Annotated in this window: 451 protein-coding genes, 7 tRNA genes, 1 other RNA gene, 2 pseudogenes and 1 riboswitch (2 of these 462 running past the window's edge); of the genes and pseudogenes, 236 read left to right on the forward strand and 225 right to left on the reverse strand. The window is 67.2% G+C overall.

Translation table 11 applies throughout. The features are described 5' to 3' along the window. From fdxA to J2Y54_RS08660, 4 genes are all read left to right on the forward strand, one after another. Positions 1–81 carry the final stretch of a ferredoxin FdxA gene (fdxA, locus tag J2Y54_RS08645; protein ID WP_066661540.1) on the forward strand. 261 nt of this gene lie to the left of the window's left edge, so the window shows 81 of its 342 coding nt (coding positions 262–342); its start codon lies off the left edge, out of view; it ends in the stop codon at positions 79–81. A 278-nt stretch (positions 82–359) separates the two neighbouring features. Beyond that, positions 360–893 (forward strand): CarD family transcriptional regulator, encoded by a 534-nt coding sequence (locus J2Y54_RS08650; protein ID WP_310038733.1) that lies wholly within the window; start codon positions 360–362, stop codon positions 891–893. Positions 894–1,161: 268 nt separating this feature from the next. Beyond that, positions 1,162–1,890 carry a head GIN domain-containing protein gene (locus J2Y54_RS08655; protein ID WP_310038736.1) on the forward strand — a complete coding sequence of 243 codons (729 nt, stop codon included), beginning with the start codon at positions 1,162–1,164 and terminating at the stop codon, positions 1,888–1,890. A 37-nt stretch (positions 1,891–1,927) separates the two neighbouring features. After that, the gene (locus tag J2Y54_RS08660) at positions 1,928–2,641 is read left to right on the forward strand and encodes a head GIN domain-containing protein (RefSeq protein ID WP_310038739.1); all 714 of its coding nucleotides are present in this window, start codon (positions 1,928–1,930) and stop codon (positions 2,639–2,641) included. A gap of 40 nt (positions 2,642–2,681) precedes the next feature. Here the strand turns inward: J2Y54_RS08660 and pdeM are convergent, their stop codons facing one another. From pdeM to J2Y54_RS08680, 4 genes are read right to left on the reverse strand one after another with little or no spacing between them, the layout of a single operon-like run. Beyond that, entirely contained in the window at positions 2,682–3,359 is a 678-nt protein-coding gene (pdeM, locus tag J2Y54_RS08665) for a ligase-associated DNA damage response endonuclease PdeM (RefSeq protein ID WP_310038743.1), read from the reverse strand. Positions 3,360–3,390: 31 nt separating this feature from the next. Further along, the gene (locus J2Y54_RS08670) at positions 3,391–4,353 is read right to left on the reverse strand and encodes a retroviral-like aspartic protease family protein (protein ID WP_310038747.1); all 963 of its coding nucleotides are present in this window, start codon (positions 4,351–4,353) and stop codon (positions 3,391–3,393) included. 53 nt (positions 4,354–4,406) lie between these two features. Continuing rightward, on the reverse strand, positions 4,407–6,794 hold the full coding sequence (locus J2Y54_RS08675) for a ligase-associated DNA damage response DEXH box helicase (RefSeq protein ID WP_310038750.1): 2,388 nt from the start codon (positions 6,792–6,794) through the stop codon (positions 4,407–4,409). A 42-nt stretch (positions 6,795–6,836) separates the two neighbouring features. Continuing rightward, positions 6,837–7,022: a hypothetical protein gene (locus J2Y54_RS08680; protein ID WP_310038752.1), complete on the reverse strand. Its 186-nt coding sequence runs from the start codon at positions 7,020–7,022 to the stop codon at positions 6,837–6,839. Positions 7,023–7,111: 89 nt separating this feature from the next. Between J2Y54_RS08680 and J2Y54_RS08685 the strand changes: the two genes are divergently transcribed. Beyond that, positions 7,112–8,107 carry a ligase-associated DNA damage response exonuclease gene (locus J2Y54_RS08685; RefSeq protein WP_310041252.1) on the forward strand — a complete coding sequence of 332 codons (996 nt, stop codon included), beginning with the start codon at positions 7,112–7,114 and terminating at the stop codon, positions 8,105–8,107. After that, a complete protein-coding gene (locus tag J2Y54_RS08690; protein ID WP_310038755.1) occupies positions 8,088–8,798 on the forward strand; it encodes an NAD-dependent deacylase in 711 nt (236 codons plus the stop codon). The genes J2Y54_RS08685 and J2Y54_RS08690 overlap by 20 nt, the downstream gene beginning before the upstream one ends. A gap of 149 nt (positions 8,799–8,947) precedes the next feature. Here J2Y54_RS08690 and era read toward each other — a convergent pair whose 3' ends face one another. From era to lepB (J2Y54_RS08705), 3 genes are read right to left on the reverse strand one after another with little or no spacing between them, the layout of a single operon-like run. Continuing rightward, positions 8,948–9,850, reverse strand: coding sequence for a GTPase Era (era, locus tag J2Y54_RS08695; RefSeq protein WP_310038758.1), 903 nt, complete (start codon positions 9,848–9,850; stop codon positions 8,948–8,950). A gap of 19 nt (positions 9,851–9,869) precedes the next feature. Beyond that, positions 9,870–10,538 carry a ribonuclease III gene (gene rnc, locus J2Y54_RS08700; protein ID WP_310038760.1) on the reverse strand — a complete coding sequence of 223 codons (669 nt, stop codon included), beginning with the start codon at positions 10,536–10,538 and terminating at the stop codon, positions 9,870–9,872. Then, entirely contained in the window at positions 10,535–11,383 is an 849-nt protein-coding gene (gene lepB, locus J2Y54_RS08705; RefSeq protein ID WP_310038763.1) for a signal peptidase I, read from the reverse strand. Before lepB (J2Y54_RS08705) ends, rnc begins: the two co-directional genes overlap by 4 nt. A 309-nt stretch (positions 11,384–11,692) precedes the next feature. On the opposite strand from lepB (J2Y54_RS08705), the gene pgi reads away from it, so the two are divergent. From pgi to gorA, 4 genes are all read left to right on the forward strand, one after another. Then, a complete protein-coding gene (gene pgi / locus J2Y54_RS08710; RefSeq protein ID WP_310038766.1) occupies positions 11,693–13,186 on the forward strand; it encodes a glucose-6-phosphate isomerase in 1,494 nt (497 codons plus the stop codon). Further along, positions 13,183–13,482: an alkylphosphonate utilization protein gene (locus J2Y54_RS08715; protein ID WP_310038769.1), complete on the forward strand. Its 300-nt coding sequence runs from the start codon at positions 13,183–13,185 to the stop codon at positions 13,480–13,482. The genes pgi and J2Y54_RS08715 overlap by 4 nt, the downstream gene beginning before the upstream one ends. 79 nt (positions 13,483–13,561) lie before the next feature. Further along, on the forward strand, positions 13,562–13,891 hold the full coding sequence (locus tag J2Y54_RS08720) for a hypothetical protein (protein WP_310038771.1): 330 nt from the start codon (positions 13,562–13,564) through the stop codon (positions 13,889–13,891). A 203-nt stretch (positions 13,892–14,094) separates the two neighbouring features. Next, the gene (gene gorA, locus J2Y54_RS08725) at positions 14,095–15,441 is read left to right on the forward strand and encodes a glutathione-disulfide reductase (RefSeq protein WP_310038774.1); all 1,347 of its coding nucleotides are present in this window, start codon (positions 14,095–14,097) and stop codon (positions 15,439–15,441) included. An 87-nt stretch (positions 15,442–15,528) separates the two neighbouring features. Here the strand turns inward: gorA and J2Y54_RS08730 are convergent, their stop codons facing one another. Beyond that, positions 15,529–16,791, reverse strand: a complete 1,263-nt coding sequence (locus J2Y54_RS08730) for a cation:dicarboxylate symporter family transporter (RefSeq protein WP_310038777.1) — start codon at positions 16,789–16,791, stop codon at positions 15,529–15,531. A 72-nt stretch (positions 16,792–16,863) separates the two neighbouring features. Here J2Y54_RS08730 and glmM point away from each other — a divergent pair, with 72 nt between their 5' ends. From glmM to J2Y54_RS08765, 7 genes are all read left to right on the forward strand, one after another. Further along, complete coding sequence (glmM, locus tag J2Y54_RS08735) at positions 16,864–18,204, forward strand: phosphoglucosamine mutase (RefSeq protein WP_310038778.1); 1,341 nt, start codon at positions 16,864–16,866, stop codon at positions 18,202–18,204. Continuing rightward, positions 18,201–18,620 (forward strand): GFA family protein, encoded by a 420-nt coding sequence (locus J2Y54_RS08740; RefSeq protein ID WP_310038780.1) that lies wholly within the window; start codon positions 18,201–18,203, stop codon positions 18,618–18,620. The genes glmM and J2Y54_RS08740 overlap by 4 nt, the downstream gene beginning before the upstream one ends. Then, positions 18,617–19,207: a hypothetical protein gene (locus tag J2Y54_RS08745; protein WP_310038782.1), complete on the forward strand. Its 591-nt coding sequence runs from the start codon at positions 18,617–18,619 to the stop codon at positions 19,205–19,207. Before J2Y54_RS08740 ends, J2Y54_RS08745 begins: the two co-directional genes overlap by 4 nt. Before the next feature lie 25 nt (positions 19,208–19,232). Further along, a complete protein-coding gene (locus J2Y54_RS08750; protein ID WP_310038785.1) occupies positions 19,233–19,466 on the forward strand; it encodes a DUF1272 domain-containing protein in 234 nt (77 codons plus the stop codon). Then, positions 19,463–20,338: a 2-dehydropantoate 2-reductase gene (locus J2Y54_RS08755; protein WP_310038788.1), complete on the forward strand. Its 876-nt coding sequence runs from the start codon at positions 19,463–19,465 to the stop codon at positions 20,336–20,338. The genes J2Y54_RS08750 and J2Y54_RS08755 overlap by 4 nt, the downstream gene beginning before the upstream one ends. Before the next feature lie 211 nt (positions 20,339–20,549). Further along, entirely contained in the window at positions 20,550–21,341 is a 792-nt protein-coding gene (gene thiD, locus J2Y54_RS08760) for a bifunctional hydroxymethylpyrimidine kinase/phosphomethylpyrimidine kinase (RefSeq protein WP_310038790.1), read from the forward strand. Further along, positions 21,334–21,957 (forward strand): ribonuclease HII, encoded by a 624-nt coding sequence (locus tag J2Y54_RS08765; RefSeq protein ID WP_310038792.1) that lies wholly within the window; start codon positions 21,334–21,336, stop codon positions 21,955–21,957. Before thiD ends, J2Y54_RS08765 begins: the two co-directional genes overlap by 8 nt. Positions 21,958–22,044: 87 nt before the next feature. Here the strand turns inward: J2Y54_RS08765 and J2Y54_RS08770 are convergent, their stop codons facing one another. Further along, entirely contained in the window at positions 22,045–23,640 is a 1,596-nt protein-coding gene (locus tag J2Y54_RS08770; RefSeq protein WP_310038795.1) for an isocitrate lyase, read from the reverse strand. Positions 23,641–23,983: 343 nt separating this feature from the next. Between J2Y54_RS08770 and J2Y54_RS08775 the strand changes: the two genes are divergently transcribed. Further along, positions 23,984–25,129, forward strand: coding sequence for a site-specific DNA-methyltransferase (locus J2Y54_RS08775; RefSeq protein ID WP_310038799.1), 1,146 nt, complete (start codon positions 23,984–23,986; stop codon positions 25,127–25,129). Between the two features lie 18 nt (positions 25,130–25,147). Then, positions 25,148–26,263 (forward strand): dihydropteroate synthase, encoded by a 1,116-nt coding sequence (folP, locus tag J2Y54_RS08780; protein ID WP_310038803.1) that lies wholly within the window; start codon positions 25,148–25,150, stop codon positions 26,261–26,263. A 7-nt stretch (positions 26,264–26,270) separates the two neighbouring features. Here the strand turns inward: folP and J2Y54_RS08785 are convergent, their stop codons facing one another. Beyond that, entirely contained in the window at positions 26,271–27,035 is a 765-nt protein-coding gene (locus tag J2Y54_RS08785) for a LytTR family DNA-binding domain-containing protein (RefSeq protein WP_310038806.1), read from the reverse strand. Between the two features lie 165 nt (positions 27,036–27,200). Between J2Y54_RS08785 and J2Y54_RS08790 the strand changes: the two genes are divergently transcribed. Beyond that, on the forward strand, positions 27,201–27,746 hold the full coding sequence (locus J2Y54_RS08790; protein ID WP_310038809.1) for a DUF2306 domain-containing protein: 546 nt from the start codon (positions 27,201–27,203) through the stop codon (positions 27,744–27,746). A 9-nt stretch (positions 27,747–27,755) separates the two neighbouring features. Here the strand turns inward: J2Y54_RS08790 and J2Y54_RS08795 are convergent, their stop codons facing one another. Beyond that, positions 27,756–28,298, reverse strand: coding sequence for a hypothetical protein (locus J2Y54_RS08795; RefSeq protein ID WP_310038811.1), 543 nt, complete (start codon positions 28,296–28,298; stop codon positions 27,756–27,758). 39 nt (positions 28,299–28,337) lie between these two features. Next, positions 28,338–29,087 carry an SDR family oxidoreductase gene (locus J2Y54_RS08800; RefSeq protein WP_310038814.1) on the reverse strand — a complete coding sequence of 250 codons (750 nt, stop codon included), beginning with the start codon at positions 29,085–29,087 and terminating at the stop codon, positions 28,338–28,340. A 59-nt stretch (positions 29,088–29,146) separates the two neighbouring features. Here J2Y54_RS08800 and J2Y54_RS08805 point away from each other — a divergent pair, with 59 nt between their 5' ends. Beyond that, the gene (locus J2Y54_RS08805) at positions 29,147–29,674 is read left to right on the forward strand and encodes a cytochrome b (RefSeq protein WP_310038816.1); all 528 of its coding nucleotides are present in this window, start codon (positions 29,147–29,149) and stop codon (positions 29,672–29,674) included. Positions 29,675–29,677: 3 nt separating this feature from the next. Here the strand turns inward: J2Y54_RS08805 and J2Y54_RS08810 are convergent, their stop codons facing one another. Then, positions 29,678–31,108 carry a sigma-54 dependent transcriptional regulator gene (locus J2Y54_RS08810; protein WP_310038819.1) on the reverse strand — a complete coding sequence of 477 codons (1,431 nt, stop codon included), beginning with the start codon at positions 31,106–31,108 and terminating at the stop codon, positions 29,678–29,680. 160 nt (positions 31,109–31,268) lie between these two features. Between J2Y54_RS08810 and J2Y54_RS08815 the strand changes: the two genes are divergently transcribed. The 7 genes from J2Y54_RS08815 (at position 31,269) to J2Y54_RS08845 (ending at position 36,722) form a co-directional block, all read left to right on the forward strand. Beyond that, positions 31,269–31,394, forward strand: coding sequence for an aa3-type cytochrome c oxidase subunit IV (locus J2Y54_RS08815; RefSeq protein ID WP_310038821.1), 126 nt, complete (start codon positions 31,269–31,271; stop codon positions 31,392–31,394). A gap of 1 nt (position 31,395) precedes the next feature. Next, positions 31,396–32,514: an NAD(P) transhydrogenase subunit alpha gene (locus tag J2Y54_RS08820; RefSeq protein ID WP_310038823.1), complete on the forward strand. Its 1,119-nt coding sequence runs from the start codon at positions 31,396–31,398 to the stop codon at positions 32,512–32,514. 103 nt (positions 32,515–32,617) lie between these two features. Next, complete coding sequence (locus J2Y54_RS08825) at positions 32,618–32,962, forward strand: endonuclease domain-containing protein (RefSeq protein ID WP_310041254.1); 345 nt, start codon at positions 32,618–32,620, stop codon at positions 32,960–32,962. After that, complete coding sequence (locus J2Y54_RS08830; RefSeq protein WP_310038825.1) at positions 32,963–33,241, forward strand: NAD(P) transhydrogenase subunit alpha; 279 nt, start codon at positions 32,963–32,965, stop codon at positions 33,239–33,241. A 4-nt stretch (positions 33,242–33,245) separates the two neighbouring features. Beyond that, a complete protein-coding gene (locus J2Y54_RS08835) occupies positions 33,246–34,682 on the forward strand; it encodes an NAD(P)(+) transhydrogenase (Re/Si-specific) subunit beta (RefSeq protein WP_310038828.1) in 1,437 nt (478 codons plus the stop codon). Positions 34,683–34,769: 87 nt separating this feature from the next. Beyond that, positions 34,770–35,666, forward strand: coding sequence for a hypothetical protein (locus J2Y54_RS08840; RefSeq protein ID WP_310038830.1), 897 nt, complete (start codon positions 34,770–34,772; stop codon positions 35,664–35,666). Between the two features lie 132 nt (positions 35,667–35,798). After that, complete coding sequence (locus J2Y54_RS08845) at positions 35,799–36,722, forward strand: winged helix DNA-binding protein (protein ID WP_310038833.1); 924 nt, start codon at positions 35,799–35,801, stop codon at positions 36,720–36,722. A 2-nt stretch (positions 36,723–36,724) separates the two neighbouring features. On the opposite strand, the gene J2Y54_RS08850 is transcribed toward J2Y54_RS08845, so the two are convergent. Both J2Y54_RS08850 and folK read right to left on the reverse strand, forming a co-directional pair. After that, positions 36,725–36,800, reverse strand: a tRNA-Lys gene (locus J2Y54_RS08850). Between the two features lie 45 nt (positions 36,801–36,845). Continuing rightward, positions 36,846–37,313, reverse strand: coding sequence for a 2-amino-4-hydroxy-6-hydroxymethyldihydropteridine diphosphokinase (gene folK / locus J2Y54_RS08855; protein WP_310038834.1), 468 nt, complete (start codon positions 37,311–37,313; stop codon positions 36,846–36,848). A 22-nt stretch (positions 37,314–37,335) separates the two neighbouring features. On the opposite strand from folK, the gene J2Y54_RS08860 reads away from it, so the two are divergent. The 3 genes from J2Y54_RS08860 to J2Y54_RS08870 all read left to right on the forward strand — a co-directional run bounded on the left by J2Y54_RS08860 (position 37,336) and on the right by J2Y54_RS08870 (position 38,697). Next, on the forward strand, positions 37,336–37,485 hold the full coding sequence (locus J2Y54_RS08860) for a hypothetical protein (RefSeq protein ID WP_310038837.1): 150 nt from the start codon (positions 37,336–37,338) through the stop codon (positions 37,483–37,485). After that, a complete protein-coding gene (locus J2Y54_RS08865; protein WP_310041256.1) occupies positions 37,486–37,995 on the forward strand; it encodes a uracil-DNA glycosylase in 510 nt (169 codons plus the stop codon). 267 nt (positions 37,996–38,262) lie between these two features. Further along, entirely contained in the window at positions 38,263–38,697 is a 435-nt protein-coding gene (locus tag J2Y54_RS08870) for a hypothetical protein (protein WP_310038839.1), read from the forward strand. On the opposite strand, the gene aguB is transcribed toward J2Y54_RS08870, so the two are convergent. The 3 genes from aguB to J2Y54_RS08885 all read right to left on the reverse strand — a co-directional run bounded on the left by aguB (position 38,694) and on the right by J2Y54_RS08885 (position 42,550). Continuing rightward, positions 38,694–39,548 (reverse strand): N-carbamoylputrescine amidase, encoded by an 855-nt coding sequence (gene aguB, locus J2Y54_RS08875; protein ID WP_310038842.1) that lies wholly within the window; start codon positions 39,546–39,548, stop codon positions 38,694–38,696. The genes J2Y54_RS08870 and aguB overlap by 4 nt on opposite strands. 370 nt (positions 39,549–39,918) lie before the next feature. Then, positions 39,919–40,887, reverse strand: a complete 969-nt coding sequence (locus J2Y54_RS08880) for an agmatine deiminase family protein (RefSeq protein WP_310038845.1) — start codon at positions 40,885–40,887, stop codon at positions 39,919–39,921. Positions 40,888–40,891: 4 nt separating this feature from the next. After that, a complete protein-coding gene (locus tag J2Y54_RS08885; RefSeq protein ID WP_310038848.1) occupies positions 40,892–42,550 on the reverse strand; it encodes a M28 family metallopeptidase in 1,659 nt (552 codons plus the stop codon). 123 nt (positions 42,551–42,673) lie between these two features. On the opposite strand from J2Y54_RS08885, the gene J2Y54_RS08890 reads away from it, so the two are divergent. Beyond that, entirely contained in the window at positions 42,674–44,671 is a 1,998-nt protein-coding gene (locus J2Y54_RS08890; protein WP_310038850.1) for a S9 family peptidase, read from the forward strand. Between the two features lie 78 nt (positions 44,672–44,749). On the opposite strand, the gene rpsD is transcribed toward J2Y54_RS08890, so the two are convergent. From rpsD to glyA, 5 genes are all read right to left on the reverse strand, one after another. After that, positions 44,750–45,364, reverse strand: a complete 615-nt coding sequence (rpsD, locus tag J2Y54_RS08895) for a 30S ribosomal protein S4 (protein WP_310038855.1) — start codon at positions 45,362–45,364, stop codon at positions 44,750–44,752. A 151-nt stretch (positions 45,365–45,515) separates the two neighbouring features. Continuing rightward, on the reverse strand, positions 45,516–45,746 hold the full coding sequence (locus J2Y54_RS08900; protein WP_310038858.1) for a hypothetical protein: 231 nt from the start codon (positions 45,744–45,746) through the stop codon (positions 45,516–45,518). Between the two features lie 58 nt (positions 45,747–45,804). Continuing rightward, positions 45,805–46,521 carry an RNA methyltransferase gene (locus tag J2Y54_RS08905; RefSeq protein WP_310038860.1) on the reverse strand — a complete coding sequence of 239 codons (717 nt, stop codon included), beginning with the start codon at positions 46,519–46,521 and terminating at the stop codon, positions 45,805–45,807. Next, complete coding sequence (nrdR, locus tag J2Y54_RS08910) at positions 46,518–46,979, reverse strand: transcriptional regulator NrdR (protein WP_300497151.1); 462 nt, start codon at positions 46,977–46,979, stop codon at positions 46,518–46,520. Before nrdR ends, J2Y54_RS08905 begins: the two co-directional genes overlap by 4 nt. A 130-nt stretch (positions 46,980–47,109) precedes the next feature. After that, positions 47,110–48,423, reverse strand: coding sequence for a serine hydroxymethyltransferase (glyA, locus tag J2Y54_RS08915; protein ID WP_310038863.1), 1,314 nt, complete (start codon positions 48,421–48,423; stop codon positions 47,110–47,112). Positions 48,424–48,558: 135 nt separating this feature from the next. On the opposite strand from glyA, the gene J2Y54_RS08920 reads away from it, so the two are divergent. Further along, complete coding sequence (locus J2Y54_RS08920; RefSeq protein ID WP_310038866.1) at positions 48,559–49,032, forward strand: DUF3429 domain-containing protein; 474 nt, start codon at positions 48,559–48,561, stop codon at positions 49,030–49,032. On the opposite strand, the gene rpiB is transcribed toward J2Y54_RS08920, so the two are convergent. Further along, the gene (gene rpiB / locus J2Y54_RS08925; RefSeq protein WP_310038867.1) at positions 49,029–49,466 is read right to left on the reverse strand and encodes a ribose 5-phosphate isomerase B; all 438 of its coding nucleotides are present in this window, start codon (positions 49,464–49,466) and stop codon (positions 49,029–49,031) included. The genes J2Y54_RS08920 and rpiB overlap by 4 nt on opposite strands. An 86-nt stretch (positions 49,467–49,552) precedes the next feature. Here rpiB and J2Y54_RS08930 point away from each other — a divergent pair, with 86 nt between their 5' ends. The 3 genes from J2Y54_RS08930 to J2Y54_RS08940 all read left to right on the forward strand — a co-directional run bounded on the left by J2Y54_RS08930 (position 49,553) and on the right by J2Y54_RS08940 (position 52,058). Beyond that, positions 49,553–50,029 carry a hypothetical protein gene (locus J2Y54_RS08930; RefSeq protein ID WP_310038869.1) on the forward strand — a complete coding sequence of 159 codons (477 nt, stop codon included), beginning with the start codon at positions 49,553–49,555 and terminating at the stop codon, positions 50,027–50,029. A gap of 146 nt (positions 50,030–50,175) precedes the next feature. Then, entirely contained in the window at positions 50,176–51,411 is a 1,236-nt protein-coding gene (locus J2Y54_RS08935; RefSeq protein WP_310038873.1) for a DUF3419 family protein, read from the forward strand. Further along, positions 51,408–52,058 (forward strand): class I SAM-dependent methyltransferase, encoded by a 651-nt coding sequence (locus J2Y54_RS08940; protein WP_310038875.1) that lies wholly within the window; start codon positions 51,408–51,410, stop codon positions 52,056–52,058. Before J2Y54_RS08935 ends, J2Y54_RS08940 begins: the two co-directional genes overlap by 4 nt. On the opposite strand, the gene J2Y54_RS08945 is transcribed toward J2Y54_RS08940, so the two are convergent. Together J2Y54_RS08945 and J2Y54_RS08950 are read right to left on the reverse strand one after the other, a co-directional pair. Further along, a complete protein-coding gene (locus tag J2Y54_RS08945; RefSeq protein WP_310038876.1) occupies positions 52,055–52,636 on the reverse strand; it encodes a hypothetical protein in 582 nt (193 codons plus the stop codon). The two genes, J2Y54_RS08940 and J2Y54_RS08945, sit on opposite strands and share 4 nt — an antisense overlap. After that, positions 52,633–53,406, reverse strand: coding sequence for an SDR family oxidoreductase (locus J2Y54_RS08950; RefSeq protein WP_310038877.1), 774 nt, complete (start codon positions 53,404–53,406; stop codon positions 52,633–52,635). Before J2Y54_RS08950 ends, J2Y54_RS08945 begins: the two co-directional genes overlap by 4 nt. 54 nt (positions 53,407–53,460) lie before the next feature. Here J2Y54_RS08950 and J2Y54_RS08955 point away from each other — a divergent pair, with 54 nt between their 5' ends. Both J2Y54_RS08955 and J2Y54_RS08960 read left to right on the forward strand, forming a co-directional pair. Next, on the forward strand, positions 53,461–54,228 hold the full coding sequence (locus tag J2Y54_RS08955) for an ATP-binding cassette domain-containing protein (RefSeq protein WP_310038878.1): 768 nt from the start codon (positions 53,461–53,463) through the stop codon (positions 54,226–54,228). Then, entirely contained in the window at positions 54,225–55,751 is a 1,527-nt protein-coding gene (locus tag J2Y54_RS08960) for an ABC transporter permease/substrate-binding protein (RefSeq protein ID WP_310038880.1), read from the forward strand. The genes J2Y54_RS08955 and J2Y54_RS08960 overlap by 4 nt, the downstream gene beginning before the upstream one ends. On the opposite strand, the gene J2Y54_RS08965 is transcribed toward J2Y54_RS08960, so the two are convergent. Continuing rightward, positions 55,748–56,038 (reverse strand): 4a-hydroxytetrahydrobiopterin dehydratase, encoded by a 291-nt coding sequence (locus tag J2Y54_RS08965; RefSeq protein WP_310038881.1) that lies wholly within the window; start codon positions 56,036–56,038, stop codon positions 55,748–55,750. The genes J2Y54_RS08960 and J2Y54_RS08965 overlap by 4 nt on opposite strands. 38 nt (positions 56,039–56,076) lie before the next feature. On the opposite strand from J2Y54_RS08965, the gene J2Y54_RS08970 reads away from it, so the two are divergent. Genes J2Y54_RS08970 through J2Y54_RS08980 form a run of 3 tightly spaced genes read left to right on the forward strand, consistent with a single transcriptional unit; the run spans position 56,077 to position 57,709 of the window. Continuing rightward, positions 56,077–56,487 carry a metallopeptidase family protein gene (locus tag J2Y54_RS08970; RefSeq protein WP_310038884.1) on the forward strand — a complete coding sequence of 137 codons (411 nt, stop codon included), beginning with the start codon at positions 56,077–56,079 and terminating at the stop codon, positions 56,485–56,487. Continuing rightward, positions 56,484–57,068: a heme ABC exporter ATP-binding protein CcmA gene (gene ccmA / locus J2Y54_RS08975; RefSeq protein WP_310038887.1), complete on the forward strand. Its 585-nt coding sequence runs from the start codon at positions 56,484–56,486 to the stop codon at positions 57,066–57,068. Before J2Y54_RS08970 ends, ccmA begins: the two co-directional genes overlap by 4 nt. Next, positions 57,065–57,709 (forward strand): heme exporter protein CcmB, encoded by a 645-nt coding sequence (locus J2Y54_RS08980; RefSeq protein WP_310038889.1) that lies wholly within the window; start codon positions 57,065–57,067, stop codon positions 57,707–57,709. Before ccmA ends, J2Y54_RS08980 begins: the two co-directional genes overlap by 4 nt. On the opposite strand, the gene J2Y54_RS08985 is transcribed toward J2Y54_RS08980, so the two are convergent. The 12 genes from J2Y54_RS08985 to coxB form a co-directional block, all read right to left on the reverse strand. After that, complete coding sequence (locus tag J2Y54_RS08985; RefSeq protein ID WP_310038890.1) at positions 57,706–58,017, reverse strand: hypothetical protein; 312 nt, start codon at positions 58,015–58,017, stop codon at positions 57,706–57,708. The genes J2Y54_RS08980 and J2Y54_RS08985 overlap by 4 nt on opposite strands. Next, positions 58,002–58,874: a class I SAM-dependent methyltransferase gene (locus J2Y54_RS08990; protein ID WP_310038893.1), complete on the reverse strand. Its 873-nt coding sequence runs from the start codon at positions 58,872–58,874 to the stop codon at positions 58,002–58,004. Before J2Y54_RS08990 ends, J2Y54_RS08985 begins: the two co-directional genes overlap by 16 nt. Before the next feature lie 162 nt (positions 58,875–59,036). Next, positions 59,037–60,437, reverse strand: coding sequence for a threonine synthase (gene thrC / locus J2Y54_RS08995; protein WP_310038895.1), 1,401 nt, complete (start codon positions 60,435–60,437; stop codon positions 59,037–59,039). Positions 60,438–60,480: 43 nt separating this feature from the next. Next, complete coding sequence (locus tag J2Y54_RS09000; RefSeq protein WP_310041259.1) at positions 60,481–61,074, reverse strand: SURF1 family protein; 594 nt, start codon at positions 61,072–61,074, stop codon at positions 60,481–60,483. Positions 61,075–61,121: 47 nt separating this feature from the next. Then, positions 61,122–61,496, reverse strand: coding sequence for a DUF983 domain-containing protein (locus J2Y54_RS09005; RefSeq protein ID WP_310038896.1), 375 nt, complete (start codon positions 61,494–61,496; stop codon positions 61,122–61,124). A gap of 2 nt (positions 61,497–61,498) precedes the next feature. Then, on the reverse strand, positions 61,499–62,404 hold the full coding sequence (locus J2Y54_RS09010; protein ID WP_310038898.1) for a cytochrome c oxidase subunit 3: 906 nt from the start codon (positions 62,402–62,404) through the stop codon (positions 61,499–61,501). Positions 62,405–62,445: 41 nt separating this feature from the next. Next, the gene (locus J2Y54_RS09015; protein ID WP_310038900.1) at positions 62,446–63,009 is read right to left on the reverse strand and encodes a cytochrome c oxidase assembly protein; all 564 of its coding nucleotides are present in this window, start codon (positions 63,007–63,009) and stop codon (positions 62,446–62,448) included. Further along, complete coding sequence (locus J2Y54_RS09020) at positions 63,009–63,155, reverse strand: hypothetical protein (protein WP_310038901.1); 147 nt, start codon at positions 63,153–63,155, stop codon at positions 63,009–63,011. The genes J2Y54_RS09015 and J2Y54_RS09020 overlap by 1 nt, the downstream gene beginning before the upstream one ends. Further along, positions 63,152–64,054 carry a heme o synthase gene (locus tag J2Y54_RS09025; RefSeq protein ID WP_310038903.1) on the reverse strand — a complete coding sequence of 301 codons (903 nt, stop codon included), beginning with the start codon at positions 64,052–64,054 and terminating at the stop codon, positions 63,152–63,154. The genes J2Y54_RS09020 and J2Y54_RS09025 overlap by 4 nt, the downstream gene beginning before the upstream one ends. Positions 64,055–64,104: 50 nt before the next feature. Further along, complete coding sequence (locus J2Y54_RS09030; protein WP_310038904.1) at positions 64,105–64,677, reverse strand: hypothetical protein; 573 nt, start codon at positions 64,675–64,677, stop codon at positions 64,105–64,107. A 200-nt stretch (positions 64,678–64,877) separates the two neighbouring features. After that, complete coding sequence (gene ctaD / locus J2Y54_RS09035; RefSeq protein WP_310038906.1) at positions 64,878–66,557, reverse strand: cytochrome c oxidase subunit I; 1,680 nt, start codon at positions 66,555–66,557, stop codon at positions 64,878–64,880. A 3-nt stretch (positions 66,558–66,560) separates the two neighbouring features. Continuing rightward, on the reverse strand, positions 66,561–67,691 hold the full coding sequence (gene coxB / locus J2Y54_RS09040) for a cytochrome c oxidase subunit II (RefSeq protein ID WP_310041260.1): 1,131 nt from the start codon (positions 67,689–67,691) through the stop codon (positions 66,561–66,563). Between the two features lie 206 nt (positions 67,692–67,897). Here coxB and pyrE point away from each other — a divergent pair, with 206 nt between their 5' ends. From pyrE to J2Y54_RS09075, 7 genes are all read left to right on the forward strand, one after another. Beyond that, positions 67,898–68,482: an orotate phosphoribosyltransferase gene (gene pyrE / locus J2Y54_RS09045; protein WP_310038909.1), complete on the forward strand. Its 585-nt coding sequence runs from the start codon at positions 67,898–67,900 to the stop codon at positions 68,480–68,482. After that, the gene (locus J2Y54_RS09050) at positions 68,479–69,207 is read left to right on the forward strand and encodes a pyridoxine 5'-phosphate synthase (RefSeq protein ID WP_310038910.1); all 729 of its coding nucleotides are present in this window, start codon (positions 68,479–68,481) and stop codon (positions 69,205–69,207) included. Before pyrE ends, J2Y54_RS09050 begins: the two co-directional genes overlap by 4 nt. Positions 69,208–69,277: 70 nt before the next feature. Continuing rightward, the gene (acpS, locus tag J2Y54_RS09055; protein ID WP_310038911.1) at positions 69,278–69,688 is read left to right on the forward strand and encodes a holo-ACP synthase; all 411 of its coding nucleotides are present in this window, start codon (positions 69,278–69,280) and stop codon (positions 69,686–69,688) included. A 10-nt stretch (positions 69,689–69,698) separates the two neighbouring features. Beyond that, positions 69,699–70,568, forward strand: a complete 870-nt coding sequence (gene lepB / locus J2Y54_RS09060; protein WP_310038912.1) for a signal peptidase I — start codon at positions 69,699–69,701, stop codon at positions 70,566–70,568. A 60-nt stretch (positions 70,569–70,628) separates the two neighbouring features. Further along, positions 70,629–71,690, forward strand: coding sequence for an AI-2E family transporter (locus tag J2Y54_RS09065; protein ID WP_405052925.1), 1,062 nt, complete (start codon positions 70,629–70,631; stop codon positions 71,688–71,690). Continuing rightward, the gene (gene maiA / locus J2Y54_RS09070) at positions 71,687–72,325 is read left to right on the forward strand and encodes a maleylacetoacetate isomerase (RefSeq protein ID WP_310038915.1); all 639 of its coding nucleotides are present in this window, start codon (positions 71,687–71,689) and stop codon (positions 72,323–72,325) included. Before J2Y54_RS09065 ends, maiA begins: the two co-directional genes overlap by 4 nt. Continuing rightward, the gene (locus J2Y54_RS09075) at positions 72,322–74,364 is read left to right on the forward strand and encodes a TonB-dependent receptor domain-containing protein (RefSeq protein ID WP_310038917.1); all 2,043 of its coding nucleotides are present in this window, start codon (positions 72,322–72,324) and stop codon (positions 74,362–74,364) included. Before maiA ends, J2Y54_RS09075 begins: the two co-directional genes overlap by 4 nt. Here J2Y54_RS09075 and J2Y54_RS09080 read toward each other — a convergent pair. Beyond that, entirely contained in the window at positions 74,349–75,440 is a 1,092-nt protein-coding gene (locus tag J2Y54_RS09080; RefSeq protein ID WP_310038918.1) for a glycosyltransferase, read from the reverse strand. The genes J2Y54_RS09075 and J2Y54_RS09080 overlap by 16 nt on opposite strands. Positions 75,441–75,618: 178 nt before the next feature. Between J2Y54_RS09080 and J2Y54_RS09085 the strand changes: the two genes are divergently transcribed. Genes J2Y54_RS09085 through J2Y54_RS09095 form a run of 3 tightly spaced genes read left to right on the forward strand, consistent with a single transcriptional unit; the run spans position 75,619 to position 78,275 of the window. Further along, a complete protein-coding gene (locus J2Y54_RS09085; RefSeq protein ID WP_310038919.1) occupies positions 75,619–76,545 on the forward strand; it encodes a hypothetical protein in 927 nt (308 codons plus the stop codon). Beyond that, positions 76,542–77,069 carry a DUF2141 domain-containing protein gene (locus J2Y54_RS09090; protein WP_405052926.1) on the forward strand — a complete coding sequence of 176 codons (528 nt, stop codon included), beginning with the start codon at positions 76,542–76,544 and terminating at the stop codon, positions 77,067–77,069. Before J2Y54_RS09085 ends, J2Y54_RS09090 begins: the two co-directional genes overlap by 4 nt. A gap of 9 nt (positions 77,070–77,078) precedes the next feature. Then, positions 77,079–78,275, forward strand: coding sequence for a glycosyltransferase (locus J2Y54_RS09095; protein ID WP_310038920.1), 1,197 nt, complete (start codon positions 77,079–77,081; stop codon positions 78,273–78,275). Here J2Y54_RS09095 and J2Y54_RS09100 read toward each other — a convergent pair. Continuing rightward, a complete protein-coding gene (locus tag J2Y54_RS09100; protein WP_310038922.1) occupies positions 78,248–79,723 on the reverse strand; it encodes a DUF2029 domain-containing protein in 1,476 nt (491 codons plus the stop codon). The two genes, J2Y54_RS09095 and J2Y54_RS09100, sit on opposite strands and share 28 nt — an antisense overlap. Positions 79,724–79,854: 131 nt before the next feature. On the opposite strand from J2Y54_RS09100, the gene J2Y54_RS09105 reads away from it, so the two are divergent. After that, entirely contained in the window at positions 79,855–81,477 is a 1,623-nt protein-coding gene (locus tag J2Y54_RS09105; RefSeq protein WP_310038924.1) for an alkaline phosphatase D family protein, read from the forward strand. Between the two features lie 216 nt (positions 81,478–81,693). On the opposite strand, the gene pepN is transcribed toward J2Y54_RS09105, so the two are convergent. Beyond that, a complete protein-coding gene (gene pepN / locus J2Y54_RS09110; RefSeq protein ID WP_310038926.1) occupies positions 81,694–84,306 on the reverse strand; it encodes an aminopeptidase N in 2,613 nt (870 codons plus the stop codon). A 114-nt stretch (positions 84,307–84,420) separates the two neighbouring features. Between pepN and J2Y54_RS09115 the strand changes: the two genes are divergently transcribed. Together J2Y54_RS09115 and J2Y54_RS09120 are read left to right on the forward strand one after the other, a co-directional pair. Further along, positions 84,421–86,106 (forward strand): M28 family metallopeptidase, encoded by a 1,686-nt coding sequence (locus tag J2Y54_RS09115; protein WP_310038928.1) that lies wholly within the window; start codon positions 84,421–84,423, stop codon positions 86,104–86,106. Between the two features lie 24 nt (positions 86,107–86,130). Beyond that, a complete protein-coding gene (locus J2Y54_RS09120) occupies positions 86,131–86,955 on the forward strand; it encodes an NAD(P)-dependent oxidoreductase (protein WP_310038929.1) in 825 nt (274 codons plus the stop codon). On the opposite strand, the gene J2Y54_RS09125 is transcribed toward J2Y54_RS09120, so the two are convergent. The 3 genes from J2Y54_RS09125 to J2Y54_RS09135 are packed head-to-tail and all read right to left on the reverse strand — an operon-like array spanning position 86,865 to position 89,693. Continuing rightward, positions 86,865–87,794 carry an EamA family transporter gene (locus tag J2Y54_RS09125; RefSeq protein WP_337847987.1) on the reverse strand — a complete coding sequence of 310 codons (930 nt, stop codon included), beginning with the start codon at positions 87,792–87,794 and terminating at the stop codon, positions 86,865–86,867. The two genes, J2Y54_RS09120 and J2Y54_RS09125, sit on opposite strands and share 91 nt — an antisense overlap. Then, entirely contained in the window at positions 87,791–88,792 is a 1,002-nt protein-coding gene (locus J2Y54_RS09130; protein ID WP_310038933.1) for a beta-eliminating lyase-related protein, read from the reverse strand. Before J2Y54_RS09130 ends, J2Y54_RS09125 begins: the two co-directional genes overlap by 4 nt. 49 nt (positions 88,793–88,841) lie before the next feature. After that, positions 88,842–89,693 carry an SDR family oxidoreductase gene (locus J2Y54_RS09135; RefSeq protein ID WP_310038934.1) on the reverse strand — a complete coding sequence of 284 codons (852 nt, stop codon included), beginning with the start codon at positions 89,691–89,693 and terminating at the stop codon, positions 88,842–88,844. Between J2Y54_RS09135 and J2Y54_RS09140 the strand changes: the two genes are divergently transcribed. Together J2Y54_RS09140 and J2Y54_RS09145 are read left to right on the forward strand one after the other, a co-directional pair. Beyond that, positions 89,667–90,326 (forward strand): hypothetical protein, encoded by a 660-nt coding sequence (locus J2Y54_RS09140; protein WP_310038935.1) that lies wholly within the window; start codon positions 89,667–89,669, stop codon positions 90,324–90,326. The two genes, J2Y54_RS09135 and J2Y54_RS09140, sit on opposite strands and share 27 nt — an antisense overlap. Beyond that, the gene (locus J2Y54_RS09145) at positions 90,326–90,805 is read left to right on the forward strand and encodes a DUF421 domain-containing protein (RefSeq protein ID WP_310038936.1); all 480 of its coding nucleotides are present in this window, start codon (positions 90,326–90,328) and stop codon (positions 90,803–90,805) included. Before J2Y54_RS09140 ends, J2Y54_RS09145 begins: the two co-directional genes overlap by 1 nt. A gap of 426 nt (positions 90,806–91,231) precedes the next feature. On the opposite strand, the gene J2Y54_RS09150 is transcribed toward J2Y54_RS09145, so the two are convergent. The 13 genes from J2Y54_RS09150 to J2Y54_RS09210 form a co-directional block, all read right to left on the reverse strand. Further along, complete coding sequence (locus J2Y54_RS09150) at positions 91,232–92,245, reverse strand: GGDEF domain-containing protein (protein WP_310038938.1); 1,014 nt, start codon at positions 92,243–92,245, stop codon at positions 91,232–91,234. A 130-nt stretch (positions 92,246–92,375) separates the two neighbouring features. Then, the gene (locus tag J2Y54_RS09155; protein ID WP_310038940.1) at positions 92,376–92,921 is read right to left on the reverse strand and encodes a redoxin domain-containing protein; all 546 of its coding nucleotides are present in this window, start codon (positions 92,919–92,921) and stop codon (positions 92,376–92,378) included. A gap of 22 nt (positions 92,922–92,943) precedes the next feature. Beyond that, complete coding sequence (locus tag J2Y54_RS09160; RefSeq protein ID WP_310038941.1) at positions 92,944–94,053, reverse strand: phospholipase A; 1,110 nt, start codon at positions 94,051–94,053, stop codon at positions 92,944–92,946. A gap of 63 nt (positions 94,054–94,116) precedes the next feature. Further along, positions 94,117–95,457, reverse strand: coding sequence for an HlyD family type I secretion periplasmic adaptor subunit (locus J2Y54_RS09165; protein ID WP_310038942.1), 1,341 nt, complete (start codon positions 95,455–95,457; stop codon positions 94,117–94,119). Then, positions 95,454–97,172: a type I secretion system permease/ATPase gene (locus J2Y54_RS09170; RefSeq protein WP_310038943.1), complete on the reverse strand. Its 1,719-nt coding sequence runs from the start codon at positions 97,170–97,172 to the stop codon at positions 95,454–95,456. Before J2Y54_RS09170 ends, J2Y54_RS09165 begins: the two co-directional genes overlap by 4 nt. Positions 97,173–97,283: 111 nt before the next feature. Next, the gene (locus tag J2Y54_RS09175) at positions 97,284–98,087 is read right to left on the reverse strand and encodes a manno-octulosonate cytidylyltransferase (RefSeq protein WP_310038944.1); all 804 of its coding nucleotides are present in this window, start codon (positions 98,085–98,087) and stop codon (positions 97,284–97,286) included. Between the two features lie 103 nt (positions 98,088–98,190). Further along, entirely contained in the window at positions 98,191–101,154 is a 2,964-nt protein-coding gene (locus J2Y54_RS09180) for a M10 family metallopeptidase C-terminal domain-containing protein (RefSeq protein ID WP_310038947.1), read from the reverse strand. 50 nt (positions 101,155–101,204) lie between these two features. Then, on the reverse strand, positions 101,205–101,585 hold the full coding sequence (locus J2Y54_RS09185) for a hypothetical protein (protein WP_310038948.1): 381 nt from the start codon (positions 101,583–101,585) through the stop codon (positions 101,205–101,207). A 73-nt stretch (positions 101,586–101,658) separates the two neighbouring features. Then, entirely contained in the window at positions 101,659–102,489 is an 831-nt protein-coding gene (locus J2Y54_RS09190) for an FkbM family methyltransferase (protein WP_310038949.1), read from the reverse strand. 11 nt (positions 102,490–102,500) lie between these two features. Beyond that, complete coding sequence (locus J2Y54_RS09195; RefSeq protein WP_310038950.1) at positions 102,501–103,577, reverse strand: hypothetical protein; 1,077 nt, start codon at positions 103,575–103,577, stop codon at positions 102,501–102,503. Next, on the reverse strand, positions 103,574–104,677 hold the full coding sequence (locus J2Y54_RS09200; RefSeq protein ID WP_310038951.1) for a polysaccharide biosynthesis/export family protein: 1,104 nt from the start codon (positions 104,675–104,677) through the stop codon (positions 103,574–103,576). Before J2Y54_RS09200 ends, J2Y54_RS09195 begins: the two co-directional genes overlap by 4 nt. Beyond that, entirely contained in the window at positions 104,670–106,025 is a 1,356-nt protein-coding gene (locus tag J2Y54_RS09205) for a glycosyltransferase family 1 protein (RefSeq protein ID WP_310038953.1), read from the reverse strand. Before J2Y54_RS09205 ends, J2Y54_RS09200 begins: the two co-directional genes overlap by 8 nt. A gap of 29 nt (positions 106,026–106,054) precedes the next feature. Next, on the reverse strand, positions 106,055–107,176 hold the full coding sequence (locus tag J2Y54_RS09210) for a glycosyltransferase family 1 protein (protein ID WP_310038955.1): 1,122 nt from the start codon (positions 107,174–107,176) through the stop codon (positions 106,055–106,057). A gap of 38 nt (positions 107,177–107,214) precedes the next feature. On the opposite strand from J2Y54_RS09210, the gene J2Y54_RS09215 reads away from it, so the two are divergent. Next, positions 107,215–107,856 (forward strand): ABC transporter ATP-binding protein, encoded by a 642-nt coding sequence (locus J2Y54_RS09215; protein ID WP_310038958.1) that lies wholly within the window; start codon positions 107,215–107,217, stop codon positions 107,854–107,856. Between the two features lie 16 nt (positions 107,857–107,872). On the opposite strand, the gene J2Y54_RS09220 is transcribed toward J2Y54_RS09215, so the two are convergent. The 6 genes from J2Y54_RS09220 to J2Y54_RS09245 all read right to left on the reverse strand — a co-directional run bounded on the left by J2Y54_RS09220 (position 107,873) and on the right by J2Y54_RS09245 (position 113,444). Beyond that, entirely contained in the window at positions 107,873–109,036 is a 1,164-nt protein-coding gene (locus J2Y54_RS09220) for a lipopolysaccharide biosynthesis protein (RefSeq protein ID WP_310038959.1), read from the reverse strand. Positions 109,037–109,048: 12 nt separating this feature from the next. Then, a complete protein-coding gene (locus tag J2Y54_RS09225) occupies positions 109,049–109,837 on the reverse strand; it encodes an ABC transporter permease (RefSeq protein ID WP_310038961.1) in 789 nt (262 codons plus the stop codon). Beyond that, positions 109,834–111,042: a glycosyltransferase family 1 protein gene (locus J2Y54_RS09230; RefSeq protein WP_310038963.1), complete on the reverse strand. Its 1,209-nt coding sequence runs from the start codon at positions 111,040–111,042 to the stop codon at positions 109,834–109,836. Before J2Y54_RS09230 ends, J2Y54_RS09225 begins: the two co-directional genes overlap by 4 nt. After that, a complete protein-coding gene (locus tag J2Y54_RS09235) occupies positions 111,039–112,313 on the reverse strand; it encodes a capsular biosynthesis protein (RefSeq protein ID WP_310038964.1) in 1,275 nt (424 codons plus the stop codon). Before J2Y54_RS09235 ends, J2Y54_RS09230 begins: the two co-directional genes overlap by 4 nt. Beyond that, positions 112,306–113,151: a 3-deoxy-8-phosphooctulonate synthase gene (gene kdsA, locus J2Y54_RS09240; RefSeq protein WP_310038965.1), complete on the reverse strand. Its 846-nt coding sequence runs from the start codon at positions 113,149–113,151 to the stop codon at positions 112,306–112,308. The genes J2Y54_RS09235 and kdsA overlap by 8 nt, the downstream gene beginning before the upstream one ends. Before the next feature lie 203 nt (positions 113,152–113,354). Beyond that, positions 113,355–113,444: transfer RNA gene (locus J2Y54_RS09245), tRNA-Ser, on the reverse strand. A gap of 154 nt (positions 113,445–113,598) precedes the next feature. On the opposite strand from J2Y54_RS09245, the gene J2Y54_RS09250 reads away from it, so the two are divergent. The 11 genes from J2Y54_RS09250 to J2Y54_RS09300 all read left to right on the forward strand — a co-directional run bounded on the left by J2Y54_RS09250 (position 113,599) and on the right by J2Y54_RS09300 (position 123,299). Beyond that, the gene (locus tag J2Y54_RS09250) at positions 113,599–114,369 is read left to right on the forward strand and encodes a DUF1134 domain-containing protein (protein ID WP_310038967.1); all 771 of its coding nucleotides are present in this window, start codon (positions 113,599–113,601) and stop codon (positions 114,367–114,369) included. Positions 114,370–114,436: 67 nt separating this feature from the next. Continuing rightward, complete coding sequence (gene hisN / locus J2Y54_RS09255; RefSeq protein WP_310038968.1) at positions 114,437–115,219, forward strand: histidinol-phosphatase; 783 nt, start codon at positions 114,437–114,439, stop codon at positions 115,217–115,219. Between the two features lie 11 nt (positions 115,220–115,230). Beyond that, a complete protein-coding gene (locus tag J2Y54_RS09260; RefSeq protein ID WP_310038971.1) occupies positions 115,231–115,707 on the forward strand; it encodes a protein-tyrosine phosphatase family protein in 477 nt (158 codons plus the stop codon). Between the two features lie 128 nt (positions 115,708–115,835). Further along, positions 115,836–116,039, forward strand: coding sequence for a 50S ribosomal protein L35 (gene rpmI, locus J2Y54_RS09265; RefSeq protein WP_066581118.1), 204 nt, complete (start codon positions 115,836–115,838; stop codon positions 116,037–116,039). 13 nt (positions 116,040–116,052) lie between these two features. Next, complete coding sequence (rplT, locus tag J2Y54_RS09270; protein WP_010543146.1) at positions 116,053–116,418, forward strand: 50S ribosomal protein L20; 366 nt, start codon at positions 116,053–116,055, stop codon at positions 116,416–116,418. Between the two features lie 84 nt (positions 116,419–116,502). Then, positions 116,503–117,126, forward strand: coding sequence for a LysE family translocator (locus J2Y54_RS09275; protein WP_310038975.1), 624 nt, complete (start codon positions 116,503–116,505; stop codon positions 117,124–117,126). Between the two features lie 51 nt (positions 117,127–117,177). Continuing rightward, positions 117,178–118,266: a phenylalanine--tRNA ligase subunit alpha gene (gene pheS, locus J2Y54_RS09280; protein WP_310038977.1), complete on the forward strand. Its 1,089-nt coding sequence runs from the start codon at positions 117,178–117,180 to the stop codon at positions 118,264–118,266. Then, positions 118,263–120,701 carry a phenylalanine--tRNA ligase subunit beta gene (pheT, locus tag J2Y54_RS09285; RefSeq protein WP_310038979.1) on the forward strand — a complete coding sequence of 813 codons (2,439 nt, stop codon included), beginning with the start codon at positions 118,263–118,265 and terminating at the stop codon, positions 120,699–120,701. Before pheS ends, pheT begins: the two co-directional genes overlap by 4 nt. Further along, positions 120,694–120,912: a hypothetical protein gene (locus J2Y54_RS09290; RefSeq protein WP_310038982.1), complete on the forward strand. Its 219-nt coding sequence runs from the start codon at positions 120,694–120,696 to the stop codon at positions 120,910–120,912. The genes pheT and J2Y54_RS09290 overlap by 8 nt, the downstream gene beginning before the upstream one ends. Before the next feature lie 27 nt (positions 120,913–120,939). After that, on the forward strand, positions 120,940–121,677 hold the full coding sequence (locus tag J2Y54_RS09295; protein WP_310038985.1) for an SDR family NAD(P)-dependent oxidoreductase: 738 nt from the start codon (positions 120,940–120,942) through the stop codon (positions 121,675–121,677). A 47-nt stretch (positions 121,678–121,724) separates the two neighbouring features. After that, complete coding sequence (locus J2Y54_RS09300; protein WP_310038986.1) at positions 121,725–123,299, forward strand: peptide chain release factor 3; 1,575 nt, start codon at positions 121,725–121,727, stop codon at positions 123,297–123,299. A gap of 57 nt (positions 123,300–123,356) precedes the next feature. On the opposite strand, the gene J2Y54_RS09305 is transcribed toward J2Y54_RS09300, so the two are convergent. Further along, on the reverse strand, positions 123,357–124,250 hold the full coding sequence (locus J2Y54_RS09305) for a prephenate dehydratase (protein WP_310038989.1): 894 nt from the start codon (positions 124,248–124,250) through the stop codon (positions 123,357–123,359). Positions 124,251–124,358: 108 nt separating this feature from the next. Between J2Y54_RS09305 and J2Y54_RS09310 the strand changes: the two genes are divergently transcribed. Continuing rightward, positions 124,359–125,024, forward strand: coding sequence for a cytochrome c family protein (locus J2Y54_RS09310; protein WP_310038992.1), 666 nt, complete (start codon positions 124,359–124,361; stop codon positions 125,022–125,024). A 55-nt stretch (positions 125,025–125,079) separates the two neighbouring features. Here the strand turns inward: J2Y54_RS09310 and J2Y54_RS09315 are convergent, their stop codons facing one another. Beyond that, the gene (locus tag J2Y54_RS09315) at positions 125,080–125,946 is read right to left on the reverse strand and encodes an LOG family protein (RefSeq protein WP_310038995.1); all 867 of its coding nucleotides are present in this window, start codon (positions 125,944–125,946) and stop codon (positions 125,080–125,082) included. 46 nt (positions 125,947–125,992) lie between these two features. Next, positions 125,993–126,673, reverse strand: coding sequence for an extensin family protein (locus tag J2Y54_RS09320; RefSeq protein ID WP_310038998.1), 681 nt, complete (start codon positions 126,671–126,673; stop codon positions 125,993–125,995). A gap of 176 nt (positions 126,674–126,849) precedes the next feature. Between J2Y54_RS09320 and J2Y54_RS09325 the strand changes: the two genes are divergently transcribed. The 4 genes from J2Y54_RS09325 (at position 126,850) to J2Y54_RS09340 (ending at position 131,267) form a co-directional block, all read left to right on the forward strand. Beyond that, a complete protein-coding gene (locus J2Y54_RS09325) occupies positions 126,850–128,010 on the forward strand; it encodes a phosphoserine transaminase (protein WP_310039000.1) in 1,161 nt (386 codons plus the stop codon). A 142-nt stretch (positions 128,011–128,152) separates the two neighbouring features. Next, a complete protein-coding gene (gene serA, locus J2Y54_RS09330) occupies positions 128,153–129,730 on the forward strand; it encodes a phosphoglycerate dehydrogenase (RefSeq protein WP_310039002.1) in 1,578 nt (525 codons plus the stop codon). 54 nt (positions 129,731–129,784) lie between these two features. Next, a complete protein-coding gene (locus J2Y54_RS09335) occupies positions 129,785–130,171 on the forward strand; it encodes a DUF559 domain-containing protein (protein ID WP_310039004.1) in 387 nt (128 codons plus the stop codon). A 4-nt stretch (positions 130,172–130,175) separates the two neighbouring features. Next, positions 130,176–131,267, forward strand: a complete 1,092-nt coding sequence (locus J2Y54_RS09340; RefSeq protein WP_310039007.1) for an ATP phosphoribosyltransferase regulatory subunit — start codon at positions 130,176–130,178, stop codon at positions 131,265–131,267. Here J2Y54_RS09340 and J2Y54_RS09345 read toward each other — a convergent pair. Continuing rightward, on the reverse strand, positions 131,264–131,554 hold the full coding sequence (locus J2Y54_RS09345) for a GNAT family N-acetyltransferase (RefSeq protein WP_310039010.1): 291 nt from the start codon (positions 131,552–131,554) through the stop codon (positions 131,264–131,266). The two genes, J2Y54_RS09340 and J2Y54_RS09345, sit on opposite strands and share 4 nt — an antisense overlap. Before the next feature lie 65 nt (positions 131,555–131,619). Here J2Y54_RS09345 and J2Y54_RS09350 point away from each other — a divergent pair, with 65 nt between their 5' ends. Genes J2Y54_RS09350 through J2Y54_RS09375 form a run of 6 tightly spaced genes read left to right on the forward strand, consistent with a single transcriptional unit; the run spans position 131,620 to position 137,676 of the window. Next, the gene (locus J2Y54_RS09350; protein WP_310039011.1) at positions 131,620–132,510 is read left to right on the forward strand and encodes a hypothetical protein; all 891 of its coding nucleotides are present in this window, start codon (positions 131,620–131,622) and stop codon (positions 132,508–132,510) included. Beyond that, complete coding sequence (gene recQ, locus J2Y54_RS09355) at positions 132,507–134,273, forward strand: DNA helicase RecQ (protein WP_310039012.1); 1,767 nt, start codon at positions 132,507–132,509, stop codon at positions 134,271–134,273. The genes J2Y54_RS09350 and recQ overlap by 4 nt, the downstream gene beginning before the upstream one ends. Then, a complete protein-coding gene (locus J2Y54_RS09360; protein WP_310039013.1) occupies positions 134,274–134,699 on the forward strand; it encodes a TIGR01244 family sulfur transferase in 426 nt (141 codons plus the stop codon). It abuts the gene before it with no gap. A 4-nt stretch (positions 134,700–134,703) separates the two neighbouring features. Then, entirely contained in the window at positions 134,704–135,099 is a 396-nt protein-coding gene (locus tag J2Y54_RS09365) for a hypothetical protein (protein ID WP_310039014.1), read from the forward strand. Positions 135,100–135,157: 58 nt separating this feature from the next. After that, on the forward strand, positions 135,158–136,171 hold the full coding sequence (locus tag J2Y54_RS09370) for a sterol desaturase family protein (RefSeq protein ID WP_310039015.1): 1,014 nt from the start codon (positions 135,158–135,160) through the stop codon (positions 136,169–136,171). Next, positions 136,105–137,676 (forward strand): GMC family oxidoreductase N-terminal domain-containing protein, encoded by a 1,572-nt coding sequence (locus tag J2Y54_RS09375; RefSeq protein ID WP_310039017.1) that lies wholly within the window; start codon positions 136,105–136,107, stop codon positions 137,674–137,676. Before J2Y54_RS09370 ends, J2Y54_RS09375 begins: the two co-directional genes overlap by 67 nt. Before the next feature lie 91 nt (positions 137,677–137,767). Here J2Y54_RS09375 and J2Y54_RS09380 read toward each other — a convergent pair whose 3' ends face one another. From J2Y54_RS09380 to J2Y54_RS09405, 6 genes are all read right to left on the reverse strand, one after another. Continuing rightward, positions 137,768–139,111, reverse strand: coding sequence for an ammonium transporter (locus tag J2Y54_RS09380; RefSeq protein WP_310039019.1), 1,344 nt, complete (start codon positions 139,109–139,111; stop codon positions 137,768–137,770). 13 nt (positions 139,112–139,124) lie between these two features. Continuing rightward, a complete protein-coding gene (locus tag J2Y54_RS09385) occupies positions 139,125–139,463 on the reverse strand; it encodes a P-II family nitrogen regulator (RefSeq protein ID WP_145848270.1) in 339 nt (112 codons plus the stop codon). Positions 139,464–139,678: 215 nt separating this feature from the next. After that, positions 139,679–140,710 (reverse strand): GTP cyclohydrolase II, encoded by a 1,032-nt coding sequence (ribA, locus tag J2Y54_RS09390; protein WP_310041263.1) that lies wholly within the window; start codon positions 140,708–140,710, stop codon positions 139,679–139,681. Positions 140,711–140,757: 47 nt separating this feature from the next. Beyond that, entirely contained in the window at positions 140,758–141,543 is a 786-nt protein-coding gene (locus J2Y54_RS09395) for an exodeoxyribonuclease III (RefSeq protein ID WP_310039020.1), read from the reverse strand. Between the two features lie 411 nt (positions 141,544–141,954). Continuing rightward, positions 141,955–142,545 carry an outer membrane lipoprotein carrier protein LolA gene (locus tag J2Y54_RS09400; protein ID WP_310039021.1) on the reverse strand — a complete coding sequence of 197 codons (591 nt, stop codon included), beginning with the start codon at positions 142,543–142,545 and terminating at the stop codon, positions 141,955–141,957. 86 nt (positions 142,546–142,631) lie between these two features. Further along, entirely contained in the window at positions 142,632–143,090 is a 459-nt protein-coding gene (locus tag J2Y54_RS09405; RefSeq protein ID WP_310039022.1) for a peptidylprolyl isomerase, read from the reverse strand. A 150-nt stretch (positions 143,091–143,240) separates the two neighbouring features. On the opposite strand from J2Y54_RS09405, the gene mgtE reads away from it, so the two are divergent. Both mgtE and J2Y54_RS09415 read left to right on the forward strand, forming a co-directional pair. Beyond that, entirely contained in the window at positions 143,241–144,653 is a 1,413-nt protein-coding gene (gene mgtE / locus J2Y54_RS09410; protein WP_310039023.1) for a magnesium transporter, read from the forward strand. A gap of 31 nt (positions 144,654–144,684) precedes the next feature. Next, entirely contained in the window at positions 144,685–145,080 is a 396-nt protein-coding gene (locus tag J2Y54_RS09415; RefSeq protein WP_310039025.1) for a DUF1489 domain-containing protein, read from the forward strand. On the opposite strand, the gene msrA is transcribed toward J2Y54_RS09415, so the two are convergent. The 3 genes from msrA to pabB all read right to left on the reverse strand — a co-directional run bounded on the left by msrA (position 145,077) and on the right by pabB (position 149,035). After that, positions 145,077–145,754, reverse strand: coding sequence for a peptide-methionine (S)-S-oxide reductase MsrA (gene msrA / locus J2Y54_RS09420; protein ID WP_310039027.1), 678 nt, complete (start codon positions 145,752–145,754; stop codon positions 145,077–145,079). The genes J2Y54_RS09415 and msrA overlap by 4 nt on opposite strands. 270 nt (positions 145,755–146,024) lie before the next feature. After that, entirely contained in the window at positions 146,025–147,224 is a 1,200-nt protein-coding gene (locus tag J2Y54_RS09425; protein ID WP_310039028.1) for a pyridoxal phosphate-dependent aminotransferase, read from the reverse strand. 35 nt (positions 147,225–147,259) lie between these two features. Next, positions 147,260–149,035, reverse strand: a complete 1,776-nt coding sequence (gene pabB, locus J2Y54_RS09430; protein ID WP_310039029.1) for an aminodeoxychorismate synthase component I — start codon at positions 149,033–149,035, stop codon at positions 147,260–147,262. Between the two features lie 79 nt (positions 149,036–149,114). Between pabB and J2Y54_RS09435 the strand changes: the two genes are divergently transcribed. The 4 genes from J2Y54_RS09435 (at position 149,115) to J2Y54_RS09450 (ending at position 152,384) form a co-directional block, all read left to right on the forward strand. Beyond that, a complete protein-coding gene (locus J2Y54_RS09435) occupies positions 149,115–149,777 on the forward strand; it encodes an MBL fold metallo-hydrolase (RefSeq protein ID WP_310039030.1) in 663 nt (220 codons plus the stop codon). A gap of 80 nt (positions 149,778–149,857) precedes the next feature. Further along, positions 149,858–150,883 (forward strand): tRNA (adenosine(37)-N6)-threonylcarbamoyltransferase complex transferase subunit TsaD, encoded by a 1,026-nt coding sequence (gene tsaD, locus J2Y54_RS09440; RefSeq protein WP_310039033.1) that lies wholly within the window; start codon positions 149,858–149,860, stop codon positions 150,881–150,883. Beyond that, complete coding sequence (locus J2Y54_RS09445; RefSeq protein ID WP_310039034.1) at positions 150,880–151,857, forward strand: NAD(P)H-dependent glycerol-3-phosphate dehydrogenase; 978 nt, start codon at positions 150,880–150,882, stop codon at positions 151,855–151,857. Before tsaD ends, J2Y54_RS09445 begins: the two co-directional genes overlap by 4 nt. Then, positions 151,854–152,384 carry a DUF1697 domain-containing protein gene (locus tag J2Y54_RS09450; protein ID WP_310039035.1) on the forward strand — a complete coding sequence of 177 codons (531 nt, stop codon included), beginning with the start codon at positions 151,854–151,856 and terminating at the stop codon, positions 152,382–152,384. Before J2Y54_RS09445 ends, J2Y54_RS09450 begins: the two co-directional genes overlap by 4 nt. Here J2Y54_RS09450 and J2Y54_RS09455 read toward each other — a convergent pair. Further along, a complete protein-coding gene (locus J2Y54_RS09455; protein WP_310039036.1) occupies positions 152,381–154,219 on the reverse strand; it encodes an AsmA-like C-terminal region-containing protein in 1,839 nt (612 codons plus the stop codon). The two genes, J2Y54_RS09450 and J2Y54_RS09455, sit on opposite strands and share 4 nt — an antisense overlap. 43 nt (positions 154,220–154,262) lie before the next feature. Next, positions 154,263–154,424 (reverse strand): DUF1674 domain-containing protein, encoded by a 162-nt coding sequence (locus J2Y54_RS09460; RefSeq protein ID WP_294015717.1) that lies wholly within the window; start codon positions 154,422–154,424, stop codon positions 154,263–154,265. 66 nt (positions 154,425–154,490) lie between these two features. On the opposite strand from J2Y54_RS09460, the gene htpX reads away from it, so the two are divergent. Beyond that, complete coding sequence (gene htpX / locus J2Y54_RS09465) at positions 154,491–155,444, forward strand: zinc metalloprotease HtpX (RefSeq protein WP_310039037.1); 954 nt, start codon at positions 154,491–154,493, stop codon at positions 155,442–155,444. A gap of 84 nt (positions 155,445–155,528) precedes the next feature. Here htpX and J2Y54_RS09470 read toward each other — a convergent pair whose 3' ends face one another. Further along, positions 155,529–155,894 (reverse strand): hypothetical protein, encoded by a 366-nt coding sequence (locus J2Y54_RS09470; protein WP_310039038.1) that lies wholly within the window; start codon positions 155,892–155,894, stop codon positions 155,529–155,531. Between the two features lie 121 nt (positions 155,895–156,015). Here J2Y54_RS09470 and J2Y54_RS09475 point away from each other — a divergent pair, with 121 nt between their 5' ends. From J2Y54_RS09475 to purH, 4 genes are read left to right on the forward strand one after another with little or no spacing between them, the layout of a single operon-like run. After that, positions 156,016–157,296: an RsmB/NOP family class I SAM-dependent RNA methyltransferase gene (locus tag J2Y54_RS09475; RefSeq protein WP_310039039.1), complete on the forward strand. Its 1,281-nt coding sequence runs from the start codon at positions 156,016–156,018 to the stop codon at positions 157,294–157,296. A gap of 24 nt (positions 157,297–157,320) precedes the next feature. Next, a complete protein-coding gene (gene rpe, locus J2Y54_RS09480) occupies positions 157,321–157,980 on the forward strand; it encodes a ribulose-phosphate 3-epimerase (RefSeq protein ID WP_310039042.1) in 660 nt (219 codons plus the stop codon). After that, complete coding sequence (locus tag J2Y54_RS09485) at positions 157,977–159,734, forward strand: heparinase II/III family protein (RefSeq protein WP_310039045.1); 1,758 nt, start codon at positions 157,977–157,979, stop codon at positions 159,732–159,734. The genes rpe and J2Y54_RS09485 overlap by 4 nt, the downstream gene beginning before the upstream one ends. A gap of 51 nt (positions 159,735–159,785) precedes the next feature. Continuing rightward, positions 159,786–161,357: a bifunctional phosphoribosylaminoimidazolecarboxamide formyltransferase/IMP cyclohydrolase gene (purH, locus tag J2Y54_RS09490; protein WP_310039047.1), complete on the forward strand. Its 1,572-nt coding sequence runs from the start codon at positions 159,786–159,788 to the stop codon at positions 161,355–161,357. Positions 161,358–161,445: 88 nt separating this feature from the next. On the opposite strand, the gene J2Y54_RS09495 is transcribed toward purH, so the two are convergent. The 5 genes from J2Y54_RS09495 to nadB all read right to left on the reverse strand — a co-directional run bounded on the left by J2Y54_RS09495 (position 161,446) and on the right by nadB (position 169,852). Beyond that, positions 161,446–162,948 carry a lipopolysaccharide biosynthesis protein gene (locus J2Y54_RS09495; RefSeq protein ID WP_310039049.1) on the reverse strand — a complete coding sequence of 501 codons (1,503 nt, stop codon included), beginning with the start codon at positions 162,946–162,948 and terminating at the stop codon, positions 161,446–161,448. Continuing rightward, the gene (locus J2Y54_RS09500) at positions 162,945–164,216 is read right to left on the reverse strand and encodes a cation:proton antiporter (protein ID WP_310039050.1); all 1,272 of its coding nucleotides are present in this window, start codon (positions 164,214–164,216) and stop codon (positions 162,945–162,947) included. The genes J2Y54_RS09495 and J2Y54_RS09500 overlap by 4 nt, the downstream gene beginning before the upstream one ends. Then, entirely contained in the window at positions 164,213–166,981 is a 2,769-nt protein-coding gene (polA, locus tag J2Y54_RS09505; RefSeq protein ID WP_310041264.1) for a DNA polymerase I, read from the reverse strand. Before polA ends, J2Y54_RS09500 begins: the two co-directional genes overlap by 4 nt. 51 nt (positions 166,982–167,032) lie before the next feature. Further along, a complete protein-coding gene (locus J2Y54_RS09510; protein ID WP_310039051.1) occupies positions 167,033–168,070 on the reverse strand; it encodes a serine hydrolase in 1,038 nt (345 codons plus the stop codon). A gap of 189 nt (positions 168,071–168,259) precedes the next feature. Then, positions 168,260–169,852: an L-aspartate oxidase gene (gene nadB, locus J2Y54_RS09515; protein WP_310039053.1), complete on the reverse strand. Its 1,593-nt coding sequence runs from the start codon at positions 169,850–169,852 to the stop codon at positions 168,260–168,262. A 122-nt stretch (positions 169,853–169,974) separates the two neighbouring features. Between nadB and J2Y54_RS09520 the strand changes: the two genes are divergently transcribed. Next, the gene (locus tag J2Y54_RS09520; RefSeq protein WP_310039055.1) at positions 169,975–170,868 is read left to right on the forward strand and encodes a prolyl oligopeptidase family serine peptidase; all 894 of its coding nucleotides are present in this window, start codon (positions 169,975–169,977) and stop codon (positions 170,866–170,868) included. On the opposite strand, the gene J2Y54_RS09525 is transcribed toward J2Y54_RS09520, so the two are convergent. Beyond that, entirely contained in the window at positions 170,865–171,791 is a 927-nt protein-coding gene (locus tag J2Y54_RS09525; protein WP_310039057.1) for an ABC transporter ATP-binding protein, read from the reverse strand. The genes J2Y54_RS09520 and J2Y54_RS09525 overlap by 4 nt on opposite strands. A 94-nt stretch (positions 171,792–171,885) precedes the next feature. Here J2Y54_RS09525 and J2Y54_RS09530 point away from each other — a divergent pair, with 94 nt between their 5' ends. Together J2Y54_RS09530 and tldD are read left to right on the forward strand one after the other, a co-directional pair. Next, positions 171,886–172,116 carry a zinc-finger domain-containing protein gene (locus J2Y54_RS09530; RefSeq protein WP_310039059.1) on the forward strand — a complete coding sequence of 77 codons (231 nt, stop codon included), beginning with the start codon at positions 171,886–171,888 and terminating at the stop codon, positions 172,114–172,116. A gap of 141 nt (positions 172,117–172,257) precedes the next feature. After that, positions 172,258–173,676: a metalloprotease TldD gene (tldD, locus tag J2Y54_RS09535; RefSeq protein ID WP_310039061.1), complete on the forward strand. Its 1,419-nt coding sequence runs from the start codon at positions 172,258–172,260 to the stop codon at positions 173,674–173,676. Here tldD and J2Y54_RS09540 read toward each other — a convergent pair. Both J2Y54_RS09540 and J2Y54_RS09545 read right to left on the reverse strand, forming a co-directional pair. After that, positions 173,673–174,347, reverse strand: a complete 675-nt coding sequence (locus J2Y54_RS09540) for an HAD family phosphatase (RefSeq protein ID WP_310039062.1) — start codon at positions 174,345–174,347, stop codon at positions 173,673–173,675. The two genes, tldD and J2Y54_RS09540, sit on opposite strands and share 4 nt — an antisense overlap. After that, positions 174,344–175,012, reverse strand: a complete 669-nt coding sequence (locus J2Y54_RS09545; RefSeq protein ID WP_310039063.1) for a YggS family pyridoxal phosphate-dependent enzyme — start codon at positions 175,010–175,012, stop codon at positions 174,344–174,346. The genes J2Y54_RS09540 and J2Y54_RS09545 overlap by 4 nt, the downstream gene beginning before the upstream one ends. Here J2Y54_RS09545 and J2Y54_RS09550 point away from each other — a divergent pair. Then, the gene (locus tag J2Y54_RS09550) at positions 175,011–175,568 is read left to right on the forward strand and encodes a thiamine phosphate synthase (RefSeq protein ID WP_310039065.1); all 558 of its coding nucleotides are present in this window, start codon (positions 175,011–175,013) and stop codon (positions 175,566–175,568) included. The genes J2Y54_RS09545 and J2Y54_RS09550 overlap by 2 nt on opposite strands. Positions 175,569–175,576: 8 nt before the next feature. Here J2Y54_RS09550 and J2Y54_RS09555 read toward each other — a convergent pair whose 3' ends face one another. Continuing rightward, positions 175,577–176,296, reverse strand: coding sequence for a hypothetical protein (locus J2Y54_RS09555; protein WP_310039066.1), 720 nt, complete (start codon positions 176,294–176,296; stop codon positions 175,577–175,579). A gap of 188 nt (positions 176,297–176,484) precedes the next feature. On the opposite strand from J2Y54_RS09555, the gene J2Y54_RS09560 reads away from it, so the two are divergent. The 5 genes from J2Y54_RS09560 to J2Y54_RS09580 are packed head-to-tail and all read left to right on the forward strand — an operon-like array spanning position 176,485 to position 181,371. Next, on the forward strand, positions 176,485–176,922 hold the full coding sequence (locus J2Y54_RS09560) for a DUF3576 domain-containing protein (protein ID WP_310039067.1): 438 nt from the start codon (positions 176,485–176,487) through the stop codon (positions 176,920–176,922). Positions 176,923–176,967: 45 nt separating this feature from the next. Next, positions 176,968–179,478: a leucine--tRNA ligase gene (gene leuS, locus J2Y54_RS09565; RefSeq protein WP_310039068.1), complete on the forward strand. Its 2,511-nt coding sequence runs from the start codon at positions 176,968–176,970 to the stop codon at positions 179,476–179,478. Beyond that, positions 179,475–179,981: an LPS assembly lipoprotein LptE gene (lptE, locus tag J2Y54_RS09570; protein WP_310039069.1), complete on the forward strand. Its 507-nt coding sequence runs from the start codon at positions 179,475–179,477 to the stop codon at positions 179,979–179,981. Before leuS ends, lptE begins: the two co-directional genes overlap by 4 nt. Then, on the forward strand, positions 179,978–180,997 hold the full coding sequence (gene holA, locus J2Y54_RS09575) for a DNA polymerase III subunit delta (protein WP_310039070.1): 1,020 nt from the start codon (positions 179,978–179,980) through the stop codon (positions 180,995–180,997). Before lptE ends, holA begins: the two co-directional genes overlap by 4 nt. 2 nt (positions 180,998–180,999) lie before the next feature. Then, positions 181,000–181,371, forward strand: a complete 372-nt coding sequence (locus J2Y54_RS09580; protein ID WP_310039071.1) for a hypothetical protein — start codon at positions 181,000–181,002, stop codon at positions 181,369–181,371. A 340-nt stretch (positions 181,372–181,711) separates the two neighbouring features. On the opposite strand, the gene J2Y54_RS09585 is transcribed toward J2Y54_RS09580, so the two are convergent. The 6 genes from J2Y54_RS09585 to J2Y54_RS09610 are packed head-to-tail and all read right to left on the reverse strand — an operon-like array spanning position 181,712 to position 187,428. Next, positions 181,712–182,632 carry a ParB/RepB/Spo0J family partition protein gene (locus tag J2Y54_RS09585; RefSeq protein ID WP_310039072.1) on the reverse strand — a complete coding sequence of 307 codons (921 nt, stop codon included), beginning with the start codon at positions 182,630–182,632 and terminating at the stop codon, positions 181,712–181,714. Next, positions 182,629–183,408 (reverse strand): ParA family protein, encoded by a 780-nt coding sequence (locus J2Y54_RS09590; protein WP_310039074.1) that lies wholly within the window; start codon positions 183,406–183,408, stop codon positions 182,629–182,631. The genes J2Y54_RS09585 and J2Y54_RS09590 overlap by 4 nt, the downstream gene beginning before the upstream one ends. Then, positions 183,405–184,013, reverse strand: a complete 609-nt coding sequence (gene rsmG / locus J2Y54_RS09595) for a 16S rRNA (guanine(527)-N(7))-methyltransferase RsmG (protein ID WP_310039076.1) — start codon at positions 184,011–184,013, stop codon at positions 183,405–183,407. Before rsmG ends, J2Y54_RS09590 begins: the two co-directional genes overlap by 4 nt. Next, positions 184,010–185,845: a tRNA uridine-5-carboxymethylaminomethyl(34) synthesis enzyme MnmG gene (mnmG, locus tag J2Y54_RS09600; RefSeq protein ID WP_310039079.1), complete on the reverse strand. Its 1,836-nt coding sequence runs from the start codon at positions 185,843–185,845 to the stop codon at positions 184,010–184,012. The genes rsmG and mnmG overlap by 4 nt, the downstream gene beginning before the upstream one ends. A 54-nt stretch (positions 185,846–185,899) precedes the next feature. Continuing rightward, entirely contained in the window at positions 185,900–187,192 is a 1,293-nt protein-coding gene (gene mnmE / locus J2Y54_RS09605; RefSeq protein ID WP_310039080.1) for a tRNA uridine-5-carboxymethylaminomethyl(34) synthesis GTPase MnmE, read from the reverse strand. Further along, complete coding sequence (locus J2Y54_RS09610; RefSeq protein WP_310039082.1) at positions 187,189–187,428, reverse strand: DUF6489 family protein; 240 nt, start codon at positions 187,426–187,428, stop codon at positions 187,189–187,191. Before J2Y54_RS09610 ends, mnmE begins: the two co-directional genes overlap by 4 nt. Before the next feature lie 50 nt (positions 187,429–187,478). Here J2Y54_RS09610 and J2Y54_RS09615 point away from each other — a divergent pair, with 50 nt between their 5' ends. Together J2Y54_RS09615 and J2Y54_RS09620 are read left to right on the forward strand one after the other, a co-directional pair. Then, complete coding sequence (locus J2Y54_RS09615; protein WP_310039083.1) at positions 187,479–187,943, forward strand: methylated-DNA--[protein]-cysteine S-methyltransferase; 465 nt, start codon at positions 187,479–187,481, stop codon at positions 187,941–187,943. Positions 187,944–187,957: 14 nt separating this feature from the next. Beyond that, positions 187,958–188,650 (forward strand): dienelactone hydrolase family protein, encoded by a 693-nt coding sequence (locus tag J2Y54_RS09620; RefSeq protein WP_310039085.1) that lies wholly within the window; start codon positions 187,958–187,960, stop codon positions 188,648–188,650. Between the two features lie 59 nt (positions 188,651–188,709). On the opposite strand, the gene J2Y54_RS09625 is transcribed toward J2Y54_RS09620, so the two are convergent. The 4 genes from J2Y54_RS09625 to hemE form a co-directional block, all read right to left on the reverse strand. Beyond that, the gene (locus J2Y54_RS09625) at positions 188,710–189,387 is read right to left on the reverse strand and encodes a TerC family protein (RefSeq protein ID WP_310039086.1); all 678 of its coding nucleotides are present in this window, start codon (positions 189,385–189,387) and stop codon (positions 188,710–188,712) included. A 170-nt stretch (positions 189,388–189,557) separates the two neighbouring features. Continuing rightward, positions 189,558–190,814, reverse strand: coding sequence for a transcription termination factor Rho (gene rho / locus J2Y54_RS09630; protein WP_310039088.1), 1,257 nt, complete (start codon positions 190,812–190,814; stop codon positions 189,558–189,560). 152 nt (positions 190,815–190,966) lie between these two features. After that, the gene (locus tag J2Y54_RS09635; RefSeq protein ID WP_310039090.1) at positions 190,967–191,422 is read right to left on the reverse strand and encodes a CopD family protein; all 456 of its coding nucleotides are present in this window, start codon (positions 191,420–191,422) and stop codon (positions 190,967–190,969) included. Then, positions 191,419–192,447, reverse strand: a complete 1,029-nt coding sequence (hemE, locus tag J2Y54_RS09640) for a uroporphyrinogen decarboxylase (protein ID WP_310039091.1) — start codon at positions 192,445–192,447, stop codon at positions 191,419–191,421. Before hemE ends, J2Y54_RS09635 begins: the two co-directional genes overlap by 4 nt. Before the next feature lie 321 nt (positions 192,448–192,768). Between hemE and J2Y54_RS09645 the strand changes: the two genes are divergently transcribed. The 11 genes from J2Y54_RS09645 to J2Y54_RS09695 all read left to right on the forward strand — a co-directional run bounded on the left by J2Y54_RS09645 (position 192,769) and on the right by J2Y54_RS09695 (position 199,582). After that, positions 192,769–193,605, forward strand: a complete 837-nt coding sequence (locus J2Y54_RS09645; protein WP_310039093.1) for a pyruvate, water dikinase regulatory protein — start codon at positions 192,769–192,771, stop codon at positions 193,603–193,605. Beyond that, complete coding sequence (locus tag J2Y54_RS09650) at positions 193,602–194,189, forward strand: nucleoside triphosphate pyrophosphatase (RefSeq protein ID WP_310039094.1); 588 nt, start codon at positions 193,602–193,604, stop codon at positions 194,187–194,189. Before J2Y54_RS09645 ends, J2Y54_RS09650 begins: the two co-directional genes overlap by 4 nt. Then, positions 194,186–194,995, forward strand: a complete 810-nt coding sequence (locus J2Y54_RS09655) for a shikimate dehydrogenase (protein WP_310039095.1) — start codon at positions 194,186–194,188, stop codon at positions 194,993–194,995. Before J2Y54_RS09650 ends, J2Y54_RS09655 begins: the two co-directional genes overlap by 4 nt. Further along, positions 194,992–195,588, forward strand: a complete 597-nt coding sequence (gene coaE, locus J2Y54_RS09660; protein ID WP_310039096.1) for a dephospho-CoA kinase — start codon at positions 194,992–194,994, stop codon at positions 195,586–195,588. Before J2Y54_RS09655 ends, coaE begins: the two co-directional genes overlap by 4 nt. 7 nt (positions 195,589–195,595) lie before the next feature. Beyond that, entirely contained in the window at positions 195,596–196,288 is a 693-nt protein-coding gene (gene dnaQ, locus J2Y54_RS09665; protein WP_310039098.1) for a DNA polymerase III subunit epsilon, read from the forward strand. Positions 196,289–196,338: 50 nt separating this feature from the next. Further along, positions 196,339–196,914 carry a ribosome hibernation-promoting factor, HPF/YfiA family gene (gene hpf / locus J2Y54_RS09670; protein ID WP_310039099.1) on the forward strand — a complete coding sequence of 192 codons (576 nt, stop codon included), beginning with the start codon at positions 196,339–196,341 and terminating at the stop codon, positions 196,912–196,914. A gap of 8 nt (positions 196,915–196,922) precedes the next feature. Next, positions 196,923–197,393, forward strand: coding sequence for a PTS sugar transporter subunit IIA (locus J2Y54_RS09675; protein ID WP_310039101.1), 471 nt, complete (start codon positions 196,923–196,925; stop codon positions 197,391–197,393). Continuing rightward, positions 197,350–197,853 (forward strand): PaaI family thioesterase, encoded by a 504-nt coding sequence (locus tag J2Y54_RS09680; RefSeq protein ID WP_310039102.1) that lies wholly within the window; start codon positions 197,350–197,352, stop codon positions 197,851–197,853. The genes J2Y54_RS09675 and J2Y54_RS09680 overlap by 44 nt, the downstream gene beginning before the upstream one ends. Then, positions 197,850–198,191 carry a DUF1491 family protein gene (locus J2Y54_RS09685; RefSeq protein WP_310039104.1) on the forward strand — a complete coding sequence of 114 codons (342 nt, stop codon included), beginning with the start codon at positions 197,850–197,852 and terminating at the stop codon, positions 198,189–198,191. Before J2Y54_RS09680 ends, J2Y54_RS09685 begins: the two co-directional genes overlap by 4 nt. Before the next feature lie 165 nt (positions 198,192–198,356). Continuing rightward, a complete protein-coding gene (locus J2Y54_RS09690; protein WP_310039106.1) occupies positions 198,357–199,001 on the forward strand; it encodes a cell wall hydrolase in 645 nt (214 codons plus the stop codon). A gap of 62 nt (positions 199,002–199,063) precedes the next feature. Then, positions 199,064–199,582 (forward strand): MmcB family DNA repair protein, encoded by a 519-nt coding sequence (locus J2Y54_RS09695; protein WP_310039108.1) that lies wholly within the window; start codon positions 199,064–199,066, stop codon positions 199,580–199,582. On the opposite strand, the gene J2Y54_RS09700 is transcribed toward J2Y54_RS09695, so the two are convergent. Continuing rightward, on the reverse strand, positions 199,579–200,178 hold the full coding sequence (locus J2Y54_RS09700; protein WP_310039110.1) for an ankyrin repeat domain-containing protein: 600 nt from the start codon (positions 200,176–200,178) through the stop codon (positions 199,579–199,581). The genes J2Y54_RS09695 and J2Y54_RS09700 overlap by 4 nt on opposite strands. Before the next feature lie 55 nt (positions 200,179–200,233). Here J2Y54_RS09700 and J2Y54_RS09705 point away from each other — a divergent pair, with 55 nt between their 5' ends. From J2Y54_RS09705 to J2Y54_RS09715, 3 genes are read left to right on the forward strand one after another with little or no spacing between them, the layout of a single operon-like run. Beyond that, entirely contained in the window at positions 200,234–200,842 is a 609-nt protein-coding gene (locus J2Y54_RS09705) for an SCO family protein (protein WP_310039113.1), read from the forward strand. Continuing rightward, entirely contained in the window at positions 200,839–201,267 is a 429-nt protein-coding gene (locus J2Y54_RS09710) for a YcgN family cysteine cluster protein (RefSeq protein WP_405052927.1), read from the forward strand. The genes J2Y54_RS09705 and J2Y54_RS09710 overlap by 4 nt, the downstream gene beginning before the upstream one ends. Further along, a complete protein-coding gene (locus J2Y54_RS09715) occupies positions 201,264–201,938 on the forward strand; it encodes a SprT family zinc-dependent metalloprotease (RefSeq protein WP_310039118.1) in 675 nt (224 codons plus the stop codon). The genes J2Y54_RS09710 and J2Y54_RS09715 overlap by 4 nt, the downstream gene beginning before the upstream one ends. Here the strand turns inward: J2Y54_RS09715 and J2Y54_RS09720 are convergent. From J2Y54_RS09720 to J2Y54_RS09730, 3 genes are all read right to left on the reverse strand, one after another. Then, a complete protein-coding gene (locus tag J2Y54_RS09720; RefSeq protein ID WP_310039120.1) occupies positions 201,914–204,010 on the reverse strand; it encodes a PBP1A family penicillin-binding protein in 2,097 nt (698 codons plus the stop codon). The genes J2Y54_RS09715 and J2Y54_RS09720 overlap by 25 nt on opposite strands. Before the next feature lie 100 nt (positions 204,011–204,110). Further along, positions 204,111–204,509, reverse strand: a complete 399-nt coding sequence (gene msrB / locus J2Y54_RS09725) for a peptide-methionine (R)-S-oxide reductase MsrB (RefSeq protein WP_310039123.1) — start codon at positions 204,507–204,509, stop codon at positions 204,111–204,113. A 31-nt stretch (positions 204,510–204,540) separates the two neighbouring features. Beyond that, positions 204,541–205,164, reverse strand: a complete 624-nt coding sequence (locus J2Y54_RS09730) for a methyltransferase domain-containing protein (protein ID WP_310039125.1) — start codon at positions 205,162–205,164, stop codon at positions 204,541–204,543. 191 nt (positions 205,165–205,355) lie between these two features. Between J2Y54_RS09730 and J2Y54_RS09735 the strand changes: the two genes are divergently transcribed. Further along, the gene (locus J2Y54_RS09735) at positions 205,356–205,679 is read left to right on the forward strand and encodes an antibiotic biosynthesis monooxygenase (protein WP_310039126.1); all 324 of its coding nucleotides are present in this window, start codon (positions 205,356–205,358) and stop codon (positions 205,677–205,679) included. A gap of 38 nt (positions 205,680–205,717) precedes the next feature. Continuing rightward, on the forward strand, positions 205,718–206,992 hold the full coding sequence (locus J2Y54_RS09740) for an MFS transporter (RefSeq protein ID WP_310041265.1): 1,275 nt from the start codon (positions 205,718–205,720) through the stop codon (positions 206,990–206,992). Here J2Y54_RS09740 and J2Y54_RS09745 read toward each other — a convergent pair. Next, positions 206,943–209,237, reverse strand: coding sequence for a CDC48 family AAA ATPase (locus J2Y54_RS09745; protein WP_310039128.1), 2,295 nt, complete (start codon positions 209,235–209,237; stop codon positions 206,943–206,945). The two genes, J2Y54_RS09740 and J2Y54_RS09745, sit on opposite strands and share 50 nt — an antisense overlap. Positions 209,238–209,693: 456 nt before the next feature. On the opposite strand from J2Y54_RS09745, the gene J2Y54_RS09750 reads away from it, so the two are divergent. Continuing rightward, positions 209,694–210,584, forward strand: a complete 891-nt coding sequence (locus tag J2Y54_RS09750; protein ID WP_310039130.1) for a LysR substrate-binding domain-containing protein — start codon at positions 209,694–209,696, stop codon at positions 210,582–210,584. 6 nt (positions 210,585–210,590) lie between these two features. On the opposite strand, the gene J2Y54_RS09755 is transcribed toward J2Y54_RS09750, so the two are convergent. The 3 genes from J2Y54_RS09755 to J2Y54_RS09765 are packed head-to-tail and all read right to left on the reverse strand — an operon-like array spanning position 210,591 to position 213,386. Next, positions 210,591–210,863: a type II toxin-antitoxin system RelE/ParE family toxin gene (locus J2Y54_RS09755; RefSeq protein WP_310039132.1), complete on the reverse strand. Its 273-nt coding sequence runs from the start codon at positions 210,861–210,863 to the stop codon at positions 210,591–210,593. Beyond that, positions 210,851–211,033 (reverse strand): antitoxin, encoded by a 183-nt coding sequence (locus J2Y54_RS09760; RefSeq protein ID WP_310039133.1) that lies wholly within the window; start codon positions 211,031–211,033, stop codon positions 210,851–210,853. The genes J2Y54_RS09755 and J2Y54_RS09760 overlap by 13 nt, the downstream gene beginning before the upstream one ends. A gap of 46 nt (positions 211,034–211,079) precedes the next feature. Next, the gene (locus J2Y54_RS09765) at positions 211,080–213,386 is read right to left on the reverse strand and encodes a DNA translocase FtsK 4TM domain-containing protein (RefSeq protein WP_310039135.1); all 2,307 of its coding nucleotides are present in this window, start codon (positions 213,384–213,386) and stop codon (positions 211,080–211,082) included. 85 nt (positions 213,387–213,471) lie between these two features. Here J2Y54_RS09765 and J2Y54_RS09770 point away from each other — a divergent pair, with 85 nt between their 5' ends. Beyond that, positions 213,472–214,689 (forward strand): FAD-dependent monooxygenase, encoded by a 1,218-nt coding sequence (locus J2Y54_RS09770; RefSeq protein WP_310039136.1) that lies wholly within the window; start codon positions 213,472–213,474, stop codon positions 214,687–214,689. A 109-nt stretch (positions 214,690–214,798) separates the two neighbouring features. On the opposite strand, the gene J2Y54_RS09775 is transcribed toward J2Y54_RS09770, so the two are convergent. Both J2Y54_RS09775 and J2Y54_RS09780 read right to left on the reverse strand, forming a co-directional pair. Continuing rightward, positions 214,799–215,407 carry an LON peptidase substrate-binding domain-containing protein gene (locus tag J2Y54_RS09775; RefSeq protein WP_310039139.1) on the reverse strand — a complete coding sequence of 203 codons (609 nt, stop codon included), beginning with the start codon at positions 215,405–215,407 and terminating at the stop codon, positions 214,799–214,801. Next, the gene (locus J2Y54_RS09780; protein ID WP_310039140.1) at positions 215,404–216,315 is read right to left on the reverse strand and encodes a tetratricopeptide repeat protein; all 912 of its coding nucleotides are present in this window, start codon (positions 216,313–216,315) and stop codon (positions 215,404–215,406) included. The genes J2Y54_RS09775 and J2Y54_RS09780 overlap by 4 nt, the downstream gene beginning before the upstream one ends. A gap of 191 nt (positions 216,316–216,506) precedes the next feature. Between J2Y54_RS09780 and J2Y54_RS09785 the strand changes: the two genes are divergently transcribed. From J2Y54_RS09785 to J2Y54_RS09795, 3 genes are all read left to right on the forward strand, one after another. Beyond that, positions 216,507–216,581, forward strand: a tRNA-Gly gene (locus J2Y54_RS09785). 217 nt (positions 216,582–216,798) lie between these two features. Beyond that, complete coding sequence (locus J2Y54_RS09790) at positions 216,799–217,254, forward strand: DUF2147 domain-containing protein (protein WP_310039142.1); 456 nt, start codon at positions 216,799–216,801, stop codon at positions 217,252–217,254. Positions 217,255–217,289: 35 nt separating this feature from the next. Further along, complete coding sequence (locus tag J2Y54_RS09795; RefSeq protein ID WP_310039143.1) at positions 217,290–218,087, forward strand: DUF72 domain-containing protein; 798 nt, start codon at positions 217,290–217,292, stop codon at positions 218,085–218,087. Here J2Y54_RS09795 and J2Y54_RS09800 read toward each other — a convergent pair. From J2Y54_RS09800 to J2Y54_RS09860, 13 genes are all read right to left on the reverse strand, one after another. After that, positions 218,077–219,249 carry an NAD(P)/FAD-dependent oxidoreductase gene (locus J2Y54_RS09800; RefSeq protein WP_310041266.1) on the reverse strand — a complete coding sequence of 391 codons (1,173 nt, stop codon included), beginning with the start codon at positions 219,247–219,249 and terminating at the stop codon, positions 218,077–218,079. The two genes, J2Y54_RS09795 and J2Y54_RS09800, sit on opposite strands and share 11 nt — an antisense overlap. Position 219,250: 1 nt before the next feature. After that, a complete protein-coding gene (locus J2Y54_RS09805) occupies positions 219,251–220,369 on the reverse strand; it encodes a CaiB/BaiF CoA-transferase family protein (protein WP_310039144.1) in 1,119 nt (372 codons plus the stop codon). Further along, a complete protein-coding gene (locus J2Y54_RS09810) occupies positions 220,366–220,884 on the reverse strand; it encodes a GNAT family N-acetyltransferase (protein WP_310039146.1) in 519 nt (172 codons plus the stop codon). The genes J2Y54_RS09805 and J2Y54_RS09810 overlap by 4 nt, the downstream gene beginning before the upstream one ends. After that, positions 220,884–222,068, reverse strand: coding sequence for an acyl-CoA dehydrogenase (locus J2Y54_RS09815; RefSeq protein WP_310039148.1), 1,185 nt, complete (start codon positions 222,066–222,068; stop codon positions 220,884–220,886). The genes J2Y54_RS09810 and J2Y54_RS09815 overlap by 1 nt, the downstream gene beginning before the upstream one ends. A 1-nt stretch (position 222,069) precedes the next feature. Further along, positions 222,070–222,939, reverse strand: a complete 870-nt coding sequence (locus J2Y54_RS09820) for a hypothetical protein (RefSeq protein WP_310039150.1) — start codon at positions 222,937–222,939, stop codon at positions 222,070–222,072. Positions 222,940–222,963: 24 nt separating this feature from the next. Continuing rightward, entirely contained in the window at positions 222,964–223,638 is a 675-nt protein-coding gene (locus J2Y54_RS09825; protein WP_310039152.1) for a uroporphyrinogen-III synthase, read from the reverse strand. Beyond that, positions 223,635–224,546, reverse strand: coding sequence for a hydroxymethylbilane synthase (hemC, locus tag J2Y54_RS09830; RefSeq protein WP_310039154.1), 912 nt, complete (start codon positions 224,544–224,546; stop codon positions 223,635–223,637). Before hemC ends, J2Y54_RS09825 begins: the two co-directional genes overlap by 4 nt. A 41-nt stretch (positions 224,547–224,587) precedes the next feature. Continuing rightward, positions 224,588–225,784, reverse strand: coding sequence for an acetyl-CoA C-acyltransferase (locus J2Y54_RS09835; protein WP_310039156.1), 1,197 nt, complete (start codon positions 225,782–225,784; stop codon positions 224,588–224,590). Between the two features lie 67 nt (positions 225,785–225,851). After that, positions 225,852–226,637 carry a crotonase/enoyl-CoA hydratase family protein gene (locus J2Y54_RS09840; RefSeq protein ID WP_405052906.1) on the reverse strand — a complete coding sequence of 262 codons (786 nt, stop codon included), beginning with the start codon at positions 226,635–226,637 and terminating at the stop codon, positions 225,852–225,854. A 58-nt stretch (positions 226,638–226,695) separates the two neighbouring features. Further along, positions 226,696–227,292: a response regulator transcription factor gene (locus tag J2Y54_RS09845; protein ID WP_310039161.1), complete on the reverse strand. Its 597-nt coding sequence runs from the start codon at positions 227,290–227,292 to the stop codon at positions 226,696–226,698. Then, positions 227,258–228,187, reverse strand: a complete 930-nt coding sequence (locus J2Y54_RS09850; RefSeq protein WP_310039164.1) for a transposase — start codon at positions 228,185–228,187, stop codon at positions 227,258–227,260. Before J2Y54_RS09850 ends, J2Y54_RS09845 begins: the two co-directional genes overlap by 35 nt. Continuing rightward, positions 228,184–229,071 carry a hypothetical protein gene (locus tag J2Y54_RS09855; protein WP_310039166.1) on the reverse strand — a complete coding sequence of 296 codons (888 nt, stop codon included), beginning with the start codon at positions 229,069–229,071 and terminating at the stop codon, positions 228,184–228,186. Before J2Y54_RS09855 ends, J2Y54_RS09850 begins: the two co-directional genes overlap by 4 nt. Positions 229,072–229,074: 3 nt before the next feature. After that, positions 229,075–229,215: a hypothetical protein gene (locus J2Y54_RS09860; RefSeq protein ID WP_310039168.1), complete on the reverse strand. Its 141-nt coding sequence runs from the start codon at positions 229,213–229,215 to the stop codon at positions 229,075–229,077. 130 nt (positions 229,216–229,345) lie between these two features. On the opposite strand from J2Y54_RS09860, the gene J2Y54_RS09865 reads away from it, so the two are divergent. Together J2Y54_RS09865 and J2Y54_RS09870 are read left to right on the forward strand one after the other, a co-directional pair. Beyond that, complete coding sequence (locus J2Y54_RS09865) at positions 229,346–229,783, forward strand: PaaI family thioesterase (RefSeq protein ID WP_310039171.1); 438 nt, start codon at positions 229,346–229,348, stop codon at positions 229,781–229,783. Next, on the forward strand, positions 229,780–230,166 hold the full coding sequence (locus tag J2Y54_RS09870; protein WP_310039172.1) for a PaaI family thioesterase: 387 nt from the start codon (positions 229,780–229,782) through the stop codon (positions 230,164–230,166). The genes J2Y54_RS09865 and J2Y54_RS09870 overlap by 4 nt, the downstream gene beginning before the upstream one ends. Here J2Y54_RS09870 and J2Y54_RS09875 read toward each other — a convergent pair. Further along, a complete protein-coding gene (locus J2Y54_RS09875) occupies positions 230,163–231,305 on the reverse strand; it encodes a PQQ-dependent sugar dehydrogenase (RefSeq protein ID WP_310039173.1) in 1,143 nt (380 codons plus the stop codon). The two genes, J2Y54_RS09870 and J2Y54_RS09875, sit on opposite strands and share 4 nt — an antisense overlap. Before the next feature lie 222 nt (positions 231,306–231,527). On the opposite strand from J2Y54_RS09875, the gene rimP reads away from it, so the two are divergent. The 14 genes from rimP to J2Y54_RS09945 all read left to right on the forward strand — a co-directional run bounded on the left by rimP (position 231,528) and on the right by J2Y54_RS09945 (position 248,748). Then, positions 231,528–232,073: a ribosome maturation protein RimP gene (gene rimP, locus J2Y54_RS09880; RefSeq protein ID WP_310039176.1), complete on the forward strand. Its 546-nt coding sequence runs from the start codon at positions 231,528–231,530 to the stop codon at positions 232,071–232,073. Further along, positions 232,073–233,737: a transcription termination factor NusA gene (gene nusA / locus J2Y54_RS09885; protein WP_310039179.1), complete on the forward strand. Its 1,665-nt coding sequence runs from the start codon at positions 232,073–232,075 to the stop codon at positions 233,735–233,737. The genes rimP and nusA overlap by 1 nt, the downstream gene beginning before the upstream one ends. Before the next feature lie 13 nt (positions 233,738–233,750). Beyond that, the gene (locus J2Y54_RS09890; protein WP_310041267.1) at positions 233,751–234,386 is read left to right on the forward strand and encodes a DUF448 domain-containing protein; all 636 of its coding nucleotides are present in this window, start codon (positions 233,751–233,753) and stop codon (positions 234,384–234,386) included. A gap of 78 nt (positions 234,387–234,464) precedes the next feature. Continuing rightward, positions 234,465–237,167, forward strand: a complete 2,703-nt coding sequence (gene infB / locus J2Y54_RS09895; protein WP_310039181.1) for a translation initiation factor IF-2 — start codon at positions 234,465–234,467, stop codon at positions 237,165–237,167. Between the two features lie 122 nt (positions 237,168–237,289). Then, entirely contained in the window at positions 237,290–237,697 is a 408-nt protein-coding gene (gene rbfA, locus J2Y54_RS09900; RefSeq protein WP_310039183.1) for a 30S ribosome-binding factor RbfA, read from the forward strand. Between the two features lie 36 nt (positions 237,698–237,733). Then, a complete protein-coding gene (locus J2Y54_RS09905) occupies positions 237,734–238,318 on the forward strand; it encodes a thymidine kinase (RefSeq protein WP_310039185.1) in 585 nt (194 codons plus the stop codon). Positions 238,319–238,409: 91 nt separating this feature from the next. Further along, positions 238,410–239,102, forward strand: coding sequence for a hypothetical protein (locus tag J2Y54_RS09910; RefSeq protein WP_310039188.1), 693 nt, complete (start codon positions 238,410–238,412; stop codon positions 239,100–239,102). 56 nt (positions 239,103–239,158) lie between these two features. Then, the gene (gene truB, locus J2Y54_RS09915; RefSeq protein WP_310041269.1) at positions 239,159–240,055 is read left to right on the forward strand and encodes a tRNA pseudouridine(55) synthase TruB; all 897 of its coding nucleotides are present in this window, start codon (positions 239,159–239,161) and stop codon (positions 240,053–240,055) included. Between the two features lie 22 nt (positions 240,056–240,077). Continuing rightward, positions 240,078–240,347: a 30S ribosomal protein S15 gene (gene rpsO, locus J2Y54_RS09920; RefSeq protein WP_310039190.1), complete on the forward strand. Its 270-nt coding sequence runs from the start codon at positions 240,078–240,080 to the stop codon at positions 240,345–240,347. A 180-nt stretch (positions 240,348–240,527) separates the two neighbouring features. Then, positions 240,528–242,867, forward strand: a complete 2,340-nt coding sequence (gene pnp / locus J2Y54_RS09925; RefSeq protein ID WP_310039191.1) for a polyribonucleotide nucleotidyltransferase — start codon at positions 240,528–240,530, stop codon at positions 242,865–242,867. 151 nt (positions 242,868–243,018) lie between these two features. After that, the gene (locus tag J2Y54_RS09930) at positions 243,019–244,743 is read left to right on the forward strand and encodes a methyl-accepting chemotaxis protein (protein ID WP_310039193.1); all 1,725 of its coding nucleotides are present in this window, start codon (positions 243,019–243,021) and stop codon (positions 244,741–244,743) included. A 77-nt stretch (positions 244,744–244,820) separates the two neighbouring features. After that, entirely contained in the window at positions 244,821–246,647 is a 1,827-nt protein-coding gene (locus J2Y54_RS09935; protein ID WP_310039194.1) for a DUF885 domain-containing protein, read from the forward strand. 53 nt (positions 246,648–246,700) lie between these two features. After that, positions 246,701–247,549, forward strand: a complete 849-nt coding sequence (locus tag J2Y54_RS09940) for an EcsC family protein (protein ID WP_310039197.1) — start codon at positions 246,701–246,703, stop codon at positions 247,547–247,549. Continuing rightward, positions 247,546–248,748: a serine hydrolase domain-containing protein gene (locus tag J2Y54_RS09945; protein WP_310039198.1), complete on the forward strand. Its 1,203-nt coding sequence runs from the start codon at positions 247,546–247,548 to the stop codon at positions 248,746–248,748. Before J2Y54_RS09940 ends, J2Y54_RS09945 begins: the two co-directional genes overlap by 4 nt. Here the strand turns inward: J2Y54_RS09945 and ssrA are convergent. Further along, positions 248,749–249,132, reverse strand: a transfer-messenger RNA (tmRNA) gene (gene ssrA / locus J2Y54_RS09950). It abuts the gene before it with no gap. A 98-nt stretch (positions 249,133–249,230) separates the two neighbouring features. On the opposite strand from ssrA, the gene J2Y54_RS09955 reads away from it, so the two are divergent. The 3 genes from J2Y54_RS09955 to J2Y54_RS09965 all read left to right on the forward strand — a co-directional run bounded on the left by J2Y54_RS09955 (position 249,231) and on the right by J2Y54_RS09965 (position 250,664). Further along, entirely contained in the window at positions 249,231–249,662 is a 432-nt protein-coding gene (locus tag J2Y54_RS09955) for an Rrf2 family transcriptional regulator (RefSeq protein WP_310039201.1), read from the forward strand. Between the two features lie 112 nt (positions 249,663–249,774). Next, complete coding sequence (locus J2Y54_RS09960; RefSeq protein WP_310039204.1) at positions 249,775–250,200, forward strand: organic hydroperoxide resistance protein; 426 nt, start codon at positions 249,775–249,777, stop codon at positions 250,198–250,200. Next, on the forward strand, positions 250,197–250,664 hold the full coding sequence (locus J2Y54_RS09965) for a MarR family transcriptional regulator (RefSeq protein ID WP_310039207.1): 468 nt from the start codon (positions 250,197–250,199) through the stop codon (positions 250,662–250,664). The genes J2Y54_RS09960 and J2Y54_RS09965 overlap by 4 nt, the downstream gene beginning before the upstream one ends. A gap of 12 nt (positions 250,665–250,676) precedes the next feature. Here J2Y54_RS09965 and mscL read toward each other — a convergent pair whose 3' ends face one another. Next, positions 250,677–251,135: a large conductance mechanosensitive channel protein MscL gene (gene mscL, locus J2Y54_RS09970; RefSeq protein ID WP_310039210.1), complete on the reverse strand. Its 459-nt coding sequence runs from the start codon at positions 251,133–251,135 to the stop codon at positions 250,677–250,679. Between the two features lie 142 nt (positions 251,136–251,277). Here mscL and J2Y54_RS09975 point away from each other — a divergent pair, with 142 nt between their 5' ends. The 5 genes from J2Y54_RS09975 to J2Y54_RS09995 are packed head-to-tail and all read left to right on the forward strand — an operon-like array spanning position 251,278 to position 254,399. Continuing rightward, positions 251,278–251,862, forward strand: coding sequence for a LemA family protein (locus J2Y54_RS09975; RefSeq protein ID WP_310039213.1), 585 nt, complete (start codon positions 251,278–251,280; stop codon positions 251,860–251,862). 20 nt (positions 251,863–251,882) lie between these two features. Continuing rightward, positions 251,883–252,392 (forward strand): TPM domain-containing protein, encoded by a 510-nt coding sequence (locus tag J2Y54_RS09980; RefSeq protein WP_310039216.1) that lies wholly within the window; start codon positions 251,883–251,885, stop codon positions 252,390–252,392. After that, the gene (locus J2Y54_RS09985; protein WP_310039217.1) at positions 252,389–253,195 is read left to right on the forward strand and encodes a TPM domain-containing protein; all 807 of its coding nucleotides are present in this window, start codon (positions 252,389–252,391) and stop codon (positions 253,193–253,195) included. Before J2Y54_RS09980 ends, J2Y54_RS09985 begins: the two co-directional genes overlap by 4 nt. Beyond that, the gene (locus tag J2Y54_RS09990; RefSeq protein ID WP_310039220.1) at positions 253,195–253,869 is read left to right on the forward strand and encodes a hypothetical protein; all 675 of its coding nucleotides are present in this window, start codon (positions 253,195–253,197) and stop codon (positions 253,867–253,869) included. Before J2Y54_RS09985 ends, J2Y54_RS09990 begins: the two co-directional genes overlap by 1 nt. Further along, positions 253,866–254,399 carry an NUDIX hydrolase gene (locus tag J2Y54_RS09995; protein WP_310039222.1) on the forward strand — a complete coding sequence of 178 codons (534 nt, stop codon included), beginning with the start codon at positions 253,866–253,868 and terminating at the stop codon, positions 254,397–254,399. Before J2Y54_RS09990 ends, J2Y54_RS09995 begins: the two co-directional genes overlap by 4 nt. Before the next feature lie 16 nt (positions 254,400–254,415). Here J2Y54_RS09995 and J2Y54_RS10000 read toward each other — a convergent pair whose 3' ends face one another. After that, a complete protein-coding gene (locus J2Y54_RS10000) occupies positions 254,416–255,003 on the reverse strand; it encodes a TlpA disulfide reductase family protein (RefSeq protein WP_310039224.1) in 588 nt (195 codons plus the stop codon). Between the two features lie 16 nt (positions 255,004–255,019). On the opposite strand from J2Y54_RS10000, the gene argH reads away from it, so the two are divergent. Genes argH through J2Y54_RS10025 form a run of 5 tightly spaced genes read left to right on the forward strand, consistent with a single transcriptional unit; the run spans position 255,020 to position 259,595 of the window. Continuing rightward, entirely contained in the window at positions 255,020–256,390 is a 1,371-nt protein-coding gene (gene argH / locus J2Y54_RS10005; protein WP_310039227.1) for an argininosuccinate lyase, read from the forward strand. A gap of 2 nt (positions 256,391–256,392) precedes the next feature. Next, positions 256,393–256,626 carry a lipoprotein gene (locus J2Y54_RS10010; RefSeq protein WP_066682582.1) on the forward strand — a complete coding sequence of 78 codons (234 nt, stop codon included), beginning with the start codon at positions 256,393–256,395 and terminating at the stop codon, positions 256,624–256,626. 10 nt (positions 256,627–256,636) lie between these two features. Then, the gene (lysA, locus tag J2Y54_RS10015; RefSeq protein ID WP_310039230.1) at positions 256,637–257,896 is read left to right on the forward strand and encodes a diaminopimelate decarboxylase; all 1,260 of its coding nucleotides are present in this window, start codon (positions 256,637–256,639) and stop codon (positions 257,894–257,896) included. Further along, positions 257,893–258,645, forward strand: a complete 753-nt coding sequence (locus J2Y54_RS10020; RefSeq protein WP_310039232.1) for an NAD(P)-dependent oxidoreductase — start codon at positions 257,893–257,895, stop codon at positions 258,643–258,645. Before lysA ends, J2Y54_RS10020 begins: the two co-directional genes overlap by 4 nt. Next, complete coding sequence (locus J2Y54_RS10025; protein WP_310039234.1) at positions 258,645–259,595, forward strand: CorA family divalent cation transporter; 951 nt, start codon at positions 258,645–258,647, stop codon at positions 259,593–259,595. The genes J2Y54_RS10020 and J2Y54_RS10025 overlap by 1 nt, the downstream gene beginning before the upstream one ends. On the opposite strand, the gene J2Y54_RS10030 is transcribed toward J2Y54_RS10025, so the two are convergent. Next, a complete protein-coding gene (locus J2Y54_RS10030; RefSeq protein ID WP_310039237.1) occupies positions 259,573–260,124 on the reverse strand; it encodes a response regulator in 552 nt (183 codons plus the stop codon). The two genes, J2Y54_RS10025 and J2Y54_RS10030, sit on opposite strands and share 23 nt — an antisense overlap. A 120-nt stretch (positions 260,125–260,244) precedes the next feature. Continuing rightward, complete coding sequence (locus tag J2Y54_RS10035; protein WP_310039239.1) at positions 260,245–260,781, reverse strand: NADPH-dependent FMN reductase; 537 nt, start codon at positions 260,779–260,781, stop codon at positions 260,245–260,247. A 70-nt stretch (positions 260,782–260,851) separates the two neighbouring features. Between J2Y54_RS10035 and J2Y54_RS10040 the strand changes: the two genes are divergently transcribed. Beyond that, a complete protein-coding gene (locus J2Y54_RS10040; RefSeq protein ID WP_310039241.1) occupies positions 260,852–261,922 on the forward strand; it encodes a CaiB/BaiF CoA-transferase family protein in 1,071 nt (356 codons plus the stop codon). Positions 261,923–261,943: 21 nt separating this feature from the next. Here the strand turns inward: J2Y54_RS10040 and J2Y54_RS10045 are convergent, their stop codons facing one another. The 18 genes from J2Y54_RS10045 to J2Y54_RS10130 form a co-directional block, all read right to left on the reverse strand. Beyond that, positions 261,944–262,342: a flagellar protein FliS gene (locus J2Y54_RS10045; protein WP_310039243.1), complete on the reverse strand. Its 399-nt coding sequence runs from the start codon at positions 262,340–262,342 to the stop codon at positions 261,944–261,946. 4 nt (positions 262,343–262,346) lie between these two features. After that, positions 262,347–263,783 (reverse strand): flagellar filament capping protein FliD, encoded by a 1,437-nt coding sequence (fliD, locus tag J2Y54_RS10050; protein ID WP_310039246.1) that lies wholly within the window; start codon positions 263,781–263,783, stop codon positions 262,347–262,349. A gap of 156 nt (positions 263,784–263,939) precedes the next feature. Continuing rightward, positions 263,940–265,070 (reverse strand): flagellar type III secretion system protein FlhB, encoded by a 1,131-nt coding sequence (locus J2Y54_RS10055; protein WP_310039249.1) that lies wholly within the window; start codon positions 265,068–265,070, stop codon positions 263,940–263,942. Then, the gene (gene fliR / locus J2Y54_RS10060; RefSeq protein ID WP_310039252.1) at positions 265,070–265,852 is read right to left on the reverse strand and encodes a flagellar biosynthetic protein FliR; all 783 of its coding nucleotides are present in this window, start codon (positions 265,850–265,852) and stop codon (positions 265,070–265,072) included. Before fliR ends, J2Y54_RS10055 begins: the two co-directional genes overlap by 1 nt. Positions 265,853–266,074: 222 nt before the next feature. Then, positions 266,075–266,344, reverse strand: a complete 270-nt coding sequence (gene fliQ / locus J2Y54_RS10065; RefSeq protein ID WP_066682622.1) for a flagellar biosynthesis protein FliQ — start codon at positions 266,342–266,344, stop codon at positions 266,075–266,077. Between the two features lie 7 nt (positions 266,345–266,351). Then, on the reverse strand, positions 266,352–267,161 hold the full coding sequence (gene fliP / locus J2Y54_RS10070) for a flagellar type III secretion system pore protein FliP (protein WP_310039254.1): 810 nt from the start codon (positions 267,159–267,161) through the stop codon (positions 266,352–266,354). A 5-nt stretch (positions 267,162–267,166) separates the two neighbouring features. After that, positions 267,167–267,418: a flagellar biosynthetic protein FliO gene (locus tag J2Y54_RS10075; protein WP_310039256.1), complete on the reverse strand. Its 252-nt coding sequence runs from the start codon at positions 267,416–267,418 to the stop codon at positions 267,167–267,169. 9 nt (positions 267,419–267,427) lie between these two features. Continuing rightward, complete coding sequence (gene fliN, locus J2Y54_RS10080; RefSeq protein WP_310039258.1) at positions 267,428–267,718, reverse strand: flagellar motor switch protein FliN; 291 nt, start codon at positions 267,716–267,718, stop codon at positions 267,428–267,430. After that, positions 267,718–268,656, reverse strand: a complete 939-nt coding sequence (locus tag J2Y54_RS10085) for a FliM/FliN family flagellar motor switch protein (protein WP_310039261.1) — start codon at positions 268,654–268,656, stop codon at positions 267,718–267,720. The genes fliN and J2Y54_RS10085 overlap by 1 nt, the downstream gene beginning before the upstream one ends. 27 nt (positions 268,657–268,683) lie before the next feature. Then, entirely contained in the window at positions 268,684–269,295 is a 612-nt protein-coding gene (gene fliL / locus J2Y54_RS10090; RefSeq protein ID WP_310039263.1) for a flagellar basal body-associated FliL family protein, read from the reverse strand. 22 nt (positions 269,296–269,317) lie between these two features. Continuing rightward, positions 269,318–270,499, reverse strand: a complete 1,182-nt coding sequence (locus tag J2Y54_RS10095) for a flagellar hook-length control protein FliK (protein WP_310039264.1) — start codon at positions 270,497–270,499, stop codon at positions 269,318–269,320. A gap of 27 nt (positions 270,500–270,526) precedes the next feature. Next, entirely contained in the window at positions 270,527–270,955 is a 429-nt protein-coding gene (locus J2Y54_RS10100) for a hypothetical protein (RefSeq protein ID WP_310039266.1), read from the reverse strand. 139 nt (positions 270,956–271,094) lie between these two features. After that, complete coding sequence (locus J2Y54_RS10105; RefSeq protein ID WP_310039268.1) at positions 271,095–272,423, reverse strand: FliI/YscN family ATPase; 1,329 nt, start codon at positions 272,421–272,423, stop codon at positions 271,095–271,097. Between the two features lie 6 nt (positions 272,424–272,429). Beyond that, positions 272,430–273,143: a FliH/SctL family protein gene (locus tag J2Y54_RS10110; RefSeq protein ID WP_310039272.1), complete on the reverse strand. Its 714-nt coding sequence runs from the start codon at positions 273,141–273,143 to the stop codon at positions 272,430–272,432. Further along, on the reverse strand, positions 273,127–274,137 hold the full coding sequence (gene fliG, locus J2Y54_RS10115) for a flagellar motor switch protein FliG (RefSeq protein WP_310039274.1): 1,011 nt from the start codon (positions 274,135–274,137) through the stop codon (positions 273,127–273,129). Before fliG ends, J2Y54_RS10110 begins: the two co-directional genes overlap by 17 nt. A gap of 1 nt (position 274,138) precedes the next feature. Beyond that, positions 274,139–275,788, reverse strand: a complete 1,650-nt coding sequence (gene fliF / locus J2Y54_RS10120) for a flagellar basal-body MS-ring/collar protein FliF (protein WP_310039276.1) — start codon at positions 275,786–275,788, stop codon at positions 274,139–274,141. A 5-nt stretch (positions 275,789–275,793) separates the two neighbouring features. Then, positions 275,794–276,165, reverse strand: a complete 372-nt coding sequence (gene fliE / locus J2Y54_RS10125; protein WP_310039278.1) for a flagellar hook-basal body complex protein FliE — start codon at positions 276,163–276,165, stop codon at positions 275,794–275,796. Further along, positions 276,162–277,415, reverse strand: coding sequence for a sigma 54-interacting transcriptional regulator (locus J2Y54_RS10130; protein ID WP_310039280.1), 1,254 nt, complete (start codon positions 277,413–277,415; stop codon positions 276,162–276,164). The genes fliE and J2Y54_RS10130 overlap by 4 nt, the downstream gene beginning before the upstream one ends. Positions 277,416–277,662: 247 nt before the next feature. Between J2Y54_RS10130 and J2Y54_RS16185 the strand changes: the two are divergent. Together J2Y54_RS16185 and J2Y54_RS16190 are read left to right on the forward strand one after the other, a co-directional pair. After that, a pseudogene (locus J2Y54_RS16185) lies at positions 277,663–278,067 on the forward strand (flagellin FliC); the annotation flags it as partial. Between the two features lie 747 nt (positions 278,068–278,814). After that, positions 278,815–279,066 (forward strand): annotated as a pseudogene (locus tag J2Y54_RS16190) (flagellin); the annotation flags it as partial. Between the two features lie 293 nt (positions 279,067–279,359). On the opposite strand, the gene J2Y54_RS10140 reads toward J2Y54_RS16190, so the two are convergent. The 10 genes from J2Y54_RS10140 to J2Y54_RS10185 all read right to left on the reverse strand — a co-directional run bounded on the left by J2Y54_RS10140 (position 279,360) and on the right by J2Y54_RS10185 (position 287,799). Continuing rightward, positions 279,360–280,748, reverse strand: a complete 1,389-nt coding sequence (locus tag J2Y54_RS10140; protein WP_310039284.1) for a M20/M25/M40 family metallo-hydrolase — start codon at positions 280,746–280,748, stop codon at positions 279,360–279,362. A gap of 57 nt (positions 280,749–280,805) precedes the next feature. Further along, positions 280,806–281,159, reverse strand: coding sequence for a YbaN family protein (locus J2Y54_RS10145; protein ID WP_310039286.1), 354 nt, complete (start codon positions 281,157–281,159; stop codon positions 280,806–280,808). A gap of 184 nt (positions 281,160–281,343) precedes the next feature. Continuing rightward, positions 281,344–282,087 (reverse strand): FliA/WhiG family RNA polymerase sigma factor, encoded by a 744-nt coding sequence (locus J2Y54_RS10150; protein ID WP_310039287.1) that lies wholly within the window; start codon positions 282,085–282,087, stop codon positions 281,344–281,346. Further along, entirely contained in the window at positions 282,084–284,174 is a 2,091-nt protein-coding gene (gene flhA / locus J2Y54_RS10155) for a flagellar biosynthesis protein FlhA (RefSeq protein ID WP_310039290.1), read from the reverse strand. Before flhA ends, J2Y54_RS10150 begins: the two co-directional genes overlap by 4 nt. Before the next feature lie 6 nt (positions 284,175–284,180). Next, a complete protein-coding gene (locus J2Y54_RS10160; RefSeq protein ID WP_310039292.1) occupies positions 284,181–285,056 on the reverse strand; it encodes a lytic transglycosylase domain-containing protein in 876 nt (291 codons plus the stop codon). Between the two features lie 174 nt (positions 285,057–285,230). Continuing rightward, a complete protein-coding gene (locus J2Y54_RS10165; RefSeq protein ID WP_310039294.1) occupies positions 285,231–285,551 on the reverse strand; it encodes a flagellar protein FlgN in 321 nt (106 codons plus the stop codon). Then, positions 285,538–285,822, reverse strand: a complete 285-nt coding sequence (flgM, locus tag J2Y54_RS10170; RefSeq protein ID WP_310039296.1) for a flagellar biosynthesis anti-sigma factor FlgM — start codon at positions 285,820–285,822, stop codon at positions 285,538–285,540. Before flgM ends, J2Y54_RS10165 begins: the two co-directional genes overlap by 14 nt. A gap of 248 nt (positions 285,823–286,070) precedes the next feature. After that, positions 286,071–286,577: a flagella basal body P-ring formation protein FlgA gene (locus J2Y54_RS10175; protein ID WP_310039298.1), complete on the reverse strand. Its 507-nt coding sequence runs from the start codon at positions 286,575–286,577 to the stop codon at positions 286,071–286,073. Continuing rightward, positions 286,574–287,116 (reverse strand): flagellar motor protein MotB, encoded by a 543-nt coding sequence (locus J2Y54_RS10180; RefSeq protein WP_310039300.1) that lies wholly within the window; start codon positions 287,114–287,116, stop codon positions 286,574–286,576. Before J2Y54_RS10180 ends, J2Y54_RS10175 begins: the two co-directional genes overlap by 4 nt. Further along, positions 287,113–287,799 carry a MotA/TolQ/ExbB proton channel family protein gene (locus J2Y54_RS10185; RefSeq protein WP_310039302.1) on the reverse strand — a complete coding sequence of 229 codons (687 nt, stop codon included), beginning with the start codon at positions 287,797–287,799 and terminating at the stop codon, positions 287,113–287,115. Before J2Y54_RS10185 ends, J2Y54_RS10180 begins: the two co-directional genes overlap by 4 nt. 223 nt (positions 287,800–288,022) lie before the next feature. On the opposite strand from J2Y54_RS10185, the gene flgB reads away from it, so the two are divergent. From flgB to J2Y54_RS10250, 13 genes are all read left to right on the forward strand, one after another. Further along, complete coding sequence (gene flgB, locus J2Y54_RS10190) at positions 288,023–288,376, forward strand: flagellar basal body rod protein FlgB (protein WP_310041272.1); 354 nt, start codon at positions 288,023–288,025, stop codon at positions 288,374–288,376. Between the two features lie 3 nt (positions 288,377–288,379). Further along, entirely contained in the window at positions 288,380–288,793 is a 414-nt protein-coding gene (gene flgC / locus J2Y54_RS10195; RefSeq protein ID WP_310039304.1) for a flagellar basal body rod protein FlgC, read from the forward strand. After that, positions 288,793–289,479: a flagellar hook capping FlgD N-terminal domain-containing protein gene (locus tag J2Y54_RS10200; RefSeq protein ID WP_310039306.1), complete on the forward strand. Its 687-nt coding sequence runs from the start codon at positions 288,793–288,795 to the stop codon at positions 289,477–289,479. Before flgC ends, J2Y54_RS10200 begins: the two co-directional genes overlap by 1 nt. Before the next feature lie 21 nt (positions 289,480–289,500). After that, positions 289,501–290,790, forward strand: coding sequence for a flagellar hook protein FlgE (locus tag J2Y54_RS10205; protein WP_310039308.1), 1,290 nt, complete (start codon positions 289,501–289,503; stop codon positions 290,788–290,790). Between the two features lie 26 nt (positions 290,791–290,816). Beyond that, the gene (gene flgF, locus J2Y54_RS10210) at positions 290,817–291,560 is read left to right on the forward strand and encodes a flagellar basal-body rod protein FlgF (protein WP_310039310.1); all 744 of its coding nucleotides are present in this window, start codon (positions 290,817–290,819) and stop codon (positions 291,558–291,560) included. A gap of 24 nt (positions 291,561–291,584) precedes the next feature. Next, positions 291,585–292,373, forward strand: coding sequence for a flagellar basal-body rod protein FlgG (flgG, locus tag J2Y54_RS10215; protein WP_310039312.1), 789 nt, complete (start codon positions 291,585–291,587; stop codon positions 292,371–292,373). A 10-nt stretch (positions 292,374–292,383) separates the two neighbouring features. Continuing rightward, positions 292,384–293,061 (forward strand): flagellar basal body L-ring protein FlgH, encoded by a 678-nt coding sequence (locus J2Y54_RS10220; RefSeq protein ID WP_310039314.1) that lies wholly within the window; start codon positions 292,384–292,386, stop codon positions 293,059–293,061. A gap of 11 nt (positions 293,062–293,072) precedes the next feature. Continuing rightward, on the forward strand, positions 293,073–294,167 hold the full coding sequence (locus J2Y54_RS10225; protein ID WP_405052907.1) for a flagellar basal body P-ring protein FlgI: 1,095 nt from the start codon (positions 293,073–293,075) through the stop codon (positions 294,165–294,167). A gap of 134 nt (positions 294,168–294,301) precedes the next feature. Further along, positions 294,302–294,742, forward strand: a complete 441-nt coding sequence (locus tag J2Y54_RS10230) for a rod-binding protein (protein ID WP_310039320.1) — start codon at positions 294,302–294,304, stop codon at positions 294,740–294,742. Then, positions 294,739–296,070 (forward strand): flagellar hook-associated protein FlgK, encoded by a 1,332-nt coding sequence (gene flgK / locus J2Y54_RS10235; protein WP_310039323.1) that lies wholly within the window; start codon positions 294,739–294,741, stop codon positions 296,068–296,070. The genes J2Y54_RS10230 and flgK overlap by 4 nt, the downstream gene beginning before the upstream one ends. A gap of 5 nt (positions 296,071–296,075) precedes the next feature. Then, positions 296,076–296,984 (forward strand): flagellar hook-associated protein FlgL, encoded by a 909-nt coding sequence (flgL, locus tag J2Y54_RS10240; RefSeq protein ID WP_310039326.1) that lies wholly within the window; start codon positions 296,076–296,078, stop codon positions 296,982–296,984. A 92-nt stretch (positions 296,985–297,076) separates the two neighbouring features. Continuing rightward, positions 297,077–297,940, forward strand: coding sequence for a flagellar motor stator protein MotA (motA, locus tag J2Y54_RS10245; protein ID WP_310039328.1), 864 nt, complete (start codon positions 297,077–297,079; stop codon positions 297,938–297,940). Between the two features lie 164 nt (positions 297,941–298,104). After that, on the forward strand, positions 298,105–299,007 hold the full coding sequence (locus J2Y54_RS10250) for a flagellar motor protein MotB (RefSeq protein ID WP_310039331.1): 903 nt from the start codon (positions 298,105–298,107) through the stop codon (positions 299,005–299,007). A gap of 17 nt (positions 299,008–299,024) precedes the next feature. Here the strand turns inward: J2Y54_RS10250 and J2Y54_RS10255 are convergent, their stop codons facing one another. After that, the gene (locus J2Y54_RS10255) at positions 299,025–301,544 is read right to left on the reverse strand and encodes a TonB-dependent receptor (RefSeq protein ID WP_310039333.1); all 2,520 of its coding nucleotides are present in this window, start codon (positions 301,542–301,544) and stop codon (positions 299,025–299,027) included. Positions 301,545–301,719: 175 nt separating this feature from the next. Further along, positions 301,720–302,016, reverse strand: a complete 297-nt coding sequence (locus J2Y54_RS10260; protein ID WP_310041273.1) for a chorismate mutase — start codon at positions 302,014–302,016, stop codon at positions 301,720–301,722. 139 nt (positions 302,017–302,155) lie between these two features. Between J2Y54_RS10260 and J2Y54_RS10265 the strand changes: the two genes are divergently transcribed. Continuing rightward, positions 302,156–303,169, forward strand: coding sequence for a polyprenyl synthetase family protein (locus tag J2Y54_RS10265; RefSeq protein ID WP_310039334.1), 1,014 nt, complete (start codon positions 302,156–302,158; stop codon positions 303,167–303,169). Positions 303,170–303,313: 144 nt separating this feature from the next. Here J2Y54_RS10265 and J2Y54_RS10270 read toward each other — a convergent pair whose 3' ends face one another. Further along, positions 303,314–303,526 (reverse strand): hypothetical protein, encoded by a 213-nt coding sequence (locus J2Y54_RS10270; protein WP_310039335.1) that lies wholly within the window; start codon positions 303,524–303,526, stop codon positions 303,314–303,316. A 95-nt stretch (positions 303,527–303,621) separates the two neighbouring features. Between J2Y54_RS10270 and hrpB the strand changes: the two genes are divergently transcribed. Then, positions 303,622–306,138 (forward strand): ATP-dependent helicase HrpB, encoded by a 2,517-nt coding sequence (gene hrpB, locus J2Y54_RS10275; RefSeq protein ID WP_310041274.1) that lies wholly within the window; start codon positions 303,622–303,624, stop codon positions 306,136–306,138. Positions 306,139–306,149: 11 nt separating this feature from the next. Further along, positions 306,150–306,431, forward strand: coding sequence for an ETC complex I subunit (locus tag J2Y54_RS10280; RefSeq protein ID WP_310039337.1), 282 nt, complete (start codon positions 306,150–306,152; stop codon positions 306,429–306,431). A 33-nt stretch (positions 306,432–306,464) separates the two neighbouring features. On the opposite strand, the gene J2Y54_RS10285 is transcribed toward J2Y54_RS10280, so the two are convergent. After that, the gene (locus tag J2Y54_RS10285) at positions 306,465–307,124 is read right to left on the reverse strand and encodes a TetR/AcrR family transcriptional regulator (RefSeq protein WP_310039339.1); all 660 of its coding nucleotides are present in this window, start codon (positions 307,122–307,124) and stop codon (positions 306,465–306,467) included. A 108-nt stretch (positions 307,125–307,232) separates the two neighbouring features. On the opposite strand from J2Y54_RS10285, the gene J2Y54_RS10290 reads away from it, so the two are divergent. Both J2Y54_RS10290 and J2Y54_RS10295 read left to right on the forward strand, forming a co-directional pair. Beyond that, positions 307,233–309,458, forward strand: coding sequence for a TonB-dependent receptor (locus J2Y54_RS10290; RefSeq protein WP_310039341.1), 2,226 nt, complete (start codon positions 307,233–307,235; stop codon positions 309,456–309,458). A gap of 84 nt (positions 309,459–309,542) precedes the next feature. Next, positions 309,543–310,823, forward strand: coding sequence for an MFS transporter (locus tag J2Y54_RS10295; protein ID WP_310039344.1), 1,281 nt, complete (start codon positions 309,543–309,545; stop codon positions 310,821–310,823). Between the two features lie 140 nt (positions 310,824–310,963). Here J2Y54_RS10295 and J2Y54_RS10300 read toward each other — a convergent pair whose 3' ends face one another. From J2Y54_RS10300 to J2Y54_RS10315, 4 genes are read right to left on the reverse strand one after another with little or no spacing between them, the layout of a single operon-like run. Then, on the reverse strand, positions 310,964–312,283 hold the full coding sequence (locus J2Y54_RS10300; protein WP_310039346.1) for a dihydrolipoamide acetyltransferase family protein: 1,320 nt from the start codon (positions 312,281–312,283) through the stop codon (positions 310,964–310,966). A 5-nt stretch (positions 312,284–312,288) separates the two neighbouring features. Continuing rightward, positions 312,289–313,293 (reverse strand): alpha-ketoacid dehydrogenase subunit beta, encoded by a 1,005-nt coding sequence (locus J2Y54_RS10305; protein WP_310041276.1) that lies wholly within the window; start codon positions 313,291–313,293, stop codon positions 312,289–312,291. 59 nt (positions 313,294–313,352) lie between these two features. Further along, positions 313,353–314,207, reverse strand: coding sequence for a serine aminopeptidase domain-containing protein (locus J2Y54_RS10310; RefSeq protein WP_310039348.1), 855 nt, complete (start codon positions 314,205–314,207; stop codon positions 313,353–313,355). After that, positions 314,192–315,475: a 3-methyl-2-oxobutanoate dehydrogenase (2-methylpropanoyl-transferring) subunit alpha gene (locus J2Y54_RS10315; protein WP_310039350.1), complete on the reverse strand. Its 1,284-nt coding sequence runs from the start codon at positions 315,473–315,475 to the stop codon at positions 314,192–314,194. Before J2Y54_RS10315 ends, J2Y54_RS10310 begins: the two co-directional genes overlap by 16 nt. Before the next feature lie 239 nt (positions 315,476–315,714). Between J2Y54_RS10315 and J2Y54_RS10320 the strand changes: the two genes are divergently transcribed. After that, positions 315,715–316,650 (forward strand): ribose-phosphate pyrophosphokinase, encoded by a 936-nt coding sequence (locus J2Y54_RS10320; RefSeq protein WP_310039351.1) that lies wholly within the window; start codon positions 315,715–315,717, stop codon positions 316,648–316,650. A 178-nt stretch (positions 316,651–316,828) separates the two neighbouring features. Here the strand turns inward: J2Y54_RS10320 and J2Y54_RS10325 are convergent, their stop codons facing one another. Both J2Y54_RS10325 and J2Y54_RS10330 read right to left on the reverse strand, forming a co-directional pair. Next, complete coding sequence (locus J2Y54_RS10325; protein WP_405052908.1) at positions 316,829–317,530, reverse strand: sulfite exporter TauE/SafE family protein; 702 nt, start codon at positions 317,528–317,530, stop codon at positions 316,829–316,831. A gap of 41 nt (positions 317,531–317,571) precedes the next feature. Continuing rightward, positions 317,572–318,075: a sterol desaturase family protein gene (locus J2Y54_RS10330; protein ID WP_310039352.1), complete on the reverse strand. Its 504-nt coding sequence runs from the start codon at positions 318,073–318,075 to the stop codon at positions 317,572–317,574. A gap of 22 nt (positions 318,076–318,097) precedes the next feature. On the opposite strand from J2Y54_RS10330, the gene J2Y54_RS10335 reads away from it, so the two are divergent. The 4 genes from J2Y54_RS10335 to J2Y54_RS10350 all read left to right on the forward strand — a co-directional run bounded on the left by J2Y54_RS10335 (position 318,098) and on the right by J2Y54_RS10350 (position 321,612). Then, on the forward strand, positions 318,098–318,421 hold the full coding sequence (locus tag J2Y54_RS10335) for a hypothetical protein (RefSeq protein WP_310039353.1): 324 nt from the start codon (positions 318,098–318,100) through the stop codon (positions 318,419–318,421). Positions 318,422–318,550: 129 nt separating this feature from the next. Beyond that, positions 318,551–319,750: an ADP-forming succinate--CoA ligase subunit beta gene (gene sucC, locus J2Y54_RS10340; RefSeq protein ID WP_310039355.1), complete on the forward strand. Its 1,200-nt coding sequence runs from the start codon at positions 318,551–318,553 to the stop codon at positions 319,748–319,750. Positions 319,751–319,939: 189 nt separating this feature from the next. Further along, complete coding sequence (locus J2Y54_RS10345; protein ID WP_310039356.1) at positions 319,940–320,689, forward strand: electron transfer flavoprotein subunit beta/FixA family protein; 750 nt, start codon at positions 319,940–319,942, stop codon at positions 320,687–320,689. After that, a complete protein-coding gene (locus J2Y54_RS10350) occupies positions 320,686–321,612 on the forward strand; it encodes an electron transfer flavoprotein subunit alpha/FixB family protein (RefSeq protein ID WP_310039357.1) in 927 nt (308 codons plus the stop codon). Before J2Y54_RS10345 ends, J2Y54_RS10350 begins: the two co-directional genes overlap by 4 nt. 419 nt (positions 321,613–322,031) lie before the next feature. On the opposite strand, the gene J2Y54_RS10355 is transcribed toward J2Y54_RS10350, so the two are convergent. Both J2Y54_RS10355 and nhaA read right to left on the reverse strand, forming a co-directional pair. After that, complete coding sequence (locus J2Y54_RS10355) at positions 322,032–323,036, reverse strand: histone deacetylase family protein (protein ID WP_310039358.1); 1,005 nt, start codon at positions 323,034–323,036, stop codon at positions 322,032–322,034. After that, entirely contained in the window at positions 323,036–324,271 is a 1,236-nt protein-coding gene (gene nhaA, locus J2Y54_RS10360) for a Na+/H+ antiporter NhaA (RefSeq protein WP_310039359.1), read from the reverse strand. Before nhaA ends, J2Y54_RS10355 begins: the two co-directional genes overlap by 1 nt. Positions 324,272–324,350: 79 nt before the next feature. Between nhaA and J2Y54_RS10365 the strand changes: the two genes are divergently transcribed. Then, positions 324,351–325,823: a DUF389 domain-containing protein gene (locus tag J2Y54_RS10365; protein ID WP_310039360.1), complete on the forward strand. Its 1,473-nt coding sequence runs from the start codon at positions 324,351–324,353 to the stop codon at positions 325,821–325,823. A 136-nt stretch (positions 325,824–325,959) separates the two neighbouring features. Here the strand turns inward: J2Y54_RS10365 and J2Y54_RS10370 are convergent, their stop codons facing one another. Beyond that, positions 325,960–327,537: a lysine--tRNA ligase gene (locus tag J2Y54_RS10370; protein ID WP_310039362.1), complete on the reverse strand. Its 1,578-nt coding sequence runs from the start codon at positions 327,535–327,537 to the stop codon at positions 325,960–325,962. Positions 327,538–327,981: 444 nt separating this feature from the next. Between J2Y54_RS10370 and J2Y54_RS10375 the strand changes: the two genes are divergently transcribed. Both J2Y54_RS10375 and J2Y54_RS10380 read left to right on the forward strand, forming a co-directional pair. Then, the gene (locus tag J2Y54_RS10375; protein WP_310039364.1) at positions 327,982–328,230 is read left to right on the forward strand and encodes a FeoA family protein; all 249 of its coding nucleotides are present in this window, start codon (positions 327,982–327,984) and stop codon (positions 328,228–328,230) included. Beyond that, positions 328,227–330,074 (forward strand): ferrous iron transporter B, encoded by a 1,848-nt coding sequence (locus J2Y54_RS10380; protein ID WP_310039366.1) that lies wholly within the window; start codon positions 328,227–328,229, stop codon positions 330,072–330,074. The genes J2Y54_RS10375 and J2Y54_RS10380 overlap by 4 nt, the downstream gene beginning before the upstream one ends. Before the next feature lie 104 nt (positions 330,075–330,178). Here J2Y54_RS10380 and J2Y54_RS10385 read toward each other — a convergent pair whose 3' ends face one another. Both J2Y54_RS10385 and J2Y54_RS10390 read right to left on the reverse strand, forming a co-directional pair. Further along, complete coding sequence (locus J2Y54_RS10385) at positions 330,179–330,550, reverse strand: hypothetical protein (protein WP_310039369.1); 372 nt, start codon at positions 330,548–330,550, stop codon at positions 330,179–330,181. Positions 330,551–330,788: 238 nt separating this feature from the next. After that, entirely contained in the window at positions 330,789–330,962 is a 174-nt protein-coding gene (locus J2Y54_RS10390) for a DUF4169 family protein (RefSeq protein WP_310039371.1), read from the reverse strand. Between the two features lie 35 nt (positions 330,963–330,997). Here J2Y54_RS10390 and ssb point away from each other — a divergent pair, with 35 nt between their 5' ends. Then, positions 330,998–331,567, forward strand: a complete 570-nt coding sequence (gene ssb / locus J2Y54_RS10395) for a single-stranded DNA-binding protein (protein WP_310039372.1) — start codon at positions 330,998–331,000, stop codon at positions 331,565–331,567. A gap of 108 nt (positions 331,568–331,675) precedes the next feature. Here ssb and J2Y54_RS10400 read toward each other — a convergent pair. Continuing rightward, positions 331,676–331,762: transfer RNA gene (locus tag J2Y54_RS10400), tRNA-Leu, on the reverse strand. A 119-nt stretch (positions 331,763–331,881) separates the two neighbouring features. Between J2Y54_RS10400 and J2Y54_RS10405 the strand changes: the two genes are divergently transcribed. Then, positions 331,882–333,240, forward strand: a complete 1,359-nt coding sequence (locus tag J2Y54_RS10405; RefSeq protein ID WP_310039373.1) for an MATE family efflux transporter — start codon at positions 331,882–331,884, stop codon at positions 333,238–333,240. Here the strand turns inward: J2Y54_RS10405 and J2Y54_RS10410 are convergent. After that, on the reverse strand, positions 333,212–333,910 hold the full coding sequence (locus J2Y54_RS10410) for an MJ0042-type zinc finger domain-containing protein (RefSeq protein WP_310039374.1): 699 nt from the start codon (positions 333,908–333,910) through the stop codon (positions 333,212–333,214). The genes J2Y54_RS10405 and J2Y54_RS10410 overlap by 29 nt on opposite strands. Positions 333,911–334,093: 183 nt before the next feature. On the opposite strand from J2Y54_RS10410, the gene ftsE reads away from it, so the two are divergent. Genes ftsE through J2Y54_RS10430 form a run of 4 tightly spaced genes read left to right on the forward strand, consistent with a single transcriptional unit; the run spans position 334,094 to position 336,909 of the window. Next, positions 334,094–334,801 (forward strand): cell division ATP-binding protein FtsE, encoded by a 708-nt coding sequence (gene ftsE, locus J2Y54_RS10415; protein WP_310039376.1) that lies wholly within the window; start codon positions 334,094–334,096, stop codon positions 334,799–334,801. 8 nt (positions 334,802–334,809) lie between these two features. Continuing rightward, positions 334,810–335,691 (forward strand): FtsX-like permease family protein, encoded by an 882-nt coding sequence (locus tag J2Y54_RS10420; RefSeq protein WP_310039377.1) that lies wholly within the window; start codon positions 334,810–334,812, stop codon positions 335,689–335,691. After that, the gene (locus J2Y54_RS10425) at positions 335,688–336,230 is read left to right on the forward strand and encodes a YdcF family protein (RefSeq protein WP_310039379.1); all 543 of its coding nucleotides are present in this window, start codon (positions 335,688–335,690) and stop codon (positions 336,228–336,230) included. The genes J2Y54_RS10420 and J2Y54_RS10425 overlap by 4 nt, the downstream gene beginning before the upstream one ends. After that, positions 336,223–336,909 (forward strand): lysophospholipid acyltransferase family protein, encoded by a 687-nt coding sequence (locus tag J2Y54_RS10430; protein ID WP_310039380.1) that lies wholly within the window; start codon positions 336,223–336,225, stop codon positions 336,907–336,909. Before J2Y54_RS10425 ends, J2Y54_RS10430 begins: the two co-directional genes overlap by 8 nt. Before the next feature lie 118 nt (positions 336,910–337,027). On the opposite strand, the gene J2Y54_RS10435 is transcribed toward J2Y54_RS10430, so the two are convergent. Together J2Y54_RS10435 and hisC are read right to left on the reverse strand one after the other, a co-directional pair. Then, positions 337,028–337,774, reverse strand: coding sequence for a prephenate dehydrogenase/arogenate dehydrogenase family protein (locus J2Y54_RS10435; protein ID WP_310039382.1), 747 nt, complete (start codon positions 337,772–337,774; stop codon positions 337,028–337,030). Next, positions 337,771–338,877 (reverse strand): histidinol-phosphate transaminase, encoded by a 1,107-nt coding sequence (gene hisC / locus J2Y54_RS10440; protein ID WP_310039383.1) that lies wholly within the window; start codon positions 338,875–338,877, stop codon positions 337,771–337,773. The genes J2Y54_RS10435 and hisC overlap by 4 nt, the downstream gene beginning before the upstream one ends. Before the next feature lie 77 nt (positions 338,878–338,954). Between hisC and J2Y54_RS10445 the strand changes: the two genes are divergently transcribed. The 5 genes from J2Y54_RS10445 to J2Y54_RS10465 all read left to right on the forward strand — a co-directional run bounded on the left by J2Y54_RS10445 (position 338,955) and on the right by J2Y54_RS10465 (position 347,636). Next, positions 338,955–340,517: an NAD(P)/FAD-dependent oxidoreductase gene (locus tag J2Y54_RS10445; protein ID WP_310039386.1), complete on the forward strand. Its 1,563-nt coding sequence runs from the start codon at positions 338,955–338,957 to the stop codon at positions 340,515–340,517. A 32-nt stretch (positions 340,518–340,549) separates the two neighbouring features. Then, positions 340,550–341,665 carry a homoserine O-acetyltransferase gene (locus J2Y54_RS10450; RefSeq protein ID WP_310039388.1) on the forward strand — a complete coding sequence of 372 codons (1,116 nt, stop codon included), beginning with the start codon at positions 340,550–340,552 and terminating at the stop codon, positions 341,663–341,665. Beyond that, entirely contained in the window at positions 341,662–342,252 is a 591-nt protein-coding gene (gene metW, locus J2Y54_RS10455) for a methionine biosynthesis protein MetW (protein WP_310039389.1), read from the forward strand. The genes J2Y54_RS10450 and metW overlap by 4 nt, the downstream gene beginning before the upstream one ends. Positions 342,253–342,381: 129 nt before the next feature. Beyond that, on the forward strand, positions 342,382–345,579 hold the full coding sequence (locus J2Y54_RS10460) for an amidohydrolase family protein (RefSeq protein ID WP_310039392.1): 3,198 nt from the start codon (positions 342,382–342,384) through the stop codon (positions 345,577–345,579). Between the two features lie 230 nt (positions 345,580–345,809). Beyond that, complete coding sequence (locus J2Y54_RS10465) at positions 345,810–347,636, forward strand: family 43 glycosylhydrolase (protein WP_310039394.1); 1,827 nt, start codon at positions 345,810–345,812, stop codon at positions 347,634–347,636. 29 nt (positions 347,637–347,665) lie between these two features. Here J2Y54_RS10465 and J2Y54_RS10470 read toward each other — a convergent pair whose 3' ends face one another. Then, positions 347,666–348,658 (reverse strand): LacI family DNA-binding transcriptional regulator, encoded by a 993-nt coding sequence (locus J2Y54_RS10470; protein ID WP_310039395.1) that lies wholly within the window; start codon positions 348,656–348,658, stop codon positions 347,666–347,668. Between the two features lie 160 nt (positions 348,659–348,818). On the opposite strand from J2Y54_RS10470, the gene J2Y54_RS10475 reads away from it, so the two are divergent. Continuing rightward, a complete protein-coding gene (locus tag J2Y54_RS10475; protein ID WP_310039396.1) occupies positions 348,819–351,116 on the forward strand; it encodes a glycoside hydrolase family 3 N-terminal domain-containing protein in 2,298 nt (765 codons plus the stop codon). Positions 351,117–351,183: 67 nt separating this feature from the next. Here J2Y54_RS10475 and J2Y54_RS10480 read toward each other — a convergent pair whose 3' ends face one another. The 5 genes from J2Y54_RS10480 to J2Y54_RS10500 are packed head-to-tail and all read right to left on the reverse strand — an operon-like array spanning position 351,184 to position 357,946. Then, entirely contained in the window at positions 351,184–352,524 is a 1,341-nt protein-coding gene (locus J2Y54_RS10480) for a glycoside-pentoside-hexuronide (GPH):cation symporter (protein WP_310039398.1), read from the reverse strand. Continuing rightward, positions 352,521–355,934: an AAA family ATPase gene (locus J2Y54_RS10485; protein ID WP_310039400.1), complete on the reverse strand. Its 3,414-nt coding sequence runs from the start codon at positions 355,932–355,934 to the stop codon at positions 352,521–352,523. The genes J2Y54_RS10480 and J2Y54_RS10485 overlap by 4 nt, the downstream gene beginning before the upstream one ends. Positions 355,935–355,961: 27 nt before the next feature. Beyond that, positions 355,962–356,705, reverse strand: coding sequence for a thioredoxin domain-containing protein (locus J2Y54_RS10490; RefSeq protein WP_310039401.1), 744 nt, complete (start codon positions 356,703–356,705; stop codon positions 355,962–355,964). A gap of 27 nt (positions 356,706–356,732) precedes the next feature. Then, positions 356,733–357,434: a thioredoxin domain-containing protein gene (locus J2Y54_RS10495; protein WP_310039404.1), complete on the reverse strand. Its 702-nt coding sequence runs from the start codon at positions 357,432–357,434 to the stop codon at positions 356,733–356,735. Then, the gene (locus J2Y54_RS10500; protein WP_310039406.1) at positions 357,434–357,946 is read right to left on the reverse strand and encodes a DciA family protein; all 513 of its coding nucleotides are present in this window, start codon (positions 357,944–357,946) and stop codon (positions 357,434–357,436) included. The genes J2Y54_RS10495 and J2Y54_RS10500 overlap by 1 nt, the downstream gene beginning before the upstream one ends. A 27-nt stretch (positions 357,947–357,973) precedes the next feature. Here J2Y54_RS10500 and mutY point away from each other — a divergent pair, with 27 nt between their 5' ends. Genes mutY through nudC form a run of 3 tightly spaced genes read left to right on the forward strand, consistent with a single transcriptional unit; the run spans position 357,974 to position 361,199 of the window. After that, positions 357,974–359,023, forward strand: a complete 1,050-nt coding sequence (gene mutY, locus J2Y54_RS10505; protein WP_310039409.1) for an A/G-specific adenine glycosylase — start codon at positions 357,974–357,976, stop codon at positions 359,021–359,023. Further along, a complete protein-coding gene (locus J2Y54_RS10510; protein WP_310039410.1) occupies positions 359,020–360,324 on the forward strand; it encodes a serine hydrolase domain-containing protein in 1,305 nt (434 codons plus the stop codon). Before mutY ends, J2Y54_RS10510 begins: the two co-directional genes overlap by 4 nt. Next, on the forward strand, positions 360,321–361,199 hold the full coding sequence (gene nudC / locus J2Y54_RS10515; RefSeq protein WP_405052928.1) for an NAD(+) diphosphatase: 879 nt from the start codon (positions 360,321–360,323) through the stop codon (positions 361,197–361,199). Before J2Y54_RS10510 ends, nudC begins: the two co-directional genes overlap by 4 nt. Here the strand turns inward: nudC and J2Y54_RS10520 are convergent. After that, positions 361,196–361,630, reverse strand: coding sequence for an MAPEG family protein (locus J2Y54_RS10520; protein ID WP_310039412.1), 435 nt, complete (start codon positions 361,628–361,630; stop codon positions 361,196–361,198). The two genes, nudC and J2Y54_RS10520, sit on opposite strands and share 4 nt — an antisense overlap. Before the next feature lie 203 nt (positions 361,631–361,833). Here J2Y54_RS10520 and rpmF point away from each other — a divergent pair, with 203 nt between their 5' ends. The 5 genes from rpmF (at position 361,834) to J2Y54_RS10545 (ending at position 364,787) form a co-directional block, all read left to right on the forward strand. Then, positions 361,834–362,013 carry a 50S ribosomal protein L32 gene (gene rpmF / locus J2Y54_RS10525; protein WP_310039413.1) on the forward strand — a complete coding sequence of 60 codons (180 nt, stop codon included), beginning with the start codon at positions 361,834–361,836 and terminating at the stop codon, positions 362,011–362,013. Between the two features lie 25 nt (positions 362,014–362,038). After that, entirely contained in the window at positions 362,039–363,070 is a 1,032-nt protein-coding gene (plsX, locus tag J2Y54_RS10530; RefSeq protein WP_310039414.1) for a phosphate acyltransferase PlsX, read from the forward strand. 23 nt (positions 363,071–363,093) lie between these two features. After that, the gene (locus J2Y54_RS10535; protein WP_310041281.1) at positions 363,094–364,062 is read left to right on the forward strand and encodes a beta-ketoacyl-ACP synthase III; all 969 of its coding nucleotides are present in this window, start codon (positions 363,094–363,096) and stop codon (positions 364,060–364,062) included. 94 nt (positions 364,063–364,156) lie between these two features. Beyond that, positions 364,157–364,456: an integration host factor subunit alpha gene (locus J2Y54_RS10540; protein WP_310039417.1), complete on the forward strand. Its 300-nt coding sequence runs from the start codon at positions 364,157–364,159 to the stop codon at positions 364,454–364,456. 1 nt (position 364,457) lies between these two features. Next, on the forward strand, positions 364,458–364,787 hold the full coding sequence (locus tag J2Y54_RS10545; RefSeq protein ID WP_310039419.1) for a MerR family transcriptional regulator: 330 nt from the start codon (positions 364,458–364,460) through the stop codon (positions 364,785–364,787). 38 nt (positions 364,788–364,825) lie between these two features. Here J2Y54_RS10545 and J2Y54_RS10550 read toward each other — a convergent pair whose 3' ends face one another. From J2Y54_RS10550 to J2Y54_RS10570, 5 genes are all read right to left on the reverse strand, one after another. Further along, positions 364,826–365,365 carry a histidine phosphatase family protein gene (locus J2Y54_RS10550; RefSeq protein ID WP_310039421.1) on the reverse strand — a complete coding sequence of 180 codons (540 nt, stop codon included), beginning with the start codon at positions 365,363–365,365 and terminating at the stop codon, positions 364,826–364,828. After that, positions 365,362–368,082, reverse strand: a complete 2,721-nt coding sequence (locus tag J2Y54_RS10555) for an ATP-dependent DNA helicase (protein ID WP_310039423.1) — start codon at positions 368,080–368,082, stop codon at positions 365,362–365,364. The genes J2Y54_RS10550 and J2Y54_RS10555 overlap by 4 nt, the downstream gene beginning before the upstream one ends. 25 nt (positions 368,083–368,107) lie before the next feature. Further along, a complete protein-coding gene (locus tag J2Y54_RS10560) occupies positions 368,108–368,371 on the reverse strand; it encodes a hypothetical protein (RefSeq protein WP_310039425.1) in 264 nt (87 codons plus the stop codon). Between the two features lie 69 nt (positions 368,372–368,440). Next, positions 368,441–369,100 (reverse strand): COQ9 family protein, encoded by a 660-nt coding sequence (locus tag J2Y54_RS10565; RefSeq protein ID WP_310039427.1) that lies wholly within the window; start codon positions 369,098–369,100, stop codon positions 368,441–368,443. Then, positions 369,097–370,038, reverse strand: coding sequence for a DMT family transporter (locus J2Y54_RS10570; RefSeq protein ID WP_310039429.1), 942 nt, complete (start codon positions 370,036–370,038; stop codon positions 369,097–369,099). The genes J2Y54_RS10565 and J2Y54_RS10570 overlap by 4 nt, the downstream gene beginning before the upstream one ends. Before the next feature lie 54 nt (positions 370,039–370,092). Between J2Y54_RS10570 and J2Y54_RS10575 the strand changes: the two genes are divergently transcribed. After that, on the forward strand, positions 370,093–371,181 hold the full coding sequence (locus J2Y54_RS10575; RefSeq protein WP_310039430.1) for an alkene reductase: 1,089 nt from the start codon (positions 370,093–370,095) through the stop codon (positions 371,179–371,181). On the opposite strand, the gene J2Y54_RS10580 is transcribed toward J2Y54_RS10575, so the two are convergent. From J2Y54_RS10580 to gltX, 9 genes are all read right to left on the reverse strand, one after another. Further along, positions 371,169–371,630: a hypothetical protein gene (locus J2Y54_RS10580; RefSeq protein ID WP_310039432.1), complete on the reverse strand. Its 462-nt coding sequence runs from the start codon at positions 371,628–371,630 to the stop codon at positions 371,169–371,171. The genes J2Y54_RS10575 and J2Y54_RS10580 overlap by 13 nt on opposite strands. After that, positions 371,627–372,169, reverse strand: coding sequence for a GNAT family N-acetyltransferase (locus J2Y54_RS10585; RefSeq protein WP_310039433.1), 543 nt, complete (start codon positions 372,167–372,169; stop codon positions 371,627–371,629). Before J2Y54_RS10585 ends, J2Y54_RS10580 begins: the two co-directional genes overlap by 4 nt. Next, positions 372,166–372,582 (reverse strand): 6,7-dimethyl-8-ribityllumazine synthase, encoded by a 417-nt coding sequence (gene ribH / locus J2Y54_RS10590; protein ID WP_310039434.1) that lies wholly within the window; start codon positions 372,580–372,582, stop codon positions 372,166–372,168. Before ribH ends, J2Y54_RS10585 begins: the two co-directional genes overlap by 4 nt. Continuing rightward, positions 372,582–373,721, reverse strand: coding sequence for a 3,4-dihydroxy-2-butanone-4-phosphate synthase (gene ribB, locus J2Y54_RS10595; protein WP_310039435.1), 1,140 nt, complete (start codon positions 373,719–373,721; stop codon positions 372,582–372,584). Before ribB ends, ribH begins: the two co-directional genes overlap by 1 nt. Next, the gene (locus J2Y54_RS10600) at positions 373,708–374,331 is read right to left on the reverse strand and encodes a riboflavin synthase (RefSeq protein WP_310039436.1); all 624 of its coding nucleotides are present in this window, start codon (positions 374,329–374,331) and stop codon (positions 373,708–373,710) included. Before J2Y54_RS10600 ends, ribB begins: the two co-directional genes overlap by 14 nt. A 13-nt stretch (positions 374,332–374,344) precedes the next feature. Then, the gene (gene ribD, locus J2Y54_RS10605) at positions 374,345–375,289 is read right to left on the reverse strand and encodes a bifunctional diaminohydroxyphosphoribosylaminopyrimidine deaminase/5-amino-6-(5-phosphoribosylamino)uracil reductase RibD (protein ID WP_310041284.1); all 945 of its coding nucleotides are present in this window, start codon (positions 375,287–375,289) and stop codon (positions 374,345–374,347) included. A 14-nt stretch (positions 375,290–375,303) separates the two neighbouring features. After that, on the reverse strand, positions 375,304–375,660 hold the full coding sequence (locus J2Y54_RS10610; RefSeq protein ID WP_310039439.1) for a hypothetical protein: 357 nt from the start codon (positions 375,658–375,660) through the stop codon (positions 375,304–375,306). 43 nt (positions 375,661–375,703) lie between these two features. After that, on the reverse strand, positions 375,704–376,372 hold the full coding sequence (locus tag J2Y54_RS10615) for a TonB family protein (RefSeq protein ID WP_310039441.1): 669 nt from the start codon (positions 376,370–376,372) through the stop codon (positions 375,704–375,706). 132 nt (positions 376,373–376,504) lie between these two features. Beyond that, positions 376,505–377,839 (reverse strand): glutamate--tRNA ligase, encoded by a 1,335-nt coding sequence (gene gltX, locus J2Y54_RS10620; protein WP_310039443.1) that lies wholly within the window; start codon positions 377,837–377,839, stop codon positions 376,505–376,507. Positions 377,840–377,932: 93 nt separating this feature from the next. Between gltX and J2Y54_RS10625 the strand changes: the two genes are divergently transcribed. Further along, positions 377,933–378,008, forward strand: a tRNA-Val gene (locus tag J2Y54_RS10625). Between the two features lie 68 nt (positions 378,009–378,076). After that, entirely contained in the window at positions 378,077–378,721 is a 645-nt protein-coding gene (locus tag J2Y54_RS10630) for a DsbA family protein (protein ID WP_310039446.1), read from the forward strand. 28 nt (positions 378,722–378,749) lie between these two features. Here the strand turns inward: J2Y54_RS10630 and J2Y54_RS10635 are convergent, their stop codons facing one another. Further along, positions 378,750–379,214 carry a DUF2721 domain-containing protein gene (locus J2Y54_RS10635; RefSeq protein ID WP_310039449.1) on the reverse strand — a complete coding sequence of 155 codons (465 nt, stop codon included), beginning with the start codon at positions 379,212–379,214 and terminating at the stop codon, positions 378,750–378,752. A 218-nt stretch (positions 379,215–379,432) separates the two neighbouring features. On the opposite strand from J2Y54_RS10635, the gene J2Y54_RS10640 reads away from it, so the two are divergent. After that, positions 379,433–380,545, forward strand: a complete 1,113-nt coding sequence (locus J2Y54_RS10640) for a GNAT family N-acetyltransferase (RefSeq protein WP_310039452.1) — start codon at positions 379,433–379,435, stop codon at positions 380,543–380,545. A 143-nt stretch (positions 380,546–380,688) separates the two neighbouring features. Here the strand turns inward: J2Y54_RS10640 and egtD are convergent, their stop codons facing one another. From egtD to gluQRS, 5 genes are all read right to left on the reverse strand, one after another. Continuing rightward, positions 380,689–381,666: an L-histidine N(alpha)-methyltransferase gene (egtD, locus tag J2Y54_RS10645; RefSeq protein ID WP_310039454.1), complete on the reverse strand. Its 978-nt coding sequence runs from the start codon at positions 381,664–381,666 to the stop codon at positions 380,689–380,691. Positions 381,667–381,698: 32 nt separating this feature from the next. Then, on the reverse strand, positions 381,699–382,958 hold the full coding sequence (gene egtB / locus J2Y54_RS10650; protein WP_310039456.1) for an ergothioneine biosynthesis protein EgtB: 1,260 nt from the start codon (positions 382,956–382,958) through the stop codon (positions 381,699–381,701). Positions 382,959–383,002: 44 nt separating this feature from the next. Continuing rightward, positions 383,003–383,572 (reverse strand): cob(I)yrinic acid a,c-diamide adenosyltransferase, encoded by a 570-nt coding sequence (locus tag J2Y54_RS10655; RefSeq protein WP_310039458.1) that lies wholly within the window; start codon positions 383,570–383,572, stop codon positions 383,003–383,005. Positions 383,573–383,588: 16 nt separating this feature from the next. Further along, positions 383,589–383,819, reverse strand: coding sequence for a twin transmembrane helix small protein (locus tag J2Y54_RS10660; protein ID WP_310039460.1), 231 nt, complete (start codon positions 383,817–383,819; stop codon positions 383,589–383,591). A 65-nt stretch (positions 383,820–383,884) separates the two neighbouring features. Further along, on the reverse strand, positions 383,885–384,769 hold the full coding sequence (gluQRS, locus tag J2Y54_RS10665) for a tRNA glutamyl-Q(34) synthetase GluQRS (RefSeq protein ID WP_405052909.1): 885 nt from the start codon (positions 384,767–384,769) through the stop codon (positions 383,885–383,887). Between the two features lie 102 nt (positions 384,770–384,871). Between gluQRS and J2Y54_RS10670 the strand changes: the two genes are divergently transcribed. The 3 genes from J2Y54_RS10670 to J2Y54_RS10680 all read left to right on the forward strand — a co-directional run bounded on the left by J2Y54_RS10670 (position 384,872) and on the right by J2Y54_RS10680 (position 386,958). After that, the gene (locus J2Y54_RS10670) at positions 384,872–385,663 is read left to right on the forward strand and encodes a sterol desaturase family protein (RefSeq protein WP_310039463.1); all 792 of its coding nucleotides are present in this window, start codon (positions 384,872–384,874) and stop codon (positions 385,661–385,663) included. After that, positions 385,617–386,006: a DUF2141 domain-containing protein gene (locus tag J2Y54_RS10675; RefSeq protein ID WP_310039464.1), complete on the forward strand. Its 390-nt coding sequence runs from the start codon at positions 385,617–385,619 to the stop codon at positions 386,004–386,006. Before J2Y54_RS10670 ends, J2Y54_RS10675 begins: the two co-directional genes overlap by 47 nt. A 94-nt stretch (positions 386,007–386,100) precedes the next feature. Continuing rightward, positions 386,101–386,958, forward strand: a complete 858-nt coding sequence (locus J2Y54_RS10680) for a MipA/OmpV family protein (RefSeq protein WP_310039465.1) — start codon at positions 386,101–386,103, stop codon at positions 386,956–386,958. A 63-nt stretch (positions 386,959–387,021) separates the two neighbouring features. Here J2Y54_RS10680 and J2Y54_RS10685 read toward each other — a convergent pair. Further along, positions 387,022–387,096: transfer RNA gene (locus tag J2Y54_RS10685), tRNA-Thr, on the reverse strand. A gap of 100 nt (positions 387,097–387,196) precedes the next feature. Here J2Y54_RS10685 and J2Y54_RS10690 point away from each other — a divergent pair. Continuing rightward, positions 387,197–387,319 carry a hypothetical protein gene (locus J2Y54_RS10690; RefSeq protein WP_310039466.1) on the forward strand — a complete coding sequence of 41 codons (123 nt, stop codon included), beginning with the start codon at positions 387,197–387,199 and terminating at the stop codon, positions 387,317–387,319. A gap of 43 nt (positions 387,320–387,362) precedes the next feature. On the opposite strand, the gene J2Y54_RS10695 is transcribed toward J2Y54_RS10690, so the two are convergent. Beyond that, entirely contained in the window at positions 387,363–389,165 is a 1,803-nt protein-coding gene (locus J2Y54_RS10695; RefSeq protein ID WP_310039469.1) for an aminopeptidase P family protein, read from the reverse strand. Between the two features lie 385 nt (positions 389,166–389,550). Here J2Y54_RS10695 and J2Y54_RS10700 point away from each other — a divergent pair, with 385 nt between their 5' ends. After that, positions 389,551–390,228, forward strand: a complete 678-nt coding sequence (locus J2Y54_RS10700; protein ID WP_310039470.1) for a L,D-transpeptidase family protein — start codon at positions 389,551–389,553, stop codon at positions 390,226–390,228. Between the two features lie 154 nt (positions 390,229–390,382). Here J2Y54_RS10700 and J2Y54_RS10705 read toward each other — a convergent pair whose 3' ends face one another. Further along, positions 390,383–392,647, reverse strand: a complete 2,265-nt coding sequence (locus tag J2Y54_RS10705; protein ID WP_310039471.1) for a penicillin acylase family protein — start codon at positions 392,645–392,647, stop codon at positions 390,383–390,385. Positions 392,648–392,733: 86 nt separating this feature from the next. On the opposite strand from J2Y54_RS10705, the gene J2Y54_RS10710 reads away from it, so the two are divergent. Together J2Y54_RS10710 and J2Y54_RS10715 are read left to right on the forward strand one after the other, a co-directional pair. Next, complete coding sequence (locus J2Y54_RS10710) at positions 392,734–394,794, forward strand: S9 family peptidase (RefSeq protein ID WP_310039472.1); 2,061 nt, start codon at positions 392,734–392,736, stop codon at positions 394,792–394,794. Between the two features lie 102 nt (positions 394,795–394,896). Further along, complete coding sequence (locus tag J2Y54_RS10715; RefSeq protein ID WP_310039473.1) at positions 394,897–395,397, forward strand: thermonuclease family protein; 501 nt, start codon at positions 394,897–394,899, stop codon at positions 395,395–395,397. Between the two features lie 4 nt (positions 395,398–395,401). On the opposite strand, the gene J2Y54_RS10720 is transcribed toward J2Y54_RS10715, so the two are convergent. Next, positions 395,402–397,006 carry an amidase gene (locus J2Y54_RS10720; RefSeq protein WP_310039475.1) on the reverse strand — a complete coding sequence of 535 codons (1,605 nt, stop codon included), beginning with the start codon at positions 397,004–397,006 and terminating at the stop codon, positions 395,402–395,404. A 191-nt stretch (positions 397,007–397,197) separates the two neighbouring features. Between J2Y54_RS10720 and J2Y54_RS10725 the strand changes: the two genes are divergently transcribed. Continuing rightward, complete coding sequence (locus tag J2Y54_RS10725; RefSeq protein ID WP_310039476.1) at positions 397,198–399,504, forward strand: TonB-dependent receptor; 2,307 nt, start codon at positions 397,198–397,200, stop codon at positions 399,502–399,504. A 52-nt stretch (positions 399,505–399,556) separates the two neighbouring features. Here J2Y54_RS10725 and thiC read toward each other — a convergent pair whose 3' ends face one another. Continuing rightward, the gene (thiC, locus tag J2Y54_RS10730) at positions 399,557–401,434 is read right to left on the reverse strand and encodes a phosphomethylpyrimidine synthase ThiC (protein WP_310039478.1); all 1,878 of its coding nucleotides are present in this window, start codon (positions 401,432–401,434) and stop codon (positions 399,557–399,559) included. 47 nt (positions 401,435–401,481) lie between these two features. Next, a riboswitch (TPP riboswitch) is annotated at positions 401,482–401,608 on the reverse strand. Positions 401,609–401,768: 160 nt separating this feature from the next. Between thiC and J2Y54_RS10735 the strand changes: the two genes are divergently transcribed. The 3 genes from J2Y54_RS10735 to J2Y54_RS10745 all read left to right on the forward strand — a co-directional run bounded on the left by J2Y54_RS10735 (position 401,769) and on the right by J2Y54_RS10745 (position 404,766). Further along, the gene (locus J2Y54_RS10735) at positions 401,769–402,041 is read left to right on the forward strand and encodes a hypothetical protein (protein ID WP_310039479.1); all 273 of its coding nucleotides are present in this window, start codon (positions 401,769–401,771) and stop codon (positions 402,039–402,041) included. A 139-nt stretch (positions 402,042–402,180) separates the two neighbouring features. Beyond that, positions 402,181–402,405, forward strand: coding sequence for a DUF2061 domain-containing protein (locus J2Y54_RS10740; RefSeq protein ID WP_310039480.1), 225 nt, complete (start codon positions 402,181–402,183; stop codon positions 402,403–402,405). A 426-nt stretch (positions 402,406–402,831) separates the two neighbouring features. Next, positions 402,832–404,766, forward strand: a complete 1,935-nt coding sequence (locus J2Y54_RS10745; RefSeq protein WP_310039481.1) for a ribonucleoside-diphosphate reductase subunit alpha — start codon at positions 402,832–402,834, stop codon at positions 404,764–404,766. A gap of 103 nt (positions 404,767–404,869) precedes the next feature. Here J2Y54_RS10745 and J2Y54_RS10750 read toward each other — a convergent pair whose 3' ends face one another. Continuing rightward, a complete protein-coding gene (locus tag J2Y54_RS10750) occupies positions 404,870–405,121 on the reverse strand; it encodes a DUF2171 domain-containing protein (RefSeq protein ID WP_310039482.1) in 252 nt (83 codons plus the stop codon). Positions 405,122–405,189: 68 nt separating this feature from the next. On the opposite strand from J2Y54_RS10750, the gene J2Y54_RS10755 reads away from it, so the two are divergent. From J2Y54_RS10755 to J2Y54_RS10770, 4 genes are read left to right on the forward strand one after another with little or no spacing between them, the layout of a single operon-like run. Next, on the forward strand, positions 405,190–405,516 hold the full coding sequence (locus J2Y54_RS10755) for a hypothetical protein (protein ID WP_310039483.1): 327 nt from the start codon (positions 405,190–405,192) through the stop codon (positions 405,514–405,516). After that, the gene (locus J2Y54_RS10760) at positions 405,513–405,704 is read left to right on the forward strand and encodes a hypothetical protein (RefSeq protein WP_310039485.1); all 192 of its coding nucleotides are present in this window, start codon (positions 405,513–405,515) and stop codon (positions 405,702–405,704) included. Before J2Y54_RS10755 ends, J2Y54_RS10760 begins: the two co-directional genes overlap by 4 nt. Continuing rightward, positions 405,701–405,994: a hypothetical protein gene (locus tag J2Y54_RS10765; RefSeq protein ID WP_310039486.1), complete on the forward strand. Its 294-nt coding sequence runs from the start codon at positions 405,701–405,703 to the stop codon at positions 405,992–405,994. The genes J2Y54_RS10760 and J2Y54_RS10765 overlap by 4 nt, the downstream gene beginning before the upstream one ends. 4 nt (positions 405,995–405,998) lie before the next feature. After that, positions 405,999–407,051 carry a ribonucleotide-diphosphate reductase subunit beta gene (locus tag J2Y54_RS10770; protein WP_310039487.1) on the forward strand — a complete coding sequence of 351 codons (1,053 nt, stop codon included), beginning with the start codon at positions 405,999–406,001 and terminating at the stop codon, positions 407,049–407,051. A gap of 64 nt (positions 407,052–407,115) precedes the next feature. Here the strand turns inward: J2Y54_RS10770 and J2Y54_RS10775 are convergent, their stop codons facing one another. Next, a complete protein-coding gene (locus tag J2Y54_RS10775; RefSeq protein WP_310039489.1) occupies positions 407,116–408,924 on the reverse strand; it encodes an ABC transporter ATP-binding protein/permease in 1,809 nt (602 codons plus the stop codon). Between the two features lie 94 nt (positions 408,925–409,018). Here J2Y54_RS10775 and J2Y54_RS10780 point away from each other — a divergent pair, with 94 nt between their 5' ends. Continuing rightward, positions 409,019–409,249: a hypothetical protein gene (locus tag J2Y54_RS10780; protein ID WP_310039490.1), complete on the forward strand. Its 231-nt coding sequence runs from the start codon at positions 409,019–409,021 to the stop codon at positions 409,247–409,249. Between the two features lie 22 nt (positions 409,250–409,271). On the opposite strand, the gene J2Y54_RS10785 is transcribed toward J2Y54_RS10780, so the two are convergent. From J2Y54_RS10785 to crtY, 4 genes are read right to left on the reverse strand one after another with little or no spacing between them, the layout of a single operon-like run. Then, positions 409,272–410,219, reverse strand: coding sequence for a phytoene/squalene synthase family protein (locus J2Y54_RS10785; protein WP_310039491.1), 948 nt, complete (start codon positions 410,217–410,219; stop codon positions 409,272–409,274). After that, positions 410,216–410,797, reverse strand: coding sequence for a TIGR00730 family Rossman fold protein (locus J2Y54_RS10790; RefSeq protein ID WP_310039494.1), 582 nt, complete (start codon positions 410,795–410,797; stop codon positions 410,216–410,218). The genes J2Y54_RS10785 and J2Y54_RS10790 overlap by 4 nt, the downstream gene beginning before the upstream one ends. After that, the gene (locus tag J2Y54_RS10795) at positions 410,794–412,275 is read right to left on the reverse strand and encodes a phytoene desaturase (RefSeq protein WP_310039495.1); all 1,482 of its coding nucleotides are present in this window, start codon (positions 412,273–412,275) and stop codon (positions 410,794–410,796) included. The genes J2Y54_RS10790 and J2Y54_RS10795 overlap by 4 nt, the downstream gene beginning before the upstream one ends. After that, the gene (gene crtY, locus J2Y54_RS10800) at positions 412,272–413,435 is read right to left on the reverse strand and encodes a lycopene beta-cyclase CrtY (RefSeq protein ID WP_310039497.1); all 1,164 of its coding nucleotides are present in this window, start codon (positions 413,433–413,435) and stop codon (positions 412,272–412,274) included. The genes J2Y54_RS10795 and crtY overlap by 4 nt, the downstream gene beginning before the upstream one ends. A gap of 110 nt (positions 413,436–413,545) precedes the next feature. Between crtY and J2Y54_RS10805 the strand changes: the two genes are divergently transcribed. The 3 genes from J2Y54_RS10805 to J2Y54_RS10815 all read left to right on the forward strand — a co-directional run bounded on the left by J2Y54_RS10805 (position 413,546) and on the right by J2Y54_RS10815 (position 417,293). Next, on the forward strand, positions 413,546–414,310 hold the full coding sequence (locus J2Y54_RS10805) for an SDR family oxidoreductase (protein ID WP_310039498.1): 765 nt from the start codon (positions 413,546–413,548) through the stop codon (positions 414,308–414,310). Between the two features lie 126 nt (positions 414,311–414,436). Beyond that, positions 414,437–415,003 (forward strand): HNH endonuclease, encoded by a 567-nt coding sequence (locus J2Y54_RS10810; protein WP_310039499.1) that lies wholly within the window; start codon positions 414,437–414,439, stop codon positions 415,001–415,003. Between the two features lie 196 nt (positions 415,004–415,199). Continuing rightward, entirely contained in the window at positions 415,200–417,293 is a 2,094-nt protein-coding gene (locus J2Y54_RS10815; protein ID WP_310039500.1) for a PBP1A family penicillin-binding protein, read from the forward strand. Here the strand turns inward: J2Y54_RS10815 and J2Y54_RS10820 are convergent. The 7 genes from J2Y54_RS10820 to J2Y54_RS10850 form a co-directional block, all read right to left on the reverse strand. After that, positions 417,290–417,991 (reverse strand): SDR family NAD(P)-dependent oxidoreductase, encoded by a 702-nt coding sequence (locus J2Y54_RS10820; protein ID WP_310039502.1) that lies wholly within the window; start codon positions 417,989–417,991, stop codon positions 417,290–417,292. The two genes, J2Y54_RS10815 and J2Y54_RS10820, sit on opposite strands and share 4 nt — an antisense overlap. Continuing rightward, positions 417,988–418,656, reverse strand: a complete 669-nt coding sequence (locus J2Y54_RS10825) for a glutathione S-transferase family protein (protein ID WP_066658930.1) — start codon at positions 418,654–418,656, stop codon at positions 417,988–417,990. Before J2Y54_RS10825 ends, J2Y54_RS10820 begins: the two co-directional genes overlap by 4 nt. A gap of 84 nt (positions 418,657–418,740) precedes the next feature. Next, entirely contained in the window at positions 418,741–423,213 is a 4,473-nt protein-coding gene (gltB, locus tag J2Y54_RS10830) for a glutamate synthase large subunit (protein WP_310041286.1), read from the reverse strand. Positions 423,214–423,251: 38 nt separating this feature from the next. Beyond that, positions 423,252–423,827, reverse strand: a complete 576-nt coding sequence (locus J2Y54_RS10835) for a DUF2059 domain-containing protein (RefSeq protein WP_310039505.1) — start codon at positions 423,825–423,827, stop codon at positions 423,252–423,254. Further along, the gene (locus J2Y54_RS10840) at positions 423,824–425,266 is read right to left on the reverse strand and encodes an NAD(P)-dependent oxidoreductase (protein WP_405052910.1); all 1,443 of its coding nucleotides are present in this window, start codon (positions 425,264–425,266) and stop codon (positions 423,824–423,826) included. The genes J2Y54_RS10835 and J2Y54_RS10840 overlap by 4 nt, the downstream gene beginning before the upstream one ends. 159 nt (positions 425,267–425,425) lie before the next feature. Beyond that, positions 425,426–426,223: an undecaprenyl-diphosphate phosphatase gene (locus J2Y54_RS10845; RefSeq protein WP_310039509.1), complete on the reverse strand. Its 798-nt coding sequence runs from the start codon at positions 426,221–426,223 to the stop codon at positions 425,426–425,428. 58 nt (positions 426,224–426,281) lie between these two features. After that, complete coding sequence (locus tag J2Y54_RS10850; RefSeq protein ID WP_310041287.1) at positions 426,282–427,211, reverse strand: complex I NDUFA9 subunit family protein; 930 nt, start codon at positions 427,209–427,211, stop codon at positions 426,282–426,284. 120 nt (positions 427,212–427,331) lie between these two features. On the opposite strand from J2Y54_RS10850, the gene pdxH reads away from it, so the two are divergent. Together pdxH and J2Y54_RS10860 are read left to right on the forward strand one after the other, a co-directional pair. Continuing rightward, the gene (gene pdxH, locus J2Y54_RS10855; protein ID WP_310039511.1) at positions 427,332–427,910 is read left to right on the forward strand and encodes a pyridoxamine 5'-phosphate oxidase; all 579 of its coding nucleotides are present in this window, start codon (positions 427,332–427,334) and stop codon (positions 427,908–427,910) included. Further along, positions 427,907–428,815, forward strand: a complete 909-nt coding sequence (locus tag J2Y54_RS10860; RefSeq protein ID WP_310039512.1) for a cation diffusion facilitator family transporter — start codon at positions 427,907–427,909, stop codon at positions 428,813–428,815. The genes pdxH and J2Y54_RS10860 overlap by 4 nt, the downstream gene beginning before the upstream one ends. Here J2Y54_RS10860 and mnmA read toward each other — a convergent pair. After that, positions 428,812–429,921: a tRNA 2-thiouridine(34) synthase MnmA gene (gene mnmA / locus J2Y54_RS10865; protein WP_310039514.1), complete on the reverse strand. Its 1,110-nt coding sequence runs from the start codon at positions 429,919–429,921 to the stop codon at positions 428,812–428,814. The genes J2Y54_RS10860 and mnmA overlap by 4 nt on opposite strands. Before the next feature lie 114 nt (positions 429,922–430,035). Between mnmA and J2Y54_RS10870 the strand changes: the two genes are divergently transcribed. Both J2Y54_RS10870 and J2Y54_RS10875 read left to right on the forward strand, forming a co-directional pair. Then, positions 430,036–430,260, forward strand: a complete 225-nt coding sequence (locus J2Y54_RS10870; protein WP_310039516.1) for a hypothetical protein — start codon at positions 430,036–430,038, stop codon at positions 430,258–430,260. A 100-nt stretch (positions 430,261–430,360) separates the two neighbouring features. Further along, a complete protein-coding gene (locus tag J2Y54_RS10875; protein WP_310039519.1) occupies positions 430,361–430,660 on the forward strand; it encodes a DUF1153 domain-containing protein in 300 nt (99 codons plus the stop codon). 116 nt (positions 430,661–430,776) lie between these two features. Here the strand turns inward: J2Y54_RS10875 and J2Y54_RS10880 are convergent, their stop codons facing one another. Both J2Y54_RS10880 and J2Y54_RS10885 read right to left on the reverse strand, forming a co-directional pair. Next, positions 430,777–431,490 (reverse strand): SIMPL domain-containing protein, encoded by a 714-nt coding sequence (locus J2Y54_RS10880; protein ID WP_310039522.1) that lies wholly within the window; start codon positions 431,488–431,490, stop codon positions 430,777–430,779. Positions 431,491–431,579: 89 nt separating this feature from the next. Continuing rightward, on the reverse strand, positions 431,580–431,840 hold the full coding sequence (locus tag J2Y54_RS10885) for a GlsB/YeaQ/YmgE family stress response membrane protein (RefSeq protein ID WP_310039524.1): 261 nt from the start codon (positions 431,838–431,840) through the stop codon (positions 431,580–431,582). A gap of 233 nt (positions 431,841–432,073) precedes the next feature. Here J2Y54_RS10885 and J2Y54_RS10890 point away from each other — a divergent pair, with 233 nt between their 5' ends. From J2Y54_RS10890 to J2Y54_RS10900, 3 genes are all read left to right on the forward strand, one after another. Next, a complete protein-coding gene (locus tag J2Y54_RS10890; RefSeq protein ID WP_310039525.1) occupies positions 432,074–433,282 on the forward strand; it encodes an efflux RND transporter periplasmic adaptor subunit in 1,209 nt (402 codons plus the stop codon). A 13-nt stretch (positions 433,283–433,295) separates the two neighbouring features. Next, positions 433,296–436,460, forward strand: coding sequence for an efflux RND transporter permease subunit (locus J2Y54_RS10895; protein ID WP_310039526.1), 3,165 nt, complete (start codon positions 433,296–433,298; stop codon positions 436,458–436,460). Positions 436,461–436,566: 106 nt separating this feature from the next. After that, positions 436,567–437,772 (forward strand): DUF445 domain-containing protein, encoded by a 1,206-nt coding sequence (locus J2Y54_RS10900; protein WP_310039529.1) that lies wholly within the window; start codon positions 436,567–436,569, stop codon positions 437,770–437,772. 6 nt (positions 437,773–437,778) lie between these two features. Here J2Y54_RS10900 and J2Y54_RS10905 read toward each other — a convergent pair whose 3' ends face one another. Then, positions 437,779–438,453 carry an HAD-IB family phosphatase gene (locus J2Y54_RS10905; protein ID WP_310039531.1) on the reverse strand — a complete coding sequence of 225 codons (675 nt, stop codon included), beginning with the start codon at positions 438,451–438,453 and terminating at the stop codon, positions 437,779–437,781. Between the two features lie 98 nt (positions 438,454–438,551). Between J2Y54_RS10905 and J2Y54_RS10910 the strand changes: the two genes are divergently transcribed. From J2Y54_RS10910 to J2Y54_RS10925, 4 genes are read left to right on the forward strand one after another with little or no spacing between them, the layout of a single operon-like run. Next, complete coding sequence (locus J2Y54_RS10910; protein WP_310039533.1) at positions 438,552–439,655, forward strand: ABC transporter permease; 1,104 nt, start codon at positions 438,552–438,554, stop codon at positions 439,653–439,655. Beyond that, entirely contained in the window at positions 439,655–440,467 is an 813-nt protein-coding gene (locus J2Y54_RS10915) for an ABC transporter ATP-binding protein (RefSeq protein WP_310039534.1), read from the forward strand. The genes J2Y54_RS10910 and J2Y54_RS10915 overlap by 1 nt, the downstream gene beginning before the upstream one ends. Before the next feature lie 7 nt (positions 440,468–440,474). Next, the gene (locus J2Y54_RS10920) at positions 440,475–441,446 is read left to right on the forward strand and encodes an MlaD family protein (RefSeq protein ID WP_310039535.1); all 972 of its coding nucleotides are present in this window, start codon (positions 440,475–440,477) and stop codon (positions 441,444–441,446) included. An 8-nt stretch (positions 441,447–441,454) separates the two neighbouring features. Then, positions 441,455–442,072 (forward strand): ABC-type transport auxiliary lipoprotein family protein, encoded by a 618-nt coding sequence (locus J2Y54_RS10925; protein WP_310039538.1) that lies wholly within the window; start codon positions 441,455–441,457, stop codon positions 442,070–442,072. 3 nt (positions 442,073–442,075) lie between these two features. Here J2Y54_RS10925 and J2Y54_RS10930 read toward each other — a convergent pair whose 3' ends face one another. Continuing rightward, the gene (locus tag J2Y54_RS10930) at positions 442,076–442,933 is read right to left on the reverse strand and encodes a peptidylprolyl isomerase (RefSeq protein ID WP_310039539.1); all 858 of its coding nucleotides are present in this window, start codon (positions 442,931–442,933) and stop codon (positions 442,076–442,078) included. Positions 442,934–443,020: 87 nt separating this feature from the next. Here J2Y54_RS10930 and J2Y54_RS10935 point away from each other — a divergent pair. After that, a tRNA-Ser gene (locus J2Y54_RS10935) sits at positions 443,021–443,111 on the forward strand. 352 nt (positions 443,112–443,463) lie between these two features. Continuing rightward, positions 443,464–444,146, forward strand: partial view of a DUF6615 family protein gene (locus J2Y54_RS10940; protein WP_310039541.1) — the 5' portion only. Its footprint extends 154 nt past the window's final position; only the first 683 of its 837 coding nucleotides appear in the window; it begins with the start codon at positions 443,464–443,466; its stop codon lies off the right edge, out of view.

Here is a 444,146-nt window from a genome sequence, read left to right on the forward strand (position 1 = left end):
CCGGCCGACGCCGACGAGCACAAGGGCGAAGAGGGCAAGTACGAGAAGTACTTCTCGCCCGAGCCCGGCGCGGGCGACTGAACCCGGCCATCGGGCCGGTTCGATCGACGAATGAAACGGTGCCGCGGGACACGGTTCCGCGGCACGCGAACACCATAGCGCGCTCCGGAATCGCGTGATTCCGGGGTAGTAATTTTATTGCATCTGTGTTAAAACAGCGGTCGGACGCGAGGAATCGCGTTTCGGTACTGGAGACCGTTGTTGATTTGCCCCGAACCGGCTTCACCCGCCCGGTAACCGCACCGGGCCCGTGACGCAATCCTTTAGGGGCGCGAGTTCATAAGAAAGGCTTCCCGCACATGGCTGCCAAGGCGCTGTCCTTCGATGTCGGCGATTATGTCGTATACCCCAAGCACGGCGTTGGCCGTGTGATCGAACTCCAGAAGCAGGAAATCGCGGGCATGCAGCTTGAGCTGTACGTGCTCCGCTTCGAAAAAGAGAAAATGACGCTGCGCGTTCCGACCAACAAGGCGGAGAGCGTCGGCATGCGCAAGCTGTCGAGCGACAAGACGCTCAAGGAAGCGCTCGACACGCTCAAGGGCAAGCCCAAGGTCAAGCGCACCATGTGGTCGCGTCGTGCCCAGGAATATGAAGCGAAGATCAATTCGGGCGACCTGGTGTCGATCGCCGAAGTGGTCCGCGACCTGTTCCGCGCCGACGACCAGCCCGAGCAGAGCTATTCCGAGCGCCAGATCTTCGAAGCCGCCGCCTCGCGCCTCGCGCGTGAGCTCGCCGCGATGGAGCAGATCGACGAGAAGGCTGCGCTCGAAAAGCTGCTCGACATCCTGCGCGCATCGGCCGCGATCTACAACAAGGAGAAGGCGAGCGCCTGATCGCGCGCTGCCGATCCACTGACAAAGGGCGGTCCCGCCGGGGCCGCCCTTTTTCGTTGGGAGTGTCTGAAATCCTCCCCCGTTAGGGGGAGGTGGCGCCGAAGGCGACGGAGGGGGAGGACGGCTGTGTCCTACCGTCTCTTGCCGCAATGCTTCCTCCCCCTCCGTCAGCTGCGCTGACACCTCCCCCTGGCGGGGGAGGATTGCGCTACTTGCGCGACGCGTCCGCTACGTGTATTATCGCAACAACACACATGGGAGAGACCCGATGAACCGCTTCCGCATCGCACTCGTCGCCAGCGCCGCGCTGTCGCTCGCAGCCTGCAACGTCTCCGGCAGCATGAGCGGCGACGTCGTCCAGCCAAGCGGACAGGGCGCGACGCGCAGTTTCCAGGTTGCCGACTTCACCGGCGTTTCCCTGCGCGGCGCCGACGATGTCGAGGTGCGCACCGGCGCCTTCTCGGTGACCGCAGAGGGCGACAGCGCGCTGCTCGACCGGCTCGAAATCCGCAAGGACGGCGATACGCTGCGCATCGGGCGCAAGGATGGCGACTGGAACTGGGGCGGCGACAAGGGCGCGAAGATCGTCGTCACCCTCCCCGCGCTCGCCAGCGCCGACATTGCCGGATCGGGCGACATGACGATCGACCAGGCCAAGGGCGATTTCGATGGCGCCGTCGCCGGATCGGGCAACATGACCGTCGCCGCGCTGGCGGGCGGCAAGGTCGATGTCGCGATTGCCGGATCGGGCGATGTCACGATTGCCGGCGGCACGACCAGCGCGCTCGATATCTCGATCGCCGGGTCGGGCAACGTCACCGCGACCGGCCTGAAGGCAGCCAAGGCCGATATTTCGATCGCGGGCTCCGGCAATGTCCGCGCCCAGGTCAACGGCCCGGCCGACATCTCGCTGATCGGATCGGGCGATGTCGAACTCACCGGCGGCGCGAAATGCTCGGTCAGCAAGATGGGCTCGGGCGACGCGCGCTGTAGCTGACTTGCGCGCGTCGGGGCATCGATGCGATGCTCGCGCGATGCGCCTGCTCGCCCTGCCCGCTTTGTTCCTGACCTCAGCTGCGGCGCCCGTTCCGCAGGCGGCGGAGAGCAACACCGTCATGCTCACCGGCTTCGAACGGCTGCGCGTCGACGGGCCGATCCTGGTCAGGGTGATCGACGGCCAGCCGCCCAGGGCAGTGGTCACCGGCGACCGCCGCGCGCTTGACCGGGTCAGCGTCCGCAACATGGGCGGCCAGCTGGTGATCGGCCCGCGCAACCAGACCTTCGAAGGCTGGAGCGCGGCGAGCGGCGCGGTCACCGTCACGGTCGGCGCGCGCGGGCTGCGCGGGATCAACATCAATGGCGGCGGATCGGTCGATGTCGACCGGATCGGCGGCCAGCGTGTCGACCTTGGCGTCAATGGCGCGGGATCGCTCAACATCGCCCGGCTCGACGCCGATCAGCTCGCCGTGACCCTCACCGGCACCGGTGCGGTACGGGTCAGGGGCGGCATGACGCGGACCGCGCGGTTCGGCAGCTATGGCGCCGGATCGATCGATGCGACCGGGATGACCGTGAACGACCTCATCGTCCAGGCCCAGAGCGCCGGCGACAGCCGCTTCACCGCGCGTTACACGGCCCAGATCGCGTCGCTGGGTACCGGCAGCGTGCGGGTCACCGGCAACGCCGCCTGCACGATCAGCGGCCCCGGCCCGGCGAGCTGCACCGGCAAGACCGACCGGCGGCGCTAAAGGGGGCCGGCGGCACCGGCCCTCGGCAACACTGGCCCGATCACGCCGCGACCGGAAAGCGCAACAGCCGGTCCGCAAGCGGTACCAGCGCCTCCGCCCCGCGCCCGACCGCGCGCACGATCTCCGGATGGTCGACATCAAGCCCGCCGGTCAGCGCGCCGAATGCGGGCAGGATCAGCTTGCGTTGCGTCGCGACGAAGCACCGCCGTGCGACCTGTCGCCCGCGCGTCCGCACGCGCAACTTGGGGTGGAAATGGCCCGACAATTCGGGCCGCGTTTCGCCCGGCTCGGCCTCATGCCGCAGCAACAGGCCGTCCACCTCAGCCTCGATCGCGACCTGCCCGCCGCAATGATCGATCGCCATCTGCTCGGCCAGCGCCGCGTCATGGTTGCCGGTAATCCAGGTCCAGTCGAGCGCCCCGGTCAACGCGCGCAGCCGCAGCCGCGCCGCCTCCGGCAACCGCTCGCACCCCGCCGAATCGTGGAAGCTGTCGCCCAGGCACCACAATTCCTGCGCCTCGGTACGCGCAACCAGCGCGGCGAGCGCATCGAGCGTCGCCATGCTGTCATAGGGCGGCAGCATCTGCCCCCGCACCGCGAACCAGCTGGCCTTTTCGAAATGCAGGTCGGCGACGATCAGCGCGCGCCGCGCCGGCCAGTAGAGCGCTGCCTCGGGCAGCGCACACAGCTCGTGACCGGCGAACGAAAAGGGAACCATGCCCCCGCTATCGCCGCGCGCGGGCGGCGCGTCAACCGGTCCGCACCGCCGGAGCCGCGCGGTCATGCGCCATCAGGAACCGGACGCGCCGCGCCGGAAAGTCGATCTCGACCCGGCGGAATGCGCGCAGCGCGTCCATGCCCAGCATCAGCGCGGGCCGATCCGACAGCCCGAAATGATCGAACGGGGGGATATCGGCAAAGGCCACCGGCAGGCCGCGCATCACCACGCCACCCAGCTGCACCTGGCCGGCAACATGGTAATTGACCGTCATCTTGTCCCCGGTCACGCTGGTCAGCTCGATCGGTCCCTTGAGCGGGATGCGCCGCAACCGCCGCTGCAGGGCCAGATTGCCCATGCTGATCTGCGATCCGGTGTCGAGCACGACAGTCACCTTGTGCCCTTCGAAATGCGCCTCGGTGACGATCAACTGCCCCATGCGCGAGCGCGCGACCACGACGATTTCGTCGGCATTCTGGCGGATGCGGCTCCCCTGTGCAGCGCCGCGTGAGGGGCGCACCGTCATTTCGCGGCGAACAAAGTCGATCGCGACCATATGGCCACGCAGCTGCTCGACCCCCAACAGGCCCTGCGCACCCAGATGCGCCGCCTCCAGCGCGGGGGCATTGAACGCGCGCGCGTCGCGTACCGGCCCGACGCTCAGCGATGGCACCACGACGGTCCCCACCTGCGCCGTGCCGGTCATCGTCGTCAGCCGCACCTGCGGGCCGGCCAACAGCCCCAACTGTCCCGCCAGCTGGCGCGACACCACCGATCGCTCGGCTCCGGTATCAATGACAAAGGGTTGCGCCGGCGCGCCGCCGATCGACACCGGAACGGTCATTCGCGTTGCCTGGGCGCCGAGCTGGACAATCCCCTCGGCGCTGTCCGCCTCTGCCGCCGCCGCGGTCGCAAGGGTTGGCGGCGGGACCGTCTCCGCATGGGCCGATGCACCGATTGCCGCGATCAGCGGCAGGAGAAACAGGGACCGCATGGGCGGCATTGTATCGCAGCCGATGCTGCGCAGCAATCGGAGTCGTGCGCGGCTCAATCGACGCGCATCGCCTCGACCGCCAGCGCCTCGGCTTCGATCAGCATTGCGTCCTCGGCGGTGCCTTGCGCCACCGTTTCGCGCCCGATCATGATCAGCACCGGCACCGCCATCGGGCTGACCCGGTCGAGATCGACATGCACCATCTGCTCCGCCGCCGTGTCGAGCAGATGCGCGAGCCGCCCGACATCGGTCATCCGCGCCCGCGCATCGGCCCAGGCGGCTTTCAGCAGCAGGTGATCGGGCTCGTACTTGCGCAGCACATCATAGATCAGGTCGGTCGAGAAGGTGACCTGTCGCCCGGTCTTCTTCTTCCCCGGTTGCTGCCGCTCGACCAGCCCGCCAATGATCGCCACCTCGCGGAAGGCGCGCTTGAGCAGCGCCGATCCCTGTACCCATTCGACAAATTCATGTTCCAGAATATCGGGCGAAAACAGCGCCGCCGGATCGGCGATCGGCTCCAGCCCGTACACCGCCAGCGCATAATCGTTCGCGACGAAGCCGATCGGCTTCAGCCCCAGCGCCTCCATCCGCCGCGTCACCAGCATCCCCAGCGACTGGTGCGCGTTCCACCCTTCGAAACTGTACACCACCATGTGGTGCCGGCCTTCGTGCGGGAAGGTTTCGACCAGCAGCCGCCCCGGCGCGGGCAGTTGCGAGCGGCGCTGCTGCACCTCCAGCCATTCGCGCACATCGTCGGGAAAGCGCGCCCATTCGGCGGGGTCCGCCAGAAAATGCCTGACCCGCTCCGCCAGCGTCGAGCTGATCGACAGCCGCAGCCCGGTATAGGACACGATCCGCGCCGGTTTCGCCGTTGCGCGCACGATCACATCGGTCAGCTCGACCCGCTCGACCTCGACCGCCATTCCCGCGAAGAAGAAGCTGTCACCCGGCGACAGCTGCGACCCGAAATTCTCCTCGACCTTGCCCAGTCGCCGCCCGTTCCTGAACCGCACATCGAGCATCGGCGATTCGACGATGATCCCGGCGTTCAGCCGATGCTGCGCAACAAAGGCCGGCTTGGTCACCCGCCAGAGTCCGTCGGGCGTCTGCGTCAGCCGCTTGAACTTGTCGTACGCCCGCAGCGCATAGCCGCCATCGGCGATGAAGTTCAGCACCCGGTCGAACGTCTCGGCATCCAGGGCGGAGTAGGGCAGCGCCCCCTGCACCTCGCGCAGCAACGCCCCCGCCTCGAACGGCGCAGCGCACGCCACGCCCATCACATGCTGCGCCAGCACGTCGAGCGCGCCGGGGCGGAAGATATCCGGGTCCAGCTCGCCCGCCGCGACCGCGTCCAGCGCCGCGCGCGCCTCGAGATATTCGAAGCGGTTGCCCGGCACGAGCACCGCCTCGCTCGATTCGTCCAGCCGGTGATTGGCGCGCCCGATCCGCTGCAACAGCCGCGAGCTTCCCTTGGGCGCGCCCATCTGGATCACGCAATCGACATCGCCCCAATCGACGCCGAGGTCGAGGCTGGCGGTCGCGACCAGCGCGCGCAGCTTGCCGTCCGCCATCGCCTGTTCGGCCTTGCGCCGCGCCTCCAAACTCAAACTGCCGTGATGCACGCCGATCGGCAGCTGCAGGTCGTTGGCCTTCCACAGATTCTGGAACACCAGCTCGCACAGCCCGCGCGTGTTGCAGAATACGATGGTGGTGTTGTGCGTCTCGATCTCCGCCATCACCTGCGGGATCGCATAGATGCCGCTATGCCCCGACCACGGCACACGTCCCTCGGGCAGCAGGATCGCGATATCGGGGTCCGCGCCTTTCTCGCCCACCACCAGCTCGACGCTGTCGATGTCGCCATGCGGCGCGAGCCAGGCGCGATAGCCATCGGGGTCCGCCACCGTCGCCGACAGCGCCACGCGCCGCATCTCCGGCGCGATGGTCTGCAACCGTGCCAGCGCCAGCGCCAGCAAGTCGCCGCGCTTGCCGGTGGCAAAGGCATGCACCTCGTCCACCACGACGGTCTTCAGCCCCGCGAACATCAGGAAACTGTCCTCGTAGGACAGCAACAGGCTCAGCGATTCGGGGGTAGTCAGCAGGATCTGCGGCGGCCGCGCGCGCTGACGCACCTTCTTCTCGTGTGACGTGTCGCCAGTCCGCGTCTCGACGCGGATGCTCAGCCCCATTTCCTCGATCGGGGTCAGCAAATTGCGCTGCACGTCCACCGCCAGCGCCTTGAGCGGCGAGATATACAGCGTGTGCAGCCCCTCGCCCGGCGCCTCGATCAACTCGGCCAGCGTCGGCAGAAACCCCGCCAGCGTCTTCCCCGCGCCGGTCGCCGCGACCAGCAGCGCGTGCTTCCCCGCCCGCCCCGCCGCCAGCATGTCCAGCTGATGCCGCCGCGGCGCCCATCCGCGCGCGGCGAACCAGTCGGTCAAGGGCGCGGGAAGGTCGCTCACACGGAAGGTCTTAGCGCAGGCTCAGGGCTCGCGTCGCGTATCCTCTTCATTCTGCGCATCATACATCTTGCGCGTCGCGTCCTCGGTGCGCTGCTTCTCGCGCGCGCTCGTCCGATTGTGCAGGATCGCCCACAGGATCACCGCTGCCAGGATGATCGGGCCAAGGATCGTCATCACGCCCCACAGGCCGCCGCCGCTGTCCACCATGTCATCATCTCCTTCGTTGCCACTCCAACGAAAGCGATCCGCGATTGATCCGACTGGAACCGATCGGATCACTCGCGCATATCGCAACCATGGCATTGGGCGACTGGATCACCCCCCACCCGGAAGGCATCCATGTCCCCGCTGCGGACATCTGGATCGACCCGTCGCAGCCCAAGCCGCGCGCTTTCGTCACCCATGGCCATGCCGATCACGCGCGCGGCGGTCATGGCGAGGTGTGGGCGACCCCCGAAACGCTCGCGATCATGGACGCGCGCTACGGCCCCCAGACCGCGCATCCGGTCGCCTATGGCGAGACGATCCGCATGGGTGACGTCGAGATCGGCTTCGTCCCTGCCGGCCATGTGTTGGGGTCTGCGCAGATCGTGCTCGATCATCGCGGCGAGCGGATCGTCGTATCCGGCGATTACAAGCGCCGCCCCGACCCGACCTGCGAACCCTTTCGCCCGGTCAAATGCGATGTGTTCGTGACCGAAGCGACCTTCGGCCTCCCCGTCTTCCGCCATCCCGAAACGACCGACGAGATCGACAAGCTGCTCGCCGCCCTGCGCGCCGAGCCCGAACGCTGCGTGCTGGTCGGCGCCTATGCGCTGGGCAAGGCGCAGCGGGTGATCGCGGAACTGCGCGGCATGGGGTTCGACGACCCGATCTACATCCATGGCGCGCTGCAGCGGCTGTGCGACCTGTACATCGACCATGGCGTCGCGCTCGGCGAACTCCGCCCCGCGACCGGCGTCGCGAAAAAGGAGCTTCAGGGCCGCATCATCCTCGCTCCGCCAGGCAGCCTCAACGACCGCTGGTCACGCCGCCTGCCCGACCCGGTCACCGCCATGGCCAGCGGCTGGATGACCGTCCGTCAGCGCGCGCGCCAACGCAATGTCGAGCTCCCGCTGATCCTCTCCGACCATGCCGACTGGGACGAGCTGACCATGACGCTGCGCGAGATCGCGCCGCAGGAAGTGTGGGTCACCCATGGCCGCGAAGATGCGCTGGTCCACTGGTGCCGCCAGCACCAGATCAAGGCGCGCGCGCTGGAACTTTCGGGCTATGAGGACGAGGACGACTGACATCCGCAACATCGTGATCCTCACCGGCGCGGGCATCTCCGCCGAATCCGGCGTCGCCACCTTTCGCGGTCCCGGCGGGCTGTGGGAGGGGCATCGTGTCGAGGATGTCTGCACCCCGCAGGCGCTCGCGCACGACCCCGAACTGGTCCACCGCTTCTACGACGAACGCCGCGCCAAGCTTGCCAAGGTCGAACCCAATGCCGCACACCGCGCGCTCGCCCGGCTCGACGCGCAGTGGCCCGGCGAGCTGCTGCTGGTCACCCAGAATGTCGATGATCTGCACGATCGCGCCGGGTCGAAACGCATGCTCCACATGCACGGCGAGCTGAAGTCGGCGCTGTGCGCGCTGTGCGGCGTGCAGAGCGAATGGGCCGACCCGCTCCCGCCCGGCACGCCCTGCCCGTCGTGCGACGCGCCGGCATTGCGGCCCGACATCGTGTTCTTTGGCGAAATGCCCTATCACATGGACGTGATCGACGCCGCGCTGTCGCGCGCCGACCTGTTCGTGTCGATCGGCACTTCGGGCGCAGTCTATCCCGCCGCCGGCTTCGTGCGCACCGCGCGCTATCACGGCGCCGGCTCGCTCGAACTCAACCTCGAGCGGTCAGAGGGCAGCGCCTGGTTCGCGGAATCCCGCCTTGGTCCGGCAGGAACGCTGGTGCCCGAATGGGTGGCGTCGCTTCTCGGCTGACCCGATCAATCCTCCCCCGCAAGGGGGAGGTGTCAGCGCAGCTGACGGAGGGGGAGGAAGCACGACGGCAAGAGCCTAAAAGACACAGCCGTCCTCCCCCTCCGTCGCCTTCGGCGCCACCTCCCCCTGGCGGGGGAGGATTGGAAGGCTCAATCCACCCAATCCAGCCCGATCTCGCGATACAGCGACCGATCCTCCTCCCAGCCCGGCCGCACCTTCACATGCAGGAACAGCTGGACCTTGACCCCCAGCAGGTTCGCCAGCTCGGCCCGCGCGCGCGACCTGATTTCCTTGATCTTGGACCCGCCCTGCCCCAGCACGATCGCACGCTGCGTCGGCCGTTCGACCAGGATCTGCTGGTAGATCTCGACCGACCCGTCGGGCTTCTCGGTATAGCGCTCGGTCTCGATCGCCGTCGCATAGGGCAGCTCGGCATGGAGCAGGTGATACAGCTGCTCGCGCGTGATCTCCGCCGCCAGCATGCGGTCGGTGGCGTCCGACACCTGATCGGCGGGGAAATGCCACGGCCCCTCGGGCATGCGCTTGGCCAGCTCCGCCTTCAGCTCCGCCACGCCATCCCCAGTCGTCGCCGACACGAAGAACGTGTCCTCGAACTCGGCCAGCTCGTTCAGGCTCGCGGCATGGCCCAGCAGGCGCGGCTTGTCGGCGATATCGACCTTGTTGAGGATCAGGATCTTGCGCTCGCGCCGCTCCTTGAGGCCCGCGACGACGCTCCGCACCTTCGGCCCGATCCCGCCCTTGCCGTCGACCACCAGCGCGATCAGGTCCGCGCCCTGCGACCCCTCCCAGGCGGCAGCGACCATCGCCCGGTCCAGCCGCCGCGCCGGATCGAAAATCCCCGGCGTGTCGACCAGCAACAGCTGGGTATCGCCCTCGATCGCAATGCCCATCAGCCGCGCGCGCGTCGTCTGCGCCTTGGGGCTGACGATCGCCACCTTCTGCCCGACCAATGCGTTCACCAAAGTCGACTTGCCCGCATTGGGCGCGCCGACCACGGCGATCAGGCCGCAGCGTTGTTCGTTTTCGCTCATCATCACTCCGTAACGGCAATCAGCCGTTCAATTGCGCCAGCAGCGCCGCCGCCGCTGCGGTCTCGGCCTCCTGCTTGCTCGATCCCGTCCCTTCGGCCTCCGCCAGCTTGGCGATCTCCGCCTTCACGCGAAAGCGCGGCGCATGGCCCGGCCCCGAGCGTTCGACCAGCACATAGTCCGGCGCACGGCGGTTGTTCGCCGCCGCCCATTCCTGCAGCGCGGACTTGGGATGCTTGGGCGCCGCCGACTGATTGTCGATCCGGCTGTCCCACAGCCGCCGCACCAGCGCGCGCGCCGCGTCGAACCCCTGGTCGAGGAAGGTCGCGCCGATCAGCGCCTCCATCACATCGCCCAGCACATTGTCGCTGTCCGACGCGCCATCGTCGCGCGCCTGCTTGCCGAGCTTCAGGTGGCGCGGCACGCCGATCTCGCGCGCGACCTCGGCGCACATCTGCCCGGTCACCAGCGCGTTGAAGCGCCGCGACAATTTCCCCTCCGGCTCGTTCGGAAAGCGGGCGTACAGCCACTCGGCCAGCGTCAGCCCCAGCACCCGGTCGCCCAGAAACTCCAGCCGCTCGTAATTCGCCGCGCCCTGGCTGCCATGCGTCAGCGCGCGGCTGTACACCGCCATGTCACCCGGGGCCGTGCCGAGCACCCCGGCCAGCCAGCCGGGCAGGTCGTCACTCAAAAGCCTTCCCCGATCCGCTCGAACCGCGCCGCGCTGAACCAGGTCCAGGGCAGTACCCAGCTCGCACTGCCGTCGGTCGACCAGAAATTGACCACTGCCTTGCCCTGGATATTCTCGATCGGGACATAGCGGATGCCGCCGCGATTGACCCCGCTCGAATCCAGCACGGGCTCGAACCGGCTGTCGGCGCTGTTGTCGCGATTGTCGCCCATCAGGAACACATGGCCCGCGGGCACGGTGAACAGCGCGGTATCGTCGCCCACCGTCATCCCCGAATCGAGCACATCATAGCTCTTCCCGCCCGGCAGCGTCTCGCGATAGCGCGGGATGCGGCACACCGCGGTGCCGTCCGCCGCCGTCTCGATCGTCGGCGCGTCGCAATCGGCGTTCGGCGTCATCGGCAGCACGAAATCGGCCACGCGCTGCTTCGGAATCGCCTTGCCGTTCAGGATCAACTGCCCGCCGCGCATCTGCACCGTGTCACCGGGCAGACCGATCACGCGTTTGATCCAGTCGGTCTTGGCGTCGGGCGGCGCCTTGAACACCACCACATCGCCGCGCGCGGGATCCTTGGCGAAGATCCGCCCCGGGATCAGCGGCAGGCTCCACGGCAGCGAATGCTTGGAATAGCCGTAATTCCACTTGGTGATGAACAGATAGTCGCCGACCAGCAGGCGCGGCAGCATCGACCCCGACGGGATGCTGAACGGCGCGAACACGAAACTGCGCACGATGAACACCAGGATCGCGAGCTTGACGAGAAAGCTCAGCGTATCCCGCAGCTCGGAGCGCGGCTTGAGGGTCTCGGCGGGGGCGGCGGGCTGCGCCGTGGCGGAATCGTCCATGGTGCTGCTGTGCTTTGGGTGTGTGGCATCGTCAAGGCACTCTCTTACCCCTCTCCCCTTGATAGGGGAGAGGATAGCGCAGCTTGGCAACTTGTTGCCTAGCGTAGCTTGGAGAAGGGTAGAGCGGAGCAAAGCTCCGCGCGGCTGCCATGCAGCCGCCCACCCCTCTCCCAGCTCCGACTAAGGCCTCGCTGCGCGAGACCAAGTCTGCGCAACCCTCTCCCCTCCTGCGGAGGGGCGAGGGGAAGGGAGCTTTCACTCCCCCACCCATCACGCTACACGCGCCGCGACCCAAAAGGAGACAGGCATATGGCGACCCCCGACTGGAGCGCGATCGAATCGCTGCCGCGCACCCCGCTCAAGGACCTGTTCGCCGCCGACGCGAACCGGCTGGCAGCGCTCACCACCGATGTCGCGGGCATCCATTTCGATTTCTCCAAGACGCATCTCGACGCCACCGCGCTCGACGCCTTCGCCGCGCTGGCCAAGGCGACCGATCTTGCCGCCAAGCGTGACGCGCTGTTCGCGGGCGAGCCGGTCAACGTGACCGAAGGCCGCGCCGCCGAGCACACCGCCGAACGCGGTGAGGGCGGCGAAGAGAGCGTCGCGCGCGCTGCCGCCTATCACGCCCGCATGCGCGGCCTGATCGACGCGATCGAGGCCGAGGCACTCGGCCCCGTCCGCCACATCCTGCACATCGGCATCGGCGGCTCCGCACTCGGGCCGGAGCTGCTGATCGATGCACTCGGCCGCGACATGGACCGCTATGACGTCGCCATCGTCTCCAACATCGACGGCTGCGCACTGGAAGAGGCGATCGACGCCTTCGATCCCCACGCCACGCTGATCGCGGTCGCGTCGAAGACCTTCACCACCACCGAAACCCTGCTCAACGCCACCAGCGCGCTCGACTGGATGCGCGAACATGGCGTCGAGGATCCCTATGGCCGCGTGATCGCCCTCACCGCCGCGCCGGACAAGGCGGTCGAATGGGGCGTCGACGAAACCCGCATCCTGCCGTTCGGCGAGAGCGTCGGCGGGCGCTACTCGCTATGGTCGTCGATCGGCTTCCCCGCCGCGATTGCGCTCGGCTGGGACGCGTTCGAGGAAATGCTGGACGGCGCGGCCGAAATGGACCGCCATTTCCGCCTGACCGATCTGCGCAGCAACGCACCGGTCCTCGCGGCGTTCGCGGACCTTTATTACACCCAGAATCGCGGGTGCCAGACGCGCGGCGTCTTCGCCTATGACGAGCGCCTGCGCCTCCTGCCCAGCTACCTGCAACAGCTCGAGATGGAATCGAACGGCAAGTCGGTGACGGCCGACGGCCAGCCCATCGGCCGCGCCACCGCGCCGATCACCTGGGGCGGTGTCGGCACCGATGCACAGCACGCGGTGTTCCAGCTGCTGCATCAGGGCACGCATTTGATCCCGCTGGAGTTCCTGGCGGTGATCGAGGGCGGCGACACGCTGGCCGAGGACCACCACCGCGCCCTGCTGCTCAACTGCTTCGCCCAGGGTGCCGCGCTGATGGCCGGCCGCGCCAATGACGACCCCGCCCGCGCCTATGCCGGCGACCGCCCGTCGATGACGCTCCTGCTCGACGAACTCGATCCCCGCACGCTCGGCGCGCTGATCGCCTTCTACGAACACCGCACCTTCGTCAGCGCCGCGCTGCTCGGCATCAACCCGTTCGACCAGTTCGGCGTCGAGCTGGGCAAGCAAATGGCCAAGGCGGCGGAAGCAGGCGGCCAGGACTTCGACCCCTCCACCGACGACCTGATCCGGCGGGCGTTCGCATGAGCGACGACGACTATGTCTATGACGAGGCGAGCGGCGAATGGGTCCCCGCGTCGCAGCTGGCCGCCGCTCCGACCGACGATGTGGTCGAAGTCCGCGATTCGGTCGGCAACCTGCTGGCCGACGGCGATCAGGTCACGCTGATCAAGGACCTGACCGTCAAGGGCGCCGGCCAGACCCTCAAACGCGGCACCCTGATCAAATCGATCCGCCTGACCGGCGACAGCCAAGAGATCGACTGCAAGTTCGACGGCATCAAGGGATTGGTGCTGAGGGCGGAGTTTGTGCGGAAACGCTGACCCGCCCCCATCGTCACCCCGGCCTCGTGCCAGGGTCCACCGGGAGGCGGATCCGGGAAATGAGGATAGCCGAATGCACGTGAACGACTACGACTTGGAGTTAGAAGAGCTTCACCGTCGCGCTACCGTGCGATTGCTGGCAGCTGACCATTTCGACCCCGAAGCGTTTAACGCGCTACGCCAGCATATTTGTCGCAAGGCGGAAGACCTCCGCACAGAATTCGTTATCTCAAAGCAGATCTTAGAGTGCTTGCGTCAGGCGTCTGGAGCGATCCGCTCCAGGTCCGAACACCTTCCGGCAGTGCGCGGTCATCTCGCTGTGGCCAACGATTTCGAGATGCTGCTCGATCTGTTGATCGCAGGAGAGGGCTGTGATGACAGACAGCCGGGAGTGCCGCGGATCATCTAGCCAAATCTTTGTCACCCCGGCCCTGTGCCGGGGTCCACCGGGGGGCGAGGCGCGAAGCAAGGGGCCAGAGCGCGGACGCGCGGCACCGTGGACCCCGGACTAAGTCCGGGGTGACCAACGGAAGGTGCGAACCCCACCCCCGCCGTTGGCAATCCCACCCCAGCCCCCTATCTCCCGCTCCGACGACCCAACAGGAGCCCGACATGGCCGATTACGACTACGACCTCTTCGTCATCGGCGCAGGCTCCGGCGGCGTCCGCGCCAGCCGCGTTGCCGCCGCGCACGGCGCGAAGGTCGCGATCGCCGAGGAATATCGTGTCGGCGGCACCTGCGTCATCCGCGGCTGCGTGCCCAAGAAGCTGCTCGTCTATGGCGCGCATTTCGCCGAGGATCTGCACGACGCGCGCCGCTTTGGCTGGAACGTGCCCGAATGCGATTTCGACTGGACCGTCCTGCGCGACAATGTGCTGAGCGAAGTCGACCGGCTCAACGGAGCCTATACCAACACGCTCGACAGCCATGGCGTGGAGATCGTCCACGAACGCGCCACCGTCTCCGGCCCCAACGAAGTCACGCTGGCGAGCGGCCGCACCATCACTGCGGGCAAGATCCTGATCGCGGTCGGCGCGCGCCCGCTGGTGCCGTCCTGCCCGGGTAACGAACATGGCATCACCTCGAACGAGGTATTCCACCTCGACGCGCTGCCCAAGCGTGTGCTGATCGCGGGCGCGGGCTATATCGCCAATGAATTTGCTGGCATCTTCAACGAGTTCGGCAGCAAGGTGACGCTGATCAACCGCAGCGACGTCATCCTGCGTGGCTATGACGAACAGATCCGCGACCGGCTGCTGCAGATTTCGATGACCAAGGGCATCGATTTCCGCTTCCATGCCGAATTCCGCGGGATCGAGAAGCAGGCCGACGGCAGCCTAAAGGTCGGCATGACCAATCATGACGATATGGAGGTCGATTGCGTCCTGTTCGCCACCGGCCGCGTCCCCAACACCGATGGCCTGGGCCTCGCCGAAGCCGGGGTCGAGCTGGATGCCAAGGGCGCAATCGTGGTCGGCGCGGACAACAAGTCGAGCGTCGAGTCGATCTATGCCGTCGGCGACGTCACCAACCGCGTCCAGCTGACCCCCGTCGCGATTCGCGAGGGGCAAGCCTTCGCCGACACCGTGTTCGGCAACAAGCCGACCACCGTCGACTATGGCTGCATCCCCTCGGCCGTGTTCAGCCACCCGCCCATCGCCGGCGTCGGCATGACCGAAAGCGAGGCGAAGCAGAAATTCGGCGCGGTGAAAGTCTATACGTCAGACTTCCGCGCGATGAAGAATGTGCTGGCGAACCGCAACGAACGCGCGCTCTACAAGATGATCTGCGAGCCCAATTCGGGCAAGGTATTGGGCCTCCACATGATCGGCCCCGACGCCCCCGAAATCCTTCAGGCGGCGGCAGTCGCGGTCAAGGCGGGCCTCACCAAGGACGATTTCGACCAGACCGTCGCGCTGCATCCCTCGATGGCGGAAGAGCTTGTGCTGATGAAGTGATCGGGTAGTCGGCGCGTCAGCGACGACCGAAGGCTGCGGGGCAGCCTTCGCCGATCACTCCCCCGCGCAAGCGGGGGGCGACGGCTACTACGCCCCCTCCCGCAACAACGCATCCGCCTCGCTATCCGCCTCGCCCTCGCCCGCAATCGCCCGCGTCGCGCCGACATCCATCGCGACATTGCCGAGCGTGCGGAAGATGTCGGGTATCGTCTCGACCGCCACCAGCAGCCCCAGCGGCGCGATCGGCACGCCCATCGCGATCGCGATCGGCGCGATCGACGACACGAAGCTGATCGTCCCGGGCAGCCCCACCGCGCCCATCGTCGTGATCGCCGCCGCGGCCCAGCCCGCGGCGATCTGCCCCCAGGTCAGCTCGATCCCGAACCAGTGCGCGACATAGATCGCGACCGCAAAGTTCATCGCCGGCCCGGTCCAGCGGAACAGCGCGACAGCGAGCGGCAGCACCACCCCCGCACGCGCCACCGGCACGCCCAGCGCCTCGGTCGAGCGCAGCATCGCGGGCAGGCTGGCGAGCGAGCTTTGCGTCGACGCCGCCACCGACTGCGACGGCAGGATCGCCCGGATGAACCGCGCCGGCGGGGTCTTCGCCATGATCCAGGCGAACGGCACCGCCAGCAGCCACAGCACCACGCCAACCGCACACAGGATCAGCACATAATGGAGCAGCGCGCCGAACGCCGACGTCCCCGCGCGCGCGCCGACGACATAGGCCAGCGCGCCGACCCCGATCGGTCCCAGCCACAATACCCAGTTGATCACGATCAGCATCGCATTGCCGAGCGCGCGGAAAAAGCCCGTGAGCCGCTCGCGCTCCTCGACCGGCAACCGCGTGATCGCGAAGGCGAACACCGTGGTGAACAGGATCATCGGCAGGAACGCGTCATTGACCGCCGAGGCGAGCGGATTGGACGGCACCAACGCGACGAGGAAAGCGGAGAAGGGCGGCACCTCGCCCGTCGGCGGCGCGCTGCCCAGCGCATCGCGCAGCGCCGCAGCCAGGTCCGCGCCGAGCGGGAATGCCGACAACAGCCCCAGCGCAATCGCCCCGCCCAATGCCGAACTGATCCACAACAGGATGATGAAGGTGACAAACGCCCGCCCGGCGAGGCGGCTCGCCCGCGCCGCCTCCGCCGTCGCGGCGATGCCGGTGATCAGCAGCGACACCACCAAAGGCACGATCGTCATCTGCAGCGCGTGCAGCCACATCGTGCCGATCGGCTGGATCCAGTCGGCAGCGGCGAGCGCGCGTTCGGGCGCCAGCGCGGCGGCGGCGATCCCGGTGGCCAGCGCCAGGATCAGGGCAACAAAGATACGGGTTGCTTGCGACATGCTCGCCCTTGGGAAAAAGCGGCGCTATGACCGCGCCCCAGACAGGGACGCAACGTCGCAAAGCAGGCGGATATGGCAAGAAAATATTTCGGAACGGACGGAATCCGCGGCAAGACCAATGCCGGCCACATGACTGCGGCGATGGCGATGCGGGTCGGCATGGCGGCGGGCAAGCATTTCGTGCGCGGCGATCATCGCCACCGCGTGGTGATCGGCAAGGACACCCGCCTGTCCGGCTACATGATCGAAAATGCGCTGGTCGCCGGTTTCGCCAGCGTCGGAATGGACGTGACGCTGGTCGGGCCGATGCCGACTCCCGCGGTCGCGATGCTGACCCATTCGATGCGCGCCGACCTTGGCGTGATGATTTCGGCCAGCCACAATCCCTATGCCGATAACGGCATCAAGCTGTTCGGCCCCGACGGTTACAAGCTGTCCGACGCCGACGAAGCGGCGATCGAGGCGCTGATCGATGCCGACGTCGCGCTTGCCCCCTCGTCCGAAATCGGCCGCGTCCGCCGCGTCGACGACGTCAAGGGCCGCTACATCCACTTCGCCAAGGCGACCTTCCCCGAAGATCTCAGCCTCGACGGGCTCAAGATCGTGGTCGATTGCGCCAATGGCGCCGCCTATCAGGTCGCGCCCTCGGCGCTGTGGGAACTGGGTGCCGAAGTCGTCGCGATCGGCGTCTCGCCCAATGGCAAGAATATCAACGATCAGGTCGGCTCGACCGCCCCGCTCACCTTGTGCGAAACCGTCGTCGCATCGGGCGCGCATATCGGCATCGCGCTCGACGGCGATGCCGACCGGCTGATCGTCGCGGACGAGCGCGGCGAGGTGGTCGATGGCGATCAGCTGATGGCGGCCATCGCCGGCGGCTGGGCGCGGCAGGGGCGGCTCGCCGGGGGCGGGCTGGTCGCGACGATCATGTCCAATCTCGGGCTCGAACGCCATCTCGCTGCCCAGGGCCTCGGCCTGGTCCGCACCAAGGTCGGCGACCGTCACGTGCTCGAAAAGATGCGCGCCTCGGGTTACAATGTCGGCGGCGAACAGTCCGGCCACATCATCCTGTCCGACTATGCCACGACCGGCGACGGCCTGATCGCCGCGCTGCAGGTACTGGCCGAAATCGTCCGCGCCGGCGCCCCGGCGAGCGAAGTGCTGCACCGCTTCGATCCGCTGCCGCAATTGCTCAAGAATGTCCGCTTTTCGGGCGGAAAGCCGCTCGAACATGGCGCGGTGCAGGACGCGATCGCCGCTGCCGAGGCCGAACTGGCCGGCACCGGCCGCCTCGTCATCCGCCCGTCGGGGACCGAACCCGTGATCCGCGTGATGGCGGAAGGCGAGGATATGGCGCAGGTCGAGGCAGTGGTGGATCGCATCTGCGACGCGGTGCGCGCCGCCGCCGCATGAGCGACGCAGCCCATCGCGGCGCATGCCTGTGCGGCCGGGTGACCGTCACGGTTACCGGCGACCTGCATGCCCCCGATGCCTGCCATTGCCGCGCCTGCCGCAAATCCTCGGGCCATTATTTCGTCTCGACCGACGTGCCGCGCGACCGGCTTGACGTCACCGGCGCGGACCATGTCCGCTGGTATGCCTCGTCGGACAAGGTGCGGCGCGGCTTTTGCGGGACGTGCGGCACGCCGCTATTCTGGGATCCGCCCGCGCGCGATTGGATCGGCGTCGCGATGGGCGTGTTCGACGGGCCGACCGGCACGCGCATCGCCGTCCATGTCCATGTGGCCGAACAGGGCGATTATTATCCGACCCCCGACGATGCGCCCGCTTACGCCACCATCCCGCCGCGCCCGGACCCGGCGGGTTGAGCATGCCGCCCGGCTGGCCGCCGTTTCGCACCCTCGACCTCGCCGCCGCCGGGCGGCTCCCCGATGACTGGGCCGGACAGGTTTCCGCACTTGCCGACGCGCCCGAACGGATCGCGCTGATCGATACCCCCGCGTGGAGCTTCGGCATTGTCGAGGGCGATAGGCTGCGCGCCCGCCTTCCATGGCTCTGGCGGCTCTACCATGGCGCGCTGCGCGATTTCGCCGGCACCAGCTTGGGCCAGCCGGTCTTTGCCAGCAACCGGCTGCGCGCGGCGCTCACGCTCAACATCTTGCGCGGCGGCGGTGCGACCAATGACTGGCACCGCGATGCCAATTGCGTCACCGGCGTGTTCTATGCCGCTGTGCCGCCGGGCGCGGGCGGCCTGTCCTTCCGCGATTCGGACGGGCGCACCGCCACGCTGGTGCCGCGCGCAGGCCTGTTCGCCTGCTTTCCCGGCGCGATCGAGCATCGCGTCGATCCGCTGCCCGAGAGCTGCGAGCGCCTTGCCATCGCCATGGTCTATCACGCCAGCCCGACCGATCAGCCCGCGGCCTATGGTGCCGACGCCTATACCCTCGACGGATGATCCCCGGACCGGCTAAAGCCGGGCCATGCTTGAAATGCGCCCCGACTGCGAACGCTGCGGCACCGATCTCCCCGCCGATCAGGGCGGCGCGTTCATCTGTTCGTTCGAATGCAGCTTCTGCGCCGACTGTGCCGATGCGCTCGACGAAACCTGCCCCAATTGCGGCGGCGAACTGCTCGACCGCCCGGCCCGCGTCGGCGCGGCGCTCAAGAAATATCCGGCCAGCACGGCGCGGCGCTTCAGCGGCAACGACAATTGAGCGCAATCGCCGTTGTCGGCACCGGCGCAGTCGGCGCCAGCATCGCCGCCTGGCTGATCGCCGCGCCGGGTCATGACGTCACGCTGTGCGCGCGCACCCCGTTCGATCGCCTGCGCGTCGAGACGCCCGAGGGCGTGCTCGACAGCACCCCGCGCCTCCTGACCGACCCCGCCAGTGCCCGCCCCGTCGACTGGGTGCTGGTGGTGACCAAGGCCTATGACGCGCCCGGCGCACAGGCCTGGCTCGACCGGCTGGTCGGCCCTGCCACCCATGTCGCGATCCTCCAGAACGGGGTCGAGCATCGCACCCGCTTTCCCGGCCTCGACCCGGCACGCATCGTGCCCGTCATCGTCGACATTCCCGCCGAACGCCGCGCACCGGGCGATGTCGTGCAGCGCCGCAGCGGCAGCCTCACCGTCCCCGCCGACGCCGCCGGCCGCGCCTTCGCCGCGCTGTTCGCGCACAGCCCGATCGCCACGATCCTGACCGACGATTGGCTCAGCGCCGCATGGCGCAAGCTTGCGGTCAATTGCGCCGGCGCGGTCAACGCCCTCACCCTCCAGCCCGCCGGCATCGCGCATGACGAAGAGGCCGCGGACCTCATGCGCGCGCTGATCCGCGAATGCATCGCGGTCGGCCGGGCCGAGGGCGCAAGCCTCCCCGACGACCTGGCCGAACAGGTAGTCGACGGCTACCGCGCCGGACCGGCGGATTCGATCAACTCGATCCACGCCGACCGCTTGGCCGGCCGCCCGACCGAGGCCGACGCGCGCAACGGCGTGATCGCGCGGCTGGGTGCGCGACACGGCATCGACGCCCCGCTCAACCGCATGGCCGATGTGCTGCTGCGCAAGGGTGGACAGCCAAGCTAATCCTCCCCCTTGCGGGGGAGGATATAGCAGCCACCCTTTCCTACAGACCCTCGCCTGTGCCATTGCGGGCCATGGCCACTGCCGTTGCCACCCCCCGCATCGCCCGCCCGCGTGCCGCCGCTGTCGCGCGCCCGCTGCACAGCCATGAGGTGCGCGTAGCGGCCGCCTTACACATGCGCATTTTTGTCAGTTTCGTCCGGACACCCCTGTCATGACCATCCCCCGCATCCTCATCATCGCCGGCTCCGATTCCGGCGGCGGGGCCGGGATTCAGGCGGATATCCGCACCGTCACCATGCTCGGCGGCCATGCCACCACCGCGATCACCGCGATCACCGCCCAGAACACGCTCGGCGTTACCGCCATCCACCCGGTGCCGGTCGAGATCGTGCTGGCACAGATCGACGCGATCACCTCCGACATCGGCTGCGACGCGGTGAAGATCGGGATGATCGGGTCGGCGGAGATCGCCCATGCCGTCGCCGACCGGCTGGAGGCGCTCGACTGCCCGATCGTGTTCGATCCGGTGATGATCGCCACCAGCGGATCGGTGCTTGCCGACCCCGAAACCATCGCCGCGTTCGAACGGCTGATGACGATCGCGTCCGTCGTGACCCCGAATCTCCCCGAACTCACCGCGCTCGGCGGGCGACAGGCGGTGCTCGGCTATGGCTGCCACCTCGCCGAAAAGGGCGGGCACAAGGAAGGGCCGACGATCCTCGACCAGCTCTATGCGCCGAAAGACCGGCTGGTGATGGAGATCGAGGCGGAGCGGATCGACACCCCCGACACGCACGGCACCGGCTGCACCTTCGCCGCCGCGCTCGCCACCGGCCTCGGCTCGGGCCTGTCGATCGGCGATTCGTTCATCCAGGCGGTACGTTTTGTTCGCCTTGCCATCCTCAACGCCCCCGGATTGGGCGAAGGCCATGGCCCGGTCGGCCATGCGCTCGGCATGGTGCCGTTCAATCTGGTGGATGGCGATGAGGGCGACGATGCCTGATTTCAGCTACGAGCTGCGCCATGCCGTGCGCGGCCCGGTGGCGGGCGTGGACGAAGCCGGCCGCGGCCCGCTCGCCGGCCCGGTGGTCGCCGCCGCCGTGATCCTCGACCCCGACTGCATCCCGCCCGGCATCGACGATTCAAAGGCGCTGACCGCTGCGAAACGCGCCGCGCTGTGCGACGCGATGCTCGGCTGTGCCCGCGTCGGCATCGGCATCGCCAGCGTCGAGGAGATCGACCGGCTCAACATCCTGTGGGCGACGATGCTGGCGATGACCCGCGCCGTCGCTGCACTCGACCTGCCGCCCGCCTATGTCCTGGTCGACGGCAACCGCTGCCCCGACTGGCCCCACGCCAGCGAGCCGGTGATCGGCGGCGACGCGCTCTGCCTGTCGATCGCCGCCGCCTCGATCGTCGCCAAGCACCGCCGCGACTGCATCATGGCCGAACTGGACGCACTCCACCCCGGCTATGGCTGGGCCAGCAACAAGGGCTACGCCGCAAAGGTCCATCAGGAAGCGCTGCGCACCCTGGGCCCCACCCCCCACCACCGCCGCAGCTTCGCCCCGGTGGCTCAGGCGGAACTGAATTTCGGACCCGCGGTCCACGCTCTTTGACATGAGGGAAAAGGCCCGCCGCCACGCCAAGGCGTAACGACGGGCCTCCTTTCCTCCCCAGGAAAATTGGAGCGCGAGCCTCATCGGCTACGCGGCAAACTGATTCATCGTGTTGTGGACCCCGCCAGCCTTCAGCGCGGCCTCACCGGCGAAATATTCCTTGTGATCGTCGCCAATGTCGCTGCCCGACATGTTCTGGTGCTTGACGCATGCAATGCCCTGCCGGATCTCCTGCCGCTGCACGCCCTTGACGTAGCCGAGCATCCCCATCTCGCCGAAATATTCCTTGGCGAGATTATCGGTCGACAGCGCCGCAGTGTGATAGGTCGGCAGGGTGATCAGGTGATGGAAGATGCCAGCCCGCGCCGCCGCATCCTTCTGGAAGGTGCGGATCTTCTCGTCCGCCTCCTCGGCCAGTGGCGTGCCGTCATAGTCGACGCTCATCAGCTTGGACCGGTCATAGGCCGAAACGTCCAGCCCCTCGGCTTCCCAGCGGTCGAACACCTGCTGGCGGAAGTTGAGCGTCCAGTTGAAGCTCGGCGAATTGTTGTAGACCAGCTTGGCGTTCGGCACGACTTCGCGAATCCGGTCCACCATCGACGCGATCTGCTCGATATGGGGCTTCTCGGTCTCGATCCACAGCAGGTCGGCGCCGTTCTGAAGGCTGGTGATGCAATCGAGCACGCAGCGATCCGCCCCGGTCCCTTCCCGGAACTGGAACAGGTTGCTGGGCAGCCGCTTCGGCTTCATCAGCTTGCCGCCGCGGTTGATGACGACATCGCCATTGACGCCAGACAGGTCGGTGACCTCCTCGCAATCGAGGAAGGCGTTATACTGGTCGCCGAGATCGCCCGGCTCCTTCGAGTATGCGATCTGCTTGGTCAGCCCGGCACCGAGCGAATCGGTCCGCGTGACGATGATCCCGTCATCGACGCCCAGCTCCATGAAGGCGTAGCGGCAGGCGCGGACCTTCGCCAGGAAGTCCTCGTGCGGCACCGTGACCTTGCCGTCCTGATGCCCGCACTGCTTCTCGTCGCTGACCTGATTCTCGATCTGGAGCGCACAGGCCCCGGCCTCGATCATCTTCTTGGCGAGCAGATAGGTCGCCTCGGCATTGCCGAAGCCGGCGTCGATATCGGCGATGATCGGCACGACATGCGTCTCGTAATTATCGATCGCATTCTGGATCCGCGCCGCTTCTACCTCGTTGCCGGCGTCCCGCGCCGTATCGAGATCGCGGAACATCATCCCCAGCTCGCGGGCATCGGCTTGCTTGAGGAAGGTGTAGAGCTCCTCGATCAGCGCCGGGACGCTGGTCTTTTCATGCATCGACTGGTCGGGCAGCGGCCCGAAATCGCTGCGCAGCGCCGCGACCATCCAGCCGGACAGGTACAGGTAGCGCCGCTTGGTGCTGCCGAAATGCTTCTTGATCGCGATCATCTTCTGCTGCGCGATGAAGCCGTGCCAGCAGCCGAGCGACTGGGTGTAGGCCGCCGGATCGGCGTCATAGGCCGCCATGTCGCGGCGCATGATACCGGCGGTGTACTTCGCAATGTCGAGCCCGGTGCGGAACCGGTTCTGCAACCGCATCCGTGCCACTGATTCGGCATCGATGCCGTCCCACCGGCCCTGTTGCGCAGCGATGGGGGCCGCGGCCCGGGCGATCTCGTCTTGATAGGTCATTGCGTCACCTCGTTCAGTTGCGAGTATGACTATTCACCTGGGTGGCGATTTTCTGTGGGAATCGCATAGCGGAACGGTTGCAAGGTCGCTCCGATCCTGGAGTTGGTATGTCGTTTTGTAAATTTATTACCACTGGCAGAAGGCCGGAATCGCGCTGCGCGAGTCTTTTTCGCCACACCCCAAACCTTGTGCCTGTGGATAACTTTCGGACTCAACATGTGGATAAGTGCCGAAATGTTCCGTCAAGTTAACGGAATCCCAAGCATTTCCGTTAACCAATGTTCGCTTGACGGAGTCCGAAGTTCGTGGCGTTTCACCGGTTCAACGGGGTTTGGAGTGGTTAATGGGGGTCATCGAAAAGGTCGCTAAGGCGACGCAGGCAGCGGTCGAGGTGCGCACCCGCAGCTGGGTCGACGTGCTCCCGCTCGATTCGATCATCCAGCAGGATTGCATCGAAGCGATGCGTGCATTGCCGGCGGCGTCGGTCGACATGATCTTCGCCGATCCGCCCTACAATCTTCAGCTCGGCGGCGACCTCAACCGTCCCGACGGCAGCCATGTCGACGCCGTCACCGACGATTGGGACAAGTTCGATTCGCTGTCCGCCTATGACGCGTTCACCCGCGCCTGGCTGGCCGAAGCGCGCCGCGTGCTCAAGCCGAACGGCACGATCTGGGTGATCGGCAGCTACCACAACATCTTCAAGGTCGGCTCGGCGATCCAGGATCTGGGCTTCTGGATCCTCAACGACATCATCTGGCGCAAGGCCAACCCGATGCCCAATTTCAAGGGCACGCGCTTCACCAACGCGCATGAGACGCTGATCTGGGCGTCGATGGGCGAAAAGTCGAAATACACCTTCAATTACCGCAGCATGAAGACGCTCAACGACGAGCTTCAGATGCGCAGCGACTGGGAATTCCCGATCTGCGGCGGGCAGGAGCGGCTGAAGAAGAACGGCACCAAGGTCCACCCGACCCAAAAGCCCGAGGCGCTGCTCTACCGCGTCATGCTCGCCTGCACCAAGCCGGGCGACATCATCCTCGACCCGTTCTTCGGCACCGGCACCACCGGCGCGGTGGCCAAGCGCCTGCGCCGTCACTGGATCGGGATCGAGCGCGAGGGCAATTATGTCGAGGCGGCGCAGGAGCGCATCGCCGCCGCACTGCCGCTCGACGAGAGCGCGGTCACCACCATGATGGCGCCGCGTCAGGCACCGCGCGTCGCATTCGGCACGCTGATCGAAACCGGCTATCTCACCCCCGGCACGGTGCTCAGCGATGCCAAGCGCCGCTGGCGTGCGGTGGTGAAGGCTGACGGCTCGCTGCTCACCGATTGCGGGGTTTCCGGATCCATCCACAAGGTCGGCGCAACGCTGCAAGGTGCGCCGTCGTGCAATGGCTGGACCTTCTGGCACCATCAGGGCGCCGAGCGGCTCGAACCGATCGACACGCTGCGCCAGACCTATCTGCTCGCGACGCAGCCCTGATCCGCGCTAGAGGGGCGCATGACCATCCCCCCCTCGGCCCGCCTCTACCTCCGCCCGGTCGCGCCGGTCGACAGCCCGATCGGCTATGACGGTCAGGTGGCGCGGCTGGCCGGGGGGCTGAGCTGGTTTGCTGCCTATGAGCTGATCGCGGTCGAAGACGGCCGCCGCGTCGCGCAGCAGCTGGTCCCGGTCGAGCGTCTGCCCGCTCTGCTCAACCAACTGTCCGACGTTCAGGCCGAGCGGCTACGCACCCTTGCCGCCGCCATCTCTGCGCAGCGCCCGGTGATCCGCGCGGGGGAACGGACGCTGCGACTCGACCAGCCCTTGGTCGCGGGCATCCTCAACGTCACCCCGGACAGCTTCTCCGATGGCGGGAAGCATGGCGACGACCCGGAGGCAGTCGCGCGGGCCGGGTTCGATATGGGGCTGGCGGGCGCGTCTTTGGTCGATGTCGGCGGCGAATCGACTCGCCCCGGTGCCGAGCCGGTGTGGGAAGGCGACGAGATCAAGCGCGTTGTGCCGGTGGTGGAACGCCTAGCCAAAGCCGGCGTGCCGGTGTCGATCGACACGCGGAAGGCATCGGTGATGGAGGCTGCGCTGGCCGTTGGCGCACACATCGTCAACGACGTCGCCGCGCTTGCCTATGATCCACGCGCAGTCGAAGTCGTCGCCAATGCCGGTTGCCCGGTGATCCTGATGCACTCGCCCGACCCGGCCCAGTCGCCCCATGGCGGAAACGGCTATCGCGACCCGCTGATCGACGTGTTCGACTGGCTGGAGGCGCGGGTCGCGGCGGTGGTCGCGAGCGGCGTCCAGCGCAGCAACATCGTGATCGACCCCGGCATCGGCTTCGGCAAGTCGCTCGCCGACAATCTCGCGCTGATGAACGGACTCACGCTGTTCCACGGCCTCGGCCTCCCGATCATGCTGGGCGCGAGCCGCAAGCGCATGATCGGCGCGCTGGATCACGAAGCTCCGGTCGAGCGCCGGCTCGGCGGATCGCTTGCGCTGGCACTCAAGGGCGCCGAAGCGGGCTGTCAGCTGCTGCGCGTGCACGATGTGCCCGATACGGTGCAGGCGGTGCGGGTCTGGCGCGGCATGAAAGATCACGGGCTGGTTGGCCAGCCCGGCTAAGCCAGCGTCAAAGCCACCCCGCTGCCCGCAGTGCGGCAACGCGCTCCCGCGATACCGGCGCTTCTACGTCATTGGTCAGGACAAGCCGGACATTGCGCCCTTCGCGCCGCACCGTGCGGACGGCAGATCTGACGACCCACCAGCTGCGATGCACCCTACTTCCGTCAATCCCGTCCAACTCGTCGATCGCGTCGCGCAACCGCATCAGGATCAATTCGCTTCCGGCCAGCGTGTGGGCGCGGACATAGTGATCCTCCATCTCCAGCGCGACCAGATCGACGCCGAGATGCGGGGAAAGCCGCTTGAGAAACCGCGCGTTCGGCGGGGGAGCGGCTGGAGGGGCGAAAGATGCGGGCGACGGCGGCGCATCCACCGATGCGGCGGCTTCGCCCTTCCCGCGAATATACAAGAGCAACGTGACCGCGCCCCCGATGACCAATACCTGCCCGTACCAGGTCAGTGCTGCATCGATGCTGGAAGGGTGCCGACACCGCCCAGCACAGCTCGCCGCCCAAACCAGCATCGTCATCGGCACCGTTGCGATTAAGGTGGCGGCGATCCACATCGGCGCGGCGGGCAGGGCCAGGCGCGTTGCAATCCAATCCGCGACCGCGCCGATCGGCCGATAAATCGCATAGCCCGCCAGTGCGAGCGGCACCCAATAGGCCAGCCGCGCCCCGAAGCTCGCCTCGAAACTGCCGAACGGGCCGATCAGCGCAAGCACGATTCCGATCACGCCTAGTACCGCAAGCTCGATCAGGATCTGACGCAAGGCTCTCACTCCCGTGACTGTGCGACGGTCCATACCGCCCGTTCACGAAGCGTGAACAGGCCATTTCGCACCGCTGACGAAGGCGGCCGCACCACCCGCGCATCCGCGATTGCGGGCGCCCGTGGCGATCGCGATCCCCCGGGCAATCCCAATCCGGAGTAGTCCATGACCTTGTCCACCACCGCCCAGAACGACCTGACCCAGTCGGCGCGATACCGCGGCCTCGACCTTCCCCCGCTACTGCGCGCCGTGATCGGCATTGCCGGAACAGCGATGACGATCGCGATCCTCGCGGCGCTCGTCCGCGCGGCCATGGGCGTGGCTGCGGATCATTCGTCGCTTCGGGAAATCGCAGTCGTGATCCATGTCGCGACCGTCTGTCCGGCGGTTCCGCTTGGCCTGTATCTGATGCTGGCACGCAAGGGCGGCCCGCGTCACAAGATGCTGGGCCGGATCTGGATCGCACTCATGGTGGTGACGGCGATCTCGGCCTTGTTCATCCGCCACCTCAATGATGGCGGGTTCAGCTTCATCCACCTCTTCGTACCGCTGACGCTGGTCGGCGCGTGGCAGACCGTCACCAGCGCGCGGCGCGGCGACCTGCGCGCCCATCGCAAGCATCTTGTCCAGCTGTATCTGGGTGCCCTGATCATCCCCGGCGCCTTTTCCTTCATCGGAAGCCGGCTGATGGGTGCATGGCTGTTCGGATAGGCTGCGCGGCTAGTTCAGCGGACCGGACCTGGTGCGCTGATCGACATAGGTGCGCTGGATATTGAATGCGCTGACCCGACCGTCGCGAAAGCGGTCTCGCCGGCGTTCGGCTTCCGCACCGATCTTTTCGAGGCTTTCGACCAGATCGTCGAGGTTGCGGCGGCGTTCGACCGGAGTCGCATCGGCGCATTCGTCCATGCAGGCGGCGACAAGGTCAGGCACGCGCCGGCGGATCACATTGGCCCAGTCGACCGCATCGGTCGCCAGCGGATCGGCGTCCGCGATCGCGAGGAGACGCGCACAGCTGGTGCGAGTCGCGGCAATGCGGCTCACCGCCCAGTCGGCTTCGGATGCCGCACGCGTCCACGCCGCTTCGAGTGGGTCCGCAGGGTCGACGGTCCCGGCGCGTTTCAGCCGATAGGAATCGAACTTCGCGCGCAGCCGACGCATGCCGAACCACGCGCCAATCGCTGCCGCACCCGCAGTGACCAGCAGCACCCCGACGACGAGCAGCGCGAGGAACGCGGCAACAAAGACCAGAAAACGCAGCATCACGCGCTTATATGGGACGCGCGGCCCGCTTCGCCAGTATCACAGCGTGTAGCCGCCATCCGCAAGCAACGTCGTACCGGTGATCAGTGCCGACTGATCGCTGAGCAGAAAGGCGATCTGCTCCGCCACCTCTTCCGACTTGGCATAGCGCCCCAGCGGCGTCGCCATGGCGGCCAGTTCGGCAAAGGCAGCGTCGCGGCCGATCTGCGCCACGCGGTCGGCGAACATCGGCACCGCGTCCCACACCGGGGTTTCGACGCCGGCGGGCGCGATAGCGTTGACCCGGATGCCGTCCGCCGCCCCCTCCTTCGCCGCGACCCTGGCCAGATGCAGCAGAGCCGCCTTGGAGCAGCCATAGGCAGCCACCCCCGGCTCCGCCTTGATGCCGGCAGCCGATGCGGTCAGCACGATGCTGCCGCCGCGTGCCGTCATCGCCTGCATCGCCGCGCGCAGCGTCAGGAATGCGCCGTCAAGATTGACCGACAGGATGCGGCGCCACTCGGCAAAGTCCAGCGCGGCGATCGGGGCCGCTCCCGCAACGCCAGCGTTGACCACGGCATGATCGATCGCGGCAAGGTCGAGTCCATTCCACAGCGCCTCATCGGCGACATCGCCAACGACGCGGTGACAGGTCGTATCGATCTGCACCGCCTCCAGCGCTGCGACATCGCGGTCCACCAGGACGAGCTGCGCCGCACCCTCCCGCGCCAGCAACTGCGCCACCGCGAGCCCGATGCCCGAGGCCGCGCCCGTTACGAGCGCGCAACGTCCTTCAAATCGTGTCGTCATCGGCTTAGCATAGCGCCGGCAAGCGCTTCGACGAAGCGCCGTGAGCGGTGGAGAGCAGCATGAACACGTCTGCAACGCGCTATTCGGGCGGGGCAATCCTGCTCCACTGGCTGATCGCGGCGCTGCTGCTCGCCAATGTCGTGATCGCCTTCAGCATGGAGGATGCGCGGGAGTTGATGCCGCTGCACAAGTCGATCGGCATCACCGTGCTGCTGCTGACGCTGGTGCGCATCGGATGGCGGCTGACCCACGCCGCCCCGCCGCTGTCCGCAACGCTGGCGCCTTGGGAACGCCTGGTCGCGCGGGTTACCCATGGTGCCTTCTATCTGCTGCTGCTGGTAATGCCCCTGCTCGGCTGGGCGGCGTCGTCATCCGGCTCGCGCGGCACCGGCGCGCTGTTTGGCGTGATCCCGTGGTTCGACCTGCCGATCGGAAAGTCCCATGACCTGCATGAGGCAATGGGCGAAGCACATGAGCTAGCCGCCTATCTCACGCTGGCGCTGATCGTGTTGCACGTCGCCGGCGCGCTCAAGCACCATTTCATCGACCGCGACGGCGCGTTCGGCCGGATGTTGCCGGGTCGCTAGGCGCTACGCCGCGTTCTGGTCGATCCCAAGCTCGCCCAGCTTGCGGTAGAGCGTCGAGCGTCCGATGCCCAGGCGGCGGGCGACTTCGGTCATGCGCCCGCGATAATGGCCGATGGCAAGGCGGATCACATCCGCCTCGATCTCTTCGAGCGCGCGCAGGTTGCCGTCGGGCTTGAACAGCGTCACCCCCGCCCCCTGCGCCGCGCCGCCATGTGCCTGCCCACCCGCTGCAGGACGACCGCCGGCCAACTGCGCGATCTGCGGGAAATCGGCGCGGGTCAGCGCATCGCCGTCGCACAGGACCGCAGCGCGGAACAATGCATTCTGCAGCTGACGGACATTGCCCGGCCAGTCATAGCCGCCAAGCAGCGCCAGCGCGTCGTCGGTAATGCCCAGCGGCCGCAGCCCCGGCTGTTCGGCAATGCGCGCAAGCAGATGGCGTGCAAGCGGCGCGATATCGCCGGCACGGTCGCGCAGCGGCGGAATCGTCACCTGAACGACGTTGAGCCGGTAATAGAGGTCCTCGCGGAATCGCCCTTCCTCGACTTCGGTCAGCAAGGTCTTGTTGGTCGCCGCGATCACGCGAACATCGACCTGGCTAGCGTGGCGCGCGCCGATCGGCTGGACTTCGCCCGACTGAACCACGCGCAGCAGCTTGACCTGCGCCTCCAGCGGCATTTCGCCGATTTCGTCGAGGAAGATGGTACCACCATCGGCCTCCTGAAACCGGCCGATCTTGCGCTCGAACGCGCCGGTGAACGCGCCCTTTTCGTGGCCGAACAGCTCGGATTCGACGAGGTTGGCGGGGATCGCGCCGCAATTGACGCGGACGATCGCCTTGGTGTGGCGCGGCGAGGCAGCGTGGATCGCCTCGGCCACCACTTCCTTGCCGACCCCGCTTTCGCCCTCGATCAGCACCGGTACGCGCGCACGCGCCGCCTTGGCCGCGATCGCGAGCGCGGCGCGAAATTGCGGCGCCGACCCGACAATCTCGTCGAACGCGAGATGCGCGGACATCTTCTCGGTCAGCGGGCGAAGCTCACCCGCGACCTTCGCCCCCACGGCGCAGTCGAGCGCGGCGAGCAGCCGTTCGGCCGCCAGCGGCTTGACCAGGAAGTCGGTGGCCCCGGCGCGCATGGCGTTGACGGCCGCCGCAACCGAGCCATTGGCAGTCAGCAGCAGGATCGGCAGCATCGGCCGGTTGGCGCGCAATTCGGCGATCAGCGACGCCGAATCGACATCGGGCGCCCAGCTGTCGAGCAGGATCGCGTCGAGCGCCATGCCATCGGGGGTGCCCAGCGTGGCCACCGCCGTTTCATGGTCGCTGGCAAAGATCGTGCGCCATCCGCGCCGCGCGGCGATGGCGGCGACCAGCCGGCGCTGGGCCGGTTCATCGTCGATCAGCATCAGCTGGCGCTGTCCGTTCCGCGTCATCTCACGTCCCCCAACCTGTCTCGGTTGTCCCTGTTTCGGTCACTTGCATAAGACGGTCGGGTAAAGACGGGCTTAAGCCTGCCTAAAGCGCAGAGGGGTTGAGAGCCGCGCGACCGCTGTCTAAGACAGGAAGCATAGCAGCGTTACGAGGGGAAGACGCATGGCCCAGAGCGGCGACATGAAGGCACATGAAGCGACCTATGGCGGTTTCATGCGCCTGTTAAAGGTCGGAACGGTCATTTCACTGATCGTCACCGCGATTGTCGTCTGGCTGATCGCAGCCTGACGTGAAGATCGCGGTCCTCAAGGAGACCGCCGCTGGAGAGCGGCGCGTCTCCGCGACGCCGGAAACCGTCAAGAAGTTCGTTTCGCTGGGCGCTGTAGTCGCCGTCGAAAGCGGAGCGGGTGACACCGGTTTCCTAAACGATGCAGCCTTTGAAGCGGCGGGTGCGACCATCGGCTCGCGCGCCGCTGTTCTGGCCCATGCCGACATCGTGCTGGGTGTGCAGGGCCCCGACCCGGCGACGCTGGCGGGCATCAAGCCCGGCGCTTGGCTTGCTGCTGGTCTCAACCCGTTCGGCGAGCGTGCGCGCGTCGATGCCTATGCGGCGCTCGGGATCGAGGCGCTGGCGATGGAGTTCATGCCGCGCATCACCCGTGCGCAGTCGATGGACATTCTCTCGTCCCAGTCGAACCTGGCGGGGTACAAGGCGGTGCTCGACGCGGCGTCCGAATATGGCCGCGTCTTCCCGATGATGATGACCGCAGCGGGCACCGTGTCCGCCGCCAAGGTCTTCGTGATGGGCGTCGGCGTCGCCGGGCTTCAGGCCATTGCCACCGCCCGCCGGCTCGGCGCGCAGGTGTCGGCGACCGACGTGCGCAGCGCGACCAAGGAGCAGATCCAGTCGCTCGGCGCCAAGCCGATCTTCGTGGAGAATGTCGCGGGGATCGAAGGCGAAGGCTCGGGCGGCTACGCCACCGAGATGAGCGACGAATACAAGGCCGCTCAGGCCGAACTGGTGTCGTCGCACATCGCCAAGCAGGACATCGTCATCACCACCGCGCTGATCCCGGGCCGCCCCGCGCCCCGGCTGATCAGCGATGCTCAGATCGCGTCGATGCGTCCGGGCAGCGTGATCGTCGACCTCGCGGTCGAAGCCGGCGGCAATGTCGAAGGCGCGGTCGCGGGTGAGGTGGTCGAGCGCCACGGCGTGAAGATCGTCGGCCATCGCAACACTACCAGCCGCCTGTCGAGCGACGCCTCGGCGCTGTTCGCGCGCAACCTCTACAACTTCCTCTCGGCCTTTTGGGACAAGGAAGCGGGGAAGCCGGTGCTCGACGAAGAGATCGGCAACGCCGTGCGACTGACGCAGGGTGGCAAGGTGGTGAACGCGAGGCTGCTGTAGGATCCTCCCCGGAACGGGGAGGGGGACCGCCGAAGGCGGTGGAGGGGGAGCGAGGCAAATGCAGCGGCCCGAAGTTTCCACCGCACGGCGGCTTAGACGGACCATGACGTTGCCGGAGGTGATCCTGTGGCAAGAACTGAGAGGAAATCGCACCGGGTTCAAATTCCGCAGGCAACATCCCGTCGGCCCCTATGTCGCCGATTTCTGTTGCCTGAGTGCCAAGCTGGTTATCGAAGTGGATGGCCAAACGCATGGTGGAGTGGGTGGACCAGAACGCGATCAACGACGTGACGAATTCTTGAAAACGAATGGGTACGGGGTAATGCGGGTGAGAGCGGTGGATGTTCTGGGGAGTGTCGAGGCGGTCGTTGCCGCGATCGTTTCCCGTGCCGCGCTCCCCCTCCACCATGCTTCGCATGGTCCCCCTCCCCGTTCCGGGGAGGAATAAATGGACTTCATCTCGATCCTGTCGATCTTCGTGCTGGCGTGTTTCGTCGGCTATTATGTCGTGTGGTCGGTGACCCCGGCGCTGCACACGCCGCTGATGGCGGTCACCAATGCGATTTCCAGCGTCATCATCGTCGGCGGGCTGATCGCGTCGGCGGCAGCGGGTAGCCCGACTGCGAAATGGCTCGGGCTGATTGCGGTGGCGCTGGCCAGCGTCAACATCTTCGGCGGGTTCGCTGTGACCGAGCGGATGCTCGCCATGTACAAGAAGAAGGGCTGAGCCGATGCACGAAGCTGCTCCCATCAACCCCTGGGTTGCGCTCGCCTATCTGATCTCGGGCGTGCTGTTCATCCTCGCTCTGCGCGGCCTGTCCTCGCCCTCGACCAGCCGTCGCGGCAACCGGTTCGGCATGGCGGGCATGCTGATCGCAGTGGTGACCACGCTGGTCACGCACGAAATCGCATCGCTGCCCGAGATTGTCGGCGCGATCGCGGTCGGCGGCATCATCGGCTTCGTCATCGCGCGCAAGATCAAGATGACCGACATGCCGCAGCTGGTGGCGGGCTTCCACAGCCTCGTCGGCCTCGCCGCGGTGCTGGTGGGCGTCGCCGCCTATCTCAACCCCGAAGCGTTCGGCATCGTGTTTCCCGCCGGATCGCCCGATGCGGGCCTGATCCTGCCGGTCAGCCGCATCGAGCTGGGGCTGGGCGTCGCGATCGGTGCGATCACCTTCTCCGGTTCGGTCATCGCGTTCCTGAAGCTCAACGGCAATATGAGCGGCGCGCCGATCATGCTGCCGGGGCGGCACGTCATCAACCTCGGCACGCTCGCCGCGATCCTTGGCCTGATCGCGTTTCTGACGGTCGAGCTGCGCGCACCCGAATGGGTGTTCTGGACCGTGCTGGTCCTGTCCTTCGTCATCGGCTTCCTGCTGATCATCCCGATCGGCGGCGCGGACATGCCGGTCGTGGTGTCGATGCTCAACAGCTATTCGGGCTGGGCCGCCGCCGCGATGGGCTTCACGCTCGGCAACAGCGCGATGATCATCACCGGCGCACTGGTCGGCAGCTCGGGCGCGATCCTGAGCTACATTATGTGCAAGGCGATGAACCGCAGCTTCATCAGCGTGATCGCTGGCGGCTTTGGCGGCGACAGCGGCGGCGCGGCAGCGGGTGCGGCCAAGACCGACCGCCCGTGGAAGCGCGGCAGCGCCGAGGATGCCGCCTTCCTGATGAGCCAGGCCGAGCAGGTCATCATCGTCCCCGGATACGGCATGGCGGTGGCGCAGGCCCAGCACGCGCTGCGCGAGATGGGCGACAAGCTCAAGGAACATGGCGTCCGCGTCAAATACGCGATCCATCCCGTCGCAGGGCGGATGCCGGGCCATATGAACGTGCTGCTCGCTGAAGCGAACGTCCCCTATGACGAGGTGTTCGAGCTTGAGGACATCAACAGCGAGTTCGCCCAGACCGACGTCGCCTTCATCATCGGCGCGAACGACGTGGTCAATCCGGCGGCGAAGACCGACAAGAGTTCGCCCATCTATGGCATGCCGGTGTTCGACGTGAACAAGGCCAAGACGGTGCTGTTCATCAAGCGCAGCATGGGCGGGGTCGGCTATGCCGGCGTCGACAATGACGTATTCTATCAGGACAACACCATGATGCTGCTCGCCGACGCCAAGAAGATGGTCGAGGAAATCGTCAAGTCGCTCGACTGATGCCTGCAGCCTGGCGGTTTCATCTAATCGCTTGATCTCGCGATCCCGGCAGGACAGCATCCTGGCAGGATCGCGGGGGGAAAGATCATGCTGAGCGTCGGGCGAATCATGGAGGGCACGTTCGGCCTGATCCGTGAACGGTTCATGGCCGTCCTGATCTGGATCGCGATCTATCTTGCCGCAAATGTGGCGATGATGCTGGCGATGGGGCCGATGTTCGCGACCGCGCTCGACCCGACCGCCAGTGCCAATCCGGCTGAACTGCTCGCGACGATTGGCCCGGTCTATCTGCTCGGCTTCGTGGTCAGCCTCGTTGGTATCGTGCTTTACACCGGGGCGATGCGCGCGGTGCTGCGGCCCGATGCGGCCGGGATCGGCTTCCTGCGGGTCGGCATGGACGAGCTGCGGGTTCTGGGCCTGCTGCTGCTGTTCGCCATCGCGGCCCTGATCGGCCTGGTCGGATCGATGATGCTCATCATGGTCGTCGGTGCGGGCATTTCGATGGGTGGGGATTCGCCGGTGGTTGGCGGATTGCTGATGCTGCTGTTCATGCTGGCGCTGTTCCCGCTTCTGATCTTTCTGACGGTGCGCATGTCGCTGGCATTTCCGCTTACGCTGCACCGCCGCAAGCTGGTACTCGGCGAAGCATGGCGGTTGAGCCGCGGGCGGTTCTGGACGTTGTTCGGCGCGGCCCTGGTCGTATCGGTGATCGGCATGGTGATGAGCCTGATGGTGTCGACCCTGACCATGGGCAGCTTTTTCTTCGACATGATGCAGGCGGCGGGCGATCCGGAGGCCGCACGGCGCGCGGTCGAAGCCCAATCGGGCGGGTTCGGACAGATGGGGCCGATGGTGATCGTCTATGCCGTTGGCAATGCGATCACGGGAGGATTGTGGATCGCGCTCAGCGGGGGCAGCATCGCTACGGCAGCAAAGCTGCTCGTTGCCGACACCGATGACGATGCCGAAGCAGTATTCGGTTGAACATCTTGCCTTTTTTACTCCGTTTCGGAGATAGTTCCCGGGCAACCGATTGAGATCGGAGCTGCCTGCTGCTGACGCGCGGTCTGTTGTCGCGATTACATCCGCAATGCAGCGCAAAATGGGGGGAACGCGATGAGTGACGCTATGCCGGATTCACGCCTCCGTCCGGACGCGCCACGCGCCGTGGTCATCGCTGTCCCTGCGGCGCAGCACCGCCATGTCACGGCGCTGGAGGCCAGTGGCGCGCGAATCCTGGCTGCGATCGGCCCGGCCGATCTGGACCGGCTCCTGAGCGGGCTGGTGGCGGCTGAGCTCATCATCTTCGACGGCATGCACGGCCCGCCGCACGACGCTGCAACCCACGCCGAGCGGATCGTCGCCTGGGCGAGCGGCAGCGCGTGCCGGGTCATCGCGCTGCTCGACCGCGACTCGCTGGACGACGCGGCGCTGCCGCTGATCGATGCCGGGGCGACGCTGCTGTGTGCGCCGTCCCCCGCCGACTATGCCGGCGCGATCGCCGAAGCGACCCGACCCGCGACGCTGCGGCTGCACGACGTCAGCAGCGAGCGCGAACGCGAGCGGCTGCAGCGGCTCAACGAAGAGGTTGCGCGGCTCGCTGCGGTCCTGTCCGACTTTGCCGCCGACCCGGTGCGGCGCGACCTGCGCGAACCGGGTCGGGGTTTCCGCGCCGAACCCGGCGAGGGTTCCGACCCCGCGCCGCGCCTGGTCCGGTCGATGATCCGCGCACGCCGGATGCGTGACCAGCATTTCCACCCCGAACTGTTCGCCGACCCGGCGTGGGACATGCTGCTCGACCTCTATGCCGCGCGACTCGAGGGCGTGCGGGTGTCGGTGTCGAGCCTGTGCATCGCCGCCGCCGTACCCCCGACCACCGCATTGCGCTGGATCGGCACGCTGCACGATGCCGGACTGTTCGAACGTGAGCCCGACCCGATCGACCGCCGCCGGGCGCATATCAAGCTGACCGACCGCGCCGCCGCAGCGATGCGCAGCTATTTCGCCGCGACCGAGCGGCAGGGCCTGATTCCGGGATAAAATGGTGAGCCCTGATGGATTCGAACCATCGACCTACTGATTAAAAGTCAGTTGCTCTACCGACTGAGCTAAGGGCCCCCGTGCTGGGTCAGGCGCTGCACCTAGGGGCGCGGACGCGGCGGGTCAACCGGGGAGGCGGGCCGCGAGCTGGCGAATGGTGCGTGCCGTCAGCGGATCGCGCCAGTCGGGGACAATGGCCAGCAGCGGACGCAGCACGAAGCTGCGCTGGCGGAACAGCGGATGCGGCACGGTGAGGCCGGGGCTGCTCCACGCCCCGCCCGACCAGAGGATCAGGTCGAGGTCGATCACCCGCGCGTCCCAGCGGCGACCACGCCGACGACCGAAGCTGCGCTCGATCCGCTTGAGGCGGGCGAGCAGCTCCGGCGGAGATTCGGCGCTTTCGATCAGGATCGCGGCATTGACGAAGCGGCGGCGCGAGGGGCCGAGCGGGGCGGTTTCGATGACCTGCGACTGCATGACCGCACCGCCGATCGCCGCGACCGCCGCTGCCAGCTCCTGTCGCGGCGAACCATGGCGACCGCGCCGGTTCGATCCCAGCGCAATGACATAATGGTGGGTTGAGGCGCTCACCCGCCCCGCCTATCCCGGAGCGATGATCCCGCCAAGTCCGTTGCCCGAGACCGAGCCGCCGCACGACTGCCCGCGCTGTCCGCGGCTGGTGGCGTTGCGACAGGAGTTGCGCGGCGAATATCCCGACTGGTGGAATGCGCCCGTGCCGGCGTTCGGCGATCCGGATGGCTAGCTGGGCATTATCGGTCTGGCTCCCGGCAAGCATGGCGCGAACCGGACCGGTCGGCCCTTTACCGGCGATTTCGCGGGCGACCTGATGTTCGCGACGCTGGCGAAGTTCGGGTTCACCAGCGGGGCTTACGAGAGCCGCGCGGATGACGGGTTGCAGCTGAACGGCGCGATCATCGTCAATTCGGTCAAGTGCCTGCCGCCCGAGAACAAGCCGACGCCGGAGGAGGCGCGGACCTGTCGCCCCTTTGCTGAGGCTCAGGTCGATGCGCTGCCCAATGCCCGCATCTTCATCGCGCTGGGGCAGATCGCGCATCAGAGCGCGGTCAAGATCCTGGGTGGCAAACTGCCCAAATGCCGCTTTGCCCATCTGGCGGAGCATCGCATGCCCGACGGGCGGGTGCTGATCGATAGCTATCACTGCTCGCGCTACAACCAGAATACCGGGCGGCTGACGGCGGAGATGTTCGAGGCGGTGTTTGCTCGGGCGCTGGAGCTGCGCGGGACGGTGTGAGCGCCGGACGAACCGGACATTTTTGACGGGTTTTCCGGGTGAGGCGACCGCGAAGCGACCGGTTGGCGCCTGCGACGCGACACCCGTGCGACAGTGTCGCGACGTCGGGTGGCGGGGTGTCAGGCGGTTCGCGAAGGGCATGGTGACTGTCCCGATCGGTCGAGGGGACAGATGAGATATGCCGGAGCGGGGTCTGTAGGAAAGCAATTTTCCGTAACAGCGCTTGGTTCGCGCTTGCCTCCCGGTGGACCCCGGCACAAGGCCGGGGTGACGAAGATTATTGAGGCGGGGCGCATGGGAGCCAAAGTTGAGTTCATTTATCGCGAAGATGATGACCGCGAGGGCTATTTAAGGGTTCGCTTCACGAGCGCCGCGCTCAGCGGAGATTTCGAATGGTTTGTGGACCATTTGGGGCTGCACGCCTTAATGCCTTTTGAGCAGCAACTGTCTGTCTATCCACTCGACCCAGCGGATCCCCCATTGCTTGAACTCTACGGCGGGCATTCTCCCGGCTTGCGGATCGAGGTCGCGCCTGTTGGTGGAACCGGCGACCTCAGCCTCACCCTGAGAATGGACGAGGAAGACGATCAGATACTTCAGGCTAAGATGCCGATCACCTACGGGACCGTTCAACGCCTCCAGGCGGGCCTCCGTGCATTGACCGAAGCAGGACACGGGAGTTTCGAGGTCGATCTAATCTAAACGTCCTCGACCATGCGCCGGTACAGTTCCGGGCGGCGGTCGCGGAAGAAGCCCATGCCGGCGCGGTGTTTGCGCGCGCGGTCGAGGTCGAGGGTGGCGGTGAGGACGCCGGTTTCCTCGGCGCCGAACTCGGCGAGGATGTCGCCCCATTCGTCGCAGATGAAGCTGTGGCCGTAGAAGCGCTGGTCGCCCTCGGTCCCGATGCGGTTGCTGGCGATCACGGGGACGACATTGGACACGGCATGGCCGATCATCGCGCGGCGCCACATGCGGCTGGTGTCGAGATCGGCGTCATAGGGCTCCGACCCGATCGCGGTGGGGTAGAACAGCAGTTGCGCGCCCATCAGCATCATCGTGCGCGCGGTTTCGGGATACCATTGGTCCCAGCAGATGCCGACGCCGAGCGCCGCGTCGTCGGCGGGGCCGTCCCACACCTTGAACCCGGTATTGCCGGGGCGGAAATAATATTTCTCTTCATAGCCCGGGCCGTCGGGAATGTGGCTCTTGCGATAGACGCCCGCGACCTTGCCGTCGGGTCCGATCATCGCGAGGCTGTTGTAGAAATGCGGGCCGTCCGCCTCGAAGAAGCTGGTCGGGATGTGGACCTGCAGCTCCGCGGCGAGGGCCTGCATCGCGGTGACGGCGGGGTGGCTGGCGAGCGGTTTGGCGGTCGCGAACAGCGCCTCGTCCTCTACGCGACAGAAATATTCGCCTTCGAAGAGTTCCGGGGGCAGGACGACCTGCGCGCCCTTCCCCGCCGCCTCACGCACGAGGTCGGTGACGTTGGCGATGTTCTGCGCCGTGTCGGTGGTGAAGGCGAGCTGGAGCGCGGCGACGGTGATCTGGGTCATGTGGGGTATTTAGGGGGTGGGGTCGCCTTCGTCACCCCGGACTTGTTCCGGGGTCCATTGGGCGGCGGGCGCATCGGCATGAGGGCGGGCGCTGCGCTGGTGGTAGGGTGGACCCTGGCACGGGGCCGGGGTGACGAGTGTGGGGAGGGGTGCCCTCTACCCTCGTCGTCCCGGGCTTGACCCGGGACGGGGCTTTTCTTTGCCGTCCGTGAAGGAAGAAGAAGCCTTGGCCCGGCTCAAGGCCGGGCGGACGTTGGGGGGTGGGATCGTGTTCGTTACGCGCCCCTGAACGTGACGAATGAAAAAGAAGAAGAAGACCCTCCCCAACCCCTCCCGCAAGCGGGAGGGGCTTAAGAAGAAGCGGCGCCCTTCACTTCGGAATCTGCTGGCTGATGCAGTGGAAGCTCCCCCCACCCGTCAGGATATGGTCCGCGCGCAGGCCCACGGCTTCGCGGCCGGGGAACAGGGCGCCGATCGTCTCCACCGCCTTGCGGTCGTTCGGCTGACCATAGACCGGGACCACCACGGCGGCGTTGCCGATGTAGAAGTTCATGTAACTTGCCGGGACGACCTCGCCCCCCTGGATCACGCGGCCGGGTGAGGGGATGGGCACGACTTCGACCCCGAACGCCTCGGCGCGACGCCGCGCGTCGGCATAGACGAGCCAGTTGGGGTCGTTCTCCTCCGGCACCGGGATCGCCAGCCGGTTTTCCCCGACGAAGCGGGCGAGGTTGTCGACATGGCCGTCGGTGTGGTCGTGGGCAAGGCCGTTGCCGAGCCAAAGCACGCGATCGAAGCCGAGATCCTCGCGCAGCCGCCGTTCCGCCTCACCCTGCGACAGGCCGGGGTTGCGGTTGCGGTTGAGCAAACATTGTTCGGTGGTGACAACCAGGCCGGTGCCGTCCCAGTCGATCGAGCCGCCCTCAAGCACCCAGTCATGTTCGACAACGTCCATGTGGCGCTTGGCGGCGAGGCGGCGGCCGATATCCTCGTCGCCGTCATATTCATACTTTCCGCCCCAGCCGTTGAAGCCGAAGGCGTGGCCGATCCCGGCGCGATCGACGATGACGCCGGTGTCGCGCAGCCAGATGTCGCCGAACGGGGCGACCACCACCTTGGCCGTGTCGCCGACCAGCAGCGCGGCCGCCCCGGCGGCTTCGTCGTCGGCGGCGACCAGCAGCACCTGTTCCCCCGCCCCGTCGGCATGGACCGCGCGGGCAAAGGCGGCGACCTCGGCCCGGGCGGCGCCGAGCGAGTCCCACAGATCAGGATGGCTGGGGAACCCGATCCAGACGGCCTTGTGCGGTGCCCATTCAGGGGGAAGGTGCGGCGTGGTCACGGTGTTACTTGGCTCCTGCGCGGGATTTGTCGCGGGCGGCGCGGAATTCGTCGCCCTCGACCCAGTTGGGCCAGGCGGCGGTCATGGCGAGCATGCGGCCGACGGCGTAATAGACCTGAAGATCCTTTTCCGCGCCCGCCCAGTTCCAGTTGGGATCGAACTCGTCCTTCGGGCCGTGATATTTGGTCTTCTCATAGTCCGCAGCGGCGGCGCGGCCGGCATCGCGGCCACCCTCGACCAGATCGTCGCCCGCGTCGAAATAGAGCATCGGCACGCCGTGCTTTGCCAGCATGAAATGGTCGGAGCGGTAGTAGAAGCCCTTTTCCGGGGTCGGTTCGGCATTGGCCATGCGGCCCTGCTTGGCGAGCGCGGCCTTGAGGTAATCGTCGAGCTGCGACTTGCCCATGCCCATGACGATGACGTTCCGGGCCGGCGGCGTCAGGTTCATCGCATCGATATTCACGCCGCCGACGGTCTTGGCGAGCGGGTAGACCGGGTTGTCGCCATAATATTTGGAGCCGAGCAGACCCGATTCCTCGGCCGTCACGGCGAGGAAGACGAGGCTGCGGTCAGGCGCGCCGGCCGCGGCATTGGCCTTGGCGATCGCGATCAGTGCGGCGGTGCCGGTGGCGTTGTCGATCGCGCCGTTGCAGATGTCGTCGCCATCGGGCGCGGCCTCGCAGCGGCCGAGATGGTCCCAGTGCGCGGTGTAGAGGACATATTCGTCCGGCCGCTTGGCACCGGGGAGGATGCCGATGACATTCTTCGACGCGTGCTTGCGGATGACGTTGTCGAAGCTGACCGATGCCTTGACGTCACCGAGCGGCACGGCCTTGAACCCCTTGACCTTGGCGGCGGCGGAGAGCGTGTCGAAATCCTGACCCGCGCTGGCGAACAGAGCCTTGGCCTTGTCGAGCTGGATCCAGCCATTGGCAGCGGTCTGGTCGGAATGGCCGTTGGCGGCATCGGCGACCTGCTGCTCGCCGGTCCAGCTCGACTGGACGACGTTCCAGCCATAGGCGGCGGGTTGGGTATCATGGACGATCAGCGCGGCGGCGGCACCCTGACGCGCGGCCTCCTCGAACTTGTAGGTCCAGCGGCCATAATAGGTCATCGCCTGGCCGCCGAAATCGCCCTGCAATCCGGCGGTTTCCCAGTCGGGATCGTTGACGAGGATGACGACGGTCTTCCCCTTCACGTCGATCCCGGCATAGTCGTTCCAGCCCCTTTCAGGGGCGTTGATGCCATAGCCGACGAACACCACCGGGCTGTCCTTGACCGCGATGCTGGGGGTCACGCGATAGGTGCCGGCGACGAATTCGGGGCCGTATTTCAGGGACATCGGCTGCGTGCCGCCGGTGAAGCTCAGCGGCGAGACATTCTGCGCGGTGATCGCGACCAGCGGCACGTCCTGGAACCAGCTGCCATTGTTGCCTGGCTGGAGCCCCGCCTTCTGGAACTGATCGACGAGATAGGCGAGCGTCTTGGCCTCACCCGGCGTGCCGGGGGCGCGGCCCTCGAACGCGTCGGAAGAGAGTGTGCGGGTCGCTTCCTTCATCACGTCCATCGGCATCGCGGGGAGCGCAACATCGGGCAGCGCGGTCGTGTCGGACGCGGTCGAACAGGCGGCAAGGCCCAGCAGGGCGAGCAGCGCAAGGCGCATGGGGCATCGTCTCCAGGGATACGAGTGATGCGGTGACTCTTGGCAGGGGGCGGCGCAATCGGCAAGCCACGACCCCTTGTGCCCCGGGCGCCGCCGGAATAGCCTTTGCCTTCAGGGGGTAACATGAAGACATTGATGATGCTTGCGAGTGCGGTCGCACTCGCCATGCCGGCTGCCGCGCAACCGGCCGCACCGGACAGCGCCGCGCGGCCCGCGTTCGACGCGGCCCGCGCCTTTGGCGCACGCGAATCGCTCACCCAGGTCAGCCTGTCGCCCGACGGAACACGGATCGCCTATGTCGCGCCCTTTGGCGCGCGCGGATCGGCGATCTATGTCGCGCCGGTCGACGGATCGGCCGTGCCGGTCCGGGTCGGCACCACCGACGGCAAGCCCGACCGGGTGCGCTCCTGTCGCTGGGCAAGCGCGATACGCCTGCTGTGCAGCGTGTCGGGGATTATCGGCAACCCGCGGCTGACCACCATATCGCGCATGATCGCGATGGACGCCGATGGCGGCAATGTCGCGGTGGTGGCGCAGCCCGGGACCGGGCGCGAGCTGCTCGGCAGCACCGGCTTTGGCGGATCGGTGATCGACTGGAACCCCGGGGTCGAGGGCAGCGTGCTGATGCTGCGCGGCTATGTTCCGGAATATGATACCGGCACGCGCCTGGCGCAGACCAAGCGCGGGCTGGGCGTCGATCTGATCGACGTGACGACGATGAAGGTCCGCAACGTCGAGCAGCCGGCAGAGGACGCATCGGAATATCTGACCGACGGGCGCGGCCAGGTGCGCATCATCGGGCGCGCGGTGCTGCGCGACGGCTATTCCACCGGGCGGCGGCTCTATTATTTCCGGCGCAAGGGCAACCGCAACTGGGAGGCGCTGAGCGAAACCGACGCGACCAACCCGACCGATCCGGCGTTCGACCCCTATGCGATCGACCCCGCGCTCGACATCGCCTATGGCATGAAGCGGCATCAGGGCCGTATGGCGCTGTTCAGCAAGGCGCTGGATGGCAGCGGCACCGAAACGCTGGTCTATGCCCATCCCGAGGTCGATGTCGGCGGGCTGGTGCGCATCGGTCGCAATCGCCGCGTGGTCGGCGTGAGCTATGCCACCGACAAATCCTATGTTCATTATTTCGACCCGGCGATCAGCGCGCTGCGCCGGATGCTGACACGGGCGCTGCCCAATCTGCCGATGATCGATGTGGTCGATTCGAGCGAGGACGAAAAGCGGATGCTGGTCTGGGCCGGCAGCGACACCGATCCGGGCCGCTATTTCCTGTTCGACCGCGACAGCAAGCAGCTGAGCGAGCTGATGCTGGTCCGCCCGGAGCTGGAGGCTGTGGCGATGGGGACGATGCGCCCGGTCAGCTATCCTGCCACCGACGGGACGATGATCCCGGGCTATCTGACACTGCCGCCGGGCAGCACGGGCAAGAATCTGCCAGCCATCGTCCTGCCGCATGGCGGGCCGGGCGCGCGCGATTACTGGGGCTTTGACTGGCTGTCGCAATATTTTGCGAGCCAGGGCTTTGCCGTGCTGCAGCCCAATTTCCGCGGGTCGGCGGGCTATGGCGACGCCTGGTTCCAGCGCAACGGTTTCCGCGACTGGCGCGTCGCGATCGGCGACGTCAACGATGCGGGGCGCTGGCTGGTCAAGCAGGGGATCGCCGACCCCGCACAGCTTGGCATCCTCGGCTGGTCCTATGGCGGCTATGCCGCGCTGCAGTCGGCGGTGGTCGAACCCGGCCTGTTCAAGCGGGTGGTGGCGATTGCCCCGGTGACCGATCTGGACAAGCTCAAGAGCGACAGCGAGGGCTATTCCGACTTTGTCGTCGTCTCGCGCTTTGTCGGCGCCGGACCGCATGTCGCGGAAGGATCGCCTGCACGCCATGCCGCGAAGATCACGGCGCCCGTGCTGATGTTCCACGGCGATCTCGACCTCAACGTCGCGGTCGGCCAGGCGCGGCTGATGCAGGACAAGATGAAGGCCGCGGGTCGCCCCAGCACGCTGGTCGAATATCCCGGGCTGGACCATTATCTCGACGACAGCGCGGCGCGCGAGACGCTGCTGCGCAAGAGCGCGGCTTTTCTCAAGGGCGGCCCGGCCGACTGATCCGGCGGGCCGGACCGGCGCAACGAAAAAGGGGCGGCCCGAACGGACCGCCCCTTTTTTTCGTCCGGTCCCGAAGGATCAGCGCGAGTAGAACTCGACCACCAGGTTCGGTTCCATCTTCACCGGGTACGGCACCTCGTCGAGGGTCGGTACGCGGGTGAAGGTGATCTTCGACGCGCCATCGGGTGCGATGTAGTCGGGGATGTCACGCTCGGCCAGGCTCTGCGCTTCCATGACCAGCGCCATTTCGCGGGCCTTGGCACCCAGCTCGACGGTCTCACCGACCTTGATGCGGCGCGAGCCGATGTTGCACTTCTCGCCGTTCACCTTGACGTGGCCGTGGTTGACCAGCTGGCGCGCAGCGAAGATCGTCGGCGCGAACTTGGCGCGATAGACGATCATGTCGAGACGCATTTCGAGCAGGCCGATCAGGTTCTGACCGGTATCGCCCTTCATCTTCGACGCGTCTTCATAGGCGCGCTTGAACTGCTTTTCGGTCACGTCGCCATAATAGCCCTTGAGCTTCTGCTTGGCGCGCAGCTGGATGCCGAAGTCCGACATCTTGCCCTTGCGGCGCTGACCGTGCTGACCGGGGCCATATTCACGCTTGTTGACGGGCGACTTGGGGCGACCCCAAATGTTTTCGCCCATCCGGCGATCGAGCTTGTACTTGGCGCTGGAGCGCTTCGACATGATAAATTCCTAACAATTGCAACGACGTTGACCCGGCCAGGCGGCCTGATCGCGATTCCGGTATCGCCTGTGCATGCGCACAGGGCCGCTGCTTCACCGGAGTGCAGGGCCGATTGCGAAGGCGGGCGCTTAGCGGCGGCGCTGGATCGAGTCAATCCGGATCGGGACGACGACGCTCGCGGCGTTCTTCATGCATCCCGGTCGGATCTTCGAGCGCACGCCATTCAGCGGCCGTGCGACAGATCTTGCGCACCCCCATGCGGCTGCCGGTTTCTTCATCCACCCGGCAGATCTTGGGCTCCTTGGTCGGCTTTGGCTTGGGCGCCTGTGGCTCCTGCCCCGCCGGGGCGGCAATCAAGGCCAGTGCGATCGCGACAATCATTGCGAACTCCTGCTACAGATCAACGCCTTGTACCGGGACCTTGGGACTCCGCAACCCGTCAGGCGCGGTTGCGCTTCTTGCCCTCCAGCGCCGACAGCACCCCGCGCAGGGTACGCAATTCCTGGCTGGTCCAGCCCGGCTTGGTCAGCAGGTTGCGCAACGTCAGCTTGGTGGTCGGCACGCGATCGGGCGGGAAATAATAGCCGGTATCATCCAGCAGCGTATCGAAATGGCCGATCAGCCCCTCCAGCTCGGCCTGTGGCGCGGGGGGATCGAGGTCGGTGCGCGGCGGCTGGGCCAGCCCCTGCCCCTTCGACCATTCATAAGCGACGAGGATCACCGCCTGCGCCAGGTTGAGCGAGCCGAATTCGGGATTGATCGGCACGGTCAGGATCGCGCGGGCAAGCGCGACATCCTCGGTCTCCAGCCCCGAGCGCTCCGGTCCGAACAGGATCGCCGAGCGGCCGGGGGCAGCGTGGATTTCCGCCGCGGCCTCGACCGGGGTCACCACCGGCTTGGTCACGCCGCGCTTGCGCACCGTGGTGGCATAGACGTGCGGGCAATCGGCCACCGCCTCGGCGACGCTTTCGAACACCTGCGCACGTTCGAGCACGATGTCGGCGCCGCTCGCCGCCGGACCGGCCGAGGGATTGGGCCAGCCGTCACGCGGCGTCACCAGCCGCATTTCGGTCAGCCCGAAATTGAGCATCGCGCGCGCGGCCTTGCCGATATTCTCGCCCAATTGCGGGCGGACCAGAACGATGACGGGATTCACTGCTTGCCGACCTCGCTCACATTGCTGGCGAATTCCTCGAAATCCTTGGCCTCGCGAAAGTCGCGATAGACGCTGGCAAAGCGGATATAGGCGACCGAATCGAGGTGCTTGAGCCCCTCCATCACCATTTCGCCGATCCGCTTCGTCGGTACTTCGGTTTCGCCCAGCGTTTCGAGCTGACGCTGAATGCCCGAGACGAGCTTTTCGACCTGGGTCGCGTCGATCGGGCGCTTGCGGCAGGCAAGGCTGACCGACCGGATCAGCTTGTCGCGGTCGAACGGCTCGCGCTTGTCCTCCGACTTGAGCACGAACAGCTCGCGCAGCTGGATCCGCTCGAAGGTGGTGAAGCGCGCCGCGCACGCCTCGCACTGCCGCCGACGACGGATCGCGGCGCCGTCTTCGGTGGGGCGGCTGTCTTTGACCTGCGAGGCTTCATGGCCGCAGAACGGGCAGCGCATTAACCCCTCTCCCCTTCAGGGGAGAGGGTGGTCGAGCGAAGCGAGACCGGGAGAGGGGGCTGAAGGAGAGCGCATCGTGCATGCCCCTCTCCCCGGCCCTCTCCCCTGAAGGGGAGAGGGAGAAAGGGCATCACGCCTCCGGATAGATCGGGAAGCGTTCGCACAGCGCGCGGACGCGCAGCTTGACCGCGGCCTCGACCTCGGGGTCGCCGGCTTCACCCTTGGTACGCAGCCCCTCGAGCACATCGGCGATCATGTTGCCGATTTCGCGGAATTCGGCGACGCCGAAGCCGCGCGTGGTGCCGGCGGGCGATCCGACGCGGATGCCGCTGGTCTTGGTCGGGGGCAGCGGATCGTTGGGGATGCCGTTCTTGTTGCAGGTGATGCCGGCGCGCTCGAGCGCCTCGTCCGCGTCCTTGCCGGTAACGCCGAGCGGGGTCAGATCGATCAGCGCGAGGTGGGTGTCGGTGCCGCCCGAAACGACCGCCGCGCCACGTTCCTTGAGCGTCGCGGCCAGCACCTTCGCATTCTCCACCACCGCCGCGATATAGCCCTTGTACCCGGGCTGCAGCGCTTCGCCGAACGCCACCGCCTTGGCCGCGATCACATGCATCAGCGGCCCGCCCTGCATGCCGGGGAACACCGCCGAGTTGAACTTCTTCGCCAGCGCCTCGTCATTGGTGAGGATCATGCCGCCGCGCGGACCACGCAGCGTCTTGTGCGTCGTCGTCGTCGCGACATGCGCATGCGGGAAGGGCGAGGGATGCTGGCCGGCGGCGACGATGCCGCTGAAATGCGCCATGTCGACCATGAAGAGTGCATCGACCTTGTCCGCGATCGCGCGGAAGCGGGCGAAATCGATCACGCGCGGATAGGCCGAGCCGCCCGCGATGATCAGGCGCGGCTTGTGCTCGAGCGCCAGCGCCTCGACCGCGTCATAGTCGATCAGGTGGGTGACCGGATCGACGCCATATTGGACCGCGTTGAACCACTTGCCGCTCATCGCCGCCTTGGCGCCGTGCGTGAGGTGACCGCCGGCATCGAGGCTCATGCCCAGGATCGTGTCGCCCGGCTTGACCAAAGCGAGCATCACCGCGCCATTGGCCTGCGCGCCCGAGTGCGGCTGAACATTGGCGAAGCCGCAGCCGAACAGCTGCTTGGCGCGCTCGATCGCCAGCGTCTCGACCGCGTCGGACGGGTGGCAGCCCTGATAGTAGCGCTTGCCGGGATAGCCCTCGGCGTACTTGTTGGTGAACACGCTGCCCTGCGCTTCGAGCACCGCCTTCGACACGATGTTTTCCGAGGCGATCAGTTCGATCTGATACTGCTCGCGCTCCAGCTCTTCGCGCACGCCGGCGAACACCGCCGGGTCGGCATCGGCGAGGTTGCGGGTGAAAAAGCCGTCGGGCTGAACCTGGGCGAGCGTCTGGGGGTTGGTGCTCATCGCGCGGATCCTTTGTCTGGTGGCCGCCGACGGGCAGGTGCGGGCGACCTGTCGCGCACGCCCTTATGCGCTTGGCCGCGATTAGGCCAGACGCGATTCTTGCATGCCGCCGCAAGAAGCTGTTGAAAGCGGTCCATGGCCGATCCCCACTCCCCTGCCCGTGCCCCCGCCGCTGCCCGCCTGCTGGGGCTGAGCGGCCTGCTGCCACAACTCGCCGCGCTCGGCGCCGCGCTGGCCGGGCCGGAACCGTGGTTCTTTCCGGCGCTGGCCAGCAGCTATCTGTACGCGGTGCTGATCTTCAGCTTCCTCGGCGGCACCTGGTGGGGGCTCGCCGCGCGGACGGCGCAGCCGCCGGTCTGGACCTATGTGCTCGCGGTACTGCCGTCGCTGATCGCGCTGGCGAGCGCGGTGCCGTGGATGACGGGCGATCCGTGGCCGCAGCCATCGCTGATGCTGATCGGCACGCTTATCCTGTTGTCGCCGCTGGTCGACCGCGTGCTGACGCGGGCGGGGATGGCGCCGCGCTGGTGGCTGAGCCTGCGCGTGCAGCTGTCGGTGGGGCTGGGCCTGACGACGCTGGCGCTCGGGCTTATTCCTTCGCCCTATTAAATCTCCGGCGCGGTCAGCTTGTCCACGCGGCGCTGGTGACGGTCGCCGCCGAAGTCCGTGGCGAGGAAGGCGGTGACGCACGCTTTCGCCATTTCGATGCCGATCAGCCGCGCGCCCATGGCGATGACATTGGCGTCGTTATGTTCGCGCGCGAGGGTGGCGGAGAGCGGTTCGGCAACGAGGGCGCAGCGCGCGGCGGGGTTGCGGTTGACCGCGATCGAGATGCCGATGCCGCTGCCGCACAGCGCGATCCCCCGCTCCGCGCTGCCATCGGCGATGGCGGCGGCGAGCTTGTAGCCATAATCGGGATAATCGACGCTGGCGCTGCTGTCCGGGCCGAGATCGGCGACGTCATGGCCGGCATCGCGCAGCCAATCGGCGAGCGCCGTCTTGAGGTCGATCGCGGCGTGATCGGAAGCGATGGCGATGCGCATGGGGAATGGTTCCGGCGTTGAGATGAAGCGATGGCGCTCTCTATTGCAGCGTCATCCGAATGGCTACACCATAGGGCGAGCCTGGCTTGAGTGGAGTAGTAAGCGTGCGGGTGATGATGGTGGTGGCTGCGGCGGCATTGCTGACGGCATGCGGCGCGAAGCTGGACAATGCGCAGGAAGCCGCGCTGGTGGAGAATGCGATCGCCAATGCCGAGGCGGCCGCCCAGAACGTAACGCGCGAAGCCCGGCGCGACCGGCTGGCGGAACGCGCGCCCGAGCGTGACGCGTGGGTCGGCAAATGGGTCGGGGTCGAGGGGCTGGTGCTGGAGATCGCCAAGGGCGCCGAACCGGGCCGCTATCGCATCGTGAACAAATGGAACCTCGATCAGGGCGAACCCGGCACCTATGACGGACGGGCGAGCGTCAACGGCATCGTGTTCCGGCGGGGCGATGCGCGGATCGAACTGGTCGCAGGCGACGGCGATGCCACCGGCCTCAAATGGCTGGCGGGCAAGCGCGACTGCCTGATCGTCGCGCCGGGCGAGGGCTATTGCCGCGACTGACCGCCTAATCCTCCCCCGCCAGGGGGAGGATATTGGAGGCTGCGACTGATCCATGACGGTTGCGTGACGCTGACGGTCACGCTGCTGACACGCGACCGCCATATGCGCGCGCCGAGGGAAGCCGATTTCCCCGGGGAGCCGATTAGATGGGTTCGAATGCCAGCCAGCCGCGCAACGAGGCTGTCCGCAATGCCGTCCACCGCCATGAGCATCTGAGCAAGGAAGGCTTGCTCGAGCGCGCCTTTACCTTTGCCTTTCGCGGACTGGTCTATGCCCAGATCTGGGAAGATCCCGAGGTCGATATGGAGGCGCTGGCGATCACGCCCGATTGCCATATCGTGACGATCGCGAGCGGCGGGTGCAACGTGTTGTCGTACCTGACCGCGAACCCGGCAAAGATCACCGCGGTCGACCTCAACACCGCGCATATCGCGCTGAACAAGCTCAAGCGCGCAGCGGCGATGCATCTGCCCGATCACGCCGCGTTCCACCGCTTTTTCGCGCAGGCTAACCGGCCGGAGAATGTCGCCGCTTATAAGCAATGGCTGCGCCCGCATCTCGACGATGCGACGCGGCGCTATTGGGAGGGCCGCGATCTCGCCGGGCGGCGGCGGATCAAGGGCTTTGCCGGGGGCTTCTACAAGCGCGGCCTGCTCGGCGGGTTCATCGGGGCGGCACATCTGCTGGCCAAGCTGTATCGCATCGATCCGCGCGAGCTGCTCGCGGCGAAGTCGATCGAGGAACAGCGCGCGATCTTCGAAACGCGGCTGGCGCCGGTGTTCGACAAGAAATTCGTGCGCTGGCTGATCGACCAGCCGGCGTCGCTGTTTGGCCTCGGCATTCCGCCTGCGCAATATGAGGCGCTGGCGGGCGACGATCCGCGCGGGATCGGCGCGGTGCTGCGCGGACGGCTGGAAAAGCTGGCGTGCGATTTCGACCTGTCGGACAATTATTTCGCGTGGCAGGCGTTCGGGCGGGGCTATGGCGAAGGCGCCGATGCGCCGCTGCCGCCCTATCTGCGCGCAACCAACTACGAAATGGTCCGCGACCGCGCCGAACGGGTCGAGGTGCGGCACCAGAATTTCGTCGACTATCTCGATTCGATGCCCGACGGGTCGCTCGACCGCTACATCCTGCTCGACGCGCAGGACTGGATGACCGATGCGCAGCTGACGCGGCTGTGGACCGCGATCACGCGGACCGCCAAGCCGGGTGCGCGCGTGCTGTTCCGCACTGCCGCCGCGCCGACGCTGCTGCCCGGACGCGTGCCGGACGCGATCCTGGACCGCTGGGACTATGCCGAGGCGGAATCGCTGGACTTTACCGCGCGGGACCGTTCGGCCATTTATGGCGGCGTGCACCTCTATCGCCTGAAACCATGACCGCAGACACCCGGCACGCCGCGCGCATGGATGCCGTCTATGCGGCGCAGCGGCACATCTATGACGCGACGCGCAAATATTATCTGCTTGGCCGGGACCGGCTGATCGAACAGCTCGCGCCGCCGCCGGGCGGCACGGTGCTGGAGGTCGGCTGCGGCACCGCGCGCAACCTGATCGTCGCGGCGCGGCGCTGGCCGAACGCGCGTTTCTATGGCGTCGACATTTCCGAAGCGATGCTGGAGACGGCGCGCGCCAAGGTGGCCAAGGCCGGGTTGTCGGACCGGATCACGCTGGCGCAGGGCGATGCGACGGCGTTCGACCCGCAAACCCTGTTCGGGGTCGCGGCGTTCGACCGGGTGTTTGCAAGCTATACGCTGTCGATGATCCCCGACTGGGTCGGCGCGATCGCGCAGGGCGCGCGCGTGCTGGCGCCGGGCGGCATGCTGCACATCGTCGATTTCGGGCAGCAGGAGCGGATGCCGCAGTGGTGGCGGCGAATGTTGTTCGGCTGGCTCGACCGGTTCCACGTCACGCCGCGGCGCGAGCTGCCGGTCGCGCTGCGCCATGTCAGCCGCGAGCAGGGACGCGAGTTCGGGTTCGAGACGCTGCTGCGTGGCTATGCCTGGGCCGGGACGATTCGCGCCTAGTTCTTCCAACCCCATGGCAGCGGCGGAGTCGCGATCGGCCGGGTCAGGTCGAACTCGACCCGGAAATGGCGGCCGGGGCGGCGCAGTTCATAGGCGAAGCGCGTCGGTGTCACCTCAACCGCCCAGACATTGGTGACCGATACCGCGCGATCCGTGGCGCGGAACAAGGCGATCGACTCGGCGTCGGCCGGAAAGTCCTGCCGCTCCGCCGTGCCCGGCGTGGCGGTGTCGCCGCCATACATGGTCAGCGCGTCGCTGCTGCCATCCTGATGCCGGTGGTCGTGCTTGAGCCGCACGCCGCGCGCGGTGCGGGTCAGCACCCAGGTGCGCGAGCGATCCTCGCCGACATGGAACGGGATGCGGATGCGATCCGCCTCACATGCGGCAACGTGCATCACCAGCGTCTGACTGGCGAAGCCCGCGTCGGCCGCGTCGGTGGTGACGACGCGGCCGGCATAGGCCTTGCCGCAATGTCCTGCGATCGCCTGCATGAAGCGATCCTGCGGATCGGACGCCCTGTCCTGCCCCGCGCACCCGGTCAGCGCGAGCGCGGCGGTGGCGAACAGGAGCGACCTCACTTGCCGCCCCGCGCCTGCTTGCGCATCGAGCCGCGCATGAAGCGTGATGCGAACCACATGCGGCGCGCGGTCTTGCCGACCAGGGTGTGGAGCTGGTCGCCATGCACGGCTTCCCAGGCGAGTCGCGCCGCCTCTTCCACCGGCGTGAATTCCAGCCGCGCCGCCTTGACCCGTTCGCGCATCGTCGAATTGCTGCCCACCGCCACGCCGTCGAGAATCGCGGTGTCGATGAAGCTGGGCAACAAGGCGCGGACGCGAATGCCGTCGGCGGCCCATTCGCCGTCGAGCGATTCGGTAAAGCCGCGCACCGCGAACTTGGTCGCCGAATAGATTGCGACCCCGCCCGTGCCGTAAATGCCCGCGGCCGACGCGGTATTGAGCAGGCAGCCGCCGCTGGCCTTCAGATATTTGTGCCCGGCATGGGCGCCCCACACCACGCCCATCAGGTTGATGTCGACGCAGCGCTGCAGTTCCTCCACCGGGGTGGCGGCGAACACCCCGCCGACGCCGATTCCGGCATTGTTGAACAGGACGTCGAGCCGACCGCCACTTGCCGCCGTGAAGTCCGCCAGCGCCTGATCCCATGCCGCGCGGTCGCGCACGTCGAGCCGGTGGCACGTGACCGGCGCGGTGCCGAGCAGTGCTGCGGTTTCCGCCATCCCGGCATCGCTGATATCGGCCAGACCGATCCGCCACCCGCGCTCGGCGAAATAGCGCGCGACCGCACGCCCGATCCCCGATCCGCCCCCGGTGATGAAGATCGCCTGCATACCCTTCTCCCCAATTTTTGACCTTGGCGCGATCATTCCCCATCATGCGCGGCGATGCCAGCGCAAACCGGTCCTTCGGTCGCCCTTGAGGGTGTGACCAAATGCTTCGACGCGACGCGCGCGCTGGACGCCGTCACGCTGGACGTCGCGCCCGGCAGCTTCGTCGCGCTGGTCGGCCAGTCGGGATCGGGCAAGTCGACGCTGCTGAAGACGATCAACCGGCTGATCGCGCCGGATGCGGGGATCGTGCGAATCGGCGCGCGCGACGTGCGCGACGGCCCGGTGCACCGGCTGCGCCGCGAAATCGGCTATGTGTTTCAGGGAGTCGGCCTGTTTCCCCACATGAACATTGCCGAGAATATCGCCATCGGGCTGCGCATCGCCGGCACCCGCGACACGGCAGCACGCGTCGCGGAGCTGTTGACGCTGGTCGATCTTCCGAACGAGGTCGCAGGGCGGATGCCCGATCAGCTGTCGGGCGGGCAGCGCCAGCGTGTCGGGGTGGCGCGCGCACTCGCAACCCAGCCGGGATGCCTGTTGATGGACGAGCCGTTTGGCGCGCTCGATCCGGTGACCCGCGACGAGCTGGGCCGCGCGGTGCGCGCGCTGCACGACCGGCTCGGGCTGACGACGCTGATGGTGACGCATGACATGGCCGAAGCGCTGTTGCTCGCCGATCGGGTGCTGGTGATGCAGGCCGGACGGATCGTCGCCGATGCGACCCCGGCGCAGCTCGCGCGTGGCAATGGCGGGCCCGAGGTTCAGGCGCTGATCGCCGTGCCGATGCGCCAGGCCGATGCGCTCGAGGCGCTGAAGGCATGAGCGACGCCTTTGCCCGCGTGCCGGAGTTGATGGCGAGCCATGTGCTGCTGGCGATGGCGGCGATGGCGCTGGGGATTGCAATCAGCCTGCCGCTGGCAGTTGCCGCGGCGCGGCATCCACGGCTGGGCCGCGTCGTGCTGGGCGCAGCGAGCCTGATCCAGACGATTCCGTCGCTGGCGCTGCTGGCGCTATTCTACCCGATGCTGCTGGCGCTGCGCGGGCTGGTGGGCGACGGGCTGCCCGCGCTGGGGTTTCTGCCCGCGTTGCTGGCGCTGACGCTGTACGCGATCCTGCCGGTGTTGCGGAACGCGGTCACCGCGCTCACCACGCTCGATCCGGCGCTGCGCGAAGCGGCCGACGGGATCGGCATGACCGCGTGGCAGAAATTGTGGCTGGTCGAGGCGCCGATTGCCGCCCCGGTGGTGATGGCGGGCATCCGCACCGCCGCGACCTGGACGATCGGGGCAGCGACCTTGTCGACCACTGTCGGCCAGCCGAGTCTGGGCGACCTGATCTTTGCCGGGCTGCAGACGCAGAACTGGGCATTGGTGCTGGCCGGGTGCATCGGCGCGGCGGCGCTGGCGCTGGGCGTCGACCTGATCCTGAGCGTGGCGGAGGGCGGGATGCGCCAGCGCAAGCCGCTGCTGGTGCGCATGAGTGCGGGGACGCTGCTCGCCGCGATCTGTGCCGCCGCCGTGGCACTCGCCCCGGCCGCTGGCGGCCAGACCGTGGTGGTCGGAGCCAAGGGCTTCTCGGAGCAGTTCATCCTCGCCCGACTGATCGGCCAGCGGCTCGAGGCAGCGGGCTATCGCGTCGAGTATCGCGAGGGGCTTGGCTCGGCAGTCGCATTCGGGGCGCTGACCGCTGGCGATATCGATGTATCGATCGATTATTCGGGCACGATCTGGACCAATCAGATGCAGCGCAGCGACGTGCCACCGCGCGACGCGATCGTGGCCGGGGTCGGCGACTGGGTCGGCCGCACCCATGGCGTGACGATGCTGGGGTCACTGGGGTTCGAAAACGCCTATGCCTTTGCGATGCGCGGGGACGATGCGCGGCAGCGCGGGATCGTGACCCTGGCCGATCTGGCGGCGCAGGCACCGCAGCTCGACCTCGCCACCGATGTCGAGTTTCTGGAGCGGCCCGAATGGCGCGCGGTGCGCGATGCCTATGGCCTGCGCTTCAAATCGGCGCGGCCGTACCAGCCGACCTTCATGTACCGCGCGCTGGCAAGCGGGCGGGCCGACGTGATCCCGGCCTTTTCCTCCGACGGGCGGATCGCGGCGGACAAGCTGACGATCCTGCGCGATCCCAAGGGAGCGATCCCCGGTTATGACGCGATCCTGATGGTCGCACCGGACCGGGCGCAGGACGCACGCTTTCAGGCCGCGCTACGCCCGCTGATCGGCAAGATCCCGGTCGAGGCGATGCGCGAGGCGAATCTGATGGTCGACCGGGACATGGACAAGCGCACGCCGGAGGAGGCGGCGCGCTGGCTGGCGGCGAAGGTCGGGCTTTAATCCACCAGCGCGTCGATTGCGCGGGCCATGTCGATGTCGCGGCCCGACAGGCCGCCGGCGTCGTGGGTGGTGAGCAGGATGTCGACGCGGTTCCACACGTTCGACCATTCGGGATGGTGGTCGGCTTTCTCGGCGAGCAGCGCGACCTGGGTCATGAAGGCGAAGGCCTGGCTGAAATCGTCGAAGGTGAAGCTGCGCGTGATCGCGTCGCGCGCGTCGTCATGTTCCCATTCCGGCAGCCCTTCGAGCGCGTCATCGCGTTCCGCCTGGCTCAATTGTTCGACCATTCTTCCCCTCCGCAGTTCCGTGCGGCATAGCCGGGGCCATGACCGCTGTGACCGAGACCTTTGCGCCAAGTGCCGACCAGATGGAAGCGCTCGCGCGCGCGGCGCTGGCGCGGATTCCCGAGCCCTTTGCGAGCCATTTGCCCGACATCGTGCTGATCGTCGAAGATTTTGCCGATGACGACACGCTGCGCGAGATGGGGATGGAGGATCCGTTCGAGCTGACCGGCCTCTATTCGGGGCGGCCGGTGGGCGAGAAGGAAGGGTTCGCGCCCGGCGAGATTCCGCAGCCCGACACGATCCACCTCTATCGCGTTCCCCTGCTCGCCGAATGGGTCGAGACCGGGGTGAGCCTGGAGGCGTTGGTCACGCATGTCGTGGTGCATGAGGTGGGGCATCATTTCGGGCTTTCGGATGACGCCATGCACGCGCTGGAAGACAGCGTCGCGTGAGTGACGCTGCAATCCGGCTGGAGGGCGTGGCGTGCGCGCGCGGCGGGCGGATGCTGTTCAAAGGGCTCGATCTGAACCTGGAGCCGGGTGGCGGGGTGCTGGTGACCGGGCCGAATGGCGCGGGCAAGTCGAGCCTGATCCGGATCGTTGCGGGGCTGTTGCGGGCGAGCGCGGGGCGGGTTTCGGTGACCGGCGAGCGCGCCTTGCTGGCCGAGGCGGCGGGGCTGGACCCGGAATTGCCGGTGGGGGAAGCGCTGCGCTTCTGGGCCGGGCTGGATGGGCGGCGTGATGCGGTGGCGGATGCGCTGGAGGCGGTCGGGTTGCTGCATCTCTATCCGGTGCCGGTGCGGATGCTGTCGACCGGGCAGCGCAAGCGCGTCGGGATTGCGCGGGTGGTCGCGAGCGAGGCGCCGATCTGGCTGCTCGACGAGCCCGCCAATGGGCTGGACCATGGCGCGATCGGCGTGCTGGGCGGGCTGATCGCGGCGCACCGTGCGGCAGGCGGGATCGCGGTGGTGGCGACGCATTTGCCGATCCGGATGCAGGGCGCGGGCGAGATCGTGATCGGGGGTCGCGCGTGAGCGGGTTCGGTGCGCTGGTGGCGCGTGAGCTGCGCCGGGCATGGGCTGCTGGCGGGCTGACGCTGCCGATCGCGTTCTTCCTGCTGGTGGCCGTGTTGTTTCCGTTTGCGGTAGGGCCGGAGCCGAAATTGCTGGCGCGGATCGGCGGCGGGGTGATCTGGGCGGCGGCGTTGCTCGCCGCGCTGCTGCCGGTCGAGCGACTAGTCGCGCCTGATCTGGAGAGCGGAGTGCTGGATCAACTGGCGGTGCGCGGCTGGAACGACGCGAGCGTCGCGGCGGCGAAGATCGTCGGGCATTGGCTGGGCTTTGCACCTGCCCTGCTGCTGGCGTGCGCGGTGGCGAGCGGGCTGCTGGGCCTCTCGCTGGAACAGGCGCTGGCGGCGGGGCTGAGTTTGCTGATCGGCACGCCGGGGCTGGCGGCTTTGGGCGTCGCGACTGCGGCGCTGACGGCAGGACTGCGCGGCGCGGGCGCGGTGGCGGGGCTGGTGATGCTCCCCTTCGCGGTGCCGCTGCTGATCTTTGGCGCTGGCGCGATGGGGAATGATCCGAGCGCGGTGAAGCTGCTGGGCGCGGTGAGCTTGCTGCTGGTGGCCGGGTGTCCGTTCGTGGCGGGCGCGGCGATGCGGATGGGGCGGGGCTAGGCGTCGGGAGGAAGTTCGTCCGCATAGACGACAATCGCGCTTCCCGTTTCAAGGGCATGCGCCTGTGCCTCCGCAAGCACAGGGTCCGATTGCGGGTCAGCCGAATTCAGTTCCTTTCCCTTTTCGAGGCGCGCGAGCATCCAGCCCGCACCGATCATGACGCCGCCAGCTTTCCGTTGGCCAGCTTCGAAATCGGGTGCATCGACAAAGACGAGCATGGCGTGCCGCGCGCCGGGACGGCGGCCGTCAACGTGATCGGCGACAGCGGTAGCAAAAAATGCGAATAAGGCGCTCAAGACCGACTCCACCGCGCAAAGATCGCCGTCGGCAGCACGAGCCCCCGCGCCTCTTCGCGCACTCCGAGTTCGCCGCATTCGACCTTGCCGCCCAGATCGGCAAAATGCTGGTTGAGCAATTCGCCGATCGCCAGCGCCGACATGCGGATCGCGTAGACGGTGAGGAACAGGAAGCGCGAGTCGGCGTCGAGCAGCTGGCGGCAATCGGCGATCAGGCCGGGGAGGTCGCGTTCGAGTTGCCACACTTCGCCGGTCGGGCCGCGGCCATATTTGGGCGGGTCGAGCAGGATGCCGTCGTAGCGGCGGCCGCGACGCACCTCGCGCGCGACGAACTTGGCGGCGTCGTCGATGATCCAGCGGACGGGCTTGTCGGTCATGTTTGACAGCGCGGCATTGCCCTTGGCCGCCTCGACCGATTTCTTCGACGCATCGACATGGACGAGTTTGGCGCCCGTTGCCGCCATCGCCAGCGTGCCGACGCCGGTATAGCCGAACAGGTTCATGACCTCGGGTGCATCGACCCCGGCGGTCTGCTCGCGCATCCAGCTCCACACCGGCGCCATGTCGGGGAAGAAGCCGAGATGGCGGAAGGGCGTGGTCTGCGCGGTGAACTTCGCCTCGTTCCAGGCAAGCGGCCAGCCTTCGCGCGGGACCGGCTTGGTGAACACCCAGCGGCCGCCGCCCTCGTCATCCGGCGCGGGCATGAATTCGCCATGCGCGTCCCAGTCGGGCGACGCGGGTGCCCACATCGCCTGCGGCTCGGGGCGGATGAAGCGATAGTCGCCATAGCGTTCGAGCTTGCGGCCATGGCCGGAGTCGACGAGGCCGTAATCGGCCCAGGGCTCGCCGGTGAGGGTGATGAGGTTCATGGGGTGCCCCATAACCAATCCTCCCCTGTAAGGGGAGGGGGACCGCCGCGAAGCGGTGGTGGAGGGGTGTCCCGGGTTACGAGGGCGCGCGACCTCTCTTCTGGTGACACCCCTCCGTCAGCGCTGCGCGCTGCCACCTCCCCCTGCAGGGGGAGGATGTGGTCAGGATTTGGGTGTCCCGCGCTCCGCGACATAGCCGGTGATCGCCTCGAACGTGGCCGGGAGGACGTCGTAGCGTTCCTCGCGGTCGAACAGGTCGCCGACGCGGGCGGGCAGGGTCGGGCGGATGCCGGTGGCGCGTTCGACCGCAGTATCGAACTTGGCCGGGTGCGCCGTCGCGAGGGTGACGATCGGCACGTGCGGGGGGAGCGCGATCCGCTGCGCGGCGGCGAGGCCGATGGCGGTGTGGGGATCGAGTATCTCATCAGCGCGGGCGTGGGCCCAGGCCATGGCGCGCGACATGTCGTCCGCCTCGATCCGATCGCTGGCGAACAGCGACGCCGCGCCCTGCTGCTGCGCGTTGGTCAGGCGCATCGCCTTGCTCGATTCGAAGCCCGCCATTTGCGCCGCGAGCGCGGGGCCGTCACGTCCGGCAAGGTCGAACAACAGGCGTTCGAAGTTCGAGCTGACCTGGATGTCCATGCTCGGCGCGGCGGTGGGGGTGACGGTGCCGGCGGAATAGTCGCCGCTCGACAATGCGCGGTGGAGGATGTCGTTGACGTTGGTCGCGACGATCAGCTTCGCGACCGGAAGGCCCATCTTGGCCGCGACATAGCCGGCGAACACATCGCCGAAATTGCCGGTGGGGACGCTGAACGCGACTTCGCGGGTCGGCGCGCCCAGGCGGACTGCGGCGTAGAAGTAATAGACCACCTGCGCCATCAGCCGCGCCCAGTTGATCGAATTGACCGCGGTGACGTGGAAGCGGCCCGAAAAGTCCGCGTCGTTGAACATCGCCTTCACCATCGCCTGGGCGTCGTCGAAGCTGCCCTCGATCGCGATGTTATGGACGTTGGGCGCGAGAACGGTGGTCATCTGGCGACGCTGGACGTCGCTCACCCGCCCCCGGGGGTGGAGCATGAAGATGTCGATCCCCGCACGCCCCGCCACCGCGTCGATCGCGGCGGAGCCGGTGTCGCCGCTGGTCGCGCCGACGATGGTGAGGTGGCGGTCGGTGCCGGTCAGGAACTTCTCGAACAGCAATCCGAGCAGCTGGAGCGCCACATCCTTGAACGCCAGCGTCGGGCCGTGGAACAGTTCGAGCAGGAAATGGCGGTGGTCGAGCTGAACCAGCGGGGTCACCGCGTCGTGGCTGAACCGGCCATAGGCGCGGGTGCACAGGTCGCGCAGTTCCGCTTCCGTCAGGCTGCCCGCGACGAACGGGGCCATGACGCGCACCGCGGTCTCGACGTACGACAGGCCCGCCATGTCGGCGATCTGGTCGGGCGTGAAGCGCGGCCATTCGACCGGGACATAGAGGCCGCCATCACTGGCCAGCCCGGCAAGGGTGACTTCACGGAAATCGAGTTCGGGCGCGGTGCCGCGCGTGCTCTGGTAGCGCATGACAGCGGGGACTAGCCCCCGCGCCGCCGGGCGGCAAGAAAGACTAGCTTTGCGGGGGCGCGGGTGGCGATGCGGCGCGACGGGCGCGCAGACGCAGCGCGAGCAGGTAGATCACCACCGCGATGCCCGCGAACAGGAACCACTGCACCGCATAGGCCAGGTGGTTGTTGGGTACGCTCGACGGGTCGGGCGGGGCGCTGGCGGACAGGCCGGGTGCGGGTGTGTCGGCGACGAGCATCAGGTTGCGCGGCGGGCGCTTGCCGAACAACGATGCGAGGAGCGGCGTCGAATCGGGGGCGTGGGTGATGATGCCGGTGACCGGGCCGCCCTTCCATGCCGGCTTCACGCCGGGCGCGCTGCTGACGCCCATGTCGACCTTGACCGACATGCCCTCTGCCCCGATCCGGCAGTCGGCGAGGTGGCGCCAGCCGCTTGTGCCGCTGGCGTCGCGACCCGCCTGTTCGCTCCAGCCGGCAACTTCGAGGCACATCAGCCCGGCGCGACGGAACAGATATTCGTCGCCGACCGGCGGGCTGGGAAAGGTCATGACGGGCAAGGCGCGATTGGCGGACAGGCGGGTGAGCTGCACCGCCTTTTCCCCGCGCCGGTCGAGCTGCCAGATGCCGAGGCCGATCATCGCCGCGACGGCGAGGCCGACCAGGAGCGTGGGAAACAGCGGGAGCTTCACGCCTCGGGATCCTTCAAGCGCCCTTCACGCGCGGCGTTGCGATATTCGAGCGCGAGCAGCGCGCCCTTGGCCCAGCGCAGGCTGAAGATCACCAATAGCAGCGTGACCGGCGGCCAGATCAGCAGGTGGAGCCACAGCGGCGGCTCGGCTGCAAGCTCGAGCCACACCGACAGAACGACGATGATCGTCCCGACGATCAGCGTCAGAAACGCCGCCGGACCGTCGCCGACATTGAACGCGGCATAATCCAGCCCGCATCTGGGGCAGCGATCGGCGAACTTGACCCAGCCCGCAAACAGAGAGGGCGCGCCGCATTGCGGACACGCCCCCTTGAATGCCGACTCCGTCACCGGAGGAGCATTGTGGTCCATGGTCAGCCGTGGACCGGCGCGCCCCAGCCGCCCCACACATAGACGGTGACGAAGAGGAACAGCCACACCACGTCGACAAAGTGCCAGTACCAGGCCGCCGCTTCGAAGCCGAAATGCTGGCGCGGGGTGAAATCGCCCTGATAGGTGCGCAGCAGGCAGACCATCAGGAAGATCGTGCCGACGACCACGTGGAAGCCGTGGAACCCGGTCGCCATGTAGAAGGCCGAGGAATAGTTGGTCTTGCCGAACACGAACGGCGCATGCGCATATTCATAGGCCTGCACCGCCGAGAAGATCAGGCCGAGGATGATCGTCAGCCACAGGCCCTTCTTGACCACGTCATTCTCGCCCACGCCGATCGCGCCCCACAGGCCGCGCATCGCGCCGCCACGCTGATTGTGGATCAGGCCGTGGTGCGCCCAGGTGATGGTCGTACCCGACAGCAGCAGGATGAAGGTGTTGAGCAGCGGCAGCTGGAACGCGTCGAGCACTTCCATGCCGACCGGCGGGAATTGCGCGGCGATGCCCTGCGCCACTTCGACGACGCTGGCATTCTCACCACTGACCGCAATTGCCGCGGGGAACAGCGCATAGTTGAACCATGCCCAGAACCAGCCGACGAAGAACATCACTTCCGACGCGATGAACAGGATCATGCCATAGCGCAGGTGCAGCTGGACGACCGGGGTATGATCGCCGCGATTGGCTTCCTTGACCACGTCGACCCACCACGACGCCATGCAGAACAGCACGGCGGCGAGGCCCGACATCATCACCCAGAAGCCCGCCGAGTGCTCCTTCATGTACATGAGGCCGCCGGCCGCAAGCCACAGGGTGGCGAGCGAGCTCAGCATCGGCCACGGGCTGGGCGGGAGAATGTGATAGTCGTGGTTCTTGGCGCCTGCCATCGTCCGTCCCTGTTCGTTTCTGGCGTTGTTCGTCGGCTTCCCTAGCCCTTGGGCTTGGCGGAATCCACCGGGTAAAATGTGTAGGAGAGCGTGATCTTCTCAATATCCTTCGTATCCGGATCGGTCAGGATCTTCGGATCGACGAAATAGATCACCGGCATGCGCACCGTCTCGCCCGGCTGAAGCGTCTGTTCGGTGAAGCAGAAGCACTGGATCTTGCTGAAATACTTGCCCGCCGCCTCGGGCGTGACATTGTAGGTCGCGGTGCCGGTGATCGGCACGGTGCCGGTGTTGGTCGCGGTGTAGAACGCCATGTCGCGCGCACCGATCGCGATGCTGTCCGACGCCACTTCCGGCTTGAAGCGCCAGGTCAGCGCGGGGCTGACATTGCTGTCGAACGCAACGGTCACCTTCCCGCCGACCGCACCCGGCGCGGCATCGGCGCGCATCGTGGTGCCGCCAAATCCGGTAACCTGACAGAACAGGCGGTAGAGCGGCACGCTGGCAAAGGCGAGGCCGGTCATGGCAATCACGCCCAGCACGGCGAGCAGGGCGGTGCGCAGCTTGCGATCCTGCGGCAGCGCGGCGGCGATCGCGTTCCCCATCACTGCGCCCTCAGCGGCATGCCGGCCTGGATCTTCACGATGCTGATCGCGAAGACCAGGACGACGAAGGCAAGAAGAATCAGCGCGAGCACACGGGCGCGCGACTTCTGGCGGGCGCGGATCAGATCCTGTTCGTCGGGGGTCATGCCATCATCCTATCGGCAGCGACGGCGCCGAACAATATGAACAGATAGGAGATTGAGTAGGCGAACAGGCGCTTTTCGGGTTTCATCGAATCGCCGTCGTCCGCCATGCGAGTCGCGACGTGCAGCGCGAGCAGGCCGAACAGCGCCGTCGTGGCGATCGACACGGCCCCGTACAGGCTGCCGGTCAGGCCGAGCGGCCACGGCGCGACAGCGGCCGCGGCCATCGGGATGGTGTAGAGGCCGATCTGGACCCGCGTCGCACGCTCCCCCGCGACGACCGGCAGCATGGGCACGCCAGCATTGGCGTAATCGGTCTTCACGAACAGCGCGAGCGCCCAGAAATGCGGCGGGGTCCACAGGAAGACGAGGCTGAACAGCAGCACCGGCAACAGCGCGACTTCGCCGGTCGCCGCGGCCCAGCCGATCAGCGGCGGGAACGCCCCGGCTGCGCCGCCGATCACAATATTCTGCGGCGTGCGCCGCTTGAGCCACACGGTATAGACCAGCACGTAGAACAGGATCGACACGAGCAGGATGCCGGCGGCGACATAATTGACCGCGAGCCCCATCAGAATCACCGACAGCGCGGCGACGCCGACCCCGAAATGCAGCGCCGACTGGCGGTCCATCCGGCCTGCAGGCAGCGGGCGGCTCTGCGTCCGCTTCATCTTGGCGTCGAGGTCGGCCTCATACCATTGATTGAGCGCGCCCGAGGCGCCCGCACCCAGCGCGATGCACAGGATCGCGGTGAACCCGATCACCGGATGGATCGAAACGGGCGCGGCGAGCATGCCGCACAGACCCGTGAACACGACCAGGCTCATCACGCGCGGCTTGGTCAGCGCAAGGAAATCGCGCCAGTCGGCGGGGATGGTCAGGGCGTGGTTGGCGACGGACATTTGCACGGCGCTATAGGCGCGGTTGGGGCGCGGGGGAAGGGTTGGTCGCGCTAATTGAAAGTGTCCGATCGCTGGTTGCGAAGGCGGTTAATGCGCTGCGACAAGGCGGTCAGTGGGCGAGCACCCCGGCTCAGGCGCGACTCATCCTCCGCGATTCGCCAGCGATCCAAGCGCCCGAATGCCTGATCCAGTGCCTGCTCGAAATCGCTTGCGGCAGAGCCATCGCCGTAGAGATCGTAGTTCGTCGGATTCTCACCGAGATACAGCCCGAACAGGTCGGGGGTCAGGCACAGATAGGCTTCGTCTGTATGCCAAGTCAGGAGCGCGAACTTGAACCGATCATCGAGCAGGATCGTAGGTTCAAAAGGGAGATGTTTCTGCGCGAGCCAATCCGCCGATTCACGGTCCAGCAAGTGCCGCAGACACCCATCGTCAGCCGCATCGCGGCGATAAAGGGGAATTGCCCATCCGGCCATTGATCCGGTGCGTGTTAACACCCCAAACAGCGCGGCTAGTTCCTCCGTCTCGAAACTCCATTCGAAATAGGGGATTGCCAGAAGCCGATAGGGCTCCAGCAGCCGAGACGATAAGTCCAGCTCGTCCCATGCCTGCGCCAAATCCATCCCATTCCACGCTTCAAACCGAAACGTCGCGGCGAACGAACTTAGTGTAGGATCGGACGCGATCGAACGGCGCTCGAATCCAGATGGAAGTGCCTGAGTCACACGCGCATCCTATTTTGATCCGTCGACGGGGCAAGCTCACCAACCAAAACGCCCCGGGGTTTCCCCCGGGGCGTTTCGTGTTTCGGCCGTTGCCGACCTCAGTGATGCTTGTCGTCGGCAATCACCGGCAGGGTTTCGAACTGGTGGAACGGCGGCGGGCTGGACAGGGTCCATTCCAGCGTCGTTGCACCTTCGCCCCAGGGATTGTCGGGCGCCTTCTTGCCCGCAGCGAGCGACCAGAACAGGTTGATGAAGAAGATCACCATACCCGCCAGCATGATCGCATAGCCCCAGCTGGAGATCTCGTTCCAATAGGCATAGGCGTCCGGATAGTCCGGATAGCGGCGCGGCATGCCCTGGAGGCCCAGGAAGTGCTGCGGGAAGAACAGCACGTTCACGCCGACGAAGAACACCCAGAAGTGCAGCTGGCCGAGGAACTCGCTGTACATCTTCCCGAACATCTTCGGGAACCAGTAGTAGAAGCCCGCGAACAGCGCGAACACGGCACCGAGCGAGAGTACATAGTGGAAGTGCGCGACGACATAATAGGTGTCGTGCATGTAGTCGTCGACGCCGCCGTTGGCGAGCACGACGCCGGTGACGCCGCCCACGGTGAACAGGAAGATGAAGCCGATCGCCCAGACCATCGGGGTCTTGAAGCTCATCGATCCGCCCCACATCGTCGCGATCCACGAGAAGATCTTGATGCCGGTCGGCACCGCGATGATCATCGTCGCGGCGGTGAAGTACATCTTCACGTTCACGCTCATGCCGGTCGTGAACATGTGGTGCGCCCACACGACGAAGCCGACCACGCCGATCGCGACCATGGCATAGGCCATGCCGAGATAGCCGAACACCGGCTTGCGGCTGAAAGTGGCGACGATGTGGCTGATGATGCCGAAGCCCGGCAGGATCATGATGTATACTTCGGGGTGACCGAAGAACCAGAACAGATGCTGGTACAGCACCGGATCGCCACCGCCGGCGGGATCGTAGAAGGTGGTGCCGAAGTTACGGTCGGTCAGCAGCATCGTGATCGCGGCGGCGAGCACCGGGAGCGCGAGCAGCAGCAGGAAGGCGGTGATCAGCACCGACCATACGAACAGCGGCATTTTGTGCAGGGTCATGCCCGGCGCGCGCATGTTGAAGATGGTGGTGATGAAGTTGATCGCGCCGAGGATCGAGCTGGCGCCGGCGATGTGCAGCGACAGGATCGCCATGTCGACCGCCGGCCCCGGCTCGCCATAGGTCGAGAGCGGGGCATAGACCGTCCAGCCCACGCCCGCGCCGCCGCCGAAGAAGGGCGATGCGAGCAGCAGCACGAACGCCGGGACGAGCAGCCAGAAGGACAGGTTGTTCATGCGCGGGAACGCCATGTCCGGCGCACCGATCATGATCGGGACGAACCAGTTGCCGAAGCCGCCGATCATCGCCGGCATGACCATGAAGAACACCATGATCAGGCCGTGCGCGGTGATCAGCACGTTCCAGAAGTGGAGCGATTCGTCGAACGTCTTGGGCCCGCCGTGAATCCATTCGGCGATATAGCCAAGGTGCTGGATGCCCGGCTCGGCCAGCTCGAGGCGCATGATGCCCGAGATGGCGCCGCCGATGACCCCCGCCAGGATGGCGAAGATCAGGTACAGCGTGCCGATGTCCTTGTGGTTGGTCGACAGGAACCAGCGGGCGAAAAAGCCCGGAACATGGTCCGCATGCGCGTCGTGATGGTCATCATGCGCCACAAAGGCGCTGGGGTCGCGAGCTACGTCGGTCATGGCTTACTGATCCGTGTTGCCGGTGGCGGCTTGATTGGTGGTGGCGCCCGCAGCGGTGGCGTCGACAGTGTCGTTGCCGGCCGGAACGATGCCGCTGGCCGGAGTCGTCGTGGCGTCGGCGGCATCGCTGCCCGGCTGGGCCGGCGCGGCTGCCGAGGGCTTGGCCGCCGACGGCATCGTACCGCCCTTGGCCGCGACCCAGCGTTCGAACACGGCCGGCTCGACCGCCTCGACCGCGATCGGCATATAGGCGTGACGCGCACCGCACAGTTCGCTGCACTGGCCGAAATAGACGCCCGGCTTGTCGACGGTGAAGCTGGTTTCGTTGAGGCGACCGGGGATGGCGTCGATCTTGATCCAGAACGCCGGGATCGCCCAGCTGTGGATCACGTCATTGGCGGTCGCGATCAGGCGGATCGGGGTACCGACCGGCACGACGATGCGGTTGTCGACCGCGAGCAGGCGCGGACCATCGGCATCGGTGCGGAAGCGCTGGCCCGGCTGAACTTCGCTCTTTTCCTTGAGCATGTTGGCGGTGATCGAAATGCCGCCATGATCGGGATATTCGTACGACCAGTACCACTGGTTGCCGATCGCCTTGATCGTCACGGCATTGTCGGGCGCGGGCTTGAACTGCTTGGCGAGCAGCGCGATCGAGGGCCAGGCGATGAAGGCGAGGATCAGCACCGGAACCGCGGTCCAGATCACTTCGATCAGCGTGTTGTGGCTGGTCTTCGACGGCACCGGGTTCGCCTTGCGGCGGTAGCGGATCATCGCCCAGATCAGCAGCGCGAGCACGAAGATCGAGATCGCGGTGATGATCGGCAGCAGGATGTTGTTGTGGAAGCTGGCCGCACTGGCGCCCAGCGTCGTCACCTGCGGCTGGATGCCCATCTTGCGGTCGGTCGGCATGCCGATCCCGGCCACCGGCGCGGTCTTGTGGGTGCCGTCGGCGTTCAGCGTCGGGTCGGCCACCTTGGCCGGTTCCGCAGCAGCAGCGGGAGCCGCCGCGTCTGCGGGCGCCGCCGCAACCGCCGGAGCGGGCGCCGCGGGTTCGGTCTGAGCCTGGGCAATCCCCCCGGCGAGCGCGAGGCTCGCGGCCAGCGCAATCGCCTTCAATCCATGCATGCGCATCGTCACAATCAACCCCTGTCCTTCTTGCCCCTGTCCGGGGGCGCCGGCTGTACCGGTCGCGCGGACGCAATTCGCCCGTTGACGCTGGCCTATAGCACCTCGCGCGCGCGCCTCAAGCACGTCCGCACCTCTTTTTGACACCGTAGTTGCGGGGGGCGAACCCCGTGCCTAGATGCGGCGCGTCAGGGACTAGCCAGGATGGACGCGTGACCGAAGACGAGGTGCTGAACGAATTCCGCGCGGCGCAGGCGCTGCTGGAGGGGCATTTCATCCTGTCGTCGGGACTGCGCAGCCCGCGTTACCTGCAATGCGCGCGCGTGCTGATGAACCCGCGTCGCGCGGCGCGGCTGGCCGAAGCGGTGGCTGCGAACATCCCCGCAGCGCTGCGCGCGCGGATCACCGCGGTCGTATCGCCCGCGATGGGCGGCGTGATTGCGGGCCAAGAAGTCGCCCGCGCGCTCGATGTCGATGCCATGTTTGTCGAGCGCCCGACCGGAACCTTCGAACTGCGGCGCGGCTTTCGCCTCGAACCGGGGCAGCAGGTGCTGATGATGGAAGACGTCGTGACCACCGGCCTGTCGAGTCGCGAGGCGATGAAGGCGATCGCCGAAGCGGGTGGCGAGGTGATCGCCGCAGCGTCGCTGGTCGATCGTTCCAACGGCACCGCCGATCTTGGCGTGCCCTTCTTCCCGCTGATTCGCCTCGACGTGCCGAGCTATGCCGCCGACGCGCTCCCGCCCGAGCTGGCGGCGATTCCGGCGATCAAGCCGGGCAGCCGGGCTGCAGCATGATGAACCACCTTCGCCTTGGCGTGAACATCGATCATGTCGCGACGGTGCGCAACGCACGCGGGAGCGGCTATCCCGATCCGGTGCGCGCCGCGTTGCTGGCGGCCGAGGCCGGCGCCGACGGCATCACCGCGCATCTGCGCGAGGACCGGCGGCACATCACCGACGATGATATCGCGCGGCTGGCGGCGGAGCTGACCGTCCCGCTCAACCTCGAAATGGCCGCGACCGACGAAATGCTGGCGATCGCGCTGCGCCACCTCCCGCATGCGGCGTGCATCGTGCCGGAGCGGCGCGAGGAACGCACGACCGAGGGCGGGCTGGACGCGGCCGGGCTGCATAACCTGCTCGCGCCGATGGTGAGCGAACTCAAGGGCGCGAATATCCGCGTGTCGCTGTTCATCGAACCCGATCCGGCGCAGATCGAAGCGGCGATCCGGCTGGGCGCGCCGGTGGTCGAACTGCACACCGGGCGCTATTGCGAGCTTGAGGGCGCGGCGCAGACGGCCGAACTGCGGCGCATCGCCGATGCCGCCGCACTGGCGGCCAAGAACGGGATCGAAGTGCATGCCGGGCACGGCCTGACGTTCGACAATGTCGTGCCGATCGCGGCGATTCCGCAGCTCGCGGAACTGAACATCGGGCATTTCCTGATCGGCGAGGCGATTTTCGACGGGCTGGCGCCGGTGGTTCGGAGGATGCGTGCGCTGATGGATTCGGCGCGGTGAGATGGTTTGCGCCTGACGGCGCAGCGGCACCGGCCCGCACGCATGATCGCCGGATCGGGACAATAGCGGCGTGATCATCGGCATCGGATCGGACCTGTGCAATATCGAGCGGATCCAGAACTCGCTCGACCGGTTCGGCATGCGCTTCGAACAGCGCGTGTTCACAGAGGTGGAGCTGCGCAAGGCGGCGCGACGGCCGCTGACCTATGCCGCAACGCTCGCGAAACGCTTTGCCGCCAAGGAGGCGTTTTCGAAGGCGGTCGGGACCGGTTTCAAGTCTGGCGTGTTCATGCGCGATATCGGCGTGGTCAACGCGCCGTCGGGCGCGCCGACGCTGGCGCTGACCGGAGGGGCGCGCGCGCGGCTTGACGCAATGACGCCGCCCGGTCACGCCGTGACGGTGCACCTGACCCTGACCGACGACCATCCCTGGGCGCAGGCGCTCGTGGTGATCGAGGCGCGGCCCGTCGCGGGTGCATGAGGGAGACGCAATGGGCAAGAATCTGGCACTCGACGGTGGCAAGCCTGGCGCGCAGCGCGGGACCGACTGGTGGGGTGAAGCGCGTGGCGTGTTCTGGCTGGTGCTGGCCGTCCTCGGCTTTCACAGCCTGATCGCCAAGCCATTCTACATCCCGTCCGAATCGATGATGCCCAGCCTGCTGGTCGGCGACCGGCTGGTGGTGAGCAAATATGCCTATGGCTATTCCTATGTCACCCCGACCTTCCCGATCCTGCCGTTCATTCAGGGGCGGCTGTTCGGCGGCGCCCCGGCGCGCGGCGATATCGTCATCGTCAGCCATCCCGTGGTGCGCACCGATTACATCAAGCGCGTGATCGGGCTGCCCGGCGACACGGTCGAGATGCATGGCGGCATCCTGTACCTCAACGGCCGGCCGGTCGGGCGCGAGCGGCTGGGGCTGCGCCCGCTTCGGGTCGATGCCAACCTCGCCTGCGACCCGCGCCATTATCCCGGTGCACTGACGCGCGACGCGGCGGGTGCGCGCGTCTGCAATGTCGAGATCATCCGCGAAACGCTGCCCAACGGGGTCAGCTACGACACGATCGACATCGGCCCGACGCGCGCCGACAATTTCGCCCCGCTGCGCATTCCGGCCGGCCATGTCTGGCTGATGGGGGACAATCGCGACAACAGCGCCGACAGCCGCGCCCCCGCGCTCGGCGCCGATGGCGCGCCCGAGGGGCTGGGCGGGCCCGTGCCGATCGAGAATATCGGGGGTCGCGCCGAGTTCATCACCTTCAGCCTTGACGGGACCAGCAGCTGGAATCCGCTGAGCTGGCTGCCCGCACTGCGGTCCGGACGCGCCGGCGAGACGCTGCGTCCCCAGGGCAGCGGCGGCTGAACCGTGGCCGATCCGCAGGACGCACCCGTACACGTTACCCAGGCGCCCGGCCCCAACGAGATGCGCGACCCGGTGATGCGCGCCGAGCTGCGCCGCGCGTCGGTGTGGTTCGGCCTTGCCATCGCGACGGCAATGGTCGTGCTGCTGATCCAGCCGCTGCTGCTGATCTTTGCCGGGCTGGTCGTCGCATCGATGCTGGACGGCGGCGCACGGTTGATCCGGCGTGCGGTCCCGATCCCGCGCGCACTCGCGCTGACGATCGTGGTCATCGGTGTCGTGGCGTTCATCGGAGGCGTGTTCTACCTCACCGGGGTCGAGATCGCCGCGCAGGCCGAACAGCTGCGCGCAACGCTTGAGGTTCAGGCGATGCGGCTGAGCGGCTGGCTCAGCGAACTCGGCCTCATGCCCGCGGCGTCCGACATGAGCGGCCTTGCGCAGCAGGCGCTAGGCTCGGTCGGGCGAGTCACCTCATTGATCGGCGGCGCGATCGGGGCGATCGCCAGCTTCGTGCTGGTGCTGGTCATCGGCCTGTTCGTCGCGATGGAGCCCCGGCTCTACGAGCGCGGGCTGCAATGGATGGTGCCGATGGCGTCGCGCGACCAGTTCGCGATCACCGTGGCGCGGATGGCCCGGACGATGCGCATCCTGCTGGCCGGGCGTCTGCTCGGCATGGTGTTCGAAGGCATCGTCACCTGGATCCTGCTCGAGCTGGCCGGCGTGCCGATGGCGCTGCTGCTCGGCATCCTCACCGGGATGCTCGCCTTCATCCCCAATATCGGCGCGTTCATTTCCGGAGTGCTGATGGTCGCCGTCGGGTTCAGCGCGGGACCAAGCGAGGGGCTCTGGGCGATCGCGATCTATTTCGGGGTCCAGACCTTTGACGGCTATGTCCTGCTGCCGCTGGTGGCGCGGCGCACCGTCGACATGCCGCCAGCACTGACGGTGTCGTCACAGATTCTGATGAGCACGCTGTTCGGCTTTCTCGGCCTCGCTTTGGCCGACCCGATCGTCGCGATGATCAAGGTGGCGCTCGAACGCCGCTCCGAACAGGCGGTGGCCGCCGGGTTCGGCAGCGACGACGGACCCGCCACCGCCCCTGCACAGGATGAGGCCCAGGCATGATTCTCTACGACTATTTCCGCTCGAGCGCGGCCTATCGCGTGCGCATCGCGCTCAACCTCAAGGGCGTCGCGCATGAGCGGCGCGAAGTGCATCTGGTCGAGGGCGCCCAGCGCAGCGAGACGCATCTGGCGCGCAACCCGCAGGGGTTCGTGCCCGCGCTCGACATTGGCGGCGGGCATATCCTGACGCAGAGCCTGGCGATCATCGAATGGCTCGATGCGACCTATCCGCAGCCGCGCCTGATCCCGGCCGACCCGATCGCGCGCGCCGATGCGATGGCCCAGGCGCTGCTGATCGCCGCCGACATCCACCCGCTCAACAATCTGCGCGTGCTCAAGGCGCTGGAGACGCGGTTCGGGGCCGATAGCGATGCGCGGGGCGACTGGTACCGGCATTGGGTGAGCGAAGGCTTTGCCGCGCTGGAAGCGCTTGCCGCTGCGCGCCGCGCCGACGGGCCGTTCCTGGGCGGCGTGGCGCCGGGAATCGCGGACGTGCTGCTGGTGCCGCAAATGTACAATGCCCGCCGCTTCGACGTGCCGCTCGACCCCTTCCCCACGCTGGTCGCCGCCGACGCTGCGGCCTGCGCCCTCGCGCCCTTTGCCGAGGCGAGCCCGGAGCGCGCGAAGCCGGCATGATCCGTCCCCTGTCCCTGATCCTGTTCGCACTCCCCATTTCGGCAGCGGCACAGGACGAAATCGTGATCACCGGCACCGGGCTGGACGCCCCCCCGGGCGAGGCCGCGCTGGCAACGGTCGAGATCGATCGCACCCGGATTACCGAGAGCGCATCGGGCCGGATCGAGGATGTGCTGCGCGACGCGGCCGGGATCGCCCAGTTTCGGCGCGCCGATTCGCGTTCGTCCCACCCGACGGCACAGGGGCTGACACTGCGCGGGCTGGGCGGCAATGCCTCGAGCCGCGCGCTGCTGCTGCTCGACGGCGTACCGCAGGCCGATCCGTTCGGGGGCTGGGTCGCCTTTCCCGCCTATCTGCCCGAACGCCTTGCCCGGGTCCGGGTAACACGCGGCGGTGGCAGCGGCTATCACGGAGCGGGCGCGCTGGCCGGGACGGTCGAACTGTTCAGCGCGAGCGCCGACTCGCTCGGCCCGTTCGCGCTGCGCGCCGGCTATGGCAGCCGTGATGCCATCGATCTGGTGGCCACGGCCGGCGCCACGCTCGGCCAGGGCGAGGTGACTGCGGCCGCGCAATTTGCGCGGGGCGACGGTTTCGTCCCGATCGTGGCCGATGATCGCGGCAGCGCCGATCGGGCCGCACCCTATCGTCAGGCCAGCGTGATGCTGCGGGGCGTGGTGCCGCTGGCCGATGCGGTCGAACTGCAGGCCAGCCTTACCGGCTTTCGCGACGAGCGCGAGCGCGGCACCGCCTTCACCCCGGTCGACAGCCGCGGCGTCGACGCCAGCATCCGGCTGGTCGGGCGCGACACATGGCGCTGGGCAATGACCGGATGGCTGCAGCATCGCGACTTCGCCACCGGCTTTGCCAGCGTCAATGCCACCCGCACGCTCGCCAGCCCGACGCTGGACCAGCAGGTTCCCGCCACGGGCCAGGGGCTGCGCATCGAGATCGAACCACCGCTGGGCACCGGGATCACGCTGCGCGCCGGCGGCGACCTGCGCGGGGTCAGCGGCCGCACCGCCGAACTTTACAGCTTTGTCGCCGGAAGCGCGACGCGACGGCGCAGCGCGGGCGGCGCGAGCACGACCGCCGGGCTGTTCTCCGACCTCAGCATCGCGCGCGGCCCCTGGACGCTGACCGCCGGCGGGCGAGTCGATCGCTGGGCGATCCGCGACGGGCGGCTGTTCGAGGCCCCGATTGCCGGCGGACCTGCGCTCACCGATACGCACTTTGCCGACCGGACTGGATGGGAAGCGAGCGGGCGCGTGGGCGCCGCCCTGCGCGCGGATGCGGGGGTCACGCTGCGCGCCGCAGCCTATCGCGGCTGGCGCCTCCCCACGCTCAACGAACTCTATCGCCCGTTCCGCGCCGGGCCGGACGCGACCGCAGCCAATGCGCTGCTGGCACCCGAGCGGGTGCAGGGAATCGAGGCCGGCGCCGATCTCGCGCCGGGGGGCGGGGTGACTGTTGCCGCCACCGCCTTTCTCAACCGGCTCGATGCCGCGATCGGGAACGTCACGCTGGGCAGCGGTCCGGGCAGCTTTCCCGGGGTCGGTTTTGTTGCCGCCGGCGGCGCCTATCGGGTGCGGCAGAATCTGGACGCGATCGACTCGCGCGGGATCGAGGTCGATGCGCGCTGGGAGTCGGGGCGCTGGGGGGGCGGCCTGTCCTGGTCCTATGTCGACGCGCGGGTGCGCGCGCGCGGCGCGGCCGCCGCGCTCGACGGGCGGCGACCGGCGCAGACCGCACCGCATCAGCTGTCGGCGCATCTCGGCTATCGCCATCGCGGGCTGAGCATCGCCACCACCACCCGCTATGTCGCGGCGCAGTATGAAGACGATCTCAACGCGCGCGCGCTGGCCGATGCCTGGACGATCGATGCGGTGATCCGGGTTCCGCTCGGCGCCGGCATCGCGATCCAGGCACGCGGCGAAAACCTGACCGACACGCAGATCGAAACCGGAATATCGGGGACCGGCGTGGTCGAGCGCGCGGCGCCGCGCACCTTGTGGTTCGCGGTGACCTATCGCCCGGACTGAACGGCGAGCGTATCGAACAGCGCAAGATAGGCCGCGATCGGATCGGGCCCCTGTTCGACCAGCGGAGCCGGGCGCGGGCGCCCCGGGGCGAGCCAGTGATTGAGCGCGGCCACCAGTGCCGCGCGGTCGCCCGGCTCGACCACCGAACCGCGATCGGGCGTGTCGATCAGTTCGTGGATCGCGACGCTCGAATCGGTTGCGACGACCGGTGTTCCCGCGGCCAGGGCTTCGCGTACCACGCCCGGCACGCCTTCGAATTCGGACGTCAGCGCGACAAGGTCGGCGCGCGCGATCGCGGGGAGCGGATCGGGCGCATGGCCCGGCATCATGACGCGATCGGCAAGGCCGAGTCGCGCGACCAGGCGCTCAAGCGCTGACCGCTCATCGCCCTCGCCCAGGATCAGCAGCGAAACGCTGGGATCGGCCAATCGCGGCAGCGCGGCGATCAGGCGATCCCAGCGCTTTTGCGGCGCCAACCGCCCGACACCGAGGATGAAGCGACCATCCGGCAGCGGCGGCGGGGCGGCACCGCGAATCGGCAGTGCCGGCGGATTTGGAATGACCGCGACTCGCGCGGGTGGGAGCGCCATCGCTTCTACCGCCTCGACCGCCATCGCCGGGGTCATCGCAACGACGCGGTCGAGAAATCCGGGATGCATGCGCAGCCAGCCGCGATAGGCGGCCCCCGCACCGCGCGGCAGATCCGGGCGGACCAGCGCATTGGAAATCTTGCCGACCAGCGGCGGACAGCCCGCGCCGAGCCGCCGCCGCAGCCACCAGGCCGCCGCCGAATAATGATTGCCGGGGCAGAAAATGATGTCGGGCGCGGTGGCGCGCACGATTGCCGGCAAGCCGAACAGCGCGCGATAGGAACCGCTGCCCAGTGTCCGCACCGCGACCCCGGCGGGCAGCTCATGCGCCAGCGCGCCTTGCGGATCTCCGATCACCAAGGTGACTTGGCGCCCGGCACGGGCCCAGCCATCGGCCATGCGGAGCAGCGCGCGTTCGACCCCACCGCCCTTCAGCGTCTGGGCGAAGCTTAGAATATGGCGTGCGGGCGGACTGGAATCGGGCATGGGCTTGCAGCTTGCCCTGCTAAAGCCCAAATCGCCCCGCGAAGAAACCGCAATCTGGCGCCAACCCGCCACGCGATGGAATCCAAAAAGGCTGTGACGGGTCGATACACAGCCGTAATACTCCCGGAGAAGGGCGTCCTTTTTGGCCTATGTTGAACCGCCGGGAGCGCAAGCCTCGATGAACACGACGATCGCCGATCCCGCTCCGCTGCCAGCGGCCGAGGATCTTGCCGGACTGGAACCGATCCAGACGATCCGCCGCCGCTGGCCGATGCTGCTGGGCGCGGCGGTGTCGCTGCTGATGGTCGTGGGGCTCGCGCGCGAGCTGTTCGACAAGGGGCTGGCCGGCCTGTCCCAAGCTGCGCCGAACAGCTGGATCTTCTACCTCTTCTTCATCCTGTTCTACCTCGGCCCGCCGACCTTCGATTACATCATCTACCACCGGCTGTGGCGCATCCCGCTCAGCGGGATGGTCGCGCTGCACCGCAAGCGGATCGCGAACGAAGTCGTGCTCGGCTATTCGGGCGACGCCTATTTCTATGCCTGGGCACGGCAGCGCACCAAGATGGTCGCCGCTCCGTTCGGGGCGGTAAAGGACGTGACGATCCTGTCGGCGATTGCGGGCAACGGGATCACCCTCGCGATGCTGCTGCTCGTCCTGCCGCTGGCGAGCGGGTTGCTCACCCCGGCCCAGTTCAACACCGCGCTGGTGTCGATCGGGGTGATTCTGGCGATCTCGCTGCCCTTCCTGATCTTTTCCAAGCGCGTCTTCTCGCTCGAACGCGCGCAGCTCTGGTGGATTTTCGGGATGCACGCCCTGCGCATCCTGTTCGGGTCGGTGGTCATCGCCTGTGCATGGCATTTTGCAATGCCCGAAGTATCGCTGGCGATGTGGATGGGCCTTGCCGCGGCGCGGCTGCTCGTCTCGCGCCTGCCGCTAGTCCCCAACAAGGACCTGCTGTTCGCCAATTTTGCGATCATCCTGATCGGGCAGGGACAGGCATTGTCGGACATGCTCGCCTTTTCGGCGGCGCTGACGCTGCTTATTCATGTCGTGTTGATCGCGGGTTTTGCACTGTTGGACCTGATCAAGAAGGAGAGCTGACCATCGTGCGCCTGCTATTGCTGCCGATCATCCTGACCGCCGCGGTCGCGGCCACCCCCGCCGCTGCGCAGATCCTGACCGATGCCGACGCCGCCTGCACCCCGGGCAGCCCGGCGGTGCGCGTCAACGTCACCGGCCTCAAGGACCGTACCGGCCGGCTCAAGCTTGAACTCTATCCGGCGACCGAAGCGGACTTTCTCAAGGACGACACCAAGCTGCGCAACGAGGGCAAGTTCTTTGCCCGGATCTGGTCGACCCCGCCGCAGAGCGGGCCGGTGTCGCTGTGCATCCGCGCCCCGCGCCCCGGTCGCTATGCACTGCTGTTCACCCATGACCGCGACGGGAAGAACAAGTTCAATTTCTGGCGTGACGGCGCCGGTTTCGTCAAAAGCCGCAATCTCGGACGCAATCGCCCGAAGCTGGACGACGCGGTCATTACCGTCGGTCCGACCGGCACGACCGTGACGGTTCGCACCCAGTATCTGCGCGGCCTGTCCGGCTTTGCCCCGCACGCCGGCGACTGACCGCGCCCGATGCGGATCGTCGACGTCAACGAATATTATTCGCCGACCGGCGGCGGGGTCCGCACCTATCTGGACCGCAAGATGCGGATTCTGGCCGAACATGGCCATGAGCTGATCGTCATCGCCCCGTTCCATGAGGACCGGGTCGAGGATCGGCCCGATGGCGGCCGGATCCATTGGGTGAAATCGCCGCCGCTGATCCTCGACCGCAATTACTGGCTGTTCAACGATCCGGGGGCGGTTTGCCGGCTGCTCGACCGGATCGACCCGGATGTGGTCGAGAACAGCTCGCCCTGGCGCCCGGCCTGGTTCGTGGGCGATTGGCAGGGGCGCGCGCTCAAGGTCTTTTTCGCGCATAACGACAATATCGGCGCTTATGCCCAGCGCTGGCTGGAGGGCGTCGCCAGCGCCGAGCGGGTCGAACAGATGTTCGGCTGGTACACCCGCTACATGGACCGGTTCCTCGCGCGCTACGATGCGTTCGTCACCAACGGCCCGGCACTTGCCAAACGCTATCGCCGGCGCGGGACGCAGGTCGATGCGGCGATGCCGCTGGGGATCGATCGCACCCATTTCTCGCCCGACCTGCGCGATGAACGGCTGCGCGCGTCGATGCTCGCGCAGCTCGACCTGCCCCCGGAGGGACATCTGTTGATCGGCCTTGGCCGGCATCACAAGGAAAAGCGCTGGTCGATGGTCATCGACGCCGTTCAGGCTGCCGGGGCCGAGCGCCCGGTCGGGCTGATGCTGCTGGGCCAAGGACCGCAAAGCGTCGCGCTGGAACGACAGATCGGCGGGAACCGCCATATCCGCCTGTTCCGACCGGTCTATGACCGCGAACGCTTCAGTCGCATTCTCGCCAGCGCCGACGCGCTGATCCACGGATCGGATCAGGAGCCATTCGGTCTGGTGGCGTGCGAGGCGCTGGCGAGCGGCCTGCCGCTGATCGTGCCCGATGAGGGCGGGTGCGCCGAGGTGGCCGAGCCGGCCTTTGCCGAAACCTATGCCGCCCGCGATGCGCGCGCCTGTGCCGATGCGATCGGGCGCATGTTCAGCCGCGATCCGGTGACGCTGCGCGCCGCCACCCGCGCGGCAGCGGCGGCGGTGCTTTCCGACCGCGACCATGCCCTGGCGCTGGTGGACCTGTACGCCGACATGATCGCGCGGCGCGCGGCCGGTCAGCCGCTGGGCGCGGGCGGGACGTAAAGCCGCATCCGGGCGCTGTCGACCGGCACCTGTCGCCAGCCCGCATCCCGCGCCGCGCGTTCCATTGCAGCGTCCAGCGCGGCGTTGCCGGCGGTCCACCGCCCCTCCCCGCCGACCAGGATTGCCGCCGGGCGCATTGCCGGGTCGCGCAGGTGCTGCGCCAGCGTCGCCTGCGATACCAGCATAAAAGTGCGCTCCTCGGTCGGCGACAACAGGCCGGCGCTGCGGAAATAGAACGGGCCGGTCGCCCAGGCCGGATCGACCGGACGCCCGGTCGCAGGCAGGAACTGCGGCGCCAGCGTCGCCACCGGCCCGGTCACGCCCGCCCGGTCCATTGCTGCGCGCACGGCAGCACTTTCCCGCATCGCCTCCGCAATTGCCGGTCGACCGGCAATCAGGCTGTGCAGCGTCGGCGCCAGCCCCGCCACCGCGAATATCATCAGCGCGATCCGCCAAGGGCGACGCGGCGAATGCACCGTCCAGGACAGCGCCAGCAGGACGAACAGCGGCGGCAGCGCCGGCAACAGATATTGCCGCCAGACCGGCGTCGGCGCCGCCGCTGCGACCAACCCCGCAGCAAGGAACAGAGCAGCGATTCGCGCGCCCGCCCCGGACGGTCGCCGCCAAACGACCCATAACAGCGCCGGCAAGGCGCCGCCCAGCGCGAGAAACTTGACCAGATCGACCAGCTTGATGAGCGCGGACAATTTGTCGGCGCGGCCCAGCGCGCGATAATATTCGGCCGGCGCTTCGATCGGGAAGCGGATGACGTCGAACCAGAAGGCATGCGGCGCCGATGCGGCGATACCGGCGACCAGCGCACAGGCCGGCAACGCCCCGGCGAGCAGCGCGACCGGGCGGTGCCGCCGGTCGATCAGGGCATAAAGGCCATAGGCCGCAGCCGGGAGCGCATAGGAAACCTTGGCGGCAGCGGCGCCGGCGAGCACGAGTCCGGCGAACAGGCTGATGATCGCCGAACCGCCCGTGCGCGCGGTATGGACCGCCGCGAGCAGACCTGCCGCGAGCAGGCAAGCGGGCAGCGCATCGTTCCGCGCGGTCGAAACGCTGAACAGGAAGATGTCGGTCGCCGCGAGCAGGGCGGTGGCGACCAGCGCGGGTCGTGCCCCCGCCCCCGCCGCGCGCATCGTCGCATGGCACAGCGCGAGCATCCCGGCGCCGAGCGCGGCGTTGAGCAGGCGCGTCGCGGGCCAGCCATAATCCCCGGCAAGCGCCACCGGCGGCGCGAACAGCAGCGGCTGGAGCGGCGTCTGCAGATAGGCGAAGTCGCGGATGGGCAGTCCGGTCCAGCCCAGCATCGCGGCCGCGACATACTGGCTTTCGTCATGGTCGATCGGCCGGATCAGTGCGAGCAGTCCCAGCACCACCGCCGCGACCATGGCGACACGCAGTGCAGGGCGGGTCGCCGCGGACAGGACTGGGTTACGCATCAACGCCTCCGGACACCGCGCACGCCCCGCTGTACGGACGTCATCCGCTTCCGGCAATGTGCGCTGTCCGCCAAGTGTCACGAACCAGCCACATGGCCGCGCCAAGGACGAAACGATCAGGGAGACACGCCATGACGTTTCGCATCGACCGCCGCGCACTCATCCTTACCGGCACGCTTGGCCTTGGCGCCTATGCCGTTCCCGGTTTCGCCGCACAGGCGCCGAACTGGCCGGCCGCGGGCTTCACCCACAATGTCGCGAGCGGCGAACCGTCGGCGACATCGATGCTGTTGTGGACCCGCTATGTCGCCAATGGCGATTCGGCGAAGCTGCGGGTCGAGGTGTCGGCCAGCGCCGATTTCGCCCGGATCGTGGCGGGCGGCGAGACGATCACCGGCCCGTGGCGCGACTGGACCGGCAAGATCACGGTCACCGGCCTTCAGCCCGGCACGCGCTATTTCTACCGCTTCGTGGCCCCGGACGGCAGCTTTTCCCCGGTCGGTCGGACCAAGACCCTGCCGCTGGGCAGCGCGGCGCGGTTCGGCATCGCGGTCTTTTCCTGCTCCAACCTGCCCTATGGCTATTTCAACGCCTATGGCCATGCTGCGGCGCGGGAGGACATCGATCTGGCCGTCCATCTCGGCGACTATATCTACGAATATCAGAAGGGTGGGTACGCGCCCGCAACGGGCGCCGTCGGCGACCGCTGGCCGCTGCCCGAGGGCGAGATCATCCATCTTGCCGATTATCGCCTGCGCTATGCCAGCTATCGCGCCGACCCCGACCTTGCCGCGCTGCACGCCGCCAAGCCGATGATCGTGTCCTGGGACGATCATGAATCGACCAACGACAGCTGGGAAGGCGGCGCGCAGAATCATCAGGCGAATGAGGGCGACTGGAGCATCCGCAAGGCGGCCGCGTTCCAGGCCTGGCGCGAATGGATGCCGGTGTCGGACGAACCGTGGAAGGCCTATGCCATCGGTTCGCTTGCCACCCTGTTCCGCACCGAAACCCGCCTGATCGGTCGTACCAAGCCGCGCGAGGCCGCCGCGCTGATCATGGCGCCCGACTCCGCCGCCGCCATCGCCGCGTTCCGCGACGGCCCGTGGCAGGACAAGGCGATGACGATGATGGGCTGGGAGCAGGAAGCCTGGCTCGCCGCCGAGATGGCGCGCTCGGTCAAGGCCGGCACGCGCTGGCAGATGGTCGGCTTCGGCACGATCATGGGCAAGACGATGACGCCGCGCCAGGCGACCGAATGGCTCGCCCCCGACGCGCCCGAGCGCGCCAAGCGCTATGTCCAGGCGGGTGTCGCGCTCAGTGCCGCCGGGCTGCCGATGAATTTCGACAATTGGGGTGGCTATCCGGCCGCGCGCGCGCGTTTCCTGTCCTCGGCGCAGGCGATGGGCGCGAACCTGGTCGTGCTGGCCGGGGACAGTCACAATGCCTGGGCCTATGATCTGGCGCAGGACGGCAAGCCCGCCGGGGTCGAATTCGCCGGCCAGTCGGTCAGCTCGCCGGGCTATGAAGGCTCGATCAAGATCGATCCCAAGGTCGTCGCCCGCGCGCTGGTCGAGGGCAATCCCGAGCTGAAATGGTGCGACACGTCGAACCGCGGCTACATGGCGGTGACGGTTACGCCCGACAGCGTCCGCAACGACTGGCTGTTCGTCGACACCGTGCTGACGCCGAACAAGGCGGCACGGATCGGGCATAGCGCGACGGTGATGCGCGGGCGGAATGTGATGGCGTGAAGAGTTCTTGCCCTCTCCCCTTGATAGGGGAGAGGGTTACCGCAGCTTGGCAGCTTGCTGCCTAGCGCAGGTTGGGAGAGGGGTAGAGCGGAGCTTTGCTCCGCGCGGCTACTGCGTAGCCGCCCACCCCTCTCCCAGCTCCGACTAAGGCCTTGCTTCGCAAGGCCAAGTCTACGCGTCCCTCTCCCCTCCTGCGGAGGGGCGAGGAAGAAACTGTCACCCCTCCAGGCTCTTGCTCACCTGCTCGGTCATGTCCTTGCTCAGCCCCGGCTGGGCGAGGATGCGTTCGAGTTCGGCGCGCATCTTCGCGGCGCGTGCCGCGTCGAAGCGCCGCCAGCGGCCGAGCGGCGGAACCAGCTTCGCCGCGGTCTGCGGATTGAGCTTGTCGAGCGCGATCAGCTGATCGGCCACGAAGCGGTAACCGCCGCCATCGACGCCATGAAAGGCGCGCTGGTTGACCGCGAACGCGCCCACCAGTGCGCGCGCGCGGTTGGGGTTGGCGAGGGTGAAGTCGGGGTGCTGCGCCAGTTCCTGCACCGCTGCCAGCGTGTCGGGTCGGGTCGACAGCGCCTGGGTCTGGAACCATTTGTCGAGCACGAGGCTGTTGTCGCTGTAGCGGTGATAGAAGATGTCGAGCGCCGCGACGCGCCGCGCATCGGCGGCTTCGGACGCGAGGTTGGCGAGCGCCATCAGCCCGCCCTGGCGATCGGTCATGTTGTCCGCCGCCTCGAACTGCGCGAAGGCCAGTTCCGGCCCGTCCGCCGCGCCGCTGGCGTTGATATAGCCGAGTGCGACCGACTTGATCCGCCGCGCGCCCTTCCCCGACGGGGAATATTCGAAGCGGTTGGCGCGGACGCTGTCGTACAGCCCGCGCCATTCCGCTTCGAGCGCGCGGCCGAGGTCGCGGCGCAGCGCCTCGCGCTTCTGGAAGATCAGTTCAGGATCGACCACGGCGAGCTGGTCGCCGATGAAGCTGTCCGATGGCAGCAGCACCGCTTCGGCGACAAAGGCCGGGTCGAGCGCCGGATCGGCCAGCGTGTTCGCCACCGCCGCAATCACCGGGCCATGGTCGACATGGCCCCGGGTCACCGCGCCGACCAGCGTGTCGAGCATCAGCTGCTGCATCGCCTCGTACCGCGCGAACGGGTCGTCGTCATGCGCCGAAAGAAAGGCAAGGTCAGCGGCACTGCGGTTGGTGTTGACGATGACGGGTGCGGAAAAGCCGCGATTGACCGACAGCACCGGGCGCTCGGTAACCCCGTCGAACTGAATCTCCGTCTCCTGCTCGGCCAGCAGGACCAGCTGTTCGGGCATCAACGCGGTCGCGGTGTCCGCCCCGAACAGCTTGATCCGCAGCGGCAGGAGCATCGGCGCCTTGTGCGGCTGGCCGGGCGTGGCCGGAACATCCTGCCGCAGCGTCAGCATGGCGCGGCCCCCGCCGGGCTCATGCGTCAGCGTCGCCGACACGCGCGGCGTGCCGGCTTGCGAATACCACAGGCGGAACTGGGTCAGGTCGACCCCGCTCGCCTCCTCCATGCACGCGACGAAATCCTCGCACGTCGCCGCCGTGCCGTCGAACCGCTCGAAATAGAGGTCGCTGCCCGCACGGAACTTCTGTGGGCCGAGGATCGTGGCGATCATGCGGATCACCTCGGCGCCCTTGTTGTAGATGGTCGCCGTGTAGAAGTTGCTGATCTCGATATAGTCATCCGGGCGGACGGGATGCGCGAGCGGCCCCGCATCCTCCGGGAACTGCGCCGCGCGCAGGCCGCGAACGTCCTCGATCCGCTTGACCGCAGCCGAGCCCTGATCGGCCGAGAAACACTGGTCGCGATAGACGGTGAAGCCTTCCTTGAGGCTCAGCTGGAACCAGTCGCGGCAGGTGACGCGATTGCCCGACCAGTTGTGGAAATATTCGTGCGCGACCACGGCGGCGACCGCGTCATAGTCATAGTCGGTCGCGGTATCGGGGTCGGCGAGGATGTAGCGGCTGTTGAAGATGTTCAGCCCCTTATTCTCCATCGCGCCGAAGTTGAAATCATCCACGGCGACGATGTTGAACACGTCGAGGTCATATTCGCGGCCATAGACGCGCTCGTCCCATGCCATGCTGAGCTTCAGCGCGTGGAGCGCATGATCGGTCTTGCTCAGATCCTTCTGACGCACCCAGATGGCGAGCTGCACCTCCCGCCCGCTGGCGGTAGTGAAGGTGGCGCGGTTGGCGGCGAGATCGCCGGCGACCAGCGCGAACAGATAGCTCGGCTTGGGGAACGGGTCGTGCCATTCGGCCCAGTGCCTGCCGTCCGCGCCGTCGCCCTGTGCCACCGGGTCGCCATTGGCGAGCAGCACCGGGTAGCGCGCCTTGTCCGCCGTCATCCGCACGCGATAGCGCGACAGCACATCGGGCCGGTCGGGGAAGAAGGTGATGCGGCGGAACCCCTCCGCCTCGCACTGGGTGCACAGATTGCCGCCCGAGGCATAGAGCCCCATCAGCTGGCTGTTGCGATCGGGAACGATCTCGACCTCGGTCTCAATCCTGTGCGCATCGCCGTTCAGGTCGATCACCAGCGTCGGGCCGTCCATGCGCCACGCCGCTTCCCCGCCATCGACCCGCACCGCGAGCGGGGTCAGCCCGTCGCCGTCGAGCCGCAGCGGGCGATCATGCGCGCCGTTGCGCGTCACCGACAGGCACGCGCGCACGCGGGTGCCGCCCGGCGCCAGGTCGAAATCGAGATCGATGTCCGGCACCAGCCAGTCGGGCTGCGCATAGTCCGCGCGGCGGATCACACTGGGTTGCAGGGCGGGCGTAGCGTCGAGTGCGTCGATCATCTGTGGGCCTTTACGCGCGAGCGGGGGGTGCCGCACGCGAAGAAATTCGATTGCGGTGTATCGCCGAGATGCTACGCCTCACCCCCTCTTTGGTTCAAACGAAAGTTCGGCACCTTGTCCAAGTTCCGCCTGCTGCATTCGACGCTCGCTCTTTCGCTGCTCCTCGCGCCGCCCGCCGCGCTGGCGCAGAACGCCCCGGCCCCTGCCCCGGCAGGTCCCAGCGCCGAGGATATCGCCCGGGTCAACGCGCCGCTGCCGCCCGCCGAAGCGGCGATGAAGGCGCATGTCATCTTCCTCGCATCGGACGCGATGAAGGGCCGCGATGCCGGATCGCCCGAATATGACATCGCTGCGGAATATGTGGCCTCGCAATATTATGCGGCGGGTCTGCGTCCCGCCGGCGACAATGGCAGCTATCTCCAGATGGTGCCGCTGCTGAGCTTCCGCCCGGCGGACAAGGGCACGCTGACCGTCACGCGTCGCGGTACGCCGGTAACGCTTGAGTTCGGCAAGGACTATATTCCCGGCAGCGATCCCGAAAAGCTGAGCACGCTGGTCGATGCCGGCGTGGTGTTCGCCGGATACGGCATCGTCGCGCCGCAATATCAGCGCGACGATTACAAGGGCGTCGATGTGAAGGGCAAGATCGTCGCGATCTTCGCTGGCGCACCCGGCAGCTTCGATGGCGAGGAGCGCGCGCATTTCGGCAACAATGCCAACAAGGCGGTGATCGCGGCCAAGAAGGGCGCGGCCGGGGTCATCCTGATCGAAACGCCGGGATCGCCCCGCCCCTTTGCCCGTCAGGTCGATTTCTGGAACGATTGGCGCATGACCTGGGCGGATGCGCAGGGCAACGGCCATCTGCCCGCCAAGGGTACGCCGACGCTGGCGTCGCTCAGCACCGCCGGCGCGGCCAAGCTGTTCGGCGACGACAAGGGCTGGGCCGCCGCGACCAAGGCGGTGGCGGACGGCAAGCCGCAGCTGAAGCCATTTGCCGCACGCGCGACGCTCGCCGCCGCGCTCAAGACCGAGCGCAAGATGGTCAAGAGCCCGAATGTGGCGGGGATCATCCCCGGCAGCGACCCCAAGCTGAAGGACGAGGTGGTCGTGCTGACCGCGCATCTCGACCATGTCGGCGTCGGCCGCCCCGATGCGAAGGGCGACACCATCTATAATGGCGCAATGGACAATGCGATGGGCATCGCGTCGCTGATCGAGGAAGCCAAGCGCTTCCAGGCATCGGGCAAGCCGCCGCGCCGTTCGGTGATGTTCCTGGCCGTCACGGCCGAGGAAAAGGGGCTGATCGGCGCGGATTATTTCGCGCACAACCCGACCGTGGCGAAGGACAAGATCGTCGCCAACGTCAATCTCGACATGCCGGTGATCACGTACAAGTTCGAGGACATGATCGCCTTCGGCGCAGCGCGTTCGACGCTTGGCGACATCGTCGCCCGCGCCACCGCGACAGTCGGCGTCGGCGTCGGCACCGATCCGATGCCGGAACAGGGCTTCTTCGTGCGTTCCGACCATTATCGCTTTGTCCAGCAGGGGATCCCGTCGGTGTTCCTGTGGCCGGGCATGGCGGGCGTTGGCCGCGAGGCGTTCGACCGCTTCCTGGCGAGCCGCTATCACCGCGCATCGGACGAGATCACCAACCCCGAAATCCTGTGGGACCAGGGCGTTCGCTTCATCGAGGCGAATTACGTCATCGCGCGCGAAATCGCCGATGCCGACCAGCGCCCGGCGTGGAAGAAGGGCGATTTCTTCGGGACGCTGTACAACGGCTATGGCGCGAAGTGAGCTGAACCGGATCGGGGAGGCGTGATGCGCCTCCTCATCTTTGGCCTCGGTTACAGCGCGCGCCACATCGTCGCGGCATTGCCCACCGCGCGCGTCAGGGCGACGGGCAGCGCGGGCAACCTCGCCTTTGACGATGGCGACCGGGTGCGGTTCGAGATCGCGCAGGCCACGCATATCCTGTCCTCGGTCCCGCCGGGTGAGGCCGATCCGGTGCTGGCGACCTATGGCACGGCGCTGGCAGCGAGCGAGGCATGGCTCGGCTATCTCTCCTCGACCGGCGTTTATGGCGACGCACAGGGCGCTTGGGTCGACGAGAGCGCACCGACCGGCCACGGGCGGCGCACAGCCCGTGCGGCAGCGGACTCGGCATGGCTGGACCTGGGTGCGCGGGTGTTTCGCCTGCCCGGCATTTATGGTCCGGGCCGCTCGCCGCTCGATCGCATCGGCGCGGGCGAAGCGCGCCGGATCGACGTGCCGGGACAGGTGTTCAGCCGGATCCATGTGACCGATCTGGCCGCCGGGGTCATTGCCGGGTTCGATGCGCCTGCGGGCGCGTACAACCTCGCAGACAACGAACCCGCGCCGCAATCGGACGTGATCGCTTTTGGATGCCGGTTGCTCGGCCTGCCGGTCCCGCCCCTCGTCCCGCTGGCCGAAGCGCAGCTGTCACCCCAGGCCCGCGCCTTCTATGCCGAGAACCGCCGGGTTGCGAACGGCAAGGCAAAGCGCGTGCTGAACTGGCGGCCGCGCTTTCCCGATTACCGCGCCGGCCTGCGCGCCTTGAGCGCCACGACCAGCCCGATCCCCGCCAGCGCTGCCCCGGCCCCCGCCAGCAGCGACCAGCGATAACCTTCGAACAGGGTCGAGAGCAGCATCGCGATCACCGGGATCAGCACGCTCGAATAGGCCGCCTTGGCCGGGCCGATCACGCGGATGATCCCGAAATAGAGCGGGAATGCCACGGCCGACGCAACGATGCCGAGATACAGCACGCCCGCGATATAGGTTGCGGTCCATTCAAATACCGGTGGCCCGGTGGTGATCCAGGCGAAGGCGCCGTCCATGCCTGCACCGAGCAACATTGCCCAGGCGATCATCGTTGCCATCGGATAGCGTTTCGACGTTTCGGTCGCCTGCATGATATTGGCGACCGACGCGCACATCACGCCAAGCAGCGTGATGCCGATCCCGTAATAGACCTGGCCGGCGCCCTGCGGATCGCGGCGGATTTCATGGACGAACAACAGCGCCACCCCCGCCATCGCCACCAGCGATCCGACCAGCAACTGCCGTCCCATGCGCTGGCCGAGAAAGATGCGCGACAATATCGCGTTGGGCACCAGCAGCAGCGCGAACACCACCGCGACCAGCCCCGACGTCACGTAAAGCTCGGCGCGATAGACGAAGTTGAAGTTGAGCACGAACTGCATCAGCCCGAGCAGTGCCGCGAAGATCATCCCGCGCCGGTCGAGCCACAAGGGCTGACGCGACCATGCCGCCCAGGCCAGCATGGCAACGCCGCCGACAAGAAAGCGATAGGTCACCGACCAGGTCGGCGGGACCGTACCGAGCTGGCCGGTGATCACCAGCCAGGTTGATCCCCAGATCAGCGTGACGATGCCGAACGGGATCAGCACCGCGAGCCTGGTCGAGTTGGGCCGAGGGGCCGCTGGCGTGCCCTCGCTCACAGCGCGGCGAGCGCGTCGGCGAGCGGCGCGACCGCCGCGTCGTCCTGATCCCACGCAACCACGAACCGGGCCTCACCCGGTCCCCAATCGTAGAAATCGAAGCCCTGGGCGCGCAACGCGGCAGCCTCAGCGGCGGACAGCCGGACGAACATCTCGTTCGCTTCGACCGGGTGAACCAGACGATGCGGTGCCGCCCGTGCCAGAGCCGCGGCCCCGGCATTGGCGGCGCGCGCGTTGCGGAGCCAGACCGAGTCGTCGAGCATCGCCAGCAATTGCGCGGCAAGATAGCGGCCCTTCGACTGAAGATGCCCGGCGCGCTTGCGGCGGATGCGGGTAGCGGCAGCCAGGTCCGGACGGAAGAACAGCAATGCCTCGGCGCTCATGCCGCCATTCTTGACGCAGCCGAAGCTGAGCGCATCGACCCCGGCGCGCCAGGTCACGTCCGCTGGATCGCAGCCGACATGCGCCACCGCATTGGCAAAGCGGGCACCGTCCATGTGCAGCCCAAGCCCGCGGGCGCGGGCCAGCGCGCCGATCGCAGCAACCTCGTCCGGGGTGTAGGCGAGGCCATATTCGGTCGCATTGGTGATCGAAATGGCGTGCGGCTGAACCTGGTGCACATCGGGGCGGATCGCGTCGATGACCGCGAGCACTGCATCAGGCGTCAGCTTGGCCCCAGCACCCTCGGCGAGCAGCAGCTTGGCGCCATGCGTGTAGAATTCGGGCGCGCCCGCTTCGTCCATCTGGATATGCGCCTCGCGATGGCAGACGATCCCGCCATGGGGCGGACAGAGCGCAGCAAGGGCGAGACAATTGGCCGCAGTGCCGGTCGGCACCCAGAGCGCGGCAACATCGGTCCCGAATAGCTCGGAAAAGCGGGCGTCGAGCGCGGTGCTCCAGCGGTCGCCATCATAGGCGGTGTCCTGGACGTTGGCTGCGGTCAGCGCCGCGAGAACCTCGGGACAGGCGGGGGCGGCGTTGTCGGAGAAGAAGCGCATGGCGGCCCAGATGCGCCGCCACGCGATCCCGGTCAATCAGCCCGTTGGATCATCCGTTGACGATGATCCCGCCATTGGGATGCAGCACCTGCCCCGACATGTAGCTCGCATCCTCGCAGGCAAGGAACAGGAAGGCGGGGGCGACCTCGTTCGGCTGGCCCGGACGACCCATCGGCGTGCCCTCGCCGAAATGCTCCAGCTTTTCGGGCGTGGCGCCGCCGCAGGGGTTGAGCGGGGTCCAGATCGGGCCGGGCGCGACCGCGTTGACGCGAATGCCCTGTCCGATCAGATTTTCCGAGAGCGAGCGCGTGAAGGCGGTGATCGCGCCCTTGGTGCTCGAATAATCGAGCAGTTCGGCCGAGCCCTGATACATCGTCACGGATGTACAATTGACGATCGCAGCACCCGATTGCAGGTGTGGAATTGCCGCCTGTACCAAATAGAACATGCCGAAGATGTTGGTCTGAAAGGTACGTAGCAACTGCTCTTCGGTAATGTCGCGAATGTCCTTGTCGGGGTGCTGTTCGCCGGCATTGTTGATGAGGACATCGAGCCTTCCGAATGCCGCGATCGTCTGCGCGACCGCGCGGTCGCACATTTTCTTTGATCCGACATCGGCCTTGATCAGGATCGCGCGGCGCCCCTCGGCCTCGACGATGCGCTTCGTCTCTTCGGCATCGGCGTCTTCGAGCAGATAAAGGATGGCGATGTCGGCGCCTTCGCGCGCGAACAGCGCCGCGACCGCGCGACCGATGCCGCTGTCAGCGCCGGTGATCAGCGCGACCTTGCCCTCGAGCCGGCCCGAGCCGGGATAGCGCGGCTGCCATTCGGGGCTGGGGTCGAGCGTCCGCTCCTCACCCGGCAGCGCATCTTCGTGAATCATTTCAGCGGTGTCGGTCATGCTGCGCTCCATCTGACCCCCGCCCGGCGTACCAACCAGATCGCGGCGAAGGGGTTCCGCGCAACCGGGCCACATGATGTTCGTTACGGACGGATGAGCGACGCGCCCGCCCCCTCTCATCCCGACGGCATCGTCCCGGCGCATGCCGATCCGGCGACCGGGTCCGGGCGCGGGCGGCGGCGCTGGCTGGCGCTGATCCTGCTGAGCGCGCTGATGCTTGCGGCGCTGGCGGGACTGTTCGGCGGGGGCAAGGCGCGGTCGGTTACCATCGCAAGCGATGCCGCCATGCTGGACGTCCATACCCCGCGCGTCATCCGCAACGGGATGTTTTTCGAAACCCGGATCCGCGTCACCGCGCGCGCACCGATCGAAAAGGCGGTGATCGCTGTCGACGCAACATTGTGGCGCGACATGACGATCAACACGATGATCCCCGCGCCGAGCGAAGAGTCGTTCACGGACGGCGCGTTCCGCTTCGACTATGGCCCGCTAAAGCCGGGCGAAACACTCGACATCAAGATCGACGGGCAGATCAATCCGCCGCTGTTCGCAGGAACCCAGGGCAAGATCGCGCTGCTGGACGGCGAGCGCGAACGCGCGGCGGTTCCGCTCACGATCATGGTGCTGCCCTGATGGATATCGTGATCCGCGCCAGCGTGATGTTCGCGATCCTGTTCGGGCTGTTACGTCTGATGGGCAAGCGCGAGTTGGGACAGATGACGCCGTTCGAACTGGTGATGCTGGTCGTGCTCGGCGACCTGATCCAGCAGGGGATCACGCATAATGATTTCAGCCTGACCGGGGCGACGCTGGCAATCGCGACCTTTGCCTTTTGGGCGAGCGTGCTCGGCTGGGTCAGCTATCGCTGGCTACGTGCGGAGCGGGCGATCGAGGGCGAACCGCGCGTGCTGATCCGCGACGGGGCGCTGATCGCGGCCAATTTGAAGCGCGACCGGCTGACGCGGCGCGAAGTGGAATCCGAGATGCGGTTGGCGGGCATTGCCCATGTCCGTGATGTTGCCTGGGCGATCCTGGAGCCCGAGGGGCGGATCAGCTTCATCAGGCGCGGGGACGGCGAGCCCGCACAGGCAGAGGATGCGCGGCCCGCGTGAAGCGGGGGCGCACCCCGCCGGTCAGGCGATGAAGCCTGCCGACTGGGGTGCGATGGTGGTGGCGACCATGGCGGCGGTGAGGCCGAGCGACACGAGCGCGACGAAGAGCTGACGAACCATGTGAGATCTCCCTGAGTGAATGTGGCGGATCAGGCGACCGGGCCAAGGCTGACGGTGTTGGCGACCATCATCAGGGTGAAGGCAGCAGCGCCGACCAGAGCGACGGCGGAGCGGGCGAAGCTTTCGAAACGAAGTGCCATGATTAGTTCCCTCTTTCATCTGCCGGTGGATCATTCCGCCGGGATGCCAGAAGGATTGCAGAGACCGTGCCAGTTTCCACAAGTCCCTGATTTACAGGGATTTAGAATAATATTGCCGAGGATATTGGTGCGTTTTACCGGACCAGTTGGTGAAATTTACGAACTTTCAGCCACCGATGATCCGATTCCGTCCGGCATGTTTTGCATCGTAAAGCTTGCCATCGGCGCGTTCGAACGCGCTGGCCAGCGGCTCGCCGATATGGACGCGCGTAAGCCCCGCCGAGAAGGTGATTTCTCCGATCGGCTGATCGGATTCGCGCAGGCGATAGCGCTTTGACGCGACCGAGGCGCGCGCGGTTTCCATGATGTCGCGCGCCTTGGCGATACCGATGCCGGAAAAGAGCACGACAAATTCCTCGCCGCCGTGCCGCGCGACGAGATGCCCGGTGCAGCATTCGGTCAGTGCCTGCGCGATGGTGCGCAGCACGCGATCGCCGACCGCATGGCCGAACCGGTCATTGACCGATTTGAAGTGATCGACATCGCACACCGCGATGCACAACCGGGCGCCCGAGGCCTGTTGCGCGCTGAACGCTTCCTCGAACGCGCGGCGATTGGGCAATTGCGTCAGCGCGTCGCGGCGCGCGGTATCGCGCTCTTCCTCGAGCGCGCTGCGCAGTTCGCTGGCTTCACGCGTCACGCTTTCAAGCTGCGATTCGGCGCGGTGCACGCGTTCGAGCATCGCCCCGGTGATCCGGGCGACCTCATCGAGCGCGCCCCCTTCCGGACCGCCGCTGGAGCGACGAATCGCGTCGGCGCTGGCGGCGAGGTCGCGACCGAACCCGGCGGTTTCGTCGCGCATCGCCTGAACCATGTCCTGGAACCCGGCGACCTGGAGCTTGGTCTTGGCAACCAGCCCTTCGACATTGTCGCGCGCCTTGGTCGCTGCCGGATCGGGTGCGGTGCAGCCAAGCGTTTCGATATCGCGCTGAGTCAGCCGCACCCCGCCCTCGGTCAGCGCCTCCACCGCCTGCGCCAACGGGCCGGCGGGGTCGTGCAGCAAGTGCCAGGCAAAGGCGAAATTGGCGGGGCTGGGCTCCAGCCGCTGGTCGAAGAGAAACGCGCCGATGCGCTCATAGAGCTGCCGCGCCGGGTCATCCGCACTGTTTGTACGCGACACCCTCGCCAGCCTCACCACGTCTTCCTCCGATGCCCGGAGGCGCGTACCCTCGACGCGCCCATCCCTTCGCCACCGGAGCTAGCCCGAAACTGCTAATATCCGGTGAAACGAACGGCGGGAGCGGGAGCGCTCAGCGCTTGCGCGCAGCGCGCCAGCGCTGAACCGCTGCAAGCGTGTTGCGGACATGATCGGCCGGGCTCAAATCGCTGTGAACATAGACGATTTTGCCATCCGGCGCGATCACGTAGCTGGTCCGGTTGGTCGCGTCGCGCCCCTGAATCTGGCGCCCGAGCGCGACGTCATAGCCACGGATCACCGCCGGGCTTGCGCTCGCCACCGCGAATTTGCCGGCGCAATCCTTGGCCGAAAACTCGCGCAGCTTGTCGACCGGGTCGGCCGACATGCCGATCACGGTCGCGCCGGCCGCCTTGAAATCGTCGATCGCGGCGGCAAAGGCGGCGGCTTCGGCGCTGCACCCGGCCGTGAAGGCCGCCGGGAAGAAATACAGCACGACCGGTCCCTTTTTGAGCTGCTGCGACAGTTGGACCGTGAAATCGCGGCCTGCGATCGCACCCTGCGCCTTGAAGTCGGGCGCCTTGGCGCCGGGCGCCAGTGCCGCGGTGGCAGGGAGCGTCAGGGGCAGGATCAGGGCAGCCAGGGCGAGCTTCAGGCGCATGGGTCTCTCCTCGATGTTCAGGTCACCGGATCAGGGCAATGCCGATCCGGACATGATTGTCCCGGCGGCGATAGGCATCCAGTGCTTCGCCATAGCCTGTAAAGCCCTGCGCGAAGAGATAGAAGCCAAGATCGTTCTGCACCCGCACCAGCGGATAGGAGGCAAACAGCTCCGCTGCGCCGCGCCCGCTGTCGGGATTGCCGCGCAGCGTCACGGCCAGCTTGACGCTGTCGGTGCGGGCCAGCGTCAGCCCGAGCGACAAATTGCCCCAATAGCGGTCGAGGTCGGGCGCAACGCCCTGCTTGCCGACATAGACCCACGCCTGTGGCGTGGCGTCGAGCTGCCAGTCGTCGCCGAGATCGAAGCGCTTGGTGGCGCGCAGGAAAATGCGGTTGGAATCGATCGAGGTCGCCGGCCCCTCACCATTCGAATCATGGCGCCAGCCGAGCGCGAGCACGGCCGATGGATCGACGCGGCGCTCGGCATAGATTTCCGGCGAGTAAGTGGTGTGGGCGAAGGGACCGGATGGCAGATCGAGTCGCCAGAACATCGTCTGGGTATAGGCAAAGCGCAGCTGCCCGAGCGCGCCGTCCCCGGCGATCGGCTGAAACGCGAAGCTCAGCTGGAGCTTGCCCCCCGCATCACCGAGACCGAAGGCGCCATAGACCGGCTCGTGCGGGCTGAAGCGATCGAGAAAGCCGGCCGCAGCGCCGCCCGCTCCGCTACGTTCCTGTTCCCCCGCTTCGGGCGGGGCAGCGGCCGGCGCGGCCGGGCCGCCGTCACGCCACGGCGCACCGACGCTGTCGGCCAGCGCGGTGCCCGACGCGGGCGGCGGTGCCGGGCGCGCGGCATAGCCGGTCGGCACATAGCGCGCCTTGGCAAAGCCGCCGGGCGCAATCGTCGCCGCCGGCGCCGGGAGCCGTTCGAGAACCAGCCGGGTGCCGTCGGCGGCGGTGACTTCGATCACGCGCGGCCCCTCGGCCGCGACCGCCACCGCGCCTTCGTTGATCAGGATCACTTCGACCCCGCGCAGCGCATCGCGTTCGGACGCCGGCTGCGTCGGAACCGCGCGCAGCTGCGCCAGCGCAGGGCTTGCGAACAGCGCGAGCGGGAGCAGGATCAGGCAGCGCATGCGCGGTCGATGCCAGCCGATGATGACATTGGCGAGTCCCAAATCATCCGGCGCCGCCCGGCCTCAGCCTTCGCGAAAGGCATAACGCAGCTGATCGGTCAGCGGCTTGAGCAGGTAGGACAGCATCGAGCGGCTGCCCGTGGTCACGAACACTTCGGCCGGCATCCCCGCCTTGAGCGCGATCTGCGGGTTGCGGGCGAGCGCGTCGGGGTCGATCCGCACCCGGATGCGGTAATAGGACTGGCCGGTTCGCTCCTCGCGCGTGAGTTCGGGGGACACGAAGCTGACCGCGCCCGGAATGTCGGGCGTTGCCTCGCGGTTCAGCCCCGAAAAGACGATGCGCGCATCCTGGCCGGTACGCACCTGGTCGACATCCTGCGGGCGGATCCGCGCCTCGATCACCAGCGTGTCGCGGTCGGGGACGATCTGAAGGATCGCCTGCGCAGCCGGGATCGCGCTGCCCGGCGTGGTGAAGGCGATCTTGTCGACCGTGCCGGATTGCGGCGCACGCACCTCGCTGCGGGTGACCGCATCGCTCGCGCTGGCGACGCGGACCTGCTGGTCGTTGATCTGGGCAACCACGCCGGCCAGTTCGGTGGCGGCATCGCTGCGCCGGGTCTTGGTGACGTTGAGAATCTGTTCGCGCGTCTCCGATATGCGGGCCTGCGCCTGGGCGATGTTCGAGTCGAGTGCCGCCTTGCTGCCTTCGAGCTGCACCGCGGCGCGCTCGGCACTGTTGAGACGGTTGATCGTCACCAGCTGCTTTTCGTGCAACCGGCGGAGCCCGTCGAGTTCGGGCTGGATCAGCACCAGCTGGCGCTCGACCGCCGCAATCTGATCGCGATAGCCGCGAATTTCGCTGTCGAGCTGGGCAAGCCGCTGGCGGAGCAGGTCGAGCGTGCCGGTGGTTTCGGCGCGGCGCAGCGCGAACAGATTCTGTTCGCGCGCGACCAGGTCGCGCACGCGCGCGTCGCTGCTGGCGGCGAGTTCGGGCGGGACCGCCATGCGCGTGGCACTGTCCCGCTCGGCCTCGAGCCGGGCGCGGCGCAGCAGCAGCTGTTCCAGCCCCTGCGCCGCCGACTGGGATCCGACCGCAGTGACGCTGGTGTCGAGCCGCAGCAACAGCGCGCCGGCACGCACCCGGTCGCCGTTGCGGACCTGCAGGTCGCGCAGCACGCCGCCGGTCGGGTGGCTGATCACACGCACCTGCGATGCGACCGCCACTTCACCAAGGCCGATCACGGCGCCGCCAATCTGCAGGACCGCGGCCAGGCCGAAGATTCCGAACAGCAACAGCGCGATCAGCGCAAAGGCGCGCCGGGTGCGGTGACGCAGCCGGTCTTCGGCCGCATCGGGCGCCGCATCCGGCTGCACCGCCGGGTCGATCGTCACCGGGGCGTTCATGGCGTCCCCCCGCGCTGCGGCAGCACCGCGACATTCGCGCCATCCGCGGGCGCGCGCGGACGCGTCACCTTGGCCAGCACCTCGTCGCGCGGGCCGAACGCCTGGATCGTCCCGCTGCGCACGAACATGGCAAGATCGACTGCGGCGAGGATTGAGGGGCGATGCGCGACCATCAGCACGATGCCGCCCCGCGCGCGCACCTGTTGCACCGCGCGGATCAGCGCCACTTCGCCGTCATGATCGAGGTTGGAATTGGGTTCGTCGAGAACGACAAGGAACGGGTCGCGATACAGCGCGCGGGCGAGCGCGATCCGCTGCCGCTGACCGGCGGAGAGCTGGCTGCCATCCTCCCCGACCTCGAGGTCATAGCCGCCGGGCAGCGCGAGGATGAGGTCGTGAACCCCCGCCGCGCGCGCTGCGCCAAGGATCAGATCGGCCGGCGCATCGGGTTCGAACCGGGCGATATTCTGCGCGATCGTTCCCGCGAACAGCTCGACTGACTGCGGCAGATAGCCGATCTGTGTGCCGAGCTGGTCGGGATCCCATTGGTCGATCGTGGCGCCATCGAGCCGCACACTGCCGCGCACCGGGCGCCACGCGCCGACCAGCCCGCGCACCAGCGAGGATTTGCCTGACCCGCTCGGCCCGAGGATGCCGACCGCCTGCCCGGCGGCGACCCGAAACTGCGCGTCGACCAGCGACGGACGCGTGCTCGACGGCGGCGCCAGGGTCAGCCCTTCGACCGACAGCGTGGCGCGGGGCGCGGGCAATGCGGTCCGCGCGGGGTCGGCAGGGGGAAGCTGCTGCAACAGCGCGGCGAGGCGCGACCAGCTCTGGCGCGCCGTCACGAACCCGCGCCAATTGGCGATCGCCTGGTCCACCGGCGCGAGCGCGCGTCCGGCCAGGATCGAGCTGGCGAAGATGATCCCCGCCGTCGCCTTGCCGTCGATCACCAGGATTGCGCCGACGGTCAGCACCGCCGACTGGAGGAACATGCGCAGCACCTTGCTGATGCCGCTCAGCGTTGCGGTGGCATCGGTCAGGGTCGCCTGTTCGGCGAGGAACAGCCGATGGGCGCCGCGCCAGCGGTCGACCATCCGCTGACGCATGCCCAGCGCCGCGATCAGCTCGGCATGGCGCCAGCGCCGGTCGCCGAGCATCCGCCGCCGCGCCGCGGCTTCGTTGACCGCGCCGACATGGCGGGCATTGACGCGCTCGGCGACCAGCGTCAGCCCGGCCAGCACCAGCATGCCGGCCAGGGTGACTACCCCCAGCCAATAATGGACCAGCGTCAGGATCAGCAGGAAAAACAAGATCCAGGGCAGGTCGATCAGCGCGGGCGGGCCGGCGCCGGCGATGAAGCTGCGCAACTGATCGAGGTCGCGGGTCGGGCTGACCAGTTCACGCGCATCGGGACGTTCGAGCGCGACGCGCGCCTCGATCCGCTGGACCCGATCGGTGAGGCTGTGGTCGAGCGCGGCAGCGACGTCGCCGAGCATGCGCGAGCGCATCACGTCGAACGCGCCGTAAAAGGCAAAGGCGACGATCACCATCAGGAACAGGCTGAACAGCGTCGCCTGCGCCTGCCCCGGCAGTACCCGGTCATAGACCAGCATCAGATAGATCGATCCGGTCAGCATCAGGATGTTGACCATCGCGCTGAGCGCCGCGATGCCGATCAGGCCACCGCGGACACGATGCAGGGCGTCGCGCAATTCCGATTCACCCTGCCTGCTGCGCAACCCGATCATTTCGCCCTGCTAATCCCGATCCCGAGCAGGCACGCTACAGGCGAACGCGGCGGCGCGCCATGCCCGTTGCCGCGCTCAGCCCGCAACCTGCTGCCGCAGCGCGAGCGCGTGCTCGACGATCGCGACATCGGCCGGATGATTGACTTCCCAAAAGCCGGCGCGCGGTCGATCGATGGCGACCAGCCGGATCGGCACGCCCCGCTCAAGAAACCGCAGTTGCTCCAGCCCCTCGGCCTGCTCGAGCGCACCCGGCGGCCATTCCGCATATGCGCGCAGTGCGGCGGGCGTATAGGCGTACAGGCCCAGATGCAGCTTCAGCCCCGCCCCATCGGGCAGGCCATGCGGGATCGGCTGCTTCGAGAAGTAGAGCGCGTTTCCGGCTTGGTCGGCGACCACGGTCGTTCCGCCGACGCGCCCCGCCCGCTGATCCGCGAGCAGCAGCCCGCCGGTCGCGGTGTCGCAGACGAGATAGGGGGTGAGCACCGGCGCCGGGCGCACGCACCAGGCATCGATCAGCGCATCGAGCGCGACGCGCGGGACCAGCGGTGAATCGCCCTGAAGGTTGACGACGAGGTCCGGCTGCTCCGTCAGCGCATCAAGGACCGCAGCGCAGCGTTCGGTGCCATTGGCAACGTCGGTCGGGGTCATGACGGCATCGCCCCCGAAGCCGCGCACGGTATCGGCGATACGATGATCGTCGGTCGCGACCACGACCCGCGCGCGATCCGCAACTTGCATCGCCGCTTCCCAGCTCCACTGGATCAGCGGCCGCATGACGCCATCGCCGCCACGGATCGGGGCGAGCGGCTTGGCCGGGAAGCGCGTCGAGCCGTGGCGCGCCGGGACGACCACCAGAATATCGGGAGAATGAGCGGGCATGGCTGAAGGCACCGGCTAGCGGGAAACAGGCTGTGGCACGGCGTCGAGGGTCAGGCGACACAGCAGCGGGCGGCCCGATCCGGGCCACCCGCCGACATGCAGATCAGGCGAGGTGCCAGCCGAGATGCGGCTGGTCGATCAGCGCCATGCCACGCTGATGACCGAGCGTCGCATCGAAATCGGGCGCCGTATCGATCGGCGCGAGCGCGGCGGCAAGCGGTGCCTGTGCCGCCCGGCCGAAGATGAAATCGGCCTCCGACAAGCTGGCCCGCGTCACGCCGTTGAGGACGATGAAATCGCCATTGCCCAAATCGATCGCGGTCGTGCCGCCATTTTCGTGCATCGAATTGATCACCGTCTGCCAGTCGAGGCCGAACGCGCTCAGATCGATCCGGTCGGTGCCGGCAACAAAGTCGCCGATCACGTCGCCGCCGGTGCCGCGTTCGAACACGAAGGTGTCGGCGCCGGCTTCGCCGAACAGCACGTCGTTGCCCGCGCCGCCGTTGAGCACGTCATTGCCCGCGCCGCCCAGCAGCCAGTTCGACGCCGCGCTGCCGGTGATGCGGTTGTCGAGTTCGTTGCCGACCCCGAACGGCGTGTCGCCGCCCAGCACCAGATTCTCGACATTGGCGTAGAGATAATAGCCGGCGCCATTGATCGTGGCATAGACGGTGTCGGTGCCGCCATTGGCCGCCTCGAACGTCAGGTCGTCGGGGGTGTCGACATAATAGGCGTCGTCGCCCGCGCCACCGTCCATCCGGTCATAATCGCCAAGGCCGCTGTCGCCGCGCAGCACGTCATTGCCCGCGCCGCCGACCAGGATGTCGGTGTGGAAGCCCGCCCCGCCGATCAGAATGTCGTCGCCATCCTCGCCGTACAGCGCATCGGCATCCTCACCGCCGTCAAGCGTGTCGTTGCCCGCGCCGCCGACGAGATAGTCGATCCCGGCATCGCCGAACAGCTGGTCGGCGCCGTCCTGCCCGAACAGCGAATCCACGCCGCCACCACCGCGCACGACATCGTCCCCCGCACCCGCGATCAGCAGGTTGGAGCCGCTGTTGCCAAGGATCGTGTTGGCCAGTTCGTTGCCCACGCCGTACAGGTCGCCCGACCCGGTCAGGATCAGGTTTTCGATGTTCGCGTACAGATAGTAGCTGCCGCTCGCGATCACCGTATCGGTGCCCTCGTCGACGAATTCGAACACCACATCGTCCTGACGCTCGACATGGAAGGTGTCGTTGCCGGCATTGCCGTAGAGATTGTCGGCGCCGGTGCCGCCAGTGAGCACATTGTCCGCGGCATTGCCGACGATCACGTCATTCCCGCTGCCGCCGATCGCATTCTCGATCACCGTGCCGCGCGCGATCACGACATTGCCGACGCGCGACCCGACGTTGGAAAAGGCTTCCTGGTTGAGATTGATCCACTGATTGGCAGAGAAGCCCGAATAATCGAGCGTATCGATCCCGCCATTATCGATGATCGTGTAGGAGACATTGGCAAACAACTGGGCGTTGTAGATGTCGCGGCCCGAAGTGTTGTTGAACCCGTAGGTGGTGTCACCGGTGCGCGTGGTGGTGACCACGCCATAGAGATTGGCCACCGCAATCCCGTCCGCCGCCATCGGCGAGAGCGTGAACTGGCGCGTGAAGCCGAGGTCCGCGAAATAGGAATTCTCGACCACGTCGAAATAGGACATGATCGTCGTCACCCAGGCATCGTTGAGATAGCCGGCATCCGAACCATAGTCCGCAGTGCTGTTGTAATTGCCGCCATGGCCCAGCCCCAGCGCGTGGCCGATCTCATGGACATAGGTCTGGAACGAATAGCTGTTGAGCGAGGTGCCGTTGCTGGTCAGCCAGGCGGTGCTGACATTGACCGTCGCGCTGGTCGTGATCCCGTTGCTGTTGAACGAGGCGTTGGCGAAGGCGCCGTCCTGATCGTCGTCAAAGGTGATCTGGGCCGTGCCGCTCTGTTCGACGAACCGGATACCCGTAAAATCGGTCCACAGCGCCAGCGCGGCACGCGCCAGCGTCTGCCCCTCGGCCGTCAATGCGGTGATGTTGACGGTCAGCGAACCGCCAGTGGTGACATCGAAGCGGTGCGGCGTGGTCCAGTAGAGCGTCGTCAGCTGCTCCGCGATCTGGTCGTTGGTCCACACCTGCAGCGGTTCGGCCTCTCCCACGGTGAGGGTGAAGGTCCCCGAATCCGATTCGCGCCAGCTGCCAACGTCGATATAATAGGTTCCGGTGGTTTCGGGCGTGAACACCAGGCGCGAATAGGTGCCGGCGCCACCATCGTCATTCTCGCCAAGCCCGGCACCCGACGCGCTGCGCACCATCAGAAAGGTGTCGACCGCCCCCGAACCGGAGGTTTCGAAGACATAGCGCTGTCCGGCAGTCAGCGTGACGGCATACCAGTCATGGTCGCCAAGCCCGTTGAGCGTCACCGTCGTCGATCCGCCCACTGCGATGCTGGCCGAGGTGGTCGCGTTGTCGCGCACCGTATCCGCCGCATTCCACAGGCCGTTGCTGGCAAAGATGCTGTAATTGCCGGTTTCCCCGTCGGCATAGCCGCCGACGTCGAGGAAATAGGTACCGGTCGTCGTCGCGGTGAAGGTGATCAGCGACAGCGTACCCTGACCGCCATCGTCATTGGTTGCCACGGCCGTACCGCTGGCATTGCGCAGCGAGATCAGCGTGTCGGGTTCGGTCGTGGTGCTGCCACTGCCCGAGGTCCAGAAGGTATAGGTCTGGCCGGCGGTCAACGTGACCCGGTAATAATCGTGGTCACCCGCAGTTTCGAGCGCACCGGCGACCGACCCGCCGAACACCAGCGGAACCGTCGAGCCGATGTCGCCCGGCGTATCGGTGGCGCTGAGCCCCGGGCCGCCATCCTCGTCGCCGGTCTCGAGCCGCGCCTTGGCACAGGCTTCGCACATGCAGGAAGACACTTCGGCATGCTGCACCGCGGCGCCGCCCGACAGATCGGGCGCGACAAAGGCGGTCCCAGCGAAATTGCCGTCGACGAGCGACAGGGTCTGCGGCAGGGTTGAAAAGTCGCGCACGTAATGCCTCCCACTCGGCTCTCTGGAACGTGTGACGGCCGGACCGGCGTTCAGCCGGCCGCGTTCATCGCCCGGGCGACATCCCGCGCCAGCAACGCGATGGAGTCAAGCCCCAACGCCCGATCGGACGTGGAAACCATCCGGGTTTCAAGCGGCTGCGCCCGTCCGGCAGCGATCAGACTGGCCTGCGCCGCAACCGTGTCGCGGCCCGTGAAGCGAACCACGACCGTCATCCCGCTATCGATCCGGGCGCCGGCGGGCGCCAGCCGGTAGCTGCGCCCCGATGCGGCCGACAGCCCCTCGGCAAAGCGGGCGCAGACGGCGTGATCGTCCAGTCCCGACTTGCCCCCGCCCTCGACCCGGCAGGCGAGCGCCATCGGCATGTCCCCGCCACCCATCAGCGCCAACGCCAGCAGCATGCTTCCAGCCATGCGCACTCTCCTGATTCAGTCATGAACGGCCCGATTGCCCGTGCCGGCATGAACCGGCGCTGTCGCACGCGGATCATCGGCGAAAACACAGCATGTGATCGACATGGTGCGACTGGGCGAACAGCGCGTCGATCGTGATCGGGCGAATGCCGGCGGTATAGTCGACAATCTCGAGGCTGAAGCCTTCATCGAGGATCTCGCGCAGGAAACCGCGCGGATCGGGGTAGCGCGACACGGTGAATTCCATGAAGATCGTCAGCGGCTGGCCGCGCGCCAGGATGCCGGTCATCCCGCGCCACACCTGCTGTTCGAACCCCTCGACATCGATCTTGATGAATTCGGCGTCGAGCGCGTCGGGAAAACTGTCGAGCCGGCGCAGCGGCACGGTGTGCGGCGCCGCGTCCTCGGCATGATGCACGCGACCGCCGCCGGGCTGGTGCGCGCTTACCTCGATCGTGACCTGTCCCTCCTCGCTGCCGAGCGCGCAACCATGGACCGCGGTGAAGGGCGCATAGCCGTTCATCTCGACGCTGCGCTGCGCACGGGTCGCCAGCGCGGGATTGGGTTCGAACGCGAGCACGCGCCCGTCCGCCCCGGTGAGGTCGGCGAGGAGCAAGGTGAAATAGCCGAGATTGGCGCCGACATCGATCACCGTCGACCCGCGCCGCACGCTGCGCAGCATCGCTTCGGTGACCCACATTTCCCAGAAGCCGTCGAGCATCAGGTGGCTGCTGATGCCGATGTCGCGCGTGTCGACGAACATCTTGTAGCGGCCGAGCACCCGCGCCAGCGCCGTGTGGTCGCCGCAATAGGCGGTGCGGCACAGCGCGCGGATCTCCGCCTCATTGAAGGTGCGCGGATGCTGAAGCAGCCGCCAGATATCGTAGATCGGTGTCGCGCTCATCGCATCCCCTGTCATCGTATCGCACCGGCGCGGACCGCTGCGAGCCGCGCCGCCATCCGTCCGACAAGCGCACGCATGCCCGACGGTACTGCCGCTGGACCCGCGTCGGCAAGCTCCTGCGCAAGCGCTTCGACGCTGCACGGTGCGCCGCTGCGAACGCTGGCATAGCGCGGATAGACGATCAGCGCGGCGGCGACGAGCTCGGCGAGGGTGAGCCGCCGCGTGCGCCGCGCTATCGGTGCGCGGTCCTGCGTCAGCCCCCAGCCGGCGTAGAAAGGCTGACCGTGCACCACCACCTCGCGCCCGCGCAGCAGCGCCTCGAACCCGGTCAGTGAGGTGAGGACATGGACGGCATCCACCCGGTCGAGCAACGCGGTCAGGCTGGCGTCGGCGGCGACCAGGTCGGCATGATGCAGCGCGGCACGCTCACCGGGGCCAGCGGGGCGTACGCCGGCGACGACATCGGGGTGCGGCTTGTAGATCAGGAAGGAGTCGGGCTCCTCGCTACGGACGCGCGCGAGCAGGTCGCGCATGCCGGCGACGCCGGCATTGCCGAGCAGCACCGAATGATCCTGTTCGACCTGTCCCGGGACCAGCACGATACGCCGCCCCGGCGGCAGTGCCAGCGGCGCCCCGGCCAGATTATATTTGGTCAGCCGCGCGCGCCGCAGCAGCGCAACCAGCGCCTCGGCCCGCGCCAGCATCGCGGCGTCGAACGCGGCCGTCTGGAGCAGGTCTTCGAGGTCGCTCGGCCCGGTCGGGTCATAATGCGGACGCTGGCTGTCCAGCGTCAGCGAGCAGGGCTGGACCAAGGCCGCGCCGAGCCCGGCCGAGCGCAGAAAGCCGTCCTCGATCCACCACAAGGGAACCTTCGCCGCGCGGGCGGCGCCCTTCAACCCGGGCGGCACGCGGGTCGCCCAGCATGCCAGCGCCCCTCCCTTGGCCCGCGCCGTGGCGACCGCCCGCATCGGGTCGCGCTCGACCACCGGGCCGTGCGGATTGCACAGCATCGCGGCGACGCGCCGCCGCTTCCACGGCGCGATGCCGGTCAAGCAGGCGATCTCCTCGGGCCGCGCCAGCGCGCTCATCGCGTCAGCAGGTCGACGGTCACCGCCGGAGTCACCAGCGTGTTGAGCAGCTGCACCATCTTCCCGAACTGCACCGACCGCGCATTGGCGACGAGCAGCACGTCCTTTTCGCGCATCGCAAAGCGCTGCGAGCGGAAATAGCTGCGCGGATCGAGCAGGTTGAGGCGGTAAATCACCGGTTTCGGGCTGCCGTCAGCGCCGGCCTCGTACCGGAACACGAAAACGCCCGTCGCATCGGCACGATCGTCGGACAGGCCGCCCGAGCGCGCAATCGCCTCGGCCAGCGTCAGCGTGTCGCTCTCGAAGGCGAGTTCAGCGACATTGCGCGCCGAGCCGAGTACGGTGAGCGTGCGCACGCTGCGAACCAGCTGAATATGGTCGCCCGGAGCGAGCCGGACATTGGCCGGGCTGTCGACGCGCAGCTGATCGAGCCGGATTTCCGCCGCGGCTGTGCCGCGCACCAGCCGGACGCGCGTGTCGGCGGGGCGATTGGCCGGACCGCCCGCCTGCGCGATCAGGTCGAGCAGCCGCTCCCCCGCCAGCGTCAGCGGCTGGCGCCCGGGGTTGCGGACGTCGCCGCTGGTCACGACGCTGCGCCCCGGCCCGCGATCGACCGCCACGACCACCTGCGCCTGTTGCGAGAGGCCGCGCAGCTTCTGGCGGATCTCCTCCCCGACCGCCGCGCTCGAGCGCCCGGCAACGCGGACCGCGCCGATATAGGGGATGGTGACGGCGCCGGAGTCGCCCACCTCCATGCGCGGCAGGGTGCGCGCCCCGGCGGCAGGCGGAGCGCCCTCGCGCGCGCTGCCCTCGCCCGACGGCGCGAACAGGGCGTAGCCGACCTCGAACACCGTCACGGTCAGCGTATCCCCGACCGCGATCTCGCCGGTCCAGGGCGGGGCGTCGGCGATCGGCCACGTGGTTTCGCTTGGCGTTACCGCTGGGGGCAGCGCGGGCGTGTCGACGATGTCGATCACCGCGATGCCCGACGTCGCCGCCGGCCCCACCAGCTGCGATACCGTAGGCGCGCCGGCGGGCAGGGTCGCGCAGGCCGAGGCGGCGAGCAGCAGCGGAGCGAGGGCGAAGGCGCGCTTACGCATGGGCACGATCCGATCCGCGGATGGCGGTGAAGCGGGCGATGGCGCGCTCTTCGGCCAGATCGTCGTAGAGCCGTCCCAGCCGCTCCTGATAGCGCGCCTGCGAAAACCGCTCGGCCTGCACCCGCCCGACGGCGCTGAGCGTCGCACACAATTCGGCATCGCTATCGAGCTGCGCCAGCCCCGCGCGGATCGAACGCGAGTCATAGGGATCGACATACAGCGCCGCGTCGCCGCCGACTTCGGGCAGCGAACTGGTGTTCGCAGTCAGAACGGGCGTCCCCAGCATCATCGACTCCAGCACCGGCAGGCCGAATCCTTCATAGATTGACGGAAAGGTCACCGCCTTTGCCCCCCGGATCAACCGCATCAGCAGCGCGCGCGGCAGATAATCGATCCGGCGGATGTTCTTGAACGTGGCCTTGAGCGGCTGGACCTCGTCGCGCTGGAGCAGGCGCAGCTCATCATCCGCCCCCCAGCTGCGCCGCCCGACGATCACCAGCGGTGTCCTGGTCGCGAGCGCCAGATACGCCTCGATCAGGCGGTTGACGTTCTTCTTGGGCTCGATCGCACCGTAGAAGAGGAAATAGCCGCGATAGGGCAGACTGAAGATGCTGCGGATCGCGGCCGCCACATCATCATCGCTCTCCTGCAGCACCGCATCGGGGACGCGCACCGCCTGATAGGTGTTGACGATCTTTGGCTCGGCGAAGGGAAAGAATTCGATGATGTCGCGACGGCTCGATTCCGACACGGTGACGATCCGGTCGGCACGCCGCGCGACCGCGCGCATCAGCTTGTAATAATAGCGTTTCCGGTCTGCGCTGGCATAAGGGAGCTTGAGCGGGACCAGGTCGTGCATCGTATGCAGATTGGCCGCACCGCGCAGCTTGAGCGGCAGCGGATAGGTCCAGTGCATCACATCGGCGGGCTCGGGCACGCAGACGTTCGAGAACAGCCCGAGGCGCGCGAAATTGCGGCCGGAAAGGTCGAACATGTCGGGCGCGGTGTACAAACCGGCATCGAATTCGGGCAGACGATGCGCGAACTGGCGCGCGATCACGCGACCGCCCTGCGGGATCTGGCGGGCGCGGCGGGCACGCAGCGTCGCCGTCAGTTCGCGAAACCAGGTGGGCGACAGCGGTTGCGGTGCACGCGTCCGATGCTCGCCGCCCAGCGACTCGTAGAACATGATGTCGCGCAGCCTGGGGTTGAACGGCGCGCGCAGGCCGTAGAGGCCGCCGACCGACAGGCCCATGCCCTGAATCGCGCCGGCGAGTTGATAGCCGTAGGTGGCGACCCCGGTGCCGTGCGGCAGCGCGAGATTATAGCCATCGATCAGTACGCGCATGGTGAACTCGCCCCCAAGCCCCTCATAACTCACCAAAGCCGTTCGTAAAGCGCCGCCAGCCGCGCGGCGAAGCGTTCGGCGGTGAAGTCGGCAGCCCGCGCGCGCCCCGCCGTGACCAGGGCCGCGCGCAGATTGCTGTCGCTTGCGATCCGGCCGATCGCGTCGGCAAGCGCGGGGGCATCGCGCGGATCGACCAGCAACGCGCCGTCGCCCGCAATCTCGGCCGCCGCGCCCGTGCCGCTGGCGAGCGCGGGGACGCCCAGTGCCATCGCCTCGACCACCGGCAGCCCGAAGCCTTCGGCGAGCGATGGCATCAGCAGCGCGCGGGCATTGGCGATCAGCGCGGCGATCGCGGCATCGTCCTGCCAGCCAAGCCGGATCACATCGGGCGCGGCGAGCAGCGCGGCGACCCGGCGGCGCTCGCCAGCGTCGCGCCAGTGGCCGTCCGGCCCGGCGATGACCAACGGCAGCCCGGTGCCAGCGCGGCAATGCGCATGCAGCAGCGCTTCGATATTCTTGCGCGATTCGACCCGTCCGATGGTGGGCAGATAGGCGCCGGGCACCAGGCCAGGCGCAAGCGCCCCGGTCGGTCCGGGGTCGACCGCCTGATAGCAGCACGTGACCCGCTCCCCGGCATTCGGGACCAGCGCGCGCAGATCGCTCGCCGTGCTTTCGGAGACGGTGACAAACTGCGCCGCGACCTGTGACAGCCGACCGAGCAGTCGGCGCTGACGTGCGGCGGGAATCGCAGTCAGCTCCGGATCGGTCAGCGGGATCAGGTCATGGACGGTGTACAGGTTCGCGGCCCCCGCGACATGGATCGGCATCGGGTGTGACCAGTGAACGATTGCCGGGGGATCGCGCAGGATGATCCGCGTCAGCGCGCCGGTCGCGGTGAAGCGGCGCTGGGCAAGGCGGTAGAGGTCGGGGATCAGCCAGCCTGTTCCAGTGCGCAGCCCGGCCGGTCGTCCGTGCAGGATGCGCGGCACGTCGCGCCAGCCGGGCCGGGCCGCCGTATCGCCGCCATCGCCGATCGGCTCGACCGCAACCGGCAAGCGGGCGAGCGCGTCGGCCAGCCCGGCACGATAGCGCGCGATCCCCGTCCCCTCCCGCCAGCGCACTGCACGCCGATCGATCGCGATGCGGTTCACCCCTGTGCTCCGACCGCGCGCTTGCCTATCGTCGCGCGATGATTCGGTTCGACCGCGTGAGCAAGACCTATCGCACGCGGCGCGGGCAGCACCGCGTGCTCGAGGAGGCGAGCTTCACCATCGGGCGGGGCGAGGCGCTGGGCATTTGCGGGCATAATGGCGCGGGCAAGTCGACGCTGCTGCGCCTGATCGCGGGGGTGGAACGGCCGAGTTCGGGGACGGTCGAGCGGCACATGTCGGTGTCCTGGCCGCTTGGCTATGCCAGCAGCTTCCAGAGCAGCCTGACCGGCGCCGACAATGTCCGCTTCATCGCGCGCGTCTATGGTCGCCCGGTCGATGCGGTGCTCGGATTTGTCGAGGAATTTGCGGAGCTTGGCAGCTATCTCGACATGCCGATCCGCACCTATTCGGCGGGGATGAACGCGCGGCTGGCCTTTGCCGCGTCGCTCGCGGTCGATTTCGACTGTTATCTGGTCGACGAGATCACCGCCGCCGGGGACGAACGCTTCCGCGCGCGCTGCCACGCCGCGCTGATGGAACGGCGCGAGCGGGGCACGCTGGTGATGGTGTCGCACGATCCGCACACGCTGCGCGCCTATTGCACCAGCGGCGCGACGCTGAGCGCGGGGCGACTGACCTTCTACGACACGATCGAGGGCGCGCTGGAGCAGCATTTCTAGCGCGCCGCCCGCCCCATCAACTCCGATGCTCGCGCACCCCGGCAATCAGCATCCAGCCGATTCCGTACGCCACGCTAAGGCCGATCAGGATCAGCAATGTCGTACGAAGAGGCTTCGGCAGCGCGGGCTTTTCGGGAAGATTGGGTTCGACCACTGCGACGATGAACAGCTGCTCGTTCGCGGCGCGGGTACGCGCCTGTTCGAGCCGGGCGCGCGCTGCCTCATAGCGCTTCGCCGCGAACTCCTGCTGCAGCCGCAATTCCTCATATTCGCCGAGCCGTCCGGCAACCGCCTCGGGCTGACCGGTCTGGCGCGCGCGGGCAGCCTCGAGCGCGGCGGAGGCCGCCGCGACCTGCGCCGCCATCGCGCGCACCTGCGGGCTGTTCGGGCTGAGCTTGCCGCGCATGTCGGCGAGCGTGGCGGCGGCGCGATCGAGCCGCGCCTGCTGCTCCTCGATCTGACGCGCGCCGCCCGCGCCGGTTGCGGCGGGGTCAAGGTCGCGCTCGCGCTCGCGAAACCCGCCGAGCTGGCGCTGAATCGATTCCAGTTCGTCCTGCGCGCGCTGCGACTCGCCCGATGCGACGCGCAGCGAGGCGTCGAACAGCCGGGCATTGTACGCGTTGACCCGCTTTTCCCCCAGCGCGAGCAGCGCGCGGGCGATACGCTGCGCATCGGCGGGGTCGAACGCGCGCACCGACAGGCGGGTGATATTGTCGTCGGGATCGTAAATCACGTCGACATGGTCGCGGTAGAAATCGAGCAACGTCTCCGCGCGCGGGGCCGGGCTCCACAGCCGCGACAGCGGATCGGTGCCGGGTCGGCGATAGATGGCGACCAGGTCGACCCCCTCCCCACGCAGCGCGCGGACCGCGTCGTGCGAGCGCAGATATTCGCGGATGCTCTGCGCCTCCTGCTGCCCCGGCGACAGGCTGGCGGAGAGGCCGAGCAATTGCCCGACCCCGCTCGCCGGCGCGGGCTGCGGCTCGAGCCCCCGCACCACGAACTGCGCTTCCGAGCGATATTGCGCACTGGCGATCGTGAACAGGTAGAGCGCTGCGACCAGCGTCGGCACGATCACCAGCAGGATGAACGGGTGCGCGCGGGCGCGGTCGAACAGCGAGACCGACCGGTCTTTGGGTGCGGCCCCTGCAATCGGATCATTGGCGTCGGTGCGAGTCATGGGGTTCCGATATCAGGAGAGTTCGATGCGCGCGCGCACATGGTTGAGGCCAAACAGCCCGATCAGCGTCAGCGCGCCGCACCAGCCGACGACATAGGGCAGATCGATCCAGCGCGAGTCGAACGGCTCGAACTGTCCGACCTTGAGCAGTTCGAAGATATGCACCGTCGGAACCCAGACGAGCAGGTCGCGCACCCCCTGCGGGAACCAGGACAGCGCAAAGAACGCGCCCGACAGGGGCAGCGAGAGATAGAGCAACGGGTGGATCAGGCGTCCGATCATCGGCGACTGGTGGCTGGCGGTGGTGACGATCAGCGACAGGCCGAAGGAAAACCAGCACATCAGCGCCACCGCCCCTGCCAATGCCTCGGGCCGCGCCGGCGGATCGGCAAGGCCCAGCGCCCAGGCCCCGCCGAGCAGCACGACCAGCATCACGATCGTGCTCACCGCCTCCAGCGCCATGCGCGCGATCAGCATGTCGGCAAGGGTCACCGGGCGATGGTGGAGCAGCGGGCGATTGGCCTCAAGCACCGATTCGGCGCGCGACACGACCGAGCGGAACATGATGAACAGCCCATAGCCCGCGATGGCGAACGGGATCGGACGGATGCCCCCGGCGATCGGCAGGTCGTGATTGGCATGCAGCAGCGCGACCGCCACCGCGAGCAGCATCGGCTCCGCGAACAGCCACAGATAGCCGATATTGGCGCGACCGAAGCGGGTATGCAGCTCGCGCAGGATCAGCGCCCCGATGACATTGCCCTGCACCCGCAGCGCAGCCCGGAACGACGCGGGGGTCACAGCGCACCCAAAAACGGCAGGACTTGCGCGAAATGCGCGTCCCAGCTCGGCGCTGACCAACGGGTCATCCGCCCCATCTGCGCGGCGCGCATCGGAGAATCCATGCGCGCATAGTCTTGCACCGCCGCCATCCAGCCGAGGCCGTCGAGCGGGTCGAGATAGTCGGGCACATCCCCGCCTGTCTCGCGCAGCGCGGGCAAGTCGCTGGCGATCACCGGAACGCCGGCGGCCAGCGCCTCGGCCACGGGCAGTCCGAAGCCTTCCGCAAAGCTGGGCATCAGCACCGCGCGTGCGCCGGCAATCAGCTCGGCCAGCGCAGCATCGCCGACTCGCCCGGCTTCGACGACATGGCCGCGCAGCGCCGGGCAGCGATCGAGCAGGTCGAGCACCTGCTCATTCTCCCACCCGCGCCGCCCGGCCAGCACCAGCCGGGGCGTGGCGTCGGGCGCCCGCTCGGCCATCGCGCGCCAGATCTGGAGCAGCAGCAAATGGTTCTTGCGCGGCTCGATCGTGCCGACGCACAGGAAATAGGGCGGGCTTGCCGCGACCGCACCGGGACGGCGCGTCCAACAGGGTTCGATCCCGAGCGGCGCGACGATCAGCGGCGGCTGACGCGCAGCGTCGGCGAGATAGGGCGCGACCGCGCGCGCCGTCGCCTGCGAATTGACCAGGATCGCATCGGCACAGCGCGCGGCGTTGCGCAGCCGCCGCCGGTGCCGCTCCGCCCCGCCCGGGCGCGCATATTCCGGAAACTGCGCAGGAATCGCGTCATGGAGATAGATGCAGAGTTTCTCGCCACGTCGCGCGCGGTGCCGGTCCAGCCGGTCGAGATGCTGGTGCGACACGATCAGCCTGACGGCGCCCGAGTCGCTGCGCGGGCGGACGCGAAGCCCGGCCCACGCCTGTGCAACCGGGCCGGGACCGGGCGGCAGGCCCTCCGCCCACCTCTGCTCAAACCGTGCAACCAGCCTGGCCAGCGCAGGACGCGCATAATCCATGCGGCCGAGCCCCGGCAGCATCGCCTCGAATCGCGCAGTCGGCAGCGCCAGGAGCGCACGCGCATAGGCCAGCTCGACCCGGTCGATCCCGGTCGGTGTGGCGCAACCCGCCCGCCGCAACAGCCGGGTGACGTCGAGCGTTACGCAGCGCGGCGCCAAGACTTCGCGCGCGCCCGCCGCGCGATCAAGGGCGAGCGGCGCGTTCACCGGTCACGCAACCGGGCGACCGCATTGCGCACCAGCAGGTCGAGCGCCGCCTCGCTATGAAACCCGCCATTGATCAGCGATTTGGCGCGCAACGCGCGGCAGAAAATATCGAACGCTCCGGTATCGACCGGCGGCGGCGCGCGCCAGAATGCGTCGAGCGGCACCGCTGCGGTCACCCCCGGCACGTCGTAGATCGCCGTCCCCAGCACCTTGACCGGAACCCCCGCCGCCAGCGCGAGCGGGCCAACGCTGCTGTTCACGGTCACCACCCCGCGTGCGACGCGGAGCAGCGGCATCAGATCGAACCGCTCGATAAAGGCCACGCGATCGCTCAGCCCAAGCGTGGCAGCGCGATCGGTGACGAAGCCGCGCCAATTGTCGACATCGGGATCGAGCGGGTGTTGCTTGACCAGCAGCGCCACGTCCGGCGGCGCGTTCCGGAATGCGTCGAGCACCTGCACGACGGCATCGCGCATCGACGCAAAGGGCGAGTGAGCGGTGATCTGCGCATCGCCCTCAAGCTGGAGCGGAAACAGGAAGAAGGGCCGACCGGCCAGCCCTGCAAGCGCATCGCGGCTTGCGCGACGCTCGGCCCAGCGCCGTGCGTATCGCCGCACCCACGCCGCGCCCTCGCGCAGCGGGGAAGCATGGCGATGGGTGCGATAATGGCGGAAGATCGGCGCGGCCGCATGCGTCGCGGCGTAATAGAGCGTGGCTTCGCCGGCGCGCCGCCGGAACCGGTTCTCGACCGGAACCGCCTCGCCAAGCGCCCCGGCGCGATCTGCAATCAGGCGTACAGCGTGCAGCGATCGCGGGAAGGACGAGTGGCCGTTCACCCCGCCCCGCTCCATCGTGACATGGTTGGGGCGCAGATAGCCCTCTTCAAAGGTCACGAAGCCAAGGCCGCGCCGGTCGGCGAGCACGCGCGCGGCGCGGTGGATCGGGCGCAGGTCGCCGAAGACGATGATGTCGGTGATCCGCCGGTCGTCGACAAAGCCCTCCAGCCAGCGTGGCCAGTCGGCGGGCGTGCCGCGATAGGCGATGGCGCCCGGGCCGGGCCAGTCGAGCCAGTCGCCGCCGTTGAAATTGATCCGCGACACCAGCGCTCCCTCGTCCCGCAGCGCGGCACCCAGCCGTCGGAAGAACGGGCCCGGCAACCCCTGCAGAAACAGGAAATGGCGCGCGGTACGGGCAGCCGTCACGGGCTCTACCCGCGCAACCGCGTCATCCGCCACGCCATCCTCCAGCAGGGCGCAGGCGAGACTAGCCATCGGCCATCCCGGCTTCGCGAACCAGATCGTGAATCCGCGCGACATCGGCGAGCAGCGCTTCAAGCCGGTCGAGCGGCCAGACGGTCGCGCTATCGGACCAGGCACGGGCGGGATCGGGATGCGTCTCGATGAACAGTCCGCCAATCCCCGCCGCCGCCGCCGCGCGTGCCAGCAGCGGGATCCACTCGCGCGCGCCGCCCGACTGGCCATTGGCGCCCCCCGGGCGCTGCACCGAATGCGATGCGTCGAACAGCGTCGGCAGGCCGGTCGCGCGCATCATGCCCAGGCTGCGCATGTCGACGATCAGATCGTGATAGCCGAAACTCGTCCCGCGCTCGGTCAGCATGACGTGATCGGGCGCCGCGCAGCCGGCAGGCAGCGCATCGCGCACCTTGGCGGCGGCATGGACCATGTCCTCGGCCGCCATGAACTGGCCCTTTTTGATATTGACCACGCGCCCGGTCGCGCCGGCGGCGCGGAGCAGATCGGTCTGGCGCGAGAGAAAGGCCGGGATCTGGATCACATCGGCCACTTCGGCCACCGCCGCGACCTGTGCCGTTTCGTGCACGTCGGTCAGCACGGGAAGGCCGGTTGCCGCCCGCACCTGGGCGAGTACCGCCAGCCCTTCGTCGAGCCCCGGCCCGCGCGGGCTGGCGCCGGAGGTGCGATTGGCCTTGTCGAAACTGCTCTTGAAGATGACGGGGAGGTTCAGCCGCACGCCGATCGCCGCCAGCGCTTCGGCGACGCCCAGCGCATGGTCGGCGCTCTCGATCACGCATGGCCCGGCGACCACCAACAGCGGGCCGCCCGGCGCGACAGTGAAATGTCCGATGCGCAACGCAGATACCCCCAGCGCAACTCCTGCACTGCGCTTTTGGGCATGGCGCAAGCCATTCGCAACCGGCATTTTACAGGCGCCCGATCGGGGGATGCTGCGGCTAGCGAACGGCGCACATCGTTACACAGTGCGCGACACCCAGCGCGTCTGACACACAGGGCCTAAGCCGAAACCGGGCGTAACGGGGGATGCAGGCGGGCAAATGGCGGAGACGGAGGGATTCGAACCCTCGGTACGGTTCCCCGTACGACGCTTTAGCAAAGCGTTGGTTTCAGCCACTCACCCACGTCTCCGGATGCCTGCGGCGAGCGGGCGCTATAGCGAGGCCTGGGCCCGCGATCAATAACCGGTTTTGCAGCGGCCGGGCGTGAAATCGAGTCGAGTCATCGCCGGTTCATTGCCGCGCCGGCATCCGCCGGGATAGAGGCGTGCCATGGGAGGGCAAAGATGCGACGGATGATGTTCTGGATCGGGATGGCGATGGCACTGCCCGCGCTTGCCGCTACCCCCGCGCTTGCCCAGGTGCGGACGATCGATCCCGATACCGCGATCGACGCCGACCTTGATCGCCCGCAGACCGCGATTCCGGCCGATTCGGGCACCCAGGACGAGCGGGTCGATCCCGGCGCCCCCTATGAAGCACCGCAACAGGATCCCGGCCCGGCACCCGCCTCACCGCCCGCCGGCCAGACGCTGCCGCAGGCGGGCGCCGCGCTGCCCAAGCCCGAAGCGCCGGTGACCTTCGACCGCGTCCGCCTGGTGTCGGAGGCGGAGAATGTGTTCGGCAAGGGCGCAACCGGCCTGGCTTCGCTGATCGAGGACATTCTGAAGGATCAGGGCGAGCCCAACGCCTATATCGCCGGATCCGAAGGATCGGGCGCACTGGTGGTCGGCCTGCGCTATGGATCGGGCAAGATGGTCCATGCGGTGGAGGGCGAGCGCGACGTGTACTGGACCGGCCCCTCGATCGGGTTCGACGTCGGCGGCGACGCGAACAAGGTCTTCGTGCTCGTCTACAATCTCTATGACAGCCAGGAACTGTATGAACGCTTCCCGGCGGGCGAGGGTCGGCTCTATTTCGTCGGTGGCTTCTCGGCCACCTATCTGCGCCGGGGCGATGTGGTGCTGATCCCGGTGCGGCTCGGCGTCGGTTGGCGGGCAGGGGCCAATGTCGGATATATGAAGTTCAGCGAAAAGCGGCGCTGGCTGCCGTTCTAGCGTCGACAGGGCTGCGCAGGACCGGTTGCGCTTGAAGCCGGTGCCCCTCCCCCGCTAGGCGGGGCGGATGCCAGTATCCCAAGCCGATATCGACCTCGCCCACCGCCTCGCCGACGCGGCGGGCGCAGCGATCCGCCCCTTTTTCCGCGCCGAATACGGCCTTGAGACCAAGGACGATGCCTCGCCCGTGACGCTGGCCGACAAGGCAGCGGAGGCGGCGATGCGGCGGCTGATCGTCGCCGATCGTCCGATGGACGGCATTATCGGGGAGGAAGAGGAGGAGCGCAGCGGATCGAGCGGGCGCACCTGGGTGCTCGATCCGATCGACGGGACGCGCAGCTTCATTGTCGGGCGGCCGATCTTCGGCACGCTGATCGCATTGCTGGAGGATGGCTGGCCGGTGCTTGGCATCATCGACCAGCCGATCATCGGCGAACGCTGGCTGGGCGTGACCGGGCGACCGACGCTGTTCAACGGCAAGCCGGCGCAGGCGCGCAGGTGCCGCGAACTGTCGCAGGCGCTGCTCGCCACCACCTCTCCTGCCCTGTTCACCGACGGCCAGCTCCATGCGTTCGAGCATGTCGATTCGGCGGTGATGAGCACCGTGCTGGGCGGTGACTGCTATAATTACGGGCTGGTCGCGTCGGGGCATCTCGACCTGGTGATCGAGGCGGGGCTGAAGCTGCACGATTTTGCCGCACTGGTGCCGGTGGTCGAGGGCGCGGGCGGGCGCATGTGCGACTGGCAGGGCGATCCGCTGCACGCGGGCAGCACGGGCGAGGTGATCGCGGCGGGCGATCCGGCGCGAATCGAGGAAATCGTGGAGGCGCTGGCCTGCCGCGGACATTGAACAGGGCTCGAATGGCTTCGGACATCTACTGGATCGAATCGGCCCAGCCCCGTCTGGCGATCATGGCGCGGCCACGGGCGGGCGACTGGCTCGAGGATGAAATCGCCCATTGGCGCAGCGCCGGAATCGCTACGGTCGTCAGTCTGTTGGAGCGTCACGAGATCGACGACCTGGGCTTGGCCGACGAACCCGCACTTTGCGCGGCAGCGGGCATCCGATTTCTGTCGCTCCCGATCCCCGATCGCGGACTGCCGAGCGATTCCCGCGCCTTCGACGCGTTTATCCAAGAGATGGCAACCGACAGCGCGCCGCTAGCTATTCATTGCCGTGCCGGCATCGGGCGTTCAGCCATCGTCGCTGCCGCCATGCTGGTTCGCCGGGGTGTCGCACCCGCGCTTGCCATTGAACAGATCTCGCTTGCGCGTGGCACCCGCGTGCCGGACACAGAGGCTCAGCGTGACTGGATCCTGCAGCTGGCCGCACGCTAGCACCTCAGGCGGTTGCAAAACCGACTCAAACCGACTATCGGCCCGCCTTTCCGCGATTCAGGGGAACCGCCCGGCTAACAAGGGCTGCCGGGGCTGTTCGTGATCGTCGCGCGTAAAAGGAGACGAAAATGCCCAAGATGAAGACCAAGAGCGGTGTGAAGAAGCGCTTCAAATTCACCGCAACGGGCAAGGTGAAGCACGGCGTCGCCGGCAAGCGTCACCGCCTGAGCAGCCATAACGCGAAGTATATTCGCACCAACCGCGGCACGTCGGTCCTGTCCGAAGCTGATGCCGGCCATGTGCGCCTCTGGGCGCCCTACGGCCTCAAGTAAGGAGTAGCAGACCATGGCACGTGTTAAGCGTGGTACGACCACGAAGGCGAAGCATAAGCGGATTTTGGATCAGGCGAAGGGCTATTATGGCCGTCGCAAGAACACCATCCGCATCGCGCGCCAGGCCGTCGAAAAGGCCGGCCAGTACGCCTATCGCGACCGCAAGGTTAAGAAGCGCAGCTTCCGCGCCCTGTGGATCCAGCGCATCAACGCCGGCGTCCGCGCCGAGGGCCTGACCTATTCGCAGTTCATGCATGGCCTCAAGCTCGCCGGCATCGAACTGGACCGGAAGGTCCTGGCCGACATCGCGATGCACGAAGGTGAGGCGTTTACCGCCATCATCGCGCAGGCGAAGGCGGCGCTGCCCCAGGCCGCCTGAGGCAGCCTGTAGCGACCGAACGAATCGGGGCGCCGGTGGACCATCCACCGGCGCCCTTTTTCTTGACCGAGCAAGGACTGCCCCATGACGCTCCAGACCTGGTGGCTCTATGTCACCGCCGTGTTCCTGATCTCCGCGACGCCGGGGCCGAACATGCTCCACGTCATGGTGCAGAGCATCCATCACGGCGCGCGCCGGTCGGTCGCGTCGATGCTGGGGCTGATGACCGCGAACATGCTGTGCCTGCTGGCGTCGGCCGCAGGATTGGGCGCGTTGCTCAAGGCATCGCCGATGCTGTTCGATGCGCTGCGTTACGCCGGGGTCGGCTATCTCGTCTGGCTGGGGATCAAGGCGTGGCGCGCGCCGGTCGCGGGCGGCGATGCAACGGCGGAGAGGCCCGCCCCGCCCTCGCTGCTCGCGATGTTCGGCACCGGGCTCGGCACCGGCTTTTCCAATCCCAAGCTGATCATCTTTGCCGCCGCGCTGTTCCCGCAGTTCATCAATACGAACGCACCCTTTGCATCCCAGCTGACCATCCTGATCGCCAGCTTTGCGGTGATCGAGGCCTTTTGGTTCAGCATGTATGCGCTGGGCGGCCGCTCGCTCGCCGCGTGGCTCGCGCCGGCCAGCCGGCAAAGGCTGTTCAACCGCGTCACCGGTGGCGTGTTCATCGCGTTCGGCGTCGCTTTGCTCGGCAGCCGGGCTTGACCTTCGCGCCCGACTGCGGTTCGGGCCACTAGACCATTGAACGGAATTGCGATGACCGATCTCGACCAACTCAAGGCAGACCTTCTCGCCGCGATCGACGCGGCCACCGGCGTCGATGCGCTGGAGGCGTTGCGCGTCCATGCGCTGGGGAAGCAGGGCGCCGTCACCGGCCTGCTCAAGACGCTGGGCGGCATGAGCCCCGAGGAGCGGCAGGAAACCGGCCCGCGCATCCATGGCCTGCGCGAGGCGGTGACCGAGGCGATTGCGGCGCGCAAGGCGGCGCTCGAAGGCGCGGCGCTCGAGGCGAAACTCGCCAGCGAGACGCTCGACATGACGTTGCCGGTCGATGGCGTCGCGGCCGGCACGGTTCACCCGATCAGCCAGGTGATGGACGAGCTCGCCGAAATCTTCGCCGACATGGGCTTTGCCGTCGCGACGGGGCCCGAGATCGAGGACGACTGGCACAATTTCACCGCGCTCAACATCCCGGAAACGCATCCGGCGCGGGCGATGCACGACACCTTCTACCTCGCCGGCGAGCATGAACGGCCGATGGTGCTGCGCACGCACACGAGTCCCGTGCAGATCCGCACGATGACGTCGCAACAGCCGCCGATCCGCATCATCGCGCCGGGCCGCGTCTATCGCAGCGACAGCGACGCGACGCATACGCCGATGTTCCACCAGATCGAGGGGCTGGTGATCGACAAGGGGATCACGCTCGGCCACCTCAAATGGACGCTGGAGACCTTCCTGAAAGCCTATTTCGAGCGCGACGACATCGTGCTGCGCCTGCGCCCGAGCTATTTCCCGTTCACCGAGCCGAGCGCCGAAGTGGACGTCGGTTTCACGTGGATCAATGGCAAGCGCGTGATCGGCGGCAGCGGCGATGCCGAGGGCGGCGGCTGGATGGAAGTGCTGGGCAGCGGCATGGTGCATCGCCGGGTGATCGAAGCCTGCGGGCTCGACCCGGATGAATGGCAGGGCTTTGCCTTTGGCACCGGGGTCGATCGCCTCGCGATGCTCAAATATGGGATGGATGATTTGCGCGCATTCTTCGACGGCGATCTGCGCTGGCTGAAGCATTACGGCTTCGCGGCGCTCGACGTACCCACGCTTTCGGGGGGAGTCGGGGCATGAAGTTCACGCTGAGCTGGCTCAAGGAGCATCTCGACACCGACGCCGACCTGACCGCGATCCTCGATTGCCTCAACCGCATCGGGCATGAGGTCGAGGGTGTGGAGAATCCTGGCGCGGCGCTCGCCGCGTTCAAGATCGCGCGCGTGCTGACCGCCGAGCGGCATCCGCAGGCGGACAAGCTGCAGGTGCTGACCGTCGATGCCGGCCCGGAGGTCAACAACGGCGAACCGCTGCAGATCGTGTGCGGCGCGCCCAATGCCCGCGCGGGGCTGGTCGGCGTGCTCGGCCTGCCCGGCGCGACCGTGCCCGCCAACGGGATGGTGCTGAAGGTCGCCGCCGTGCGCGGGGTCGAATCGAACGGCATGATGTGTTCCAGCCGCGAACTGGAGCTGGGCGACGATCATGACGGCATCATCGAATTGCCCGAGGATGCGCCGGTCGGCACAGCATTCCCGGACTATGCCGGGCTCGACGATCCGGTGATCGATGTGTCGATCACCCCGAACCGGCAGGACTGCATGGGCGTGCGCGGGATTGCGCGCGACCTCGCCGCTGCGGGCCTTGGCACGTTGAAGCCGCTCGACGCGGTGGTCGCCGCGTTGCCCGCAATCGATCCGCAGGGCGCCGGGCCGGATGTGCGTACCGAGGATAGTGAGGGTTGCCCTGCATTTTACGCGCAGAGCGTGCGCGGGGTCCGCAACGGGCCGTCGCCCGACTGGCTGCAACGCCGGTTGAAGGCGGTCGGGCAAAAACCGATCAGCGCGCTGGTCGACATCACCAATTTCGTGATGCTGGGCCTTGGCCGTCCGCTCCATGTCTATGACATGGCGACGCTCAGCGGCGGGCTGATCGCGCGCCGGGCCAAGGCGGGCGAAGCGGTGCTGGCGCTCAACGGCAAGAGCTATGCGCTGGACGAGAGCATGACCGTGATCGCAGACGATGCCGCCGTGCACGATATCGGCGGCATCATGGGCGGCGAGCATTCGGGGTGCAGCGACACCACCACCGACGTGCTGATCGAATGCGCCTATTTCGATCCCGCGCATATCGCCCGCACCGGGCAGAAGCTGATGCTGACCAGCGATGCGCGCACCCGGTTCGAGCGCGGGGTCGACCCCGAGTTTCTCGATGAGGGGCTGGCGATCGCCACGCGGCTGGTGCTGGCGCTGTGCGGTGGTACTGCGAGCGACGTGACGCGCGCGGGCCAGCCACCGCGGGTCGGGGCGATCCTGGGCTATGACCCCAAGCTCGCCGAAACGCTGGGCGGGCTGGCGATCCCGGCGGAGCGCCAGAAGGACATCCTCGAATCGCTCGGCTTCACCGTCCAGCCGCTGGATGCCAACGGCGATCCGTGCGAGCTGACCGACACGTGCGACGGCTTCCGCGTCACCGCACCGAGCTGGCGCCGTGACGTCGACGGTCCCGCCGATCTAGTCGAGGAAGTGATCCGGATCGAGGGGATCGACAAGGTCCCCTCCACCCCCCTGCCCCGCGCGCCCGGCGTCGCCAAGCCGACGGCAACGCCCGAACAGAAACTGGAGCGCCGCATCCGCCGCACCGCCGCCGCACGCGGCCTGAACGAGGCGGTGACGTGGAGCTTCATCTCCGAGAGCGAGGCGCAAGCGGTCGGCGGCGGCGCATGGACGCTCGCCAATCCGATCAGCGAAGACCTCAAGGTCATGCGCCCCTCGCTGCTGCCGGGCCTGATGATGGCGGCGGCGCGCAATGTGAAGCGCGGCGCGACGAGCGTGCGCCTGTTCGAACTCGGCCGCCGTTATCTGGCCGGCGGCGAGAGGCTGACCCTCACCGTGCTGCTCGCCGGCGACCGCAGCCCGCGCGGCTGGGCGAATGGCAAGGCGCAGCCCTTCGGTGCGTTCGACGCCAAGGGTGAAGCGCTGGCGCTGCTCGAAGCGGCCGGTGCGCCGGTCGGCAACCTTCAGGTCATGGGTGAAGCGGGTTCGGCCTGGCACCCCGGCCAGTCGGCGACGCTGCGGCTGGGCCCGAAAACGGTGCTCGCCGCATTCGGCATGCTCCACCCGAGCCTGACCAAGCGCTTCGACCTCGACGGCCCGGTCGCCGCGGTCGAGATTTTCCTCGACGCGATCCCCGCCAAGCGCGCGACGGGCTTCGCCCGCCCCGCCTACACGCCCCCGGCGCTGCAGGCGGTGACGCGCGACTTCGCGTTCATCGTGCCAGGCACCCTGGCGGCGGGCGATCTTGTCCGTGCGGTCAAGGGCGCGGACAAGGCGGTGATCACCGATGCGCGGCTGTTCGACCTGTTCACCGGCGCGGGCGTCGAGGACGGCAAGAAGAGCCTCGCGGTCGAAGTGACGCTGCAACCGGGCGAGAAAAGCTTCACAGACGCCGAGATCAAGGCGGTGGCGGACAAGGTCGTCGCGGCAGCGGCGAAACTGGGCGCGAGCCTGCGTGGCTGACGCGGCGCGCATGTGGCGGGTGGTCGGCATCGACACTTTTGCACGCGAGGAATATGGCCTTGGCCGTTTCGCCACGCGCGCCGAGGCAATGGCCGCCGCACGTGATGCGCTGACCCGGATTGCCATGCATCAGGCCGGCGCGGGAGAGTTGCAGGACAGCGTGGCCGTCATCGACGCCGATGGCGTACAGGTCCCGATCGACCCCGCCTGATCCTTCCATCGTTCAAGGAGACCGTTCATGCCCACCGTACTTATCACCGGCGCCACGGCAGGGATTGGCGAGGCGGCGGTGCATGCCTTTGCCGAGTCGGGCTGGCATGTCGTCGCGACAGGGCGCCGCGCGGACCGGCTGGCGGCGCTGCAGAGCGACAGCGTCCACACGCTCGAATTCGATATTCGCGACGAGGCGGCGCGCGACGCGGCGCTGGCGTCGTTGCCCGAGCCGTTCGCCGCCATCGACCTGCTGATCAACAATGCCGGGCTCGCGCGGGGCCTCGAGAAGGCGCAGCAGGCCGATCTCGATAACTGGAAGACGATGGTCGACACCAACGTCACCGCGATGATGTCGATCACGCACAAGCTGCTGCCGATGCTGATCGAGCGAAAGGGCGCGATCATCAACCTGGGGTCGGTCGCGGGGAGCTATGTCTATCCCGCGGGCAATGTCTATGCCGGGACCAAGGCGTTCGTGAATCACTTCAGCCTCGCGCTGCGCGCCGATCTGCACGGCACCGGTGTGCGCGTCACCTCGATCGAACCGGGCATGGTCGAGACCGAGTTCATGACCGTGCGCACCGGCGGCGACAAGCAGGCATCGGACCGGCTTTATGCCGGCGTCCATCCGATGACGGCGGAAGATATCGCCGACACCTTGCTCTGGGTCGCGACGCTGCCGCCGCATCTCAACATCAACCGGCTTGAGCTGATGCCGGTCAATCAGGACTTCGCCGGTTTCGCGGTGCATCGCGAAGGGTGAGGATCGCAGGAGGTGACGGCGCCGCCGCGACCCGCTAGGGGGCCGCGATGCCCGACAATGTGATTCCCGATCGCCGCACCTTTGCGATCATCTCCCACCCTGACGCCGGCAAGACCACGCTGACCGAAAAGCTGCTGCTGTTCGGCGGCGCGATCCACCTTGCCGGCGAGGTCAAGGCGCGCGGCCAGGCGCGGCGCGCGCGGTCGGACTGGATGAAAATCGAGCAGCAGCGCGGCATTTCGGTGACGTCGTCGGTGATGACGTTCGAGCGCGACGGGGTGACCTTCAACCTGCTCGACACGCCGGGCCACGAGGACTTTTCCGAGGATACCTATCGCACGCTGACCGCGGTCGACTCCGCCGTGATGGTGATCGACGCGGCCAAGGGTATCGAGAGCCAGACGCGCAAGCTGTTCGAAGTGTGCCGGTTGCGCAACGTGCCGATCATCACCTTCGTCAACAAGGTCGACCGCGAAGGCCGCGAGATGTTCGAGATTCTCGACGAGATCGCCGATCTGCTCGCGCTCGACGTCGCACCGATGACCTGGCCGGTCGGCATGGGCGGGCAGTTCGAAGGGATTTACGACCTGGTCGACCATCGCCTGCTGCTGCCCGAGGGCGACAGCCGCGAGTTTCAGGGCAAGGTGGTGCAGACCAGCGGGCTCGACGATCCCCAGCTCGATTCACTGATCTCGGCGCAGACGCTGGCGAAGGTCCGCGAGGAAGCGGAGCTGGGCCTCGCCGGCTACGCGACGTTCGACGGTGATGCCTATCGCAATGGCGACCTGACCCCGGTTTATTTCGGGTCGGCGCTCAAGGAATTCGGGGTCGATTCGCTGATCGACGCGATCGCCCGCCACGCGCCGCCGCCGCATGCCCTGCCCGCCGAGCCCGCGCCGGTCGCGCCGGACAATCCCGAAGTCACCGGCTTTGTGTTCAAGGTTCAGGCGAACATGGACCCCAACCACCGCGACCGCATCGCGTTCATTCGGCTGGTGTCGGGGACATTCAAGCGCGGCATGAAGCTGACGCCCAGCGGCCATGGCAAGCCGATCGCGATCCATTCGCCGATCATGTTCTTCGCTCAGCAGCGCGAACTGGCGGACGAGGCGTTTCCGGGCGACATCATCGGCATCCCCAACCACGGCACGCTGCGCGTTGGCGATACGCTGAGCGAAAAGCCAGGCGTGCGCTTCACCGGCCTGCCCAATTTCGCGCCGGAAATCCTGCGCCGCGTGGTGCTCAAGGACCCGACCAAGACCAAGCAGCTGCGCAAGGCGCTCGACGATCTGTCGGAAGAAGGCGTAATTCAGGTCTTCTACCCCGAAATCGGGTCGAACTGGATCATCGGCGTGGTCGGCCAGCTTCAGCTCGAAGTGCTGCTCAGCCGCCTCGACGCCGAGTACAAGGTCGGCGCGGTCCTTGAACCCGCACCGTTCGACACGGCGCGCTGGGTCGGGGGCGAGGCAGCGGACCTGAAGGAATTCATGGACCTGAACCGCACCGCCATGGCCAAGGACCGCGACGGCAATCCGGTCTTCCTCGCCAAATCGGCGTGGGAAGTCGGCTATATCGCCGACCGCTACGCCAGGGTGAAGTTCATGGCGACGCGCGAGCGGTAGAGTCTTTGCCTGCTTCGCTGAAGCGGGAGCGGGCTGGTGCCGCCTAACTGAATCGAGTTACTCCGGTCGCGCGCGCGCCTGAGGATAGGTGCCGAGCATCCGAACCGACTTGGTGTGGAACTTCAGCTCCTCCAGCGCGCGGTCGACCGGCGCGTCCCCGGGGCGCCCGACGATGTCGCAATAGAATTCGGTCGCCGCGAAGCTGCCGCCGCGCTGGTAGCTTTCCAGCTTGGTCATGTTGACGCCATTGGTCGCAAAGCCGCCCAGCGCCTTGTACAGCGCGGCGGGGATGTTCTTCACCTCGAACACGAACGTGGTCATGTACGGCCCATGGTCGCGCAGCGGCGGCGCACTGCGCGCCAGCATGACGAAGCGGGTCATATTGTGGTCGGCATCGGCGACGTCGCTGTCGAACACGGTCAGGCCATAGAGCGGCGCGGCGCCCGGCGGGGCGAGCGCGGCGACCTGCGGATCGCCCAGTTCCGCGACGACGGCGGCTGCACCAGCGGTGTCGGGATAGGAGAGCGGCGCGATTCCCTGCGCCTTCAGCCAGTGGCGGCACTGGCCCAGCGCCTGCGGGTGGCTCATCGCCTGACGCACCCCGGCGCGGCTGCCCAGCCCCATCAGCGCATAGCGAATGGGAAGGAAATGCTCGCCGATGATCACCAGCCCCGATTCGGGCAGCAGGAAATGGATGTCGGCAACGCGGCCATGCAGCGAATTTTCGATCGGGATCATCGCGCAGTCGGCGCGCCCGTCGCGCACCGCGTCGATCGCATCCTCGAAGCTGAAGCATGGCAGCGGGAGGCCGGTCGGCATCGCTTCCAGCGCCGCCATGTGCGAATTTGCGCCCGGTGCGCCCTGAAAGGCGACCGCGCGGCGCGGTTCCGCAGAGGCGGCCTGCGTCATCCGTTCGACGATCGGGCGGGCGGGGGCAGCGAAATTGTCCATCGGCGCGCGCGTAACCGCGCGATCAACTTGCGGCAAGCCCGGGTTGCGGTGCGCAAAAGGCCCGACTAAAGAACCCGGCCAAGATCAACACGGGGCGGACAGGCACACATGGACAATCGCATGAACACGATCGCAGGCTGGGTCCTGTTCGGCTGTGCCTCGGCGCTGGGCCTGTCGATCGCCAGCGGCATGATCTATCACAGCGAAGATCCCGTGAAGCAGGGTTATCCGGTCGAGAGCGCCGATGGTGGCGAAGGCGGCGGCGGCGCCGCTGCGGTCGAACCGATCGCCAACCGACTGGCCAAGGCCGATGTCGCCAAGGGCCAGGCATCGTTCGCCAAGTGCGCGGCGTGTCATTCGATCACTCAGGGCGGCGCCAATGGCGTCGGTCCGAATCTGTGGGCTTCGCTGGGCAAGCCGCACGGCCATGTCGCCGGTTTTGCCTATTCCGACGCGCTGAAGGCCGTGCCCGGCAACTGGACGTTCGAGGCGATGGACGCCTGGCTCGCGTCGCCGCGCAAATATGCTGCCGGCACCAAGATGACCTTTGCCGGCCTGTCCGACCCGCAGGAGCGTGCCAACGTCATCGCGTACATGAACGCACAGGGGTCCAACCTCCCGCTCCCGGCGCCCGAAGCGGCGCCGGCCGAAGGCGGCGAGGAAGCGGGCGACAATGCCATCACCCCGACCGAGCTGGGCAATGCCGGAACCCCGGCGCCGGGTGCACCGTCGGTCGATCCGGCGGCAGCGGTCGAAGCGGCGAAGAAGGAATAATCCGGCCAGACCGGTCCAATGCAGAAAGGGCGGCCCGTCGGACCGCCCTTTTTTGTTATCCTTCTCGATCTTCCCAGAATTTCTGGACGATGTCCCAGCCTTCCTGCGCGGTTTCGCAGAAGTGGAAGAGATTGAGGTCGCGCGGGCTGATCACGCCTTCCTCCACCAGCGCCTCGAAATTCACGACGCGGGTCCAGAACTCCTTGCCGTAGAACAGCACCGGGATCGGCGCGATCTTGCCGGTCTGGATCAGCGTCAGCAACTCGAAGGATTCGTCGAAGGTGCCGAACCCGCCGGGGAACACCGCCACCGCGCGCGCGCGCAGCAGGAAATGCATCTTGCGCAGCGCGAAATAGTGGAACTGGAAACTGAGCGACGGGGTCACATAGGGATTGGGCGCCTGCTCATGCGGCAGCACGATGTTGAGCCCGACCGACTCGCAGCCCTGCTCCGCCGCACCGCGATTCGCAGCCTCCATGATCGAGGGACCGCCGCCCGAGGTGACGACAAAATGGCGATCGCCATTTTCGTCGAGCGGATAGCAGCTGGCGAGCCCCGCCAGTTCGCGCGCCACCTCATAATATTTCGACTTCTCGATCAGCCGTTCGGCGATCCGGCGCGACTGATCGTCGGTGGCGAGGTCGAGCAGCGCTCGCGCCTTGGCCGGTTCGGGAATGCGCGCGGACCCATAGATGACGAACAGCGAGGCAATCTTCGCCTCGTCCATCAACAGGCTGGGTTTCAGCAACTCGAGCTGGAAACGTACCGGGCGCAGATCCTCACGCAGCAGGAACTCCATGTCCTGAAAGGCAAGGCGGTAGGCCGGGTGTTCGGTCTGGGGCGTGGAGAGCGCGGTCCGCGCAGTCTCCGCATCCTGGCTCGCGCGAGCAAAGACGCGCGACGGCACTTTCTGGTCTGTCATCGCAGCGGGATTAGCGGCTTTCGATCGCTAGGCAAAGCGCCGTGCGTCAGCGGCAGAACGGTTTGCCGCCCAGGTCGAAATGAAAGTGATTGGCGTGCGCGCTGTTGTAGTCGGGGCCCAGGACCGTGGTGAAGCGACGGCAGGCCGAACGGTGGACAGCGCGCAGGAACTCCCGCTCCTCGGCACTCCCCCCGCGCCACGCGCCAAGCACGCTGATCCTGCGCCCGTCGCGCAACACGAATGCTGCGACATCGACCGCATTGCCAAAGCCATGTTCGGAGACTTTCAGCGACGACGCCGCGCTGCCGCCGACAATGCCCCGGCAGGCATAGGTGCCATAGGATTCGACCCGCACCAGTTCGCCACCCAGGATTTCGCGTGCGGCGGGGACCGCGGCGTGGCGCATCCACGCGACGAAATTGCGTGCCAGCGGACAGCGCATCGCCTTCAACCCCGACACCGGAATGCCGACATCGATCAGTTGCACTGCGCCGACAACCCTGCACCCGCCGCCATAGTCGCGGTCGGGCAGCGGGCTGAACCGCACCTGCGCGCGCGACAGATCGGCATGGCATTGCTGCGTTTCGCGGCTGGTCGGCAGGTCGAGCGTCACCGGACCGCGCGGATCCGGGCGGACCGGCGTACGGGCCGGTGCGCGATCATCGCCGCCGCCGAACAGGCATCCGGCGAGCAGCAGCGGCAGGGACAGGGCCAGAAGAACACGCATGACCATGCCCACCGCTCTAACCCATTATGGTTAACCCTGGCTTATCCGCCCCGCCCGAAAACACCCCGTCTCATCCGATACCGCTCTTTGCTTGACTTACCGCCCCCCATCGTTAGGGCCGCCGACGGGCCACGCGGTCCCAACGCCGCGCGTGCTCTCTGCGAGGAGAGACTGACATGACTGATCTGACTGCCGCCGACGCCGGAATTGCGTCCATCGCCAAGCCCGCCACCAAGCCGGCTCGCCCCCATTTCTCTTCGGGTCCCTGCGCCAAGCCTCCAGGCTGGGACGCATCGAAGCTCGCGACCGAGGTCCTTGGACGCTCGCACCGCTCGAAGCTCGGCAAGACCCGCCTCCAATATTGCATCGATCTGATGCGTGAGATGCTGCGCCTGCCCGACACGCACCGCATCGGCATCGTTCCCGGTTCCGACACCGGCGCGTTCGAAATGGCGATGTGGACCATGCTCGGCGCGCGCGGCGTCACCACGCTGGCGTGGGAGTCGTTCGGTGAAGGCTGGGTCACCGACGCGGCCAAGCAGCTGAAGCTCGATCCGACAATCATCCGTGCCGACTATGGCCAGCTGCCCGACCTGACACAGATCGACTGGTCGACCGATGTGCTGTTCACCTGGAACGGCACCACCAGCGGCGTGCGCGTTCCGAACGGCGACTGGATCCCCGACGACCGCGAGGGCCTGACCTTCGCCGATTCGACCAGCGCGGTGTTCGCCTACGACCTGCCGTGGGACAAGATCGACGTCGCGACCTTCAGCTGGCAGAAGGTGCTGGGCGGCGAAGGCGGCCATGGCGTCCTGATCCTCGGCCCGCGCGCCGTCGAGCGCCTCGAAACCTACACCCCCGCCTGGCCGCTGCCCAAGGTGTTCCGCCTGATGGCCAAGGGCAAGCTGGCCGAGGGTGTGTTCAAGGGCGAGACGATCAATACGCCGAGCATGCTGGCGGTGGAGGATGCGATCTTCGCGCTCGAATGGGCCAAGTCGCTCGGCGGGCTCGATGGCCTGATCGCACGCAGCGACGCGAATGCGGCGGCGCTGCAGAAGCTGGTCGCGGAACGCGACTGGCTGGGCAATCTGGCTGCGGACGACACGATCCGCTCGACCACCAGCGTGTGCCTGACCGTTGAGGGTGCTGACGAAGCCTTCATCAAGAAGTTCGCGTCGCTGCTCGAGGCGGAGCACGCCGCCTATGACGTCGCTGGCTATCGCGATGCCCCGGCGGGCCTGCGCATCTGGTGCGGCGCGACGGTCGACACCGCCGATATCGAAGCGCTCGGTCCGTGGCTCGACTGGGCCTACGCCACCGCCAAGGCGGGCTGAACCTCAATAGCCCTCTCCCCTTCAGGGGAGAGGGTTGGGAGAGGGGCAGTCCCTCTCGAACCTTCCATATCATTGACAGGGCCGGACGAGACACTGCCCCTCTCCCCGGCCCTCTCCCCTGAAGGGGAGAGGGAGATAAAAAATGCCCAAGGTACTCATCAGCGACAAAATGGACCCCAAGGCCGCCCAGATCTTCCGCGAGCGCGGGGTCGAGGTGGACGAGATCACCGGCAAGACGCCGGAAGAACTGAAGGCGATCATCGGCCAATATGACGGCCTCGCCATCCGCAGCTCGACCAAGGCGACCAAGGAGATCATCGACGCGGCAACGAACCTCAAGGTCATCGGCCGCGCCGGCATCGGCGTCGACAATGTCGACATCCCCTATGCGTCCTCGAAGGGCGTGGTGGTGATGAACACCCCGTTCGGCAATTCGATCACCACCGCCGAACACGCCATCGCCCTCATGTTCGCGCTCGCGCGCCAGCTGCCCGAAGCGAACGCCCAGACCCAGGCGGGGCTGTGGCCGAAGAACGGCTTCATGGGCGTCGAAGTGACCGGCAAGACGCTCGGCCTGATCGGTGCGGGCAATATCGGGTCGATCGTCGCCGATCGCGCGCTGGGCCTGCGCATGAAGGTGATCGCGTTCGATCCGTTCCTGTCGCCCGAACGCGCGGTCGAACTGGGCGTCGAGAAGGTCGAGCTCGACCAGCTGCTGGCGCGCGCCGACTTCATCACGCTGCACACGCCGCTGACCGATCAGACGCGCAACATCCTGTCGAAGGAAAATCTGCTCAAGACCAAGAAGGGCGTGCGCATCGTCAACTGCGCGCGCGGCGGACTGATCGACGAGGCGGCGCTCAAGGAACTGCTCGACAGCGGCCATGTCGCGGGCGCAGCGCTCGACGTGTTCGTGACCGAACCGGCCAAGGAACATGACCTGTTCGGCACCCCGAACTTCGTCGCCACGCCGCATCTCGGCGCATCGACCAGCGAGGCGCAGGTCAATGTCGCGATCCAGGTCGCCGAGCAGATGGCCGACTATCTGGTCAATGGCGGCGTCACCAATGCGCTCAATGTCCCCAGCCTGACGGCCGAGGAAGCGCCGCGCGTGAAGCCGTACATGGCGCTCGCCGAAAAGCTGGGCAGCCTGGTCGGCCAGCTGACCACCGGCACGATTCCCCGCGTTTCGGTGCACAGCGAGGGCGCGGCGACCGAGGTCAACCAGAAGCCGATCGTCAGCGCGGTGCTCGCCGGGTTCCTGCGCACCCAGACCGACACGGTCAACATGGTCAACGCCCCCTTCCTCGCCAAGGAGCGCGGGATCGAAGTGCGTGAGGTCAAGACCGAGAAGGAAGGCGATTACCACACGCTGATCCGCGTGTCGGTGAAGACCGACTCGGGCGAGCGTTCGGTTGCGGGCACGCTGTTCAACAACCGCGAGCCGCGGCTGGTCGAGCTGTTCGGGATCAAGGTCGAAGCCGATCTCGCGGGCCACATGCTCTATGTGGTGAACGAGGACGCGCCCGGATTCATCGGCCGCATCGGTACCGCGCTGGGCGATGCTGGCGTCAATATCGGCACCTTCCACCTTGGCCGCCGCGATGCCGGTGGCGAAGCGGTGCTGCTGCTGTCGGTCGATGAAGCGGTCACGCCGGAGCTGGTCGCCAGCGTCCGTGCGCTGCCCGGCGTGAAGACCGCCATGGCGCTGAAGTTCTGACTTCTATAGCCCTCTCCCCTCCGGGGAGAGGGTTGGGAGAGGGGCAGTCAGGCAATGCCAAAGGTCGATGAAACGCTGCTCGCGCGTGCCAAGGCAATGCGCCAGAATCCCACACCGACCGAGGCCGCCATCTGGTCCGTTCTCCGTGCCAAACGATTTGAGAGCGTCAAATTCGCTCGCCAAGTCGTGATCGCGCCCTATATCGCCGACTTCGTCGCACGATCTCGAAAGCTGATCGTCGAGATTGACGGCGACACCCACGCTTTGTGCGAGCGCAAGGACGCACGTCGCACAGCGTGGCTTGAACATCAGGGGTATCGCGTGATCCGGTTCACGAATTTCGAGGTGGGCAGCAATCTGGACGGCGTGGCGCACGCCATTGCGGCGGCACTTGCCGCACTGCCCCTCTCCCAACCCTCTCCCCAGAGGGGAGAGGGCTAAGACCATGAACGGACTACTTCCCGAAGGATTCCACGACCGCCTGCCCCCGCTTGCCGACGCGGCGGCCACCCTCGAATCGCGCGTGCTCGATGTCGCGCGGCTGCACGGCTATGAGCGCGTCGACCCGCCGCTGGCCGAGTTCGAAGAGTCGCTGGGGCAGCGGCTCAAGGCGGCGAGCGGGAAGGATGCGGTGCGCTTCACCGATCCCGTGTCGCGCCGCACGCTCGCGATCCGTCCGGACATTACCGCGCAGGTCGGCCGCATCGCCGCGACGCGCATGGCGCACCACCCGCGTCCCGTCCGCCTGTCCTATGCCGGGCCGGTGCTCAAGCTGCGCGCCAGCGAGCTGCGCCCCGAACGCGCGATGCGCCAGATCGGCTGCGAGCTGATCGGGCGTGACAGCATTGCGGCAGTGCGCGAAATCGTGACGGTAGCGGTGGCCGCGCTCGAAGCGGCAGGCGTTCCCGGTCTGGCGATCGACTTCACCCTGCCCGACCTGGTCGAGCAGCTCGCACCGGCCATGGCAGCCGAGCAGCTGGCGCAACTGCGCACGGCGCTCGACGCCAAGGATGCGGCATCGGTCGCGGCGATCGATCCGGCGTTTCTTCCGCTGATCGAAGCGGCGGGACCGTTCGACGCGGCGATTGCCCGGTTGCGCGCGCACGACAAGAGCGGCGCGCTGACCAGCCGGCTCGACGGTCTCGAGGCGGTTGCGCAGGCGGTGGCGGGCAAGGTCGCGCTGACGCTCGATCCGACCGAGCGCCATGGCTTCGAATATCAAAGCTGGATCGGCTTCTCGCTCTTCGCGCGCGGCGTGCGCGGCGAGATCGGGCGCGGTGGCAGCTATTCGGTGCTGGGCGCCCAGGGCGAGGAACCCGCCGTCGGCTTCTCGCTCTATGCCGACCCGCTGCTCGACGCCGGGCTCGCTCCGGCGGAGCGGCGGCGCCTGTTCCTGCCGTTCGGCACCGATGCCGACACCGCGGCGCACTGGCGCAGCGAAGGCTGGGTCGCGGTTGCCGCGCTCGATCCGGAGGACAGTGCGCAGGCGCAGCTATGCACCCATGTCCTGACCAATGGCGAGCCCTGCCGGGCCTAATCCTGTACGTCGAGCAGCAGGTCTGCCCATTCGGGATGCTTGCGGATATAGGCGGAGACGAAGGTACATTTCGCCACCACGCGCAGCCCGCGTGTCCGGGCCGCGTCGAGCGCGTGGCGGATCAGCGCGCTGGCAATGCCCCGCCCCTCCAGCGCGGGCGGGACGATCGTGTGGGTAAAGATGATGATGTCGCCCTTGAGGCGGTAATCGGCATGCGCGAGATGGCCGTCCACCATGACCTCGAACCGGCTTTGCTCCGCATTGTCGCGAATTGCGTCAGACTCCATCACCCGCCTCCCGATTGCCGTCCATCGGGACGAATGGTAGCGATCCGGCCACGGAGGACAATCGCTTGACGCTACGCCTGCTCAGTCTGATCGCGGCCGCTCTCATGCTCGGCGCAGCGGCGTCGCCGGGAACCCCGGTGCGCGAGGGTCAGCGGATCGAATGGACCATGGGCGACGGCCGCAAGGCCTATCGCCTTGGCGACATGACTGCCACGTTCGATCGGGTGCAGTGCGCGCCGCTGGGCGAAGACTGCGCCGAAGGCGATCTGGAACCGGTGCTGACCCTCTCGCGCGCCGACGGGTCGAGCGTTCGGCTCGATGGGTCGCCGATGCAGAATATCCTGATGCTCGGCCGCTTGTCCAAGGATGGCCCGGTCGTCGCCTTCTTCCAGGATTATACCGGCGGCATGCATTGCTGCCAGCGGATGCGCGTGGTCACGCCCGGAGGCGCCGGGCTGACGGTCGCCGAGCTGGGTGGCTATGACGGCGCCGAGATCGGTTGGCCGAAGGACATCGACCGCGACGGGATTCGCGACTTCGTGGTGAGCGACGACCGCTTCCTCTATGCGTTCGAAAGCTATGCCGCGAGCGTCGCGCCGCCCAAGGTGCTGAACGTGATCGATGGCGCGGTACGCGATGTTTCGGCCGAGCAGCGTTTCGCAAGGATCTTCGAAAAAGCGGCTGCCGGCGCGCGCAAGGCGTGCATCGGCGAGGACTATCCCAACGGCGCCTGCGCCGCTTGGGCCGCCGCCGCGGCGCGGCTCGGCACGCTCGATGCGGTATGGCCGGTGATCCTCTCCGAATATCGCCGGGATCCGGCGACGTGGCCCGACCGGTGCAAGGTCGACCGCAACGAGGATGGCGAGTGTCCGGAGGGGCAGCTGGTCGAATATCCCGATTACCCCACGGGTTTGCGCGCATTTCTGGCGGAGACTGGATATATCCCCGCCGCATGAGTGACCCCAGAGACGTTCTTCACACCCTTTTCGGCTTTCCGGATTTTCGCGGCGTTCAGCGCCAGGTGGTCGATCGCGTGCTGGCCGGACAGCGTACCTTGGCAGTCATGCCGACGGGTGCTGGCAAGTCGCTGACCTATCAGCTTCCAGCGACGATGCTCGACGGCACCTGCGTCGTCATCTCCCCGCTGATCGCGCTGATGCACGACCAGCTGCGCGCCGCCGAAGCGGTCGGCATCCGCGCCGCGACCCTGACCAGCGTCGACGAGAACCGTGCCGAGACGGTGCAGCGGTTCCGCGACGGCGCGCTCGACCTGCTCTACGTCGCCCCCGAGCGGGCGTCGAACGGCAGCTTTCGCGACCTGCTGCGCTCCGCACCACTCGCCCTGTTCGCGATCGACGAAGCGCATTGCGTGAGCGAATGGGGGCATGATTTCCGCCCCGATTACCGGCTGCTGCGCCCGCTGATGGACGCATTTCCCGACGTCCCGCGGCTCGCGCTGACCGCCACGGCGGACGCGCACACCCGCGCCGATATCCTAAACCAGCTCGGCATCGCCGAGGACGGGCTGATCGTCGCCGGGTTCGACCGGCCCAATATCCGCTACAACATCGCCCCGCGCGACAATGTGCCGCGGCAGGTCGCCGACTTCATCGCCACCCAGTCCGGCCCCGGCATCGTCTATGCCCAGACGCGCAAGGGCGTCGAGCAGCTGGCGGAAAAGCTGGCCGCGACCGGGCGGCCGGTCCTGCCCTATCATGCCGGGCTCGACCCCGCCGTGCGTCGTCGCAACCAGGCCGCGTTCGTTGCCAGCGAAGACATGGTGATCGTCGCCACGGTCGCGTTCGGCATGGGGATCGACAAGCCCGATGTCCGCTTCGTCATCCATGCCGGACTGCCCAAGTCGATCGAAGGCTATTATCAGGAAACCGGCCGCGCCGGCCGTGACGGCGACCCGGCAGTGGCGCAGCTCTATTGGGGTGCCGACGATTTCGCCCGCGCGCGCCAGCGCATCGGCGAGGTCGAACCCGAGCGTCAGCCCGGCGAGCGCGCGCGGCTCAACGCACTGGGGGCGCTGGTCGAGACCGCCGGTTGCCGCCGCGCGATCCTGCTGCGCCATTTCGGCGAAAGCCCGCCCGCGACCTGCGGCAATTGCGACAATTGCCTCGAAGCGCCCAAGGCGATCGACGCCAGCGTGACCGCACAGAAATACCTCTCCGCCGTGTTCCGCACCGGCCAGAGCTTTGGCGCGACCTATATCGAGCAGGTGCTGACCGGCCAGTCGAGCGAACGCAGCCTGATGAACGGGCATGAGGCGCTGTCGGTCTGGGGCATTGTCGAGGGGGATGAGGCGGCGCTGATCAAGCCGGTCGGCCGCGCGCTGCTGTTGCGTGACGCATTGCGCCCCAACCCACATGGCGGCCTCGAGTTCGGCCCCGGCGCGCGCCCGATCCTGAAGGGCGAAGCCACGCTCGACCTTGTCGTCCCACCCAAGCGCGAGCGCCGTCGCCGGGGCACGACCACCGGCGCGCCCAACCCGGTCGGCGATCCGCTGTTCGAGGCACTGCGCGACAAGCGCCGCACGTTGGCGCAGGCTGCAGCGGTGCCGCCCTATGTGATCTTCCATGATTCGGTGCTGCGCGAGATGGCCATGGCGCGCCCGGCAACGCTTGCGGAGCTGTCCCGCATCCCGGGCATTGGCGCGCGCAAGCTGGCGGACTATGGCGATGCTTTCCTGCAAGTGATCCACGAGGCAGCCTGAATGCGCACGATCGACAAGACGATTTCGGTATCCTCTCAGATCAGTCCTGCCGATCTTGCCGGGCTGGCCGATGCGGGGTTCACCGTCATCGTCAACAACCGGCCCGATGACGAGGAGCCGGGCCAGCCATCGGGCGACGCAATTCGTGCCGCTGCCGAAACACTGGGCCTCGCCTATCACGCCATTCCGGTGACGCATGCCGGCTTTTCGATGCCGCAGGTTGAAGCGATGCGGGCGGCGATGGAGCGCGCCGACGGACCGGTCTTCGCCTATTGCCGGTCGGGTACGCGATCGACCAATTTGTGGGCGCTTGCAGAGGCAAGCCGGGGCGCCGACCCCGCCCTGCTGATCGCCAAGGCGGCGCATGCCGGGTACGATCTCAACGGCTTGCGTCCGATGCTCGACACGCTGGCCGGAAAGGCCTGAAGCGATGAACTGGTGGCTTGCCGCCGGATCGCTTGGCGCCGTGCTCGCGCTTGCCGGGATCGCGAGGATGCTGGGCCTCGGCGGCGCGCAGCGCCTGGCCGATGGTAACGACGCAATCCGGATCGCCGAAGCACTGGTCACCGGCTTCACCGGTACCGCAGGCATCGTCGCGACCGACGGCGCGCGCGCAGCGGTGGCCGGGGGACGGGGGGACGTGGTCGCGATCGAACCGCTCGGCGCACGCCATCGGGCGACCCGATTCAAACATGCCCGCGTCATCATGACTCATGCCGCGAGCGAGGGCACCAAGATCACGATCGAGCTGCAGCCCGGAATGGTGTTGCGCCTCACCGTCGCCGATCCGGACGCGGCGCGCCGCTTTGCCGACGCGCTCGGCTGAAACCCCCATTGCAAAGGCCGCTTCGACGCGCTTATTTACATGCGTGTAAGGAGAGCTGATGCCCAATCTGCCGGATCCGGTCGATCTTGCCGTCCCGGCCTTCGTCCTGCTCGTGCTGGCGGAGATGGTCGTCGCGCGGATCAAGGACCGCAGCCGCTATTGCCCGCGCGACACGCTGACGTCGCTGCTGCTCGGCTTTGGCAGCACGATTGCGGGCGTGCTGGCGGGCGGCTTTGTGTTCGCCATGGCGGTATGGGTGCACCAGTTCCGCCTGTTCGACATTTCCTATGCCTGGTACTGGTTCGTCCTCGCCTTCGTGCTCGACGATCTGGCCTATTATGTGTTTCACCGCTCGGCGCACCGCGTCCGCTGGTTCTGGGCGAGCCATGTCATCCATCACAGCAGCCAGCACTATAATCTGTCGACCGCGCTGCGGCAGACCTGGACCGGCTTTTTCAGCCTTGGCTTCATCTTTCGCCTGCCGCTGTTCCTGATCGGCTTTCCCCCGGCGATGGTGTTTTTCGTCGCGGGGCTGAACCTCGTCTACCAATTCTGGATCCATACCGAGGTGATCGGGCGCATGCCGCGCTGGTTCGAGGCGGTGATGAACACGCCGTCGCATCACCGCGTCCATCACGCGACCAATCCGCGCTATCTCGACACCAACTATGCCGGCGTGTTCATCATCTGGGACCGCATGTTCGGGACGTTCGAGGCGGAGCGGGACGAGGATCGCCCGCGCTATGGCATCGTCAAGAACCTGCCCGACTTCAATTTGCTCCGCGCGGCATTCCATGAATGGTGGGGGATCGCACAAGACGTGCGGGCTGCACCGACCTGGCGCGCGCGGGTCATGTACATGATCGCGCCGCCCGGGTGGAGCCATGACGGCAGCCGCGACACATCCGAAACGATCAAGGCGCGCTGGGAGGCAAGTCAGTTGAAGTCCGCTGGCGCGGACGACGGCACCGGCCCGGTGCCGCGCAACCACGGGGCGGGGAAGTTATGGAAGAAGCCGATATCGTCGTCGTCGGGGCCGGATCCGGCGGGAGCGCCGCAGCAGGTCGGTTGAGCGAGGACGGTCGCTACACCGTCGCGGTTCTGGAGGCGGGCGGGCGCAATACCAGCTTCCGCACATTGATGCCCGGCGGCATCGCGATGCAGACGCCGGCCACCAACTATGCCTATGAAACCGTGCCCCAGACGGGTCTGGACGGTCGACGCGGCTATCAGCCGCGCGGACGCGGTCTTGGCGGTTCGAGTGCGATCAACGCAATGCTCTACATCCGCGGCGTGCCGTGGGACTATGACAATTGGGCGCGCCTCGGCTGTCCTGGTTGGAGTTGGGACGATGTCCTGCCCGTGTTCAAGCGCAGCGAAACCAACCAGCACGGGGCAGACGCCTATCATGGCGGGGACGGCCCGCTGCATGTCAGCGACCAGAGCTTCGTGCACCCCGGCACCCGCGCTTTTATCGAGGCGGGCGCTGCGCTGCAGATCCCGCGCAACGACGATTTCAACGGACCGCGGCAGGAGGGGATCGGCGTTTATCAGGTGACGCAGAAGGATGGCGAGCGCTGGACCGCCGCGCGCGGCTATCTGAAGGAGCGACCGAACCTCAACATCATCTGCGACGCGACGGTCGAGCGCGTGCTGTTCGAGGAGGGCCGCGTGTGGGGCGTCGCCTATTCGCGCGGCGGACAGACAAGGATGATCCGCGCGCGCCGCGCCGTGGTGATGGCGGGCGGCGTGTTCGGCACCCCGCAGACGCTGATGCTGTCGGGCATCGGTCCCGCCGCGCATCTCAAGGACATGGGGCTTCAGGTCCGCATTGACCGGCCCGAGGTCGGCGGCAATCTGCAGGATCATCTGGACTATGTCGCGGCGTTCGAGACGCCGGGTTACGACTTTCTCGGCCGTTCGCTGCGCGGATCGCTCGCGGGGCTCGGTGGCATGTGGCGCTGGTTCCGCAGCCGCAGCGGCATGATGACGTCACCCTATGCCGAGGGCGGGGCGTTTCTGAAAAGCGATCCGGGGCTCGAAGTGCCCGACATCCAGCTCCATTTCCTGATCGCAATCGTCGAGGATCACGGGCGGGCCAAGGTAAAGGCGCATGGCTTCAGCTGCCACGCCTGCGTCCTGCGTCCCGAGAGCCGCGGGACGGTGCGGCTGAAGTCGCCCGATCCGCGCGCCGCGCCGCTGATCGATCCGCAATTCCTGTCCGACCCGCGCGACCTTGCCGGGCTGATGAAGGGGACGCGGATGATGTACCGCATCCTGGAGCAGGAGCCGCTCGCGGCGTTCGGCGGCAAGGATCGCTATCCGTTCGAGGACGATGCGACGCTGGAGCGGCTGATCCGCGCGCGGGCTGACACGATCTATCACCCGGTCGGTACTGCCCGCATGGGATCGGATGCGGACGCAGTGTGCGACCCGCAGCTGCGCGTGCGCGGGGTCGAGGGGCTGTACGTCGCCGACGCCTCGATCATGCCGCGCCTGATCGGCGGCAACACCAATGCGCCGAGCATCATGATCGGCGAACGCTGCGCCGATTTCGTCAAGGCCGACCTCGCGTAAAAAATGGGCCGGCTCAGAAGAGAGCCGGCCCAGTTGTCCGCAGGAGGAACATCGTGAGGGGCCACGCCGCAGCGGCGCGGCCCCGATTTCGTCAATAGTTGTAGGCACGCTCGCCATGTTCGCCGAGGTCGAGGCCTTCCTGCTCGACTTCGGGGCTGACGCGCAGGCCGGTCAGGGCCTTGGCAACGGTGAAGGCGATGGCCGAACCGATCGCCGCCCAGGCGACGGCGACACCGACCGACTTGATCTGGATCCACAGCTGGGCACCCAGTGCATAGTCGTCGGCACCCGGGCCGCCGAGTGCCGGCAGCATGGTGACCGCAGTCAGCACCGACCCGACAATGCCGCCCAGCGCGTGGATGCCAAAGGCATCGAGCGATTCGTCGATCTTCAGCTTCGGCTTGATCGCGATGACGAAGATTGCGCAGACAATGCCCGCGATTGCACCAAGCAGGATCGCGCCGAACGGGCCCGAGTTACCGGCCGCCGGAGTGACCGCGACGAGACCGGCAATCGCACCCGAGCATGCGCCCAGCAGCGAAGCCTTGTGGCCCAGCACGCGCTCGGTCAGCATCCAGAACAGGACGCCAGCGGCGGTCGCGACGAAGGTGTTGATCAGCGCAAGGCCAGCCGAGCCATTGGCTTCGAGCGCCGAGCCGGCGTTGAAGCCGAACCAGCCCACCCACAGCAGACCCGTGCCGATCAGCGTCATGGTCAGCGAGTGCGGCGCCATGCGCTCGGTCGGATAGCCCTTGCGCTTGCCCAGGATGATCGCACCGACCAGCGCCGAGACACCGGCGTTGATGTGCACCACCGTGCCGCCCGCAAAATCGAGCGCGCCCCAGCCGAAGATCAGGCCGGTCGCCTCATCCGTGCCGCCCAGGTACCAGACCATGTGCGCGATCGGGTAATAGACGATCGTCAGCCAGATCGCGGCGAACACCATCAGCGCGCTGAATTTCATGCGCTCGACCAGGCCGCCAATGACCAGTGCGACGGTGATCGCGGAGAAGGTCATCTGGAACGCGATGAACACGAATTCGGGAATGACGACGCCATCGGTGAAGGTCGCGACGGTCGAGTCGGCGGTCACCCCGGCGAGCAGGAACTTGCCGGTCGAGATGAACTGGTTGGCGTCACCGCCGAACGACAACGCATAGCCGTACATCACCCAGAGCAGCATCGCGAATGCCGCGACGGCGAGCACTTGGGTCAGCACCGATGCCATGTTCTTCGTGCGGACCAGACCGCCATAGAACAGCGCGAGGCCCGGGACGATCATCGCCATGACCAGCACGGTCGCGGTCATCATCCAGGCGGTATCGCCCTTGTCGGGTGTCGGCGCGGCGACAGCGGCCGCGTCCTGTGCCCAGGCGGGCATCGCCGCGAACAGCGCGGTCCCCGCGCCGGCAGCGAGTTTCAGAGCAGTTTTCATCGATACCCCCTTCTTACAGCGCGGTCTGGTCGGTCTCGCCGGTGCGGATGCGCACGGCCTGACCGACGTCGAGCACGAAGATCTTGCCGTCGCCGATCGCGCCGGTGTTCGCTGCGGCCTGAACCGCCTCGACCACGCGGCCCGCCAGATCGCTGGCACAGACCACTTCGATTTTGAGCTTGGGCACCATGTTGGTGCTGTACTCCGCGCCGCGGTAGATTTCGGTCTGGCCCTTTTGCCGCCCGAACCCCTTCACCTCGGTCACGGTCATGCCGGCAACGCCCAATTCTGTGAGCGCTTCACGGACGTCATCGAGCTTGAACGGCTTGATGATGGCGATGACGAGTTTCATTCCGCCCCCTTTCGCTTTTGACCCAAAGGCCAATCAGCAAAGAGCGTGCCAGAGTCGGAAAGAGCGGATTTTCAGGTGGTTGAGCGAACAGGCCACCTTACCAAAAGGTAAAAAATTGTGCAGCTGCGAAACGCTGCCCAATTTTTAGGCTGCAAAATGCCCTGCTTACGCAATAGGCAGATATGCGGGTGCGCCGGGCCAGCGTGGAAGCAGTCCTAAAGCTGATGGCCCGTACGGTCCCGCTTCGTTGCGAGATAATGCGCATTGTGCGGGTTCGGCGGCAGCCGATGCGCAACCCGCTCGACCACGCCAATCCCGGCCGCTTCCAGCCCTGCCACCTTGTCCGGATTGTTGGTCAGCAGGCGCACCTGATCCTGCCCCAGCAATGCCAGCATGCGCGCCGCCACGCCGAAATCGCGCGCGTCGATCGCGAAGCCGAGCCGGGTATTGGCGTCGACCGTATCGAAACCCTGATCCTGGAGCGCATAGGCGCGCAGCTTGTTGATCAGGCCGATGCCCCGCCCTTCCTGACGAAGATAGAGCAGGATTCCCCAGCCCTGCGTCGCAATCGCGTGGATCGCGGCGTGAAGCTGCGGACCGCAATCGCATTTCAGGCTGCCCAGCACATCGCCGGTCAGGCATTCGCTGTGCAGCCGGACCAGCGGCGGCGCCCCGTTGGGTGCGCCGATCAGGAGCGCGACATGCTCGTCCGGCGACTCGGGGGTGCGAAACGCCGCGATCTCCGCCTGCTCGGCCCCGGCCACGGGAAGGCGCGCGCGCGTTACCAGCCGCAACCGGGCCGGATCCTGATGCGCAGCGATATCAGCGAGGGTTACACCATCCTCGACGCGCCGCCCCAGGGCTTCGGTGCGGACGAAAAAGGCGGGGAGCAGCCCGGCGATCCGCGCCAGCCGGAGCGCCGCCGCCGCGGCATCGGGCGCGATCGGCGGCACGGCGCGGTACGGACCCTTGAGCGGTGTCGCCAGATCGAGCTGCGGGTCGGCCAGTGCCATCGCGGCATCGAAGTCGAGCCAGGGGCGTCGGGCGATCATCACCGGCGCGTCGGGAACGGCGGCATCCCGCTGGTTGGCGAGGTTCAACGCAACCGCCCGGCCGGCACTGATCAACAGCGGAGCCGCGGTTTCGGGATCGAATTCGGCCAGCCGCGTCGCATCGGCGGTCTCGACCGCGAGCAGCGCCAGCGCCCCGGTCTCGCTGCGGATCGCGATCGGCCAGCCGCGCCGCATCGCGTCGATCGCGCGCGCGGTTGCGCGTGGGTCAGCCGCCAGCGCGCTCAAAAGTCGAACTCGGTCACGATCGGCACATGGTCCGATGGCTTGAGCCAGCCGCGACACGGTTCGCACACGCGATGCGCGCGTGCCTGCGCCGCGACGTCGCCACTGGCCCACATATGGTCGAGCCGGCGTCCGCGATCCGACGCCGCCCAATCCTTGGCGCGATAGCTCCACCAGGTGAAGCACCGCTCTGGCGCGGGGATGAAGCGGCGGCCAAGATCGACCCAGTCGTTCGCGGCCCGCAGCCGCCCCAGTGCCTCGACCTCGATCGGGGTGTGGCTGACCACGTCGATCAGCTGCTTGTGGCTCCACACATCGCATTCGAGCGGGGCGATGTTGAAGTCGCCGGTGACAATCACCGGCACGCCGCCCAGCCCTTCTGACCAGCGCGTCATGCGCTCGACGAAATCGAGCTTCTGGCCGAATTTGGGGTTCTTCTCACGGTCCGGAACGTCGCCGCCCGCCGGGACATAGACATTTTCGAGCCGCACGCCGTTGGGCAGTCGCACGCCGACATGCCGCGCCTCCCCATTGGCCTGCCAGTCGAGCCGGTCATCCTCGACCAGCGGCACCTTGCTGACGATCGCCACGCCATGATGCATCCGCTGGCCATGGATGACGATATGGTCGTAACCCAGCGCGCGCAGGGGGGCATGCGGGAAATCGCCGTCGATCACCTTGGTTTCCTGAAGGCACAGCACGTCCGGCGCTTCTTCGCGCAGGAAGCGCTCGACAATTTCCATGCGGAAGCGGACGGAATTGATGTTCCAGGAGGCGATCTTCATCGCGCGTGATCTAGGGGTAGCGTCACGCAGGGGCAATGCCCGCCAGTAACCACGGGACATCTTCAATTCCTCCCCTGCCCCGCAGGGGAGGTGGCAGTGCGAAGCAATGACGGAGGGGCCGCCCTCGCCGAGGGCGGAATTTTGCCGAGCTGGTCACGGCCGTCTGCGCGGCCGCCCCTCCCCCACCCGCTGTGCGGGCGGTCCCCCTCCCCTGAGCAAACTCAGGGGAGGAATGTTCTGACCAAAACACCAAAAGGCCCTCGCTCCGGGGGCATGGAGCGAGGGCCGACCTGGCGTTCGTCACGCAGGCGGGACGGGATGTGCCTCAGGCAACAGGGGGAAAAATCCCGAGGCCCCGTCCGCACAGACAGCTTTAGCCGCCCAAAGCTGTCACCAACATGAACGCGAATGTCAGCGTCGACCGCCGGTTTTCCGCGGGTCGTTCCAGCGGAACGCTCCGTCGCTGACCGGCGCGTTGAAGCGCTGGTTCGACAGGCGGACTGTGGTGCGGTTATTCTGTGCATCGAGCGCGACCCAGCCCTGCAGCATCAGGCCGCCGGGGGCAGAGGCATTGCGCGCGAACACCATGGTGATGCGGCCATATTCCGGCCGCTTGGGATCCTGCGCCTCGACGCTCACGACATTGGCATTGCCGGTCGGGACCACCCGGGCATAGCGCGCGACATTGCCATCGGGGTTCATCAGGATTCCGAGCGGCGAGTCCTTGACCGGCCAGCGCGACACCTGTCGCACCGAATAATCGATAAACCACAGCGCGCTGCCATCGGCGACGATCAGCAGCGGAACGCCCTTCTCATACTGGAACCGGATCTTGCCCGGCTTCTTCAGCGTGAGCGTACCGTTCAGCGTCTTGCCCGACCGATCGGTCTGGCTGAATGCGGCGGTCATTGTCTGGGTCGCGCGCAGATGCTGCTGCACCTGCGCGAGTGTGCCCTGCTGCGCAGCGGCGGGCAGGGTCAGCGGAAGGGCGATTGCGGCCATAGCCGCGAGGGGGCGAAACATCATGGAAGTGCCAAACATGTCCCGCCCCTGCCGGTTCCGCGTTGAACTCGGTCTGAACCGATCGTTCAGGCTTCGCTGCGTGCCGAAACGATCTTGCCCGGCGTGCGCGGCGGCTCACCCTTGGGCAGCGCGTCGACATGCTCCATGCCCTCGGTCACCACACCCCATACGGTGTACTGGCCGTCGAGGAAGGTCGCATCGTCAAGGCAGATGAAGAACTGCGAATTCGCGCTGTTCGGGTCGTTGGTGCGCGCCATCGAGCAAACGCCGCGGACATGCGGCTCGCGGCTGAATTCTGCGGGCAGGTTCGGCTCCTTCGACCCGCTCATGCCCGTGCCGGTGGGGTCGCCGCCCTGCGCCATGAACCCGTCGATGACCCGGTGGAACACGACGCCGTCGTAAAAGCCGCTATCGGCGAGCTTGACGATCCGCTCCACGTGCTTGGGCGCAAGATCGGGACGCAGCTGGATGTGAACGTCGCCGGTATCCAGCGTCATGACGAGGCGCGTCGGAAGATCGGACATCGAAGGCAATACTCCAGTGGGGAAAGGCTATGGACCTCCCCCTAGGACGCAGCGCGGCGCGTTGCAAACCGCTTTGCGCCGCAGCGGATTGGCAGCCGGATTCGAGCGCGTTAGAGGGGGCATGACGCAACGCCGATCCGGGGAGGCTCGATGCACGACGAGACCGACACCGCAACCGGCGCCGCCGAGTCGCCCGCGCACGACGCACGGGACGGGCTGTCGCCCGAATTCGTCCGTACCGTGCTCGACCTGGTCGATACCGGCGACGTCGAAGCCGCGCGCGAAAAGGTCGAGCCGCTTCACCCTGCCGACATCGCCGACCTGGTCGAACTGACCCCAGCCGACCAGCGTAGCGCACTGGCCGCCGCCATTGCCGGACTGATCGACGGCGACGTGCTTGCCGAGATGAACGACTGGGTGCGCGAGACGCTGATCGACGCACTCGACCCGCACGAAGTGGCGGGAATCGCGGCCGAGCTGGACACCGACGACGCGGTCGCGATCATCGAGGACCTGGAAGAGGAAGACCAGCGCGCGGTGCTGCGCGCGCTCGACCCCGACGATCGCGCCGCGATCGAGGAAGCGCTGTCCTATCCCGAGGAATCGGCCGGACGCCTGATGCAGCGCGAGCTGATCGCCGTGCCCGAGCACTGGACGGTTGGCGACGTGCTCGACTTCCTGCGTGGCGGCGAGGATCTGGCGACCGATTTCTGGGAGATTTTCGTCGTCGATCCCGCGCATCATCCGGTCGGCACCTGCGCCTTGTCGTGGATCCTGCGCACACCGCGTTCGGTGTCGATGGCCGATGTGATGAAGCGCGAACAGACGCTGATCCCGGTTGCGATGGATCAGGAAGAAGTTGCGCTGATCTTTCAGAAATATGCGCTGATCTCCGCCGCCGTGACCGACGATTCGGGGCGGCTGGTCGGGGTCATCACGGTGGACGACATCGTCCACATCATCTCCGAAGAGGCCGGCGAGGATGCGCTGCTGCTCTCCGGCGCTGGCGATGGCGACATCAACGAACCGGTGCGCGACAGCTATATCGCGCGTGTTCGCTGGCTGATCGCGAACCTGTTCACCGCCTTGGTCGCATCGACCATCATCGCGCTGTTCGGCGGCGCGATCGAGCAGATGGTGGCGCTGGCGATCCTGATGCCGATCGTTGCCTCGGTCGGCGGCAATGCCGGGACGCAAACGATGGCAATCATCGTGCGCGCGCTGGCGACCAACCAGCTGACCCAGTCGAACACGATGCGCATGGTGCAGCGCGAGATCAAGGTTGCCCTGCTCAACGGCGGCACGATCGCGGTGCTGCTGGGGCTGGGTGCGGGGATCGTCTTCGGCAATCCGGCGCTGGGCGGCGTGATCGCGGCGGCGATGGTCATCAACATCCTTGTCGCCGGACTTGCCGGCGTACTCGTCCCCGTCGCGCTTGAGCGCATGAACCAGGACCCGGCGGTCGCATCGTCGGTGTTCGTGACGATGGTCACCGATTCGATGGGGTTCCTCGCCTTTTTGGGCCTCGCGGTCGCGTCGGGGCTGGTCGGCGGGACAGCTTGACCGGCAACGGCCCGGTCCCCAGATCGCCGCGATGGCATTGCACCTGACCAAAGTCGCGTTCGGCACCACCGGGTTCGATCATCTGCGCCAGCGGCTCGCGGCGCTCGGCCGGGTCGGCCCGGTCGCACTCACCACCCGCTATCTCCCCAAGCGCCACGAAGAGATTGCGGGGCAAGGATCGCTGTTCTGGATCCACAAGCACCAGCTGATCGCGCGCTCGCCAATCCTGGGCTTTGGCGAGGCGGACGGCGGCCGCTGCGCAATCCTGCTCGATCCCGAACTGGTTCAGGTGGTGCCACAGGCCAAGCGCGCGCATCAGGGCTGGCGTTACCTGGAGGATGCGGACGCACCCGCCGATTTCGGGACTGGCGACATGGCGTCACTTCCGCCGGAACTCGCGGGAAAGCTGGCCGAACTGGGCTTCTAGCGCGCGAGACCGGGGAAGGCAGCGCGAAACGCCGCGACCTTGGGCTTGTCCCAGCGCACGATATAGCCATGGTTGGGATTGCGGCGGGCGAAGTCCTGATGCTCCGCCTCGGCTTCGAAAAATGTGCCGCGCTCGATGCGGGTCACGATCGGCGCGCGATAGGCGCCACTGCGCGACAGCTGGTCGATATAGGCGCGCGCCACGCGCGCCTGCCCCGCATTTTGCGGAAAGATCGCCGAGCGATAGCTGGGGCCGACGTCCGGACCCTGACGATTGAGCTGGGTCGGGTCATGCGCAACCGAAAAATAGATGCGCAACAGCGTCGCATAGCTCACCATGCGCGGGTCATAGACGATGCGCACGACTTCGGCATGGCCGGTGCGTTCGGTCACGACCTGGGCATAGGTTGCGGTCGCACGGGTGCCGCCGGCATAGCCGCTGACCACCGATTTGACGCCCTTCACCTGCTCGAACACTGCTTCCATGCCCCAGAAACAGCCACCCGCGAGCACTGCGACCTGATCGCCCGGCGCGGGCGCGACATCGGTGCTGGAGGCGGGGATCGTGACCGCCTTTTCACCGCCACCGGCAAATACCGGGGGCACCAACCCGGCAAGGTGCGCGAAGCCGAACGCGCCCAGACCGGCAAGGCCAAGGGCGACCGCGCGCCGCATCAGAAGAGCGGCGCCGCCAGCACCTGATCGGCATGCAGCGCGATCATCCCGATAACCCCGAGCGAAAAGCCCGTGAGAAAGCGGCGCAGAAACGGCGATTTGAGGGCCGCGGTCATGATCTCAATCCTTGTTGCGTGGCGCGAAGATGGGGTGGCCATCGCCAATTCCAAGCAAAGTTTGACGTTCGCGCGCTAAACCTGCGCTGGTGTTCCAGTGCAGGTTCGGGAAACCGGCGCAAAAGGTTTCAGTGTTACGCTAAAAAAAGCGCGATCAGCGCAGCGCCGCGCAGGCTTCCTGAATCCGCCCGCATGCTTCGGTGAGCAGCGCCTCGCTCGTTGCATAGCTGATGCGCAGCGCCGGGGAGAGGCCGAACGCCGCGCCATGCACCGCCGCAACGCGCGCATCGTCGAGCAGATAGCCGACCATCGTCTCGTCGCTGTCGATCTTGAGCCCCTTGGGCGTCGTCTTGCCGATCAGCGCACTGAATTCGGGATAGACATAGAAGGCGCCTTCGGGCGTCGGGCAGGTCATGCCGTCGATCGCGTTGAGCATCGACACCACCAGGTCGCGGCGCTTCTGGAACGCGGCGTTGCGTTCGGTGAGGAACGACTGGTCGCCGTTGAGCGCCGCTACCGATGCCGCCTGCGACACGCTGCACGGGTTGCTGGTCGATTGCGACTGCAGCTTGCCCATCGCCTTGATCAGCCATTGCGGACCGCCCGCATAACCGATGCGCCAGCCGGTCATCGCATAGGCCTTCGACACGCCGTTCGCGGTCAGCGTGCGGTCGTAGAGCGCCGGACACACCTGCGCGATCGTCGCAAACTCGAAGCCGTCGTACAGGATATGCTCGTACATATCGTCGGCGTAGATCAGCACGTGCGGGTGCCGTTCGAGAACCTCACCCAGCGCGCGCAGTTCAGCCGCGCTATAGGCCGCGCCGGTCGGGTTCGACGGCGAGTTGAGCACGACCCACTTGGTCTTTGCGGTGATCGCGGCCTCGAGTTGTTCGGGCTTGATCTTATACGCCTGATCCGCCCCTGCCGCGACGAACACCGGCTTGCCGCCCGCGAATTCCACGACATCGGGATAGCTGACCCAATAGGGCGCCGGGATCACCACCTCGTCCCCCGCGTCGATCGTCGCGCAGAATGCGTTGAACAATGTGTGCTTGCCGCCCGAATTCACGCTGATCTGGTTTTCGGCATAGGTCAGACCGTTGTCGCGCGCGTACTTCTTGACGATCGCGGCCTTCAGCTCGGGCGTGCCATCGACATTGGTGTATTTGGTCGCGCCGCGGCGGATCGCCTCGATCGCCGCCTCTTTCACGAAATCGGGCGTGTCGAAATCGGGTTCACCCGCACCCAGGCCGATCACGTCCACCCCGGCGCGCTTCAGCTCGAACACGCGGCTCGTCATCGCGAGCGTGGCGGAGGGCTGGATGCGGTTGAGCGCGGCGGAGGTCTGCATGGGGAAACGCCTCTCTGGGAAGGAAATCGCGCGCCCTATAGGTCGGTGGGCTGCTCCTTCGCAACCGTAACAGCGGAAACCAGCCCGCGCACCGCGTTGCCGAGCTGAAACCCGTGGCGCAGGTCCGCGGGCCGCAGCTCGGCCTCGACCGCACGGCCGCTGGCGATCAGCTCGGCGCGTAACACGCCGGGCAGGATGCCGCGGCTGAGCGGTGGGGTCTGCAACACCCCGTCACCGCGCGGCACGAAGAGCGAGGTGAAACTGCCTTCGGTCAGATAGCCGTCATCGTCGACATAGAGTGTCTCCCACGCCCCGGCGACGCGCGGCCAGGGGCGGCGGTCGCTCGTCTTGTGGGCAAGGCGAAAGTCGCGCGGCGCAACTTGACGGCGGGCGAGCGCGACCGTGACCGGGTCGGCCGGAGCCTGCGGCATCGGCGCGGTCCCGATCGCGATGCGCCCCTCGGGCGACAGCAGCAGCCGCACCTTGGCCGGATGGCGCAGCCGGAAGGTCGCCGCCTGCAGCTCGTTGCGCACGCCGTGCCGGTCGAACGCAATCCCGAACGCCTCGGCGCTCGCGCGCATCCGCGCCAGATGCCGCTCGAGCAACGCGATTCCGCCAACCGGATCGAACGCCATCGTCTCGATCAGGTCAAAGCGCCGCTGGCCGCGCGTCAGGAACGCGCCCTTGGCCAGGCACTCGTCCCATTCCTCGCCCGCACGCGAATCCGCGACGACTCCCGACCCCAGGCCGATGCTCGCCTCGCTGGCCGCGTCGCGCAGGTGGAGCGTGCGGATCGCCACGTTGAACGCGGCATCGCCATCGGGGTCGATCCGCCCGATCGACCCGGTATAGGCTCCGCGCGCGTCCGGCTCGACCGCAGCGATCACTTCCATCGCCCGAATCTTGGGCGCGCCCGTCACCGACCCGCACGGAAAGATCGCCGCCAGCGCCTGTCCCGGCCCGATGTCGGGGGCGAGCTTGGCGGCGATGGTCGAGACCATGGTGTGCAGCGTGGGATAGGTTTCGACCTTGAACAGCTCCGGCACGGCCACGCTGCCCGGCGCGGCGATCCGGGTGAGGTCGTTGCGCATCAGGTCGACGATCATCAGATTTTCGGCGCGCTGCTTCTCGTCCAGCGCCAACGCGGCGCGGGCGGCTTCATCCGCTTCCGGGGTCGCGCCGCGCGGGGTCGTCCCCTTCATCGGCCGCGCGATCAACGCACCCTTGCGGAGCGCGAAGAACAGCTCGGGCGAGAAGGACAGCAGCCAGTCGCTTCCGGTCCACACGATCCCGCCATAGCCCGCCGCCGCGCGCGAGCGGATCGCGGCATAGACCGCAAGCGGATCGCCGATCACCGGCACCGCCGCGCGAAAGGTCAGGTTGGCCTGATAGATGTCCCCCGCCTCGATCCACTCCCGCACACGGGCAAAGGCGGCGTCATAGTCGCTGCGGCCGATCTGCGGCGCTGGCCGCCCGACCCACGCCCCGGCCGGATCGGGAAGCCGCGCCGCAACCGCGTCAGGCGCAAGCTGCTCGACCGCTTCGAACAGGCCGAACCAGAGCAGCGGCGCATCGGATTCGTTCCGCCCCAGCCCGGCCAGCCGCGGCTCCAGCGCATGCCCTGCCTCATAAGCAATATAACCAGCCGCATGCAGCCCCTCTGCCCGCGCCGCATCAAGCGCGGTCAGCGCCGGGGTCACCTCATCCGGGTAATACGCGGCGATTACCCGCACCGGCGCGGTGTAGAGCCGCGCGTCGTTGCCCCCCGGCCGGGCATCGTCGAGCAGCACAAACGGGGTGTCAGGTCGCATCGCATCGGCCATGAAGCGCTAAACGCCCGCCCGCAAGCCTCTGTTGCCGCTGGGCCGCGCGCCGCCTATCTCCCGCGACATGTCCATGCCCCCGCTGCGCGCCGCGATCGTGCCCGTCACCCCCCTTCAGCAGAATTCGACGCTGCTCTGGTGCACTCGCACCATGCGCGGCGCCTTCACCGATCCCGGCGGCGACCTCGATCGGCTGAAGGCAGCGGCGCAACAGCATGGCGTCACCATCGAAAAGCTGCTGATTACCCATGGCCATATCGATCATTGCGGTCAGGCGGGGAAGCTCGCCGCGGAACTCGGCGTGCCGATCGAGGGGCCGCATGAGGCCGACCGCTTCTGGATCAGCCGACTCGACGATGACGGGCGCAATTACGGCATCGACGGCAAGCCGTTCGAGCCCGACCGCTGGCTGGTCGATGGCGACACGGTCACGGTCGGCGACCTGACGCTCGACGTCTATCACTGCCCCGGGCACACGCCGGGCCATGTCGTGTTCCACCACGCACCGTCAAAGCTCGCCATTGTCGGCGACGTGATCTTTCAGGGATCGATTGGCCGCACCGATTTCCCGATGGGCAATCATCAGGACCTGCTCGACGCGATCACGACCAAGCTGTGGCCGCTCGGCGATGATACCGTGTTCGTCCCCGGCCATGGTCAGCCGAGCAGCTTCGGACAGGAGCGCAAGACCAACCCGTTCGTATCGGACCGGGCGCTCGCGGCAGGTTGAACCGGCACGTCGGATCCCGGCCGGGATTCCATGGATCCCGCCCCTTCGACAAACCGCCTTCGCCACCCTAGATCGGCGCGATGTTGATCCTCGGCCTCGAATCGAGCTGTGACGAAACCGCCGCCGCGCTGGTGACCACGGACCGCCGCATTCTCTCGCACCGCCTCGCGCGGCAGGATGAGGCGCATCGCCCGTTCGGCGGCGTCGTCCCCGAGATCGCGGCGCGTGCCCACGTCGAGGCGCTGGAGCCGCTAATCGCTGCGGCGTTCGAGGAGGCGGGGGTCACCCTCGCCGATGTCGACGCCGTCGCCGCGACCGCGGGGCCGGGGCTGATCGGGGGCGTCATGGTCGGGCTCGTCACCGGCAAGGCGCTGGCGCATGCGGCGGGCAAGCCGTTGGTCGCGGTCAACCATCTCGAAGGGCACGCGCTCTCGCCGCGCCTGACCGACCCCGATCTTGCTTTCCCCTACCTCCTCCTGCTCGTGTCGGGCGGGCATTGCCAGCTGCTGCTGGTCGAGGGGGTCGGCGCCTATCGTCGCCTCGCCACCACGATCGACGATGCGGCGGGCGAGGCGTTCGACAAGACCGCGAAGTTGCTCGGCCTCGGCTTTCCCGGTGGCCCGGCGGTTGAAGAAGCGGCCAAGTCCGGCGACCCGCGCGCGGTGCCGCTGCCGCGACCGCTGGTCGGATCGGGCGAACCGCATTTCTCCTTCGCCGGACTCAAGAGCGACGTCGCGCGCAAGGTTGGCAAGTTCGCGCCGGAGGATCTCGCCGCATCGTTTCAGCAGGCGGTGGTCGATTGCCTGGTCGACCGAACCCGCATCGCGCTTGGCAAGGCCATAGGGGCGACCGCGTTGGTCGTCGCCGGCGGAGTTGCGGCGAACGCTGCGGTCCGCGCGGCGCTCGAAACACTCGCGACCGGACACGGCCTGCGCTTTGTCGCGCCGCCGCTCTGGCTCTGCACCGACAATGCCGCCATGATCGCCTGGGCCGGGGCCGAGCGGTTTGCGCTTGGCCTGACCGATCCGCTCGACATGCCCGCGCGCCCGCGCTGGCCGCTCGACCCGGATGCGGAGAAGGTGCGCGGCGCGGGGGTGAAGGCATGAAGATCGGGGTTCTCGGTGGCGGCGCATGGGGCACGGCGCTCGCTCAAGTCGCTGCGCGTAACGGCCAGCCAGTCACGCTGTGGGCGCGCGAGGATGACGTCGTGGCGTCAGTCAATGGGCGCCACGAGAATGCGCTGTTCCTGCCTGGCGTGCCGCTTGCCCCGTCAATCTGCGCGACCAGCGACCTGGCCGCACTGAGTGACTGCGAAACGCTGCTCATCGTCGTCCCCGCGCAGTTTCTCCGCTCGGTCCTGTCACAACTGTCTGTTGGCAATCGAACGATGGTGCTCTGTGCCAAGGGGATCGAGGCAGGGACGCAAAAGCTCGTCGCGGAGATCGCGTCAGAGCTTCATCCGGGAGCGCCGATTGCGGTTCTATCTGGACCCACTTTTGCGCATGAGGTGGCCAAAGGTTTGCCGACCGCAGTGACGCTCGCATGCCCAGATATCGACATGTACCTGCCGCTGGTTGACCGACTGGCTCAGCCGAATTTCCGGATTTACGGCTCCGATGACGTCACCGGTGCGGAGATCGGCGGCGCGGTCAAGAACGTCCTCGCCATCGCATGCGGCGTGGTTGAGGGCGCGGGCCTCGGCCTCAACGCCCGCGCCGCGCTGATCGCGCGCGGCTTTGCCGAGATGACCCGCTTCGGTGTCGCGCGCGGCGGCCGGCCGGAGACGCTGGCGGGGCTGTCGGGCCTGGGCGACCTCGTCCTCACCTGCTCCTCGACCAATTCGCGCAACTTTTCGCTCGGCGTCGGGCTGGGTCAGGGCAAGACCGCCGCCGAACTGCTTGCCGACCGCCGCACGGTGGCCGAAGGCGCCGCCACCGCGCCGGTGCTGCGCGAAGCCGCGCGCGCCGCCGGGGTCGAGATGCCGGTGACCGAAGCGGTCTGCGCGCTGCTGGAGGGAACGCCGGTCCGCACCGTGGTCGACGCGCTGCTCGCCCGCCCGCCGCGTGGCGAAACCGCATGAGATGGGCGGCGCTGCTGCGCGGGATCAACCTCGGCAAACGTCAGCTCAAATCGGCGGAACTCAAGGCGGTGATCGAGGGGCTGGGCTTTACTGACGTCAAGACCCTGCTCGCGTCGGGCAATGTGGTGTTCACCGCCCCCGATACGCGCGCCGAACAGCTTGAAGCGGAGATCCACGACGCACTGGCCGAAGCGACCGGCCTCAAATCCGAAATCTTCGTGCGCACGCCCGAAGCGTTGGATGCGGTCGTGGCCGCCAACCCGTTTCCGGACGCCGCAATCGACCGGCCCAGCTTCCTCGTCGTCACCTTCCACCGCCAGCCGGTCGATGCCGCTGCCGTCGACGCGCTGATGGCGACATACGATGGCCCCGAGCGCGCGCAGGCGATCGGTCGAGAGTTGTACATCGACTTTCCCGAGGGTCAGGGGCGGTCAACCCTGCATGCCCCACTCGGCAAGGCTACGCGCGACCCCGTCACCACCGCGCGCAACTGGAACACCGTGCTCAAGATCCGCGACGCGCTTTAGCGCAGCGCTTGCGCCGCCAGCGCGCTGCACTTCGCATCTTGCGCCAGCGGCGGCCGATCCCCCGCAATCGCATCGCCCAGCAGCTTCAACACCCCGCCGACATTCGGCTTCGCCCCCTCGGGCAGGCGCATCGACGGCGCCTTGATCGTCCCGCTGATCGGCACCGGCTTGGTCAGCCGCAACAGGCTTTCCTTCTTGGGCGACCCGGTCATGGTGAGTGACAGCCGCTCGTTCGCAAGGTTCACGCTGCCATTGAACCGCGACTGACTACGCGAGGTGTCGATCAGGAACGGTGCCATCCGCCCGGTGCCGTTCTTGACGTCGAGCCGCAGGATCATGCAGCGCAGCGTCGCTACCCTGTCCCCATCGACGAGCGCCCCGCGCCCGACATCAAGGCCGAGATAGGAGGCGATATTGGCCGGAATCCGCCCGGTGCCGCCGACCAACGCGATGCTGCCGGTCGATCGCCCGACCGCGCTGCGGATCGTGTCACCCGGCCCGCTCAGCCGCACCCGCCCCTGCAACGGCGCGTCGAGCACGCCATCCCCGGCAAGCGCCGCAATGCGGCTGCCGCGCAGGGTGAGGTCGAGATTAAGCGTCGGCGCAGCCTTGCCGCCCCGCTGGTCGATTACGACCCGCCCGGCCAGCCGGCCCGGCGTCATCTCCATCACGAACGGATCGACCGTCAGCCGCGCATCGTCCAGCGCCAGCGTCGCGCGCGCCGCGCGAAAGCCCGGCGTCCCGACGATCCGGTGCACGCGCACGCGCAGCGCGCCATCGACGTCGCTCACGCTCTTCAGGTCGATCTGAGTCGACGGAATCAACCGGTCGCCGATCCGCGCGCGCCGTGCGGCGGCAACCGCAAGCCCGCGATCATTCGCCAGATCATCGAATTGCAGCGTGGCCAGCGCGACATCGCCGTCGATCCTGGTGCGGCCCGGCGTGCTCTTGTCGATGCTGGCAGTCGCGCGCGACAGGCGCGATTGCCCGATCGTGCCGGTCAGTCGCTCAACCTGCCACTGGTCACCCTTGCGCGACACCCGCCCGACCAGCTTCACGGGCTGAGTGCCGAACAGCCCTGCTTCGATCACCCGGTCGACATCGAGCAGGTCGGCACCCTGCGCAGCAATGTCAAACGCCATGTCACGCGTATCGAACGGCGCCGCCATCGCGCCCTGCACCGCGATACGCGTACGCGGTCCAGCCAGCCGCGCGCGGAACGGCCAACGCACACGCCCCGCAATCGCCGCGCCGCGTACTTCGATGGTGACCGGCTCGTCGGCCAGCGCGCCGGTCCCCGATGCGCGAAAGCCGCGCGGGTCCGAATCGATGCGCACCGTGACGCGCCGGTCCTTTTTCGCATCGCGATAGTCGAGCAGCAGGTTGGTGACCGCGAGCCGCTCGAGCCCGCTGCCGCCCCCGCTACGCCGCTCCGACTCGCGCTCCCAATTTTTCCGCCCGTCTTTGGCGCGGATCAGCGTCAGGCGGCCATTGGCGGCCTCGACCGGTTCCGGGGCAAACCGCCCGATCAGGATCGGCAGCACCGGCAGGCGCACCGTCACACGCTCGACCCGTACCATCTCGCCCGACCCGGCCCAGTCCGGCTGGGCGATGCGCAGGTCGCGAATGTCGAGCAGCGGGTTGAACGAGAAGACCGATCGCCGCTCGATCGACCCGATCGTCACCGGCGCACCGATCTGCGCCGCCAGCGCGCGCTCCGCCCGACCCTTGAACGCCCCCCAGGGCAGCATTGCCAGCAGCAGGAGCAGCAATGCGAGCACCACGGCGATGCCGATGGCGATGCGGACGATCAGGGTGCGGGAAGGCGCGGTCATCGCCGCAGGACGCGCGGCACGCTACCTTCGTTCCGCCCGCGTTTCAGAAATCGATCGCGATGCCCTTCAGCTCCCAGTCGCCATAGCGCGTGGGATCATTGCCGAGCGGGTCGCTCTCCGCCTTCTTCCCAGCCTCCGGCTTGGGCAGCGGCGGGCTCTTCGACAGATAGGCGGGCGGCTTCACATGATCGGGGCGCTTGCCCATGGTGGTTCCTCGATTGAAGCGACGGGTGACATTTCCCACATTGGGGAGTGAAAGGATCGAATCCAAGTGAACGGCTTCAAGACGACAATGTTGCTGGCGGCGCTGACCGCCTTGTTCATGGCCCTTGGCTTCACCATCGGCGGACGCGGCGGCATGATCATCGCGCTGCTGGTCGCGGTGGGGATGAACCTCTTCACCTATTGGAACGCCGACAAGATCGTGCTGAGCATGCATGGCGCGCGACAGGTCGATGCCGGCTCCGCGCCCGAATTCTACAGCCTGGTCGCCGGCCTTGCCCAGCGCGCGCAGCTGCCGATGCCCAAGGTCTACATCATCGATTCGCCCCACCCCAACGCCTTCGCCACCGGCCGCAACCCTGAGAATGCGGCGGTCGCGGCGACGACCGGTCTGCTCAACATCCTCAACCGCGACGAGATTGCCGGGGTGATGGCGCATGAGCTGGCGCATGTCCGCAACCGCGACACGCTGATCATGACGATGGTCGCGACCATTGCCGGTGCGATCTCGATGCTCGCCAATTTCGGCCTGTTCTTCCGCGGGGGCGATGACAATCGCGGCGCGTTTCTCGCCACCATCCTCGCCGTCATCGTCGCGCCCTTCGCCGCGATGATCGTGCAGATGGCGATCAGCCGCACCCGCGAATATGGCGCGGACAAGGGCGGGGCGGAGATTTCGGGCAATCCCCGCGCGCTCGCCTCGGCGCTGGCGAAGCTGGCGCATGGTGCGGCGGCGGTGCCGAACCCCGTGGCACAGCGCAATCCGGCGGCAGCGGCACTCTACATCGTCCCCGGCCTGTCGCGCGGCGGCGACAGCCTATTTTCGACCCACCCCGATACCGGCAACCGCATCGCCGCGCTCGAGGAACTCGCAGTGTCGATGGGCCAGAGCGCACCGCGCGATGTGTTCGCTGCCCCAGCACCCGTCGAGCGTCCGTCCGCCTTGGGCGTCCGCCCGGCCCCGCGTCGCGGCAGCGCGCTCAATCCGAACCGGCGCGGATGATCGATGCTGTCGCTACAGTTGCCGCTGACCCAACCTCGTCAAGGGTATGCGATTCGTTGTCGTTAGCGAGATTTCGTCCGATCTCTAATCGTAGTGCGGGCCATCCACTCGCGTTTGGCTGAAATCCACACCGCGCCGCATGGCCACTAGGTCGAAGCGCTTGAAAAACGCCAATGCTTCGCCGGGAGTGACGCTGATCTCGACAGCCCGCACATCTGTAGGATTAGGATCAAATTCATCGGAGCGAAGGAGATACGCGACAAGCGACACCTCAGTGACGGGCGTTCCTCGATTCTCACCAGAAGATATCCTGAACCCTACAACACGCTCATCCGTTTCAGCCTTTCCGACAGAAACCAGATGTTTCGCTAGTGCGCGGTTGTCTGAAATGTCGGCCGCCACGGTCCCTGTGAAATCGTTATACTGCACACCTGCACTGAGCGTATCCATTTCCCACCTTGATGTTGCCAGTGTTCTGGCTCGCGATATAGGTAAACACCTCCGATTATCTAGGAGCTGGGCGCTAAGGTTTGAGCGTGATCCTCTGCTCGAAAGCGCGTAGGGGGCGGTGATGCCTCGCCCTACCGGTCATCGCCCCCCGCCCCGTCTCGCCGATCCGCCCGGCACCCCCGCCCGCCGCGCCGCGCTGCGTCTGCTCGATGCCGTGCTGCGCCGTGGCCTTGCCATCGAACAGGCGCTCGATGCCTCGACCCAGGGGCTTGCTCCGCCCGATCGCGGCCTTGCACACGCGATCTCGGCGGAAGTGCTGCGTCGCCTCACCGATCTCGACGATCTGATCGACAGCGCCACGCGCAACCGCCTGCCCGACGACGCCAAGGCGCGCTTCGTACTGCGCATCGCACTGGTTCAGGCATTGCGGCTCGGCACGCCGCCGCACGCCGCGATCTCGACCGCGCTCCCCCTCGTCGATGGCGGCCCGCGCAAGCTGGTCCATGGCGTGTTCGGCACGCTGATGCGCCAGAACGCCGTGCTGACCGACCCGCCCGCGCTGCCCAGCGAAGTCTACGCCCGGATTGCCGCCAATTGGGGCGAGCGTGTCGCCGACGCCGCCTGCGCCGCCATCGCCGCCCCGCCCCCGCTCGACCTGACATTGCGCGGCGGTGCCTCCGCAGAGGGCGAGAGCCTACTCCCCGGCCATGTCCGCGTCGCGGCAGGCACCAGCATTGTCGAGCATGAGGGCTTTGCGGAGGGCGACTGGTGGGTGCAGGACATCGCCGCCTCGCTCCCCGCCCGCCTGATCGGACGCGGATCGGGACGCGCGCTCGACCTGTGCGCTGCCCCCGGAGGCAAAACGCTTCAGCTCGCCGCCGCCGGGTGGGACGTCACCGCCGTCGACGCCTCGGAAAGTCGTCTGGCGCGACTTCGGGAAAATCTCGAGCGCACCGGGCTCTCCGCCAAGGTCGTCACCGCCGACCTGCTCAAATGGGAACCCGGCTTCGAGGCCGACGCCGTGCTGCTTGACGCGCCGTGCAGCGCGACGGGTATCTTCCGACGCCACCCCGATGTGCTTCACCGCGTCCGCCCGCGCCTGATCGCTGAGATGGCCGAGCTTCAGTCACAACTCCTGCCGCGCGCGGCGCGCTGGGTCCGTCCCGGCGGATTGATGGTCTATGCGACCTGCTCGCTCGAGCCCGAGGAAGGCGAACAGCAGATCGAGCGGTTCCTGACCGAGCATTCCGGCTTCGCGATCGACCCGGTCCTGCCCGACGAACTGCCCGACGGCGTTACTGCCCATCCACGCGGCTGGCTGCGCACCCTGCCCGGCATGCTGACCGAACAGGGCGGGATGGACGGATTCTTCATGGTGCGGCTGATGCGCGTTGCCGCGTGAATCTGAGGTGATAAAGGAAAGGCCATGAACCCGGTCCGCATCGCCCCGTCCATCCTGTCCGCCGATTTCGCCAAATTGGGGGAGGAAGTGCGCGCGATCGATGCGGCCGGGGCCGACTGGATCCATATCGACGTGATGGACGGCCATTTCGTGCCCAACATCACGATCGGCCCGGCCGTCATCAAGGCGCTGCGCCCGCACAGCGCCAAGCCGTTCGACGTCCACCTGATGATCGCCCCGGTCGATCCGATGCTCGAGGCGTTTGCCGAAGCTGGCGCCGACTGTCTGTCGGTTCACCCCGAAAGCGGCCCGCACCTCCACCGCACGCTGCAAACGATCAAGGCGCTGGGCAAACGCGCCGGGGTCGTGCTCAATCCCGCCACCCCGGTCGATGTGGTGGACCATGTCATGGATCAAATCGACCTGATCCTGGTGATGAGCGTCAACCCCGGCTTTGGCGGTCAGAAATTCATCGAAAGCCAGCTCGCAAAGATTGCGGCACTGCGCGCGAAGATCGATGCCAGCGGCCGCGCCATCGACCTGGAGGTCGATGGCGGGGTCGACCGGACCAATGCCGCGCGGGTGATCGCGGCCGGCGCCGATGCGCTGGTTGCCGGAACCGCAGCGTTCAAGGGCGGGCCGAGCGCCTATGCCGATAATATCGCGGCGTTGAGAGCGGGGTGAGCAGTGGCGGCGAGGAGCGCGGCGCTGGCGCGTCGGCCGACGGAATCGAGCTGGGCAAGCGGCTCATCCGGGTCGGCGGCGACCGTGGCCTGTCGCTTGCCGACCGCATTTCGGAAAAGCTGTTCCGCTTGAGCTGGCGGACGCCGATCCATGCGCTGCGGCTGCGCGGACGGCATCCGCTCAAGCTGATCGCGGTCACCGACGACCCGTTTATCGGCGACGCAGCGCGGGGCCATGCCCTGCTTGCAGGACAACTCAGCTTTCGCGGCGAAAGCCATGACGTTGACGGACTCGATCCGGCGAATCCGACCTGGTCGGCGTCATTCGCAACCTATTTTCAAAGCTTTGCGTGGCTACGCGACCTCTCGACAGTTAGCACCCGGCAACAGGCGGCCCCCGTTGCCGAAGCGCTGATGCGCAAATGGCTGACCGTGCATGCCGCCAAGGTCACCGACCCGGCGTGGCGCGCCGACCTATGGGGTCGCCGCCTGCAATTCTGGGCGGCGCACGCGCCGCTGATCCTGTCGAGCACCGACCTGGTCTATCGCTCGGACGTGCTGCACGCGCTCGCACGCGGCGCCCGGCACCTCGACCGCGCGGCGGACCGGGTGCCGGTGGGCGTTGCGCGGATCGCAGCGTGGTGCGGGGTGCTTACCGCCGGGCTGATGATCCCCGGGGGTGATCCGCGCCGCGCCTTTGGCGAAAGTGGACTGGCCCGCGCATTGGTCGGGGCAATCAGCCGCGATGGCGGGATAACCGGACGCTCGCCCGCGGCGCTGCTCGATGCGATTCAATTGCTCACGCTGTTGCGCGAAACCTATGCCGCACGCCGGATCGAGCCGCCCGCCTTTCTAGCCGACGCACTGGCCCGCATGGTGCCGGCACTGCTCGGCGTGTGCCATGGCGATCGCGGTCTGGCGAGCTGGCAGGGCGGGATCCCGGTTTCGGGCGATGTCATCGACCAGACCGTGGAGGCGACCGGCGTCCGCGCCCGGCCGCTGCGGCAGGCGCATGAATGGGGCTATCAGCGGCTTGCGCAGCAAGGCACCGTGCTGATCATGGACGCAGCGCCACCGCCCGTGACGCGCGCGATGGAGGGCGGCTGTGCCTCCACCCTGGCATTCGAGTTTTCGGACGGCGCCGAACGGATCGTGGTCAGCTGTGGCGGGGCGCTCGGCGCGGATCTGCGCCTGCCCAAGGCGTTGACCGAAGGGTTGCGGACTACTGCCGCCCACTCGACCCTGATCGTGCGCGACAGCAATTCCACCGCGATTCACGCCGACGGTACGCTCGGCCGTGGCGTGGTCGAAATGGAGCTGAGCCGCAACGAGACCGACACGGCCAGTCGTATCGAAGCAAGCCATGACGGCTATGCCCGGCGGCACGGCGTCATCCACCGCCGGACCATCGCGCTGGGCACCGATGGCCGCGATGTGCGCGGCGAGGACAGCCTGCTTCCCGCTGCCAAGCGGGGCGGCAAGGGGGCGGCCGTACCCTTTGCCGTGCGCTTCCACCTGCACCCGGCGGTCGAAGCAACCCCGACCGCCGATGGCGCGGGGGCCTTGCTGCGGACCCGCAGCGGTACCGTCTGGCAGTTCCGGGCGCGGGGCGGGACGCTCACGCTCGAGGAGAGCATCTGGGTCGACGGCAAGGGAATTCCACGTGAAACGCAGCAGCTGGTGCTGACCGGCGATGCACTGTCCGGGGGCTCGAGCGTATCCTGGTTGTTCCACCGCGCGCACAAGAGCAGCTGATCGCCCGCTCCGGCATTGCGAAATTGCGGCCCACGACCTAGAGGGCCCGCCATGACCAGCATCCCGATCCGCCGCGCCCTCCTCTCGGTTTCCGACAAGACCGGGATCGTCGAACTCGGTCAGGCGCTCGCCGCCAAGGGGGTCGAACTCGTCTCGACCGGCGGCACGTCAAAGGTGCTGCGCGATGCGGGGCTGGATGTCCGCGACATTTCCGACCTTACCGGCTTTCCCGAGATGATGGACGGCCGCGTCAAGACGCTGCACCCGGTGGTGCATGGCGGCCTGCTCGCGGTCCGCGACGACGCCGGGCACATGGCCTCGGCCAGCGAACATGCGATCGGCATGATCGATCTGGTCGTCGTCAACCTCTACCCCTTCGCCCAGACCGTCGCGAAGGGCGCGAGCCGTGACGAGATCATCGAGAATATCGATATCGGCGGCCCGTCGATGGTCCGCTCGGCCGCCAAGAACCACGCCTTTGTCGCGATCGTCACCGATCCCGCCGACTATGCCGTGGTCGCGACCGGCGAAACCACGCTGGACGACCGCAAGCGCTTCGCGGCCAAAGCCTATGCCCTGACCGCGCAATATGATTCGACCATCGCCAGCTGGTTTGCCTTCGCCGATCAGGGCGAACGCTTCCCCGAGACGCTGCCCATGGTGTTCAAGCGCGGTGAAGAACTGCGTTACGGCGAGAACCCGCATCAAGCCGCCGCGCTCTACCTCCCCGCCGGCCGCGCCACGCCGGGCATCGCCCAGGCCGAGCAGCTGCAGGGCAAGGAGCTGAGCTACAACAATTACAACGACGCCGACGCCGCGCTCGAATTGGTCAGCGAATTCCGCGATGGCCCGCCGACCGTGGTCATCGTCAAGCACGCCAACCCGTGCGGTGTCGCCACTGCCGACACGCTGGTCGACGCGTACAAGGCCGCACTCGCCTGTGACTCGGTCTCGGCGTTCGGCGGCATCATCGCATTGAACCGCCCGCTCGATGCGGACACGGCGAAGGCGATCACCGATATCTTCACCGAAGTCGTCGTCGCCCCCGGCGCGAGCGATGAGGCCAAGGCGATCTTCGCCGCCAAGAAGAATCTGCGCCTGCTGATCTGCGGCGAACTGCCCGATCCGGCGCGACCCGGCCTGATGCTCAAGACCATCGCCGGCGGCGCACTGGTCCAGTCGCGCGACAATGGCCAGGTGATGCAGGACACGCTCAAGGTCGTGACAAAGCGCGCGCCGACGTCGCAGGAACTCACCGACTGCCTGTTCGCCTGGACCGTCGCCAAGCACGTCAAGTCGAACGCGATCGTCTATGCCAAGGGCGGCAGCACCGCCGGGATCGGCGCGGGCCAGATGAACCGCCTCGAATCCGCGCGCATCGCCGCGTGGAAGGCCAAGGACGCAGCTCACAAGGCTGGCTGGAGCGAACCCCGCACGATCGGCAGCGCGGTCGCCTCCGACGCATTCTTCCCCTTCGCCGATGGTCTTCTCGCTGCGGTCGAGGCTGGCGCCACCGCCGTGATCCAGCCAGGCGGATCGATCCGCGACGATGAAGTGATCGCCGCAGCCGACGAAGCCGGCCTCGCCATGGTCTTCACGGGAATGCGCCACTTCCGGCACTGATCTGACCCGCGAACCCGGATACGCGATACCGCGTCCCACCCGGCCACCCATCGGGGCGTGCGACTGGCGGAGCAGCGTGTCGCCGCCCTCAGACCTTTTCGTCGGGCAGGGTCGGTTCGCTCTTCGGCATTTTCTTGAACAAGGCGCGGTCTTCCGGGCCAAAGGCCCATTTTCCGATCACCGCGAAGTAGACGAGGAAGATCGCGGGAACGCCGACCGACAGTTCAAGCCATTCGAGGCGCTGTGGCAGGAGCGTGAAGGCCCACCCCGTCGCACCAGCAACGAGGATCGCGGCGACAAAGCCGGGACGCAGACTGAACACCGATGCTCCGGTCAGCCGCGCCAGCATCCAGCATTTGATCGTCGAACCGAGCGCCAGCGTCAGCACTAGCGCCGCTGCCGGACCCACCGCCTGGACATGGATGTCGAGGCCCATCGCGCGCATCTGGAACACCAGCGCAAAGCTCAATGCCGCCTGAAAACCGAGCAGCAGCAGCGACACCATCAGGTTGCGGTGCCGCGCCATGTAGACCAGCCCGGCCTCAGCCACCGCGCCGGGCGAGGCAACGACTTCAGCCGCGAGCAGGAAGCACAACGCGATGGCGCCGACCACGAATTGCGGGCCGACCACGCCCATCACCCCTTCCGCCGGGATGCCACCCATCAGCAGCAGCGCCGCCTGCAACGTGATGATCCAGAACCCGACCTGGCGCACCTGCGCGGCGATGGCGGCGCGGTTACCCGCCGCCAGGTTGCGCGCAATCACCGGCCCCAGCACCGGGTCGAAGCTGGTCTTGAGCTTCTGCGGGATCGAGGAAACCTGCTGCGCCATGTAATAGATGCCGACGATCGTCGGCGGGAACAGCAGGCCGAGGATGAAGCGATCGATATTGCGCGTGCCCCATTCGATCGCATCTGCTCCGGCAAGCGGCATGTTGCGCCGGGCGAGCTGGAGCAGCGGGGTGACGCGCGGCGACCAGCCATGCGGCAGGCCATAGCTGCGAATGAACGGAATCAGGCTCGCGACCAAGGCCGCCGCCATCGACAGCACATAGGCGATGATCAGCCCGTCGCGCGCCGACACATAATAGAGCACCCACGCCGCGATGCTGATCGTCCATGGCTCCACGATCGCGCGTGCAGTGACCGTCGCCTTCACATTGTGGCGATAGGCGAGTGCGGCCAGGCTGACATCGGACCAGGCAATCGCGAACACGATCACCGCCAGATAGCGGTCGAGCCCGGTCGTCCCGCTGTTGGGGAACATCAGGTCCGGGAAGACGAACAGCAGCGCACTGGCCAGCATCGAAACGACGAACGCCACCACCATGCCGTCCCACACGACATGCGCGTGCGGGCGATCGGTCGATGCCAGCGCCTGCGCCAGCCCGCGCTTGAGACCAAGCGTGGCAAGCAGTGCCGCCAGCTCGACCACCACGACCGCGAGCGCAAATCGCCCGACCGTCTCCGCGCCATAGAGCCGTCCCGCGATGAACAGGAACGGCAATCGCGCGAGCAGCCGCAGGAAGAAGCCGAAGATATTCGTCCGTCCGCCCTTGGCGAGCGCGGACAGGTCGTCGCCCTGCTTCACGCGCTGCGCGTCCGCCCACGCTCGAGCAACCGCATCGCCGGGGTCGCGGTGGTCCCGTGCAGCAGGATCGAGATCAGAATTACCACCCCCAGCGCCCCCCACAGACGCACCGGTTCCTCAAACTGGCCATGATTGATCCCGTAAGCGAAATAGAACACCGATCCCAGCCCGCGAATGCCGAAGAAGGCGATCACCGGCCGTTCGAACGGCGCCAGGCGGCATCCGGCCAGCGCGATCCACCCCGCAAGCGGTCGCACGATGAAGATCGCGACCAGCGCAAAGCCAAGCTCCGGCCAGCCGATCATCGCGAACAATCCGCCCGCGCTCAGCATCCCGCCGAACATGACGAGCAACGCCATCATCAGCAACCGTTCGGTCTCGTCGGCGAAATCGTGCATCCGCGCGTTGAAATCGCTGCCCTTCGCCGCGCGCCGCAACATCAGACCCGCGACGAACACCGCCAGAAAGCCATAGCCATGCGCCAGCTCGGTCACCGCATAGATGGCCAGCGTCGCCCCCAACGCGACAAAGCCATCGCCGGTGCGCGATAATTTGGTGTCTGCGGGCAAGCGATAGATGATCTTGCCGAGCGCCCAGCCCCCGGCCCAGCCCAGCGCCAGGCCGACGGACAGCCGGACGACGACCGCGTCCAGCGCCCAGGACGCCAGGTTGGACATGGCCCAGCCACCCGCCGCTACGGCGATGGCAAGGTGCACGAACGGAAAGGCCAGCGCGTCATTCAATCCGGCTTCGGACGTCAGCGCGAACCGCGCCTCATCGTCGCTCGCCGATCCGGGCTCCTCGATCTGCACGTCCGACGCGAGCACCGGATCGGTCGGGGCAAGCGCGGCGGCGAGCAGCAACGCCGTCGCCACGCCGACGCCGAGCAGCGCCTGTCCCGCAAAGGTCAAGGCAAGGATGGTCAGTGGCATCGCGATCGCGAGCAGGCGCACACACAGCCGCCAGTTGGCCCAGTTCAGCGCGCGATCGATCTTCAGCCCCGCCCCCATCAGCGAGACGATGACAATCAGCTCCGCCGCCTTCTCGACCAGAAACGGGCTTTCGATCGGGTGCAGCGCAAAGGGCGCGAAGCGGTCGAATGAAAAGGCCAGCGCGCCGACCCCGACGCACAGGATCGGGAGCGACAGCGGGGCCTTTTCGAGCAGCAACGGGACCCAGGCGACCATCAGAATCAATACGCCCGCGCCCAGCAACAGCGGGATGTACAGGTCGATCAGCGGCGCAAGGCTCGCCCCTGCCGCGGTCAATGCGCCGCGCCCCAGCTCGGGCCGGTGCCGATTTCCACGCCCAGCGGCACGGTCAGCGTGATCGCCGGTTCGGCTGCAGTTTCCATCACCCGGCGGATCACGGCCGACGCCGCGTCGACATCGCCTTCGGGCAGTTCGAACACCAGCTCGTCATGCACCTGCAGCAACATGCGGACGTTCGGCAAACCCGCCTCCAGCAGTGCCGGTCCCATCCGCGCCATTGCGCGCTTGATGATGTCGGCGCTGGTTCCCTGAATCGGCGCGTTGATCGCGGCGCGTTCGCTACCTGCGCGCTCATTCTGGTTGGGCGCATTGATCCGGGGGAAGTGAGTCTTCCGCCCGAATAGGGTGGTGGTGTAGCCGCGCGCCTTCGCCTCATTCAGCGTATCGGCGATGTAGCGGCTGATTCCGGGGAAGCTCTGGAAGTAACGGTCGATCATCCCCTGCGCCTCGTCCGGCGTGACGTCGAGCCGTCCGGCCAGCCCCCAGCGGCTGATGCCGTAGAGGATCGCGAAGTTGATCGTCTTGGCTCGCCCGCGCGTGTCGCGATTGACCTCGCCGAACAGCTCCATCGCGGTGCGATTGTGAATGTCCTCGCCCTGTTCGAACGCCTCGCGCAGCGCGGGCACATCGGCGATATGCGCGGCGAGCCGCAATTCGATCTGCGAATAGTCGGCCGACAGGATGACATTGCCCGGCTCCGCCACAAACGCGTCGCGGATCTGGCGGCCCACTTCGGTGCGGATCGGAATGTTCTGCAGGTTGGGGTCGGTCGATGACAGCCGCCCGGTCTGTGCGCCGGTCAGCGAGTAGCTGGTATGTACCCGCCCGGTCGCCGGATTAATCTGTGCCTGCAGCGCGTCGGTATAGGTGGATTTGAGCTTCGACAGCTGGCGCCAGTCGAGCACTTTCAGCACCATCTCGCGCCCCGGCGAATCCTTGTCCGCCGCGATCCGCTCCAGCTCGTTGACGTCGGTCGAATAGACGCCCGACTTGCCCTTGCGCCCGCCCTTGATCCCCATCTTGTCGAACAGCACGTCGCCGAGCTGTTTCGGGCTGCCGATGGTGAACTTGAACCCGGCGATCGCGTGGATTTCTTCCTCCAGCGACGCGATCTGCCTGGAGAATTCATCCGACAGGCGCGCGAGCGCCGCCGCATCGACCTTGATCCCTGTGCGCTCCATCTCCGCGATCACCCGCACCAGCGGCCGGTCGACCATCTCATAGACCCGCGTCGCGCCTTCATAGGCCAGCCGCGGCTTGAGCCGCCGCCACAGCCGCAGCGTCACGTCCGCGTCCTCGGCCGCGTAACGCGTCGCGGCCTTCAGATCGACTTCGGCGAACCCGATCTGCTTCTTTCCGGTGCCGGTCACATCCTTGTACGCGATGCAGCTGTGCGCCAGATGCGTCGCCGCCAGCTCGTCCATTCCATGCCCGTGCAATCCGGCATCAAGGTCGAAGCTCATCACGATCGTGTCGTCGAACGGCGCGACATCGATCCCCAGCCGGCCGAGGATGATCAGGTCATATTTGAGGTTGTGCCCGATCTTGAGCACCGCCGGATCCTCCAGCAGCGGCTTGAGCTTTGCCAGCACCGTCGCGCGGTCGAGCTGCACCGGCTTCTCCGCGAACATGTCGGTCCCGCCATGGCCAACCGGAATATAGCAGGCAAGATTGGGGTGCAGCGCCATGCTCACCCCGACCAGCTCGGCGCGCGTCGCATCGGTGCCGGTCGTCTCGGTATCGATCGCGACCCAGCCCTGATGCCGCGCCACGGTGATCCAGCGGTCCAGCGCCGCCTCATCCACCACCGTCTCATAGCCGTCGTGATCGCACGGCGGATCGGGCTCCAGCCCCGGCACTTCATGCGTTTCGACCGGAGCATCGGCGACTGAACTGGTTTCACTGCCCAGCCGCGCGAGCAAGGTCTTGAATCCGTGATGCTCCAGAAATGCGCGGAGCGGCGCGTCGGGAATGCCGTCGAGCACAAAGGAATCGAGTGGCTCGGGCAAGGGCACGTCATCGGCCAGCGCGACCAGCTTGCGCGAAAGCCGCGCCATGTCGGCATGCTCGATCAGATTATCGCGCAGCTTGCCCTTCTTCATCTCGGGCGCAGCGGCCAGCACCGCCTCGACATCGCCATGCTCCAGGATCAGCTTGGCCGCGGTCTTCGGACCCACTCCCGGAACGCCCGGCACATTGTCGACGCTGTCGCCCATCAGCGCGAGCACCTCGCCGAGCTTGTCCGGCCCCACCCCGAACTTCTCGACCACCGCCTCCGGCCCCATGCGGCGGTCCTTCATTGTGTCGAGCATGTCGATGCCCGGCTCGGTCAGCAGCTGCATCAGATCCTTGTCGGAGCTGACGATCGTCACCTGCCATCCTTGCGCCAGCGCCGCCTTGGCATAGCTCGCGATCAGGTCGTCCGCCTCCCAGCCCAGTTCCTCGATGCACGGCAGGCTGAAGGCGCGCGTCGCGTCGCGGATCATCGGGAATTGCGGCTTCAGGTCCTCGGGAGCCGGCGGGCGGTTGGCCTTGTACTGATCGTACAGCTGATTGCGGAATGTTTCCTCGGCCTTGTCGAGGATCACCGCAAGATGCGTCGGCCCCTCGGCCTTGTGCAGCTCGCTCGCCAGCTTCCACAGCATCGACACATAGCCGTAAACGGCGCCCGCCGGCTCACCATGTTTGTTGGTCAGCTTGGGCAGCACATGATAGGCGCGGAAGATGAAGCTCGAGCCGTCGACGAGATAGAGATGGGGCATGGCGCCGGGATAACCCATGCCGCCGGACGGACAAACTCTTTTAGCTAGGTCTCAGCGGTGGTTGGCGACCACCGAGGCGACCACCGCCTGCATCAGCTCCTGTCGCTCGCGTACCGGGCGCGGGGTATCGCCGATCATCACCGCGACCGCATAGGACTTGCCGTCGGGCGCGGTCAGGATCCCGATATCGTTGAAGCCCGCGGTCCGTGCGCCGAGGTCCTGACCGGTCCCGGTCTTGTGCGCCAGCGTCCAACCCACCGGCACGGCGGCGCGCAGCCGCGCCTTGCCCGTGCGCGTCCCCGACATGACGGTGGTCAGGAAACTGGTCGAGGATGCCGACAGCAGTTCACCCGCCTTGAGCCGCGCCAGCGCCAGCGCGATTGCCGAGGGCGCGGCACCATCGACCGGATCGGCGACATAGGAATCGAACGCTGCGCGCCGCACCGTCGGCGGCAGCGCAGCCCGCGCGCGCTGGAATTCACCGGCCATCGCATAGCGCTGATCCCAGCTCAGACCGGCAGTCCCGGCCTGCAACAGCCGCTCGCCCGGCCCAAACCGGATCTCGCCCAGGCCACGATCGGCGATGAAGCTGCGCACCGCCTGCGGCCCGCCGACCAACGTCAGCAACCGGTCATTGGCGGTATTGTCGCTCTGCTGCATCGCGCGCAGCAACAGCTCGCGTACCGTCGTGCGGTACACGCCGTCGCGCACCACCAGCGTCGCGATCGGCTGGTGGAACAGCGTCAGATGCTCGCGGCGCAACTCGACCGGATCGTCGAGCGTCAGGCGCCCCTTGTCGCGCGCGTCGAGCACGGTCATCGCCACCCACAGCTTGCTCACGCTTTGCTGCGGCATGCGGCGATCGCCATTGGCATCGACCTGCCAGCCCCATTCGAGGCTGCGCACGGAAATACCGACCACACCGCCAAAATCGCGCGCCAGCGCGTCGATGTTCGCGGTCAGTGCGGCGGGGGCGGGGAACACCGGCATTGGCCGGGGCGCTGCCGGAATCGGCATCGATACACGATAGCTGGGCGGTGTCAGATCCTCGGGCAGGTCGTCGCGATTGACGCCTGCGCCGATTAGCAAGGCGGGCGCCAAGCCCGCAAGCGTCAATGCCCGCTGTAGAATCGTAAACTCCTGCATCCCCAACACGATGGTCCGCCCCTTGCCCAAAGCGATCATGCGGTGTCGCGATGCCCGGGCCAAGAGCTGACCGGGACGTCTGCGACGAATGCGCGGATTATGACGGCAAAGCGTGAAGATTCAGCCAAAAAATCACGGGACCAATACGGTGTCCTGTGCCCTTTTGTCCGTGTTCGGGAAATCGAGCGTGTAGTGCAGACCCCGGCTTTCGCGCCGGTGGAGCGCCGATCGCACGATCAGCTCCGCCGACTGGAGCAGATTGCGCAATTCGATCAGGTCGGGCGTGACGCGGAAATGGCCGTAGTAATCGGCGACCTCCTCGTTCAGCATCTTGATGCGGTGCGCGGCGCGTTCCAGCCTTTTGGTGGTCCGCACGATGCCGACATAATTCCACATGAAGCGGCGGATCTCGGTCCAGTTCTGCTTGATCACCACCTCTTCATCCGAATCGGTGACGCGGCTTTCGTCCCAGGGCCGGATCGGCGGTGGCGCGGGCAGGTCGGCCCAGTTCGCCGCGATATGCCGCGCCGCCGCCTCGCCGAACACGAAACATTCGAGCAGTGAATTGCTGGCGAGCCGGTTGGCGCCGTGCAGCCCGCTCTCGCTGCACTCGCCTGCCGCATAAAGACCGGGCAGATCGGTGCGCCCGTCCAGATCGACGACGATCCCGCCACAGGTATAATGCTGCGCCGGCACCACCGGGATTGGACCCGTTGTCATGTCGATGCCAAGGCCGATCAGCTTGTCATGGATGTTCGGGAAATGCCCCTTCACGAACTCGGCGGGCATATGGCTGATATCGAGATGGACGTAATCGAGGCCATCTCGCTTGATCTCCGCGTCGATCGCGCGCGCCACGACGTCGCGTGGCGCCAGCTCCATCCGCTCGGCATCATAGTCGGCCATGAAGCGCTTGCCGGTCTGGGGGTTGATCAGCCGCCCGCCCTCGCCGCGCACCGCTTCGGTGATCAGGAAATTCTTGACGTCGAGATGGTAGAGGCAGGTCGGGTGGAACTGCATCATCTCCATGTTCGAGATACGACAGCCCGCGCGCCACGCCATCGCGATGCCGTCCCCGGTCGCTCCCTTGGGCGCGGTGGAGAAGAGATAGGTACGCCCCGCCCCCCCGGTCGCCAGCACCGTGGCGTTGGCGGTGAACAATTCGACCCGCCCGGTCGCGCGATTGACGGCATAGACGCCCCACACCTTGCCCGCGCCCGAATAGCGCAGCTCATGGCGACTGGTGGCCAGGTCGATCGCGACCATGTCGGGGACAAGCGTGATGTTGGGGTGCGCCTGCGCCGCACGGATCAGCGCGACCTGCACCGCCCAGCCGGTGGCATCATCGACATGCACGATGCGGCGCGCGCTATGCCCGCCCTCGCGCGTCAGGTGCAGCGCGTTGCCGTCCATGTTGAACGGCACGCCGAGTTCGACCAACCGCTGGATTGCGGCGGGGGCGTTTTCGACCACCATTTCGACCGTCGCGCGGTCGTTGAGGCCAGCCCCGGCGACCATCGTATCCTCGATATGGCTTTCGAACGTGTCGCCGGGTTCCAGCACCGCGGCGATCCCGCCCTGCGCCCAGGCGGTCGACCCCTCGTCCAGCCCACCCTTCGCCAGCACCGTCACCCTGAACCGTTCGGCGAGATTGAGCGCGGCGGTCAGCCCCGCGGCACCCGAACCGATCACTAGAACGTCGCACTGATGGGGGTCTTGGGCCACTCTCGTTCCTTCGCGCACCGATGGCGGTGGGCCGCTATGCGACAAAGCGCGGCAATTTCAAACACGCTGCGGTTGCCGGGCGGGTCCGCAGGCCATAGCGAGGGGATGACAAGGAGATACCGATGCGCCTGATCCTCGCCGCCGCTGCTGCGCTGCTCGCCTGTGCCTTGCCCGCTGACGCGGCGACGTGTCTGCTGCCGGCGCCGGGCAGCACACAGCCGATGACGATCGGTACGACCGGGCGCTCGGTGCTGGTTCACACCCCCGAAAATCCGTCGGACGGCCCGCTTCCGCTGGTCATCGCCCTGCACGGCAGCGGCGGAGACGGTGCCGCGATCCTGGCGCAATCCAAGCTCGAGGCGAGCAGCGACCGCCACGGCTTTCTGCTGATCGCCCCGAATGGCGGTATCCCGGTCGAGCGCGGCTTTGTCTGGAACATCCCGGGCGTGCCCACCGTCACCGGCAAGGTGCCTGGGCCTGGCGATGCGGATGACGTCGCCTTCCTCAAGACCGCCATCGACGTCCTCGCCGCGCAGGGCTGTGTCGACCGCCGCCGCGTCTATGCCACCGGCCTGTCGGGCGGCGGACGGATGACGTCATGGCTGGGCTGCGTCGCGTCCGACCGGTTCGCCGCGATCGCCCCGGTGGTGGGCCTTCGCGCTGGCAACCCGCTGGCCAGCGACAAGACCCGCCCCGACCCCGCCACCTGCACGCCCAAGCACCCCATGCCGGTGATCGCCTTTGCCGGCGATGCCGATGGGACCAATCCGGTGCAGGGCGGCGGCGCAGGCTATTGGCAATATACGATGGAGGCGGCCGAGACTCGCTGGGCCACGCTCAACGGCTGCACCGCCGGTCCGCTGCGCCGCGACCTCGCCGCCAATCTCTATGAGCGGCTCCATACACGCTGCCGGGCGCAGTCCGAGGTTGTCGCGCACATCCTGCGCGGCGGCGGCCATGTCTGGACTGCGGACAATGACGCGATGTGGCGCTTTTTCGCGCGCTACCGGCGCTAGGCCGCGTTGGCCGCCCGGGTCAGGCTCAGGAACACGTCCTCCAGATCCGCTTCGCGCGTGCTGACGTCAACGATGCCGAACCCTGCAGCCTGCACCGCGCCCAGCACCTCACCGGCATTCGCGCGATCCTTGCGATAGGTGATGACCAAGGTCCGCTCGCCCTTCGCCTCGATCTTCTGGAAACAGCCATTGGCGGGCAGATCAACGATGTCGCGGTCGACCACCACCTCGACCGCCTTTTCCTGGGTCTTGCCGACCAGGTCGCGGGTCGGTTCATTGGCGATCAGCTTGCCATGGTTGATGATCGCGATGCGATCGCACAGCTCTTCGGCTTCTTCCAGATAATGGGTGGTCAGCACCACCGTGACGCCCTGATCGTTGAGCGTGCGGACATAGGCCCAGAGCTGCTGACGCAATTCGATATCGACGCCCGCGGTCGGCTCGTCGAGCACGAGCACCGGCGGCGAATGCACCATCGCTTTCGCCACCATCAACCGCCGCTTCATCCCGCCTGACAGGGTGCGCGAATAGGCGCGCGCCTTATCCTCCAGATGCACCGCGCGCAACAGCTCCATCGACCGCCGCTGTGCCTTGGGCACGCCATACAGCCCCGCCTGAATCTCCAGCGTCTCGACCGGGGTGAAGAACGGGTCGAACATGATCTCCTGATTGACGATCCCGATCGCGCGCTTGGCGTTGCGCGGGCTGGCGTCGATGTCGAACCCCCAGATGCACGCCGTGCCGCCGGTCTTGTTGACCAGCCCCGCCAGAATGTTGATCAGCGTCGACTTGCCCGCGCCGTTCGGCCCCAGCAGTCCGAAAATCTGCCCGCGCGGCACGGTGAAGCTCACCCCGTCCAGCGCCTGTTTGCCGCCCTTATAGACCTTGGAAAGGCCGTCGATCTCGATCGCCGCGTCGCTCATGCCGGGGAAGTGGGACGATGCGCACCGATTGGCAAGCGAATCCGCACCCAACAAGCCATTGCCGCCCCTTCACCGCTTTGCTAACCGCACTCCCATGATCGCGCCGCCCGAAGTCACCCGCGTCACCACCGCCCGCGTCGCCTGTGACGGCGCGCATGCCGGTATCCCCGCCGCGCTCGGCCATCCGCGCGTGTTTCTGCAGATCGACGAGCATGGCTATGTCGATTGCGGCTATTGCGACCGCCGCTTCGTGCTGATCGGCGGTCCCGCCGATGGCGCCGACCAGTCGCAATTGCCCGACCACCCGGCTGGCGCGAGTCTCTGAGTTTCTAGGCGGCACCGGCCCGCTCCCCCACCCGGCCACCCAACGATAGTAGCCTATGGGTGGCCGGGTGGGGGAGCGGGCCGGTGCCGCAAAATGCGCAACGCGCATTTTCAAACAACCTGATCCGCCTATATTGAGCGGATGTACAGCGATCCCCGAGGTTTCCTCTACCGCGACGGCTTTGATGCCGACGCCGCGCAGCGCCTGACCGCATCGATCCTCGCCACGGCCGAGGATGGCGAGCTTTACCTGCAATATCGCAAGACGGAGGCATTCGGCTTCGACGACGGGCGGCTCAAGACCGCGTCGTACAACACCGATTCGGGCTTCGGCCTGCGCGCGGTGAGCGGCGAGACCACGGCCTTTGCTCATGCGAACGAGATCAGCGACGCCGCGATCCGCCGTGCCGGCGAAACAATGGCGCTGATCGACCCGGCAACCGGTCCCAAGGCTGCGGCACCCGCGCGCACCAACCGCCATCTCTATACCGATGCCGACCCGCTCGATCTGGTCCCCTTCGCCGACAAGGTGAACCTGTGCCAGACGATCGACGCCGCCGCGCGCGCCCGCGATCCCCGCGTGGTGCAGGTGTCGGTCAGCCTGCTCGGATCGTGGAGCGTGGTCGAGATCGTCCGTCCGGACGGCTTCATCGCGACCGACATCCGCCCGCTGGTTCGCCTCAACGTCAGCATCGTGGTCGAGTCGAATGGACGCCGCGAAACCGGTAGTTTCGGCACCGGCGGCCGCGCGCTCTACGACCGGCTGATGCAACCCGAAACCTGGAACCGCGCGATCGACGAGGCGCTGGCACAGGCTTTGGTCAATCTCGACGCGGTCGATGCCCCGGCGGGCGAGATGACCGTGCTGCTCGGCCCGGGCTGGCCGGGTATCCTGCTGCACGAGGCGATCGGCCATGGCCTTGAAGGCGACTTCAACCGCAAGGGCACCAGCGCTTTTTCCGGCCGCATCGGCGAGCGCGTTGCCGCACCCGGCGTCACCGTGGTCGATGACGGGTCGATCATGGACCGCCGCGGATCGCTGTCGATCGACGACGAAGGCACGCCGACGCGCGAGACCGTGCTGATCGAGGACGGCATCCTGCGCGGCTATATGCAGGATCGCATGAACGCGCGGCTGATGGGGGTCGAACCGACCGGCAATGGCCGCCGCGAGAGCTTCCAGCACGCCCCGATGCCGCGCATGACCAACACCTTCATGAAGGGCGGTCAGGACGATCCCGCCGAACTGCTGAGCCGGGTGAAAAAAGGAATCTTTGCCAAGAGCTTTGGCGGTGGTCAGGTCGACATTGTCTCGGGCAAGTTCGTGTTCAGCTGCACCGAGGCGTACAAGATCGAGAACGGCAAGCTCGGTGCCCCGATCAAGGGCGCGACGCTGATCGGCGACGGGCCGACCAGCCTGACCCGCGTAATCGGGATCGGCAATGATTTCGCACTCGATGAGGGCATCGGCATGTGCGGCAAGGGCGGCCAGTCCGTACCCGCAGGCGTGGGTCAGCCGACGCTGTTGCTCGACGGACTGACGGTCGGCGGGACGGCCTAAGCCAGCAACCGCGCGACGTCGGCAAAGTCGTGCGCAACGGCGTGAACCCCGATAGCGCGCAGACGGTCGCCGTGATCCGGACCGCAATGGCTGCCCGCGCACAGGCCGATGACATGCGCCCCCGAGGCCACCGCTCCGGTGGCACCGACCGGTGAATCCTCCAGGATCGCACAGCGCTCGATGGGGACGCCCAAGTGCGCGGCCGCGTGGAGATAGATGTCGGGAGCCGGCTTGCCGCGTGCGACATGCTCGCGCCCGCTGAAGATTCGTCCATCGAAGACATCGCGGATGCCCAGATGATCGAGATGCGTCCCGATCCAGTGGCTATTGCTTGACGACGCGATGGCGCGCGGAAGGTCGCCCGGCAGAGCGCGGACGAACGCGATCGCTCCCGCGACCTCGGCCACGCCTTCGGCCAGTACCCGACGATTCTCCGCCTCACGCGCGTCGTGGAAATCTTCAGGCAGGGTACGCCCGATCCAGCCTTCAATGGCCTCGATAAAATCGCGCCCGGCGAGGCCCATGAAGTTCGCCATCGACTCTTCGGGGCTGGTCGGATGGCCGATCGCGGTCAGATATTCCGCGATATGGCGGTTGCCCTCGAACTCGCTTTCCAGAAGCACGCCATCGAAATCGAAGATCAGCGCATCGAAGCGGACCGACAGGCTCATGCGCGCGCTCCGAACAATGCGGTTCCGACGCGGACATGGGTTGCGCCGATGGTCACTGCCACTTCGAAATCGTCCGACATGCCGATGCTGAGTTCGGTCAGCCCGACCTCTCGCCCCAGCTTGGCGAGAAGCGCGAAATAGGGCGCTGGGTCCACCCCCACCGGCGGGACCGCCATCAATCCGACGATCGGCAGCCCGGCGGCGCGCGCTTCGGCCAGCAACGCCGGCAGTTCACGCACCGCAACGCCGCCCTTCTGCGGCTCGTCGCCGATATTGACCTGGATGAAGCAATCGGGGCGCTTGCCGCTCTCCGCCATCGCCTTGGCCAGCGCAGCGACCAGCGACAGACGGTCGACCGAGTGGATCGCATCGAACAGCGCCACGGCATCGGCCGCCTTGTTCGACTGCAGCTGGCCGACCAGATGCAGGCGGATGTCCGGGGTCGCGGCCTTGAGCGCAGGCCATTTCGCCGCCGCCTCCTGAACCCGATTCTCGCCGAACACGCGCTGTCCGGCATCGATCAACGGCTGGATCGACTCCGCATCATGCGTTTTGGAGACAGCGATCAATGTGACGTCATCGGGCCGGCGATCCGCGATCTGGGCGGCGCGGGCGATACGCGAGTGGATTTCGGCGAGGCGGGTGGAGGCAGTTTCGGCGGACATGATCGGCGCTATAGGTGGCACGATGCCGCGCCGCCACCCCTGCCCCTCATTGCTGCCGCACCGCTGGCTGATGACCGATGAGCGATTGGGCGACGGGCTGTGGCCCGCGATCCACGCCCTGCCACCCGGTTCGGGTATCGTCTTTCGCCATTATGCGACTCCGCCGGACGCGCGGCAGCGCCTGTTCATTCGGGTGCAGCGGCTGGCGCGGCGCCGGCGGCTTCTGTTGGTCATCGCCGGCCCCCCGATCGCAGGCAGCAGCCGCCTGCCCCGCCACGGTCGCACGTCCGGGGCGTTGACGGCGCCGGTCCATTCGCGGCGCGAGGCAATCGCTGCGCAACGGGCGGGGGCAGCGTTGCTGTTCGTGTCGCCGGTCCACCCCACCCGCTCACATCCCGGTGCGCCCGCGTTGGGGCGCGTGCGATTCGCGCTGATGATTCGCGGCCTCAGCGTACCGGTCGTGGCGCTGGGCGGGATGAACGCGCGACGATGGCGCGCGCTACGCCCGCTCGCTGTTCATGGATGGGCAGCAATCGACGCGTGGCGCACCGACTGATCGCAGGATCAGAAGCGGATCGCGGTCCCGACATAAACCGCCTGGCTATCGCGGCGATTGTCATTGAGCTGTGGCAGGCGATCCTTTTCGCTCATGTAGCGAACGCCGGCCGTCACATCGAGATTGCGGGTGATCGAATAGGCACCACCGACATCGATCGAATAATTGGGATCCACGGTCAGCAGACGCGGTGCGCGCTCGTTCGGCTTCTCGGTCGCAGCCTTGATCCGGGCCGATGCCCGCTTGCCGGTGTACGAAACGCCGACATCGAGCTTCTCACGGCTGCCCGGCTGGCCCGCAAGGTCGAGCTTGGCGAGGTCACCGGAGATGGCAAAGCGCTTCCAGCCGACCGACACACCAAGATTATAGGCGATCGGCTGCAGCGTAACCGAAGCCGGTGCGGCCGCGCCGCGATCGGCCATTGCAGCACTCGGCCGCGCTGTCCGCGCACGAACTGCAACCGTCACGCTGCGATTGCCGGCGCCGCGTGTATCGGCGGGCGTGAAGCGAAAACCGGTCCCGGAAATGCCGCTGCGCGCAAGTACTGCGGCGAGTCGCGGATCCGCTGCTGCCGGAGTGAAGGTTCCGATTCCGATCACCGGGGTCGAGCGCGTGGGCGCAACGCGCTGGGGCGTACCGGTCTGTGCGAAGATCGCCGGCGCTGCAGCAAGGCCGGCGACGCCAAGCGCCCCCAGTCCCAACCCAGCCATGATCCGACGTGCACGCATCACAAACCCCTATTCGCCACGCGCTCTACCACGATTTCGCCGCAATGTTCCACTGGCCCGAATCCGATTTCACCACGACTGTTGCACAAGACGCACAGCACGCGCACGGCGGCTTGCGCTTGCGGCGCGCGCATCAGCATCTATAGATGCTTCGCGACCCTGAAGAGACTTCCCATAGGATGATGCCGATGAACCGCCAGTTGCGCACCGCGATCCTGGGCAGCGTTGCCCTCACCCTCGCCGCGTGCGGTGGCGGTGGCGATCGCCCGCGTGCCGATCTTGCCGCGTCGAAGGTGACGACGATCGGCGTCAACGCCTATCTGTGGCGCGCCGCGCTCGATACCGTGTCATTCGCGCCGATTGCCCAGACCGACTCCAACGGCGGCGTGATCGTGACCGACTGGCACGTCAATCCGAACTTGGCGACGGAGCGGGTCAAGATCACTGTCGCGATCCTTGACCAGGATCTGCGCGCCGACGCGCTGCGCGTCAGCATCCAGCGTCAGCTCAACCGCGGCGGCCAGTGGGTCGATGCCCCGGTCGAAGCGGCGACGGTGCAAAAGATGGAAGACATCATCCTGACCAAGGCACGCGACCTGCGTCGCGCCGCCATCGTCGAGAAGTGATTCGGGTGGGCCGTTGCCCGACCGACTGAAGACAAGGAAAGACATGTGTCGCGGTTTAACGCGCTGAACGCCGATTCCGCGTGGCAGAAGGTCTGGGAAGAACGCCGCACCTTCGCCGCGGACGATCACTCGCCCAAGCCCAAATCCTATGTGCTTGAGATGTTTCCCTATCCGTCGGGGCGCATCCATATGGGGCATGTCCGCAACTACACGATGGGCGACGTGCTGACGCGCTATCGGCGGATGAAGGGCATGGAAGTGCTTCACCCGATGGGGTGGGACGCCTTCGGCATGCCGGCCGAGAATGCCGCGATGGAAAAGAAGGTTCATCCCGGCGGGTGGACCCGCGACAATATCGCGACGATGCGCGCGCAGCTGAAGCGGCTGGGCCTCGCGATCGACTGGGGTCGCGAGCTGGCGACGTGTGAGCCCGAATATTACGGGCACGAGCAGGCGCTGTTCCTCGATCTCTTCGCTAACGGATTGGTTTACCGCAAGGAATCGACGGTCAACTGGGACCCGGTCGACATGACCGTGCTCGCCAACGAGCAGGTGATCGACGGGCGCGGATGGCGGTCGGGGGCGCTGGTCGAGAAGAAGAAGCTCAACCAGTGGTTCCTCAAGATCACCGACTTTGCCGACGAGCTGCTCGACGGGCTGGAGACGCTCGACAAATGGCCCGATAAGGTCCGGCTGATGCAGGAAAACTGGATCGGCAAGTCGCAGGGCCTGCAGTTCCGGTTCAAGCTTTCGTCCAGCGATTTCAACGAAGTAGAGGTGTTCACCACCCGCCCCGACACGATTTTCGGGTCGAGCTTCGTCGCGATCGCGGCAGATCATCCGATCGCGCAGGCGCTCGCGGCGAAAGACCCGGCGGCCGCGGACTTCATCGCGCAGTGCAAGCTGGGGGGCACCACCGCGGCGGAGATCGAGACGCAGGAGAAGCTGGGCTTCGACACCGGCATTCGTGCGATGCATCCCTTTGATTCCAATTGGGAATTGCCGGTCTATATCGCCAATTTCGTGCTGATGGATTATGGCACCGGCGCGGTGTTCGGGGTGCCGGCGCACGACCAGCGCGACTTCGACTTTGCGACCAAATATCGGCTGCCGATCCGGCGGGTCGTCTCGGATGGCGAAAAAACCCAAAGCGAATATGTCGAGGAAGAAAGCTACACCGGCCCCGGTAGCCTTGTGAATTCTCACTTCCTGAATGGCATCGACGTCGCCGACGCGAAGCGCGAGGTGATCCGCCGCGCCGAATCCGAAGGCTGGGGCAAGGGGACGACCGTCTGGCGGCTGCGCGATTGGGGTGTTTCGCGCCAGCGTTATTGGGGCACGCCGATCCCGATCGTGCATTGCGAGATTTGCGGCGCGGTGCCGGTGCCCAAGAAGCAGCTGCCCGTGGTCCTGCCCGAGGATGTCAGCTTCGACATCCCCGGCAACCCGCTCGACCGCCATCCGACGTGGAAGCATGTCGATTGCCCGCAATGCGGCAAGCCGGCGCGGCGCGAGACCGACACGCTGGATACGTTCGTCGATTCGAGCTGGTATTTCATCCGCTTTGCCAGCCAGCCGGGCGACAAGCCGTTCGACCACGCGGTGGCCGAGCAGTGGCTGCCGGTGAATCAGTATATTGGCGGGGTCGAGCATGCGATCCTGCACCTGCTCTATGCCCGCTTCTGGACCCGCGCGCTCAAGCGGATCGGGATGATCGACATCGCCGAGCCGTTCGAGGGGCTGTTCACGCAAGGCATGGTGACGCACGAAACCTACAAGTCCGCCGATGGCCGCTGGCTGTCGCCGGGCGAGGTGGTGCGCAGCAACGACGCGCTGGTCGAAGCCGAGGGCGGTGGCCCGGTCACCGTCGGCCGCATCGAGAAGATGTCCAAGTCCAAGAAGAACACGGTCGATCCCGAACCGATCGTGGACCAATATGGCGCGGACGCGGTGCGCTGGTTCGTGCTGTCGGATTCGCCGCCCGAGCGCGATCTGGAGTGGACCGAGAACGGGATCGAGGGCGCGTGGCGCTTCGTCCAGCGACTGTGGCGGCTGTTCGACGGGCTGCAGGCGTGGGAGGGCGAGGACAAAAGCCTCGACCGCGTGCTGCACCAGACCATCGCCGGGGTCGCGGCGGATATCGAAGGGCTGCAGTTCAACAAGGCGGTGGCCAAGCTCTATGGCCTGGTCAACGCGATCGAAAAGGCCGCTCCGAGTGCGTCGCGCGCCACTGCGATCCGCACCGCGATCCTGATTGCCGCGCCGATGGTGCCGCATCTGGCCGAGGAAGCCTGGGCCGCGATGGGCAACACCGGCCTGATCGCCGACGCCGAATGGCCGGCGGTCGACCCGGCGCTGCTGGTCGATGACGAGGTGACGATCGCGATCCAGGTCAATGGCAAGCTGCGCGACACGGTCACCGCGGCCAAGGGCGCGGACAAGGCCGATCTGGAAGCCATGGCCTTGGCAAATGCCAATGTGCAGCGCATTCTCGACGGTGCTGCCCCGCGAAAGGTGATCGTCGTGCCCGACCGTCTGGTAAACATCGTCGCATGAAGCGCGCCGCACTCCTGATCGCGCTGGTCGCGGCGAGCGCCACGCTGTCGGGTTGCGGGCTGCGGCCGCTCTATGGCGGTGGCGTGGGTGGCCCGGTGCAGACGATGCTGTCAGGGGTCGAGGTCGCGCCGATCCAGGGCGAAGCCGGCTGGCTGGTGTCCAACGCGGTGCGCGACCGGATCGAGGCGACGCGCAGCGGAACCCCGGCCTATCGGCTGGAGATCAAGCTGGACGACCGGATCGAGGGTCTGGGCGTGCGGAGCGATGACGTGGTGACGCGCGAGCGGCGGACGTTGCGCGCCCGCTATCAGCTGATCGACCTCGCCACCGGGCAGACGGTGCTCGACGCGACCGCCGGGTCGGACGCCGGCATCGACGTCGCGGGGTCCGAATATGCGACGATCGCGGCCGAGCGCAGCGCGCTGGAGCGGCTGTCGGGGATCGTCGCGGACCAGATCGTCGCGCGGCTCGCCCGCTACGCGCGCAGCTCAGCCGACAAGTGAAGGCGAGCGAAGCGCAGATTCGCGCGCGGCTGGACAAGCCGGGCGCCGATATTCGCCTGTTCCTGCTCTATGGCCCCGATGAAGCGGGCGCCAACGACCTGGCCGCGCGGCTGGGCCGGGCGATGGGTCCGGATGCCGAGCGCATCGATATCGAGGGCAGCGCGCTGAAGGACGATGCCGGGCTGCTGGCAGGCGAGGCGGCGTCGCTGTCGCTGTTCGGGGGGGCGCGCTACATCCGTGTTTCGGGGATCGACGATGGCGGCACCGACGCGGTGCGGATGCTGATCGAGGCCGAGACGGCCGGGAATCCGGTGGTTGCGGTCGGCGGCGGGCTGAAGGGCACCGGGCGGTTGCTCAAGCTCGCGCTCGCGGCACCCAATGTGATGGTCCACGCCTGCTATGTCCCCGATGCGCGCACTGCCGGGCAGCTGGCGACCGGAATCGCGCGCGAACATGGCTTGCGGTTGGTCGGCGGGGCAGCGGATCGGCTGGCCGCCATGTCGGGCGGCGATCGCGCGGTGCTGGCGCGCGAGATCGAGAAATTGTCGCTGTTCCTCGACGCCGCGCCGGATCGGCCGCGTGAGGCAGGAATCGAGGCGCTCGACGCGATCGGCGCGGATCTGGGCGAGGCCGAGATGTCGGGCGCGATCGAGGCCGTGGTGGGCGGCCGCCCGGCCGAGATCGGCGTAGAGCTGGCGCGGCTCGACGCGGCGGGCGTGTCGACGATTCCGCTGCTACGCGGGCTGGTCCGCCGGTTGATGGCGCTGGCCGAGATGCGCGCCGACATCGATCACGGGATGAGCCCCGCCGAGGTGGTCAAGAAGCACCGCGTGTTCTTCAAGGAAGAAGCCGCGACAATCCGCGCGCTGCAACGCTGGAACAGCCCGATGCTGGCGCGTGCCGTGGAACGCGCGCGCGAGGCGGAACGCGCGATGACGCGTGGCGGTGGGAATGCCGGCCAGGTGCTGGCGGATCATGAGCTGGCGGTGCTGGCGCGGGGTGCGGCGCGGGGGTGAGCATGCTCGGCTGGCTGCGCAATTGGTTCCTCCGTCCCTCTCCATTGAGTCAGTGGAGCGTGTCCATCTCGGACGACAGAATCGTAACGAGCGACGGTTTGGGCACGCAGCGCGAGTTGCGCGTGTCGGACCTTCGCAAGGTAGTCGTCGCGACCGACGATAGCGGCCCGTGGGGCGCGGACGTGGTTTACCTCCTCTACTCCGATGACGGCGATCCGGTGGGCCTGTTTCCGCTCGAGGCTGCGGGGTGCGACGCATTTCTCGCGTGGATGAGTCGCCAGCCCGGTTTTAATGATCGGGAACTGATCAGGGCCATGGCCTCGACGAGTGTAGCGAGGTTCATTGTGTTGGACCGGCAGCCAGAGTCACGCTGACGCCCCCTTTCCGTCACCCCGGACTTGTTCCGGGGTCCACCGGGAGGCAAGCGCGGAACTTGCCCGTCTACGCGTGAGGTTGAGTGGATCCCGGAACAAGTCCGGGGTGACGATGCGGGTTGAGGATTCGCCAATCTTCCCCGGAGGGGTAGGTGGAATCGCGTCGCGGTGACGGTGGGGTACCTTCGTCGGGGGACGTCGCCCTACGGTGAGCTACCCCTCCACCGCCTTCGGCGGTCCCCCTCCCCCTCCGGGGGAGGAATGGAAGAAGAAGAAGACCCTCCCCAACCCCTCCCGCAAGCGGGAGGGGCTTGAGAAGATCCATAACAGATTGACCTAACTAGATTTTCTCGCCTGTCAGGCGCTGGCAGATCATGTCGAGCTGATCCAGCGTTGAATAGGCAAGCGTCAGCGCCCCGCCCTTTTCGCCGAAGCTGATCTTGACGTTCAGGCCCAGCACATCGCCCAGCTGGCGTTCGAGCGCGGCGATATCGGCGTTGCTGCCGCGGCCGGCCTTGTCGCCGCCCTTCCCTGCTGCGCGCGGCTTGGCTTCACGGGCGAGCTTTTCGGTATCGCGGACCGACAGGTCGCGTTCGACCACGATCTTGGCGAGTTTTTCGGGGTCGGGGGCACCGATCAGCGCGCGGGCGTGGCCCATGGTCAGCGCGCCCTCGACCACACGCTGGCGCACGCTTTGCGGCAGGTCGAGCAGGCGGATCAGGTTCGCGATGTGGCTGCGCGACTTGTGGACGATCTTGGCCAGCGCCTCCTGGCTATGGCCGAACTCGTTGATCAGTTTCGCATAGGCCTCAGCCTCTTCGATCGCGTTGAGATCTTCGCGCTGAATATTCTCGACGATCGCGATTTCGACGGTCTGCGCCTCGTCCAGGTCGCGGACGATGACCGGGACTTCGTGCAGCCGTGCGCGCTGAGCGGCGCGCCAGCGGCGTTCGCCGGCGACGATCTGATAATCCTTGCCATGCGGGCGCACGACGATCGGCTGGATCAGCCCCCGCATCGCGATCGACTTGGCGAGCTCCTCCAGCGCGTCCTCGTCGAAATGGCGGCGCGGCTGATCCGGGTGTGGCGACAGCGAGCTGACCGGGAGCAGCCGGACGCCCATTGACGGTTCGGTGCCCGGGCGGACGGGCTCTTCGCGCTCGGCGTCGCCCAGCAGGGCGCTGAGCCCGCGGCCAAGGCCCGGGCGCGGCTTGCGCGGGGCGACGGCGGCAGTCGGGGTCGCTGGCGTTTCTTCGGTCATGCGGCCTTCTTCAGCTTGGGCAGGCGATCGATCACTTCGCGCGCAAGGGCGATATAGGCTTCGGACCCGGCACAGCGATAATCGTAGATCAATGCTGGCAGGCCATGGCTCGGCGCTTCGGACAGGCGGACGTTGCGTGGGATGACGGTGTCGAACACCACCTTGCCCAGCACGGCGCGCACGTCGTCGGCGACCTGATCGGTCAGGCGGTTGCGGCGGTCATACATGGTGAGGACGACGCCGAGGATCGACAGGCCGGGGTTGAAGCGGCCGCGAATGCGCTCGACCGTGTTGAGCAGCTGGCTGAGCCCCTCGAGCGCGAAGAACTCGCACTGCAGCGGGACGAGCAGCGCGTCGGACGCGACCATCGCATTGATGGTGAGCAGGCCGAGTGACGGCGGGCAGTCCATCAGCACCACGTCCCAACGCTGCGCGCTGCGCTCGATCGCAGTGGCGAGACGATGGGTGCGCGCTTCGAACTCGATCAGCTCAATCTCGGCGCCCGACAGGTCGACCGTCGCGGGGACGATGTCGAGGCCCGGCACGCGGGTCGGGACCGCAACATCCTCGAGGCTGGTCTCGCCGATCAACAGATCATAGGTCGATCGTTCGCGGTCGGCGCGGCCGATGCCAAGGCCCGTCGAGCAATTGCCCTGAGGATCGAGATCGAGCAGCAGCACACGCTGCCCGGTCGCGGCGAGCGCGGTGCCGACGTTGATCGCGGTCGTGGTCTTGCCCACGCCGCCCTTCTGATTTGCAATCGCGATGCAGATCATTTGGGGCGCACCTCTTTTGCGACGATGATGAGCGAGTCCGGTGCGGTCACGCTCGGTTCCACGTGGAACGAACCTTGCCACCATAGCTGCGCATCTTCCACCTCCGATTGCGCATTGCGGCCCTTTGGCAGCACCCACAGCGTGGACCGGTCACTGCGATGGCGCGCGATGCGAAACAGCGTGTCGAGCGAGCCGACCGCGCGCGCGGTGACGACCGCGGCGCGGCCGCTGGTCCGCTCGACCTTGGCGGTGTGGATGGTGACGTTGGTCAGGCCGAGCGCGTCGACGATATGCTGCAGGAAGGCGGTGCGCAGCTTGCGCGGCTCGACCAGTTCGACCGGGTCATCGCGCAGAATGGCGAGGACGATGCCGGGCAGCCCTGCCCCGCTGCCAATGTCGAGCCACAGGCCGCCTGGGTCGCCATGATCGAGCAGCTGGGCCGAGTCGACGATATGCCGGGCCCAGATCGCGTCGAGCGTCGAGGGCGCGATCAGGTTCTGACGCGCCGCCTCATCGCGGAGCAGATCGACAAACTGCGCGAGCCGCGTTTCACGTGAAACATCGGTGCGCGCGGCGATCCAGGCGCGGGCTTCGTCTTCGGTCATGCGGCGCGCTTCACATGGAGGAGGATCGCGGTCAATGCCGCCGGCGTTATTCCGCGCACGCGCGCAGCATCGCCGAGCGTCGCCGGGCGGGCCGCGGCGAGACGCTCGACCATCTCGTTGGACAGGCCCGGGATCGTTGCATAGTCGAGTGCCGGGGGAATGCGCGTGCCATCGGCGCGGGTCATCGCCGCTGCTTCCGCCGCCTGCCGTTCGAGATAGGGGGCATAGCGCGCATCCTCGATCAGCTCCGCCAACACCGACGGATCGACGTCGTCGGTGGCGATGTCGAGATGCGCCAGGCTGACGGCGGGGAAGCGCAGCCAGTCGAAGGCGGTGCGCCGGGCGCCATCCTGCGCCACGGCTGCACCCTTCTGGCCAAGGCTGTGTGCGGTGAGGGTGTGGCTGAAGCGCGCGTCGAGATCCTGTCTCGCGCACGTGCGGTCGGCGATGAAAGCCGCGCGGTCCGGACCGAGGCAACCAGCGGCCTCCCCCAGCGCGGCGAGCCGGGTCTGGGCGTTGTCGGCGCGGAGCGACAAGCGGTGCTCGGCACGGGCGGTGAGCATGCGATAGGGTTCGGTCACGCCCTGCAATGTCAGGTCGTCGATCATCACGCCGATATAGCTGAGCTCGCGCGGGAACAGCGTCCGCGCCCGGCCCAGCGCGGCGGCGGCGGCGTTGATGCCGGCGACGAGGCCCTGCGCGGCGGCCTCCTCATAGCCCGTCGTGCCGTTGATCTGGCCCGCGCAGAACAGGCCCGGGACATCACGGCTCTCGAGCTGGTGCGACAGCGAGCGCGGGTCAACATGGTCATATTCGACGGCGTAGCCGGGCGTGATGATCCGGGCACGCGCGAGGCCCGGGATCGACGCGATCATCGCCGCCTGCACATCGGTCGGCAGCGAGGTCGACAGGCCGTTGGGATAGACCAGATGCGTGGCAAGACCCTCTGGCTCAAGGAAGATCTGATGCCCGTCACGGTCGCCGAAGCGAAAGATCTTGTCCTCGATCGATGGGCAGTAGCGTGGGCCGCCGGCTTCGATCGCACCGCTGAACAGCGGTGAGCGGTCGAGGCCGCTGCGGATAATATCGTGGGTAGCAAGCGTGGTGCGCGTGATGGCGCAGGCCAGCTGGGGCAGACGCGGTCCGCGCGTCATGGGCGACATGCGCCAGTCATCGGCGTCGCTCGGCTGCTCTTCTAGCGCGCCCCAATCGATGCTGCGCCCGTCGAGCCTGGGCGGGGTTCCGGTCTTGAGCCGGGTAATCGGCAGGCCGCAATCGCGCAGTTGGACGCCGAGTTCGGTCGCCGCGCGCTCCCCTACCCGCCCGCCAGTCTCGCGCTCTTCCCCACGAAAGATGCGCCCGCCGAGAAACGTGCCGCTGGCAATGACGACGGTTGGCGCACGCAGCGCGGTCCCGTCGCCGAGCCGGATGCCCGCGACCCGTCCATTGTCGAGCAGTAGCGCGACCGCCTCCCCCGCCACAATGTCGAGCCTGTCCTGCGCCGCGAGCATCGCCTGAATGGCGGCGGCATAGCGCACGCGATCGGCCTGCACCCGTGGCCCCTGCACCGCCGGACCCTTGGATCGATTGAGCAGGCGATAGTGGATCGCGGCCGCATCGGCGGCGCGCGCGATCAGGCCATCCAGCGCGTCGACTTCGCGGACCAGATGGCCCTTGCCCAAGCCCCCGATCGCCGGGTTGCACGACATCGCGCCGATCATTGCGGGGTCGAAGGTGACGAGCGCCGTTCGCGCCCCGCAGCGCGCAGCCGCAGCCGCAGCCTCGGTCCCGGCATGGCCGCCGCCGATCACGATCACATCGAACCTGTGCATGGCTGGCGCATAGCCCCGTGCGGGGATCAGGTCAAAAGCGTTCCACGTGAAACACTATTTGCCGATGCAGAAGCGCCCGAACAGTGCGTCGAGCATCGCCTCGACATCGGCCGCGCCGGTTACGCGGTGGAAGGTACGCAACGCGCTCCGCAGTTCCTCTGCCATCAGCAGCACATCGCCTTGTCCAGCCGCATCCCGCAGGGCGGATGCCGCATGCTCCGTCAGCGCGCGCTGACGTGCGTTCAACGCGATCGTGTCGGCAGAGGGCAGCAGCGTCGCCGCAAGCTGGGCGAGCCGGTCCCATAGCTGGCCCAGTCCCTCCCCCGTATGCGCCGACACCGCCAGCCGTGCGCCGTCGACCCCGCGTCCCGCCGCATCGGCCCGCGCGTGGAGGAGCAGATGCGGGACGCCTGCCAGCGCTTCGGGCAGCGGGGCATCGTCGAGCCATAAAATGATATCGGCGCTCGCCAGCGCATCGCGGGCGCGCGCGATCCCGATTTCCTCGACCATATCCGCCGGTGCCGCATGAAGCCCAGCCGTGTCGGTCAGCAAATAGGCGATGCCGTCGCGCATCACCGGGACCTCGATCCGGTCCCGCGTCGTCCCCGCGAGCGGCGAGACGATCGCGGCGTCGCGCCCGGCGAGCGCGTTGAGCAGGGTCGACTTGCCGGCATTGGGCGGTCCGGCGAGGACAACGCGAATGCCATCGCGGATCCGTTCGACCGGTGGCTGCGCAACAACCGCTGCAATCTCCGTCGCCAATCGCCCGGCGTCGCGCTGAACGCCGGCAATCACATCGCCTTCGCGCACGACATCATCCTCATCGCCATGATCAAGCATCGCTTCGACCAGCGCGGAAAGCTGCAGTGTCCGGGCGGCCCAGCCCTCGATCTGCGCGCGCACCCCGCCCTCGGCGGCGCGCAGGGCGGTGCGACGCTGAATCTCGGTCTCGGCAGCGAGCAGATCGGCAAGACCCTCAGCCTCGGTCAGGTCGATGCGACCATGCTCGAGCGCGCGGCGGGTGAACTCGCCCGGCTCCGCGCCGCGCAGGCCAGCCATGGTGGAGAGCGCGGCCTCGACCGCGCGCACCACGGCCCGACCGCCATGAAGATGAAGTTCGGCAAGATCCTCACCGGTCGCGGTGGCCGGACCCGGAAACGCCAGCACCACGGCGCGATCGAGCGCTTCGCCCTGGTGCCGCAACGTGCGCAGCGATGCGCGGCGCGGCGGCGGAACGCTGCTGGTCAGCGCGCTCACCGCAGCAAAGGCGTCCGGCCCAGAAATCCGGATGACCGCGATCCCTGCCGGCGGCGCCCCGCTCGACAGGGCAAAGATCGTGTCGCTCACTCGCCCCCGCTGCGCTTGCCCATATCGAACATCCCGCGCCAGAAATTCATCCCGGCCTCACCCATCGGGGTCCAGCTCTTCATCATATTCTCAAGCAGCTCGGGATTGACCCCGCCCTTGTCGATCGAATCGAGCATCAGCTGAATGTAGCGGTCGTGCACCGGGGTGAAATCGGGCAGGCCCATCGCGCGGCGTGCCTCTTCGGGGGTGCAGTCGATCTCGACATTGATCTTCATATGCTCTTCTCCGCTTGAGCCCGAAGCATCCCCTGCCCTACGCTCGACCCATGTATGCGCGCGACCATGCCCTGATCGCAACGCCCATCGGCCCGATCCGGGTGGAGGGCGACGAAATGGCGGTGCTGCGCGTCACGCTTGGCGCGGACGGACCCGTTGCAGCCGACACGACGGCAGCGGTGCGCGCGGCGGCGGACCAGCTCATCGCCTATTTCGCGGGCACGCTCAAAGCATTCGACCTGCCCCTGCCGACGCTCGCATCCGCACGCGGCCGGGCATTGCGCGACGGTCTGGTCGCGCTGGGCTATGGCGAGACGGCAAGCTATGGCGAGCTGGCACGGCGGCTTCAGTCAGGACCGCGCGCAATCGGGCAATTGTGCGCACGCAATCCGCTGCCTGTCATCATCCCATGTCACAGGGTGACCGCAGCCGGCGGGGCGCTGGGAAGCTATTCGGCGGGGGACGGCCCCGCCACCAAGCAATGGCTGCTCGATCACGAGCAGCGCCACCGCTGAACAAGGAGCATAGCATGGCGAGTATCGAGATTCAGGCAATCGACGGCAGCGGCAGCTTTGCCGCCTATCGCGCCGACCCCGCGGGGACACCGCGCGGCGCCATCGTCGTGATTCAGGAAATCTTTGGCGTGAATGAAGGGATCCGGCGCAAATGCGATCATTTCGCGTCGCTCGGCTATGTCGCCTTTGCCCCCGACTTGTTCTGGCGGCTGCAGCCGGGCATCGAGCTGGATCCCGATGTCGAGCCGGAGTTCAAGCAGGCGCTCGACTGGATGGGCAAGTTCGATCAGGACAAGGGCGTCGCCGATATCGAGGCGACGATCCGCGCGGCACGCGCTGCGAGCGGTGGCAAGGTCGGGGTCACCGGCTATTGCCTAGGCGGGCGGCTGGCCTTCATGACTGCTGCGCGCACCGATGCCGATGCCAGTGTCGGCTATTATGCCGTCGGGATCGACGGGCTGCTGGACGAGAAGCACGCCATCGCCAACCCGCTGCTGCTGCATATCGCCGGGGAGGACGGCTTTGTCCCCGCCCCCGTCCAGGCGGCGATGCATGACGGGCTGGACGACCACCCCAAGGTGACGCTGTACGACTATCCCGGCGAGGATCACGGCTTTGCGACCGAAATGGGCAAGCGCCGGTCGGAATCCGCCGCCCAACTTGCCGACAGCCGCACCGAGGCGTTCTTTGCCGAGCATATCGGCTGACACGAAAAAGGGGCGGCATCCCTGCGGACGCCGCCCCTTCTCTGTTTCTTATCGGTCGCTTAGCGGAACAGCTGAAGCAGACCAACATCCTTGTCGGTGATGCCGGTATAGATCATCGACCCGGCGACATAGACGATCACCAGCAGACCGATCCACGCGATCCAGCGATAACGCTCGATATATTTGGCGATGACGTTTGCCGCGACGCCCATCAGCGCGACCGCGATGACCAGGCCGACCATCAGGATCCCCGGATGGTCGCGCGCGGCACCGGCGACCGCAAGGACGTTGTCGAGGCTCATCGAAACGTCGGCAACGGCCACCGCCCAGGCGGCACCGGCAAAGCTCTTCGCCGGCTTCAGGCCCGAATGCTCGTCACCCTCGATTTCCGGCGAGCCGGCGCTTTCGCCACCATGGCCGATTTCACGCCACATCTTCCAGGCGACCCACAACAGCAGGACACCGCCGGCAAAGATCAGCCCGACAATGGCCATCAGCTGAGTCACCACCAGCGCAAAGCCGATGCGCATCACCAGCGCGGCGATGATGCCGATCAGAATGACCTTTTTGCGCTGATCGGCGGGGAGACCTGCCGCAAGCGCACCGATGACGATCGCATTGTCGCCCGCAAGGACGATGTCGATTAGAATGACCTGGCCGAATGCCAGCCAGGCCGACCCGCTGCCTGAAAACAGACCGGCAAAGTCGGCAACGATATGGCCCCAGATTTCCTGCATGGATTTCCCTGTTTATCGTGGAGTGCCGACAAAGCGGTTCACCCGATCCGGGTCAAGCCCGACGGGCATCAACGCGATGCCGTACAAAGTGTTTCGTTTGCACCGAACAAACCGGCGGCACAGCCGGAAAAGACTGCGCCGCCGTAAAATTTCAAAACGAAAATAAGTGCTTACTGGTTCATGCTGTCGAAGAAGTCTTCGTTGGTCTTCGAATCCTTCATCTTGTCGAGCAGGAATTCCATCGCGTCGGTCGTGCCCATCTGCATGAGGATGCGGCGCAGCACCCACATTTTCGACAGCGTCGGCTTGTCGAGCAGCAGCTCTTCCTTGCGCGTGCCGCTCTTGCCGACGTCGAGCGCCGGGAAGATGCGCTTGTCCGCAACCTTGCGGTCGAGCACGATTTCGGAGTTGCCGGTGCCCTTGAACTCTTCGAAGATCACTTCGTCCATGCGGCTGCCGGTGTCGATCAGCGCGGTGGCGATGATCGAGAGCGAGCCGCCTTCCTCGATGTTGCGCGCGGCGCCGAAGAAACGCTTCGGGCGCTGGAGCGCATTGGCGTCGACACCGCCGGTCAGGACCTTGCCCGAGCTGGGCACCACGGTGTTGTAGGCGCGGCCGAGGCGGGTGATCGAGTCGAGCAGGATGACGACATCCTTCTTGTGCTCGACCAGGCGCTTGGCCTTTTCGATGACCATTTCGGCGACCTGGACGTGGCGCGTGGCGGGTTCGTCGAACGTCGAGCTGACCACCTCGCCCTTCACGCTGCGCTGCATGTCGGTGACTTCCTCGGGCCGCTCGTCGATCAGCAGGACGAGCAGGAACACCTCGGGATGGTTGTCGGTGATCGCCTTGGCGATGTTCTGCAGCATCACCGTCTTGCCGACGCGTGGCGGGGCGACGATCAGCGTGCGCTGGCCCTTGCCCTGCGGGCTGACGATGTCGATGACGCGCGCCGACTTGTCCTTCTGCGTCGGATCGGCGGGATCGAGCTTGAGCTTCTGATCCGGATAGAGCGGCGTGAGGTTATCGAAATTGACGCGGTGGCGAACCGCTTCGGGGTCGTCGAAATTGACGCTGACCAGCTTGGTGAGGGCGAAATAGCGCTCGCCATCCTTGGGGGCGCGGATCTCGCCTTCGACCGTGTCGCCGGTGCGCAGGCCGAATTTGCGGACCTGGTTGGGCGAGACATAGATGTCGTCGGGGCCGGCAAGGTAATTGGCCTGGGGGCTGCGCAGGAAGCCGAAGCCGTCGGGCAGCACCTCGATCGTGCCTTCGCCCATGATCAGCTCGCCATTCTCGGCCTGAGCCTTGAGGATCGCGAACATCAGGTCCTGCTTGCGCAGCGTCGACGCGCTTTCGACACCGAGTTCCTCGGCCATCGACACCAGCTCGGCGGGAGCGGTTTTCTTCAGATCTTTCAAATGCATGGGAGAAGTCCGTCTGGCGATCGCTGCGGGTTTTCGGGCGTTTGGACGCGCGGGTCGCGATGGCTTGAGGAAAAAGGAGGGACGCCGGGCCGCCGCCAGGACGGCAGCGCGACCCCAGCGGATTAGGATTCGGCCCGGATCAAGTCAAGCGATCAGAAGGGGCGGACCACGGCCAGGATGACGATCAGCGCGACGAAGATCGCCGGAATTTCGTTGGCGAGCCGCAGCTGCTTCGCGGTGAGGCGCGCGTTGCCGCTGGCAAGCTTGCGCGCATAGCCGACGGCCCAGCCGTGATAGCCCGACAGCAGCAGCACGAGCAGCAGCTTGGCATGAAGCCAGCCGAGCCCCGCCCCGCCCTCGAACAGACCGAGATTGGCGGAAAGCGCCAGGCCGAGCACCCACACGATGATCAGCGACGGCGTCAGGATAATGCGGCGCAGCTTCCCCTCCCGGTCAGCCCATGCCCGGGCCTGGGCGGCATCGCCCAGCGCCTCCTGATGATGGACCAGGTAACGGGGCAGGATGAACAGGCCGGCCATCCAGAAGATGACGAAGATGACATGCGCGGCCTTCACCCACAGCCAGGCATTGCCGAGAAATCCGGTCATGAGCGCGTCCCCCTGACGATGCCGATGAGCTGTTCGACATGGGCGATCGGCGTATCCTGTTGAATGCCGTGCCCGAGATTGAAGATATGGGGGCGGTCGCGCAGCGCATCAACCACGCGGGTTGCCGCTGCCTGCAGCTCCGCACCCCCGGCGATCAGCGCGAGCGGATCGAGATTGCCCTGAACCGGCATGCCGGCGGGGAGTTCGCGATGCGCCCAGGCGGGATCGACGGTTTCGTCGAGGCCGATCGCGTCGACCCCGGTTTCGCGGGCATAGGCAGCGAGCTTACCGCCCGCGCCCTTGGGGAAGCCGATGATCCTTGCCTGGGGGCAGCGTTCGCGCAGGCCGGTGACGATCGCGGCATTGGGAGCAATGACCCAGCGTTCGAACTGCGCAGGGCTGAGCGATCCGGCCCAGCTGTCGAACAGCTGCACCGCCTCGACCCCCGCCGCGATCTGCTTGGCGAGATAGTCGATGGTCATCGCGACAATGGCGTCGATGATCGCCTGAAACGCTGCCGGATCGGCATAGGCCATGCGACGCGTCTCGCTCTGGTCGCGGCTGCCCTGTCCGGCGACCATGTAGGTCGCGTTGGTCCACGGACTTCCTGCAAAGCCCAGAAACGTCACCTCAGGCGGCAAGGCAGCGGCAACGCGGGAGACGGTGCCATAGACCGGGTCGAGCCGCTCAGGCGCCGCGGTGAGGCTTTCCAGCGCGGTGTCGACCAGCTTGGGCGCCAGACGCGGCCCCTCCCCCGCTTCGAACCACAGATCCTGGCCGAGTGCATGCGGCACGACGAGGATGTCGGAGAACAGGATCGCGCCGTCGAACCCGAAGCGACGGATCGGCTGGAGCGTGACTTCGGCCGCGGCGTCGCTGTCGTTGACCAGCTCGAGGAAGCCGCCCTTTTCCGCCCGCAATGCGCGATATTCGGGGAGATAGCGTCCGGCCTGACGCATGAGCCACATGGGCGGGGCGTCAACGCGTTCCCCTGACAGCACTCGAAGCAGTTTCTTGGGAGTCACAGGACCGTCCGTCTCTCAACAAAAAAGAAGAAAAGAACCTAGAAAGGATGTGGTTGTGAGTTGGTGCGTGGATGCTGGGGCTTAGGCGTTCGTGCCGGTTCTGCCAACAGATTGACCGACGGCGCCGTCCCGATTCCCCGGCGAGTCGGATTCGCTGTCCCCGTTATCCACAGGCTGTGGGCCGAATCGCGCCGCTGTGGAGCCGGCTGTGGACGAATGCCCCGGAACGTGGATCGAGTCCGCGGCTTGGCGGGTCGGGCGGGTTGCGCTAGCGATTTCCCCCATGTTGTCCACAGATCCGTCCAGTCCGGCTTTGTTCCGGTGAAACTGCACCTTCATCTGCTGTCGGATTCGACCGGCGAGACGCTGGAGAATATCGCCAAGGCTGCGCTTGCCCAGTTCGACGATGTCCAGGTGGTCCGCCATTTCTGGCCATTGGTGCGCAGCGAGACGCATCTTGAGCGGATCCTGGTCGAGATTGCGCAGAATCCGGGGCTGGTCATCTTCACGCTGGTGAACCCCGAAATCCGCCGCCAGCTGGAGACGCGGTGCCGAGCCATCGGCCTGCCCGCGGTCGCCCCGCTCGATCCGGTCAACCATGCCCTGTCCAATTTGCTGGGACAGGAAATGAAGGCGCGACCGGGGCGGCAGCATATGCTCGACGCCGCCTATTTCGCGCGGGTCGACGCGATCCAGTTCACCATCGCGCATGACGATGGCGTCAATTGGGAGAATTGGGAGGAGGCCGATATCGTGCTGGCCGGCGTGTCGCGCACGTCGAAGACGCCGACGTCGATCTACCTCGCCAATCGCGGGTTCAAGGTCGCCAACATCCCGATCGTGCCGCAATCCCCCCCGCCCGAGCTGCTGTTTTCACTGCGTAACCCGATGGTGGTCGGGCTGACCACCAGCCCCGAGCGGCTGATCCAGGTACGGCGCAACCGCCTGCTCGCGCTCAATCAGCAGAACGAGACCAGCTATGTCGAGCAGGAAGCGGTGCAGAAGGAAGTGGCCTATGCCCGGCGCATGTTCGCCGACAATGGCTGGCCGGTGATCGACGTGACGCGGCGGTCGATCGAGGAGACGGCGGCGGCGATCATCACCCTGTCGAACGAGCGCGTGACCGCGGCCGCGCGCCAGCCGGGAGCCCCGGCATGATCGTGCTTGCCTCGACCAGCGCGTCGCGCCGCGCGATGCTGACTGCAGCGGGCGTCGCGCATGAAGCGCTGCCGGCGCATGTCGATGAGGATGCGGTCAAGGCCGCGATGGCCGAAGTCGCGCCGCACGACCTGGCCGATGCGCTGGCCGAGATGAAGGCGATCAAGGTCAGCCAGCGCGTGCCCGGGACATTGGTGCTCGGCGGGGATTCGGTGGTGGCGATCGAGGACGGGACACTGCTCGACAAGCCGGTCGACCGTGCCGATGCCGAACGGCAGCTGCGCATGTTGTCGGGCAAGCGCCACGACCTCTACAGCGCGGCGGTGATCGCGGAAAATGGCCGCGCGGTGTGGCGGCATGTCGATCGTGCGCGGCTGTGGGTGCGACCGCTGTCGGATGCGTTCATCGCCGACTATCTCGACGCGGAATGGCCGGCGATATCCGGCTGTGTCGGCTGCTACCGGGTCGAGGGACCGGGGGTGCAGTTGTTCAGCCGGATCGAGGGCAGCCAGTACACGATCCTGGGCATGCCGTTGCTCCAGATCCTTGATTATCTGCGAACCAGGGGTGTCCTGACGTCATGACGATGCATGCCGAAGTGATCGGGGATCCGATCGCCCAGTCGAAATCCCCGATGATCCACGGTTTCTGGATCGCGAAGCTCGGGCTGGATGCGACCTATGCCAAGACGCAGGTGACCGCCGATGGGCTCGGCGATTTCTTTGCGGCGCGGCGCGATGACCCGGACTGGCGCGGGTGCAACATCACGATCCCGCACAAGATCGCCGCGCTCGACCATGTTCCCGATCCGGGCGGGGTGCGCGACACGATCGGCGCGATCAACACCGTGTTCCGGGGCCCCGATGGCGGCCTGATCGGGACGAACACCGATGCGGCGGGGTTCTTTGCCCCGATCGCCGAGTTCGACCTGGAGGGCGCCCCGGTGGCTGTGGTCGGCGCCGGCGGCGCCGCGCGGGCGGTGCTGTTCGCACTGGCGCGGGCGGGGGTCAGCCATGTGACGATCCTCAACCGCTCGCCGCTCAAGGCGATGGGGCTGCTCGCGACCTTTGGACTCAAGGGCGATGCAGTTGCGCTCGATGCGCCGATCCCGCCAGTGGCGCTGCTGGTCAATGCAAGTTCGCTGGGGATGGTGGGCCAGCCGCCGCTCGACCTCGACCTGTCGAACCTGCCCGAGGATGCGCTGGTCTATGACGCGGTCTACGCGCCGCTCGAGACCGGGCTGCTCGCGGCGGCGCGGGCGCGGGGGCTGGAAACCGTCGATGGGCTGGAGATGCTGATCGGTCAGGCTGCTTTGGCGTTCGAGCTGTTTTTTGGCCACGCGCCGCCGCGCGCGCATGACGCCGAATTGCGCGCGCTGCTGACGGCATGAGCCTGGTCCTCGGCCTTACCGGGTCGATCGGCATGGGCAAGTCGACCGTCGCGGCGATGTTTGCCGAGGCCGGGGTGCCGGTGTTCGACGCCGATGCCGAGGTGCATCGGCTGCAGGGGCCGGGCGGCGCGCTGGTCGCGCAGATCGAGGCCGAGTTTCCCGACACGACGACCGAGCGGGGGGTCGATCGCACCCTGCTGGGCGAAGCGGTGTTCGGCAATCCCGCGGCATTCAAGCGGCTGGAGGGCATCGTCCATCCTGCCGTAGCCCATGCCCGCAACACGTTCCTTCAGGAAAATGCCGACCAGCCGCTGGTGCTGCTCGACGTCCCGCTGCTGTTCGAGGCCGGCGGGTGGCGCCAGGTCGACAAGATCGTGGTCGTATCGGCCCCGGCTGAGGTGCAGCGTGCGCGCGTGCTGGCGCGGCCGGGGATGACGGTCGAGCGGTTCGAGTCGATCCTGGCGCGGCAGATGCCCGATGCGGAGAAGCGCGCGCGCGCCGATTTCGTGATCGATACGGGCGGCACCAAGGACGCGACCCGCGCCGAGGTGGTGGCGCTGATCGCTTGCCTCGTGCCGCAAAGGGGCGGATAAGCAGGGCATGCGTGAAATCGTCTTCGACACCGAAACAACCGGCCTGAGCTTCAGCGCCGGGCACCGGCTGGTGGAGATCGGCTGTGTCGAGCTGATCAACCGGGTGCCGACCGGCCGGCATTTCCACCGCTATCTCAACCCCGATCGCGACATGCCGGCCGAGGCCTTTGCCGTGCACGGCCTGTCCGAGGCGTTCCTGGCCGACAAGCCGCGCTTTCCCGAGATTTGCGACGAGCTGATCGAGTTTCTGGGCGATTGTCCGCTGATCGCGCACAATGCGATGTTCGACCTCGGCTTCATGAATGGCGAGCTGGGCGCGTGCGGGCGCGCGATGCTGCCGGTCGAGCGGATCGTCGATACGCTGCAGATCGCGCGCGCCAAGCATCCCGGGGCCAAGCATACGCTCGACGCCCTGTGCGTGCGCTATGGCGTCGACCTGTCGGCGCGCGAGCTGCACGGCGCGCTGCTCGACGCGCAGCTGCTGGCGCAGGTGTTCATCGAACTGACCGGCGGGCGGCAGATCGCGCTGGGGCTGGCGGTAGAGGAATCCTACGGGTCCGACCGGATAACGCTGGCGTCGGCTAAGAGCCATATACGTCCGGCGCGCATTTTTGCGCCGAGCGAAGCGGAACTGGCGCGCCATTCGGCGTTTATGGCCGGGTTCGAGGACCCCTTGTGGGGTGTTCCGGCGGCTGGTTGACGCTGTCGGGGTGCCTTCCTAGGTGCTCTCTAGTCACGACGGAGGTAAATATGGATATCCGGGTTTCTGGTCATCAGGTGGATACCGGCACTGCGCTGCGGCAGCATGTCGACGACCGGCTCCAGGGTATCGCGGAGAAGTATTTCGCGCGCGCGATCTCCGCGCAGGTGACCTTTGGCAAGGGGCCGCACGATCACGGCTTTACCTGCGACATCGTCGCGCATGTGATGCAGGGGCTGGTGCTCAAGGGCACGCATGCCGCGCATGAGGCGCACCTTGCCTTTGACGGCGCTGCGGACAAGATCGAGAAGCAGCTGCGCCGCTATATGCGCCGGCTGAAGGACCGCAACAACGGCCACGCCCAGGCGGCGATGGAGGCGGCCTATGACGCGGGCTATACCGTGTTCCAGATCGAGGAGGAGGAAGAGGTTGCCGACGCCCCGGCGATCATCGCCGAGACCCGCGTCGACGTGCCCGATGCGAGCGTTTCCGACGCGGTGATGATGCTCGACCTGCGCAACACCAACGCGTTGCTGTTCAAGAATGTCGGCACCGGTACCTACAACATGGTCTATCGGCGCACCGATGGAACGATCGGATGGGTTGAACCCAACCGGGCAGCCTGATCGCGGTAATGAACGATCTGGATGATCTGCTGACGCCCGAGGCGGTGGCTTCGGGCGTTACGGCGGGCAGCAAGAAAAAGCTGTTCGCGCTGCTCGCCGAGGCGGCGGGGCGGGCCCATGGGCTCGACCCGGCCGTCGTCGCGGCACAGCTTGCCGCACGCGAGCGGCTGGGATCGACCGGATTTGGCGGAGGTATCGCCATTCCGCACGCCCGGATCGAGGGGCTGGATCGGGTGCGCGGCGTGATGATGCGGCTCGACCGTCCGCTCGATTTCGGGTCGGTGGACGAGATCCCGGTCGATCTGGTGTTCATGCTGCTTTCTCCGGTGGCGGCCGGGGCGGAGCATCTCAAGGCGCTGGCGCGGGTGTCGCGGCGGATGCGCGACCGGGGTTTTACCGCCAAGCTGCGCGGGGCGGGTTCCGCCGACGCGCTCTATGCGCTGCTCGCCGGGACCGAAGCGCGTGACGCCGCAGCCTGATCCCGCGCGCGCGGTCGGGGCGGAGGCGCATTTCCGCGCGCTCGAATCGCTCTATGCCGCCGCGCCGATCAACCAGCTGTTCGAATCGCGGCTCGAAATTCCGGCGGCGGGCCTGGCGCGGATCCACTTCACGATCAGCGCGCAGCATTTCCATGCCGGCGGGGCCGCGCACGGCACCAGCTATTTCAAGATGCTCGACGACGCCGCATTCTATGCCGCGAACAGCCTGGTCACCGACCGGTTCCTGCTGACCACGGCGTTCAACCTGTTGTTCACCCGCCCGCTCGGGCCGGGACCGGTCATCGCCGAGGGACGCTGGGTGAGCGGGCAGCGGCGGGTGTTCGTGGCCGAGGCGCGACTGATCGATGCCAGCGGCGAAGAGGCCGCGCGCGGCACGGGGACGTTCATGAAGTCACGCATCGCGCTGGCCGGGCTGCCCGGCTATCGCGGCGCGCCGTGACGCCGCGGCTGGCCAGCGGGGTCCTGGTCACCGCGCTGATCCGACGCGTCAATGTCGCTGGCGGCAGCGCGATGGTGCTGGCACGCGGCGAAGCCGAAGCCGGCGCAATCCTGATCCTGACCCTCGAACGCGGCGCCGACCCGCGCTTTTTCGAGCGCGGGATCGGGCCCGATGGGAACGCCATGCTGGTGCGCAGCGGGCCCGAACGGTTCGAGGATCCGGGCGCAGTGACCGATTACTGGCAGCGCCGCCGCGAGCGCGACCGCGACCTGTGGGTCGTCGAGCTGGATATCGCAGCGGCGGAACGGTTCGCCGCTGAAACGATCATCGGCGCTTGACGCAGCGCAGCAACGGCGGCAGAGGCGCGCGACATTTTGAATAGCGTTGTGCCGTCGGGGTCAGAGGCCGGTGGTTACGCAGTCGGGGGGCACGCCCGATCGGTTCGACGCAGAAGCGTCATTCAGCAACCGGATCGCGCACCAACCGCACAGTATCGAAGTTGAATGATCTTTTCGTTCCGGGCTGCGCTGATCGCAGCCGCGACTCTCACCCTTGCCGCGGGCGTGGGTGCAACGGCCCCGGGTGTCGCCGGAGAAGCCGAAAAAACACCGGTTCAGGCGCTCAACGAAGCAGCCGCCGAACAGGTTCCGACGATGGCCGATTCGCTCGCCGCGCTTGAAGCGGACGATGCAGCGGCGATTCCCGTCGATGCGGTGGAGACCACCGAGACCGCCCGTCATGCCTCGCTTGCCGACGCCGTCGCGGCACAGGACATGGTTGCCGACGATGCCGAGCTCAACTGCCTCGCGATCGGCGTCTATTACGAATCCAAGGGCGAGCCGCTGGAAGGCCAGCTCGCCGTCGCCGAGGTAATCCTCAACCGCGCCCGCTCCGGCCGGTTCCCCGCGTCGGTGTGCGGCGTGCTGACCCAGCGCGGCCAGTTCTCGTTCGTTCGCGGCGGCCGCCTGCCGCAGCCGCCGGCGGGCGCGCGCGCGTGGAAGACCGCGCTTGCGGTAGCACAGGTGGCGCGCGCCGACGCGTGGGACAGCCGCGTGTCCGATGCGCTGTTCTTCCACGCCCGCTATGTCTCGCCCGGCTGGCGCAGGGCGCGGGTCGGCAGCGTCGGCAATCACATCTTCTACCGCTGACACAAGGCCCGGCCCCAACGGCCGGGCTTTTGTTTGTTCGTGCAATGTTCTAGGGTCGGGCGATGACGACTCCCGCTTCCCCGGCCGCTGCCCCCTCCCCCGATGCTGCGCAGGCGGCCGCGCCGCTAGTCACTGCCGAGGTGACGCGCGGCGTCGCGCGCATGCTGCTGCGGCACGATTGCGTGGCAATGGCGGAAGTGCCGCTGGGCGACGGGCGCCGCGCCGACCTGATGGCGCTGAACCTGCGCGGCGAGATCGTGATCGTCGAGGTCAAGGTGTCGCGCGCCGATCTGCTGGGCGACGGCAAATGGACCGATTATCTCGCCCATTGCGACCGCTATTTCTGGGCCGTGCCTGCGGGGTTCGACCTCGCCCCGCTCGAGCGCCCCGGTTTCCTGCCGGAACGCGCCGGGGTGATCGTGGCCGACCGGTATGACGCGGCGATCATCCGCGAGGCGCGGACCGTCCCGCTGGCGAGCGCGACACGGCGCAAATGCACGCTGGCGTTTGCCCGCCGCGCGGCGCGGCGGGTGATCGCGCTGACCGATCCCGATGCCGACGGGCTTGGCTGGACGGGTTAGAAGCTCGGCCCGGACACGGCGCGCTTCTGCACCTTCGCGGCGTTCTTGAGCGCTTCGCCGATTGCCGGCGCCCGCGTATCGCGCGCGGCATAATCGCGCGCGCTCATCCCAGCCAGGCGATCGACCTGATCAGGATCGGCGCCATTGGCCAGCAGCAGATCGACCAGGTCCTTGTCGCGACGCTGCACCGCGCGGATCAGCGGGGTTTCGCCGCCGTCATTGCCCAGATTCACATTCGCCTTGCGATCGATCAGCTGCTTGACCCCCTCCGGCCAGGCGGCCTCGACCGCGAGCATCATCGGGGAATTGCCGGCCCCGTCCTGAAGATTGGCATTGCCGCCGCGCGCGAGGATGAAGCGCAGATAGGTCATGTCGCGCCGCTTCGTGACGATGTGGATCGCCGCCTCGCCCTTGTCGTCCTTGGTGTTGACCAGCGTCTGGCCGGGCTGGTTCAGGAACTCGGTGACCTTGTTCCCGTCCTGCTCGCGCACGGCCTTGAGGAAGGTGTAGCTGTCGGAAAAACGCTGGGCGCCGGCCGGGAGCGCGACGGCGACCAGTGCCGTGGCGATCAGGAGCCGGGATGGACGGATCAACATGGTCGAAACACACCTCTGGTAACTGCAACTCTTGCCAGCAGGACCCTATCAGATCATGGATCGCCTTGCCATGAACAGCATCGCCCGCTTCGCCCTTCCCGCCCTGCTCGCACTGACCGCCTGCGGTGGCGGCGCGCCTGCCACCAAGTCGATTGCCGATGCACCGCTGGCCGGTGCGTCGATCGGCGGCCCGTTCACGCTGGTGAACGGCGATGGAAAGACCGTCACCGAGAAGGACTTCGCCGGCAAATACCGCATCATGTATTTCGGCTATACCTTCTGCCCCGATGTGTGCCCGGTCGATGTGCAGAATATCGGCGGCGCGATGAAGCGGCTGGACCAGCAGAATCCGGATTTGGCGGCGAAGATCGTGCCTGTCTTCGTTTCGATCGACCCAGCGCGCGACACGCCCGCAGTGGTCAAGGAATTCACCGCCGCCTTCCACCCGCGCATGGTCGGCCTGACCGGCACCGCGGCGCAGGTCGATGCGGCAGCCAAGGTCTATCGCGTGCCCTATGCCAAGCGCGAGACGCCGACCGGCTATCTGATGGACCATGGTCGCCAGGCCTATCTGATGGGGCCGAATGGCGAGCCGATCGCGCTGCTGCCGCAGGACCAGAATCCCGACGCGATCGTCGCGGAAATCACCCGGTGGATCGGCTGACGCGCTTTTGGGAGCTGCCGCTCGACCGGCTTGACCGGGCACAGTGGGAAGCGCTGTGCGACGGGTGCGGCAAATGCTGTCTGCACAAGGTCGAGGACGCCGATACGGGCGATATCTACGCCACCAATGTCGCGTGCCGCTTGCTCGACCGGGATCAGGGGCGGTGCAGCGACTATCGCCACCGCCACGCCTATGTCGCCGAATGCGTGCGGCTGAATGCCGGCAATGTCGACGACATTCCGTGGTTGCCGGTAACCTGCGCCTATCGACTGCGCGCGGCCGGCGAAGCGCTGCCCGACTGGCATTATCTGATCAGCGGCAGCCGCGAGAGCGTCCATGAAGCGCGCGAATCGACGCGCGGCTGGACCATTTCGGAAGATGTCGCGGGCGATCTTGAGCATCATATGGTCGACCGGATCCTGTGACCGTCCCGATCCAGCTGGTTCGGCACCCGCGCGCACGCTCGATGCGCCTGTCGGTCGACCCGGCGACCGGTGCGGTCCGCCTGACCATTCCGCCGCGCGCGCCGGCCGGGCCGGCATTGCGCTGGGCCGAGGGGCAGCATGAATGGATCGCCAAGGCGCTCGCCAACCGGGCGGCTCCCACGCCGTTCGAACCGGGTGCCACGATCCTGTATCTGGGCGAAGAGGTGGGGCTGGGCTGGGACAGCGGGTTTCCGCGTACGCCCGTGCTCGATGACGGGCAGATCATCGCCGGCGGCCCGCGCGAGGGCTATGAACGGCGGATCGAGCGCTGGCTGCGCAAGGCCGCCCTGACCACGCTAAGCGCCGAAACTGCCGACTATGCCGCGCTGTCAGGGGTAAGCGTCAGCAAGGTCGCGGTGGGCGATCCCACCGGCCGCTGGGGCAGTTGCGCGTCGTCGGGCGTGATCCGCTACAGCTGGCGGCTGATCCTGGCGCCGCCGGACGTGCGCCGCGCAACGGTGGCGCATGAAGTGGCGCATCGCACGCATATGAACCACAGCCCGGCGTTCCACGCACTGGTGCGGACGCTCTATGGGCGCGACCCGGCGCCCGAGCGGGCATGGCTACGCGCCAATGCGATGCGGCTTCACTCGTTCGGGCGATCGGACTGAGGCGCACGCAGCGGCTCGCGCGGCTGCTGCTGCGGCGGACGATCGGCGGGATCGCGGCGCGGCGCCGGCTGAGGATCGCGCGGTGCGTCACGGCCGGTCATCCGGTCGATCCAGTCCTGGTCGATCCGGCCATCTTCGCCAGCAGCACCGTCGCCCGGGTCGGTCGCCGGATCTTCGCCGCCATCCTCGCGCGCGACCGGGTTGCCGTCGGGGTCGACGAATACGCCATTATCGGCCTCGCCCCATGCTTCTGCATCCGGTTCGAGTTGCCATTCGGGCAGCGTCACTTCGGTTTCGAACTGCTCGACCGGGCGGTTCGCGGTTGCAACCCGCATGAAGCCGGCAAAGGCACGGGCGGGCGCGGTCCCGCCCTGCAGCCCGCCGACACGCTTGGCATCGTCGCGGCCCATCCACACGCCGGTGGTAAGCCCCGAGGAGAAGCCGAGGAACCAGCCATCCTTGTTCGAACTGGTCGTGCCGGTCTTGCCCGCGACCGGGCGGCCGATCTGGGCGGCCTTGCCGGTTCCGGTATTGACCGCGGTCTGGAGCAGGTCGGTCATCTGCGCGGCGACATAGGGGGCGACCAGCACGCGCGAGGTATCGACCTGGTGGCTGTAGATCACCGCGCCATTCGCGGTGACGCGGGTGATGGCATAGGGTGTGACCGCCACGCCCTTCTGCCCGACCGAAGCAAAGGCGCGGGTCATGTCGATCAGCCGCACATTGGCGGTGCCCAGCACCATCGCTGGCTGGGTATTGATCGGCGTGGTGATGCCGAACCGGCGCGCCATGTCGGCGACCGTCCCGAAGCCGACTTCCTGACCCAGCGTGGCGGCAACGGTGTTGATCGAATAGGCAAAGGCCGAACGCAGCGTCATTTCGCCGCTGAACCGTCCGCTATTGTTGCGCGGGCTCCAGCCATTGATCGTCACCGGTTCGTCGACCACGCGGTCATCGACCTTTCGCCCGGATTCGAGCGCAGCGAGATAAACGAACAGCTTGAACGCCGATCCCGGCTGGCGCGTCGCCTGGGTCGCGCGGTTGTAGATCGACGACACATAATCGCGCCCGCCGACCATCGCGCGCACGGCGCCGTCGCGGTCGAGGCTGACCAAAGCGCCCTGGGCACCCTTGGGCGTGTTCGCCTGAATCGCCTGGGTCGCGGCGTTCTGCATCTTGAGGTCGATCGTGGTCCACACATCGAGCGGGGCGACCGTTTCGTCGATCAGCAGTTCGAGCTGGGGCAGCGCCCAGTCGGTGAAATAGCGCACGCTGTTCTGGCGCGGCGCGGCGGCGAGCTTGACCTGGGCCGGGCGGGCGGTGGCCGCTTCCGCCGCGGTCAGCGCGCCGGTTTCGACCATCACGTCGAGCACGACGCTGGCGCGGCCGATCGCCGCCTGGGCGTCGGCGGTCGGCGAGTAGCGCGACGGCGCCTTGACCAGCCCGGCAATGACCGCAGCCTCGGACAGGGTCAGGTTGGTCGCGGGATGCCCGAAAAAGGTGCGTGACGCCGCATCGATGCCATAGGCACCGCCGCCGAAATACACCTTGTTGAGATAGAGTTCGAGGATCTGGTCCTTGCTGAATTTGCGCTCCAGCGCGAGCGCCAGGATCATCTCGCGGAATTTGCGGCCGACATCATATTTGTTCGACAGGAAGATGGTGCGCGCGACCTGTTGCGTGATGGTCGACGCGCCCTGCAGCCGGCGTCCGGTACCGCGATTGTCGATCGCGAATTTGGTGATGCGCATCAGCGCGATCGGGTCGACACCCCAGTGCGAGCGGTAGCGCCGATCCTCGATCGCCACCATCGCCTCGCGCATCGGTTCGGGGATCTTGCCATATTCGATCCACTCGCCATAGCTCGGCCCGAGCGAGGCGATGACGGTGCCGTCGGCGGCATGGACCCGGATCATCTGGCCGTTGGGCGAGGATTTGAGTTCCTCGAAACTCGGCAGCGACGATTTGGCGGTGTAGACCGCAATCAATAGCGCGATGAACGCCGCCAGTGCGATAAGGGCAGCACTGCCGGTCACCCAGAAAAGGATGCGGCGCGCCTTGGGCGAGAGCATGGGTCTGCGGGTGGCCATCGGACGATGTTTGCCGATCTACGCGTGAACGAAGCCTGTCACAAGCGGCGCGTTGGCCGATCGCCAGCGCGGATCCTGTGCCTCACGCCGCGCGCGGGTCGAATTCCAGCGCGACCGAATTGATGCAGTAACGCAGACCCGTCGGCGGCGGCCCGTCCGGGAAGACATGCCCCTGATGTCCGTCGCAGCGGCCGCAGCGCACCTCGATCCGAACCATGCCGTGGCTGGTATCGCGATACTCGGCGATATGGTCGGGCGCGATCGGACGGGTGAAGCTGGGCCAGCCCGACCCGGAGTCATATTTGTCGTCGCTGTCGAACAGGTCGAGCGCGCAGCCAGCGCAGCGATAGATGCCGTCGGCCTTGAGGTCCGAATAATGTCCCGAAAAGGCACGTTCGGTCCCGGCCTCGCGCAGCACATGATATTGGGCGGGGGTCAGGCGTTCGCGCCATTCCGCGTCGGGCAGGTTCAGCTGGTCCATCGCACGAATGTGTGGTGCGCGCGGCCCCACGTCAATCGGCCGGGGCGTCCTTCCATGCCCACCACAGCTGGGCGGGGGGCACATTCCACCATTCCATCGCATGATCGATGCGCGGGAAATGGGGGGTCAGGAAATTGCGGACGTTGGGATTGAACTGATAGACTAGGAACTGGCCGCCGGGGCGCAGTACCCGCTGCGTCGCCGCGGCGATGGCATCGCCAACGCCCGGCGGCAGCGTCGAAAAGGGCAGGCCCGACAGGACATAGTCGGCATGGGTCGCGCCATGATCCGCGACGATCGCGTTCACATCGGCAGCTGAGCCATGAATCACGGAAAAACGCGGATCGACAATGGTCCGCCGCAAATAGGCGACAAAGTCGGGATTGGTGTCGATCGCGATATATTTGGCATCCGGCCCGAGCCGGTCGAGCACCGCCCGGCAGAAGGTGCCGACACCCGGCCCATATTCGACGAACAGCTTGCACTGGTCCCAGTCGACCGGGTCGAGCATGCGCCGGATCAGCTTGCGCGACGACGGAATGATCGATCCGACCATCACCGGGTGCTTGAAAAAACCCTGTAAAAACAACGCCTGGGGCGAAAGCGGGCGCGGAGCCTTGCGCTTCGCGCGGGCGATCGTGGTCGAACCGGTCATCAACAATCCTCAAACGGTGTCGCGCTTCTGTAGGACAGGTGCCACGGTCCTGTCATCATTGACGTTTGCCCCGGCAGCGGCGGGCGGGGCGCCGGAACGCACGGCAGGGCAGCCGCAACCGCTCGACCGGGAGAACGATTGCGGCCCGCAGCCGGTTGCGCCGCCGGGTGAAACATTTCATCCTGCAACCTATGGAAGAGCTGCGTGCCGGCCAGATTGCCGTCCTTTTCGTGTCGCAGCGCACCGGCGACGATCCTGACGGCTATGCCGAGGCAGCCGCAGCGATGGCGGCGCTTGCTGCGCAGCAACCGGGCTATGCCGGGATCGAAGCGGTGCGCGATGCTGGCGGATTGGGGATCACCATCAGCTATTGGCGCGACGAAGCGGCCGCACTGGCGTGGCGCGATCATCCCGAGCATGCGCGGATCCGCGATCTTGGCCGTGCGCGGTGGTACGCCTGGTACCGCACCGAGGTGACACGGGTCGAGCGCAGCTATGGCTGGGCACGCCCGTGACGAGCCCGCGCATCGACCGCAGCTTTGCCATCCTGTTCATGGTCATGTTCGTGATTGCGGCGGGCAACACCGCGCTGCAATCGGTGCTGCCCGCGCTGGGGCGCTCGCTCGGCGTGCCCGACAGCGCGGTGGCGGCGGCCTTTTCGGTGTCGGCACTGTTGTGGACCGCGGTGGCGCCGTTCTGGGCCAACCGATCGGACCGGCATGGCCGGCGCAACATGGTCCTGCTCGGCCAGATCGGGCTGACCGCGTCGCTGTTTTTCTGTGGCCTGTTCCTTGCCGCCGGGATCAATGGCTGGATCGCGCCGGTGACGGCCTTTGCCTTCTTTGTCGCCGCGCGGATGCTGTATGGCGGGTTCGGGTCGGCCGCGCCGCCGGCGATCCAGGCGATTGTCGCCGCGCGCACCAGCCGCGACGAGCGGACCAAGGCGCTGACCCTGCTCGGCTCGGCCTTTGGCCTTGGCACGATCCTGGGCCCCGCGATCGCGCCCTATCTGGTGCTGGGCGATCTGTGGCGCGGCGGGCCGACGATCGGCCTGGCCGGTCCCGCGCTGATCTTCAGCGGCGTGGCGCTGGCGATGCTGTTCGCGATCGCGCGGCTGCTCCCCCGCGATGTCGACGATCCGGTGAGCCATGGCGCGGCATCGAGCTATCCCTCGATCGGCGGGCAGGCGAGCGGGGCGAGCGTGACCGCGGCGACCGCGGCCAAGATCGAGCCGATCGGCTTTCTCGACCCGCGCGTGCGTGCATGGATGATCTGCGGCCTGGTCCTCGGCCATGCGCAGGCGATGGCGGGACAGGTGATCGGGTTCCTGATCATCGACCGGCTGGGCGTCGCGCCGCTGGAAGCGATCGAGGCGACCGGGCTGGTGCTGATGATGGGCGCCGGATCGGCGCTGCTGGTGCAATGGGGGATCATCCCGCTGTTGTCGCTGACCCCGCGCCAGCTGATGCTGATCGGACTGGTATTGAGCGCGGTCGGATGCCTGGCGACCGGGACGGCGACGTCGCTGTACGGCATCGCCACGGCCTATGCGCTGACCACGATGGGGTTCGGCTTTTCACGGCCGGGCTTTACCGCCGGATCGTCGCTCGCCGTGCCTCAGGGGGCGCAGGGTTCAGTGGCGGGCAAGGTCACGTCGATCAATGGTGCGGCATTCATCCTCGGCCCGTCGATCGGGGTCGCGCTGTACGGCGGATGGCGGCCGCTCCCCTATCTGGTCGCGGCCGCCGCCCTGGCGATCCTGGTCGTCTATGGCTGGTTCAGTCTTCGGACGAGCGAGTCCGCCCCTGCAGCATCCCCGGAGCAATAAAGCCGATCGGGTTCAGCGCAACCGCGTCCTGCTTCATCTTCGAGACGATCTGCGCATATTCGCGCTCCATTTCCGGCGTGACGGTGGCGCGCGAATCGGCGAGCGCCGCTTCGAAATGCGCCATCGTCACGGTGCGGGCCGGCGGCTGCTCGCGCAGCGCAGCAAGGCCCGCGCGCCGGGTAACGTCCTCCAGGTCCGCCCCGGTGAAGCGTTCCGTCCGCGCCGCGACCGCAGCCAGATCGACATCCTCGGCGAGGGGCATTTTCTGCGTCTGGATCCTGAGGATGCGCTCGCGCCCGGGGGCATCGGGCACGCCGACATAGATCAGCTCATCGAGCCGGCCCGGACGCATCAGTGCCGGGTCGATCAGGTTCGGCCGGTTGGTTGCACCGATCACGACGACCGACTGCAGCTCCTCCAGCCCGTCCATCTCGGCGAGGATGGTGTTGACCACCCGCTCGGTCACCTGCGGCTCACCCATTCCCGACCCGCGCGCGGGGACGAGGCTGTCGAGTTCGTCGATGAAGATCACGCACGGCGCGACCTGACGGGCGCGGGCAAATAGGCGGGCGATTTGCTGCTCGCTCTCGCCATACCATTTGGACAGCAGGTCGCTCGATTTGGTGGCGATGAAATTCGCCTGCGCCTCGCGCGCCACGGCCTTGGCGAGGAGCGTCTTGCCGGTGCCGGGCGGACCATAGAGCAGGAAGCCCTTGGCCGGACGGATGCCGAGGCGGCGGAACGCGTCGGGATCGCGCATCGGCAGCTCGACACCTTCCTTGAGGCGCATCTGGGCATCGTCGAGGCCGCCAACATCCTCCCATGTGATGTTCGGCTTTTGCACCATCACCTCGCGCATCGCGCTCGGCTGCACGCGCTTCAGCGCCTCGACGAAATCCTCGCGCGTGACGGCGAGGGTTTCGAGTACATCGGCCGGCACCGTCTTTTCGCTGAGGTTGAGGCGGGGCATGATGCGGCGCACCGCCTCGATCGCCGCTTCGCGGGCGAGTGCGGCGATGTCGGCGCCGACAAAGCCGAAGGTGGTGCGGGCGAGCTCGTCGAGATCGACGCGCTCCTCGATCGGCATGCCGCGGGTGTGGATGCCCAGAATCTCGCGCCGGCCGCGCTCATCGGGTACGCCGACGATGATCTCGCGGTCGAAGCGACCGGGACGGCGCAACGCCTCGTCAATCGCCTCGGGCCGGTTGGTCGCGGCGATGACGACGATGTTGGCGCGCGCCTCCAGCCCGTCCATCAACGTCAGCAGCTGGGCAACGAGGCGCTTTTCTGCCTCGCCCGAAACCTGCCCACGCTTGGGCGCGATCGAATCGATCTCGTCGATGAACACGATCGACGGCGCGTTCTTGGACGCTTCCTCGAACACCTCACGCAGCCGCTTTTCCGATTCGCCATAGGCTGACCCCATGATCTCGGGACCGTTGATCAGAAAGAATTGTGCGTCGGATTCATTGGCGACCGCGCGGGCAAGGCGGGTCTTGCCGGTGCCGGGCGGCCCATGGAGCAACACCCCCTTGGGCGGATCGACGCCCAGCCGCTGAAACAGTTCGGGGTAGCGCAGCGGCAGTTCGACCATCTCGCGCAGCTGGTCGATCGTTGCGGCCATGCCGCCGATGTCATCGTACGTCACATCGGCGCGACGCAGTTCGCGCGCTTCCTCGAACTCGTTGCGCAGCTCGATCTCGGTATCGGCGTCGATATGCACGATGCCACGCGGCACCGCCGACACGACGGTCAGGCGAATCTCCTGCAGCGCATAAGCGGGCGCGCGCAGATGCTGGAGCACGTTGGCCGGCATGTCCGACACGCGCTGTTGCCCGACGGTCGAAATGGTGTCGCCCTGGCACAGCGGACGGCCAAGGAAGGTGCGGCGCAGCGCGTCGCCCGATCCTTCAAGGCGCAGGTCGCGGCGCGCGGGAGCGAAGACAACGCGAGTCGCGGGGCGCGACTCGGCCTTGCGCACTTCGACGAAATCGCCCGAGCCGACTCCGGCATTGGCGCGCTGAAGCCCGTCGATGCGCAGGATTTCCAGCCCCTCATCCTCGGGATAGGGAAAGACCACGCGCGCGGGCGTGGTGCGCTTGCCGATGATCTCGACCACATCGCCCTGTTGCAGGCCAAGTGCGTCCATCAGCGCACGGGGCAGATGTGCAAGGCCCCGGCCGCTGTCCTCGGGTCGCGAATTGGCGACCTGCAGCTTGCGCGTGTCTGATTCGGTGTCGGCCATCGGCTCTCCTTTCGCCCGTCGGGGGGTGACGCGCAGATAGGCAGCCGGTTCCGTGTCGGCTAGAGTTGGGGTGAAACGGCACCGGGCCGATCCGCCATCCGGACACCCAGCGATAGCATGAGGGGTGGCCGGGTGCGACTAGCCCCGCAAATTACCGGTTTGCCGGGACCCTGTGGGGCAGCGGGCCCGTGCCGAACCCTTTGCCGAATCAGACGCGCAAAAAAATGGGCCGGTCCGAAGACCAGCCCTTTGAAAGGTTTAGGAGAGGATGCCTGAAAGGCACGTCCTATGTGCAGTGCGGCGAGTTTTTGTGCAAGTGCGAAGAGCTACCTATACGATTGCAGATTCTGCAATCTGTAACATTCGCCGTTTACAGCGGATGACAGGGCTGTCTTGCGCCCCGCGTCATCATGGGTGAGTTGTAAAATGCTGCACCGCAGTACAAACCGGTAACCGATGCGTCGTTTGCCGCCCCTCACCGCCATCGAGGCGTTCGTCCAGGTCGCGCGCCTTGGCTCGGTCAAGGCGGCGGCGGAAGAGCTGGCGCTGTCGTCACCGGCGCTGAGCCGCCGGGTGCAGGCGCTGGAGCGCTTCATCGGCAAGCAATTGTTCGAGCGCCGGCACCAGGCGATGAAGCTGAATGCCGAGGGGGAGCGGCTGCTGCATCTGATCGCACCCGCGCTCGACACGATGAGCGACGCGATCGAAAGCATGAACAGCGGGGCGGAGCTGCTGCGGCTGCGGCTGGGTACGCCATCGCTGTTCGCGACCCAGCGGCTGATCCCGCATCTGGCGGCGTTGCGCGCCGTGCATCCGCAACTCCACCTCGATATCGATACCGGCGGGCATGGCATGTCGCGGCTGGGCGACGGGCTCGACGCCGCCATCGTGCTGGCGCGCGATATCGAACCGACGCTGTACGGCCGGCGGCTCGACCGCAACCGCATCCGCCCGGTCGCGGCGCGACGGCTGGCCCATGGCGCCGAGGCGATCGGCCGGCCCGAGGAGCTGGCCGGCTATTCGATCCTGGCGCATCGCGACATGGCCGACAGTTTCGAGATCTGGCGCGCGGCATTGGGCCTGCCCGATCTGGAGCCGGTGTCGATCGACCTGTTCGATTCGGGATCGCTGATGCTGGAGGCAGCGGCGCAAGGCGTGGGCGTCGCCTTCATGCTCGATTCGCATCGCATCGACCCGGACGATCCGCGTATCGCGACATTGTTCGGCGAGCCGAGCGTGAAGAGCCCGTACAGCTACTGGTTCGTGTGCCGCCCGCGCGCGCTGGAGCAGCGGCCGGTGAAGCTGTTCCATGACTGGCTGATCGGGCTGATCGATATCGAGGGGTGAGCCGACTCAGTCGCGATGTTCGCGACCGTGCTTGATGTCGCCGATAATCACGCAATTGCCCTCTACCTTGTAACGGATCACATAGGGCGGGACCGTAACCAGCTCGCGGCGTCCGCGCGTCGAGGGGCGTCCTCGGTCGGGGAACTCCGCCAGGCTGTTCGCAGCCTCCACCAGTCGGCGGGCCAGTCTGCGGGAAGCATCAGGATCAAACTGGGCGACATAGCCACGAATCAGATCGAGCCGAATCAGGGCCCGTCGCGTCCAGATTATTTCAGCCATTCGGCCGGAGCGGCGGTTTCTTCAGGAGTTCCCCATTTCGCCAGCCATGCGGCCACCTCGGCGTGATCCACGATTCGGCCAGCGGCGACGTCGGCGTCCGCTTCGGCATCTGCGATCCGGTCGGCCTCGTCCTGTGGCGGACGATCGAAGATATCGCGTTCGGCGTTCATCGGCTCAACATATCATGGCATCGGAGATGATGCGAGCGAGAGACTGTCACAACGGCCGCCCGTCCTGATCCATCAGCACCTCGCGCCGGCCGACATGGTCGGGGCGGGAGACGAGGCCGTCCTTTTCCATCCGTTCGATCAGGCGCGCCGCCGAGTTGTAGCCGACGCGCAGCTGGCGTTGCAGCCATGACGTCGAGGCCTTCTGGCTCTCCGCGACCAGCTGCACCGCGCGGCGGTAGAGCTGTTCCTCAGGGCTGTCCTCGCCGGTCGGGGCACCGTCGAGGGCGAATTCACCGCCGTCCGGCTCTTCGGTGACGGCGGAGATGTAGTCGGGCGCGCCCTGCGCACGCCAGTGATCGGCGACCGCCATCACCTCTTCATCCGACACGAACGGGCCGTGGACGCGGGCGATCTGCTTGCCGCCGGGCATGTAGAGCATGTCGCCCTTGCCCAGCAGCTGCTCGGCGCCCTGTTCACCGAGGATCGTGCGCGAATCGATCTTCGACGTGACGTGGAAGCTGATTCGGGTCGGCAAATTCGCCTTGATCACGCCGGTGATGACGTCGACCGACGGGCGCTGCGTCGCCATGATCAGGTGGATGCCGGCGGCGCGCGCCTTTTGCGCGAGCCGCTGGATCAGGAATTCGACTTCCTTGCCCGCGGTCATCATCAGATCGGCGAGTTCGTCCACCACGATCACGATCTGCGGCAGCGGGGTGAGGTCGAGCGTCTCTTCTTCGTACAGCGGCTTGCGCGTTTCGGGATCGTAGCCGACCTGGACCTTGCGACCGAGCTTCTGCCCCTTGGCGAGCGCCTGGCGCACCTTGTCGTTGAAGCTGCCAAGGCTGCGGACATTGACGGACGCCATCATGCGATAGCGTTCCTCCATCTGCTCGACCGCCCATTTGAGCGCGCGGACCGCCTTCGGCGGATCGGTGACCACATCCGCCAGCAGATGCGGGATGTCCTTGTACATGCTGAGTTCCAGCATCTTGGGATCGATCATGATCATGCGGCACTGGTCCGGGGTGAGCCGGTAGAGCAACGACAGGATCATGCAGTTGAGCCCGACCGACTTGCCCGAGCCGGTGGTGCCCGCGACGAGCAGGTGGGGCATGGGGGCAAGATCGGCGATGACCGGATCGCCCGCGATATTCTTGCCGAGGACCAGCGGCAGCTGGGCACCCATGTCGACAAAGGATTCGCTGGCGATCAGTTCGTGCAGGCTCACCGTCTCGCGCTTGGCGTTGGGCAGCTCGATGCCGATCACGCTGCGGCCGGGGATGGTCGCGACGCGGGCCGACACCGCCGACATGTTGCGGGCGATGTCGTCGGCGAGCTGGATCACGCGGCTGGCCTTGATCCCGCTGGCCGGCTCGAGCTCGTACATCGTCACCACCGGGCCGGGGCGGACTTCGACGATTTGCCCCTTGACGTGGAAGTCGTCGAGCACGCTTTCGAGCAGCCGGGCGTTACGCTCAAGCGCAGCCTTGTCGATCGCGGTGCTGCCCGACTTGGCGGGTTGCTTGAGCAGGTCGATCGGCGGGAGCTGATAGCTGCCCTTGAAGTCGAGGCTGGCCTGAACCGGCTTGGCCTTGGGCGGGGTCGGCGCCGGAACGCGTTCGGCGATGACCGGACCCGGACGGTCGTCGGGCAGCGCCACCTTGCGCGGGCGCGGGGCAGCAGGCGTGAAAACCTCGTCGGCATCGTCGATGTCGGTGTCGAACGGCAGCGCGCCGACCGCCTCGCGCTGCGGCTTGCGCGGCAGACGGATATGCTGGCGGAAATCGAACTGCACGCTGCGCGCCCACAGGATCACGCCAGCGATGCCGAGGATCAGCCCGACTGCGCGGGTGCCCCACAGGGCGATCGTGGCGTCACCGCTGAGGCCGAGCAGCCCGCGTACCGCGCTGACGACCGCAAGGCCGAACACGCCGCCCCAGCCGCCCGGCAGCTCCATCACCGCCACGCTGGAGATCGAGGCGAGCGCCGCGCCCATCAGGGCAATGCCGCCGAGCGCGCCGAGCAGCATCCGCCGCCAGTTCCCCGCACCTTCGCCGCGCCACAGCCGCAGGCCGAGGATGAGGCCGACCGGCGCGAGCAGGACGATCGGCAGCCCGCCCAGCGCGAGCAGCAGGTCGGCGAGCCACGCGCCGGGTGTGCCGAGCAGGTTGCGCGCCGGGCCGCCCGCGGCGGTGTTGAGCGAGGGGTCCTCGCCACTATAGGTCCCGATCGCGAGCACAGCGGCCAGCGTCAGCGCGAACAGCGCGATCGCGCCGATCAGCGCCCCGCTCCGTCGTGCCCCTGCCCGCATCGTGTCACGCCACAGCATCGGCTGCGCCCGGCTCGCCATCATTCCCACCCGTGTTCGATAATCGTTCTAAGCATTCACCTTGGGGAGTCTGGCGTCAAGGCGGGGGGTGGGATAACGGGGTCACATGAGTAATGCGGACCTCTTGATCCTTGGCGGCGGACTGGTCGGGAGCGCGCTTGCCGTGGCGCTCGACGCGCATGGCATCTCCAGCATCGTGGTTGATACCGCGGATCCGGACGCGATCCTGGCGGCCAGCCATGACGGGCGCGCGTCTGCCATTGCCGCCGCGCCGCTGCGCATGCTCGAAGCGATCGGCCTGACCGACGATCTGGCGGGCAAGGGCTGCCCGATCGAGAGCATCCGCGTGTCGGATGGCCTGAAGCCCGGCAAGCTCGACTTCGACCCGCAGGAGGGCGAGGGCGCGCTCGGCACGATGTTCGAGAATCGCGACCTGCGCCGGGCGCTGATGACCGCAGCCCAGCGCGCGCCGCTGGCCGATGTGCGGATGAAGACGCGCGCGCTGTCGGTCGCGCGCGACGCAACCGGCGTCACCGCGACGCTCGATTCGGGCGAGACGGTGCGGGCGCAGTTGCTGATCGGGGCGGAGGGGCGTGCATCGCCGACGCGCGACGCGGCGCTGTTGCGCGTGGCGCGCTGGACCTACGATCACTCGGCAATCGTGACCTCCCTCCACCACGAGCATTCACACGAGAATACCGCGTTCGAGATCTTCTACCCACAGGGGCCGTTTGCGATCCTGCCGCTGCGTGATGATGAAAACGGGCATCGCTCGGCGATCGTCTGGTCGGTGAAGCGCAGCGAGGAAGCGGGGATGATGAAGCTCTCCGAACGCGGCTTCCTTGCCGAGGCGGACAAGAAGATGGGCGGGTTCCTCGGCAAGCTCGGGCCGCTGGGGCCGCGCTTCAGCTATCCGCTCGGCTTCCACCATGCCGCAAAGATCACGGCGGAGCGGCTGGCGCTGGTCGGCGACGCCGCGCACGGCATCCACCCGATTGCGGGGCAGGGGGTCAATGTCGGGTTCCGCGACGTGGCGGCCTTGGTCGAGGTGCTGGTCGAGGGAAAACGGCTTGGGCTCGACATGGGCGATCCCGCGCTGCTGTCGCGCTACGAACGCTGGCGCAGCCTCGACACGATGATGGTCAGCATCGCCACCGACGCGCTGACGCATCTGTTCGGGCTTCCCGGAGGGGCGGCGAACGCGGCGCGGCGGTTCGGGCTGTCGGCGGTGGACAAGGTGCCTAGCCTCAAGAACTGGTTCATGGCCGAAGCACGCGGCGAATCGGGCAAGGTGCCGCGATTGCTGCATGGGGAAATGGCCTGACCATCACCACCGTCGCCCCGGCCTTGAGCCGGGGCTGGGCTTCTTAGGCTCACGATGAAGAAAAAGCCCCGTCCCGGGTCAAGCCCGGGACGACGAGAGGGGCGGTGGCCTACTGCAACGTCCCCTCGTCCCCCTCATGCCGGCCGAAAAACTGCATCAGCTGGATGATCAGCTCGGCGCGGTCGGCGATCGTGTCGGCTTCCAGCAGCGCCTGTTTGGCGGCGGGGTCGAAGGGGGCGATCTGGGCGATGCCGTTGACGAGGTTTTGGTCGTCGAGCCGCGCGACCGATTCCCAGTCGACGGCATAGCCCTGGACCTCGGCAAAGCGGCGCGATTCGAGTTCGAGTGCGGCGCGTGCGCCCATCGACAGGGTTTCGTCGACCGGATCGGCGATCAGTTCGGCCTCGACCTGGCGGAACAGGGTGGTCACTTCCAGCTCGCGCAGGATGCGGAAGCGTGACAGCCCCTCCAGCACCACGTTGAACCGGCCATCCTCCATCGCCTCTACATCGGCGATGCGGCCGACACAGCCGATCTCGAACAAGGGCGGCTTCTCGCCACCCCCCTTGGGCTGAATCATCGCGATGCGGCGGTCGCGGGCGAGGCTGTCATTGACCATCGCCCGGTAGCGCGGCTCGAAAATGTGCAGCGGCAAATGCATGCCGGGGAACAGCAGCGCCCCGGGCAGCGGAAAGATTGAGAGGCGAGTAATCGTCATCCGAACAGGATGGCCGACAGCTTGCGGCGCTGCGCCGATACCCACGGGTCCTCGAGCCCGACCGCTTCGAACAGCTTGAGCAGGCGCGCGCGGGCGGCGCCGTCATTCCATTCCTTGTCCTCCGCAATCATCGCGAGCAGCGTGTCGGCGGCGGCCTGACGGTCGCTGCCCATCAGCGCGCCGGCCAGCTCGTAGCGCGCTTCCATATCGCCGGACGCGGCCTTGGCGCGCAATGCGCCGAGTTCATCGTCATCGGCGGCGGCAGGCGCTTCCTGTGCCAGGCTGAGCGCGGCGCGGGCGCGTTCGACCTCGGGCGCCTTGGCGGCGTCATCGGGCAGAGCGGCGAGTACGGCGGCGGCTTCGTCGAGCCGCGCCAGCGCGGTCAGCGCACGCGCGCGACCGGCGGCTGCCTGGGCACTGTCCGGCGCGATTTCGGCAATCTGTTCGAAGATCGACAGCGCGCGTTCGGTCTCGCCGCCCGCCAGCACCTCTTCGCCCATCGCCAGCAGCGGCTCGAGCTCGGCGGCCTGTGCGGCGGCGTCGCTTTCCACCGGGATCTGCCGCAAAATCTGGTCGAGCATCGCCTTGAGCTGCGATTCGGTGCGGGCGTTGGTCAGGTCGGCGACCAGCTGGCCCTGGAACATCGCATAGACGGTCGGGATCGAGCGCACCTGGAACTGCGCGGCGATGAACTGATTCGCGTCGACGTCGATCTTGGCGAGCATCACGCCCTTATCGGCATAGTCGGCTGCGACCTTTTCCAGCACCGGGGCGAGCGCCTTGCACGGCCCGCACCATTCCGCCCAGAAATCGAGGATGACGAGCTTCGTCATCGACGGTTCGGCGATGTCGCGGCGAAACGCCTCGACGGCTTCCTTGTCGGCGGGCGAGAGTCCAAGCGTGGCCACGGCGAATCCCTTGTGATTGCGAACGATGATCTGGCCCCTATTTGGGCGTTGCGGTGCGCCGGGCCAAGCCCCCGCACGCGAAAGCGCTTTTGATGCAAGTTGGGGGTTGCAGACCCCGAAAGCCACTGCTAGAGGCCGCCACCTTGCCCCGCCCCCTCGGGAAACCGGGAGGGCAAATCAGGCGCCAGAGAGCGGGCGTAGCTCAGGGGTAGAGCACAACCTTGCCAAGGTTGGGGTCGAGGGTTCGAATCCCTTCGCCCGCTCCAGTCGCCGCGCAACGGTCGCGGCGACACAGCATCGATCAGCCATGCGCTTCATCTCTTCGGACTATGCGGGCCGAGAACGCACTGCGCCTGTTCAGGCGGTTGCGCACCTGCCCCCTTCCTGCCCTTTTCCCGCCAGTCCCGGCCCCTAATTTACTGTATAAGCGTGGTTAACGCGCATCGCTGCGCGATTCTCGCACGACAGGATGGAGGTTCAACCATGACGATCGACGGAGTGGTGCGGCACGCGGCGCGGTCGCGGGCATGGGTGATGGCTGTCACCGGGCTGACGCTGCTTGCCGCGCCTGCGCTATCGGCAACGGCCGCGGGCAATGGCGCCACGCTTCCCGCCGCGAGCGAATGGCGCAATCCCAAGAACACGGTGCATATCCGAATCACGCCGTGCGGCGGTGATCGGATGTGCGGGACGGTGATCTGGGCGAGCGAAAAGGCCAAGGCCGATGCGCGCAAGGGCGGTACCGATCCGCTGGTCGGCGCGAACCTGTTCCGCGAATTCCGTCAGGTGGCGCCCGGTGAGTATAAGGGCCGCGTGTTCGTACCCGACATGAACCGCACCTTCAGCGGGCAGATGCGGATCGAAGGCAATTCGCTGATCGGGAAGGGCTGTGTCCTCGGCATTATCTGCAAGTCGCAGACCTGGACGCGTATTTCGTGATGCGCGGGAGTGCCGTGGCGCGTTAAGCAGCGCAGATGACGCACGCACCCATTCGCACCGGCATCGGCGGCTGGACCTTCGAACCCTGGCGCGGGACCTTTTACCCTGAGGGCCTCGCGCAGAAGAAGGAGCTGGAATTCGCCAGCCGCCAGCTCGGCGCGATCGAGATCAACGGGACCTATTATTCGGGATTTAAACCCGCGACCTTTGCCGGATGGGCGGCGAGCGTGCCAGACGGATTCGTGTTCGCGGTCAAGGCATCGCGCTATTGCACCAACCGCAAGGTGCTGGGCGAAGCGGGCGAATCGGTGGCGAAGTTCGTGGGGCAGGGAATCACGGAGCTTGGCGACAAGCTCGGCCCGATCCTGTGGCAGTTCATGGCGACCAAGAAGTTCGATGCCGCGGATTTCGGTGCATTTCTGAAGCTGCTGCCCGCCAGCCATGACGGCGTGAAACTGCGCCACGCGGTGCAGGTACGGCATGAAAGCTTTGCCGTGCCCGAGTTCGTGGCGCTGTGCCGCGATGCCGGGGTGGCGATCGTCTATGCCCATTCGCCCGAATATCCGGCCATCGCCGACGTGACGGGCGACTTCGTCTATGCGCGGCTCGAATCGGGCGAGGACGACAATCCGCTCTGCTATCCCGAAGCTGAGATGGACCGCTGGGCGGACGTCGCGCGCTGCTGGGCGGCGGGCGGACGACCCGATAGCCTGCCCTATGTCGAGGAGCGCGATCCGCCCGCGGTGCCGCGCGAGACCTTCGTCTTCTTCATCCATGGCGGCAAGGTGCGCGCACCGGCTGGCGCGCAGGCGCTGGCGGAACTCATTCGCTGAGGCCGAGCCGCGCGAGCGGATGGCCGACCGTGCCGCTGACCAGCGCAGCCTGCACGGCGGTGAACGGCCACAGCTTCGACACCGGCCCCATCACCCGGTCGCGCAGCCAGGGGATGGCCGCGCCATCGGACTGATAGACCGGGGTCAGCACCCGGCTGAGCAATTGGTAAAGCTGGATCTGGTCGCGTCGCAGCCGGATCGCTTCGCCCAGCGCGTCGCCGAGCGTGCGGCAGCGGCGGAGCCCGAGGGCAAGCGCATAGGCGTCAAGCAGCGCCATATTGGCGCCCTGACCCAGCTGCGGGCTGGTCGAATGCCACGAATCGCCAATATGGATCAGGCGATCGGCGACCGGTTGGCGCAGGGTGCGGTGGGCATAGCTGGCGAAGGTCAGCTGCTGCGGATCGACGATCTGGTCGAGCAGGGGCGCGGTGGCTGGCCAGAGCGATGCCACCGCATCCTTCCACGGCGCCAGTCCGGTCGCCCGCCAATCGGCATGGCGATCGCCCCGCAGCGACCAGAATTGTGCCGCGCGGGGAGCCTTGGCATGGTGTGGCGTACCGATCGGCAGGACCCCCGCCATCACGCTGGCCCCGCGATATCGCTGTTGCAGTGCATTGGGGATGAACCCGTCTGCCCAGTCGAGATCGGCCCAGAGCGCACCAAAGGCGAGCGGCGGCGTGGTGGGGACCAGGGGGGACCGGCAGCCCATGGCGTCGACGACCAGGTCAAACCGCTCGGTTCGCGTGCCGTCGGCGAAATACAGGCGACCATCGCGGCAGCCGGTGATGTCCCGCCCCGTCTCGACCGCGATGCCACTGGCGCGGACCGGCGCGTGAAGGATCCCGAACAGCGTCGCGCGGTGCACACCGATCCCGACGCCGCCGCGTTTCAGCGCGGCATAGCGGACGTCGAGGACGCAGCGCGCGCCGGCATGGCCGACCAGCCGCGTGACCGGTGCTCCACGCGCGACCAGTTCCGCCTCCAGCCCCAGCGCACGCAGCACCGCCTGTCCGGTAGGCTGGATCAGCAGGCCCGAGCCGAGCGGGCGGGGATGATCGAATCGTTCGAACAGCGTGACGCGATGGCCGTCGCGGTGGAGCAGCAAGGCAGCGGCGAGCCCGGCGATGCCGCAACCTGCGACGGCGATGCCGCGCGGCGGCAGCTCAGTGCTCCGGCGGGCGCGCGGGACTGGCGCGGTCGGATACCATGCGCTGCCCGTCGATCACGATCGGACTGGCGACGCCGGGAAGTCCCTGCGCCAGGATTGCCATGCCGCGTGCGATCACCTGCGGGTCGGCGAATACCTCGTCCACCGTGTTGATCGGCCCGGCGGGAACGCCCTGGGCCTCCAGCGCGTCGGACAGCGCCTGTTTGGTCCAGCCCGCCACCGCCGCCTGAATCGGTGCGATCAGCCGGGCGCGGTTGCGCACGCGCGCCGGGTTGGTCGCGAAATCGGGATCGTCGGCGAGGGTGAGGCCGAGCACGCTGCACAGCTTGCGGAACTGCGAATCATTGCCGACCGCGATGATCAAGTCGCCGTCGCTGGCGGTGAACGCCTGATAGGGGGCGAGGTTGGCATGGCCATTGCCCATGCGGTGCGGCACCTTGGCGGGGTTCGCCATCCAGTTCAGCGCCTGATTGGCGAGCACCGCGACCTGGGTGTCGAGCAGCGCCATGTCGATCTGCGCGCCAACGCCCGTCGCATCGCGCTGACGCAGCGCGGCGAGGATCGCGACGGCGGAATAAACCCCGGTGAAAATGTCGGCATAGGCGATCCCCGCCTTTTGCGGCGCGCCGTCGGGCTCGCCGGTCAGCGACATGATCCCGCCCATGCCCTGAATGATGAAATCATAGCCGGCGCGGTGGGCATAGGGGCCGGTCTGGCCGAAACCGGTGATCGAACAGGTGATCAGGCGCGGGTTGATCGCGCTGAGGCTGGCATGGTCGAGGCCGTATTTGACCAGCCCGCCGACCTTGTAATTCTCGATCAGGACATCGGCGTCGGCGACCAAAGCGCGCACCTCGGCCTGGCCTCCGGGCGTCGCAATGTCGATGAAGCGCGCGGTCTTGCCGCGATTGGCCGAGTGGTAATAAGCGGCGTCGCGGCTCACGCCATCCGCGTCGTGCAGGAAGGGCGGGCCCCAGTGGCGCGTGTCGTCACCCGCACCGGGGCGCTCGACCTTGATCACATCTGCGCCGAGGTCGGCCAGCAGTTGCCCGCACCATGGCCCGGCGAGGATCCGGGCGAGCTCGACCACCTTGATCCCGGCGAGCGGCTTCATGCGCGGCAGATCTCGTAGACGACATGGTCGGGGAAGGACTTCCCGCCGCCGCGGTGGGTGCGGCCGGGAACCAGCTGTCCGCCGATCTTTTCCATCGCCCCGCGCGAGCGCAGATTGTCCTGCCCGACCAGGAACACCGCGCGATTCACGAAGCGGTGGATATGGTCGAGCATCAGCCGCTTGATCTCGCGATTGTAGCGACCGCCCCAATAGGCGCGGGCGATGAAGGTCCAGCCGATCTCGATCTCGTCCTCTTCCGGCACCCAGCAGTCATAGCGGCTCGACCCGATCACCGCGCCGGTCGCCTTGTCGAGGATCGCGAGCCCGCCGCCGCACGCCAGTGCATCGGCGAAGAACGTCCGGAACACCGGCTCCTGCCAGCGGTCGTGCGCCGGGTGGAGTTCCCAGATCAGCGGGTCCGATGCGACGGCGAACAGGGCGTCCCAGTCAGTGGCGACCAGCGGCCTGATGACGACCAGATCGCCGACAAGGGTCGGTTGCCGGTCGGGCTCCATCAAAACGCGGCGATGCCCGTGATGGCGCGACCGAGGATCAGGCCGTGGACGTCGTGCGTGCCCTCATACGTGTTCACCGTTTCGAGGTTGATCGCATGGCGCATCACATGGAAGTCGGCCGAGATGCCATTGCCGCCATGCATGTCGCGCGCGACGCGCGCGATGTCGAGCGCCTTGCCGCAATTGTTGCGCTTGATGATGCTGATCGCGTCGGGCGCCAGCGTACCCTCGTCGAACATCCGCCCGGCACGCAGTGCCGCCTGGAGGCCGAGCGCGATTTCGGTCTGCATATTGGCGAGCTTGAGCTGGACCAGCTGGGTCGCGGCCAGCGGACGGCCGAACTGGTGGCGGTCGAGCGTGTACTGGCGTGCGGCATGGAAACAGGCTTCCGCCGCGCCCATGCTGCCCCAGGCGATGCCGTAGCGCGCGCGGTTGAGGCAGCCGAACGGCCCCTTGAGCCCCTGCACCTCGGGCAGCAGCGCGTCCTCGCCAACCTCGACCCCGTCCATCACGATTTCGCCGGTGATCGATGCGCGCAGGCTAAGCTTGCCTTCGATCTTGGGCGCGGACAGGCCCTTCATCCCCTTTTCGAGGACGAAGCCCTTGATCCCGCCGCCATGGGCGTCGCTCTTCGCCCACACGACGAAGACATCGGCGATCGGCGAATTGGTGATCCACATCTTGGAGCCGGTCAGGCGATAGCCGCCATCGATCTTTTCGGCGCGGGTGCGCATGCCTGCCGGGTCGCTGCCGGCATCGGGTTCGGTCAGGCCGAAGCAGCCGACCCATTCGCCGCTCGCGAGCTTGGGCAGATATTTGCGCTTCTGTTCCTCGGTCCCATAGGCGTTGATCGGGTGCATCACGAGGCTCGACTGCACGCTCATCGCGCTGCGATAACCCGAGTCGACCGCCTCGACCTCGCGCGCGACCAGGCCATAGGCGACATAGCCAAGACCGGCGCCGCCATAGGTTTCGGGGATGGTCGGGCCAAGCAGGCCGAGTGCGCCCATCTCCGACATGATTTCGCGGTCGAACCGTTCGTCGAGAAATGCCGAGCTGACGCGCGGGAGCAGTTGTTCCTGAGCATAAGCGCGCGCCGCGTCGCGGACCATGCGCTCCTCATCGGTCAGCTGTGCGTCGAGCGCGAACGGATCCTGCCAATCGAACCGGCCCATTTCGGCCATCTTACTCTCCTGTACCAATCGATGCCGGCGTGGCCGGTGCGCGCGCGCCGGTGACCGGCTGCGCCTTTCCCTGGATTGCCGCGGTTTCGAGCGTGTCGAGCGCGCGGCGTGTTTCGATATAGCGTCCGGCGGCGGCCATCCAGCTTTCGGCCCCCTGGGCGCCGGGCAGCCGCGAGACTTCGGCGAGCGCTGCTTCGACATGCCCCTGCGCGAGCAGGCGCCGCGCGCGCGCCAGCCGCTCGCGCGGGTGGGGGCTGGGCGAACCCTGTTTGCGGATGATCACCAGCGTCGACAGTTCGCGCTGGATCGCGCTCAGCCAGCCATCGTCGGGCTGCGAGGTCGACAAGCGCGGGGCAATCTGGTCGAAGGCGAGGCGCAGGTCTTCGAGCGTCAGCGGTTCGGCCGAAGCGCCGATTACCGTGGTCACCGCGTCCGGGGCAGCCGGGCCCAGGCGCTGCTTCAGCTCTCCGGCGATGATTCCGAGGTCCTGGCCCCGTTCGAGCGCGCGCCGGGTCGCGGTTACCAGCATCATCGCTTCGGCGCGGCCGGCATAGCTTGCCGCCACGCGGGCATCGCCATCGGTTGCGCGCAGCCGGGCATCGAGCTGGTCGAGCCGCGCGGCCAGCGCCTGCTCGCGCGCGGCCAGCGTGGCGACGTCGGTTGCGGGCACCATTGCCGGGGCCGGCGGTGCCAGTGGTTGAACCGGTGCGGCCGGTGCAGCGGGCGGCGCCACCCCCCATCCGCCGCCAAGGCGGAAGACGATCGCCATCGCGGCAAGGCCGGCGATGAACGCGACGAGGATGGCGACCAGCACGACCGTCAGCTGGTTGGCGCGTGCGGACACGGCCGGGATCGGGGCTTCGGGGGTCATGACCTGCTTATTCTCCCGATGCGGTCAGGGGTCAATCGCCAGTCGCCGCGCAGCCGCGATCAGCGCCGTGTCGTCCGGCCGCGCCGCGATCGCGCGGTCGGCCCAGCCGGGCCCGGCGGCGTCGGCAATCGCCGCGCTGAGGGCGGCGATGCGCACCGTTCCGCGCGGAACGCGATGGCGGTCCAGCTCGGTACCGAGGCGCTGCGCGGCGCGTGCGGAATGGAGCAGTGCCACGGACCCGTGGAGAGACTCCGCCTCGGCTGCGTTGAGCGGGCGCGGGGTGCTGGCATAGACCGGGATGAACTGACGCAGGGCGGGGTGCGTGCTGGCCGTGCGATCCTGTCCCGCAAGCCAGAGCAGCCGTCGCTGCGGCGGCTGGCCGGCGAGCAGCGCGGCGAGATCCGAGTCGCCGGTGGCGGCGACAGTCAGGCCAGCGGCCGCCGCAACGGCGGCAGTCTGCGGCCCGACCGCGAGCACGGGAAGCTGCGCCAGAATGGCGAGGCCGGGTCCGCCATGGCGCACCGCATTGGCGCTGGTCAGCACCAGCGCGTCGAACGCGGCGGGGTCGGGCGGAGCCCAGGCGAGCGGGCCGACCGTGAACAGCGGCGTTGCGCGGGCGGCAAGGCCGGCTGCGTGCACGCGTTCCAGTGTCGCCCGGTCGCCCGGGGCAGGGCGGAGGATGGCGAGCGGCCGGGTCAATGCCCGAACAGGCGGCGCAACTGCGGCGAGGCGCCGGCCAGCAGCGCCTGGGCCAGTTCCACGGCCTCATGCGGGGTCCCGTCGAGCCCGTCGCGCACGATGCGGACCTGTTCCGAGCCGTCTTCGCGCAGGATTTCGGCGCGCAGGTGCAAGCCGTCGGGCGTCAGCATCGCGTGCGCCGCGACCGGGGAGTGACAATCGGCGCCAAGCGCGGCGAGCAGTGCGCGCTCCGCCCAGACGCAGCGCGCGGTGGTTGCGTCGCCGATGGCGGCGATCTGGGTGCGAACCGCCGCATCCTCGGCACGGACCTCGATCCCCACCGCGCCCTGCGATGGCGCCGGCAGCATTAGGTCGGTGTCGATCGCCACGCCGACATCGCCATAGCCCAGGCGGTCGAGCCCGGCTGCAGCGAGCAGGGTGGCATCGGCTTCGCCCGCTGCCACCTTGGCGCGGCGCGTGTCGACATTGCCCCGCAGCGGCACGATCGACAGATCGGGGCGCAGCCGGCGCAGCTGCGCGGCGCGGCGCGGCGAACTGGTGCCGATGCGCGCGCCCGCCGGCAGCGCGTCGATCGAATCCGCACCGATCAGCCGGTCGCGCACATCGGCGCGCGGCAGCATCGCGGCCACCGCGATGGTTTCCGGGCGGATCGTCTCGACATCCTTCATCGAATGGACGGCAAGGTCGATCTCGCCGTCAAGCAGCGCGCGGTCGAGTTCCTTGGTCCACAGCGCCTTGCCGCCGATCTCGGCGAGCGGGCGATCCTGAACGCGGTCGCCGGTCGTGCGGATCGGCACGATCGTCACCTGATCGGGCGCCCAGTCATGCGCGGCGAGCAACGCGTCGCGGACAAGATTGGCCTGAACCAGTGCGAGCGGCGATCCGCGTGTACCCAGTCTGAGTTGCATGGCGCGGCTCTAGCGAAGCCGATCGGGGATGTCGAACCGGGTCAGACGATCTCGAACAGCCCGGCCGCGCCCATGCCGCCGGCGGTGCACATCGACACCACCACCCAGCGCACCCCGCGCTTGCGCCCCTCGATCAGTGCGTGGCCGACCAGCCGCGCGCCGGTCATCCCGAACGGGTGGCCGATCGCGATCGCGCCGCCATTGACGTTGTACTTCGCGGGATCGATGCCGAGGTGGTCGCGGCAATACAGGCACTGGCTGGCAAAGGCCTCGTTGAGCTCCCACAGCCCGATATCGTCCACCGACAGCCCGGCGCGGTCGAGCAATTTGGGAATCGCGAAGACCGGACCGATGCCCATTTCCTCCGGGCCGCAACCCGCTGCCTGAAACCCGCGATAGATGCCGAGAATGTCCTTGCCCTCGGCCTGGGCGGAGGCGCGGTCCATCACGATCTGCGCAGCGGCGCCGTCGGACAGCTGGCTGGCATTGCCGGCGGTGATGTTCCGCCCGTCCTTGATGACCTGTCCGTCCTTCCACACGGTCTTGAGGCCGGCCAGCGCCTCGGCAGTGGTGCCGGGACGGATGCCTTCATCCTGCGTGACCGTCACCTGCTCGCTGCCGGTGCGGTTGCCCTCCTTGTCGAACAGCGCCTTTTCGACCGTGATCGGCACGATCTCCTCGACGAACGCACCGTTTGCCAGCCCCGCCTCGGCGCGCTGCTGGCTCTGCGCGGCATAGGCGTCCTGCGCTTCGCGGCTGATGCCATAGCGTTCGGCGACGATCTCGGCGGTCTCGATCATCGGCATGTAAGCGTGCGGTTCGTTGGCCAGCACCGATTGGTTGGCGAAGCGCGGCGCGTCCTTGTTTACCGTCAGGCTGATCGATTCCATGCCGCCCGACAGCGCGACATCGATATCGCCCGCGATGATCGAGCGCGCCGCCAGCGCCAGCGCGGTGAGCCCGGAGCCGCATTTGCGGTCGAGCGTGAAGGCGGGGACGCTCGGCGGCAGCCCGGCGGCGAACACCGCCATGCGCCCGGCATTGGCCCCCTGCGTGCCCCATTGGTTACCGACGCCCCAGAAGATATCGTCGATTCGCGCCGGATCGATGCCCGCGCGCGCGACCGCAGCGTTCATCACATGCGCAGCGAGCACGGGTGCTTCGGTCGCGTTGAATGCGCCGCGATAAGCCTTGCCGATGCCGGTCCGGGCGGTGGAGACGATCGCGGCTTCGCGCATGTTCATCCTCTCATTCGTATATCGGGTATGGCGTTTCCTTATCGCGGGTGGGCACGCATTGGAAGTCTCAGTCAGCGAAGGTCGGGGCGCGTTTCTGCATATTGGCCATCACCGCTTCCATCTGGTTGGGCGAACGCATCAGCTTGGCCTGCTCCGCGCTTTCGGCGACCAGGATCGGTCCTGCGGCGGCATCGGCGGACAGGTTGGCGAGGCGCTTGGCCGCGCGGATCGCCTCCGGATTGCGCCCGGCAATCGCACGGGCGAGCGCCATCGCCTCGGCGTGTGGGTCATCGGCGAGGCGGGTGACGAAGCCGAGGGCCAGCGCCTCGGCCGCGTCGAATTCGCGCGCGGTATAGATCAGCTCGCGCAGGACATCGTCGCGCACGGTGGTGCGCCACAGCGCAAAGCCGGCCATGTCAGGGACGATTCCCCATTTCATTTCCATGATCGCGCAGCGTGTATCCGGCGCGATGATGCGGATGTCGGCGCCCGAGAGGATCTGGAATCCGCCGCCGAATGCGATGCCATGCACCGCGGCGATCACCGGAACGGGCAGGGTGCGCCAGCCCCAGGCGACCTGCTGGAACAGATTGGCCTCGCCATGGCTGCGCGCGCCAAGATCGAGCCCGGAGCCGCCGCCGGCCATGCTGGCCATGTCGAGGCCGGCGCAAAAGGCGCGGCCCTCTCCCGACAGGATCACGGCGCGCAGCCCGGGCAGCGCGGCGAGCGTATCGATCGTCTGTGCGATCGCCGCGAACATCGCCGGGTCGAGCGCATTCATCTTGTCGGGGCGAACCAGCCGGACATCGGCGATGCCGTCGGCAAAGGTCATGGTCACGCGCTGTTCGGTCACTTGCAGCCTCTCCATCGCTTCGCGCCGGTGCTGCCCGGCACTGGAATTGACGCGCACGTTAACCCGCGACGAAGCGATAGCCCAGCCCTCTGCGGCTCTGGATCAGCGGGACCGCGAATGGGCGGTCGATCTTGGCGCGCAGGTTGGACACATGGACCGCAACGACGTTGGTCCCGGGATCAAGGCGCAGACGCCAGACCTGGTCGAGCAGCTCGCGCCGGGTGGCAAACTGGCCTGCGCGTTCGGCAAGATAGCGCAGCAGCGTGAATTCGCGCGGGACCAGCGCGATCGGCACCCCCTCCCGCGCCACGGTGCGCGCGAGCGGATCGATCGTCACCGGACCGACCACCAGCGCCGCACGCCCGGCGGCGCGGATGCGCAGGTCGAGCCGCGCGGCCAGCTCGTCCGCGTCAACCGGCGGCGCGATCGCGTCCGCCGCCCCCGAATCGAGCGCGGCGAGCAGTTCGGTGCGGTTGGCGGCCAGCATGATGTGCGGGACGCTCCCGGCACGGACTGCGCGCCCGGCCTGCCAGCGGCACAGGATCGCCGCCACCTCGGTCCCCACGGGTGCCGCAGACGCGCCATGCGCGAGTGCATAGCCCCGGGCGCGGACCGCGCAGTCAAGCTGAGGTATCTCGACTTCGGACAGAATCACCGGGGCCACGGCCCGGATTTGAGCGGGTTGCGCCGCCCTTGTCTGCCCGCGAAATGTCCGGAATGGCGGGATCGGGCGGGGGCGCCGGGTCGGGGCGGCACGAGTCGGCGACGCCCGCTGCTGCGGACTCGAGCGCGGCGCGCGCGGTCGCGCGCATCCGGGGATGCGGATGGCGCCGCGCGAGCTGATCGGCCAGATCGACGCCATTGCCGCCGCCAAGATGCGCGGCGATCGCGACCAGCCCTTCGGCCGGCGAGGTCGACAGGATGCCGGTGACCGCGCCCGTGGCGGGATCGAAGCGGTGCTGGTCGATCCAGCGCTGTTCCGGAGGAATGACGAGGATGTTGAGCGTCACCGAAAACTGTTCGGGGGGCAGCTGTGCATGCACGTCGCGCTGCATGCGGTAGAGCTGTACCTGTCCGGGCAGGAGCTGGCGTCGCCCGGTGAAGCGCAGCGGCAGGTCCGGCCGCGCCGGATCGCGCTCCCAATAATCGCTGCGATAACCCGGACCGAGATAGCCATAGGTCAGGAACGAGAAATTATGGTCGTGCGCCATGCCATAGGCGAACGGATCCGGCCCGCTCGCACGCACGATCGCGTCGTCCGCCGCCGGCCAGAAATTGGCGCGCAGCAGATAACGGCCATTGGCCGAATGCAGTAGAAAGCTCTGGGCGCCATAGCCATTGAGGGCGGACTGCCCCGCGCAGCGGCTCTTGAGCTCGGCGATGGCGAGGTCGGCGAGAAAGCCGCGGTTGCGGCCGAGGCGGGCGAGCAGCGGGCCAAGCGCGGCGATGCTGTCCTCGTCATGGGCGTGGAACGGCGTGGTCTCGAGCGTATCGATCAGCACGTCGAGCCCGATAGCGGCGCCGTCGCCCGGATCGATGCTGCGGGTCATGCCGTGGCCATCCGCGCGGCAAGGGTAGCGAGCGTCCGACGGGAAGCGGCGCGCACGGCCGCATCGGGATCGTGCGCGGCCATGGCGGCCAGCCGCGGATGTGCAGCATGGGCATCGAGCATCAGCCATTCACGCATCGCCGCCCAGCGCAGCTGCGGCGCTGCATCGTGGCTGGCCGAGTCGAAACACGCACCAGCATCGGCGCGTCCGCTGGCCCGCAACAACATCAGCAGCAGCTCTGCACGCGATGCCGCATCGTCGGCCGAAGCCTGACGCAGCAGTCGCCCGTCCGCCACCGCGAACTCGCGGACCAGCGCATCCGCGCCCGGCTTGACCGTGGCGGTAACCGCGACGACGTCGCGCGCGGCGGCGACGATCAGCCGGGCTTCGCGGACCCCGTCCTGCATGATCAGCATGCCGTCGGCGAGGGTTTCGCCCGCGACCTCGCTGCAGCGGACCGGGACGTCCGATTCGATCCGCTGCCACCGGCGCACCTGCGCGTCGCCGCCGCGCAGATAGCGGGTCACGCGCTGGCGCCCCGGCAGCACGAACCTGCTCGGGGGACCGGCGCTGGCCAGCGGGGCAGCGGCCGTGATGCTGGCGCTCAGCGTGAGTGCGGGAAGATCAGCGAGCACCAGCGCAGTGCGGCGCGCGTCGCGCTGGACGCGGATGGCGGGCGCGAACCATGGATCGGCGGCAAGCCCCGCGATCAGCGGCGCCAGCACCTCGGCCAGCCATGTGCAGTCGCTCAGCAGCGCGATCGCCGCGGCGCGGATCGCGTCCGGGTGCTGCAGCCCGGCCATGCGCGCCGCGACATGCTGCGCCAGCCGCGCGTGAAACCGGTCATTGGCGGCACCGCCATGGCGTGTCGCGAGCGTCGCCACGCGTCAGCCGCCATAGACGATCACGACGACCGCGACGAGCATGTCGAAAATCTCGTCGCTGGCCAGGTCTCCGGACTGGATCGCGCCGTACAGGGCGACGGGGACGCTCAGCGGGGCAATGTCGGCCGGGTCGAGCTTCAGCATGGTCGGGTCCTCCTGACAACCCATGCTAGGGCGCCGATGCGGCGGCGCTGAGTTAATTCGCTTTTATGCTTGGCAGCACGACCGGGCCGGGCGGCTTGCCGCGACGGTCGCAGGCGGGTAGCGGACGGGCATGACGCTGACGCCGATGCCGTTCGATCCGAAACATTTCTTTGCCAACCGCGTCGGGGGGCATGGCGATGCGTTGGGGATCCGGTACCGCGCGCATGGCGCGGACTGGTGCGAGCTGGAACTGCCCTTCGATGCACGACTGGTCGGCGATGCCGAGCGTGGCGTCCTCGCGTCCGGGCCGATCATCGCGCTGCTCGACATGGCCACGTCGATCGGGGTGTGGATGAAGCGGGGCGGGTTCCTGCCGCATGCGACGCTGGACTTGCGCGTCGACTATTTGCGCCCGGCGCTGGTCGGCCGCACCGTTATCGGGCGGGGCGAATGCTATCGTGTCACGCGATCAGTCGGCTTCGTGCGCGGGATCGCGCATGACGGCGATGCCGAGGACCCGGTCGCGCATGTCGCCGGTACCTTCATGTTCATGGAGCAGGCGGCATGAGCATTGCGCTGCCCCCCTATGCCGAACTGCTGGGCATTTCGGTCGAGCGCGGTGACGGGCCACCGGTGCTGGTCATGCCCTTTGGCAGCGGCGTGCTGGGCCGGCCCGGGTTCGTGCATGGCGGCGCGCTGGCCGGGTTGCTCGAAATGGCGGCGGTGGTGGCGATCCGCGATGCGCTGGCGCGGGAGGGCCGGGCCGAGGCGCGGATCAAGCCGGTCAACGTGACGGTCGATTTCATGCGCGGCGGGCGGGAAAAGCCGACGCGTGCGCAGGGCAAGGTCAGCCGGCTCGGCAACCGGGTCGCCAATGTCGAGGCATTCGCTTGGCAGGACGATCCGGACCGCCCCGTCGCGGCGGCCCGGATGAACTTCCTGATCGCCTAGCGCGCGCCAGCGGGGGTCAGCTTGAGCAGGCGCCCCTGCGACCCGCGCCCGCCGTCTTCGAGCACCCAGATCGCGCCGTCCGGGCCTTCTTCCACCTCGCGGATGCGTGCGCCCATCGGCCACTGGTCGCCCTTTGCCGCGCTGGTGCCGGTCACGTCGACACGGACCAGCGCCTGGCTCGACAGGCCACCGATGAACAGGTCGCCCTTCCACTGCGGGAACATCTTGCCCGAATAGACCATCAGCCCGCCGGGCGAGATCGCCGGCTTCCACGAGACCTTGGGCGCTTCGAATTCGGGACGGGTGTCGTGATCCGGGATGACGCGCCCGTCATAATGGTCGCCGTCCGACACGATCGGATAGCCATAGTTGCGGCCGGGCAGGATCAGGTTGACCTCGTCGCCATCCTTGGGCCCCATTTCCTGCTCCCACAGATTGCCGGCCGAATCGAACGCGATGCCGAGCAGGTTGCGATGGCCATAGGACCAGATCGCCGGGTGAAACCCCTTTGCCGTCAGCCCCGGATCGCCCGCCGGCTTGCCGTCCAGCGTGAGGCGCAGCACCTTGCCCAGCGTCGATTTGGGATCCTGCGACGGGTCGAACTTCTGGCGTTCGCCATTGGTGAAGAACAGGTGGCGGCCATCGGGGGCAAAGGCGATGCGGCCCGAATAATGGCCGCTGCCCTCGACATAGGGGCTGGCCTGAAACAGCCGCTCGACCCCGGTCAGCATCGGCGCGGCGCCATCGGTCAGCGTGGCGCGGGCGAGCACGACGCCCTTTCCGCCCGGCCCGGATTCGGAAAAGCTGAAATAGACGCGCTTGCTGCTGGCATAATCGGGCGCGAGCAGGATTTCCTTGAGCGCGCCCTGCCCGGCACTGTCGACCGCCGGCACGCCGGTCACTTCGGTCTTGGTCTTGCCGTCGGCGCTGAGCAGGATCAGCTTGCCCAGCTTTTCGGTGACCAGCATCCGACCATCGGGCAGGAATGTCATCGCCCAGGGCGCGTCGAAATCGGCCACCGGCGTCACGGTAAAGGGCAGCGCACCCGTCGCGGCGGCGCCTTCCTGGCTGTTGCCGGGCTGTGCCGCGGTGCAGGCGATCAGGACGAACGGCACGGCGGCGATCGGTAACAGGCGCATCAAATCCTCCCAGAAGCAATGTGCGCAACGCGCAGGATGCGTGGATGTTGCACGTGAAACAGTCCGCGAAAAGGGGTCCCAAGGGGCAGATTCGAACGGCTTGCCGTTTGCGCGCCATGCGCCTATAGAGAAGCCGTTCTCGACATTGGAAACCTTGGCGAGGCCGGCCCCACGGGGTTCGGCGGCGACGGGGTGTATCCGGTGCAATTGGAGTTTTGAGCGTTGGCCGATCTGGCAGTCCTGACCGCGATCATCGAACCCGAAGCGCGCGCGCTCGGCTTCGACCTGGTGCGCGTCAAGCTGTTTGGTGGCGAGGGTGACCGGACGCTGCAGGTGATGGCCGAGCGGCCCGACACGCGCCAGCTGACGATCGACGATTGCGCCGATCTGTCGCGCCGCATTTCCGATCAGCTCGACGCGCTGGAGGAAGCAGGCAAGGATCCGATTCCCGAAGCCTATCGGCTCGAGGTCAGCTCGCCCGGCATCGACCGGCCGCTGACTCGCCTCAAGGATTTCGCGGACTGGCAGGGGCATGAGGCGCGGATCACGCTCAGCGAGAAGATCGACGGGCGCAAGCAGTATAAGGGTGGCCTTGCCGGTGTATCCGCAGACATGGTCGCCATCACCGACGCTCAGGGCGTCACCCATTCGGTGCCGTTCGGCAAGATCGAGGACGCCAAGCTCCTGATCACCGACCGGCTGATCGCCGCAACCCGCCCCCTCTCGACCGAGGGCGCTGACGAATTCGAAGCAGAGGAACAGGACTGATGGCCACCGCCATTTCCGCCAACAAGGCCGAGCTGATCGCAATCGCCAATTCGGTGGCGAGCGAGAAGATGATCGACAAGGCCATCGTCATCGAGGCGATGGAAGAGGCGATCGAGCGTGCCGCCAAGAATCGGTACGGCGTCGAGAACGACATCCGCGCAAAGCTTGACCCGATGACCGGCGACCTGCGGCTGTGGCGCGTGGTCGAGGTGGTCGAGGCCGTCGACGACTATTTCAAGCAGGTCGATTTGAAGGGCGCGCAGAAGCTGCAGAAGGACGCCAAGGTCGGCGACTTCATCGTCGACCCGCTGCCCCCGATCGAATTCGGCCGCATCCAGGCGCAGGCATCGAAGCAGATCATCTTCCAGAAGGTCCGCGATGCCGAGCGCGAGCGCCAGTATGAAGAGTTCAAGGACCGCCAGGGTGAGATCATCACCGGCGTCGTCAAGCGCGTCGAGTTCGGCCATGTCGTGGTCGATCTGGGCCGCGCCGAGGGCGTGATCCGCCGCGACGCGCAGATCCCGCGCGAAGTGGTGCGCGTCGGCGACCGTGTCCGCAGCCTGATCCTCAAGGTCGTGCGCGAGACGCGCGGGCCGCAGATTTTCCTGAGCCGCGCGCATCCCGACTTCATGAAGAAGCTGTTCGCGCAGGAAGTTCCCGAAATCTATGACGGGATCATCGAGATCAAGGCCGCCGCCCGCGACCCGGGTTCGCGCGCCAAGATCGGCGTCATCTCGCACGATTCCAGCATCGACCCGGTCGGCGCGTGCGTCGGCATGAAGGGCAGCCGCGTTCAGGCGGTCGTGCAGGAAATGCAGGGCGAGAAGATCGACATCATCCCGTGGTCGCCCGACACCGCGACCTTCGTCGTCAACGCGCTGCAGCCGGCGAACGTCGCGCGCGTCGTCATCGACGAAGAGGATGACCGCATCGAAGTGGTCGTTCCCGACGATCAGCTGAGCCTCGCCATCGGCCGTCGCGGCCAGAATGTCCGCCTCGCCAGCCAGCTGACCGGCAAGGCGATCGACATCATGACCGAGACCGATTCGAGCGAGAAGCGTCAGCAGGAATTCGTCGCCAACAGCGAGATGTTCCAGAACGAACTCGACGTCGACGAGACGCTTGCCCAGCTGCTGGTCGCCGAAGGCTTCAGCCAGCTCGAGGAAGTCGCCTATGTCGAGATCGACGAGCTGGCGAGCATCGAAGGCTTTGACGACGACCTTGCGCAGGAGCTGCAGAGCCGCGCCGCCGAGGCACTCGAGCGCCGCGAAGAGGCAAATCGCGAGGCCCGCCGCGCGCTGGGCGTCGAGGACGATCTGGCAACCATGCCCTATCTGACCGAAGCGATGCTGGTCACCTTGGGCAAGGCCGGGATCAAGACGCTCGACGACCTCGCCGATCTGGCCACCGACGAGCTGGTCGCCAAGAAGCGCGCCGAGCCGCGTCGCCGTGGCGATGGCCCGGCAGCGCCGGTGCGCGAGCAGGACAAGGGTGGCGTGCTCGGCGAGTACGGCCTGAGCGACGAGCAGGGCAACGAGATCATCATGGCCGCCCGTGCACATTGGTTCGAAGACGAGCCGGCAGCAGCCGGCTCTTCGGGGTTCGCCGACGAGGAGCCCGCTGCGTCGGGTGGGGAGGACGCAATTGCGGACTCCGAACAATGAGCGCCCGGTTGAACTGACGGACGGTCAGCGTGCGGATGGGGGTCCCATCCGCACCTGCATCCTCTCGCGCGAGGGTCAGCCTCGCGACGGGCTCATCCGCCTTGCCCTGTCGCCGGACGGGCACGTCCTGCCCGATGTGCGCGCCAAGGCGCCCGGGCGCGGCGCGTGGATCGGCGTCGACCGCGCCACGCTGGAAGCGAGCGGAAAGGCGTTGCGCGGCGCACTCGCGCGCGCATTCAAGACCGGTGAGCTGACGATCCCCGAGGATCTGGGCGCGCGGATCGCCGCGCAGCTCGAACGCGCCTTTCTTGACCGGCTGGGGCTGGAAGCCAAGGCCGGCCATGTCGTGATCGGCGGCGAGCGGATCGAAAAGGCCGGGCGGATGGGCCGGTTGCATCTGTTGCTGCACGCGGCCGATGCCGGTGCCGATGGGTCGCGCAAGCTGGACCAGGCACTGCGCGTCGGCACCGATCGCGAAGGGTCTGGCGACACGGGGTTCACATTGCCAGTGGCACGCCCCATATTGTCCTTGGCGCTTGGCCGCGAAAATGTGGTACATGTTGGCCTGACCGACGCCAGAGCAGCTGGACGGGTGCGTGAAGCGCTCGACCGATGGCTGCACTTTAACGGACCCGACCCGGCCCCATAGCCTTGCGAAACCCGCTCGCAAGGCGCATTCGGCCTTGCGGCGATCCGACGAACGACGAAGAAGAGCAGGATAAGAAACTTGAGCGATACCGAAAACGAAAAGCCGAAGCTCGGAATGCGCCAGCCGCTGGGGCTGAAGCGCACGGTCGAGACCGGCAAGGTGAAGCAGAGCTTCAGCCACGGACGCTCGAATACCGTCGTGGTCGAGGTCAAGCGGCGCCGGGTCATCGGCCCGCAGGGCGCCGCTGCGCAGGACGAGGTCGCAGCACCACAGGCACCGGAAGCTGCGCCGCCGCCGCCACCGCCACCGCCCCCCGCGCCGGCTCCGCGCCCGGCCGCCCCGGCCGGCGAAACCGCGCAGGAGCGCCAGGCCCGCCTTCTGCGCGAAGCCGAAGAACAGCGCATGCAGGCGCTGGAAGAAGCGCGCCGTCGCGAAGAGCGCGAGCGCGCCGAGGCCGCTGCGGCCGAGCAGCGCCGCGCCGAGGAAAAGGCCCGCGCCGAAGCGGAAGCGGCCAAGGCCGCCGCCGCGCCCAAGGCCGAGCCTGCGCCGCCGCCGCCGCCGGCCGCAGCCCAGCCTGCGCCCGCTGCCGCCCCCGCGCCGACCCCCGCTCCGGCGCCGCGCCCCGCGGCACCGGCCCGGCCCGAGCCCATTGCGTTGCAGCTGGACCCGACGCGTCCCGCGCCGCGCCAGTTTACCCCGGTCCAGCGGCCGGAAATTCCGCGCCCTGCGCCGGCAAAGCCCGAACCGGCGGCGCCTGCCGCGTCCGCCACGCCTGCTGCGTCGTCCGGCACGGCAGCGCCGCGGACCCAGAATCTGGGTCCGAACCGCGCTCCGGCACGTGCGCCCGAGCCGCAGCGTCCGCAGCAGCGCGACCGCAAGGGCGACGAGCGCCGTGGCGGCAAGCTGACCGTGAACCGTGCGCTGGGTGGCGACGACGGCGCGCGTGCGCGCAGCCTCGCCGCGCTGAAGCGGGCGCGTGACAAGGAACGCCGCCATACCGGCCCGCGCGAGCCGCAGGCCAAGCAGGTTCGTGACGTGCAGGTGCCAGAGGCGATCACCGTCGCCGAACTCGCCAACCGCATGGCCGAAAAGGGCGCAGACCTGGTCAAGGCGCTGTTCAAGATGGGCATGCCCGTCACGCTGACCCAGACGATCGACCAGGATACCGCCGAACTGCTGGTGACCGAATTCGGCCACAACATCGTGCGCGTGTCCGATTCCGACATCGACCTTGCCGTCGACACGGTCGAGGATGCCGAAGATTCGCTCAAGCCGCGTCCGCCGGTGGTCACGATCATGGGCCATGTCGATCATGGCAAGACCAGCCTGCTCGACGCGCTGCGTGGCACCGACGTAGTGCGCGGCGAAGCCGGCGGCATCACCCAGCATATCGGCGCCTATCAGGTCACGCTGAAGGACAAGTCGAAGATCACCTTCCTCGACACGCCGGGCCACGAGGCGTTTTCGGAAATGCGCGCGCGTGGCGCGAACGTCACCGACATCGTCGTGCTGGTGGTCGCCGCGGATGACGGCCTGATGCCGCAGACGATCGAGGCGATCAATCACACCAAGGCGGCCGGCGTTCCGATGATCGTCGCGATCAACAAGATCGACAAGCCCGAAGCCAATGCCCAGAAGGTGCGCGAGCGCCTGCTGGAGCATGACATCCAGGTCGAGGCGATGGGCGGCGAAACGCAGGACGTCGAGGTTTCGGCGCTCAAGAAGCTGGGCCTTGAGGATCTGATCGAGAAGATCCAGCTCCAGGCCGAGCTGATGGAGCTCAAGGCCAATCCCGACCGCGCGGCCGAGGGCAATGTGGTCGAGGCGAAGCTGGACAAGGGGCGCGGCCCGGTCGCGACCGTGCTGGTCACGCGCGGTACGCTCAAGGTCGGCGACGTGTTCGTTGTCGGCGCCGAAAGCGGCAAGGTCCGCGCGCTGGTCGACGACAAGGGGCGCCAGATGAAGGAAGCCGGCCCGTCGATGCCGGTCGAAATCCTCGGCCTGTCGGGCGTGCCGATGGCGGGCGACCTGCTGCAGGTCGTCGAGAATGAGGCACGCGCCCGTGAAGTCGCGGCCTATCGCGCCAGCGTGATCCAGAACAAGCGCACGACCAACACCCCCGCGAGCCTCGAGAGCATGTTCTCGGCGCTCAAGGAAAAGCAGGCGATGGAGTATCCGCTCGTCGTCAAGGCGGACACGCAGGGGACGGTCGAGGCGATCATCGGGTCGCTCAACAAGATCTCGACCGACGATATCAAGGTGCGGATCCTGCACTCGGGCGTCGGCGGCATCACCGAAAGCGACGTCAACGTCGCTGCGGCTTCGGGCGCGCCGATCATCGGCTTCAATGTCCGTCCGAACGCCAAGGCCCGCGAGATCGCCGAGCGGAACAAGGTCGCGCTGAAATATTATGACGTGATCTACACGCTCACCGACGAGATCCGAGCCGGCATGGCGGGGCAGCTTGGTCCGGAAGCGTTCGAAACCGTCGTCGGCCGTGCCGAAATCCGCGAGGTCTTCTCGGCCGGCAAGCATGGCAAGGCGGCCGGTCTGCTGGTGGTCGACGGTGCGATCCGCAAGGCGCTCAAGGCGCGCATCACGCGCGACGACGTCATCATCTACCAGGGCGAGATCGCGTCGCTGCGCCGCTTCAAGGACGATGTCGCCGAAGTCCGCGCTGGCCTGGAATGCGGTGTGACGTTCAGCCAGAACTTCACCGACATCAAGCCGGGCGACTTCCTCGAAACCTTCGAGGTCGAGCTGCGCGAACGGACGCTGTAATCAAATAGCCCTCTCCCCTTCAGGGGAGAGGGTTGGGAGAGGGGCCTGTCCCTCAGCCGGACGGTGGCAGTCTAGAACTGCCCCTCTCCCCGGCCCTCTCCCCTGAAGGGGAGAGGGAGTTCATGAAGCACAACGACACGCCCGAAACCCGTTCCGTCCGCCTGCTGCGCGTGGGCGAGCAGGTGCGCCACATCCTGTCCGACATCCTCGCGCGCGGGGAGGTGCGTGACGATGTGCTCACCAGCCATGTGGTGAGCGTGACCGAAGTGCGCATGTCGCCCGACCTGCGCCACGCCACCGTCTTCGTGAAGCCACTGCTCGGCAAGGACGAGGAAGCGGTGATCAAGGCGCTGCGCACCAACACCGCCTATCTGCAACGCGAAGTCGCCGGGCGGATGAAGATGAAATATGCAGCCCGGCTCAAATTCCTGGCGGATGAGAGCTTCGACGAGGGCAGCCATATCGACCAGTTGCTGCGCGATCCCAAGGTGGCGCGGGATCTGGCCGGCGGGGGTGATGCAGAAAGCTGATCGCGTTTCGCGGTAGCCGCGCTTAGGGTCGGTGCGATGGCCAAGCTCTATTTCTATTATGCCAGCATGAATGCGGGGAAATCGACCACGCTGCTGCAGGCCGATTTCAACTATCGCGAGCGTGGCATGCGCACCTTGCTGTTCACCGCCGCGCTTGATGACCGGTCGGGCGCCGGGCGGATCGCGTCGCGGATCGGGCTTGCGGCGGACGCGGTGACGTTCGACCCGGCGCTCGACCTGCGCCTTCAGGTCGAGCGCGAGGCCGATCATGGGCCGGTCCATTGCGTGCTGGTCGACGAGGCCCAATTCCTGACCGCAGCCCAGGTCGATCAGCTCGCCGCCGTCGCCGATGTGCTGGGGATCCCGGTCCTTGCCTATGGCCTGCGCACCGATTTCCGGGGGGACCTGTTCCCCGGATCGGCACGGTTGCTGGCGCTTGCCGATTCGCTGGTCGAGATCAAGTCGGTGTGTCGCTGCGGCCGCAAGGCGACGATGAACCTGCGCGTGCATGTCGATGGGCGCGCCGTGGCCGATGGCGCGCAGACCGAAATTGGCGGAAACGACCGCTATATCGCCTTGTGCCGGCGGCATTTCACCGAAGCGCTCGCGGCGGCCGGATAAGCGCCCCAATCGTCCCGTTCCGTAACGGCAGCGCGCATGAAAAAGGTGGAGCCGAACGGCGCGCTTCGCCACGGTGGCGGCGGGGGAGTGGATGCAGCCGATCATCGAATCACTGGCGATATGGGCATTGCCGGCGATCGCGGCGGTGGTGCTGCATGACTGGGCGCAGCGGCTTGTCGCGAGCTGGCTGCCGACAGAGGCGGATGCGCCGGTCCCGGCATCCACACGTCTGCCGCGCATCGTGCGCGCGGTCGACCCGGTCGGCACGGTCATCGTCCCGATCGCGCTCGCGGTATCGGGCGCGCCCGTATTTGGCTGGCCGCGCTATCGCCCCTTTGCCCATGGCGAGGACGCGCTGGCGCGTCGGCGGCGACTGCTCAGCGCGCTCGCCGGGCCGGTGGCCAGCTTTGCCGCCGCGCTGGTCGGTGCGGTCGCACTCGGCGCGCTGGTTGCCGCATCGGGCGGTGCGATGCCGCAGCAGGGCGTCGCCTGGCTGGTCACCGCCAATCTGTTCAACTTCATTCTCGCCAATGCGTGCATGACGAGCTTTCACCTGCTGCCGATCCCGCCATTCGATATGGGGCGGGCGCTGAGCGCGCTGCTGCCGGTGCCGTTGCGCCAGCGGTTGCGCCGCGCCGGGCGGCTGGTGGTGCTCGCGGTGATCGCGACGGTGGTGGCAATCCCGCTGCTCGACCCGCATGCGCGCATCGGCGAATGGGTTGCCGCGCCGTTGATCAACGCGATCACGCGCTTTGTGCTGGGACTTGTCAATCTGACGGTTTGAGGGCCCGGCGAAGCAACCGGTTCAGCTTTGCTGAAACCGCAGCTATGGCCGCAGCGATGCATGGCTGGATCATTCTCGACAAGCCGCTGGGGCTCGGCTCGACCCAGGGGGTGAGCGCGGTGAAACGCGCGCTGCGCGCCTGTGGCTATGGGCCTAAGCTGCGCGACCTGCCCAAGGTCGGCCATGGCGGCACACTCGATCCGCTGGCGACCGGCGTGCTGCCGATCGCGGTGGGGGAGGCGACCAAGCTGGCCGGGCGGATGCTCGACAGCGACAAGGTGTATGATTTCACGATCCGCTTCGGGGTCGAGACCGATACGCTCGATCTGGAGGGCCGCGCGGTCGCGGAATCGGACGTGCGCCCGGCCCGTGCCGCGATTGCGGAAATCCTGCCGCGTTTCACCGGCCCGATCGATCAGGTGCCGCCTGCTTATTCCGCGCTCAAGGTCGATGGTGCGCGCGCCTATGACCTCGCGCGCCAGGGCAATGACGTGACGCTGGCGACGCGCCCGGTGACGATCCATGCGCTGACCCTGGGTGCGACCGATGGCGAATCGGCGACGTTCACGGCATCTGTGTCCAAGGGCACCTATATCCGCAGCCTCGCGCGTGACATCGCACGGGCGCTTGGCAGCGTCGGGCACGTCACGATGCTGCGTCGGATCAAGGCCGGGCCGTTCACGCTCGATTCCGCGATATCGCTGGACAAGCTGGACGAATCCGCTAAGGCGCAGGCGCTTGAACATTGCCTCCTGCCATTGAGGGCGGGGCTGGACGACATCCCGGCTCTACCCCTCGAACCCGGTCAGGCAGAGGCGCTCCGTCAGGGGAAAGTGCTGACCGGGACTGCTGCTCATGACGGCCATTACTTCGCGCTGGAGGGCGATACGCCCGTCGCGCTGGTCGTGGTTTCGGACGGAACGGTCCGGGTCGTGCGCGGCTTCAACCTGTAGTGACGATGTCGAAGGAACCAGAATGTCGATTACCGCAGAGCGCAAGGAAGCGCTGATCAAGGAACATGCCCGCGCCGAAGGCGACACCGGCAGCCCCGAGATCCAGGTCGCGATCCTGACCGAGCGCATCCTGAACCTCACCGAGCATTTCAAGGGCCATGCGAAGGACAACCATTCGCGCCGCGGCCTGCTGATGCTGGTCAACAAGCGTCGCAGCCTCCTCGACTACCTCCGCAAGAAGGACGGGGACCGCTACACCGCACTCATCGCGAAGCTCGGGCTTCGCAAGTAACCGAAAAGGCGGCCTCCGGGCCGCCTTTTTGCCATTCCGGGCACGCGCCCGGGTCTTTGGGTCGCCGGCAATCCGGCCAGTGGCCCGCATCACAGGGGTGACGTCACCCCGCACCGCGCAGGCCGGACAGCCTGCACATAGGCCCCGGACGCATTGGGCGTTCGGTCCAAAGGAAATAAGATGTTCGACAAGAAGACCGTATCGATCGAGTGGGGCGGACAGACCCTGACACTCGAAACGGGCAAGGTTGCCCGCCAGGCCGACGGCGCCATCATGGCGACGCTCGGCGAAACCGTCGTGCTCTGCGCCGTCACGGCTGCCAAGAGCGTCAAGGATGGGCAGGATTTCTTCCCGCTCACCGTCCATTATCAGGAGAAGTATTCGGCCGCGGGACGCATCCCCGGCGGCTTCTTCAAGCGCGAGCGTGGCGCGACCGAGAAGGAAACGTTGGTCAGCCGCCTGATCGACCGTCCGATCCGCCCGCTGTTCCCGGAAGGTTTCTATAACGAAATCAACGCGATCGCTCAGGTGCTGAGCTATGACGGGCACAATGAGCCCGACGTGCTGGCGATGGTCGCGGCATCGGCCGCGCTGACCATTTCGGGCGTGCCGTTCATGGGCCCGATCGGCGCCGCGCGCGTCGGTTACCTCGACGGCGAATATATCCTCAACCCGACCGACGAGCAGGTCGCTGCCGGCGACCTCGACCTGGTGGTCGCCGCGACGCATGACGCGGTGATGATGGTCGAATCCGAAGCCAATGAGCTGTCGGAAGAGGTCATGCTGGGCGCCGTGCTGTTCGCGCACGATGCGTGCCGCGAGGTGATCAAGGCGATCATCAAGCTGGCCGAGCAGGCCGCCAAGGAGCCGTGGGAAATGGCGTCGTCGGACGACAATGCCAAGCTCAAGGACAAGCTCAAGAAGCTGATCGGCAAGGACATTGCCGCCGCCTACAAGCTGACCGACAAGTCGGCCCGTTCGAACGCACTCAACGAAGCGCGGGCGAAGGCGAAAGCGCAGTTCACCGAGGACGGCCTCGACCCGCAGACGGTGATGGCCGGCATCAAGCTGACCAAGAAGCTGGAAGCCGAGATCGTCCGTGGCGACATCCTCAAGACCGGCAAGCGTATCGACGGTCGCACCACGACCCAGATCCGTCCGATCGAGGCGGAAACGCACTTCCTGCCCCGCGCGCATGGTTCGGCGCTGTTCACGCGCGGCGAGACCCAGACCATCGCCACCTGCACCCTCGGCACCAAGGATGCCGAGCAGATGATCGATGGCCTGAACGGCCTGAAGTATGAGCATTTCATGCTCCACTACAACTTCCCGCCCTATTCGGTCGGTGAAGTCGGCCGCTTCGGCGCGCCGGGCCGTCGCGAAGTCGGTCATGGCAAGCTGGCGTGGCGCGCGCTGCACCCGGTGCTGCCGACCAAGGACGAGTTCCCCTACACGATCCGCCTGACCAGCGACATCACCGAGTCGAACGGTTCGTCGTCGATGGCGTCGGTGTGCGGCGGCAGCCTTGCGATGATGGACGCCGGCGTGCCGATCAAGCGCCCGGTCAGCGGCATCGCGATGGGCCTGATCCTCGAGGGCAAGGACTATGCGATCCTGTCCGACATCCTGGGCGACGAGGATCACCTCGGCGACATGGACTTCAAGGTGGCGGGGACGTCCGAAGGCATCACCACGATGCAGATGGACATCAAGATCGCGGGCATCACGCGCGAAATCTTCGAAGCCGCGCTGGCACAGGCCAAGGACGGCCGTGCGCACATCCTGGCCGAGATGAACAAGGCGCTGGGCGAAGTTCGCACCGAACTTTCGGCGCACGCGCCGCGCATCGAGACGATGCAGATCGACAAGTCGAAGATCCGCGAAGTCATCGGCACCGGCGGCAAGGTGATCCGCGAGATCGTCGCGACCACCGGCGCGAAGGTCGATATCGATGACGAGGGTCTGATCAAGATCAGCTCGTCCGACGTCAGCCAGATCGAAGCCGCGATGAACTGGATCAAGGGCATCGTCGAAGAGGCCGAGGTCGGCAAGATCTATACCGGCAAGGTCGTCAACCTGGTCGATTTCGGCGCGTTCGTGAATTTCATGGGCGGCAAGGACGGCCTCGTCCACGTCTCCGAAATCCGCAACGAACGCGTTGAAAAGGTCAGCGACGTCCTGAGCGAAGGCCAGGAGGTTAAGGTCAAGGTGCTCGAGATCGACCAGCGCGGCAAGGTGCGCCTGTCGATGCGCGTCGTCGATCAGGAAACCGGTGCCGAGCTGGAGGACACCCGCCCGGCGCGCGAACCGCGTGAACGCGGCGAGCGTGGCGAGCGCGAAGGCGGCCGTGGCGGCGATCGTCGTCGCGACGGTGGCCGTGGCGGCGATCGCGATCGCGGCCCGCGCCGTGACCGTGGCGATCGCAACGACCGTCCGCGCGGCGAGCGTTCGGAGTCGAAGGACGAGGGCGGCGAGAGCATCGGCCTCCCGGCCTTCCTGACTGGCGGCAACGACGACTGATCGCCTGCCGATCGCGATAATGAAGAGGGCTCCGGGAAACCGGGGCCCTTTTTCGTGATGACCGTATCACCACGGTGTTTACGGCTCGCGACCGATCAGCCCATCGCCTGACTATGATAGATGCGACACTGCGCGTGATCGGGGATCCGATATGAGCATTCGCCGTCTGACCATCACCGCCGGGGCGATCCTGATCGCGCTAACGCTGCTCAGTTTCGCCTATGGCGGATGGCGGATCGAACATGTCATCATGGGTGGGCCGATCCAGCGAGAATCGCAGGAAGCATCGGACCTGATCGCCGACATTCTGCCGCCTCCTGTTTATGTCATTGAACCTTATCTGGTCGCCAACAAGATTGCGCGGCACCCCGAGACGCTTGCAGCCAACACGCAGAAACTGCGCGCGCTGCGCGAAGCCTATGACGCGCGCCAAGCCTATTGGCGTGACAGCGCGATCGCGTCCGACCTGCAGCAAGCGATCACGCGCGACGTCGATTCGAGCGCGCAGGCGTTCTGGAAGGAGCTGGATTCGAACTTCTTGCCCGCCGTGCGCGGGGGCGATCCCGTTGCAGTCAATGCCAGCTTCGAGCGGTTAAGCGCCGCCTATGAGCGGCATCGTGACGCGGTGGATCGCGCGGTCGAGATGGCCCTTGCCTATCAGAAGCAGCTGAAGGCCGAAGCGGAACGGAAGATCGCGTTGACCATCTGGCAACTCCTGGGTTTGGCTTCCCTGATCGGTGCTGCGACGATCGGTTTTATCGTGTTTGTGCTGCGCAAGGTGATCCGGCCGATGCGGACGATCACGGCCGCGATGAACGTCATGGCTGAAGGCGGCGAAGCGAACGCGGAGGCGGAGACGTCACGTCAGGACGAGATTGGCGATATCGCCCGCGCACTTGCCGGGATCGTCAGCTATGTGGCTGAGAAAGCCCGGCGGGAGTCGGAGGCGCAGGCGGCGATACAGCGCGCCGTGGTGAGCGCGTTGGGGGAAGCTTTGGGCCGATTGCGCGAGGGGGTGTTGCATCACCGCATCCAGAGCGCATTTCCTGAGGAGTATGCGCAGTTGCGCGAGGACTACAACGCCGCAGCTGACGCGATGGAGGTCGCGATCGCGGCGGTTCGCGATACGACGATGATCCTCAACACCGGTGCGAGCGAGATCGCGGAGGCGACCTCCGACCTGTCGGTGCGGACCGAACAACAGGCCGCGCGGGTCGAGGAAACCAGCGCCGCGATATCCGCGCTTACCGAACGGGTCAGGCGCGCCGCGGGCGCGTCCAGCCATGCCGCCGGAATCATGACCGAAACGGATCGGCAGGCCGCCGAAAATGCCCGGATTCTCGAACATGCGATAGCGGCGATGGAACGCGTGCAGAACGCGGCGGGCGAAATCGACCAGATCGTAGGCTTCATCGACGGTCTTGCGTTTCAGACCAATATGCTCGCGCTAAATGCCAGCATCGAAGCGGGTCGCGCGGGCGAGGCGGGCAAGGGCTTTGATGTCGTCGCCAACGCTGTTCGCGCTCTGGCTGAACGCAGTGCGGAAGCGGCGCGCAACATCAAGGCTCTGACCGACCGGTCGAGCGAGGAAGTGCGTGCGGGCGCGCAGCTGGTGCTGAGTTCGGGCGACGCGATGAAGGCGATCATCACCAAGGTTTCGGACGGCAGCGTCCTGGTTGGCGAGATCGCCGCAAGCGGGGATGCTCAGACGGCTGGCATCGTCCAGGTTCGCGAAGCGATCGCAAGCATCGACGAGATGACCCAGAAAAACGCGGCGATGGGTGAGCAGTGCAATGCTGCAGCGCGTCTGCTCAGGGCTGAGGCTGACCGGCTGCAGGCGCTGGTCAACCGGTTCGATGCGGCGGTCGCGGCCTGACGGTCGCGGCGCATTGCTCCGGTGACACACAGGCGATAGCGTGCGGTATCTCGTTCCTCACGCACAGGAAATCGCCCGTGACACTGCGTCTTGCTCTTCCGCTGCTGCTCGCCGGGGTTGCCGCCCCCGCGCTGGTTTCGAACGCCGCCCCTCAGGCGGCCCCCATTGTCGCTGACACGCGTGCGGAAGATGCGCGGCTCAATGCATTTCTCGACGCGGCGTTCGACGCCAATGTCGCGCTGAGCCCGGAGAGCCAGACCGCGCTGGGCCTCAAGACCAATTACGACAAGCTCGACGACTATACCCGCGCTGCGGGCGAAAAGCGGATGGCGATGGCCGAAGCCACGCTGGCGGAGATGCGGGCCAAATTCGATCCGGCGAAGCTCGGGCCACAGGCGCGGCTGAGCTATCGCCTGTTCGAGACCCAGGTCGAGCGATCGCGCGCGGCGTACAAGTTCCGCGACTATGGCTTTCCGGTATCGACCAATGGCAGTCCGGCGGGGCAGATCCCGGTCTTCCTCATCAACAACCACCGCATTGCGAACGTCGCCGATGCGCGTGCCTATATCGCCCGGATCGGCGAGGTCGAGCGCGTGATGCGCGAGGTCGCCGCGACGATGCGCGATCAGGCGGGCAAGGGCATCGTTCCGCCCAAGATGGTGTTCAAGCCGGCGCGCGAGGATGCACGCAAGGTCATCAGCGGCGCCCCGTTCGATACGGGGGCGGACAGCACGGTGATGGCTGATTTCCGCAAGAAGGTCGGTGCGCTCGAGATCGCCGATGCCGACAAGGCGGCGCTGATCGCCGACGCGCAACAGGCGCTGACCGGTCCGTTCAAGCGCGGTTTCGACACGTTGTTTGCGGTGCTCGACGAGATCGAGCCCAAGGCCAAGGGCAATGACGGCGCGTGGAGCCTGCCCGATGGCGATGCCTTTTATGCCAACCGCCTGGCGCAGAATACGACGACCGACCTGACCGCCGACCAGATCCACCGGATCGGCCTCGATCAGGTCGCTGCGATTCGCCGCGAGATGGAGGCGGTCAAGGCGAAGATCGGCTACACCGGCACGCTCGAAAGCTTCTTCGAGGTGGTGCGGACCGATCCCCAGCTGAAATTCCCCAACACCGATGCCGGACGCGAGGCCTATCTGACCGAGGCGCGCGCGGTGGTCGCCAAGATGATGACGGCGGCGCCGCGCTGGTTCCACCGCCTGCCCAAGGCGAAGCTGGAAGTGCGTGCGGTCGAGAAATGGCGCGAGGGCACGGCCGCAGTCGCCTTCTACAACCGCCCGGCGCCCGATGGATCACGCCCGGGCATCTATTACACCAACCTCGCCAACATGGATCAGGTGCAGAAGATCCAGCTTGAGGGGATTGCGGTGCACGAGGGGGCGCCGGGGCATCATTTCCAGATCGCGCGCGCGATGGAGCTGGAAGGGCTGCCGAAGTTCCGGCGGTTCGGCGGCTACAGCGTCTACAGCGAGGGCTGGGGCCTTTATACCGAGCGGCTGGCCAAGGAGATGGGTGCCTATGCCGATCCCTATGCGGAGTTCGGCATGCTCTCGCTGCAGATGTGGCGCGCGATTCGGCTGGTCACCGATACCGGGCTCCATGCCAAGCGCTGGAGCCGCGAGCAGGCGATCGACTATTTCAAGGCGAACTCGTCAATCTCGGCGGCGGATATCGAGCGCGAGGTCAACCGCTACATCAACAACCCCGGTCAGGCGACGAGCTACATGATCGGCCAGCTCAAGATCGCCGAGCTGCGCAAGAAGGCGGAGACTGCGCTGGGCGCGCGGTTCGACATCCGTGATTTCCATGAGGTGGTGCTGGGCAATGGCGCCGTTCCGCTGACCGTGCTGGAAGAAGAGGTCGACCGTTACATCGCGGCGAAGCGGGCCTGAACGCGCGTGGCGGTCGGGACACCGGTCCCCACGCACCCCCCAGGGGCGCGGACGTGATCGCGGCGCCCGATGCGGCGGAGCTCGGCAATGCCTGTAGCGGCTTTTCCGCTGCGGACCTGACCGAGCTTGCGGGCATCGCCGCGCAATATCGTACCGCCGGCGGGCAGTTCATGCGCCTTGTCGCGGGCGCGGGGCGCGCGGCGCAGGCGGTTGTCGATCGGTTCCCGGGCGCGCTCAGCGCCGGGATCGATGCGGCGGCCAGCTGGGCGATGCAGCGCGCGTACGGCCTCGCCCGCACGTCGCAGGGGTCACCCACGGACACGGGCTGGTGGAACCGCCGGTTGCGGCGGCTGCGCGGCGAGCGTGGCCATCGCGCCGGTGCGATGCTCTCCGGTGGGATCGGTGGCTTTTTCGGGGTCCCCGGAACGCTCGCCGACCTGCCGGTCACGACCACGCTGATCCTGCGCTCGCTGCAACAGATTGCCGAGGAGCATGGCTTCGATCCGGCCGATCCGGCGGTGCGCATCGATTGCCTGACGGTGTTCGGCATGGGCGGGCCATCCATGGGCGATGACCAGATCGACAGCGGCCTGTGGGCGGTCCGCGTCGGCATGGCGCGATTGCTCACCCCCGAACTGATCGCGTCGGTCGCTGCGTCGGAGGCGTTCCGCCTGATCGTTCAGCGGTTCGGCATCGTCGTTTCGCAAAAGCTGCTGGCCCAGGCGGCGCCGGTGGTCGGTGCAGCGGCTGGCGCGACGATCAACCCGCTGTTCACCCGCTATTACCAGACCATGGCGCATGTCCATTTCCGGCTGCGCAAGCTGGAGCGTGCGCATGATCCCGACCAGATACGCGCCTGTTTCGAGCGCGTGCTGCGAAGCCAGCAGGGAGCGAAGCCATGAGCAACAGGGTGTGGATCGGTATGCTGGCAGCGGCGCTGATCGCCGGAGTGAGCGACGCCGCGGCGCAGGATCTGACGGCGCGCGGGGCGCCGGCCCAGCCCCCGACCGCGCTGGCAGCGGAGGTGCGGGTGGCGTTTAATGCGCGGGGCGTGACGGCCAGTGCGGCACGCGGTCTTGCCGACCGCGCCACAGGGCGCGTGGTCAGCGATGCGGATCCGGTGCGGATCGCAAGCATCTCCAAGCTGGTGGTTGCACTGGGGGTGATGCGAATGGTCGAGGCCGGGCAACTCGACCTCGACGCTGATGTGGCGCGATATCTGGACTGGCCGGTGCGCAACCCGACCTTTCCCGACGCGCCGGTGACGCTGCGCCAACTATTGTCGCACCGGTCGGGGCTGATCGATCCGGACGAGTATCGCGTGCCGCTGGGCGACCGGCTCGCCGATGTGATTGCGCGGCCAGCGCTGTGGGATGCGCAGCACGCGCCGGGTCGTCATTTCCGCTATTCCAACGTGGCGTTTCCCGTGATCGCGAGCGTGATGGAGAAAGCGGGCGGCGCGCGCTTCGACCGGCTGATGCAACAGCATGTATTTGCGCCGCTCGGCCTCGACGCCTGCTTCAACTGGTCGACCTGTTCCGATGCAAAGATCGCGCGGCATGTCGTGCTGTATCGCGCGAGTGGCGAGGTGGCGCTGGACGATCTGGCCGGGAAACGGCCCGATTGTCCGGTGATTGCGAAGCAGGGCTGCGATCTCGCCGGCTATCGGTTGGGGGAGAATGGCGCGTTGTTTTCGCCGCAGGGCGGGCTGCGCGCGTCGATGCGCGACCTCGCGGTGATCGGCGCGATGCTGATCCGCAACGACGGCAGTTTCCTCACACCCGCTTCGATCGCTGCGCTGGAGCGCGTGGCGTGGCGCTTCGATGGCGCGAATGGCGATACGAGCGGCGGTTTTTACTGCCAATATGGGCTGGCGGTGACGACGCTGCCGACCGGGCAAACCGGGTGCGACGATGACCTGTTCGGCGATGGCCGGGTGCGTGTCGGTCATGCTGGCGAGGCATATGGCCTGCGTTCGGGGCTGTGGATCGATCGTGCGGCGGGGGCCGGCGTTGCGTTTTTCGCCACCGCCACACCGGCCGTCAGCAAGGGACGCAGCGCGTTCAGCGTCGAGGAAGAGCGTCTGGCAAAAGGCGAGTGAAGTGGGGAGCTTCTGTTGCCCGGTGCTCCCCGTACCGCTGGATTCCGCTTCTGTTGCCCGGTGCGGTCCAACCGCGCATTTTAGTCTAACCTTAGTCCGTTAGGACTTGGGGTTAGGCCGCAATAGCGAGTGCTTCGTTATCGTTGGCACTTGTGAGTATGGGCCGTCGCGGTGGTCCCATTCCGAACGAAAACAGCGCTTTTCAACACACGTCGATCCTGGTTCGGCCCCGTCAGAAACGGTGTCCAAGTACACCACCTTATGGTGGAGCCGCCGGGTACTGCCCCCGGGTCCGCTGCGTCTATTGCACGCCACAATTTATCGTCATAGCCGGGCGAACCCGGCCTGATCGATATAGGCTGCACAGACCGGGTTGAAAAGGGCGCGATCGCGGATCGTCCTTACCGGGCCCTGGGCAATTCAAATGAAACTGGTGGGATTAGGCCTTCCCATCGCCACAAACTGGGCGCAAAGGCTTGACGATGCTCACCCAGCGTTCCCGCTACGCCCTGCGCGCGATGCTGTTTCTGGCCAAACAGCCACGCGATGGCGCGCCGGTGCCGATGACCCGCATTGCGGCGGAGGCGAATGTGCCGCGCAAGTTCCTCGAACTGATCCTTGCGGATCTGCGCGAAGCCGGGTTCATCCTGTCGACGCGCGGCAAGATGGGCGGCTATCGCCTCGCGCGTGCCAACCATCTGATTTCGTTGGGTGAGATCATCCGGGTGATCGAAGGGCCGCTGGCCTTGGTCCCGTGCGTCAGCCGCACCGCGTATCGCCCGTGCCTCGATTGCAGGGACGAGGCATCCTGCGCCATCCGTCACGCCATGGCGCGCGTACGCGATGAGACGGCACGCATCCTGGACGGCACCAGTCTCGCCGACGCCACCGCCGAGGATCTCGCCGCAGCCTGAGCGCTGCGCCGGCGACCGTGGCCGACAATGGCTATGGCTATGGCAACTTAGATTGCTTGCAATTGAATTGCTCAAATCCAATATTGGCGGTCCTGACACTGGAGGACTGACGATGAACCATCTCTACACCACCCGCGTGACCGCAATCGGCGGACGCAACGGCACGATCCGCAGTGATGACGGCCTGCTCGACCTGGCGCTCGCGATGCCGCGCGAACTCGGCGGACGCGGCGGCGCGACCAACCCGGAACAGCTGTTCGCGGCGGGCTATGCCGCCTGTTTCGAAAATGCGGTGATCCATGTCACGCGCGGCCAGGCCGACAAGGTGCGCGATTCGGACATCACGGTTGCGTGCAGCGTCGGCCTGCTGAAAAATGGGCAGAACGGATTTGCGCTCGCGGTGGAGCTGGATGTGGTGATTGCCGGGATCGATCAGGACAAGGCGGAGGCGATCGTTCAGGCGGCGCACGCGGTTTGCCCCTATTCCAACGCGGTTCGCGGCAATGTCGATGTCAAGCTGACGGTGGCGGTGCGATGACCGGCGCGGTGGCGGCACCGGAGGCTGCGGACGATCCGCTGCTGCTCGACCGGCAGCTGTGCTTCCCGCTCTATGCCGCCACCAATTTGCTCAACCGGCTTTACGGGCCGGTGTTGCGGCCGCTCGGGCTCACCTATCCGCAATATCTGGTGATGCTGGTGCTGTGGGAGCAGGCGCCGCAGACCGTGGGTGCGCTGGGCGCGCGCCTCCATCTCGACAGCGGCACGCTGACCCCGCTGCTCAAGCGGATGGAAGCGGCCGGGTTCGTGTCGCGTGCCCGGGATCCGGAGGATGAGCGTCGGGTCGTGATCGACCTCACCCCCTGCGGCCGCGCCTTGCGTGCCGATGCACTGCATGTCCCGCACACGATCGCGCGCGGACGGACCCCCGAGGGGATCGACGCGCTGCGCGATCAGGTCCGCACGCTCGTTGCGATGCTGGCCGAGCCCGACCCGCGGACCTGAACGCGCGGGCGCTCACGCGGCGTCGTTGCGCTTTTTCAGCTCGTCGCGAATCTCGCGCAGCAGCACGACATCGGCCGGGTCGGCGGCGGGCTCGGCCGTGCCGGCGGCCTTTTCGCGCTCGGCAGCCGCAAGGACCTTGTTGACCGTGCGCACCAGCAGGAAGACGATGAAGGCGAGAATCAGGAAGTTGATCGTGACGGTGATGAACTGTCCGAAGCCGAACAGCGGCACGCCCGCTTCCTTGAGCGCGGCATAGTTGGACGGCGACCCGGTATAGGATGCAGGAATCTCGCCCAGCCGGATGAAGTAACTCGAGAAGTCGAATCCGCCAAAGATCCAGCCGACCACCGGCATGATGATGTCGTCGGTCAGCGATTTGGTGATTGTCCCGAACGCCGCGCCGATGATGACGCCGACAGCGAGGTCGAGGACGTTGCCGCGCGCGATGAAGGTCCGGAATTCCTTGAGCATGAGCTCCCCCTTATGATTGCCGATCAACGCTACCGAACGCGCGGACGCCGGGCAAATATCCGGTTTTCATTGCGCCGGGGGGATGGGGTCCCTAGATTTGCGGTGTCGTATCGATGCGACACACTATGAGGGATTCATCGCGATGAAGCTTCGTCTGGTTGCCGCGCTGGTTGCAGCGGCCATGCTGTCCGCCTGCGGGCTGAACAGCGTTCCGACCGCCGAGGAAAATGCGAAGGCGAAATGGGCCGAGGTGCAGAATCAGTATCAGCGCCGCGCCGACCTGATCCCCAATCTGGTGCAAACGGTGAAGGCTGCCGGCGCTCAGGAAAAGGCGGTTCTGGTCGAGGTGACGCAGGCGCGCGCCGCCGCGACGCAGGTGCGCGTGAGCGATGCCGACCTGACCGATCCCGCCAAGCTCGCCGCCTATGACCGCGTGCAGGCCGGGGTGACCCTGTCGCTCCAGCGGCTGCAGGAGGCCTATCCGGAACTGCGCAGTCAGGCCAATTACGCCACGCTGATGACCCAGCTGGAAGGGACCGAGAATCGCATCGGCATCGCGCGCCGCGATTATAACGAGGCGGTGCAGAGCTATAACACCACCATCCGCACCTTCCCCGACGCGATCGGTGCCAAGATCTTCTACGGCGCCAAGCCGATGGCCCCGTTCCAGGCGACCACGCCGGGTGCCGACACCGCGCCCAAGGTGGATTTCGGGAACGGGAACTGATCGCGCCGGGAGCGGCCGGAATGAAACACGGGTTGGTCGCACTGACGGGGCTTGCGCTGGCGGGATGCAGTGAAGCCCCGTCCTGTCCATCGGCCGACCCGTTTCCGCTGCCGCCGCTCACGGGCCGGGTAGTCGATAACGCAGGGCTGTTGACTCCCGCTCGGCTGGAAAAGTTGAGCGTAGCGCTAGCGGACACCGAGCGGCTGACGCGCCATCAATTCGTCGTTGTCACCGTGCCGTCCCTGCACGGCAGGTCGATCGAGGATGTGGGCTTGGTGCTCGGCAACTGCTGGGGCATCGGTCGCAAGGATCATGATGACGGGGTGTTGCTGATCGTGGCTCCGACGGAACGCAAGGTCCGAATCGAAGTCGGCTACGGGCTCGAACGGACTCTGACCAACAGCGAGGCTAAGGCCATCATCGACCAGCAAATTCTGCCCAACTTCAGGCAGCGCGAACTGGCAGCCGGAATTTTTCGTGGGAGCGCGGCGATCATCCGCGAAATCGACGATTTGGGAGCAACGCCATGAGGTTCGTGCATCTGGTTCTGGCGCTGCTGCTGGCCGCATTTGCGGGGCAGGCGGCGTCGGCGCAGACCTTCCCCAAGCTGACCGGGCGGGTGGTCGATAGCGCCGATTTGCTCAGTCCGGCACAGGAGGCCGAGCTGACCGCGATGTCGGAGGCGACCGAGAAGGCGACCGGGCGACAGCTGGTGGTTGCCACCGTCCCGGACTTGCAGGGCTATCCGATCGAGGATTTCGGCTACAAGCTCGGCCGCGAATGGCAGATCGGGCAGAAGGATGCCGACAATGGCATCATCCTGCTGGTCGCGCCGAACGAGCGCAAGGTGCGGATCGAGGTCGGCTATGGTCTCGAACCGATCATGACCGACGCGCTGTCGGGGATGATCATCCGCGACACGATCATTCCGCGCTTCAAGGACAAGGACATGCCCGGCGGGATCATGGCCGGTGCGAGTGCGATCAACGAACAGCTCAAACTCCCGCTCGAAGCCGCCGAAGCGCGCGCCAAGCAGCTGATCGACAGTGGCAAGGCGCGCAAGAAGGGCGGGGCGAGCGCGTTCGTCGTGATCTTCTGGATCGTGATCCTGCTGATGGTCGTGCTGCCGATCGTGATCGGTGCGGCGCGCGGCAAGAAATATCGCCGCGGTCGGGCGCCGGTGGTGATCTGGGGCCCCGGCTGGGGCGACGGCGGCGGATCGTCCTGGGGCGGCGGCGGTTCCTGGGGTGGAGGCGGCGGCTTTGGCGGCGGCGGAGGCTTCTCCGGCGGCGGCGGCGGGTTCGGCGGCGGCGGCGCATCGGGGGGATGGTGATGGCACGACGGTTCACGGCTGAAGAACATGCCCGCGTCACCGCTGCGGTGGCAGCGGCCGAGCGCGGCACCGATGGCGAGATCGTGACGATCGTGACCGACTGGTCGGATCATTATCACGACGTTTCGCTTTATTATGCCGGGGCGGCGATGCTGGCGGCTTTGGGGCTGTTCGCCTTTTTCCCCGATCTGCTCGACGCCAAGCTGGCGCTGTTCACCGGGGGCTGGGGCGAGGCGGAACGGCATCTGCAGCTCGCCCTGCTGGTGGTGGTTCAGGCGGTGCTGTTCCTCGCCGTGCGTTTCGGGTTCGAAGCACTGCCCGGGCGCGGCGTGCTGATCCCCGGCGCGGTGCGCGGGCGGCGGGTGCGGCGGCGCGCGGTGCAGTTCTTCAAGGCGAGCGCGGAGAAGCGCACCGCCGAGCGCGTCGGCGTGCTGCTCTATGTCAGCCTGGCCGAGCATCGCGCCGAGATCATCGCCGATGAAGCGATCCTGGCGAAGGTCGAAGAGGGCGTGTGGGGCGAGGCGATGGTCGCCCTGGTCGACAAGGTGCGCGCGGGCGACCCGGCGGGCGGGATGGCCGGTGCGGTGACGCGGATCGGCGCGGTGCTGACGACGCATTTCCCCAAGACTGCGGGCGACGCCAACGAACTGCCCGACCGGTTGATCGAACTGTGAGCGTTCCCGACAGCGACGCGCCGGTCGAGACGGTGTGGCAGGGCAAGTTCATCACCGCCAGGCGTCAGGGCCGCTGGGAGTATGTCGCGCGTGCCCGCGGTATCCGCGCGGCGGTGATCGTCGCGGTCGATGACGAGGGCCATGTGCTGCTGGTCGAACAATATCGCGTGCCGCTTGGCCGCCATTGCCTTGAGCTGCCGGCGGGATTGATCGGCGACGATGGCGACGACGAGGCGGACGAGACCGCCGCCGCGCGCGAGCTGGAGGAGGAAACCGGCTACCGCGCCGAACGGATCGAATCGCTCGGCGAGTTCTTCTCCTCGCCCGGCATGGTCAGCGAAAGCTTCACCCTGGTCCGCGCGCACGGCCTGACGCGCGTGGGGGACGGCGGTGGCGTGGACGGCGAGAATATCACCGTCCATCGCGTGAAGCTGGCGGAGGTCCCGGCTTTTGTTGCCGAATGCCGGGCGCGCGGCATGGCGATCGACGTCAAATTGCTCCTGGCGCTGGGCAGCACGCTGCTGGCCTAACCGGGCGCGGCCCGGTTCAGCTCGCTTCGGCGATCCAGCTCCGCGCGGTTTCGCCGTCCCAGTCCATGTCGCCCGACACGCGCCACACTTCCTTGCCCTGCGCGTCGTACAGGATCGTCGTCGGCAGGTTGACGCCATAGCCCGTCGAGAACCGCAGATCGGGGTCGAGATAGGGCTGGAGCGCGGCGAACTTGCCCTTTTCGAAGAAGGGCGTGACCTTGGCCGCGCCGTCGAGATCCTGGCTGATCACCAGCACCTGCAGCTTGCCCGCTTCGCGGACCGCGAGTCGGTCGAGCGTCGGCATTTCGCGAACGCACGGCGCGCACCAGGTGGCCCACAGGTTGACCAGCAACGGCTTGCCGCGAAACGCCGCCAGCGTCACCGGCTTGCCGGCCGGATCGAGGAAGCCATAGTCGGGCGCCGCTTCGCCCTTCTTGCTGCGGTCGACCGTACCGACGCGTTCGGGCGCGTCGGACGTGTTGTCGCCCGGAGCCGGGCTATCGGCGGCGACAGTTGCGGTTGCTTGCGGCTCGGGTTGCTTGCCACTATCGCATCCGGCAATTCCAAGACCTGTTACGAGGAGAAGCGCGATCGTCGAGCGCAAGGGTAGCTCCAATTCCATGTGGGGCGGGCGCTTTTCCGAAGGCCCGTCGTCGGTGATGCGTGAGATTAACGCATCCATCCCGTTCGACAAGCGAATGTGGCGCCAGGATATCGCCGGGTCGAAGGCGCATGTCGCGATGCTGGGGCAGCAAGGCATCGTGTCGGCAGAGGACGCCGCGACGATCTCGGCCGGGCTGGATGCGGTTGCCGCCGATTACGAACGCGACGGGGTGCCGGAGGATCTGGCGCTCGAAGACATTCATATGCTCACCGAATCGCGGCTGGCCGAGAAGATCGGGCCGGTTGCCGGGCGCTTGCACACCGCGCGCAGCCGCAACGATCAGGTCGCGACCGATTTCCGCCTGTGGGTGCGCGACGCGACCGATCAGGTGCTCGCTGCGCTCGACGCGTTACAGGGCGCGCTGCTGACGCGGGCGCAGGAGCATGCCGCCAGCGTGATGCCGGGCTTCACGCACCTTCAGAGTGCGCAGCCGGTGACGCTGGGGCATCATCTGATGGCCTATTTCGAGATGATCGCGCGCGACATCAGCCGCTTCAGCGACAATCGCGCGCGCGGCAATCTGTGCCCGCTCGGATCGGCGGCGCTGGCGGGCACTGGGTTTCCGCTGGACCGCGAGATGACTGCGGCGGCGCTGGGCTTTGACGGGCCGACGCGCAATTCGCTCGATGCTGTCAGCGATCGCGACTTCGCGCTCGATTATCTGATGGCGGCGGCGCAATGCTCGCTGCACCTCAGCCGCCTTGCCGAAGAGTTCGTGATCTGGGCAAGCCAGCCGTTCGGCTTCGTCAAGCTGTCCGACCAATGGTCGACCGGCAGCTCGATCATGCCGCAGAAGCGCAATCCCGATGCCGCCGAGCTGGTGCGCGGGCATAGCGGGCGGATCGTCGGGTGCCTGACCGCGCTGATGATCACGATGAAGGGCCTGCCGCTCGCCTATTCCAAGGACATGCAGGACGACAAGCCGCCGGTGTTTGAGGCACACGACCTGCTCGCGCTGTCGATCGCGGCGATGACCGGGATGGTCGAGAGCGCGGCATTCCGCACCGACCGGATGCGCGGCCTCGCCGAAAGCGGCTTTGCCACCGCGACCGACCTGGCCGACTGGCTGGTGCGTGAGGGCGGCATTCCGTTCCGTGAGGCGCACCACATCACCGGCCGCGCGGTCGCGGCGGCGGAGGCCAAGGGCGTGCGGCTCGACCAGCTGGCGTTGGCGGAACTGCAGGCGATCGACGAGCGTATCGATGCGCGCGTGTTTGACGTATTGACGGTCGATGCTTCGGTCGCGAGCCGGATGAGTTTTGGCGGCACGGCCCCGGCGCGGGTACGTGCGGCGATTGCGGCGGCGCGCGCCGCACGAGGAGAGTGAATATGCGAACCCTGGTGGTCTTCACGGCGCTTCTGCTGGCCGCATGCGGCAATCGGGGCGACCTGAAACCGGCCGCCGGGGAGACGCTGCCCCCCAAACCCTATGGGGCGGTGGCCACGCCGGCACCGGCAGACCTGACGAAGGCGCCGCCCCAGACGCGACCGACGCGCAGCGACGAAGTGCTGCGCAGCTCAGAGGAACGGCGCAGCGACGAGTTCGACCTGCCGCCGCAGTAAGAAGATCATCATGGACCATTTCACTCGCAAGAACGGCGTGCTGCACGCCGAGGACGTCGCCATTCCCGCCATCGCGGCGCAGGTGGGCACGCCCTTTTACGTCTATTCGACCGCGACGCTGGAGCGGCATGCACAGGTGCTGAAGGCGGCGCTCGCCGATCTCCCGCGCGTGCACATCGCGTTCGCGATCAAGGCCAATCCGAACCTTGCTGTGCTCGGCGTACTCGCCAGGCAGGGCTATGGCGCGGACGTGGTGTCCGGCGGGGAGCTGAAGCGCGCGCTGGCGGCCGGGATGAAGCCCGAGGACATCGTGTTTTCGGGCGTCGGCAAGACCCGCGCCGAGCTGCAGCTGGGGCTGGACGAAGGGATCGGCCAGTTCAACCTGGAGCTGGAAGAAGAGGGCGAAGTGCTCGCCGACCTGGCGCACGCACAGGGCAAGACCGCGCCGGCGGTGCTGCGCGTCAATCCCGATGTCGATGCGGGCACGCATGCCAAGATTTCGACCGGCAAGGCGGAGAACAAGTTCGGCGTCGCGATCGACCGCGCGCCGGCGATCTTCGACCGGCTGGCCAAGCGTCCGGGCATGAACCTGCGCGGCGTGGCAATTCATATCGGCAGCCAGCTCAAGACGCTCGCCCCGCTGGAGGCCGCGTACAAGCGCGTCGGTGAACTGGTCGCGCAGTTACGCGCTGCCGGGCACACCATCACCCATGTCGATCTCGGCGGCGGACTCGGCGTCCCCTATGAGCCCGATGACAAGGTCTCCTCGGCCGAGGAATTCGGCGCGATGGTCAAGCGCGTCACCGCCGATTGGGACGTGACGCTGATGTTCGAGCCCGGCCGCTTCATCTGCGGCAATGCGGGCGTGCTGGTCACCGAAGTCATCTGGGTCAAGCCGGCGAGCATCAACCCCTATGTCATCGTCGATGCGGCGATGAACGACCTCGCCCGCCCTGCCCTCTATGACGCCTATCACGCGTTCGAGGCGGTCGAGCCCAATGGCGAGAAGTTCGTCGCGAACATCGCGGGGCCCGTGTGCGAGACCGGCGATACCTTCGCGATGGGGCGTGAGATCGATCTGGTGAAGTCGGGCGACCTGGGCGTGTTCCGCACTGCCGGTGCCTATGGTGCGACGATGGCGTCGACCTATAACAGCCGCGCGCTGGTGCCCGAGGTGCTGGTGTCGGGCGACAAGTTCGCCGTGGTCGCCGATCGCATCCAGCCCGAAACGATCATGGGGGCCGAACGCGTCCCCGAGTGGGTGCGGTGAAACGGTCCGGCCTGCCCGTCTTCGTGCGGCTGGACGGGCGGCCGGCGATTCTGGTGGGCGACGGCGCAATGGCAGAGGCCAAGCGCCGCTTGCTCGAACGCGCAGGGGCAGTGATCGTCGGCGAGGATGCGCCCGCGCACATCGCGCTGGTCGCATGCGCGGATCCCGAGCCGGTGGTGGCGCGGCTCAAGGCGCGCGGGCTGCTGGTCAATGTCGCCGACCGACCCGATCTGTGTGACTTCACCCTGCCCGCGATCGTGGAGCGCGATCCGGTGACGATTGCGATCGGGACCGGCGGGGCGTCGGCGGGACTTGCGGCAGCGCTGCGCCAGCGGATCGAGCCGCTGGTCCCGGCAAGCCTTGGCGCACTGGCCGATGCGCTGGCGGCGGCGCGCGGGGCGATGCGCGCACGCTGGCCCGATGGCGGCGAGCGGCGGCGCGCGCTCGGCGCTGGATTGAGCGGGCCGCTCGATCCGTTGCAGGCGCAGGATGGCGAGGCGGTCGCGCGCTGGATCGCCGGGTCGGAGGTGCCCGGCGACCGGATCGAGCGAATCATACTGACCTCTTCCGACCCCGACGATCTCACGCTGCGGCAGGCGCGCTGGCTGGCGCAGGCCGATCGCGTGACGCATCGCGCCGACGTGCCGGCGGCAATCCTCGACCGCGCGCGTGCGGATGCCGACCGGATCGCGTGCGACGCCCCGCCACCGGGCTTGCCGGGCCTGACCGTCGATGTATCGACCGCATGATGAACGGGTTCGCCTACCGGGTCACGGCGCAGGCCGTGGAGGAGATTGCGCCGCGTGATGCGCTGGGGGCTACTGCGGAGTTTGTGTGGATTCATCTCAGCTCGCGCGATGCGGAGGTGCAGGCGTGGTTGCGCGATCACGCAGCGCTCGACCATTTCACCATCGATGCGCTGACCGCGCTGGAGACGCGCCCGCGCTGTGAGCAGGTCGATGGCGCGGCGCTGCTCAACCTGCGCGGTATGACGCAGGCGCAGATGGGCAGCAGCGATCCGCTCGCCTCGATCCGCCTACGCGCAGATGGACGGCGGGTGATCTCGGTCACGCGTCTGCCACTCGACGCGCTCGATGCGGCGCGGGCGGCGATGGCTACGGGTGCGATTCGCGATGCGGGCGATCTGATCGCCACGCTGGCGACTGCGATTACCGAACAGCTCGACCCGCATGTCGCGCAACTTGGCGATTCGCTTGACGATTGCGAGGAGCGGCTCGAACCGCGCGCGGCGTTCGACCTGCGCCGCAATGTGAGCCGCGTGCGGCGCGAAGCGATCGGCTATCGCCGGTTTCTCTATCCCCAGCGCGCAGCTCTGGAGAAGCTTGCGGGGCTGCCGGTAAGCTGGCTGAGCGATGATGACCGGCTGCATATCAGCGCGGCAGCCGACCGTGCCGCGCGGATGGCGGAGGAGCTGGAAAGTATTCGCGAACGGTCGGCGCTGATTCACGAAGCGCTGACTGATCTGCGCGCCGAGGTGATTGACCAGCGTTCGCTGCTGATCGCGGTGGTGGCGATGATCTTCCTGCCACTCACCTTCATTACCGGGCTGTTCGGGATGAATGTCGATGGCATTCCCTATGCCCATCATCCAGGTTCATTCTGGGCGATCACCGGTTTCAGCCTGACGGTTGCGGCCGGGGTCGCCCTCTACTTCGTCAGAAGACGCTGGTTCCAGTGAGCGGGACCGCAGATGGTCTAAAACCGCTTGGCGTCACCTGCATCCGGGCCTGATCGGCATGCGCCAGCGCCAGCTCGCTCCGCAGTTCGCCCAGTTCGATGGCGCGGGCCGCGACGCGCGCATCGAGCGCGGCGACGGTGCGCTTGAGTTCGCGTAGCCGTCCGGACCGTTCCAGCGTCCGTTCGATCCGCGCGTGGAGCTCGTCGAGGTCATAGGGTTTCGACACATGATCGTCGGCGCCGGCATTGAGCGATTCGACTGCGCCACGGCGGTCGGCGCGCGCGGTGACCATGATCACCGGCAGGTCGGCCGTATCGGGCGCGGCGCGCAACGCCGCAAGGACGTCCAGCCCGCTCAGCCCCGGCATCACCATGTCGAGCAGCACAAGGTCGAAGCCGCGTCCGGCAATCAGGTCCAGCGCCTCGCGGCCGCTCTCCGCCAGCACCACCATGTAGCCCATCGGTCCCAGCCGCGCGCCGAGCACATGCAGATTGGTCCGGCTGTCATCGACAATCAGGATCGTGCGCATGCCGCGCCGCGGCGATTCGTGCGGACAAGGGGACGACGGGCTGGCCATGCGCTCAAGCTAGAACGGCTGCGTCACGATCCCGTTAACAACGATCCGCCCGGCCGCACCGTGGCGTGGGAGTCAGCGCTTGAGGAACCAGATCAGCTGGTCGACCATCAACTGTAGCTGGGCGTCCGCTTCAGCCAGCGGATCGCCGCCGCCACCCATGTTGATCGCGACCCCGAGCGGCGTCGGCCAGCCGCGCAGCGCATGCACCACGGTGCGCAATGCCCCCAGCGTCGAGACGGCCGCCTGCGCGCCACCGGCCGTCGCGACCAGGCCGACCGGCATCCGGTCGAAATAGACCCGGTCGTCGCGGCGCAGCAGCTCGACATGGTCGAGCGCGTTCTTGACCATCCCCGACAGCGAACCGTGATAGCCGGGCGATCCGACGATCAGCCCGTCGGCATCGCGCAGCGTTGCGACGAATGTGGCAATTGCGCCCTGCGGCTCCGGGTCGCACAGCTCATAAGGCGGAAAATTGATCGCATCGCCGGTCAGCAACGTGGTGCGCGCGCCCGCGGCTTCGGCCAAAGCGAGGCAGCGCGCAAGGGCGCGGCCCGTGGCCGATTCCGGACGCGATGTCCCGCCAAGGGCGACGATGTGCGGCTTGCTCATGGCGCCGAGCTAGCCGAAACTGGACCAATGGGCCACCCCATCGCGCGCGATGGGCAACGGGAGGGACGGGGTGCAGGAAGCAGGACCGCTGGCGGGCGTGCGAATCGTCGAGATCGATGCGATCGGGCCGGTGCCATTCGCCGCGATGCTGCTTGCCGACCTTGGGGCCGATGTGGTCCGCGTCGTCCAGCCCGGCACCAGCGCCAGCGCGATCGTGCCGGCGCTCTATCGGGGGCGGCGCGAGCTTGTGCTCGATTTCCGGCACCCGGCCTCGCTCACCGATCTGCGCACGCTGATCGACCGTGCCGACGGGGTGATCGACGGCATGCCAACGCCCTCCAGCACGGCGCTGGGCCTTGGCCCGGATGCGTGCCGCGCGCGCAATCCGCGCCTCGTCTATGGCCGCGCAAGCATGTGGGGTCAGACCGGGCCGTTGGCCGAGCGTCCCGGCAGCGATATCAACGTTCTGGCACTGACCGGCGCGTTGCATGCGATCGGCACCGACGATCAGCCGGCGGTGCCGCTGACGCTGCTGGGGGACCATGCCGGGTGCGGACTGTTCCTCGCGTTCGGCATGGTCAGCGCGATCCTCGGCGCTCAGGCGACCGGTGCCGGACGCGTGGTCGATGCCGCGGCGATGGATGGGGTCGGGACCCTGATGGCGCTGACGCAGAGCCTGTTCGCATCCGGCCGCTGGCTCGACCGCCGCGAAGCCAATCTGGTCGACGGGGGCGCGCCTTTCTACCGCTGTTATCGGTGCGCGGACGACCGGCATGTCGCGGTGGGCGCGATCGATCCTTCGGCCTTTGCCGAGTTGTGCGCGGTGCTCGGCCTCGAAGCATCGCGGATTCCCCAGTTCGACCGGGCGACCTGGCCGCAGATGGGGCGCGAATTCTCGCGCCGCTTCGCCAGCCGCACGCGGGACGAATGGGTCGCCCGCTTTCCTGACGGTGCAGCCTGCGTCACCCCGGTGCTGAGCCTTGCCGAAGCAGGCCGCCATCCGCATGCGCTCGCGCGCCGTCCCCTCGCCGCCGGACCGAATGCCGGACCGGTTGCGCCGCAATTTTCGCCGCGCGCACCTTCGGTCGGTCCTGCCCAGGCGACCGATATTACCGAAATGCTGGGACGCTGGTTCGACTAGGCGCGACCCGGCGCGCTTCGCTCATGCCGCCCGCGCGGCGCTCCATGCCCCGGCAATGTCGGCCAGATCATCGGCGACCGCGCGGAATGGCGCGGGGTCGCTACCGATGCTGGCGTGGACGATCTGGTTGCGCAACCCGTGATAGAGCGTCGCGAGCGTCCGCGATACCTCGCCGCCGCGTTCGAAATCCAGGCCCCCTTCGAGCGCGAACAGAATCGCGGTGGCGCGGGCGATGCGCTCGCTCTTGACCGCGAACTGGCCCTTTTCCGTCGCGAAGGCGGCGGAACGGAGCGCGGCGATGCACTCCTTGTACATCAGCTCCACCAGCTGGTGCGGATCGGCAGCGGCGGTGCGCCCGACCGCATCGATCGTGCGATAGGTGGCGGCGGCGTCGGTGGTGAGGCGGATCGGGCGGGTCATCGCATCAATTCTGCTTGTTCCAGGCTTCGACCTGCGATTCGAGGAAGCTCATCGTCGATTTGTAGACCGCAACCTTGGCGTCCATGCTGGCGAACTGGCGGGTCATGCGGGTGCGGGTGTCCTCGACCTTGGCGAGCACATCGGCCTTGTCCTCGTCGAGATCGGCCTTGGCGCGGGTGTAGCTCGCCTCGCTCGCGCCGAGGCCGCGCGTGGTGCTGGACGCGGTCGCGGCGATGGCGTTGAGCGCGCCGGCGACGCCATTGCCGGTGGCGTTGGTCCCGACCGGTTCGGCGAACAGCCGCTCGACCGCTTGCGGATAGTCGACCAAAGCGCGGCTGAGCGCGGCGGTGTCGACGCTGAGCGTGCCGTCGCGTTCGGTGCGGATGCCGATCTGTGCCAGCGTGGTCGGCTCGCCCGCCGCGCCGATCGCGACCTGCGCCACGGTGATCTGCTGGAGCTGGCGCTTCACCGCCTTGGCCGCCGCATCGCCGCGCAGTGCGCCGTCGAGCGGGTCGAGATCCTTGTTCAGCGCCGAGAAGACCTCGTTATAGGTCGCGACGAAATCCTGTGCGGCCTGGAGCAGTGCGCTGGTAGGCGTCGTCTTGCCGATCGTCACGATCGTGCCGGGCTGGGCCGAGGACAGGTCGAGGCGGACTCCGGGGACAAGGTCGGAGATGCTGTTGCCGTCGCGGCGCAACGCGATGCCGTCGATCGCGACGATCGCGTCGGCGGCGGCGCTGCCGATCGTCGTGCCGGTCGCGCCGATGCCGACATTGAGCGCGGCGAGGCCGCTATGGTCCGGGGTCTCGGTCGCGGTGAGCGTAAAGGCGCGCGCCTCCCCGCTCGCGCCCTTGACCACCAGCCGCGCGCCGCCGCTGTCGGTGACGACCGATGCGGTGATCCCGGCCTTGGCCGCGTTGATCGCGGTGGCGATGCCGTCGAGGCTGCTATTGTTGGGGCCGATGGTGATGGCGACGGGGGCTGCGCTACCGGGCGTAAACCCGGTCATCGCGCCATCGACGACCGTGGCGGTGCCGAAGGTCAGCGTCAGCGTGCCCTGACCGATCGCGGCGGTGCGGTCGGTCAGGGCGGCGCTGGCGGCGCTTTGCGGTGCGGCGAGCTGGCGCACCTCGACCTTGGCGTTGAGCGTGGCGAGGTTCGCACCCGACAGGCGGGTAACGCCAAGGATGCTGGAATGCGAGGTCGTCGGCTGGGTCGCGAGCGTGCCGCCGCGCGTCAGATTCGCCAGCGCGGTGGCAAAGCCGGTGATGTTGCTCTTGTGCGTCGCCGCCGCCGTGATCTGCGCGGTCAGCGTCTCTTCGCGCTTGGTGAGCGCGGCGTTCTTCAGCTCGAACTGCGCATCGACCAGGCTCTGGACGAGCGCGGTCGTGTCGATGCCCGACCCGGTGCCGATCGTTTTCGCAATCGATTCAATGGCCATGGCCGCATTCCCCCATGCCTTGAAGAACGGCCATCACGGCGCCTTCTTTAGTGTTTGCGGCGCCGGCCCGCTCCCCCACCCGGCCACCCATAAAATACTGTCGTTGGGTGGCCGGGTGGGGGAGCGGGCCGGTGCTGTGCCCAGCGAAGCTGGGCCTCATCGAGACACCTGCACGCCATTTTCGTCGAACAGCGCGGTTTCGGGCACCTTCACGGCGGGCATCGCCGCCCCGGCACGCTTGTCGAGGCCGAACACGAACGCCAGCACGGTCGCGACCGCGAGATAGAGGTCGTCGCGAATCTCCTGATTCTCGCGGCTGGTGAAGTAGAGCGCGCGGGCGAGCGGCGGCAGTTCGATCCGCGGCACCGCGAATTCGTCGGCCAGCTCGCGGATTGCGAGCGCGATGTCGCCGCGCCCCTTGGCGACCACCACCGGTACCTGATCCTTGCCCTGATCATAGCGCAGCGCGACCGAGAAGTGGGTCGGGTTGGTGAGCACGACATGCGCGGTCGCGACGCTCTTGCGCAGGCCGCCCTTGGCAATCTCGCGCTGGCGCTGGCGGCGATGGCCCTTGGCCTCGGGCGATCCCTCGGTTTCCTTATATTCGTCCTTCACTTCCTGCAGGCTCATCTTGAGCCGCTGCATGTGGCGGAAGATCTGGATCGGCAGGTCGACGCCCGCGATCAGCAGCAGCCCGCCCGCCATGACGAGGACCAGCGTCGCGAAGGTATCGCCGAGCGATTTCACCGCCGTGCCGAGGTCGGACGAGACCAGGCCCATCGTCATCGGGGCCGACCCCCAGAGCAGCCACGCGCCCATGCCGCCGAGCAGCACCACCTTGAGCAGCGACTTGCCGAGCTCGATCCAGCCGGTCGGGCCGAAGATGCGCTTGAGGCCGGAGCCGGGATTGATGCGATTGCCCTTGGGCGCCAGCAGCTTGCCGTTGAAGCGTAGCGAGCCGAGCGCCGCCTGGCTCAGCACCGCGCCGCCCAGCGCGATGGCGAGCAGCGCGCCCATCGACGGGGCGAGCTTCCATCCGGCGATGGCGAGCGGCTTCCACGGCTGAAAACTTTCGATATCGGCGCGGCCGAAGCTGAAGCTCGCCGCCATCACCTCGCGGATGGCCGACAGCAATTGCGGCCCCATCAGGATCATCCAGCCACAGCCGAGCAGCATGATCAGCGCCGCGCCGAACTCGCGCGATTTGAGCAGGTCGCCATCGTCGCGCGCCTTTTGTTTGCGCTTGGGTGTTGGTGCTTGTGTCTTTTCGCCCGCCGTCTCCGCCATCAGCCGAGCCCTCCCAGAACCAAAGCCTGCGCGGCGTCGAGCGCTTCGCGCACGATGACGAGCATGTAGTCGCCCATTGCGGGCATGCCGGCGAGCAATGCGAGGACGCCCATGGCGAGGCTGGCGGGAATGCCGATCGCGAACAGGTTGAGCGCCGGGGCCGAGCGCGAAAGCATGCCGACCACGATGTTGAGGCAGAGCAGCAGGAAGCCCACCGGAAGCGCGAGCAGCAGCCCGGCGAGGAAGGCGTAGCCGCCGAACAGCACGATGTTCATGAGCTTGCCCGGCGTCAGCCACGCGCCGCCGGGCGGAAGCAGCTCGTAGGAGCGCACGATCAGCTCGACCAGCACGAGATGCCCGTCGACCGCGAGGAACAACAGGGTGAGCAGTACGGTCAGGAACTGGCCGAGCGCGGGGGTCGACTGGCCGGTCTGCGGGTTGATGGCGGTGGCGAAGCTGAGGCCCATCGACACGCCGATCACCTCGCTCGCGACCAATGGCGCGGCAAAGGCGATCTGGAGGATGAAGCCGAGTGCGAGACCGACCAGCGCCTCTGCCGCGACGGCAAGGATCGTGGTCAGCACGAACACTTCGCCGGGCACCGCGACCGGCGCAGCCTGCATCGACAGGATCGAAACCGCGGCGGTCAGCAGGATGCGGACGTTGAGCGGCACCGCGACCGCGCCGAACACCGGTGCGGCGAGAAACGCCGCGCCGACACGCACCATCGTGAACAGCAGCGCCCACAGCTGCGGCTCGATCGCGAGGCCGAAGCCGAGCATGTCAGTGGAGCGACCCGGCTTTGGGCTTATGAGTCGTCACCCCCGGGAAAGCGGGGGATGGGCAGGTCTGCCATGCGCCCCGCGCATGGCTAAGATTGCCAGGGGCAATCTTACCTGCCCATCTCCCGGATTGCCCACCCGCACACCGCCAAAGCGTGCGGCTGGTGTCGGAGATGGGCCCCCGCTTTCGCGGGGGTGACGGAAGGAAGAGCGGCGTCGGAATCACTTCACGAGATCCGGAATGCGTTCGAAGATCGTCGTGGTGAAATCGCCGAGCAGCGTCATGATCATGCCCCCGAAGATCACCAGGCTGACCCCGACGATCGCGAGCTTGGGCACGAAGGTCAGTGTCTGCTCCTGGATCGACGTCGCCGCCTGAATCATGCCGAGGATCAGGCCCGACAACAGCGCCGGGATCAGGATCGGAGCCGAAGCGAGCGCGAGGATCCACATCGCTTCGCGCGCCACGGAGAGGAAATAGTCTGCATCCATGGTCCGGCTACCCACTGAAGCTTGAGGCGAGGCTGCCCATCGTCAGCGCCCAGCCATCGACCAGCACGAACAGCAGCAGCTTGAACGGCATCGAGATGATCGTCGGCGACATCATCATCATGCCAAGGCTCATCAGCACGGTGGCGACGATCAGGTCGATGACGATGAAGGGCAGGAAGATCAGGAAGCCGATCTGGAACGCGGTCTTGAGCTCACTGGTGACGAAGGCGGGGAGCAGGATCGAGAAGGGCGTGTCCTGCGGGTTGGCAATCGGACCGGTCTTGGCGATGCCGGCGAACATCGTGATGTCCTTCACCCGCGTCTGCTTGAGCATAAAGGCATGGAGCGGCTTGCCGGCTTCCTCGATCATCTGCGTCGCGCCGATGCGCCCTTCGGCATAGGGCTGGATCGCGGTGCGGTTCATCTGTTCGATCGTCGGGGCCATGATGAAGAAGGACAGGAACAGCGACAGGCCGACCAGCACCTGATTGGGCGGGGTCTGTTGCAGCCCGAGTGCCTGGCGCAGAATCGCCAGCACGATGATGATCCGGGTAAAGCTGGTCATCATCAGCAGGATGCCCGGCAGCACCGTGAGCAGGCCCATGATGATGAGCACTTGCAGCGACAGGCTGAGCGGCGCGTCGCCACCGCCCAGATCGCCCAGCGCCCGGTCGATCGCGTCGCCCGCTCCGGGCGTCGGCGCTGCAGCCGGTGCGGTGACCGGCGCAGCGGCGGCCGCGTCCTGCGCGAACGCCGGAGCGACCGCGAACAGCGCCAGCGCCAGCGCGCCGAGCAGGAGCATGAGGTGGCGCAGCATCGGGCTCATCCGTCGATCCGGTCGATCAGGGTCACGCCATTGCGGCTCACCGAAACCAGCAGGCGCTTGCCCTCCACCTCCAGCACCGCGATGCGCGTGCCGGTCGAGACCATCATCGTCTCCTTGACCTTGAGCAGCCGGTCGCCCTGATTGCCGGGCAGCCGCGCCTCAAGCTTGCGCCAGAGATAGAGGCAGCCGATCAGCAGGCCGCAGACCAGCGGCAGCAGCACGACCAGCTTGAGGATGTAGGACCACATCATGGTCGATCAGCTCCGCTTCTCGGGTGCGACCAGTTCGGTCATGCGCACGCCGAATTTCTCGCCCACCGTGACCACTTCGCCCCGGCCGATCAGCGTGCCGTTGACGAACACGTCGAGCAGTTCGTCGGCCTCGCGGTCGAGCTCGATCACGCTGGTTTCGGCGAGCGCGAGCAGTTCGCGCAGCGTCAGCGTAGTCGATCCGATCTCGACGGTCAGCTTGACCCCGACATCCTGAAGCAGATGGAAATTGGCGGCGGCCGCGGTCTCGGCGGCGAAGCTGCCGGTCATGTCGTTCATCATGCGTCCTCGAGCTCAGGGGTGTCGAAACGGGTCAGGCGGATGGCGGCGCGGCCATTGGCGGTGCCGACGGTGCCGCATCCGATGCGGCGCGGGCCGACCATCACCGGCACATCGGGGCCGAAGCTGATCGGGATCACGTCGCCGGGCTTGAGCGCCATCAGCATCGCAGCGGGCACCACCGGCTCGGCCAGCACCGAACGCACCGGCAGCCGCACGCCGAGTGCGGCGCGGGTCAGCGCATTGCGCCAGTGCGGCTCGACCTCGGGCTCGCCACCGATCACCTTGGCGGTGAGCGCGGGGCTCCACGGTTTGAGCGCGCTGACGGGGTAGAGAATGTCGATCCAGTGCGGCTTGGCCCCGCCCTGCGCGATGCCGATGCGGGTAACGACCATCGCGTCGCCGCCATCGATCTCCGGCGCGACCGACAGCGGCGTCGGCGCGGGGGCAAAGCTGAAGTCGATCTCGGCGAGCAGTTCCCAGGCCGGGCGCAGCTGCGCCGCGATGCTGTCCGCCAGCCGGTGCAGCAGCGTCTCGGCCGATCCGGTAAAGTCGCTCGGCATCGGGTGCGGCGCCTCGCCATCGCCGCCGAAGAAGCGGTCGAGCATCTCGTAGCTGAGCTTGCCGTCGATCAGGATGAAGGCGCGGCCACGCCCCGGTGTCATCGCCAGCGGCAGCCACGCAGTCAGCCCGGCGGACCGTTCCGCGCGGTAATCGGCGTGGCGCTGGACCACCAGCGGTTCGGCCCAGACGCGCAGCCCTTCGCCGAGCAGCGGCTCGAACACCGGCTTCAATGACTTGGCGAGGCGGGCGGTGAGGTGCTGCACGCCGTGCAGGTCGCCGAACGGATTGAGGTTGGCCGCTCCCAAAGCGGGCGCGTGTTCGGCGCCAGCGCGCGAACGCTCGCGCCGATCCGACGCGTTCCCCTGAAGGGGCATCTCTGAAGGGCCGTTAACCATGCCCGTTCACTGAACGATGAAATTGGTAAAATAGACGTTAGCAATCCCGCCAAATCCCTCTTTTTCCTTGAGGACGCCGTTGATTGCGGCGGCGAGGCGCTTTTGCAGGCGGGTCTTGCCGTCGGCGGTGAAGACATCGTCTTCATTGGTCTCGCCCAAGGCGAGCAGGATCGCCGAGCGCACCGCGAGTTCGTGCGTTTTCAGATTCTCGATGACGCGATTGTCATAGGGGGTCGAGATCGCGACCCCGACCTGCACGAAATGGACGCTTTCGCGCAGGTTGGAGGTGAACTCCTTCTCCATCTGATAATAGGTCGAGGCATATTTGTCGCCGCCCTCGCCCTTCGGCGTCGGCTTGCCCTTGCTCTCGCCGCCCTCTTCGCCATCCTTGCCGGCGGAGGCGCGGACCTCCTCGCTCTTGGGGACGAGGCGCGGGGTGTCGGCATCGGCGCTCTCGCCCTGCGCGGCGCCACCGCCGAGCAGGCCGGAATTGGCGGCGTAGAGGCCACCACCCACACCGCCACCGATCAGCACGACCAGGCCGGTGCCGATCATCAGCCATTTCATCATCCCGCCCTTCTTCTTCGCGGGCGCGGCGCTGGTTTCGGTGTCACTCATCGGATTTCCCCCTCAGGATGGTTCAGGCAACCCGCGCATCGGACGCGGTGCCGGTGTCCGCGCGCGCCGATGCCGGGCGGGCGGATGTGGATTGCTGGGCATGCTGTTGCGGCTGGCCGCGCGCGTCGCTGCCGCCGCTGTCGACGCTCGACTGGCCCAGCTTCAGGCCGCGCGCTTCGGCGAGTTCGGCAAGGCGCGGTGCGGCGTCGGCGAGCAGCTGGCGGGTCGCCGGATTCTCGGCGGTGAAATGCACCTGGATACGGTCGCCATCGCGGCGGATCGAGACGTCCACGGTGCCGAGATGTTCGGGCGCGACGCGGATGCGCGTGTCCGCCGCCTCGACGCCCTCACGCAGCGCGGCGATCCGTTCGATCATCTTGCCGGCCCAATCGTCGCGGCTGAGGTCGAGCGGCGCCTGATCGGCCGGTGCGGTGGCCTGCACGGTGGTGCGCTGCAGCTCGACCGTGCGCAGCAGCTGGATCTCGGGGCTGGCCGGGTCGGCGGGCGTGGCGGTGTCGCGCGGCTCGACCATTGGCGTGGCGCGCGCGGCGGCAAAGACCTGTGCTGCGGGCACGGCTTGCATGACCGGCGGCGGCACCGGCGCGGGACGGATCGCAATCTCGGGTGCCGCAGCGGCGGCGCGGTCGACCCGCACCTCCGCCGCGGCGACCCCGCCCCCGACGCCCGGCTCGGCCTGGGCCGGAACCGGATCGCGCCAGGTGCGAAGCGGGGTGGGAACCATGGTCGTGGGCGTGGTCGCGGTCGGGGTCGCCGGTGCCAGCGATGGCGCCGGAGCATCGCCCTCGACCGACGCGACAGTGGGTGCGGTGGCGTCAGCCAGCTCGACCGGCAGCGGCGCAGCATCGACCGGATCGGCAATCGGGCCGTTGATATGCGCGCTGGGCGCGCCGACTGCGACGCGTGCAGGCAGCGGGGTGTCGAGCGGGGCCAGCATCAGCCCTTCGGGCATCCACGCCAGCAGCGCGTCGTCCTCATCCGCCGGATCGGCATCGCCATTGCCGGGGACCGGCAAATCCTTGCCGGTGCAGGCAACCGGTTTGCCGGTCATCGGCGCGATGCCGGGCATGACGCAGTCGAGCGCGAGCTTGAGATCAAAGCCTGCGGCGACAGCCGCGGGCGTGGCGCGCTGGGCAAAAGCCGGCGGGGACAGCGTCAGGGCGGTCGAGGCGAGCAGGTCGGTCACGTCGGGCGAAACTCCTTCGCCCGGTGATCAGCAAGGATCGTGCCGTTTTCTCGGAATTGCCGGCATATCCTCCAGCGCGCGCAGTGCGCGGCGCGCGGCATTGGCCTGCGCACGTTCGATCAGCTTCTCGATCGCACTCTGGTCGCGTTTGGCGTCCTGCGTCGCGGAGCGGGCGTGGTCCAGCCCGCGCTGGGCATCGGCAACGCGGCGTTCGGCGGCGAAGGCGGACTGGTGCAGCCGCTCGCGGTAATGGGCGGCGGCAATCAGGCTGGTGGCGCTGCCCGGAAGCGGCGCGGGCGCCGGTGCGACGCCTTGGGCCAGCGATTCGATTCGGGCGCGCAACGCCTGTTCGGCGGCGACCTTCTCGCGCGCGGCGACCTCGCTCGCGCGCACCATGTCGAACTGAAGCGTACGGACGCGGTGCAGGCGGCTTAGCTTCCTGGCGTGCTTGTCCAATCAATCCTCCCCGGAACGGGGAGGTGGCAGCGCGCAGCGCTGACGGAGGGAGCCCGAGGCATCGGACTCCCTTGCCTCGGGCCCCCTCCACCAGCCTTCGGCTGGTCCCCCTCCCCGTTCCGGGGAGGATTTTATCAGGTCACGCATCCCCGAACACGCCGACCAGTTCGGTCACCGCTTCGTCGAGGCTGACCGTCGCGTCATAGGGCTGGCGGATATAGTCGAGCACGGTGTCGTGACACGCGATCGCCGCGTCGATCTGCGCATCGGCGCCCGCGCGATAGGCGCCCATCAGCACAAGATCGCGATTCTCTTCATAGGTGGCGAGGTGGCGGCGCAGCACGCGCGCAGCGGCGATGTGCTTCTTGTCGGCGATGTCGGTCATCACGCGGCTGACCGATGGGCCGAGGTCGATCGCGGGATAGACGCCGCGTTCGGCGAGCGTACGGCTCAGCACGATATGACCGTCGAGAATCGATCGGGCGCTGTCGACCACCGGGTCGTTGCCGTCATCGCCATCGGCAAGCACGGTGTAGATCGCGGTGATCGACCCGCCGGTGTGGACATCGGTCCCGGCGCGTTCGATCAGGCTGGGCAGCATCGCAATTGCCGAGGGCGGATAACCGCGCGCGCTGGCGGGTTCGCCGAGCGCCAGCCCGATCTCGCGCCCGGCATGCGCGACGCGGGTGAGCGAATCCATGATGAGGAGGACCTTCTTGCCCTCGTCACGAAAGGCTTCGGCGATGGCGGTGGCGCGCAGGGCGCCGCGGATGCGCAGGACCGGCGAGTGATTGGCCGGGACCGCGACGACGACCGATCGTGCCCGCGCCTCCCCGGCGACCTTGGTCTCGAGAAAGTCTGACACCTCGCGCGAGCGCTCGCCGATCAGGCCGATGACAATGACATCGGCCTTGGCCGCGCGGACCATCATGCCGAGCAGCACCGACTTGCCGACGCCCGATCCGGCCATGATGCCGACGCGCTGGCCCTGGCCGATGGTGAGCAGGCCGTTGATTGCGCGCACCCCGACATCAAGTGGCTGAAGCACGCGCCCGCGATCGAGCGGCGACTGGATCTTACCGGCGAGCGGCCATTTGCCTGCGCCGCGTATCGGGCCGAGCCCGTCGATGGGCTTGCCCGCGCCATCGACCACGCGGCCAAGCATGGCCGCGCCGACCTCGGCCTCTCCCGGCGGGCCGACCGGGCGGACGGGCGCGTTGGGGAGCAGGGCGGCCGGGCCACCCAGGTTCATCAGCAACGTTCTGCCACCGCGAAAGCCGATCACTTCGGCCTCGACGCGATGATCGCCGGTGCCGATCGCGCAGACCGTGCCGACCGGGAGCGAGAGGCCGACCGCCTCCATCAGCAGTCCGTCATAGGAAGACAGGCGCCCGGACACTTTGGGCTGCGGCCGAAAGCCGCCACGCGCGAGACCGTCGAGATAATCTGCGGTGAAATCGTTGAACATGTGTCCTCAGGTCGCGGGAGGAAGCGGCACGCGGTCGATCGCCTGTGCGAGCTGTTCGAGCCACAGGTCCGGCCCGTCCTCGACGAGGGTCGATGCGCTTTCGATGACGAACGCGCCACGCTTGAGCTGGGCGTCGCCTACCGGGAAGACGGTCTTGGGCAGATGATCCTGCACCAGCGCGACGTCGTCGGGATGCAGCCGCAGCATCGCCGATTCGGCGCTGTCGGCGAGCAGGTCGGTTGCCGCCTCGATCCGCGCAGCGAGGATGTCGGGCGCAACCCCCGCCTCGCCGATCATGCGCGTGACGAGATGCAGCACGGTGTGGCGCAAATGGCCGGCCATCCGCGCGCGATCGACATGCGCCCCCCGCGCGAGCGCGTCGCTCACCCGGGTCAGTAACGCGGTCTGTGCCGCCGCCGCCGCATCCGCCTCGGCGCGCCCGGCAGCGAGGCCCTCGGCATAGCCAGCCGCGCGCGCAGCAGCGACCGGGTCGACGAACGGCGCTGGCTCGGCGGCCTTGTCGGCCTCGAACAGGTCCCAGCCCTCGGTCGGCTTATGCCCCGGCGCCTCGGGCGCGAAGTGACGCGGCGTGGCAGGCGGCCGCGGCGCGATGGCGCGCGCGGCAAAGGCATCGGGCGGGGCAAAGGCGCGCTTGAGCGCGTCGGCGATCCCGTCGCTGCGCGCGGCCAGGCCGGGCACGAAATCAGACATAGTCGTCATCTCCGCCGCCGCCCGGCATGGTGATGGTGCCGTCCTTCACCAGCTGGCGCGCGGTCGCGATCATCGCCTTTTGCGCATCGAGCACTTCGGCCATCTTCATCGGGCCGCGCGCTTCCATCTCGTCGCGGATCGTGTCGGCCGCGCGGCTCGACATGCATGACAGGAAACGGCTCCGCGCTGCCTCGTCCACGCCCTTGAGGCTGCGGACCAGTATGTCGCTGTCGATGTTGCGCAGCAGCGTGCCCATATTCTTGTCGTCGAGCTCGAGCAGATTGTCGAACACGAACATCGCCTCCTCGATCGCGCGCGCGATTTCGCGGTCGATCTTGGCGAGCTTGGGCATCACCTTCTGTTCGGTGATCTTGCGTGCCGAGGACATGATCTTTGCCGCCTCGCGCGCGCCGCCCATCTGAACGCCGGCGACGCGCTTGGGCTGGCCGGCATGGCGTTCGAGCAGCTGGGTCAGTGTCGCGATCGCGTCCGGCGTGACCGGGCCCAGGCGTGCGACGCGGCGCAGCACCTGAGGCTGGATCGCTTCGGGCAGCATTTCGAGTACCTGCGCCGCGACCGCGGGGTCGAGATGGGCGAGCAGCACTGCGGCGATCTGCGGATGCTCGTCCTCCAGCATTCCGGCAATCTCGGTCGCGTCCATCCACGCCAGCGCGCTGATCGATTCGGCCGGTTCGGCCGGCAGGATGCTGGCGAGCACAGTGCCCGCGCGCTCTGGCCCCAATGCTTTGGTCACCACCGTTTCCAGCTTGGGGCGCGGATCGAACTGGATCGCGCTGCGCTCCTGCGCGCGGCCGGTGAAATCGTCCAGGACCTGCGCCATTTCCCATTCGCTGACGTCGGCCACGGCCATCATCGCGCTACCCAGCTGACGCACCTCGTCGGGATCGAGCTTCTGCAGGATCGCGGCGGCTTCCTCGTCGCCGACGACCATCATCAGCACGGCGGCGCGTTCGACTCCGGTGAAGCGGCGGGGCGCGTTCATCTCACTGCTCCCCGGTGCGGATCATGTCGCGCACGGCCAGAGCCGCACGCGCCGGATTTTCGCGTGTGAAATCGCGCACCAGCCCAACCCGGTCGCCGAGCGACAGGCCCGATCCGGCGAGCATCTGCGGGCTGACCGGCGTCGGCAGCTGCACGCCATCGGCGGCACCCATCGGCGCGCCGGGTGCACGCGCATCCTCGCGGCGGCGCACCAGCGCGCGGGCGAGCGGGCGCACGCCGAGCAGCAGCACGAGCAAGGCGATGACCAGTGCCGTGACGTTGCGCGCGACCATCGCGAACCACGGGGTTTCGTAGAAGGGGATGCCGTCGGCCTCGGCAGCGGCGTTGGTGCTGAACTTGCGGCTCACCACCGTCACTTGGTCCTGCCGATCGGCCTTGTAGCCCACAGCGGCCTTTACCAGCTCGTCGATCTGGCGGATCTCGACCTGCCCGCGCGGCTTGCCCGGTTCTTCGCGCAGCAGCACCGCGACCGAAAGCCGCTTGATGCTGCCCGGCATGTTGCGGGTCACCGAAACCTCGCGCCCGTTGCTGTAGCTGCGGGTAAAGCTGTCGCTCTGCTTCATGCCCGGCGCGGCAGCTGGGGTCGCCGGCTGGCCCGCCTCGGTCGGAGCGCCAGGGGTCGGCGACGCGACCGTGCTGGGCGGCGGCGGCACGTTGGACAGCGCGCCGGGGATGCCGCCGGGGGCCGCTGCACCGTCACGCGGCGCGCCGGTCCAGTTGCCCTGTTCGGCGCGGACCACGGTGCCGTCCTTGTCATAGCTTTCGCGGGTGGCCTGGCTCTCGTCCAGATCGACCTCGGCCTGCACCTCGGCGCTGAAATTGCCCGCGCCCAGCAACGGGGTGAGCAGCGTTACCAGCTGTTGCCGCACCTTGGCCTCGACCCGGTTCTGGAAATCGATCCGCGCGTCGCCGGCGCTCGCTTCCTGTCCCGATTTGCTGAGCAATGCGCCCAGCTGATCGACGATGGTCACGGCATCGGGTTTCATCCCCGGTACCGACGAGGCGACGAGGTTGACGATCGAGCGCACCTGCGCGTCGCTGAGCGTGCGACCCGGCTGCAGCGTCACGATCACCGAAGCGCTCGGCTCGGCCTTGTCGCGCACGAACACGCTGGCTTCGGGGGTGGCAAGGTGCACGCGCGCCTCGGCCACCGTGTCGATTGCGCCGATCGAGCGGGCGAGTTCGGTCTCGCGCGCCTGGCGCAGCCGCTCGCCCTCGACCGCGCGGCTCGCGCCCATCGGCATCGTGTCGAGCAAAGCGTAGCCGCCCGGCGCCGCCTTGGGCAGATCCTGTCCGGCGAGCAGCATCCGCGCCTTGTGATAATCATCCTCGGCAACGGTGATCGATCCCGATCCGTCGATGCCATTGGCGATGCTGGCGGCGTCGAGCGCCTGCGCCACTGCCGCCTTGTCGCTTTCGGGGAGATTGGCGAACAGCACGCGCTGCGGCGGGGTCGACAGCATCATCCAGGCAAGTGCGGCAGCGCCGATCAGGCCGAGCATGAAGATCAGCGGCAGGCTGCGCCTGACCGCGGGCTGGGCGAAGATGTCGCCGATCTGCTTCAGCGGGTTGGCCGTGCCGCCGCTGGTGGCGGGGACAGGGGCGTCGGTGGTGGCGATGGCGTTGCTCATGGCGATCAGACCGGCATGCTCATGATGTCACGATAGGCGGTCAGCAGCTTGTTCCTGACCTGAAGCGTCGCTTCGAACCCGACCGACGCTTCCTGGCGGGCGAGCATTACCTTGGCGATGTCGACCGTTTCGCCGCGCTCATAGGCGGCGGACAGTTCGCTCGCGCGGGTCTGCGCGCCGTTCACCTTGCCGACCGCCTGCTCCATCGTGTCGATGAAGCTCGACGGGCCGGCTGGCTGGCTGATCGGCGCCCCGACCGGGGCCCCAGCACCGCTGGTCGCGCGTTGCAGCGCTTCGTTGCGTTCGAGGATCTGGGCGCGCAGCTGCATCACCCGGTCGACGCCACCCGCGCCGCCCACTCCGCCGATCCCGCTCATGCGCTAATCCTCCGGACAAGGTCCTCGCCCTGCTCGCGCGCCTTGGCGAGGCGGTAGCGCAGCGTGCGTTCGGAAATGCCGAGCCGCTTCGCGGTCTCGGTCCGGCTGCCGCCACATGCCGCCAGCGTCTCGCGGATCGCCGCGAATTCGCTGAGCTGGACGATGTTGCTGAGCTGGCCGGGTTCGGCCTGCACCGGCGTCGCCATAGTCGGCGCGCGGTCGAAAATCAGGTGATCCGGCGTGATCGCATCGCCCATGCACAGCAGCAATGCGCGCTGGATCACATTCTCGAGCTCGCGGACATTGCCCGGCCAGCCATGCCCCTGCAGCACCGCCAGCGCTTCCCGCGTGACCCATGGCAGGCGCCCGCGGCCGGCACTGTGACGCAGGACCATCGCGGCGGCGAGTGCGGCGACATCGCCTGGGCGGGCAGCGAGCTGCTTGGTCGAAAGCGGAAAGACCGACAGGCGGTAGTAAAGGTCGGCGCGGAAACGGCCTTCCATCACCTCGGCCTGAAGGTCGCGGTTGGCACAGGCGATGACGCGCACGTCGATCTTTTCGGCGGCAGTGGCACCGATCGGCACCACTTCGCGCTCCTGCAGCGCGCGGAGCAACTTGGCCTGGAGCGCGAGCGGCATTTCGGCGACTTCGTCGAGCAGCAACGTGCCGCCATTGGCAGCGCGGAAAAAGCCCTCGCCCGAAGCATTGGCGCCGGTGAACGCGCCCTTCTGATGGCCGAACAGCAGGGCTTCGAGCATGGTTTCGGGCAAAGCCGCGCAATTGACCGCGATGAACGGGCCGTCGCGGCGGGTCGACCCGTTATGGATCGCCTTGGCCAATACTTCCTTGCCGGTGCCGGTCGGTCCGTTGATCAGGACGGTGATGTCGGCGGCGGCGACCCGCTCGGCCAGCGCGTAGAGCGCGAGGCTTTCGGGATCGGCGGCGACCGGGGCGTGCGCGCCACGCAGCATCGCGCTGGCAAAGCCGGTGGCGACGGCGGTATCGTCCGCGCCATAGGACAGGCGCGCAGGGTTGCCGTCATGGAACGGGATCGCCGCGACCGGACCTTCGGCCAGTACCAGCGTGCGTGCCGACACCGGGGGCGCTTCGCCCTCGACAATCATGAACAGGTCACCCGGCATCGGCTTCACCTTGTCGGCGGCGCCGATCGTGAATCCCTGCGAGCGCAGCGCCGAAACCAGTGCGTAATTCTGACGAAGGACTGCTGCCGACGGAAAGATGGTCTGCATTCGAGAACCCCCTGTTATTCGGGGGAATGCGGGATTGGTGGTAAACGACCAGTAAACCAATTCAAAAAAACAGCCTTTTTCGGCTCCAGTTGGCCGCGCGTGCCTCTACGCGCGCGCGAGGGCCGCGAAAAACCGCCCAGAAAACTGCTTAATCCGCTGCCCACCCTGCCGTTCACCCCTGTGGCGGCTCGGGCTCCTTCGCATTCAGGGGGGAACGGGGAGACGCCGGATTGAACGGAGACAAGACATGACTGTTATCGGAACGAACATCGCGAGCCTGCGTGCCGCGAACGCTTCGAAGACGGCGTCGGCCTCGCTGCAGACCGCCATGGAGCGTCTGTCGACTGGCAAGCGCATCAACACTTCGAAGGATGACGCCGCCGGCCTCGCCATCGCATCGACGATGACCTCGTCGATCCGCGGCATGAGCCAGGCGATCCGCAACGCCAATGACGGCGTCAGCCTTGCCCAGACCGCCGAAGGCGCGCTGAGCGAAGTCACCAACATGCTGCAGCGCATCCGCGAACTGTCGGTCCAGTCGGCGTCGGGCACCTATTCCGACAGCGACCGCACCAATCTTCAGTCGGAAGTGACCGCGCTGACCTCGCAGATCTCGTCGGCGCTTTCGACCACCAAGTTCAACGGCGTGTCGCTGTTCACCACGACCTCCGGCGGCGCCGGCACCACCACGACGATCCAGACCGGCTATAACTCGGGTGAGACGGTCGCGATCTCGATCGGCAACATCGATCTCAGCAGCATGTCGGCCGGCACCCGCGCCGCGACGCAGGCGGATGTCGATGCGGGTACGACCCGTGAAGCGACCGCTGACGATGTCACGGCGGGAGCGACCCGCGCGGCGACCGCCGCCGACGTCACCGCCGGCGCGACTCGCGTTGCAACGGCGGACGATGTCACGGCGGGCGCGACCCGCGCCGCGACGCAGGACGATGTCGATGCCGGCACGACGCGCGAAGCCACCGCTGCCGATGTGACGGCCGGCGTGACCCGCGCTGCCACTGCGGACGACGTGACGGCCGGCGCGACCCGCATCGCCACGCAGGCGGATGTCGATGCCAATCTGATGCGTCCGGCGACTCAGGAAGACGTCGATGGCGGCTTTGGCGGCAGCGTCGGCGATGACATCGCGGTTGCAGTGGGCGATGAGGTTCTGGCCGAGGAAGGCGACCAGATCGTCGTGAGCGAAGGCGATGAGATCACCGTCGCGGTCGGCGACCAGATCGCCGCCGAGGAAGGCGACATGATCGCTGCCGAAGTCGGCGACCAGATCGCGGCCGAAGTCGGCGATGATATCGTGGTGTCGGTCGGTGACGACATCGAGACGACCGGCCTGTCGGTTGCGACCGCGACTGCGGCGACCGCATCGCTCGCGACGATCGACGCGCTGCTGACCACGGTGAACACCGTCCGCGCCGGCCTTGGCGCCAGCCAGAGCCGTCTGGAATCGGTGGTCAACAACCTGACCAGCAACGTCACCAACCTGACCGAAGCGCGCAGCCGCATCGAGGACGCCGATTTCTCGGCCGAAACGACCGCGCTCGCCAAGGCCCAGATCCTGAGCCAGGCATCGACCGCGATGCTCGCCCAGGCCAACCAGTCGCAGCAGAACGTCCTTACGCTGCTTCGCTAAGCGTGTGCCGGTCGGGGCGTCGCCCCCCTGACAGGCGCCACGGCCGGTCACCCTTCCCTGTTGGAAGGGCATGCGAGGAAACCCCGGTGGTCGAAAGACCGCCGGGGTTTTTCGTTGTTTGTAGGGTCGCAGAGGGCGGCACTTATCCAATCCTCCCCCGCCAGGGGGAGGTGGCGCCGAAGGCGACGGAGGGGGAGGACGGCTGTGCGCTAGAGCCTTTTGCCGTCGTGCTTCCTCCCCCTCCGTCAGCTTCGCTGACACCTCCCCCTTGCGGGGGAGGATTATGGCAGTCCCTACTCCCCCGGCTTGCCGCCAGGGGTCCAGTCGGGACGATAGTCGCTGTCGGCCAGCCAGCGGACCGGGCCGATCAGCGACTGGACCGCGCGCGCCATGAACGGGATGTCGAGATTGGCGATCGTGTCCTGCGGCGAATGATAGGTCGGGGTTACCGCCCAGCCCGAAATGGTGTGCGCCACCACCCCGCGCAGCGCGAGCTGGTAATTGTCCGATCGCGCGAAGAAGTTCTGCTCCGGATACGGGTCCTTCGCCACCAGCGCGCCGCGTTCGACCAGCGCCGGGCCAAGCGTCGAGCGTTCGAACCCGGTCATCATCATCGTGCCCGCGGGTAGCTTGGGGTCCTGCGCCCCGATCATCTCGAAGGCGAGGTTGGCGACAATGTCCTTGAGCGGCACCGGCGGCGCGGCGGCAAAGGCGCGCGATCCGAAGCCGCCCATTTCCTCCGCGCCGAACGCGGCGAACAGGATGCCGCGCTTGTGGCGCTTGCCGCTGCTCATCGCATGGGCGAGTTCGAGCACCGCGGCAACGCCCGAGGCATCGTCGTTCGCGCCATACATCACCGTGCCGTCGGGCTGGACGCCGAGATGATCGACATGCGCCGCGAGCAGGATCACCCCGGCCGCCGGATCGGTGCCGGGCAGATAGCCGATCGCATTGGTCGTCTCGACCTCCTCGCGGATCAGCCCCGGCAGCGTCATGTCGACCGGCTTGCCCGCCGCCTTGGCCGCCTTGTCGAATGCTGCGGCGGGCAGCACGATCACCGACAGCCCGCCTTGGGGCGGCTGGCCGGCGAGATAGGAGGTCAGGCGCGGCTGCTTGCCGATCTGCTCCCACAATTTTGCGGTTGCCTCGCTCGCGCGCAGGACGAGCAGCTTGGCGCCCTTGCCGCGTGCGGCGCGGATCGCGGCGGACGGCGCCAGCGCGGGGTTGGACACGAACAGCACCTCGCCCGCCGGAACGCCGGCCGCGTCGGCACCGGCATAGAGCGTCGCGTTGCCCGTCACCCGGTCAGCGCCGCCGAGGATCAGCGTCGCGCCCTTCACCGCCTTGCCTGCGACGGTCAGTCCCGGTTCGCCCTCCAGCCGGGGGCGGACCACCTTGACCTTTTGCACATAGGAATCTGCGCCCGGCGCGGGCTGAAGGCCATAGCCCTGGAAGCGCGCGGCGACATAGGCGGCGGCAATCGCCTCGTCGCGCGTCGCGCTGCCGCGGCCCTGCAATTCGGGCCCGGCGAGGAAGCGGACATGCGCCGAAATCCATTCGGGCTTGACGGTCCAGTCGGTCGCGGGCGCGGCGCTCGGGACCGGCGCTGGCGCGGCGGTCTGGGCGATGGCAGGCGTGGCGAGCGCGGTGCACAGCAGCGCGGCGGCAAGAATACGCTTCATGGGGTCCCCTCAAACTGACCGCGCGACCCTAACGGGCACGCTCGACGGGGCAAGCGTTCAATCCTCGGGCCGGGTCCACAGCCATCCGCCGATCACCGCAGCCGCCGCGATCGGGATCAGCGGCCATGGCATCGCGGTGAGCACAAGCGTCAGCGCAATGCTGATGGCAAAGGCGATGGTCGCCGCGACCTTGCCCGAACGGCTGACCGCGCGCTTTTCGCGCCAGCGGAGGATATGCGGGCCGAAGCGCGGGTGATCGAGCAGCCGCTGCTCGAGCGCAGGCGAGCTGCGGGCGAAGCACCAGGCGGCAAGGATCACGAACACCGTCGTCGGCATCACCGGCAGGATCGCGCCGATCGCAGCGAGGCCGAGACACAGAAAGCCGGCGATCAGGTAGAGATGACGACGCACCGCCCTTGCCTAGCACGCCAGTCGCGAGTGTCTCGCAAAAACTCGATTTCTATCCTCCCCCGCAAGGGGGAGGTGGCGCCGAAGGCGACGGAGGGGGAGGAAGCACAGCGATCGAGAGGGCGTCGCCGTCCTCCCCCTCCGTCAGCTACGCTGACACCTCCCCCTGGCGGGGGAGGATTGGGGATTACCCCAACCGCCGCATCAGCCCCTTTTTCAACCGGTCGTGCGCGCTTTTCTTGATCTGGCAGACGCGCGCGGCACCGACGCCGAGCACCTGGCCGATTTCCTCAAGATTGAGTTCCTCGACATAATAGAGCTGGATCACCAGCTGCTCCTTCTCGGGCAGCTCCGTGATGGCCGCAATCAGCGCCGCGCGCTGGTCGGCCTCGGCCAACTGGTCGAACGCGTCGGGTTCGTCGGACATGAACCACGGGCCCTCGTCCGAATAGACGTCGTCGATCGGATCGAACCGCACTGCCTCGGCGCTGGCATAGTCGCTGCGCAATCTGTCGACGGTTACGCCCAGCTTCGACGCGACCGCCGCCTCATCGGGCCGCTTGCCGCTGTCGTCGGTCAGCGCGGTCACCGCATCCTGATAGGCACGGCGGCGCTTCATCGCGCCACGCGTCAGCGTCGCCTGGCGCCGCAATTCATCGATCATCGCGCCGCGCACGCGGGTGTGGAGATACTGGTCGAAGCTCACCAGGCCGCGATCCTCGAAGCTGCCCGCCGCCTCGACCAGCGCGACCAGCCCGATCTGCACCAGGTCCTCGACATCGATCAGCGTACTCATCGATCCATGGACATGCCAGGCGAGCCGGCGGACCAGCGGCATATGCTTGCGCACCAGCGCGTCCATGTCGCGCCGCGTATCGCCACGGCGATCATAGGTGATCGCGAACTCATTGGGGACGGGCTGATAGGTCATGCGGCAAGTGCCTCCGGTGCGCCGATCACGGCGACGACCTCGACCGACTTGTCCTCGGGCACTTCAAAGAAGCTCATCACCGGGGTGTCGGGCAGGACGGTGCGGACGAGTTTGCGGATCGCGATGCGGATCGTCGGCTGGACGACGAGGGCAAACGGCTTGGCTTCGGCGACGAGCGGCTGGGCGGCGCGCTGCAGCGCATCGACGATGCGGCGGCCAAGGTCGGGCTCGATCGTGTGGCGCTTCGACGGATCCGACCGGATCGCCTGCCCCAGCAGCGCCTCGAGCTGCCCCTCCAGCGTCATCACGCGCAGCGGTTCGCGCACCCCGCACAGCCGCTGGATGATCAGCGGGCCGAGTTCGGGGCGGATCAGCTCGATGATCTCGTCGGCATCGGCGCTGCGCTGTGCCGCAAGCGCGATCGCCGCGGCGATGCGGCGGAACTCCTTGAGCGGGATATTCTCCGCCAGCAGGCCGCGCAGCACCTGCGTCAGCGTCGTGATCGGCAGCGGGTTGGGCGAGAGCGAGGCGACCAGCTGCGCCGCGCGTTCGCGCAGGCCGTCGAGCAGCGCCTGTACCTCGTCCGGGCCGAGCAGGTCGGACGCGTTCTGGATCAGCGCCTGATTGAGGTGCGTCGCCATCACCGTGCCCGGATCGACGACCAGCCAGCCCTGACCCGTCGCGGCATCGGCATCGGCCGGCGAAATCCACATCGCGTCGAGGCCGAAGGTCGGGTCCTTGGCGGGCTTGCCCGGCAATGTGCCGACCGCCTGCCCGGTGTCGAGCGCCAGCATCTCGTCGGGCGAGACACTGTCCTCCCCGATCACCACGCCGCCAACGACGATGCGATAGGCATAGGGTGCCATGTTGATGTCGTCGCGCACCCGCACCTGCGGCACCACGAAGCCGAGTTCCTTTGACAGCTGACGCCGCACGCCGGTGATCCGGCCCATCAGCGCGCCGCCGCGGCGCTCATCGACCAGCGGGACGAGGCCATAGCCGATGTCAATCATCACCTGCATATTGTCGGTGACCTCGTCCCAGCCGATGCGCGAGGGATCGACCGCTTCGGCTTGCGCGACGGGTTCGGGGGCAGGTGGCCGCTTGCTCGCTTGCCACATCTTCCACGCCATGAACCCCGAACCGGCGGCGGCGGGGAGGATGATGAAGGCGGGCATGCCGGGCAGCAGGCCGAGCAGCGCGGTGATGACCGCGACCGGGGTCCAGGTCCGGTGGCTGCCGAACTGGCTGCCGATCTGGCCGGTCAGGTCCTGTTCCTTGTTCGACGAGACGCGCGTGACGATGGCCGCAGCGGCGATCGACAGCAGCAACGCGGGGATCTGTGCGACCAGTGCGTCGCCGATTGCCAGCAGCACATAGGTCTGCGCCGCTTCGCCCAGTGTCAGCCCATGGCTGACGGGGCCGAGGATCAGGCCGCCGATGATGTTGATGAACAGGATCAGCAGGCCGGCGACCGCGTCGCCCTTCACGAACTTGGACGAACCGTCCATCGCGCCATAGAAATCGGCTTCGGTCGACACCTCGATCCGGCGCGCCTTGGCTTCGTCAGGGGTGATCAGGCCGGCATTGAGATCGGCGTCGATCGCCATCTGCTTGCCGGGCAGCGCGTCGAGGGTGAAGCGCGCCGACACTTCCGACACGCGGCCCGCGCCCTTGGTCACCACGATCATGTTGATGATGATCAGGATCGCGAACACGAACAGGCCGACGATGTAGTCGCCGCCGATCATGAAGGTGCCGAACGCCTCGATCACATGCCCCGCCGCCGCTTCGCCCTCATGGCCGTGACCCAGCACGACGCGGGTCGAGGCAACGTTGAGGCCGAGGCGGAACAGGGTCGCGAACAGCAGCACGGTGGGGAAGGCGGAGAAGTCGAGCGGCTTCTGCGCATTCAATGCCACCATCAGCACGGCGAGGCTGATGATGATGTTCATGATGAAAAAGGCATCGAGCAGGACGGTCGGCACCGGCACCACCATCATCGCGACGAGCACGAGAATGGCGATCGGCAGTGCGAAGTTGCGCAGGCCCGGAAGGATACCGCCCTTGAGCGTGAATGCGTTCATTGCGGATCAGGCCCCCATCTGCGCGAGCATGAGATAGGCAAGCCGCGCCGTTTCCGGCGTCGGGCGCAGCGCATTGACGGTCGGCAGCGCCGATGCCTTGAGCCGCCCGGCGCTTTCGAGCCGGTCGAGCGTGGTCAGCCAGCCACGATCCTGGCCGACCGCGTCATTGCCGAGCACCACTTCGACATCCGCGCCCAGCGACGCGACGAGCGTCTGGAAGCGGGCGTCGAGGCTGCCCGATGCCGCGCCGGTCGCGCCGACCGCCGCTGCGCCCTTGTCCAGCTTCCCGGCGAAGCGCTCGTAAATCTGACCCAGCGAACGCTGCGAGCCATCGGCGGCGTAGAAGATGTTGCGATTGGCGCGCGCGGCGGCGGGGAACAGGCTTGCGGCGCCGCGCATGGGGTCGGCGTCCATGGCGCGCAGGAATTTGCGCGCGCCGCCAAGACCCAGGAAATGCGCCATGTACAGGTCGGTGCCGGTCGCCTCGCGCCCGAGCGATGCTTCCAGCGCGTCCTTGTTGTCGCTGGCATGTTCGGCGGCCATCAGCGACGCCGCCTGCGGATCGTTGCGCAGCGACAGGATCGCCTGGCGCGTCGCCGGGTCGGATACGGTGAAGCGGCCAGTGGCGGTCTGGCGGATGCTGTCCGCCGCCCAGCCAAGGCCATGTTTCTCGCCATGATCCTTGATCACGCCGAGCCAGCTTTGTTCGATGAATTGATACAGGCCGGTGGCGCTGGAGGTGCGCGCGCGCGCATCGGCGCGCATGCCGCTCTCGACCTGTGCCTGGCCGAGCAGATAGTTGAAGTCGATGCCGGTCTTCTGGCTCGCCGTCGCGATTGCCGTGGTGACGGTCGTTCGGGCTCCGATCGAAGGTACGGTCATAGGCCTTGCTTCTCATCCCCTGAGTCGGGACGAGATCAGCAAGAGCCGTGCCATTTTCTGTTAGAGGTTCGGTACCGGCCCGCTCCCCCACCCGGCCACCCACAGAATACACTGTCGCTGGGTGGCCGGGTGGGGGAACGGGCCGGTACCGCGCATCGCGTCAGCGATGCCTAGTCACCCATAACCACCGGCAAGACCCGGCCGGTAGGACGGCAAATCATTGCCGGTCAGTGCCGTCAGCCGCCGCCGCACATTGGCGGCCATCAGGTTGACATAGATACGGCAGCTTTCGTTCAGCCGATGCGCTTCCTCGGCCAGCGCCCTGAGTTCGCCCGACAGCGCGGGATCATCGTCATTGGCGGCCCCCACCGCCTCGATCCCGATCAGTTTCTCGCGCGTCGCCCGCTCCAGCGCGGCGACGTCATTCGTCTTCAGCGCGGCGATCTCGGCATGCAGCGCCTCGATCACCCGGATCAGGGCGTCATGCCGCGTCATTCGGATTCCACTGCAGCTTGAGCGCGAGCAGCCGGTCGGCGATGGTCGAGGGGACGAGCGGGAAATTGCCGTCGGCAATCGCCTTCTTGATCCGCGCGACCCGCTCGGCATCGACCGGCGCGCTGGCGGCGGCGGTCTGGGTCAGCGCTGCAGCAGCACTGGTCGTCGCGGTTTCGGTCGCAGTCTCCGCCGGGCGCACGGGCGCGGCGGCGGCCACCGGCGTGAGCCGGGGGGCTAGCGATGCAGGCTTGAAGCCGACTGGATCCACCATGTCTGCGACCCTCTTTCTGCGGACATACGCGGAAACGACGCTTCGACGGGGAGCTTTAGGAAAAAATGCGCGGGCGGCGAATTTTTCTGTCCCCGCACTTCACAATCCTCCCCCGCAAGGGGGAGGTGGCAGGCGCAGCCTGACGGAGGGGGAGGAAGCACGACGGCAAGAGGGGCAAGGACACGGCCGTCCTCCCCCTCCGTCGCCTTCGGCGACACCTCCCCCTGGCGGGGGAGGATTGGATTAGATCAATCCCCGAAACCGGGCAGCTTGGCGCGCCCGGGGGCCAGCGCGATGGCGGCGACCGGCGGGCGCTTGTCGTCGGTCTTGACCAGCACACGGGCGCCTACGGTCGCATCGGCCATCGCCAGCCCTTCGCGCGTGATCGAGAAGCCGGGCGCGCCCGCCTCAAGCATCACCGGATCGCCGCGGCGGATCACGAGTTCGGGCTTGGCCGCGACCGGCGCCGGTGCAGCGGCGGTCGGTGCCGCCTTGGGCAGCGCGTTGACCGGCACGAACACGCGCCATTGCTGCGGCCCCTGGCACCGGATCACCACCGCATCTTCGGCCGCCGAGCGCCAGCTGAGCTGCGGCGCATCGCACGCGGCGAGCTTGAGGCGTTTGTCCACGGCAGCGCGCGCGCCCCCCTCTGCCCCGATCGGGGCACCGGCGAAGCGTTCGACCAGCTGGTCGAGCGCCTCGGTCGACTGGAAGGTCGCGGTTGGACCGGACAGGGCGATCAGGAGTGCGATCATTGCGGATCTCCAGTTTGGTTTTCGGGATCGCCGGCAAATCCGACGGAGAGCGTCACGGCGCGGCGCTGGCCGGGCGCGACGCGCAGGATCAGGCGGTCGGGCGACACCGCGCCCTGTGCGACCAGCGCGACAGCGACCGCGCGCGCGCGGTCGGCGGCAAGGATGGCGGCGCTGCCGGTGCGGGGGTCGACATCGTCCTCGGGCGTGGTCGATCCGGTGATGGTGATGACCGTCCTTGTGTCGCGGGCGGCGTCGCGCGCCCAGGCCAGGGCCGCGCCCAGATCGGCGCTGGTGCCGCCGGGGGCATAGCCCTCGACCCGAGCCCGCGCGACCGCCATCGGACCGACTGGTGCGGGCATTTCGGCCCCAAAGCCGCTGCGCAGCCCGGCAAGCAGCTTGCTTCGATCGGCCTCGCGATGCGCCTGGAGCAGCACAAAAAAACCGACCAGCAGCAGCGCCAGATCGGCGAGCGTGATCAGCCAGACCGATCTGGCGGGGGCGATCTCGTCCCAGCTGTCCGGGGAGAGCGCCGCGCTCATGCGGCCAGCTCGCGCTTGCGCGCGCGTTCCAGCGTGGCAAGCCGCGCCAGCGGCGCTGCGACCCGCAGCCGCTCGGCCGCTTCGACCCGCGCGAGCCGCTTCAGCCGCGCGACGATCGGCATCGCAACCAGGTTGGCGAGCAGCGCGCCATAGAGCGTCGCGAGCAGCGCCACCGCCATCGCCGCGCCGATGCGGTCGGGATTGTCCATCGCGGCGAACATGCGGACAAGGCCAAGGACCGTTCCGATCAGGCCCATAGCGGGTGCAGCCTCGGCCACCCCGCTCCACAGTTCGATCACTGCGCGGTGGCGTTCGGCGCGCGATGCGGCGCGGTCGCGGACGATCGCGTCGATCTCGGAAGGGCTTGTGCCATCGACCGCCGCCGCGACCGCTGCCGCCATATCGGGGTCGTCGATCACCGACCGGTCGAGCGCGATCAGCCCGTGGCGCCTGGCGATCCGCTCCAGCGCCCCGGCCTGCGCGATCAGCGGCGCGGCGTCGAACGGGCGGCGCAGCAGCGTCCTTAGCGCGACCCCTCCGCGCGCGACATCGGCGAGCCGGTGGCGCAGCAGCACACTCGCCGCCGTCCCGCCCAGCACGATGGCGAGCGCCATCGGGTCGAGCAGCATGGCTGCGTCGAGCGGAGCCAGCGCGGTAAGGTCGGCGGGTGCGGCACTATTCATGTGCATGGGCTCTGCAAGCGCCGGGCCAAACGACGCGCGCCGCATGAAAGCCCGTCAGACAGGGCGACAACCGGCAAAAGCGGCAATCCCGCCGCCGCCGCCCGGCAATTCCTTGCCGCCCGCTTCGTCAGAACCGGCAATTGCGGCGATTTGCGGGCGCTTCCCGCAAACTGGCACGCCCATTGCTAGGAACCGTCCGAACATTGGCATGAGGACCGTTCAAATGGGCAGCAACAGTCTCTTCGGGGTGCACGGCGCGGCGCTTCAGGTGCGGTCGCAGCGCATGGGCGTGCTCGCGTCGAACATCGCGAACGCCTCGACCCCGGGCTTCAAGGCGAAGGACATCGATTTTCGCGCGGCGCTGAACGCGATCGAGACGCCGGGCATGGCGGGCACCGACCCGATCTCCGCTGCGACCAAATACCGTGTCCCGCTCCAGCCGAGCCTCGACGGCAACACGGTCGAGCTGGCCACCGAACAGACCGCGTTCGCGGAGAATGCCGTCGCCTATCAGACGACGCTCGCCTTCCTCAATGGGCGCATCGACACGCTCAAGCGCGCGCTGAAGGGAGAATAAGCCATGTCCGATCAGCCGCTTTCCATCTTCCAGGTCGCGGGTCGCGCCATGTCGGCGCAGCTCGTGCGGATGAACACCACCGCCTCCAACCTTGCCAATGTCGGCCAGGTCGCGTCCAGCCCGGGCGAGGCCTATCGCACGATGAAGCCGGTGTTCCGCACCGCGTTCGACGCGGCGAGCGGCATGGCCACGGTCGATGTCGAAAGCGTCGTCGCGGCGGGCGAAGCGCCGACCAAGCGTTACGATCCCGGCAACCCGATGGCCGACAAGGACGGCAATGTCTGGGAAAGCGCGGTCGATGAAACGCGCGAGCTGGTCGACATGATGGAGACCGCCCGCACCTATCAGAACAATGTCGAAGTGATGCAGACGGCCAAGACGCTGACCACCCAGACGCTCAACCTGGGACGCAGCTGATGACCGCTTTCGACACGACGCTGAGCAATCTCGGCATCGGCCGCACCGGCACGAGCAATCAGGCGAGCACCAATTCGCTGGGCTCGTCGGCGATGGATCAGTCCAACTTCCTGACGCTGATGACCGCGCAGATGAAGAACCAGGACCCGTTCGATCCGGTCGATAACACCCAGATGGTCGCGCAGATGGCGCAATTCTCGTCGCTCGCCGGGATCAGCGAGATGAACACGACGCTGCAGGCGATCGCCGCCAAGCTTGGCGCAACCAGCACCACCGACATGGTCAGCTGGGTCGGCCGCACGGTCCTGACCGAAGGCAATGTCGCCTATCCGCGCACCGACGGGTCGCTCGCCGGCATGATCGAACTGGGTGCCGAAGCCGCCGAGGTCAATGTCGTGATCGAGGAGCCGAACGGCGAGATCCTCAAGAGCGTGGCGCTCGGGTCGGCACCCGCCGGACGCACCGAATTCGAATGGGACGGCACCACCGACACCGGCGAACCGGCGGGCGATGGTCCCTTCACCATCCGCGTCGCCGCACGCGACGCCAATGGCGCCGCCGTTGCCGCGCAGCCGCTCGTCTGGGCCCCCGTGACCTCGGTCGCGATGGGCAGCGACGGCAACCCCATCCTTACCCTGCCTGGCATCGGCCAGGTGTCCACCACCGCGATCCGCCAGATCGGCTGAGTCGAAACAGGAGCCTAATCGATGTCCTTCTACACCTCGCTCTCGGGTCTTCAGGCGGCGCAGACCGACATGTCGACCATCAGCCACAACCTGTCGAACGTCTCGACCAACGGGTTCAAGAAGAGCCGCACCGAATTCGCCGACGTGATCGCGTCGAGCGTGTCATTGAACCCCAACCAGATGATCGGGTCGGGCACGGTGGTAAAGGCGATCCGCCAGCAATTCGGGCAGGGCGGGATGCAGCAATCGGCCTCGAGCCTCGACATCGCGGTCGCCGGCGACGGCTTTTTCGCGGTCAAGCCGAGCCTGGATGCGGCGGGGGTCAACTTCACCCGCAATGGCAGCTTCCTGGTCGACAGCAACCGCTACGTCACCGACTCGCAGGGCGGCTATCTTCAGGTCTATCCGGTCGACGGTTCGGGCGCGGTCGTCGCGACCGGCCTCGGCTCGACCGTGAACCTGCGCCTGCCGCAGACCAGCGGCGTGCCGGAGGCGACCGAGAATGTCGCGCTGTCGCTCAACCTGTCGGCCTATTCGGCGGTGCCGTCGCAGGCTTCGCGCTTCGGTCCGGATACGCCCTATGCGTTCGACCGCTTCGATCCGGGCACCTACAACAATTCGACCCAGACCACGATCTACGATGCCAGCGGCAACCCGCTGACCATGACCAGCTATTTCGTGCGCGAGACGACCGACGCGCCGTCGACCTGGTCGGTTTACACCTTTGTCGGCGACAGGCAGCTCGGCACCGATGCGGCCAATCCGCAGCCGGTGACGCTGACCTTCGACGCCAGCGGCGCGCTGACCGACCCGACCGCGCCGACCCAGTTCGCGCCGTTTACCGTGGGATCGAGCACGACCGAACAGAGCATCGCGCTCGATTTCGGCTCGGCCACCAGCCAGCTCGGCGCACCGTTCAGCGTCAACAGCCGCAGCCAGGATGGCAAGGCGGTCGGCCAGCTCGATGGCGTCACGGTGGGTGAAGACGGCATCGTCCGCGCCAGCTTCTCCAACGGCGACAGCCTGGCACTGGGCAAGGTGGCGCTCGCCAACTTTTCCAACCCCTCGGGGCTGCGTCAGCTCGGCAACTCTACCTGGGCCGCGACCGGCCTGTCGGGCGAACCGCGGCTGGGCGAACCGGGCGTCAACGGCTTTGGCGGGCTGATGGCGGGCGCGATCGAGCGCTCGAACGTCGACATCACCGAGGAACTGGTCGGGCTGATCGCGGCCCAGCGCAACTTCCAGGCGAACGCCAAGGCGCTCGATACCGCCAGCCAGATCTCGCAGACCATTTTCAACATCCGCAGCTGATTTCAGCAATTTAGGAGGCATTCGCGATGGATAGACTCGTCTACACCGCCCTGTCCGGCCTCAAGGGCCAGATGCAGGCGCAGGCGACGATCGCGAACAACATCGCGAACGCCTCGACCATCGGCTACCGCGCCGACCGCATCAATTTCGAGCGTCTGCTGGTGCAGGGCGACGGGCATGACAGCCGCCAGCCCAGCGTCGAGACGGTGGTCGACATGGACCGCCGCGCGGGTGCGATCACCCAGACCGGGCGCGGGCTCGACATTGCGATCACCGGCGAAGCCTGGCTCGCGGTGCAGGCGACCGATGGCAGCGAAGCTTACACCCGGCGCGGCGACCTGCGCGTTGCGCCGAGTGGGGTCTTGGAAACCGGCGACGGTTTCCCGGTGATGGGGTCGGGGGGCCCCATCACCGTGCCGCCGCACGACAAGATCATGATTGCCGCCGACGGATCGCTGTCGATCGTCCCGCCCGGCGCCGATCCGGCCCAGCCGCCGCAGGTGATCGACCAGCTCAAGCTGGTCAGCGATGCCGGCAGCCGGACGGTCAAGGGGCTGGACAATCTGCTCCATGTTCGGGGCGGGGGCGCACTGCCGCAGGATCTCGACGCGACGGTGATGTCCGGCGCGCTCGAAGGATCGAACGTCAACCTCACGCAAGCACTGGTCGACATGATCGAGAACCAGCGCAGCTACGAGGTGCAGGCGAACCTGCTCCGCGACGCCAAGGCGATGGACGAGAGCGCCGCGTCCTTGATGCGCGTCAGCTAAGCATTCTCAGGAAGGATTAGACCCATGGGTTCCGCAGCAATGCACATCGCGCGCACCGGGCTTGATGCCCAGGACATGCGCATGCGGGTGATCTCGAACAACCTCGCGAACGTGAACACCACCGGGTACAAGCGCGACCGGGCGAGCTTCGAGGCCTTGGCCTATCAGGTCGTCACCGCCCCGGGCGCGGCGAGCACCGCCGAGACGCGCTACGCCACCGGCACCAATCTCGGCACCGGGGTGCGCATTCAGGGGACCGCGCGGATCGATACCCAGGGCGCGATGCAGACCACCGGCAACGCGCTCGACATGGCGCTCGACGGCAATGGCTATTTCCAGGTGCAGATGCCCGGCGGTCAGCTCGGCTACACCCGCGCCGGCAATTTCGCGCGCTCGCCCGAAGGCATGCTGGTGACCAGCGAGGGCTATCAGGTGATGCCCGGCATCACGATTCCCGAAGGCGCGACCTCGATCACCGTCGGCAGCGACGGCACGGTCAGCGCGACCATTTCGGGCCAGACCGAGGCAAGCCAGGTCGGCCAGATCCAGATCGCGGCCTTCCCCAACAGCGCGGGGCTGCAGGCGATCGGCGACAATTACCTCGTCGAAACGGCGGCGAGCGGCGCGGTCAATCTCGGCATCGCGGGGCAGGACGGGCGCGGCAACATCCGTCAGGGCATGCTCGAAGGATCAAACGTCAATGTCGTCGAGGAACTGGTCGACATGATCGAGACCCAGCGCGCGTACGAGGTCAATTCCAAGATGATCTCGGCGTCCGACGAGATGCTCCAGTACATCAACCAGAATGTCTGAGGGCCGGATCATGCGCACCGTCTCCGCTCTCGTCGCCCTCACCGCCTGCGCCTTCGCCGCGCCGCCGGTCGACGCACAGCTGTTCGGCAAGAAGCAGCCGGCGGAGGACTTTACCGTCACCCTGCCGACGCCGCCAGTGGTGCCGCCCGCCGCCAACGGATCGATCTTTCAGGCAAGCGAAGGCTATGCCGCGCTGCACGAGGGCACGCGCGCGCGCCGCGTCGGCGATCCGGTGACGATCGTGCTGGTCGAACGCACCAGCGCATCCAAATCGGCGGGTACCAATCTCGACAGCGGCGGCGGCTTTTCGCTGACCCCGCCGAGCACGGGCGCGCTGTCGCTGTTCAAGGAAAGCGATGCGAGCGTCAGCGGCAAGCGCGGCTTCAAGGGCATTGGCGCCGCCGATCAGTCCAACGCGCTGTCGGGCGAGATCAGCGTGACCGTCGCCGCCGTGCTGCCCAACGGCACGATGCTGGTGCAGGGGCAGAAGCGCGTGACGCTCAACCGCGGCGACGAATTCATCCAGATCAAGGGGATCATCCGCCCGACCGATATCGACGCGAACAACCGTGTCGCTTCGACCCGCGTCGCCGATGCCCGCATCGCCTACACCGGCAAGGGCGATGTCGCCCGCGCCGCGCGCCAGGGGTGGCTCAGCCGCTTCTTCCAGGTCATCAGCCCGTTCTGAGGATGCGTCCCATGATCCGCTTTCTCCTCGCCCTGCTCGCCACCCTGATCCTCGCCCAGCCCGTCGCGGCGGAGCGGATCAAGGATCTCGGCAATTTTCAGGGTATCCGCACCAACCAGCTGACCGGCTACGGCATCGTCGTCGGGCTGCCGGGCACGGGTGACGACAACCTCGAATACACCGTCCAGTCGATGAAGGGCGTCACCGCCCGCTTCGGCCTGGCGCTGCCGCCCGGGGTCAATCCGGCGCTCAAGAACGCCGCCGTGGTGCTGGTCACCGCCGAACTGCCCGCCTTTGCCAAGCCGGGACAGAAGCTCGACATCACCGTATCGTCGATGGGCAAGGCCAAGTCGCTGCGCGGCGGCACCTTGGTGCTCACCCCGTTGCTGGGCGCGGACGGACAGATTTACGCGATGGCGCAGGGCAACCTCGCCGTCGGCGGGTTGGGTGCCGAGGGCGCCGACGGATCGAAGATCGTCGTCAACATCCCCTCGTCGGGCCGCATCCCGGAGGGGGCGACGGTCGAGCGCGCGGTTGAGACCGGCTTCGCCACCGCACCCACGCTGACCTACAATCTCGCGCGCGCCGATTTCACCACGGCGCAGCGTGTGGCCGATGCGATCAACGGCCGCTTCGGCTTTGGCACCGCGCGTGCGATCGACGCCGTGTCGGTCGCGGTCACCGCGCCGCAGGGCGCCGATGTCCGCGCGCAGATCATGAGCGAGATCGAGAATCTCAACGTCGAATCCGCCGAGGCCGCGGCCAAGGTCATCGTGAACGCGCGTACCGGCACCGTGGTCATCAACTCGGCCGTCCGGGTCAGCCCGGCTGCGGTGACCCATGGCAAACTGACCGTCCGTATCGATGAAGCCCAGCGGGTCGTTCAGCCGCTGCCGTTCAGCCAGGGCGAGACCCGGGTCGAGCAGCAGAGCGGCGTCGGCGTCGAGGAGGAGAAGCGGCCGATGTTCCTGATGGATCCGGGTCCGAAGCTCGCCGATGTGGTCAAGGCGGTGAACGCGATCGGCGCGTCCCCGGCCGACCTCGTCGCGATCCTCGAAGCGCTGAAGCAGGCTGGCGCGCTCAAGGCGGAGCTGATCGTCCTGTGACTCAGCTTCGCCCGCCCTTTGATATGGGTTCAGCTGCGCTGAACCGCGGCACCAGCCCGCTCCCCCACCCGGCCACCCAACGGCAGGATCATGTGGGTGGCCGGGTGGGGGAGCGGGCTGGTGCCGCCCCAGGTTTGGCGCAGCCAAACCTGACAGGAAGTGTCTCGACGGACACCGCACGTCTGGGGACGCGCGACAATCTCGACCAAGCGGGCGAGAAGTTCGAGGCGATCTTCACCAGGATGATGCTGTCGTCGATGCGCAAGGCGAAGCTGGCCGACAGCCTGTTCGAAAGCCAGGCGCTCGGCCAGTTCCGCGACATGCAGGACCAGAAGCTCGCCGAAAACATGGCCGCGCACACGCCGATGGGGATCGGCAAGGCAATGACCGAATTCCTCGCGAAAGCAGGTAGCGGTGAAGGCAATCCTCCCCCGCAAGGGGGAGGTGGCGCGCGTAGCGCGACGGAGGGGGAGGAAGCCCCGACGTCGGTTCTGGCATCCTCCCCCTCCGTCAGCCTGCGGCTGACACCTCCCCCTGGCGGGGGAGGATTGAAGCTTCAAGGTGAGCCCGAATGACCGACATGCTCTCGATCGGCGCCAGCGGCGTCCGCGCCTATCAGACCGCGCTGACCACGACGTCGGAGAATATCGCGAACGCCGGGACCGCCGGCTATTCGCGGCGCGTGGCGTCGACGCGCGAGGTGGCGGCACCGGGGGATGCATCGGGCCGCACGCTCAACGGCCTTGGCGTGACCGTCAGCGGCGTGACGCGCACCGGCAGCGACCTGCGCAATGCCGAAGTGCGCGCCGCCGGGTCCGATCTCGCGCGTAGCGAGGCGGGGATCGTGTGGCTCGACCGGATCGAGAGCGCGCTGACCGGCAACAAGCTCGACGAGCGCATGACCGCATTCTTCAACGCCGCCACCGCGCTCGCCGCCGATCCGTCTGCCAGCGCGCCGCGCGCAACCTTGCTTCAGGCCGCCGCGACGCTGGCGCACAGCTTCACCGCGACCGCGAGCGCGATCGACGGTGCCACTGCCGATCTCGACGGCACTGCCGATGCGGCGGTCAACGATCTCAACGCGCTCACTGCGGGCCTCGCCAAGGTCAACGGGTCGCTGGGTCGCACCGCACAGGGCAGCAGCGCGCAGGCGGCGTTGCTCGACGAACGCGATCGGCTGCTCGATTCGATGGCGGCACTGACCGATGTTGCCGCCAGCTTCGACGCTGCCGGCCGCGCCAGCGTGCGCGCCGGGGGCGGCGGGCCGTTGCTGGTGCAGGGGGATCAGGCCGCCGTCGCGACCTATGCCCGCAGCGGCGGAGCGGTATCCTTCGCGGTCTATGGCCTTGAAGGGTCGCAGGCGCTGACGCCCGGCGGCGGCGCGCTGGCGGGCGTTGCCGAGGGTGCTGCCCGCCTCGCCGATGCCGCGGCCGCGCTCGACACGCTCGCCACCGACTTTGCCGAGGGCGTCAACGCGGTGCAGGCCGGGGGCGAGGACCTCAATGGCGCGACCGGCGCACCGCTGTTCGCCGCCACCGGCGCGCGCGACTTCCGCCTCGCCCTGACCGATCCGCGCGGCATCGCTGCGGCGACACCGGGCGAGGGCGAACGCGGCAATGGCAATCTGACCGCGCTCACGACACTGCGCCGCGACGCGGGCTTTGAAAGCCAGGTCACCACGCTGACCACCGGCAACGCCAGCGCGCTCGCCGGCCGCCGCGCCATCGCCGAGGTCCAGTCGACGATCCGCAGCAACGCGGTCGCGGCGCGCGATTCGGTGACCGGCGTCAATGTGGACGAGGAGGCGGTCGACCTGATCCGCTTCCAGCAGGCCTATCAGGCGTCGAGCCGGGTGATCCAGGTCGCCCGCGAAACCCTCCAGACCCTCTTCGACATCCGGTGATCCCCATGCGCGTGACGACCAGCCAGAGCTATGATCGCCCCTCGCTGCTGATGGCGAGCCTCAGCAGCCAGGCCGACAAGCTGCAGACTCAGGTTGCGACCGGCAAGAAGATCCTCGCCCCATCGGACAGCGCGTCGGGGTGGCAGCAGCTCTCCGGCCTCAAGCGCGCCGGGGCGGACGACAGCGCTTATGGCGCCAACATCAAGTCGGCGCAGGCGCTGCTCGCGGCGACCGACACCGCGCTGGATCAGGTCGAAACCCAGCTCCAGCGCGCCCGCGCGCTTGCGGTACAGGCAAACAGCGAGACGGTGAACGCCGAGGGGCGCGCGGCGATCAAGGTCGAGATCGAGGCGATTCTCGAGGACCTGGTCGGCCTCGCCAACAGCACCGACCCGCGCGGTCAGCCCTTGTTCGGTGGCACCTCGGGCGATCCCGCCTTCACCGTGCAGGACGATGGCAGCGTCGCGTGGACCGGCGGCGGCGAACCCGCCGCAATCCCGATCGGCGAGGGCGAGTCGATCGCCGCCACCACCAGCGGCGCGCGCGCGTTCGGCGGCATCGCCGGATCGAACGGCAGCACCGACATGTTCCAGATCCTTTCCGCCTTCGCCGCGGCTCTCGGGCCGGACGAAGCGGCGGGCGGCGTCGAGACCGCGATGCGCGACCTCGACGCCGCCCTCGACCAGCTTGGCACGACCCGCGCCTCGGTCGGCGCACGTGCCTTCCGCCTTGATCTCGAGGCCGAACGGCTGGGCGAGGCCGAGATCACGCGGGAGGCTGCGCGGACCGGCATCGAGGACGCCGACACCGCGACCGCGATCGCGCAGCTTCAAAAGACGCTGACCATCCTGCAGGCGACCCAGGCGAGCTTCACCAAGCTGACCAGCCTGTCGCTGTTCGATTATCTGCGCTGAGCCGCTCAAGTTCAGGGTGAACCGGTCGTTAGACATGATTGAACAGGCCGCCCGTCCGGCGGCTCCGGTGACTTCGGGGGAAGAGCGCGCGCATGTTTCCAGCAATCGGCTTCGTCGTCCTGATCGCGATGGTGTTCGGCGGCTTTGCGCTGACCGGCGGCGCGCTCGAGCCCGTGCTGCACGCGTTGCCGCACGAAATGCTGATCATCGGCGGTGCTGCGGTCGGCGCACTGATCATCGGCAATTCGGGACGCGAGCTCAAGGCGCTGGGCGGCGGCTTCATGAAGGTGCTCAAGGGGCCGAAATACAAGAAGCAGGACTATCTCGACGTCATCTTCCTGGTCAGCAAGCTGATGAAGATGCTGCGAATCGACGGCCCGATCGCGCTGGAACCGCATGTCGAGGATCCCAAATCCTCCGCCATCTTCGCTGAATATCCGCGCCTGCTCGCCGATCCCGCGCTGACCAATCTCATCGCCGATACGCTGCGGCTGGTGGTCGTCTCGTCCGGCACGCTCGACGTTCACGCGGTCGAGGAGGTGATGGATAACGCGATCAAGACCCATCATCACGAAGTGGCGGAGCCGCAGCACGCGCTGCAGAACCTTGCCGACGCGCTGCCCGCGCTCGGCATCGTCGCGGCGGTGCTCGGCGTGGTCAAGACGATGGGATCGATCGACAAGCCGCCCAGCATCCTGGGCGGCATGATCGGGTCGGCGCTGGTCGGCACCTTCCTGGGCGTGCTGCTGGCCTATGGTCTGGTCGGACCGCTCGCCGGGCGGCTGAAACAGATCATCGATGCCGACGCCGCAATCTATCACACGGTCAAGCAGATCATCATCGCCTCGCTCCACGGCCACCCGCAGCCTTTGGTGATCGAAGCCGCGCGCAGCGGCATTGCCCACCACAATCAGCCGGGCTTTGCCGAAGTGTTCGACGGTCTGCGCGGGCGGTAATCCGTGATGCTTGTCGTCCCCGCACCGGCCCGCTCCCCCACCCGGCCACCCAATCAGGTTACTCTCGTGGGTGGCCGGGTGCGGGTAGCCCCGCAAAGTATTACTTTGCGGGGACCCGTGGGGGAGCGGGCCGGTGCCGCCTCGCGCCGTGAGGCGCGCAAGCAATGACCGCGCGTGCGCCACATGCGGCGAAGCAGCCGCCCAAGATCATCGTCAAGAAGATCTACGTCGAGGGCGGCGGGGGTCATCATGGCGGCGCGTGGAAGGTCGCCTATGCCGATTTCGTCACCGCGATGATGGCGTTCTTCCTGCTGATGTGGCTGCTCGGCGCAACCAATGAAAAGCAGCGCAAGGCGCTCGCCGATTATTTCGCCCCCACGCTGATCGAGTTCAAGCAGAACAGCGCGGGGTCGAACGGTCTGTTCGGCGGTGACGCGATTCAGGGCAAGGACAATTACCCCACCAACGCCAAGCAGACCGGTACCCGCTCGATGACCATCCCCGCCGGCGCGACCGGGGGCGACCGGGTCGGCACGGGGGAGAAGGGCAGCCTCAAGAACAAGGAGGCGATGGACGCCGCCGACCGCAAGGCCTTTGCCCGGATGAAGAGCGAGATCGAGCGCAAGATGAAGGCCAACGGTCTCACCCGCCTCGGCAAGCAGGTCCGCTTCGTCCCGACGCGGGAGGGGATGCGGATCGACCTGATGGACGATGCCGATTATTCGATGTTCGCGCTCGGCACGACCAGCTTCGTTCCCGATGCGGCTGCGCTGGTGCAGCTGGTGGCCCAGTCGATCGCGGATTCGGACAACCCGCTGATGATCCGCGGCCATACCGACAGCCTGCGCTATGGCGATCCGACCAACATGAACAACTGGATGCTGTCGAGCGCGCGGTCGGAAGAGACGCGTCGGCGCCTCGTTGCCGCCGGCGTGCCCGAGGCGCGCTTTGAACGGATCGAGGGGGTCGCCGATCGCGAACCGCTGATCGCCGACAACCCCGCCGATCCCCGCAATCGCCGCGTTGCGATCACGTTGCTCTACCGCAAGAGCAGGCTGGATAAGTAACGCGCGTCGCGCAAGGTTCAGAAGAACAGCTTGCGGATGCTGATCCGCACCGTCCGCCCGACCGGATCGAGCAGCGCGGGCTGATAGCTGATCGGCGTCGCTCCGGTCGCATCGGTGACCTTCAGCCGGTTGTCGAAGAGATTGTCGACCGCGAGCACGACGCGCGTTCCGGCCAGCCAGCGATTGTCGCGGACGAATTTGAACTGCGGACCCAGGCTGGCGAACAGCCGCAGGTTGACGGTCGCGAAATCGTCGAAGCGCAATTCCTGACCGCCCGTCGCGCCGCCGGTAACCCGGGTTGCGCTCTGCCAGTCGGCGTTGACGCGCAGGCCGATGCCGTCGCGGACCACGCCGCCGCGCAGCTCGACCTGGTGGCGCGGTGAGCCGCCCCGGCTGCCGGTCGCCGACCCGTCGAGCAGGTCGAGCTCGGGCAGCCCGTCGCGAATCAGGATCGTGTCGGTCAGGGCAACGGTGTGGAAGATGCCAAGCTGAACCCGGCCGCCACCGCCCGGCCCACCGGGGCCACCGCCAAAACCGCCAAAGCCGCCGCCGGGGCCGCGCCCACCGCCACCGCCAAAGCCGCCCGACCCGCGCGCGCCGGGCGCTCCCGATGCGCCCTCACCGCGCGGCTGCGGCGCTGCGCCCGGCTGACCCTGGGTACCGGGTGCGCCGGGCTGGCCCTGCGGCTGCGCGGCGCGCGCGGCGAGCATCGCCTCGCGCCGGGCGCGAAATGCTTCCGCCGCCTTGCGCGCCAGCGGCGAGCTGATCGGGGCAGAGATGTTGAGGCCCCAGCGGATCTGCTCACGCTCGCTACGCGCGAAGTTGATCGGGCGATTGTCGATCCGGATCAGCTGTCCGCCCACGCCGCGGTCGAACCGGTCGGGAAAGGCTGCCTCGATCTCCGCGGTTGCGGTGGGGAAGGCGGCGATCGGGTTGCGGATCGTGCTGCGGGTGTAATCGACGTTCAGGCTCAGGTCGAACTTCTGGATCGGCTGATAATTGAAGCCCAGCTTCATCACGCTGCGATTGTCGGCGATCAGCCCGGCATTGCCGCCATCGACGCGGGTGATGTCGACCGTCTCGCCGCGAACGAAATCGAACACGCGGACATTGGGGGTCGAAACGACCGGATTGCCCAGCTGCTGCGCGCTCGGCGCCCCTTCCTCCTCGGTGAACGAGGCAAGCAGGCGCAACCCCTCGAGCGGCGACCAGTTGGCGCCATAGCCATAGGTCAGCAACGTGCCGAAGTCGGACAGCTGCTCGACCTCGGCATTGGCGTTGAGCGAGAAATTGCCCAGCGGCGTCAGCACGGCGCGGTTCCGGCTGGCGATCGGCAGGTCGATATTGGCCTGGGCGCTTCCGCTGGTCCGGCCGATGTCGCTCGCGGCGAACAGCCCGGCCCGGCGCGATTCGGCGTCAAGGTCGATCGTCCGACCCGACAGGCGCAGGCTGGTGTTGATCGCGCCGGCAGGCAGTTCGGCGAGCGGTCCGTTCACCAGCGTGTCGATCGCCCCGACATTCGATACCGACTGCGCCCGATCGGTCAGGCCGGTGTCGCGGTCGGTCAGCGTGCGGGTTTCGGCGCGCTCCCAATTGCCGGTGACCGACCAGCGCCATTTGGACGACAGGTCGCCGTTGAGCGACACGCCGCCCTGCAGCGTGGTGGTTGCGCCGCTGCGCTCGAGCGGATCGGTCCCGCCGCTGCCCGGCAGGCCGAGCAGCGAATCGCTCCAATTCTGTTCCATCCGCAGATTGGCGGTGGCGACGGTCTTGCCGATATTGCGGCTGAGCACGCCGTTCATCGTCAGCGTCTGGGTCGCCGGGCGCAGCGTGCGATAGGCGCTGTCGGTATTGGTCGTGATGACGTCGCGTTCGCTTTCGAGCAGGCGCGAATCCTGCTCATATTCGATGTCGAGGTTGAGCCGTCCGTCGGGCATCAGCCGCAACAGGCTCAGCTCGACTTCCTGCCCCCCGGTGCCGCCGGCGGTCGCCACGCCGCCCTCGATCTCCCCGGTAACCGCGCGAAAGCGCTGGCGCAGCACGATGTTCACCACGCGCTGGTCGGCGCGATAGCCGAGCTTGAGCGCGGCTTCCTCGGGCAGGATGTCGATCCGTTCGATCGCCTCGGGCGGAATGTCGCGCAATTCGCCAAAGCCCGAAATGCGGCGCCCGCTCAGCAGCAGCACGGGACCGCCGCCGCCGCGCCCGCGCCCGCTGCGCGTCTGCGGTTCCAGCTCGGTCAGCAGCTCGGCGAGCGATCCGACGCCATAGGCGCGGATGTCGGCGGGGTTCAGCACCAGGTCCGGCTTGACGTCGCCGGGTACCGACCCGCGCGGCGCGCTCCCGGTGATCACCACCTCTTCGACCTCGTCGCCGCCAGCGCCGCCGCTTCCGCCCGGGGCGCCCGGCTCAGGGTCCTGATCGGTCTGCTGCGGCGCGGTCACGGGCGCGGCGACCGGTCCGGTCTGGCTCGCGGCCAGTGCTGCCGGCGATCCCGATGTCATCAGGATGGCAATCAGCCACACCCCGTTTCGCATGCATATACTCCCTGTTACGCGTCGATCTGACAGAAATTCCGGATTCGCTCCGGCACTGCGGCCACTTACGGCCGACTTGTCGCAAATTTGTGCCGGTGCGAAGACGTACCGGGGTGCAGTCCCGCCCCGACTGGATGCGGGACGCATGACGGGCGGAATGGATCCGGTAGGCGGGTCAGGTGCTGGGCGGCGCCGGCTCCTGCATCCGCGCGTGGTGGCGGATCACTTCGTCGATGATGAAGCGCAGGAATTTCTCGGAAAATTCGGGATCGAGATCCGCCTCGGCGGCAAGCGCGCGCAGCCGCGCAATCTGGCGCTCCTCGCGCGTCGGGTCGGCGGGGGGCAGATTGGCCTCCGCCTTGAACCGGCCGACCGCCTGGGTGATCTGAAACCGTTCGGCCAGCAGAAACACCAGAGCCGCGTCGATCCGGTCGATGCTCTGGCGATAGCGTTTCAGCGTCTCTTGGCTCATGTTCAGGCCCTTCGAAAGCCGCTGCCGGGCGGCGCGGATCGCGTCGGCGGCCTTGTTGCCGCGCTTTGCATCGCGCGCAAGCCCCCGCCCGGTCGCGCTGGCCCTTGCCTTTACGGCAAGTTGCCGCCATCGCGTCGCCATGAGCGCGACCATTCATCGCATCGGCCGCAGTGCCGCCCCCTCGCTCGATCCGATGATCGCACTGGTCGCGGGTGACATGAACCACGTCAATTCGGTCATTCTCGACCGGATGCAGTCGCAGATCCCGCTGATCCCCGAACTCGCCGGCCATCTCATCGCAGGCGGGGGCAAGCGCATGCGCCCGATGCTGACGCTGGCGAGCGCGCGGCTGCTCGACTATCCGGGTAACCGCCACCACCGGCTCGCCGCCGCGGTCGAATTCATCCACACCGCGACCCTGCTCCACGACGATGTCGTCGATGGCAGCGACATGCGCCGCGGCAAGCGCACCGCCAACCTCATCTGGGGCAACCCCGCCAGCGTGCTGGTCGGCGACTTCCTGTTCAGCCGCAGCTTCGAACTGATGGTCGAGGATGGCAGCCTGAAGGTGCTCAAGATCCTGTCCAACGCCAGCGCGGTGATCGCGGAGGGCGAGGTCAATCAGCTCACCGCCGCCCGCCGGGTCGAGCTGGACGAGGGGCGCTATCTCGACATCATCGGCGCCAAGACCGCCGCCCTGTTCGCCGCCGCCTGCCGCATCGCCGCCGTCGTCGCCGAACGCAGCGAGGCCGACGAAGCCGCGCTCGACGCCTATGGCCGCAATCTCGGCATCGCGTTTCAGCTGGTCGACGACGCGATCGACTATGTCTCGGACGCGGGCACGATGGGCAAGGACGCGGGCGACGATTTCCGTGAGGGCAAGATGACCCTGCCCGTCATTCTCGCTTATGCGCGCGGCAATGACGAAGAGCGCGCCTTCTGGCGTGAGGCGGTGCTGGGCCGCCGCAACAGCGACGCAGATTTCGCGCATGCAATCGCGCTGGTCCGCTCGAGCCGCGCGGTCGACGACACGCTTGCCCGTGCGCGCCATTACGGCCAGCGCGCAATCGACGCGATCGGCAGCTTCCCCGCCAGCGCGGCGAAGGACGCGATGATCGAAGCGGTCGAATTCGCGGTCGCGCGGGCATATTGAAACACAATACCCGTCATCCCCGCGAAAGCGGGGACCCATCTCCCGGAGAATCCGAATAGGTGCCGGCTCGGTGCGCTGATCGCGCAGGAGATGGGCCCTCGCCTTCGCGGGCGTGACGCGGGAAAGCGTCGCGGTTTCGCCCGCTTACTCCTCGACCGGCTCGTCCGCGTCGTCATCGATGCCGAGCGCGTCTTCCTCGTCCGCGTCGAGCGCCTCGCCGATCGCATCGGCGATCAGGTCGAGCTGTTCGAAGCTCGCCGTCAGCTCGATCGTCTCGCCATCCTCATCCTCGAAGCTGAGCAGATAATCGCCCTTGCCGTCCGCGGCGACCGTGAAGCTCGAAACCGTGCGTGCCATATCGTGTCTCCTTTCCGATCTGGCGCAACGCCTGCCACGCGATCCGGTGCCATCGCGGCTTCAAGCACCGCGCCGAATTGCGTAGGGGCGGGGGCGTGAGCGACCTGCCGATCCATGCCGTCCTGGCCGACCTGCTTGCCGCGCTGCGCGATGGCAGCAACGCCGTGCTCGTCGCCCCGCCTGGCGCTGGCAAGACGACGGCGGTGGCGCCGGCATTGCTGGCCGAGCCGTGGTGCGATGGCGAGATCCTGCTGCTCTCCCCGCGGCGCCTTGCCGCGCGCGCTGCGGCCGAGCGGATGGCGGCGCTGGCGGACGCGAAGGTCGGCGGCACCTTCGGCTATGCCACGCGGATGGACACGCGGCGGTCGGCGGCGACGCGGGTGACGGTTGTGACCGAAGGGATTTTCGTCAACCGCATTCAGGCCGATCCCGAACTTGCCGGGGTCAGCGCGGTACTGTTCGACGAGGTGCATGAACGCAGCCTCGACAGCGATTTCGGCCTGGCGCTGGCGCTGGATGCGCAGGGCGCGCTGCGGCCCGACCTGCGGCTGGTCGCCATGTCCGCCACGCTCGACGGCGCGCGCTTTTCCGCCCTCATGGACGGCGCGCCGGTGATCGAGAGCGCCGGGCGCAGCTTTCCGCTCGAACTGCGCCATCTCGGTCGCCCGGCCGAGGCACGGATCGACGAACCCGTCGCCGCAGCGATCCGCCAGGCGCTGCGCGAGGCGGAGGGCGGCGTCCTCGCCTTCCTGCCCGGGGTCGCTGAGATCGAGCGCACTGCCGAACGGCTGGGCGACATTCCGGGCGCGGTGGTTCACACGCTGCACGGCAGCCTCGACCCCGCGGCCCAGCGCGCGGCCATTGCCCCCGATCCGGCCGGGCGGCGCAAGATCGTGCTGGCGACGTCGATCGCCGAAACCTCGCTCACGCTCGACGGCATCCGCGTCGTGGTGGATTCGGGTCTCGCGCGCCGGCCCCGCTACGATCGCGCGGCGGGGATGACGCGGCTCGTCACCGAACGCGCGAGCCAGGCGTCGGCGACCCAGCGCGCCGGCCGCGCCGCGCGGCAGGGGCCGGGGGTTGCCTATCGGCTGTGGGAGGCGGCGGCGACGGCCGGGCTGCCGCCCTATGACCCGCCGGAGATTCTCGAAGCCGATCTGTCGGCGCTGACGCTCGACTGCGCGCTATGGGGCGTCGCCGATCCCCGCGACCTGCGCTGGCTCGACTCGCCGCCCGCTGCGGCGGTGGCGGAGGCGCGGGCGCGGCTGACCACGCTCGACGCGCTCGATGCCGATGGTCGCCCGACCGCGCATGGCAAGGCGATTGCCGCCCTCCCGCTCCCGCCCCGGCTGGGCCATATGCTGGTGCGCGCGGGCGAGTTGGGCATGGCTGTCACCGCGGCGCAAGTCGCGGTGCTGCTCGGCGAGCGCGGGCTGGGCGGTCCGGACGCCGATCTCGAAGCGCGCATGCGTCGCTGGCGCAGCGAACGCGGCCAGCGTGCCGAGGCGGCGCGCAAGCTCGCCGAACGCTGGTCGAGACTTCTCCCTCTCCCCTCCGGGGAGAGAGCCGGGGAGAGGGGCAGTGCGATGCCCTCTCCACTTCTGCCCCTCTCCCAACCCTCTCCCCGGAGGGGAGAGGGCTTTGACGATGTGGCCCTGTGCATCGCGCTCGCCTTCCCTGACCGCATCGCGCGCCGCCGCGACGCGTCGGGTGAGACCTGGGCCTCGGCGGGCGGGCGCGGGTTCAAGCTCGACCCGACCTCGTCACTCGCCCGCCACGAATGGCTCGCGGTGGCTGAGACGCAGGGGATGGCGGCCGGTGCCCGCATTCTCTCCGCCGCCCCGCTCGACCCGGCGCAGATCGAGACGTTGTTCGCCAACCGCATCGAAACCCGCCGTCAGGTCCGCTTCGATCCCGGCACCGGTCGGGTCGAAGCGACGCGCGAGCGCCGGCTGGGCGCGATTCGCCTGTCCGCCGGCCCCGACAGCGCCGCCGACCCCGACGAGATTGCCGCTGCCCTGCGCGAAGGGGTGCGGACGCATGGCCTCGAATTGCTGCCCTGGTCCGATCCTGCGCGGGCGCTGCGGACCCGCGCCGCCTATGCGCGGCTCGAACCACTCGCGGACGCGGCGCTGATCGCCGACCTCGATGACTGGCTTGCCCCGCTGCTGGCTGGCAAGCGCCGCCTCGACGCGGTTTCGGGCGAGGGGCTGACACAGGCGCTGCACAACCGGCTCGGCTGGGACGGGCAGAAGGCGCTCGACCGCCTCGCCCCGGCGCGGCTGGAAACGCCCGCCGGATCGAGCCATGCGATCGACTATGCCGCCGAGGGCGGTCCGACGGTCGAGGTGCGCGTGCAGGCATTGTTCGGTCTCGCCACCCACCCGCTGCTCGGCGACGGTACGCCGCTCGTGCTGTCGCTCACTTCGCCGGCCGGGCGTCCGATCCAGACGACGCGCGACCTGCCCGGCTTCTGGAAGGGCAGCTGGGCTGATGTCGCCAAGGAGATGCGCGGCCGCTACCCCCGCCACCCCTGGCCCGACGATCCCGCTTCCGCCAATGCGACGCTGCGGACGAAAAATGCGGATGCGCGGCGCAACGGATCGCGATAAAGAGCCAGACCATGTTCACCGCACGCATCTATCAGCGCCCGAAAAACGCCATGCAGTCGGGCCGCGCCCGCACCGATCGCTGGGTGCTCGAATTCGAATCGAACGAGAAGCAGCGTCCCGACCCGCTGACCGGCTGGGCCGGATCGGGCGATACGCGCGCGCAGCTGCGGCTCAATTTCCCGACGCTGGAAGCGGCCAGGGACTATGCCGCGCGCGAAGGGATCGACGTGCATGTCGTCCCCGCCCCGGTAAAGACGCTCAAGCTTCAGGCCTACGCCGACAATTTCCGCTGACCGGCGCGCCGGGCACGCGGCCCGGCCAGTGCTTCAGCGCGTGGCGCCCAGCCCGCGGGCAAGCAGATCGGCGACCGTGTCCGCGACCGCCGCGGCATCCGCTTCCTCGTTCCAGACGCCATAGCGCAGGCCCAGGAACACGTTCATCCCCATGATCGCCCAGGCGTGGACGTCGGACACGTCGGCGCGCACCTCGCCACGCTCGGCGGCCGCTTTCAGGCGCTTTTCGATCCGCTCGGCGGTGGTCTGATAGTGCAGCCGGAAGCTCTCCGGATCGACGAACTCCGCCTCGTCGATGATGCGATAGATTTCCTTGTGCGCCCGGACAAAGCCGATGAAGCTCTCAAGCCCGGCGCGTTCGGCCGCGATCTGTTCCGGCGCGGCGCGGATCGCCGGGCCGACATGCTCGCGGACCTGATCGCTCATGTCGCGGACCAGCGCGCGGAACACCGCGTCCTTCGAATCGAAATAGGTGTAGAAGCTCCCCAGCGCCACGCCCGCGCGGCGGGTGATGCCGCTCACCGACCCCTCGTGAAATCCCTTCTCGCCAAACTCCGCCGCAGCGGCGTCGAGGATTGCGCGCAATGTGCGGCGGCCACGCGCGGTGCGCGGCTCCTTGCCCTCGCTCGCCGCGCTGTCGCCCAGATGCAAAGCAGGGGGCAGTGTGGCGGTCTTGCCACGATCTTGCGTCATTTCTCCCCTCCTTCATCCGGAAGTTGAAACCCGGTTCAGGTTTCACTATAGCCAAGCGCAACCACTGACAAGGCCGGGGGATCGCTGGCCGCTTTTGGGGAGGAACGCATGAAGCGCCTGAGTCTGTCTGTTCGCAGTTTTCTGACCGCCAGCGCCGCATTGAGCGCGCTCGCTGCCACGCCGGCCCTCGCGCAGGATGCGCCGGCGGGCGAGGCTGCCGAAACCGAATCGACCGGTGAAATCGTCGTCACCGCGCGTCGCCGCGAGGAAAGCCTGATCGACGTGCCGATCTCGATGTCGGTCGTCACCGGCGACTCGCTGGTCAAGAGCGGCGCGGCCGATATCACCGCGCTGCAGGACAAGACCCCGAACCTCACGCTGCAGATCGCGCGCGGTTCCAACTCGACCCTGATCGCGTTCAGCCGCGGCGTGGGTCAGCAGGATCCGCTGTGGGGCTTCGAACCCGGCGTCGCACTGTACATCGACGATGTCTATGTCGCACGGCCCCAGGGCGCCGTGCTCGACATTTTCGACGTCGAGCGGGTCGAAGTGCTGCGCGGGCCGCAGGGCACGCTCTATGGCCGCAACACCATCGGCGGCGCGGTGAAGTATGTCACCCGCCGTCTCGGCAATGATTTCAAGGCGTCGTTCCGCGGCTCCTACGGTTCGTACAACCAGATCGATCTGGTCGGGCAGGTCGTGGTGCCGGTCGGCGACACGCTGTCGCTCGGCGCGGCGGTCGCGCAATATTGGCGCGACGGGTTCGGCACCAACCTCACCACCGGGGCCGAGCATTACAACAAGGACGTGCTCGCCGCGCGCGTGTCGGCCGAATTTACCCCGACCGACAACATCTTCGTGCGCGTCGCGGGCGACCGCGTGCTCGACCGCTCGAACCCGCGCCACGGCACCCGCCTGGTGCCCAACGGCACCGACCCGATCTACGCGCCCACCGCCAGCGTCTATGACACGCGCGCCGGGATCGGCGACGACAACCGCGTCGAAACGCGCGGCCTTTCGGTCACCGGCGAGATCGGCCTGTCCGATGCGCTGACCTTCAAGACCATCACCGCGTGGCGCGATGGCAGCACCGACACGGTGATCGATTTCGACAACACGATCCTGCCGACCCTCGACATCCCGGCCGAATATTCCGACCGCCAGTTCACCCAGGAGCTCCAGCTGCTGTATGAAGGCGAGCGGCTGCAGGGCGTGTTCGGCCTCTATTACCTGAATGGCCGCGCCAGCGGTGCGTTCGACACGGTGCTGGGCGCGCTCAACACTACTACGCTGACGGCGGGCGAAGTCTTCACCAAGAGCTATGCCGCGTTCGGCGATTTCAGCTTCGACGTGACCGATACGTTCAAGATTTCGGCGGGGCTGCGCTACACCCGCGACGAAAAGACCGGCACGGTCTATCGCCAGAACTTCACCGGCATCCGCAGCCCGTGGTTCGGCAATGCGACGGCGATCCCCGGCCTGCTGCGGTCGGACTATACCAACAGCCGCGACTTCGAAAAGCTGACCCCGCGCGTCAGCCTCAGCTACCAGCCGAATGCTGACCTCAACATCTATGCCAGCTACGGCAAGGGTTATAAGTCGGGCGGCTTCGACATGCGCGGCGACGCGATCCTGACGCCGACCACCGTCAACGGCTATGCGCCCGAGACGATCGACAGCTACGAACTGGGCATGAAGGGCGCGTTCCTCGACCGCACGCTGTTCGTGAACGTCGCCGGCTTCTTCTCGAACTACAAGGATCAGCAGGTCACCATTCAGGTGCCCGCGCTGCCCAGCGGCATCGCCAGCTTCGTCGACAATGCCGGCAAGGGCGAGATTTACGGCTTCGAGCTTGAAACCCGCATGGTCCCGTCGCGGCACTTCCAGGCCAGCGTCGTGGTCGGCTACACCAATGCCGACTATAAGGAGTTCTTCACCTTCATCGGCGGTGGCACCACCCCGGTCGACGTGTCGGACCAGCGTGCATTCCAGAACACGCCGGAATGGACTGCCAACGCGTCGGTGACCTGGTCGAACGATGTCGCCGGCGGTGTGCTCGCCTTCACCCCCTCGGTCTCGCTGCGCAGCGATACCCAGATGTTCGAAATCGCGACCCCGGCGCTCGACCAGGACGGCTATGCCCTGGTCGATGCCTCGCTCAACTGGACCTCGGGTGACGGGCGCTATCGCCTTGGCGTCGCGGCGCGCAACCTGACCGACAAGCGCTATCGCGTCGGTGGCTACAACTTCCCGGGCGCGCTCTTCGGCAATTCGATCATCGGCTATTACGGCCCGCCGCGCACCGTGACCGGCACGTTCGAGATCAAGTTCTGATCGCTTTCGTGGTTTGAGTTTGCCAGACTGATCGGGCCGGGCGTCGAAAGGGGGCGTCCGGCCCATTTTTTTGAGGGAGAGGGTATGAGCGCCACCAACGGGGCGGCACCGACGACGCAGGGCCATGGCACGCCGGGCTATCGCGCGGTCGTGCTGGCAATGCTGCTGCTGGTTTATACCTTCAACTTCCTCGACCGACAGATTCTCGGCATCCTCGCGGTGCCGATCAAGGCGGATCTGGGCCTCACCGATACCCAGCTCGGTGCGCTCGGCGGCATCGCCTTTGCCTTTCTCTATTCGACGCTGGGCGTCCCGCTTGCGCTGCTCGCCGACCGCACCAGTCGCACCTGGGTGGTGACGATCTCGCTCACCGTGTGGAGCGGCTTCACCGCGCTGTGCGGCCTCGCCAACAGCTTCTGGACGCTGTTCCTCTACCGCCTCGGCGTCGGGGTGGGGGAAGCGGGCGGCGTCGCGCCGTCCTATGCGATCATCGCCGACTATTTCCCCCAGCATCAGCGCGCCCGCGCGCTCGCCATCTACTCGCTCGGCATCCCGATCGGCCTCGCCTCGGGCACCTTGCTCGGCGCGTGGATCGCGGCGACCGTCGACTGGCGCTGGGCGTTCATCGTCGTCGGGCTGGCGGGCGTCGTCATCGCCCCGTTCTTCCGCATGATCGTCAAGGAGCCGCCGCGCCCGGTCGCGACCAGCGCTGCCGCGCGTGCGCCGATCGGGCAGGTATTCGGCATCCTCGCGAAAAAGCCCAGCTTCTGGCTGATGGCGATCGGGGCGGGCTTCAGCTCGATGTGCGGCTATGGCCTCGCTTTCTGGGCCCCGACCTTCTTCGTGCGCAGCTTCGGCTTCGACCTGTCGACGACCAGCTATTTCTTCGGCTCGATCCTGCTCGTCGGCGGCACCATCGGCGTCTTCATGGGCGGCGTGCTCGCCGACCGGCTCGGTCGCAGCGACCGCGGCGCCTATGCCAAGCTTCCGGCGATCGCCTGGCTGGTCTGCGTGCCGCTGTTCGCCGGCGGGTTCCTGACCGACAATGTGACGCTGGCGTGGTTCCTGTTCCTGATCCCGAATGGCCTCAATATCCTGTGGCTCGGTCCGGTGACCACCGCGATCCAGAACCTCGTCCCGCCCCAGATGCGCGCGACCGCGAGCGCCAGTTTCCTGCTGATCAACAATCTGATCGGGCTTGGCGCCGGGTCATGGGCGATGGGCGCGATGTCGGACGCCATGACCGCCAGCTATGGCAACGAAGCGCTGCGCTATTCGGCGGTCACCGCGCTGTCTTTCTACGTCATCGCCGCCGTGCTGATGCTGTTCGCAGTCCGCACCCTGCGCAAGGACTGGGTGGAGTAAAAATCCTCCCCCGCCAGGGGGAGGTGGCAGCGTAGCTGACGGAGGGGGCGGAAGCACGACGGCAAAAAAGGGGAGGACGTCGCCGTCCTCCCCCTCCGTCGCCTTCGGCGCCACCTCCCCCTTGCGGGGGAGGATCAATTTCAATCCGCGAACAACAACACCGGCGTTTCGAGCAGCTTGCGCAGCGCCTGGACATAGCTCGCCGCGTCCCAGCCATCGACGACGCGATGGTCGCAGCTGATCGACAGGTTCATCAGCTTGGCGCGGACAATGTCGTCGCCGACAAAGACGGGGCGCTCGACGATCTTGTTCGGGCCGATGATCGCAACCTCCGGCCGGTTGATCACCGGCGTCGTCGCGATGCCGCCCAGCGGGCCGAGCGAGGTGATCGTGATCGTCCCGCCCTGCAGCTCTTCCGACTTGATCTTGCCGGTCCGCGCCGCTTCGGCCAGGCGACCGATCTCGCTCGCCAGCTGCCACACATTCATGTCCTGCGCGTCACGGATGACCGGCACGGTCAGGCCGGCATCGGTCTGCGTCGCCATGCCCATGTGCACGCGCCCGTGCCGCGTCACCACGCCGCCCTCATCGTCATAGCGCGCGTTGAGCATCGGGAAATCGGGCAGGGTGCGGCAGATCGCGACGATCAGGAACGGCAGCATCGTCAGCTTGGGTCGCGACCCGCGATTGGCGTTGAGGTCGGCGCGCATCGCCTCCAGCGCGGTCACGTCGATCTCGTCGACATAGGTGAAGTGCGGGATCGCGCGCTTCGCCGCCGCCATATTCTCGGCGATGCGGCGACGCATGCCGATCACCTTGACCGCCTCGTCGTCGCGCGCGCGGCTGGCGTGCGGCGCGTGATAGCCCTGCCCGCTGCCATAGCGCAGATAGGCGTCGAGATCGGCATGGCGGACATGCTGCCCGTCATGCTTCACATCGGCCAGATCGACGCCCAGATCCTTGGCGCGCGCACGCACGGCGGGGGAGGCGAGGACCTGCCTGATCTCCCTCTCCCCTTCAGGGGAGAGGGTCGGGGAGAGGGGCACATCAGCGGGCGACGGCGCTTGCGGAGAGTCCCCCTCTCCCAACCCTCTCCCCTGAAGGGGAGAGGGCTTTTCCTCAACCACGTCCGGGACCCCCGGCGTCTCCGCCTCGACCTGTTCCTCGACCGCCGCGGCGACCGGCGCCGCCGCCACCGGAGCATCCTCGGCCACCGCGTCCTCGGTCTCGACGACCATCAGCGCGGATCCGATCGCGACCTGGTCACCGACCTCACCGGCCAGTTCGACCACCACGCCCGATACCGGCGATTCCATCTCGACGGTCGCCTTGTCGGTCATCATGTCGGCGACCTGTTGGTCTTCCTCGACCCGGTCGCCGACCTTGACGTGCCAGGCGACGATCTCGGCCTCGGCGATGCCTTCGCCAATGTCGGGCAGGCGGAACGTAAAGCGTGCCATCGCGATCAGTCCTTCAGAATCTTCTTGAGTGCCTGTCCGATGCGGACCGGCCCGGGGAAATAAGCCCATTCAAGGCTATGGGGATATGGCGTGTCGAATCCGGTGACACGCTCGATCGGCGCCTCGAGGTGGTAGAAGCAGCGCTCCTGCACCAGTGCCGACAGCTCCGCGCCGAACCCGCCGGTGCGCGTCGCCTCGTGCACGATCATGCAGCGCCCGGTTTTCTTCACCGATTCCTCGATCGTGTCGATGTCGAGCGGGACCAACGTGCGCAGGTCGATGATCTCGGCATCGACGCCCATATCCTCGACCGTCGCCTTCACCACGTGCACCATCGTGCCATAGGCCAGGATCGTCAGCGCGCTGCCCGGCCGCACGACCGCTGCCTTGCCCAGCTCGATCCGGTAATAGCCCTCGGGCACCGCGCCGCCGGGATGCTTCGACCAGTTTTCCGCCGGGCGATCCCAATGGCCGTTGAACGGGCCGTTATAGATGCGCTTGGGCTCGAAGAAGATGACCGGGTCATTGTCCTCGATCGACGCGATCAACAGCCCCTTGGCGTCATACGGCGTAGACGGGATCACCGTCTTCACGCCCGACACATGGGTAAAGATGCCCTCGGGGCTCTGGCTGTGCGTCTGCCCGCCAAAAATGCCGCCGCCAAAGGGCGAGCGCACCGTCAGCGGCGCGATGAACTGCCCCGCCGAGCGATAACGCAGCCGCGCCGCCTCGCTCACCAGCTGGTCGAGCGCGGGGTAGATATAATCGGCGAACTGGATCTCGGGCACCGGGCGCAGGCCATATGCGCCCATGCCGATCGCCACGCCGACGATGCCGCATTCGGTGATCGGCGTGTCGAACACGCGGGTCTTGCCATATTTAGCCTGCAGCCCGGCGGTGGCGCGAAACACGCCGCCGAAATAGCCGACATCCTCGCCCATCACGATCACATCGGGATCGCGGGCCATCATCACGTCCATGGCGGAATTGATCGCCTGGATCATGTTCATGCGCACGGTGTCGCCGGCATCGCCGGTCTGCGTGGCGGGCATCTGTTCTACAATGTCGGTCATGCGTTCTTCACCAGGAAACGGTCTCCGGTCGATGGCTTCAGCGCGGCAAGCGCCCGCCGCGCGCCTGCGTCGCCGCGGCCATGCCCGGCGAGAAAGGCGTCGAGCGCCGGCTTCACCCGCTGCAGCGCGGCGGTTTCGACGATCAGATTGTGCCCGCCGTCCTTGACCACATAGGCATAGCTGGGCCCGGCCACCGTCTCGCTGACGAACAGGTGGTCGGCGGGGTCGGTGACGAACCCGGGCACGGTGTCGGCGGTCCCGCTGATCATCAGCACCGGCAGGTCGACACTGGCAAAGGCCGTCGGCCGCACCAGTCCCGCCACCTTGCCGGGCGAGGAAAAGCCGACCACCGCGCGCACCGCCGGATTGCGAAAGCGCGAGAAATAGGCGAGCCCGCCGCCCAGGCACAGCGCCGACAATGTCCCGAAACTGTGCCCGGCACAGATTACCGGCAGGTCCGGCATGCGCGCCTGCAGCAGCGCGATCGCGGCGTTGAGGTCGTTGATGCGTTCGGGGAAGCCGGCCTGTGCGGAAAATTTCGCGCGGTCGGGGTGGCTGAGCGAATCGACATGCAGCGGCGCGGCGACAGTCCAGCCATCGCGCACCAGCTGTTCGACGATCAACCCATAGCGCAGCGGCGCGCCGCCATGGCCGTGTGAGAACACTGCAATCCCGCGCGGCTGCGCGGCCTGCCACACCCACATCTGGGTCGTGCGCGTCGCCGACACGCGCAGCGTCTCTTCCCGCGCCGTGCCGGACCGGGCCAGCACCGCGGCCGGGGCGAGCCCCAGCCCGCCCAGCGCGACCGCACCGCCCAGCAGGGCGCGCCGGGCAATCACTTGCGCGCCCATGGCCGGCCGCTCGCCTCTTCCTCGTCCAGCATCATCTGGCGCTGTTCCTTGAGGTGCCAGGGCATTTCCTCGAACACCCCGTCGAACAGCGAATCGAGCGGCTGGTGCAGGCCATGGCCCAGGATGCCGTTCTTCTCGGCTTCCTTCTGCGATGCCTTGACCAGTTCGGCGACCTCGCGGTCCTGCGCCGCGTGGCGCTCCTCGTCCCACTCGCCGATCGCGATCAGATGCGCCTTCAGCCGCGCGACCGGGTCGCCCAGCGGCCAGGCGCCGGGTTCGCCCGCGCTGCGATACTGGCTCGGATCGTCGGACGTGGAATGGCCCTCGGCGCGATAGGTGAAATGCTCGATCAGCGTCGGGCCCTGATTGGTCCGTGCGCGCTCGGCCGCCCATTGCGTCGCGGCATAGACCGCCAGCGCGTCATTGCCGTCGACGCGCAGCCCGGCCATGCCATAGCCGATGGCGCGCGCGGCAAAGGTCGTCGCCTCGGCGCCGGCAAAGCCCGAAAAGCTCGAAATCGCCCACTGGTTGTTGACGACGTTGAGGATGACCGGCGCCTTGTAGACGGTGGCAAAGGTCATCGCCGAGTGGAAGTCGCCCTCCGCCGTCGATCCTTCGCCGCACCACACGGCGGCTATGCGCGTGTCGCCCTTGGCCGCGCTCGCCATCGCCCAGCCCACCGCCTGCGGATATTGCGTCGCAAGGTTGCCGGAGATCGAGAAGAACCCCTTCTCGCGCGACGAATACATGATCGGCAACTGCTTGCCCTGCAGCTCGTCGCCGCTGTTGGAATAGATCTGGTTCATCATCTGAACCAGGCTGTAGCCGCGCGCGATCAGGATGCCCTGCTGGCGATAGCTGGGGAAGCACATGTCGTCGCTGGCCAGCGCATGGGTCGCGGCAATCGCCACCGCCTCCTCGCCGGTGCACTTCATGTAGAAGCTTGTCTTGCCCTGCCGCTGGGCGCGGAACATGCGCTCGTCGAACGCGCGCACCAGCGCCATGTCGCGCAGCATCGTGCGCAGCGTGTCGGGCGACAGGCGCGGGTTCCACGGGCCGACCGCCTGGCCCGATTCGTCCAGCACCCGCACCAGCGTGTAGGACAGGTCGTGAAAGCTGGCCGGATCGGCCGCCGTGTCGGGACGGGGCTGTGCGCCGGCGGGCGGCACATCGACTGCGGCGAAATCGACCGCATCGCCAGGGCGGAACCGCGGCTCCGGCACATGCAGGCTCAGCGGGGGTAGGTTGGGGCGCGGGGCGTCCGCCATGCTCTCTCCAGCGTCTAGAATGGCTTCCGCTTCGCCCATGGACGTGCGGAATAGTATTTCGCCGCCTGATTATATTGTTTCAAGCCGCGAGTCGAGATGGGGCAGCATTGCTGTCCTGACCCGATCCGTCTGGCTGCGGGACAGGCCGGCGATACAGCTTAGGCCAAACGCCCCCTTTTCGCGAGCGATTCACCTGCCTAAGGGGAAGACAATTCCATGACACCGGGAGCGACGCGCGTATGAAACTGATGGCTGGCAACTCGAACCTGCCGCTCGCCCAGGCGATCGCGTCCTATCTCGAAATTCCGCTGACCAAGGCGAATGTGCGCCGCTTTGCGGATGAGGAAATCTTCGTCGAGATCCTCGAAAATGTCCGCGGCGAGGACGTGTTCGTGCTTCAGTCGACCGCCTATCCGGCGAACGACAACCTGATGGAATTGCTGATCATGATCGATGCGCTGCGCCGTGCATCGGCCAAGCGCATCACTGCCGTCCTGCCCTATTTCGGCTATGCCCGGCAGGATCGGAAGCCGGGTCCGCGCACCCCGATCTCGGCCAAGCTGGTCGCCAATCTGATCACCACCGCCGGTGCCAACCGCGTCCTTTCGGTCGATCTGCATGCCGGCCAGATTCAGGGCTTTTTCGACATCCCGACCGACAATCTGTTCGGCGCCCCGGTGATGAGCGAGGATATCAAGGCGCGCTTCTCCGACCGTAACCTGATGGTCGTCTCGCCCGACGTGGGCGGCGTGGTCCGTGCGCGTGCGCTCGCCAAGCGGCTCGACAACGCGCCGCTCGCGATCGTCGACAAGCGTCGTGAAAAGGCCGGCGAATCCGAAGTGATGAACATCATCGGCGAGGTCGAAGGCCGCTTCTGCATCCTGATCGACGATATCGTCGATTCGGCCGGGACTTTATGCAACGCGGCCGCCGCGCTCAAGGCGGCGGGGGCCGAGGACGTCGTCGCCTATTGTACGCACGGCGTGCTGTCGGGCGGCGCGGTCGCGCGGGTCGACGGGTCGGCGCTGCGTGAGCTCGTCATCACCGACTCGATCGGCAACCACGCCGTGGTCGATCAGGCGCATAGGATCCGCCACCTCACCATCGCGCCGCTGCTCGCCGAGGCGATTCGCCGGATTGCGGACGAAAGCTCGGTGTCGAGCCTGTTCGACTGACCTAATTCCTCCCCCAGCTCGCTGGGGGAGGGGGCAGCGCGCAGCGCTGACGGAGGGGCCGCCCCGAAGAGGGCGGAATTTTGCCGAGCTGTTCACGGCTGCCTGCGCAGCCGCCCCTCCACCACCGCCTTCGGCGGCGGTCCCCCTCCCCTGAGCCAAGCTCAGGGGAGGAACTGGGTCACCCTACCGCCTTCGCCACCAGCACCACCCCGACGCCGATCATCAGCCAGTAGATCGCGGTATAGAATCGCTCCGGCGCCACGCGTCGCACCAGCCACACGCCGGCAACGGTCGATCCGATCGCCACCGGCATCAGCGCCGCCGCAGTCAGCAGATTCTCCCGCGTGAACTGCCCCAGCGCCAGATAGGCCGGAACCTTGATCCAGTTGACGAGCGCAAAATAGACCGCGGTCGTCCCCACCAGCATGTCGCGCGACAACCCGCGCGGCAGCACCCATAGCTGCCAGGGCGGCTGCCCGGCATGCGCGACCTGGCTGGTAAAGCCCGACGCGATTCCGAACAGCGACCCGACCCATCCGGGCGAACGCGACGCCGCGCCCCCGCCGATCCGGTCCTTCCACAGCCGGTACGCGCCGAACAGGATCGAGATGCCGCCGACCATCGCCAGCACCGCGTCCGCCGACACGCTCGCGGCGAACCAGTAACCGATCGCGATCCCGATTACCGCGCCCGCCAGCGTCCACCCCAGCACGAACCCGTCCACGCTCCGCCGGAACGCCCACACCCCCACGACATCCTGCGCGATCAGGATCGGCAACAGGATCGCGGCGGCCTGTACCGGGTCGGTGGCGAACGCGATCATCGGCAGCGACAGCGCGCCGGCGCCGGCAAAGCCGCCCTTGGCCAGCCCCAGCAGCATGACTGCCGGGACCGCCAGCGCGTAAAAGAGCGGGTCGGCGATCAGAAGCGGCCGACCGGCTCACGCACTCCGGCATTGCCGCGCGCTTTCAACTGCGCCTTCAGCTTCTCGGGCGGCGGGGCATAGAGGAACCCGAAGCTGACCGTGCCATGCTTGGTCTCGACCACATGGTGCAGCCGGTGCGCCTGGATGATCCGCTTCATATAGTTGGACTTGGGGATGTAGCGGGTGTTGAGCCGCTTGTGCACGATGATGTCGTGGAACCCGAAATAGATCGCGCCATAGGCCGCGATGCCCGCGCCGATCCACGCATAGCCGACCCACCAGCCCAGATGCACCCCGCCGAGCAGCAGCACGAACGACGGCACCGCAAAGATTGCGGCGTACAGGTCGTTCAGCTCCCAATTGCCGGACCGCGGCGAATGATGGCTTTTGTGCAGGAACCAGCCCGGCCCATGCATCAGCCAGCGATGCGCGACATAGGCAAAGCCCTCCATGAGAGCGACGGTAAGCAGGAACAGCGCGATGCCGATTGCGAGACTCATGCGCGCGATATAGCGATTGCACATGATCGATGCGAGACGCGTGATTCCCCTGATTGCGGCGCTGACCGCGCTGTCCGCCTGCGCCGTGCCGGAAGCGCGGCTGCGCACCGGTCTCACCAATGCCGGCCTGCCCAAACCGCTCGCTGCGTGCATGGCCGAACGCATGGTCGATCGCCTGAGTCTGGCCCAGCTGATGCGGATCGCCGACCTGCCCAAGGCGCGCGAGGCCGAGTCGCTCGACCGCTTCCTGCGCCGCGTCCGCGCGCTTGGCGATCCCGAAATCCTCGCCGTGGCGACCAGCTCGGCCGGATTATGCGCCAGCGGCCTTGCCAAAGAGGCGCGCTAAGCCGCTCGTTTCGCGGCGAACACCTCTCTTATTGCAATTGCGTCGCAATGCCGATGTCAAGCCATTTGATTCCGCCGCGCCCCTGTGCTTAAGCGGCGCGAATTTTGCCGCAACGCAAAGGGCGATCCCATGAACATTCACGAATATCAGGCCAAGGAACTGCTGGCGAAGTACGGCGCGCCGATCGCTGCCGGGCATGCCGCCTTCACCGTCGAAGAGGCGGTCGAAGCTGCCAAGAAGCTCCCCGGGCCGCTCTATGTCGTGAAGTCGCAAATCCACGCCGGCGGCCGCGGCAAGGGCAAGTTCAAGGAGCTCGCCCCCGAAGCCAAGGGCGGCGTCCGCCTCGCCTTCAGCCTCGACGAGGTTGAGGCGCATGCCAAGGACATGCTCGGCAACACGCTGGTGACGATCCAGACCGGCGAAGCGGGCAAGCAGGTCAACCGCCTCTACGTCACCGACGGCGCCGACATCGCCAAGGAATTCTACCTCGCGCTGCTCGTCGATCGCGCGACCAGCCGTGTTGCCTTCGTCGTGTCGACCGAAGGCGGCATGGACATCGAGGAAGTCGCCCACTCGACCCCTGAGAAGATCCACAGCTTCTCGGTCGATCCCGCGACCGGCTTCATGCCGCATCACGGCCGCACCGTTGCTGCCGCGCTCGGCCTGACCGGCGATCAGGCGAAGCAGGCGGCCAAGGTCGCTGCCTCGCTCTACGCCGCCTTCCTCGCGACCGACGCCGAGCAGATCGAGGTCAACCCGCTCGCGCTGACCGAGCAGGGCAACCTCCTCGTCCTCGACGCCAAGGTCGGTTTCGACGGCAACGCCATGTTCCGTCACAAGGACCTGATGGAACTGCGCGACACCACCGAAGAAGATCCGATGGAGCTCGAGGCGTCGAAGTACGACCTCGCCTACATCAAGCTCGACGGCGACATCGGCTGCATGGTCAACGGCGCGGGCCTGGCCATGGCGACGATGGACATCATCAAGCTCAACGGCATGTTCCCGGCCAACTTCCTCGACGTCGGCGGCGGCGCGAACAAGGAAAAGGTCACCGCCGCGTTCAAGATCATCCTCGCCGATCCGGCGGTGAAGGGCATCCTCGTCAACATCTTCGGCGGGATCATGAAGTGCGACATCATCGCCGAGGGCATCGTCGCCGCGGCGAAGGAAGTGAACCTGTCGGTCCCGCTGGTCGTCCGCCTCGAAGGCACCAATGTCGAGCAGGGCAAGGAGATCCTGGCGAACTCCGGTCTCGCCATCGTCCCGGCCAATGATCTGGGCGACGCAGCGAAGAAGATTGTGGCGGAGGTCCAGTCGGCTGCTTGATCGCGGCCCCTGGAACACCCATTGAAAGGGGGTCTGGCGCGTCATCCGCGTCGGGCCCCTTTTTCGTTTGCGCGGGTGACGCTACGGCAATCGTATGATTCCATACCGGACTTGCGAAAACGGCAAAAACCCTTCTAGGGACGAACGGACTCGAACCTTTAAAACGACGCGATTGGAGCGGAGGACGCGATGAAAGTGCTGGTGCCGGTCAAGCGTGTGCTTGACTATAACGTAAAGCCCCGCGTGAAGGCGGACGGGACGGGCGTGGATCTTGCCAACGTCAAGATGAGCATGAACCCGTTCGACGAAATCGCGGTCGAGGAAGCGATTCGCCTGAAGGAAAAGGGCGCGGCGACCGAGATCGTCGTGGTCTCGATCGGCGAGGCCAAGGCCCAGGAAACGCTGCGCACCGCGCTGGCGATGGGCGCCGACCGCGCGATCCTGATCACCGCCGAAGGTCCGGTCGAGCCGCTCGGCGTTGCCAAGCTGCTCGCCAAGGTCGCTGAGGAAGAGCAGCCCGGCCTGATCATCCTGGGCAAGCAGGCGATTGACGACGACAACAACCAGACCGGCCAGATGCTCGGCGCGCTGCTCGGCTGGGGCCAGGGCACCTTCGCCAGCAAGGTCGAAGTGTCGGGCGACAGCGTCGACGTGACCCGCGAAGTCGATGGCGGCCTCGAAACGGTGAAGCTCAACGTGCCCGCGATCGTCACCACCGATCTTCGCCTGAACGAGCCGCGCTACGCCTCGCTGCCCAACATCATGAAGGCAAAGAGCAAGCCGCTCGCGACCAAGACCCCGGCCGATTACGGCGTCGATGTGACGCCGCGCCTGTCGGTGGTGAAGGTCGAAGAGCCGGCCAAGCGCACCGCCGGCGTCAAGGTTGCGGATGTGGATGAGCTTGTCGGCAAGCTCAAGGCACTGGGAGTTGTGGCATGAGCGTTCTGGTCTGGGTCGAACATGACAATGCGTCGGTAAAGGACGCAACGCTCGCCGCCGTGACCGCTGCGGGCAAGCTGGGCGATGTTGTCGCGCTGGTCGCGGGCTCGGGCGCGCAGGCTGCCGCCGACGCCGCCGCAAAGATTGCGGGCGTGTCCAAGGTGCTGCTCGCCGACGACGCGGCCTATGCCAATGCGCTCGCCGAAAACGTGGCGCCGCTCGTTGCCGATCTGATGGCCGGCTATGACGCGTTCGTCGCGCCCGCCACCACCACCGGCAAGAATATCGCGCCGCGCGTCGCCGCGTTGCTCGACGTGATGCAGATCAGCGAAGTGATCGGGATTGAGGGCGACCAGTTCACCCGCCCGATCTATGCCGGCAACGCGATCGCCACCGTTACCTCGTCGGATGCCAAGAAGGTGCTGACCGTGCGCGGCACCGCCTTCGACAAGGCGGCGACCGAAGGCGGCTCCGCGAGCGTCGAAACCGTCTCGGGCACCGGTGACAAGGGCCTGTCGAGCTTCGTGAGCGCAGAGATCGCCAAGAGCGAGCGCCCCGAACTGACCAGCGCCAAGATCATCGTCTCGGGCGGCCGCGCGCTCGGCTCGGGCGAACAGTTCCACGCAATGATCGACCCGCTCGCCGACAAGCTCGGGGCCGCGGTCGGCGCCAGCCGCGCTGCGGTCGATGCGGGCTACGCCCCCAACGATTATCAGGTCGGCCAGACCGGCAAGATCGTCGCCCCCGAAGTCTATGTCGCGGTCGGCATCTCGGGCGCGATCCAGCACCTCGCCGGCATGAAGGACAGCAAGACGATCATCGCGATCAACAAGGACGAAGACGCCCCGATCTTCCAGGTCGCGGACATCGGCCTGGTCGGCGACCTGTTCAAGATCGTGCCCGAGTTGACCGAGAAGCTGTAAGCGGATCGGAGAAGTAGAATGAAGGCGTCGCTAGCCGAAAGGTTGGCGGCGCCTTTCGTTTGGCTCTTCGGCAATTTCTCCCCGAGCTTGTCTCGGGGAGGGGGACCGCCGCCGAAGGCGGTGGTGGAGGGGCCGCCGCGAAGACGGCGGGTACCAGCTCGGCAGAGTTTCGCTTTTTGCGGTGCGGGGCCTCCGTCATCGCTAAGCGCTGCGGCCTCTCATGCGGGGCAGGGGAGGCGTGAGATAGGCGCCCTTCCCGAATACAAGTAAGCCCCGTCGCATCGCTGCGGCGGGGCTCCCTGGACGATCCGTTCCACATGGGTTCGGATCGTCTAAATGCTCTTTCTCTCGATCAAGCGGGAAATTAACGCCCCCGCATCGCATTTGGTTCCACGCCCCGCGAAAAAATGGCGCGCCGCTCAGAACCCGCTCAAAAAGCTGGCCACATTCGCCCCCAGCGCGTCGATCGCATAGCCGCCTTCCATCACGATCGCGGTCGGCAGTCCGGCAGCCGCGATGTCCCGCCCCAGCACCGCATAGTCCGCCGTCTCCAGCGCGAACTGCGAAATCGGATCGCCGACAAAGGTATCCGCCCCGAAACTGACCAGCAGCAACTCCGCCCCCGACGCCGCGATCATCGCCAGCGCCCGCTCCTGCGCCCGCCGGAACGCATCGATCCGCGTTCCGCGCGGCAATGGCAGGTTGAGCGTCGCGCCTGCGCCGTCCCCTTCGCCAATCTCGTCGGCATGCCCCCAATAGAAGGGGAAGTCGGTCGCGGGGTCGGCATGGATCGATGCGAACACGACATCGCCGCGCTCCCAGAAAATGTCCTGCGTCCCGTTGCCGTGGTGATAGTCGATATCGAGGATCGCGACCCGCCCGACTCCCGCATCGCGCGCCGCCTGCGCCGCGACCGCGACATGGTTGAGGTAGCAATAGCCGCCCATATAGTCGGCCCCGGCATGATGCCCCGGCGGCCGCGACAGCGCGAACGCCGCGCGCTCTCCCGCCAGCACCGCATGCGTCGCCGCCAGCGCGCACTGCGTGCTGCGATAGGCCGCGTCCCAGCTCTGCGGCGTCAGCGGCGTGACCACGTCGATGCTGTACTGCCCGACCAGCGCGTCGATCCGGTCGAGCTTCAGTCCCGGTCGCCGCCGCGTCGGCCAGACATAGCCCATGACATCGCCCGGCCGTCCCGCCTCGGCCCAGCGCGCCGGGGCGGTCTTGAGGAAATCGACATAACCCGCGTCATGCACCGCGCGGATCGCTGCCTCGCCGCGATCCTGCGGCAGCTCGGTCGTGCCCAGCGTCGCCGCAATCGCCGCCGCCCGCGCGGGCGTTTCGGCATAGGGCACGAACGCGCCATTATGCAGCTCGCGCGCCGGGGCATGCGCGAGCTGGCCGGGATCGTAGAAACAGCGCATCAGCCGGTGCGGTCGGCGTCGCCGCTGCCACCTTCGCGCCAGCGCGGGGCGAAGCGCAGAATCGTATAGCCGAGCACCGCCGACAGGATCGATCCGCTCAGCACCCCGATCTTGACCTCGTCGACCAGCAACTCATTGCCGGGGAAGGCCAGCCCGCCGATGAACAGGCTCATCGTAAAGCCGATGCCGCACAGCATCGCGACCGCATAGAGCTGCAGCCAGGTCGCCCCGCCCGGAGGCGCGGCAAAGCGCAGCTTCGCGGCGAGCCAGATGCTTCCGAAAATGCCGAACTGCTTGCCCAGGAACAGGCCCGCGGCAATGCCCAGCGGCAGCGGTTCGAGCAGGATCGCCGGGCTCATGCCGGTCAGGCTCACACCGGCATTGGCAAAGCCGAACACCGGCACGATCAGATAGGCGACCCATGGGGCGAGTGCATGCTCGAGCTTGTGCAGCGGCGATTCGGCATCGTCGCACGCGCCCGGGCTGGTGGTGATCGGCACCATCATCGCGGTCAGCACGCCCGCGATGGTGGCATGGACGCCCGACATGAACACGAAATACCACAAGGCCGCGCCGAGCAGCAGATAGGGCCACAGCCGCTTCACCCCGCTGCGGTTGAGCACATACATCGTCGCCATCACCAGCGCGCCCATCGCCAGATACAGCGTCGACAGTTCGGCGGTATAGGCAATCGCGATGATCGCCACCGCGCCCATATCATCGACGATCGCCACCGTGGTCAGGAACAGCTTGAGCGAGGCGGGCGCGCGGCTGCCGAGCAGCGCCAGCACGCCGATGGCAAAGGCGATGTCGGTCGCTGCCGGAATCGCCCAGCCATTGACCAGCGGGCCATCCCACCCGGTGATGAAAAGATAGACCAGCGCCGGTCCCACCATCCCCGCCGCCGCCGCGACGATCGGAAGGCGACGATGCTCCCAGGTGGCGAGCTGTCCGTCGATGAACTCGCGCTTGATCTCCAGGCCCACGAACAGGAAGAAAATCGCCATCAGCGCATCGTTGATCCACAGATGCACGCTCATCGACCCGTATTTCGGGCTGATCACCGGCCCGGTATCGAGGTGCAGCAGGTGGAAATAGGCTTCGGAAATACCCGGCAGATTGGCGACCAGCATCGCCAGCGCCGCTGCCGCCATCAGGATGATGCCGCCCGCTGCCTCGCTCTGCAAAAAGGTGCGCAGCATCGATCGTCCTGCCTGGTTGTTCCGCGCGGCCATGAACTTCCCCTGTAAATTGCGGTTCCCGATCCTGCCTAACCGCTGGCGGCGCCCCGGCAAACCCCTTAGAGGCGCGGATATGAGCATCGCCTTGTTGAAGCCCGACAATCCGCTCGTCGCCTGGTGGCGCACGCGGGTGATCGCCACGGTCGATCATGTCGATGTCGTCGAAAAGGTGCGCGACGACGCGGGATTTACCGGCCGCTACGCCTTCATGACGCTCATGTCGGCGGGCATCGCGGTGCTCGGCCTGCTGCTATCGTCGCCGGCGGTGGTGATCGGCGCGATGCTGATCTCGCCGCTGATGGGGCCGATCATCGGCCTCGGTTTCGGCCTTGCGACGTTCGACTGGGACGAAATTCGCACGTCCGCCATCGCGGTCGCGCTCGGATTCGTGATCGCGATCCTGTTTACCGCGCTGCTCGTGCTCGTTTCGCCGATCCAGAATGTGACGGCGGAAATCGCCGCGCGCACCCGCCCAAACCTGTTCGACCTGCTCGTCGCGCTCTTCTCGGCGCTTGCCGGCGCCTATGCGATGATCCGCGGCCGGGCGGGCACGGTGGTGGGCGTCGCCATCGCCACCGCCCTGATGCCGCCGATCGCGGTGGTGGGCTTCGGCCTTGCGACGTGGAACTGGACCGTGTTCGCCGGGTCGCTGCTGCTGTTCCTGACCAACCTCATCACCATCGCGGTCGCCGCCGCCGTGGTCGCGCGCCTCTACGGCTTCGGCTCGCACCTCTCGCCCCAGCATACGATGCTGCAGACGGTCGTCGTCACCGTCGCGCTCGCGGCCTTTGCGATTCCGCTCGGGCTGGTGCTGGTTCAGCTCGGGTGGGAAGCCAACACCTCGCGCCAGATTCGCGACGTGATCAGCGGCGAGTTCGAAGGTGCCGCGCGGCTCAGCCAGGTCGAGATCGACTATGAAAGCGATCCCGTGCGGGTGACGGCCACCGTCCTGACCCCGCGTGTCAGCGAGGATGTCGAACGCCGCGCCGCCGGGGTGCTCGCGCAACTGGTCGGCCGCCCGGTCGCGGTCGAGCTCGAACAGATCCGCGTCGGCACCGGCGCCCAGGCCGAAGCCGCTCAGGTCGCCGCGGCGCAAGCCTCCAGCGCCAGCGCCGCCAACCGCCTCGCCGCGCGCGCGCAGGAACAGCTCGCGCTGATCGCCGGGGTCAAGCCCGACGCGGTGCTGCTCGACCGCGACAATCGCCGCGCGGTGGTCAACGCCGCCCCGCTGCCCGGCGCCAACCTCGCCGCCTATCGCGCGCTCGAAACCCGCGTCGCCGCCGGGGTGCAGGGCTGGACCGTCATGCTGGTCCCGCCCGTCGCCGCGCTCCCCGACATCGCGGTCGCGGACGACACGCCCGACGCCGAAGCGCTCGCGACGGCAATCTGGGCGGCCCAGCGGATCAAGCTTCCGATCGGCATATCGGGCAATGGCGCGCAAATCGTGGCCGACGCGCTCAGCGAAGCCGGCGTCGACGCCCGCGTCACCGGCAACGGCACCGCCCCGGCCCGCCTGCGCTGGCTCGCGCCGGAAGAGGCGAACTAAAAATCCTCCCCGGAACGGGGAGGGGGACCGCCGCCGAAGGCGGTGGTGGAGGGGGCCCGAGGCAAGCGGCTCGCTTCATGGATGGCCCCCTCCGTCAGCGCTACGCGCTGCCACCTCCCCGTTCCGGGGAGGATTATCAAACCTTCGCCAACGCCTCGGCGATCAGCTTCCGGCTGTTCTCCACGCCATACAGCGCGATGAAGCTCCCCATGCGCGGCCCCTGCGAGCTGCCCAGCAACGTCTCGTACAGCGCCTTGAACCAGTCGCGCAACGCTTCCTTGCCGAACCGCGCCTTGCCGATCTCATAGACGATATTCTGCAGATCCTCCGCCGACGCATCGGCAGCCGCACCAGCGAGCAACCGGTCCAGATCCTGCAGCGCTGCGACCTCGATCCCCTCGGGCGCACGCCGTACCGGCTTCTCCGCCACGTCGCGGACATAGGCGATCGCATAGCCGATCAGCGCATCCAGCGCGGGCCAGTTTTCCGGCGTCGCATCCGGCACATAGTTGCCGAGATAGCCCCACACCTGCTCGACCGTCGGCTCGCGCAGGACGCCGGCCAGGTTGAGCAGCAGCCCGAACGTGACCGGCAGCGTCTCGGCCGGCGGCGGGCCGTTATGGATATGGTGCACCGGATTGCCCAGTCGCTGCTCGACCGGCTGCTCGGCATAGGCGGCGCGGAACTGCCAATAATCGTCCACCGCGCGCGGGATCAGCCCCAGGTGCAGCGCCTTGGCCTTTTTCGGTTCGCGATAGATGTAGAAGGCGAGCGACTCGTCGGGGCCGTAGGTCAGCCACTGCTCGATCGACAGGCCGTTGCCCTTGGTCTTCGAAATCTTCTCGCCCTTGGCGTCGAGGAACAGCTCGTAGTTGAACCCCTCGGGCGGCCGTCCGCCCAGCACGCGCGCGATTCGGCCCGATTGCGTCACCGAATCGATCAGGTCCTTGCCCGCCATCTCGTAATCGACGCCCAGCGCGACCCAGCGCATCGCCCAATCGGCCTTCCACTGCAGCTTGGACTTGCCGCCGAAGATGCTCTGCTCGATCCGCTCGCCGTCGCTGTCGGTGAACGCGATCATGCCCGTCTCGGGATCCAGCACCTCGATCGGCACCTGCAACACGATCCCCGTCTTCGGGCTGATCGGCAGCACCGGGGAATAGGTCGCCTGCCGCTCCGCCCGCAGCGTCGGCAGCATCACGTCCATGATGCCCTGATAGTTGCGCAGCACCAGGCGCAGCGCATCGTCGAACTTGCCCGATCCGTAATAATCGGTCGACGAGGCAAACTCATACTCGAACCCGAACCGGTCGAGAAAGTCGCGCAGCATCGCGTTATTGTGGTGCGCGAAGCTCTCGAACTTGCCGAACGGGTCGGGCACCTTGGTCAGCGGGTGGCCGATATATTGCGCCAGCATGTCGCCATTCGGCACATTGTCCGGCACCTTGCGCAGCCCGTCCATATCGTCGCTGAACGCGATCAGCCGCGTCGGCTGGTCCGACAGCGTCTCGAACGCGCGCCGCACCATCGTCGTGCGCAGCACCTCATTGAACGTCCCGATATGCGGCAGCCCCGACGGGCCATAGCCGGTCTCGAACAGCACCGGCGCGCCGCCGGGCTTCCCCTCCGGATAGCGCTTAAGCAGCTTGCGCGCCTCTTCATAGGGCCATGCCTTGGAGGTGAGCGCGGCGTCGCGGAGAGCGGTGTCGGTCATTGGTGTCTGTCTATCTGAAGGCAAAGCCTGCGGGTGCGCGATGGCGCGCCGATTTGCAACCTACCAATTCCTCCCCCAGCTTGCTGGGGGAGGGGGACCGCCGCCGAAGGCGGTGGTGGAGGGGCCGCCCCGCAGAGGGCGGCGTTTTGTCGTGCTGTTCACGGCCGTCTGCGCGGTCGCCCCTCCGGCAGCTACGCTGCCACCTCCCCTGCGGGGCAGGGGCGGAATTGGCGCGGCATAAGGTGCAACTACTCAATCCTCCCCCGCCAGGGGGAGGTGGCGCCGAAGGCGACGGAGGGGGAGGACGGCTGCACCTTTGAGCCTCTTGCCGACATGCTTCCTCCCCCTCCGTCACGCTACGCGTGCCACCTCCCCCTGGCGGGGGAGGATTAGTGACGCATTCCCGCTGGCATTTCCCCACCGCTGTTGATAATCGCTCGCAACATGACCGACTCCCTCGCGCGCAGCCCGCGCAACGTCCCGTCCACCGTCGCCTCGATCGACTGGTCCGCGCTCGCCCCGCACGAAGTGCGCCGCCTGCGTGAATTCGGGCTGGACGAGGGGGTCGAGGTCGAACTGATCCGCCCGGTCGGCTGGTTCGGCGGCCCCGCCGCGGTGCGCATCGGGCGCATGACGGTCGCGCTGCGCCGCCATGTCGTTCACGCGATCCATCTCAAGGCACCCGCAGCATGAATGCGCAACCGCTCGTCGCCCTGGTCGGCAACCCCAATGCCGGCAAGACCGCCCTGTTCAACGCGCTCACCGGCGCGCGGCAAAAGGTCGGCAATTATCCCGGCGTCACGGTCGAGCGCCATTCGGGCCGCCTCGCGCTCAACGATGGCCGCCCGGTCGAGCTGGTCGATTTGCCCGGGACCTACAGCCTCGATCCGTCCAGCCCCGACGAAGCCGTCACCCGCGACGTCGTGCTCGGCAAGCAGGAAGGCGAACGCCTCCCCGACGCGCTGATCGTCGTCGCCGACGCCTCCAACCTCGAAAATCATCTCCGCTTCGTGCTTCAGCTGCGTCAGCTCGGCCGCCCGATGGTGGTCGCGCTCAACATGATCGACATGGCGACGCGCGACGGCCTGACGATCGACGCCGATGCGCTGTCGGCGGAGCTCGGCGTCCCGGTCGTCACCACCGTCGCGGTGCGCAAGCGCGGCCTCGACGACCTCCGCGCCGCACTCGACGGCGTGCTCCGCGCCAGCCGTCCCGCCGCCCCCGCTACCCCCGACGCGGATATCACCCATTTCCAGCGCGACGCCCGCCGCATCGCCGCGCTCGCGATCACCGATCAACCGCGCAGCCGCGCCTTCACCCGCGCCGTCGACAATGTCGTCCTCCACCCGGTTGCGGGCTGGGTCATCCTGCTCGCTTTGTTCTTCGTCATGTTCCAGGCGGTGTACAGCTGGTCCGAAGCCCCGATCGGCTGGATCGAGGGCACACAGGAATGGCTCGGCGCGCATGCCCAGGCCAGCCTGCCCAGCGGCTTCATCGGCGATCTGGTGGTTCAGGGGATCATCGCCGGCGTCGGATCGGTGGTGGTGTTCCTGCCCCAGATCCTGATCCTGTTCTTCTTCATCCTGCTGCTCGAAGCGACCGGTTACATGGTCCGCGCCGCCTTCCTGATGGACCGCCTGATGTCGCTGGTCGGCCTGTCGGGCCGCGCGTTCATCCCGTTGCTCTCGTCCTTCGCCTGCGCGATTCCCGGCATCATGGCCGCGCGCTCGATCGACGATCCGAAGGAGCGGCTGACCACGATCCTGATCGCCCCGCTGATGACCTGCTCGGCGCGTCTGCCGGTCTATATGCTGATCATCGGCGCCTTCATCCCGGCGCGCGACGTCGCGCCGGGGGTCGGCTTGCAGGGGCTGGTGCTGTTCGGCCTCTATGTCTTCGGCATCGTCGGCGCGATCCTCGCCGCCTTCGTGCTGCGCCTGACCGCGACACGCGGCAAGAGCGGCGGCTTCATGATGGAAATGCCGCGCTACCAGCTCCCCTCGCTCCGCGACCTGCTGATCGGGCTTTGGCAAAGAGCCTATGTCTTCCTGCGCCGCGCCGGCACGATCATCATGGGCGTCACCGTCGCGCTCTGGCTGCTCGCCTCCTATCCGGTCGCGCCAGAGGGCGTGAAGCAGAGCGAATATTCGGTCGCCGGCCGCATCGCATCGGGCCTTGAAGTCGTCCTCGCCCCGATCGGCTTCAACCACGAAATGAGCCTCGCGGTGATCCCCGCCATGGCCGCGCGCGAAGTCGCCGTCTCCGCGCTCCAGACCGTTTACGCGATCGACGCCCCGGACGAGGAAACCGGGGCCGCCGCACTCGGCGAAAAGCTGGCACAGGGCTGGCCGCTCCCCACCGCGCTCGCCTTCCTCGCCTGGTTCGTCTTCGCCCCGCAATGCCTCTCGACCATCGCCGTCGCTCGGCGCGAAACCAATGGCTGGAAATGGCCGATCGTGATGATCGTCTATCTGTTCGCCGCGGCCTATGCGGCGGCGGGGCTGACCTATTGGACGGCGAAGGGGTTGGGGCTTTAGGGTGGGGGGTCAATTGGGGCAGCTAACCCTCATTGATTTCCTGAAAGCTGCCGGTCGGCTAACGACCCCATTGCGGTCATTGTTCGAAAAGGCCACGAATGGCATCAAAGTGGCGAGGTGAGCATGCGCGGATCGGGCAGGATCGTTGAAGGCGTGACCCTCGCGGTCTTTGCCGTTGCGCTTTTGGCAGCTTTCGCGTTCGGTATCGCTTGGGTGGGTAACCCGTTGGCGGTGATAGGGTCGGCTGGGGTCATTGAGACGGCGTTGGTGTGCGTGTTGCTCGCGGCCCCTTTGCTGTTGGCCTGCGCGTGTCTGTTCGGCCTAATCCAGATATTCAAAGGCACGATGCCCTGACGAGTTGGTTGGTGGCTCTTCGCGTGATGGCAGCTAACCACCCAATTCGCGACGTTGCGCCGCTCGATCAGGCGGCTTGAAACCAGACATTCGGCGAAGGCCGAGATTTGCCCACGCGGCATTGTCGATCCGCGCCTTGCACCTCGCGAAAAGCGACACCCCAAACCGGACGAATGGCGCGTAAACCCGCGACATGTTCGCTTTGCCAAATCCGCCGCGCCCCCCGAAGCTGCCGGATTCGGTCCGTCTAGTCTTTCGCGACCGCCAATAAGTCGCTGAAAGAGCGGGATAATGCCGAACATGTTCCCTACATGTTCTCATTCTGCTATGCCCTGACGATGGGCAGGCCAAAGTCGAACCTCACTCCCGCCGCGCACCGTCCAGATTTTCGGAAATCCGGGCGCGCTCGGCGTCGTCCGCCGCTTTCTGCGCCTTGGTGCGCCCGAATTTGGCGCGGTTCTCCACAGCCTTTGCGGTGGCCTGCGCCTTCGCGCGTGCCTTTCGCGCCTTGTTGAGGTTAAGGATATCGGCCATTCGTCTCTCGATATCGAATTAGCAGCGGAGTTTCCATGGCGGGCAGCGTCAACAAGGTCATCCTGGTCGGCAATCTCGGGCGCGATCCCGAAAGCCGGACCTTTTCCAACGGCGGCAAGGTGGTCGAACTGCGCGTCGCCACTTCCGAATCATGGAAGGACCGCAACAGCGGCGAGAAGAAGGAGCGCACCGAATGGCACACGGTCAAGCTCTTCTCCGAGGGGCTCGCCAACGTCGCCGAACGCTATCTGCGCAAGGGGTCCAAAGTCTATCTCGAGGGTCAGCTGCAGACCCGTAAATGGCAGGACCAGCAGGGCCAGGACCGCTATTCGACCGAAATCGTGCTGCAGGGCTTCGATGCCAAGCTGGTGATGCTCGACGGTCCCGGCGGCGGCCAGGGTGGCGGCATGGGCGGCGGCGGTGGCCGCGGCGCGGATGACTGGGGCGGCGGCGACAGCTTTGCCGGCCAGTCGAGCAATCGCGGCGGCGGCTATGGCGGTGGCGGTTCGGGTGGCGGCTTCGGCGGCGGCAGCCGTGGTGGCAGCAGCGGCGGCAATGCCGGCGGCGGCTTCCCCGACGATCTCGACGACGACGTGCCGTTCTGATCTGTGGCGCGGCGCCGGCCCGCTCCCGCAACGGGGGTGCGGGCCGGTACCGGACCCGGCACGGGGTCATCCCCCTAAGGGGTTAATTCTACTAGATTTTTCAAGAAATGGTGCGGTCGAGAAGACTCGAACTTCCACGGCCTTTCGGCCACAACGACCTCAACGTTGCGCGTCTACCAGTTCCGCCACGACCGCACTGATTTCGCCCACCCGATGAACCGGGTGGCTGGTAAGGCAGCGGCCCCTAGCAAAGCCCCGGGGGGCATGCAACCTCCCTTTTTTCTGTAGCCTGCTCCGGCTAAGGCGACCGCCCCATGACGCTGACCCCGGAAACCCGCGCGGAGATTCGCCGCATCCTCGCGCTGGCCTGGCCGGTGGTGCTGACCGGCCTCAACTGGACGATCCTCCACGTCACCGACGTCATCGTCGTCGGACTGGTCAGCACGCATGAGGTGGCAGCGCTCGGTGCCAGCCGCACCCTGACCTTCATCGGCATCGTCGTGGCGCTGGGCTGGCTTACCGGCGTGCTCGTCTTTTCCTCCCGCGCCGACGGGGCAAAGGACCTCCCCGCCACCGGCGCGGTGCTGCGGCAGGGGCTGGTGCTGGGCGGCATCCTCGGCCTGATCAGCGGCGCGCTGCTGTTCGTTTTCGCCCTGCACATGCTCCGCGGCGTCGGCGTCGATCCCGGTATCGCCCCTGACGCGGCGCGCGTCGTCCAGACCATGGCGCTCGCCTACCCCTTCCAACTGATCATCGTCGCCGCCAGCTTCTTCCTCGAAGGCGTCAGCCGCCCGCGCCGGGTGATGGCGGTGAACCTTTCGATCCTGCCCCTGAACGCGGTGCTCGCCTGGATTCTCGCCACCGGCCAGTTCGGCCTGCCGCAATTCGGCGCGGTCGGTGCGGCGAGCGCGACGGTCATCGCCACCATCGTCGGCGCGGTCGCGATGACCGCCGCCGCGCTCACGCTCCCGCGTGCCAGGGAGCGTGGCGTCCGCGACTGGAGCGACCTTGGCACCCCCGACATGTGGCGCGGCGTCGGCCGTCTGCTGGCATTCGGCGCGGTCCCGGCGGTCGCGTCGGGCCTGGAACTGGCCGGCTTCTCGATCCTGATCGCGCTGTCGACCCAGCTCGGCGAATCGGTCACCCACGCGTTCCAGATCGTGTTCTCGGTCCACAACGTGACCTTCGCCTTCGCGCTCGGGCTGGGTTCAGCAGCCGGCGTGCGCGCTGGCAATGCGGTGGGGGAGGGGGTTCCGGCGCTCGCCGGGCCGCGCACCGGCATCGCCGCGATCCTCGCCGCGCTGATCCTCGGCCTGCTCGCACTGCCGCTCACCTTTGCCCCGGCGCTGATCGTCTCGGGCTTCCCCGCCTCGGCCGAGGTCGCAGCGCTCGCCGCGCTGATGCTCGCGGTGTGGGCGCCGTTCATCCTGTTCGACGGGCTGCAGGTGGTGTTCGTCTACGCGCTGCGCTCGCTCGGCGATCAGGTGGTGGCTGGGATCAACGGCATCATCGCCTTCTTCCTGCTGACCGGCGCGATCGGGCTGTGGACCGTCCAGCATGGCTGGGGTCCGATGGGCCTCGTCTATGCCTCGGGCACCGGGATGATCGCCGCCGCGCTGCTCAATGGCGGGCGGCTATGGTGGCTTATTCGCCGCCTTCGCCGGAAAAGCTGAACTGGATCGTCTTGCCGGTCGGCGGAACGTCAAGCTTTCCGCTGTTGAACTCGAGGCTGCCCCCGGGCGGCAGGGTGCGCGGATCGGGCGTGATCGTCCAGCTGTAGACGATGGCATTGTTGCTGTCGCGCAGCTCGGCCAGGATGTTGGGCACGCGCTGGCTTTCGCGGGTCGGGTTCATGACCTGGCCGCTGACCACGAACAGTTCCCCGCCATTCAGCCGCGGCTTGCGGTCGACCGACTGGTCGGTGAAGATCAGCGGTGTGCGCGCCGCCCCGATCGGCAGCCCCAGCTGCGACGCAAGTCCCGGCGCACCGGTCCAGATGATCGCGACCGCGCCCAGCGTCATCGACAGCCCGGCGATCACTGCGGCCGCAGTCCAGCGCTTCTCCGGATTGCGGCGCGGCTTGAACGGCGGCTCATGGGCAAAGGGGTCATACTCCCGCGGCGCCGCTGCCTCGGCCGGAGCGGGAGCAGCCTGCGAATAGGCGTCCGCGCGCACGATCTCCGGCGCGGCAGCGGGCGCGCTCTCGGTGGGCCCGGCCGGCGCCAGCGCGGTCTGGAACCAGCTATGCTTGCAGCTCGCGCAGCGCACCGTCCGTCCCGCAGCGCCGATGGCGCTGTCGGGGACCAGATATCGCGTTCGGCATTCAGGACATTCGAGAATCATGGCGGCACGCGTTGCTAGGCACCCATGCGCAGCGCAGCGGGGGCCGGTCCCGAATCTAAACACCCGCCGGGCGCGAATGGCAAGGCCCGAGTCGCGCGATCGCGCGGCGCGGGTTGAGCGGGCCCGGCGGCTGTGCGATGGCTGCAGCGGGGCAGAAGGATCAGGAGCGGCCGACGCCGGCACATGGCCAATATCGTTCAGTTCGAGAATGTCGGCCTGCGCTATGGCACCGGCGCCGAAACGCTGAGCGATGTCAGCTTCACGCTCAGCGCCGGCGCATTCTATTTCCTCACCGGCGCTTCGGGGGCAGGCAAGACGTCGCTGCTCAAGCTGCTCTACCTCGCCCAGCGGCCGACGCGCGGGCTGGTCCGGCTGTTCGGCGAGGATGCCGGCGCGCTGCCCCGCGCCCGGTTGCCCGGCTTTCGTCGGCGCATCGGCGTGGTGTTTCAGGATTTCCGGCTGCTGCCGCACCTGTCCGCCTATGATAATATCGCGTTGCCGTTGCGGGTGGCCGGCATGCCCGAAACCGAGATCGAGGCACCGGTGCGCGAGATGCTGGCCTGGGTCGGCCTGACCGACCGGGGCAGCGCCCGGCCGCCGACGCTGTCGGGTGGCGAACAGCAGCGCATCGCGATCGCGCGCGCGGTGATTACCCGTCCCGAAATCCTTGTCGCCGATGAGCCCACCGGCAATGTCGATCCCGACATGGCCGAACGGCTGCTGCACCTGTTCGATTCGCTCAACCGGCTGGGCACCACGGTGGTCGTGGCAACGCATGATTTTCATCTGCTCAACCGGATCCCCGATGCGCGGATGATGCGGATCGAAAAGGGTCGACTGCTCGATCCAACCGGCGCGCTGCGCTTTCCGCCGGATCGGGGCACGAACTGATGCCGCGGATGCTTTCCCGCCGCCCGCAGCATCGCTGGCTCGACGAAGGGCGCCGCACCCGCGCGATGATGTGGGTGATGGCGATCATGTTGTTCCTCACCGTACTCGCCGGAGCGCTGGGCCTCGGCATGGCCGGCGCCGGACGTGCGCTCGACCGCCAGCTGGCGGGGCGGCTCACGCTCCAGCTGGTCGAGGCCGACGCGGCGCGCCGCGATCGCCTCAGCCGGTCGCTCATCGCGCAGGTCAGGGCGATCCCCGGCGTTACCCGGGTTGCCGAAGTCGATCGCGCCCGCCTCGCCGAATTGCTCCGGCCCTGGCTCGGCGACGCCGGTGTCGATGCCGAACTGCCGATGCCGGTGCTGGTCGATGTCGATCTTCAGTCCGGCGATCCGGCCCTGATCGCGCGGGTTCGCGCTGCCGCCGCTGCGGTGTCGCCCGCAGTGCGCGTTGACCAGCATGCGCAGTGGCTTTCGCCGGTGGCGCGGTTCCTCGCGACGCTGACCTGGCTCGCCGCCGGGCTGGTGTTGCTGATGGCCAGTGCCACCGCTGCGGTGGTGCTGCTGGTGGCGCGCGCAGGGCTCGATACCCATCGCGACACGATCGCGGTTCTGCACATGCTGGGTTCGACCGACACCCAGGTCGCACGGCTGTTTCAGCGGCGGATCGCGCTCGATACATTGCTGGGCGGTCTGGTCGGGACCATGGGGGCGCTTGCTGCCATCTGGCTGCTCGGACGGCAGACTGCCGGTCTCGGGTCGGAGTTGCTGGGCAGTATCGCGCTGGCGCAGACCGACTGGGTAATGCTGGCGCTGACCCCGTTGCTGTTCGCGCTGCTGGCGATGGCGGCGGCGCGGATCGCCGTGCTGCGAACGCTGGGGCGAACCTTGTGATCTGGCGCATTCCGCTCCTGCTGGTGCTGGCCTGGGCGATCGGGTTCGGCCTGTTCATGCTGTCGCTCGGCAAGCCGCTCGACGATTCGGTGAAAACCGATGCGATCGTGGTGCTGACCGGCGGGGCGGGGCGGATTGATCGCGGGATCGCGCTGCTGGAGCGCGGCGCCGCCCGCCGGATGCTGATCACCGGGACCGATCCGACCGTGCGCCCGATCGAACTCGCGGTCGAGTACAACACATCGCCGCGCCTGTTCCGCTGCTGCATCGACCTCGGGCATGAGGCGGTCGATACGCGTTCGAACGCGGACGAAACCGCCGCTTGGGTGGCGCAGCATCGCTATCAGTCGATCCGGCTGGTGACCGCCGATTGGCATGTCCCGCGCGCCAAGCTGGAGCTGGCCCATGCGCTCGGCCCCGACGTGACGATTCGCGGCGACGGGGTGCGCACCTCACCTGGCTGGCGGATGCTGCTGCGCGAATATCACAAATATCTTGTCCGCCGCTTCGCGTTGCTGTTCGGACTGGGCGATGGCTGATCACGTCCGCACCTTGCTGTTTTCAATCCTGTTCTATGGCCTGTCGGTACCGATCGTGCTGGCTGCGCCGATCGTGGCATTGTTCGGGACGGCGACGCTGCGGCGCTACTCGATGGCGTGGGCCGGTTTGGGGCTGCTCCTCGCGCACCAGATTCTCGGCATCCGTGTCGCGGTCGCGGGGCAGCGCGTCGACGGCCCGGCGCTGTACGCGGTGAAGCATCAGGCGATGTACGAAACGCTCGCGATGGCGGCGATGCTCGATGCGCCGGCCATCGTGATGAAGCAGGAACTGGCGCGCATTCCGGTGTGGGGGTGGGTTGCGCGGCGCTACGGCGTGATCGTCATCGACCGTGCCGGGTCGGCCAAGGCACTGCGCGCGATGATGAAGGAAGCGCGCGCGGCGGTCGCAGAGGGCCGCTCGGTGGTGATCTTCCCGGAAGGGACACGCACGCCGCCGGGTGAGACCCCGCCACTGCGTTCGGGCTTTGCCGGGCTGTACCGCGCGATCGGCCTGCCGGTGGTCCCGGTCGCGTGCGAGACGGGCAAGGTCTGGCCGCGCACCGGGCCGAAACGCCCCGGCGCCGTCACCTTCCTGTTCGGCGATCCGCTCCCGCCCGGCCTGCCGCGCGAGGACATCGAGACGGCGGTGCATCGCGGGATCAACGCGTTCGAGATTTAGGTTTTTTTGATTCTGCTACGCTGAATGCGGCACCGGCCTGCTCCCCCACCCGGCCATCCAACGTCAGTGTAATTTATGGGTGGCCGGGTGGAGGAGCGGGCCGGTGCCGTAACAAAAACTAATCCGCGCTGCCGTTTCCGGCCTTGAGCGCACGTGCGAGCAGGCCGTTTGCCTCGCCGATGAACTGCTGCGTGATCTCGCCCGCGAACGGGTTGAGGTTCTGGATCGCGAAGAACAGCTCTTCGCTATCGTCGCCGATCAGCGCGCACAGCTCCAGCAGATGCTGGTAACTGTTGGTCTTCAGTTCCTCGTCCGGGATCCGGATATTGACCAGCGTCCGGCCGATCAGGTGCGTCAGCGCCTGGACATAGGCCATTTCGCGGTCATGTTCTTCGGCACTGGTGATCGAGACCTTGAGGCCGAGCGCGCGCCCGAATTCGGCGACGCGATGGTCGCGCTCGCCGCGCACCGGGCACACGACCAGTGGCTGACCCGTCAGTCCGCGCCGCGCGCTCTGCGGGCCGAACAGCGGATGGGTGGCGACGATATCGACGCTTTCGGGCAGCGCTTCGGCCATCCAGCGCGCGGGCAGCATCTTGACCGATGCCACATCGACGACAAGCGCGCCGGGGCGAACCTGCGGTGCGATGGCGGCGAGGGTGCGTTTCATCGCCTGCACCGGAACCGCGAGCATCACGACATCGCACGCGGCGACCATCTCCAGCGTATCGGTCGCGACCCCGATCCGCGCCGCATCGTCTGCCACGTCGCGTGAATCATGCACGACCACCGTGAAATGGTCGCGCAGATGCGTGGCGGCGAGCTGTCCGAACCGGCCGAAACCGATGATGCCGAACCGCTTCATTCGGCGTCGGCGGCGGCCACCAGCTGCTGCAGGATCGCAACGACGGCGCGCGTTTCTTCCTCATTGCCGATGGTGATGCGCAGACCATGGGGCAGGCCCTGACCGGGCAGCCAGCGGACGATATAGCCCGCGTCCATCAGCCCCTGATACGCGGCTTCGCCGGTCAGCTTGCCTTCGAACAGCACCAGCACGAAATTCGCCTGGCTCGGCACCGCGCGCAGCCCGGCATTGCCGAGCTTGGCGATCTCGTCGCTGAACCAGCGCCGCCATTTCGCGTTCTCCGCCTTGCAGCGCGCAACGAAGTCGTCGTCGTTGAGCGCGGCGATGGCGGCTGCGGTCCCGGCGATGGTGATGCTGAACGGCAGGCGGATGCGGTGCATCGCCTCGATGATCGCGGGCGCGCCATAGCCCCAGCCGATCCGCTCGGCCGCGAGGCCGTACATCTTGGAGAAGGTGCGCGTGACCAGCACGTTCGAGGCGGTCATCGCCAGCTCCATGCCGCCATCGTCGATGTCGCCATCGATATATTCGGCATAGGCGTGGTCGAGCACGAGCAGAATGTCGTCGCGCAGCCCGGCGTGGAGCCGGGCAATCTCTTCGCGGCTGGCATGCGTGCCGGTCGGATTGTTCGGGTTGGCGATGAACACGATCCGCGTCCTGTCGGTGACGCTGGCAAGGATCGCGTCGACGTCGGTCGCATAATCCTTGTCCGGCGCGACCACCGGCACCGCGCCGACGCGCTTGGTCGCGATCGGGTACACGGTGAAGCCGTAATTGACGTAGATGATCTCGTCGCCCGGCCCGGCGAACGCGCCGGCGGCGAGGTGCAGAACCTCGTCCGAACCATTGCCATAGATGATCCGGTCGGGATCGAGCCCGTGCTTGGCGGCCAGCGCCTCGCGCAATTCGGTGCCGCTGGCATCGGGATAGCGCTCAAGGCTGTTTGCCGCAGTGGCAAAGGCGGCGCGCGCAGCGGGCGAGGTGCCGAGCGGATTCTCGTTCGACGACAATTTGATCGCCTTGCGACCATCATCGGTTTTCGACTTGCCCGGCACATAGGGGGCAATGTCCATGATCCACGGCTTGGGGGTCGGTCCAGTCATGGCCGACCCCTTTGCCCAATGGTTACGCAATAGCAAGGTCGTGGCGCTAATCCCGGGGCAACGAAGCCGGGGGTGGGATGCGAAGCGGGGGTCTGTTCTGGAGTGCATTGGCGGCGGCGCGGCGGCGGAATCTGGCCGCTGCCGGCGAAGCGGCACCGGTTCGGGCCCAGCCCGGCACCACGCGCCGTGCGTTGCTCAAGGGCTTTGCCGCCGGCGGTGTCGCCGCCGCGATACCGACTGCGGCACCAGCGCGCAGCGGCATCGGCCGGGTCGCGATCGTCGGCGGGGGCATCGCCGGGCTGACCGCGCTGCATCACCTGCGTGAGGCGGGTGTCGATGCCCGGCTGTACGAAGCTGGCCCGCGGCTGGGTGGGCGCGTGTTCACGCAACGGAGCGCGACCGGGCCCGCCTTCGAATTGGGCGCGCAGCTGGTCAACAGCGACCATGACGATATGCGCGCGCTCACCGCCCGGTTCGGCGTCGCGCTGATCGACCGCAAGGCAGAGCCGCATCGCAGCATCGTGGTCGCGGGCGGACGAACGGTCGCAGAGGCGGAATTGGCCGAGGCCTTGGCACCGATCGCCGCACAGATTGGTCGCGACGCTGACCGGATCGACGCCGACCCGGCGGCCTTACGTGCATTCGATGCGATCTCGGTCGCCGATTATCTCGACCGGCATGCCGCCCTGCTTCCTACCCCTTGGGTGCGTGGCCTGCTCGAGGCGACCGGGCGGACCGAATATGGCGCCGAGCCTGACGCGACCTCGGCGCTGTCGTTGCTGTTCAACCTGCCCACTGTCGATGGCGAACGCGCCGATATCCTTGGAGGATCGGACGAGCGTTACGCGATTGCCGGGGGTAGCAGCACATTGATCGATGCGCTGGCCAGCCGCCATGCGGACCGGATCGAGACCGGCCGGGTGCTGCGGCGCGTCGGACGGGCGAGCGGGGGCGTGACGCTCGGCTTCGCCGATGGCGCGGCGGAGCGGGCCGATGCGGTGATCGTTGCGGTCCCGGCTCCGAGAACGCGGCAAATCGACTTTGCGGTGCCGCTGCCGGCGCGGTGGCGGAACTTCATCGATGCGATGACGCTGGGGCGGAACGAAAAGATTCTTGCGACGGCCGACTCGCCCCGCTGGCGCGACGCGATCGGCGCTGGCGGCGATGTGTGGCATGCTGGCGGACGCGGCAGCTGGGCAAGCGGCTGGGACGGCAGCGTGCGTGGGGACGGCGGGCCGCCGGTATGGACCTGGTATCTAGGCGGCGATGCTACAGGTGATCGCGACCCGGCGCAGGCACTCGCCGCCCGTTATGCGAACGACGCGCGCATTGCGCTCGGCGACCTTGCTGCGGACTATGGCGATGCGCCGGTGCGACGCACCGCGTGGCACCGCGATCCGCTGATCGGAGGATCCTATGGCAGCTATCCGCCGGGACACCTCACCCGCTTCGGGTCGCTGCTGTGGATGGAGGATGATGACGGCGCGACCGTGCAATCCGCCCCGGCGCTCGGCCGCGTGATCTTTGCCGGCGAGCATCTGTCGGATGCTTTTCCGGGGTATATGAATGGCGGCGCGCAGACCGGCCGGCTGGCCGCGCAGGCGATCCTGGGCCGCACGATCCCCACGCGAACTGCTTGAACGCGGGACGCGCGGCTTCTAGGCACGCGCCAATGTCCGACGATGTGCGCTTTGGCCTCGACCGCCGCGTGACGCTTCCGGGGCCGCTGCGGCTCGATGGAGGCGTGCTGCTGTCGCCGGTCGAGATCGCCTATGAAACCTATGGCACGCTGGCGGCGGACGGCAGCAATGCGATCCTGATCTGCCACGCGCTGACGGGGGACCAGCATGTCGCGTCGAACCATCCCATCACGGGCAAACCTGGCTGGTGGACCCGCATGGTCGGGCCGGGCAAGCCGATCGATCCGGCGCGGCATTTCGTGATCTGCGCCAATGTGCTGGGCAGCTGCATGGGCTCGTCGGGCCCCGCGACGGTCAATCCGGCGACCGGCGCACCCTGGGGGATGAGTTTCCCCGTCATCACGATCCGCGACATGGTGCGCGCGCAGGCGATGCTGCTCGACCATCTTGGCGTTCAGCGGCTCAAGGCCGTCGTCGGCGGGTCGATGGGGGGCATGCAGGCGCTGAGCTGGCCTGCCACCTTCCCCGACCGGGTCGAGGCGACGGTCGTCATCGCATCGACCGCGCGGCATTCGGCCCAGAATATCGCATTCCATGAGGTCGGGCGGCAGGCAGTGATGGCCGATCCGCGCTGGAATGGTGGCGCCTATTATGACGGCGAGCCGCCTGCATCGGGCCTTGCCGTGGCGCGGATGGCGGCGCACATCACCTATCTGTCCGAAGCCGGGCTGACCGAGAAATTCGGGCGCAAGCTGCAAGCGCGTGCGGCCAAAACCTTCGGCTTTGACGCAGACTTTCAGGTCGAATCCTATCTGCGCCATCAGGGGCTGAGCTTTGTCGACCGGTTCGACGCCAACGCCTATCTCTACATCACTCGCGCGATGGACTATTTCGACCTCGCCGAAGAGCATGGCGGGGTGCTCGCCAACGCCTTTCGCGAGACCAGGGCGCGCTTCTGCCTCGTCAGCTTCGACACCGACTGGCTCTATCCCACCCGCGATTCGCGCAGCATCGTCCATGCGCTCAACGCTGCCGGTGCGCCGGTCAGCTTCGTCGAACTCTCCTCTCCCTTCGGCCATGATGCCTTCCTGCTGGAAGCGCCCGAGCTGAACCGGGTAGTCGACGGCTTTCTGAGGGCGGGCGAATGACCGGACTGCGCCCCGATCTCGCGATCATCGCCGCCAATGTCGCGCCGGGCAGCCGCGTGCTCGATGTCGGGTGCGGCGACGGCGCGCTGATGGCGGCGCTGCGGGATCAGCGGGGATGCGACGCGCGCGGGCTTGAGATCGACGCGCACAATGTTGCGTCGGCGGTTGGGCGCGGGCTTTCGGTCATTCAGGGCGACGCCGATACCGATCTCGCCGACTATCCCGATGCCAGCTTCGACTATGCGATCCTCAGCCAGACGCTGCAGACGACGATGCGGCCGCATGTCGTGCTCGATCATTTGCTGCGGATCGGCAGCCAAGCGGTCGTGTCCTTCCCGAACTTCGCGCATTGGCGGGTGCGGCTGTCGCTGCTGTGGGGCGGGCGCATGCCGGTGACTCGGCTGTTGCCGGTGCCCTGGTATGAAACGCCGAATATCCACCATGTCACGATCGACGATTTCCGCGCGTTCGTGCGGGAACGCGGGATCACGGTCGAGCAGGCGTGGTTCCTGTCCGGCGACCAGCTGACCAGCTCTGCCGCAGCAAATTTTCGCGCCGAACACGCCGTCTTTCTGCTGAAGCGTTAGTTTGCGCGGCTCACGCCGTGGGTCGGTGCCGCTTCGCTGGAAACAACTCCATTTTTCGACGAAGCGCGCGTGACGCGCCCGGTTTCGCCCGTTACCACTTGCTCCCAGAACATATTCAGGGAGTCCCATATGCGTCAGTCGGTCGCCGGCGTTCTTGCCGCGCTCTTCGTGCTCGGTCAGGCAAATGCTCAGGACAAGCCCGCCGAAAAGCCCAAATGGGACGTCAATGCGCCGCAGGGCGCGACGCTGAAGCAGGCGAAGATCGACACCGACGAAGGCACCTGGATCGACGTCGATGTCAGCCCGGATGGCAAGAGCGTGGCCTTTGCGCTGCTCGGCGACATTTACACCATGCCGATCGCGGGCGGCACGCCGACGCGGATTGCCGAGGGGATGGCGTGGGAGGTGCATCCGCGCTTCTCGCCCGATGGCCGCCGTATCGCCTTCACCTCCGACCGTGGCGGTGGCGACAATATCTGGATCATGAACGCCGATGGCAGTGACAAGCGTCAGCTGACCAAGGAGGATTTCCGCCTGCTCAACCAGCCGAGTTGGTCGCCGGACGGGCAATATATCGTCGCGAAGAAGCATTTCACCACCGGCCGCTCGCTCGGCACGGGTGAGGTGTGGCTCTACCATGTTTCGGGCGGCGCTGGCGTGCAGCTGGTCAAGCGCCCGAACGAGCGCCACCAGAAGGAACTGGGCGAGCCGATCTATTCGGCGGACGGCAAGGGCGTCTATTTCACGCGCAACATCACCCCCGGCCCGATCTTCGAATATGCGCAGGATTCGAACACCAACCTGTTCAATATCGAGCGCTATGACCTTGAAACCGGTGAGACGACGACGGCGGTGTCGGGGCTGGGCGGATCGGTGCGCCCCGCGCCCTCGCCCGATGGTAAGTCGATCGCCTTTGTCCGGCGCGAGGCGGGCAAGTCCAAGCTGTGGGTCAAGGATCTGGCGAGCGGTGTCGAGCGGATCGTCTATGACGCGCTGGATCAGGACGTGCAGGAAACCTGGGCGGTCACCGGCGTCTATCCCAACATCGACTGGACGCCCGACAGCAAGTCGATCCTGTTCTGGGCGGGCGGCAAGATCCGGCGCGTGGATGCGGACGGCGGCAATGCCGCGGTGATCCCGTTCCGCGTCGCCGATAGCCGCGCTGTCGCCGATGCGCCGCACCCGCAGATTGCGGTCGCGCCGGACAGCTTCACGACCAAGATGCCGCGCTTTGCCAGCGTTTCGCCCGATGGCAGCCAGCTGGTGTTCGAAAGCCTGGGCAAGCTCTGGGTCAAGCCGGTCACTGGCGGCGCCGCGAAGCGGCTGACCAACCTCGCCGATGGCGCTGGCATGGAGCTGTTCCCTTCATGGTCGCGCGATGGGCGGTCGATTGTGTTCGTTCAGTGGAATGACGAGAGCCTCGGGTCGATCCGCGTCGTCCCCGCTTCTGGCGGGGCGGCGCGGAGCGTGACGCAGCAGCCGGGCCATTATGCGCGCCCGCAATTCTCGCCCGACGGCAAGACGATCGTGTTCGAAAAGGGCGATGGCGGCGGGCTGACTGCGCCAAAATGGGGTGAGAATCCCGGCGTCTATCGCGTTGCGACCGCGGGTGGCACGCCGGTGATGGTCACGCGCAGCCTGTCGCGCCCGCACTTCGGCGCATCGAACGACCGCATCTTCATGGTCGAGGGTGGCGAGAAACTGCAGCTTGTCTCGACCGACCTGAATGGTGAGGGCAAGCGCGTCCATGCGGCCGGCGAACTGGCAAACGAGTTCGTTGTCGCACCCGACGGCAAGAGCGTCGCCTTCCGCCAGAATTATCAGGTGTTCGCGATGCCGCTGATGCCGGGTGGCCAGCAGGTCACGGTCGCGCCGCGTGGCGATGCGCTCCCGGTCGTGCGCGTCAGCAGCGATGGCGGCGATTATATCACCTGGTCGGGCGACGGCGCGCGGCTGCACTGGAGCCTTGGTCCGACGCTCTACACCGCCGATCGCAGCGCATTCTTCGCTTCGGCCCCCGGCGGCGCCAAGGCGACCGTGACCCCGCGCACCACTTCGATGGCGATGGAGGTCAAGGCGGCCAAGGCGAGCGGCACTGTCGCGCTGACTGGCGCACGCATCGTCACCATGGCCGGTGCCGATGGCGGGGTGATCGAGAATGGCACGATCGTGATTGAGGGCGATCGCATCGTTCAGGTCGGCCCGACCGCCGCGATCCAGTTGCCGGCTGGCACCAGGACGGTGGATGTCAGCGGCAAGACGATCATCCCCGGCCTGGTCGATGCGCATGCGCACGGCCCCTATGGCACCGACGAGCTGATCCCGCAGCAGAACTGGTCGCTGCTCCAGAACCTCGCGCTCGGCACCACCACGCTGCACGATCCGTCGAGCCAGGCGGCGCATGTCTTTGCCGCGGCGGAGATGCAGCAGGCGGGCAAGATCCTCGCCCCGCGCCTCTTTTCGACCGGCGAGATCGTGTACGGCGCGCGCGCTGCGGGCGTGTATGCGCAGATCGACAGCTATGACGATGCGCTCAACCATGTCCGTCGCCTGAAGGCACAGGGTGCGTATTCGGTGAAGAACTATAACCAGCCGCGCCGCGAGCAGCGTCAGATGGTCGTCGCCGCCGCGCGGGCAGAGGGGATGCAGGTCGTCGCCGAGGGCGGGTCCTTGTTCGGCATGGACATGAACCTGATCGCCGACGGCAACTCGACGCTGGAGCATAATGTGCCCGGCGAGGTGTTCTACAAGGACGTGATCCAGCTCTTCGGCCAGAGCGATACCAATTACACCCCGACGCTGGTTGTCACCTATGGCGGCCTGGCCGGCGATCCCTATTGGCGGCAGGCGACCAATGTCTGGGAAAACCCGCTGATGGTGCACACGCCCCCGGCGCAGCTGCGCGCCGACACGATGCGGGTGACCAAGGCGCCCGAAAGCAATTTCGTCGACGACGAAGCTGCGCGTGAGGCGAAGAAGGTGATGCAGGCGGGCAAGCTGGTCGCGATCGGTGCGCACGGGCAACAGGCCGGGATCGGCGCGCATTGGGAGCTGTGGTCCTTCGTGCGCGGCGGCATGACTCCGGTCGAGGCGTTGCGCACCGGCACGATCGATTCGGCCAAGTCGCTGGGCTATGCCAAGGACGTCGGCTCGCTCGAGCCGGGCAAGCTTGCCGACCTGCTCGTCCTCGACGCCGATCCGACCGCGGACATTCGCAACAGCGACAAGATCCACCGCGTCATGCTGGGCGGGCGGATGTACGATCCGCGCACGATGAACGAGGTCGAGACCGGGACCGCGAAGCGCCGCCCCTATTGGTGGGAGTGATCGTCCAAAATCCTCCCCCGCAAGGGGGAGGTGGCAGGCGCAGCCTGACGGAGGGGGAGGACGGCTGTGTCCTTCCGGCTCTTGCGTCAGTGCTTCCTCCCCCTCCGTCGCCTTCGGCGCCACCTCCCCCTGGCGGGGGAGGATTGTCTTGCTCATGAGGGTTTCGCTGACCACTGTAACCGGTTACAGAACGCCGAAGCGCCTCGTGGCGCAGTTTTGGGAGATGGTCGATGCGTGCAACCCTTGCTCTGGTGCTGGCCGGTCTGTGCACCGCGGGCACTGCGACCGCGCAACCGGGCAAGCGGACCTATGCCAATCCGATCGACCTCGATTACCGCTACAATTATGAGCAGGTGAACGAGGATATCTCGTACCGCACCGGCGCCGATCCGGTGATCATCCGGCACAAGGGCGCCTATTATCTCTTCCAGACGCTGGCCGAGGGTTATTGGCGCTCGACCAATCTGATCGACTGGACCTTCATCACGCCCAGCCGCTGGGAAAAAGGCGGCTTCGTCGCCCCTGCCGCCTGGTCGGATGGCGAGCGGTTGTACCTGATGCCGTCAATGATGGAGCCGGGGTCGGTCTATGTCTCCGACGCGCCGGAGACGGGCAAGCTCGACTATTTCGTCCGCCGCATGCCGCGCCTGCCGGGGCAGATCTGGCCGGGGGGCGAGGCGAACATGAAGCCGGGCGATGTGCCGCCCGGACCATGGGATCCTGCGCTGTTCCTGGACGATGACGGCAAATGGTATTTCTATTGGGGATCGTCCAACGTCTTCCCGCTCTATGGCATCGGGATCGAGTTCCGTGACGGGCGGATGATCTACAAGGGCCGCGCGACCGAGGCGTTCAAGCTCGACCCCGACAATCATGGCTGGGAACGCTTCGGGCAGGATCATTCGGGCACCTTGCCCGACGGCACCCCGATCAAGCCGTTCATGGAGGGCGCCTGGATGACCAAGGTCGCCGGCACCTATTACCTTCAGTATGGCGCGCCGGGGACCGAGTATAACGCCTATGCCAATGGCGCGTATATTTCGAAGTCGCCGCTCGGCCCGTTCGAATACGCCCCGTGGAACCCGGTCGCCTACAAGCCCGGCGGGTTCGTCGAGGGCGCGGGACATGGCTCGACCGTGCAGGATGATCACGGCAATTGGTGGAACAGCGGCACGCCCTGGCTCGGCCATAACTGGACGTTCGAGCGGCGGATCAACCTGTTCCCGACGCGGTTCGAGGCGGACGGGCAGATGTGGGCTTCGTCCCGCTTCGGCGATTTCCCGCACTGGATGCCGGAGGGCAAGGTCGAGGATATCGAGGGTCTGTTCACCGGCTGGATGCTGCTGTCGTACCGCAAGCAGCTGACCGCTTCCTCGACGCTGGGCGCGTATGACGCGAGCCGCGCGGCGGACGAGAATCCGCGTACCTTCTGGGTCGCGGCCAGCAAGAAGCCGGGTGAGACGCTGACGATGGACCTGGGCGCGGCGAAGACGGTGCGGGCGATCCAGGTCAATTTCGCCGACTACAAGTCCGGCCGCTATGGCGACGCTCCGGACATCTATACCGAGTTCAGGCTGGAGGGGTCGCTCGACGGCAAGAGCTGGAGCAAGCTGGCAGAGACCGAAGCCCCGCGCCGCGACCGGCCCAATGCGTATTTTCAGCTGCAAGCGCCGGCAAAGGTCCGCTTCGTCCGCTATGTCCACGGCCATATCGGGGGCGCGCATCTGGCGATCAACGATCTGCGCGTGTTCGGCAACGCCGATGGCCGCGCACCGGCCACGCCGGTTGACGTGAGGGCGGTGCGCGAAACCGATCAGCGCAACGCCCGGATAAGCTGGCGCAAGGTGCCCGGGGCAGTGGGCTATAATGTGATGTGGGGCATTCGCCCCGACCGGCTTACGCTGACCTATCAGCTGTTCGCTGATGAGTTGGGCGACGGCCCGATGGCGACCCTTGATCTGCGCGCACTCAACAAGGGCGTCGGTTACTTCGCGGCCGTCGAGGCATTCAACGAAACGGGCGTGTCGAAGCGGAGCGTGCCGACGAAGGTGCGCTAACGCTGCATCGGCGTAGCGCTCCGGCTGATCTAGTTTCCGGCGCTGGTCGACCGCACGACCAGCTCCGCCTGATGCAGCTCGGCGCGCGTGTCCGGGCCCTTGCCCTCCAGAATGTCGATCAGCCGGTTCATCGCATGTGCGCCCATATCGGCAATCTGTACGCGCATCGTCGTGATGCCCAGATAACGCGCCAGCGGGATATCGTCGAAGCCGGCGACCGCCACCTGATCCGGGACGGCGATCCCGGCGGCGCGGAGGCCCTGCAGACAGCCGATCGCCATCATGTCGTTGGCGGCGAACACCGCATCGCAGGCGATTGATCCGTTGGCGATGGCCCGGGCAGCGGCTTCGCCCGACTCTTCGGAAAAATCGCCGTGAAGCACGATCGGTACCGCTCCGGGCAGATGCCGCTCGATCGCGGCTCGGAACGCCGCCGCGCGTTCGCCCGCATCGATATTGCCCTCGGCTCCGGCAATATGGACGATGCGCCGCCGCCCGCTCTGGACAAGGTGCGTGACCATGGCTTCGGCCGCTGCCGCGTTGTCGAGCCGAACGGTCGGGACATCGTCGATCGTACGCGGGCCATGAATGATCAGCGCTGGCAGGCGGCTGGGCAGCGCGCGGCGCAACGCACCTTCGGACAAGTGCGGCGCCATGACGATCAGGCCGTCGACGCGTCCGCGCATCGCGCGCAGCGCCATCGCGGCCTGGTCCCCGTCATCATGCATGTTCGATAACAGCATGGCGTAACTGCGGCCGCTCGCGGCGCGGTCCATGCCTCGAACGAACTCGCTGAAAAACTCGCCATGCAGGTCGGGCAGGACAACACCGATGGCATGGGCACGGGCAAGGCTCAGGCTGCGTGCGCCGGCATGGGGGACATAGCCAAGCTCGGCCGCCGCAGCGATCACTCGCTCGCGCGTTTCCGCCCGCACATTGTCGAGCCCGTTGAGCGCGCGGGACACCGAAGCAATCGACACTTTGGCGTACCGCGCTACATCCCGAATCGTCGCTTCGCTCATCTGATCCCCAAACCCCGCATTTCGCCCTTGTCGCCTGTGCCATTCGCGATTGCAAATTGGTTCGTGGCCGGGCATGTAACCGGTTACGGTCTTTCGCGACAGCCCGTTGCAGGGCATTTAGTCGGCGCCGGAAACGGCGATCCGCTCAGGAGAAAAGCAGATGTTCGATACCCGGATCTCCCGCCGCGCGGCGCTGATGGGGGCAGGCGCCTTCGCTGCCTGGCTGCACAGCCCGGCCCGCGCATTGATGGCGGAAGCGGCCCGGATCGAGGTGCCGGCCTTTATCGACGCGCTCATCGCGAAAATGACGATTGATGAAAAAGCGGGTCAGCTCAGCCTGATGGCGGCGGCCTGGGGCGGCGGCGCGGCGATTGCGATGAACCCGCCCAGCGGCTCCAACGCCAATTTCGACCAGCAGGTCGACGAAGTGCGCCAGGGTCGCATCACCGGCGTGTTCAATGGCAACAACGCGCGCATGTGCCGCATCATGCAGACGGCGGCGATGAAGGAGTCGCGGCTCAAAATCCCGCTGATCTTCGCCGCCGACATCATTCATGGCCATCGCACCATCTTCCCGGTTCCGCTGGGCGAGGCGGCGAGCTTCGAGCCGCTGCTCGCGCAGAAGGCGGCCGCGGCCGCGTCGTTTGAGGCAGCGGCGGCCGGGATCGACTGGACCTTTGCGCCGATGGTCGACATTGCGCGCGACCAGCGCTGGGGCCGCGGCGTCGAGGGCGCGGGTGAAGATGTGCTGCTTGGCAACCTGTTCGCCGAAGCGCGCGTGCGCGGCTTCCAAGGCAAGAGCCTGAAGGCGATCGACACGATGATGGCGTGCGCCAAGCATTTCGCGGCCTATGGCGCGGCGGAGGCGGGACTCGACTATAACACCGTCGACGTGTCCGAACGCACGTTGCGCGAAGTCTATTTTCCGCCCTTCCAGGCTGCGTTCGCGGCCGGTGCGCCGACCGCGATGGCCGCGTTCAACGAATTGTCGGGCGTCCCGGCGACCGGCAATGAATGGCTGATGCGCAAGATCCTGCGCGACGAATGGGGCTTCGACGGCTTCGTCGTGTCGGATTACACCGGCGACATGGAGATGATCGCGCACGGCTATGCCGCCGATGCGCGTGAGGCGACCAAGCTCGCCTTCATGGCTGGCGTCGACATGAGCATGACCAGCGGCTTCTATCGCGACCACCTGCCCGACCTTGTCGCGAAGGGTGAGGTGCCGATGGCGCGCGTCGATGAATCGGTGCGCAAAGTGCTGGCGCTCAAGGCCAAGCTCGGCCTGTTCGAGGATCCGTTCCGCCGCATCGACGAAAAGCGTGAAGCGGCGCGCACCCGGACCAAGGAAAATCTCGCGCTGGCGCGTGAGGCGGGCAAGCGTTCGATCGTCATGCTCAAGAATGACGGCGATCTGCTGCCGCTGCCCAAGAACGGCAAGAAGATCGCGATCATCGGCCCGTTCGCGGAAGGGCAGCACGACCTGAACGGCCCGTGGTGCGTCTATGGCGACAACAAGCAGGCGATCGATCTGGCGACCGGCGTGCGCAATGCGCTCGGCAAGACTGCACCGGTCACGGTGACGCTCGGTTCCAAGGTCGAGGAACCGCTCGATGGCGGGATCGCGGCTGCGGTGGCGGCGGCGAACGCGGCAGACGTCGTGCTGCTCGCGATCGGCGAGAGCGAGAATATGTCGGGCGAGGCGCAGTCGCGCACCAGCATCACTGTCCCTGCGCCGCAGATGGCGCTGGCCGAAGCGGTGGCGGCGACTGGCAAGCCGATCGTCGTGCTGCTCAAGAATGGCCGCGCACTGGCGCTCGAGGGGGCGGTCAAGAATGCACCTGCGATCCTCGTCACCTGGTTCCTGGGATCGGAAAGCGGCAATGCCATCGCCGACGTGCTGTTCGGGGACTACAGCCCGTCGGCGCGCCTGCCGATCAGCTTCCCGCGCGAATCTGGGCAGCAGCCCTATCACTACGCGCACAAGCCAACCGGCCGTCCGAACCCGAGCGACGACAAGCTTGAGCCGTACAAGACGCGCTGGCGGACCAGCCCCAATTCGTCGCTCTACCCGTTCGGTCATGGCCTGACCTACGGCAAGGTCGAATATGCGGCGCTGACCCCGCAACAAGGGACGCTCGGCTGGGACGGCGAGATCGCGTTCACCGCGACGATCACCAACCGCGGCACCCGCGCGATCGAGGAAGTGGTGCAGCTCTATATCCGCGACCGCGCGGCGAGCATCACCCGCCCGGTGCGTGAGCTCAAGGCGTTCCGCAAGCTGGCGCTGGCTCCCGGTGCGAGCGAGACGGTACGCTTTGTGCTGCGCCGCCGCGACCTGCAGTTTATCGGCATGGACCTCAAGCCCACGGTCGAACCGGGCCTGTTCGACGTGTGGATCGCGCCGTCGGCCGAGGCACAGGGCGTGCATTCGACCTTCACCCTCACCGCCGCCTGAGTTCCCCCTACCCGGATCCGTCCGGGACCGGCGCCGCCCTGCTTCCTCCTCGCGGGGCGGCGCCGGATCACGGGGAGTCGCGTAGTTCCTCGACGATCCGTGCATGCGTGCCGCGCGCCAGCGGATTGAGCGCCATCATGATGCACGAGAACAACAGAAAACCCAGCGGCACCAGGGCAATGGTCATGCGCATCGCGGTCAGCGTCGCGCCGCTCTGCTCGACATTGGCAACATAGCCCGCCGAGCTGAAGCCGAAGCCCAGAATTGCAGTCGCGATGCCGATCGCCACACGCTGCAGCAACGCCGCCATCCCGAAGATTGCGCCCTCAACGCGCAGTCCGGTTGCGCGTTCGCCATATTCGACCGTGTTGGGCAACATCGCCCAGAACACGAAATGCAGTCCGACAATCGCCGCCTGCATCGTCATCAGATACGCCTGCATCACCCCTGTGCGGTGCACGTCGAGTGCCGCGAACGCAGCAAGGCCGCATGATGCGACCCCCGCTGCCAGGAACCACAGGCCGCGTGCGCCAAGGCCGCGGCGCAGCAGCATCCAGACCGGCAAGGACAGCGCGCTGACCACGCTCATCGACGCCAGCGCGAGCTGGCCGCTGGCTTCGTCATGCAGGAAGTATTTGAAATAATAGAGCACCGATTTGTTCAGGATCGTCACCGCAACGATGACCGCCATCATCGCCAGATTGAGCGTGACGAAGGCGCGATTGGCGATGATCGCGCGCAGTGCAGCCGCGACCGGAACATGCGGCGCGCGCGGCGGCACATCGGCCTCGCGATAGGTCATGCCGACGACGGCGAGGATCACTGCGCCGAGCAGCGCAAACAGCATGGCAGCGCCGAGATAGGCGTCGGCCGGCGTCGCGGTGCCCGCAAGCGCGGCACCGACCGGGAGGGTCCCGAGCGCAACCACAACTGCCGCCAGCGTACCGGACAGCATCCTGACCCCGGCGACAAAGGCGCGGTCATTGCTGTCGGCGCTCACGCGCGCGCTCATCGCGAGATAGGGGACATTGAGAAACGCATAGGCGGTGCGAAACAGGATATGCCCGGCAAAAATGCCGGCCATGCCCCAGGCGCCCGGCGCCAGCGGCGGAAGATAGGCGAGCGCAAAGCCGAGCCCCAACGGAACGCCGCCAAGGGCAATCAACCGTCCGAGGCCGCCGCGCGGCTCATGCCGGTCGGCGAGCAGGCCGGCGACGAAATTCGCCACGCCATCCCACACCGATGCGACCAGAAAGATGGTTGCCGCGACCCCGACCGCGAGGCCCAGCGCCTCGGTATAGTAGAAGAGCAGGAACAGCGTCGCGCTCTGCCAATACAGGTTGAACGCGAAGTCCCCGAATCCGAACAGCGCCAGGCGCCAGCGGGTCGGCCGCAGCGCCTTGCTCATTGTGCGGCCAGCAACGATTCGGCGCCGCCCAGATCGACCGAGACGAGGCGGCTGACGCCGCGTTCGACCATCGTCACGCCGAACAGCCGGTGCATGCGACTCATCGTCGCGGCGTTATGCGTCACGATGAGGTAGCGCGTCGCAGTCTCGCGCGTCATCGCCTCCAGCAGGTCGCAAAAGCGCTCGATATTGGCATCGTCCAGCGGCGCATCGACCTCGTCGAGGACGCAGATCGGGGCCGGATTGGTGAGGAACAGGGCGAAGATCAGCGCGACGGCAGTCAGCGCCTGTTCGCCGCCTGAAAGCAGGGTGAGCGACTGAAGCTTCTTGCCCGGCGGCTGCGCCATGATTTCAAGCCCAGCCTCGAGCGGATCGTCGGAATCGATCAGCGCGAGGTGCGCCTGTCCGCCATTGAACAGCGTGGTGAACAGGCGACGGAAATGCTGGTCGACCGCCTCGAACGCGGTGAGTAGGCGCTGGCGACCCTCCCGGTTCAGCGTGCCGATGCTGCCGCGCAGGCGGTGGACCGCCTGAATCAGCTCGTCGCGTTCGGCAGCTGCGGTCTGCGCGGCGGTGGTGAGTTCGGCGAGCTCGGTTTCGGCGACAAGATTGACCGGTCCGATCCGTTCGCGCTCGGCGATCAGCCGGTCATGCGCGGCGGATTCGTCCTGCGGGCCGCGTACGCTGTCGGGATCGAAACCGACGCGTTGTGACAGGACGGGCGGCGGGCATTCGAACCGCTCGCCCGACAGGCGGTTCATTTCGACGCGGCGCAGATCGTGGTTCTCGGCGCGGGCGACGGCGCCGGCACGGAGCTCGCGTGCTTCGCCGAGCGCGTCGCCAGCTGCGCGGACGGCCGCTTCGGTCCCACGCAATTCGGCCTCCGCTTCGCGTTCGGCAAGCTGCGCGGCGGCGCTTTCGATGCGGGCCTCCTCGCTCGCGCGTTCGGCGCCCGTCACGGCCGCGTCGAGTTCGGCAGGGCGACCGGCTAGTGCTGCGCTCGCTTCGGCGAGTTCGATCGCGCGCGCGTCCATCTCGGCGATGCGGCGTGCGGCTTCGCCCGCGCGGGACGTCCAGCTGCGCCGTTCGGCTTGGGCGGCGGCGAGGCGCTCGCGGGCGGACGCGATGTCGCGCTCCAGTGCGCCGCGCTCGGCCCGGGCGGTCGCGGCGGCGGTGCGGCGCCGTTCGGCTTCGGACGACAGCGCGCTGACCTTCGCGCGGGTCTCGCTGCCATCGGGAAGCGCTGCGCGCGTGGCTTCGACGCGCGCGATCTCGGTCGCGGCTTCCTCCTGCTCGGCGGCGATCCGCGCACGGCGCGCTTCAAGGTCGGCGCGCTGGCCATCGAGTCGTTCGAGCGCGGCGGCGGCGCGATCTTCGGCTCGCGCAGCGTCACGCCCGGCCGTCTCGGCACTGTCGAGCAGGCGGCGGCAATCGGACGCGGCGCGCTTTGCCTCGGCGATGTCGGCTTCGATCCGCCTGAGCTCGGCATCGGCGGTATCCAGTGCGCGGACCGCGGTTGGGCGCGCTTTCTCGATCGCGTGGAGCCGATTGACTCGCTCCAGCCGTTCCGCCGCCGCTGCGCCGCCCGAGCGCGCGACATAGCCGTCCCAGCGCCGCAGCACGCCCATCAGCGTCACCAGCCGCTGTCCGACCGCGAGCGGCTGACCCTCATCGATTTCGGCCACCAGCACTTGCGCCAGCCGCCGGGCGAGTGCGGGCGGGGCGGTGACATACGCGGTCAAGGGGGTGGTCCCGCGCGGCGGCGGCGGGTCGCCGGGCAGCGATTCTGCCCCCGCCCAATGACGCTCGCCCGTCGGGTCCAGTCCGGCCTCGAGATCGTCGCCAAGCGCGGCGGCGAGGGCGCGTTCATAGCCGGGAGCGACCGTCAGCCGGTCGAGCAGCCGTTCCCTGCCACTGGGCCGGGTCGCCTTGGACAGGGCCGCCGCTTCGCTGTCGAGCTGAGCGAGTTCGGCATGCGCCTCGGCCCGCGCGGACTGGGCGCGGCTGCGCGACTCGATCGCGGAGCGCTCTGCGGCGTCGGCGCGGGCAAGGCCGGTGCGCGCGGATTCGGCCTGATGTGCTGCCTGCGCACGCGCATCGGCGGCGCGCTGGCGCTCGGCGGCGAGGGGGGCGGGATCGCCCAGCGCGCGAATCTCCGCCTCGACCCGCGCCGCTTCGCGCGCCGCACGCTCGGCGCGGGTGCGGGCGGCGGCGAGTGCGGCATCGGCGACCCGCGTTTCGGCAGCTTCGGCAGCCTGTGCGGCAAGCGCTTGTGCTAGCGCCACCTCGGCATCGCGCGCGGCGCGTTCGGCGTCGGTCAGCGCGGCGTCCAGATCGGGCATGTGCGCGGTCGCTTCGGCGATGCGCGTGTTGAGCGCCTGACTCTCACTGTCGAGCCGGGCCAGCGCATCGGCCGCGTCACGGGCGAGCGCGCCTTCGCGTTCCTTGTCGCTTTCCAGCCGCGTGGCCGAATCGTGCAGGTCTGCAATCCGCCGGTCGATCGCGGCGCGTTCGCTGCGCAGCGTCGCCAGCCGGTGCATCGCCTCACTCGCGCGGTCGCGCTGGGCGAGCGCGGCGGCGCGGGCGGAGGCGAGCGTGGTCGCGACCGCCTGTTGCGCGGCGAGCGCCGCTTCCTGCGCATCGGTGCTTTCGGCGACCAGCGCCTCGGCGGCAGCGGCTTCCTGCTTGGCGGCGGCCGCGGCGGCGGCGGCATCGCGCCAGCGCGCGAAGATCATCCGCGCTTCGGCCACGCGGATGCGGTCGGACAACTCGCGATAGCGCTCTGCCTGTCGCGCCTGGCGCTTGAGCGCGGCCGCGCGCGCTTCCTGATCGCTGATCAGTTCATCGAGCCGGGTGACGTTGGCCTCGGTCGCGCGCAGCTTTTGTTCGGCATCCTTGCGGCGCACATGCAGACCGGAAATGCCGGCTGCTTCCTCGAGCATCTGGCGCCGCTCGCCGGGCTTGGCCTGGATGATCGCGCCGATTCGCCCCTGGCTGACCAGGGCAGGCGAGTGCGCGCCGGTAGCCGAATCGGCAAAGAGCAGGCCGACATCCTTCGCGCGCACGTCGCGACCGTTGATGCGATAGGCAGACCCCGCGCCGCGTTCGATCCGTCGGACGACCTCCAGCTCGCCATCGTCAGGGCCGCCGGCCTGTTCGGCGAGGATCGAGACTTCGGCAAAGTCGCGCTGCGGGCGACTGGCGGTGCCCGCAAAGATCACGTCCTCCATCCCCGCGCCGCGCATCGACTTGGCGCTGTTCTCGCCCATCGCCCAGCGCAGCGCTTCGAGCAGGTTGGACTTGCCGCAGCCATTGGGGCCGACAATCCCGGTCAGCCCGGGCTCGATGCGCAGGTCGGCGGGGTCGACGAAGCTCTTGAAGCCGGTGAGGCGGAGCCGCTTGATCTGCATGTCAGCGGCCCCGCCCGCGGGTCATGGTCAGGCGCCTGCAGCCTTCAGCGCTGCTTCGACCTGCTGCCAGGTGCCGATGTTTTCCAGAACCTTGCCATTGAGGATGAAGGTCGGCGTTCCAGCGATGTTGAACTGCTTTCGGCCGGCCTCGGCGGCCTTCACCAGCGCTTCGGTCGCGGCCTGGTCGGCCAGGCACTGGCGCGCCTGCGCCTCGGGCACGCCGCGCTGCTGCACAAAGGCCAGATAGCCGAACTTTTCCGCCATCGCGACGATGCGCTGTTGCGGCGCCATCGATTCGATCTGGGTGATGAAGGGATCGCCGTCCTTCGGGCCGTTGCCGAGCAGCGTCTGCTGCTCCGCGAACATCTGGTCGAGGATCGGGAAGAAGGTGGCGGGGCCGGCGCACTGGCCGACCAGTGCGGCACCGACGTCGATCGGATTGAGCAGGAAATCGCGGAACTCGAAGCTGACCTTGCCGGTCGCGATATAGGCCTTGAGCGGCTCCATCCCGGTGATCGCGAAATTCGCGCAATGGCCGCAGGTGCGCGAGCCATATTCGATCAGCTTGATCGGCGCGTCGGGGTTGCCCATGCGGAACCCGCCCTCGGCGGTCTTGACGACGGTATCGGTCCACTGGCTGCCGGCCGGGGCCGTGCTCCCCGCGACCGGGGATGCTGCCGGGACCGGGGCGGCGCTGTTGCCGCTTTCCTCACCGCTGCCACAGCTGGCAAGCGCCAGCGCCGATACCAGGCCGATTGCAATTCGCTTCAAGTCACGTCTCCACGTGTTGGGGATGGGTCAGCGCGCGCCCGCGGCGCGCAGTTCGGGTTCCAGCGTATCCCAATGGCCGCCGCCACCGGTCTTGCCGTTGATCACGAAGGTCGGGGTGCCCTTGATCGTCTTCCACGATGCGTCGGCCATCGCGGCCAGGCGATTGAGGTCGGCGGGGTTGGCAAAGCACTGGTCGATCTGTGCCTGGCTCATGCCAAGGCCGCGCATCAGCGGGCTCAGCCCGGAAGCTTCGCCCAGTGCCTTGAGCCGGGCGAGTTCCGGGCGGGACTGAAGTGCCGCCTGATTGGCCTGCCACCAGCGCGACCCGATCCGCGCCCAGCTGCCCTGATCGGCAAAGATCGCCTCGGTTGCGCCGGCAAAGCCCTTTGGCCCGGCGCACCGGGCGAGCAGGGCGGCGGTCATGTCGAGCGGATCGCGCACGGCATGGCGCACCTCGACGCGCACCGATCCGCGCCGGACATAGCCATCCTTCAGCGCCGGTTTCGACTCCGCGACGAATTCGGCGCAATGGCCGCAGGTATAGCTCAGATACTCGACCAGCTGGACCTTCGCGGCCGGGTTGCCGATCAGATACGCGCCCGACGGCGCCTGGACGACATGGGTCGACCAGTCGCGTGCAGCGGGCGCCTTTTTCGGCTGTTGCGCGGTGGCGCCGCCAGCGACGACGGCCGCCATGGCCAGCGGGGCAAGGATGGCGAACAGACGCATCAATCGATCTTTCCAAGTTTGAATGCGGGCGCCGCAAGCCCGGCCCCCAATCCTTCGAGGACCGCGCGCAATTCCGGATCAACGATCGCGCGCAGGCTGTCGCCCAGTTCCGCCGGAAGCGGGGCGGGCGGGGACGGCGGCGCGGGCTTTGGCTTGCGCGCCACCTCGCCCTGCCGGATCGCCACCCGCGCGACCGCCGGATAGCCGAAGAAGCGGTTGACCCGCTCCACGATCTCCGGCGCAATATGCTGCATCATCGGGGCATGCGCACCCTGCACGACCAGGCTGAGCACGCCGTTCGACCGCTCGCCGCGCGGAAAGCGGATCGATTCGGGCGAGGAAACGCCGGCATAGCGTTCGCCGACGATCTCGCTCCACCGGCTGAGCACAGCGCTCTGGACAAAGCCGAACTTGCGGAACGCGACGCGGCCGACATCAGGGACCAGATCCGCGACGGCGCGGACCCGGTTGCTGCGGCGAGGTTCGTCGGTCGTGGTGCGCGGCTTACTCATTCGCCCGGTCCATGCCATAGCCGGGGCGTGCCCGACAATGTTTCTCACGCCATCGCCGATCTGCTGCTCGCCTGGTACGACGTCAACGCCCGCACGCTGCCGTGGCGCGCGCCGCCGGGAACGCCGCCGCCCGACCCGTATCGCGTGTGGCTGTCGGAGGTGATGCTGCAGCAGACCCAGGTAGCGGCGGTCATTCCCTATTTCGAGACGTTCACGACGCGCTGGCCCGATTTCGCCAGCCTCGCCGCAGCCGACGATGCCGAGGTGATGAGTGCCTGGGCCGGGCTTGGCTATTATGCCCGCGCCCGCAACCTGCTGGCGGCGGCGCGGGCGGTGGCGGTGGAGCATAGTGGGCGCTTGCCGGAAGACGAGGCCGAACTGCGCAAGCTGCCGGGCTTCGGCGCTTACACTGCGGCGGCGGTAGCGGCGATCGCGTTCGGGCAGCGCGCGGTCGTGGTCGATGGCAATGTCGAGCGGGTGGTGACGCGGCTGTTCGCCGTGGCCGATCCGTTGCCGGGTGCGAAACCGCAGGTTCGGGCGCTCACCGATTCGATCACACCCGCCATGCGCGCGGGCGACTTCGCACAGGCGATGATGGACCTGGGCGCGACGATCTGTACCCCGCGCAACCCCAAATGCCTGCTGTGCCCGCTGGCTGAGCCCTGCGCCGCGCGGCGCGGCGGGACGCCCGAGGCGTTTCCAGTGAAGACCAAGAAGGCCGCGCGGCCGGTGCGGTACGGCACATTCTTCTGGCTGGAGCATGCGGGGTCGGTGCTGCTGGTGCGGCGTCCGGACAAGGGGCTGCTGGGCGGCATGCGCGCGCTGCCGACCGGGCCTTGGGCCGATCGTCCGCCGGGCCTGCGCGATGCGCCGGTCGTCGCTGAGTGGACGCTGCGCAACGCCCCGATCCGCCACGTCTTTACCCATTTCGAGCTGAACGGCGTGCTTGCGACTGCAACACTCGCGCGTCACATAGGCGCGGTCGAGGGCGAATGGTGGCCGATCGCGCGACTGAATGAGGCAGGACTTCCGCGGCTGTTCGCCAAGGCGGTCGAGGTGATGGAGAGCAAGGCATGAAGCGGACCTGGATGAGTGGTGGCGTAGCGATGCTGGCGCTGGTGGCGTGTCCGATGGCTGCGACGGGGCAGGTGGCCCCCGCTGCGGCGCCGGCTCAGGCTGCGGCTCCGGTCGAGGCGATGGCCCGCGACTATGTCGCCCAGAACCGCACGCCGGGTATCGTCATCGCTTATGGCATCGGGGATTCGGGGCCCGTGTTCGCCAGCGCCGGGCGCATCGCGATGGAGGCGGATGCAGCGGCTGCCGGGCCCGACTCGCTGTGGCGCGTCTATTCGATGACCAAGCCGATCACCGCGATGGCGGCGATGATGCTGGTCGAGGACGGCAAGCTCAAGCTCGATCAGCCGATTGCCGATTTCTTCCCCGGCTTTCGCCAGATGAAGGTGCTGACGGACCCGGCGAACAGTCTCGACAGCCGGCCGGCAACGACTCAGATCACCGTGCGCCATCTGCTGACCCACACCGCAGGTCTTGGCTATTCGATCATCACCAAGGGGCCGTTGCTCAAGGAATATGAGCGGCTCGGCATCACGCCGGGCGCGGTGAGCGCGATGTTCGAGGCGCAGGCGCGACCGCTGCGTCCGACCAGCCTCAAGGAATTCGCCGAGCGCGTCGCCACCCTGCCGCTGATCGCGGAGCCGGGGACGAAATGGAGCTATTCGATCAGCCTCGACCTGCTGCCGGCAGTGATCGAGGCGGCGGCGGGCATGCCGTTCGAACAGTTTTTGCAGACCCGCATGTTCGGGCCGCTCAACATGACCTCGACCTACTGGACCGTCCCGCAGTCGGAGGTCGGTCGGTTCGCGACCAACTATGCCTGGGCGGGAGACAATCGCCTGCCGCTCGATCCGGCGCGGACCTCGGCCTATCTCACGCCGCCCTCCTTCCCCTATGGCGGGGCTGGGCTGGTGATGTCGGCGCGCGATTATGACCGGTTCCTGCACATGCTGGCCAACGGTGGCGCGGTCGGCACGGTTCGCGTGATGAAGGCCGAAACGGTTCGGCTGGCGATGTCCGACCTGTTGCCTGCCGGAGTCAGCTATGCCGGCGCGCCCAGCGGCAGCGGCGGCGCGGCCGGACCGAAAATGGGCTATGGCGCGGGCGGATCGGTCCAGCTTGAGGATGTTGCGGGCGGCGCGAGCAAGGGCACCTATGGGTGGGGCGGTGCGGCGGGGACCGTTGCCTGGGTCGATCCGGCGCGCAAGCTGCGCGGAACGGTGATGGTCAACTATTTCCCCTCCGACAAATGGCCGCTGCGTGCCGATGCGGCGCGGGCAGTATACGCGCAGGCTGCGCGCTGAGGGTGGGTCCGGTCGGGTTTACCGGCGCCGTCCTGGACCGCGCCGATCGTGAACGGAACGATCCCGATGCGCTTGCCGCGGCGCTGGGCGACTGGCGCGCACGGCTGCTGAAGCTCAACGGGCTCGATCCGGAGATCGATGCCGACGGGCGGTTGGTCTGGGCGAGTCTTGCCGACCTGCCCGATGCTGCCGATCCGTTGTTTCTCGGCTATATCGACGGCAAGCCGCATTTCGTGCCGCTGCGGATGGGCGAGCGGCATGGGCCAGCGCGCTCCCCCGCACTCTTCGCCATGCTCGGGCTGATGCCGCCCGATCAGGCCGGGCTCTATGCATGTGCGCGCAGTCTGGTCGACTGGCACCAGCGCCACGGCTATTGCCCGGTATGCGGCAGCGCCACCGACCTGTTCCGCGCTGGCTGGGCGCGGCGGTGCCCGTCCTGTGCCGCCGAACATTTTCCGCGCACCGACCCGGTCGTGATCATGCTTGCCGAACATGATGGCCGCGCCCTGCTCGGTCGGCAGGCGGCCTGGCCGGCGGGGCGCTATTCGGCGCTGGCGGGCTTTGTCGAGGTCGGCGAATCGATCGAGGAAGCGGTCGTGCGCGAAACGCTGGAGGAGGCGGGCGTGCGGGTTTCGGACGTGCGCTATATCGCCAGCCAGCCCTGGCCGTTCGCTTCGTCGCTGATGATCGCCTGCATCGCCCGAGCGGAGAGCGATTCGCTGAACCTCGACTCGCAGGAGATCGAGGACGCGATGTGGGTCACCCGCGACGAAGCCCGCGCGGCACTGGACGGCGCCGGCGACGCGCGATTCATCGCGCCGCCGCGCTATGCCATTGCCCACAGTCTGCTAAGCGCGTGGGTCGAAGGGGGCTAGCTTGCGACGTCGACCAGTTCGATCGTCTGCGACTCTTCAAACGCCAGATAGGGGATGGCGGCGGCATAGCCGGCAAGGCCAACGGTCACGAGCAGCGTGACGACGATGCCGATCGCGCGCCCGGGCATCCACCCGTCCATGCCGAAGGCGTGGAGGATGCGCCCGGCAACAAACAATGCCGCGGCCACCCACAGCCAGGTCTCGGTCCCGACCGCCAGTTCGATCAGGCCGAGCAGGATGAGCACGAACGGCGCGTGTTCGACGAAGTTGAGCTGTGCACGCATCCGTGCGGTCAGCCGGGTGCTGCCGCCATCCCCGACCAGGATCTTTTCCGCGCGGCGGACCTGCCCGACGCGATAGGTAAGCCAGGCGTTGAGCAACGCGCAGGCGGCGGCTGCGGCCAGCGTGACGGGCAGGATGATGGCGTCCATTTCGAATTCCCCCTTTGAAACGTCTTCGCTGCCATGCGGCGCGCCGCCTTGCAACTTGAACGGAAATCGCTATAGGCCCTCGCTCGCTTCGCGACTGGCCCAGGGCAGTCCGGCGAGTGCCGGACCCCGGCGCTTGCCCGCTTGCCGCCATGGGCGTATCGCGATCCAGGTTTTAAGACGACAGTTCAAGAAGGTTTGCCGAAATGGCCGTCCCCAAGAGAAAAGTTTCGCCGAGCCGCCGTGGCATGCGTCGGTCGCATGACGCGCTGAAGGTCCAGGCGTTCCAGGAATGCCCGAATTGCGGCGAACTCAAGCGCCCGCACGTGCTGTGCGGCGCCTGCGGCCATTATAACGGCCGCGAGATCATCTCGGTCGAGGGCTGAGCCCGATTAAAGGGGGCTGTCGGTCATGACCTCAAGCGCGCGAATCGCCGTCGATGCGATGGGCGGCGATGAGGGGCTGGCGGTCATGCTCGCTGGCGTTGCGCGTGCGCGACGCCGGTTCGATGGCATGCGCTTTCTGCTCGTCGGCGACGAATCGGCGATTCGCGAAGGGCTGAAGGCCCATCCCAACCTGACCGCCGCGTCGGAGATCGTCCACGCGCCGGAGGTGGTGACTGCGGACGACAAGCCGAGCCAGGCGATTCGCCGCGCCAAGACCACATCGATGGGGGTCGCCATCGATCTGGTGAAGCGCGGCGATGCGGCTGCGGCGGTGTCGTCGGGTAATACCGGCGCGTTGATGGCGATGGCAAAGCTTGCCCTGCGCACCATGCCCGGGATCGATCGTCCGGCGCTGGCCGCGCGGATGCCGACGCTTGGCGACAATGACGTGGTCATGCTCGACCTGGGCGCCAATACCGAGGTCGACAGCCGCAATCTTGTCCAGTTCGCGGTGATGGGCGCCGCTTATGCGCGGACCGTGCTCGACCTCGATTCGCCGCGTGTCGCGCTGCTGAACATCGGCACCGAAGAGCTCAAGGGCACCGACAGCATTCGCGATGCCGCGCAACAGCTGCGCGCCGCGACTCATCTCCCGCTGCGCTTCACCGGCTTTGTCGAGGGCAACGCCATGTCGCGCGGCAATGTCGACGTGATCGTGTGCGACGGCTTTTCCGGCAATATCGCGCTCAAGACGGTCGAAGGGACGGCCCGCTTCGTCGGCGATCTGCTGCGCCGCGCCTTCTCCAGTTCGATCCGCTCGAAGATCGGCTTCCTGATCTCCAAGCCGGCGACCGAATTGCTGCGCCATCATCTCGATCCCAACAATCACAACGGCGCGGTGTTTCTTGGCCTCAACGGCATCGTCGTGAAGAGCCATGGCAGTGCCAATGAAATCGGGGTCGACACCGCGATCGGCGTCGCTGCCAAGATGGTGCGCGACGACCTGACCCGTCGCATCGCCGAGGATCTCGGCAATTTCGAGGCCCAGGCAGCATGAACGACTCAGGCGCCGTCGCGACCATGCGGCGAGCAGTGATTACCGGTACCGGTTCGGCGCTGCCGCGTCGCCGCGTGCCCAACGCCGAACTGGCCGAACAGGTCGACACGTCCGACGAATGGATCGTCGAGCGGACCGGGATCCGCTTCCGTCACATCGCCGCGCCGGACGAGACGACGTCGACCCTCGCCACGGACGCTGCCCGTGCCGCGATCGCCGCGGCCGGGATCGATGCGCAGGCGATCGATCTGATCGTGCTGGCGACCGCGACGCCGGACCAGACCTTTCCTGCCAGCGCGACCCGGGTCCAGGCAGCACTCGGCATCGCCGATTGTGTCGCGTTTGACGTCGCCGCGGTGTGCTCGGGTTTTCTGTACGCGGTCCAGGTTGCCGACAGCATGATCCGCGCGGGCAGCGCCAGCTGCGCGCTGGTGATCGGCGCCGAAACGTTCAGTCGCATCCTCGACTGGGAAGACCGGACCACCTGCGTGCTGTTCGGTGATGGCGCCGGGGCGATCGTGATGCAGGCGCAGGATAGCGCCGTCGATGGCGGGCGCGGCGTGCTCGCGACCCGGCTGCATGCCGATGGCCGGCACAACCAGCTGCTCTATGTCGATGGCGGCCCGTCCACCACCGGCACGGTCGGCAAGCTGCGCATGAAGGGCAAGGAAGTGTTCCGCCATGCGGTGGTCAACCTGGCCAGCGTGATGACCGAAAGCCTGGCCGCCGCAGGACTGGGGCCGGAGGATGTCGACTGGGTCGTTCCGCATCAGGCCAATGCCCGCATCCTCGATGCGACCGCGCGCAAGCTGGACCTTCCACCGGAAAAGGTCGTCGTCACGGTCGATCAGCACGCCAATACCTCGGCAGCGTCGGTCCCGCTCGCGCTCGATACCGCGGTTCGCGACGGCCGGATCAAGACCGGGGATCTGCTCGTGCTGGAAGCGATGGGCGGCGGATTTACCTGGGGCGCCGCGGTAATTCGGTTCTGACCGTAAAAATACGGTATCGTAACGATCACGGAACGATGGTTGCAGACTGCGCTCAGTATGTTACGGTAACAGCACCGTGGCAGGAGAGTTCACGATGGCAATCGCCGCGACGCTGACCAGGGCCGATCTTGCCGATGCATTGCACCGCGATGTTGGCTTGTCCCGCGCGGATGCTTCCCGCCTCGTCGAACAATTGCTCGGCCATATGTGCGACGCGCTTGCCCGTGGCGAGAATGTGAAGATTTCAGGGTTCGGCAGCTTTGTCCTGCGTGACAAGGGTGAGCGGATCGGCCGCAACCCCAAGACCGGGGTCGAAGTGCCGATCGCACCCCGCCGCGTCCTCACCTTCCGTGCCAGCCAGATGCTGCGCGACCGGATCGTGAGCGGGGGGTAACATGACGGTCGGTCCGGAGAAGGGCCCCGAGGCCTTCCGGACCATCGGTGAGCTTGCGCAGGAAATCGGGCGGCCCCAGCATATCTTGCGTTATTGGGAAACCCGCTTCGCCCAGTTGCGACCGCTGCAGCGCGCGGGTGGCCGCCGCTATTATCGTCCTGCCGATGTCGCGCTGGTCCGCCGCATCGATGCGCTGCTCACCCATGAGGGCTATACGATCCGCGGCGTTCAGCGCCTGCTGGCCGCCGAGGGTGCGTCGCGCCGTGACCGCGCGGCGCCATTGCGGGCGGTTCGCGCCGAGCTGCAGGCGGCGCTGGACGAGGATTGCTGATCGGGTAACGCGACCGGTCCCGTTCAGCGGTCAAACGCCTAGTGTTCAGGCCCGAGCAGCGGATCGAGATCGCGCGGACGGACGAAGCGCTGCAGCGTCCCGCCATTGCTCCGGACTGCGCCCCAGTCATCGACGTCAAAGGCCATGACCGCGACTGCAGCGGTCGGGAACTTCGCCTCCACCGCGTCACGCAGCGTGTCGCCGGCGCGATCGGGGACCAGCATCAGCACCAGATCCTCAAGTCCCGGATTATGCCCGATCATCAGGACGCTGTCCGCGCCCGCCGGCAGTTCATGGATCAGATCGAGCAGCGTCGAGGCCGAGGCGAGGTAGATGCGCCGGTCCCATGCAGGGGCCAGCGCCCCGCCATACCCCGCTTCCACTTGCTCCACCGTCTCGACGATGCGGACCGCCGGGGATGCGATGACATGGTCGAACTCCAGTCCCGCGCTGCGCAGATGGCGCCCCATCACCATCGCGGCACGCTGGCCGCGGCCGTTGAGCGGACGGTCGAAATCCCGCGACACGGGGTCGTCCCAGCTCGACTTGGCGTGGCGCAGCACGGTCAGCGTCTTCATCGGTCCTCCGGATCGGCGATTGCGTCCGCCTTCTGCCCCAGCGATGCGACGGAGGAAAGACGCCCGACCCGCTCGACTGCCGCGTCGAGGGTGAGTCGGCGAACCGGCGTGCCGTCCGGAAACGCATCGAGAAATCGCGACGGCGTGGCGCCCGACAACAGGACGAATGCTCCGCAATCGTCGGCGCGGCGGATCAGCCGGCCAAAGGCCTGGGCCAGGCGGGCGCGCACGATGCGGTCGTCATAGCTGCTGCCGCCTTGGGCCAGCCGGCGCGCGGCGTGCAGGACGCTCGGCTTGGGCCAGGGGACCCCCTCCATCACGACCAGCCGCAGCGAGTGGCCGGGAACATCGACCCCGTCGCGCAGCGCATCGGTGCCGATCAGCGACGCGCGGGGATCGTCGCGAAAAATATCGACCAGCGTGCCGGTATCGATCGGATCGACATGCTGGGCATAAAGCGGCAGCCCTTCGCGTGCGAGCCGGTCGGCAATCCGGGCATGGACCGCGCGCAGCCGCCTGATCGCGGTGAACAGGCCCAGCGTCCCGCCCTGCGCCGCCGCGATCAGCCGCGCATAGGCGCCCGCCAGCGCCGCCATGTCGCCGCGCTTGATGTCGGTCACGATCAGCACCTCGGCCTGTCGCGGGTAATCGAACGGAGACGGTGCGGCAAAGCGCTGTGCCGGATGGAGCAGGTGCTGGGCGCCGCTGCGTTGCTCGGCAACGTCCCAGTCGCCCCCCGCGCGCAGCGTTGCGGAGGTGACCAGCGCGCCATGGGCGGGCTTGAGCACCGTTTCGGCAAAGGGGCGGGTCGGGTCGAGCCAGCGGCGATGGATGGCGATATCGATTTCGCGCCCTTCGATCCGCTCGACTGCAAGCCAGTCGACAAACTCCTCGGTTGCCGGGCCACCGATGCGGGCGACCAGCGCCAACCAGGCGGCGACCGTTTCGGCGCGCCAGCCAAGCGAGGCGATTGTCCCCTCGATCCGCGCACGTGCCGGGCCGTCCATCCAGTCGGGCGCCTCGTCCAGCACAGCCTGCAGCCGGCGTCCCAGTGCCATCAGCGGGCGCAACAGGCTTTCGAGCGCGGCGGCTGCGGCTGGAATCGCGTCGACCAGCGCGGCGTCGGGCTCGGCCAGCTCGGTTTCCATGCCATAGCCCGCCTCGCCCGATCCATCGGCATCGCGGGCATAGACGAGGCCGCGTACCGCCGCGAGAAGATGCTCGATTGCCCCAAAGGGCTGGCCCTCCGCGACGCGTTGCAGCCAGCCATCGGACGGCAGCGCGCGCGCCGCATCGACTGCCTCCGTGATCGCGATTGCGCCGGCATCGTCATAGCTGGCGACGTCGGACAGGCGCGCCGCCAGCCCGCGGCGGCGCCCGCGCGATCCGCTTTCCGGCCCGGTCACCCAGCGCCGCAGCTCAATCGTTTCCTGCCCGGACAATGCGACCCCGAACATCGCGTCGGCGGCGTCGAACAGGTGGTGACCCTCGTCGAACACATATCGGGTCGGGCGGGTCGCGGTTTCGCGTCCGCGCGCGGCATTGACCATCACCAGCGCGTGATTGGCGATGACGATGTCCGCATCGGCGCTGGCCCGGGCTGCGCGCTCGATGAAGCATTTGCGGTAATGCGGACAGCCGGCATAGACGCACTCGCCGCGCCGGTCGGTCAGTGCGGTGGAACCGTTGCGCCGGAACAAGGCGGGGAGCCAGCCCGGCAGATCGCCGCCAACCATGTCTCCGTCCGCCGTATAGGCGGCCCAGCGGGCGACCAGTTGCGCCAGAATCGCCGCGCGGCCGGCAAAACCGCCCTGCAGCGCGTCCTCAAGATTGAGCAGGCACAGGTAGTTTTCGCGGCCCTTGCGTGTGACGATTCGCCGTTTGCGTATGTCCGGATCGGCGAACAGCCGCTCGCCTTCATGCCCGAGCTGGCGCTGCAGCGCTTTGGTGAAGGTCGAAATCCACACCGCGCCGCCGGCCTGCTCGGCCCAGAGCGAGGCGGGGGCGAGATAGCCCAGCGTCTTGCCGATCCCGGTTCCGGCTTCCGCCAGCACCAGGTTGGGCGATTCGCGCACGGTGCGTGGAGCAAAGGCGCTGGCCGCGGCTTCGGCAAAGCGGTGCTGCCCTTCGCGCTGCTCGGCGCCGGCGCCGGTCAATGCGGACAGGCGGGCGCGTACCGCGTCGGGATCGAGTGCCACGGTGCGCGGCGGCGGGCGCGGCGCGCCTTCCTCCCATTCGGGGAGGCGGGCGAACAGCCAGCGGTCGGCGCGCTCCGGGCGGTGCAGCCGTTCGGCCACTGCCGGCGCCCAGGGCCAGCGCAGCCGTGCCAGCGATTGCGCCGCATGCCAGGCACCTTCGCGCTCGGGCCAGTCGGAGCCGGCGATGTCGAGCATCGCTGCCGCCGCCGCGCGCAGGAAGGCGGCGACGTCGGAGTCGCGCCCGGGCTCATCCAGCGCGAGCGCGCGCGCGATGCCGCGCGGGGTCGGCACCATGAAGCGCGCCGGCCGCAGAAACGCGAACAATTCGAGCAGGTCGAGCCCGGACAGGTCGGGATAGCCCAGCCGCTGACCCGTCAGCGGCGCGTTGAGCAGAATGACGGGCGTGTCCGCGGCGATGCGGACTGCTTCGCCCCGGCCGATGCTGCGTGTGCCCTCGGCCGTTGCAACCCAGATCCCGCCATGACTGGCATAGAGCGCGGGATAGGGAAGCGGCGTCATGATGCCGCGCGCGGACGACGCGCGATCAGAGACCCGGCGTGTCGGGCTGCTGGCTGTCCACGACGCGCACCTGCACCGGCTGTTCGACATGCGTTGCGGCGGTCACCAGACCCCAGATCCATGCGCCCAGCATCATCGGGCCGCCGATGATGATGCCGATCAGCGTCAACGCAAAGAACAGGCCGACAAAATAGATGATCAGCTGTGCGATGCCCGCGCCGGTCCTGCCGATGATCAGGCTGCCAACGCCGGGAACGAAGAAATTCAGAATGATTGCTGCGGCCTTCATCGGTGATCCCCCCTCGTGGATGGACCCGCAGCCTAGGCAGCTTTGACCGCGTGGGCAATCGCGCCGCAATCACCGTGCGTTATAGCGCAGCCGGCCGATGAAGCGCGACATGCTGAAGCGATGGTCACTGCGCCCGGCCAGCTTCGCCTTGGCCTTTTCGAATTGCATGATGTTGTCGATCCGGCGGGCGAGGAAGGCGCGGCTGTCGACCTGACCTTCGCTTTCGTCGTTCAGGAACACCGCAATCGTCGCGGCATAGATGCCGGCAAGCATGGCGCGCTTGGTATAGTGATTATAGTCCGTCGCGGTGTCCCCGGCGAGCCGCCACATCGCATCGGCCGACCGCCAGCCAAGCCGTGTCGCCCGCACTGCATTTTGCGGCATGGCAAGGATCGCGACCGCGCGGCGGAGCGCCTCCCGGTCCGGGGCCAGGATGTCGAGCCGGGTTTCGACCAGCGCCGCGATGCGCGCCCGGATCTTCATCTCGGCAAGCGTCTCGGGCGGGAGGCGGCGCGCCATCTCGCGATCGATATATGCGAACCACAGGTCGATCATCGCAACCGCGCCGTCGGGAATCGCGAGCCGCGCGACATCGCGATCCGCGCCAATGGCGTCCGCTGCCGCCGCAACCGCTGCCGCGCTCCACCCGTCAAAGGCGGCATTGGGGGCAAGGTGCGGCGCCAGTGCGTCGCGCAGCTCGTCCAGCGTCATGTCGGCGACTTCGGTCATGTTCCCGATTTAATCCCTGTTCCCGTCGACGCAACCTGTCCCGGAGGGCTTTTGCCGCGCCGGACAAGGACCAGCGCAACCGCGACCAGCGCCGCCCCGATAAAGTCGGGAACGCCCAGCCGCTCGTCGTAAACGATCCAGCCGACCGTCCCGGCGACAACCGGTTGCGTGAGCAGCGCGATCCCGACCACGAGCGGCGAAAGATGGCCGAGCGCGTAGATCATCAGCCCCTGCCCGATGACCTGGCTGGCGAGCGCGAGGCCAAGCAGCACGGTCCAATTGTCTGGCCAGATCCGCTCCCCCAGCGCCCAGGCGAAGATCAGGAGCGGAAGGGTGCCGAACAGACTGGACCAGGCGAGCGCGGGCAACGGCGCCATCCCCTTTCGCGCGCGGGCCATCAGGATGAAATAGACGGTGTAGAGCGCGCCCGCGAGCAGACACAGCAGGTCCCCGAACAGGTTCTGCGGCGACAATTCATAGGAGCGCCCGAGCAGCAGTCCCGCACCGATCGCGGCAAGCGCCAGCGCCAGCCCCTGTTGCCGCGTCGGCCAGGCGCGCGCGACGAGGAAGCCCCAGATCGGGTACATCAGCGTCGCCGAATTGCCGAACAGCGTCGAGTTGGCGAGCGTCGTGTGCAGGATGCCGACATGCCACGAGGCAAGGTCCGCGGCAAAGGCGACGCCGGCCAGGATCAGCACGCCCCACAGTCCGCGCGTACCGTCGAGCGCTCGGCTCCGCCCGACCAGCAGGATCGCGAACAGCATCGGCACCCCCAGCGCCAGCCGCCAGAATCCCGCCGCGACCGGCCCGACATCGGCGGCGCGCACGAACCAGGGGCCAAAGGCGAGCGCGATGTTGCCGAGCAGCAGCGCGGCAAAGGGCAACGCAGCGCTGCTTGTTACGGATGCAACTTTTCTTGGCGGGGTGGAGTCGTGCATGATGCCCTTAGCGCCCTAACTCTTGTGCAACGCAAATGATTTGGAGACCCGTTGATGTCCGACCTGTTCGATCCGATCCGCCTTGGCGCCATCGATGCGCCCAACCGCGTGCTGATGGCCCCGCTGACCCGCGGGCGCGCGGATCGTGCCGCGGTGCCGACGGCGATCATGGCGGACTATTATGCGCAGCGTGCGTCGGCCGGGCTGATCATCTCCGAAGCGACCGGCATCAGCCGTCAGGGTCTTGGCTGGCCCTTTGCGCCGGGGCTGTGGAGCGATGAGCAGGTCGCAGGGTGGCAGCCGGTCACTGCCGCCGTCCATGCCGCCGGTGGCCGGATCGTCGCGCAGCTCTGGCACATGGGACGCCAGGTCCATAGCTCGGTCACCGGCGAACAGCCGGTTTCGGCATCGGCCACGCAGACCAAGGGTCATATCCATACCTATGAGGGGCGCCAGCCGTCCGAACCCGCCCGTGCCCTCGACCTTGCCGAATTGCCCGGCATCATCGATTCCTATGCCCGCGCGGCCGAGAACGCGATGAAGGCAGGGTTCGACGGCGTCCAGATTCACGCGGCCAATGGCTATCTGATCGACCAGTTCCTGCGCGATGGCGCGAATCACCGCACCGACGCCTATGGCGGCAGCGTCGACAACCGCATCCGCCTGCTCAGCGAAGTGACCGAACGGGTGGTGTCGGCGATCGGTGCGGACCGTACCGGCGTTCGCCTGTCGCCCAATGGCGACAGCCAGGGGGTCGATGACAGCAACCCCGAAGCGCTGTTCGTCCCCGCCGCTGCCCGCCTGTCGGAGCTTGGCATCGCGTTTCTCGAACTGCGCGAGCCGGGGCCCGACGGCACGTTCGGGCGCACCGATGTGCCCAAGCTGAGCCCGGCGATCCGCACCGCCTTTGCCGGGCCGCTGGTTGTCAATTCCGACTATGTGACGCGCGAGCAGGCGCAGGCGGTCCTCGATGCCGGCACCGCCGATGCGGTGAGCTTCGGTCGTACCTTCATCGCCAATCCCGACCTGCCCGCCCGCCTGCGCAGCGGCGCCCCGCTGGCCGAGGGGAATATGGCGACGTGGTACAGCCAGGGGCCGGAGGGCTATAGCGACTATCCGGCGCTGGAAGATCAGCCGGCCTGAATCGCGTCGATCCGCGCGGTGGTCCAGCGACGGACCGCCGCGCGAAGACCGGGGTGCAATGCCAGCACGAACGGGACCGCGATCAGCCAGGGAAAGAACATGAAGGCGATCGTGAAGACGACGAATGCCCCGATAACGCCGCTGCCGACCGCATTGCTGACCTTTTCGCTGAAGCGGTCGTCCATCACGATCCGGCGTGGCGCCTTGAGATCGTAGAGCGGCGAAGTGATGAGGATCCGCGCGCCGCTGCGGTCATCGATCCCGCGCGGTTCCGCTTCGGCAACGGGGCGTTCGGCAAGCTCCGGCCCCGGCGCAGGCGCCGGATCGTCGCGCCGCACCGGCGCGACCGGCCCCGGTGCGCTGGTGGGCTTGCCCGTCAGCGTGTCGACCACCACCAGCCGCCGGTCACGCTCGACCACCTTGTAGCGGCTGGGCGGAACATCGGTCATCGCGACGCACGTCCCGCGCGCCATTGATCGGCGCTTTGTCCCCAGGCATCGACCCGCACATCGGCATAAGGCGCGGGAAGCGTGACCGGGCGCAGGTTGGTCGAGCCGAGTCGCTGGGCAAGCCGGATCGACCGGGTGTTTTCGGGCGCGATGGTGTGGATGACCTCGCTCCAGCCGAGCACCTCGACGGCGTAATCCATCGCCGCGACCGCGCCTTCATACGCATAGCCGCGCCCGGCAAACTCGCCCGCCACGCCCCAGCCGACTTCGGTGCCGGGCCAGCCATCGGGCATCCATGGCCCCAGGCGCCCGACCCATTTGCCGGTCGCGCGCTCGATCACGCTGAACATCGCGAAGCCGTTGATCTCCCATGCGCCGGCCATGGTGCAGAGCTGGCGCCAGGCGACGCTGCGCTCGACCGGGCCGCCGAGATGCTCGGTCGCGACCGGATCGGCGGAAAAAGCCGCCCAACCATCCAGATCCTCCGCCGCCGGACGGCGCAGGATCAGCCGTTCGGTGAAGAGGATCGGGTGGGTCACAGCCGTTGCTTGAGCGCCAGCATGGCCATGGCTGCTTCGGCCGCGCCACCGCCCTTATTCAACTGCGCCGGATCGGCGCGGCGGATCGCCTGGGCCTCATCCTCGGTGGTCAGGATGCCGTTGCCGATCGGAATCCCGTCCATGGTCAGCGCCATGATGCCGCGCGCGCTCTCGTTCGAGACGATCTCGAAATGATAGGTTTCGCCGCGGATCACCACGCCGAGCGCGACATAGGCGTCATAGCGCGCGGTTTCCTCGGCCAGCACGATCGCGCCGGGCACTTCGAGCGCGCCCGGGACGGTGACCGTCTCATGCGAATGTTCCGCCGCCTCGATCGCGGCGCGGGCGCCGGCAAGGAGCATGTCGTTCAAATGGTCGTAGAACCGCGCTTCGACGATCAGGATGTTCGCCATCATGCGGCTCCCAGGTCGATGGCGCGCTCGCCGACGATGCGTAGCCCATAGCCGTCGAGGCCGACCAGTGTGTGATGGGTATTGGTGAGCAGCACCATTTCCTCGACCCCCAGTTCGTTGAGGATCATCGCGCCAACGCCGTAATCGCGCAACTCCTCCATTTCGACTTCGGTGCGCTTCCCCGCCTTGCGCTCGACCGCCATGGTGAAGGCGTCGGCGCGCGGCTTGTTGATGACCACGACTACGCCGGCGCCTTCCTCGCCGATGATCTCCATCGAGCGCTGAAGCAGGACGCCGCGATCCCCCGCTTCGCCGAACACATCGGCAAAGGGAGAGAGTGCGTGCATGCGGACCAGGGTCGGCTTGTCGGGGGTCACGCGGCCCTTGACCAGGGCGATTTGCTCTGTGCCCGTCGCCTTGTTCCAGAAGGCAATGGTCCGCCAGTCGCCGCCCCAGCGGCTGGTAAACACCGATTCGGCACGGCGCTCGACCAGATGGTCGTGGCGGCGGCGATAGGCGATCAGGTCGCGGATCGTACCGATTTTGAGATTGTGCAGCTGGGCGAAGGCGACGAGGTCGTCCATCCGCGCCATCGTGCCGTCGTCCTTCATGATCTCGCAGATCACGCCAGACGGGCTCAGGCCGGCAAGGCGCGACACGTCGACCGCCGCCTCGGTATGGCCGGCGCGGACCAGCACCCCGCCCTCGCGCGCCACCAGCGGAAAGACATGGCCCGGCGACACGATGTCGGCCGCACCCTTGGTCGCGTCGGTTGCAACCGCGATGGTGCGCGCGCGATCGGCGGCCGAGATGCCGGTGGTGACGCCTTCCTTGGCCTCGATCGACACGGTGAAGGCGGTGCCCATGCTGGTGCCGTTGCGGCGCGACATCGGCTCGAGCCCGAGCTGGTCGGCGCGCGCCTGGGTGATCGCGAGGCAGATCAGCCCGCGGCCATATTTGGCCATGAAATTGACCGCGTCGGGGGTCGCCATCTGGCCGGGGATGACCAGATCGCCTTCATTTTCGCGATCCTCGTCATCGACCAGGATGAACATGCGCCCGTTGCGCGCTTCGTCGATGATCTCTTCGGGCGACGACAGAAACGCGTGGGGCAGGCGGGAGAGTTCAGCGTTGGCCACGGACGGCCTCCATTCTTTGCAGGTAACGCGCGAGCACGTCGATTTCGAGATTGACCGCCTGCCCCTGAACGACGGTGCCCAATGTGGTCACGGCCTGGGTATGCGGGATGAGGTTGATTGCGAACCGGGCGGTGCCGTCGGGCTGATCGGTCACGTCGTTCACGGTCAGCGAGACGCCGTCGATGGTGATCGATCCCTTGGCGGCGATGAACGGCGCGAGCGAAGCCGGTGCCGCGATCGCGATTGCCAGCGAGTCGCCGTCACGGCGCAGATCGGCAATCGTGCCGACCCCGTCGACATGCCCGGTGACGATATGTCCGCCCAGTTCGTCGCCCACCTTCAGCGCGCGTTCGAGGTTGAGCCGGCGACCCGTCTGCCACTGCTCGGTGGCGGTGCGCGACACGGTTTCGTGCGAGACGTCGACCGTGAACCAGCCCGGCACACCCGGCGCGGATTTGTCGATCACGGTCAGGCACACGCCCGAGCAGGCGATCGATGCGCCAAGCGCAACCTCTGCCATGGCGTAGCTGGTGCTGATCCGCACGCGCAGATCGCCGCGCTGTTCGATCGAATCGATCGTGCCGACGTCGGTGATGATTCCGGTAAACATGCTGGGTCGGACCTTATGCTTTGACGCGCTCGTAAACCTCGAGCCGGTCGCTGCCAAGCATGCGCGCGTCCGCTATGACCCATCGGCCATGTGCCGGGGCGAGGCTGGCCAGGCCGAGATCGGCGAGGCCCGGTTTTCCGCCGAGCAGGATCGGCGCGCGATAGAGCAGCAAACGGTCGACCAGGTCGGCACGCAGGAAGGCGGCGGCGGTCTGCGCGCCGCCCTCGACGAGCAGATGGTCGACGCCGGCGAGCGTCGCAATCGCGGCGGGGTCGGCGATGCGCGTCCAGCCCGGCGCATCGCGCTGTGACAGCAGCACCCGCCGGGGTGCGCGGTCGCCCAGTCCCGGCAAGCGCACGTCAAGGCGTGGCGAATCGGTGTCGAGCGTCCCGCGCCCGACCAGGATCGCCTCGTGCCGGGCGCGCTCGAGATGGGCGTGCGCGCGGGCCTGCGTGCCGGTGATCCAGCGGCTTTCGCCCGATGCCAGCGCGATGCACCCGTCGAGCGAGGTGGCGAGCTTCAGCGTCACATGCGGACGACCGAGCGCGCGGCGGGTCAGGAACCCGGCCATGCTGCGTGCTGCGGCGGATGCGCCGATGCCATGCGTGACCGCGATCCCGGCAGCTTCGAGCCGGGCGATGCCGCGGCCATCGGTGCGCGGGTCGGGGTCGCGCAGCGCGATCACCGCCCGCGCAATCCCGGCGGCAATCAGCGCATCGGCACAGGCCGGGCCACGCGGCGACTCATGCGCACAGGGTTCGAGCGTGACATAGGCGGTCGCCCCGCGCGCGGACGGTCCGGCCGCGTCCAACGCCATTGCCTCGGCATGCGGGCGCCCGCCGGGCTGGGTCCAGCCACGCCCGACCACCTGCCCGTCGCGGACGATCACGCAACCGACATTGGGATTGGGTGCCGTGCGTCCGCGACCGCGCGCCGCAAGCGCCAGCGCCGCGCCCATCCATGCGGCGTCACTCAAATCCCGTATTCTTTCAGCTTGTCGTCGATCTTCTTGTATTCCTGACGCTTCTTCTCGGCCTTCGCCTTCTCCTCGGCGATCCGCTTCTGGCGGATCGGCTCGTCGATCTTCTGCTTGGCAATGATCTCTTCAAGCGTCCGGTCCGCGCGCCAGTTCTCGAAATAGATGATTTCGCGCTTGTACGGCTTCTCCACATAGGAGTCCTTGTAAAAGCCGAACAGGATCAGGCCCGTCACCAGTGCGGCGGCGAGCAGGAACCACCATTGATACCGATGGCGGATGCGCAGCACGCTGCGCAAATCGGCCAGTGCGCCGACCGTCGAAACGGGGCGATCGGGTTTGAACCACCTCATGGCCGCCAAGATAGGGCTTGAACGGCCATGGGGCCAGTCCCCGCTAGTCCACCAGACGGAAACTCAGCGTCATCGTCATCCAGTCTTCATACGGCACGCCGTCGCGGGTCGCCGGCTTGAACCGCCATTTGGTCAGTGCGTGGCGGCGCGTCGCTTCGGCAAGGCCGCGGCTGGGGCTGCGCAGGATCTCGATCGCCTTGACCCGTCCGTCGACCCCGACCAGCACCCGTGCGGTCAACCGCCCTTCGGTCTGGGCACGGATTTCCGACTGGGGATAGGGCGGCTGCAACGCATCGGCATAGCGCGGGTCGACCGTCGCGCCGACGATCACCGGCGGAGCGGGCGGGGCGATCGGCGCGCCGCCGGACAGCGGGCCGGGGTCGGCGACCACCGGTCCTGCCGGAGGGCTGGGGTCGGGCGTCGTGCCGATCGGCGTCCCGCTGCCGGGGACGATGACGTTGGGCGCCGGCTGATGCGGGCGCGGCTGGGTGAGCGGGACGGCGGTGCGCTTGTCGCGCTCCTGCACCACCGGCTCGGGCGTGGGCTGATCGAGCGGAATATGCGTGGTGTTGAGCACGGGATCGACAAACACGATCGGGGCCAGCGTCGGCCCGACCAGCGTCGCGCCGAAGGCGATGGCGCCCAGGATGATCAGGGATGCCCCGGCGCTGGCCGGGCGGTGGGCAGATGGCTGATAGCGTGTCGTGTGCATCACAGGCTCTCCATGCTTCCGGTCTGTGCCGGTTCAATGGATGTTATACCATCACAATGCTTTTGCAAATTCCTTACCTGGCGGGTCCGTGCAGACACCGGCGGGGGCGAACGAGGGTGCGGGTTTCCGGGCTCAGGCCGAAAGGCGGGCGATCGCCTGGTCGCGCCCGATCAGCGGCAGCAGCGCGGCCATGTCCGGTCCCGAGTCCCGGCCGGTCAGCGCGCGGCGCAGCGGGTGAAACAATGCGCGCCCCTTGCGCCCGCTCGTTTCCTTGAGCGCAGCAGTCAGCGCATGCCAGGGGTCCGCGCCCCAGTCGATCGTCGCTGCCATGGCGGCGGCCGCGGCGAGGAACGGGCGGTCGTCCGGGTCGGCGGGGGCATCGATCGGACCGGCGATCACCTGCCACCACTCCGCCGCACCGGCCACGGTTTCGAGATTTGGCCGGATCGCGTCCCACGCCGCCGCATCCATGTTCGCGGGAAGTCGATCCCGAACCGCTGCAAAGGGAAGCTGGTGAACGATCCGCGCATTCAGCTGCGCCAGTTCGCCCTCGTCGAACCGGGCGGGCGCGCGCCCGAACCGGGCAAAGTCGAACCGTTCGATCAGCGGCGCCCGGTCCGCCAGCGGCTCGACCGCGTCGCTGGTGCCGAGTCGCGCCAGCAGCGCCACGATCGCTTGCGGCTCGATGCCGGCGTCGCGGAACTGCGCGGCGCCGAGCGACCCCAGCCGCTTCGAGAGCTTCCCTTCGCTTCCGGTGAGCAGCGCGGCATGGGCAAATGCCGGCGGCGTCGCGCCCAGCGCGCTGAACATCTGAACCTGCGCCGCGGTGTTCGACACATGGTCCTCGCCCCGCACGACATGGCTGATGCCCATGTCGATATCGTCGATTACCGACGGCAGCAGATACAACCACGACCCGTCGGCACGCCGCACGACCGGGTCGCTCATCGTTACCGGATCGAAGCGCTGGGGCCCGCGGATCAGGTCGGTCCACACGATCGGCGCGTCATGATCGAGCCGGAACCGCCAGTGCGGGCGGGTGCCGGCTGCCTCGAGCGCGGCGCGATCGGCATCGCTGAGGGCGAGTGCGGCGCGATCGTAAATGGGCGGCAGGCCCCGGCCGAGCTGGATCTTGCGCTTGAGCTCAAGCTCCTGCTGACTTTCATAGGCCGGATAGACGCGCCCTGCGGCCACCAGTTCGGCGAACCGCTGCTCGTACAGCGCGAATCGCTCCGACTGGCGCGCCTCGCCATCCGGGTTCAGCCCCAGCCATGCCAGGTCGGCGCGAATCGCGGTGACATAGGACTCGTCGGACCGTTCGGCGTCGGTATCGTCGATGCGCAGCAGAAAGCGTCCGCCCATGCGCTGCGCCCACATCCAGTTGTGCAGCGCGGTGCGGATATTGCCGACGTGCAGATGGCCGGTCGGGCTGGGGGCGAAACGGGTAACGACGGGAGCATTGGTCATGCCCGCGCGCTAGCCGATTTGCCATCGCGATGGAAACCATGCGCGCGGCACTCCCTTTACGTGCCGCCCGCTTCCGCCTATCGGGGCGCCGTCGGGCGCTTAGCTCAGTTGGTAGAGCATCTCGTTTACACCGAGAGGGTCGGCGGTTCGAGCCCGTCAGCGCCCACCATGACCGGCAGCCAGGATGACCAGGATCGACCGTTCCCATTCGGCGCGGAACGGTGATAGGGTCGCGGCATGAGATACGCTCTGCTGCTCGCTGCCGCCACGCTTGGCCTTTCCTTGTCTGCCGCTGCGACCCAGCCCGATGGTGTCGCCGAATCCGGCGATACCCGCCGTCGCGATGCGGCCGAAGCGGTCTTCGCGCAGGTCCGCAGCGATCCGCTCGCGCCGACCATCGCGCCGCGCGGCCATGACGTGACGATCGTCGTGTTTTCCGACTATCAATGCGGCTATTGCCGCCGCTTCAACCCCACGCTGGACGCGCTGATGGCGGAGGATCGCAAGCTGCGCGTGGTCTATCGCGACTGGCCGATCCTGGGCGGCGGGTCCGGACCCGCCGCGCGCGCCGCGATCGCTGCAAGCTTCCAGGGGCGGCACCTGCCCTTCCATCGCGCGCTGCTGGCGCAGCCGGGGCGGATCGATGCGGCCAAGATCCGCGCTGCGGCCGATGCTGCCGGCGTCGACTGGAAGCGGCTCGAGCGCGATCAGCTACGACGCAAGGCGGATATCGATGCGCTGCTCGCGCGGACCAACGGCCATGCCCGCACGCTCGGCCTGTCGGGCACGCCCGGCCTGCTGGTCGGATCGCAGATCATTCCCGGCATGGTCGACCTGCCGACCCTGCGGCGCGCCGTCGCCCGGGCGCGCGCGCCACGCTAGGCTTTGCCGACGGCGAGATGCGCGGCCGCTAGCGCGGGTCGCGCTCGCGCTCGAGCAACTCCTCGCGCACCCGGATCGCGCGGACCGACAGGCGGACTTCGAACAGGAACGCGACGAGCCCGGCGGTAAGCAGCAGCATCGACATCACGAACGCCGCCGCGACGATGACGCCGATGTCGAGATGGACGATTTCCGCCCCGAACAGCAACGCGACGACCAGGCAGATCGCGATGCCGCTGGCCACGCACAGCCAGATCGATGTGTTGATGATCGCGAGCCGTCGGTCGATCAGGCGCAGCTCCCACACATGCCGTTCATGCTCCGCACCGGTCGAAACCGGGTGCAGCTGCTCCAGTTTGCGGGCGCGATCCACCACGCGCGCCATGCGTCCGACCAGTACGTTGAGAATCCCGGCAATGCCGGCGAGCAGGAACACGGGCGCGATCGAAATCTGGATCGTCGCGGCAACGGTGGAGATCATGGGGGCCTGCATGTGGGCGCCTTTGGTTGGGTTCAGACAAGCTGAACCCGTTCGGTACCGGCCCGCTCACCCACCCGGCCACCCAACGACAGCGTATTCTGTGGGTGGCCGGGTGGGGGAGCGGGCCGGTGCCGTTGCCGAGCACAGCGAAGCAAACACTAGGAGCGCAACGCGCGAGCGCAAGCAACACTTCCACCCATTCGTAACGACTTGGCGATAGACCCGCGCCCATGACGAAGCCGATGCCGCTCGCCGACTTCACGCGCCTGCCGCCGTTGCTGAACGCCAGCATCGGCGACGGGCTGGCGAGCGCGATCGATACCGTCGCCGTCGCCGCCGCGCCGACGCACCGCTTCCTGCGCTATGGCTGGTTCGCTGCCGCGCTGCACGCCTATGGTGGTGCCGCGCGCACGCTCATCGTGGCGCGCGAAGGTGTCCCGGTCCTCGCGCTGCCACTGGTCGCGACCGGACCCGCGCCGCTACGGGCGGCACAGGTGCCCGGATGCTACTGGCCGTTCCGTTCATTCCCCGTCGCGCAGGATGTCGGGGCCGAGATATTCGAGGTCGCGCTCGACCTGCTCGCGCGCCACACCAATGCGCTGCGCATCGGCCCGGTCTATGACGGTGACCCCGCGCTCGACGGATTGCGCGCCGCGGCCGCGACGCGCGGCTGGATCGCGCTCGACCGCTTCGTCGCCGAAAGCTTCCTGCTCGACATGGCGGCGTTGCAGGCTGAGGGCACCTGGCCGCGCAACTCGACGCTGCGCAAGAACCGCTTCCATGAAAAGCATCTCGCCGAGCATGGCGAACCCGACTGGAGCTTTGTCAGTGGCGCGGACTGGACCGGCGAGGCGTTCGACGCGCTGGCAGAGATCGAACGCAAGAGCTGGATTGCCGACCGCACTGACGGCCGCGATGCCAAGTTCACCGATACCGGCCATGGCGCCTTCTGGCGCGCCGCAGCGCAGGATCCGGTGATTGCCGACATGCTCTGGGCAGCAGTGCTGCGGATCGATGGTGCACCCGCCGCCTTCTCGTTCGACCTCAACGCCGGGTCGCTCAAATACGCCATCGCCAACAGCTATGATCCGGCCGTCGCCAAGCATTCGCCGGGGAAGCTGCTTTACTACCGCAATCTCGTCCGCGCGCTTGCGGACGGTATCACGACCGTCGACTGGGGCGCGGGCGACAGCGGGTACAAGCGCGTGATCGGCGCAGAGGCCGGTCCCGCGATCCGCGACTGGCTGTTTGTTCGGCCAGGTGCGCCCGGCCTTGCGGCACGGCTGCTGCGCGGGCGCTGGCGGGCAAGCGGGAATGTCGCCCCTTCAAACTCCCCTCGCTGAAAGGGAGGGGCAGGGGGTGGGTTTAGCAGCAAGCGAGGCTCGATGCCTTGATTGCTGCTGTTTTGTCGGGCGGTCGGATTGAGTCCTTTAAGCGCGCAGACGCGCGCACCCACCCCCAACCCCTCCCTTTCAGGGAGGGGAAATCAGGGCGCCATCTCCTCCGCGCGCGCCTCGGCCAGATACAGGCCGAACAGCCCGGCATCGTCGGTCCATGCCCGCGTCACCGTCCATCCGCCCGCCGCCAGCAGCAGACGTGCATCGCGGTCGCCATATTTGTGGCTGTTCTCGGTATGGATCGTCTCGCCCGCGGCCATCGCAAAGCCGCGCCCGTCCACCTCGAACGCCACCGCGCGCGTCGCTTCCAGATGCATCTCGATCCGCGCACGCGCGTCATTCCACCGCGCGACATGGGCAAAGGCATCGACGGGGATGGTCCCGTTCAGCTCGGCATTGATCCGTTCCAGCAGGTTCAGGTTGAACGCCGCCGTGACCCCCGCCGCATCGTCATAGGCCGGTACGAGCACTGCCGGGTCCTTGATCCGGTCGATCCCGATCAGCAGTGACGACCCCTCGCCCAGCGACGTCCGCATCGCGCGCAACAGGTCCACCGCGGCGACTGGCGCCATGTTGCCGATCGTCGATCCGGGGAAGAACCCCAGCCGCGCGAGGCCGCCAATCCCGGCAGGCAGCTTGAGCGGTTTGAGGAAATCGCCCTCCACCGGTTCCACCGCCATGACCGGAAACTGCGCGGCGATCTCCCGCGCCGAATCGCGCAGAAAGTCGCCCGAGATATCGATCGGCACATAAGCGGCCGGACGCACCGCGCGCAGCAACACCGGTGTCTTCACCGACGATCCCGATCCGAACTCGACCACCGCGCCGCCAGTGCCGGTTTCCCGCGCCACCTCCGGGCAAACGCGCTCGAGCAGCGCCGTTTCGGTTCGCGTCGGATAATATTCGGGCAGCCGCGTGATATCCTCGAACAGCTCCGACCCGCGGCGGTCATAGAACCAGCGCGCGGGGATCGCCCGGGGACGCGCGGCGAGGCCGTTCAGTACATCGGCGCGAAACGCCGGGTCGGCCAGACTTGCCTGGCCGTCTTCGATTTCCTGCTTCAGCATCGCTTGGGCTCCTCGATGCGGTGGGGGGGGTGTCAGATGTCTTTCGCCAGCCGCACGCCGGTGAACTGCCAGCGCTGGTGCGGATAAAAGAAATTGCGGTAACTCGCCCGCGCATGGCCGCGCGGCGTCGCGCAGCTGCCGCCGCGCAGGACGAACTGCCCGCTCATGAACTTGCCATTATATTCGCCGACCGCACCCTCGGCGGCGGCAAAGCCGGGATAGGGGCGGTAGGCGCTGCCGGTCCATTCCCATACGTCGCCGAAGAAGGCGGGGCCTGCAGCGGCCGGGCGCGGTTCGACCGGCCCGGCGCGGTCGAGCTGATTGCCGCCGGCCGGGTCATGCCCGCTCACCGCAACCTCCCACTCCGCCTCAGTCGGCAATCGTGCGCCGGCCCAGCTGGCATAGGCGTCGGCCTCGAAGAAACTCACATGCGTCACCGGAGCGGCGGGATCGATCGGCCGCCGCCCATCCAGCCCGAACCGCGTCCAGCCGCCGTTGCGTTGCTCCCAATAGAGCGGCGCGTCGATCCCCTGCGCCTGCACCCAGGCCCAGCCATCGGACAGCCAGTGGCGCGGGTCGCGATAGCCGCCATCGGCGATGAACGCCGCCCACTCGCCATTGGTCACGGTACGGTTGGCAATCGCATGCGGGTGCAGCAGCACGCGATGACGCGGCCCCTCGCAGTCGAACGAAAAGCCATCGCCGCGCGCACCGATCTCGGCCACGCCCTCGGCGCCTTCGATCCAGACGATCGGCCCGGGCATCGCCACCGGCACCTTGGGATCGCCCGGCCAGACTGCCGGCTCGATCGGGTTGCACGAAAACAGGTGTAGAATGTCGGTCAGCAGCAATTCCTGATGCTGTTCCTCATGGTGACAGCCGAGCTCAACCAGCGCCGCAGCCGCCTCGGGCAGGTCGGGCAGCGCGGCGACCAAAGCCGCATCGACTGCCGCGCGGTAATCCAGGACTTCGGCCAGCGACGGCCGCGTCACCATGCCCCGCCGCGACCGCGCATGGCGCTGCCCCTCGGCCTCGTAATAGCTGTTGAACAGGAACGGGAAGCGGTCGTCGTGCAGCTGGTAGCCGCGCACGAAATCGCGCAGGACGAATGTCTCGAAAAACCAGGTCGTGTGCGCGAGATGCCATTTGGCAGGCGAGGCATCGTCCATCGACTGAACGCTCGCATCCGCGTCGGACAGCGCCGCGACCAGATCGGCGGATAGCGCTCGAACCGCGCGAAACCGCGCTTCAAGCGTTGTGCAGCACGCGGCGGGACTCGCCTTCGTTCGCATTTCGTTCTCCTAGCCCGAAGCGCGACGAGGATCAAATCCTCAATTCAGCGATGCGCCCCCGGTTTCCACAGAACGTCGCCACCCGCATTTTGGTTCATTTCGCGCGCAAGGACGAACAACAGGTCGGACAGGCGGTTGAGATAGATCACCGCCTGGGGGTTGATCGGCATGATGCTGGCCGCCGCCGTTGCGCTGCGCTCGGCCCGGCGCACGATCGCGCGCGCCAGATGGATCGCCGCTGCCGCGGCCGATCCGCCCGGCAGGATGAAGCTGGTCAACGGCGGCAAAGCGCCATTGGCCGCATCGATCGCTGCCTCCAGCCGCGCGACCTGCCCCGCGACGATGCGCAGCGTCATCTCGCCCGGCGTGAAATCGTCACCAGGGGTGGCAAGGTCTGCGCCCAGATCGAACAGGTCGTTCTGCACCGTTTCCAGCAGCGGCGCGGGATGCCCCGCCCCGATCGCGGCAATCGCCACGCCGATGGCGCTGTTCGCCTCATCGACATCGCCCATCGCCGCCAGCCGCGCGTCATGCTTGGCTACGCGCGACCCGTCGACCAGCCCCGTGGTGCCGTCGTCACCGGTCCGCGTGTAGATCTTGTTGAGTTTTACCATCGGCGCGGCTCGCGCCCTATTTTCCGCTCGCCAGCAACAGCAGCAGCGCGACGATCGCGATCGCGATGCCCTGGAAGAAGATGCGCTGCTGCATCGCCTTGTTCGATTTCAGCGCCGACTGGCTCGGGCCATCACCCGATTTCAGCTCGGCTTCGGTCGTGCGCAGGAACGCGACGATGCCCTTGATGAGCGCGAAGACGGTGGCCAGCATCGCGGCGACGAGCAAAAGGACGAGGAACAGCTGCATGGTCCATATCTAGTCCGTATCGCGCCCGGATAGAACCCCTGTACTTGGGTGCAGTGCGCAGCGGTTCAGACCGGTACGTCACCCCGGCGCAAGGCATCGGCCAGTGCGCGTCCATCCGCCCCGCCTTCGCGCAATGCCGCCAGCGTCGGCGCGCCGTGCCGCTTCGCCAGCCGCTCCCCGTCCGGTCCGGTCAGCAGCCGGTGATGGTGATAGCGCGGGACCGGCAGGCCGAGGAGTTCCTGCAGCAACCGATGCACATGCGTCGCGGCCAGCAGATCCTCGCCGCGCACCACATCGCTCACCCCCTGCGCCGCATCGTCGATGGTGACGGCCAGATGGTACGACGCCGGCGCATCCTTGCGCGCTAGCACGACATCGCCATGCGCCGCCGGATCGGCGGAAATAGTGCCGAAACGGCTATCCTCGAACTCCAACCCATCCGTCACCCCCGCGAACGCTGGGGCCCATCTCCCGGACTGTCCACCCTCGGCACCGGCGCGGTCAGACGCAATCGCACGAGATGGGCCCCCGCTTTCGCGGGGGTGACGGTCTAGTGATTGGATCGCTCCCCCCACATCCAACCGCCAGCAATGCGGTCGCGACAGATCCGGCGCGACCAGCCCGCGGCACGTCCCCGGATAGACCAGCTCCTCGGGTCCATGCGGCGCACTCGCACTCGCCGCAATATCGGCACGGGTACAGAAACACGGGTAGATCAGCCCCCGCTTGCGCAGATCGTTCAGCGCCGCCTGATAGGCATCCAGCCGCGAAGACTGGAACAGCACATCGCCATCCCAGTCCAGCCCCAGCCAGCGCAGGTCCGCCAGAATCGTCTCGACATGCTCCGCCCGGCTGCGCGTCCCGTCGATATCCTCGATCCGCAGCAGGAACGCGCCACCGCGCGCCCGCGCGAAATCATGCGCACCGATCGCCGAAAAGGCATGGCCCATGTGCAGCCGGCCGGTCGGGCTCGGCGCGAAGCGGGTAGTGACGGACGAAATTACGGGTTTCTCCGTTTGTTGGCGGGCATCACTTTCATGTAGAGCGGCGGCATGTGGCTCGCCATCCTCTTGTCGGCACTCGCGATGACGATGATCGTCGGGGTGCGCTATCTGATCGTTTCCGGTGCCTTTGCCTGGGCCACGCGTGTGCGGCACCCCGGCCTTTATGCCGGGCTCGACCGCCAGATGCGGCGCGAATTGCTGTGGAGCCTCGCCAGCGCCGCCATCTATGGCATCCCTGCCGGGGTGGTCGCCTGGGGGTGGCAGAATCTGGGCTGGACGCGGATCTACGCCGATGTTTCGGCCTATCCGCTCTGGTATCTGCCGCTGTCGGTGTTCCTCTATCTGTTCGCGCACGATACCTGGTTCTACTGGACGCATCGCTGGATGCATCAGCCACGCTGGTTCCGCATCGCGCATGCCGTGCATCACGAGAGCCGCCCGCCGACCGCCTGGGCGGCGATGAGCTTTCACCCGATCGAGGCGCTGACCGGCGCGGTGGTCATCCCCGCACTGGTCTTCGCAATTCCAATTCATGTCGGCGCATTGGCCTTGGTGCTTGGAATCATGACCCTTATGGGTGTAACCAATCACATGGGGTGGGAGGTGTTCCCGCGGATGATGTGGCGGGGGCCATTGGGAGCATGGCTGATCACCGCGAGCCATCATCAGCGGCACCATGAGCAATATGGGTGCAACTATGGTCTCTATTTCCGTTTCTGGGACCGGCTGTGCGGCACCGACCGGGGGATTGGCGATTTCCAGAAAGCACATGCGCGCGCTGCTGCCCGCGGCGTTGCTGTTTCTTCCGGCGGCCTCGCCGGTCGAGACGCTCGACCTTGAGATTACGGGCCTGCGCAACGCCAAGGGCGTGCTGCAGATCTGTCTGACCGCGCGGCCGGACAGCTTCCCCGATTGCAAGGACGACCCGCGCGCCATTTCGCGGACCATCTCGGCCGCGCATCCGGCGGTCCGGTTCGAAGGGCTGGCCACCGCGACCTATGCCGTCGCGGTGATCCACGACGCGAACAGCAACAAGAAGCTCGACACGATGATGGGCATTCCCAAGGAAGGTTTCGGCTTCAGCCGCAACCCGACGATCACCTTCGGCCCGCCCAAGTTCAAGGCGGCGTGCTTCCCGCTCGACGGCGCGAAGCAGCAGGTGAAGATGCGCTACATGCTCTGATCGGGCCGCCGGCAACCACGCATTCGCGTCGCAGACGCATCCATTTCCGCACTGCAGCGTTGCGCCCCTGAAACAGGTTCAGGGAATCATCCTCATGCGTATCCGCGTTCTTTCCGCCTTCCTCGCTGCCAGCCTTGGCACCCCCGCACTGGCGCAGGATGGCCCGCCGTCCCCCGAACAGGCCGAAGCCGCGCAAGAGGCGCGCGCGCGCCTGAGCATCGCGGTGGGTGGCGTCTGGCTGCCCGATTATGAGGGGTCGGACGATCAGCGCTGGATCCCCGCACCCGCCGCCAACGGCACCGTCGCGGGGATGAGCTTCACCGTGCTCGGCAACCGCGCCAGCCTCGACCTCATCCCCGAAGTTGCGGGCAAGGACTGGAACCTCCAGCTCGGCCCGGTTGCGGTCGTCAACCTCAACCGCACCAACCGCGACGCCATCGCCGACCGGCGCGTCCGCGCGTTGGGCGAGATCGATACCGCGGTCGAGGTGGGCGGCTATGCCGGAATCGCCAAGACCGGGATCATCCACGATTTCGACACGCTGGCGATCAGCCTGAGCTACCGCCATGACGTGACGCGGATCCACCGCAGCGGCGTGTGGACGCCGACGGTCAACTACACCACTCCGCTCAGCACCAAGGCGCTGGTGACGCTGTTCGCCAGTTCGGAAATCATCGGCGACCGCTACGCCCGCACCTATTTCGGGGTCACCCCGGCAGGCAGTGTCGCCAGCGGGCTGCCGGCCTTCCGCCCCGAAGGCGGGCAGAAGGACATCAGCTTTGGCGGCATGTTCACCCATGCCATCACCGGCAACCTGACCAAGGGGCTCGCGCTGGTCGCGGGCGGATCGTACAAGAAACTGGTTGGCGACGTGGCCGACAGCCCGCTGGTTACGATCGCCGGTACGCGGCACCAGTGGACCGCAGGCGCAGGGCTGGCGCTGACCTTCTGAGACGCTGCTGAAGCCGGCGCGCCGCGGTACCCGCGGCGCGTCGCCGCGCGATCAGTCTGAAAATGGTGCTGCCGGTGAGGATTGAACTCACGACCTCAGCCTTACCAAGGATGCGCTCTACCACTGAGCTACGGCAGCACTCGGCGCGGGCGGCAGGTCCGTTCCGCGCTGGGAGGCGGCCCTTTCGCGCGGGAGCGCCCCATTGTCAAGGCGCGGTGGCCCGGTTTATCGCGCGAACATGACCGACGCCGACAAAAAGGCCCGCCTCGCCGCCGCGCTTCGCGAAAATCTGCGCAAGCGCAAGGCGCAGGCGCGGGCAGCGGCGGAGCAGGAAACGCCGCCGCCGCGCGACTCTGATTGAGACGCCACCGGCCTGCAGCCGCTGCCGTCACGCACAACGCCCCCTAGCGCGCCGCAATCGGCCGGCATTTGGCGTCGAGCCACGCCCGCTCGTCGGGCGACAGCTGCGGGCCGAGAATCTCCAGTACGCGCGCGTGATAGGCGTCGAGCCAGCGGCGCTCGTCCTCGGTCAGCAGGCTCGGCTCGATCAGGCTGCGTTCGATCGGGGCAAAGGTCAGCGTCTCGAACCCCAGCATCGGCGATTCGGCACCGGGAATGTCCTTTTCGACCACCAGCACCAGATTCTCGATGCGGATGCCGAACTCGCCCGCCTTGTAATAGCCCGGCTCGTTCGACAGGAACATGCCCGCGCGCAGCGGCTCGGCCGGGCCACCGCCAGGATAGTTGGGCGCGGCAATGCGCTGCGGCCCTTCATGCACCGACAGATAGGCGCCGACGCCATGGCCCGTGCCATGGCCATAGTCGCAGCCGACTTCCCACAGCGGGCGGCGCGCGAACGCGTCGATCTGGCCACCGGTCGTTCCCGCCGGAAACACCGCCGTCGCAATCGCGATATGGCCCTTGAGCACGCGGGTGAAGCGGTCGCGCATCTCCTGCGTCGGCTCGCCCACCGGGATCACGCGCGTCACATCGGTGGTGCCGTCCTCATATTGCCCGCCCGAGTCGACGAGATAGAGGTGGCCCTGCTCGATTGGCAGACTCGACTCCTCGGTCACTTTGTAATGCGGGATCGCGCCATTCGGGCCAGTTCCGGAAATCGTGTCGAAGCTGAGGTCGCGCAGCACCCCGGTTTCCTCGCGGAACGCCTGCAGCCGCGCGGCGGCGGACCATTCGGTCACCCCACCCTTGGGCATTTCCGCCTCGGCCCATTTCAGGAACCGGGCGAGCGCAGCGCCGTCGCGCGCCTGGGCCGCCTTGTGCCCGGAGATCTCGACGTCGTTCTTGATCGCCTTGGCCAGCACCACCGGATCGCGCGTCGCGAGGATCGTCGCGCCGCCAGCGTCGAGCGCGTCGAAGATCGCCGCGACCGATCCGGCCGGATCGGCGGCCACGCGCTTGCCCGCGAATTGCTGCAACGCCGGGGCAAAGGCGGCGCGGTCATGCACCCGCACCGCATTGCCCAGATGCTGGGCGACATCTTCGCCCACCTTGTCCCGGGCGACGAACAGATCGGCGGTGCCGTCGGCGTTGACGATGGCATAGGCGAGCGCGACCGGCGTGTGGCTGACATCCGCCCCGCGCACGTTGAACGTCCAGGCGATCGAATCGAGCGCGGACAGGACCACGGCATCCGCCTTGCGCTCGGCCAGCCAGTCGGCGATCTCGGCGCGCTTGCTCGCACTGGTCCGCCCGGCGGCATCATCGCGCTGCACGATCAGTTTGGCGTCCGACGGTGCAGGCTGGTCGTCCCACACCGCGTCGATCGGATTGCGGCTGACCGCCACCAGTTCGGCGCCACGCTCGGCCAGCGCCTTCTTCGCCTCCTCGACCCAGCCGCGCGTGTGCAGCCACGGGTCATATCCGATCCGCCCGCCCTGCGGCGCATGGTCGCGCAGCCAGTCGGCGATGCTCACCTGCGGCACCGGCACATAGTCCCAGTGCGCGCCATCGACCTGCTGGCGCACCTGGATCGTGTAGCGTCCATCGGTGAAGATCGCGGCTGCCTCGGGCAGCACCACCGCGCTCCCCGCGCTCCCCTGAAACCCGGTCAGCCAGGCGAGCCGCTGCGCATAGGCGCCGACATATTCGCTCATATGCTCGTCGGTCAGCGGCACGACGAACCCGTCGAGCTGATCGCGGTTGAGCTGCTCGCGCAGGGCCTGAAGGCGGGCGGCATAGGTCGACATGGCAACGGTCCTCGAATGCAATTGGGCAGCGACTCCGTCCGATATGGGGAGCAGATCGCGCGCCGTTAAGCGGCTCTGGTGGCCCAAGCGACGCGGGTTGAAAAGGGGGCCAATCAATCCTCCCCCGCCAGGGGGAGGTGGCGCCGAAGGCGTCGGAGGGGGAGGACGGCTGCGTCCTTGACCTTCTTGCCCCCAACCCTTTCGCCGGCGTGCTTCTCACCCTCCGTCACGCTACGCGTGCCACCTCCCCCTGGCGGGGGAGGATGGTCGGACGCGGTCAGGTTAACGCCCCCGCGCCCTGTCCCATGGCGATACGCGCCCAAATCGGGGGGTGGTCAGGCGCACCCCAATGCACGATCTGGCGTTGATGCCGTGGAGGAGATTGATGCGCGCAGGCGGATGGATGGTGCGGACGGGGATTGTGGTGACGCTTGGCGCCGGCGCAATGGCTGGCGCTGCACTGATCCCGGCGCCTGAACCCGCCCGCAGCGCAGCCCCGGTCACGGCGGCTCCTGCATCCGTGCCCAAGCCGGTTGTCGCACCTGCTCCCGCTCCAGTCGCAGCGGCCGCGTTTCCGCCCGCCGCGCCGGCGCTGGAGGCAATGACGGTCAAGCGCATCCTCGACATCCCCGGCCCGATCAGTTTCGGCACCTATTACTGGAACACCGATGGTGTCCCGGCCGGGGGTCCGCTGGTCATCACGGTGGATCTCGAGGCGCAAACCATGTCGGTGTTCCGCGACGGTTACGAAATCGGTGCGACTGCGATCCTCTACGGCATGGACGAAAAGCCGACCCCGCTCGGCGTGCACACGATCAAGCAGAAAAAGGTCCACCACATCTCGAACCTCTATGGCGCGCCGATGCCGTACATGATGCGCCTCACCTGGGACGGCGTCGCCATCCACGGGTCCGAGGTCGAGGAGGGACGCGCGACGCATGGCTGCATCGGCGTGCCCACCGAATTCGCCAAGCTGGTCTTCGCGCAGGCCAAGCTGGGCGACAAGGTGATCATCACGCGCGGCAAGCGGCTCGGGCTGGGCGGCGTCGTCACGCCGGAGTGACGCCTTTTATCCTCCCCCGCCAGGGGGAGGTGGCGCCGAAGGCGACGGAGGGGGAGGACGGCTGCGTCCTCTCGACCGGCGTGCCTCCTCCCCCTCCGTCACGCTTGCGCGTGCCACCTCCCCCTGGCGGGGGAGGATAGTGGCATCGGTCGCCCTACTCCGCGATTCGAACCGCCTCCCCGACCTTTGCCGCCGCGATCTGTGCCGGGGTGAACGGGAACCGCACCCACTGTTTGGCCGAATACATCCGCGTCTGATCGGCATACCAGGGCGATTGCGGGTCGGGCGACTGGGAATAGGACAGGATCGTGTCCGCCACCGGCCCGGCGTCATCAAACCCGACCACCTGGACATAGCTCGACCCGTGGCGCGGGGTCACCCCGCCTGTTGCCGGCTCCATCATCTGCACGTTGAGCACGCCCAGCGCGCCATCGCCGCCATGAATCGGGATGCGATCCGTGATCCGCTGCGCAAAGGCGACATCGCCCCAGCGCGCATCGAGCGCGATCCCCGCCTTGGTCACATCCTCCGCCGCCGCCTTGAGCGCCGCGACCAGCTTGTCGCCGGTCTCGCCACTGGTGACCAGATCGCGCGGGGTGTGGATCGGGTCCTTGGCGTCAAACGGCACCGCCCAGATGCCGGGCTGGCGCGCGACCTTCATCCAGAACCGGTCGAACAGCCACGCCCCCCGGCTGTCGAGCTCGAACCGCCCGTCCCATTTCGCCAGCGCCGCACAGGCATCCGCCACCTCAGCCTTGCCCGCACACAGCGCCAGCAGCGGCTTCAGCGCCAGTTCGCCCGCATGACTCTTGTTGGCAAAGGTCATCGCCTTGGCGCGTGCGTGGTCGACCTTGCCGCCCGCGATCAGCGCGCGGGTTTCGATGAACCCCGACCGGGTGCGCAAGGAAACCGGCTTCTCCGCCTCGCCCAATATCGGCGACAGCACCGGGTGCGGATGGGCCGCATTGCTCAGCCAATAGCTGTCATTCATGTTCGCGACGTAATCGCGCCGCGCCTGCACCGCCTGGTCGCTGGCGGGCATCAGCCCCGGCACCGGCGTACCCGCCACCGCATCCCATGCGCACGCCGACTTCGACCCGTCGAGCAGGATCGCGGTACGCGCCACCACCGGCGACAGCGGCGTCGCGCACGCCTTGGCCTTCTCCGCCGACACGTTCGGCACCGCGGTCACATCGGCGTGCAGCGCATCGCCATGGCGATCCGCGACGATCGTGTTGACCCATGGAATGCCCAGCGTCTCGCTCACCGCCGCGCGCACCTCGCCGACGCTCTTCGCCGTCGCGATCCGCACCCAGGTGCCGATCCCGCGCTGATTCCCGGCATTGGCGTCGCGCAGCGTGAAGGCGGTCGCCTTGCTCCAGTTCGCCATCGCCTGCGGGATCACGATCACCGGACCGAAGCGCGTCGAATAGAGCGTCCGAGTCACGGGCGCCGCGCCATCGGGCATCGGCACGGTGACGGTCTTCGCGACCATCTTCTCGCTCTTGCCATCGACCAGATAGGCGGTCGGATCATTGGGATCGAGCATCAGCTGATACAGCGTGAAATGCCGCGCCGCCGTCACCGTATGCGTCCAGGCAATGTCGCGGTTGAAGCCAAGGGTAGGGAAGGGCGACCCCGCAATCCCGACACCCGCCGTGTCCATCTTGCCCGGAATCGTCACGTGCATCTGCCAGAAACGGCTCGGCCCGTGCCACGGGAAATGCGGGTTGCCGATCACCATCCCCTTGCCATTGGCGGTGACATCGCCGCCGAACGCCCAGCCATTGCTGGCCACTTCGAACGTTGCGGGATCGGGCAGCGTCATGCTGACCTTCGCCGCCGGTTCGGCGCCCGGTGGTACCGCATTGGCAATCGCCGGCGCAAAGTTGAGCGAACTGGCGAGCAGCATCTGCTTCTCGTTGAGCCGCAGCATGTCGTCTGCCGTGATCGGCCGCACCCACGCCTTGCCGCGGCATTCGGCGGGTACCTTGTCCGGCCCCAGATCCTTGAGATAGCGATTATAGCCCGCGACCCAGCCGGCGGTCAGCGCCAGCGCCGCCGCCCCCTGCGCCTTCGCCCCACGCCGTAACGCAGGCAGGTCGATCGCGGAGCGGAAGAAGATGTCGGACGACAGATTGTCGACGCTCTGGAAGCCCAGGGTCGCGCTGCCCTTCGCTCCGAAATGCAGCGCGCGCTCGCCCGCGACCGTCGCGAACTCCTCGGCGATCATGCAGAGGTTATCCTGCGCGTAGGCATAGCCCACGCCATAGCCCGCCCCGCGCCAGTCCTGTGCCACGATGTGCGGCACACCATGCGTCGTCCGCGTGATCGTCGCGGAATAGCGGTATTTGGCCTCCGCCGCCCCGCCCCACAGCAGCGCGGCGCCCGCAGCCGCCACCAGCATCGCCTTGCCCATCCGATCCTCCCGTTTTCGCAACCCTAGCGCAGCTTCCGTCCACGGCAACCGTTTGCGCCGCCCCGCCGCTGCGCTAGACGGGCGCGATGAGCCAGACCAATCCCCCCGTCGCCGCCACCCGTTCCTTCAGCTATGAGCGCCACGGCGTCACCATCGAAGATCCGTGGCACTGGCTGCGCGACCCGGGCTATCCCGAGGTCAAGGACACGGAGATCCTGTCCTATCTCGAGGCCGAAAACAGCTATTTCGAGTCCGTGATGGAGCCATTGAAGCCGCTCGCCGAAACGCTGTTTCAGGAGATGCGCGGGCGGATCAAGGAAGACGACGCCACGGTGCCGCAAAAGGACGGCGCGTACCTTTACTGGACCGATCACGAGACCGGCGGCGAATATCGCCGCTGGTGGCGCAGGCCCGTTGCAGGCGGCGACGCCGAACTCATCCTCGACGAACCCAGGCTCGCCGAGGGCAAGGAATATTTCGTGCTCGGCGGCTTCTCGGTCAGCCCCGACGACCGCTATCTCGCCTACGCCTTCGACGACAACGGCTCCGAACGGTTCGAGGTGCGGGTCAAGGACCTGACCACCGGCGACCTCCTCCCCGACATGATCCCCGGCGTCCTGTCCGACCTCGTCTGGACCTCGGATTCAAAGGGCTTCCTCTACGGCGTCGCCAACGACCAATGGCGCACCGACAATGCCCGCTGGCACAAGCTCGGCGATCCGGTCGAGGCGGACGTCGAACTCTATCACGAGGATGACGAAGGCTATCGCGTCGGCGTCGGCGAGACCCAGTCGCGCAAGTGGCTTGTCATCTCGACTGGCGACCATGTCACCAGCGAAATCCGCCTCCTCCCCGCGGACAATCCCCTCGCCGACCCGATCCTCGTCGCTCCGCGCCAGACCGGGCGGGAGTACGATGTCGAGGAGCATGACGGCACGCTCTTCATCCACACCAACGACACCCACACCAACTGGCGCCTTGTCACCGCCAGCCTTGATGCGCCGGGTGAGTGGCACGAGCGGATCGCGCCGTCGGAAACCTTTTACATGACCGGCGTCACCACCTTCGCCGACTATTTCGTGGTCGAGGGGCGCGAACAGGGCCTCGATCAGATCGAGATCCATCAGTACGAAGGCGGTCCCGGCAAGCGCATCGCTTTCCCGGAGGCAAGCTATGTCGCCAGCCTCGGCGACAATCCCGAATATGCGATGGGCAAGCTGCGCATCGGGTACGAGTCCATGGTCACGCCCGGCACCGTCTATGACTATGACGTCGCCACCGGCACGCTGGAAACGCTCAAGGTCCAGATCATCCCCTCGGGCTATGACGCGTCGAAATATGCGACCGAGCGGCTGCACATCGCCGCGCGCGACGGCACCGACATCCCGTGCTCGATCGTTTATCCCAAGGACTTCCCGCGCGACGGCACCGGGAAAGTCTATCTCTACGCCTATGGCGCGTACGGCTATGCCATCCCGCCGGGCTTCTCGACCGCGCGCATGTCGTTCCTCGACCGCGGCGTGGCCTTCGCCATCGCGCATATCCGCGGCGGCGATGACCTCGGCCAGCAATGGTATCTCGACGGCAAGCTGGAAAAGCGCACCAACACGTTCAACGATTTCGTCGACGTGGCCAAGGGGCTGATCGATCGCAGCTACACCCACAAGGGCGGCATCGCGATTGCCGGTCGCAGCGCCGGCGGCGAGCTGATGGGCGCGGTGATCAACTCCGATCCCGATCTGTGGGCGGTGGTCGTCGCCGACGTTCCGTTCGTCGATGTGCTCAACACGATGCTCGACGACAGCCTGCCGCTGACCCCGGGCGAATGGCCCGAATGGGGGAACCCGATCACCGACAAGGCGGCGTTCGACCTGATCCGCAGCTATTCGCCCTACGATAACGTCAAGCCACAGGCCTATCCGCCGCTGTTCATCTCGGGCGGCCTCAACGACCCCCGCGTCACGTACTGGGAACCCGCCAAATGGGCGGCCAAGCTGCGCGCGACCAAGGCCGACTCCAACGTGCTCGTCCTCAAGACCAATATGGGTGCCGGCCATGGCGGCAAATCGGGCCGCTGGGAAAGCCTGCGCGAAGCGGCAGACGAAAACGCGTTCATCCTGTGGCAGCTCGGGCTTGCAAATGCCTGAGTGACGGGCGATCGGGCGGGCGCATCGGGCTCGCCCGGATCGCGTCGGTAAGCTTCTGGTCAGGAAGGGTTTCTAAGGCACGGCGGCAATGGACGCCCTGCCGTGAACCGCCCGACTGACCCGCATCGCCGCCGCCCCGCTGGCCAACGCCGCCTGCGCTTGCCGCTTGCCCTGATCGCGCTTGCCGGGTGCGGCGGCGCGCTCGGCCTGGTCCTTCAGCCCGCAGCGACGCCGCTGTCCGCGCCGGGCGGGGAGCGTGTCGCCTTTTCCTACTGTCGCGACGGCAGCACGCTGAATTGCGTGGTCGATGGCGACACGTTCCGCATGGACGGGGCGCGGATCCGGATTGCCGATATCGACACGCCCGAAACCCGCCCCGCGCGTTGTCCCCGCGAAGCCGCGCTGGGGGCGGCCGCCACTCGGCGCCTCCACACGCTGCTCAACGCTGGCGTGGTTGCGCTGCACCCGATCGATCGCGATACGGACCGCTATGGTCGCAAGCTTCGCCGCGTGACCGTCGACGGGCGCGGCGTCGGCGACACGCTGGTCGCCGAGGGGCTGGCGCGCCCCTATCGCGGGCGGCGGATGGGCTGGTGCGACTAAGCGTTCAGCGCGATCCTTCGATTCCCGGTCCCGCATCGATGCTGGGCAGGTAGCGGGGCGCGCGGCGGGCCTTGGCCTGCTGCTCGAAGGCATAGCCGGCGTTGAGCACCAGCGCGTCCTGCCACGCGGTCGAGAACAGGCTGAGCCCGACCGGAAGCCCGCGAATATCCCCCATCGGCACGGTCAAATGCGGGTAGCCCGCAACCGCTGGCAGGCTGCTGGCCGACGGCCCGCTTGGTTGATCGCCATGCACGGGGTCCGACGGCCAAGCCGCGTCGCGTGTTGGCGAGACCAGCAGCGCGACACCGGCCTTGGCCAGCATGGCATCGATCCCCTCGCGCCCGGCCAGACGCAGCGATGTCTCGCGCGCGGCGCGATAGTCGGGATCGTCCAGGCCCTTGGTCTTGGCCGCTTCGATAAACAATTCCTGCCCGAAATAGGGCATTTCGCGGCCCGCCTCGGCGGTGTTGAACGCGATCAGGGCGTCCAGCGTCCGCGTCTTCACCGCCGCTGGCGTCGTTGCCAGATAGGCATTGAGGTCGGCCTTCAACTCGGTCAGCAGCACGCGAAACTCGGCGGCGCCAAGGCCCGGCGTCGCGGGCGGCTCGACCGGGACCAGCACGGCGCCGGCGGCCTTCAGCGACTCCAGCGCGGCGTCATAGATGCGGGCCAGATCGGGTGACATTCCCGCCGGGCGCAGCACGCCGACCCGGACCCCCTTCAGCGCGTCGACGGACAGGCCGGCGGCATAGTCGCGGCGCATCGTATCGGCGCGCGCGGTGGCCGGATCGGCCGGATCGCTGCCCGCCATCGCGGTGAGCAGGCGGGCGGCGTCGCGGACGCTGCGCGTCATCGGACCCGCAGTATCCTGGCTGTGGCTGATCGGCACGATGTGGGTGCGGCTGACCAGCCCCAACGTCGGCTTGAGGCCGACCAGTCCGTTCGACGCGGCCGGGCAGGTGATCGACCCGTCGGTTTCGGTGCCCACCGTGGCGGCGGCCAGGCTCGCTGCCGCAGCCGCGCCCGACCCGCTCGACGAACCGCACGCGGTACGATCGAGCGCATAGGGGTTGCGCACCAGCCCGCCGACCGCGCTCCATCCGCTCATCGACCGCGACGAACGGATATTGGCCCATTCGGACAGGTTGGTCTTGCCCAGGATGATCGCGCCGGCCGCGCGCAGCCGCGCGACCAGTGGCGCGTCGCGGCCCGTCATATTGTCCTTCAGCGCCAGGCTGCCTGCCGTGGTCGCCATGCCGACCGTGTCGATATTGTCCTTCACCAGCACCGGGATGCCATGCAGCGGGCCGCGCAGCTTGCCCGCGCGCCGCTCGGCATCCAGCATGCGCGCTTGCGAAAGCGCCTCCGGGTTGGTCGCGATCACCGACCGCAGCATCGGCCCCGTGCGGTCCATCGCCTCGATCCGCGCCAGATAGGCGCGCACCAGCGCTTCGCTGTTCGTGCGGCCGGCGGCCAGATCGGCGGCCAGGTCGTCGATCGAGCGTTCCTCGATCAGTTCGGCACCGGCCGTCGGCGCGGTGTGCGGCGCAGCAGAGTCGGACATCGCCGGTCCGGCGGCGAGCAGCAACAATGCGGGAAGCAACGACATGACGGGGGTCTCCGGATCGCGGGAATGCCCTTGCACCCTAAGCCTGCGGGTCGACGGTCTCAAGCGTAACGATGTCGTCAAAACGTCATCGAATTAGCGCGGGTTCGTCATCGAATTCACGTTGCGCTGCAACAGATCGCGCGCAGGGGACGGCTACTCAAAACCTGTATTATTTCGGGGGAACAACGATCATGGCACTGCGCCTTTCCGGCGTCGCACTCGCGGCGCTGCTCACCACCGTTTCTGGCACCGCGCTCGCGCAGGAAGCACCGGCATCGCGCGTCGGCGTCGAGGGCGACGACACCGACATCATCGTCACCGCGCAGAAGAGCGAGCAGCGCGCCGTCGACGTGCCGATCACGATCAGCGCGAACAGCGGCGAACGGATGCGCGAGCTGGGCGTGCAGGACCTGGACGAGCTGTCGAACTATGTCCCCGGCCTCAACGTGCAGGAGCAGAGCGCGAACAACCCCGGCATCGTGATCCGCGGCATCACCTCGGACTCGGGTTCGGCGCAGCAGGGGCCGCGCGTTTCGCTCTATTATAACGGCGTCGATATCTCGCGCTCGCGCGGGTCCTATCAGGCGATCTACGATCTCGAGCGTGTCGAAGTGATCAAGGGGCCGCAGGCGACCCTGTTTGGCACGGCGTCGACGATCGGCGCGATCAGCATCATCTCGGCACGTCCGGAAGCGGGCTTCTCGGGCGAGCTGACCGCCAGCTACGGCAATTTCGACGCATGGCGCGTCGCCGGCTTCGTCAATGCCGGCAATGAGGTGTTCGGCGGCCGCATCGCGTTCGAAGTGAAGAAGCGCGACGGCTATGTCGAAAATCTTGCCGCCAACCAGGATGACCTCTATGCGCAGGACCAGCTCGGTGTGCGCGGTTCGCTGCGCTTCGAGCCGAGCGACGCGTTCCGCGCCGACTTGATCCTCACCTACGACCAGCAGCGCAACAGCGGCACCCCCTTCATCTCCCGCGCTCTCCCGACGACGGCCGGCCCGGGCAATCCGTTCGGCGCTGCGCATCTGGGCGGTTCGCCCGTCTCGGCGCAGGTGCTGGGGATGGAAAAGCTGGGCCTCAACCGCGAGGTCTATGACGCCAACCTGACGCTTGCGTGGGACATCACCGATCGCTGGTCGCTGACCCTGGTCAACGGCTATCGCGAGTTCGACAGCCTCGAAGTTTTCGACGCCGATGGTTCGGCGGCCTGGTATCTCGAGTTCGCCGAGTTCGCCAAGGGCTGGCAGATCAGCCAGGAAAGCCGCTTTGCCTATACCGGCGCCAAGTTCCGCGGCTCGTTCGGCTTTAACGTGTTCGCCGAAGACAGCTTCCAGAATGTGCCCTTCTCGTCGGAAGAAGGCATTTTCCTGCAGTGCGCGGCGAACATCATCCCGGGCCTTGGCTGCATCAACTCGGCGGGCGTCGTGACCGCGGCGCAGGCGACTGCGCTCGCCACCGGTGGCCTCGTCACCACGCTCCCCTACAGCTCGGTGTTCGAGAATCAGGGCCGCAACAACAGCTTTTCGGTGTTCGCCGACGGCACCTGGATCCCGTTCGATCAGCTTGAGCTGACCGCCGGTGTGCGCTGGCTGACCGAAACCCGTCGCTCGGGCTATTTCGCGCGTGTGCCGCGTTCGGTGCTCAGCGGCGGCGCGTCGCTGATCCCGGGCCAGGTCGATACCGCCGGCCGCACGCTCCATGCCGAAGACAGTTTCGACGCCGTGCTGCCGCGCTTCAACATCCTGTATCGCGCGACCGACGACATCAACGTCTTCGCCACCGTGTCGAAGGGGCGCCGCTCGCCGGTCGTTCAGCTGTCGGCGCGCGCGACGGCCGCTGGTCCGGTCGCCAACCTCAGCCTCGTCGCGGAGGAAAAGGTGTGGAACTATGAAGCCGGGCTCAAGGGCCGCGTCGGCCCGGTCTCGGGCACGCTCGGCGTTTACTACCAGAAGTATGACGGCTTCCAGGTCAGCGTCGTCCAGTCCAACGGCACGACGGTGACGCAGAGTGCGGGCAAGGCCAGCAATTTCGGTGTCGAAGCCGAGGTCAGCGTCCGCGCGACCCCGTGGCTCACCGTCTTCGCCAATGGCGCGTATATCGATGCGAAGATCGAAAAGGGCAATTCGGTCGCACCCGCCTTCTCCGGCGCGCGCTTCCGTCTCCAGCCCGAAGTACAGGCGGCAGGCGGCTTCACGCTCAACACCGAGCTGGGCGGCATGCGCCTCTTCGCGACGCCGACCGTCACCTATCGTTCGCAGATCTTCTTCGAGATCCCGAACAATCCGCTGATCAGCCAGCCGGGTGTGACGCTGTTCAACGCGCGTGCCGGCGTCTCGTTCGCCGAGGATCGCTACGAGCTGGCGGTGTTCGGTCGCAACCTGTCGAACGAGGATTATCTGCTCGACGCCGGCAACACCGGCGGCGCGTTCGGTATCCCGACCTTCATCCCGGCCGAGCCGCGTTTCTATGGCATCGAACTGACCGGTCGCTTCTGACCGGTCGCCACCAGCCCCGCCCGGTCAACGCCGGGCGGGGCGGCACGGCCATTCAGTCATGCGCGCGGTCACCCGCGCCGAGATAGAGCTCGCGACCCAGCGCGTCATATTTGCGGCTCATCTCCTCCATCCCCGCTTCCGCCGCGGCGACGTCGATGATCGGCTCCGCCGCGATAAACCCATCGGCGGGCTGGTTCTGCTTCGCTGCGAAGTCGCGCACCTCCTGCGTGATCTTCATCGAGCAGAATTTGGGGCCGCACATCGAGCAGAAATGGGCGGTCTTGGCGCCTTCGGCCGGGAGCGTCTGGTCGTGATATTGCTCGGCCGTATCCGGGTCGAGCGACAGGTTGAACTGGTCGCGCCAGCGAAATTCGAAGCGCGCGCGGCTCAGCGCGTCGTCGCGGACCTTGGCGGCCGGGTGGCCTTTCGCCAGGTCGGCGGCGTGGGCGGCCAGCTTGTACGTCACCACGCCGACCTTCACGTCGTCGCGGTCGGGAAGGCCGAGATGCTCCTTGGGCGTGACGTAGCAGAGCATCGCGGTGCCGTACCAGCCGATCATCGCAGCGCCGATGCCGCTGGTGATATGGTCATAGCCCGGCGCAATGTCGGTGGTCAGCGGGCCAAGCGTGTAGAAGGGGGCTTCGCCGCACGCCTGCAGCTGCTTGTCCATATTCTCCTTGATCTTGTGCATCGGCACATGGCCGGGGCCTTCGATCATCACCTGCACATCCTGTTCCCAGGCGCGCTTGGTCAGTTCACCCAGCGTGTAGAGTTCGGCGAACTGTGCCTCGTCATTGGCGTCGGCGATCGATCCGGGGCGCAGGCCGTCGCCGAGGCTGTAGGCAATGTCATACGCCTTCATGATCTCCGTGATCTCGTCGAACTTCTCGTAGAGGAAGCTCTCGCGATGGTGCGCCAGGCACCATTTGGCCATGATCGATCCGCCGCGGCTGACGATGCCGGTGACGCGCTTGGCGGTCAGCGGGATATAGGGCAGGCGCACGCCGGCGTGGATCGTGAAATAGTCGACGCCCTGCTCCGCCTGTTCGATCAGCGTGTCGCGGAAAATGTCCCAGGTGAGGTCCTCGGCAATGCCGCCGACCTTTTCGAGCGCCTGATAGATCGGCACGGTGCCGACCGGCACGGGGCTGTTGCGCAGGATCCATTCGCGGGTGTCGTGGATGTTGCGGCCCGTCGACAGGTCCATGATCGTGTCGGCGCCCCAGCGGATCGCCCACACCATCTTGTCGACCTCGCTCGCCACGTCGGATGCGACGGCGGAGTTGCCGATATTGGCGTTGATCTTGACCAGGAAGTTGCGGCCGATCGCCATCGGCTCGCTTTCGGGGTGGTTGATGTTGTTGGGGATGATCGCGCGGCCGCGGGCGACCTCGTCCCGGACGAACTCCGGCGTCACGTAATCGGGGATCGACGCGCCCCAGCTTTCGCCGTCGCGGACATACTCGGACAGCATCTGGCGGCCGAGATTTTCGCGGGTGGCGACATATTCCATTTCGGGGGTGACAATGCCGCGCCGCGCATAGTGCATCTGGCTGACATTCATGCCGGGCTTGGCGCGCAGCACCTTCTTGCGCACGTTCGGGAAGGGCTGGACCCCGCCGCTGCGGTCGGGGCCGAGCTGGCCATTGTCTTCCGGCTTCACCTCGCGCTGGGTCACTTCCTCGACATCGCCGCGCTCGCGGATCCAGTCGCGGCGGAGCTCCTGAAGCCCGGCCATGATGTCGATGCGGGCATTGGGGTCGGTATAGGGGCCGCTGGTGTCGTAGACGCGGACCGGGGGTTCCCCGCTCGACGGTTCGAGATGGATTTCGCGCATCGCGACCTTGCGCGGGCCGACATGGATCTTGGTCGATCCGCGGATCGCGCCGGTGGTTACCTTGAGTTCGCTGCGGGCTGGGATGTCTGCCATGATGTTCCTCTCCAGGTGGAGGAAACGGACCATGGCTAACGGGCCGCTCCCTCCCTACGCCGGTGTCAACCGGATCAGGTTCAGCGGGTCGGTGGCTGCTCTGGGTCCCATGAAGCTACTAGCTTCATGCGTGCCCGCCACCCTCTCAAGCGCGCGTCAGCGCTCCCCCGGGGATGACGCGGTTGTAGGGCGCGCAGGACGGAAGGTCCAGCGGCCTGTTGGCGAGCGGTCGCGGGCTGCGCGACGGATGGCCGCGCCGGCTGCGATCGGGCTGATCCGGGAACCGCTTTGCCCGCCGCTCATTGATGGCCGGCATCGAACAGGAGGATTACCGATGAAATCGACGATCAAGGCGGCGCTTGCCGGCGTCGCGCTGCTTGCGCTTGCGGCCTGTGGCGGGAATGCCGATGACCAGGCGGCGGACAATGTCGAAGCGGCCGCTGAGGCGCAGGCCGATAATCTCGAAGCGCAGGCTGACATGGCCCCCAATGAAACGATGGAAGAGGCGCTGGAGCAGCAGGCCGACAATGTCGAGGAGGCCGGCGAAGCGAAGGCGGACGCGATTGACGATGCCGACGATGCGCGGATGGAGAATGCCACGCGCTAAGGGTTGCGCCGGGCTCCAGCGCGGGCCCGGCACGACTGGCGCGAGTGGCGCAGTCGATTACTCTGGCCATGGTTTCGCATTGGCCCGCCTGCAGGCGCATCCCTAGATTTCGGGCTCCCCCGTTGACCGGAGCCGTCCCATGTCCCGCGATGTCCACAAGACGCTGACCTATCTGGCGGTGCATCTGCTCGTCGGATTCTCGGTCGCCTATGCCTTTACCGGCTCGATTGCGCTCGCTGGCGGGATTGCGCTGATCGAGCCGTGCATCAACGCGATCGCCTTTTTCTTTCACGAGCGCGCCTGGACGCGAATGGATGCCCGGCGGTCGCTGATTCGGACCGCGACACCGGCGACTGCCCGCTGATCGGCGGCGCGGAGGTCGCTGCCGCGCCGGCCTGCGCGCAGAAAGCTGTGGATGAATCGGGCGGCGAAAAAAAACGGGCGTTCGCCCCGCGTTCTCTTGCATTCTGAAAAGCCAAGGAAGGTCCGCGCGTCGCGGTGCATCCGTGCCGGTCGACGTGCCATGAACCGAGTCATATCAGCGACGAACCGAGTCCCTTAACTGTCATTTACGGTATTGCCTCTGCTGTCGGATTGGCACAATCTCTAGTGGTCACACAGGGGGACAAGCCCAAGCACTGGTGGAGCACCGCTCGCGATCCCATATCGCGGGGCGTTCTTCTGCGGTCTGGGCCGGGCAAATGGACACTTTTTGTTCTCATGCCCGCGCGGGCGATGTAGCATCGCCACACGGCCCCCGAGTCGGACGACGAAGTGCAGGGGGCGTCAGATGGATTTCAGGGAAGGCCAGGAAGCAAGCGTGAGTGAAACCGTGACCGAAACCGTAGACGCAGTCGCCACGACCATCCCGGATGCGGCGGCCAAGAGCGCCAAGCCGCGCAAGAAGGTCGATACCAAGTCGGTCGCCCCGCGCATCTACCCGGTCGAGGTCGATCATTCGCGCGACGCGTTGCTGACCGAATTCGGCAAGGAAACGCTCAAGGACCGCTATCTGCTGCCCGGCGAGAATTTCCAGGACCTGTTCGTCCGCGTCGCCTCGGCTTACGCGGATGACGCCGCGCATGCCCAGCGCATCTACGACTATGTGTCGAAGCTGTGGTTCATGCCCGCCACCCCCGTGCTTTCGAACGGCGGCACCGGGCGCGGGCTGCCGATCAGCTGCTTCCTGAATTCCGTGCCCGACAGCCTCAACGGCATCGTCGACACCTGGAACGAAAATGTCTGGCTCGCCTCGCGCGGCGGCGGCATCGGCACCTATTGGGGCAATGTCCGCGGCATCGGCGAGCCGGTCGGCCTCAACGGCAAGACGTCGGGTATCATCCCGTTCGTCCGCGTGATGGATTCGCTGACCCTCGCGATCAGCCAGGGCAGCCTGCGGCGCGGTTCGGCCGCCTGCTATCTCGACATCAGCCACCCGGAGATCGAGGAGTTCCTCGAGATCCGCAAGCCCAGCGGCGACTTCAACCGCAAGGCGCTGAACCTCCACCACGGTGTGCTGATCCCCGACGCGTTCATGGAAGCGGTGCGCAATGGTGAAGAGTGGGAACTGAAATCGCCCAAGGACGGCAGTGTCCGCGGCACCGTCAACGCGCGCGCGCTGTTCCAGAAGCTGGTCGAAACCCGCCTCGCGACCGGTGAACCGTACATCGTGTTCGCCGATCACGTGAACAACAACATGCCCAAGCATCATCGCGATCTGGGCCTCAAGGTCTCGACCTCGAACCTCTGCTCCGAAATCACCCTGCCGACCGGGAAGGATCATCTGGGCAATGAGCGCACGGCGGTCTGCTGCCTGTCCTCGCTCAACCTCGAAACCTGGGACGAGTGGAAGGACGAAAAGGGGTTCATCGAGGATGTCATGCGCTTCCTCGACAATGTCCTTCAGGATTATATCGACCGCGCCGAGCCGGGCATGGAAAAGGCCGCCTATTCGGCCAGCCGCGAACGCAGCGTGGGCCTTGGCGTGATGGGCTTCCACAGCTTCCTGCAGGCGCGTGGCCTGCCGTTCGAAGGGGCGATGGCGAAGAGCTGGAACAGCCGCATCTTCAAGCACATCAAGGCACAGGTCGACGAAGCCTCGATGCAGCTCGCGGTCGAGCGCGGGCCGTGCCCCGACGCTGCCGACATGGGCGTGATGGAGCGCTTTTCCTGCAAGATGGCGATCGCGCCGACCGCGTCGATCAGCATCATCTGCGGCGGCACCAGCGCGTGCATCGAACCGATCCCGGCCAACATCTACACCCACAAGACGCTGTCGGGCAGCTTCTCGGTCAAGAATCCGTATCTTGAAAAGATCCTGATCGAAAAGTCGAAGAACAGCGACAATGTCTGGAATTCGATCCTCGAGCGCGGCGGTTCGGTCCAGCATCTCGATTTCCTCAGCCAGGAGGAAAAGGACGTGTTCAAGACGTCGTTCGAGATCGACCAGCGCTGGCTGCTCGAACTCGCCGGCGATCGTGCGCCCTATATCGACCAGGCCCAGTCGCTGAACCTGTTCATCCCCGCGGATGTCGAGAAGTGGGATCTGCTGATGCTCCACTTCCGCGCCTGGGAACTGGGCATCAAGTCGCTCTATTATCTGCGCTCGAAATCGGTGCAGCGCGCCGGCTTCGCGGGCGGGGTCGAGGCCGACAACACGATCGACGCGCCGAAATTCGAACTCGGCGAGACGACCGACTATGACGAATGCCTGGCCTGTCAGTAAGATGCGGTTGGCGCGCGTCCGTTCCGGCCCGCGTGTCTCCGCCGCTGCGGCGGGGGTGGCGCGCTCGGGGGCGGGGCGACGTGCGCGCCGCCCCGTCCGGCGTTCAGGTCGTGCTTTCTTCCTCGATAAAGGCAAGCGCGTTGGCGGCGGTGGCGGACAGGCGAACCTTGTCGCCCTCCACTTCGGCGACCAGGCCGAGCGGGAGGAAATGGTAATGGCCCTCATGGCTGCCCATGCCGCTGTCGGCGCGGGTCAGGCGAATGCGGTGGTGGTGCACCTGGCTGACCGTGCCGAGATGGACGCCGTCCGCGCCAATGACTTCCATGCCCTCGCGAACGTTGCTGGCATGCCCCATGATCTTGGTTCCTTTCTTGCGGTTTCCATCCCCTGCCTAACGCCCGCGTTCCAAGGAGAAGATTCGCAATGATCCGGATGGCACGCCTCCTCCCGCTTGCCCTGCTTCCGCTCCTCGCCGCCTGCGCGCAGCAGGTCGGGACGGCGGTCGAGCCCGGCGCGCCCGGCTTCCTGCTCGGCCTGTGGCATGGCTTCATCTTCCCGGTCGCCTGGGTGCTCTCGCTGTTCGTCCCCGACGTCGCGGTCTATGCCGTGCCGAACAATGGCGGCTGGTATGATTTCGGCTATTTCCTCGGCATCTGCGTGTTCGGCGTCGGTGCCAATCGCGGGAAAAAGGTGATCATCAAGGAACGCGTGATCGTACGCGACCGCGGCGGTACGGTGATCGACCAGTGACGCGCGCGCTCGCCATTCAGGCCGGCATCGGCATCGCGTCGGGCGTAGCGGGCCTCACCCTGCTGCGCCGCCGCGCCGCCTCGCCCGAAGGCACCTACGCGCTGCGCATCGCCGGCACGATGCTGGTCGCGCTCTGCCTGTTCCTCACCGGCTTCGCGCTGGTGGCCGGCATGGTGGGTGGGGCATGAGCGGCGATATTGCGCCGAATCCGGTCCCAAGAGCCTATCGGATTACCATGCTGGTGATCTGCGTACCGGTCATGATCGCGGTATTTCTCGAAATCGGGGGCATGTGGTCATTTGTTGGCGGGCCGATTCCGCTCCTGACCCCAGTTTGGCTCATGATGGCCATGCAAATGCTGTTTTGGCCCGCGTCCGGTAATCTCAGCCCAAAAGCGAACCGACTTCTCGGCGCCACCTTGCTCGCATTCGCTGTGCTGGTGGCACTCGTCTCAATCATCGAATTCGTCTCGGAGTAACCCCATGCCTCTTCTCGAAGCCCGCAAGACCTACAAGCCGTTCGAATATCCCTGGGCCTATGAGTTCTGGAAGCGCCAGCAGCAGATCCACTGGCTGCCCGAAGAGGTGCCGTTGGGAGAGGATTGCCGCGACTGGGCGCAAAAGCTCACCGATCACGAACGCAATCTGCTCACCCAGATCTTCCGCTTCTTCACCCAGGCGGATGTCGAGGTGCAGGATTGCTACCACGAAAAATACGGCCGCGTGTTCAAGCCGACCGAGATCAAGATGATGCTCGCCGCCTTCTCCAACATGGAAACGGTACACATCGCGGCCTACAGCCACCTGCTCGACACGATCGGCATGCCCGAAAGCGAGTACGGCATGTTCCTCGAATATGCCGAGATGAAGGACAAGCACGATTACCTTCAGCAGTTCGGCGTCGATAATGACGAGGATATCGCCAAGACCCTCGCCATGTTCGGCGGGTTCACGGAGGGGCTTCAGCTGTTCGCGTCGTTCGCGATGCTGATGAACTTCCCGCGCTTCAACAAGATGAAGGGCATGGGCCAGATCGTCAGCTGGTCGGTCCGCGACGAATCGCTGCACTGCGAAGGCATCACCCGCCTGTTCCACGCCTTCACCAAGGAACGCGACTGCCTGACCAAGGCGGTGAAGGACGACATCATGGACGTGTGCCAGACCACGGTCCGGCTGGAGGATGCGTTCATCGACCTGGCGTTCGAACAGGGCCCGGTCCCCGGCATGACGCCCAAGGAGATCAAGAAGTATATCCGCTACATCGCCGACTGGCGCCTGAACCAGCTGGGGCTGAAGCCGATCTACATGATCGACGAACACCCGCTGCCGTGGCTCACCCCGCTGCTCAACGGTGTGGAGCACGCCAATTTCTTCGAAACCCGCGCGACGGAATATTCGAAGGGCGCGACCAAGGGCAATTGGAACGAAGTGTGGGATTCGTTCGACAAGCGCCAGAAGGCGAAGGCCGGCAAGGCTGCGAACGAGGACGCGGTTGAGGGCGGACTCTTCGATGGCGCCGGGGTCGCGGCGGAGTAATCGCCAGCAAGGGGGCGCCGCCGATGGCGGCCGCCCCCGCAACCGCACAGGCCGTCGGCATTGGCTAGGCGGGCGCGGCCTCGCGTTCCGCCTGCTGGCGTGACCACATTTCGGCATAGATGCCGCGCCGCTCGAGCAGTTCGCCATGGGTGCCCTGCTCGGCGATCCGGCCGCCTTCCAGCACGACGATGCGATCGGCATGGACCACGGTGGACAGGCGGTGCGCGATGACGATGGTCGTGCGGCCGCGCCCGATCGCCTCGAGCGTGTCGAGAATTTCGGCCTCGGTCCGCGAATCCAGCGCGCTGGTCGCTTCGTCCAGGATCAGGATCGGCGGATCCTTGAGCAGCGTCCGGGCGATGGCAACGCGCTGCTTCTCGCCGCCTGACAGCTTCAGCCCGCGCTCGCCGACCCGCGTTTCATAACCGTCAGGCATCGCCTCGATAAAGCCGGCAATGGCGGCACCGCGCGCGGCAGCCGCGACCTGTTCGGGCGTCGCCCCTTCGCGGCCATAGGCGATATTGTAGCCGATCGTGTCGTTGAACAGCACCGTGTCCTGCGGCACGATGCCGATCGCGGCGCGCAGCGATGCCTGGCTGACCCGGGATATGTCCTGGTCATCGATCGTCACCCGTCCCCCGCTCAGGTCGTAAAAGCGGTAGAGAATCCGCGCGAGCGTCGACTTGCCCGCACCCGACGGGCCGACAATCGCGACCGTCTGGCCGGGCCGGATGTCGAGGTCGATACCCTTCAGAATATCGCGTCCGGCATCATAGCCGAAGCGGACATCCTCGAACCGCACCGCGCCGCGATCGACCACCAGCGGCTTTGCGTCGGGCGCATCCTTCACCTCGGCCTGGGTATCGATCAGGTCGAACATCGCGCCCATGTCGATCACCCCCTGGCGGATCGTGCGATAGACCCAGCCCAGCATGTCGAGCGGGCGGAACAACTGGCTGAGCAGCGTCGAGACGAACACGACATCGCCTGCGGTGAAGCGACCGGTCGACCAGCCCCAGGCAACCACCGCCATGCCCGCGCCCAGCATCGCATTGGTGATCAGCGACTGGCCCATGTTGAGCCAGGCGAGCGAATTCTCGGACTTCACCGCGGCCTTGGCATAGGCCTCGACGGCGCGTTCGTAGCGGTCGGATTCACGCTGTTCCGCACCGAAATATTTGACCGTCTCGAAGTTCAGCAGCGAGTCGACCGCATGCGCGACTGCACCGGTGTCGAGATCGTTCATCGCCTCGCGCAGCTTGGCGCGCCAGTCGGTGACCCAGCGCGTGAAGGCGATGTAGACGACCACCATCGCAAGCGTCGAGGCAACCAGCCACATGCCGAACTTCGACCCGAAAATCTGCAGTACCAGCGCGAGCTCAAGGATCGTCGGCGCGATGTTGAACAGCAGGAAATAGAGCATCGAATCGATGCTCTTGGTCCCGCGTTCGACCACCTTCGTCACCGCACCGGTGCGGCGCTCCAGGTGGAAGCGCAGCGACAGCTGATGCAGGTGGCGGAAGGTGAGGATTGCAAGCCGCCGGGTCGCGTCCTGCCCGACCTTTTCGAACACGGTATTGCGCAGATTGTCGAATACCGTCGTGAACAACCGTGCCGCCGCATAGCCGACCACCATCAGCACGACGAGCGTGACCGCGCCACGTTCGTTCAGCGCCATCGTGTCGACCGCCGCCTTCAGCGCATAGGCAGCGCCATAGACCTGGACGACCTTGGACAGCACGACCAGCACCAGCGCGGCAATGATGCGCGCCTTCAGCCCGATCGCGCCGGCTGGCCAGAGATAGGGGAGAAAGCGCCGGAGCGTCGCGAACAGCGGGCGTTCGCTACCGGAGGTCGCGGTCTGGGGAGGCATGTTCGCTATCTGGGGCCGCGCGCGCGCGGATGCAACGGGCGCGCGGTGGAACGCCCCGGCGGTGCACGCGTTGACCCCGTTAAGGAGCGAGACGATGGAACCGGTTTTCTACGTGATGGCCATCCTAGGCTGCGGCGACTTTGCCGAGCAATGCCAGCAGGTACGGATCGAGCCGGTCCGGTACGAAAGCGCGGCACAATGCCAGGCGGCCACGGCACGGGTGCTTCCGCGCCATACCGATATTTCCTTCCCGACGATCGCAGCCACGTGTCAGCGACGGGGGGAGCAAATGGCACGCGCGACTCCTCAGCCGCGCGCCCGCTGAACCGCGCCGCGGACCCCGGCGTCTAGCGCGGTCGGGTCCATAGCTGATCGGGGCGAGGCTCTGGTGCGTGAAGGCGGCGCCGAACCGTCGATTCGCCCAAGGCGCGCACGATCCACCCCAGCTTTTCCAGTTTTCCCGTTCCCGCGCGATGATCCCATGCATGGTCGCCGCGGCGCGCCACGGTTCGCGCAATCGCGCCATAGATATGCGCCGCCGACAGCACCGCCCAGGCGGAGCGGAAGCCGAGCGCGGGGGTTCCCTGTCGCGCGCTCGCCTCATGCAGCGCCGCGCGCGCCGCGAGGCGGCGGGCCAGCACGGTGAGCCGGGGCCGGAACGGCGGTTTCATATGCTGGCCTGGCGGGATATCCATTTCGACCAGCCAGTCCATCGGCACGTAGCACCGCCCGATGCGGTCATCCGCCTCGATGTCGCGCGCGATGTTCGCAAGCTGAAAGGCCAGGCCGAGATCGCAGGCGCGATCCAGCGTCGCATCATCCTCCGGATCGACGCCCATCACCACCGCCATCATGCAGCCGACCGCTCCGGCGACATGATAGCAATATTGCATCAGATCCTGCTCGGTCCGCGGCATCCACCCGCGCGCGTCCAGCGCGAAACCCTCGATCAGGTCATGGGCAAAGCGATGCGGCATGCGCGTTTCTTCGGCGACGATGTGCAGCGCGTCGAACGGCATCTCGCCGGTCCACTCCCCGGCCAGGGCGCGGTCGGTCTGGCCGCGAATGCGGGCCAGAGCGGCGGCGGGGTCGGCGACGATCTGGGCGTCATGCCCCATGTCCTGCCCATCGGCGATATCGTCGCAGGCGCGGCACCAGGCGTAGAGCAGCCATGCGCGTTCGCGCGTCCGGGCATCAAACAGGGTGCTGGCCGCCGCAAAGCTTTTCGACCCGATCCGGATGCTGTCGCGGGCTGCCGCCACGACAGCTTCGCGGCGCGGCGGCGTGGCGGTCACAGGTCCTTGCTGCCGATCTGGCCCACGGTCTGAGTGGGGACATGCGCGGCCATTTTCGCGAGCAGCCCGTCGAGATGATCGTCGATGATCAGGATCGACCGATGCTGCGCACGCAGAAAGCCGACATCGCCCATCTTGCCGACAAATTCGATGAGGCCGTCATAATAGCCGGCGACATTGAGCAGCCCGACCGGGTTGGCGTGATAGCCGATCTGCGCCCAGCTCATCGCTTCCCACAATTCGTCCATTGTCCCGGTCCCGCCGGGCAGAGTGATGAAGCCGTCACTCATGTCGGTGAACGCCTGTTTGCGCTCATGCATCGTCCGCACGACGTGCAATTCGGTACAACCGCGATGCGCGACTTCGGCGTCGACCAGTGCCTGCGGGATCACCCCGATCACCTCGCCGCCCGCTTCCAGCGCGCTGTCGGCGATCGCACCCATCAGGCCGAGCCGCCCGCCGCCATAGACGACGCCGATTCCGCGTTCGGCCAGCGTACGACCGACGAACCGGGCATTTTCGATATAGACCGGGTCCGCCGGGGTGGCGGATCCGCAATAAATGGCAAGGCGCTTCACGGGTTGGGTTGCTCCAGCATCAGTGCGGCGGTCGCCTTGGCGCTGCCGACCACACCGGGGATGCCCGCGCCCGGATGGGTGCCGGCACCGACGAAATACATATTCTCGATCGAATCGTCGCGGTTGTGCGCGCGGAAATAGGCGCTCTGGGTCAGCACCGGCTCGAGGCTGAACGCGCTGCCCAGATGCGCTGCCAGATCGTGCTGGAAGTCGGTCGGGGCGTAGCTGAACTTGGTGACGATCCGGTCATGGATGTCGGGGATCAGCCGGCGACCGACCTCGTCGAGGATTCGCTTTTCCAGAACCGGGCGCACCGCGTCCCAATCGACCGGGGCCTTGCCCATGTGCGGGACCGGGGCGAGGGCATAGAAGGTCGAATGCCCTTCCGGCGCCATCGACGGGTCGGTGATCGTGGGGTGATGCAGGTAGAGCGAGAAATCCTCGCTCAGCACGCCGTGCGAATAAATGTCGTCGAGCAGCCCCTTATAGCGCGGGCCGAACAGGATCATGTGGTGCGGGATGCCCGGCCAGGTGCCCTTGATCCCGAAATGCACGACGAAGAGCGAGGGCGAAAAGCGCTTGCGCTGCAGCCGCGATCCGGTGCGCTGGGCGCTGCGCGAGCCCTTGAGCAGGTCGCGATAGCTGTGCACGATGTCGGCATTGCTCGCGACGGCGTCCGCCTCGAACCGGGCGCCGGACTTGGTGCGGACGGCGGTGGCGCGCTCGCCCAACGTCTCGATCTCCTCGACCGGATCACCCAGCACCAGCTTGCCGCCAAGCCGTTCGAAATGGCGCACCATCCCGGCCACCAGCCGGTTGGTCCCGCCCATCGCAAACCACACGCCGCCGTCGCGCTCCAGCTTGTGGATCAGCGCATAGATCGCGCTGGTGGTCATCGGATTGCCGCCGACCAGCAGGGTGTGGAACGACAGCGCCTCGCGTAGCTTCTCGTTCTTCACGAAGCTCGACACCATCGAATAGACGCTGCGCCACGCCTGATACTTCATCAGCGCCGGCGCCGCCTTCACCATCGAGGTGAAGTCAAGAAAGGCGACATGGCCGAGCTTTTCATATCCCTCGCGATAGACGCCAGCCGAATAGTCGAGGAAACGGCGATAGCCGGCAATATCGGCGGGATCGAGCTTGGCGATCTCGGCGGTCAGGATGCTGTCGTCGTTGGTGTAATCGAAATTGGTGCCGTCCGGCCAGTTGAGGCGGTAGAATGGCGATACCGGGACCAGCGTCACGTCGTCCGCCATGCGGTGCCCGGACAGCGCCCACAGCTCTTCCAGCGCTTCCGGCGCGGTGATGACGGTGGGGCCGGCGTCGAAGACGAACCCGTCCTTCTCCCAGTAATAGCCGCGCCCGCCGGGTTTGTCGCGCGCCTCGACCACGACGGTGTCGACGCCTGCCGATTGCAGCCGGATGGCCAATGCCAGTCCGCCGAACCCGGCTCCGATCACTACTGCCTGCTTCATGTGCGCGGTCCCCTGATAGCTGCGATCGCGCGCCCGATTGGCACCGGCGGTTTGCCGGCGAGGACACGGGCGCGGTCGTAGATGCTGGATTGGCCAGCATAGAAGCGGGAGATAAGTCCTGCATCCAGCCGGTAAAAGCGTTCGAGTATGCGATAGCGTTCGGCCGGCTCTGCCGCGCGGAACAACATGGCTGAAAGCATGCGGTAAAATCCGCGCCGGCGCCAGGCGCGGCGGGCATAGCCATAGGTCAGATCGTGCAGCGCCGGCCCCGACAGGTCGCGCGCGGCGGCAATCGCTGCAGCGAGCCGCACCGCGTCGGGCAGCGAATAGCCGGTGACCGGGTGGAACAGCCCGGCGCGCATACCCGCCTTGGCCACGCGGTTGCCGCCGGACCGCCAATATTCCTCGAAATCGCCGCCCATGGCGACGGGCAGCGCGCCCGCTTCCTCGCGCACCACCGCCTCCACAGCGATGCCCCGCGCACTGGCCCATGCGTCCATGCGTTGGGCATAGGCGCCGGGATCAATGTCGGGCGTGTCGCTGTAATAGGTGTCCTCGAGAAACAGGCGCGTCGCGGCGAACGGCAGGGCATACATGAAGCGATAGCCGTCGAGCTGCGCGACCGTCGCGTCCATGATCACCGGCCGCTTGAGCGGGTGCGGTTCGGCAAGCGCCAGTTCGCGCCCGACGAACTTCTGCCAGCCGAGGTCGAGCTTAGACAGATCGCCCGGTCCGCGGCAATCGATCACGCCCCCCGCCTCGACCCGGTCGCCATCGGCAAAGACGACGGCGCGCGCGCTCGCGCCCAGTACCTTGCGGCGCATCATCACCGACCCCTCGGCCATGGCGCCCCGCACGACCTGATCGAACCGTTCGGACTCGATCGAATAATAGGGGGCCTTCAGCGTGCGGGCATGGGCCGGGAAATGCACGTCATAGCTGGTCCAGCCATACGAGATCAGCGGCGCGACCAGCCAGCGGTCTGCCGGCGCGACGTCGGACGCGAAGAACGACCAGAGATGGTTGCCGCCCAGGCTGCGGCCGCCATCGATCAGGCGGATGTCGAGCGTCGGATGGCTGCGGCGCAGCGCGAGCGCGATCAGCCCGCCCGCCAATCCTCCTCCGACAATGGCAACGTCGCAATGGATGGTCGCTGGCATCGCCGCCGCCTAGCGGATCGCTTGCCATGGTGAAAGCCCTGCTGGCAGCATCGATGCACCTTTCCGTCGCAGCAATGCGTTGCGTTGCAGCACAACCAGGGAGACGAACAATGCGGATGGCGATCGTGACCGGCGGGGCGCAGGGCATCGGGCGCGCGCTGGTCGAACGGCTGCTTGCCGATGGGTGGGGCGTGATGGCGATCGATACCGACCGGGTGGCGCTGCGCGAGCTCGCCGAAGCGCACGCCTCGCGCCCCTTAGCTACCCATCAGGCCGATGTCGGGGACGAGGATGCGGTGGCCGCTGCCTTTGCCACCTTCGATGCATGGGCGCGGGACTGCGGCGCCGATGGGCTGTCCCTGCTCGTCAGCAATGCCGGGATCGCCGATCCGGTCAGCGGGCCGGTCGAAACGTTGGGCCTCGCGGACTGGCGGCGCTGGCAGGACAGCCATCTGACCGGCGGTTTTCTGATGACGCGCGCCGCAGTGCCGCGCCTGCGCGGACGCTCCGGCGCGATCATCTTCATCGCATCGACCCGCGCATTCCAGTCCGAGCCCGAGTGCGAAGCCTATGCCGCGGCCAAGGGCGGGCTGGTCGCGCTTACCCATGCGCTGGCAGTCAGCCTGGGCCCGGACATCCGCGTCAATGCGATCTGCCCCGGATGGATCGAGACGGGACCGTGGCAGAAATCTTCGGCTCGGCGCGATCCTGCGCACCGGCCGATCGATCGCGCGCAGCATCCGGTGGGCCGGGTCGGGACGCCGGAGGACATCGCCGATGCGGTGATCTACCTCAGCGATCATGCCGGCTTCACCACCGGTCAGGCGCTGGTGATCGATGGCGGGATGAGCCGGCGGATGATCTATGCCGACTAAGCGCGCAATCGCAGGACATGAAACCCGGCCCTTGACCGCGAGTCGCGCGACGTGCTGTCATATGCATGTCACGGCCCGGGGCGAGAGACGCACCGACGGCGAGTGAAGCGCGGCGATAGGGGGTTTATGTACCATCCCGATCTGATCCGACATCCGGAAGGGTGCCCTGCACTCGTTCTCAACGCTGATTATACTCCACTGTCCTATTACCCGCTGAGCGTGTGGCCATGGCAGACCGCGATCAAGGCGGTATTCCTCGACCGAGTCGACATCGTCAGCCACTATGAACGCGAAGTGCGCAGTCCGACGGCGCGGATCAAGCTGCCCAGCGTCATCGCGCTCAAGCAATATGTGAAGCCGTCGCAATTTCCGGCGTTTACCCGGTTCAACCTGTTCTTGCGCGACAAGTTCGAATGCCAATATTGTGGCAGCCACAAGGATCTGACGTTCGACCATGTCATCCCGCGCGCGCAGGGCGGACGAACGACTTGGGAAAATGTCGCGACCGCCTGTGCGCCGTGCAACCTGAAAAAGGGCGGGCGCACCCCCAAACAGGCGGCAATGCCCCTGTTCATGCCGCCGATCCGCCCGACCAGCTGGCAATTGCAGGAACATGGCCGGCGCTTCCCGCCCAATTATCTGCACGATACCTGGCGCGACTGGCTCTATTGGGACGTCGAGCTGGACGCATGAACCGCATGCAGTTCCGGTAACGCGCAAACTGCTCTAAGCAGGGGTTTGCAGCGGAGAACGGACATGAGCGGCGGAAAGGTCGATCGGCGGCGAGCACATGAAAGGCTGCGCGCCGGATCGGGCAGGGCGCGCGCCGCATCGTGCTGGTGCTGGCTTGCCTCTGCTGTCATATCGGAATAATACAGTGTCAGGCTCTATGCGCTACGACACGCTCTATCCCGAACTCGGCGACCCGCGCGGCGGTCCTCCCGATCCGCGCCAACCGGCGCCGGCCGGCGGGCCGCCGCCGCCGCTTGGCGACTATACGGTCAACCTTCCGGTCATCGTGCGCAAGCGCAAGTGGCGCTGGGTGCCACGGATTCTGGCGGTGCTGATCCTGCTGTTCCTCGCGGCGGTTGCGTGGCTGGTGTTCACCGCCCCGCTCAGCAAGTCGCTCGAGCCGCCGGTACCGCCGTCGATCACCTTGCTCTCGGCCGAAGGGACGCCGATCGCCCGCACCGGTGCGGTGGTGGGCAAGCCGGTCGATGCGTCGCAACTGCCCGACCATGTCGTCCAGGCGTTCATCGCGGTCGAGGATCGCCGCTTCCAGTCGCATTGGGGCGTCGATCCGCGCGGCATCCTGCGCGCCTTCGTGAATAACCTGTTCACCGACAACAGCCGCCAGGGTGGCAGCACGATCACCCAGCAGCTGGCCAAGAACGCGTTTCTCAGCTCCGACCGCACGTTCGGCCGCAAGTTTCAGGAGGTGCTGATCGCCTTCTGGCTGGAAGCGTGGCTGACCAAGAACGAGATCCTCTCGCGCTATTTGTCCAACGTCTATTTCGGCGACAATCAGTACGGCCTCGATGCCGCTGCACGCCATTATTTCAGCCGTCCGGCGACCGACCTCACCACCGCGCAGGCGGCGATGCTGGCTGGCTTGGTCAAGGCGCCGTCGCGGCTCGCCCCGTCGTCAAACCTGTCGGGCGCGCGCGAGCGCCAGGCGGTGGTCGTCCAGACGATGGTCGATGCCGGTTTTCTGACTGAGGCGGAGGCAAAGGCGGTCCGCCCGGCGCGGCTGCGGCTGTCGAAGGTCAAAACGCTGCCCAGCGGCACCTATTTCGCTGACTGGGTGCTCCCGCAGGCACGTGACCGCTCGGGCGAGATTGCGACCAACCAGACGGTGACCACCACGCTGGAGGCGCGGATGCAGCGCGCCGCCGAGCGCGCGGTGCGCAACGCCGCGCTGCGCAAGGCGCAAGTCGCGATCGTTGCGATGCGCCCCGATGGACGGGTGATCGCGATGGTCGGCGGCAAGAATTACGCTGCTTCACCCTTCAACCGTGCGACCCAGGCACAGCGCCAGCCGGGGTCGACGTTCAAGCTGTTCGTCTACCTCGCCGCCTTGCGGTCGGGGATGACACCGGACTCGATCGTGCGGGACGAGCCGATCACCCTTGGCGACTGGAGCCCCAAGAACAGCGACGGGCGCTATCGCGGCCCGATCACGCTGCGCGAGGCGTTTGCCCGGTCGAGCAACGTCGCCGCCGCGCGGCTGACCCAGCGGGTCGGCGTGCCGGCAGTGATCCAGGCGGCGCGCGATCTGGGCATCACCAGCCCGATCCCGAACGAAGCGTCGATCGCGCTCGGCACGTCGAGCGTGTCGCTGCTCGAACTGACCGCCGCCTATGCCGCCATCGCCAGCGGCACGATCCCGGTGCGCGCGCGCGGACTGGCCGAAGCGGATGAGCCCGGCTGGGCGGCGCGCCTGACCGGATCGGTGCGGTCGCTGTCGCGGCGCGAGCTGGACGGGATGCGCGACCTGCTGTCGGCAACCGTTTCGGGTGGCACGGGACGTTCCGCTGCCCTTGCCATCGACACGTTCGGCAAGACCGGAACGACGCAGGACAATCGCGACGCGCTGTTCCTCGGCTATGCCGACGGGATCATTACCGGCGTGTGGATGGGCAATGACGACAACAGCCCCAATGCCGGGCTGGCCGGCGGTGGCGCCCCGGCGCGGGTGTGGCGCGATTTCATGAGCCAGGCGCTGGGCGTCTCTGCCTTGCCGCGGCCCGAGCCTGTGGTGGAGAATGTCAGCGACCTTCCGGTCGAGGACCCGGACAACTTCATCGACGACGGCGTCGAGTTTGAAGGCAGCTTTGGCGACCGCGACCTGGGTGTCCGGGTCAACCGCGATGGCAGTATCGAGGTGACCCGCACGCGTCGCGACGGGCCGGTCGAGGAGGAACTGGTGGACGAACCGCGCGATCGCGCGCGGCGTGAGCCGGTCCCCGAGGACGAGTTCTAGGCGGGAATCTCCGCGCCGTCCCAGGCGAAGCATTTGCCGCTATCGACCGGCTTGAGCCCTTCGATCACATCCAGCAACTGCAGCGCGGCGCGCTCGGGATCGAACAGCTTGCCCGGCGCGACCGTCCCGCGAAACGGTTCCGACAGGCGTGTATCCACGGTCCCCGGGTGGAGCCCGACGACGATCGCGCGATCGTTGCGCCGGGCGGCGTCGATTGCGAAATTGCGGATCAGCATGTTGAGCGCCGCCTTGGACGCGCGATAGCCGTGCCAGCCGCCCACCCGATTGTCGCTGATGCTCCCGACGCGCGCCGACAGCGCAGCGAACACCGGGCTCCCGGTACGCGGCAGCAGCGGCAGGAAATGCTTGGCGACCAGCGCCGGGCCGATCGTGTTGATCGCGAACACGCGTGCCAGCCAGTCGGGGTCGAGGTCGCGCAGTGACTTTTCCGGTCCGCGCTCGCCCTCGCCCAATATGCCGGTCGCGACGAACACCAGCGACGGTGGCGGCCCGGCGGCAACCTGTGCAGCGGCGGCCGCGATGCTCGCTTCATCGGTCAGATCGAGATGCGCGTCCCCGGCAAGCGACCGAGCAAAGCGCCAGACCTTCGCGTGGCCGGCCTCCTCTTCGAGTGCGTCGGCGACTGCTCCGCCGATTCCCCCGCTCGCACCGATAATGACCGCGCTTCCGGCACTCACAGGTCGAGCTTCTCGTAATCCGCCGGCGGGTTGATCCCCTCCATCCGCTCGGCGAGCAGCGGGCGGAAGCTCGGGCGGCTCTTCATGCCGACATACCAGCGCTTGGCCTGCTCATGGCTCTTCCAGTCGATCCCGCCCAGATAATCGGCGACGCTGATCTGCGCGGCAGCGGCCAGATCGGCAAGGCTCATGGTCGCGCCGCCGAGCCAGGTGCGGTGGTCGAGCAGGAAGTCGATGTAATCGAGATGCGCAACCGCGGCCTTCATCGCCTCACGCAACGCGCCGCTGTCGGGCGTCGCGCGCTGGACGATACGCTTGATCATCCGCTCGTTGAGCAAAGGCCCGGTGATGTCGCGGAAAAACTGATTGTCGAACCAGCTGACCAGCCGGCGAATCTCGGCGCGGTCTGCGGCGGTACCGTTGAGCAGTGCTGCCTTGCTCACCGTCTCCTCAAAGAACTCGCAGATCGCGACCGAGTCGATCAGCACCACGCCGCGATCGTCGGCCATCACCGGGGTCTGCCCGGCGGGGTTCATGTCGAGAAACTCGTCGCGCCGCGCCCAGGGCGATTCGCGCACCGGCTCATAGCCGACGCCCTTCTCACCCAGGACGAGCCGCACCTTGCGCGAGAAGGGGCACAGGGGGAATTGGTAAAGCTGCCACATGCTGACCGGCATAGGCGGGGCGGGCGGTGGGCGGCAAGGGACGCGAGCAAATTCCTCCCCTGCGGAGCAGGGGAGGAAAGCGGATTACTCCGCCGCGACCATTTCCACGCTGTCATCCAGCGGATGCGCCAGCCGCGTCAGCATTTCCTTCGGCACCACCTGCCAGAAATGCCCGCGCACCCGTTCCCAATCCTCGAGCAGTCCGCGCGACCATTTGCTGTCAGTCGCTTCGGCATGGTCGGTGACGAGGTTCTTGAGCACCGCTTCCCAATGCAGCGAGGTCAGGCGCTGCCACACGATGCTCTCGCCATTGGCGCGCGCGTCGAATGTGCCGGACTCGTCATAGATGAACGCCATGCCGCCGGTCATGCCCGCGCCGAAATTCGCGCCGACCTCGCCCAGCACCACCGCGACGCCGCCGGTCATATATTCGCAGCCATTGGCGCCGCAGCCCTCGACCACCACCTGCGCGCCCGAATTGCGCACAGCGAAGCGCTCGCCCGCCTGACCCGCCGCGAACAGCCGGCCCGAGGTCGCGCCATAGAGGACGGTGTTGCCGATGATCGTATTGTCCTGGCTGGCGAGCGGCGAGCTGACCAGCGGGCGCACGACGATGGTCCCGCCCGACAGGCCCTTTCCGACATAGTCATTGGCGTCGCCGAATACTTCGAGCGTCACGCCCTTGCACAGAAATGCGCCGAGCGACTGGCCCGCCGATCCGCGCAGGCGGATCTGGACGTGGCCATCGTTGAGCTTCGACATGCCGAAGCTGCGCGTGATCTCGCTCGACAGTCGCGTGCCCACCGCGCGATGGGTGTTGCGGACGTTGTAGGCGAGCTGCATCTTCTCGCCGCGCTCGAACACCGCGCGCGCGTCCGCGATGATCTGCGCGTCGAGGCTGTCGGGCACCGCGTTGCGCCAGGTCGACAGGCTGAAGCGCCGCTCGCTCTCGTCCGCGTCGACCTTCGCGAGGATCGGGTTGAGGTCGAGATCGTCGAGATGCTCGGCCCCGCGACTGACCTGACGCAGCAATTCGGTGCGGCCAATCACCTCGTCCAGGCTCTTGCAGCCGAGCTTGGCGAGGATTTCGCGGACCTCCTCGGCGATGAAGGTCATCAGGTTGATGACCTTTTCCGGCGATCCGGTGAATTTCTGGCGCAGCCGCTCGTCCTGCGTGCACACGCCGACCGGGCAGGTGTTGCTGTGGCACTGGCGTACCATGATGCAGCCCATTGCGACGAGGCTGAGCGTACCGATGCCGAATTCCTCGGCGCCCAGGATCGCGGCGATGACGATGTCGCGCCCGGTCTTGAGCCCGCCATCGGTGCGCAGCTTCACGCGGCCGCGCAGGCCGTTGAGGGTGAGCGTCTGGTTGACCTCAGACAGCCCCATTTCCCACGGCGTGCCGGCATATTTGACCGAAGTCTGTGGGCTGGCGCCGGTGCCGCCGACATGGCCGGCGACCAGGATCACGTCGGCATGCGCCTTTGCCACGCCCGCAGCGACCGTGCCGATCCCCGCGCTGCTGACCAGCTTGACGCACACCCGTGCGCGCGGGTTGATCTGCTTGATGTCGTAGATGAGCTGCGCCAGATCCTCGATCGAGTAAATGTCATGGTGCGGCGGGGGTGAGATCAGCGTCACGCCCGGCGTCGAATGGCGCAGCTTCGCGATGAACTCGGTCACCTTGAACCCGGGCAGCTGGCCGCCCTCGCCGGGCTTGGCGCCCTGTGCGACCTTGATCTCCACTTCTTCGCATGCGTTCAGATATTCGGCAGTCACGCCGAAGCGGCCGCTTGCGATCTGCTTGATGTTGGAATTGGCGTTGTCGCCATTGGCATAGGGCTTGTAGCGGATCGAATCCTCGCCGCCCTCGCCCGACACCGCCTTGGCGCCGATGCGGTTCATCGCGATCGCCAGCGTCTCATGCGCCTCGGGCGACAGCGCGCCGAGGCTCATCCCCGGCGTCACGAAGCGCTTGCGGATCTCGGTGATCGCCTCGACCTGGTCAATTGCAACGCCCTCGGTCGGGAAGTTGAATTCCAGCAGGTCGCGCAGATAGACCGGCGGCAAATCGCGCACGCCGCGCGCAAATTGCAGATAGGTCGAATAGCTGTCGGTCGCGACCGCGGTCTGCAGCGTGTGCATGAGCTGCGCGCTGTACGCATGCGTCTCGCCGCCGTGGCGCTGACGATAGAATCCGCCGATCGGCAGCGTCGCGATCGCGCTGTCGTAGGCGGCATCGTGGCGCATCGTCGCGTTGAGGTGCAGCGAGGCATAGCCCTCGCCCGAAATCTTGGCCGGCATGCCGGGGAAGAAATCGTTGACCAGCGCGCGGCTCAATCCGACCGCCTCGAAGTTATAGCCGCCGCGATAGCTGGAGATCACCGCGATCCCCATCTTCGACATGATCTTGAGCAAGCCTTCGTCGATCGCCTTGCGGTGGTTCTTCAGGCATTGTTCGAACGACAGGTCGCCGAACAGGCCGCGCGCATGGCGATCAGCAATCGCTGCTTCGGCCAGATAGGCGTTCACCGTGGTCGCACCCACGCCGATCAGCACCGCATAATAATGGGTGTCGAGGCATTCGGCGGTGCGGATGTTGACGCTGGCGTAGCTGCGCAGCCCCTTGCGCACGAGGTGCGTGTGCACCGCCGCTGCCGCCAGCACGCCGGCGATGGCGATGCGGTCCGGCCCGACCGCTTCATCGGTCAGGAAGATCTCGGTCTTGCCCGCGCGCACCGCCTGTTCGGCCTGGTCGCGGATGCTGGCGATCGCTGCCCGCAGGGTTTCGGGTCCGCCGCCGGCCGGAAAGCTGTAGTCGATCTCGGCCGCCTGGTTCCCGAAATGGCCCTTGAGCCGCGCCCAGTCACGGTTGGTGAGCACCGGACTTTCGAGCACCAGCACCTTGTTCGCGGTTTCCGCCGTGTCGAGAATGTTGGCGAGATTGCCGAAGCGCGTCTTGAGCGACATCACATGCCGTTCGCGCAGGCTGTCGATCGGCGGGTTGGTCACCTGGCTGAAATTCTGGCGGAAAAACTGGCTGATCAGCCGCGGCTTGTCGCTGATGACGGCAAGCGGCGTGTCGTCGCCCATCGATCCGACCGCTTCCTTGGCGTCGGTCACCATCGGCGAGAGGATCAGCTCCATATCCTCCAGCGTCTGCCCGGCCGCGACCTGGCGGCGGGTCAGTTCCGCGCGGGTCCATGCCGGCGTCGCGTCGGCCGCGTCGGGCAGGTCGTCGATCCCCATGAACTCGCCGATCATCGACGCATAGTCATACTCGCCGGCGATGCGGTCCTTGACCTCGCCATCGGTGTAGAAGCGCCCTTCGTCGAGATCGACCGCGATCATCTGCCCCGGCCCCAGCCGCCCCTTGGCGACCACGGTCGCTTCGGGAATCTGGACCATCCCGGTCTCCGACCCGACGACCAACAGGCCGTCAGAGGTGCGGGTATAGCGCAGCGGACGCAGCGCGTTGCGGTCGACACCGGCCACGGCCCAGCGGCCATCGGTCATCGCCAGCGCAGCGGGGCCGTCCCACGGCTCCATCACGCTGGCGAGATACTTGTACATCGCCAGATGCTTGTCCGGCATCGAATCGATCGCCTGCCACGCTTCGGGCACCAGCATCAGCTTGGCGGTCGGCGCGTCACGGCCGGAGCGACAGATCGCCTCGAACACCGCGTCCAGTGCGGCGGTATCGGATGCACCCGCCGGGATCACCGGCTTGATATCCTCCGAATGCTCGCCGAACGCGGTTGCCGCCATCTTGATCTCGTGGCTCAGCATCCAGTTCTTGTTGCCGCGGATCGTGTTGATCTCGCCATTATGCGCGAGGCAGCGGAACGGCTGGGCCAGCCACCATTGCGGGAAGGTGTTGGTCGAATAGCGCTGGTGGAAGATCGCGACCCGGCTGACAAAGCGCTCGTCGCGCAGGTCGGGATAGAATTCGCTCAGCGACTCCGCGAGGAACAGCCCCTTGTAGATGATCGAGCGGCACGACAGCGAGCAGATGTAGAAACCGCTGATCTGCGCGGCGATGATCCGCTTTTCGATGCGACGGCGGACGAGGTAGAGGTTCTTTTCGAACTCTGCCTCGCTCTGTTCGTCGGGCATCGGCCCGGCGATCATGATCTGCTCGATCTCCGGCCGGGTCGCCTGCGCCTTTTGCCCGATGACCGAGACATCGACCGGCACCTGCCGCCAGCCATAGATAGTGTAGCCCGCATCGATCAGCACGCTTTCGACGATCGTGCGGCATGCCTCCTGCGCGCCCAGATCGACGCGCGGCATGAAGATCATGCCGACCGCCAGCCGGTTGGGCAGCACGCGATGCCCGCTCGCGAGCACCGCATCGTCAAAGAAACGCAACGGCAGGTCGACATGCAGCCCCGCGCCGTCGCCGGTCTTGCCATCGGCATCGACCGCGCCGCGATGCCAGACGGCCTTCAGCGCATCGATCGCACCCTGCACCACGCGGCGCGACGGCTGACCGTCGATCGCCGCGACCATGCCCACGCCACAGGCATCGCCTTCGAACTCGGGGCGGTACATGCCTTCACGGGCGAGACGTTCGCGTTGGGTTTCGGTGGTCACTTCTTCGACTTTCCTGTGAGATCAGCCTGCAGCTGCTCGAGATCCTTCTGGCTGTCCGCCATGGACCGCTGCATGAGGTCGCGTTGCCAGCCAAGCAGCTCCGGATCGGCGGGCATCTTCATGCTCTCGTCCATGTAGAGCCGTCCGGTCGGCGTGTTGAAAAAGGCGGTTATCTCGTCGAGTTGCGCGACCGTGAACCGGCGCGCGTAAGCGCGCTCCATGATCGCGAACATGGCCGGAAGCTCTGCCTGAAGCAGCGCGATCGTTTTCTGCTGCTGCGCGGCCAGAAAGGCATCGAGCGTCGCCTTTGCCTCGGGATCGGCGTCGAGGGCCGTTCGAATGTCGGGACGCGACAGGATCGCCTGCTGCAGGTTCGCGAGCATCGGGTTGAGCATCGCTTCGAACATCGCTTTGCGCTGGGCAGGCGGCATCATCACGTCGATCGTCCGCTTTGCAGCAGCCAACCGCGCAGGATCGACGGCGCCGCCTTGCGCTTGCCATGGCCCCGATGCGGCGGTTGCGGCAGCCGGTGCCGCGATCAGCGACAGTGCGAGGATGACACCCCGGATCATGCCGCTGCCAGTTCGCTGCGCGCACCGCGAGCGACCTTCTGCGCCTTTAGCCATGCGTGCATCCGTTCGCTGACGTCGCGACCGTCGCGGATCGCCTGTACCACCAGGCTCGCGCCCTTGACGATGTCGCCGGCGGCGAACACGCCGTCGAGGTTACTCATCATCGTGCGCGCGTCCGTCCGCACCGTGCCCCAGCGGGTGACGCCCAGTTCGGGCGCATTGAACAGCACCGGCAGGTCTTCGGGGTCGAAGCCCAGCGCCTTGATCACCAGATCGGCGGGGACGTCGAACTTCGCGTCGGGATCGGGTTCGGGTGCGCGGCGACCGCTGGCGTCGGGGGCGCCGAGGCGCATGCCGACCGCCTTCACCGCCGTCACCTTATCGCCGCCCTCGAACGCCTCGGGGGCGGAGAGCCAGACGAACTCGACGCCTTCCTCCTCGGCATTGGCGGTTTCGCGCTGGCTGCCCGGCATGTTGGCGCGGTCGCGGCGATACAGGCATTTGACCGACGCCGCGCCCTGGCGGATCGCGGTGCGGACACAGTCCATCGCGGTGTCGCCGCCACCGATCACCACGACATTCTTGCCCGCCGCGTTGAGGCTGCCATCCTCGAACGCCGGGACGCTGTCGCCAAAGCTCTTGCGGTTGGATGCGATCAGATAGTCGAGCGCATCGACCACGCCGTTCGCGCCGACGCCCGGCGCCTTGATCGCGCGCGGCTTGTACACGCCGGTCGCGATCAGGATCGCGTCATGCTTGTGACGCAACTGCTCCAGCGTCGCGTCCTTGCCGACCTCGAAGCCGAGGTGAAAGACGATGCCCCCCGCCGCCAGCCGATCGGTGCGGCGCGTGACGATGTGCTTCTCCAGCTTGAAGCCGGGGATGCCATAGGTCAGCAGCCCGCCCGCGCGATCATGGCGGTCATAGACATGCACGTCATAGCCGAGCACGCGCAGATACTCCGCCGCAGTCAGCCCCGCCGGACCCGCGCCGATCACGCCGACCGACTGGCCGCGCGCCGGACCGGGCTGCAACGGCTCGACCCAGCCTTGATCCCACGCCGTGTCGGTGATGAACTTCTCGACCGACCCGATCGTGACCGTGCCATGGCCCGAGGATTCGATGACGCAATTGCCCTCGCACAGCCGGTCCTGCGGACAGATGCGGCCGCAAATCTCGGGCATGGTCGAGGTGCTGTTCGACAGCTCATAGGCTTCGCGCAGCCGCCCCTCGGCGGTCAGGCGCAGCCAGTCGGGGATGTGATTGTGCAGCGGGCAATGCACCGTGCAGTACGGCACCCCGCATTGCGAACAGCGCCCGGCCTGATCCTCGGCGCTCGGTGGAGCATAGCGCTCCGCGATCTCGCGAAAATCCTGCGCGCGCAGTTCCGGATCGCGCTTGGGCGGAAACGCCTGCGCGCGGTCGACGAATTGAAGCATCACATCCTTGCCCATGCGGCGCGGATGACAGCATTTTGTTACCGAGTCACGCAGAAATTGGGATATGGGACAGCATTGCTGCCATATTATCCAGGGCGCTCGTCGGGGTCAGCTATTGCTGCGTAATTTCATTGCGCACTTGTGCCCGATGCGGCCCTATTACAGCGAAAGGAGGATGATTGCGACCGCGCCGAGTGCGATCCGGTACCAGGCGAACGGGGCAAAGCCGAAGCGGCCGACGATCTTCACGAACGCCTTCACCACCAGCAGTGCGACGATGAACGATACGCCGAGCCCGATTGCAATTCCGCCCAGATCGTCCGCGTTCAGCAGGTCGCGATCCTTGTACAGCGAATAGGCCGTCGCCCCCGCCATGGTCGGCACCGCGAGAAAGAAGCTGAACTCCGCCGCGGTCTTGCGTTCCACGCCCATCAGCAGCGCGCCCATGATTGTCGCGCCCGACCGGCTGACGCCCGGGATCATCGCGATGCACTGGACCAGCCCGATGGAAACTGCCGTGCGCAACGGCATCGTCTCGACCCGTTCGACCTTCACCACCTTGACCATGCGTTCGATCAGCAGGATCGCGACGCCGCCGACGATCAACGCGACCGCGACGGTCATCGGCGACTGGATCAGCGCGCGGATCCCCTCATAGGCGACGGCGCCGATCAGCATCGCGGGCAGAAAGCCGATCAGGATGTTGCGGGTGAACCAGATCGCTTCGCGCTCGCCGCGCAGCAACCCCATGCCGATCCCCCAGAAGCGCCGCCAATAGGCAACCAGCACGGCAAGGATCGCGCCGAGCTGGATCGCGACCTTGAACGCGACCGACCCCTCACCGGTAAAGCCGAGCAGTTCGCCCGCCAGGATCAGGTGCCCGGTCGACGACACGGGCAGGAATTCGGTCAGCCCCTCGATGATGCCGAGGATGATGTAGATCGCGATGTCGCTCATGGCGCGGCTTCTCCACCGGCCAGGCCCGGCCGTTCAAACGTGCCGAATGCGGCGGGGTTCAGGCGTGGCGTGCGCCAGCAAAGCGCCCGTGCTTGCGATACTGGACCAGCCAGTGCGGCGCGACCGCACCGAGCGGCGTCGGGGTGATGCCGAAGCGGGCCAGACCGTCGCCGGACGCGACATTGTCCTGCTGCAGCATCAACCACTGGTCCCAGCTGATCGGCGCCCCGGGCAGGAAGCCGAGCGACGCCAGCGCGGCGCCGGCAAAATCGGGCAGCTCGACGATCGGCTTGTCGCGCCCGATCGCCCCGAGCAACCAGCGGTGAAATTCGGTGAAGCTGAGGATTTCCGGGCCGCCCAGTTCGATCGTCTGGCCCGCAACGGGCGCAGGTTCTGCAATGGCGCGCGTGACGGCCTGCGCGACATCGGCAACCCAGACCGGCTGGATCTTCGTACCGCCCTTGAGCACCGGTACCACCGGCAGGCTGACCGCCAGCGCGGCGAAGCGGTTCACGAACTGATCCTCCCGCCCGAACATCAGGCTGGGGCGCAGGATCGTGGCGGTCGGGAAGGCGGCGCGCACCGCTGCCTCGCCGTCACCCTTGGACCGGCCATAGGCCGAGGGTGAGTCGCTATCGGCGCCGATTGCCGACATCTGGACGAAGCTGCTCGCGCCTGCATCGGCAGCAGCCCTGGCAGCGTTGCCCGATCCGCGTGCGTTGACCGCATCCATCCGGTTTCCGAACACGCCGACCAGATTGACGACGGCGTCCGACCCGGCGATCGCGCGTGCCAGCGTGTCGGGACGGGTCACGTCGGCGGCAACGAACTGCGTCTGGCCGAGCCCGCCGAGCGGCTTGAGGAACCATGCCGCGCGCGGATCGCGCTGTGCGATGCGCACCCGTGCGCCGGCCTTGAGCAGGCTTTGCGCGATATAGCGTCCGGCGAAACCGCCGCCGCCGATCAACGTCACCAGCTTGTCCTTCATCGCGTCCTCGAACAATTTGACCAGAGTCTGCGCTCCCCATGCCGCGCGATGCACCAAAGGGCAATGCCGGGATCGCCATTCCCCCTCCCGCCCGCCGCGCCAAGGGTCTATGGCGTGGGCATGACCGACGATCCCTTTGCCCTGTTCGACGCCTGGTACCGCGAGGCGCGCACGACCGAGATCAACGATTCCAACGCGATGGCACTGGCGACGGTGAGCGCCGACGGCCAGCCATCGGTGCGGATGGTGCTGCTCAAGGGCCATGGGCCCGAAGGCTTCACCTTCTATACCAACCGCGAGGGGCGCAAGGCGGGCGAGCTGGACGCCGTGCCGCGCGCGGCGTTGCTGTTCCACTGGAAGTCGCTGCGCCGCCAGATCCGCATCGAAGGACCGGTGAGCCGGGTATCCGATGCCGAATCCGACGCCTATTTCGCCACGCGCAGCCGCGACTCACAACTCGGCGCCTGGGCGAGCGATCAGTCGCGCCCGCTGGCCGATCGCGCGACCTTCGAAGCGCGGTTTGCGCAGATGCAGGCGCGGTTCGACGGCGGCGATGTGCCGCGCCCGCCGCATTGGGGCGGCTATCGTGTCACGCCGCAGCGGATCGAGTTCTGGCTCGACCGCGAACATCGCCTGCACGAGCGCCGCGTCTTCACGCGCAGTGGCGAAGGCTGGGACGAAGGGATGCTGTATCCGTGAGCGCCACGCCGACCCGCGCTGCGATTGCGAGCGTCCTTGCCGCGCTGATTCTCGGCGCGCTCAAGAGCTACGCAGTCTGGGCGACCGGGTCGGTGGCGATGCTCGCGAGTCTCTCGGACAGCGCACTTGATCTGGTCGCGTCGCTGGTCACGCTGGCCGGAGTGCGCATTGCTGCCCAGCCTGCTGACGCCAATCACCGTTTCGGTCATGGCAAGGCCGAGGCGCTGGCAGCGTTGTTCCAGGTTCTGCTGATCTCGGCCTCGGCGACCTTCATCGCGGTGCGCGCGATCGAGCGGCTGGCAAGCGGGGAGGTCGCGGCCGATCCGGAGGCCGGGATCGTCGTTTCGGTGATCGCGATCGGCGTGACGCTCGCGCTCACCGCTTATCAGGCGCGCGCCATCCGCGCGAGCGGATCGATCGCGATCCGCACAGATCGGCTGCATTACCAGTCCGATCTGTTGCTCAATTCGGGCGTGATCGCTGCGCTCGTGCTGGAATCGGTCCTGCATCTGCGCGGCGCGGACCCGCTGTTCGGCATCGGCATCGCGCTCTGGCTGCTGTGGGGCGCGTGGCATGCCGCGAGCGACGCGATCGGCCAGCTGATGGACCGCGAATGGCCTGAGGAGAAGCGTCGGGCCTTCATCGCCTGCGCCGCCGCGATTCCCGGCTTTGAAAGCCTGCACGACTTGCGCACCCGCACCAGCGGATCGCAGGACTTTGCGCAATTCCACATCCATGTTCCCGCATCGATGAGCGTCGCGCAGGCGCATCACGTGGTCGAGGCGCTCGAAGCACGGCTCGAAGCCGAATTCCCGGGCACCGAAATCCTGATCCATGTCGATCCGGCCGGGCAGGTCGATTGCCCCGGCGAACCGCTGCGTGAAGCCAACGAACTGAAGGGTTAGGCCGCCGCCAGCTCCGCGCGCTCGGTCGCGGCGATCCACCCGCCGCCCAGCACGCGCTCGCCGGCATAGAGCACGGCGGCCTGACCCGGCGCGACGCCATATTCGGGCGCGTCGAACACCACCCGGTCCCCCTCCAGCCGCGCCGGCACCGGGCGCGCCATCGAGCGGACCTTGGCCGTCAGCGGGCCTTGATGGCTGCCGCCGATCCAGTTCAGCCCCTCGATCCGCGCCGCACTGATCGCCAGCGCGGATTTGGGGCCGACCACCACGTCGCGCGTCGCCGGATTGAGCCGCAGCACATAGAGCGGCTCGGGGCTGCCCCCGATCTCGAGCCCCCGGCGCTGACCGACGGTGAAGTGGATCAGCCCCTTATGCTCGCCGAGCTTGTTGCCTGCCTCATCGACGATCGCGCCGGCGGTGTCGGCTTCGGGCCGCAGCTTTTTGACCAGCCGGGCATAATCGCCGTCGGGGACGAAGCAGATGTCCTGGCTGTCGGGCTTGCCCGCGACGCCCAGCCCGATCTCTGCCGCGATTTCGCGTACCCGTGCCTTGGGCAGTACGCCCAGCGGAAAGCGCAGGAAATCGAGCTGCGCGCTGGTGGTCGCGAACAGGAAATAACTCTGGTCGCGTGCCGGGTCGGCGCCCTTGTGCAGCTCCGCCCCCTCCGGTCCCTGTACGCGCTGCACATAATGGCCGGTGGCAAGGCAGTCGGCGCCCAGATCGCGGGCGAGCGTGAACAGATCGGTGAATTTCGGCCCCATATTGCATTTGACGCACGGGATCGGGGTACGGCCCGCGAGATAGGTGTCGGCGAAATCGTCGATCACGCTCTCGCGAAAGCTGCTTTCATGGTCGAATACATAATGCGCGATGCCGAGCCGATCGCACACGGCGCGCGCATCGCGAATGTCGCGCCCGGCGCAACAGCTGCCCGCGCGCCCGACGGCTTCGCCATGATCGTAAAGCTGCAGCGTGACGCCAATCGTCTCCGCGCCGGTGCGCGCGGCGAGCGCGGCGACGACCGAACTGTCGACCCCGCCCGACATGGCAACGACGATCCGCCGCTGCGCAAGCGGCCCGTCAAGCTGGAAATCTCCGGTGAACATGGCGGCGCACATAGTGGTTTCACGGGGGCGATGCAAAAGCGCTGCATTTACCGGGCTTTCAGCCTTCGGCGCTAAACGGGGTCGGATGAACTCGACCGATGGACATGCGCGCACGTGGATCTGAGCTTTCGATTCGACCGCGATGTGGCGGCGACGCCGGTGGCGATGCCCATCGCGCTGCTGCTGGCTGGCGCGTCGGTGCGGCAGGCCGCCAGCCCGACCGCCCGGCTGCAGGTCCGGCTGGACCAGCGCCTGCCGGTGAGCACTCTGCTCGCACCGGCGCATGGCGCGTTCAGCCTGGCCACCGAACGCGCGCTAACCCGGTGGAAACGGCGATGAACGCGGCGTTTACCGTGCCGTTTAGGCGAAGCGAAATCCGGGGCGGGTATCTCTCCCGTCAGATGCAGTTGGGGACCCCCCGCCCTGATCGAGGTAAGGAATGATTGAGAACCAGAAGATCCGCCCGGCAAAGGTCATCGGGCCGCTCGGCGAGCCGCTGACGCTCGACACGCTGCCGCCGCCGGAAACGACCCGCTGGGTCGTGCGGCGCAAGGCGGAAGTGGTCGCTGCGGTCAATGGCGGTCTGTTGACCATCGACGAAGTGTGCGAGCGCTATGGCCTGACCGTCGAGGAGTTCGCGGGCTGGCAGCGTGCGATCGATCGTTCGGGCATGCCCGGGCTGCGCGTGACGCGGATCCAGCACTACAAGTCGCTGTACGAGCGCCAGCAGAAATATTGACGGGTCCCGCTTACGGCACCGCCCCGGTCCCGAACCCCGGCGATTGCCGGAACATAACCGTCTCTCCCATCCGCCCGCGCCTCAAAACGCGGGCGGAACCCATTTCAGCGGTCTGGCTATTTGAGCAGGAAGCGGATCCGCACGTTGGCGGTGACCTGCTGTTCACCCGGTGCGAGCTGGGTTGAGTCCTTTGCCTCGGCCCGGGCCATCAGCTGCGGCACCGGACCGGGCATGCCGCCATCGCCCGCTTCGCTGACCGCGACGATCCGGTCGACTCGCATGCCGAGCGCGCGGGCATAGAGTTCGGCGCGGGCGCGGGCACGCCGGACCGCATCGATCCGCGCTGCATCGGCGGCGGCGTCGATCGCGTCGATGGTGAAGGATGGCCCGTCGATCTGGTTCGCGCCCTGCCGGACCAGCGCGTCGAGGATCGAGCCGCTGCGCGCAATATCGCGGAACTTCACCGAAACGCTGTTCGTCGCCTGATAGCCGGTGATGACCGGCGGCTGGTTGTCGGCGTAGCGATATTGCGGGTTGAGCGCGATCGTCGCGGTCTGGATGTCGCGGTCGGCGACTCCTGCAGCCTTGAGCGCGGTGTGCACCGACGCCATCTGGCGTGCGTTGGCGGCAAGCGCCTCTGCCGCGGTAGCAGCCTGGCTGACCACGCCCGCGCGGATCACGGCGATGTCGGGGACGCGGTTGACCTGACCCTCGGCCACCACGTCGAGCAGCGTACCCTCGCTCGTCCCCGCCGCCGGCGGCGCGACCTGAGCGGCAGCCGCAAGCGGGATGGTGGCGGCAAGCGCGGCGGCGGTGAACAGACGGATCATGGTCGGCAAGGCCCTTTCAGCACGGTGTGTGAACCCCGCGATAGGCGGGGTCTGAACAACGCGCGCTGAACGGGCCTTGCAGCGCAGGTTCAGCGCGTGCGGCGCGTCATGACCAGTCGGTAAAGCGCCAGCAGGACCACCGCGCCGACCGTCGCCGCGATATAGCTGTTGAGCGCGCCGGACAGGTCGACGCCGATCGTCGGCGCGACGAAGCCGGCAAGCAGGGCGCCGGCAATGCCGATCAGGATCGTGACAATCAGACCGCCGGGATCCTTGCCCGGCATGATCAGCTTGCCAAGGACTCCGGCCACCAGGCCGATCAGGATCCAACCAAAAATTCCCTCGGGCATCCATGCCTCCTGCTATGACCCGACGTCATGGCGGCGGGCGGGGCGAGATTGCCCCAGGATCGCCTCGCTGCCTACCCCCAATCGCGCGGTGGAACTGCTTGCGCGGACACTGGAAACCGGGCATTCCGCCGCGGTAACAAAACGGCCCTTGAGGCTGGTGACTTATTCATCTAATACAGCGTGACGGGGAAGGCCCGCACTGGCGCTTGCGCCGGGGGTGAGAGAGGTCGCGCATGAACTACGAGGGTCGCATGGTGGGTGGGGACGAACGGCTGGCACTGGACGGTGAGCCGCAGGCAAAGTCGCGCCGGATCTGGCGAATCGTCGCTATCGTCCTGGTCATCGCTGCCATGGTCGGCGCGTGGATGGTTTTCGGTTCCGGTGGCGGGGAGAAGGCGGCTGAGCCTGCCAAGAGTGGCGCTGCTGGTGGCGCGGCGGGCGCGCGCCAGCTGCCGACCGTAACGGTCGCAGTCCCCGGTCGCCAGTCGATCACGACCGTCGTCAGCGGGACCGGCTCGCTTGCCGCACGACGGGAAATGCCCGTCGGCGTGGCGGGCGAGGGCGGACTGGTGACCCGCGTGCTGGTCGAGCCGGGCGACTGGGTGAATGCCGGCCAGGTGCTGGCGACCGTCGATCGCTCGGTCCAGAGCCAGACCGCCCAGTCGCAGGCGGCCAATATCCGCGTGGCCCAGGCCGATCTCAGCCTTGCCCAGGCCGAACTCGACCGCGCCCAGCAGCTGCTCGCGCGCGGCTTCGTGTCCAAGGCCGATATCGACCGCAAGACCGCGACCCGCGATGCTGCCGCGGCGCGCGTCCGCGTCGCCCAGGCGCAATTGTCGGAAACCCAGGCGCGCAACCGTCGCCTCGACATCCGCGCGCCCGCCGCCGGCCTCGTCCTGACCCGCGCGGTCGAACCGGGCCAGATCGTCAGCGCCGGCTCGGGCACGCTGTTCCGCGTCGCCCAGGGTGGCCAGATGGAGTTGCGGGCGCAGCTTGCCGAGGCTGATCTTCAGCGCATTCCGGTCGGCGCGCGCGCCGAGGTGACGCCCGTTGGTATGGACCGCACCTTTAGCGGCGAAGTGTGGCAGGTGTCGCCGGTGATCGATCCGCAGACCCGTCAGGGCATCGCCCGCATCGCGCTGTCCTTCGACCGCGCGTTGCGTCCGGGCGGCTTTGCTTCGGCACGGATCACCGCCGGTGGCGCCGTCGCCCCGCTGCTCCCGCAATCGGCGATTCAGAGCGACGCCAAGGGTAATTACGTTTACATCCTGAACGCCAAGGACGAGGCGGAGCGCCGCGCGGTTACGACCGGGGAAGTTTCCGATGCGGGCGTCGCGATCACCGGCGGGCTTGAAGGAACCGAGCGGGTGGTGCTGACCGCCGGTGCGTTCCTCAACCCGGGCCAGAAGGTCAAGCCGAACCTCACCACGCTGAAGCGTTAAGGGACACCGGACCATGAGCTTTCGCAACATTTCCGCCTGGTCGATCCGGAACCCGGTTCCGCCAATCGTGCTGTTCCTGGCGCTGACCATCGCTGGCTTTGTCAGCTTTGCGCGGATGGACGTGAACAATGATCCGGACATCGACTTCCCGATCGTCTGGGTGTCGATCAGCCAGCCGGGCGCCGCGCCGAGCGAGCTCGAAACCCAGGTGACGCAGCGCGTCGAGGCGGCGGTGCGCAGCCTGCAGGGCATCGACCAGATCGAATCGACCGTCAGCGAAGGCAATTCGCAAACGGTGATCCAGCTCGACATCGGTACGCCGATCGACCGTGCAGTCAGCGACGTGCGCGATGCGATCGCCCAGATCCGTGGCGACCTGCCCGACGGGATTCTGGAGCCGCTGGTCGGTCGCGCCAACACGTCGGATCAGGAAATCGCGACCTTCACCGCGACCGGCACCGACATGACGATCGAACAGCTGTCCTGGTATGTCGACAATACGGTCGCCAACGAATTGCTGTCGATCGATGGCCTGTCGGGGGTCGAGCGCATCGGCGGGGTCAACCGCGAGATTCGCGTCATCCTCAACCTGCCGAAAATCCAGTCGCTCGGCCTGACCGCGTCGCAGGTCAACCAGCAGCTACGCCAGGTCAATCTGAACGCCGCCGGCGGGCGCACCGAGATTTCGGGGAGCGAGCAGTCGGTCCGCGTACTCGGCAACGCGCAGGATGCAAAGGCGCTGGCGGAAACGCGCATTGCGATTGGCGGTGACCGCAATGTCCGGCTCGGCGATATCGCCGACGTCAAGGATCTCTACGCCGAACAGCGCAGCCTGGCCGAGTATAACGGCCGCCAGGTCCTGTCGTTCAACATCAAGCGCGCCAAGGGTGCGTCCGATGTGACGGTGTTCGAGGAAGCGGAAAAGAAGCTGGAGGCGCTCAACAAGCGCAATTCGGCCGTTCAGTTCAACGTCCTGTTCAACAGCGTCAAATATACCGAGGCGCAGTATAATTCGGCGATGGTCGCGATGATCGAGGGCGCGGTGCTCGCCGTCATCGTCGTCTTCCTGTTCCTGCGCGACTGGCGCGCAACATTGATCTCCGCACTGGCGATTCCGCTCTCCGCGATCCCGACCTTCTGGTTCATGGAGATGCTCGGCTTCACGCTCAACCAGATGACGCTGCTCGCGCTCAGCCTGGTCGCGGGCGTCCTGGTCGACGACGCGATCGTGGAGATCGAGAATATCGTCCGGCACATGCGCATGGGCAAATCCGCCTATCAGGCATCGATCGACGCGGCGGACGAGATCGGCGTCGCGGTGCTGGCAACCACCATGTCGATCGTCGCTGTGTTCTTGCCCGTTGGCCTGATGCCGGGCATTTCGGGCCAGTTCTTCAAGAATTTCGGCCTGACCGTAGTTGCAGCCGTGCTGATGTCGCTGGCGATTGCGCGTCTGCTGACGCCGATGATCGCGGCCTATTTCCTCAAGGCCAAGGGCCATGCCAGCCATGGCGAGGGCGCGATGATGGACGGCTATGTCCGCGTGCTGCGCTGGACCCTGATGCATCGCTGGGTCGCGGTGGCAGCGTTCGTCTTTGCCTTTGCGCTCGAGATTTTCCTCGCCGCCGGTGGGCCGATCCCGTTCACTTTCCAGCCTAACCAGGACCAGGATGATATCACGGTCCAGGTCGAGATGGTGCCCGGGACCAGCCTTGAGCAGACCAAGACGGTGGTCGACAAGGTCACCGCGATCGTCGCGGCGCGCACCGATGTCGTGCAGAATGTCTATTCGCGCACCTTTGTCGGCAATGGTCGCGTCGTTGCGATCCTGAAGGACGATCGTCCGATCACCAGCGTCGAGCTGGAACAGCAGCTTCAGCCGGCACTTGCCCAGATTCCCGATGCGCGGGTCAATGTGCGCTCGCAGGGCGGCTGGGGCGGCAGCGGCCGGGCCGTATCGATCGTGCTGGGCGGCGAGGATCCCAAGCTGCTCAACGACACGGCGCTCAAGATCGTTGCCGAGATGGAGAAAATGCCCGAGCTGCGCGCACCGCGCATCACCGGCGACCTGCAGCGGCCGGAGATCGTGATCGAGCCGCGCACCGAACTGGCCGCCGATCTCGGCGTGACCACGGCAGCCCTGTCCAACGCGATCCGCATCGCGACGCTCGGCGATATCGATCAGAACAGCGCGAAATTCTCGCTGTCCGATCGCCAGGTGCCGATCCGCGTCGCACTTGCCGAAAGCTCGCGCGCCGAGCTGGAGACGATCCGTAACCTGCCCGTTTCGACCTCGACCGGTGGATCGGTACCGCTGGGCGTGGTCGCGGACATCAAGTTCGGCGTGGGCGCGACCCGTATCGACCGGCTGAACCAGAAGCGGCGCCTGGTCGTCGGCGCCGACCTCGCCACCGACCCCAAGACCGGCAAGCCGTTCGTGCTGGGCGCGGTGATGCAAAAGGTCGATCAGCTGCCGACGATGCGCAATTTGCCGATGGGCGTCGGCAAGCTGGAGGTCGGTCAGGCCAAGTGGCAGACCGAGATGCTGGTCAACTTCATCGTCGCGCTGGTAGCCGGCATCCTGCTCGTCTTCGCGGTGCTGGTTCTGCTCTATCGCGGCGTGATGGCGGCGCTAGTCAACCTCTCGTCGCTGCTGATCGCGGCTTTGGGTGGGCTGATCGCGCTGTGGATTACCGGCAATCCGATCTCGATGCCGGTGCTGATCGGTGTGCTGATGCTGCTCGGCATCGTTGCGAAGAACTCGATCCTGCTGATCGATTTCGCGCTGGAGGAAATGGAGAAGGGCGTCGACAAGATCACCGCGATCGTCGACGCCGGGCACAAGCGCGCGCAGCCGATCGTGATGACCACGGTCGCGATGGTGGCGGGCATGGTGCCGACCGCGCTGTCGCTGAACGGCGACGGGTCGTGGCGCGCACCGATGGGCATCACCGTGATCGGCGGCCTGTTGCTGTCGACGCTGCTCACGCTGCTGATCGTCCCGGCACTGTTCAGCCTTGCGCTGGGTGTCGAGCGGCGGGTCGGTCCGTGGCTTGGCCGCAAGCTGTTGACCTTCAGCCCGGGTGACGATGCGGAGGACAAGGCGCGCCTCGCCGGCACCGTCCCCGCCGGCCGCATCGGGCATAGCGGAAGCGAAGGCACCGCGCCTGCCGAGTGAACCAAAAAGAGGCACGCGGATTGTTCCGGCTATGAACCCGGCAATCCGCGTGCTTTCTGGTCCTGTGATTCGTTCATCCGACCCTGTCCCGCCTGGCCTCAGGCGCATGCGCATCCTCGCCACCGGCCTGCTGGTGCTGATGGCGGCGGTGTATTTCACCGCGCGCAGCTTCGAACCCGATTACACGGTTGCCGGCTTCGTCCGTGCCTTTGCCGAAGCGGCGATGGTCGGTGGCCTTGCCGACTGGTTCGCGGTCACCGCGCTGTTCCGCCACCCGCTCGGCCTGCCGATCCCGCACACCGCGATCATCCCGCGCAACAAGGAGCGGATCGCCACCTCGCTCGCCAATTTCCTGCGCGACAATTTCCTCATTCCCCGCGTCGTCGCGCGGCGGATGCGGTCGATCGACGTGGCGGGCGCAGCCGGCAAATGGCTGGCGCAGCCGCCCGAAAGCTCGGGCCGTCTGCGCCGCGGCGCATCGCGCATGGCGGCAAGCCTGCTCGAATCGCTCGACCAGGATCAGCTGGGCGGCCTGATCAAGGGCGCGGTCGCCAATCGCCTGCGCCAGACCGACATCGCGCCCTTGCTGGGCCAGGCACTGGGTGCCGCGATTGCCGAGGGGCGGCATCTGCCGCTGATGGACTCGATGCTCCGCTGGCTGGCGAAGATCATCGACCAGAATGAAGCGCTGATCCGCAGGATGGTGCACGAGCGCGCCGGCGCGATCATGCGCTGGACTGGCCTCGACGAAACGCTCGCCAATGCGATCATCGACGGGCTGTACAAGCTGGTGTCAGACGTCGCCGAAGACCCGGGCCACCCGCTGCGCGCCAAGGTGGAGGAGGGACTGGAGAAACTCGCTTTCGACCTGCAATTCGACATCCCGACGCGGCTCAAGGTCGAGGAATTCAAGGCCGATATGCTCGACAATCCCGCACTCGCCCGCTGGATCGAGGGGATGTGGGAACAGGCGCGCGGCGCGATGCTGCGGGTGGCGCGCGATCCCGACGCCGCGCTGGCGGGCAAGTTCGGCGACGCGCTGCGCCAGCTTGGCGGAACGCTGCAGAGCGACCCGCGCCTGGCGCACATGATCAACCGCTTCGTGCGTCGCGCTGCCGTCGGCACCGCCGCCGATTATGGCGACGGGATCGTCCGGCTGGTGTCCGACACGGTGCGCGGTTGGGATGCGCGCACGATCACGGGCCGGCTGGAAAATGCGGTGGGCAAGGATTTGCAGTATATCCGCATCAACGGGACTTTGGTGGGTGGCATGGTCGGGCTGACACTGCACACCCTGCACACGGTGCTGTGACCGCTTTCACCCTTCCCAATCCAGCACCGGCCACCCCTTAAGCGCCGCCAGCCGCCGCAGCGGGCCGTGCGCGTTGACCGCGAACGGTTCGTCCGCCCATTCGAGTACCGGCGCATCGGAGACATGGTCGCTGTAGAAGCGCACCTGAACATCCCCCCGCGATAGACCTTCCCGCGCCATCCACGCCTCGATCAGTCGCAATTTCGCGGGGCCGTAGCAATTCTCGCCCTCAAGCGTCGCCAGCACATTGCCATTGGCATCGCGTCGCGCGGCGGTCGCGATCACCGTGAGGATGTCCAGCCGCGCGGCGATTGCCTGCGCGTAATAGCCATGGCTCGCGGTCGCCAGCACCGGCTCCCAGCCCGCCGCGCGATCCGCCTCGACCCGCGCACGGGCGTCGGCGAACAGGTTGGTCGCGGCCATGTCGTCTGCGAACGCCTCTGCCACCCTGGCAAGATCGGCGGGCGGGATCGCGCGGCCGATCATCAGGCGATGGGTGACTTCCTTCAGCTGCGCACGATCGATCGCCTTGGCCAGATAGGCGAGGCTGGCGAGCCCGGCGAGCGGCAGCAGCGCCAGTCGCCACGGCGCGCGCGCCTCTGCCGCATGGATCAGAAACGGCGTCCAGGTCGCGCGCCGGGTGATCGTCTTGTCCATGTCGTAAATTGCCAGGCGGCGCATCGGAACCTTCCCCAATGTCCGGAATTGATCCGTCCAATCCTCACCATCTAGCCACAGGTGCTTGCCGTTCCAGCCCAAATCGCCGATGGATGGCGCCGATGAGCGCGCCAGCCGACTTTCAGCATGATGCGGCCGAGGGCACGCTGCGCTTCAGTGGCAACCTGTCACTCCGCACGATCGGCGATCTTCCCGAACGGCTGCAGGCCGTCGGCGGGACGATCGCCACGCTGGACCTGCGCGATATCGAACGGATGGATACGGTGGGGGCATGGCTGATCCATCGCCTTGCCCGCGACCATGGCGCGCGCGTCATCGGACTGGACCGGAACCAGCAATTGCTGTTCGACCATGTCGCTGCCGCCGATCATCCGATCGCCGGGCCGCCGCGTCCGCTCAACGCCTTTGCCCAGTTGCTCGCCGAAGTCGGCGAAGCGGTGATTCAGGCGGCGCGCACGATGTACGGCCTGCTCGGCTTCATGGGCGCTACCGCGATGGCGGCCGGCCGGGTCATCGCGAACCCGCGCCGGTTCCGCTACCATGCAACGGTCCACCGCTTCGAAGTGGTCGGCGTATCGGCGCTCGGCATCATCGGGCTGATGAGTTTCCTGATCGGCATCGTGATCGCGCAACAGGGCGCGGTGCAGCTGCGCCAGTTCGGCGCCGAGGTGTTCACGATCAATCTGGTCGGCCGGATCACGCTGCGTGAACTCGGCATCCTGATGACCGCGATCATGGTCGCCGGGCGTTCGGGTTCCGCTTTTGCGGCGCAGCTCGGCACGATGAAGCTGACCGAGGAGATCGACGCGATGCGCACCATCGGGGTCAATCCGATGGAGGCGCTGGTACTGCCGCGTGTGATCGCGGCGGTGCTGATGCTGCCGCTGCTCGGCTTCTACGCCTCGCTGATCGCCATGATCGGCGGCGGCCTGTTGTGCTGGATCGCGCTCGACATCCCGCCGATCACCTTTGTCCAGCGCATTCGCGAAGTGGTGCCGATCACCGATCTTTATGTCGGCCTCGTCAAGGCGCCGGTGTTCGGCGCGATCATCGCCATTGCCGGCTGCTATCAGGGGATGCAGGTCGAGAGCGACGCCGAACAGGTCGGCATGCGCACCACCACGGCGGTGGTTCAGGCGATCTTCCTCGTCATCGTGCTCGACGCGTTCTTCGCGGTGTTCTTCACCGAAGTGGGGTGGAATTGATGACCGCCCCGGTTTTCGACGGTGACGACGCGATCATTCGCGTCCGCGGCCTGCGCAACAGCTTTGGTGAGCAGGTGGTGCACGAGAATCTCGACCTCGACGTGCGGCCGGGCGAAATCTTGGGCGTGGTCGGCGGCTCGGGCACCGGGAAGTCGGTGCTGATGCGATCGATCATCGGCCTGCAGCAGCCGGACGCTGGAAGCATCGCGGTGTTCGGCGAATCGGTGCTCGACGCCGATGAGCGCGCGGCGATCGAGATTCGCCGCCGCTGGGGCGTGCTATTCCAGGGCGGCGCGCTGTTCTCGACCCTGACCGTGGCCGAAAATGTCCAGGTTCCGCTCAAGGAATTCTACCCCGGCCTCGACCAGCAACTGCTCGACGAGATTGCGGCGTACAAGGTGGTGATGACCGGCCTGCCGCCCAATGCCGGTCCCAAATATCCATCCGAACTGTCGGGCGGCATGAAGAAGCGCGCGGGCCTCTCGCGCAGCCTCGCGCTCGATCCGGAATTGCTGTTCCTCGACGAACCGACCGCCGGGCTCGATCCGATTGGCGCGGCGGCGTTCGACGAGCTGACCCGTTCGCTGCAGCAGACGCTGGGGCTGACGGTCTTCCTCATCACCCACGACCTCGATACGCTTTACGCAATTTGTGATCGCGTCGCGGTGCTCGCCGACAAGCGCGTGATCGCCGTGGGAACGATCGACGAGCTGCTGGCTTTGGACCATCCGTGGATCCAGGAATATTTCAACGGTCCGCGCGGGCGCGCGGCGGTGGCGAGCGCGGACCGCGCCGGGGCCATGGGGGCATGAGGGACTGATGGAAACACGCTCAAACCATGTGCTGGTCGGCGCGGTCGTGCTGATCCTGCTCGCCGTGCTGGCGTTGTTCACCGTGTGGCTCGCCCGCGTCAACACGACCAGCGAGAAGGAGTATGACATCTTCTTCAAGCAGGCGGTCGACGGGCTGAACAAGGGCTCGCAGGTCGCCTTTTCCGGCGTGCCTGCCGGACAGGTCAAGGAAATCGGGCTGTTCAAGCCCGACCCCAGCCTGGTGCGCGTGCGTATCGCGGTGAACAGCGATGTGCCGGTGCTGCAGGGCACGACCGCCACGATCCAGGGCGTCGGCTTCACCGGCGTCAGCCAGATCCAGCTCGACGGCGCGGTCAAGGGGGCGCCGCCGATCGTCTGCCCCGACGCCAATCCGCGCAGCGTCTGCCCGCTCGGCGTGCCGGTGATTCCGACCAAGCAGGGTGGCCTGGGCGCGCTGCTCAACTCTGCGCCGCGTCTGCTCGAACGCCTGTCCACGCTGACCGAGCGGCTGACCGAATTGCTGTCCGACCGCAATCAGGCGTCGATCAGCGGCATCCTCGCCAATACCGAAAAGCTGACCGGTGAGCTGGCCAAGGGCGCGCCCGACATGCGCGCGACGCTCGCCGAGCTGCGTGTCACGGTCCAGAAGGCAGGGGTTGCGGCGGAGCAGATCGGCAACCTTGCCGGCACCACCGATCGCGTGCTCGACAAGGAAATCGCGCCGACGATGAAGGATCTGCGCGTCGCGATCGCCTCTGCCGACAAGAGCATGAAGGCGCTCGAACGCACGCTCGGCAAGGCCGATGGCGGCATCGACGAGGTGACGACCAAGACGATTCCCGAACTCAATCAGCTGATCCAGGATCTGCGCCAGATGACCGCAGCGCTCGCTTCGGTCGCGGAAAAGATCGATCGCGAGGGCGCCGGATCGCTGATCGGTTCGCCCAAGCTGCCCGACTACGAACCCAAGAAGAAGTGAGCCCGATGATGCGCAAGCTCCTCCTCGCCCCTGCTCTGCTTGCCGCGCTGTCGCTCGGCGGGTGCATCAAGTTCGGTGCCGAACCGCCGCCCTCGCTACTCAAGCTTGAGGCCGATGCGACAATGCCGACCGGCCAGACGGTCAGCTCTGCCACGGCGCGATCGATCACCATCGCCGTCCCGTCGGTGCCGCAGGAGCTGGCAGTGACCCGCGTGCCGGTGCGCAGCAGCGGCACGGCGGTTGCCTATCTCAAGGACGCGCAATGGGTCGAAGCGCCCAACCGCATGTTCGCGCGCGTGCTGGGCGACACGATTGCGGTGCGCACGGGCCGCGTCGTGCTCGGCCTGCGCCAGTCGCTGTCGGACCCCGGTGCGCGGCTGGGCGGCGAATTGCGCCAGTTCGGCGTCGACGCCGACAGCAATGCCGCAGTGGTCGTCTATGAAGCGACGCTCGTGCGCGATCGGCCCGCCGCTGGCGACGGCACGCGCCCGCCGATGACGTTCGAAAAGCGCCGCTTCGAAGCACGCGTACCGCTCGCGCAGATCACGCCGACCGCCGCCGGCACCGCGCTCAACCAGGCGGCGAACCGGGTGGCGGGTGACGTGGCCGACTGGGTCGGGCAGTAAGCGCTAATCGACCCGCCGCACCGACGGCATGGCATTGCAAATATCCGCGCCGCCTGACGGCACGTTGAAAAACGGCGGCTGGCGATTTTCGCGCGCGTTGATCCATGCGGCAAAGCGCGGATTGTCGGCCGCACGATACTGAAAGCGCGGGCGCTCGGCTTCGGGCAGGGCGCTGGCCAGCCGGCCGCGGGTAAAGGCGACATGCTGGCTCGCGTCCTTGTACAGGCCCAGCCCGCCTTCGGTCCCGCGCGGAAGCGCTGAAAGATGTTCGATCCCTTCCAATACCCGCCCGACGATCGCGATGTTGCGGTCGAGGTGGCGCGGGGCGTGACCGATCACGGCATAGAGATCGCCACCGCTGCCCGTGCTCGGCGCCATGTCGCGCGCGACGCCCACCATGCCATAGCAATGCGGCAGCCACGCGACCGTGCCGTTGGTGGCAAGCGGCCAGCCATCGGCGCTGTGCCCGCTCGCGGTCGAATAGGGATCGGTGCGTGTCATTCGCGTCACGGCATCAAAGCGCGGCCAGTCATATTCGGCCGGAGGCTGGGCGATGACCCCGCGCGGCAACGGCTTTTTCTCGGTCGGGTCGCCCCATTGCACGACATAATTGTCATGGACCCGGTAGATCGCCGCGCTGTCCCACCAGCCGGCGGCGGCGAGCGTGCGGATATTGGCGACATGCACCGGTGCGTAGCGCGGCGCGAGGCGGATCACGACCTGCCGCTGTTCCGGCAGGGTCAGCACCAGCAGCTCGTCGGCCGGGATGTCCCGCCAGTCGGCAGGGTGCGGGTCGGACGGGGCAGGGGCGGGCACGGGCGCCGCAGCCTGCAGCGCGAAGGCGAGGGTAAGGCTCAACATGCAGTGAAGCTGTCACGCCGCGCGCCAGGACGCAACGCGCTTGCACAGTCGCCGGCAAATCTCTAGGCACCGCGCTTCCAGCGATGCGGAGCGGTGGCCGAGTGGTCGAAGGCGCTCGCCTGGAAAGTGAGTATACGGCAAAACCGTATCGAGGGTTCGAATCCCTCCCGCTCCGCCATTTACGCGCTACAAGCGATGTCAATCATCGCCATGGATTGCCGCAACTCCCTGAAGAACCTAAGCTTTAGTGGCGAAGGGATGTCAGCCGTATTCAGGCATGCGCAGAGAAGCCGTGGCACGCTGGGGGGCACGGAGCTCCAACATGGGGGCATCGGCTTGTTGCGCGGTTCGGGTGTTGACGCGGAATGACGGGAGTGCGCCCCATGTCGGACACTCAGCCGCATTTCTGAGATTCTCGAAAGCCGACACCCGTTCAAGTGAGCGAAGCGTTCGCTCCTGCAAGTGCTTATGTGGGCGGGTAAGCCCCGGCCGCGCTTGGCGGGACCGCTCCTCGACTCTACAAGCGTCGCATGACGCGTCCGCTATGCGCCTTTGCCAACTGGTTCTCTGTCGAGGTCGGCAACGAGCTCACCGACGCCCGCCGGCTTGGCCATCCCTGGCGCGAGACGACCTGGACGGACCGGATGCTGCGCGGCCTGCGTGCGTTGCGTGATCCCCGGATCGTGGTGAAGGCGTCGAACGAGGCGGTGACCGCCGCCGACATGGACTGGTGGTTCGTCGATCGCGCTACCCGCACCCATATCGGATTGGCGCTGCAGGCAAAAATCCTCCACTATCACCGGCAGAACAGTGCCCTGTGGGCATTCGACGAGCTCGCCCATCCGCGCACCGCGCCTGGCGCTCAGGCGCGCAAGCTGCTCGGCTACGTCGCCGGCTCTCGTCGGACGGGCGCGACAATCTATCCGATCTACCTGTTCTATAACTGCGACCAAGGCGCGCCGCCCGACACCTCCTATCCGTCGCACTGCGCTGGGGTTAACTGGGCGAACGGCCATGCGATCGCTCGCCACATCCGCCGTAACGTGGCTGGCAAGAGCTTTCCCGCCTCGGCCAAGCGGTTCACCACCCTTTCGCCGTTGATGATGCCGCTCACCTTCCTGCTCTGCACGCTCGACTCCGGCGGGATGCCCCGGCCGATCGACATCGCCGCCCTCCTCGCCTTCGATCGCGATCGCCTCGCGCGGACGGCCGG

The organism is Sphingomonas sp. BE123 (assembly GCF_031456015.1).
In the GTDB taxonomy this organism is placed as follows: Bacteria; Pseudomonadota; Alphaproteobacteria; order Sphingomonadales; family Sphingomonadaceae; genus Sphingomonas.

Coding starts and splice junctions, on each gene's coding strand:
- J2Y54_RS08805 (WP_310038816.1), top strand. CDS start 29,147: ATGAACACGTCTGCAACGCGCTATTCGGGCGGGGCAATCCTGCTCCAC.
- J2Y54_RS09195 (WP_310038950.1), bottom strand. CDS start 103,577: ATGAGCGCGCTGGCGCGGCCCGAGGAGATCGCCTGCTTGACCGGCATC.
- J2Y54_RS10280 (WP_310039337.1), top strand. CDS start 306,150: ATGTTCACCGCACGCATCTATCAGCGCCCGAAAAACGCCATGCAGTCG.
- J2Y54_RS10030 (WP_310039237.1), bottom strand. CDS start 260,124: ATGCGCACGATCCTGATTGTCGATGACAGCCGGACCAATCTGCATGTG.
- J2Y54_RS10695 (WP_310039469.1), bottom strand. CDS start 389,165: ATGTCGACCTATGCCGCCCGCCTTCAGGCCCTGCGCGAGCAGCTCAAC.
- lptE (WP_310039069.1), top strand. CDS start 179,475: ATGAAGCGCGCCGCACTCCTGATCGCGCTGGTCGCGGCGAGCGCCACG.
- pdeM (WP_310038743.1), bottom strand. CDS start 3,359: ATGGTTCCCTTTTCGTTCGCCGGTCACGAGCTGTGTGCGCTGCCCGAG.
- J2Y54_RS09730 (WP_310039125.1), bottom strand. CDS start 205,164: ATGACCGGTTCGACCACGATCGCCCGCGCGAAGCGCAAGGCTCCGCGC.
- J2Y54_RS10875 (WP_310039519.1), top strand. CDS start 430,361: ATGATTGAGAACCAGAAGATCCGCCCGGCAAAGGTCATCGGGCCGCTC.
- J2Y54_RS09120 (WP_310038929.1), top strand. CDS start 86,131: ATGCGCCTCCTCATCTTTGGCCTCGGTTACAGCGCGCGCCACATCGTC.
- J2Y54_RS09965 (WP_310039207.1), top strand. CDS start 250,197: ATGACCGGCGCGGTGGCGGCACCGGAGGCTGCGGACGATCCGCTGCTG.
- J2Y54_RS08935 (WP_310038873.1), top strand. CDS start 50,176: ATGGGTTCGAATGCCAGCCAGCCGCGCAACGAGGCTGTCCGCAATGCC.
- rpsO (WP_310039190.1), top strand. CDS start 240,078: ATGTCGATTACCGCAGAGCGCAAGGAAGCGCTGATCAAGGAACATGCC.
- J2Y54_RS09020 (WP_310038901.1), bottom strand. CDS start 63,155: ATGACCCCCGACGAACAGGATCTGATCCGCGCCCGCCAGAAGTCGCGC.
- J2Y54_RS10335 (WP_310039353.1), top strand. CDS start 318,098: ATGATCGATGCGAGACGCGTGATTCCCCTGATTGCGGCGCTGACCGCG.
- truB (WP_310041269.1), top strand. CDS start 239,159: ATGCATGGCTGGATCATTCTCGACAAGCCGCTGGGGCTCGGCTCGACC.
- J2Y54_RS09335 (WP_310039004.1), top strand. CDS start 129,785: ATGCCAAAGGTCGATGAAACGCTGCTCGCGCGTGCCAAGGCAATGCGC.
- flgK (WP_310039323.1), top strand. CDS start 294,739: ATGACCGACATGCTCTCGATCGGCGCCAGCGGCGTCCGCGCCTATCAG.
- J2Y54_RS10420 (WP_310039377.1), top strand. CDS start 334,810: ATGCTTTCCCGCCGCCCGCAGCATCGCTGGCTCGACGAAGGGCGCCGC.
- J2Y54_RS09930 (WP_310039193.1), top strand. CDS start 243,019: ATGAGCATTCGCCGTCTGACCATCACCGCCGGGGCGATCCTGATCGCG.
- tsaD (WP_310039033.1), top strand. CDS start 149,858: ATGTTGATCCTCGGCCTCGAATCGAGCTGTGACGAAACCGCCGCCGCG.
- J2Y54_RS09365 (WP_310039014.1), top strand. CDS start 134,704: ATGAACTGGTGGCTTGCCGCCGGATCGCTTGGCGCCGTGCTCGCGCTT.
- J2Y54_RS10200 (WP_310039306.1), top strand. CDS start 288,793: ATGACCGCTTTCGACACGACGCTGAGCAATCTCGGCATCGGCCGCACC.
- J2Y54_RS09985 (WP_310039217.1), top strand. CDS start 252,389: ATGAGGTTCGTGCATCTGGTTCTGGCGCTGCTGCTGGCCGCATTTGCG.
- J2Y54_RS09735 (WP_310039126.1), top strand. CDS start 205,356: ATGGAAGAGCTGCGTGCCGGCCAGATTGCCGTCCTTTTCGTGTCGCAG.
- J2Y54_RS10225 (WP_405052907.1), top strand. CDS start 293,073: ATGATCCGCTTTCTCCTCGCCCTGCTCGCCACCCTGATCCTCGCCCAG.
- folP (WP_310038803.1), top strand. CDS start 25,148: ATGACCATCCCCCCCTCGGCCCGCCTCTACCTCCGCCCGGTCGCGCCG.
- J2Y54_RS10915 (WP_310039534.1), top strand. CDS start 439,655: ATGACCGCCCCGGTTTTCGACGGTGACGACGCGATCATTCGCGTCCGC.
- hemC (WP_310039154.1), bottom strand. CDS start 224,546: ATGCAACTCAGACTGGGTACACGCGGATCGCCGCTCGCACTGGTTCAG.
- motA (WP_310039328.1), top strand. CDS start 297,077: ATGTTTCCAGCAATCGGCTTCGTCGTCCTGATCGCGATGGTGTTCGGC.
- J2Y54_RS09835 (WP_310039156.1), bottom strand. CDS start 225,784: ATGCGCGAAGCCGCGATCGTCTCCACCGCCCGGACCGGCATCGGCAAG.
- gluQRS (WP_405052909.1), bottom strand. CDS start 384,769: ATGGGCCATGCCTTTTCGGCGATCGGTGCGCATGATTTCGCGCGGGCG.
- pgi (WP_310038766.1), top strand. CDS start 11,693: ATGGCGACCCCCGACTGGAGCGCGATCGAATCGCTGCCGCGCACCCCG.
- J2Y54_RS09075 (WP_310038917.1), top strand. CDS start 72,322: ATGATCCGTCCCCTGTCCCTGATCCTGTTCGCACTCCCCATTTCGGCA.
- argH (WP_310039227.1), top strand. CDS start 255,020: ATGTGGGGCGGGCGCTTTTCCGAAGGCCCGTCGTCGGTGATGCGTGAG.
- J2Y54_RS10290 (WP_310039341.1), top strand. CDS start 307,233: ATGAAGCGCCTGAGTCTGTCTGTTCGCAGTTTTCTGACCGCCAGCGCC.
- J2Y54_RS10755 (WP_310039483.1), top strand. CDS start 405,190: ATGATCCGGATGGCACGCCTCCTCCCGCTTGCCCTGCTTCCGCTCCTC.
- J2Y54_RS09165 (WP_310038942.1), bottom strand. CDS start 95,457: ATGAACGCCCCGGTGACGATCGACCCGGCGGTGCAGCCGGATGCGGCG.
- J2Y54_RS10725 (WP_310039476.1), top strand. CDS start 397,198: ATGGCACTGCGCCTTTCCGGCGTCGCACTCGCGGCGCTGCTCACCACC.
- J2Y54_RS09760 (WP_310039133.1), bottom strand. CDS start 211,033: ATGAACGCCGAACGCGATATCTTCGATCGTCCGCCACAGGACGAGGCC.
- J2Y54_RS08860 (WP_310038837.1), top strand. CDS start 37,336: ATGATCCCGCCAAGTCCGTTGCCCGAGACCGAGCCGCCGCACGACTGC.
- J2Y54_RS09750 (WP_310039130.1), top strand. CDS start 209,694: ATGCGTCGTTTGCCGCCCCTCACCGCCATCGAGGCGTTCGTCCAGGTC.
- J2Y54_RS10035 (WP_310039239.1), bottom strand. CDS start 260,781: ATGAGCAAGCCGCACATCGTCGCCCTTGGCGGGACATCGCGTCCGGAA.
- J2Y54_RS09525 (WP_310039057.1), bottom strand. CDS start 171,791: ATGAGCGACGCGGCGATCGAGATCGACGGCCTTTCCAAGGTCTATAAG.
- pheT (WP_310038979.1), top strand. CDS start 118,263: ATGAAGTTCACGCTGAGCTGGCTCAAGGAGCATCTCGACACCGACGCC.
- maiA (WP_310038915.1), top strand. CDS start 71,687: ATGATTCTCTACGACTATTTCCGCTCGAGCGCGGCCTATCGCGTGCGC.
- J2Y54_RS08845 (WP_310038833.1), top strand. CDS start 35,799: ATGAGTGACGCTATGCCGGATTCACGCCTCCGTCCGGACGCGCCACGC.
- J2Y54_RS09875 (WP_310039173.1), bottom strand. CDS start 231,305: ATGCGCCTGTTACCGATCGCCGCCGTGCCGTTCGTCCTGATCGCCTGC.
- J2Y54_RS09770 (WP_310039136.1), top strand. CDS start 213,472: ATGAGTAATGCGGACCTCTTGATCCTTGGCGGCGGACTGGTCGGGAGC.
- J2Y54_RS09580 (WP_310039071.1), top strand. CDS start 181,000: ATGCTCGGCTGGCTGCGCAATTGGTTCCTCCGTCCCTCTCCATTGAGT.
- J2Y54_RS10925 (WP_310039538.1), top strand. CDS start 441,455: ATGCGCAAGCTCCTCCTCGCCCCTGCTCTGCTTGCCGCGCTGTCGCTC.
- J2Y54_RS08790 (WP_310038809.1), top strand. CDS start 27,201: ATGACCTTGTCCACCACCGCCCAGAACGACCTGACCCAGTCGGCGCGA.
- rho (WP_310039088.1), bottom strand. CDS start 190,814: ATGCATTTGAAAGATCTGAAGAAAACCGCTCCCGCCGAGCTGGTGTCG.
- J2Y54_RS09185 (WP_310038948.1), bottom strand. CDS start 101,585: ATGGCTGGAAGCATGCTGCTGGCGTTGGCGCTGATGGGTGGCGGGGAC.
- ssb (WP_310039372.1), top strand. CDS start 330,998: ATGGCGGGCAGCGTCAACAAGGTCATCCTGGTCGGCAATCTCGGGCGC.
- J2Y54_RS09370 (WP_310039015.1), top strand. CDS start 135,158: ATGCCCAATCTGCCGGATCCGGTCGATCTTGCCGTCCCGGCCTTCGTC.
- gltX (WP_310039443.1), bottom strand. CDS start 377,839: ATGACCAATGCTCCCGTCGTTACCCGTTTCGCCCCCAGCCCGACCGGC.
- J2Y54_RS08685 (WP_310041252.1), top strand. CDS start 7,112: ATGGCATTGGGCGACTGGATCACCCCCCACCCGGAAGGCATCCATGTC.
- fliL (WP_310039263.1), bottom strand. CDS start 269,295: ATGAGTGACACCGAAACCAGCGCCGCGCCCGCGAAGAAGAAGGGCGGG.
- J2Y54_RS10900 (WP_310039529.1), top strand. CDS start 436,567: ATGCGCATCCTCGCCACCGGCCTGCTGGTGCTGATGGCGGCGGTGTAT.
- J2Y54_RS10600 (WP_310039436.1), bottom strand. CDS start 374,331: ATGTTTACCGGAATCATCACCGACGTCGGCACGATCGATTCGATCGAA.
- thiC (WP_310039478.1), bottom strand. CDS start 401,434: ATGGCAGACATCCCAGCCCGCAGCGAACTCAAGGTAACCACCGGCGCG.
- J2Y54_RS10355 (WP_310039358.1), bottom strand. CDS start 323,036: ATGCGCTGTTTCTACGATCCCGGCCAGCTCGCGCATGCCCCGGCGCGC.
- ribH (WP_310039434.1), bottom strand. CDS start 372,582: ATGGCGAACATCCTGATCGTCGAAGCGCGGTTCTACGACCATTTGAAC.
- J2Y54_RS10375 (WP_310039364.1), top strand. CDS start 327,982: ATGACCGACTCCCTCGCGCGCAGCCCGCGCAACGTCCCGTCCACCGTC.
- J2Y54_RS10390 (WP_310039371.1), bottom strand. CDS start 330,962: ATGGCCGATATCCTTAACCTCAACAAGGCGCGAAAGGCACGCGCGAAG.
- J2Y54_RS10775 (WP_310039489.1), bottom strand. CDS start 408,924: ATGCCTCCCCAGACCGCGACCTCCGGTAGCGAACGCCCGCTGTTCGCG.
- J2Y54_RS10025 (WP_310039234.1), top strand. CDS start 258,645: ATGAACGGGTTCGCCTACCGGGTCACGGCGCAGGCCGTGGAGGAGATT.
- J2Y54_RS09870 (WP_310039172.1), top strand. CDS start 229,780: ATGAGCATTGCGCTGCCCCCCTATGCCGAACTGCTGGGCATTTCGGTC.
- J2Y54_RS09540 (WP_310039062.1), bottom strand. CDS start 174,347: ATGAGCCTGTCGGTCCGCTTCGATGCGCTGATCTTCGATTTCGATGGC.
- J2Y54_RS09610 (WP_310039082.1), bottom strand. CDS start 187,428: ATGAAGATCAATGTCGAGATCGACTGCACCCCCGAAGAGGCACGCCGC.
- J2Y54_RS10055 (WP_310039249.1), bottom strand. CDS start 265,070: ATGGCGGAGACGGCGGGCGAAAAGACACAAGCACCAACACCCAAGCGC.
- J2Y54_RS09310 (WP_310038992.1), top strand. CDS start 124,359: ATGGACAATCGCATGAACACGATCGCAGGCTGGGTCCTGTTCGGCTGT.
- J2Y54_RS10780 (WP_310039490.1), top strand. CDS start 409,019: ATGGAACCGGTTTTCTACGTGATGGCCATCCTAGGCTGCGGCGACTTT.
- J2Y54_RS10655 (WP_310039458.1), bottom strand. CDS start 383,572: ATGGTAAAACTCAACAAGATCTACACGCGGACCGGTGACGACGGCACC.
- coxB (WP_310041260.1), bottom strand. CDS start 67,691: ATGCGCATGCATGGATTGAAGGCGATTGCGCTGGCCGCGAGCCTCGCG.
- J2Y54_RS10325 (WP_405052908.1), bottom strand. CDS start 317,530: ATGCTGCTGGGGCTGGCCAAGGGCGGCTTTGCCGGCGCCGGCGCGCTG.
- J2Y54_RS08795 (WP_310038811.1), bottom strand. CDS start 28,298: ATGCTGCGTTTTCTGGTCTTTGTTGCCGCGTTCCTCGCGCTGCTCGTC.
- J2Y54_RS10535 (WP_310041281.1), top strand. CDS start 363,094: ATGCGGCGAGCAGTGATTACCGGTACCGGTTCGGCGCTGCCGCGTCGC.
- J2Y54_RS10720 (WP_310039475.1), bottom strand. CDS start 397,006: ATGTCGTTGCTTCCCGCATTGTTGCTGCTCGCCGCCGGACCGGCGATG.
- J2Y54_RS08765 (WP_310038792.1), top strand. CDS start 21,334: ATGCCTGATTTCAGCTACGAGCTGCGCCATGCCGTGCGCGGCCCGGTG.
- J2Y54_RS08810 (WP_310038819.1), bottom strand. CDS start 31,108: ATGACGCGGAACGGACAGCGCCAGCTGATGCTGATCGACGATGAACCG.
- J2Y54_RS10880 (WP_310039522.1), bottom strand. CDS start 431,490: ATGATCCGTCTGTTCACCGCCGCCGCGCTTGCCGCCACCATCCCGCTT.
- J2Y54_RS09260 (WP_310038971.1), top strand. CDS start 115,231: ATGGCTTCGGACATCTACTGGATCGAATCGGCCCAGCCCCGTCTGGCG.
- lepB (WP_310038912.1), top strand. CDS start 69,699: ATGGGCAAGAATCTGGCACTCGACGGTGGCAAGCCTGGCGCGCAGCGC.
- J2Y54_RS10435 (WP_310039382.1), bottom strand. CDS start 337,774: ATGAAGCGGTTCGGCATCATCGGTTTCGGCCGGTTCGGACAGCTCGCC.
- J2Y54_RS10110 (WP_310039272.1), bottom strand. CDS start 273,143: ATGACGACTATGTCTGATTTCGTGCCCGGCCTGGCCGCGCGCAGCGAC.
- flgL (WP_310039326.1), top strand. CDS start 296,076: ATGCGCGTGACGACCAGCCAGAGCTATGATCGCCCCTCGCTGCTGATG.
- J2Y54_RS09190 (WP_310038949.1), bottom strand. CDS start 102,489: ATGAGCGCGACACCGATCTACGATATCTGGCGGCTGCTTCAGCATCCG.
- J2Y54_RS09220 (WP_310038959.1), bottom strand. CDS start 109,036: ATGACTCGCACCGACGCCAATGATCCGATTGCAGGGGCCGCACCCAAA.
- J2Y54_RS10835 (WP_310039505.1), bottom strand. CDS start 423,827: ATGATCCGGGGTGTCATCCTCGCACTGTCGCTGATCGCGGCACCGGCT.
- recQ (WP_310039012.1), top strand. CDS start 132,507: ATGAGTGACCCCAGAGACGTTCTTCACACCCTTTTCGGCTTTCCGGAT.
- J2Y54_RS10495 (WP_310039404.1), bottom strand. CDS start 357,434: ATGCGTCTGTTCGCCATCCTTGCCCCGCTGGCCATGGCGGCCGTCGTC.
- J2Y54_RS10680 (WP_310039465.1), top strand. CDS start 386,101: ATGCGTATCCGCGTTCTTTCCGCCTTCCTCGCTGCCAGCCTTGGCACC.
- J2Y54_RS08835 (WP_310038828.1), top strand. CDS start 33,246: ATGCACGAAGCTGCTCCCATCAACCCCTGGGTTGCGCTCGCCTATCTG.
- J2Y54_RS10045 (WP_310039243.1), bottom strand. CDS start 262,342: ATGACCCGCCCGATCCGCCTCACCACCGACGCCGCCGCCACCTATCGC.
- J2Y54_RS10450 (WP_310039388.1), top strand. CDS start 340,550: ATGTCCGACGATGTGCGCTTTGGCCTCGACCGCCGCGTGACGCTTCCG.
- J2Y54_RS09805 (WP_310039144.1), bottom strand. CDS start 220,369: ATGAAGCCGCTCGCCGGGATCAAGGTGGTCGAGCTCGCCCGGATCCTC.
- flhA (WP_310039290.1), bottom strand. CDS start 284,174: ATGAACGCATTCACGCTCAAGGGCGGTATCCTTCCGGGCCTGCGCAAC.
- J2Y54_RS10320 (WP_310039351.1), top strand. CDS start 315,715: ATGAAACTGATGGCTGGCAACTCGAACCTGCCGCTCGCCCAGGCGATC.
- J2Y54_RS10140 (WP_310039284.1), bottom strand. CDS start 280,748: ATGAAGCGTATTCTTGCCGCCGCGCTGCTGTGCACCGCGCTCGCCACG.
- J2Y54_RS10890 (WP_310039525.1), top strand. CDS start 432,074: ATGAACTACGAGGGTCGCATGGTGGGTGGGGACGAACGGCTGGCACTG.
- gorA (WP_310038774.1), top strand. CDS start 14,095: ATGGCCGATTACGACTACGACCTCTTCGTCATCGGCGCAGGCTCCGGC.
- J2Y54_RS10615 (WP_310039441.1), bottom strand. CDS start 376,372: ATGCACACGACACGCTATCAGCCATCTGCCCACCGCCCGGCCAGCGCC.
- rbfA (WP_310039183.1), top strand. CDS start 237,290: ATGAAGCACAACGACACGCCCGAAACCCGTTCCGTCCGCCTGCTGCGC.
- flgB (WP_310041272.1), top strand. CDS start 288,023: ATGGGCAGCAACAGTCTCTTCGGGGTGCACGGCGCGGCGCTTCAGGTG.
- J2Y54_RS10520 (WP_310039412.1), bottom strand. CDS start 361,630: ATGGACGCCATCATCCTGCCCGTCACGCTGGCCGCAGCCGCCGCCTGC.
- J2Y54_RS09475 (WP_310039039.1), top strand. CDS start 156,016: ATGCCTCGCCCTACCGGTCATCGCCCCCCGCCCCGTCTCGCCGATCCG.
- serA (WP_310039002.1), top strand. CDS start 128,153: ATGCCCAAGGTACTCATCAGCGACAAAATGGACCCCAAGGCCGCCCAG.
- hpf (WP_310039099.1), top strand. CDS start 196,339: ATGGATATCCGGGTTTCTGGTCATCAGGTGGATACCGGCACTGCGCTG.
- J2Y54_RS10795 (WP_310039495.1), bottom strand. CDS start 412,275: ATGAAGCAGGCAGTAGTGATCGGAGCCGGGTTCGGCGGACTGGCATTG.
- J2Y54_RS10895 (WP_310039526.1), top strand. CDS start 433,296: ATGAGCTTTCGCAACATTTCCGCCTGGTCGATCCGGAACCCGGTTCCG.
- J2Y54_RS10500 (WP_310039406.1), bottom strand. CDS start 357,946: ATGAGTAAGCCGCGCACCACGACCGACGAACCTCGCCGCAGCAACCGG.
- J2Y54_RS09790 (WP_310039142.1), top strand. CDS start 216,799: ATGACGATCGACGGAGTGGTGCGGCACGCGGCGCGGTCGCGGGCATGG.
- J2Y54_RS09860 (WP_310039168.1), bottom strand. CDS start 229,215: ATGCTGAAGCTCGACCCGGCCGACATTGCCCCGCTGAGCGTCCCCGTC.
- J2Y54_RS08690 (WP_310038755.1), top strand. CDS start 8,088: ATGAGGACGAGGACGACTGACATCCGCAACATCGTGATCCTCACCGGC.
- hisC (WP_310039383.1), bottom strand. CDS start 338,877: ATGACTGGACCGACCCCCAAGCCGTGGATCATGGACATTGCCCCCTAT.
- J2Y54_RS08680 (WP_310038752.1), bottom strand. CDS start 7,022: ATGGTGGACAGCGGCGGCGGCCTGTGGGGCGTGATGACGATCCTTGGC.
- J2Y54_RS09200 (WP_310038951.1), bottom strand. CDS start 104,677: ATGCGTAAGCGCGCCTTCGCCCTCGCTCCGCTGCTGCTCGCCGCCTCG.
- J2Y54_RS10075 (WP_310039256.1), bottom strand. CDS start 267,418: ATGTGGTCCTACATCCTCAAGCTGGTCGTGCTGCTGCCGCTGGTCTGC.
- J2Y54_RS08730 (WP_310038777.1), bottom strand. CDS start 16,791: ATGTCGCAAGCAACCCGTATCTTTGTTGCCCTGATCCTGGCGCTGGCC.
- J2Y54_RS09520 (WP_310039055.1), top strand. CDS start 169,975: ATGCGCCTGATCCTCGCCGCCGCTGCTGCGCTGCTCGCCTGTGCCTTG.
- J2Y54_RS10635 (WP_310039449.1), bottom strand. CDS start 379,214: ATGCAGGCCCCCATGATCTCCACCGTTGCCGCGACGATCCAGATTTCG.
- J2Y54_RS09375 (WP_310039017.1), top strand. CDS start 136,105: ATGGAAGAAGCCGATATCGTCGTCGTCGGGGCCGGATCCGGCGGGAGC.
- J2Y54_RS09620 (WP_310039085.1), top strand. CDS start 187,958: ATGGCGAGTATCGAGATTCAGGCAATCGACGGCAGCGGCAGCTTTGCC.
- J2Y54_RS10220 (WP_310039314.1), top strand. CDS start 292,384: ATGCGCACCGTCTCCGCTCTCGTCGCCCTCACCGCCTGCGCCTTCGCC.
- mnmA (WP_310039514.1), bottom strand. CDS start 429,921: ATGTTCACCGGAGATTTCCAGCTTGACGGGCCGCTTGCGCAGCGGCGG.
- J2Y54_RS09235 (WP_310038964.1), bottom strand. CDS start 112,313: ATGGCTAGTCTCGCCTGCGCCCTGCTGGAGGATGGCGTGGCGGATGAC.
- J2Y54_RS10710 (WP_310039472.1), top strand. CDS start 392,734: ATGAGCCAGACCAATCCCCCCGTCGCCGCCACCCGTTCCTTCAGCTAT.
- J2Y54_RS10930 (WP_310039539.1), bottom strand. CDS start 442,933: ATGTTGAGCCTTACCCTCGCCTTCGCGCTGCAGGCTGCGGCGCCCGTG.
- J2Y54_RS09820 (WP_310039150.1), bottom strand. CDS start 222,939: ATGACCCCCGAAGCCCCGATCCCGGCCGTGTCCGCACGCGCCAACCAG.
- fliN (WP_310039258.1), bottom strand. CDS start 267,718: ATGAACGACATGACCGGCAGCTTCGCCGCCGAGACCGCGGCCGCCGCC.
- J2Y54_RS08890 (WP_310038850.1), top strand. CDS start 42,674: ATGAAGACATTGATGATGCTTGCGAGTGCGGTCGCACTCGCCATGCCG.
- mscL (WP_310039210.1), bottom strand. CDS start 251,135: ATGCTCAAGGAATTCCGGACCTTCATCGCGCGCGGCAACGTCCTCGAC.
- rpe (WP_310039042.1), top strand. CDS start 157,321: ATGAACCCGGTCCGCATCGCCCCGTCCATCCTGTCCGCCGATTTCGCC.
- nrdR (WP_300497151.1), bottom strand. CDS start 46,979: ATGCGCTGCCCGTTCTGCGGCCATGAAGCCTCGCAGGTCAAAGACAGC.
- J2Y54_RS09215 (WP_310038958.1), top strand. CDS start 107,215: ATGATTCGGTTCGACCGCGTGAGCAAGACCTATCGCACGCGGCGCGGG.
- J2Y54_RS10385 (WP_310039369.1), bottom strand. CDS start 330,550: ATGCCGCGTGGGCAAATCTCGGCCTTCGCCGAATGTCTGGTTTCAAGC.
- J2Y54_RS09095 (WP_310038920.1), top strand. CDS start 77,079: ATGCGGATCGTCGACGTCAACGAATATTATTCGCCGACCGGCGGCGGG.
- J2Y54_RS09130 (WP_310038933.1), bottom strand. CDS start 88,792: ATGCGCTTCTTCTCCGACAACGCCGCCCCCGCCTGTCCCGAGGTTCTC.
- flgC (WP_310039304.1), top strand. CDS start 288,380: ATGTCCGATCAGCCGCTTTCCATCTTCCAGGTCGCGGGTCGCGCCATG.
- J2Y54_RS09745 (WP_310039128.1), bottom strand. CDS start 209,237: ATGGCCGACACCGAATCAGACACGCGCAAGCTGCAGGTCGCCAATTCG.
- J2Y54_RS09015 (WP_310038900.1), bottom strand. CDS start 63,009: ATGGGGAACGCGATCGCCGCCGCGCTGCCGCAGGATCGCAAGCTGCGC.
- J2Y54_RS09635 (WP_310039090.1), bottom strand. CDS start 191,422: ATGACCGGATTTCTCGGCAATGCCTGGCTGTGGGTGAAGGCCGCGCAT.
- J2Y54_RS09445 (WP_310039034.1), top strand. CDS start 150,880: ATGAAGATCGGGGTTCTCGGTGGCGGCGCATGGGGCACGGCGCTCGCT.
- J2Y54_RS10610 (WP_310039439.1), bottom strand. CDS start 375,660: ATGAGGTGGTTCAAACCCGATCGCCCCGTTTCGACGGTCGGCGCACTG.
- J2Y54_RS09400 (WP_310039021.1), bottom strand. CDS start 142,545: ATGGCCGCAATCGCCCTTCCGCTGACCCTGCCCGCCGCTGCGCAGCAG.
- J2Y54_RS09025 (WP_310038903.1), bottom strand. CDS start 64,054: ATGTCCGTCGCCAACCACGCCCTGACCATCCCCGCCGACTGGCGCGAT.
- lepB (WP_310038763.1), bottom strand. CDS start 11,383: ATGGACGATTCCGCCACGGCGCAGCCCGCCGCCCCCGCCGAGACCCTC.
- J2Y54_RS10705 (WP_310039471.1), bottom strand. CDS start 392,647: ATGGGCAAGGCGATGCTGGTGGCGGCTGCGGGCGCCGCGCTGCTGTGG.
- J2Y54_RS08770 (WP_310038795.1), bottom strand. CDS start 23,640: ATGACCTATCAAGACGAGATCGCCCGGGCCGCGGCCCCCATCGCTGCG.
- J2Y54_RS10265 (WP_310039334.1), top strand. CDS start 302,156: ATGAGCGCGACCATTCATCGCATCGGCCGCAGTGCCGCCCCCTCGCTC.
- J2Y54_RS09320 (WP_310038998.1), bottom strand. CDS start 126,673: ATGCGTGTTCTTCTGGCCCTGTCCCTGCCGCTGCTGCTCGCCGGATGC.
- J2Y54_RS09810 (WP_310039146.1), bottom strand. CDS start 220,884: ATGGAGCCCGACCGGCAACCGACCCTTGTCGGCGATCTGGTCGTCATC.
- J2Y54_RS10735 (WP_310039479.1), top strand. CDS start 401,769: ATGAAATCGACGATCAAGGCGGCGCTTGCCGGCGTCGCGCTGCTTGCG.
- J2Y54_RS10740 (WP_310039480.1), top strand. CDS start 402,181: ATGTCCCGCGATGTCCACAAGACGCTGACCTATCTGGCGGTGCATCTG.
- msrA (WP_310039027.1), bottom strand. CDS start 145,754: ATGCGGCGCGCGGTCGCCCTTGGCCTTGCCGGTCTGGGCGCGTTCGGC.
- fliE (WP_310039278.1), bottom strand. CDS start 276,165: ATGAGCGGGATCGGCGGAGTGGGCGGCGCGGGTGGCGTCGACCGGGTG.
- J2Y54_RS10745 (WP_310039481.1), top strand. CDS start 402,832: ATGGATTTCAGGGAAGGCCAGGAAGCAAGCGTGAGTGAAACCGTGACC.
- J2Y54_RS10580 (WP_310039432.1), bottom strand. CDS start 371,630: ATGACCGATGTTCCGCCCAGCCGCTACAAGGTGGTCGAGCGTGACCGG.
- J2Y54_RS10660 (WP_310039460.1), bottom strand. CDS start 383,819: ATGCAGCTGTTCCTCGTCCTTTTGCTCGTCGCCGCGATGCTGGCCACC.
- pheS (WP_310038977.1), top strand. CDS start 117,178: ATGACCGATCTCGACCAACTCAAGGCAGACCTTCTCGCCGCGATCGAC.
- J2Y54_RS10315 (WP_310039350.1), bottom strand. CDS start 315,475: ATGGCGGACGCCCCGCGCCCCAACCTACCCCCGCTGAGCCTGCATGTG.
- J2Y54_RS09755 (WP_310039132.1), bottom strand. CDS start 210,863: ATGGCTGAAATAATCTGGACGCGACGGGCCCTGATTCGGCTCGATCTG.
- J2Y54_RS09705 (WP_310039113.1), top strand. CDS start 200,234: ATGGATCGCCTTGCCATGAACAGCATCGCCCGCTTCGCCCTTCCCGCC.
- J2Y54_RS08655 (WP_310038736.1), top strand. CDS start 1,162: ATGAACCGCTTCCGCATCGCACTCGTCGCCAGCGCCGCGCTGTCGCTC.
- J2Y54_RS09700 (WP_310039110.1), bottom strand. CDS start 200,178: ATGTTGATCCGTCCATCCCGGCTCCTGATCGCCACGGCACTGGTCGCC.
- J2Y54_RS09560 (WP_310039067.1), top strand. CDS start 176,485: ATGAACCGCCAGTTGCGCACCGCGATCCTGGGCAGCGTTGCCCTCACC.
- J2Y54_RS10365 (WP_310039360.1), top strand. CDS start 324,351: ATGAGCATCGCCTTGTTGAAGCCCGACAATCCGCTCGTCGCCTGGTGG.
- J2Y54_RS10815 (WP_310039500.1), top strand. CDS start 415,200: ATGCGCTACGACACGCTCTATCCCGAACTCGGCGACCCGCGCGGCGGT.
- J2Y54_RS10560 (WP_310039425.1), bottom strand. CDS start 368,371: ATGAAGGCCGCAGCAATCATTCTGAATTTCTTCGTTCCCGGCGTTGGC.
- J2Y54_RS09530 (WP_310039059.1), top strand. CDS start 171,886: ATGATCGCGCCGCCCGAAGTCACCCGCGTCACCACCGCCCGCGTCGCC.
- J2Y54_RS10690 (WP_310039466.1), top strand. CDS start 387,197: ATGACCGACGCCGACAAAAAGGCCCGCCTCGCCGCCGCGCTTCGCGAA.
- crtY (WP_310039497.1), bottom strand. CDS start 413,435: ATGCCAGCGACCATCCATTGCGACGTTGCCATTGTCGGAGGAGGATTG.
- aguB (WP_310038842.1), bottom strand. CDS start 39,548: ATGACCCAGATCACCGTCGCCGCGCTCCAGCTCGCCTTCACCACCGAC.
- J2Y54_RS10470 (WP_310039395.1), bottom strand. CDS start 348,658: ATGAGCGAAGCGACGATTCGGGATGTAGCGCGGTACGCCAAAGTGTCG.
- era (WP_310038758.1), bottom strand. CDS start 9,850: ATGAGCGAAAACGAACAACGCTGCGGCCTGATCGCCGTGGTCGGCGCG.
- mgtE (WP_310039023.1), top strand. CDS start 143,241: ATGCACGACGAGACCGACACCGCAACCGGCGCCGCCGAGTCGCCCGCG.
- J2Y54_RS10345 (WP_310039356.1), top strand. CDS start 319,940: ATGAAAGTGCTGGTGCCGGTCAAGCGTGTGCTTGACTATAACGTAAAG.
- J2Y54_RS09795 (WP_310039143.1), top strand. CDS start 217,290: ATGACGCACGCACCCATTCGCACCGGCATCGGCGGCTGGACCTTCGAA.
- J2Y54_RS09395 (WP_310039020.1), bottom strand. CDS start 141,543: ATGAAGATCGCCTCCTGGAACATCAATTCCGTCCGCTTCCGCATGGAA.
- pabB (WP_310039029.1), bottom strand. CDS start 149,035: ATGCGACCTGACACCCCGTTTGTGCTGCTCGACGATGCCCGGCCGGGG.
- J2Y54_RS09435 (WP_310039030.1), top strand. CDS start 149,115: ATGTCCATGCCCCCGCTGCGCGCCGCGATCGTGCCCGTCACCCCCCTT.
- J2Y54_RS09000 (WP_310041259.1), bottom strand. CDS start 61,074: ATGATCGGCCTCGGCATCTGGCAGCTCGACCGGCGCGGGGAAAAGGCG.
- polA (WP_310041264.1), bottom strand. CDS start 166,981: ATGCCCCATCTCTATCTCGTCGACGGCTCGAGCTTCATCTTCCGCGCC.
- J2Y54_RS10575 (WP_310039430.1), top strand. CDS start 370,093: ATGTCCGACCTGTTCGATCCGATCCGCCTTGGCGCCATCGATGCGCCC.
- fliF (WP_310039276.1), bottom strand. CDS start 275,788: ATGAGCAACGCCATCGCCACCACCGACGCCCCTGTCCCCGCCACCAGC.
- J2Y54_RS09030 (WP_310038904.1), bottom strand. CDS start 64,677: ATGGATTTGGCGCAGGCATGGGACGAGCTGGACTTATCGTCTCGGCTG.
- J2Y54_RS09105 (WP_310038924.1), top strand. CDS start 79,855: ATGACGTTTCGCATCGACCGCCGCGCACTCATCCTTACCGGCACGCTT.
- J2Y54_RS08920 (WP_310038866.1), top strand. CDS start 48,559: ATGGCCGATCCCCACTCCCCTGCCCGTGCCCCCGCCGCTGCCCGCCTG.
- J2Y54_RS08840 (WP_310038830.1), top strand. CDS start 34,770: ATGCTGAGCGTCGGGCGAATCATGGAGGGCACGTTCGGCCTGATCCGT.
- J2Y54_RS09295 (WP_310038985.1), top strand. CDS start 120,940: ATGCCCACCGTACTTATCACCGGCGCCACGGCAGGGATTGGCGAGGCG.
- msrB (WP_310039123.1), bottom strand. CDS start 204,509: ATGGACCAGCTGAACCTGCCCGACGCGGAATGGCGCGAACGCCTGACC.
- dnaQ (WP_310039098.1), top strand. CDS start 195,596: ATGCGTGAAATCGTCTTCGACACCGAAACAACCGGCCTGAGCTTCAGC.
- J2Y54_RS09690 (WP_310039106.1), top strand. CDS start 198,357: ATGATCTTTTCGTTCCGGGCTGCGCTGATCGCAGCCGCGACTCTCACC.
- J2Y54_RS09315 (WP_310038995.1), bottom strand. CDS start 125,946: ATGACAGACCAGAAAGTGCCGTCGCGCGTCTTTGCTCGCGCGAGCCAG.
- J2Y54_RS09675 (WP_310039101.1), top strand. CDS start 196,923: ATGAACGATCTGGATGATCTGCTGACGCCCGAGGCGGTGGCTTCGGGC.
- J2Y54_RS08740 (WP_310038780.1), top strand. CDS start 18,201: ATGAGCGACGCAGCCCATCGCGGCGCATGCCTGTGCGGCCGGGTGACC.
- J2Y54_RS09765 (WP_310039135.1), bottom strand. CDS start 213,386: ATGGCGAGCCGGGCGCAGCCGATGCTGTGGCGTGACACGATGCGGGCA.
- J2Y54_RS10160 (WP_310039292.1), bottom strand. CDS start 285,056: ATGACCGTACCTTCGATCGGAGCCCGAACGACCGTCACCACGGCAATC.
- J2Y54_RS10825 (WP_066658930.1), bottom strand. CDS start 418,656: ATGTGGCAGCTTTACCAATTCCCCCTGTGCCCCTTCTCGCGCAAGGTG.
- J2Y54_RS09460 (WP_294015717.1), bottom strand. CDS start 154,424: ATGGGCAAGCGCCCCGATCATGTGAAGCCGCCCGCCTATCTGTCGAAG.
- J2Y54_RS10480 (WP_310039398.1), bottom strand. CDS start 352,524: ATGAGCAAGGCGCTGCGGCCGACCCGCTGGCGCCTGGCGCTGTTCGGA.
- J2Y54_RS09155 (WP_310038940.1), bottom strand. CDS start 92,921: ATGCGCCTGAAGCTCGCCCTGGCTGCCCTGATCCTGCCCCTGACGCTC.
- J2Y54_RS09990 (WP_310039220.1), top strand. CDS start 253,195: ATGGCACGACGGTTCACGGCTGAAGAACATGCCCGCGTCACCGCTGCG.
- J2Y54_RS09405 (WP_310039022.1), bottom strand. CDS start 143,090: ATGTCCGATCTTCCGACGCGCCTCGTCATGACGCTGGATACCGGCGAC.
- J2Y54_RS10550 (WP_310039421.1), bottom strand. CDS start 365,365: ATGAAGACGCTGACCGTGCTGCGCCACGCCAAGTCGAGCTGGGACGAC.
- J2Y54_RS10845 (WP_310039509.1), bottom strand. CDS start 426,223: ATGAGCGACATCGCGATCTACATCATCCTCGGCATCATCGAGGGGCTG.
- J2Y54_RS08815 (WP_310038821.1), top strand. CDS start 31,269: ATGGCCCAGAGCGGCGACATGAAGGCACATGAAGCGACCTATGGCGGT.
- J2Y54_RS10810 (WP_310039499.1), top strand. CDS start 414,437: ATGTACCATCCCGATCTGATCCGACATCCGGAAGGGTGCCCTGCACTC.
- J2Y54_RS09865 (WP_310039171.1), top strand. CDS start 229,346: ATGACGCTGACGCCGATGCCGTTCGATCCGAAACATTTCTTTGCCAAC.
- J2Y54_RS08750 (WP_310038785.1), top strand. CDS start 19,233: ATGCTTGAAATGCGCCCCGACTGCGAACGCTGCGGCACCGATCTCCCC.
- J2Y54_RS09250 (WP_310038967.1), top strand. CDS start 113,599: ATGCGACGGATGATGTTCTGGATCGGGATGGCGATGGCACTGCCCGCG.
- J2Y54_RS09550 (WP_310039065.1), top strand. CDS start 175,011: ATGATCGGCGCTATAGGTGGCACGATGCCGCGCCGCCACCCCTGCCCC.
- J2Y54_RS10630 (WP_310039446.1), top strand. CDS start 378,077: ATGAGATACGCTCTGCTGCTCGCTGCCGCCACGCTTGGCCTTTCCTTG.
- J2Y54_RS08885 (WP_310038848.1), bottom strand. CDS start 42,550: ATGCGCCTTGCGCTGCTCGCCCTGCTGGGCCTTGCCGCCTGTTCGACC.
- J2Y54_RS10185 (WP_310039302.1), bottom strand. CDS start 287,799: ATGAATAGTGCCGCACCCGCCGACCTTACCGCGCTGGCTCCGCTCGAC.
- egtD (WP_310039454.1), bottom strand. CDS start 381,666: ATGCTGAAGCAGGAAATCGAAGACGGCCAGGCAAGTCTGGCCGACCCG.
- J2Y54_RS09615 (WP_310039083.1), top strand. CDS start 187,479: ATGTATGCGCGCGACCATGCCCTGATCGCAACGCCCATCGGCCCGATC.
- J2Y54_RS10410 (WP_310039374.1), bottom strand. CDS start 333,910: ATGATTCTCGAATGTCCTGAATGCCGAACGCGATATCTGGTCCCCGAC.
- J2Y54_RS09945 (WP_310039198.1), top strand. CDS start 247,546: ATGAGCAACAGGGTGTGGATCGGTATGCTGGCAGCGGCGCTGATCGCC.
- J2Y54_RS09905 (WP_310039185.1), top strand. CDS start 237,734: ATGGCCAAGCTCTATTTCTATTATGCCAGCATGAATGCGGGGAAATCG.
- J2Y54_RS09470 (WP_310039038.1), bottom strand. CDS start 155,894: ATGGATACGCTCAGTGCAGGTGTGCAGTATAACGATTTCACAGGGACC.
- J2Y54_RS10330 (WP_310039352.1), bottom strand. CDS start 318,075: ATGAGTCTCGCAATCGGCATCGCGCTGTTCCTGCTTACCGTCGCTCTC.
- J2Y54_RS09555 (WP_310039066.1), bottom strand. CDS start 176,296: ATGCGTGCACGTCGGATCATGGCTGGGTTGGGACTGGGGGCGCTTGGC.
- J2Y54_RS08960 (WP_310038880.1), top strand. CDS start 54,225: ATGAGCGACGCCTTTGCCCGCGTGCCGGAGTTGATGGCGAGCCATGTG.
- J2Y54_RS09135 (WP_310038934.1), bottom strand. CDS start 89,693: ATGACCGACACCGCTGAAATGATTCACGAAGATGCGCTGCCGGGTGAG.
- J2Y54_RS10300 (WP_310039346.1), bottom strand. CDS start 312,283: ATGGCACGCTTTACGTTCCGCCTGCCCGACATTGGCGAAGGCATCGCC.
- fliR (WP_310039252.1), bottom strand. CDS start 265,852: ATGCTCGGCTTCGGCCTCGCGATCGAGCCGCAGCTGTGGGCGCTGCTG.
- J2Y54_RS10565 (WP_310039427.1), bottom strand. CDS start 369,100: ATGACCGAAGTCGCCGACATGACGCTGGACGAGCTGCGCGACGCACTG.
- J2Y54_RS10380 (WP_310039366.1), top strand. CDS start 328,227: ATGAATGCGCAACCGCTCGTCGCCCTGGTCGGCAACCCCAATGCCGGC.
- J2Y54_RS10205 (WP_310039308.1), top strand. CDS start 289,501: ATGTCCTTCTACACCTCGCTCTCGGGTCTTCAGGCGGCGCAGACCGAC.
- J2Y54_RS10150 (WP_310039287.1), bottom strand. CDS start 282,087: ATGACCTATCAGCCCGTCCCCAATGAGTTCGCGATCACCTATGATCGC.
- J2Y54_RS10180 (WP_310039300.1), bottom strand. CDS start 287,116: ATGAGCGCGGCGCTCTCCCCGGACAGCTGGGACGAGATCGCCCCCGCC.
- J2Y54_RS10485 (WP_310039400.1), bottom strand. CDS start 355,934: ATGCAGATCAAGCGGCTCCGCCTCACCGGCTTCAAGAGCTTCGTCGAC.
- J2Y54_RS10885 (WP_310039524.1), bottom strand. CDS start 431,840: ATGCCCGAGGGAATTTTTGGTTGGATCCTGATCGGCCTGGTGGCCGGA.
- J2Y54_RS08825 (WP_310041254.1), top strand. CDS start 32,618: ATGACGTTGCCGGAGGTGATCCTGTGGCAAGAACTGAGAGGAAATCGC.
- J2Y54_RS10260 (WP_310041273.1), bottom strand. CDS start 302,016: ATGAGCCAAGAGACGCTGAAACGCTATCGCCAGAGCATCGACCGGATC.
- J2Y54_RS10555 (WP_310039423.1), bottom strand. CDS start 368,082: ATGACGCCGCTTCCCTATCCCGCGCTCTATGCCAGTCATGGCGGGATC.
- J2Y54_RS09205 (WP_310038953.1), bottom strand. CDS start 106,025: ATGCGCGTACTGATCGATGGCTATAATCTCGCGCTGCCGCACGGCACC.
- J2Y54_RS10475 (WP_310039396.1), top strand. CDS start 348,819: ATGTTCGATACCCGGATCTCCCGCCGCGCGGCGCTGATGGGGGCAGGC.
- J2Y54_RS10405 (WP_310039373.1), top strand. CDS start 331,882: ATGACGCTGACCCCGGAAACCCGCGCGGAGATTCGCCGCATCCTCGCG.
- tldD (WP_310039061.1), top strand. CDS start 172,258: ATGTACAGCGATCCCCGAGGTTTCCTCTACCGCGACGGCTTTGATGCC.
- J2Y54_RS09100 (WP_310038922.1), bottom strand. CDS start 79,723: ATGCGTAACCCAGTCCTGTCCGCGGCGACCCGCCCTGCACTGCGTGTC.
- J2Y54_RS10465 (WP_310039394.1), top strand. CDS start 345,810: ATGCGTGCAACCCTTGCTCTGGTGCTGGCCGGTCTGTGCACCGCGGGC.
- rsmG (WP_310039076.1), bottom strand. CDS start 184,013: ATGACCGAAGACGAAGCCCGCGCCTGGATCGCCGCGCGCACCGATGTT.
- J2Y54_RS09345 (WP_310039010.1), bottom strand. CDS start 131,554: ATGGAGTCTGACGCAATTCGCGACAATGCGGAGCAAAGCCGGTTCGAG.
- J2Y54_RS09340 (WP_310039007.1), top strand. CDS start 130,176: ATGAACGGACTACTTCCCGAAGGATTCCACGACCGCCTGCCCCCGCTT.
- hisN (WP_310038968.1), top strand. CDS start 114,437: ATGCCAGTATCCCAAGCCGATATCGACCTCGCCCACCGCCTCGCCGAC.
- J2Y54_RS10545 (WP_310039419.1), top strand. CDS start 364,458: ATGACGGTCGGTCCGGAGAAGGGCCCCGAGGCCTTCCGGACCATCGGT.
- sucC (WP_310039355.1), top strand. CDS start 318,551: ATGAACATTCACGAATATCAGGCCAAGGAACTGCTGGCGAAGTACGGC.
- J2Y54_RS09305 (WP_310038989.1), bottom strand. CDS start 124,250: ATGGACAATTTCGCTGCCCCCGCCCGCCCGATCGTCGAACGGATGACG.
- J2Y54_RS10130 (WP_310039280.1), bottom strand. CDS start 277,415: ATGCAGACCATCTTTCCGTCGGCAGCAGTCCTTCGTCAGAATTACGCA.
- flgF (WP_310039310.1), top strand. CDS start 290,817: ATGGATAGACTCGTCTACACCGCCCTGTCCGGCCTCAAGGGCCAGATG.
- J2Y54_RS09080 (WP_310038918.1), bottom strand. CDS start 75,440: ATGCCCGATTCCAGTCCGCCCGCACGCCATATTCTAAGCTTCGCCCAG.
- J2Y54_RS08775 (WP_310038799.1), top strand. CDS start 23,984: ATGGGGGTCATCGAAAAGGTCGCTAAGGCGACGCAGGCAGCGGTCGAG.
- pdxH (WP_310039511.1), top strand. CDS start 427,332: ATGACCGACGATCCCTTTGCCCTGTTCGACGCCTGGTACCGCGAGGCG.
- J2Y54_RS09545 (WP_310039063.1), bottom strand. CDS start 175,012: ATGTCCGCCGAAACTGCCTCCACCCGCCTCGCCGAAATCCACTCGCGT.
- J2Y54_RS10105 (WP_310039268.1), bottom strand. CDS start 272,423: ATGTTCAACGATTTCACCGCAGATTATCTCGACGGTCTCGCGCGTGGC.
- J2Y54_RS09175 (WP_310038944.1), bottom strand. CDS start 98,087: ATGCCCGCTCATTCTCCCGATATTCTGGTGGTCGTCCCGGCGCGCCAC.
- J2Y54_RS09010 (WP_310038898.1), bottom strand. CDS start 62,404: ATGGCAGGCGCCAAGAACCACGACTATCACATTCTCCCGCCCAGCCCG.
- glyA (WP_310038863.1), bottom strand. CDS start 48,423: ATGAGCACCAACCCCCAGACGCTCGCCCAGGTTCAGCCCGACGGCTTT.
- gltB (WP_310041286.1), bottom strand. CDS start 423,213: ATGTACCGCCCCGAGTTCGAAGGCGATGCCTGTGGCGTGGGCATGGTC.
- J2Y54_RS10430 (WP_310039380.1), top strand. CDS start 336,223: ATGGCTGATCACGTCCGCACCTTGCTGTTTTCAATCCTGTTCTATGGC.
- J2Y54_RS09680 (WP_310039102.1), top strand. CDS start 197,350: ATGCGCTGCTCGCCGGGACCGAAGCGCGTGACGCCGCAGCCTGATCCC.
- J2Y54_RS10285 (WP_310039339.1), bottom strand. CDS start 307,124: ATGACGCAAGATCGTGGCAAGACCGCCACACTGCCCCCTGCTTTGCAT.
- J2Y54_RS09975 (WP_310039213.1), top strand. CDS start 251,278: ATGAAGCTTCGTCTGGTTGCCGCGCTGGTTGCAGCGGCCATGCTGTCC.
- J2Y54_RS10770 (WP_310039487.1), top strand. CDS start 405,999: ATGCCTCTTCTCGAAGCCCGCAAGACCTACAAGCCGTTCGAATATCCC.
- J2Y54_RS09740 (WP_310041265.1), top strand. CDS start 205,718: ATGGTCATGTTCGTGATTGCGGCGGGCAACACCGCGCTGCAATCGGTG.
- J2Y54_RS09720 (WP_310039120.1), bottom strand. CDS start 204,010: ATGCTCTCGCCCAAGGCGCGCCGCATCCTTTTCTGGGTGACCGGCAGT.
- J2Y54_RS10850 (WP_310041287.1), bottom strand. CDS start 427,211: ATGAAGGACAAGCTGGTGACGTTGATCGGCGGCGGCGGTTTCGCCGGA.
- J2Y54_RS09085 (WP_310038919.1), top strand. CDS start 75,619: ATGAACACGACGATCGCCGATCCCGCTCCGCTGCCAGCGGCCGAGGAT.
- J2Y54_RS09360 (WP_310039013.1), top strand. CDS start 134,274: ATGCGCACGATCGACAAGACGATTTCGGTATCCTCTCAGATCAGTCCT.
- flgM (WP_310039296.1), bottom strand. CDS start 285,822: ATGGTGGATCCAGTCGGCTTCAAGCCTGCATCGCTAGCCCCCCGGCTC.
- J2Y54_RS10750 (WP_310039482.1), bottom strand. CDS start 405,121: ATGGGGCATGCCAGCAACGTTCGCGAGGGCATGGAAGTCATTGGCGCG.
- rplT (WP_010543146.1), top strand. CDS start 116,053: ATGGCACGTGTTAAGCGTGGTACGACCACGAAGGCGAAGCATAAGCGG.
- fliG (WP_310039274.1), bottom strand. CDS start 274,137: ATGAACGCGCCCCGCCGCTTCACCGGAGTCGAACGCGCCGCCGTGCTG.
- J2Y54_RS09050 (WP_310038910.1), top strand. CDS start 68,479: ATGATGAACCACCTTCGCCTTGGCGTGAACATCGATCATGTCGCGACG.
- J2Y54_RS09955 (WP_310039201.1), top strand. CDS start 249,231: ATGCTCACCCAGCGTTCCCGCTACGCCCTGCGCGCGATGCTGTTTCTG.
- J2Y54_RS10370 (WP_310039362.1), bottom strand. CDS start 327,537: ATGACCGACACCGCTCTCCGCGACGCCGCGCTCACCTCCAAGGCATGG.
- J2Y54_RS08965 (WP_310038881.1), bottom strand. CDS start 56,038: ATGGTCGAACAATTGAGCCAGGCGGAACGCGATGACGCGCTCGAAGGG.
- coaE (WP_310039096.1), top strand. CDS start 194,992: ATGAGCCTGGTCCTCGGCCTTACCGGGTCGATCGGCATGGGCAAGTCG.
- J2Y54_RS10510 (WP_310039410.1), top strand. CDS start 359,020: ATGAAGCGGACCTGGATGAGTGGTGGCGTAGCGATGCTGGCGCTGGTG.
- J2Y54_RS09415 (WP_310039025.1), top strand. CDS start 144,685: ATGGCATTGCACCTGACCAAAGTCGCGTTCGGCACCACCGGGTTCGAT.
- glmM (WP_310038778.1), top strand. CDS start 16,864: ATGGCAAGAAAATATTTCGGAACGGACGGAATCCGCGGCAAGACCAAT.
- J2Y54_RS09650 (WP_310039094.1), top strand. CDS start 193,602: ATGATCGTGCTTGCCTCGACCAGCGCGTCGCGCCGCGCGATGCTGACT.
- J2Y54_RS08830 (WP_310038825.1), top strand. CDS start 32,963: ATGGACTTCATCTCGATCCTGTCGATCTTCGTGCTGGCGTGTTTCGTC.
- J2Y54_RS10570 (WP_310039429.1), bottom strand. CDS start 370,038: ATGCACGACTCCACCCCGCCAAGAAAAGTTGCATCCGTAACAAGCAGC.
- J2Y54_RS08950 (WP_310038877.1), bottom strand. CDS start 53,406: ATGCAGGCGATCTTCATCACCGGGGGCGGATCGGGGATCGGGCGTGCG.
- J2Y54_RS09385 (WP_145848270.1), bottom strand. CDS start 139,463: ATGAAACTCGTCATCGCCATCATCAAGCCGTTCAAGCTCGATGACGTC.
- J2Y54_RS10085 (WP_310039261.1), bottom strand. CDS start 268,656: ATGCCCCTTCAGGGGAACGCGTCGGATCGGCGCGAGCGTTCGCGCGCT.
- mnmG (WP_310039079.1), bottom strand. CDS start 185,845: ATGCACAGGTTCGATGTGATCGTGATCGGCGGCGGCCATGCCGGGACC.
- thrC (WP_310038895.1), bottom strand. CDS start 60,437: ATGCGCTACCAGAGCACGCGCGGCACCGCGCCCGAACTCGATTTCCGT.
- J2Y54_RS09850 (WP_310039164.1), bottom strand. CDS start 228,187: ATGACCCGCAGCATCGATCCGGGCGACGGCGCCGCTATCGGGCTCGAC.
- J2Y54_RS09065 (WP_405052925.1), top strand. CDS start 70,629: ATGCGCGACCCGGTGATGCGCGCCGAGCTGCGCCGCGCGTCGGTGTGG.
- fliP (WP_310039254.1), bottom strand. CDS start 267,161: ATGCTGCGCCACCTCATGCTCCTGCTCGGCGCGCTGGCGCTGGCGCTG.
- J2Y54_RS08650 (WP_310038733.1), top strand. CDS start 360: ATGGCTGCCAAGGCGCTGTCCTTCGATGTCGGCGATTATGTCGTATAC.
- J2Y54_RS09585 (WP_310039072.1), bottom strand. CDS start 182,632: ATGACCGAAGAAACGCCAGCGACCCCGACTGCCGCCGTCGCCCCGCGC.
- J2Y54_RS09775 (WP_310039139.1), bottom strand. CDS start 215,407: ATGACGATTACTCGCCTCTCAATCTTTCCGCTGCCCGGGGCGCTGCTG.
- J2Y54_RS10765 (WP_310039486.1), top strand. CDS start 405,701: ATGAGCGGCGATATTGCGCCGAATCCGGTCCCAAGAGCCTATCGGATT.
- ftsE (WP_310039376.1), top strand. CDS start 334,094: ATGGCCAATATCGTTCAGTTCGAGAATGTCGGCCTGCGCTATGGCACC.
- rpiB (WP_310038867.1), bottom strand. CDS start 49,466: ATGCGCATCGCCATCGCTTCCGATCACGCCGCGATCGACCTCAAGACG.
- J2Y54_RS08990 (WP_310038893.1), bottom strand. CDS start 58,874: ATGAACCTCATCACCCTCACCGGCGAGCCCTGGGCCGATTACGGCCTC.
- J2Y54_RS10250 (WP_310039331.1), top strand. CDS start 298,105: ATGACCGCGCGTGCGCCACATGCGGCGAAGCAGCCGCCCAAGATCATC.
- J2Y54_RS08900 (WP_310038858.1), bottom strand. CDS start 45,746: ATGATTGTCGCGATCGCACTGGCCTTGATTGCCGCCCCGGCGGGGCAG.
- nhaA (WP_310039359.1), bottom strand. CDS start 324,271: ATGGCCGCGCGGAACAACCAGGCAGGACGATCGATGCTGCGCACCTTT.
- J2Y54_RS09005 (WP_310038896.1), bottom strand. CDS start 61,496: ATGGACCACAATGCTCCTCCGGTGACGGAGTCGGCATTCAAGGGGGCG.
- thiD (WP_310038790.1), top strand. CDS start 20,550: ATGACCATCCCCCGCATCCTCATCATCGCCGGCTCCGATTCCGGCGGC.
- ctaD (WP_310038906.1), bottom strand. CDS start 66,557: ATGACCGACGTAGCTCGCGACCCCAGCGCCTTTGTGGCGCATGATGAC.
- J2Y54_RS09960 (WP_310039204.1), top strand. CDS start 249,775: ATGAACCATCTCTACACCACCCGCGTGACCGCAATCGGCGGACGCAAC.
- J2Y54_RS08715 (WP_310038769.1), top strand. CDS start 13,183: ATGAGCGACGACGACTATGTCTATGACGAGGCGAGCGGCGAATGGGTC.
- J2Y54_RS08660 (WP_310038739.1), top strand. CDS start 1,928: ATGCGCCTGCTCGCCCTGCCCGCTTTGTTCCTGACCTCAGCTGCGGCG.
- J2Y54_RS09655 (WP_310039095.1), top strand. CDS start 194,186: ATGACGATGCATGCCGAAGTGATCGGGGATCCGATCGCCCAGTCGAAA.
- J2Y54_RS10175 (WP_310039298.1), bottom strand. CDS start 286,577: ATGATCGCACTCCTGATCGCCCTGTCCGGTCCAACCGCGACCTTCCAG.
- J2Y54_RS10640 (WP_310039452.1), top strand. CDS start 379,433: ATGACGAAGCCGATGCCGCTCGCCGACTTCACGCGCCTGCCGCCGTTG.
- nusA (WP_310039179.1), top strand. CDS start 232,073: ATGGCCACCGCCATTTCCGCCAACAAGGCCGAGCTGATCGCAATCGCC.
- pnp (WP_310039191.1), top strand. CDS start 240,528: ATGTTCGACAAGAAGACCGTATCGATCGAGTGGGGCGGACAGACCCTG.
- J2Y54_RS10270 (WP_310039335.1), bottom strand. CDS start 303,526: ATGGCACGCACGGTTTCGAGCTTCACGGTCGCCGCGGACGGCAAGGGC.
- J2Y54_RS09455 (WP_310039036.1), bottom strand. CDS start 154,219: ATGACCGCGCCTTCCCGCACCCTGATCGTCCGCATCGCCATCGGCATC.
- J2Y54_RS10905 (WP_310039531.1), bottom strand. CDS start 438,453: ATGCGCCGCCTGGCAATTTACGACATGGACAAGACGATCACCCGGCGC.
- J2Y54_RS10010 (WP_066682582.1), top strand. CDS start 256,393: ATGCGAACCCTGGTGGTCTTCACGGCGCTTCTGCTGGCCGCATGCGGC.
- pepN (WP_310038926.1), bottom strand. CDS start 84,306: ATGATCGACGCACTCGACGCTACGCCCGCCCTGCAACCCAGTGTGATC.
- rpmI (WP_066581118.1), top strand. CDS start 115,836: ATGCCCAAGATGAAGACCAAGAGCGGTGTGAAGAAGCGCTTCAAATTC.
- J2Y54_RS09425 (WP_310039028.1), bottom strand. CDS start 147,224: ATGCAGACCTCCGCCGCGCTCAACCGCATCCAGCCCTCCGCCACGCTC.
- J2Y54_RS09695 (WP_310039108.1), top strand. CDS start 199,064: ATGACGACTCCCGCTTCCCCGGCCGCTGCCCCCTCCCCCGATGCTGCG.
- J2Y54_RS09325 (WP_310039000.1), top strand. CDS start 126,850: ATGACTGATCTGACTGCCGCCGACGCCGGAATTGCGTCCATCGCCAAG.
- J2Y54_RS10805 (WP_310039498.1), top strand. CDS start 413,546: ATGCGGATGGCGATCGTGACCGGCGGGGCGCAGGGCATCGGGCGCGCG.
- J2Y54_RS09980 (WP_310039216.1), top strand. CDS start 251,883: ATGAAACACGGGTTGGTCGCACTGACGGGGCTTGCGCTGGCGGGATGC.
- J2Y54_RS10305 (WP_310041276.1), bottom strand. CDS start 313,293: ATGAACATGATCCAGGCGATCAATTCCGCCATGGACGTGATGATGGCC.
- J2Y54_RS09145 (WP_310038936.1), top strand. CDS start 90,326: ATGGATATCGTGATCCGCGCCAGCGTGATGTTCGCGATCCTGTTCGGG.
- J2Y54_RS08970 (WP_310038884.1), top strand. CDS start 56,077: ATGACCGCTGTGACCGAGACCTTTGCGCCAAGTGCCGACCAGATGGAA.
- purH (WP_310039047.1), top strand. CDS start 159,786: ATGACCAGCATCCCGATCCGCCGCGCCCTCCTCTCGGTTTCCGACAAG.
- J2Y54_RS09380 (WP_310039019.1), bottom strand. CDS start 139,111: ATGAAAACTGCTCTGAAACTCGCTGCCGGCGCGGGGACCGCGCTGTTC.
- J2Y54_RS08955 (WP_310038878.1), top strand. CDS start 53,461: ATGCCAGCGCAAACCGGTCCTTCGGTCGCCCTTGAGGGTGTGACCAAA.
- J2Y54_RS10840 (WP_405052910.1), bottom strand. CDS start 425,266: ATGCTTCAATTCGTCGACCGCGCGCAGGCGTTTCCGCCCAAGCGCGAT.
- J2Y54_RS10460 (WP_310039392.1), top strand. CDS start 342,382: ATGCGTCAGTCGGTCGCCGGCGTTCTTGCCGCGCTCTTCGTGCTCGGT.
- J2Y54_RS09275 (WP_310038975.1), top strand. CDS start 116,503: ATGACGCTCCAGACCTGGTGGCTCTATGTCACCGCCGTGTTCCTGATC.
- ribA (WP_310041263.1), bottom strand. CDS start 140,710: ATGCGGCGCGGCTGGCCGATCGCGATCCGCAGCGAGACCGGGGCGCTG.
- J2Y54_RS09910 (WP_310039188.1), top strand. CDS start 238,410: ATGCAGCCGATCATCGAATCACTGGCGATATGGGCATTGCCGGCGATC.
- ribD (WP_310041284.1), bottom strand. CDS start 375,289: ATGGGCGCGGCGCTGGCGCTTGCGGCGCGCGGTCGCGGACGCACGGCA.
- lysA (WP_310039230.1), top strand. CDS start 256,637: ATGGACCATTTCACTCGCAAGAACGGCGTGCTGCACGCCGAGGACGTC.
- J2Y54_RS10445 (WP_310039386.1), top strand. CDS start 338,955: ATGCGAAGCGGGGGTCTGTTCTGGAGTGCATTGGCGGCGGCGCGGCGG.
- J2Y54_RS10310 (WP_310039348.1), bottom strand. CDS start 314,207: ATGGGCGCGCAAGTGATTGCCCGGCGCGCCCTGCTGGGCGGTGCGGTC.
- rpmF (WP_310039413.1), top strand. CDS start 361,834: ATGGCCGTCCCCAAGAGAAAAGTTTCGCCGAGCCGCCGTGGCATGCGT.
- J2Y54_RS10350 (WP_310039357.1), top strand. CDS start 320,686: ATGAGCGTTCTGGTCTGGGTCGAACATGACAATGCGTCGGTAAAGGAC.
- flgG (WP_310039312.1), top strand. CDS start 291,585: ATGGGTTCCGCAGCAATGCACATCGCGCGCACCGGGCTTGATGCCCAG.
- J2Y54_RS10920 (WP_310039535.1), top strand. CDS start 440,475: ATGGAAACACGCTCAAACCATGTGCTGGTCGGCGCGGTCGTGCTGATC.
- J2Y54_RS09625 (WP_310039086.1), bottom strand. CDS start 189,387: ATGCAGGAAATCTGGGGCCATATCGTTGCCGACTTTGCCGGTCTGTTT.
- fliQ (WP_066682622.1), bottom strand. CDS start 266,344: ATGGATGCAGACTATTTCCTCTCCGTGGCGCGCGAAGCGATGTGGATC.
- J2Y54_RS10540 (WP_310039417.1), top strand. CDS start 364,157: ATGGCAATCGCCGCGACGCTGACCAGGGCCGATCTTGCCGATGCATTG.
- J2Y54_RS10910 (WP_310039533.1), top strand. CDS start 438,552: ATGAGCGCGCCAGCCGACTTTCAGCATGATGCGGCCGAGGGCACGCTG.
- J2Y54_RS08670 (WP_310038747.1), bottom strand. CDS start 4,353: ATGCGGTCCCTGTTTCTCCTGCCGCTGATCGCGGCAATCGGTGCATCG.
- J2Y54_RS09450 (WP_310039035.1), top strand. CDS start 151,854: ATGAGATGGGCGGCGCTGCTGCGCGGGATCAACCTCGGCAAACGTCAG.
- J2Y54_RS10295 (WP_310039344.1), top strand. CDS start 309,543: ATGAGCGCCACCAACGGGGCGGCACCGACGACGCAGGGCCATGGCACG.
- J2Y54_RS09160 (WP_310038941.1), bottom strand. CDS start 94,053: ATGCGCTGCCTGATCCTGCTCCCGCTCGCGCTGTTCGCAAGCCCTGCG.
- egtB (WP_310039456.1), bottom strand. CDS start 382,958: ATGCGAACGAAGGCGAGTCCCGCCGCGTGCTGCACAACGCTTGAAGCG.
- metW (WP_310039389.1), top strand. CDS start 341,662: ATGACCGGACTGCGCCCCGATCTCGCGATCATCGCCGCCAATGTCGCG.
- J2Y54_RS10165 (WP_310039294.1), bottom strand. CDS start 285,551: ATGACGCGGCATGACGCCCTGATCCGGGTGATCGAGGCGCTGCATGCC.
- J2Y54_RS08800 (WP_310038814.1), bottom strand. CDS start 29,087: ATGACGACACGATTTGAAGGACGTTGCGCGCTCGTAACGGGCGCGGCC.
- J2Y54_RS10255 (WP_310039333.1), bottom strand. CDS start 301,544: ATGCGAAACGGGGTGTGGCTGATTGCCATCCTGATGACATCGGGATCG.
- rpsD (WP_310038855.1), bottom strand. CDS start 45,364: ATGTCGAAGCGCTCCAGCGCCAAGTACAAGCTCGATCGCCGGATGGGC.
- fliD (WP_310039246.1), bottom strand. CDS start 263,783: ATGGCCATTGAATCGATTGCGAAAACGATCGGCACCGGGTCGGGCATC.
- J2Y54_RS08940 (WP_310038875.1), top strand. CDS start 51,408: ATGACCGCAGACACCCGGCACGCCGCGCGCATGGATGCCGTCTATGCG.
- J2Y54_RS09300 (WP_310038986.1), top strand. CDS start 121,725: ATGCCCGACAATGTGATTCCCGATCGCCGCACCTTTGCGATCATCTCC.
- plsX (WP_310039414.1), top strand. CDS start 362,039: ATGACCTCAAGCGCGCGAATCGCCGTCGATGCGATGGGCGGCGATGAG.
- J2Y54_RS09815 (WP_310039148.1), bottom strand. CDS start 222,068: ATGGCCGAAATGGGCCGGTTCGATTGGCAGGATCCGTTCGCGCTCGAC.
- J2Y54_RS10700 (WP_310039470.1), top strand. CDS start 389,551: ATGCGCGCAGGCGGATGGATGGTGCGGACGGGGATTGTGGTGACGCTT.
- J2Y54_RS10670 (WP_310039463.1), top strand. CDS start 384,872: ATGTGGCTCGCCATCCTCTTGTCGGCACTCGCGATGACGATGATCGTC.
- J2Y54_RS09590 (WP_310039074.1), bottom strand. CDS start 183,408: ATGATCTGCATCGCGATTGCAAATCAGAAGGGCGGCGTGGGCAAGACC.